This window comes from Streptomyces sp. NBC_01003 (assembly GCF_045162695.1).
Classification (GTDB): domain Bacteria; phylum Actinomycetota; class Actinomycetes; order Streptomycetales; family Streptomycetaceae; genus Streptomyces.
The window spans coordinates 1,936,916-2,398,288 of record NZ_CP108707.1; the positions used below are offsets into that span (position 1 = coordinate 1,936,916).

Annotated in this window: 379 protein-coding genes, 3 tRNA genes and 47 pseudogenes (1 of these 429 running past the window's edge); 230 read left to right on the forward strand and 199 right to left on the reverse strand. The window is 68.7% G+C overall.

What is annotated here, in order from left to right:
* Positions 1–129: 129 nt before the first annotated feature.
* The gene (locus OG698_RS09065) at positions 130–2,499 is read right to left on the reverse strand and encodes a SpoIIE family protein phosphatase (RefSeq protein ID WP_406102520.1); all 2,370 of its coding nucleotides are present in this window, start codon (positions 2,497–2,499) and stop codon (positions 130–132) included.
* 700 nt (positions 2,500–3,199) lie between these two features.
* On the opposite strand from OG698_RS09065, the gene OG698_RS09070 reads away from it, so the two are divergent.
* Both OG698_RS09070 and OG698_RS09075 read left to right on the forward strand, forming a co-directional pair.
* Positions 3,200–3,328 (forward strand): hypothetical protein, encoded by a 129-nt coding sequence (locus tag OG698_RS09070; RefSeq protein WP_406110925.1) that lies wholly within the window; start codon positions 3,200–3,202, stop codon positions 3,326–3,328.
* A 404-nt stretch (positions 3,329–3,732) separates the two neighbouring features.
* The gene (locus tag OG698_RS09075) at positions 3,733–4,200 is read left to right on the forward strand and encodes a TrmO family methyltransferase (RefSeq protein ID WP_406110927.1); all 468 of its coding nucleotides are present in this window, start codon (positions 3,733–3,735) and stop codon (positions 4,198–4,200) included.
* 447 nt (positions 4,201–4,647) lie between these two features.
* Here OG698_RS09075 and OG698_RS09080 read toward each other — a convergent pair.
* A pseudogene (locus tag OG698_RS09080) lies at positions 4,648–4,839 on the reverse strand (transposase); the annotation flags it as partial.
* 222 nt (positions 4,840–5,061) lie between these two features.
* Here OG698_RS09080 and OG698_RS09085 point away from each other — a divergent pair.
* Positions 5,062–5,466, forward strand: a complete 405-nt coding sequence (locus tag OG698_RS09085) for a helix-turn-helix domain-containing protein (protein ID WP_406102521.1) — start codon at positions 5,062–5,064, stop codon at positions 5,464–5,466.
* Positions 5,467–5,484: 18 nt separating this feature from the next.
* On the opposite strand, the gene OG698_RS09090 is transcribed toward OG698_RS09085, so the two are convergent.
* The 7 genes from OG698_RS09090 to OG698_RS09120 form a co-directional block, all read right to left on the reverse strand.
* Positions 5,485–5,727, reverse strand: a complete 243-nt coding sequence (locus OG698_RS09090; RefSeq protein WP_406102522.1) for a hypothetical protein — start codon at positions 5,725–5,727, stop codon at positions 5,485–5,487.
* Positions 5,728–5,740: 13 nt separating this feature from the next.
* Positions 5,741–6,031 carry an IS3 family transposase gene (locus OG698_RS09095; protein ID WP_406102523.1) on the reverse strand — a complete coding sequence of 97 codons (291 nt, stop codon included), beginning with the start codon at positions 6,029–6,031 and terminating at the stop codon, positions 5,741–5,743.
* On the reverse strand, positions 6,031–6,330 hold the full coding sequence (locus OG698_RS09100) for a transposase (protein ID WP_406102524.1): 300 nt from the start codon (positions 6,328–6,330) through the stop codon (positions 6,031–6,033). The genes OG698_RS09095 and OG698_RS09100 overlap by 1 nt, the downstream gene beginning before the upstream one ends.
* Positions 6,331–6,425: 95 nt before the next feature.
* The gene (locus OG698_RS09105; protein WP_406102525.1) at positions 6,426–7,103 is read right to left on the reverse strand and encodes a hypothetical protein; all 678 of its coding nucleotides are present in this window, start codon (positions 7,101–7,103) and stop codon (positions 6,426–6,428) included.
* Positions 7,104–7,198: 95 nt separating this feature from the next.
* The gene (locus OG698_RS09110) at positions 7,199–9,067 is read right to left on the reverse strand and encodes a hypothetical protein (RefSeq protein WP_406102526.1); all 1,869 of its coding nucleotides are present in this window, start codon (positions 9,065–9,067) and stop codon (positions 7,199–7,201) included.
* A gap of 67 nt (positions 9,068–9,134) precedes the next feature.
* A complete protein-coding gene (locus OG698_RS09115) occupies positions 9,135–9,347 on the reverse strand; it encodes a hypothetical protein (protein WP_116501074.1) in 213 nt (70 codons plus the stop codon).
* A gap of 30 nt (positions 9,348–9,377) precedes the next feature.
* Positions 9,378–9,593, reverse strand: coding sequence for a hypothetical protein (locus OG698_RS09120; protein ID WP_406102527.1), 216 nt, complete (start codon positions 9,591–9,593; stop codon positions 9,378–9,380).
* A 356-nt stretch (positions 9,594–9,949) separates the two neighbouring features.
* Between OG698_RS09120 and OG698_RS09125 the strand changes: the two genes are divergently transcribed.
* Positions 9,950–10,192, forward strand: a complete 243-nt coding sequence (locus OG698_RS09125; protein WP_399974003.1) for a hypothetical protein — start codon at positions 9,950–9,952, stop codon at positions 10,190–10,192.
* A gap of 397 nt (positions 10,193–10,589) precedes the next feature.
* Positions 10,590–10,904 (forward strand): hypothetical protein, encoded by a 315-nt coding sequence (locus OG698_RS09130; protein WP_406102530.1) that lies wholly within the window; start codon positions 10,590–10,592, stop codon positions 10,902–10,904.
* A gap of 91 nt (positions 10,905–10,995) precedes the next feature.
* On the opposite strand, the gene OG698_RS09135 is transcribed toward OG698_RS09130, so the two are convergent.
* The 5 genes and pseudogenes from OG698_RS09135 to OG698_RS09155 form a co-directional block, all read right to left on the reverse strand.
* Positions 10,996–11,256 (reverse strand): hypothetical protein, encoded by a 261-nt coding sequence (locus OG698_RS09135; protein ID WP_406102532.1) that lies wholly within the window; start codon positions 11,254–11,256, stop codon positions 10,996–10,998.
* Positions 11,257–11,422: 166 nt separating this feature from the next.
* On the reverse strand, positions 11,423–11,803 hold the full coding sequence (locus tag OG698_RS09140) for a helix-turn-helix domain-containing protein (protein WP_406102533.1): 381 nt from the start codon (positions 11,801–11,803) through the stop codon (positions 11,423–11,425).
* Between the two features lie 205 nt (positions 11,804–12,008).
* A pseudogene (locus OG698_RS09145) lies at positions 12,009–12,347 on the reverse strand (transposase family protein); the annotation flags it as partial.
* A gap of 11 nt (positions 12,348–12,358) precedes the next feature.
* Positions 12,359–12,745 (reverse strand): hypothetical protein, encoded by a 387-nt coding sequence (locus OG698_RS09150; protein ID WP_406102535.1) that lies wholly within the window; start codon positions 12,743–12,745, stop codon positions 12,359–12,361.
* Positions 12,746–12,915: 170 nt separating this feature from the next.
* Positions 12,916–13,083, reverse strand: coding sequence for a PAS domain-containing protein (locus tag OG698_RS09155; RefSeq protein WP_406102536.1), 168 nt, complete (start codon positions 13,081–13,083; stop codon positions 12,916–12,918).
* Positions 13,084–13,543: 460 nt separating this feature from the next.
* On the opposite strand from OG698_RS09155, the gene OG698_RS09160 reads away from it, so the two are divergent.
* Positions 13,544–13,717: a hypothetical protein gene (locus OG698_RS09160; RefSeq protein ID WP_406102537.1), complete on the forward strand. Its 174-nt coding sequence runs from the start codon at positions 13,544–13,546 to the stop codon at positions 13,715–13,717.
* Between the two features lie 177 nt (positions 13,718–13,894).
* Positions 13,895–14,074, forward strand: a pseudogene (locus OG698_RS09165) (hypothetical protein); the annotation flags it as partial.
* 31 nt (positions 14,075–14,105) lie between these two features.
* Here the strand turns inward: OG698_RS09165 and OG698_RS09170 are convergent.
* Complete coding sequence (locus OG698_RS09170; RefSeq protein WP_406110929.1) at positions 14,106–14,327, reverse strand: helix-turn-helix domain-containing protein; 222 nt, start codon at positions 14,325–14,327, stop codon at positions 14,106–14,108.
* A gap of 239 nt (positions 14,328–14,566) precedes the next feature.
* On the reverse strand, positions 14,567–15,463 hold the full coding sequence (locus OG698_RS09175; protein WP_406102538.1) for a LysR family transcriptional regulator: 897 nt from the start codon (positions 15,461–15,463) through the stop codon (positions 14,567–14,569).
* Positions 15,464–15,546: 83 nt separating this feature from the next.
* Here OG698_RS09175 and OG698_RS09180 point away from each other — a divergent pair, with 83 nt between their 5' ends.
* Positions 15,547–16,707, forward strand: coding sequence for a serine hydrolase domain-containing protein (locus tag OG698_RS09180; RefSeq protein ID WP_406102540.1), 1,161 nt, complete (start codon positions 15,547–15,549; stop codon positions 16,705–16,707).
* Position 16,708: 1 nt separating this feature from the next.
* Positions 16,709–18,133: a purine-cytosine permease family protein gene (locus tag OG698_RS09185; RefSeq protein ID WP_406102541.1), complete on the forward strand. Its 1,425-nt coding sequence runs from the start codon at positions 16,709–16,711 to the stop codon at positions 18,131–18,133.
* Positions 18,134–18,364: 231 nt separating this feature from the next.
* Here the strand turns inward: OG698_RS09185 and OG698_RS09190 are convergent.
* Positions 18,365–18,511 (reverse strand): annotated as a pseudogene (locus OG698_RS09190) (transcriptional regulator); the annotation flags it as partial.
* Positions 18,512–18,572: 61 nt separating this feature from the next.
* Between OG698_RS09190 and OG698_RS09195 the strand changes: the two are divergent.
* Positions 18,573–18,674: pseudogene (locus OG698_RS09195) on the forward strand (IS5/IS1182 family transposase); the annotation flags it as partial.
* A gap of 72 nt (positions 18,675–18,746) precedes the next feature.
* Here the strand turns inward: OG698_RS09195 and OG698_RS09200 are convergent.
* Together OG698_RS09200 and OG698_RS09205 are read right to left on the reverse strand one after the other, a co-directional pair.
* Positions 18,747–19,175: a VOC family protein gene (locus OG698_RS09200; RefSeq protein WP_399973963.1), complete on the reverse strand. Its 429-nt coding sequence runs from the start codon at positions 19,173–19,175 to the stop codon at positions 18,747–18,749.
* Positions 19,176–20,207: 1,032 nt separating this feature from the next.
* Positions 20,208–20,396, reverse strand: coding sequence for a hypothetical protein (locus OG698_RS09205; protein ID WP_406102543.1), 189 nt, complete (start codon positions 20,394–20,396; stop codon positions 20,208–20,210).
* 262 nt (positions 20,397–20,658) lie between these two features.
* Between OG698_RS09205 and OG698_RS09210 the strand changes: the two genes are divergently transcribed.
* Both OG698_RS09210 and OG698_RS09215 read left to right on the forward strand, forming a co-directional pair.
* The gene (locus tag OG698_RS09210; protein ID WP_406102545.1) at positions 20,659–21,234 is read left to right on the forward strand and encodes a hypothetical protein; all 576 of its coding nucleotides are present in this window, start codon (positions 20,659–20,661) and stop codon (positions 21,232–21,234) included.
* Between the two features lie 308 nt (positions 21,235–21,542).
* Positions 21,543–21,617: transfer RNA gene (locus OG698_RS09215), tRNA-Trp, on the forward strand.
* An 800-nt stretch (positions 21,618–22,417) separates the two neighbouring features.
* Here OG698_RS09215 and OG698_RS09220 read toward each other — a convergent pair.
* Positions 22,418–22,777, reverse strand: a complete 360-nt coding sequence (locus tag OG698_RS09220; protein WP_406102546.1) for a hypothetical protein — start codon at positions 22,775–22,777, stop codon at positions 22,418–22,420.
* 477 nt (positions 22,778–23,254) lie between these two features.
* Between OG698_RS09220 and OG698_RS09225 the strand changes: the two genes are divergently transcribed.
* Complete coding sequence (locus OG698_RS09225) at positions 23,255–23,656, forward strand: hypothetical protein (RefSeq protein WP_406102547.1); 402 nt, start codon at positions 23,255–23,257, stop codon at positions 23,654–23,656.
* Between the two features lie 296 nt (positions 23,657–23,952).
* On the opposite strand, the gene OG698_RS09230 is transcribed toward OG698_RS09225, so the two are convergent.
* Positions 23,953–25,125, reverse strand: coding sequence for an RNA-guided endonuclease InsQ/TnpB family protein (locus OG698_RS09230; RefSeq protein ID WP_406102548.1), 1,173 nt, complete (start codon positions 25,123–25,125; stop codon positions 23,953–23,955).
* A gap of 555 nt (positions 25,126–25,680) precedes the next feature.
* Here OG698_RS09230 and OG698_RS09235 point away from each other — a divergent pair.
* From OG698_RS09235 to OG698_RS09250, 4 genes are all read left to right on the forward strand, one after another.
* A complete protein-coding gene (locus OG698_RS09235) occupies positions 25,681–26,376 on the forward strand; it encodes a restriction endonuclease (protein WP_406102549.1) in 696 nt (231 codons plus the stop codon).
* Positions 26,377–26,397: 21 nt separating this feature from the next.
* Positions 26,398–26,613, forward strand: a complete 216-nt coding sequence (locus OG698_RS09240; protein WP_406102551.1) for a hypothetical protein — start codon at positions 26,398–26,400, stop codon at positions 26,611–26,613.
* Positions 26,614–26,669: 56 nt separating this feature from the next.
* The gene (locus OG698_RS09245) at positions 26,670–27,287 is read left to right on the forward strand and encodes an integrase core domain-containing protein (protein ID WP_406102553.1); all 618 of its coding nucleotides are present in this window, start codon (positions 26,670–26,672) and stop codon (positions 27,285–27,287) included.
* Positions 27,288–27,483: 196 nt separating this feature from the next.
* Positions 27,484–27,657, forward strand: a complete 174-nt coding sequence (locus OG698_RS09250) for a hypothetical protein (RefSeq protein ID WP_406102537.1) — start codon at positions 27,484–27,486, stop codon at positions 27,655–27,657.
* Positions 27,658–28,047: 390 nt separating this feature from the next.
* Here the strand turns inward: OG698_RS09250 and OG698_RS09255 are convergent, their stop codons facing one another.
* Positions 28,048–28,455, reverse strand: a complete 408-nt coding sequence (locus tag OG698_RS09255; RefSeq protein WP_406102555.1) for an STAS domain-containing protein — start codon at positions 28,453–28,455, stop codon at positions 28,048–28,050.
* A 317-nt stretch (positions 28,456–28,772) separates the two neighbouring features.
* Between OG698_RS09255 and OG698_RS09260 the strand changes: the two genes are divergently transcribed.
* On the forward strand, positions 28,773–29,336 hold the full coding sequence (locus tag OG698_RS09260; protein ID WP_406102556.1) for a hypothetical protein: 564 nt from the start codon (positions 28,773–28,775) through the stop codon (positions 29,334–29,336).
* Positions 29,337–29,596: 260 nt separating this feature from the next.
* Here the strand turns inward: OG698_RS09260 and OG698_RS09265 are convergent, their stop codons facing one another.
* Together OG698_RS09265 and OG698_RS09270 are read right to left on the reverse strand one after the other, a co-directional pair.
* On the reverse strand, positions 29,597–31,096 hold the full coding sequence (locus OG698_RS09265) for an MFS transporter (protein ID WP_406110931.1): 1,500 nt from the start codon (positions 31,094–31,096) through the stop codon (positions 29,597–29,599).
* 93 nt (positions 31,097–31,189) lie between these two features.
* Positions 31,190–31,678 (reverse strand): hypothetical protein, encoded by a 489-nt coding sequence (locus OG698_RS09270; protein WP_406102558.1) that lies wholly within the window; start codon positions 31,676–31,678, stop codon positions 31,190–31,192.
* An 8-nt stretch (positions 31,679–31,686) separates the two neighbouring features.
* Between OG698_RS09270 and OG698_RS09275 the strand changes: the two genes are divergently transcribed.
* The 4 genes and pseudogenes from OG698_RS09275 to OG698_RS09290 form a co-directional block, all read left to right on the forward strand.
* A complete protein-coding gene (locus OG698_RS09275) occupies positions 31,687–32,622 on the forward strand; it encodes an NAD(P)-dependent oxidoreductase (protein WP_406110933.1) in 936 nt (311 codons plus the stop codon).
* Positions 32,623–32,823: 201 nt separating this feature from the next.
* A complete protein-coding gene (locus OG698_RS09280) occupies positions 32,824–33,771 on the forward strand; it encodes an NAD(P)-dependent oxidoreductase (RefSeq protein WP_406102560.1) in 948 nt (315 codons plus the stop codon).
* Between the two features lie 411 nt (positions 33,772–34,182).
* A complete protein-coding gene (locus OG698_RS09285) occupies positions 34,183–35,640 on the forward strand; it encodes a multicopper oxidase family protein (protein WP_406102562.1) in 1,458 nt (485 codons plus the stop codon).
* A 380-nt stretch (positions 35,641–36,020) separates the two neighbouring features.
* A pseudogene (locus OG698_RS09290) lies at positions 36,021–36,343 on the forward strand (transposase); the annotation flags it as partial.
* Between the two features lie 35 nt (positions 36,344–36,378).
* On the opposite strand, the gene OG698_RS09295 reads toward OG698_RS09290, so the two are convergent.
* The 3 genes from OG698_RS09295 to OG698_RS09305 form a co-directional block, all read right to left on the reverse strand.
* Complete coding sequence (locus OG698_RS09295; protein ID WP_406102563.1) at positions 36,379–36,897, reverse strand: hypothetical protein; 519 nt, start codon at positions 36,895–36,897, stop codon at positions 36,379–36,381.
* 53 nt (positions 36,898–36,950) lie between these two features.
* Entirely contained in the window at positions 36,951–37,352 is a 402-nt protein-coding gene (locus OG698_RS09300; protein ID WP_406102564.1) for a hypothetical protein, read from the reverse strand.
* A gap of 73 nt (positions 37,353–37,425) precedes the next feature.
* On the reverse strand, positions 37,426–37,935 hold the full coding sequence (locus OG698_RS09305; RefSeq protein ID WP_406102565.1) for a transglycosylase SLT domain-containing protein: 510 nt from the start codon (positions 37,933–37,935) through the stop codon (positions 37,426–37,428).
* Positions 37,936–38,338: 403 nt separating this feature from the next.
* Between OG698_RS09305 and OG698_RS09310 the strand changes: the two genes are divergently transcribed.
* Positions 38,339–38,662 (forward strand): transposase, encoded by a 324-nt coding sequence (locus tag OG698_RS09310; RefSeq protein WP_406102566.1) that lies wholly within the window; start codon positions 38,339–38,341, stop codon positions 38,660–38,662.
* Positions 38,663–38,695: 33 nt separating this feature from the next.
* On the opposite strand, the gene OG698_RS09315 is transcribed toward OG698_RS09310, so the two are convergent.
* Positions 38,696–39,442 (reverse strand): phosphotransferase family protein, encoded by a 747-nt coding sequence (locus OG698_RS09315; protein ID WP_406102567.1) that lies wholly within the window; start codon positions 39,440–39,442, stop codon positions 38,696–38,698.
* 471 nt (positions 39,443–39,913) lie between these two features.
* Here OG698_RS09315 and OG698_RS09320 point away from each other — a divergent pair.
* A pseudogene (locus OG698_RS09320) lies at positions 39,914–40,297 on the forward strand (integrase); the annotation flags it as partial.
* A 121-nt stretch (positions 40,298–40,418) separates the two neighbouring features.
* On the opposite strand, the gene OG698_RS09325 reads toward OG698_RS09320, so the two are convergent.
* The 6 genes and pseudogenes from OG698_RS09325 to OG698_RS09350 all read right to left on the reverse strand — a co-directional run.
* Positions 40,419–42,563: a xanthine dehydrogenase family protein molybdopterin-binding subunit gene (locus tag OG698_RS09325; RefSeq protein ID WP_406102568.1), complete on the reverse strand. Its 2,145-nt coding sequence runs from the start codon at positions 42,561–42,563 to the stop codon at positions 40,419–40,421.
* A complete protein-coding gene (locus OG698_RS09330; protein WP_406102569.1) occupies positions 42,563–43,537 on the reverse strand; it encodes an FAD binding domain-containing protein in 975 nt (324 codons plus the stop codon). The genes OG698_RS09325 and OG698_RS09330 overlap by 1 nt, the downstream gene beginning before the upstream one ends.
* Positions 43,538–43,541: 4 nt before the next feature.
* Positions 43,542–44,147, reverse strand: a complete 606-nt coding sequence (locus tag OG698_RS09335) for a (2Fe-2S)-binding protein (RefSeq protein WP_406102570.1) — start codon at positions 44,145–44,147, stop codon at positions 43,542–43,544.
* A 142-nt stretch (positions 44,148–44,289) separates the two neighbouring features.
* Positions 44,290–44,865 carry a TetR/AcrR family transcriptional regulator gene (locus OG698_RS09340; protein WP_406102571.1) on the reverse strand — a complete coding sequence of 192 codons (576 nt, stop codon included), beginning with the start codon at positions 44,863–44,865 and terminating at the stop codon, positions 44,290–44,292.
* Positions 44,866–44,936: 71 nt separating this feature from the next.
* On the reverse strand, positions 44,937–45,104 hold the full coding sequence (locus tag OG698_RS09345; RefSeq protein ID WP_406102572.1) for a hypothetical protein: 168 nt from the start codon (positions 45,102–45,104) through the stop codon (positions 44,937–44,939).
* A pseudogene (locus OG698_RS09350) lies at positions 45,101–45,412 on the reverse strand (transposase); the annotation flags it as partial. The gene OG698_RS09345 and the pseudogene OG698_RS09350, both read right to left, overlap by 4 nt.
* A gap of 35 nt (positions 45,413–45,447) precedes the next feature.
* Here OG698_RS09350 and OG698_RS09355 point away from each other — a divergent pair.
* Both OG698_RS09355 and OG698_RS09360 read left to right on the forward strand, forming a co-directional pair.
* Complete coding sequence (locus tag OG698_RS09355) at positions 45,448–45,789, forward strand: DUF6207 family protein (RefSeq protein WP_406110935.1); 342 nt, start codon at positions 45,448–45,450, stop codon at positions 45,787–45,789.
* 197 nt (positions 45,790–45,986) lie between these two features.
* On the forward strand, positions 45,987–46,355 hold the full coding sequence (locus OG698_RS09360; RefSeq protein WP_406102573.1) for a hypothetical protein: 369 nt from the start codon (positions 45,987–45,989) through the stop codon (positions 46,353–46,355).
* Positions 46,356–46,415: 60 nt separating this feature from the next.
* On the opposite strand, the gene OG698_RS09365 is transcribed toward OG698_RS09360, so the two are convergent.
* On the reverse strand, positions 46,416–46,628 hold the full coding sequence (locus OG698_RS09365; protein WP_406102574.1) for a hypothetical protein: 213 nt from the start codon (positions 46,626–46,628) through the stop codon (positions 46,416–46,418).
* A gap of 70 nt (positions 46,629–46,698) precedes the next feature.
* Between OG698_RS09365 and OG698_RS09370 the strand changes: the two genes are divergently transcribed.
* On the forward strand, positions 46,699–47,247 hold the full coding sequence (locus OG698_RS09370; protein ID WP_406102575.1) for a hypothetical protein: 549 nt from the start codon (positions 46,699–46,701) through the stop codon (positions 47,245–47,247).
* A 91-nt stretch (positions 47,248–47,338) separates the two neighbouring features.
* Positions 47,339–48,559 carry a metallophosphoesterase gene (locus OG698_RS09375; protein WP_406102576.1) on the forward strand — a complete coding sequence of 407 codons (1,221 nt, stop codon included), beginning with the start codon at positions 47,339–47,341 and terminating at the stop codon, positions 48,557–48,559.
* Positions 48,560–48,618: 59 nt separating this feature from the next.
* On the opposite strand, the gene OG698_RS09380 is transcribed toward OG698_RS09375, so the two are convergent.
* Positions 48,619–49,833: an RNA-guided endonuclease InsQ/TnpB family protein gene (locus OG698_RS09380; protein ID WP_406102577.1), complete on the reverse strand. Its 1,215-nt coding sequence runs from the start codon at positions 49,831–49,833 to the stop codon at positions 48,619–48,621.
* Positions 49,834–50,104: 271 nt separating this feature from the next.
* On the opposite strand from OG698_RS09380, the gene OG698_RS09385 reads away from it, so the two are divergent.
* Positions 50,105–50,314 carry a hypothetical protein gene (locus OG698_RS09385; RefSeq protein WP_406102578.1) on the forward strand — a complete coding sequence of 70 codons (210 nt, stop codon included), beginning with the start codon at positions 50,105–50,107 and terminating at the stop codon, positions 50,312–50,314.
* 301 nt (positions 50,315–50,615) lie between these two features.
* Positions 50,616–51,244, forward strand: a pseudogene (locus OG698_RS09390) (integrase); the annotation flags it as partial.
* A 164-nt stretch (positions 51,245–51,408) separates the two neighbouring features.
* Here OG698_RS09390 and OG698_RS09395 read toward each other — a convergent pair.
* The gene (locus OG698_RS09395; protein WP_406102579.1) at positions 51,409–52,431 is read right to left on the reverse strand and encodes a DNA-directed RNA polymerase subunit alpha; all 1,023 of its coding nucleotides are present in this window, start codon (positions 52,429–52,431) and stop codon (positions 51,409–51,411) included.
* A gap of 592 nt (positions 52,432–53,023) precedes the next feature.
* Between OG698_RS09395 and OG698_RS09400 the strand changes: the two genes are divergently transcribed.
* Positions 53,024–53,554, forward strand: coding sequence for a GNAT family N-acetyltransferase (locus OG698_RS09400; protein WP_406102580.1), 531 nt, complete (start codon positions 53,024–53,026; stop codon positions 53,552–53,554).
* Between the two features lie 168 nt (positions 53,555–53,722).
* Positions 53,723–54,673 (forward strand): transposase family protein, encoded by a 951-nt coding sequence (locus OG698_RS09405; protein WP_406102581.1) that lies wholly within the window; start codon positions 53,723–53,725, stop codon positions 54,671–54,673.
* 124 nt (positions 54,674–54,797) lie between these two features.
* Here OG698_RS09405 and OG698_RS09410 read toward each other — a convergent pair whose 3' ends face one another.
* Positions 54,798–54,974, reverse strand: coding sequence for a hypothetical protein (locus tag OG698_RS09410; RefSeq protein WP_406102582.1), 177 nt, complete (start codon positions 54,972–54,974; stop codon positions 54,798–54,800).
* Positions 54,975–54,995: 21 nt separating this feature from the next.
* Between OG698_RS09410 and OG698_RS09415 the strand changes: the two are divergent.
* Positions 54,996–55,535, forward strand: a pseudogene (locus OG698_RS09415) (integrase); the annotation flags it as partial.
* Complete coding sequence (locus OG698_RS09420) at positions 55,459–55,659, forward strand: hypothetical protein (RefSeq protein WP_406102583.1); 201 nt, start codon at positions 55,459–55,461, stop codon at positions 55,657–55,659. The pseudogene OG698_RS09415 and the gene OG698_RS09420, both read left to right, overlap by 77 nt.
* A gap of 82 nt (positions 55,660–55,741) precedes the next feature.
* Here OG698_RS09420 and OG698_RS09425 read toward each other — a convergent pair whose 3' ends face one another.
* Positions 55,742–56,755, reverse strand: coding sequence for a LacI family DNA-binding transcriptional regulator (locus OG698_RS09425; protein ID WP_406102584.1), 1,014 nt, complete (start codon positions 56,753–56,755; stop codon positions 55,742–55,744).
* Positions 56,756–56,900: 145 nt separating this feature from the next.
* Between OG698_RS09425 and OG698_RS09430 the strand changes: the two genes are divergently transcribed.
* Together OG698_RS09430 and OG698_RS09435 are read left to right on the forward strand one after the other, a co-directional pair.
* Positions 56,901–57,962 (forward strand): C45 family autoproteolytic acyltransferase/hydolase, encoded by a 1,062-nt coding sequence (locus OG698_RS09430; protein ID WP_406102585.1) that lies wholly within the window; start codon positions 56,901–56,903, stop codon positions 57,960–57,962.
* 74 nt (positions 57,963–58,036) lie between these two features.
* Positions 58,037–59,383: an MFS transporter gene (locus tag OG698_RS09435; RefSeq protein ID WP_406102586.1), complete on the forward strand. Its 1,347-nt coding sequence runs from the start codon at positions 58,037–58,039 to the stop codon at positions 59,381–59,383.
* Between the two features lie 47 nt (positions 59,384–59,430).
* Here the strand turns inward: OG698_RS09435 and OG698_RS09440 are convergent.
* The 5 genes and pseudogenes from OG698_RS09440 to OG698_RS09460 all read right to left on the reverse strand — a co-directional run.
* Positions 59,431–59,796: pseudogene (locus OG698_RS09440) on the reverse strand (hypothetical protein); the annotation flags it as partial.
* A 96-nt stretch (positions 59,797–59,892) separates the two neighbouring features.
* Positions 59,893–60,132 (reverse strand): hypothetical protein, encoded by a 240-nt coding sequence (locus OG698_RS09445; protein WP_406102587.1) that lies wholly within the window; start codon positions 60,130–60,132, stop codon positions 59,893–59,895.
* A gap of 56 nt (positions 60,133–60,188) precedes the next feature.
* Positions 60,189–61,472 carry a nucleobase:cation symporter-2 family protein gene (locus tag OG698_RS09450; protein ID WP_406110937.1) on the reverse strand — a complete coding sequence of 428 codons (1,284 nt, stop codon included), beginning with the start codon at positions 61,470–61,472 and terminating at the stop codon, positions 60,189–60,191.
* Positions 61,473–61,563: 91 nt separating this feature from the next.
* Complete coding sequence (locus OG698_RS09455; protein WP_406102588.1) at positions 61,564–62,550, reverse strand: isopenicillin N synthase family dioxygenase; 987 nt, start codon at positions 62,548–62,550, stop codon at positions 61,564–61,566.
* A gap of 230 nt (positions 62,551–62,780) precedes the next feature.
* Positions 62,781–62,903, reverse strand: a complete 123-nt coding sequence (locus OG698_RS09460; protein ID WP_406102590.1) for a hypothetical protein — start codon at positions 62,901–62,903, stop codon at positions 62,781–62,783.
* A gap of 485 nt (positions 62,904–63,388) precedes the next feature.
* Between OG698_RS09460 and OG698_RS09465 the strand changes: the two genes are divergently transcribed.
* A complete protein-coding gene (locus OG698_RS09465; protein ID WP_406102592.1) occupies positions 63,389–63,832 on the forward strand; it encodes a PAS domain-containing protein in 444 nt (147 codons plus the stop codon).
* 229 nt (positions 63,833–64,061) lie between these two features.
* On the opposite strand, the gene frc (OG698_RS09470) is transcribed toward OG698_RS09465, so the two are convergent.
* Together frc (OG698_RS09470) and oxc are read right to left on the reverse strand one after the other, a co-directional pair.
* Positions 64,062–65,318, reverse strand: a complete 1,257-nt coding sequence (frc, locus tag OG698_RS09470) for a formyl-CoA transferase (protein ID WP_266557359.1) — start codon at positions 65,316–65,318, stop codon at positions 64,062–64,064.
* An 88-nt stretch (positions 65,319–65,406) separates the two neighbouring features.
* A complete protein-coding gene (gene oxc / locus OG698_RS09475) occupies positions 65,407–67,158 on the reverse strand; it encodes an oxalyl-CoA decarboxylase (RefSeq protein ID WP_406102593.1) in 1,752 nt (583 codons plus the stop codon).
* Between the two features lie 292 nt (positions 67,159–67,450).
* Here oxc and OG698_RS09480 point away from each other — a divergent pair, with 292 nt between their 5' ends.
* Positions 67,451–69,022 (forward strand): FadD7 family fatty acid--CoA ligase, encoded by a 1,572-nt coding sequence (locus OG698_RS09480; protein WP_406102595.1) that lies wholly within the window; start codon positions 67,451–67,453, stop codon positions 69,020–69,022.
* A gap of 37 nt (positions 69,023–69,059) precedes the next feature.
* Here OG698_RS09480 and OG698_RS09485 read toward each other — a convergent pair whose 3' ends face one another.
* Both OG698_RS09485 and OG698_RS09490 read right to left on the reverse strand, forming a co-directional pair.
* Positions 69,060–69,995, reverse strand: coding sequence for a LysR family transcriptional regulator (locus OG698_RS09485; protein WP_406102597.1), 936 nt, complete (start codon positions 69,993–69,995; stop codon positions 69,060–69,062).
* 168 nt (positions 69,996–70,163) lie between these two features.
* Positions 70,164–71,138, reverse strand: coding sequence for a 2-dehydropantoate 2-reductase (locus tag OG698_RS09490; RefSeq protein WP_266557367.1), 975 nt, complete (start codon positions 71,136–71,138; stop codon positions 70,164–70,166).
* Positions 71,139–71,396: 258 nt separating this feature from the next.
* On the opposite strand from OG698_RS09490, the gene OG698_RS09495 reads away from it, so the two are divergent.
* The 3 genes from OG698_RS09495 (at position 71,397) to OG698_RS09505 (ending at position 75,307) form a co-directional block, all read left to right on the forward strand.
* Positions 71,397–72,941 carry a Re/Si-specific NAD(P)(+) transhydrogenase subunit alpha gene (locus OG698_RS09495; RefSeq protein WP_406102598.1) on the forward strand — a complete coding sequence of 515 codons (1,545 nt, stop codon included), beginning with the start codon at positions 71,397–71,399 and terminating at the stop codon, positions 72,939–72,941.
* A 6-nt stretch (positions 72,942–72,947) separates the two neighbouring features.
* Entirely contained in the window at positions 72,948–74,420 is a 1,473-nt protein-coding gene (gene pntB / locus OG698_RS09500; protein WP_406102599.1) for a Re/Si-specific NAD(P)(+) transhydrogenase subunit beta, read from the forward strand.
* 188 nt (positions 74,421–74,608) lie between these two features.
* Entirely contained in the window at positions 74,609–75,307 is a 699-nt protein-coding gene (locus OG698_RS09505; protein ID WP_406102600.1) for a GntR family transcriptional regulator, read from the forward strand.
* Positions 75,308–75,516: 209 nt separating this feature from the next.
* Here the strand turns inward: OG698_RS09505 and OG698_RS09510 are convergent.
* The 5 genes and pseudogenes from OG698_RS09510 to OG698_RS09530 all read right to left on the reverse strand — a co-directional run bounded on the left by OG698_RS09510 (position 75,517) and on the right by OG698_RS09530 (position 82,642).
* Positions 75,517–76,935: pseudogene (locus OG698_RS09510) on the reverse strand (OFA family MFS transporter).
* 509 nt (positions 76,936–77,444) lie between these two features.
* Positions 77,445–77,657: a formate dehydrogenase subunit delta gene (locus OG698_RS09515; RefSeq protein WP_406102601.1), complete on the reverse strand. Its 213-nt coding sequence runs from the start codon at positions 77,655–77,657 to the stop codon at positions 77,445–77,447.
* A gap of 4 nt (positions 77,658–77,661) precedes the next feature.
* A complete protein-coding gene (fdhF, locus tag OG698_RS09520; protein WP_406102602.1) occupies positions 77,662–80,484 on the reverse strand; it encodes a formate dehydrogenase subunit alpha in 2,823 nt (940 codons plus the stop codon).
* Entirely contained in the window at positions 80,481–82,115 is a 1,635-nt protein-coding gene (locus OG698_RS09525) for a formate dehydrogenase beta subunit (protein ID WP_406102603.1), read from the reverse strand. Before OG698_RS09525 ends, fdhF begins: the two co-directional genes overlap by 4 nt.
* Positions 82,112–82,642 carry a formate dehydrogenase subunit gamma gene (locus OG698_RS09530; protein ID WP_406102604.1) on the reverse strand — a complete coding sequence of 177 codons (531 nt, stop codon included), beginning with the start codon at positions 82,640–82,642 and terminating at the stop codon, positions 82,112–82,114. Before OG698_RS09530 ends, OG698_RS09525 begins: the two co-directional genes overlap by 4 nt.
* 430 nt (positions 82,643–83,072) lie before the next feature.
* On the opposite strand from OG698_RS09530, the gene OG698_RS09535 reads away from it, so the two are divergent.
* Positions 83,073–83,759 (forward strand): GntR family transcriptional regulator, encoded by a 687-nt coding sequence (locus OG698_RS09535; RefSeq protein WP_406102605.1) that lies wholly within the window; start codon positions 83,073–83,075, stop codon positions 83,757–83,759.
* Here OG698_RS09535 and OG698_RS09540 read toward each other — a convergent pair.
* The 4 genes from OG698_RS09540 to frc (OG698_RS09555) all read right to left on the reverse strand — a co-directional run bounded on the left by OG698_RS09540 (position 83,720) and on the right by frc (OG698_RS09555) (position 89,210).
* A complete protein-coding gene (locus OG698_RS09540; protein WP_406102607.1) occupies positions 83,720–84,511 on the reverse strand; it encodes an acyl-CoA dehydrogenase family protein in 792 nt (263 codons plus the stop codon). The two genes, OG698_RS09535 and OG698_RS09540, sit on opposite strands and share 40 nt — an antisense overlap.
* Positions 84,512–84,711: 200 nt before the next feature.
* Positions 84,712–85,263, reverse strand: coding sequence for a beta-class carbonic anhydrase (locus OG698_RS09545; RefSeq protein WP_406102609.1), 552 nt, complete (start codon positions 85,261–85,263; stop codon positions 84,712–84,714).
* Between the two features lie 203 nt (positions 85,264–85,466).
* Positions 85,467–86,861, reverse strand: coding sequence for an OFA family MFS transporter (locus OG698_RS09550; protein ID WP_406102611.1), 1,395 nt, complete (start codon positions 86,859–86,861; stop codon positions 85,467–85,469).
* 1,119 nt (positions 86,862–87,980) lie between these two features.
* Positions 87,981–89,210: a formyl-CoA transferase gene (gene frc / locus OG698_RS09555; RefSeq protein WP_406102612.1), complete on the reverse strand. Its 1,230-nt coding sequence runs from the start codon at positions 89,208–89,210 to the stop codon at positions 87,981–87,983.
* A gap of 620 nt (positions 89,211–89,830) precedes the next feature.
* Between frc (OG698_RS09555) and OG698_RS09560 the strand changes: the two genes are divergently transcribed.
* The 4 genes from OG698_RS09560 (at position 89,831) to OG698_RS09575 (ending at position 93,369) form a co-directional block, all read left to right on the forward strand.
* Positions 89,831–90,235 (forward strand): integrase core domain-containing protein, encoded by a 405-nt coding sequence (locus OG698_RS09560; protein ID WP_406102614.1) that lies wholly within the window; start codon positions 89,831–89,833, stop codon positions 90,233–90,235.
* Between the two features lie 246 nt (positions 90,236–90,481).
* Complete coding sequence (locus OG698_RS09565; protein ID WP_406102615.1) at positions 90,482–91,780, forward strand: Dyp-type peroxidase; 1,299 nt, start codon at positions 90,482–90,484, stop codon at positions 91,778–91,780.
* Between the two features lie 80 nt (positions 91,781–91,860).
* Positions 91,861–92,916: a beta-propeller fold lactonase family protein gene (locus OG698_RS09570; protein ID WP_406102617.1), complete on the forward strand. Its 1,056-nt coding sequence runs from the start codon at positions 91,861–91,863 to the stop codon at positions 92,914–92,916.
* 318 nt (positions 92,917–93,234) lie between these two features.
* Positions 93,235–93,369 carry a hypothetical protein gene (locus OG698_RS09575; RefSeq protein ID WP_406102618.1) on the forward strand — a complete coding sequence of 45 codons (135 nt, stop codon included), beginning with the start codon at positions 93,235–93,237 and terminating at the stop codon, positions 93,367–93,369.
* Positions 93,370–94,021: 652 nt separating this feature from the next.
* Here the strand turns inward: OG698_RS09575 and OG698_RS09580 are convergent.
* Positions 94,022–94,162 (reverse strand): hypothetical protein, encoded by a 141-nt coding sequence (locus OG698_RS09580; RefSeq protein WP_406111741.1) that lies wholly within the window; start codon positions 94,160–94,162, stop codon positions 94,022–94,024.
* Between the two features lie 160 nt (positions 94,163–94,322).
* Here OG698_RS09580 and OG698_RS09585 point away from each other — a divergent pair, with 160 nt between their 5' ends.
* The 3 genes from OG698_RS09585 to OG698_RS09595 all read left to right on the forward strand — a co-directional run bounded on the left by OG698_RS09585 (position 94,323) and on the right by OG698_RS09595 (position 97,656).
* Positions 94,323–95,318, forward strand: coding sequence for a LacI family DNA-binding transcriptional regulator (locus tag OG698_RS09585; RefSeq protein WP_406102619.1), 996 nt, complete (start codon positions 94,323–94,325; stop codon positions 95,316–95,318).
* 293 nt (positions 95,319–95,611) lie between these two features.
* Positions 95,612–96,067, forward strand: a complete 456-nt coding sequence (locus OG698_RS09590) for an RpiB/LacA/LacB family sugar-phosphate isomerase (protein WP_406102621.1) — start codon at positions 95,612–95,614, stop codon at positions 96,065–96,067.
* A gap of 203 nt (positions 96,068–96,270) precedes the next feature.
* Complete coding sequence (locus OG698_RS09595) at positions 96,271–97,656, forward strand: MFS transporter (RefSeq protein ID WP_406102623.1); 1,386 nt, start codon at positions 96,271–96,273, stop codon at positions 97,654–97,656.
* A 585-nt stretch (positions 97,657–98,241) separates the two neighbouring features.
* Here the strand turns inward: OG698_RS09595 and OG698_RS09600 are convergent.
* Both OG698_RS09600 and OG698_RS09605 read right to left on the reverse strand, forming a co-directional pair.
* The gene (locus OG698_RS09600; protein ID WP_406102625.1) at positions 98,242–98,580 is read right to left on the reverse strand and encodes an SUKH-4 family immunity protein; all 339 of its coding nucleotides are present in this window, start codon (positions 98,578–98,580) and stop codon (positions 98,242–98,244) included.
* Between the two features lie 466 nt (positions 98,581–99,046).
* Positions 99,047–99,310, reverse strand: coding sequence for a transposase (locus OG698_RS09605; protein WP_406102626.1), 264 nt, complete (start codon positions 99,308–99,310; stop codon positions 99,047–99,049).
* Between OG698_RS09605 and OG698_RS09610 the strand changes: the two genes are divergently transcribed.
* Together OG698_RS09610 and OG698_RS09615 are read left to right on the forward strand one after the other, a co-directional pair.
* A complete protein-coding gene (locus OG698_RS09610; RefSeq protein ID WP_406102627.1) occupies positions 99,300–99,479 on the forward strand; it encodes a hypothetical protein in 180 nt (59 codons plus the stop codon). The genes OG698_RS09605 and OG698_RS09610 overlap by 11 nt on opposite strands.
* 171 nt (positions 99,480–99,650) lie before the next feature.
* Entirely contained in the window at positions 99,651–99,896 is a 246-nt protein-coding gene (locus OG698_RS09615; protein ID WP_406102628.1) for a transposase family protein, read from the forward strand.
* A 161-nt stretch (positions 99,897–100,057) separates the two neighbouring features.
* Here the strand turns inward: OG698_RS09615 and OG698_RS09620 are convergent, their stop codons facing one another.
* Complete coding sequence (locus OG698_RS09620) at positions 100,058–101,023, reverse strand: LysR family transcriptional regulator (RefSeq protein WP_406102629.1); 966 nt, start codon at positions 101,021–101,023, stop codon at positions 100,058–100,060.
* A 127-nt stretch (positions 101,024–101,150) separates the two neighbouring features.
* On the opposite strand from OG698_RS09620, the pseudogene OG698_RS09625 reads away from it, so the two are divergent.
* Together OG698_RS09625 and OG698_RS09630 are read left to right on the forward strand one after the other, a co-directional pair.
* Positions 101,151–102,260, forward strand: a pseudogene (locus OG698_RS09625) (PrpF domain-containing protein).
* Positions 102,261–102,341: 81 nt separating this feature from the next.
* Positions 102,342–103,598, forward strand: a complete 1,257-nt coding sequence (locus OG698_RS09630; RefSeq protein ID WP_406110939.1) for an SLC13 family permease — start codon at positions 102,342–102,344, stop codon at positions 103,596–103,598.
* Positions 103,599–104,159: 561 nt separating this feature from the next.
* Here OG698_RS09630 and OG698_RS09635 read toward each other — a convergent pair.
* From OG698_RS09635 to OG698_RS09650, 4 genes and pseudogenes are all read right to left on the reverse strand, one after another.
* Positions 104,160–105,398, reverse strand: coding sequence for an MFS transporter (locus OG698_RS09635; protein ID WP_406102630.1), 1,239 nt, complete (start codon positions 105,396–105,398; stop codon positions 104,160–104,162).
* Positions 105,395–105,855, reverse strand: a pseudogene (locus tag OG698_RS09640) (ArsI/CadI family heavy metal resistance metalloenzyme). The gene OG698_RS09635 and the pseudogene OG698_RS09640 overlap by 4 nt, the downstream one beginning before the upstream one ends.
* Positions 105,856–105,915: 60 nt before the next feature.
* Complete coding sequence (locus tag OG698_RS09645; protein ID WP_406102631.1) at positions 105,916–107,295, reverse strand: NAD(P)-binding domain-containing protein; 1,380 nt, start codon at positions 107,293–107,295, stop codon at positions 105,916–105,918.
* Positions 107,296–107,327: 32 nt separating this feature from the next.
* Positions 107,328–107,498 (reverse strand): hypothetical protein, encoded by a 171-nt coding sequence (locus OG698_RS09650; protein ID WP_406102632.1) that lies wholly within the window; start codon positions 107,496–107,498, stop codon positions 107,328–107,330.
* Positions 107,499–107,571: 73 nt separating this feature from the next.
* Between OG698_RS09650 and OG698_RS09655 the strand changes: the two genes are divergently transcribed.
* Positions 107,572–107,937, forward strand: a complete 366-nt coding sequence (locus tag OG698_RS09655) for an ArsR/SmtB family transcription factor (protein ID WP_406102634.1) — start codon at positions 107,572–107,574, stop codon at positions 107,935–107,937.
* Between the two features lie 132 nt (positions 107,938–108,069).
* Entirely contained in the window at positions 108,070–108,519 is a 450-nt protein-coding gene (locus OG698_RS09660; protein WP_406102635.1) for a GNAT family N-acetyltransferase, read from the forward strand.
* Positions 108,520–108,682: 163 nt separating this feature from the next.
* Here the strand turns inward: OG698_RS09660 and arsB are convergent, their stop codons facing one another.
* Together arsB and OG698_RS09670 are read right to left on the reverse strand one after the other, a co-directional pair.
* Positions 108,683–109,795 carry an ACR3 family arsenite efflux transporter gene (arsB, locus tag OG698_RS09665; protein WP_406102636.1) on the reverse strand — a complete coding sequence of 371 codons (1,113 nt, stop codon included), beginning with the start codon at positions 109,793–109,795 and terminating at the stop codon, positions 108,683–108,685.
* The gene (locus OG698_RS09670; RefSeq protein ID WP_100595489.1) at positions 109,795–110,100 is read right to left on the reverse strand and encodes a helix-turn-helix transcriptional regulator; all 306 of its coding nucleotides are present in this window, start codon (positions 110,098–110,100) and stop codon (positions 109,795–109,797) included. The genes arsB and OG698_RS09670 overlap by 1 nt, the downstream gene beginning before the upstream one ends.
* A gap of 76 nt (positions 110,101–110,176) precedes the next feature.
* On the opposite strand from OG698_RS09670, the gene OG698_RS09675 reads away from it, so the two are divergent.
* The 3 genes and pseudogenes from OG698_RS09675 to OG698_RS09685 form a co-directional block, all read left to right on the forward strand.
* On the forward strand, positions 110,177–110,812 hold the full coding sequence (locus OG698_RS09675; protein ID WP_406102637.1) for a low molecular weight phosphatase family protein: 636 nt from the start codon (positions 110,177–110,179) through the stop codon (positions 110,810–110,812).
* 78 nt (positions 110,813–110,890) lie between these two features.
* Complete coding sequence (locus OG698_RS09680; RefSeq protein WP_406102638.1) at positions 110,891–111,310, forward strand: arsenate reductase ArsC; 420 nt, start codon at positions 110,891–110,893, stop codon at positions 111,308–111,310.
* Positions 111,307–111,837: pseudogene (locus tag OG698_RS09685) on the forward strand (NAD(P)/FAD-dependent oxidoreductase); the annotation flags it as partial. The gene OG698_RS09680 and the pseudogene OG698_RS09685, both read left to right, overlap by 4 nt.
* Positions 111,838–112,480: 643 nt before the next feature.
* Here the strand turns inward: OG698_RS09685 and OG698_RS09690 are convergent.
* A complete protein-coding gene (locus OG698_RS09690; protein ID WP_406111743.1) occupies positions 112,481–112,645 on the reverse strand; it encodes a hypothetical protein in 165 nt (54 codons plus the stop codon).
* A 33-nt stretch (positions 112,646–112,678) separates the two neighbouring features.
* On the opposite strand from OG698_RS09690, the gene OG698_RS09695 reads away from it, so the two are divergent.
* Genes OG698_RS09695 through OG698_RS09705 form a run of 3 tightly spaced genes read left to right on the forward strand, consistent with a single transcriptional unit; the run spans position 112,679 to position 114,833 of the window.
* Positions 112,679–113,026, forward strand: coding sequence for a fumarylacetoacetate hydrolase family protein (locus OG698_RS09695; RefSeq protein ID WP_406102639.1), 348 nt, complete (start codon positions 112,679–112,681; stop codon positions 113,024–113,026).
* The gene (locus OG698_RS09700) at positions 113,023–113,625 is read left to right on the forward strand and encodes a maleylpyruvate isomerase family mycothiol-dependent enzyme (protein WP_406102640.1); all 603 of its coding nucleotides are present in this window, start codon (positions 113,023–113,025) and stop codon (positions 113,623–113,625) included. The genes OG698_RS09695 and OG698_RS09700 overlap by 4 nt, the downstream gene beginning before the upstream one ends.
* 20 nt (positions 113,626–113,645) lie before the next feature.
* Positions 113,646–114,833 carry an FAD-dependent oxidoreductase gene (locus OG698_RS09705; protein WP_406102641.1) on the forward strand — a complete coding sequence of 396 codons (1,188 nt, stop codon included), beginning with the start codon at positions 113,646–113,648 and terminating at the stop codon, positions 114,831–114,833.
* A gap of 101 nt (positions 114,834–114,934) precedes the next feature.
* On the opposite strand, the gene OG698_RS09710 is transcribed toward OG698_RS09705, so the two are convergent.
* Positions 114,935–115,672 (reverse strand): TetR/AcrR family transcriptional regulator, encoded by a 738-nt coding sequence (locus OG698_RS09710; RefSeq protein WP_406102643.1) that lies wholly within the window; start codon positions 115,670–115,672, stop codon positions 114,935–114,937.
* Positions 115,673–115,765: 93 nt separating this feature from the next.
* Between OG698_RS09710 and OG698_RS09715 the strand changes: the two genes are divergently transcribed.
* The 3 genes from OG698_RS09715 (at position 115,766) to OG698_RS09725 (ending at position 118,878) form a co-directional block, all read left to right on the forward strand.
* A complete protein-coding gene (locus OG698_RS09715) occupies positions 115,766–116,761 on the forward strand; it encodes an aldo/keto reductase (protein ID WP_406102644.1) in 996 nt (331 codons plus the stop codon).
* A gap of 105 nt (positions 116,762–116,866) precedes the next feature.
* On the forward strand, positions 116,867–117,301 hold the full coding sequence (locus OG698_RS09720) for an ATP-binding protein (protein WP_406102645.1): 435 nt from the start codon (positions 116,867–116,869) through the stop codon (positions 117,299–117,301).
* 77 nt (positions 117,302–117,378) lie between these two features.
* Positions 117,379–118,878, forward strand: coding sequence for an MFS transporter (locus OG698_RS09725; RefSeq protein WP_406102647.1), 1,500 nt, complete (start codon positions 117,379–117,381; stop codon positions 118,876–118,878).
* Between the two features lie 114 nt (positions 118,879–118,992).
* On the opposite strand, the gene OG698_RS09730 is transcribed toward OG698_RS09725, so the two are convergent.
* The 6 genes and pseudogenes from OG698_RS09730 to OG698_RS09755 form a co-directional block, all read right to left on the reverse strand.
* Positions 118,993–120,228, reverse strand: a complete 1,236-nt coding sequence (locus OG698_RS09730) for a low temperature requirement protein A (protein WP_406102648.1) — start codon at positions 120,226–120,228, stop codon at positions 118,993–118,995.
* 79 nt (positions 120,229–120,307) lie between these two features.
* Complete coding sequence (locus OG698_RS09735) at positions 120,308–122,551, reverse strand: xanthine dehydrogenase family protein molybdopterin-binding subunit (protein WP_406102650.1); 2,244 nt, start codon at positions 122,549–122,551, stop codon at positions 120,308–120,310.
* On the reverse strand, positions 122,548–123,543 hold the full coding sequence (locus tag OG698_RS09740; RefSeq protein WP_406102652.1) for an FAD binding domain-containing protein: 996 nt from the start codon (positions 123,541–123,543) through the stop codon (positions 122,548–122,550). The genes OG698_RS09735 and OG698_RS09740 overlap by 4 nt, the downstream gene beginning before the upstream one ends.
* A 13-nt stretch (positions 123,544–123,556) precedes the next feature.
* A complete protein-coding gene (locus OG698_RS09745; RefSeq protein WP_406102653.1) occupies positions 123,557–124,087 on the reverse strand; it encodes a (2Fe-2S)-binding protein in 531 nt (176 codons plus the stop codon).
* 113 nt (positions 124,088–124,200) lie between these two features.
* Positions 124,201–125,184 (reverse strand): integrase core domain-containing protein, encoded by a 984-nt coding sequence (locus OG698_RS09750; RefSeq protein WP_406102655.1) that lies wholly within the window; start codon positions 125,182–125,184, stop codon positions 124,201–124,203.
* 233 nt (positions 125,185–125,417) lie between these two features.
* Positions 125,418–125,956, reverse strand: a pseudogene (locus OG698_RS09755) (IS5 family transposase); the annotation flags it as partial.
* A gap of 258 nt (positions 125,957–126,214) precedes the next feature.
* Here OG698_RS09755 and OG698_RS09760 point away from each other — a divergent pair.
* Positions 126,215–126,343, forward strand: a complete 129-nt coding sequence (locus OG698_RS09760; RefSeq protein WP_406111745.1) for a hypothetical protein — start codon at positions 126,215–126,217, stop codon at positions 126,341–126,343.
* Positions 126,344–126,444: 101 nt separating this feature from the next.
* On the opposite strand, the pseudogene OG698_RS09765 reads toward OG698_RS09760, so the two are convergent.
* Positions 126,445–126,837 (reverse strand): annotated as a pseudogene (locus OG698_RS09765) (sugar phosphate isomerase/epimerase family protein); the annotation flags it as partial.
* 169 nt (positions 126,838–127,006) lie between these two features.
* Between OG698_RS09765 and OG698_RS09770 the strand changes: the two are divergent.
* A pseudogene (locus tag OG698_RS09770) lies at positions 127,007–127,195 on the forward strand (hypothetical protein); the annotation flags it as partial.
* Between the two features lie 24 nt (positions 127,196–127,219).
* Here the strand turns inward: OG698_RS09770 and OG698_RS09775 are convergent.
* A complete protein-coding gene (locus OG698_RS09775) occupies positions 127,220–128,176 on the reverse strand; it encodes an IS481 family transposase (protein WP_406110941.1) in 957 nt (318 codons plus the stop codon).
* A gap of 417 nt (positions 128,177–128,593) precedes the next feature.
* On the opposite strand from OG698_RS09775, the gene OG698_RS09780 reads away from it, so the two are divergent.
* Complete coding sequence (locus OG698_RS09780; protein WP_406102657.1) at positions 128,594–128,782, forward strand: peptidoglycan-binding domain-containing protein; 189 nt, start codon at positions 128,594–128,596, stop codon at positions 128,780–128,782.
* A gap of 265 nt (positions 128,783–129,047) precedes the next feature.
* Here the strand turns inward: OG698_RS09780 and OG698_RS09785 are convergent, their stop codons facing one another.
* Positions 129,048–129,194 carry a hypothetical protein gene (locus tag OG698_RS09785; protein WP_406102658.1) on the reverse strand — a complete coding sequence of 49 codons (147 nt, stop codon included), beginning with the start codon at positions 129,192–129,194 and terminating at the stop codon, positions 129,048–129,050.
* 227 nt (positions 129,195–129,421) lie between these two features.
* Here OG698_RS09785 and OG698_RS09790 point away from each other — a divergent pair, with 227 nt between their 5' ends.
* From OG698_RS09790 to OG698_RS09895, 22 genes and pseudogenes are all read left to right on the forward strand, one after another.
* Positions 129,422–129,826, forward strand: a complete 405-nt coding sequence (locus tag OG698_RS09790) for a hypothetical protein (RefSeq protein ID WP_406102659.1) — start codon at positions 129,422–129,424, stop codon at positions 129,824–129,826.
* Positions 129,827–129,901: 75 nt separating this feature from the next.
* Positions 129,902–130,168 carry a hypothetical protein gene (locus tag OG698_RS09795; RefSeq protein WP_406102660.1) on the forward strand — a complete coding sequence of 89 codons (267 nt, stop codon included), beginning with the start codon at positions 129,902–129,904 and terminating at the stop codon, positions 130,166–130,168.
* 52 nt (positions 130,169–130,220) lie between these two features.
* On the forward strand, positions 130,221–130,847 hold the full coding sequence (locus tag OG698_RS09800; protein ID WP_406102661.1) for an NYN domain-containing protein: 627 nt from the start codon (positions 130,221–130,223) through the stop codon (positions 130,845–130,847).
* A gap of 368 nt (positions 130,848–131,215) precedes the next feature.
* On the forward strand, positions 131,216–131,581 hold the full coding sequence (locus OG698_RS09805; RefSeq protein WP_406102662.1) for a hypothetical protein: 366 nt from the start codon (positions 131,216–131,218) through the stop codon (positions 131,579–131,581).
* A gap of 420 nt (positions 131,582–132,001) precedes the next feature.
* Entirely contained in the window at positions 132,002–133,777 is a 1,776-nt protein-coding gene (locus OG698_RS09810; protein ID WP_406102663.1) for a DUF4157 domain-containing protein, read from the forward strand.
* A 659-nt stretch (positions 133,778–134,436) separates the two neighbouring features.
* Positions 134,437–136,599, forward strand: a complete 2,163-nt coding sequence (locus OG698_RS09815) for an AAA family ATPase (protein ID WP_406102664.1) — start codon at positions 134,437–134,439, stop codon at positions 136,597–136,599.
* A gap of 3 nt (positions 136,600–136,602) precedes the next feature.
* Positions 136,603–137,436 (forward strand): Pvc16 family protein, encoded by an 834-nt coding sequence (locus OG698_RS09820; RefSeq protein WP_406102665.1) that lies wholly within the window; start codon positions 136,603–136,605, stop codon positions 137,434–137,436.
* 29 nt (positions 137,437–137,465) lie between these two features.
* Positions 137,466–138,611, forward strand: a complete 1,146-nt coding sequence (locus tag OG698_RS09825) for a phage tail sheath subtilisin-like domain-containing protein (protein ID WP_406102667.1) — start codon at positions 137,466–137,468, stop codon at positions 138,609–138,611.
* 15 nt (positions 138,612–138,626) lie between these two features.
* Positions 138,627–139,067 (forward strand): phage tail protein, encoded by a 441-nt coding sequence (locus tag OG698_RS09830; protein ID WP_375992450.1) that lies wholly within the window; start codon positions 138,627–138,629, stop codon positions 139,065–139,067.
* A gap of 5 nt (positions 139,068–139,072) precedes the next feature.
* Complete coding sequence (locus OG698_RS09835; RefSeq protein ID WP_406102668.1) at positions 139,073–139,435, forward strand: hypothetical protein; 363 nt, start codon at positions 139,073–139,075, stop codon at positions 139,433–139,435.
* Positions 139,436–139,446: 11 nt separating this feature from the next.
* On the forward strand, positions 139,447–139,590 hold the full coding sequence (locus OG698_RS09840) for a DUF6760 family protein (protein ID WP_406102670.1): 144 nt from the start codon (positions 139,447–139,449) through the stop codon (positions 139,588–139,590).
* Positions 139,587–140,579, forward strand: a complete 993-nt coding sequence (locus OG698_RS09845) for a DUF4157 domain-containing protein (protein WP_406102671.1) — start codon at positions 139,587–139,589, stop codon at positions 140,577–140,579. Before OG698_RS09840 ends, OG698_RS09845 begins: the two co-directional genes overlap by 4 nt.
* A gap of 1 nt (position 140,580) precedes the next feature.
* Positions 140,581–141,330 (forward strand): LysM peptidoglycan-binding domain-containing protein, encoded by a 750-nt coding sequence (locus OG698_RS09850; RefSeq protein WP_406102673.1) that lies wholly within the window; start codon positions 140,581–140,583, stop codon positions 141,328–141,330.
* The gene (locus OG698_RS09855; RefSeq protein WP_406102674.1) at positions 141,327–142,973 is read left to right on the forward strand and encodes a phage baseplate assembly protein V; all 1,647 of its coding nucleotides are present in this window, start codon (positions 141,327–141,329) and stop codon (positions 142,971–142,973) included. Before OG698_RS09850 ends, OG698_RS09855 begins: the two co-directional genes overlap by 4 nt.
* A 13-nt stretch (positions 142,974–142,986) precedes the next feature.
* Positions 142,987–143,364 carry a hypothetical protein gene (locus OG698_RS09860; RefSeq protein WP_406102676.1) on the forward strand — a complete coding sequence of 126 codons (378 nt, stop codon included), beginning with the start codon at positions 142,987–142,989 and terminating at the stop codon, positions 143,362–143,364.
* A 12-nt stretch (positions 143,365–143,376) separates the two neighbouring features.
* Entirely contained in the window at positions 143,377–143,766 is a 390-nt protein-coding gene (locus tag OG698_RS09865) for a GPW/gp25 family protein (protein WP_406102678.1), read from the forward strand.
* Positions 143,763–145,844, forward strand: coding sequence for a putative baseplate assembly protein (locus tag OG698_RS09870; RefSeq protein WP_406102680.1), 2,082 nt, complete (start codon positions 143,763–143,765; stop codon positions 145,842–145,844). The genes OG698_RS09865 and OG698_RS09870 overlap by 4 nt, the downstream gene beginning before the upstream one ends.
* Positions 145,845–145,871: 27 nt before the next feature.
* Positions 145,872–147,572, forward strand: coding sequence for a phage tail protein (locus OG698_RS09875; RefSeq protein ID WP_406102682.1), 1,701 nt, complete (start codon positions 145,872–145,874; stop codon positions 147,570–147,572).
* 21 nt (positions 147,573–147,593) lie between these two features.
* Complete coding sequence (locus tag OG698_RS09880) at positions 147,594–149,780, forward strand: hypothetical protein (RefSeq protein ID WP_406102684.1); 2,187 nt, start codon at positions 147,594–147,596, stop codon at positions 149,778–149,780.
* Positions 149,758–150,021 carry a hypothetical protein gene (locus OG698_RS09885; RefSeq protein WP_406102686.1) on the forward strand — a complete coding sequence of 88 codons (264 nt, stop codon included), beginning with the start codon at positions 149,758–149,760 and terminating at the stop codon, positions 150,019–150,021. Before OG698_RS09880 ends, OG698_RS09885 begins: the two co-directional genes overlap by 23 nt.
* A 20-nt stretch (positions 150,022–150,041) precedes the next feature.
* Positions 150,042–150,604 (forward strand): annotated as a pseudogene (locus tag OG698_RS09890) (esterase/lipase family protein); the annotation flags it as partial.
* 584 nt (positions 150,605–151,188) lie between these two features.
* The gene (locus OG698_RS09895) at positions 151,189–151,737 is read left to right on the forward strand and encodes a transposase (RefSeq protein WP_406110943.1); all 549 of its coding nucleotides are present in this window, start codon (positions 151,189–151,191) and stop codon (positions 151,735–151,737) included.
* A 418-nt stretch (positions 151,738–152,155) separates the two neighbouring features.
* Here the strand turns inward: OG698_RS09895 and OG698_RS09900 are convergent, their stop codons facing one another.
* Together OG698_RS09900 and OG698_RS09905 are read right to left on the reverse strand one after the other, a co-directional pair.
* Positions 152,156–153,283, reverse strand: coding sequence for a hypothetical protein (locus tag OG698_RS09900; RefSeq protein WP_406102687.1), 1,128 nt, complete (start codon positions 153,281–153,283; stop codon positions 152,156–152,158).
* A gap of 1,110 nt (positions 153,284–154,393) precedes the next feature.
* Positions 154,394–155,521, reverse strand: a pseudogene (locus OG698_RS09905) (transposase); the annotation flags it as partial.
* Positions 155,522–156,226: 705 nt separating this feature from the next.
* On the opposite strand from OG698_RS09905, the gene OG698_RS09910 reads away from it, so the two are divergent.
* Both OG698_RS09910 and OG698_RS09915 read left to right on the forward strand, forming a co-directional pair.
* Entirely contained in the window at positions 156,227–156,850 is a 624-nt protein-coding gene (locus OG698_RS09910) for a lasso peptide biosynthesis B2 protein (RefSeq protein WP_406102689.1), read from the forward strand.
* 1 nt (position 156,851) lies between these two features.
* Complete coding sequence (locus tag OG698_RS09915; RefSeq protein WP_406102691.1) at positions 156,852–158,663, forward strand: asparagine synthase-related protein; 1,812 nt, start codon at positions 156,852–156,854, stop codon at positions 158,661–158,663.
* Here OG698_RS09915 and OG698_RS09920 read toward each other — a convergent pair.
* Together OG698_RS09920 and OG698_RS09925 are read right to left on the reverse strand one after the other, a co-directional pair.
* Entirely contained in the window at positions 158,647–159,948 is a 1,302-nt protein-coding gene (locus OG698_RS09920) for a hypothetical protein (RefSeq protein ID WP_406111747.1), read from the reverse strand. The two genes, OG698_RS09915 and OG698_RS09920, sit on opposite strands and share 17 nt — an antisense overlap.
* A gap of 500 nt (positions 159,949–160,448) precedes the next feature.
* Positions 160,449–161,549, reverse strand: a complete 1,101-nt coding sequence (locus OG698_RS09925; RefSeq protein ID WP_406102693.1) for a M4 family metallopeptidase — start codon at positions 161,547–161,549, stop codon at positions 160,449–160,451.
* 675 nt (positions 161,550–162,224) lie between these two features.
* On the opposite strand from OG698_RS09925, the gene OG698_RS09930 reads away from it, so the two are divergent.
* The 4 genes and pseudogenes from OG698_RS09930 to OG698_RS09945 all read left to right on the forward strand — a co-directional run.
* Positions 162,225–163,103 carry a peptidoglycan-binding protein gene (locus tag OG698_RS09930; protein ID WP_406102694.1) on the forward strand — a complete coding sequence of 293 codons (879 nt, stop codon included), beginning with the start codon at positions 162,225–162,227 and terminating at the stop codon, positions 163,101–163,103.
* 205 nt (positions 163,104–163,308) lie between these two features.
* On the forward strand, positions 163,309–164,001 hold the full coding sequence (locus tag OG698_RS09935; RefSeq protein ID WP_406102695.1) for a transglycosylase SLT domain-containing protein: 693 nt from the start codon (positions 163,309–163,311) through the stop codon (positions 163,999–164,001).
* Positions 164,002–164,024: 23 nt separating this feature from the next.
* Positions 164,025–164,267: pseudogene (locus OG698_RS09940) on the forward strand (peptidoglycan-binding protein); the annotation flags it as partial.
* 108 nt (positions 164,268–164,375) lie between these two features.
* Positions 164,376–164,663: pseudogene (locus tag OG698_RS09945) on the forward strand (M23 family metallopeptidase); the annotation flags it as partial.
* 51 nt (positions 164,664–164,714) lie between these two features.
* Here OG698_RS09945 and OG698_RS09950 read toward each other — a convergent pair.
* Together OG698_RS09950 and OG698_RS09955 are read right to left on the reverse strand one after the other, a co-directional pair.
* Positions 164,715–165,836 carry a DUF2235 domain-containing protein gene (locus OG698_RS09950; RefSeq protein WP_406102696.1) on the reverse strand — a complete coding sequence of 374 codons (1,122 nt, stop codon included), beginning with the start codon at positions 165,834–165,836 and terminating at the stop codon, positions 164,715–164,717.
* A gap of 22 nt (positions 165,837–165,858) precedes the next feature.
* A complete protein-coding gene (locus OG698_RS09955) occupies positions 165,859–166,749 on the reverse strand; it encodes a DUF6424 family protein (RefSeq protein WP_406102698.1) in 891 nt (296 codons plus the stop codon).
* A gap of 272 nt (positions 166,750–167,021) precedes the next feature.
* Here OG698_RS09955 and OG698_RS09960 point away from each other — a divergent pair, with 272 nt between their 5' ends.
* The 4 genes from OG698_RS09960 to OG698_RS09975 all read left to right on the forward strand — a co-directional run bounded on the left by OG698_RS09960 (position 167,022) and on the right by OG698_RS09975 (position 169,561).
* Positions 167,022–167,552: a hypothetical protein gene (locus tag OG698_RS09960; RefSeq protein ID WP_406102699.1), complete on the forward strand. Its 531-nt coding sequence runs from the start codon at positions 167,022–167,024 to the stop codon at positions 167,550–167,552.
* A gap of 98 nt (positions 167,553–167,650) precedes the next feature.
* Positions 167,651–168,403, forward strand: coding sequence for a hypothetical protein (locus tag OG698_RS09965; protein ID WP_406102700.1), 753 nt, complete (start codon positions 167,651–167,653; stop codon positions 168,401–168,403).
* A 410-nt stretch (positions 168,404–168,813) separates the two neighbouring features.
* The gene (locus OG698_RS09970; protein WP_406102701.1) at positions 168,814–169,122 is read left to right on the forward strand and encodes a transposase; all 309 of its coding nucleotides are present in this window, start codon (positions 168,814–168,816) and stop codon (positions 169,120–169,122) included.
* Positions 169,123–169,315: 193 nt separating this feature from the next.
* On the forward strand, positions 169,316–169,561 hold the full coding sequence (locus OG698_RS09975) for a transposase (RefSeq protein ID WP_406110945.1): 246 nt from the start codon (positions 169,316–169,318) through the stop codon (positions 169,559–169,561).
* A 461-nt stretch (positions 169,562–170,022) separates the two neighbouring features.
* Here the strand turns inward: OG698_RS09975 and OG698_RS09980 are convergent, their stop codons facing one another.
* The gene (locus OG698_RS09980; protein WP_406102703.1) at positions 170,023–170,373 is read right to left on the reverse strand and encodes an HNH endonuclease; all 351 of its coding nucleotides are present in this window, start codon (positions 170,371–170,373) and stop codon (positions 170,023–170,025) included.
* A gap of 110 nt (positions 170,374–170,483) precedes the next feature.
* Positions 170,484–170,903: a hypothetical protein gene (locus OG698_RS09985; RefSeq protein ID WP_406102704.1), complete on the reverse strand. Its 420-nt coding sequence runs from the start codon at positions 170,901–170,903 to the stop codon at positions 170,484–170,486.
* 262 nt (positions 170,904–171,165) lie between these two features.
* On the opposite strand from OG698_RS09985, the pseudogene OG698_RS09990 reads away from it, so the two are divergent.
* The 4 genes and pseudogenes from OG698_RS09990 to OG698_RS10005 all read left to right on the forward strand — a co-directional run.
* Positions 171,166–171,610: pseudogene (locus OG698_RS09990) on the forward strand (SAM-dependent methyltransferase); the annotation flags it as partial.
* A 222-nt stretch (positions 171,611–171,832) separates the two neighbouring features.
* Positions 171,833–172,156: a hypothetical protein gene (locus OG698_RS09995; RefSeq protein ID WP_406102705.1), complete on the forward strand. Its 324-nt coding sequence runs from the start codon at positions 171,833–171,835 to the stop codon at positions 172,154–172,156.
* 100 nt (positions 172,157–172,256) lie between these two features.
* Positions 172,257–172,330, forward strand: a tRNA-Ser gene (locus tag OG698_RS10000).
* 189 nt (positions 172,331–172,519) lie between these two features.
* The gene (locus OG698_RS10005) at positions 172,520–172,951 is read left to right on the forward strand and encodes a hypothetical protein (RefSeq protein WP_406102706.1); all 432 of its coding nucleotides are present in this window, start codon (positions 172,520–172,522) and stop codon (positions 172,949–172,951) included.
* A 325-nt stretch (positions 172,952–173,276) separates the two neighbouring features.
* Here OG698_RS10005 and OG698_RS10010 read toward each other — a convergent pair whose 3' ends face one another.
* Complete coding sequence (locus OG698_RS10010) at positions 173,277–173,762, reverse strand: hypothetical protein (protein ID WP_406102707.1); 486 nt, start codon at positions 173,760–173,762, stop codon at positions 173,277–173,279.
* Positions 173,763–174,160: 398 nt separating this feature from the next.
* On the opposite strand from OG698_RS10010, the gene OG698_RS10015 reads away from it, so the two are divergent.
* The 4 genes from OG698_RS10015 to OG698_RS10030 all read left to right on the forward strand — a co-directional run bounded on the left by OG698_RS10015 (position 174,161) and on the right by OG698_RS10030 (position 177,924).
* Positions 174,161–174,463, forward strand: coding sequence for a hypothetical protein (locus OG698_RS10015; protein WP_406102708.1), 303 nt, complete (start codon positions 174,161–174,163; stop codon positions 174,461–174,463).
* A 33-nt stretch (positions 174,464–174,496) separates the two neighbouring features.
* Positions 174,497–174,736, forward strand: a complete 240-nt coding sequence (locus OG698_RS10020) for a hypothetical protein (protein WP_406102709.1) — start codon at positions 174,497–174,499, stop codon at positions 174,734–174,736.
* A 6-nt stretch (positions 174,737–174,742) separates the two neighbouring features.
* On the forward strand, positions 174,743–174,982 hold the full coding sequence (locus OG698_RS10025; RefSeq protein ID WP_406102710.1) for a hypothetical protein: 240 nt from the start codon (positions 174,743–174,745) through the stop codon (positions 174,980–174,982).
* 257 nt (positions 174,983–175,239) lie between these two features.
* On the forward strand, positions 175,240–177,924 hold the full coding sequence (locus OG698_RS10030) for a SpoIIE family protein phosphatase (RefSeq protein ID WP_406102711.1): 2,685 nt from the start codon (positions 175,240–175,242) through the stop codon (positions 177,922–177,924).
* Between the two features lie 73 nt (positions 177,925–177,997).
* Here OG698_RS10030 and OG698_RS10035 read toward each other — a convergent pair whose 3' ends face one another.
* Complete coding sequence (locus tag OG698_RS10035; RefSeq protein ID WP_406102712.1) at positions 177,998–179,155, reverse strand: RNA-guided endonuclease InsQ/TnpB family protein; 1,158 nt, start codon at positions 179,153–179,155, stop codon at positions 177,998–178,000.
* Positions 179,156–179,175: 20 nt separating this feature from the next.
* On the opposite strand from OG698_RS10035, the gene tnpA (OG698_RS10040) reads away from it, so the two are divergent.
* A complete protein-coding gene (gene tnpA, locus OG698_RS10040) occupies positions 179,176–179,604 on the forward strand; it encodes an IS200/IS605 family transposase (RefSeq protein WP_406102713.1) in 429 nt (142 codons plus the stop codon).
* Between the two features lie 276 nt (positions 179,605–179,880).
* Here the strand turns inward: tnpA (OG698_RS10040) and OG698_RS10045 are convergent, their stop codons facing one another.
* The gene (locus OG698_RS10045) at positions 179,881–180,891 is read right to left on the reverse strand and encodes an Lrp/AsnC family transcriptional regulator (RefSeq protein WP_406102714.1); all 1,011 of its coding nucleotides are present in this window, start codon (positions 180,889–180,891) and stop codon (positions 179,881–179,883) included.
* Between the two features lie 146 nt (positions 180,892–181,037).
* Between OG698_RS10045 and OG698_RS10050 the strand changes: the two genes are divergently transcribed.
* Positions 181,038–182,288: an MFS transporter gene (locus OG698_RS10050; protein WP_406102715.1), complete on the forward strand. Its 1,251-nt coding sequence runs from the start codon at positions 181,038–181,040 to the stop codon at positions 182,286–182,288.
* Positions 182,285–183,592 carry an amidohydrolase gene (locus OG698_RS10055; RefSeq protein WP_406102716.1) on the forward strand — a complete coding sequence of 436 codons (1,308 nt, stop codon included), beginning with the start codon at positions 182,285–182,287 and terminating at the stop codon, positions 183,590–183,592. The genes OG698_RS10050 and OG698_RS10055 overlap by 4 nt, the downstream gene beginning before the upstream one ends.
* Positions 183,593–183,604: 12 nt before the next feature.
* Here the strand turns inward: OG698_RS10055 and OG698_RS10060 are convergent.
* A pseudogene (locus OG698_RS10060) lies at positions 183,605–184,832 on the reverse strand (RNA-guided endonuclease InsQ/TnpB family protein).
* Positions 184,833–185,273: 441 nt separating this feature from the next.
* On the opposite strand from OG698_RS10060, the pseudogene OG698_RS10065 reads away from it, so the two are divergent.
* Positions 185,274–186,643, forward strand: a pseudogene (locus OG698_RS10065) (amidase).
* Between the two features lie 148 nt (positions 186,644–186,791).
* On the opposite strand, the gene OG698_RS10070 reads toward OG698_RS10065, so the two are convergent.
* A complete protein-coding gene (locus tag OG698_RS10070; RefSeq protein WP_406102718.1) occupies positions 186,792–187,991 on the reverse strand; it encodes an RNA-guided endonuclease InsQ/TnpB family protein in 1,200 nt (399 codons plus the stop codon).
* A gap of 468 nt (positions 187,992–188,459) precedes the next feature.
* Between OG698_RS10070 and OG698_RS10075 the strand changes: the two genes are divergently transcribed.
* The 3 genes from OG698_RS10075 to OG698_RS10085 all read left to right on the forward strand — a co-directional run bounded on the left by OG698_RS10075 (position 188,460) and on the right by OG698_RS10085 (position 191,004).
* Positions 188,460–188,669: a hypothetical protein gene (locus OG698_RS10075; RefSeq protein WP_406102719.1), complete on the forward strand. Its 210-nt coding sequence runs from the start codon at positions 188,460–188,462 to the stop codon at positions 188,667–188,669.
* An 823-nt stretch (positions 188,670–189,492) separates the two neighbouring features.
* Complete coding sequence (locus OG698_RS10080; protein ID WP_406102721.1) at positions 189,493–190,710, forward strand: MFS transporter; 1,218 nt, start codon at positions 189,493–189,495, stop codon at positions 190,708–190,710.
* A gap of 63 nt (positions 190,711–190,773) precedes the next feature.
* Entirely contained in the window at positions 190,774–191,004 is a 231-nt protein-coding gene (locus tag OG698_RS10085; RefSeq protein ID WP_406110947.1) for a hypothetical protein, read from the forward strand.
* 88 nt (positions 191,005–191,092) lie between these two features.
* Here the strand turns inward: OG698_RS10085 and OG698_RS10090 are convergent.
* The 3 genes and pseudogenes from OG698_RS10090 to OG698_RS10100 all read right to left on the reverse strand — a co-directional run.
* Positions 191,093–191,323, reverse strand: a pseudogene (locus tag OG698_RS10090) (family 31 glucosidase); the annotation flags it as partial.
* A gap of 424 nt (positions 191,324–191,747) precedes the next feature.
* Entirely contained in the window at positions 191,748–192,545 is a 798-nt protein-coding gene (locus OG698_RS10095; RefSeq protein WP_406102723.1) for a maleylpyruvate isomerase family mycothiol-dependent enzyme, read from the reverse strand.
* A gap of 623 nt (positions 192,546–193,168) precedes the next feature.
* The gene (locus tag OG698_RS10100) at positions 193,169–193,411 is read right to left on the reverse strand and encodes a hypothetical protein (RefSeq protein WP_406102724.1); all 243 of its coding nucleotides are present in this window, start codon (positions 193,409–193,411) and stop codon (positions 193,169–193,171) included.
* 415 nt (positions 193,412–193,826) lie between these two features.
* Here OG698_RS10100 and OG698_RS10105 point away from each other — a divergent pair, with 415 nt between their 5' ends.
* The 3 genes from OG698_RS10105 to OG698_RS10115 all read left to right on the forward strand — a co-directional run bounded on the left by OG698_RS10105 (position 193,827) and on the right by OG698_RS10115 (position 195,851).
* Positions 193,827–194,246, forward strand: coding sequence for a class I SAM-dependent DNA methyltransferase (locus OG698_RS10105; protein WP_406102726.1), 420 nt, complete (start codon positions 193,827–193,829; stop codon positions 194,244–194,246).
* Between the two features lie 431 nt (positions 194,247–194,677).
* Entirely contained in the window at positions 194,678–194,800 is a 123-nt protein-coding gene (locus OG698_RS10110; protein ID WP_406102728.1) for a hypothetical protein, read from the forward strand.
* 70 nt (positions 194,801–194,870) lie between these two features.
* Complete coding sequence (locus OG698_RS10115; protein ID WP_406102729.1) at positions 194,871–195,851, forward strand: threonine/serine dehydratase; 981 nt, start codon at positions 194,871–194,873, stop codon at positions 195,849–195,851.
* A 742-nt stretch (positions 195,852–196,593) separates the two neighbouring features.
* Here OG698_RS10115 and OG698_RS10120 read toward each other — a convergent pair.
* The 3 genes from OG698_RS10120 to OG698_RS10130 all read right to left on the reverse strand — a co-directional run bounded on the left by OG698_RS10120 (position 196,594) and on the right by OG698_RS10130 (position 198,649).
* Positions 196,594–196,908: a hypothetical protein gene (locus OG698_RS10120; protein ID WP_406102731.1), complete on the reverse strand. Its 315-nt coding sequence runs from the start codon at positions 196,906–196,908 to the stop codon at positions 196,594–196,596.
* A 125-nt stretch (positions 196,909–197,033) separates the two neighbouring features.
* A complete protein-coding gene (locus tag OG698_RS10125; RefSeq protein ID WP_406102733.1) occupies positions 197,034–197,669 on the reverse strand; it encodes a sigma-70 family RNA polymerase sigma factor in 636 nt (211 codons plus the stop codon).
* A 173-nt stretch (positions 197,670–197,842) separates the two neighbouring features.
* Complete coding sequence (locus OG698_RS10130) at positions 197,843–198,649, reverse strand: hypothetical protein (RefSeq protein ID WP_406102735.1); 807 nt, start codon at positions 198,647–198,649, stop codon at positions 197,843–197,845.
* Positions 198,650–198,928: 279 nt separating this feature from the next.
* Between OG698_RS10130 and OG698_RS10135 the strand changes: the two genes are divergently transcribed.
* Both OG698_RS10135 and OG698_RS10140 read left to right on the forward strand, forming a co-directional pair.
* Positions 198,929–200,047, forward strand: coding sequence for an MFS transporter (locus tag OG698_RS10135; protein ID WP_406110949.1), 1,119 nt, complete (start codon positions 198,929–198,931; stop codon positions 200,045–200,047).
* Complete coding sequence (locus OG698_RS10140) at positions 200,044–201,042, forward strand: sugar ABC transporter permease (RefSeq protein ID WP_406102737.1); 999 nt, start codon at positions 200,044–200,046, stop codon at positions 201,040–201,042. Before OG698_RS10135 ends, OG698_RS10140 begins: the two co-directional genes overlap by 4 nt.
* 51 nt (positions 201,043–201,093) lie before the next feature.
* Here the strand turns inward: OG698_RS10140 and OG698_RS10145 are convergent, their stop codons facing one another.
* On the reverse strand, positions 201,094–202,275 hold the full coding sequence (locus OG698_RS10145; RefSeq protein WP_406102739.1) for an acyl-CoA dehydrogenase family protein: 1,182 nt from the start codon (positions 202,273–202,275) through the stop codon (positions 201,094–201,096).
* Between the two features lie 135 nt (positions 202,276–202,410).
* Between OG698_RS10145 and OG698_RS10150 the strand changes: the two genes are divergently transcribed.
* Together OG698_RS10150 and OG698_RS10155 are read left to right on the forward strand one after the other, a co-directional pair.
* Entirely contained in the window at positions 202,411–204,165 is a 1,755-nt protein-coding gene (locus OG698_RS10150; protein ID WP_406102740.1) for a CoA transferase, read from the forward strand.
* Positions 204,166–204,238: 73 nt separating this feature from the next.
* Complete coding sequence (locus tag OG698_RS10155) at positions 204,239–205,918, forward strand: class I adenylate-forming enzyme family protein (RefSeq protein ID WP_406102741.1); 1,680 nt, start codon at positions 204,239–204,241, stop codon at positions 205,916–205,918.
* A gap of 55 nt (positions 205,919–205,973) precedes the next feature.
* On the opposite strand, the gene OG698_RS10160 is transcribed toward OG698_RS10155, so the two are convergent.
* The 7 genes from OG698_RS10160 to OG698_RS10190 all read right to left on the reverse strand — a co-directional run bounded on the left by OG698_RS10160 (position 205,974) and on the right by OG698_RS10190 (position 212,418).
* A complete protein-coding gene (locus OG698_RS10160; RefSeq protein ID WP_406102742.1) occupies positions 205,974–206,789 on the reverse strand; it encodes a metal ABC transporter solute-binding protein, Zn/Mn family in 816 nt (271 codons plus the stop codon).
* Positions 206,738–207,616: a metal ABC transporter permease gene (locus tag OG698_RS10165; RefSeq protein ID WP_406102743.1), complete on the reverse strand. Its 879-nt coding sequence runs from the start codon at positions 207,614–207,616 to the stop codon at positions 206,738–206,740. Before OG698_RS10165 ends, OG698_RS10160 begins: the two co-directional genes overlap by 52 nt.
* Positions 207,613–208,248 carry a metal ABC transporter ATP-binding protein gene (locus OG698_RS10170; RefSeq protein WP_406102744.1) on the reverse strand — a complete coding sequence of 212 codons (636 nt, stop codon included), beginning with the start codon at positions 208,246–208,248 and terminating at the stop codon, positions 207,613–207,615. Before OG698_RS10170 ends, OG698_RS10165 begins: the two co-directional genes overlap by 4 nt.
* Positions 208,245–208,871, reverse strand: a complete 627-nt coding sequence (locus tag OG698_RS10175; protein ID WP_406102745.1) for a copper chaperone PCu(A)C — start codon at positions 208,869–208,871, stop codon at positions 208,245–208,247. The genes OG698_RS10170 and OG698_RS10175 overlap by 4 nt, the downstream gene beginning before the upstream one ends.
* Complete coding sequence (locus tag OG698_RS10180; RefSeq protein WP_406102746.1) at positions 208,868–211,162, reverse strand: heavy metal translocating P-type ATPase; 2,295 nt, start codon at positions 211,160–211,162, stop codon at positions 208,868–208,870. Before OG698_RS10180 ends, OG698_RS10175 begins: the two co-directional genes overlap by 4 nt.
* Positions 211,159–211,428, reverse strand: coding sequence for a hypothetical protein (locus OG698_RS10185; RefSeq protein ID WP_406102748.1), 270 nt, complete (start codon positions 211,426–211,428; stop codon positions 211,159–211,161). Before OG698_RS10185 ends, OG698_RS10180 begins: the two co-directional genes overlap by 4 nt.
* A gap of 717 nt (positions 211,429–212,145) precedes the next feature.
* On the reverse strand, positions 212,146–212,418 hold the full coding sequence (locus tag OG698_RS10190) for a hypothetical protein (RefSeq protein ID WP_406102750.1): 273 nt from the start codon (positions 212,416–212,418) through the stop codon (positions 212,146–212,148).
* A 233-nt stretch (positions 212,419–212,651) separates the two neighbouring features.
* Between OG698_RS10190 and OG698_RS10195 the strand changes: the two genes are divergently transcribed.
* Positions 212,652–214,745, forward strand: a complete 2,094-nt coding sequence (locus OG698_RS10195; protein ID WP_406102751.1) for a tetratricopeptide repeat protein — start codon at positions 212,652–212,654, stop codon at positions 214,743–214,745.
* A 612-nt stretch (positions 214,746–215,357) separates the two neighbouring features.
* Here the strand turns inward: OG698_RS10195 and OG698_RS10200 are convergent.
* Complete coding sequence (locus OG698_RS10200) at positions 215,358–216,968, reverse strand: alpha/beta fold hydrolase (RefSeq protein ID WP_406102752.1); 1,611 nt, start codon at positions 216,966–216,968, stop codon at positions 215,358–215,360.
* A gap of 18 nt (positions 216,969–216,986) precedes the next feature.
* Positions 216,987–218,534: an alpha/beta fold hydrolase gene (locus tag OG698_RS10205; protein WP_406102754.1), complete on the reverse strand. Its 1,548-nt coding sequence runs from the start codon at positions 218,532–218,534 to the stop codon at positions 216,987–216,989.
* 619 nt (positions 218,535–219,153) lie between these two features.
* Between OG698_RS10205 and OG698_RS10210 the strand changes: the two genes are divergently transcribed.
* Both OG698_RS10210 and OG698_RS10215 read left to right on the forward strand, forming a co-directional pair.
* On the forward strand, positions 219,154–219,609 hold the full coding sequence (locus tag OG698_RS10210) for a MarR family winged helix-turn-helix transcriptional regulator (RefSeq protein ID WP_406102756.1): 456 nt from the start codon (positions 219,154–219,156) through the stop codon (positions 219,607–219,609).
* Positions 219,602–222,169: an MFS transporter gene (locus OG698_RS10215; RefSeq protein WP_406102758.1), complete on the forward strand. Its 2,568-nt coding sequence runs from the start codon at positions 219,602–219,604 to the stop codon at positions 222,167–222,169. Before OG698_RS10210 ends, OG698_RS10215 begins: the two co-directional genes overlap by 8 nt.
* A gap of 1,100 nt (positions 222,170–223,269) precedes the next feature.
* On the opposite strand, the gene OG698_RS10220 is transcribed toward OG698_RS10215, so the two are convergent.
* Positions 223,270–224,370, reverse strand: a complete 1,101-nt coding sequence (locus OG698_RS10220; protein WP_406102759.1) for a hypothetical protein — start codon at positions 224,368–224,370, stop codon at positions 223,270–223,272.
* A gap of 326 nt (positions 224,371–224,696) precedes the next feature.
* Here OG698_RS10220 and OG698_RS10225 point away from each other — a divergent pair, with 326 nt between their 5' ends.
* Positions 224,697–225,191 (forward strand): integrase core domain-containing protein, encoded by a 495-nt coding sequence (locus tag OG698_RS10225; RefSeq protein ID WP_406102761.1) that lies wholly within the window; start codon positions 224,697–224,699, stop codon positions 225,189–225,191.
* Between the two features lie 187 nt (positions 225,192–225,378).
* On the opposite strand, the gene OG698_RS10230 is transcribed toward OG698_RS10225, so the two are convergent.
* Entirely contained in the window at positions 225,379–226,269 is an 891-nt protein-coding gene (locus OG698_RS10230) for a LysR family transcriptional regulator (RefSeq protein WP_393705967.1), read from the reverse strand.
* 266 nt (positions 226,270–226,535) lie between these two features.
* Here OG698_RS10230 and OG698_RS10235 point away from each other — a divergent pair, with 266 nt between their 5' ends.
* The 3 genes from OG698_RS10235 to OG698_RS10245 all read left to right on the forward strand — a co-directional run bounded on the left by OG698_RS10235 (position 226,536) and on the right by OG698_RS10245 (position 228,775).
* A complete protein-coding gene (locus tag OG698_RS10235) occupies positions 226,536–227,723 on the forward strand; it encodes an MFS transporter (RefSeq protein WP_406102763.1) in 1,188 nt (395 codons plus the stop codon).
* Positions 227,724–227,932: 209 nt separating this feature from the next.
* The gene (locus OG698_RS10240; RefSeq protein ID WP_406102765.1) at positions 227,933–228,295 is read left to right on the forward strand and encodes a hypothetical protein; all 363 of its coding nucleotides are present in this window, start codon (positions 227,933–227,935) and stop codon (positions 228,293–228,295) included.
* Positions 228,296–228,619: 324 nt separating this feature from the next.
* Entirely contained in the window at positions 228,620–228,775 is a 156-nt protein-coding gene (locus OG698_RS10245) for an ANTAR domain-containing protein (protein WP_406102766.1), read from the forward strand.
* A 119-nt stretch (positions 228,776–228,894) separates the two neighbouring features.
* Here the strand turns inward: OG698_RS10245 and uvrA are convergent, their stop codons facing one another.
* The 3 genes and pseudogenes from uvrA to OG698_RS10260 all read right to left on the reverse strand — a co-directional run bounded on the left by uvrA (position 228,895) and on the right by OG698_RS10260 (position 233,913).
* A complete protein-coding gene (uvrA, locus tag OG698_RS10250; protein ID WP_406102768.1) occupies positions 228,895–231,363 on the reverse strand; it encodes an excinuclease ABC subunit UvrA in 2,469 nt (822 codons plus the stop codon).
* A gap of 119 nt (positions 231,364–231,482) precedes the next feature.
* A complete protein-coding gene (locus tag OG698_RS10255; protein WP_406102769.1) occupies positions 231,483–232,940 on the reverse strand; it encodes an NF041680 family putative transposase in 1,458 nt (485 codons plus the stop codon).
* 202 nt (positions 232,941–233,142) lie between these two features.
* Positions 233,143–233,913 (reverse strand): annotated as a pseudogene (locus OG698_RS10260) (transposase family protein).
* Positions 233,914–234,490: 577 nt separating this feature from the next.
* On the opposite strand from OG698_RS10260, the gene OG698_RS10265 reads away from it, so the two are divergent.
* Positions 234,491–235,621: a hypothetical protein gene (locus OG698_RS10265; protein WP_406102770.1), complete on the forward strand. Its 1,131-nt coding sequence runs from the start codon at positions 234,491–234,493 to the stop codon at positions 235,619–235,621.
* Here the strand turns inward: OG698_RS10265 and OG698_RS10270 are convergent.
* The 10 genes and pseudogenes from OG698_RS10270 to ppgK all read right to left on the reverse strand — a co-directional run bounded on the left by OG698_RS10270 (position 235,618) and on the right by ppgK (position 245,300).
* On the reverse strand, positions 235,618–236,196 hold the full coding sequence (locus OG698_RS10270) for a transposase (RefSeq protein WP_406102771.1): 579 nt from the start codon (positions 236,194–236,196) through the stop codon (positions 235,618–235,620). The two genes, OG698_RS10265 and OG698_RS10270, sit on opposite strands and share 4 nt — an antisense overlap.
* Before the next feature lie 95 nt (positions 236,197–236,291).
* Positions 236,292–237,497, reverse strand: a pseudogene (locus OG698_RS10275) (RNA-guided endonuclease InsQ/TnpB family protein).
* Positions 237,498–237,641: 144 nt separating this feature from the next.
* Complete coding sequence (locus tag OG698_RS10280; protein WP_406102773.1) at positions 237,642–238,568, reverse strand: barstar family protein; 927 nt, start codon at positions 238,566–238,568, stop codon at positions 237,642–237,644.
* A gap of 317 nt (positions 238,569–238,885) precedes the next feature.
* Positions 238,886–239,137 carry a hypothetical protein gene (locus OG698_RS10285; RefSeq protein WP_376533791.1) on the reverse strand — a complete coding sequence of 84 codons (252 nt, stop codon included), beginning with the start codon at positions 239,135–239,137 and terminating at the stop codon, positions 238,886–238,888.
* Between the two features lie 479 nt (positions 239,138–239,616).
* Positions 239,617–240,510: a methyltransferase domain-containing protein gene (locus OG698_RS10290; RefSeq protein ID WP_406102775.1), complete on the reverse strand. Its 894-nt coding sequence runs from the start codon at positions 240,508–240,510 to the stop codon at positions 239,617–239,619.
* Between the two features lie 471 nt (positions 240,511–240,981).
* Entirely contained in the window at positions 240,982–242,391 is a 1,410-nt protein-coding gene (zwf, locus tag OG698_RS10295; protein ID WP_406102776.1) for a glucose-6-phosphate dehydrogenase, read from the reverse strand.
* Positions 242,392–242,433: 42 nt separating this feature from the next.
* Positions 242,434–243,135: a 6-phosphogluconolactonase gene (gene pgl / locus OG698_RS10300; protein WP_406102777.1), complete on the reverse strand. Its 702-nt coding sequence runs from the start codon at positions 243,133–243,135 to the stop codon at positions 242,434–242,436.
* 5 nt (positions 243,136–243,140) lie between these two features.
* Positions 243,141–244,172: a phosphogluconate dehydrogenase (NAD(+)-dependent, decarboxylating) gene (gnd, locus tag OG698_RS10305; protein WP_406102778.1), complete on the reverse strand. Its 1,032-nt coding sequence runs from the start codon at positions 244,170–244,172 to the stop codon at positions 243,141–243,143.
* 10 nt (positions 244,173–244,182) lie between these two features.
* A complete protein-coding gene (locus OG698_RS10310; protein WP_406102779.1) occupies positions 244,183–244,467 on the reverse strand; it encodes a hypothetical protein in 285 nt (94 codons plus the stop codon).
* Positions 244,468–244,564: 97 nt separating this feature from the next.
* A pseudogene (ppgK, locus tag OG698_RS10315) lies at positions 244,565–245,300 on the reverse strand (polyphosphate--glucose phosphotransferase).
* Positions 245,301–246,560: 1,260 nt separating this feature from the next.
* On the opposite strand from ppgK, the gene OG698_RS10320 reads away from it, so the two are divergent.
* Positions 246,561–249,767, forward strand: coding sequence for a DNRLRE domain-containing protein (locus OG698_RS10320; protein ID WP_406102780.1), 3,207 nt, complete (start codon positions 246,561–246,563; stop codon positions 249,765–249,767).
* Between the two features lie 81 nt (positions 249,768–249,848).
* Here OG698_RS10320 and OG698_RS10325 read toward each other — a convergent pair whose 3' ends face one another.
* Positions 249,849–250,352 carry a hypothetical protein gene (locus OG698_RS10325; RefSeq protein ID WP_399983312.1) on the reverse strand — a complete coding sequence of 168 codons (504 nt, stop codon included), beginning with the start codon at positions 250,350–250,352 and terminating at the stop codon, positions 249,849–249,851.
* Between the two features lie 187 nt (positions 250,353–250,539).
* Here OG698_RS10325 and OG698_RS10330 point away from each other — a divergent pair, with 187 nt between their 5' ends.
* The 3 genes from OG698_RS10330 to OG698_RS10340 all read left to right on the forward strand — a co-directional run bounded on the left by OG698_RS10330 (position 250,540) and on the right by OG698_RS10340 (position 251,727).
* Positions 250,540–250,800, forward strand: coding sequence for a winged helix-turn-helix domain-containing protein (locus tag OG698_RS10330; RefSeq protein WP_406102781.1), 261 nt, complete (start codon positions 250,540–250,542; stop codon positions 250,798–250,800).
* Between the two features lie 70 nt (positions 250,801–250,870).
* A complete protein-coding gene (locus OG698_RS10335; RefSeq protein WP_406102783.1) occupies positions 250,871–251,116 on the forward strand; it encodes a hypothetical protein in 246 nt (81 codons plus the stop codon).
* Between the two features lie 89 nt (positions 251,117–251,205).
* Entirely contained in the window at positions 251,206–251,727 is a 522-nt protein-coding gene (locus tag OG698_RS10340) for a hypothetical protein (protein ID WP_406102784.1), read from the forward strand.
* A 103-nt stretch (positions 251,728–251,830) separates the two neighbouring features.
* Here the strand turns inward: OG698_RS10340 and OG698_RS10345 are convergent.
* A pseudogene (locus OG698_RS10345) lies at positions 251,831–253,044 on the reverse strand (RNA-guided endonuclease InsQ/TnpB family protein).
* Positions 253,045–253,098: 54 nt separating this feature from the next.
* Here OG698_RS10345 and tnpA (OG698_RS10350) point away from each other — a divergent pair.
* The 3 genes and pseudogenes from tnpA (OG698_RS10350) to OG698_RS10360 form a co-directional block, all read left to right on the forward strand.
* Positions 253,099–253,530 (forward strand): IS200/IS605 family transposase, encoded by a 432-nt coding sequence (gene tnpA / locus OG698_RS10350; RefSeq protein ID WP_406102785.1) that lies wholly within the window; start codon positions 253,099–253,101, stop codon positions 253,528–253,530.
* 577 nt (positions 253,531–254,107) lie between these two features.
* On the forward strand, positions 254,108–255,118 hold the full coding sequence (locus tag OG698_RS10355; protein ID WP_406102786.1) for a hypothetical protein: 1,011 nt from the start codon (positions 254,108–254,110) through the stop codon (positions 255,116–255,118).
* Positions 255,119–255,281: 163 nt separating this feature from the next.
* A pseudogene (locus OG698_RS10360) lies at positions 255,282–255,371 on the forward strand (IS5/IS1182 family transposase); the annotation flags it as partial.
* 816 nt (positions 255,372–256,187) lie between these two features.
* Here the strand turns inward: OG698_RS10360 and OG698_RS10365 are convergent.
* The gene (locus tag OG698_RS10365) at positions 256,188–256,496 is read right to left on the reverse strand and encodes a DUF6193 family natural product biosynthesis protein (RefSeq protein WP_406110951.1); all 309 of its coding nucleotides are present in this window, start codon (positions 256,494–256,496) and stop codon (positions 256,188–256,190) included.
* A gap of 582 nt (positions 256,497–257,078) precedes the next feature.
* Here OG698_RS10365 and OG698_RS10370 point away from each other — a divergent pair.
* Positions 257,079–257,732 (forward strand): TetR/AcrR family transcriptional regulator, encoded by a 654-nt coding sequence (locus OG698_RS10370; protein ID WP_406102787.1) that lies wholly within the window; start codon positions 257,079–257,081, stop codon positions 257,730–257,732.
* 404 nt (positions 257,733–258,136) lie between these two features.
* Positions 258,137–259,348 (forward strand): RNA-guided endonuclease InsQ/TnpB family protein, encoded by a 1,212-nt coding sequence (locus OG698_RS10375; protein WP_406102788.1) that lies wholly within the window; start codon positions 258,137–258,139, stop codon positions 259,346–259,348.
* A 60-nt stretch (positions 259,349–259,408) separates the two neighbouring features.
* On the opposite strand, the gene OG698_RS10380 is transcribed toward OG698_RS10375, so the two are convergent.
* Positions 259,409–261,853, reverse strand: a complete 2,445-nt coding sequence (locus OG698_RS10380; protein WP_406102790.1) for a SpoIIE family protein phosphatase — start codon at positions 261,851–261,853, stop codon at positions 259,409–259,411.
* Positions 261,854–261,933: 80 nt separating this feature from the next.
* Complete coding sequence (locus tag OG698_RS10385; protein ID WP_406102791.1) at positions 261,934–264,399, reverse strand: SpoIIE family protein phosphatase; 2,466 nt, start codon at positions 264,397–264,399, stop codon at positions 261,934–261,936.
* Positions 264,400–264,484: 85 nt separating this feature from the next.
* On the opposite strand from OG698_RS10385, the gene OG698_RS10390 reads away from it, so the two are divergent.
* Together OG698_RS10390 and OG698_RS10395 are read left to right on the forward strand one after the other, a co-directional pair.
* The gene (locus tag OG698_RS10390) at positions 264,485–264,778 is read left to right on the forward strand and encodes a TetR/AcrR family transcriptional regulator (RefSeq protein WP_406102792.1); all 294 of its coding nucleotides are present in this window, start codon (positions 264,485–264,487) and stop codon (positions 264,776–264,778) included.
* A gap of 30 nt (positions 264,779–264,808) precedes the next feature.
* The gene (locus OG698_RS10395) at positions 264,809–265,189 is read left to right on the forward strand and encodes a hypothetical protein (protein WP_406102793.1); all 381 of its coding nucleotides are present in this window, start codon (positions 264,809–264,811) and stop codon (positions 265,187–265,189) included.
* 116 nt (positions 265,190–265,305) lie between these two features.
* Here OG698_RS10395 and OG698_RS10400 read toward each other — a convergent pair whose 3' ends face one another.
* The 3 genes from OG698_RS10400 to OG698_RS10410 are packed head-to-tail and all read right to left on the reverse strand — an operon-like array spanning position 265,306 to position 268,100.
* Entirely contained in the window at positions 265,306–266,505 is a 1,200-nt protein-coding gene (locus OG698_RS10400) for a cytochrome P450 (RefSeq protein ID WP_406102794.1), read from the reverse strand.
* 31 nt (positions 266,506–266,536) lie between these two features.
* Positions 266,537–267,901 carry an NAD(P)/FAD-dependent oxidoreductase gene (locus OG698_RS10405; RefSeq protein WP_406102796.1) on the reverse strand — a complete coding sequence of 455 codons (1,365 nt, stop codon included), beginning with the start codon at positions 267,899–267,901 and terminating at the stop codon, positions 266,537–266,539.
* Positions 267,891–268,100 (reverse strand): ferredoxin, encoded by a 210-nt coding sequence (locus OG698_RS10410; RefSeq protein WP_406102798.1) that lies wholly within the window; start codon positions 268,098–268,100, stop codon positions 267,891–267,893. Before OG698_RS10410 ends, OG698_RS10405 begins: the two co-directional genes overlap by 11 nt.
* A gap of 378 nt (positions 268,101–268,478) precedes the next feature.
* Here OG698_RS10410 and OG698_RS10415 point away from each other — a divergent pair, with 378 nt between their 5' ends.
* The 3 genes from OG698_RS10415 (at position 268,479) to OG698_RS10425 (ending at position 269,581) form a co-directional block, all read left to right on the forward strand.
* Positions 268,479–268,736: a hypothetical protein gene (locus tag OG698_RS10415; protein ID WP_406102799.1), complete on the forward strand. Its 258-nt coding sequence runs from the start codon at positions 268,479–268,481 to the stop codon at positions 268,734–268,736.
* A 62-nt stretch (positions 268,737–268,798) separates the two neighbouring features.
* Complete coding sequence (locus tag OG698_RS10420; RefSeq protein WP_406102800.1) at positions 268,799–269,182, forward strand: SsgA family sporulation/cell division regulator; 384 nt, start codon at positions 268,799–268,801, stop codon at positions 269,180–269,182.
* A gap of 69 nt (positions 269,183–269,251) precedes the next feature.
* A complete protein-coding gene (locus OG698_RS10425) occupies positions 269,252–269,581 on the forward strand; it encodes an NIPSNAP family protein (RefSeq protein ID WP_326777290.1) in 330 nt (109 codons plus the stop codon).
* A 683-nt stretch (positions 269,582–270,264) separates the two neighbouring features.
* Here OG698_RS10425 and OG698_RS10430 read toward each other — a convergent pair.
* A complete protein-coding gene (locus OG698_RS10430; protein WP_406102801.1) occupies positions 270,265–270,861 on the reverse strand; it encodes a TetR/AcrR family transcriptional regulator in 597 nt (198 codons plus the stop codon).
* A 244-nt stretch (positions 270,862–271,105) separates the two neighbouring features.
* Here OG698_RS10430 and OG698_RS10435 point away from each other — a divergent pair, with 244 nt between their 5' ends.
* The gene (locus tag OG698_RS10435) at positions 271,106–274,327 is read left to right on the forward strand and encodes a cytochrome P450 (protein WP_406102802.1); all 3,222 of its coding nucleotides are present in this window, start codon (positions 271,106–271,108) and stop codon (positions 274,325–274,327) included.
* 130 nt (positions 274,328–274,457) lie between these two features.
* Positions 274,458–275,504 (forward strand): zinc-binding dehydrogenase, encoded by a 1,047-nt coding sequence (locus OG698_RS10440; RefSeq protein ID WP_406102804.1) that lies wholly within the window; start codon positions 274,458–274,460, stop codon positions 275,502–275,504.
* A 370-nt stretch (positions 275,505–275,874) separates the two neighbouring features.
* Here the strand turns inward: OG698_RS10440 and OG698_RS10445 are convergent, their stop codons facing one another.
* Positions 275,875–278,061 (reverse strand): SpoIIE family protein phosphatase, encoded by a 2,187-nt coding sequence (locus tag OG698_RS10445; protein ID WP_406102805.1) that lies wholly within the window; start codon positions 278,059–278,061, stop codon positions 275,875–275,877.
* A 195-nt stretch (positions 278,062–278,256) separates the two neighbouring features.
* On the reverse strand, positions 278,257–278,892 hold the full coding sequence (locus tag OG698_RS10450) for a TetR/AcrR family transcriptional regulator (protein ID WP_406102806.1): 636 nt from the start codon (positions 278,890–278,892) through the stop codon (positions 278,257–278,259).
* A 137-nt stretch (positions 278,893–279,029) separates the two neighbouring features.
* Here OG698_RS10450 and OG698_RS10455 point away from each other — a divergent pair, with 137 nt between their 5' ends.
* From OG698_RS10455 to OG698_RS10475, 5 genes are all read left to right on the forward strand, one after another.
* On the forward strand, positions 279,030–280,175 hold the full coding sequence (locus OG698_RS10455; RefSeq protein ID WP_406102808.1) for a VOC family protein: 1,146 nt from the start codon (positions 279,030–279,032) through the stop codon (positions 280,173–280,175).
* Positions 280,172–281,110: a fumarylacetoacetate hydrolase family protein gene (locus tag OG698_RS10460; RefSeq protein ID WP_406102810.1), complete on the forward strand. Its 939-nt coding sequence runs from the start codon at positions 280,172–280,174 to the stop codon at positions 281,108–281,110. Before OG698_RS10455 ends, OG698_RS10460 begins: the two co-directional genes overlap by 4 nt.
* Positions 281,107–282,717 carry a bifunctional 3-(3-hydroxy-phenyl)propionate/3-hydroxycinnamic acid hydroxylase gene (locus OG698_RS10465; protein ID WP_406102812.1) on the forward strand — a complete coding sequence of 537 codons (1,611 nt, stop codon included), beginning with the start codon at positions 281,107–281,109 and terminating at the stop codon, positions 282,715–282,717. Before OG698_RS10460 ends, OG698_RS10465 begins: the two co-directional genes overlap by 4 nt.
* A 16-nt stretch (positions 282,718–282,733) precedes the next feature.
* Complete coding sequence (locus OG698_RS10470) at positions 282,734–284,752, forward strand: acetoacetate--CoA ligase (protein ID WP_406102814.1); 2,019 nt, start codon at positions 282,734–282,736, stop codon at positions 284,750–284,752.
* A 142-nt stretch (positions 284,753–284,894) separates the two neighbouring features.
* Complete coding sequence (locus OG698_RS10475; RefSeq protein ID WP_406102815.1) at positions 284,895–285,518, forward strand: malonic semialdehyde reductase; 624 nt, start codon at positions 284,895–284,897, stop codon at positions 285,516–285,518.
* Positions 285,519–285,866: 348 nt separating this feature from the next.
* Here OG698_RS10475 and OG698_RS10480 read toward each other — a convergent pair whose 3' ends face one another.
* The 3 genes from OG698_RS10480 to OG698_RS10490 all read right to left on the reverse strand — a co-directional run bounded on the left by OG698_RS10480 (position 285,867) and on the right by OG698_RS10490 (position 289,192).
* Positions 285,867–286,046, reverse strand: a complete 180-nt coding sequence (locus OG698_RS10480; RefSeq protein WP_406102816.1) for a hypothetical protein — start codon at positions 286,044–286,046, stop codon at positions 285,867–285,869.
* 238 nt (positions 286,047–286,284) lie between these two features.
* Entirely contained in the window at positions 286,285–287,721 is a 1,437-nt protein-coding gene (locus OG698_RS10485; RefSeq protein ID WP_406110760.1) for an IS1380 family transposase, read from the reverse strand.
* 193 nt (positions 287,722–287,914) lie between these two features.
* On the reverse strand, positions 287,915–289,192 hold the full coding sequence (locus OG698_RS10490; RefSeq protein ID WP_406102818.1) for an IS701 family transposase: 1,278 nt from the start codon (positions 289,190–289,192) through the stop codon (positions 287,915–287,917).
* Between the two features lie 116 nt (positions 289,193–289,308).
* Between OG698_RS10490 and OG698_RS10495 the strand changes: the two genes are divergently transcribed.
* From OG698_RS10495 to OG698_RS10505, 3 genes are all read left to right on the forward strand, one after another.
* Entirely contained in the window at positions 289,309–290,016 is a 708-nt protein-coding gene (locus tag OG698_RS10495) for a hypothetical protein (RefSeq protein WP_406102819.1), read from the forward strand.
* Positions 290,017–290,398: 382 nt separating this feature from the next.
* Positions 290,399–290,611 carry a hypothetical protein gene (locus OG698_RS10500; protein WP_406102820.1) on the forward strand — a complete coding sequence of 71 codons (213 nt, stop codon included), beginning with the start codon at positions 290,399–290,401 and terminating at the stop codon, positions 290,609–290,611.
* Between the two features lie 329 nt (positions 290,612–290,940).
* Positions 290,941–291,405, forward strand: coding sequence for an integrase core domain-containing protein (locus OG698_RS10505; RefSeq protein ID WP_406102821.1), 465 nt, complete (start codon positions 290,941–290,943; stop codon positions 291,403–291,405).
* Positions 291,406–291,475: 70 nt separating this feature from the next.
* Here OG698_RS10505 and OG698_RS10510 read toward each other — a convergent pair whose 3' ends face one another.
* Positions 291,476–292,345: a helix-turn-helix domain-containing protein gene (locus OG698_RS10510; protein ID WP_406102822.1), complete on the reverse strand. Its 870-nt coding sequence runs from the start codon at positions 292,343–292,345 to the stop codon at positions 291,476–291,478.
* A 152-nt stretch (positions 292,346–292,497) separates the two neighbouring features.
* Between OG698_RS10510 and OG698_RS10515 the strand changes: the two genes are divergently transcribed.
* From OG698_RS10515 to OG698_RS10535, 5 genes and pseudogenes are all read left to right on the forward strand, one after another.
* Positions 292,498–292,836 carry a carboxymuconolactone decarboxylase family protein gene (locus OG698_RS10515; protein ID WP_406102824.1) on the forward strand — a complete coding sequence of 113 codons (339 nt, stop codon included), beginning with the start codon at positions 292,498–292,500 and terminating at the stop codon, positions 292,834–292,836.
* 31 nt (positions 292,837–292,867) lie between these two features.
* A complete protein-coding gene (locus tag OG698_RS10520; protein WP_406102825.1) occupies positions 292,868–293,710 on the forward strand; it encodes an SDR family oxidoreductase in 843 nt (280 codons plus the stop codon).
* A 48-nt stretch (positions 293,711–293,758) separates the two neighbouring features.
* Positions 293,759–294,178: a cupin domain-containing protein gene (locus OG698_RS10525; RefSeq protein ID WP_406102827.1), complete on the forward strand. Its 420-nt coding sequence runs from the start codon at positions 293,759–293,761 to the stop codon at positions 294,176–294,178.
* A 116-nt stretch (positions 294,179–294,294) separates the two neighbouring features.
* Positions 294,295–295,236 carry a zinc-binding alcohol dehydrogenase family protein gene (locus OG698_RS10530; RefSeq protein ID WP_406102828.1) on the forward strand — a complete coding sequence of 314 codons (942 nt, stop codon included), beginning with the start codon at positions 294,295–294,297 and terminating at the stop codon, positions 295,234–295,236.
* Between the two features lie 120 nt (positions 295,237–295,356).
* Positions 295,357–296,447, forward strand: a pseudogene (locus OG698_RS10535) (integrase core domain-containing protein).
* 283 nt (positions 296,448–296,730) lie between these two features.
* Here OG698_RS10535 and OG698_RS10540 read toward each other — a convergent pair.
* Together OG698_RS10540 and OG698_RS10545 are read right to left on the reverse strand one after the other, a co-directional pair.
* Positions 296,731–297,528, reverse strand: a complete 798-nt coding sequence (locus OG698_RS10540) for a hypothetical protein (RefSeq protein WP_329567805.1) — start codon at positions 297,526–297,528, stop codon at positions 296,731–296,733.
* A gap of 395 nt (positions 297,529–297,923) precedes the next feature.
* Entirely contained in the window at positions 297,924–298,289 is a 366-nt protein-coding gene (locus OG698_RS10545; protein WP_406102829.1) for a PRC-barrel domain containing protein, read from the reverse strand.
* Positions 298,290–298,901: 612 nt separating this feature from the next.
* On the opposite strand from OG698_RS10545, the gene OG698_RS10550 reads away from it, so the two are divergent.
* The 3 genes from OG698_RS10550 (at position 298,902) to OG698_RS10560 (ending at position 300,404) form a co-directional block, all read left to right on the forward strand.
* Entirely contained in the window at positions 298,902–299,306 is a 405-nt protein-coding gene (locus OG698_RS10550) for a DUF6303 family protein (RefSeq protein ID WP_406102830.1), read from the forward strand.
* Positions 299,307–299,711: 405 nt separating this feature from the next.
* Positions 299,712–299,912, forward strand: coding sequence for a hypothetical protein (locus OG698_RS10555; protein ID WP_406102831.1), 201 nt, complete (start codon positions 299,712–299,714; stop codon positions 299,910–299,912).
* 135 nt (positions 299,913–300,047) lie between these two features.
* Positions 300,048–300,404, forward strand: a complete 357-nt coding sequence (locus OG698_RS10560) for an Lsr2 family protein (protein WP_406102833.1) — start codon at positions 300,048–300,050, stop codon at positions 300,402–300,404.
* A 1,379-nt stretch (positions 300,405–301,783) separates the two neighbouring features.
* On the opposite strand, the gene OG698_RS10565 is transcribed toward OG698_RS10560, so the two are convergent.
* Positions 301,784–301,859 (reverse strand) — tRNA-Pro (locus OG698_RS10565).
* Positions 301,860–302,081: 222 nt separating this feature from the next.
* Positions 302,082–302,480, reverse strand: a pseudogene (locus tag OG698_RS10570) (integrase); the annotation flags it as partial.
* 209 nt (positions 302,481–302,689) lie between these two features.
* Here OG698_RS10570 and OG698_RS10575 point away from each other — a divergent pair.
* The 7 genes from OG698_RS10575 (at position 302,690) to OG698_RS10605 (ending at position 312,431) form a co-directional block, all read left to right on the forward strand.
* Positions 302,690–303,490: an SDR family NAD(P)-dependent oxidoreductase gene (locus OG698_RS10575; protein ID WP_406102834.1), complete on the forward strand. Its 801-nt coding sequence runs from the start codon at positions 302,690–302,692 to the stop codon at positions 303,488–303,490.
* 269 nt (positions 303,491–303,759) lie between these two features.
* Positions 303,760–307,494, forward strand: a complete 3,735-nt coding sequence (locus tag OG698_RS10580; protein WP_406102835.1) for a S8 family peptidase — start codon at positions 303,760–303,762, stop codon at positions 307,492–307,494.
* Positions 307,495–307,631: 137 nt separating this feature from the next.
* Complete coding sequence (locus OG698_RS10585) at positions 307,632–308,624, forward strand: helix-turn-helix domain-containing protein (RefSeq protein WP_406102837.1); 993 nt, start codon at positions 307,632–307,634, stop codon at positions 308,622–308,624.
* Between the two features lie 462 nt (positions 308,625–309,086).
* Positions 309,087–309,479 carry an SMI1/KNR4 family protein gene (locus OG698_RS10590; RefSeq protein ID WP_406110953.1) on the forward strand — a complete coding sequence of 131 codons (393 nt, stop codon included), beginning with the start codon at positions 309,087–309,089 and terminating at the stop codon, positions 309,477–309,479.
* 126 nt (positions 309,480–309,605) lie between these two features.
* The gene (locus OG698_RS10595; protein ID WP_406102838.1) at positions 309,606–310,259 is read left to right on the forward strand and encodes a helix-turn-helix domain-containing protein; all 654 of its coding nucleotides are present in this window, start codon (positions 309,606–309,608) and stop codon (positions 310,257–310,259) included.
* A gap of 100 nt (positions 310,260–310,359) precedes the next feature.
* On the forward strand, positions 310,360–310,665 hold the full coding sequence (locus tag OG698_RS10600; RefSeq protein WP_406102839.1) for an integrase core domain-containing protein: 306 nt from the start codon (positions 310,360–310,362) through the stop codon (positions 310,663–310,665).
* A gap of 542 nt (positions 310,666–311,207) precedes the next feature.
* Complete coding sequence (locus OG698_RS10605; protein ID WP_406102840.1) at positions 311,208–312,431, forward strand: PP2C family protein-serine/threonine phosphatase; 1,224 nt, start codon at positions 311,208–311,210, stop codon at positions 312,429–312,431.
* Between the two features lie 222 nt (positions 312,432–312,653).
* Here OG698_RS10605 and OG698_RS10610 read toward each other — a convergent pair whose 3' ends face one another.
* The gene (locus tag OG698_RS10610; RefSeq protein WP_406102841.1) at positions 312,654–312,965 is read right to left on the reverse strand and encodes a hypothetical protein; all 312 of its coding nucleotides are present in this window, start codon (positions 312,963–312,965) and stop codon (positions 312,654–312,656) included.
* Positions 312,962–313,803, reverse strand: a pseudogene (locus tag OG698_RS10615) (IS5 family transposase). The gene OG698_RS10610 and the pseudogene OG698_RS10615 overlap by 4 nt, the downstream one beginning before the upstream one ends.
* 180 nt (positions 313,804–313,983) lie before the next feature.
* On the opposite strand from OG698_RS10615, the gene OG698_RS10620 reads away from it, so the two are divergent.
* From OG698_RS10620 to OG698_RS10630, 3 genes and pseudogenes are all read left to right on the forward strand, one after another.
* A complete protein-coding gene (locus OG698_RS10620; protein WP_406102842.1) occupies positions 313,984–314,580 on the forward strand; it encodes a chloramphenicol phosphotransferase CPT family protein in 597 nt (198 codons plus the stop codon).
* Between the two features lie 350 nt (positions 314,581–314,930).
* Positions 314,931–315,952 (forward strand): annotated as a pseudogene (locus OG698_RS10625) (integrase core domain-containing protein); the annotation flags it as partial.
* A gap of 158 nt (positions 315,953–316,110) precedes the next feature.
* The gene (locus tag OG698_RS10630; RefSeq protein WP_406102844.1) at positions 316,111–318,750 is read left to right on the forward strand and encodes a SpoIIE family protein phosphatase; all 2,640 of its coding nucleotides are present in this window, start codon (positions 316,111–316,113) and stop codon (positions 318,748–318,750) included.
* 221 nt (positions 318,751–318,971) lie between these two features.
* Here the strand turns inward: OG698_RS10630 and OG698_RS10635 are convergent.
* The 7 genes and pseudogenes from OG698_RS10635 to OG698_RS10665 form a co-directional block, all read right to left on the reverse strand.
* A pseudogene (locus tag OG698_RS10635) lies at positions 318,972–319,067 on the reverse strand (IS5/IS1182 family transposase); the annotation flags it as partial.
* 161 nt (positions 319,068–319,228) lie between these two features.
* Complete coding sequence (locus OG698_RS10640) at positions 319,229–320,086, reverse strand: ABC transporter ATP-binding protein (RefSeq protein WP_406102846.1); 858 nt, start codon at positions 320,084–320,086, stop codon at positions 319,229–319,231.
* Positions 320,083–321,087, reverse strand: a complete 1,005-nt coding sequence (locus tag OG698_RS10645) for an ABC transporter ATP-binding protein (RefSeq protein ID WP_406102847.1) — start codon at positions 321,085–321,087, stop codon at positions 320,083–320,085. The genes OG698_RS10640 and OG698_RS10645 overlap by 4 nt, the downstream gene beginning before the upstream one ends.
* Positions 321,087–321,950, reverse strand: a complete 864-nt coding sequence (locus OG698_RS10650; protein ID WP_406102848.1) for an ABC transporter permease — start codon at positions 321,948–321,950, stop codon at positions 321,087–321,089. The genes OG698_RS10645 and OG698_RS10650 overlap by 1 nt, the downstream gene beginning before the upstream one ends.
* On the reverse strand, positions 321,947–322,915 hold the full coding sequence (locus OG698_RS10655) for an ABC transporter permease (protein ID WP_406102849.1): 969 nt from the start codon (positions 322,913–322,915) through the stop codon (positions 321,947–321,949). The genes OG698_RS10650 and OG698_RS10655 overlap by 4 nt, the downstream gene beginning before the upstream one ends.
* Positions 322,912–324,516, reverse strand: coding sequence for an ABC transporter substrate-binding protein (locus OG698_RS10660; protein ID WP_406102851.1), 1,605 nt, complete (start codon positions 324,514–324,516; stop codon positions 322,912–322,914). Before OG698_RS10660 ends, OG698_RS10655 begins: the two co-directional genes overlap by 4 nt.
* Positions 324,517–324,658: 142 nt before the next feature.
* Positions 324,659–326,332 (reverse strand): amidohydrolase, encoded by a 1,674-nt coding sequence (locus OG698_RS10665; RefSeq protein WP_406102852.1) that lies wholly within the window; start codon positions 326,330–326,332, stop codon positions 324,659–324,661.
* 128 nt (positions 326,333–326,460) lie between these two features.
* Between OG698_RS10665 and OG698_RS10670 the strand changes: the two genes are divergently transcribed.
* The 4 genes from OG698_RS10670 (at position 326,461) to OG698_RS10685 (ending at position 330,615) form a co-directional block, all read left to right on the forward strand.
* Positions 326,461–327,255, forward strand: coding sequence for a TetR/AcrR family transcriptional regulator (locus OG698_RS10670; protein WP_406102853.1), 795 nt, complete (start codon positions 326,461–326,463; stop codon positions 327,253–327,255).
* Between the two features lie 9 nt (positions 327,256–327,264).
* On the forward strand, positions 327,265–328,368 hold the full coding sequence (locus tag OG698_RS10675) for an integrase core domain-containing protein (protein WP_406102854.1): 1,104 nt from the start codon (positions 327,265–327,267) through the stop codon (positions 328,366–328,368).
* A 288-nt stretch (positions 328,369–328,656) separates the two neighbouring features.
* Entirely contained in the window at positions 328,657–328,863 is a 207-nt protein-coding gene (locus OG698_RS10680; RefSeq protein WP_406102855.1) for a hypothetical protein, read from the forward strand.
* A gap of 621 nt (positions 328,864–329,484) precedes the next feature.
* Positions 329,485–330,615 carry a site-2 protease family protein gene (locus OG698_RS10685; protein WP_406102856.1) on the forward strand — a complete coding sequence of 377 codons (1,131 nt, stop codon included), beginning with the start codon at positions 329,485–329,487 and terminating at the stop codon, positions 330,613–330,615.
* Between the two features lie 199 nt (positions 330,616–330,814).
* On the opposite strand, the gene OG698_RS10690 is transcribed toward OG698_RS10685, so the two are convergent.
* Complete coding sequence (locus OG698_RS10690) at positions 330,815–331,003, reverse strand: hypothetical protein (protein ID WP_406102857.1); 189 nt, start codon at positions 331,001–331,003, stop codon at positions 330,815–330,817.
* A gap of 172 nt (positions 331,004–331,175) precedes the next feature.
* Entirely contained in the window at positions 331,176–332,111 is a 936-nt protein-coding gene (locus tag OG698_RS10695) for an AraC family transcriptional regulator (RefSeq protein ID WP_406102858.1), read from the reverse strand.
* 89 nt (positions 332,112–332,200) lie between these two features.
* Between OG698_RS10695 and OG698_RS10700 the strand changes: the two genes are divergently transcribed.
* Both OG698_RS10700 and OG698_RS10705 read left to right on the forward strand, forming a co-directional pair.
* Positions 332,201–333,130 (forward strand): NADP-dependent oxidoreductase, encoded by a 930-nt coding sequence (locus tag OG698_RS10700; protein ID WP_406102860.1) that lies wholly within the window; start codon positions 332,201–332,203, stop codon positions 333,128–333,130.
* Between the two features lie 157 nt (positions 333,131–333,287).
* A pseudogene (locus tag OG698_RS10705) lies at positions 333,288–334,517 on the forward strand (IS1182 family transposase); the annotation flags it as partial.
* Positions 334,518–335,054: 537 nt separating this feature from the next.
* Here the strand turns inward: OG698_RS10705 and OG698_RS10710 are convergent.
* Positions 335,055–335,441: a hypothetical protein gene (locus OG698_RS10710; protein WP_406102861.1), complete on the reverse strand. Its 387-nt coding sequence runs from the start codon at positions 335,439–335,441 to the stop codon at positions 335,055–335,057.
* 28 nt (positions 335,442–335,469) lie between these two features.
* Positions 335,470–336,144, reverse strand: coding sequence for a TetR/AcrR family transcriptional regulator (locus tag OG698_RS10715; RefSeq protein WP_406102863.1), 675 nt, complete (start codon positions 336,142–336,144; stop codon positions 335,470–335,472).
* 82 nt (positions 336,145–336,226) lie between these two features.
* Here OG698_RS10715 and OG698_RS10720 point away from each other — a divergent pair, with 82 nt between their 5' ends.
* The gene (locus OG698_RS10720; protein WP_406102865.1) at positions 336,227–337,660 is read left to right on the forward strand and encodes an FAD-binding oxidoreductase; all 1,434 of its coding nucleotides are present in this window, start codon (positions 336,227–336,229) and stop codon (positions 337,658–337,660) included.
* A gap of 8 nt (positions 337,661–337,668) precedes the next feature.
* Here the strand turns inward: OG698_RS10720 and OG698_RS10725 are convergent, their stop codons facing one another.
* Positions 337,669–340,026 carry a glycosyl hydrolase family 95 catalytic domain-containing protein gene (locus tag OG698_RS10725; protein WP_406102867.1) on the reverse strand — a complete coding sequence of 786 codons (2,358 nt, stop codon included), beginning with the start codon at positions 340,024–340,026 and terminating at the stop codon, positions 337,669–337,671.
* Positions 340,027–340,778: 752 nt separating this feature from the next.
* Here OG698_RS10725 and OG698_RS10730 point away from each other — a divergent pair.
* Together OG698_RS10730 and OG698_RS10735 are read left to right on the forward strand one after the other, a co-directional pair.
* On the forward strand, positions 340,779–341,003 hold the full coding sequence (locus OG698_RS10730; protein WP_406110955.1) for an ATP-binding cassette domain-containing protein: 225 nt from the start codon (positions 340,779–340,781) through the stop codon (positions 341,001–341,003).
* A 295-nt stretch (positions 341,004–341,298) separates the two neighbouring features.
* Positions 341,299–342,391 (forward strand): annotated as a pseudogene (locus OG698_RS10735) (integrase core domain-containing protein).
* A gap of 33 nt (positions 342,392–342,424) precedes the next feature.
* On the opposite strand, the gene OG698_RS10740 reads toward OG698_RS10735, so the two are convergent.
* The 7 genes from OG698_RS10740 to OG698_RS10770 all read right to left on the reverse strand — a co-directional run bounded on the left by OG698_RS10740 (position 342,425) and on the right by OG698_RS10770 (position 347,347).
* Positions 342,425–342,931, reverse strand: a complete 507-nt coding sequence (locus OG698_RS10740) for a GNAT family N-acetyltransferase (protein WP_406102868.1) — start codon at positions 342,929–342,931, stop codon at positions 342,425–342,427.
* 324 nt (positions 342,932–343,255) lie between these two features.
* On the reverse strand, positions 343,256–344,065 hold the full coding sequence (locus tag OG698_RS10745) for an aminoglycoside phosphotransferase (RefSeq protein WP_406102869.1): 810 nt from the start codon (positions 344,063–344,065) through the stop codon (positions 343,256–343,258).
* Between the two features lie 83 nt (positions 344,066–344,148).
* Positions 344,149–344,361: a hypothetical protein gene (locus OG698_RS10750; protein WP_406102870.1), complete on the reverse strand. Its 213-nt coding sequence runs from the start codon at positions 344,359–344,361 to the stop codon at positions 344,149–344,151.
* Positions 344,358–345,455 (reverse strand): radical SAM protein, encoded by a 1,098-nt coding sequence (locus OG698_RS10755; protein ID WP_406110957.1) that lies wholly within the window; start codon positions 345,453–345,455, stop codon positions 344,358–344,360. The genes OG698_RS10750 and OG698_RS10755 overlap by 4 nt, the downstream gene beginning before the upstream one ends.
* A gap of 112 nt (positions 345,456–345,567) precedes the next feature.
* Positions 345,568–345,747 carry a hypothetical protein gene (locus OG698_RS10760; RefSeq protein WP_385190384.1) on the reverse strand — a complete coding sequence of 60 codons (180 nt, stop codon included), beginning with the start codon at positions 345,745–345,747 and terminating at the stop codon, positions 345,568–345,570.
* Positions 345,744–346,061 carry a DUF6415 family natural product biosynthesis protein gene (locus tag OG698_RS10765; RefSeq protein ID WP_406102871.1) on the reverse strand — a complete coding sequence of 106 codons (318 nt, stop codon included), beginning with the start codon at positions 346,059–346,061 and terminating at the stop codon, positions 345,744–345,746. The genes OG698_RS10760 and OG698_RS10765 overlap by 4 nt, the downstream gene beginning before the upstream one ends.
* A 107-nt stretch (positions 346,062–346,168) precedes the next feature.
* Complete coding sequence (locus OG698_RS10770; protein WP_406102872.1) at positions 346,169–347,347, reverse strand: helix-turn-helix domain-containing protein; 1,179 nt, start codon at positions 347,345–347,347, stop codon at positions 346,169–346,171.
* A 132-nt stretch (positions 347,348–347,479) separates the two neighbouring features.
* On the opposite strand from OG698_RS10770, the gene OG698_RS10775 reads away from it, so the two are divergent.
* On the forward strand, positions 347,480–348,025 hold the full coding sequence (locus OG698_RS10775) for a flavoprotein (RefSeq protein ID WP_406102873.1): 546 nt from the start codon (positions 347,480–347,482) through the stop codon (positions 348,023–348,025).
* 135 nt (positions 348,026–348,160) lie between these two features.
* Here the strand turns inward: OG698_RS10775 and OG698_RS10780 are convergent, their stop codons facing one another.
* The 8 genes and pseudogenes from OG698_RS10780 to OG698_RS10815 form a co-directional block, all read right to left on the reverse strand.
* Positions 348,161–348,325 carry a hypothetical protein gene (locus OG698_RS10780; RefSeq protein ID WP_406102874.1) on the reverse strand — a complete coding sequence of 55 codons (165 nt, stop codon included), beginning with the start codon at positions 348,323–348,325 and terminating at the stop codon, positions 348,161–348,163.
* Between the two features lie 810 nt (positions 348,326–349,135).
* Positions 349,136–349,765, reverse strand: coding sequence for a hypothetical protein (locus OG698_RS10785; protein ID WP_406102875.1), 630 nt, complete (start codon positions 349,763–349,765; stop codon positions 349,136–349,138).
* A 296-nt stretch (positions 349,766–350,061) separates the two neighbouring features.
* Positions 350,062–350,664, reverse strand: a complete 603-nt coding sequence (locus OG698_RS10790) for a transposase family protein (protein WP_406102876.1) — start codon at positions 350,662–350,664, stop codon at positions 350,062–350,064.
* The gene (locus OG698_RS10795) at positions 350,597–350,965 is read right to left on the reverse strand and encodes a transposase family protein (RefSeq protein ID WP_406102878.1); all 369 of its coding nucleotides are present in this window, start codon (positions 350,963–350,965) and stop codon (positions 350,597–350,599) included. The genes OG698_RS10790 and OG698_RS10795 overlap by 68 nt, the downstream gene beginning before the upstream one ends.
* Before the next feature lie 148 nt (positions 350,966–351,113).
* Positions 351,114–351,491 carry a nuclear transport factor 2 family protein gene (locus OG698_RS10800; RefSeq protein ID WP_406102879.1) on the reverse strand — a complete coding sequence of 126 codons (378 nt, stop codon included), beginning with the start codon at positions 351,489–351,491 and terminating at the stop codon, positions 351,114–351,116.
* Positions 351,492–351,775: 284 nt separating this feature from the next.
* Positions 351,776–352,360 (reverse strand): hypothetical protein, encoded by a 585-nt coding sequence (locus OG698_RS10805; RefSeq protein WP_406102880.1) that lies wholly within the window; start codon positions 352,358–352,360, stop codon positions 351,776–351,778.
* A gap of 1,431 nt (positions 352,361–353,791) precedes the next feature.
* Positions 353,792–354,403 carry a class I SAM-dependent methyltransferase gene (locus OG698_RS10810; protein WP_406102881.1) on the reverse strand — a complete coding sequence of 204 codons (612 nt, stop codon included), beginning with the start codon at positions 354,401–354,403 and terminating at the stop codon, positions 353,792–353,794.
* A 53-nt stretch (positions 354,404–354,456) separates the two neighbouring features.
* Positions 354,457–354,624 (reverse strand): annotated as a pseudogene (locus tag OG698_RS10815) (integrase); the annotation flags it as partial.
* A gap of 316 nt (positions 354,625–354,940) precedes the next feature.
* Here OG698_RS10815 and OG698_RS10820 point away from each other — a divergent pair.
* The 16 genes from OG698_RS10820 (at position 354,941) to OG698_RS10895 (ending at position 376,640) form a co-directional block, all read left to right on the forward strand.
* Positions 354,941–355,348, forward strand: coding sequence for an FKBP-type peptidyl-prolyl cis-trans isomerase (locus tag OG698_RS10820; RefSeq protein ID WP_406102882.1), 408 nt, complete (start codon positions 354,941–354,943; stop codon positions 355,346–355,348).
* A 139-nt stretch (positions 355,349–355,487) separates the two neighbouring features.
* Positions 355,488–356,105, forward strand: a complete 618-nt coding sequence (locus tag OG698_RS10825) for a LysE family translocator (protein ID WP_406110959.1) — start codon at positions 355,488–355,490, stop codon at positions 356,103–356,105.
* Between the two features lie 464 nt (positions 356,106–356,569).
* A complete protein-coding gene (locus OG698_RS10830; RefSeq protein WP_406102883.1) occupies positions 356,570–358,045 on the forward strand; it encodes an amidohydrolase family protein in 1,476 nt (491 codons plus the stop codon).
* A complete protein-coding gene (locus OG698_RS10835; RefSeq protein ID WP_406102884.1) occupies positions 358,042–359,154 on the forward strand; it encodes a M20 family metallopeptidase in 1,113 nt (370 codons plus the stop codon). The genes OG698_RS10830 and OG698_RS10835 overlap by 4 nt, the downstream gene beginning before the upstream one ends.
* Before the next feature lie 130 nt (positions 359,155–359,284).
* Complete coding sequence (locus tag OG698_RS10840; RefSeq protein WP_206302029.1) at positions 359,285–360,136, forward strand: GNAT family N-acetyltransferase; 852 nt, start codon at positions 359,285–359,287, stop codon at positions 360,134–360,136.
* Positions 360,133–361,239 carry an o-succinylbenzoate synthase gene (gene menC / locus OG698_RS10845; protein ID WP_326773172.1) on the forward strand — a complete coding sequence of 369 codons (1,107 nt, stop codon included), beginning with the start codon at positions 360,133–360,135 and terminating at the stop codon, positions 361,237–361,239. The genes OG698_RS10840 and menC overlap by 4 nt, the downstream gene beginning before the upstream one ends.
* A 76-nt stretch (positions 361,240–361,315) precedes the next feature.
* Positions 361,316–362,971, forward strand: coding sequence for a CdaR family transcriptional regulator (locus OG698_RS10850; protein ID WP_266850917.1), 1,656 nt, complete (start codon positions 361,316–361,318; stop codon positions 362,969–362,971).
* Between the two features lie 140 nt (positions 362,972–363,111).
* Positions 363,112–364,404, forward strand: coding sequence for an MFS transporter (locus OG698_RS10855; protein ID WP_116507071.1), 1,293 nt, complete (start codon positions 363,112–363,114; stop codon positions 364,402–364,404).
* Positions 364,405–364,473: 69 nt separating this feature from the next.
* Entirely contained in the window at positions 364,474–365,367 is an 894-nt protein-coding gene (locus OG698_RS10860) for a serine hydrolase (protein ID WP_266850921.1), read from the forward strand.
* A gap of 140 nt (positions 365,368–365,507) precedes the next feature.
* Positions 365,508–366,899, forward strand: coding sequence for a serine hydrolase domain-containing protein (locus OG698_RS10865; protein WP_406102885.1), 1,392 nt, complete (start codon positions 365,508–365,510; stop codon positions 366,897–366,899).
* Positions 366,896–367,795, forward strand: coding sequence for a serine hydrolase (locus OG698_RS10870; protein WP_406102886.1), 900 nt, complete (start codon positions 366,896–366,898; stop codon positions 367,793–367,795). The genes OG698_RS10865 and OG698_RS10870 overlap by 4 nt, the downstream gene beginning before the upstream one ends.
* Positions 367,792–369,381 (forward strand): ABC transporter substrate-binding protein, encoded by a 1,590-nt coding sequence (locus OG698_RS10875; protein ID WP_406102888.1) that lies wholly within the window; start codon positions 367,792–367,794, stop codon positions 369,379–369,381. The genes OG698_RS10870 and OG698_RS10875 overlap by 4 nt, the downstream gene beginning before the upstream one ends.
* Entirely contained in the window at positions 369,381–370,373 is a 993-nt protein-coding gene (locus OG698_RS10880) for an ABC transporter permease (RefSeq protein ID WP_116507081.1), read from the forward strand. The genes OG698_RS10875 and OG698_RS10880 overlap by 1 nt, the downstream gene beginning before the upstream one ends.
* Positions 370,373–372,304: a dipeptide/oligopeptide/nickel ABC transporter permease/ATP-binding protein gene (locus OG698_RS10885; protein WP_406102889.1), complete on the forward strand. Its 1,932-nt coding sequence runs from the start codon at positions 370,373–370,375 to the stop codon at positions 372,302–372,304. Before OG698_RS10880 ends, OG698_RS10885 begins: the two co-directional genes overlap by 1 nt.
* Positions 372,301–373,290: an ABC transporter ATP-binding protein gene (locus OG698_RS10890; RefSeq protein WP_406102890.1), complete on the forward strand. Its 990-nt coding sequence runs from the start codon at positions 372,301–372,303 to the stop codon at positions 373,288–373,290. Before OG698_RS10885 ends, OG698_RS10890 begins: the two co-directional genes overlap by 4 nt.
* The gene (locus OG698_RS10895) at positions 373,287–376,640 is read left to right on the forward strand and encodes a serine hydrolase (RefSeq protein WP_406102891.1); all 3,354 of its coding nucleotides are present in this window, start codon (positions 373,287–373,289) and stop codon (positions 376,638–376,640) included. Before OG698_RS10890 ends, OG698_RS10895 begins: the two co-directional genes overlap by 4 nt.
* A gap of 107 nt (positions 376,641–376,747) precedes the next feature.
* Here OG698_RS10895 and OG698_RS10900 read toward each other — a convergent pair whose 3' ends face one another.
* On the reverse strand, positions 376,748–377,104 hold the full coding sequence (locus OG698_RS10900) for a helix-turn-helix domain-containing protein (RefSeq protein WP_406102892.1): 357 nt from the start codon (positions 377,102–377,104) through the stop codon (positions 376,748–376,750).
* A 730-nt stretch (positions 377,105–377,834) separates the two neighbouring features.
* On the opposite strand from OG698_RS10900, the gene OG698_RS10905 reads away from it, so the two are divergent.
* The 3 genes from OG698_RS10905 to OG698_RS10915 all read left to right on the forward strand — a co-directional run bounded on the left by OG698_RS10905 (position 377,835) and on the right by OG698_RS10915 (position 384,138).
* On the forward strand, positions 377,835–378,734 hold the full coding sequence (locus tag OG698_RS10905) for an antibiotic ABC transporter ATP-binding protein (protein ID WP_406102893.1): 900 nt from the start codon (positions 377,835–377,837) through the stop codon (positions 378,732–378,734).
* The gene (locus OG698_RS10910; RefSeq protein WP_406102894.1) at positions 378,731–382,900 is read left to right on the forward strand and encodes a caspase family protein; all 4,170 of its coding nucleotides are present in this window, start codon (positions 378,731–378,733) and stop codon (positions 382,898–382,900) included. The genes OG698_RS10905 and OG698_RS10910 overlap by 4 nt, the downstream gene beginning before the upstream one ends.
* A gap of 140 nt (positions 382,901–383,040) precedes the next feature.
* Positions 383,041–384,138, forward strand: a complete 1,098-nt coding sequence (locus OG698_RS10915) for a helix-turn-helix domain-containing protein (protein ID WP_406102895.1) — start codon at positions 383,041–383,043, stop codon at positions 384,136–384,138.
* Positions 384,139–384,530: 392 nt separating this feature from the next.
* Here OG698_RS10915 and OG698_RS10920 read toward each other — a convergent pair whose 3' ends face one another.
* Positions 384,531–386,357, reverse strand: coding sequence for a WD40 repeat domain-containing serine/threonine protein kinase (locus OG698_RS10920; RefSeq protein ID WP_406102896.1), 1,827 nt, complete (start codon positions 386,355–386,357; stop codon positions 384,531–384,533).
* A gap of 267 nt (positions 386,358–386,624) precedes the next feature.
* Here OG698_RS10920 and OG698_RS10925 point away from each other — a divergent pair.
* The 3 genes and pseudogenes from OG698_RS10925 to OG698_RS10935 all read left to right on the forward strand — a co-directional run.
* Positions 386,625–386,816 (forward strand): annotated as a pseudogene (locus OG698_RS10925) (ISKra4 family transposase); the annotation flags it as partial.
* Between the two features lie 249 nt (positions 386,817–387,065).
* The gene (locus OG698_RS10930) at positions 387,066–388,409 is read left to right on the forward strand and encodes a serine/threonine-protein kinase (RefSeq protein WP_406102898.1); all 1,344 of its coding nucleotides are present in this window, start codon (positions 387,066–387,068) and stop codon (positions 388,407–388,409) included.
* 861 nt (positions 388,410–389,270) lie between these two features.
* Positions 389,271–389,441, forward strand: a complete 171-nt coding sequence (locus tag OG698_RS10935; protein WP_406102899.1) for a hypothetical protein — start codon at positions 389,271–389,273, stop codon at positions 389,439–389,441.
* 607 nt (positions 389,442–390,048) lie between these two features.
* On the opposite strand, the gene OG698_RS10940 is transcribed toward OG698_RS10935, so the two are convergent.
* The gene (locus tag OG698_RS10940) at positions 390,049–390,489 is read right to left on the reverse strand and encodes an integrase core domain-containing protein (protein ID WP_406102901.1); all 441 of its coding nucleotides are present in this window, start codon (positions 390,487–390,489) and stop codon (positions 390,049–390,051) included.
* Positions 390,490–390,561: 72 nt separating this feature from the next.
* Between OG698_RS10940 and OG698_RS10945 the strand changes: the two are divergent.
* Positions 390,562–391,648 (forward strand): annotated as a pseudogene (locus OG698_RS10945) (integrase).
* Between the two features lie 174 nt (positions 391,649–391,822).
* On the opposite strand, the gene OG698_RS10950 reads toward OG698_RS10945, so the two are convergent.
* On the reverse strand, positions 391,823–392,512 hold the full coding sequence (locus OG698_RS10950) for a FadR/GntR family transcriptional regulator (protein ID WP_100597842.1): 690 nt from the start codon (positions 392,510–392,512) through the stop codon (positions 391,823–391,825).
* A 237-nt stretch (positions 392,513–392,749) separates the two neighbouring features.
* Between OG698_RS10950 and OG698_RS10955 the strand changes: the two genes are divergently transcribed.
* Together OG698_RS10955 and OG698_RS10960 are read left to right on the forward strand one after the other, a co-directional pair.
* Positions 392,750–393,970 carry an aminotransferase class V-fold PLP-dependent enzyme gene (locus OG698_RS10955; RefSeq protein WP_389491632.1) on the forward strand — a complete coding sequence of 407 codons (1,221 nt, stop codon included), beginning with the start codon at positions 392,750–392,752 and terminating at the stop codon, positions 393,968–393,970.
* A gap of 73 nt (positions 393,971–394,043) precedes the next feature.
* Entirely contained in the window at positions 394,044–395,702 is a 1,659-nt protein-coding gene (locus OG698_RS10960) for a BTAD domain-containing putative transcriptional regulator (RefSeq protein WP_406102902.1), read from the forward strand.
* 7 nt (positions 395,703–395,709) lie between these two features.
* Here OG698_RS10960 and OG698_RS10965 read toward each other — a convergent pair whose 3' ends face one another.
* From OG698_RS10965 to OG698_RS10985, 5 genes are read right to left on the reverse strand one after another with little or no spacing between them, the layout of a single operon-like run.
* Positions 395,710–396,729: an ABC transporter ATP-binding protein gene (locus OG698_RS10965; RefSeq protein ID WP_116507045.1), complete on the reverse strand. Its 1,020-nt coding sequence runs from the start codon at positions 396,727–396,729 to the stop codon at positions 395,710–395,712.
* Positions 396,726–397,730 carry an ABC transporter ATP-binding protein gene (locus tag OG698_RS10970; RefSeq protein WP_406102905.1) on the reverse strand — a complete coding sequence of 335 codons (1,005 nt, stop codon included), beginning with the start codon at positions 397,728–397,730 and terminating at the stop codon, positions 396,726–396,728. Before OG698_RS10970 ends, OG698_RS10965 begins: the two co-directional genes overlap by 4 nt.
* Before the next feature lie 15 nt (positions 397,731–397,745).
* Positions 397,746–398,648, reverse strand: a complete 903-nt coding sequence (locus OG698_RS10975) for an ABC transporter permease (protein ID WP_406102907.1) — start codon at positions 398,646–398,648, stop codon at positions 397,746–397,748.
* A complete protein-coding gene (locus OG698_RS10980; RefSeq protein ID WP_116507049.1) occupies positions 398,641–399,567 on the reverse strand; it encodes an ABC transporter permease in 927 nt (308 codons plus the stop codon). Before OG698_RS10980 ends, OG698_RS10975 begins: the two co-directional genes overlap by 8 nt.
* Before the next feature lie 56 nt (positions 399,568–399,623).
* Positions 399,624–401,222: an ABC transporter substrate-binding protein gene (locus tag OG698_RS10985; protein ID WP_406102908.1), complete on the reverse strand. Its 1,599-nt coding sequence runs from the start codon at positions 401,220–401,222 to the stop codon at positions 399,624–399,626.
* 291 nt (positions 401,223–401,513) lie between these two features.
* Here OG698_RS10985 and OG698_RS10990 point away from each other — a divergent pair, with 291 nt between their 5' ends.
* The 6 genes and pseudogenes from OG698_RS10990 to OG698_RS11015 all read left to right on the forward strand — a co-directional run bounded on the left by OG698_RS10990 (position 401,514) and on the right by OG698_RS11015 (position 409,921).
* On the forward strand, positions 401,514–403,112 hold the full coding sequence (locus OG698_RS10990) for an ABC transporter substrate-binding protein (RefSeq protein WP_406102909.1): 1,599 nt from the start codon (positions 401,514–401,516) through the stop codon (positions 403,110–403,112).
* 47 nt (positions 403,113–403,159) lie between these two features.
* Positions 403,160–406,189 (forward strand): alpha-mannosidase, encoded by a 3,030-nt coding sequence (locus OG698_RS10995; RefSeq protein WP_406102910.1) that lies wholly within the window; start codon positions 403,160–403,162, stop codon positions 406,187–406,189.
* Between the two features lie 148 nt (positions 406,190–406,337).
* Positions 406,338–406,746, forward strand: a pseudogene (locus OG698_RS11000) (helix-turn-helix domain-containing protein); the annotation flags it as partial.
* Between the two features lie 64 nt (positions 406,747–406,810).
* Positions 406,811–407,905: pseudogene (locus tag OG698_RS11005) on the forward strand (integrase core domain-containing protein).
* 9 nt (positions 407,906–407,914) lie between these two features.
* The gene (locus OG698_RS11010; protein ID WP_389490467.1) at positions 407,915–408,136 is read left to right on the forward strand and encodes a transposase domain-containing protein; all 222 of its coding nucleotides are present in this window, start codon (positions 407,915–407,917) and stop codon (positions 408,134–408,136) included.
* Between the two features lie 99 nt (positions 408,137–408,235).
* A complete protein-coding gene (locus OG698_RS11015) occupies positions 408,236–409,921 on the forward strand; it encodes a ribonuclease J (RefSeq protein ID WP_329568402.1) in 1,686 nt (561 codons plus the stop codon).
* A 259-nt stretch (positions 409,922–410,180) separates the two neighbouring features.
* Here OG698_RS11015 and OG698_RS11020 read toward each other — a convergent pair whose 3' ends face one another.
* A complete protein-coding gene (locus OG698_RS11020) occupies positions 410,181–411,257 on the reverse strand; it encodes an integrase core domain-containing protein (RefSeq protein WP_406102911.1) in 1,077 nt (358 codons plus the stop codon).
* On the opposite strand from OG698_RS11020, the gene OG698_RS11025 reads away from it, so the two are divergent.
* Positions 411,245–412,012, forward strand: coding sequence for an integrase core domain-containing protein (locus tag OG698_RS11025; RefSeq protein ID WP_406102913.1), 768 nt, complete (start codon positions 411,245–411,247; stop codon positions 412,010–412,012). The genes OG698_RS11020 and OG698_RS11025 overlap by 13 nt on opposite strands.
* Before the next feature lie 463 nt (positions 412,013–412,475).
* Positions 412,476–413,015 carry a TerD family protein gene (locus OG698_RS11030; RefSeq protein WP_406102914.1) on the forward strand — a complete coding sequence of 180 codons (540 nt, stop codon included), beginning with the start codon at positions 412,476–412,478 and terminating at the stop codon, positions 413,013–413,015.
* 57 nt (positions 413,016–413,072) lie between these two features.
* Here the strand turns inward: OG698_RS11030 and OG698_RS11035 are convergent.
* From OG698_RS11035 to OG698_RS11060, 6 genes and pseudogenes are all read right to left on the reverse strand, one after another.
* A pseudogene (locus OG698_RS11035) lies at positions 413,073–413,343 on the reverse strand (PucR family transcriptional regulator); the annotation flags it as partial.
* Between the two features lie 89 nt (positions 413,344–413,432).
* On the reverse strand, positions 413,433–418,289 hold the full coding sequence (locus OG698_RS11040; protein WP_406102915.1) for a DNA repair ATPase: 4,857 nt from the start codon (positions 418,287–418,289) through the stop codon (positions 413,433–413,435).
* Between the two features lie 108 nt (positions 418,290–418,397).
* Entirely contained in the window at positions 418,398–420,443 is a 2,046-nt protein-coding gene (locus OG698_RS11045) for a flotillin family protein (RefSeq protein ID WP_406102916.1), read from the reverse strand.
* Positions 420,444–420,548: 105 nt separating this feature from the next.
* Positions 420,549–420,998 carry a hypothetical protein gene (locus tag OG698_RS11050; protein WP_406102918.1) on the reverse strand — a complete coding sequence of 150 codons (450 nt, stop codon included), beginning with the start codon at positions 420,996–420,998 and terminating at the stop codon, positions 420,549–420,551.
* A gap of 1,181 nt (positions 420,999–422,179) precedes the next feature.
* The gene (locus OG698_RS11055; RefSeq protein WP_406102919.1) at positions 422,180–423,286 is read right to left on the reverse strand and encodes an SPFH domain-containing protein; all 1,107 of its coding nucleotides are present in this window, start codon (positions 423,284–423,286) and stop codon (positions 422,180–422,182) included.
* Between the two features lie 31 nt (positions 423,287–423,317).
* On the reverse strand, positions 423,318–423,755 hold the full coding sequence (locus tag OG698_RS11060) for an NfeD family protein (RefSeq protein WP_406102921.1): 438 nt from the start codon (positions 423,753–423,755) through the stop codon (positions 423,318–423,320).
* Between the two features lie 1,157 nt (positions 423,756–424,912).
* On the opposite strand from OG698_RS11060, the gene OG698_RS11065 reads away from it, so the two are divergent.
* From OG698_RS11065 to OG698_RS11090, 6 genes are all read left to right on the forward strand, one after another.
* Entirely contained in the window at positions 424,913–425,647 is a 735-nt protein-coding gene (locus OG698_RS11065; RefSeq protein ID WP_406102922.1) for an ABC transporter ATP-binding protein, read from the forward strand.
* Between the two features lie 9 nt (positions 425,648–425,656).
* Entirely contained in the window at positions 425,657–428,029 is a 2,373-nt protein-coding gene (locus tag OG698_RS11070) for an FtsX-like permease family protein (protein WP_406102923.1), read from the forward strand.
* A 108-nt stretch (positions 428,030–428,137) separates the two neighbouring features.
* Positions 428,138–428,782: a TetR/AcrR family transcriptional regulator gene (locus tag OG698_RS11075; RefSeq protein ID WP_406102925.1), complete on the forward strand. Its 645-nt coding sequence runs from the start codon at positions 428,138–428,140 to the stop codon at positions 428,780–428,782.
* A 247-nt stretch (positions 428,783–429,029) separates the two neighbouring features.
* A complete protein-coding gene (locus OG698_RS11080; RefSeq protein ID WP_406102927.1) occupies positions 429,030–429,482 on the forward strand; it encodes a hypothetical protein in 453 nt (150 codons plus the stop codon).
* A gap of 72 nt (positions 429,483–429,554) precedes the next feature.
* Entirely contained in the window at positions 429,555–429,926 is a 372-nt protein-coding gene (locus OG698_RS11085; RefSeq protein WP_406102928.1) for a hypothetical protein, read from the forward strand.
* 717 nt (positions 429,927–430,643) lie between these two features.
* Entirely contained in the window at positions 430,644–432,320 is a 1,677-nt protein-coding gene (locus OG698_RS11090; RefSeq protein ID WP_406110961.1) for a chloride channel protein, read from the forward strand.
* A 659-nt stretch (positions 432,321–432,979) separates the two neighbouring features.
* On the opposite strand, the pseudogene OG698_RS11095 reads toward OG698_RS11090, so the two are convergent.
* The 4 genes and pseudogenes from OG698_RS11095 to OG698_RS11110 all read right to left on the reverse strand — a co-directional run bounded on the left by OG698_RS11095 (position 432,980) and on the right by OG698_RS11110 (position 437,651).
* A pseudogene (locus OG698_RS11095) lies at positions 432,980–434,145 on the reverse strand (permease).
* 888 nt (positions 434,146–435,033) lie between these two features.
* Positions 435,034–435,720 (reverse strand): hypothetical protein, encoded by a 687-nt coding sequence (locus OG698_RS11100; protein WP_406102929.1) that lies wholly within the window; start codon positions 435,718–435,720, stop codon positions 435,034–435,036.
* A 277-nt stretch (positions 435,721–435,997) separates the two neighbouring features.
* A complete protein-coding gene (locus OG698_RS11105; protein WP_382100566.1) occupies positions 435,998–436,498 on the reverse strand; it encodes a MarR family winged helix-turn-helix transcriptional regulator in 501 nt (166 codons plus the stop codon).
* A gap of 88 nt (positions 436,499–436,586) precedes the next feature.
* On the reverse strand, positions 436,587–437,651 hold the full coding sequence (locus tag OG698_RS11110; protein ID WP_406102931.1) for a PP2C family protein-serine/threonine phosphatase: 1,065 nt from the start codon (positions 437,649–437,651) through the stop codon (positions 436,587–436,589).
* A 153-nt stretch (positions 437,652–437,804) separates the two neighbouring features.
* Here OG698_RS11110 and OG698_RS11115 point away from each other — a divergent pair.
* Positions 437,805–438,313, forward strand: a pseudogene (locus OG698_RS11115) (nitroreductase family deazaflavin-dependent oxidoreductase).
* Positions 438,314–438,406: 93 nt separating this feature from the next.
* Here OG698_RS11115 and OG698_RS11120 read toward each other — a convergent pair.
* The 4 genes from OG698_RS11120 to OG698_RS11135 form a co-directional block, all read right to left on the reverse strand.
* A complete protein-coding gene (locus tag OG698_RS11120) occupies positions 438,407–439,498 on the reverse strand; it encodes an integrase core domain-containing protein (protein WP_406102933.1) in 1,092 nt (363 codons plus the stop codon).
* 126 nt (positions 439,499–439,624) lie between these two features.
* Positions 439,625–440,137, reverse strand: a complete 513-nt coding sequence (locus OG698_RS11125; protein WP_406102935.1) for a hypothetical protein — start codon at positions 440,135–440,137, stop codon at positions 439,625–439,627.
* Between the two features lie 183 nt (positions 440,138–440,320).
* Positions 440,321–441,223 carry a pentapeptide repeat-containing protein gene (locus OG698_RS11130; RefSeq protein WP_406102936.1) on the reverse strand — a complete coding sequence of 301 codons (903 nt, stop codon included), beginning with the start codon at positions 441,221–441,223 and terminating at the stop codon, positions 440,321–440,323.
* Positions 441,123–441,632, reverse strand: coding sequence for a pentapeptide repeat-containing protein (locus OG698_RS11135; protein ID WP_406102937.1), 510 nt, complete (start codon positions 441,630–441,632; stop codon positions 441,123–441,125). The genes OG698_RS11130 and OG698_RS11135 overlap by 101 nt, the downstream gene beginning before the upstream one ends.
* Positions 441,633–442,104: 472 nt before the next feature.
* Between OG698_RS11135 and OG698_RS11140 the strand changes: the two are divergent.
* A pseudogene (locus OG698_RS11140) lies at positions 442,105–443,052 on the forward strand (integrase core domain-containing protein).
* A gap of 194 nt (positions 443,053–443,246) precedes the next feature.
* The gene (locus OG698_RS11145) at positions 443,247–444,110 is read left to right on the forward strand and encodes a serine protease (RefSeq protein ID WP_406102938.1); all 864 of its coding nucleotides are present in this window, start codon (positions 443,247–443,249) and stop codon (positions 444,108–444,110) included.
* A 628-nt stretch (positions 444,111–444,738) separates the two neighbouring features.
* On the opposite strand, the gene OG698_RS11150 is transcribed toward OG698_RS11145, so the two are convergent.
* Together OG698_RS11150 and OG698_RS11155 are read right to left on the reverse strand one after the other, a co-directional pair.
* Positions 444,739–445,512 (reverse strand): hypothetical protein, encoded by a 774-nt coding sequence (locus OG698_RS11150; protein WP_406102939.1) that lies wholly within the window; start codon positions 445,510–445,512, stop codon positions 444,739–444,741.
* Between the two features lie 899 nt (positions 445,513–446,411).
* A complete protein-coding gene (locus OG698_RS11155; RefSeq protein WP_406102940.1) occupies positions 446,412–447,812 on the reverse strand; it encodes a hypothetical protein in 1,401 nt (466 codons plus the stop codon).
* A 192-nt stretch (positions 447,813–448,004) separates the two neighbouring features.
* On the opposite strand from OG698_RS11155, the gene OG698_RS11160 reads away from it, so the two are divergent.
* From OG698_RS11160 to OG698_RS11170, 3 genes are all read left to right on the forward strand, one after another.
* A protein-coding gene (locus OG698_RS11160; protein WP_406102941.1) for an IS3 family transposase occupies positions 448,005–449,239 on the forward strand; the annotation gives its coding sequence in 2 pieces (ribosomal slippage) (positions 448,005–448,332 and positions 448,332–449,239; 1,236 coding nt in all).
* Between the two features lie 366 nt (positions 449,240–449,605).
* Complete coding sequence (locus OG698_RS11165) at positions 449,606–450,670, forward strand: hypothetical protein (protein WP_406102942.1); 1,065 nt, start codon at positions 449,606–449,608, stop codon at positions 450,668–450,670.
* Between the two features lie 286 nt (positions 450,671–450,956).
* The gene (locus tag OG698_RS11170) at positions 450,957–451,712 is read left to right on the forward strand and encodes a hypothetical protein (protein WP_406102943.1); all 756 of its coding nucleotides are present in this window, start codon (positions 450,957–450,959) and stop codon (positions 451,710–451,712) included.
* A 673-nt stretch (positions 451,713–452,385) separates the two neighbouring features.
* Here the strand turns inward: OG698_RS11170 and OG698_RS11175 are convergent.
* From OG698_RS11175 to OG698_RS11185, 3 genes are all read right to left on the reverse strand, one after another.
* Positions 452,386–452,583 (reverse strand): helix-turn-helix domain-containing protein, encoded by a 198-nt coding sequence (locus OG698_RS11175; protein WP_116507145.1) that lies wholly within the window; start codon positions 452,581–452,583, stop codon positions 452,386–452,388.
* Complete coding sequence (locus OG698_RS11180; protein WP_116507148.1) at positions 452,580–453,161, reverse strand: Uma2 family endonuclease; 582 nt, start codon at positions 453,159–453,161, stop codon at positions 452,580–452,582. Before OG698_RS11180 ends, OG698_RS11175 begins: the two co-directional genes overlap by 4 nt.
* A 123-nt stretch (positions 453,162–453,284) precedes the next feature.
* Positions 453,285–453,677 carry a hypothetical protein gene (locus OG698_RS11185; protein WP_406102945.1) on the reverse strand — a complete coding sequence of 131 codons (393 nt, stop codon included), beginning with the start codon at positions 453,675–453,677 and terminating at the stop codon, positions 453,285–453,287.
* Positions 453,678–454,270: 593 nt separating this feature from the next.
* Here OG698_RS11185 and OG698_RS11190 point away from each other — a divergent pair.
* The 4 genes in view from OG698_RS11190 to OG698_RS11205 are tightly spaced (each overlapping or abutting the next) and all read left to right on the forward strand, a layout consistent with a single transcriptional unit that may run on beyond the window.
* Positions 454,271–455,863, forward strand: a complete 1,593-nt coding sequence (locus OG698_RS11190; RefSeq protein WP_406102946.1) for a TIGR02677 family protein — start codon at positions 454,271–454,273, stop codon at positions 455,861–455,863.
* Positions 455,860–457,137, forward strand: a complete 1,278-nt coding sequence (locus OG698_RS11195) for a TIGR02678 family protein (RefSeq protein ID WP_406102947.1) — start codon at positions 455,860–455,862, stop codon at positions 457,135–457,137. The genes OG698_RS11190 and OG698_RS11195 overlap by 4 nt, the downstream gene beginning before the upstream one ends.
* Complete coding sequence (locus OG698_RS11200; RefSeq protein WP_406102948.1) at positions 457,134–461,195, forward strand: TIGR02680 family protein; 4,062 nt, start codon at positions 457,134–457,136, stop codon at positions 461,193–461,195. Before OG698_RS11195 ends, OG698_RS11200 begins: the two co-directional genes overlap by 4 nt.
* Positions 461,192–461,373, forward strand: the start of a protein-coding gene (locus OG698_RS11205) for a TIGR02679 family protein (RefSeq protein WP_406102949.1). The gene runs 1,054 nt beyond the window's last position; only the first 182 of its 1,236 coding nucleotides appear in the window; the start codon lies at positions 461,192–461,194; its stop codon lies off the right edge, out of view. The genes OG698_RS11200 and OG698_RS11205 overlap by 4 nt, the downstream gene beginning before the upstream one ends.

Sequence of the window (461,373 nt, forward strand, 5' to 3'; positions counted from 1 at the left end):
GTCACTCAGGTTCGATTCTGCGACGAGCCGTTCCGCTGCGAGGTCCCACCGGTGGACTCCAACAGCGGGCTGCGCCGCTGCATCCACGAAATGCTCACGCCGAATATCCCCTGGAACGGCGCTTGACGGTCAGACAGAGGCGGGCAGCGGCTGTTCGGCCCATATCGTCTTGCCGTCGGCTGTGTAGCGGGTCCCCCAGCGTTGGGCCACCTGCGCGACCAGGAACAGTCCGCGACCTCCCTCCTCCATGCTCGAAGCGCGTCGCATGTGCGGAGACGTACTGCTGGCGTCCGAGACCTCACAGATCAGCACGTGTTCGCGGATGAGCCGCAGGCTGATCGGGCCGGAGGCGTGCCTGATGGCGTTGGTGACGAGTTCACTGACGATCAGCTCGGTGGTGAAGGCGGCCGCTTGCATTCCCCAGACCCGAAGTTGGCTGACGGACCTCTCACGCGCCTCGTGGACGGCGGACGGCTCGGCGGACACGTCCCAGGCGGCAACGGAGTCAGAACTCAGGGCGCGGGTACGTGCGATGAGGAAGGCAACGTCGTCAGAGGGACGATCGGGCAGCAGGATTCTGACCATGGTGTCGCAGATCTCGTCCAACGGGCGGTCAGGGTGAGCAAGGGCGAAGCACAGGCGCTCGAATCCGACATCAACGTCGCGGTCGCTCGCTTCGATCAGCCCGTCGGTGTACAGCGCGATGATGCTTCCCTCCTCGACCGGGATCTCTGCCGACTCAAAGGGCAGGCCGCCCAGCCCCAGCGGCGGCCCGGCGGGAACGTCGGGGAACTCGACCGGTACGTCGAGGTGCGCGATCGCGGGGGTGGGATGTCCGGCGCGGGCCATGGTGACGGTGCGGGCGATCGGGTCGTAGATGGCATAGACACAGGTCGCGCCGATAACGACGGGCCCGTCGGATGTGGCTTCCGCCTCGTCGGAGAGACGCACCACGAGGTCGTCGACTTTGGTCAGCAGCTCATCCGGGGGCAGATCAAGGTCCGCGAGGGTCTGCACGGCCGCCCGGAGCCGTCCCATGCTGGCCGCGGCGTGGATGCCGTGCCCGACGACATCGCCCACCACGAGCGCCACTCGGGCACCCGAGAGCGGAATGACGTCGAACCAGTCACCGCCGACGCCCACTTCGGTGTCGGCCGGCAGGTACCGGTAGGCGGCTTCGACGGCACTGAGATCGGGCAGGTCCTGCGGCAGCAGACTCCTCTGCAAGGTCAGCGCCGCCTGCTGCTGGCGTGTGTAACGCCTGGCGTTGTCGACGCACACGGCGGCCCGGCCCACCAAGTCTTCGACGAGGGGGAGGTCGTCCTCGTCGAACGGGCGGGGATTCCTCCAACGCAGCAGGGTGACGACGCCCATATTGATGCCGCGTGCCCGCAGCGGTACCACCATCTGCGTGTGCACGCCCAGCCCGATCAGCCTTGTCCAGCGCAGTGGGTCTTTCGCGAGCCAAGGCGTCGAGGGGCGAACCACCTCGCGGATTGGCTGTCCAGTGGCCAGGGAGCGTCGTTGGGGCGACTCCTTGGGGTAATGCGGCGTCGCGCCGATCTCGACTCCCGCTTCGGGGCGATCTTCCTGGATCGAGAGGTGGGCCACACGGCACAGGGGGTCGGAAGACTCGGCGGATCTCGTTGTCAGGTCCATCGGCGCATGGACACTTTCGAGCAGGTCAACCGCCACGAAGTCCGCGACGGAGGGCACCAAGATCTCGGCAAGCTCGTGCACCGTACGGTCCAGGTCCAGCGTGGTGCCAATGTGCTCACCGGCCGTGTTGAGCAGCGTCAGCCGTTCGCGCGCCGGGTCCTGACCCTTGAAGTCGAGGACGGCGTGACAGACCCCGAGCACGTTGCCGTCAGCGCCGCTCAATGGAAAGGAGGAGCGAAGCCTGACGTGACCGCCGTCTTCCCGGCCGGACACCCGGACCGGCGCTATGTTCTCCAGAGCCACCGGCGCCTGCCCTGACTTCAGTACCTGCTTGGCCTGGCGTGCAACGATCGGCGATGGCTCCGCACCGGGGGCCGGACTGGTGGCGGCGCCGCACACCTCCTCGTCAAGGCGAGCCATCGCAAGGTTCACCCACTCGTACCGGAGGTCCGTGTCAAGCACGGCGACACCCAGCGGGGACTGCTGCAGCAGGCTGCACGCGACATCCTCATGCCATTCGTCCTCGCGCAGCGCAGCGGCGTCCCGCAGGGCGACGAGCCACTCACGCTGCCCACCGAGCGCGTGAAGCCGGCATGCACGAACCGCGAGTTCCACGGGACGCCCCTCACGGTGGAGCACTGTGAGGGGGCTCTCCCAGCCGTTCTCCGCCCCTCGCAGCCGTGACTGCACGGCAGGCAGATCGCCCTCGTCCAGGAGCAGGGTTGTCACGGAGTGCCCCAGCACATCGGCCGCGGTGTACCCGAGGAGATCCTGAGCGGCCTGGTTCCAGCCCGCGATCACGCCATGGCTGTCCACCATCAGCAAAGCCGCAGTTGCCATGTCGAAAGGTTTGAACGGATCTTCACCGCCCGCTTCACTACCGAAGCCCATAGCGTCATCCCATCCACGGGCACGACCTACGCACACATTGTCGCATCGAGGGCCGGAGAATGCGGTGGCGGTGAAGCCGCAACCAACCTGATCATTGCTTCCGAGCGCGACTGGTACAGCGCAATCACGTCCGCCTTGAACTCCGGCGGGTTGCTCTTCGTGACCACGAAATAGTGCGTCAGCGAGCCCGTGGGCCCCCGCGCTCACCGGGTCACCTCCACGTGCGCCGGAGCCTCCCCAGCATCGCCCAGCAGCAGCCTGAAAGGCTCGCCCTGCTCACCGAACGCGCTTGGCAAAACCACGGGGAGTCACCGGAAGCGGCTCTTCAGCGTGTCGGCGAGCTCTTCGGGTGCTCCTCTGGAATGAAATGGCCGATGGACTTCATACTGCCCCCGACGGATTTGTCGGCAACCAGGCGCATTCCTATGGCGACAGCCTCACCCATCGAGAGCTCTCCACCAAGAGCAGAGCTGGAGATCTGTGAAGGTGTGGGTTACGTGGGCTGGTGACGGCCTGTCGTGTGCTGCGCTTTGCCTGAGGGGTGAGGTATCCCGATGGCGGAGGGCTGACGGCCGAGGAGCGGGTTCGGCGCGAGGGAGTCCGGTCGGCGGCCGCTGATCTGAGCGAGGCGGGGGCCGGTGACCGGGAGGTGGCCCAGTGGTTCCGGGTGACTCGGATGTCGGCGAACCGCTGGCGGCGGGCGTTGGCTTCGAGCGGTCGGCCGGGCCTGGTCTCCAAGGGTCCCGGCGGTGCCCGCTGCAAGCTCGACGCAGCTTAACTACGTGTGCTGGAGGCGTGTTGGATGCCGGTCCGGCCGTCGCGGGCTGGAGCGACCAGTGCTGGCCTCTGGGGAGGATCACCGAGACGGGGGGAGATGCCGTCCGGGTCGCAGGGGCGCCCCACCTTGCGAAGGTGATCGGCGATGACCAGCAAGCAAGACAGGGCCCGGACAGAGAAGCGTCGAAGAGGCCTGCGCAACGTGGACCAGGGTCCTGGACGCCATGGAGGACGGCATCCACTCGGGACGTGAGGCAGGCCGTCCAGGACATGCGGCGGTTGCTCACGCCGTACCACCGGCGTGGCCTCCAAGCTGTCGGAACTCTCGATGCCCTGGCGGCCGACGTGCCTGTCCGAAGTAGATTGATCCACAACGACGTTGGCGCAGAGTCGAAGGGCTGGGACATGTCGTTGGGGATCGAGCCGATCGGGGAAGTCATCGAAGGGCGCAGGGAGGTCGCCGACGACTACTGGGGCGGCATCGAGTCGGTGATCGAGCTCGATGCGAGGTTCCCCCTCGACGCCGTGCAGGGTCTCGATGAGTTCTCGCACCTGGTCGTCGTGTGGCACTTCGACAAGGCCTCGCCCGACGACGTCGAGTACCACGCCCGAAGCCCGCGCGGGAACAGCGCTTGGCCGGCTACCGGCACCTTCGCCCACCGCAATCACCGGAGGCCCAACCAGCTCGCGCAGTCGTTCCCCAGGCTGCTACAGGTCGACGGCCTTCGCCTCCGGGTCGCCGACCTGGACGCAGTGGTGGGAACGAAGATTTACGACCTCTCGCCGTATTTCGATGAGATGGGCCCCCGAGGGCCAGTGCGAGAGCCGAACTGGCCCGGGGAGATGCTGGCCGACTACTGGACCCAGAAGTAGCCCGAGGCACCGCGCCCGGATCAGATCGACGTTCGGCCAGGCGCGCAGGCTGCCTACACATCGGCCATCTGCCCGGATCGTGTGGCAGGTCCAGGAACAGGGATCTTCCGGGTCTTGCAGACCGTCGGCCATTACGGTCGTCGACCTCGGCCTGGCTGATCTTCAGCCGCACCGCGGTCTCGGTCAGATCGAAGTCCTGGGGACCTGATCAACCGAGCGGTCACCGCGACGGCACACCTCGACGATCTCTGCCTTGAACTCCGGCGTGAACGAACAGCAAGGCCGAGGCTTCTTCTTCCCCATGCTCTCCATGATGGACATCCCCCGGCGCTGAACCCCTGATCTCAGATGTCCGCCAAAGCGGATCAAGCCCACCCGCAAGGGACATCGATGGTGATCGTCGCGAAGTCTTCGCCCCGAACTTGGAGATCAAGCCAAGACCGCGTCCTACATGGCGAGTTGGAGGACGCGTTTGTAGCAGCACAGTGCGGCTGCCGGCCCGAGTATGGCCAGGTGGTTGGAGGGGTGGCATTCGTGGCGGTGGCTGAGTCTGCCGTAGCCGGTCAGCCACGCCATGGCCCGTTCGGCGACCCACCTGCGGCGGCCCAGGCGTCCGCTGGACTCGATGCCCTTGCGGGAGGGGGAGGGGGCTGCTGCGGGGGCAGCAGACGTGAAGCGGCAGGCAGCGAAGCGAGGGCGCCGGGCGTGACGGAGCAGGCCGCGAAGCGTTGAACCCAGCGGTGATGGTGCCCGCCGGACAGAGTGTCCAACGACATTGGACGCCAGTCCCCCGTAGCACCTGATGGCAAGCCGCTCAAGAGTGTTTGCTCAACCGCCTTGCTAGCAGGAAGAATCGATCTCGTGGCCAACGCACTGCAGGAATTGGTGAAGAGCCGGCTGGAGCAGCAGGGCTGGTCCTACGGCGACGTGGCCCGGCGCGGCGGCATCCCGCGATCCACCGTCCACCACCTGGCGACCGTCGCGCAGGTGGCCCGTATGCCGCAGCAAGCCACCCTCGAAGGCCTGGCCCGGGGACTGGAACTGCCCCTGGACTCGGTACGTAGAGCCGCCGCCGAAGCCTGCGGTATCCACCTCTACTTCGAGGACCCCGCCGACGCCACGTCCGACCCGGAGATCGCCACCCTCATCGCCAGCGTCCAACGCCTGTCCGAAGCCGACCGCCGCCACGTCACCGCACTCGTCGAGTCCCTCCTGCGCAGCACCCCCGACCCGGATGCCCCCACAGACTCCGGCTCCGGCAACTGATGGGCGGCGTCGGGCCGTTCACCGCCCGTCACCCAGGATCCGCAGCCATCTGATCACCGCGGCCACCGTCTGGTAGTCGAGCTCGGCGATCCGGGTGACGGCGCGGAGGTCGGTCATCCGTGCCGGGATACAGGCCCCGTCCAGGGCACAGTGCAGCATCACCTGGTGCGCCTGAGTGGCCGGCAGGTCCCCCTCCATGCGCATCTGGGGGCGCAGCATCGCGGAGATGGGCAGCGGGGGCGTGGGGTGTTCCAGGGTCATGTTCCGGGTCCTCTCAGGAAGGGGTGCCGTCACCGGTGCGGCCCTGGATACCGGCCCGGCGCATGAGGAGTTCCACCGTCCCGTGGCTGACGGCGATCTCGTACGTCCGGGTGAGTTCGCTATGGATGCGCCGGTATCCGTGGGTTCCGCCGGAGGCGGCGTGGATGGTGGTGATGAGTTCGGTGAGCCAGGTGTGACGGATCGACCGGGCGGAGGGATGGCGGGCGCGCCAGGTGAAGTAGCCGGACTCGGTCACCCCGAGCGCCCGGGTGGCGGTCCGCACGGGCAGCCCTTCGCCGGCCATCACGTGCACTGCCTCGAATCGCCTTTTGGGGACACCACATCGCGCAGCAGATCGGTCGCGCGCCGCAGGGCGGCGAGCTCGGATTCCAGTTCGGCGATTCGCCGGCGTGCGGCCCTGAGGTCCGTCCCCGTGGACGGCTGGGCTCCTCTGCTGAGGTGCGGCAGGTGTCGGCGCCGCCATTGGTAGATGGTCTGGTCGCTGAGGCCGAGAGCGACGGCGACCCTCTTCACGGGCTCGCCGTCGGCGAGCAGGTCCAGGGCTTTGCGGCGCAGTTCGGGCGGGTATCGCGTGGGTCGCATGGGCGTTATCTCAGGGGGAGGTCGGCCCCCGGGTCCGGGAGAGCAGGCCCGGGCCCGGGGAGGCGGTGGGTTCCGTGGGCCCGGAGCGCCGGGGGCTAGTCGATGTGGCGCCGGAGGGTGACGGTGGGCCGCAGGCCCAGTGGGTCGACGGTCTCGCCGTGCGGCGCGGCCGCCACCCCCTGCTGGAGAAGGCTCACGATCTCGGCGGCCAGGGCGTCGGCGTGGCCCTTGACGACGTCGATCGGCTCGCGACTGCGTTCCAGCGCGGCCAGTCGCCGTTCGTACCCGGTGAGTTTGTTTCTGGTTGTCGAGCTCAGTGTGAACCGGTACGGGGTCGAGACGATGAACTGGTAGGCGCCGGCGAAGGTCTCGCAGCCCTCGCAGTGGTCGTTGACGGCCTTGCTGGTGTTCGAGGCGTTGAGGCGCGCGGCCCCGTTCGTGGTGACGACCTGGAAGGACAGCGCGATCGACCGGCAGGGCGCGTCGATCGAACAGCCGACGGAGCGGGCGATCGCCCGGTTGCGTACGCCGGCGCCCACGACCGTGCCGAGCTGATGGATCGTGAACTCCTCGTCGTGGTCGACGCGGTGTCTGGGGTTGGCGAGGGACCGTGCCTCGTCCACGGCGATGCCGACGCCACTGGTGATGCGGGATCCGCTCGCCGCACCTGCTGGGGTCACGGTGGCGAGGCCGGTCAGGCAGACGGTGGTCAGCATGCCCAGGCGCATGGCCGTCCGGCCGACGGTGCCGGTGCGTGGCTTTCGGTGGCTCACTGAAGTTCTCCTTTTGCGGGTGTATGAGCGGCACGGGGCCGGGGAGGTTCACCGGGGTTCAGGGCTGTTCATCGGGGGCCCTGGGGCCCCGGGATTCACCAGGTGAAGGGGTCGGGGAAGCTCTCGGTGGGCAGCGGCGGGGAGGGGCTTGTCGAGGGCGGGGCCGACGGCGAAGCGCTCGGCGTACCGACCGAGGGGCTGGGGCCGGACGGCGCCGGAGTTTGCCTGCGGCTCGGGGTCGGGCTCGAAGTCGCCTTCTTGGGTGTCGGGGAGGCCGTCTTGGTCTTGTCCTCGGCCGAGGGGGAATCGCTCGCCGTGTCGGCCTCGTCGGACGGACTGGCATCGGGCGTCGGCGAGAGCAGGCTCGCCTCCGGTGACGGGCCGGTGAGGAAGGGCGAGTCCGGCTGGGCGTCGTCCTGCGGCGCCTCGTCCGAGGCCGACGGCGATTCCGCCGCGCGGAGCGTTGGCACACCGGGCTGGAGAATGGGGACGATGGGCGGCTGCGGCGGCAGCGGCTTGGGCGTCATCCCGCCCAGCCATGCCGCGCTGAGCGCGGTGGCCGCGGCCAGTACGCCGGCGCAGATGACCAGGCGCAGCCGGAGGTTTCCCTCGGTGGCGCGCCGGATTGCCCGGACGAGCCGCCCGGTCAGGCGCACGGTGAGATACCCCGCGCCGGCCAAGGGGCACAGGATCATGAACTCTCCGACGACGCCGACGAGTCCGGCCGCGATCTGCCCGTCGGCGAAGGCGAACCAGGTTCCGGTCGCCTGCTCGGCCACTGAACGCAGCCCGGTGGCGAGCAGGCGCGGGAGGTTCCACAGGACGTAACCGAGCTCGGCGATGATCAACGGCACCATGGTCAGTACCCAGACGGTCACGATGACCCGTGCGGAGCGCTTGAGACCGGCCACCTCCGGGGTGACCGGCCGGCCCGGCAGCATGCTCAGGAGGATGGGTTTGATCTTGCCGTAGAGGTCGGGGATCCCTGCGAGGTCACCGAGGATGTAGTAGCCGTCCAGCCGGACCGCCGGCATCAGCTGTTCGAGGATCTCGAAGTGCACCAGGTAGACCGCGCCGAGGAAGAAGGGCTGGCCGGTGAGGAGGTAGGCGCCGGCCAGCCCCAGCATGAAGACGACGTTGAAGTAGACGCCGCCCAGGTCGGTGCGGATCCGGCCGGCCCGGTTGATGCGGTAGACGTCGGTGACGTCGGTGTACATCGAGGGCCAGATCAGGAAGAGGCCGAACCCGATGCTTCCGGGGCGCGCGCCCCCGTACCGGCAGGCCGAGGCGTGACCGAACTCGTGGAACACGAGCGAGGCTACGATCAGCGCGAAGACGGCCAGCATCAGGACGGGTTGCTCCAGCACCTGGAGCACCGGCTGTATTGCGCCGTGGTAGCCGAACAGCCAGACGTCCAGCACGGTCACTGCCGCTAGCACCAGGGCCACCACCGAGGGCCGGTGCAGCCAGGCCAGTGCCGTGGCGATACGGGCGACCTGCCGCTCGCGGAAGATCACCCGGTGGCCCTTGAGGACCAGGAGGAGGTCGGACCGGGGACCGGCGACTACCTGCTCGTCCGCCTGCTCGCACGGGACGGTGAGGCCGAGCGGTTCGAGCTTGCGCTCCACGAGGTAGTGGATGTTGTCCGCGCTGATCTCGCGCCCGAAGCGACCGCTGACCCGGTGGGAGATGCCCTCGGTGTCGCGTACGCCGTCGATGGCTTCGACCACGAGATAGAGCAGCCGGGAGAGCTGGACCACCTGTCCGTCCTCCCGGCGGACCAGATACTTGCGTTCCGTGAAGCCGGATCCCTGGTACTCGCCCAGGCGTTGAAGCCCTGCGCCGAGTCGCGGGACGGGGAAGAGCGGTTCCTCGTACACGTCCCCGGGAAACGTTTTGTCTACGTCCCGGACCGCCGTCCCCATGGGAGCGGGGTCATGGGCTGCCCCCTGACCGTCGGCCATCGTCCTGCCCTCCCTCCCCGGTGCGGACCGCGTCGCCACGAGCACGGTCCGCACGCGTCGCGTGCCGTTACTGGCTGATGTTGATGGTCTGGTTGGCCTCGGAGGCGGCGATGGCCTCGGGGGAGTTGAGGTTCGCCGCCAGCGAGTTGTTGTGGGCGTCGACGTAGGCGACGTGCCGCGTCACGTTGGTCGTCTTGACGAAGCTGAACTTCAGCCGGCCCAGGGCCTCACGGTCGGGCAGCAGTTCCGCGGATTCCTCGTTGAGCTGTTCGTTGTTCATGGTGAAACCTCTTTCGGGATGAAGGGTCGGTTACTGGTGGACGTTGATGGTCTGGGTGCCCGCGGACTGGGCGATGGCCTCGGGGGAGCAGGCGTTCACCGCGAGCGAGTTGTTCTGGGCCTGGACGTAGGCGACGTGCCGCGTCACGTTGGTCGTCTTGACGAAGCTGAACTTCAGCCGGCCCAGGGCCTCACGGCCGGGCAGCAGCTCTGCGGACTCCGCGTCCAGGTCACGCATGCCGAGCATGGTGGTTCCTTTACTGAATGGGCATGGACGGTCACATCCGATCCCGGACGTCCATTCATGCCGGACGATCTGTCTGACGAGATTGGACAGTAGACCGTTCAAGAACCTTGGACAACCACTTCACGCACATCGCCCCTCACCGGACACATCACCCATCGAGGGAAACGGCAGGTGGGAGCGCGAATGGCCGGACACGAACTCCGCCCGACACTCGTCGCGCTACCACCCGATTGGGTCAACTGGGGCCCATTCGGCCCATGTTGCGCGGCTCCACCACGGCTATCCTCTCGACCCCCAAGACGGGTGAACCACCCGAAACCTCCGCGAGAGGGGTGCACGTGCTTGTCGTCCCAGGAGTGTCCGCGACCGCCGTCGTGCGGGGCAGGACGGGAGAGCCGGTGGTCCTGCTCTCCGGCGAGCTCCCCGAGGCCCTCACCCCCGCCGCCCTCGACGAGCTGCTGAACCTGGCCGCCGCAGTGCTCGACGCCGAGGAGCTGCGGCTGTTCCGGAACTGCCTGTCCGCACTGCACTGCGGCGAGAAACTCGACGAACGCCGTATCGAGGTGAGCGGAGCCGTCCTGACCGTCTACCGAAGCTGACCGCGCTGAACCGACTGCGCACAACACGGGGCGAATGCACCGCGGCAGATTTCCGTTTCCGCAGGGTAGAACTCTCCGCTCATGAAAACGGCAGAGAATTCTTCAACGCATTACCCGGGGCGGTCCAGAAGTCTTTTTGATATTTCACGGTGGCTCGCAACACGACCACGACATACCGGAGTTGCTTCACCCTCAAGAGTGTTTCCGGCCGCCGCGGAAGCGAGACCCGGAAATGCCCGGTAAGCAAAGCTCAGAGCATGTCTGGGGCGCCGCGGAACCCTACGTCGATTGTGGTCCGGTAAGTCGTCCATAGCCGGTTTGATGAATGAGTGGAGGTTCGTTGCCGAGTAATGTCTGGCACGCCATCCGGCAATTCATCGAAACAAGGAGAAACACGGTGAGAAAACTGGCACGCGCCACCGCGACAGCCGCCCTGACCGTCGCAGCGATCGCCATCCCCCTGACGGGCACGGCCCTGGCCTCCACCGCGACGGCCGCCCCGGCCCAAACCCACCGGTTCCTGCACAAGGGGGCCCTCCACGACAACGGCTGGTGCGGGGACTACCGGTACAACCGGCACCACCGCGGGCACTACTGGAGCCGGTGGGACGACAACTGCGGCTACCGCAAGGACTGGAGGGGCTACCGCCACGTCAACTACCGCGCCTACAGCGACTACAACGACTACAGGAACTGTGACCGCAACTTCTGATCCGGTCTGATCGGGCGCCACCCGATGTAGGGCGCACCCGATGCGGGGCTCCCGGGAGCAACTCCCGGGCGCCCCGCGGCCGTGTCCGGGATCAGCTTCGGTAGACGGTCAGGACGGCTCCGCTCACCTCGATACGGCGTTCGTCGAGTTTCTCGCCGCAGTGCAGTGCGGACAGGCAGTTCCGGAACAGCCGCAGCTCCTCGGCGTCGAGCACTGCGGCGGCCAGGTTCAGCAGCTCGTCGAGGGCGGCGGGGGTGAGGGCCTCGGGGAGCTCGCCGGAGAGCAGGACCACCGGCTCTCCCGTTCTGCCCCGCACGACGGCGGTCGCGGACACTCCATGGACGACAAGCACGCTGGCCCCCCTCTCTCTCCCCGGAGGCTTCGGGCGGTTCAACGCGGCCCGTGCGACGAGAGGATAGCCCCAATGGAACGATTTTTACGGCGATCTGATGCTTCGCCACACAATGGACGCCCGTGCGGGGAAGCCCCTGGCGGGGAAGCCCCTAGCGGGGAAGCCCCTAGCGGGGACCCTCGGGGGTGCTGCGCAGGAGGGACTCGACGAGTGCGGTGACGTGGCGGCGGTCGGCTTCGGACAGGCGTTGGACGCTGGCGATGAGGGTGGCGATCTCTGGGTCGGACGTGGCGTCGGCGGGGTCCTCGAAGTAGAGGTGGATACCGCAGGCTTCGGCGGCGGCTCTACGTACCGAGTCCAGGGGCAGTTCCAGTCCCCGGGCCAGGCCTTCGAGGGTGGCTTGCTGCGGCATACGGGCCACCTGCGCGACGGTCGCCAGGTGGTGGACGGTGGATCGCGGGATGCCGCCGCGCCGGGCCACGTCGCCGTAGGACCAGCCCTGCTGCTCCAGCCGGCTCTTCACCAATTCCTGCAGTGCGTTGGCCACGAGATCGATTCTTCCTGCTAGCGACAAGCTGACGCGTTCGGGCGAGATCGAGTCTATGTCGGTGCGTGTGGGGACGATCACGCGAAAGAGGCTTCCCGGTGAACCGAGAAGCGATGTGAGCCGCTCGCAGGTAGCGCACCAGGTCAAAGCCACGCACCAGGGGTGGGGTGCGGCTCGCACTGTCCACGGTGAAAGGAATCAATGACGTGGGCACCAGGGTGCCGTCCACGATCAGCGCAGCGTCCTTGGCGAACCACCGGCGCGGCTGCAGGGCGCGCTTCGGCCCGAGATCGTCGGTCACCCGGGCGGCAGCCGACTTCGACACCCTGAACAGCGGGGCCAGTTGTCGCATGGTCAGGTTCGTCCGCCAGTACGCGACGACCAGCAGCACCCGGTCCTCCAGGACAGTCCACGGTCGGCCGCCCCGGCCGCCGGCGTCAGCGCCCTAGCGACGCAGTTGGGTAACCAACTTGCCGAAGGCGCGGGGGCCCAGCCCGGTGAACGGGGCTGTCCAGGACGGCTCGGACGCCGCAACCAAGAACATCCCACCGACAGTCAGCCGACCAGATGCAGGTCCCCACGCCAACTCCCACATTGCACGCTGCCGGTGGAGAAGCGGATCTCCACGCCGACCCGTCCGGTGCGGGCGTCGAACCTCTGGTCCACCGCGAGCACGACCTCACGCGCGTAGCGGGCAAACGGCGTCCCGCGTTCACTCGCCACCACTTCGACCCAGCCGCTCGCACCAAGGTCGTATCCCGCGTGGGGTGCCGCGTCATCCACGATCAGGCACCAGTCGGAGCCAGTGGTGATGTGGATGAAGCCACCGACGTCGTCGACGAGCCAGATCTCCAGCGGGCCGGCCGCATCCTCGCAACCGCGGCGGTGCCAGGCGGCCACGACCTGCTGGACGGGACGTCCCGCCAGGCGGTCGATGCCCACCCCCGCCCCATGCAGCGGACACTCGTGCGGTTCCGTCGATATCACCCGCAGACCGTACGCGGCGTCGAGCGGCAGGTCACAGGGATTACGGGGCAGCCCTTAAAGGGCTCGCAGATCAGGCGGAGCACCGGTCGCACCAGCAGCTCCTCCGCCCCCGTACCGCCGCTGCTCTACCACGGATCCTTGACGGCTGACCTCGCCACGGCGGGGAACAGTTCCCAGGCCGGACGGCCCATCGCCTCAGATGCCGCACGGCCGAAGAACTCTTCTGCATCTGCGGTGCACTCGAGCACGGTTCCCGACGCGTCCACGACCAGCAGCGCGTCGTCGGAAGCCATAGGACGGATCGCCTCCGTCCGTTCTCTCCCGACAGTGTCACCTGGCCACACATCTTTGCCTGCGTGCTCGCTTCCCTCCAGATTGCGGCCCTCATCAGGGATCCGCACGTCGGCGCCGCACGGGCACCCGGAGCCGTGCGCGCGGTGCCCGCGAATGCCAGATCTTCCCGAGAAGGCCGGACACATCGGCCGAGCTGGGAGGCGCGGAACAACCGGGCTGCCCGGCCGAAGGTCAAAGCCTCGAGAGTGGTGGGCTCGTAGCACCGTCCGTTGCGGGGGACGTTGACGCGGGGCGGGCGAAGGATCATCCATTCGGCCCGTAGTGATTGCCGTAGGACGGAGTTGGGGGTGGGCTGTTGAGTGCGCCTGGCGATAGTCGCGGGCGCCGAGAGGGTGGGGCGCCCGCTGCCGAACGCGCGGGGCCGGCCCTCGTCGACCCACACAAGATTTGGAGATCCCCATGCCTTACCGCAAGGGACAGCACGTGGAGTACCGGGACCAGCAGGACGAGCTTCAGCGGGGCGAGATCCGCAGCACCGAGGGCAGCGGGGCGCAGGCTCGCTACGCCGTCCAGAACGAGGCGACCCTGAGCGAGGACAAGATCAGCGAGCACCAGATCGAGCGGGAGCTGTAGTAACACCCCCGCCGACGCAGCCCGCCGTTGCACCGAACCAAGGTGCAACGGCGGGCTCCTGGATTCCTGCGACAGCAGCGGTAGCCGGCATCCCGGGCAGACATGGTCGAGGTCGAGGTAATCGATGTCGCTCAATTCCGCGACCAGGTCGCTCGCACATCTGCCGACGTCCTTGCTCGACAACACTCCCTACGTGCGGAACAACTCGGTCCCGCCGAACAAGCCCACCGCCGGCTCCTCCTCGACACCTTCGACGACAAGGCTCACCGGATCGAAGCTGCCGCCGACCGGGCCCGAGCCCGTTTCGGCCCGCACGCCATCCGGCCAGCCATCCTTGCCACCCCACCCCGCCGCTGATCCACTTCACGGCCGGACGCTCAGGCGGGTCTCACGGTCGCCTAGGTGGGTGGCGTGGCTCCGGCGGCCGACTCTCCCCCAACCGCTCCGGATCTACGGCCGGGACCAACCGCTCGGCGATCCACGCCTCCAAGTCGGACAGCCTGTAGATGACCTTCCGGCAGTAATTGGTCGAGGGCTGCCCGATCCCCTTCCACCGGTAGTTGTGCAGGGTCTTCACTGCCAGTCCGGTCATTCGGGAGGCTTCGTCGATCCAGACGTAGCCCGCCGGCGCGGGAGATCAGTTCTGCGCACGAGGAATTGGCGTCAGTCGATTACGCGAGGAGCGGCGACAGATTGAAGCCGGCGAGGGTGTTGATCGCCTTCTTCCAGTTGTAGGTGCTTCCCGCGGCCGTCTCCGGCGAGCGGCGGATCGAAACCACCCCAACTGCCCCACCAGCCAGGCGCAGACCGAGCTTGCCTCAGCCCTGGCCGCACACCCGGTCCTGCGCCTCAGATCGCTTCGGCCTCGGGGCGGACGACCTGCTCGGCAAAGTTGCCGAGTCGCGTGGCCAACTGCTCGAGCGCGGCGGCCGCGTAGTGGTCGGGGCTCCAGCATGCGTGGATGGGGAGCTGGACGGGAGCGCCATCGGTGTCGAGGACGAGGACGGGTCGCGTACCGAACCGCGGCAACTCGGTCCCGATCGCGACGCCACGCCGCCCTGCCGCCAGGGCGTGGCGCATCTGCTCCCACGGGACCTCGGTGTGGCGTTGATACCGGAGGCGGGCCGCGATGACAGCTGCGTCGAGAACGGTGCGCGTCGGGTCCGTTCGGCCCGGAAGGAGGAGAGGCTGCTCCATCAGCTCGTCCAGCGTGACGCCGGTGTCGCGGGCCCAGGGGTGGCCCGGGTTGACGTAAGCGTGGAGCGGCACGCGGGTGAGGCGTTGCCAGGCAAGGCCGCCCGCGGGGGGCACGTTCGCGGCGATGCCGAAGTCGTGTCCGGCGGCGACCGCCTCGTGCACCTCGTCGCCGAGGACCGAGACGACGGCGATGAACGGGTCGTCGTCGTCGAGGGTGGCGACGAACGGAGCGAGGACGTAGTCCAGCGTGGTGGGGGCTGCCACGCAGGAGATCCGGGTCAGCTGTCCGTCGGCCATCTGTCCCGCGACCGTCGTCAGCCGGTCGGCCCGGGTGAGCAGGTCGTGCGCCACGTCGAGCGTGTGGCGGCCCGCGTCCGTGAGGGACAGCCGATGGCCGTTGCGGCGGAAGAGCGTGACGCCGAGGTCGCGCTCCAGGCGCTGGATCTGGCGGGACACCGCGGGCTGAGCGATGTGCAGCTGGTTGGCGGCGGCCGTGACGGTACCGAGTTGCGCGACAGTCAGAAAGCACCGTAGGTGTCGTAGCTCCATGCCTCATCATGCCGAAACGGCATCATGATGGGTAGTAGTTAGGTCTTGGACAGGAGTAGGTGACCGGGATCACCATCTCCTCCATGACCTCCTCAGACATCTCGTCCGGCAACTGGCTCACCCCACCTCACCACCGACTCGGTCTGCACCGGGTCGAGGACTTGGTCCCCTGCACGACCATCGCTCGCGGTGAGGCGTCGGCACGCATGCTGGTGCCCGCGAGTGAGCCCTTGGACTGGGACCTTCTGACCGTGCCGGGCCCCCTAGGGGGGCCGATCAGCGCAGAGGAGTTCCTCGCTCGCACGCACACCGACGGCATCCTCGTGCTACGCGGCGACACGATCCTCGCAGAGCGCTACTTCGGTGAGTTCACCTCCGCGTCTCACCACATCGTGATGTCCATCTCGAAGTCGTTCGCCGGCATGCTGGCCGGGGTGCTGGCCGCCGCCGACCTCCTCGACCTCGAGGCGACCGTCCCGACGTACGTCCCGGAACTGGCGGCGGGTTCGTACGCCGGTGCCACCGTGGGGCAGCTGCTCGACATGACCGCGGCGCCGCACTACGACATGTCGTACCTGGAGCCCACCGCAGAGGTTCACGCGGGCGACCGCGCTGCCGGATGGCGGCCGCGACGGCCCGAGGACGTGGTCGGCACCCGGCCGTTCCTGGCCCAGTTGCGCGGCGCCGGCCGGCACGGCGCCGACTTCCAGTACTGCTCGGGGACCACCGACGTCCTCGCGTGGGTGCTCGAACGCGCCGGCGGCGCGGGCTACGGCGAGCTGATGCGGCGACATCTCTGGTCGTGGATCGGCGCCGAGGACGACGCCTTCGTCACGGTCGACGACCACGGAACGCCCTATGCGTGCGCCGGGATGGGGATGCGACTGCGCGATCTCGCGCGATTCGGGCGCCTGATTCTCGACGACGGGTGGCGCGAGGGCACACCCGTGGTGCCGGCTGACTGGATCGCGCGGACGCGCCGCGGGGGGCACTTCCCGACCACGACAGAGTCCGACTCGGCGGCGGGTGGCACCTACAAGAACCAGTGGTGGATCCCGGGCGACGACCACGGGTCCTTCTACGGTGTCGGCATCTTCGGCCAGTACCTCTGGCTCGACCCGCAGAGCGACGTCGTCATCGCGAAGTTCTCCGCCACCGACCAGCCGGTCGCCGACACACCCGCTCACCTGGACGCGCTGGGCGCCATCGCCCGTGCGGCCGCCCTGACCCGGCAGGAGGCGTGAGATGGACCGCAACCGATCACACGGCGAATCGATCGAGCAGCACTCGATCGACTACGTCCCGCCCGAGGAGCGCCACGGCAAGCCGTGGCACCTGTTCACGGTCTGGTTCTCCAGCAACGTGCAGATCACCGGGTTCGTCACCGGCGTCCTGGCGGTCACCCTCGGACTCGACCTTCCCTGGGCCGTCGCCACCATCCTGATCGGCAACCTCGTCGGCGCCGTGTTCATGGCCTACCACTCGATCCAAGGTCCCCGTCTGGGCGTGCCGCAGATGATCCAGAGCCGTGCGCAGTTCGGATTCCTCGGCACACTGCTGCCGGTCGTGATCGTCCTGTGCATGTACATGGGATTCGGTATCGAGGGTGGCGTCATCACCGGGCAGGCCTTCGCGAACTGGGCCCACATCTCGTTCACCTGGTCGGTGATCATCCAGGGCGCGGTCCCGGCGGTCATCGCGATCGTCGGGTACAAGTTCATCCACCTGTCGACCCGGGTGGTCAGCGTGGTCTCGGGGCTGCTGTTCCTCGCCCTCACGATCGCGTTGGCCGGTCACTTGCCGGAACACCTGCCGAGCGGCCCGGCTCCGTCGTTCGGCACCGTCCTGCTCGTCATATCGATCTTCGTCTCGTGGCAGCTGACCTGGGCGCCGTACGTCTCGGACTACTCTCGCTACCTCCCCGAGGACACCCCGTCGCGGACCACGTTCCTGTGGACCTACGCCGGCTCGGCACTCGGCTCCTCGTGGGTGATGATCCTCGGCGCGTTCGCCGCCACGATCAGTGCCGAGGCGGTGGGCGACGATGCCGTCGGGATGCTCAGCCAGCAGATCCCGGCGCTGAGCTCGGCCATCCTGCTCGCCATCGTCATCGGCATCGTCCCTGCCGGCGTGTACGGCTACTACGGTATGTACCTCACCGCGGTCAGCGCCTTCTCGGCCAAGGGCCACGGCTCGGCGACGCCGCTGGTGCGCGCCGTCTTCATCGTGGTGAGCGCCGCGCTCACGATCGCAGCCACGCTGATGGCAAGCGGCCACATCCTGAGCACTGTTGAGCACATCACGTTGTTCCTGCTGTATCTGCTGGTGCCGTGGACCGCCATCAACCTCACCGACTACTACGTCGTGCGGCGCGGCCACTACGACATCGGCGAGCTCTTCCGGCCTCGGGGCGAGTACGGCTTGGTGAACTGGCCGGCCGTCGTTGTCTATCTGGTCGCCATTGCGGCGCAGATCCCCTTCATCAGCAGCAGCCTCTACACCGGGCCGCTGGTCGACTACCTGGGCGGCGCCGACATCTCCTGGATCGTCGGCCTGCTGGTGGCGACGGTGCTGTACCTGGCCTATACGCGGCGTACCCGAAAGGTCGCGCAACCCGTCGGCGCGCGAGCATCGGCACCCGGCTCGGACGCGCCGCTTTCGGTCGACTGAGCGTCCAAGGTCTGCGCAAGCCGCGACGGGGATGCTCGCCGGCGAGGTCAGGCGAAGGGATCCCGATGGGCGTCGATGGGGCCGTCGCCCGCTGCGTGCGGAAATGAGGGCTGCTGCTGGTCGTGATGGTGTCGACCTTGGCAGGATGCTCCGGATCGTTGTCACCGTCCGATCAGGACGGCGATGCGAAGCTGGTGAGGTCTCGGCAGTGCGTAGTGCCGAGCACCGGAGCGGGGCGGCCGCGCGGGCGGCGTCGAGCCGGATGCGGTGGTTCATCACCGCATCCGGCTCGACGACGATGTCGACGCTGACGCCAGGGGTCTCCACGATCGCTTGGTCGCCGGTCTCGGGTGCGGGGACGCGCAGCAGGTTCAGGGGGACTTGGGGCAGAGTGGTCGAGAAGTGGGGCCCGGTGCTACGTCCACCGCCCCGGCCCTTCATGAAGACCTGGAAGATCCTCCGCAACTGCCGCCTCAAGGGCGAGGGCGTTCACCACGCCATGCTGGGCATCGCCCATCTGCACAACCTCGCCCTCACGGGGCAACTCCCGCCCCATACGAGGCCGGAGAGACTCAAGGGAGGCGGTTCCCCGCCGCCCCGGCTCAGAGAATGCTCAATCGATACAGAACTCGTTGCCCTCGATGTCCAGCATCGGGATGCACGCGTCGTTGCCGTCATACAGCGTTTGCACGTGTACCGCACCGAGAGGGACCAGTCGCGCGCATTCGGCCTCAAGTGCGGCGAGGCGCTCCTTACCCACGAGTCCGGTGCCGACCCGCACATCAAGATGAACCCGGTTCTTGACGGCCTTCCCCTCGGGAACGCGCTGGAAGTACAGTCGCGGGCCCACGCCTGAGGGATCCATGCAGGCGAACCATGAATCCCGCTGCTCAGGTGGCTGCGAACGCTTGAAATCGTCCCAAGTGGCAAACCCCTCTGGTGGCGGAGGTATTACGTACCCCAACACCTGGCACCAGAATCGAGCGAGACGCTCAGGTTCTGCGCAGTCAAAGGTGACTTGGAACTTCTTGATCGCTGACATCGGCGCACCGTAGCAGGCGGACTCTGCCGCTCATCTCCCCAGGTAGATCTGCGGCCACCCATCGCGCTCTGGGCAGCTTTGGACGCCAAGTGATCAAACCGGACAGTCCACACGAACGGCGTGACCGTAGTGGTGAGCCCAGCGGTGGTCACCACGATCCAGTCCTGACCAACCACCCTCATGCCAAAGGTCAGTTACCGGACAGCCCTTAGGCTCCGGATATGGCGCCGATGTAGCTGTGGGGTTCAGCTATGGCTCTGCTGCGACGCCTCCGGAAATCCTGGGCCGCCCCTGGACCGTGCGAGGTTGCCCGAGGCCACTCAATGGCGACCGACCGGGTCCCCCAACCATCTGTGTTTCCCCGAGGTGTAGCCGTCCCACAAGGTGGGTCGTTTATTGAAGTGAACGGATCACGTGCCATTGAGGCAAGCAATCGAGGGGCCCTTATGAGCGATGTCCACGTACGTATCGGTAACTACCGGTCCACTTACCACACCGACCTTCACTGTCCGTCACTGAACGGCAAACAGGACACCTCCATGGGCCAGAAGTCCATGCCCGAGGACGACGCCAAAGAGCTTGGTCTCACAGCCTGCCGGCATTGCAAGAAGTGACTGCATGTCTGGTGGAACTGGGCCGACCGGCGGGAAGAGCCGCTGGAGGTCTGCCGGGTGCCAGAGCTGTTCTGCTGACATCCCTCACTGACATCAACAGCCACGGACAACAGCGGCTACCGGCGGTCGCCCTGACCCAAGTGCCCGCAGGACGGGCCTACTGCACCAGGATGGATCGAACTCCTGAAGCGGGTGTCGCCCCAACGCCCAAGGCAATGTCGCCCGCAGCGCGCAGCCCGTGCTATTCGGCTAGGTAGGCAAGTCGGTCATCCGTCGGCCGGGGTATCACAGATCCACCCCGCACCTGCCACTCAACTTGCGGAGCCACCTCGCTACTAACCACGAAGAGTCCGAGAACCCGGTCCCCGTCCTCGTCGGAGGCAGGGAGGGCGGCTATGGACCGCAGTTGATCCAGGAATCAGTTCACGGCCGACTCGCGAACATCGCCGCCGTAGAAGACGTAGTAGGTCCAATTGAAGTGGTGGTCCGGAAAGCCCCAGCCGCCGCTGTAGTGCCCGTCAGAATGGTCCGCGATCACCTGACGGGCGGCGGCGAGTTGCTGCTCGTCGCACTCCAGCCACCCCCTGATGGAGACGAAAACGCCCATTTGTCGCCCTCCCGTTGGTCCGGCATCACCGTGTTTGTCGTGAGCTGATCTTTAACGGGAATCCTAGGCGCGCCCCGCCCTTGGATCCGGAAGCTAACACCCGGCAACAGTGACCTGCCCACCATGCGTCGACCCCACTCCGCCGCAGGTCAGTCGGAGATCCCGCCTCCAGATCACCTCAGCTTCCCAAGCTCAGGTCTTCAGATCCCCGATCAGGCTTTCAACTGCTGACTGTCGGTGGCGCCTCGTACTCTCCCTCCTCATGGGAAACCACTTCCAAACCATCGTCGACCTCCACGCCACGCCGGCCGACGCAACAGCACTGGCAGCCCGCGGCCTTGACTGGCTCGTCGAGGAAGGGATAGTCCGCGCCGAGCGCACCGATTGCGTTCTCGGCGCCCCGCTGGGACACCCACCGGGTCCCCTCTGGGCCAAGGCGGTCGGGCAAGTGGACTGGGAGCCGAGCGACGGACTCAAGGTCGAGATAGGCCGAACCGTCTTCCACGGCGGGCAGGGCGATGCCATGTACGCCGCCTGCCCTCACTGCGCCGCCCACGTGGACCTGTATACCGATGAGTGGGACACGATCGAGGGTGCCTGGGAGCCCTTCAACAAGGCCATCGGCACCTGGCGCGACTCGGGCCGAGCTGCCGTCACCTGTCCACGCTGCAGTCGAGCCGGTGACCTGACCGCGTGGACTTGGGACAACGACTACTACGCGTTCGGCTACCTGGGCTTCGAGTTCTGGGACTGGCCCGAGTTCAGCCCCAGCTTCCTCGAACGCTTCGCACGCGTGCTGGGTGGCCATCGCACGGTCCTGGTGGGAGGCAAGCTCTGAGGGACGGTGCTTCACGCGACCGCTCTGGGCCGCCAGTCGGCCGGCCAGACCTCATCCGTGCACGTTGGGCACCTCGGACCTCTGACCCAGCCCGTCTCAGTTTCCGTCTCATTCAGCCCCGTTCACGATCGTTCAGACGAGACCGGGAGCCGAGACCGGGTTGATGGCGAGCCGCCCATGAACGCAGGTGTACACCCCCGCACGCAGCCCGCCGCCCCGCCAACACAGTTGGAAAGCGTGTGGGGGTCCTGCCGAAGAGCGCCCGTATGCCTCGCGCATGGCCGGCGGGACTAGGATCCCAGTCGGGCGAAGTCGTAGCGCAGAGGTAGTCGCGCGCGGTCTCCAAAACCGCGAGGACGCCGGTTCGAATCCGGCCGGCTTCGCCCGCCCCAGCTGCGGCGTCCATGTACACGTCCCACGGGCACCAGGAGGCCCGTCAGCGGTACGGGTCATGCGCGGCGTGGGGATCGGCTGAGTGTCCAACTGCGCTACAACGGTCCCGTAACAGGGCGCACAATCACTGACGCTCGCGGACGGTCCGCCGAGGTCACGACCGGTTTGGCCGCAGGTTGCACAGTCGCTCGCATTGCTTCGGAACGAAGAGGTCATGCTGCAATACCGCACGGCTGCACGGTCGCCTTTCGTTAGGGTGCGCCGCATGATCAGCGATGTCCTGGCCTGTCCTGAGTGCAGCCAGCCGATGAGGTCTGGTGGACTCGTGCTCTCCAAGCGCGAGGACGACGGTCGGCGGACTTGCCGATCGCTGTGGAGGTGTGCCCGCTGGCACGTCTGGTGGCGCCGGGCAGATCGGTCTAACGAGCCCTTGGAGATCTGCCCCGTGCCGGAACTGTTCCGCTGACATCCAACGCTGACATCAACGACGCCGGACGAGGGCGTGCGCCGGCAGCTCTGTTCGGCCGCCACGCCAGGTGACAACACCAGCCGCAGCGAGCCCGGATCGAACTCCTGAAGCGGGTGTCGCGCACCCGTCCCTGCAGGCGATGTCCAGCACCCGGCGGGCGTTGAACTCCTGCACGACACCAATGTGCGGTCCCAGATCCCTGCGGTCGGAATCGAGCGGATCATAGATCTCGTCCAGCCGCGGGTGTCTATGCGGCCGAAGGCATGCGAGAACGCGGAAGGGGTGCCCTCCCCCAACAGCGGAAGGGCACCCCCAGGACGGTCAGCGGTGGTCGTAGCGGTCGTGACCCCAACGGCCGTCACGGTGGTGACCCCAACGGCCGTCACGGTCGCCGCGGTGGTGACCCCAACGGCCGTCACGGTCGCCGCGGTGGTGTCCCCAACGGCCGTCACGGTGGTGACCCCAACGGCCGTCACGGTCGCCGCGGTGGTGACCCCAACGGCCGTCACGGTCGCCGCGGTGGTGACCCCAACGGCCGTCGTGGTCGCCGTGGCCGTCTCCACGGTCGTGCGTGGCAGGAGATACCACCGAAGGCGCAGCGGCGGCGCTGGCGCCAGTGGCGCCGCCCACCAGGATGGCGCCCGCGACGCCCAGCGCGGCGACAAAACGGGAAACCTGCATTCCATGCTCCTTTCACGGCAGGTGCCTAATGCGCCTGCCTGGGTCGGACATATGCATATTCGCGTCCGCAATGCGCCGTTACGTCCGACTCGCCATCTAGGGCACCTTATGTAGCGAAAAATCGTTGAATCGGGAACCGACGCCTGGTGTGTCGGCGTCACGCGCGCGCGTACCAGTGGCTCCCCCGTCCATCAGGGTGAACTTGCGCCTCACGATCCCACCGAGTTCGCGCTCCCCTACGACCCACCTTTCCGCGAGCGCCTCCACCAGCAGCAGCCCCCGCCCCGGCCCGTCCCGCAGCACTGGTCCGGCACATGCGCGTAGGCATCAGTGCCCGTGGACTATCCGTGGACAGGCAGCCGTCGAGTACACAGAAGCGGCCCTGTGACCAGCAGCGACGCCCCAGGCCCAATGGCCCTCCGGAGCCGTGTTCGATCGCGGATCAGCGTTGTCAGTGTCCAGCTGTACGGTCCGCCCATGAGCGAAAGACCTACGACAGGTTGGCGCAAGGGCGTAGCGAAGGAGCAACGCGAGCTGGCTGCCGGCACGCTGGATCCGGATTGTGCGTGCATGGCCGCACTGTTCCCGGAGAGTCTGATCACCGCCACTGACAGCGTCCTGGATGCGTTCGAAGCAGATATCTCAGCGCTCCAAGGCGCCTCCGACAAGCGTGTCTTCGCTGCGGTTCAGCGTGTTGTCCTGGCCCTGAACGCCGTCAACGACGAGCACGACGACGCCGCTTACGAGACGGACGAACGTGAGCAGCTGTGCCACTACATCGACGAAGCCCTCACCGAGAAGGGAGTCGATGTCGTCGCTCTGACCGCACGACATGGCTTGGGGCGCTACGAACTCACGGACCGGTGGCGTGACTGGTAGCCGACGCCGCTGTGCCGAATGCGTGTCAAAGCGAGCACGCCGGCCAACAGCGCAAGCCGAGGTGAGCAGTTCAGGCGGTGCCCTCTCCCGCACTGTCCAGGCGCCTTCTAAGCCTGTAGCCCCTCTGCGCGTGCCACAGGCGTGCCACGTAGCGCGGTCAACCACGGTCAACGTCGGTTCACCACAGTCGAGATGCGCAGTTGAGCTGGTCTGACTGTCAACTACCCGGTCGTGAAACGACCGGGCTTGCTGCTCGAGTCATCACTGGCTGTGATGGGTTCGGCTGCGTCCAGTTCTCACGTGATGAGGGTGAGTTCAGGGGCTGTTGACTGGACCCCACAGACCCACGCCATCCAGCCGCGGTGGGCGATGTTGTGGGACGCGTTGTGGTCTGCGTGATCAACGAAGCCGCAGACCCGGCACGAGAAGACGGCCTGGGCGGGCCGGTTGCCGCGTGCAATGTGATGACACTTCGAGCATTCCTGGCTGGCGTACGCCGGATCGACATACACCACTGGGACTCCGGCCTTCCTCGCTTTGTAGGCGATGAACGAGCCGAGTTGCGCGAACGGCCAGGAGTGGAGCGTGGCACGTTGGGGCTTTCTCAGCCGTGCCCGCTCGCGAATGCCCGTGAGTGTCTCCAGGGCGATCCCGCGACCGGTGCGTTCAGCCTCCGCCACAATCCCTTTGCTGATCTTGTGATTGATGTCCTTGGCGCGCCGGGCTTCCTTGCCCGCGTACCTCTTCGCCCGCCGCCTGGCGGACTTGGTGTTCTTCTTCTGCAGCTCGGACCGCAGGTTGCGATCCTGTTCCCGCTTGCGGTTGATCCGACGCCCGCAGTGGCGCTCGCCGTCGGAGGTGACCGCGATGTTCACGACGCCCAGGTCGACGCCGAGGAATCCGGCCGGGTGAGTGTTCGGGGCGGCTTCGGGGATCTCGCAGGTCGCGATCAGGAGCCATTTCCCGCCCTGGAACACCAGGTCGGACTCACCCCGCCGGTGCGCGGCCAGGACTTCCAGCTGCTCGGCCTGCCCGGTGAACGCCACGCTCTTCAGCCGGCCGGCCGTGCTCCAGATCGACACCGTTTGCTGCTCGTGCTGCCAGGACAGCATCCGGTCGTCGTAAGGCTGCGCCGCCTCGGACCGGAAAGCCACCGGCTTGCCCGAGGCGCGAGTGTGCCGCTTCGTGCCGGGCCGCCCGTACCGGCCGTTACGCAGGTTCGCCTTCAGGGTGGTGTAGGCATCGCAGGTCTTCTTGATCGCGTGCTGGGCGGCCTGCGCGCCCAGTCCCCACCGGAAGCGGATCTCGGCATAGGTGTGCTTGCGGAGCTCCAGCGGACGTCGCGCCTCCTTCTCGAAGGCGACGGACGCGGCCCACGTGGCGGCCTCGTTGCAGGCGTGCAGGGTCGCCTCAAGTGCCGCCGCCTGTACGGGCGTCGGCAGCACCTTCACCCTCACCACCAGCTTCACGAGCAGCGAACCTATACACCTGGACGAAGACCCACCACACGTTCGCCCCCGCCCCACCCGAACGAGCGACACCTGCTCCGGCCCTCCCACGCGCACACCGCCGTAGCCCCGTTCCGCCGGAACGCCTCCCGGCCGCTCCGCGGCCGTCATGGCCTGCGGCACATCACGGCGACGCTCCGCGTCGCACCCCGTGGATGCGATTCCTCCCGGGCGTGAACGCCCGGAGTTCCTCGCAAGAACCCGCTGAATTGGCTGAAAGTTGATCGACTTTGCCACCAACCGCGCAAGTCGCTTCCATTCAGACGGACGGATGAGCGGCACTCACTGGCCGAAACTCCGTTGCTCTGTGCACTCGCATCCTTACGCCGTGTCAGTGGCGCGTGCTGTCATACGACCTGCGCGAGGACATGCCAACGCATCTGGGCAGAGGGGGATTTCGATCATGACGGCACGGGTGAAGGCACACATACGCGGCGAACCAAGGTTCGGTGGTGACGCCAAGCGTTCGCCGCAAAACGCCACTGCTACCGCCCCCGCCCCATGGGGAACGGCCAGATGAGCCGCCGTCGCCCCACACAGCGCGACGTCGGCCGCCGTCCGACCCGTCGCTCCAAAAGGCAGGACGAGCAGATCGCTCTGCTGGTCGGCGCTGTCGTGGCAGTCGGCCTGGCGGTTGCCGCCGTGCAGTGGCTGCTCGCTCATTGGTGGCTCCTCGTCCTTGTGGCCGTGATTGCCTCGGTCGCTGGCGGCTTCTGGCTCCAGCAGGTCCGACAGCGAGCCGAGTGGCAACGCTTGCGCGCCCAGGCCCTGCGGATGCGCATCGCCGAGTTTGACGCCCTGGACCACCGCGCATTCGAGTTCGCCATAAGGGACTTGATGCGCCGAGACGGCTGCACGGCCGAGCAGATCGGCGGCGCCGGCGACGACGCCTGCGACGTACGGGCAACCGACCCGGCCGGACGCATCTGGGCAATCCAGTGCAAGCACCGCCGCGACGGGGACCGCGGCTCGGCCGTCGGCGTCGGGGTGCTGCAACAGGTCAACGGCACTGCCCGACAGGTCCACGGCGCGGACATCGCGGTCGTCCTCACCAATGGCCGCTTCTCCTCGAAGGCCGTCCCATGGGGCCGGGAGCACCGTATTCACCTGGTCGACCGTCGCGTTCTGGGCGAATGGGCCGCAGGGTCACGGCCGCTGTGGGACCTGCTCGATCGCATCCCACCGCCACGCCGCCCGACGGCACTGTCCTGACCAGAGGGGGGAGTTGGCCCAGTGATCCTGACGCTCAACGTGGCGGTCCTGCTTGCCGTGATCATCTACTTCCGCATACGCCGCCGTGTGCAGGCCCGAAGCCGATCCGACCAGTGGCTGACCGTGTCCATCGTGCTGGTATTCGGCGTGCTGATCGCGCCGACCGAGTTCGGCCAGGGAATCCTCGATGTCCTGGGTGATGTCGTGAAGAACATCTCTGCGTCCGCCAGCCCATGAGATCCCGGACCGCACCACCACGGGAGCGGTGACGACCTATTGGCGGGGCGCGACGAGTGCGACCCGCCTACCGGGCATATCTGGCCAGACTTTCACCAGTTCGCCGGGGTAGACAGGAATATCCCCGGAAGGACTGGTGCGCTGCCGAATGGCATGGTCAACGTACGACGCCCTGGAGGAAGAACCGCTCCGGGCCACGGAGGCGCCCCTGTACCGGCACCACCGCGCACCCCGCAGCCGACTGGGTCACCCAGACGATCAAGAACCTCGCGACGGATGTTCAAGACGTAGGCATCCGCGGGAAGTTCCTCATCCGCGACCGCGATGCGAAGCACCCCGCCCTCATCGACGAGATCCTCGCCGACGCCGGCATCCTCACCGTCCTCACCGGCATACGCATGCCCTGCACGAACTCGATCATGGAACGCTGGGTGCGCACCCACCGCCGAGGGCTCCTCGACCACACCCCCATCAGGAACGAGCAACACCTGCGCCACGCCCTACGCGCCTACGAGCTCCATTACAACGAGCACCGCACCCACCGATCGCTCCAGACGGCCACTCCGCTCCCCCTCTCCCCCAACCGCTCGAACCCGAGCGAATCGCCAGCCTTCGCAATACGCCGACACGACCGCCTCAGCGGCGACCTCCACGAGTACCGACATCCTGCATGACCTGCATGGACCAACTTTCCGGCACCCACAGGGCGAAGCATCATCCATTCGGCCCGTAGTGATTGCCGTAGGACCGAGTTGGGGGTGGGCTGTTGAGTGCGCCTGGCGATAGTCGCGGGCGCCGAGAGGGCGGGGCGCCCGCTGCCGAACGCGCGGGGCCGGCCCTCGTCGACCCACACAAGATTTGGAGATCCCCATGCCTTACCGCAAGGGACAGCACGTGGAGTACCGGGACCAGCAGGACGAGCTTCAGCGGGGCGAGATCCGCAGCACCGAGGGCAGCGGGGCGCAGGCTCGCTACGCCGTCCAGAACGAGGCGACCCTGAGCGAGGACAAGATCAGCGAGCACCAGATCGAGCGGGAGCTGTAGTAACACCCCCGCCGACACGGCCCGCCGTTGCACCGAACCAAGGTGCAACGGCGGGCTCCTGGATTCCTGCGACAGCAGCGGCAGCCGGCATCCCGGGCAGACATGGTCGAGGTCGAGGTAATCAATGTCGCCGAATTCCGCGACCAGGTCGCTCGCGTCTGCCGAAGTCCTTGCTTGAAGCGAAAAGACTGAGTGGCGGGCCTGGCGGCGGTAGTGGTCGACCCAGTAGTCGTGCACGATCTTGCGGACCAGACCCAGTGGGTCCGCCCCCTCGGACGGCCCGGCACGCTGACGGGCCCATGCCCAGCGTCCTCCGGTGCCGGGTCTCTCTGACGGTGGGCTGCCGAGACCCCCAAGTTGCCGCACACCCGACACACAGTGGCGCCCTCCTCAGCCGGAGGATGGATGCGGCCAGTGCTCGAGGCTGCCAGGCAAGGGAGCAGACGCCGTCGCTTCCGCCGCCGAGGGGAGGATTTCGTAGCTCTCGCGCATGCCGCTCAGGTCGAAGATCTTCAGTACCCGGCTGGAGGCGGCCGCGATACGCAGTGCGCCTTCGTGTTCACGGAGGCGCTTGGTGACCGCCACGATCATGCCCAGCCCCATCGAATCCATGAAGGTGACAAAGCCCAGGTCCAGGACGAAACGGCGGTGTCCCTCATTGAGGAGCTTGATCACTCCTTCGCGGATCATGGGGGCAGTGTGGGCGTCGACCTCACCGTCGACCTCGATGACGGTCCAGCCGTTGACCACGTCGTAACTCACCATCATGTTCTCGTGCCGGATGATGTTCGTTCGCATTGCCATCCCTCCTCACGTCTCCAGGCGGCGTGGGATGCCCAGAAGCGTGCGGTGGAGACGGCCGGCCCCTGCCCGATCAAGGCCTGCGCAAGCGCCAGTTCGCGTGAACGGCGGTGACCGCCACCACTGGCCTCACGCACTGGTCACCGGCTCCTGGCCAGCCACTCGGCGAGAGCAGCTCCCGGCTGTGGTCCACATCCTTAGCGGCGTCCAAGACGATCTGTTCGGCCATAACGGTGCCCTTCCAGACCGGTCGGCCGCCCCGGCTTGCGGGTAACCAGCTCCGCCCCCGTTGCGAAGCGGTTGGTCCCGACCCTGTGCCGCTCGAACACTTCATCCTGCGCCTGGCCCGGGAGAACAGCAACTGGGGCCACCTCCGGATACAGGGCGAACTCTCCCGCCTCAACCACCCGATCGCCCCGTCCACGGCCTGGGAGATCCTCCACGCGGCCGGCATCGACCCCGCACCGCAACGCAGCAGCACCAACTGGGCCGGCTTCCTGCGCTCCCAAGCCGACGCCCTCCTGGCGATGGACTTCCTCGAGACCATCACACTGACCGGGCGGCGCCGGCATCTCCTCGCCGCCATCGAGCACGCCACCCGCCGCGTCCGCATCCTGGGCACCACCCCGCACCCGAACACCACCCGGGTCACCCAGGCGATCAAGAACCTGACCATGGACCTGGAAGACACCGGCACCAAGGCCAAGTTCGTCATCCGCGACCGCGACGCGAAGTACCCCGCAGTCATTGACGAGATCCTCGCCGACACCGGCATCCGAACCGTTCTCACCGGCTCCCGGGTGCCACGCACGAACTCGGTCATGGAACGCGGGGTACCGCCCCGCCGCCGAGAATCGCGGTTCAACAAGGCGTTGTAACGACCCAGAGCATGCCGGTGAACAATGGGACTGTCTGGAAGGTCAAGGTCCTCCACCCCGGGGCCGGGAACGTAACCACCGCACTGGACTCCTGTGTCCGGTGCGTTCTGCTCAACAAGTAGCAGGCTTCGGAACGGAGCCGCTGACGGAGCCACAGCCGAATCGCGGCGAGGGTGACCGTGCCGTGGAAGAGGCGCGATCGGCGCTGTCTGCTCCAGCCTGAGCCGAAGACCGCTGTCCGGGTCGGAGTCCGACCAGTCTCAGCTTTGGGTGGCATGACAGTGCCCGCGGACGACTTCGGGCGGGCACGGGGCCGCTGTTGCGCCACGGTCGTTACGCCACTCGATCAGCGCGATGCCCAACGCCGCCAAGACGGCGGCGATGCCGACGCCGACGGACGCTGCCACGGCCAGCCGGTAGTCGCCCCCGCTTGAGGTCAGTACCAGGTAGTACGTGCCGGGCAGTGCGGCCGTCCCCACTGCCCCGCCCAGGCGCTGTCCGGTCTGCAGCGCACCGCCGGCGGCGCCCGCCATCCGCACCGGAACATCCCGCAGCGTCATCGTGACATTCGGGGAGATGACGAAGCCACTGCCGATACCGCCCACGAGGAGGGCGGGGACAGCGGCCCAGACGGCGACCGATGACGGGGCGAACCTGAGCAGCAGCGCCGCCGCTGCGAGCCCGACAACGACGCCGACCAGGCCGAGCACGGTCAGCAGCCTGCCCGTCCGCTCCACAAGCCGTCCGGCCACGACGGCCGCTCCCGCGGAGCCCACCGCGAACGGTGTCACGGCCAGTCCGGACTGCAGCGGCGAATAGCCCAGGCCGTTTTGGAAGAACAGTGCGAACACGATCCACACACCGCTGAATCCCATGAAGTAGAGCGTCGCCAGGCTGGCACCGGTCGCATAGCCACGGGTTTCGGTGATCAACCTTGGATGCAGCAGCGGTTCGCCGCCTTGGCCTGCGACTCGGCGCTCCCACCGCCCGAAGCCGACCAGCAGCAGTGCCCCTACTGGGAAGAGCCACCACAGACGGCGCACGCCGCCGGAGTCGGCTTGGACCAACGGCAGCAGGACCGCCAGGACACCGCAACCGATCAGGGCAACGCCCGACAGATCGAGGTGTCCCCTCTTGCCCGCGGCGACGCGGGGCAGCAGCCGGTGGCCGAGTACGAGTGCCACGGCACCCACGGGAACGTTGACGAAGAAGATCCAGCGCCAGCCCTGGGGTCCGGTGGCCAAGGCGAGGATGACGCCTCCGGTGATCGGACCGACCGCACTGGAAATGCCGACAGTGGCGCCGAACAACCCGAAGGCACGAGCACGCTCGGCTCCGGTGAACATCTGTTGGATCAGCGCAGAATTCTGCGGCGCAAGGCAGCCGGCGGCGATTCCTTGCGCCATGCGGGCGATGACGAGCAGGGTGATCGTCGGGGCCGCCCCCGCTGCGACGCTGCACAGGACGAAGGCCGCGAGCGCTCCGAGGAAGATCCGGCGTCGGCCGATCGCATCGCCAAGACGTCCGGCCGGCACCAGCGCAAGTGCGAACGTCAGCGCATACCCGGACACCACCCATTGCACTGCGGCCGGGGAGGCGCCCAGAGCCCTTTGCATCGAGGGCAGCGCGACCGCGACGATCGTCACATCGAGCAGGATCATGAAGCCCGCCACCAGCGTGACCCACAAGGCCCGCCACCGGCTCGGATCTGGCCGGCCTGCTGACGGCGCCGTGCCTGGTGGTCGCCCACTCGGTCCCACGGGGGCTCCTTTCGACGGAGTCACGACCCAGTGCCCGTGCACACGGCAGGCCAGACATCACGTGAATAGGTACGACTACTCATTCGATCAGAGCTAGGACCTGCGGTTTTCCGGTCTCAGGGGGAGGAAATCAGCACCAACCGGCACCGAAATCAGGCGTGCTGACTGCCAGAGCTCCAAAGACCTGGAGTTACCGCGGTACAGCAGCAGGGCCATCTGCCATTGGCAATCATCACTGATCGTGACGGCGAGTGGAGTCATCGTCACCTGAATATGGGCGTGGTGGCACGATCTTGCGGTCATGGCGGCGGCCTGGCGCCAGGGCCGGCCCGACCGGGGAGACGATTCGTACGACGTAGCGGTTGCCGAAGGCGTTCGCCGTGGTGGAGAACGCGGCAGGCCGGTGACGTCCAGCAGCCGCACGCCGTCGAAGGCGCCATCACGATCACGTGTCGCTGATGTGAATGCGCTCGGTGAGCGGCTGCGGCATTGCGCAGGATGGAGGAACGCGAGCGGGTCGGGGGCCAGGCCGGCGGACGCCACCGTCCTGCCCGACTCGCCGGTGTTCGGCTCACTGCTCATGAAGGGCGCTGCGTTTCCTTGCCAGGGAAGACCCGGGTGCCAGCGGAAGATGGACAAGGGGAACCAGAAAGGGATCTTCCATGTCTCACGCTTCCACCGTCGCTGTTCTCGGAGCAGGCGCACTCGGCGCCGCGATGGCGATGCGGCTCGGAGAGAGTGGCCACGAGGTTCGGCTGTGGAACCGTACGGAGGAGAGGGCCCGTGCGGCGGCGGAGCACGCTACCGGGGTCACGGCAGTGAGCGCGGTGGGCGATGCGGTCTCCGGCGCATCCGTCGTCCTCACGGTGCTCCGTGACGGCGATGCGGTCGCAGAGGTCATGTCAGATGCCATCGGCCGGCTCGACAACGACGCCGTCTGGGTACAGGCGAGCACGGTAGGGCCACGGAAAGCCGACGCGCTGGCCGGCCTGGCTCGTGATCACGGTGTCGCATACCTCGACGCACCGGTCTCGGGAAGCACCGCTCCCGCACGGCAGGGCAAGCTTGTCTGGCTGGTTGCCGGCCCCGAGGACGTCCTTGCACGGGCGCGCCCCCTGCTCGACGATCTCGGCTCGTCCGTGCTCCACGTCGGGACGGGGGTCGAGGGAAACGCCGTCAAGCTTGCGGTCAACGCCTGGATGGCTGCCTCGACGGTCGCCATGAGCGACGTCCTCGCGCTGTGCGACACCCTCGGTGTCGACCACGCGACGTTCGTCCGGGTGCTTGAGGCGGGCCCGCTCGCCATGCCGTACGAGTTGCAGAAAGTGCGCGTCATGGACGACGCCTCATACGCCCCCGGATTCGCGGTGCAGCTCGCCCTGAAGGACATCGAGCTGGCCGCGGCAGCCGCCGCCCCCAGCGCTCTGCTTCAGGTCGTCCGAGACCGCCTGGAAGCAACCGTCGCAGCCGGCCACGACACCGACGACCTCGCCGCCGTCGACTACCTCAGGAAGCCACCGTCGTAGTCCGCCTGCGGGCCGTCGTTCCGGTCCCGGCCGTACGAGGGTCACCGGAGCAGTAGCAGGGCGGCGGCGTTCAACGGCGACCTGTCAGACGCTTCCGCAAGAGATCTCGCCCGTCGGCTCCTCGTCGGTCGTATACCGCGTCCGGTCGCTCAGCTGCGGGGCCGCATCGGTCGAGCCGCCTTCCAGGATCGAGGTACAGAAATGACGATCGCCGCCAAGAACCGCCCGCGTATCGGCTGGATCGGTGTTGGCCGCATGGGCTTCCAGCTGGCTGCCTTGCTGCTGGATGCGGGGCACGACGTAGCCGTCTACAACAGGGCCCGCGCCAAGGCCGAACCGCTGGCTGAACGGGGAGCGACGATCGTCGACCGGCCGGTAGATCTGGCCGACCGGGACGTCGTCTTCACCATGGTGACCGCCTCGGCTGCCCTGGAAGCGGTCACCACGGGCCCCGGCGGTGTGCTGACCTCGCCGGATGCTGCGCCGGGGGTGCTGATCGACTGCTCCACGGTGTCCACCCAGGTGTCCGCGCTGATCCGGGACGAAGCCGCCAAGCGTGGGACCGACTTCCTGGCCGCCACGGTGAGCGGGAACCCGAAGGTGATCACCGCAGGCAAACTGACGGTCGCGGTCTCCGGCTCGCCCGAGGTGTTCGGTCAGGCTGAGCCGTTGCTGGCTCTGCTGGGGCGCGGGGTGACCTACGTCGGCGGGGGCGAAGTCGCCCGTCTCGTCAAGATCGCGCACAACGTCTTCCTCGGCGTAGTCACCCAGTCACTCGCCGAGATCACCATCCTCGCGGAGAAGGGCGGTGTCAGCCGCGCCGCCTTCCTGCAATTCCTCAACGACTCCGTGATGGGCTCGGTCTTCACCCGCTACAAGTCGCCCGCGCTGGTCAACCTCGACTTCACGCCGACGTTCACCATGCCGCTGCTGCGCAAGGACCTCGACCTGGGGCTCTCTGCGGCCCGCGAGCTGGAGGTGCCGATGCCGCTCGCCGCCGCCACCGCCCAGCTCGTCGCGGCTGCCATCGGCGCGGGGCATGTCGAAGAGGACTTCGCCTCCTTGATCCTCGAGCAGGCCAGGAATTCCGGCATCACGCTGGAAGCCCAGAACGTGCCAGTGGACGACGGTCTGTCACCGCAGACCTGATGACGACGGTGTCGCCGCGGTCGGCGAGTCGCTGTGCCAGAACGCGTCCCAGGGAGCCGTTTGCTCCGACGATGATCGAGGTGGACACGGGACAGGGGCTCCCTTCGACGCACATGCAGCCAGTCAGGGTTATGAAGACCACCTTCAGCCAGCAGTGATGCATTCGGTCTGCCCGGCATCCGCGGTTGATCAGGCCCGCGGTCTCCGCATCCTCCGGATTCGGCGGATCCCAACCGCAGGAATGCCCACACCCCAGTGGACCGTCGTCCGCGCCCGCAGCCCCGGGCGACCTCCGTACATCGGGGGTGGCTGTGTCGCGCGAACGCCCCACCGGGGTAGCGCACAGGCGGGATCACGTGCTTGCTGGGAGTGACCTACGTGCGATGTGGGAGTCCCAGGAGTGGAGAGGTAATGCGGTCTCGGTTCAAGCTGCCCGAACTGGCCACTGCCGTCGTTGTCGTCATCGCCCTCCTGGTCGGTGGCTGTTCCGGCGAGCAGCCGCCGGAGCGGGAACCGGCGCAGGCGCAGACGGTGGCTGCCCCCCTGCAGTCGCCGGCGGTTGCGCAGGGCGCGCCGCTGAAGGAGCCGGCGCAGATGGTGAGCCGCAACGGGGTCCTGCGGGTGGGACTCGTCGTCGAGAGGCGAAAGGTCGAGGTGGGTGGCCGCAAGCTGTGGGCCCTCACCTACAACGGCAGTTACATGCCTCCCACGCTGCGCATCCGGCCGGGGGACAAGGTGGACCTGTCGATGAAGAACTCGCTGAACGAGTTCACCAATCTGCATGTTCACGGACTTCATGTGTCGCCGAGCGGCAACTCCGACAACATCTTCGTCCATATCCATCCCGGCCAGACGTTTCACTACGCTTACCAGTTTCCGAACACCCTGCGGCCCGGCACCTACTGGTACCACTCACATGCACACTCGATCTCGGCACCGCAGGTCGCCGGGGGCATGTCGGGCGTCCTGATCGTCGACGGGCTGCAGGAGTACCTGCCGGCGAAGTTGCGCCACATCACCGAGCACGTCATCGGGCTCAAGGACTTCCAGGTCCAGGGTGATGCGGTCCGGACCCAGAACCTGCACATCGGCGCGTCCACCAATCGCACCGTCAACGGTCAGCTGAACCCGACCATCCGCATCCGGCCGGGTGAGACCCAGCTGTGGCGGCTGGCCAACATCAGCGCCAACATCTACTACAAGATCCACCTGCAGGGTCAGCGGTTCCATGTGATCGCCCACGACGGCACCCCCGTCGACCGGATCTGGACGGCCGACTCGCTCCTGCTCGCGGCAGGCGCGCGCTTCGACGTGCTCGTACAGGGCGGTCCGACCGGCCGTACCCAGCTGCAGACGCTCGCATACAACACCGGGCCGGCCGGCAACAAGTTCCCGCAGGCGACCCTGGCAACCCTGGTCTCCGAAGGACCTTCCGCGCACCCGGCGGCCCTGCCCACCTCAGCCTTCGCGCCGGTCGCGGACCTGAGCCACTCGGCGATCGCCGCCCGGCGCACCCTCGTGTTCTCCGAGAACAAGGACGGCAGCAAGTTCTACATCAACGGCAAGCAGTTCGATCCGAACCGGGTGGACGTCCGGTCCAAGCTGAACACGGTCGAGGAGTGGACCGTGCGCAACGACAGCAACGAGGAACACTCGTTCCACGTGCACGTCAACAAATTCCAGTTGATGAGCATCAACGGCCGACCGCACAACGGCCACGGCTTGCAGGACACGGCGAGCGTGCCCGCCAAGGGGAAGATCGTCGTCCGGACCCACTTCAGGAACTACACCGGCAAGACCGTGCTTCACTGCCACATCCTCAACCATGAGGACGCGGGCATGATGGCGGTGCTGGAGATCGTCAAGTAACGTGCCGACGCCCGTACCGCCGGGGCCAAGCGGTCAGCATCGGCGCCGACGTCGGACGGGCGAGATCGCCGTGACGACGGCCCGCCACAACGTCAGGCGCGTGCCCGTCATTTGCGGGCTCGCTCCCCGCATCGCGGGTTCGGTGCCCCTCGGACTGTACGCATCGTGCGCCGTTCGGAAACTCATCACCCCTGGTCAGGCGGCATATCTGTACTCGTTGATCACGCCGCCGAGCATTCGGGGGCGTAGCACCCGGTGAGCGGACGGGGCGGCCATGGGCGTCGGATGCTCCCGGGCGAGGGAAGGAGCTGTCGGCGAGCCTGGTGAGGGCGATGACCGTTGTAGTGCCGGCCGTACGCATCGAGGACATGGCGGGCGTGGGTCACCCGCGGACGCGACCGGACCACGTGTGTGGCGACAAGGCGTACAGCTCTCGCCGGAACCGCCGCTACCTGCGGCGACGCCAGATCAAGCACACCATCCCTGAGCCCAAGAACCAGAAGGTCAACCGCCAACGGCGCGGTAGCCACGGTGGGCGGCCGACCGGCTTCGACGGCACTACCTACAGAAGGAGGAACGAAGTCGAGCGTTGCTTCAACGCGCTCAAGGCTCCAGAGCCGTGGCGACTCGCTACGACAAGAGGGCCTGCGTCTTCCACGGCACGGTCACTCCTGCGGCGATTCGGTTGTGGCTCCGCTACTGATATCAGCCACCGCAGCGGACGCCCCGGTGGTTGCCTCAGTCGTCGGCGGCGACGATGAGCGTGATCCGCCCAGCCGAGCGGTCGACGAGCACGAACTCGTGGAAGTAGTCGTGCACGCGTCCCCAGTCATGAATCGCCTCATCACCGAGCTCGCTGAGGTAGTAGATGCCATCGGCTGCGGCCAGGCGGGCGAACACCTCCCGCTGGAGATCTGCCTCCAGCTCGGTGGGCACGTCCCAGAGCGGATCCACCCACTCCCGCAGGATCTCCACGGTCTTCTCCTGGCTGACGGGCTCGTACAGGTCGGGAGTGATCAACCGCAGCCAATATGGACCGTGCCGGGGCCCGTCCGGCAGCACTCCACCACCTGCATAGTCGTCCCGGAACTGCTCATGCCCAATCAGTGCAGCAAGCATCCCTCTATCGTCCAACGACTCCGCAGAGAAGCGGAGCTGCTTGATGTCGACCCACCGAAAACCGTGCTCGTTCGGATCCGGGACGTAGCGTCGAAAGTTGATGAAGACGCTTTCCTCGTGAGCGAGCCCGTTGTCCATGGCGCCAGCCTAGAAGGCGAGCAAGGGGATCCTGCCGACTCACCGGACAGGCCCTAGGCGCCGGCGGACACCGGTGAGTCGGTCCGTGCGGCGACCGAGTTCTCGGTCGCGGACTTCGGGATCGGACGGTCGTCGCGCAGGGCCTGCCAGACCTGGTGGGACGCCTTGGCCAGCGGCAGGACGCGGCCGGCGTCCTCGGCGTCGTAGCGGACCGGCAGCGTGACCATGTTCATGTGGTCGGGGCTGATGCCCTTCAGGTCCTTCGCCAGGCCGAGCAGCTTGTCCGCGGACGCGAGACCGGAGTCGGCGCTCACGGTCTTGGTCGCGGTGATGACGCGCAGCCGTTTCCTGCGTGACCTGCCGCGTGAGCGGTGCAGGTTCGCGGACCCGTAGCCGGGGTGTTCAAGGACGTCGTCTGAGGGCGCGTGCCCTTCGTCTCCGCTGGTGTGCGGCATGGGCGCTGCCCTCCGTTCGAGGGTTGAGATGTGCCGTGGATCAGTTACGGCGTGTGCGTGCGGTGACGACGACTCAGTACGCGGAGTCGACGTTGTCGATGGAGCCGTACCGGTCGGCGGCGTAGTTGGCGGCCGCGGTGATGTTGGCGACCGGGTCCGTCAGGCTCTTGGCGGTGCCGGCGACGTGGTAGGCGTCGAAGGTCGGCTGGATGACCTGCAGCAGGCCCTTGGACGGGGTGCCGTTGACCGCGTTCACGTCGTAGCCGTTCACGGCGTTCGGGTTGCCGGAGGACTCACGCATGATGTTGCGCTTCAGACCCTCGTAGGAGCCGGGGATGCCCTTGGCCTTCATGACCTTGAGGGCTTCGTTGATCCAGCCGTCGACGTTGTTCCCGTCGGTGGCCGCCTTGGTCGACACGGAGTGAGCGGACTTCGGCGTCGCGGCGGGCTCGGCGGCCTGCGCGGGGGACGGGGCGAAGGTCAGTGCCGCGCCCGCGAGACCGGCGGCGGCCAGGACCGTGACGGTGGTGCGCTTGAAGCGGGTGGGGCGGGCGGCAGCGGTGATCGGGGTGGAGAAGGCCATACGGGATTACCTCTTCATGTTCGGGGACATCGTGCGGCGCCGGCCGGTGTGGTGGCGCCTGGAGCGGAGTCGGGATCCGCGTCCTGACCCGGGAGTCCGGAGCGAGCGACTTCGCTCGTGCTCCGACCCGTTCTCCGGGACGACAGCCATAGTTAGCGATGCCCGTGAGGGGGCGCAAGGATGTGACGTACTACCCCACTACGGAGGAATGTCCGAAATGACCGGATAGGGCGCCTTCTATGCACCTCGGGCGGCCCCACCGGCTACTACCACCTTTAGTATGTGATCTGGCTCCTATGGGGTGCTTCACAGGCCCGACCCCCCTCCGCGTTACCCAGGTCACGCGCTCAGCCCGGTTCGGAGGCCCAAGCCGGGCCCGAAGCTGGTTGAGGGCGGACCGCGGGTGCCGGATCGGCAAGCGTTCTGCGGGATCCTGTTCGTCCTGCACACCGGCATCCAATGGGAGTACCCGCCCCAGGAGTTGGGCTTCGGATCAGGCATGACCTGCTGGCGGCGCCTGGCCGCCCGGAACGAGGCCGGCGTGTGGGACCAACTCCACGCGGTGCTGCTGAAGGAACTGCGGTCGAAGAACCAGCTGGACTGGTCCCGGGCGGTGATCGACTCTTCCCACGTCCGGGCGGCCCGGCGGGCCCAAAAGCGCGCACCGCACTTTGGCGAGAGTAGGGGCAGGCGATGCGCCCCAGGGGATGGCCTGCTCGATGCGTGAGAACGCATTCGTAGCAGTTGGGCCCGCGCAGCCTCACATACGGGATCTCAGCACGTCGACCTCACAGCCCGGCGCGAACGGGTCGAAGCCGTGCTCGATCAGCCAGCGAACTGCCAGCAGGCTTCGCAACGACCACCACGCGTGGATCACGTCGAGGTCGATGTCGGTGCCATAGCCGGCGACGACGTCGTCGAGATGCTCCTCGTGTCCGAGCGTGAAGGTGGCGAGGTCGTACAGGGCATCACCCTGGCCCGCCTCGGACCAGTCGATGATGCCCGTGACCTCGTCACCGTCGACGAAGACGTGCGCGATCTGCAGGTCGCCGTGCGTGAACGCCGGAGTCCACGGCCGGAGCGCGGCCTCGGCGACCTGGCGGTTGCGGGTGACCACGTCGGCAGGAAGGACGCCGTTCGTCACGAGCGACTCGCACTCGTCGTCGAGTTCCGCCGCCAGCGCGACGACGCTCCGGCCGGCCCGGCCGGGCCGGGGCGGCAGGGGCGCGTCGTGCAGCTTCCGGATGGCGGCGCCCGCCGCGGCCCACGCCGCCGGGGACGCGGTCGACGGCTCGCCGAGGCGCCCAAGCGTCGTCCCCGGGAGTGCGGCGATCGCGAGCACGGGCGGCTTGCGCCACAGGACCTCCGGGGTCGGGACCGGCGCGAGGGACATCGCATCGACCTCGACGTCGATGCGCGCCTGATCGGCGTCCACCTTCAGGAACACGTCGCCGACGCGCAGGGTCGCACGCTCGGAATGGGCGACAACGACTTTGACCTCATCCATGGGCGACCAGTATCCCGGGGATGATCGCCGACGTCGCCGGGTTTGTCGCGTGCGATTACGCGGCTGACTGCGTCCCGATACCCGGCGGCCTCGCGCGCGACACCGACCTCTGACCAGGTCAAGTCCACCACTTCTGTTGGGAGTCCTTAGAGTGTGTCTCACGTGGCATAGCGGCGTGCGACATGATGCCGGTCGCGGATGCTGATCTGTCGAAGCGTCTGGTTCCCGAAGAACTCTGGGGCCAGGTCGCCCCGTTGCTGCCGTCATTCACCGCTCGCCCGCACGGTGGCTGAACCGCGCCGCGTGGCGAACGGGCCGTGTTCACGGCGGTGGTGTACGCGCTGACCAGCGGATGCGCCTGGCGTCATCTGCCGCCGAATTTTCGGCACTACAGGTGCCGATAGTTCAACCGGCCAGGTCACGACCTTCATCACCGATCTGCGGCTGTGCCCGTCGCTCCCCCGCTGTCTCCGTGACCTGCTCAAGCGGCGCCATGCCGCGACCTGCGTGCCGAAACGATGCGGCTGCCCACCCCAGCGTCCGCTCGATCCGCAGCCTCGTCCTGCGCTCGGCCCGGGAGAACAGCTCGTGAGGGTATCGCCGGAACCACGGCGAACTCGCAGCCTTGGGCATCAAGGTCGCCGACGCCACCGTCCGGAGATCCTTCGCGAGCACGGCATCCCGCCCGCGCCGGAACGCGCGAGCACGACCTGGGCCGACTTCCTGCGCAGCCAGGCCGACGCGCTGCTCGCGTGCGCCTTCTTCGAGACCCGCACCCTGACCGGGGCGCATCTGCACGTCTTCGCCGTCATCGAGCACGCCACCCGGCGCATCCGGATCCTCGGTGCCACCGCGGCCGATGAATAACCGCAGGCGCTCGGTCCACCGGCCGAACCGGGTCAGTCCGGCTCTCTCTTCGACGAAGGTCCGCCGTTCGCGCAACGCGTTCCCGCAGATGAACCGGCGGGCCCGTAGGTCAAAGTAGCGCCTCAGGACGGATCGGCAGGTCCGTCAGGCGTTTGCCCGTCGCGTTGAACACCGCGTTGCCGATGGCGGGCGCCACCCCGACGATGGTGATCTCACCGAGTCCCTTCACACCGATCAGATCGGCCTGCGGGTCCTCGGTGTTGATGAAGGCGGCGTCGAGGTCGGGGACGTCCGCGTTCACCGGCACGAGATAGTCGGCGAGGCTCGCGTTGACGATGCGGCCGTCACGGTGGTCGGTGACGGTGCCTTCGAGGAGGGCCATGCCGATGCCGCCGACCATGCCGCCGATGGCCTGGCTGTGGGCGAGTTTGGGGCTGATCACCCGCCCTACGTCGTACGCCGCGAAGATCCGCCGTACGCGGACGAGGCCCAGCAGGAGATCGACGGAGACTTCGGCGAAGACGGCTCCGTAGCCGTAGGTGGTGATCCTTGAATCGGCGTCGCCCGGGCCCCAGTTGCCAGTGGTTTCGAGGCTGGGCAGACCGGCGCGGCGCAGGATGTCCCGGTAGCTGTCCCGGGCTCCTCCGTCGGCGGCCGACAGGTAGCCGTCGCGGACGTGCACGTCCGCCGGTTTCGCTCCGTGGAGAGGCGAGTCGGGGTCCGCTACCGCCCTGCGGATGAACTCCGCCTTCAGCGCGTTGCAGGTGGTGTGCGCGGCCGAGCCCACGCTCGCCATGGTGCAGGCCGCCGCGTGCAGGGGCGCGGTGGGGTAGCTGGAGTCGCCCAGCCTGAAGGTGACCGCCGAGGCGGGCAGCCGGGCGTCCGCGGCGACCTGCATGACCGAGGTGGTCGTGCCGGGGCCCATGTCTCCGGCGGCCGCGAAGACTTCGGCGGTGCCGTCGGCGTTGATCCGGGCCCGTGCGCTGGAGTCGCGTCGGTGGTTGTGGTAGCTCGCGGTGGCCATCCCCATGCCGATGAGCAGGTCGCCGTCCGTGCGCGAGCCCGGCTTGGCGTGCCTCCGCGACCAGCCGAAGCGGCGTGCGCCGGTCTCGTAGCACTCACGCAACTTCCGTGTGGAGAACGGGAGTTGGGAGACCTCGTCCCGAGTCGGCTCGTTGCGCAGCCGCAACTCGACAGGATCCAGGGTCAGTTCGTGCGCGAGCTGGTCCATCGCGGTTTCCAGGGCGAAGTTGCCGAGCACCACGCCAGGCCCTCGCATGGAGCACGGAGAGTGGACGTCGACGGGCGTGACCCGGTAGGCGGTACGGGTGTTGGGGACGCCGTAGAGGAACTGTGGCAGGTCGGTCAGGCCGTCCGTGTAGGGCTGGTAGCGCGCGTTCTCGATACGGACGTCGTAGGCGAGTGCGCTGACGCGCCCGGCCGTACTGCTGCCGAGGGTGATCCGGTGCCGGCTGGCCGGCCGGAACCCGGTGCCGTAATAGAACTGACGCCTGGTCAGGACCACCTTGACGGGCCTGTCGACCTCGCGCGCGGCGAACGCGGCCAGGATGACATGGTCGTAGGTCTGGATTCCGCTGCCGAAGCCTCCGCCCACGAACTCGTTGTGCACGCGTACGTCGCCGACGGCGATGCCGAGCGCGCCGGCCACCGTGCGCGCGGCGCCCTGTGACCACTGGGTCTTGTCCCAGAGCGTCAGCCGTCCGTCCTGCCACCGGGCGATGGTCGAGGGCAGTTCGATGGGGTTGTGGTTCTCGCGGGCGCTGGTGAGTTCCAGGTCCACCTTCACCTGCGCCGAACCCAGCGCGCCCGCCGGGTCACCTCGGCTGTAGTCGGGCTCGTCCTCGGGTGTCTGCGACGGGGCGTGCGGATCGTCGAAGTCGGTGACCGCGTCCTGCCGTTCGTACGTCGCCTCGACCAGCGAGGCGCCATGGGTCGCCGCCTCCAGTGTCTCCGCGACGACGACCGCGACGGGCTGGCCGTAGAAGGCGATTCGATCGACCGGGTGGGCCAGCCGCAGCTTGCTGAAGTCGGTCAGGACACGCAGGACGCCCGGGTGGCCGAGCGCCGCGTCCGCCGAGATCCGGCTCACCGTGCCGCGGGCCACCGTGCCGTTGACGATCACGCCGTACAACAGGCCTTCGACGCGGTGCTCGGCCGAGTAAGTGGCCGCGCCGGTCACCTTGCGGCGGGCGTCGACACGGGAGAGCGGCTGCCCGACGACGGTCTTCGCCATCACTGTCCTCCGATCGTCATGAGCTGGCGGCGTACGGTCCGTTCGACCAGCCGCACCTTGTAGGCGTTCTCGGACAGCGGTACGGCGCCCTCGGCCGCGAGGGCCGCGGCATCCGCCCACGCCCGGCGCCCCGGCCGCTTGCCGACGAGCGCCTCCTCCACCTTGGGCAGCCGCCACGGCACGGTCGCCACACCGCCGACGGCCACCCTGGCGCCCCGCACCACACCGCCCCTGATGTCCAGCGCCACCGCCACGGACGCGAGGGCGAACTCGTACGACTGCCTGTCGCGGACCTTCAGATAGCCCGAGCGGCGCGTGTGCGCTCCCGCGGGGACGGTCAGGGAGGTGATGAGTTCACCCGGCCGGATTGAGTGCTCCTTCTGGGGCGTGTCCCCGGGGCGGAGGAAGAAGTCCTGGACCGGGATGGAGCGGGTGCCGTCGAGGCTCCGTACCTGGACCACGGCGTCCAGCGCCACGAGGGCAACTGCCAGGTCGGAGGGGTGAGTTGCCACGCAGTGGGTGCTCGTCCCCAGGATCGCCTGCATACGGTTGTCACCGTGCCGGGCATCGCAACCCGAGCCCGGGTCACGGCGGTTGCATGCGGAGTGGACGTCCCGGAAGTACGGACAGCGGGGCCGCTGCATGATGTTGCCCCCGATGGAGGCCATGTTGCGTAGCTGAGCCGAGGCGCCGAGTTCGAGGGCCTGCGAGAGGAGGGGGTACGTGGCGCGCACCTCCGGATGCGTGGCGAGCTCGCTCATCCGGACCAGGGAACCGACGTGCAGCCCTTGTCGGGTGATGGTGATGTCCTTGTACGGCAACCCGTTGATGTCGACCACGTGCGCGGGTCGCTCGACGGTCTCCCGCATGAGGTCGACCAGTGTGGTCCCGCCGGCGATGTAACGGCCGTCGCGGGCACCGGCGTTGAGCGCGGCGGTGACGGTGGAGACCCGGCTGAAGGCGAAGGGATGCACGCGGTCATGCCTCCTTGGCCGTCTGCTCGATGGCGGAGACGATGTTCGTGTACGCCCCGCACCGGCACAGGTTGCCGCTCATCCACTCGCGGATCTCCTCCCGGGAGCCGGTGTGGCCCTCGGCGATACAGGCGACGCCCGACATGACCTGCCCCGGCGTGCAGTAGCCGCACTGAAGGCCGTCGTGGTCGATGAACGCCTGCTGCAGCGGGTGCAGTTGCTCGCCCCGGGCGAGCCCCTCGATCGTGGTGACGCGTGCGCCTTGGTGCATCACGGCGAGGGTGAGGCAGGCGTTCACCCTCCGGTCGTCCACGAGCACCGTGCAGGCTCCGCAGGCGCCCTGGTCGCAGCCCTTCTTCGTGCCGGGGAGGTCCAGGTGCTCGCGGAGAAGGTCGAGGAGTGAGGTGCGGTTGTCGACCTGGGCGGTGCGCTGCTCGCCGTTGACTGTCAGACGGACGGTGGAGAGCCGGTCGGCCGGCGCGGGTGTGGCTGTGGACGTGGATGTGGGCAGGCGACCTGAGGGCAGCAGGGGTAGACCGGCCGCCACTGTCGACGCCGCGACGAAGGTTCGTCGTTTGAGGGTGGTTGCCTCGTCGAGTGTTTCCGACATGCGTGATGCACCCTCTCGGTCGAACACGTGGCATGTGATGACACCTGGTGTCATCGTAACAGTGATGACACCAGGTGTCATGGTTATCGAGAGCGGCAAGGAGAGGCGTGGCTGTGGCTGTATCTGTGGCTGTATCTGTGGCTTACGGCGCGAGCGGGGCCGTGACCGCGGCCCTGAGCTCCTCCACGGATTCACGCAGCAGGGCATGCAGGTCCTGTGTCTCCGGACCCTCGATCCAGCATTCGCGCGCGGCTCTCCATGCGGCGGCACCCGCCGCGGCGGTCAGGAAGGCGGCCTGCGGCGCGACACCGCGCTCGCGCAACGCCTCGGTCACGGCTGCACTGGTCGCGGCGAACTTGGTCAGCTCTCGTTCCCGAAGGTCCGGGTTGGCCACGATGACGGCCCGGCGACGCCGGGCGTGCGCATGCCCCGTGTTCACCATGTCCACAGCGGCGCCGTACCCCTCCAGGACGACGGCGAGCGGCGAGAGGTCGGCCGGCGCGGCGGCCATGGCGTCGACGATCACCTGGTGAATCCGGGCCGAGAGCGGGAACAGCACCTCGCGCTTGTCGGGGAAGTGACGGAAGAACGTCCGCTTCGTCAGACCGGCCCGCTCGGCGATCTCGGCGACCGTGGTGTCCTCGAAGCCGCGCTCCTCGTACAGCTCAAGCGCGGCCCGCGACAGTCGGCCCGCTGCGTCCGGCATCCATCGACCCATGTCACTCATCCTAGTGACGACACTCAATGTCATCGGATATACGGCGATGGCGCCTGGGCCTGTTGGCGCAGTCAGCCGTGTAGGTGGGCGAGAAGCTCGTCTCCCAACCTCGGGTTGAGCCGCGCCAAATGCGGGTGGGGGCCTGCGCCTTTCGGCTTGCGCTGCGGGTCCTGGCCGAACGGAAGAAGGGGCCCGTCGACATCGAGGAACAGCAGCGGGCGTTTTACCTGATCGGTCATGCTGCACCGGCCCCCGTACGCTCGATGAGGACGCCGCGCTCGAAACGGGCCCCGGCTCGGACGAGGGCGACGAGGTGGGGCGCATTCACGGCCCGCCACCGCTGCTGGGCGGACTCGACGAGCTTGAAGACCACGGCCAGGGCGGCAGCGCGGGAGCCGGCCCCTCGGGTGACCTTGATCCGTAGCCGGACGGTGGAGAACGTCGACTCGATCGGATTCGTGGTCCGCAAGTGGATCCAGTGCTCGGCCGGGAAGTTGAAGAACGCCAGCAGCTCAGTCTCGTCGTCGGTGATCTTCTTGACGGCCTTGGACGTCATTTCATTTGGTGATGCGGCGGTGGCACATGAGAACCTCACCAACTGCGCTGGCAGCCCGTCTCCCGTGGCCGGTTGCACCGGCTGACCTGCCCACATCCCTCAGCCGACCCGCAGCCGGTATAACGCAGCGCACCAGCGGGTCTGCCAAGTTCACCGCTCGAACCCACGTGGCCGGCCCGGTCGTCCGGCCACGTGGGAAGCCATTCAAGCAAGCGCACGTGGCACGGCCAGGTCTGATCGAGGTGGACGTCGTAGCCGCTGACAACCGAACGGCACGGGCGTTCCAGGAGGCGATCGCCGCACAGTGGGCGACCGCGACGGCCGAGAAGGGCGCCTTCGGAACCGTGTCCTTCAGTTGCTTCTCCTGACCCCACCGTGCGCCTCCCCCATGGACGCTTTTCCCGTCTCCCAAGCGCCGGAACTGGCGACACTTGAATACGCGAGCCCACCAGTACCAAGGCCGCGCCCGCCGGGCGGACACGGCGCAACTCGCGTGTGGGGGCATCGTCGGCAAGCCCGGCCAGGGTCCCGCACCGGCGGGTGCCGGGCAGGGAGCATGGAGGGCATGACCACTGAGCATCCCGCCGAGCGGGGCGGCACCGGGCGCGACTTGTTCGCCGCCTTCTCCGAGCGGGCATCGAACGTCACCAGCTCGCCGCTGTTCTCCACCCTGTGCGTGCTCCTCGTCCTCGGCATGGTCGCCATACACCTTGCGCACCTGCCGCTGCCCTGGCTGATCTTCGCGGGGGACGTCACGGCGGCCGTCAACCTGCTCTTGCTCGCTCTGCTGACGAACACCGAACGGCGTGACGCGCACGCGGTTCAGCGCAAGCTCGACGCCATCGCGGCGGCAATGCTGGAGCAGCGCGAGGGCACAAGCCACACAGCGGCCGACGAGCTACGGCGTGCCATCCGTATGGAGGAGAAGCAGTAACGCAGCTGCGTCACGGACATCCGTCATCGAGGAACGCGACCGGATGCAACTTCGTGTCCTTCACTTGATCGTCTCCCCCTGACCAGCGCGGACGTAGTTCTTGGCACCTACAAGGTCCGCGAGCAGTCCCAGCACCAGGTGCCGCATTCGGCGACGGGGTTCGACCCGGGCGAACCTGCCTGCGATGCGGTCCATCAGGCCCTCGAACGCTTCCTGCCAGTGGGCAGCGTCTACGCTGTGAACTGCGGCCACAGCGTGATCGTTTGCCTTCACACGCCGATGATCAACGGTGGCCGCGTCTACGAGTGCCAGCGGGTTGGAAAGGCTCGTCGAAGGAGGCGCAGTGCTGGGATTGCTGGGTTTCTACGACGAATTGGACAACCGCTGCGGCCAGCCGAACGGATCGATAGGCGATGCAGTCCAGCCTGTCGGTGAGCCGGATGAAATGGACCTGGTGGCCTACCTGGACGCCGGCCACGCCCTCATCGACGTCATGGAAGGCGGACGTGACGTCATCACCGGGAGCGCCCACCGGCACTCTGCGGGGTGCTCTTCGCTGGTGACCGACGGTTCCTGGCTGTGGCGCCTGGACTTCCCGCACTACTTGGAAACGCACCATGTTTCGCTGCCCGGCGCGTTCATCGAACACGTCCGCAGCCTGAACTATCAGATGCCCACCGTCATCGTCGCTCAGTTCGCTCCGCACTGCGACGAGACCATGCCCCTGGTCGGCTGGGCCTCGGCTGTCCCGTGGCGATCGACGGCAACCACGCTCGTACCTGAACCACGAGCAGTGACCAGCAAGACCCAGTTCGACGCCGCGACGCTGGCCCAGGAACGAAACCGGCCGCACGGCAGCTGGGGCAGGCCACGCAAACCGCGCAGAACGTAGCCGCCACCAGCCAAGAGCGATCTACAGCTGGAGTACTAGGACGACCGGATAAAGTGCCGCGTCGGCAGTCTGGTTACTTGAGGAGCGAAGCGTGACCGACATCAGCGAGGCCCGATCCGCGGACGGTGCAGCGCGTGCGACCAGGCAGAGCCTGCTGCGCCGCCTGATGCGCTACATCCCTTTGATCGCCCCCGTCCTGCTGTGGACCGTGCCCTGCTGGGTGCTGCTTCACGCCGGCCAGCACTGGCCGTTCCCTGTCACGCTGGCCGGCACCGCCCTGTTCGCCCTCGGCCTGATCGCAATGCCGCTCGCGATGGCGCGCGGCCACGGCCGACGGCAGCAGGACCAGGCGGCGATCGTTGGGGACACCCTCCTCGGGGCCAGCTGGGTCCTGTTCACCTGGTCTCTCCTGCTCGGCGTCCTCCTCCGCCTCGTCCTGACCGTGGCCGGCGTGGGCGACGGGCAGAACCGGGCCCGGATCGTCACTTGGACGGTCCTCGGCGTAGCCGCCGTGCTGCTCGCCTGGGGATACACCGAGGCCCGCCGGGTACCACGGGTACGCCACCTCGACGTACAACTCCCGCGCCTGGGAGCCGGATTGGACGGCACGCGCGTCGCCCTCATCACCGACACCCACTACGGCCCGCTCGACCGCGCCCGCTGGTCGGCGCGGGTCTGCGAGACGGTGAACACTCTGCAGGCCGACCTGGTCTGCCACACCGGCGACATCGCGGACGGCACGGCCGAACGCCGCCGCGCCCAGGCCGCCCCGCTCGCCACCGTGCGAGCCACCCGGGCCCGGGTCTACGTCACCGGAAACCACGAGTACTACAGCGAGGCCCAGGGCTGGGTCGACCTGATGGACGAGCTGGGCTGGGAGCCGCTGCGCAACCGCCATCTACTGCTCGAACGCGGCGGCGACACCCTCGTGGTCGCCGGCGTGGATGACGTCACCGCCGAATCCTCCGGCCTGGCCGGCCACCGCGCCCACCTCGCCGGAGCCCTGAACGGCGCCGACCCCGACCTACCCGTCCTGCTCCTGGCCCACCAGCCCAAGTTCATCGACCGGGCCGCAGCCGACGGCATCGACCTCCAACTCTCCGGCCACACCCACGGCGGCCAGATCTGGCCCTTCCACCACCTCGTCCGCATCGACCAGCCCGCCCTCGCCGGACTCAGCCGCCACGGCAACCGCACCCTCCTCTACACCAGCCGCGGCACCGGCTTCTGGGGCCCACCCTTCCGCATCTTCGCCCCCAGCGAGATCACCCTGCTCATACTCCGCTCCCCGCAACGACCCCCCACGCAGTAACAGGGAGCGGGCCGACAATCCCTCGTGACTCCTCCCCCTCATAAATGAGGGGCTTCTCGCTACGCCGGTACGGCTTCGCGACGGACCAGCCAGGCCCGCAGAACGTTGGTGGCTCCCACCGTGTCCGCGTGCGCTCTGTGGCCGCACGAGACGCAGTGGAACTTTTCCTGTGTGGGCCGGTTCTCCGCGCTGGTATGCCCGCATTCGGGGCACTGGCGGGAGGTGTTGCGGGGGTCCACGGCGATCACTTCCCGTCCGGCGCTTTCAGCCTTGGCGTGCAGGATCGTCAGGAACACCCCCCATCCGGCATCCGCGATCGAGCGGTTGAGTCCGACTTTCGCACTGGCCCCGTTGGGCAGGAAGGCGCCCGACTTGGCAGGGTCGGGCTTCGGTGCAGCACGCCGGACCATGTTGCGGATCTTGAGGTCTTCGTGCGCGATGAAATCGTGTGCGCGTACGAGATCAAGGGCGGTTTTGTGTGCGTGGTCGAGGCGCTGGCGGCGGACCTTGCGGTGCAGCTTCGCGACCTTCTCGACCGCACGCCGGTGGTTGGCTGTCCGCCTGTCGCGGCGCACACGCAAAAACCTCGACAGGGCCTGCTGTGCGGCTTCTAGCTTCGCGGCGCTCTTCGCCCCGTGGCGCGGGTTGGGGACGAATCCGCCGCTGGAATCGGCGAGGAAGCTGGCTATGCCCAGGTCGATCCCGACGACCAAACCCGTCGCGGGCAGCGGTTCGGGCTGGACCTGTTCGGCACTCAGCACGACGAACCACTTCCGGCCCTCTCGTTTGACGCTGATCGTCTTGACCCTGCCGGCCACCGCCCGGTGCTGGTGCACCTTGACGTGCCCGACACCTTGAAGGCGGACGCGAGTCACCGGGTCGTGCGGCGTGGAGTCCCACCGGCAGCCGTCCCCGTCCCTGGGAAACTCCACCGTGTCGAACCAGTTCACCCCACGAAAGCGCGGATAGTCGGGCTTCTCACCGGACTTGACCCGGCGGAAGAACGCCGCGAACGCCTTGTCCAACCGCCGGAGCGTGGCCTGTTGTGAGCTGAACGACCAACGGCCCTGACGCTCCGGGTCGAACGCCCGGATGTCCTTGAGCTGCACGGACTGCTGCCCGTACTTGATGCTCGTCTTCGAGGCGTGCCGGTAAGCGTCACGGCGCTCCTGCAACGCACCGTTGTAAAGGGAGCAGTGATCACGCAACATCTCACCGAGCGCCTGAGTCTGCCGCACCGTGGGCCGCATGAGGAACTTGTACGCACGAATCACCCGGCCCACCCCCTTCGGCTCTTGTCAGCAACATAACCGAGGCCACTGACAGCCCCTCCGCAGACAGAACACCCACGCACACCTGACCCGTCAGAGCAGCCCCGAGATGCGATTCCCGCCCCGGCTGAAGCCGGGGATACCCACGCAAGAGAAGGGATGGACCGGTTCACCGAGTCGAAGCCTGCCTCGTCCTCTCATGCACCGAATCGGCTTGCCATCAGCTGCAGTTTGAGCCGGATGCGTTCATCTTGCCTGCGACAACAGCCCGAACGTGGATGCGTTGGAAACACCCGACAGCGTAGTGCTATCAGCTGCCGTCAAGGGCAGAGAGGACGATGGCGTCTGCACCAAGCAAGGGAAGCTGCAGCAGGTGACGGTGAAGCTGGACCGCCCCATTAGGGACCACGTCCTGCTCGACGCGATCACCGGCAAACCGGTTGCCTTCAAGCGGCTGCATGGACCCTCGCCAAGTTGGAGCTGATCCGACCACACCGAGCCGCCGCCCGCTTCAGAACCGTCTTCGCCGACGGCGAACCCGGCTCTGTGTGTGCCGACAATTACGTTCGAGCAGGTCACCGCAGTCATGGCGTCGATCGCACGGCGCGGCAGGATGGTCACCCGGCACCACCGCGCACCCCACAGCCGACTGGGTCACCCAGACGATCAGGAACCTCGTGATGGATGTTCAGGACGCAGGCACCCGCGTGAAGTTTCGCGGCTTTGGCCTGCACGTTTGCTGATTCTGATGACGCGGCCTCGGACGGGCATGCGACGATCTGCGGATGTCGCTGTCGGTCGTTGCCTCGCTCGTCCGAAATCTGATCACGGCGCCCGCTGCTGTGCTGCGTGCCCGCGTGGCCAAAGATGCGGAAGTACTGGCGCTACGGCACGAGAACGCAGTGCTGCGCCGTCAGATCACCCGGGTCCGCTACCAGCCGGCCGACCGAATCTGGCTTGCCGCACTCTCACGACTGATCCCACGCGCCAATGGCGCCAGGTCTTTGCAGTCACCCCCACCACACTGCTGCGCTGGCACCGTCAACTCATCGCCTGAAAGTGGACGTTCACCCAGCGCCGCCGCCTTGGGCGACGTTCTACCGGCCCCATCGTCAAGCAACTCATCCTGCGCCCGGTCCGAGAGAAAAGCAGCTGGGACCACCGTCGAATACAGGGCGAACTCGCCCGCCTCGGCTACCCGATCGCTCCCTCCACGGTCTGGGAAATCCTGCACGCCGCCGGCATCGATCCCACCCCGCAGCGCGCAGGGCCGACCTGGCACCAGTTCCTCACCGCACAGGCCCGCGGCATCCTCGCCGCCGACTTCCTCCACCTCGACACCGTCACCCTCAAACGTCTGTACGCCCTGGTCTTCATCGAACATGGCACCCGGCGCGTCCACCTCGCCGGCATCGCCACGGACGAGCTCAGCCACCGCCGCATCGCCGCGTTCGTCGAGGTAGCGCCAGGGGATCCCACGTCCTCTCACGGGGAAAGGGGGTGCGGTCTTCCAGTAGCCATCTCCGCGTCACCGGCTCCTCTGCCTTCCGGGCTCTCGGGAGCCGGCGCACGCAGCGATCAGTACTGCTCGGTCTCCACGAAACCCGCGTCCGCGTCGTTGTCCGCGCCAAAGGCGTCGGCGGCGGCGGTCGGGTCGAAGCCGGGAGGCGAGTCCTTGAGTCCGAGGCCCATGCCGGCCAGCTTCGCCTTGACCTCGTCGATCGACTTCGCACCGAAGTTGCGGATGTCCAGGAGGTCCGCCTCGGAACGGGCCACGAGCTCACCCACGGAGTGGACCCCCTCGCGCTTGAGGCAGTTGTACGACCGAACGGTGAGGTCCAGCTCCTCGATCGGCAGTACCAGATCCGCAGCGAGCGCGGCGTCCGTGGGGGACGGGCCCATGTCGATGCCCTCGGCTTCGGCATTGAGCTCGCGGGCGAGACCGAACAGCTCGACCAGGGTCTTGCCGGCCGACGCCATGGCGTCACGCGGACGCATGGCCTGCTTCGTCTCGACGTCGACGATCAGCTTGTCGAAGTCGGTGCGCTGCTCGACACGCGTGGCCTCGACCTTGTACGTGACCTTCAGGACCGGCGAGTAGATCGAGTCGACCGGGATGCGCCCGATCTCCTGACCGACCTGCTTGTTCTGAACGGCGGAGACGTAGCCGCGACCGCGCTCGACGGTCAGCTCCATCTCCAGCTGGCCCTTGCCGTTGAGCGTGGCGAGGACGAGGTCGGGATTGTGCACCTCGACACCGGCCGGGGGCGCGATGTCGGCGGCGGTGACCAGTCCCGGGCCCTGCTTGCGCAGGTACATCACGACGGGCTCATCTTGCTCGCTGCTCACGACGAGCTGCTTGATGTTGAGGATGAGGTCGGTGACGTCTTCCTTGACGCCCGGCACGGTGGTGAACTCGTGCAGGACACCGTCGATACGGATGGACGTGACCGCCGCACCCGGGATCGAGGAGAGAAGGGTCCGGCGAAGAGAGTTGCCGAGGGTGTAACCGAAGCCCGGCTCCAGCGGCTCGATGACGAACCGGGAGCGGAACTCGTCGACGACCTCTTCGGTCAGGGACGGACGCTGAGCAATCAGCACGAGGTGTTGCCTCCAGTGGTTCGGCGCCCGCTATGTGACGCGTAGACACCACGAAGGGTACGTGCGATATGGGCGATACGGCCTCCGAAGGGGCCGAACTGCCCGCCTCCGCCCGTCTGCCGGCCACTCGGCGGGCCCAGCTCTCGCCGGCGTGGGGCCCGACGATCAGCTGCTCCTACTCCTGGGCGTCAGTCATACGCCCAGGGCCGGGACTGGTACAGCCGGGTGTGATATGGGCCTCCGCCTCCAGTCCGGTGGGGTCGTCGCTGGCACGGAGCACCTGCTCGACGCCGCGCTGGTGAACAGCCGCTGGGGACAGCTTTGTGCGGAGTCGGTCTCGGTGGTCGGGCCGTGGGCTGCCAACTGTGCGATCACGCGCTGGTAGGGGACGGTGCGCAGGACGAACGCGCTGACCCAAGTCGGCCCCCGCTTACGGCTCGGTCCGCGATTGATGGTGGGTGTAGCTCCGTCTCGGGGGCAGCTGATCTGGGGTGTTGCGACGAGCGTTGACCAGCCCGAGGTGTTGTGATGGGCGGTGCTCGGTCGGGATATTCGCTGGTCTCTGCTTGTTGATGGTCGTCATACTGCCGCGATGGATCCAGTGACTGTTGAGACCGACCGTCTGGTGCTGCGGGCCTTCGCACCTGCCGACGTGGATGCGGTGTACGGGGCCTGCCAGGACGAGGACATCCAGTTCTACACCCCGGTGCCGGTGCCGTACCGGCGTGCGGACGCGGAGAAGCTCGTCGGTGAGAAGCTGCCTGCTCAGTGGGCCGAGGACAGGGACTACACCCTCGGCGCGTTCCGCAAGGACACCGGTGCCCTGGTCGGCTCGTACTGCCTGACCCTCATCAGCCGCGGCGTCTGGGAGCTTGGTTACTGGGCGGTCAGGGAGCAGCGCGGACGCGGGTACTCGGTGGAGGCCGCTCGGGCCCTGTGCGACTGGGGCTGGGCCACGCTCGACGTGCACCGCATCGAGTGGTGGGCCATGGCCGGGAACACCGGTTCGCGTGCCGTCGCCGAGAAACTCGGCTTCACCGTCGAAGGGACACTGCGCAATCGCAGCATCGCCAACGATGGCAAGCCGCACGACTGGTGGGTGGGCGGACTGCTGAGGCCCTGATGCTCGGGCCGATGCTTCGCTGGCTGCGTTTGCTCTTCTGCAGGGAAGGTCCCAGCTCGGACAGTTCCCGCAGAAGAGCCACACCCATTGATCATCGGCGGGCAGCCGTGACGTGGCAGTGGCCGCACGGGTTCTTCGAGTGTGACCAAGAAGTGGGCCCGTGCGGCCTTGACCCATCCTGCCTTCTGCGGCGTCTCGCGTGCACATCTCGGCGATGTGATCGAAGAGTTGGCCGATCTGTGGCTCGCCCGGTGCGAGTCGGAGCTTCGTGAGCGGCGTGGTGCCGAGCGGCAGCGGGAGGCCGGTGCCGGCCCGAAGCACGACCTGGTCTTCACCGACCGCCTGCTCGTCACCCTGGTTCATCTACGCACCGGGCTCCCGCACGCCGCGCTCGCCGAGCTGTACGGCATCGCCCGCTCCACGATCTCCCGTGCCATCGGGGAGATCCGCCCGTTGCTGGCCATGCGTGGCTTCGCAGTCCCCGACCACTCAGGCGTGCGACTTCGGACCCTGGCGGACGTGTTCGCCTACGCCGAGGCCGCGGGGGTCCGGTTGCGGATCGATGGCGCCGAGACCCAGGTTCGTCGCCCGAAGGCAGGCAGGCCCGGACGGCGGGCCTTCGTCTCCGGCAAGAAGAAGCAGAACACCATCAAGACCACCACCATCAGCGACGGACAGGGCCGTCTGCTGTGGTCGGGTGCGGACCGCCCGGGCCGCATGCACGACCAGACCGCGATGCGCACCGAGGGTACCGCCGAGCAGTTCCGGCTTCACCCGAAGGTGACGGCCAAGGTCGACGAGGGCTACCGGGGGCTGGCCAACGAGTTCCCTGACCAGATCAGCGCCCCTCCGACGAAGCCGAAGGGCGACGCGCCGCTCGGCGAGCAGTACGCCTGGCGGGAGATGCGCCGACGGCAGTCCTCGCAGCGGATCTGCGTCGAGCACGCCCACGCCGAATTGCGGCAGTGGTGCCCGCTCCAGCGCTACACCGGCCCACGCGAGGAGTACGCCGCGACCCACCAGGCGATCGCTTCATTGGTTTCGGACCGTTCGGCTCGCCGACCGAGCCGCCGCAAGCCGAGCACCGAGCTCGTGCTCGCCCGGCAGGTCGCCTGCTGATCAACCACCAGCCGACCCGCCAGGCCAGCACGCCCAAACCTCAATCGCGGACCAAGTCGTTACTCCCCAGCAGCGCGTGGAGGGTGCGATGGGGTGATGTAGCCGACTCCTCCGGTGACCGTGATCAGTCCGGTGTCCGCGACGGCGCGCCGTAACCGGGGGCTGGGCTGGTGGTGTTCCAGGTTCCGTCGTAGGCCTCGTCGAGCAGGCCGACGGCCAGGGCGTACTGGACGGCGTTGTCGGCGGTGTCGAGCCCGATGCTCTGGTCTGCAGCTTCTCCACGCGGGGTAACGGCCTCCACGGCGCCTGGGATGAACCTTCGATGCCGCTATCGATCGTCACCGCGCTGGTCCGGAATCTGATCAAGGTGCCCTCTGCCGTGCTGCGCAGCCACGTGGCGAAAGACGCGGAGGTGTTGGTGTTGCGGCACGAGAACGCGGTGCTGCGCCGCCAGATCGCCAGGGTCCGCTATGAGCCCGCCGACCGGATCTGGCCGGCCGTCCTTTCCCGGCTGGTCCCGCGGGAACGCTGGCGCCAGGTCTTCGCAGTCACCCCCCACCACCCTGCTGGCCTGGCACCGACGACTCGTCGCCCGCACGTGGACACTCCCCCGACACCGCCGCCCAGGCAGACCGTCCGCCGCATCCACCGTCAAGCAGCTCATCCTGCGCCTGGCTCGGGAGAACAACAGCTGGGGCCACCGCCGGATACAAGGCGAACTCGCCGCCTCGGCCACCCGATCGCCCCGTCCACCGTATGGGAGATCCTCCCGCTCCGCCGACCACGTGCTCGGGCACATCACCGAGGAACTGGAGCTGGTCTGCATCCGGGTGCCCCGCATCGTCGCCGCCGCGCTGGACCGGGAGGCAGTCGTGCTCGGGGCGGTCCGGATCGCCCTGGACATGGTCGACGAGCGGTACTTCACCCCCGGGACGGGGGAGCCGCTCGCGCCTCCGCAGGGACATGGGACCGCGGCCCGGAAGTGAACAGGGAGGGGGACGGGACTTCTCAACCGGGATACGGGACACCTCAAGGGACCAGGGCGCGCCGCCAGGGGCGGACGTGCCGCTACCTCCGCGTCGACCCCCGGGGCCGGAAACGAGCCGCGGTCACCCGGGGCGACGCCGCCTCCTCGCCGGTGATCAGCGCCTGGAGGATGTCCAGCAGGGCCCCCACGCTCTCCACCGGGTTGAGCTCGACCGCCGAGATGGCCGGACGGCTGTTGCGCGCGTGCTCGGAGTCCGACCCCGTCACCACCAGGGTCCGCTCGGGCACCTTCACACCGCGCGCCATGAGCCCCTGCTGCACGCCGGCCGCGTGCCGCCCGGTGAGGCAGAAGACCGCGTCCGGCACACCGTCCTCAGCGATCTGCGCAGCCAGCCCCACACCGCCCTCGACGCCCGCACGCTCGGCCAGTGTGTACAGCCGGGGTGGCACTTCCCGCTCGGCACACCAGCTCAAGTAGGTCTGCTCGTGCTCGACGTTCCATGCGTTCGGGTCGGTGCCGCGCACCAGGGCGACGCTGCGCGCGCCCGCTCCCTCCAGATGGGAAAGGACCATGCAAGCGGAGGCGACGTCGTCCTCCGACGCCCAGTGCGGGAAGTCCGGGCGCCCGGGGACACGGCCGTAGGTGACGTACGGGATGCCCCGCTTCTCCAGCAGCGCTACGACGGGGTCGTCCAGGTGGGGGTTGGTGACGATGTAGCCGTCCATGGAGAACGTGAGCGGTGGCACCGGCGTCCGCGTCAGGTCCGGCACCAGCATGAGGCTCAGTCCCCTGGCCAGCGCCTGTGAGGCGGCCGCGCCCACGAACCGCTCGAAGACGTCGACGCCTGCCGGGGTGTAGTCACCCAGGGCGTCGAGGGAGCGGAGTACCAGGCCCACCGCCCCCATGGTGGAGCGGCGCAGGCCACGGGCGAGTGCGTCGGCCTCGTAGCCCATGTCGTCGGCGACGGCGCGGATGTGCTCGCGGGTGGCCGCACTCAGAGTGCCCTTGCCGTTGAGGGCGTGCGACACGGCGGTGATGGAGACACCGGCCCGCCGGGCCACGTCCTTGATGGTGATGCCCTGCGTCCGCGCCACGGTCCCGCCCGAATTCTCGAAAACCAATACCTTCCCGGCATTGTATAAAACGTTTTACCTTTCTAGCGTGATCCGCGCCGCACCGAACTCGTCAGCGGCGTCCGTGGGTGACCACGTCCCCACACCATGCCCGGAAGGATCCCCCGTGGAGCTGCACACCCTGAAGACCGAGACGGTCGATCCCTCAGAACGCGGATCGCTTCTCGGCACCCGATACGGCGCTCAGGTCCGGCGGGCCGGCGAGCTGTACCTGGAGCACTTCGCGCTGCTGGGCATCCCGGCGGACCGGGTGCGGGACATCGCGGATCGCAGCCATGCGGCCCTGCGCGCCTGGGCGCCGGACCTCGCCGAGGAGTCCGAGGCCTGCGCCGACGCCGCCGGTGCCGACCGCTGGACGGTGGCCGCCGTCGGAGCCCGTACCGAGATCCTCGCCGCCTGCCGGCCGGCCCCGGAGGGCGAGTGCTCGACGGCCGTGTTCGCGCCCGCGGGACGCCGGCCCGAGACGATGCAGACGTGGGACTGGCACGACTCGCTCGTCCCGGACGGCCTGCTGCACGAACTGACCCCGCGCGAGGGACGCACGGTGAAGCTGTTCACCGAGTTCGGCGCCGCGGGCAAGATCGGCGTCAACAGCGCGGGCCTCGGCGTGCACTTCAACATCCTTTTCCACCAGGCCGATTCCGACGCCGGTGGCGTCCCCGTGCACGCGATCGCCCGCCACATCCTCGACGAGGCGGACACCCTCGCCCAGGCCGTCCAGCTCGCCTCGACCGCACGCGTCAGCGCCTCGACCTCGCTCACCGTGGTCACCCCGGGCTCCGCCGCGAGCCTCGAACTCTCCCCCGCCGGACTCGCGGTGGTCCCCGCCGGTGAGGACGGCTGGCTGCTGCACACCAATCACTTCCTCGACGCCGGACTCGGCACCGGGGACGTCCACTCCCCCGAGTCATCGACGGCGGAACGCTTCGCGCACCTGCGCACGGTCCGCTCCGCACTGCCCGGGCTCACCCCCGCCGAGCGCGCGAAGACGCTGTGCGGCAGCCCCGGGCCGGACGCCGTCATCTGCATGCGACCGGACGAAGACAAGCCGCTCCACGAACAGTGGGGCACCTTGCTCACCGTCGGCCTCGATGTCGCGCACTGCGCCCTCGACTACGTGGCCGGTACGCCGGACGAAGCCGCACAGCTCGGCCTCACCCGCTTCTGACCCCCTGGGCCCCCCACCCCAGGCGTTCCTTCCCCATCCGCTCCGCCCCACCCCGTCCCCTGGAAGGACCTGCCATGACGGACACCGTCCGGCCCGGCCTGAAGGCACAGGTGGCCACAGCCACGCGCACCTTCTTCATCTCCGGCTTCGGAACCGCCCTGGAGTTCTACGACTTCATCATCTACGGCCTCGCCGCCGCCATCGTCTTCCCGAGCGTCTTCTTCCCCGGCTTCGACCACACGGTCGGCACCCTCGTGGCATTCGCGGCGTTCGGCAGCGGCTTCGTCGCCCGCCCTCTCGGCGGCATCGTGATCGGCCACTTCGGCGACCGCATCGGCCGCAAGTCCATGCTGATCCTCACGCTCGTGATCATGGGGAGCAGCACCTTCCTCATCGGCTGTCTGCCCAGTTACCAGAGCGTGGGCGTCGCCGCGCCGGTGATGGTCGTGGCGCTGCGCCTCATCCAGGGCTTCGCGGCCGGCGGTGAATGGGGCGGCGCGTCCCTCTACGGCATCGAGAACGCGCCGGAGGACCGCCGCGGCCTGTGGGGCAGTTTCACGAGCACCGGAATCGGCATCGGCAGCCTCTTCGGAACCGGCGTCTTCGCCCTGATCACCCTGCTGCCCCAGGAGGATCTGAAGGCGTGGGCCTGGCGCGTGCCGTTCTGGCTCGGCGGCCTGCTCGTCCTGATCGGCGTCGTGGCTCGCAGCCGTATGCCCCAGGAGGAACGCCGCACCGGGCACGCTCCCCGGGTGCCGATCCTCGACTCCATCAAGCGCCACCCGCGCCAGATGCTCCTGGCCATCGGCGTCGCCTTCGGCTACAACACCCTGGCCTACATCGGCTCCATCTTCACCGTGACGTACGCCGAGGAACTGGGCTACGACTACACCGAGTCGCTCCTGCTCCAGGTAGCCGGCTCGATCGCCTTCACGGTGGCCGTGCCGGTCATGGCCAAGCTCTCCGACCGCGTCGGCCGCAAGCCGGTCGTCATCATCGGCACCCTCGCGTACGGGGCGTTCTTCTTCGCCTACTTCCCCATGGTGAACGGGCACGTCCTGGCGCTGGCGACCGTCGCCTACGTACTGGTGAACGTGCTGATGGCCGCTCCCCAGGGCTGCATCCCCGCCTTCCTCGGCGAGCAGTTCCCCGGCAGCACCCGCTACTCGTCGATCTCCGCCACGTACCAGACCGGTGCGGCACTTGGTGGCGGCACAGCGGCCACCGCCGCGACTGCCCTGCTCCTCGCCTTCGACGGCAACCCGATCGGCGTCGGACTCTACTCAGGCGCGGCCGCGGTCGTCCTGGCCCTCTGCGCCTGGGGCCTGCGGGAGACCTTCAAGGTCCCGACGGCAGAGCTCGGTTCGGCCACGAAGGACGACCACGGCGCGAAGGCGGTGCTGGACACAATGGCTACCTGAGGCCGTTCGGCGACCGTCTCAGGGCCTGGCCCGAGTACGCGACACTCCCCGACGGCGATCGGGTTGACGACCGTCATGGCCGTCCGACGGGCGACCCTCTTCCATCCACCGCCCGCCAGCACGGCGCCGCGCGCCTCGAACAGCGCGAACCGCACGGGAGATGACGACTGCGAGCACCGACGCGTGCAGCGGGTCGGTGCGAATCATGCCGATCAGGACGTGGGCCAGTTCCCCAGTTCCATGCCGACGAACACGTCGCGGACGGCGCCACCGCCACCGACCGTGTAGGCGACTTTCGCGACCGGGACGGCCAGGGCCAGCGCGATCAGGACGGTGTGCCCGGGTCCGCCCTTGCTGTCGGCCGCTCTGGCCTGGTCCCCCGCGTGGCCGTTCCCGGCATGGTTGCCCGCGATGTGTGCGTCCGACGTGGCGCCCACTGAAACACAACGAACTGCCTGGTCCCGAGGCGCGACACGACCCGGCCGCCGCGGAGGGGACCATGCTGGCCCTCAGCCCATCGACACACCGGCATCGACCGCGGCGAACCAGGCATCGCCGATCAGCCGGTGGCCGAGCGGGCTCGGATGGACCCCGTCCGGGGCCGGCTCTGCCACGGGCCCGGCCACCCGGGCCTCACCTTCAGTCCGCGCAACCCGCTGGTGCGCGCCGGGGACATGCCGCTGGAGCCGGGCCGCCGCATCGACCATGTGCCGGCGCGCTCGCCAGGGGGCGTGGGGCTGGCTCGTCACGGTCACGCCCTCCTGTCGCCGGGCACGACGGACGGAGACGCCACGGACGCAGGCTCTTACGCGGGTGACCGGGCGGCCGACCGTGCGTCCTCCGGCACTCCTTGCCCCCGCGCCTCCGCCCGCCGTGAACTGCCTCCGTTGAACGCCAGGTTCAGCCCGAACGCCACCAACGTCGCGCTCGTCACCGGCGACCCCAGCACGATCCCCACCCCCTCCGGGAACCGGCTGTACAGATCGGGGGCCACCTCCGGTGCCATGCCCGCGCCGATCGACACCGCCACGATCAGCAGATTGTGCGTGCCGTCGAAGTCCACCTTGCGCAGCGTGCCGATGCCGACCGCCGCGACCGTCGCGAACATCACCAGACCCGCCGCGCCCACCACCGGCTGCGGCAACCCGGCGACCAACGCGCCCAGTTTGGGGATCAGGCCGAGCACCACGAGCATGCCGCCCGCGATCGTCGCGACGTGGTGACTGCGCACCTTCGTCATCGTCACCAGGCCGACGTTCTGCGCGAACACCGTGTCCAGGAAGGCGTTCATGACGCCGCCGAGGACGCCGGACAGGCCGTCCGCCGCCAGGCCGCGCGCCATGTCCGCCGTCGTCAGCCTTTTGCCCGTGAGCTCCGCGACCGCGAGGAGATCCGCCGTCGACTCGGCGAACAGCACGAGCATCACCACGCACATCGAGAGCACCGCGACCGCGGGGAACTGCGGCGCCCCGAAGTGGAACGGCGCGCTGACCCCGATCCAGTCCGCCGTCCGCGCGCCCGAGAAATCGATCAGACCGAACGGCACCGCGACCGCTGTCCCCGCCAACAGGCCGAGAAGTACGCCGGTTTGGGCGAGGAAGCCGCGCCCGAAGCGCGCCACCAGGAGAATCACGATCACCACGAAGGCGGCGAGCGCGAGCCGCGAGGGCGCGGCGTGGTCGGCAGCCTTGGGGTCGTTGCCCACGACCAGGTTCACCCCGACGCCGATCAGCGCGAGCCCCACCACCGTGATCACCACGCCGCTCACCAGCGGAGGGAACAAGCGCACCGCTTTCGCGAACGGATAGGCGACCAGGAGGCCGAAGACCCCGGCCCCGAGCATCGACCCATACACCGCCTGGAGGCCGTACTCCCCGGCGATCAGGATCATCGGCGTCACCGCGGTGAACGCCGCTCCCGCCATCACCGGCATCCGCACGCCCAGGATGCGGCCGACCCCGGCGCCCTGGATCACCGTGACGACGCCCGCGACGAGCAGATCGGCGTTGATGAGCACGGCGACCGTCGCGGCGTCGAGGCCGGCCGCCGCGCCGAACACCAGCGGCACCGTCACACACCCCGTGTACATCACGAGCACATGCTGCAGACCGAGCACCGCGAGCCGTCCGAACCCGCCGCCGGCCCAGCTCCTCGTGGACGTCGTCACATCAACCACCTTTCTAGCGCGCGAAGTTCGCGGCGATGCGCTGCTGGATGTAGTCCGCGGCCGTGATCGGCGGATAGCGGCCCGCGGGCCCCTCGATCACCACGTCACGGTCGGCCTGCGCGAAGAACGCGATGCTGTAGCGGGCCGACCGGTCGTCGCCGGGACCCGGAGACTTGACCCGGTGGAAGTTCGACGGCAGTCGGTCGTCGCTCCACCGCATCAGCATGTCTCCGATGTTGCAGGTGATCACGGAGTCGGCCGGCTCGACCGGCGTCCACTCCTGCGCCTCGGCCTCCTTGCCCGGGCACACCTGCAGCCCGCCCTGGCCGTCCCTCTGGAACAGCAGCGTCAGGCAGTCGAAGTCCGTGTGCGCGCCCGCCCGCCAGACGTCCGCCGGGATTTCGACGTTCTCGGGCACGGCGAAGTAGTGCAGCATCCGCAGCGTCGACTGGTACTGCTCGCTCGCCGGGTCGTGGGCGCGCGCGAAGAACCCGTCGGGCAGGCCCAGCCGGTCTGCGAAGCACGACAGCACGCGCATCGCCAGCTCCCTGCACCGTGCCTCGAACGCGAGCGTGCGCTCCTGGAACCCGGGCAGCGCGTCGTCCGGCCACAGCCCGTCCATGTGCGGCCGGGTCAGCTGGTACGACTCCTTCCGGTCCGGCGTCCCGATCGACGGACGGACCTGGGTCATGGACTCCCAGCCCGAGTTGAGCCCCTTCTTCAGGCCGTGCCGCGCCTTGGTCCCCTCCGACAGAGCGAAGAACCGCTCGGCGTCGGCGAACGCCCCGTCCACTGCGTCCTGTTCGATGCCGTGGTGAACGAGCTGGAAGAAGCCGATGTCGGTGGCGGCGACCCACAACTCCTCGGTGATCTCGGCCTTGCGGGCGTCGAAGTCGCTGAGGTCGATCCGGTGGATCTCCCGCGCGGAGGTCTCCGTCCCGGCCCCGCCCATCCGGGTCTCCTTGGCCAACTCGGCCATGCTGTAGGTCATTTCGGTCATCGCGGTGTCGCTCCTCGAAGCGATCGTGAGGTCGTCGGGATGCAGTCACCGCCCCTGCGATCCCCACCGCGGACGCTCAAAGGCCCGCGGGCACGGTCGCGGCGGACCCCTTTGCGGGCCCGGCGCCGTGGGCTGGCACGAACCCCGAATCGCTGTAGCTCTGCTTTCGCGGGGTCCGTACGCGATGCGTTCAGCCTGCCCGGCGTGTGTTTCCGCCGGGGATCACGGCGTTACGCGGCCGTAAAGCCGAACCCGGCCGCCAACTCCCGTGACGGCAGCCGGACATGCTCCCCGTCCCGCACCAGCACCTCGCCGCCGACCATGACCGCCGCCACGGTCCGGGGCCCGCACACGTCCGCAACGTGGCCCCCGGATCGCGTACGGGAAAGCAGGCGTAGTCCCGTTCGAATCGATGCAGGACGAGGTCGGCCTGCATGCCAACCCGCACCCCTTCGGGGACCTCGCTTCCCGCCATCGGGTCCGGCGTCGCCGACCAGAGTCTCATCGGCGGGCTCGCCCTGCTCGGGATGGCCGCGGCCGTCGCCCGCACGGAAGCCACCAGCAAGGAGTGGCTCTCCGACGCTCTCAAAGACTTCTCCGCCGACCGAATTGCAGACCAGGGGCGGCGGGTGGTGCGGGCTAGCGGCACCGCTCGCCGTGCGCGAGCGGTGGGAGGCCCAGCTCACGACTCGGGTCGGGTCGGGTCGGGTCGGGTCGGGTGCGTCAACTCCCGGACATCGACTCTGAGTTCAATCTCGACTCACCCATCGATCCGGTCGATTGTATTCAGTATGCTTACGACCGGCCTTACACCCGCATCGCGCCACCCGGAGGAGCCATGGCAGTCCCGCACCCCGAACTGCTCGCGCACATGACCATCCACGCGCCGGACGGCATCGTCATCGTCGACAGCGCGGGGCTCATCGAGTTCTGGAACAGCGGCTCGGAGCGGATCTTCGGATGGAAGGAGAGCGAGGTGCTCGGACAGAGCCTCGACCTGATCATCCCCGAGCGGCACCGGCGCCCGCACTGGAAGGGTTTCCACGCGGCGATGGCCAAGGGCTCCACCCACTACGGTGCGAGCGACCTGCTGACCGTGCCCGCGCTCAAGGCCGACGGGTCGAGCCTGTCGATCGAGTTCAGCGTGTGCCTCCTACCCGATCCGCAGGGCGGCACCGGACATGTCGGAGCCGTCATCCGTGACGTCACCGCGCGCCGCGCTCAGGAGAAGGTGCTGCGCCGCCGCCTCGCCGACGCGAACGCCGGCGCCACGACCGTGTGAACGGAGAACAGTGAGGAGGGCAGGGAACCCGGATTCCCTGCCCTCCTCACTGTTCTCCGTTCTCGGGGACCGCACATGTCTCCGGGACTGCACACGTCTCCGAGACCTCACACGTCTCCGGGTCCGCACACGCGGGTGCCCCGCACGCTCGTCGCGCACGGGGCACCCCCTTGTCCCCTGACTCGTGCCTCCCCCTGCCGCCTGACCCCTGCCGCCAGGCGGACAGGCGTCAGGCGACGACGGAACCCTCGTGCAGCTTGCGGATGGCGTCCGCGTCGTAGCCGAGGTCGGCGAGGACTTCGTCGGTGTGCTCACCGAGCAGCGGCGCGCCCTTGATGTCCGGCTGGAACGCGGAGAACTTCACCGGGCTGCCCACCGTCAGATAGGTACCGCGCTCCTTCTGCTCCACCTCGACGATGGTTCCGCTCTTACGCATGTCGGGATCCTCGGCGAGCTCCTTCATCGACAGGACCGGGGCGCACGGCACCTCCCACTCACGCAGGATGTCGACGGCCTCGTACTTGGTCTTGTCGGCGAGCCACTTCTCGATCTCGCCGAAGATGTCCATGATGTGCGGTTGGCGGGCGCGGGCAGTGCTGTACTCCGGGTCGTCGGCCCACTCCGGGCGGCCGATGGCCTCGGCCGTGCGCTTCCAGTTCTGCTCCTGGACGGTGAAGTAGATGTAGGCGTTGGGGTCGGTCTCCCAGCCCTTGCACTTGAGGATCCAGCCGGGCTGGCCGCCGCCGCCCGCGTTGCCGCCGCGCGGCACGGCGTCGCCGAACTCGCCGTGCGGGTACTGCGGGTACTCCTCCAGGTAGCCGATCTTCTCCAGGCGCTGCTGGTCGCGGAGCTTGACGCGGGTGAGGTTGAGGCACGCGTCCTGCATGGAGACGGAGACCTTCTGGCCGAGGCCCGTCTGGTTGCGCTGGATGATGGCCGTGAGCAGCCCGATCATCAGGTGCATCCCGGTGTTGGAGTCGCCGAGGGCGGCGCCCGAGATGGTGGGCGGGCCGTCCCAGAAGCCGGTGGTGGAGGCGGCGCCGCCGGCGGCCTGGGCGACGTTCTCGTAGGTCTTCAGGTCGTTCCACTTGGACTGCTCGTTGAAGCCCTTGACCGAGCCGAAAATGAGGCGCGGGTTGAGCTCGTGGATGTGGTCCCAGCCGAGGCCCATCCGGTCCATGGCGCCGGGCGCGAAGTTCTCGACAAGGATGTCGGCCTCGCGGATCAGCTTCTCCATGACCTCCTTGCCCTCGGCCGTCTTGGTGTTGATGGCCAGGGAGCGCTTGTTGGAGTTGAGCATGGTGAAGTACAGGGCGTCGAGGTCCGGGATGTCGCGCAGCTGCTGGCGGGTCACGTCGCCGCCGTTGATGCGCTCGACCTTGATGACGTCGGCGCCGAACCAGGCGAGCATCTGCGTACAGGCAGGGCCCGCCTGGACCCCGGTGAAGTCGATCACCTTTATGCCCGCGAGCGGCTGTTCATTCATGTCTGAGTCCTTCTCGTGATGGGTTGCGCAGCGAACAGTGGCTGTGCGTACGCAAGTTGAGAGATGGCTTGCCAAAAGGTGCGGGCGGTCACTTCTTCGACGGCACGATGTTGCCGACGGTGATGCCCTTGGGGTTGAGGTGCGAGATGTGACCGCTCTCCGTACCCGCGCCGGGGTCGATGGCGCAGTCGATCAGGACGGGTCCGCCCGCTGCGAGCGACTCGGTGAGCGCCGCGGTGACCTCGGCGGGCGTGGTGGCGCGGTAGCCCTTGCCACCGAACGCCTCGATCATGAGGTCGTGCCGGGCGGACAGCGTCAGGGTGGTGGGCGACGGGGCGTCGTCGCGCGGGTTGACGTCGTTGCCGCGATACACACCGCCGTTGTTCATGATCACGGTGGTGACGGGGAGCTGGTAGCGGCAGATCGTTTCCAGTTCCATGCCGCTGAACCCGAAGGCGCTGTCGCCCTCGACGGCGATCACCGGCTGGCCGGTCTCCACGGCGGCGGCGATCGCGTAGCCCATGCCGATCCCCATCACACCCCAGGTGCCGACGTCCAGGCGGTGGCGCGGGACGTGCATGTCGATGACGTTGCGTGCCATGTCGAGGGCGTTGGCACCCTCATTGACGAGGTAGGCGTGCTGGTTGTCGCGCAGCGCGTCGCGTACGGCGCGCAGCGCGCCCATGAACTGCATCGGGTGCGGGTCGGCCGCCAGGCGCCCGGCCATCTTCTCGACGTTCTGCGCGGAGCGCGCCGCGAGCTCCTCGCGCCAGGCGGCGGGTGCGGAGATCTGTCCCGGCTTGGCGCGCTCGGCCAGCGCCTCCAGCACGGACTCGACGTCACCGACGAGGGGGGCCGCGATCGGCTGGTTGCTGTCCAGCTCCCTGGGCTCGATGTCGACCTGGATGAACTTCGCGTCGGGGTTCCACTGCGGCGCCTCGCCGTGCCCGAGCAGCCAGTTGAGGCGGGCTCCGACGAGCATCACGACGTCGGCCTTGCGCAGCGCGAGGGAGCGGGCGGTCGCCACCGACTGCGGGTGGTCGTCGGGCAGCAGGCCCTTGGCCATCGACATCGGTACGTACGGGATGCCGGTCGACTCGACGAACTCCCGGATCCTGTCGTCGGCCTGGGCGTAGGCGGCGCCCTTGCCGAGCACCACCAGCGGCCGCTCGGCGCCGGCGAGGAGTTCGATGGCGCGATCCACCGCCTCGGGCGCGGGCAGCTGTCGCGGAGCCGGGTCGACCAGCCGACTGAGGGTCTTGGCGCCCTCCGCCTTGTCCATGATGGAGCCGAGTACGGCGGCCGGGATGTCGAGGTAGACGCCGCCCGGCCGGCCGGAGACGGCGGTGCGCAGCGCGCGGGCGATGCCCCGGCCGATGTCCTCGACCCGGCTGATGCGGTACGCGGCCTTGCAGAACGGCTGCGCGGCGGCGAGCTGGTCCATCTCCTCGTAGTCGCCCTGCTTGAGGTCGACGAGGTGGCGCTCGCTGGACCCCGAGATCTGCACCATCGGGAAGCAGTTGGTGGTGGCGTTGGCCAGGCCGACGAGTCCGTTCAGGAACCCCGGCGCGGACACCGTGAGAGCGATGCCCGGCTTCTTGGTGAGGTAGCCGGCCGCGGCCGCGGCGTGGGCCGCGTTGGACTCGTGGCGGAAGCCGATGTAGCGGATGCCCTCGGCCTGGGCGAGCCGGGCCAGATCCGTGATCGGGATGCCGACGACGCCGTAGATGGTCTCGACGTCGTTCAGCTTCAGAGCGTCGACGACCAGGTGGTACCCGTCGGTGAGCTCGGCCTGTGCGTCGGCGTTCGCCGCTGTCTCCTGTGGTGAGGGGGCGGTCATGGTCCGAGGTCCTCCTTGGGCAAGTGATGCTGTGCGGCTTGTGGATCCACCTTCCGCACTGCACCCTCGCCCCGTCCAAGACCTGACGACGACCAACCGATAACCAGTATTTATCAACGGCCGGAACGGGCCCGGGCACCTGCGGTGATAGTCGGCCACTATCAGCCGTTCACCGTTGCGCATTGGACGCTGACGGGCCACGGCCCCCAGGCTCGCAGTCGACCGTTTCAGCTCTGTCGACCGTTTCGGCTGTGTCGGCTGTTCGCCTCAACCGGCGTGAGGAGGTGCGGTGATGGCCACAGTGGCCACGGCGTCCGTGCGTGAACCGGACCGCTACCACGCCCCCGCGCTCACCGGTCTCGTCGATCTGCTGTCGCGGCCCGTGCGGGCGCGTCCGCACGCGCGGGCCCTCGTCGTCGGTGCGGAGCGCGTCGAACTGTCGTATGCCGCTCTCGCCTCGCTCGCCGACGACCTGGCCCGCCGGCTGACGGCCGCCGGGGTACGGCCCGGGGACCCGGTGGGACTGGTCGCCGCGAACACCGTCGAGTACGTCGTGTCCCTCTTGGGTGCGGCCCGGGCCGGCGCGGTCGTCGCCCCGCTGGATCCGGCTCTGACCGCCGGACAACTGGCCGCGCGGCTCAAGATGTTCGGGGCGAGGGTGGTGCTGTGCGGGCCCGGTACGCCCGCGGGCGTACCGGCCTGGCCCGTGCGGGTAAGCGTCGCGCCCGGCGCCCCCCGCATGGTCACGCTCGACACGACGCGCGCGCCGCTCGGCCTGTACGGGACACCCGCACCGGGCCTCGCCCCGGACGACGCCCTGATCCTGTCGACGGCGGGCACCACGGACCGGGCCCGCCTGGTGCCGCTGACCCACGGGAACGTCGCCGCGGCGGTGCGTGTGCTGTGCGCGACGTACGAACTGGGGCCGCGGGACGCGACGGTGGCGGTCATGCCGCTGTTCCACACGCACGGGCTGGTCGCGGCGCTGCTCGCCACGCTCGCCGGCGGCGGGTGTGTGCTGCTCCCGGCCGGGGGGCGTTTCTCGGCGGACACGTTCTGGGACGACATGCGGGCGGTGGGGGCCACCTGGTTCACCGCGGTGCCCGCCATCCACGAGATCCTCCTCGACCGCTCGGCGGTCGAACATCTCGCGCCGCTCGTGCCGCCGCTGCGCTTCGCCCGCAGTTCCAGCGCTCCGCTCAACACCGCGACCCAGAGGGCTCTTGAGCGCACGCTCGGGGTGCCGCTGCTGTCGGCGTACGGCATGACGGAGGCCGGCCATCAGGCGAGCAGCGAACCCCTGCCGCCGACCGGTACGTCCAAGCACGGATCCGTGGGCCGGCCGACCGGGACGCGGATTCAGGTCGTCGACGCGTCGGGGCAGGCGTGCCCGCCCGGTGTGCAGGGCGAGGTCTGGGTGCGCGGCCCCAGCGTGACCAGGGGCTACCTCGCCGATCCGGCGGCGACGGCGCACGGTTTCGGCGGAGGCTGGCTGCGCACCGGGGACCTGGGACATCTGGACGCCGACGGCGCTCTGTTCCTCACCGGCCGGATCAGGAATCTGATCACGCGGGCGGGCGATCAGGTCAGTCCCGAGTACGTCGAGGACGTGTTGTGCGGTTGTCCCGCTGTCGCCGAGGCCGCCGTGTTCGGGGTGCCGGACGAGCGGCACGGGCATCGGGTGGGCGCGGCCGTGGTGCTGCGCGAGGGGGAGGACGCGGAGCCATCCGAGATCGTCAGGTACTGCCGGGGCCGGCTGGCCGCTTTCGAGGTGCCCGAGCGGATCCGGATCGTCGAGGCGTTGCCGCACACGGCCAAGGGAGCGCTGGACCGGCAGGCGGTCCAGCTCCGTTTCGCCCGGTGACGTAGCGGCCGGGCGGGCCCGCCGGACCCGCCCCGCTTCAGCGGACCAGGCGTTCGGCCACGGGCAGCGGCTGGTCGAAGAAGTCGTCCAGGCGCAGTGAGGCCGCCGCCGTCATGAACGCGCGGGCCGCGAGCGAGCCCGGCGTCGCGTCGTGGATCGCGACCGAGATGAGCGCCCGCGCGTCCGGTTCGACGAGGCGCAGCGCGCGCATCCGGCCGGTGACCGGCAGGGCCCTCAGCCAGGTGTGGGGCACGATGCTGGTGCAGGCGCCCGCGCCCACGTTCGCGTACAGGGTCGCCACCGAGTCGGTCTCCACCTGCGGGGTGACAGTGACTCCGCTGCGGGTGAACGCGGCGTCGATGACCTGACGGATCCGCATGTCGGGGGTGAGCAGCGCGAGCGGCAGCTGGGACGCCTCGGCCCAGGTGAGGGTGTCGGACTGGGGCAGCAGTTGATCGGCCGCGGCAAGCAGCATGTACCGCTCCTCGTACAGCGGTGTCACCTGGAGTCCGTCCCGGTCCTCGGGGCCGAAGTGGGCGATGGCCGCGTCGAGCTCGAAGGCGCGCAGCTGCCGGATGAGTTCCGTGGTGGACAGGCGGGAGCGCACTTGGACCTTGGCCAGCGGGTGCGCGGTGCAGAACGCCATCACGGGCAGCGCGAGCGTCGTCGAGGCGGTGGGCTCCGCGCCGAGGCGCAGCGTCCCGGTGATGCCCGACTGGACGGCGGCCACCTCGGCCTTGAACGCCTCCTGCTCGGCGAGAATCCGCTTGGCCCAGACGACCAGGCGCTCGCCTTCGGGCGTCAGGCCCTGGTAGTTGTGGCCGCGGTTGATCAGTGTGACGTTGAGTTCGCGCTCCAGTTTGGCGATCGACACGGACAGTGCAGGCTGCGAGACGAAGCAGGCTTCCGCGGCGCGCGCGAAGTGCCTCTCCCGGGCCACCGCCACGAAGTACTCCAGCTGCCGGAAGAGCATGCCCCGCCTCCTGCTTCGTCCCCCGCATCCCATGCGTCCCCGCCGCCGACCAGGTCGAACACACCTGCGGTGGCCGCGCTGCCCGAGCTTACCCGGCGGTCTCGGCGGCGCCATGCCCGTACCGAAGGCCCTGCTCCCCCAAGGTCATTGGGGGAGCAGGGCCGCGCTTCATCCCGTGCCGGTGCGGCGTGCCAGCAGGTCGGTGGCCGCGTGCACCGCTCGGAGCCTGGGTGCCTCGGCACCCGTGATGTCGGCCATCTCCACCACCGCGGTCACGATGGCGTCGAGTTCCAGCTGCTTGCCCGCTTCCAGGTCCTGGAGCATCGACGTCTTGTGGTCGCCGACGCCCTCCGCGCCCCGCAGGCGCTTCTCGATGGAGATGTCCGGGTTGCTGCCGACCCGGGCGGCAATGTCCAACGTCTCCTCCATGAGCTGGGCCACCAGGCGTCGTGTCGGCGGATGTTGGCAGATCTCCACCATCGTGGCCCGGGTGAGGGCGCTGATCGGGTTGAAGGCGACGTTGCCCATCAGCTTGATCCAGATGTCGTCGCGCAGGTTCGGCTCCACGGGGCACTTGAGCCCGCCCGCGACCATCGCCTCGCTCAGCGCGGTGCACCGCGCCGAAATCCCGCCACCGGGTTCACCGATGGAGAAGCGGGTGCCTTCGAGGTGGCGGATCACGCCAGGGGCATCGATGACGGTGGCGGGGTAGACCACACAGCCCACGGCCCGTTCCGGCGCGAGGACCTTGCTGGTCGCACCGCCCGGGTCCACCGCCTCGATCCGGCGGCCCTCGTAGGGTCCCGCGAGCCGGTGGAAGTACCACCACGGGATGCCGTTCTGCCCGGCGACGACGGCGGTGTACTCGCCGAGGAGCGGTTCGATCAGCGGGCCGCTGGACGGGTAGGAGTGTGCCTTGAGCCCGAGGAACACGAAGTCCACGGGTCCGATCTCGGTGGGGTCGTCGGTGGCGTGCGGGTGGGCGACGAAGTCTCCGCGCGGGCTGATGACCCTGACCCCGCGCTCGCGGATGGCCTGCAGGTGCGGACCGCGGGCGATCAGGTGGACATCGGCACCACCCCGGTGCAGGGCCGCTCCTACGAAGGCTCCGATCGCGCCGGCTCCGAGGACAGCAATCTTCACGGCAACTCCTCTCGGGAGGAAGGGTGAGCGATTGTGATTGAATACTGTATGCAGTCGGGCTCTCCGCTGTACACCCGTCGCGCCCGAACTGATACGGCCGTGATGCCCCCAACCGCCCGGCCGACGGGGCCCACCCCTGACGCCCAGCAAACTGCATACAATATGCTGCACTGCTCCTGCCCCGTGCCCCCTCTTGCTACGCTCCCGACGCTCCCGACGCACCGACGGACCCGTAAGGCCCCTGAGAGAAGGAGAGCAATGCCTGCTTCACCACCACAACGCATCGGCGTGGTCGCCGAGTCGACCTCCGGGGAAACCAGAGTGGCGGCCACCCCCGACACCGTCCGCCGCCTGATCGAGCTCGGCTACGAGATCGTCGTCGAGACCGGGGCCGGAGCCGCATCGGGCTTCTCCGACGCGTCGTACGTCGAGGCGGGAGCGCGCCTCGACGACGCCTGGCCGGCCGATGTCGTCCTCAAGGTCAACGCGCCGTCCCACGACGAGGTGCAGCGACTGCGGGACGGGGCGACGATCGTCGGCCTGCTCGCCCCCGCGCAACACTCCGAACTCCTCACCCAGCTCGCGAACAGACCCCTGACCGCATTGTCGATGGACGCCGTGCCCCGCATCTCGCGGGCCCAGTCCCTGGACGTGCTCAGCTCGATGGCCAACATCGCCGGCTATCGCGCGGTCATCGAGGCGGCCCACGCCTTCGGACGCTTCTTCACCGGACAGGTCACCGCGGCCGGCAAAGTACCTCCCGCGAAGGTGCTGGTGGTCGGCGCCGGAGTGGCCGGCCTGGCAGCCATCGGAGCCGCGGGGAGCCTCGGCGCGGTGGTGCGGGCCACGGATCCGCGCAGCGAGGTCGCCGATCAAGTGCGCTCGCTCGGCGGCGAGTTCCTGCCCGTAGAGGTCGAACAGGAGTCGGCCGGCGACGGATACGCGCGGGCCACCTCCGAGGCGTACGACCGGCGCGCCGCCGAGATCTACTCCGAGCAGGCCAGGGACGTCGACATCATCATCACGACGGCCCTCATCCCGGGGCGCCCCGCGCCACGGCTGATCACGGCCGAGCAGGTGGCCTCGATGAAACCGGGCAGCGTCATCGTCGACATGGCAGCGGCGCAGGGCGGGAACGTCGAGGGGACGGTGAGCGGCCGGGCGATCGTCACCGAGAACGGCGTCACCGTCATCGGCTACACCGACCTCGCGGGCCGCCTGCCCGCCCAGGCCTCACAGCTGTACGGCACGAACCTGGTGAACCTGCTGAAGCTGCTCACCCCGGAACGAGACGGGCAGTTGACCCTCGACCTCAAGGACGTCGTACAGCGGGCGGTGACTGTGGTGCACGACGGCGAGACGCTGTGGCCGCCGCCCCCCGTCGCGGTCTCGGCGGCGCCCGCGAAGGCCCCGGCCGCGCCGGCGTCACCGGTCGATCCGACGCCGCCGCGGCGCCTGTCACCGACGGGCCGCTACGGCCTCATCGCGCTCGGGATGCTCGCCCTGTTCGCGATCGTCGCCGTCTCCCCCGCCCAACTCGCCGCCAACTTCACGGTGTTCGCGCTGGCCGTGGTCATCGGCTACTACGTGATCGGTAAGGTCCACCACGCGCTGCACACCCCACTGATGTCGGTCACCAACGCGATCTCGGGGATCGTGGTGGTCGGGGCCCTGCTCCAGATCGGCCACCCGCCCCTGGCCATCAGCGTGTTGGCGTTCCTGGCCATCCTGCTCACCACCGTGAACATCTTCGGTGGGTTCGCCGTCACCCGTCGCATGCTCGGCATGTTCTCGAAAGGCTGAGGTTCGATGAACGCAACCACGGCGGCCCAGGCCGCCGACATCGTCGCCGCACTGCTGTTCGTCCTCAGCCTGGCGGGACTCTCGCAGCACCACACCGCCCGGGCGGGGGTCGCCTACGGCGTGGCGGGCATGGCGCTCGCGCTCGTCGCCACCGTCGTGGTCGCCGGGCGCTCCGTCTCCGGCGGGTCGATCGCGCTGATCGCCGTCGCGGGCGCGATCGGTGGCGCGATCGGCCTGTGGCGGGCCCGCCGCGTCGAGATGACCCAGATGCCCGAGCTGATCGCCGTGCTGCACAGCCTCGTCGGGCTCGCCGCCGTACTGATCGGCTGGAACAGCTACCTGGAGGTCGAGGCGCAGCACCCGGGCTCCACCGAGCTGGCGGGTTCGCTGCTGCGGATCCACCACGCCGAGGTGTTCATCGGCATCTTCATCGGCGCGGTCACCTTCACGGGTTCCGTGATCGCGTTCCTGAAGCTGTCGGCGCGCATCAAGTCCCGGCCGCTGACTCTGCCCGGGAAGAACCTCCTCAACGTCGGCGCGCTGGTCGGCTTCGTGGGCCTGACCGTCTGGTTCACCGTCAGCCCGAGCCTCGCGCTGATGATCGCCGTCACCGTGCTCGCACTCGCGCTCGGCTGGCATCTGGTCGCCTCCATCGGCGGCGGCGACATGCCCGTCGTGGTGTCGATGCTCAACAGCTACTCGGGCTGGGCCGCCGCCGCGGCCGGCTTCCTCCTGGACAACAACCTGCTCATCGTGACCGGGGCCTTGGTCGGCTCATCCGGCGCTTACCTTTCCTACATCATGTGCCGGGCCATGAACCGGTCCTTCCTCTCCGTCATCGCGGGCGGCTTCGGCGTCGAGGCCGCACCCAGCGGCGAGGAGGAGCAGGGCGAGCACCGGGAGATCAGCGCCGAGGACACCGCGAACGCACTGCTCAACGCCACACAAGTGATCATCACGCCGGGGTACGGCATGGCGGTCGCCCAGGCCCAGCACCCGGTGGCGGAGCTGACGCGCCGCCTGCGCGAGCGCGGCGTGACCGTCCGCTTCGGTGTGCACCCCGTGGCCGGGCGGCTGCCAGGGCACATGAACGTCCTCCTGGCCGAGGCCCGCGTCCCGTACGACGTCGTCCTGGAGATGGACGAGATCAACGACGACTTCGCCGACACCTCGGTCGTCCTGGTCATCGGCGCCAACGACACGGTCAACCCGGCGGCGATGGACGATCCGGCCAGCCCCATCGCGGGGATGCCGGTACTGCGGGTGTGGGAGGCGGAGCACGTCGTCGTGTTCAAGCGGTCCATGGCCTCCGGGTACGCAGGCGTGCAGAACCCGCTGTTCTTCCGGGAGAACAGCAGCATGCTGTTCGGCGACGCCAAGCAGAGCGTGGAGGCGATCCTGCGCGAGCTGGCAGTGAGCGACCCGGGCCCGGCGGCGGGTTCCGGCCCCCGGCCTGCGGAGCAGCCCGCACCTGCCTGACCGTCAGGTAGACGTACACCGCCCGTACGACGCGCGGCGGCCGGGATGGCCTCCCGGTCGCCGCGCGTCGCGCTTGGCCAGTTCCGGGGTCTGCACAACAGACTCAGATTGCATACAGAAGCCTATATGCTGTACGGGAACCCTCCACCACCAGCACCTCCCCGCAACCCGCCACCCCGAGGGAGCCCATGCGCGAGCCACGCACTTTCCCAGGCACCGTGACGACACCGGTCGCCAGGCCGGCACCTCTGCGCCAAGCCGTGTACGACGTCTTGATCGAGCTGATCGTGGGGGGCGTACTCCAGCCGGGCCAGCATCTGATCGAGGCCGAACTCGCCGTGGACCTGGGCGTGAGCCGCCAGCCGGTGCGCGAGGCGCTCCTGCGCCTACAGTCCGATGGATGGGTGGAACTGCGCCCCGCGCAGGGCGCGTTCGTGCACAGCCCGACCGTCGAGGAAGCCACCCAGCTCCTCAGCGTCCGCGCCGTCCTGGAGACCCATGCGGCGCACGGCGCCGCACAGTACGCGACCGGTGCGGACATCGCGCGCCTGTGGGAACTGCAGGCCGCAGGAATAGCCGCGCTCTCCGCGGACGACGCCCGCGGCATCGTCGAGGCGAACGCGGCGCTGCACGGATTCATCACCGAGCTGGCGCGCAACCCCATCCTCGCCGAGCTGATCCGGCAGGTCGACCGCCGCGTGCGCTGGTACTACATGCCCATCGCGCGACCACGCGGCAAGGACGCATGGAACGAGCACGCCGAGATCATCGACCGCATCGCGGCCGGCGACGCCGACCGGGCCGAGGCCCTGATGCACCAGCACACCCGGACGACCACCGACTTCTACTGCCGGCAGCTGAGTGCCGTGCCCCGAGCCCCGGCATAGGGGCGGCGACACCGGACGACCTCACCTCAACTCCCGTATCTGACACGCCAATTGGCCGGAGCCGGACGGAGCAGGGAGCGCACCCCACCGTCCGGCCCCGGCCCGTGTCACGGGTGCCCCGCCGGACGACTGCCGCCGCCGTCCGGCGCTGTGTCCGCATCCGCGCACGGTCTGCGGTCCCGGGCGCGAGGACGCGCCCGGGTGTCCACTCAGTTCGCCGCGCTGGTCAGCCCTCGGCTGTCGCTGCCGGAGGCGGGCTGCACACCAGGCAGCTCCTGGTCCGCGGGGCGGCCGGGCTGGCGCAGCAGCAGGGTGATCAGGGCCGACAGGAAGGCGATGCCCCCTGCCAGGTAGTAGCCGCCCGAGTAGCCCCAGGCGCTGATCACCGAAGCGGCCAGGCCACCACCACCGACACCGCCGACCAGCTTGGCGCTGTAGACGAGGCCGTAGTTGGTGGCGTTGTTGTTCTCCCCGAAGTAGTCCGGGACCAGTGCCGCGAACAGCGGGTAGAAGGCGCCGCCGCCGAAGCCGTTGACGAAGGCGAAGATCAGGAACATCGGCTCGTTGTGGGCCTGCCCCGACCACAGCACGCCGAACTGCGCGACGCCCGCGATCACAAGGACGAGCGTCAGAGTCTGCCGGCGGCCCAGCGTGTCCGACAGCCAGCCCACGGCGGCCCGGCCCACCCCGTTGACCACGGCGAGCACACCCGCCGACGAGGCGGCGATCAGCGGCCCGAAGCCGAGGCTCTTGGCGAAGGGGACCTGGAAGTTGATGCCGAAGAGGGAGACGCCTCCGATGCAGACGAGGGCGAACCACATCAGCGGCAGCTGCCCGGTCTTGATCGCCTACATCGGGGTGAACTGCCCCTTGGCGGGCGGGTTCTTGCGCAGCCTGCGCGCCACCCGATCGGCATCCTCGCCGCCACCGCGATTGAGCGGGTCGACGTCGTGCGGCCACCAGCTCTTGGGCGGGTCGCGGAAGAAGAAGCCGCAGGCACCCACGAGGAGCACCATGCCCAGGCCGATCAGGTCGAGGACCAGCTGGTAGTTGCCGGGGTGGAACCAATAGCTGAAGACGAAGATCAACGGCAAGGTGCCGTACGCGAATCCGCCGTTGACGAAGCCGGTCCGTGCGCCCTTGTTGTCCGGATACCACTTGCCGACCATGTTGATGCAGGTCGCGTAGACGAGTCCGGAACCGGCGCCGCCGAGCACCGAGTAGCCGAGGATCACGACGATCGGGTTCGAGACGTGTGAGATGGCGACGAAGCCGAGTCCGGACAGTGCGGCCCCGAGGAGCATGCCCGTCTTCGCGGAGAGCTTTCCGGTCTCCCGCAGCCTGCCCGCGGGGAAGGCCACGCCCGCCTGGAAGACCGCCCAGATACTGGCGATCCAGAAGGCCTCGGTGAGGGTCCAGCCGTGGGCGTGCTCGAGCGTCGACTCCGCCGAGCTGTATCCGTACTCATAAACGCTGACACCCATCATCGCGATCCACGGGAGCCAGACCATCCATGCCCGGGGCCTGCCCAGGATGGAGCGGTCGGTCTCGCCGACGCGGTAGACGCGCCCGTTGGCGTCGGTGACTTCCCGGTACGAGGTGGAAGTCGCCTGCGGTGTTACTGACATGTGTGCCTTCCCTTGCCTGAAAAGAGCCTGGCGTGCGCCCCCTGGGGCCTTGCTCTTCGTGCAGTGGTGAAAGCGACTCCCCTCCGGCTATGCGCGCCCGGGCTGGGGCCGGGCGCGGTGGGGGGTACGCCGTCGGCTCGTCACGGATCCGGGGCGGCATCCCGGAATCCGCCGGCGCGCAGGCGGTGACCTGGTGGTTCGTCCTCGGGGCGGCGGGTTCAAGTCCGCGGCGAGGTATGGCAGACAACTGACCTGCCGATCAGGCGCAGGGAGCCTGACCGCAGATTGCATACGGTATGGAGCGCGGAATTCTCGTGTCCAGTGGGGCGGCATGAAGCTTGACCAGTGCATTACCCAACTACATTTGGGCGCCGTTTGGTTACAGGCCGCAGCGAGCGGAGAGACCGGTTCCGGGCAGGCCGAAGGGCCCCGTGGGCTCTGCCCGCGGGGCTGCACGACACACGGCCCGCTACGTCACTCCGCAGCGGGCTGTGCCTTCAACTCCATTGTCAGCGCAGCAACTTGACCGCCTCGATGACCAAGGGGTGCATGCCCGGCGCGTCGCCGTCCGCCAGCGCGCACAGCCTGGCGCGCATCCGCGGATCCCAGAACCTGCCGATGTGTCCGGCCAGTTCGGCGGCGGCCCGTCCCGCGGGCAGATGGGCGAGGTTCACGGCGATGTCGTTGGCCATGCGGCGCTCAGACGGCTCGGTGGCGGCCATGGTGTCAGTCCCCCGCCGTCAGGGCGCCCACGGGGGCCTCGGCGGCCGTGACGGCCCCTTCCTGCCCCTTCGGCGCCAGGGCGACCTGGACGGCCGTCACCTTGTATTCGGGGCAGTTCGTCGCCCAGTCGGAGTTCTCCGTGGTCACCACGTTGGCGCCGGTGACCGGGTGGTGGAAGGTCGTGTAGACGACACCGGTCGGCATCCGGTCGGAGACCATCGCGCGCAGCGTGGTGCGGCCGACCCGGCTGGCCAGGGTGACCAGGTCGCCGTCGGCGATCCCGCGGTCCTCCGCGTCGTGCGGATGCAGCTCCAGGACGTCCTCGGCATGCCAAGCGACATTGCCGGTGCGGCGCGTCTGCGCCCCGACGTTGTACTGGCTGAGGATGCGCCCGGTGGTGAGCACCAGCGGGAAGCGGCGGGTGGAGCGCTCGTTGGTCGGCACGTAGGACGTGACGACGAACTTGCCCTTGCCGCGTACGAACTCGTCGATGTGCATGACGGGCGTACCCTCGGGCGCCTCGGCGTTGCACGGCCACTGGACGCTGCCCACCTTGTCGAGCAGCTCGAAGGAGACACCCCCGAACGTCGGAGTGACCGAGGCGATCTCGTCCATGATCTGGCTCGGGTGCTCGTACGCCATCGGGTACCCCATGGCAGTGGCGATCTCAGTGACGATCTGCCACTCGTGCTTGCCCGACTTCGGCGCCATCACCGCACGCACCCGGTTGACACGGCGCTCCGCGTTGGTGAACGTTCCGTCCTTCTCCAGGAACGACGCCCCGGGCAGGAACACATGGGCAAACTTGGCGGTCTCGTTGAGGAACAGGTCCTGGACGACGACGAGTTCCATCGCCTCCAGGGCCGCGGTGACGTGCTTGAGGTTCGGGTCGGACTGCGCGATGTCCTCGCCGTGGACGAACAGCCCGCGGAAGGAGCCGTCGATGGCCGCGTCGAACATGTTGGGGATGCGAAGCCCCGGCTCGGACAGCAAGGTGGCGCCCCACAGGTCCTCGAACACGGTGCGCACCGCATCGTCGGAGACATGCCGGTAGCCGGGCAGTTCGTGCGGGAAGGAGCCCATATCGCAGGAGCCCTGGACATTGTTCTGGCCCCGCAGCGGATTGACGCCCACACCGTCGCGCCCGATGTTCCCGCACGCCATCGCGAGGTTGGCCATCCCCATGACCATGGTCGAGCCCTGGCTGTGCTCGGTGACGCCGAGGCCGTAGTAGATCGCCCCGTTGGGCGCCCCCGCGTAAAGCCGGGCAGCCGCGCGCAGTTCGCCGGCCGGAACCCCGGTGACCGGCTCGACGGCCTCGGGGCTGTTCTCGGGGCGGGCCACGAACGCGGCCCACTCCTCATAGCCCTCGCACCGCTCGGCCACGAAGTTCTTGTCGACGAGGTTCTCGGTGACCACTACATGCGCCATGGCATTGATCACGGCCACGTTGGTGCTCGGCCGCAGCTGCAGATGGTGGTCGGCCTCGATGTGCGGCGAGCGTACGAGGTCGATGCGGCGCGGGTCGACCACGATGAGCCGGGCCCCCTCGCGCAGCCGGCGCTTCATCCGGGAGGCGAACACCGGGTGTCCGTCGGTGGGGTTGGCGCCTATCACCACGATGACGTCGGCCTCGGCGACCGAGCGGAAGTCCTGCGTCCCCGCGGATTCACCGAAGGTCTGCTTGAGCCCGTATCCGGTGGGCGAGTGGCAGACGCGCGCACACGTGTCGACGTTGTTGTTGCCGAAGGCGGCACGGACCATCTTCTGGACGACGTACACCTCCTCATTCGTGCACCGCGACGAGGTGATCGCGCCGACCGCGCCCGTCCCGTACGTCTCCTGCAGGGCCCGCATCCGGCGCGCGACGGTGGCGACGGCCTCGTCCCACTCGACCTCGCGCCACGGGTCCGTGATCTTCTCGCGCACCATGGGCTTGAGGACACGGTCGGGGTGCGTTGCGTAGCCGAAGGCGAAGCGGCCCTTGACGCACGCGTGTCCCTCGTTGGCGCCGCCGTCCTTGTACGGCACCATGCGCACGAGTTCGTCGCCGCGCAGTTCGGCCTTGAAGGAGCAGCCGACGCCGCAGTACGCGCAGGTGGTGATCACCGAGCGGGTCGGCATCCCGAGGTCGACGACCGACTTCTCCTGGAGCGTGGACGTCGGGCAGGCCTGCACGCAGGCGCCGCAGGAGACGCACTCGGAGTCCATGAAGGACTCTCCCGCGCCCGCCGCCACCTTGGAGTCAAAGCCGCGTCCCTCGATGGTCAGGGCGAAGGTGCCCTGGATCTCGCCGCAGGCGCGCACGCAGCGGGAGCAGGCGATGCATTTGGAGGCGTCGAAGTCGAAGTACGGGTTGGAGGTGTCCTTGGGCGCGTCCAGGTGGTTGGCCCCGTCCTGACCGAAGCGGACCTGCCTGAGGCCCACCACGCCCGCCATGTCCTGTAGTTCGCAGTCTCCGTTGGCAGGGCAGGTCAGACAGTCCAGCGGGTGGTCGGAGATGTACAGCTCCATGACGCCCTGGCGGAGCTTCTCGACCTTGGGGGTCTGGGTGTGCACCTGCATGCCGTCCGCGCACGGCGTGGTGCAGGAGGCGGGCGTGCCGCGCCGGCCGTCGATCTCGACGACGCACAGGCGGCAGGAGCCGAAGGCCTCCAGGGAGTCGGTGGCGCAGAGCTTGGGGATGTCGACGCCGGCCTCGGCCGCCGCCCGCATCACCGAGGTGCCCTCGGGCACGCTCACCGGTATGCCGTCGACCTCGACCGACACGGTGGCCGGTCCGGGCCGCTCCGGGGTGCCGAAGTCGGGTTCCTTCAGAAGCGTCATGCTGTGCCCTCCGTCCTCGCACCTGGAACGCGCGGGATTGGGATGTCGACCGTCCGCGCCCCGCTGAGGGAACGGGCCGGCCCGGTGAAGTCGTCCGGGAAGTGGGTGAGCGCGCTGCGCACGGGCAGCGGGGTCAGGCCGCCCATCGCACACAGCGAGCCGTCCGTCATCAGCTCGCACAGGTCGTCCAGGACCGCCAGGTTCTCGTCCCGGTTCTCGTCCGCGACGATCCGGTCGATGGTCTCCACGCCCCGTACCGAACCGACCCGGCACGGGGTGCACTTGCCGCAGGACTCGGCCGCGCAGAACTCCATGGCGAAGCGCGCCTGGGCGGCCATGTCGACGGTGTCGTCGAAGACCACGATGCCGCCGTGCCCGACCATCGCCCCGGCCGCCGCGAACGCCTCGTAGTCCATGGGCAGGTCGAACGAGGAGGGCGGCAGGTAGGCGCCAAGCGGCCCGCCGACCTGGGCGGTGCGCACCGGCCGGCCCGACCGCGTGCCGCCGCCGTACTCCTCGACGAGTTCACGCAGCGTGATGCCGAAGGCGGTCTCGACGATGCCGCCGCGGGCGATGTTGCCGCCGAGCTGGAACACCTGGGTGCCGCGCGAGCGCTCCACGCCGAGCTCCTGGTACGCCTTGGCGCCCTGGGCGAGCACGACGGGGACGGTGGCGAGGGTGAGGACGTTGTTGACGACGGTCGGTTTGCCGAACAGGCCCTCGATGGCGGGGATCGGCGGTTTGGCGCGGACCATGCCGCGCTTGCCCTCCAGGCTCTCCAGCATGGAGGTCTCCTCGCCGCAGATGTACGCGCCCGCACCGACCCGCACGTGCAGGTCGAAGGCGAGCGGCGTGCCGAGGACCGAGGTGCCGAGCCAGCCGCGCTCGCGGGCGATCTCGATGGCGGCGCGCATCGTGGCCACCGCGTCCGGGTACTCGGAGCGGATGTAGAGGTAGCCCTCGCGGGCGCCGACGGCGTGCGCGGCGATCGTCATGCCCTCGATGAGCAGGAACGGGTCGCCCTCCATGAGCATGCGGTCGGCGAAGGTCCCGCTGTCGCCCTCGTCGGCGTTGCAGCAGATGAACTTGAGCTCGCCCGGGCAGTCGAGGACAGTCTTCCACTTGATGCCCGCGGGGAAGCCCGCCCCGCCGCGCCCTCGCAGGCCCGAGTCGGTCACTTCGGCGACCACGTCGGCGGACGTGAGCTTGAGCGCGGTGCGCAGACCGGTGAGCCCGCCGTGGCGCAGATAGTCGTCGGCGTCGAGCGGATCGATGACGCCGACGCGTCCGAACGTGACCCTGTTCTGCCGTGCCAGCCACGGCAGTTCGTCCACCGGGCCGAGGCGCAGGGGGTGTTCGCCGCCGTCGAGCAGGCCGGCGGCGAGCAGCGCGGGAACGTCGTCGGGGGCCACCGGACCGTACCCGATGCGCCCCTGCTCGGTGGCGACCTCAACGAGCGGTTCGAGCCAGAGCATGCCGCGCGATCCGGTGCGTACGAGATCGAGGGCCATGTCTGCGCCGTCGACGGCCTGTTGGAGTGCTGCGGCCACCTCGTCGGCGCCCACCGACCGAGCGGCCGAATCGCGGGGGACGTAGATCCGCACAGGGGGCTGCGCGGGATGCCGGGTCATGACCGGGGTACCTCACTTCCGTCGTGCGTGGCGCCGGTGCCGTCGCGTCGCGTCCGGTCGGTTCCGTGGAGCAGCGCGCCGAGCCGCTCCGTGTCCACCCGGCCGTGCAGGCGTCCGTCCACCTCGACAGCGGGGCCGAGGGCGCAGTTGCCGAGGCAGAAGACCTGTTCGACGGTGACCGAGCCGTCCTGTGCGGTCTGCCCGAGGGCGAGCCCGCTCTGCTCCACGTACTCCACGAGCCGCCCGGCGCCCTGCGCCTGGCAGGCCTCCGCGCGGCAGACGCGGACGGTGCGGCGGCCCGCGGGTTCGGCGCGGAAGTCGTGGTAGAAGCTGACCACTCCGTGAACGTCGGCCCGCGAGAGGTTGAGCTCGTCGGCGAGGACGGGGACGGCCTCCTTGGGCACATGGCCCAGTTCGGCCTGCACGGCGTGGAGGATCGGCAGCAGCGCGCCACGCTGCTCGCGATGGGCGGCGGCGACCGTCCTCACCACCTGCTCCACCGTCGGATCACTGGTCCGGATCTTCATGGTCGTGCGGCCTTTCGTCAGGGCCGTGGGAGAGGTACGGGCACGGGCACCTGGGGGTCCGGTCCGAGCACCACGGTTCGCGGTCACAGAGGCACCTCGACCTCACCTCGCGCGCACGGACGGCGCAAGGGGCGAAACAGTCCTAGCGAAGCAGCAAACTGGCATGCATACAAGCTCCTGCATACAGAATCCCAAACAGAACTGCATCGGCGCATTCACCGCGACGTCCCGTCAATCTGCCGCTGGAGGCGCTGAGTTGAACCGGTCCCCGACCGCCCGTCGTCCAGGCGGGACATCACGCAAGGCCGCCACGGGACATCACTCTGCATACGAAAACCTGTATCCTAAATCGGCCGCCGCGCGGTCCGCCCGGGGGCAACGGCCGGCACAGCCGCCGACTCGGTGAGATCGGGGGCGGAACAGGAGAACCATGCGCCAAGGCCTGACGGCTGCCTCCGCCCGACGCGTCGCCCGCCCCACCCCGCTGCGCCAGGCGGTGTCCGACGCCCTGGCAGAGCTGATCATCAGCGGCACCCTGGAACCGGGCCAGCACCTGGTGGAAGCGGATCTCGCCGAGCAGCTGGGGGTCAGCAGGCAACCCGTGCGCGAGGCGCTGCAGCGCCTGCACACGGACGGCTGGGTCGACCTCAGGCCCGCCCAGGGCGCGTTCGTACATGCCCCCACGCAGGAAGAGGCGACCCAACTCCTCGGCGTCCGTACGGTGTTGGAGACCTACTCCGCACAACTTGCGGCGCAGCACGCCAAGCCCGAGCACATCGAGCGCCTGTGGCAGCTCCAGCAGGAGGGCGTGGACGCGCTGGCCGAGAGTGCGACCCACCGCCTGGTCGCCGCGAACACGGCCCTGCACACCTACATCACCTCCGTGGGCGGCAACGACGTACTCGCCGAGCTGATCGCACAGGTGGGGCGCAAGGTGCGCTGGTACTACACCCCGATCGCCAACTCCCGCTCCAAGGGCTCCTGGAACGAGCACGCCCGCCTCATCGAGGCCATCGCCAAGGGCGACCCGGAGCGGGCCGGCGAGATCATGCGCAAGCACACCGAGCGCACCCGCACCTACCGCAAAGCCATCGAAGCGGAGGCCGCCAGCGCCTGACCGTCGCCAGAGCGCGCGGCCCCCGAAGCGGACCGCGCCAGCGCACCCAGCGAGGGGTGCACCGCATCGGACCCGACGACGGCGCACAGCTCGAGCAGCCACGGCAGCACGGCGCCGAGCAGCATCCCGAACCCCTCGCCGTCCGCCCCCAGCATCGCCTCGGCCGGGACGCGCACCGGGTCGGCGACCACCGTGGACGTGGCACTGGCGAGCGGCGCCCCGGTGGCGCGCGCCGGAACGAACAGGCCGGGCGCGTGAGCCGGGACGCCCCAGAGCGTCAGGCCGCCGGAGTCCGCGACAGCCGGCGACGACCAGATATAGCTGTCCGCCTCACCCGCGGCGACCACATCGCGCTTGCGCGCCCGCAGCGTCACCACACCTCCCCTGCGCCGCACGGTCGAGCGCACAGTTCCCCCGGCACCGTCCTCCACCACCGCGAGGCTGCACAGGTGACGGCCGGCCGCGACCTCACCCCGCAGCCACCGCCCGCCGTACGCCCCGACCACCGCGGCCGCAGCGTAGTGGGACTGGAGCACCGCGGCCGTGGCCGGGCACACGGGCACGACCCGGGCGACCACCGCGGCGGCCAACGCCAAGTCGGCGCCACCACCGGCGGGTTCGGCCGGGCAGGTCAGCCCGAGGAGCCCGGCCCGGCCGAGGGCCGTGACCGCCGTGCGCGGGAACTTCCCTTCCTTGCACGCCAGTTGGGCGGCCAGAGCGATGACGTCGTGCAGTGCGCTGGGATACGACACGGGGCGCCCCCTTGGGTGCGATGTCCGATCCGCCCCGGGCGGGCGGTCCCGATGGCCTCGGCCGCGGATCGCGGATCAGCGAGGCATCGACCTGTATTGCATACAGTATGCCATTGGTCCGCGGTGGCGCTACGTATCTGAGGGTTGCGACCAACCAACTCCCCCTCGAGCGACGCAGATTCGCGAGGACGCAAGGGGGCTCAGCCGAGGTCCGGGATCTCCCTCAGCAGCCCCGACGCCACATCGAAGACAAAACCCCTCACATCGTCGGTGTGGGGCAGGAACGGGGACGTACGCACCCGCCGCATCGACTGCCGCACGTCCTGGTCGACGTCCCGGAACGACTCCACCGCCCATGCCGGGCGCTGCCCGACCTCCCGCTCCAGGTCGTACCGGAACTCCTCGGTCAGTGTCTGCAGGCCGCACCCCGTGTGGTGGATGAGGACGACGCTTCGGGTGTTCAGGGCGCGCTGGCTGATGGTGAGGGAGCGGATGGTGTCGTCGGTGACCACGCCACCGGCATTGCGGATGGTGTGGCAGTCCCCCAGCTCCAGGCCGAGCGCGGCGTGCAGGTCGAGCCGGGCGTCCATGCAGGCCACGACCGCCACTCCGAGGACGGGACGGGCATCCATTCCGGGGTCGCGAAACACGTCGGCGTAGGCGCGGTTGGCCTGCACCAGGGACTCGATGACCGAATCCTGGCCGGGGGAACCGGTGGACGGGCCTGCACCGGAAGATGTCGATGTCAGCATGCTCGGTCGCCTCTCGGACGGATCGATGCCCGGCCAGAACGGAGCCGGGCAGAACGCTGTCGCCCGGCGAACCGGGGCGACAGAAGGGAGACCAGGAGTGGTCGTTGACGTCAGGAGCGTGGGCGGCCCGGTGCGGCGGGCCACCTTGCGGGGACAGGCCGGTTCGGCCCCGCACTGGGCGGGGCCGAACCCTCACCTCCCGCTCAGAGCGCCTCCCCTGCGACCGCGCCCGTGGCCGGGGCGGTGCGGACGCCGTCCTGCTTCGGCCGGCCCGGCGCCCGCAGGAACACCGCGAGCACCGCGGAGCAAAGGCCGATGGAACCGGCGAGGACGAACGCCCCCTCGTAGTCCCACGCGCCGACCACGACGGCGCCCATGCCGGAGCCGACAAGCCCGGAGATGAGCTTGGAGCTGTAGACCAGGCCGTAGTTGGAGGCGTTGTTGTTCTCACCGAAGTAGTCCGCGGTCATCGCGGCGAACAGGGGGAAGATCGCGCCGCCGCCGAAACCGGAGACCATGGAGCAGAAGAGGAAGAACGGCATGCTGCCCATCGATCCGGAGACCAGCACCCCGAACTGCGCCGATCCCAGGACCAGACAGACCAGGATGAGCGTGCTGCGGCGGCCGTACTTGTCGGAGATCCAGCCGATGACCCCGCGGCCCGTACCGTTCACGATCGCCTTCAGCGACATGGCGGTCGCCACGATGCCGCCGGCGAATCCCATATCCTTGCCGAACGGGACCTGGAAGGCGATGCCGAAGATATTGATCCCCGCTGTGCACAGCAGGCAGAACCACATCATCCACAGCACAGGAGTCCGCGCGGCTTCCTTCGTCGTGTACTGCTTCACGGCCGGCGGGTTCTTCTCCAGCGCGCGCACGATCCGCGGATCGTCGGAGACCTTCAGTGGGTCGACGTGCTCGGGCCACCAGCTCTTGGGCGGGTCCTTGAAGAACCAGCCCGCGACCGCGACCACGGTGCAGCAGATCAGGCCGACCATGACGAGGACGGTCTCGTAGTTGCTGAGGTCCATGTAGGACGTGAACAGGAACACGAAGGGCACCGAGCCATAGGCGAAACCGCCGTTGACCAGGCCGGTCTTGCCGCCCTTGCGCTCCGGGTACCACTTGCCGACCATGTTGACGCAGGTCGCGTAGACGAGACCCGCGCCGATGCCGCTACACATGCCGAAACCCAGATAGGCCACGAACACGTTCGGCGCGTACGCCAGCGACAGATAGCCGAGGACGGTGCCGAGGGCACCGAGCATCATGGCGTTGCGCGCCGGCAGCCTGCCGCTCTCGCGCAGCTGTCCGGCCGGAAGGGCCACAGCCGCCTGGAAGAACACCCAGACGCCCATGAGCCAGAAGATGTGCCCGCTGTTCCACAGATGAGCTTCGTGCAGCGTGTCCTCGGCGGATGTGAACGCGTACTCCGAGGAGCTGATGCCCAGCATGCCCATCCAGGGAAAGAGCACCATGGTCCATCGCGGGCGTCCCATGATGTCCCGGTCGGACTCGCCGATCCGGTAGGTGCGTCCGTTTCCGTCCGTCACCTCCCTGTACGGAAGACGTGATGGTTTGTCAGTTATCGTCATGCCAATTCCCCTACGTCGCAGAACCCCGACCAGCGCCCCCTGTCCGGTTCTCACGTGCCGTCAGGACCCTCCGCCCCGCGATCGCCCCCACGGCCGGCCCGGGCTCCCTGCGCCCTGACGCGGCCCGGAGCGCGCGTGCGCTCACGAGTCCTGACTTCGCGTCACCACATGTGCAACCCCTTCCGCGACGACGGGAACAGTGATCCACTCCACACGCCGCAACTTTGCATACGATATGGAGTAGCCCGTATTCTGTAGAGGGGTCGCCTCTCTGTCTAGGGGCTGCACTCCGTCTTTCTCGCGCGAATGTCATGCGGGTCATGCGGACGTCCGCGTACGCCGCGTCGGACCTCGGCGGGTGCCCATCGGACCACGATTCCCTTGGGGCGTACGGGTGTTGGAGTGCCGCGCAAGTCTCTGACGACGATGTCCGCGGAGGCCGTGTCCTGCGCTGCCGACCTGCGGCACATCGCCCCGAGGGAGAACCTTGGCCTTCCCGAAGCGCAGGGGCGGGATCGCATCCACGGAGTCGAGAGCGTGCAGCCACCGCGGGCGTGAAGCCGGATTCCACGCCGAGCGCGTCGAGAGGAGCCGCGGCACGCCGTCATCCGGTCGCTGTGGACGCCCACGGGGCGCACCCCGACTCCAGGCCTACGAATGTGGCATTTCCGTGCAGCGTAGGCGAGTTGACAGCTTCACGGAGGGTGGGCCCGCCAGCTGATGCGGTCGGGCGCGACGGGTCGCCGACGGCGCTCACGGCGGCGCTCATGGCGGCGCTCATGGCTTTGCGCGGCCGTTCCATCGTGCCGCTGCGCGATGGAACGAGGCAGGGGTGGGCGGGCCGGACGGTGCCAGGGGGCGCCTGAGAACACCATCCGGCCTCGCACCCGCGCCGCGGCGGCGGACGGGGTCAGCCACCGCGGGCACGATGAGGGCCGACGCCTCAGTGTGAGGTCGTACGGGCGGTACGGGCGGTACGGACGGCGCAGTACGGATACCCGTGAATCCGGGAGACAACGCGGTGCACGGCACGTGACCGAGGCGCGCCGGCGCGGCTGGGGCGGCGACCGTGGCAACACCACGTCCGCACGAAAACGCCGCCGTCCGGTCCGAGCGGCATCAGATCACCCCACCGGTCCGCAGCAGGGCCAACTCTTCGCCGTCCAGGCCCAGTTCACCGACGAAGACCTCTTCGTTGTGCTCACCGAGCAACGGCGAGCTGGTGATGTGGACCGGAGAGTCGGAGAGCTTGAGCGGGGATCCGACAGTGGTGAACGAGCCGCGCTGCGAGTGCGGCACCTCGACGACCATGTCGTTGGCGACGAGCGAGGCGTCCTCGATGATCTCCTTGGTGGACAGGATCGGGCCGCACGGAATGTTGTGGGCGTTGAGCTTCTCCAGAACGTCCCACTTGGGGAGCGTCGAGGTCCACTCCTCGATGAGCTGGAACATCTTGCCGAGCTTCGGGAGCCGCGCCGCGGGGGACGCCCACTCGGGGTCGTCGGCCAGTTCGGGCCGCCCGATCAGCTCGCTCAGCGGCTGCCAGCCGACCGGCTGCACGATCACGTACACGTAGTCGTTGGGCCCACCCGGAGCGCACCTCACGGCCCAGCCGGGCTGCCCGCCGCCGGAGGCGTTCCCGGAGCGCGGCACCTCGTCTCCAAAGTCCTCGTTCGGGTACTCGGCCAACGGGCCGTGCGCGAGCCGCTGTTGATCCCGAAGCTTCACCCGGCACAGGTTGAGCACGGCGTGTTGCATGGCCACGTTCACGCGCTGCCCCTGCCCGGTGTTCTCGCGCTGGAAGAGGGCAGCCAGGATGCCGGCAACGGCATGGATACCCGTTCCCGAGTCGCCGATCTGGGCGCCAGTGGCGAGCGGCGGACCGTCCTCGAACCCGGTGGTCGCCATCGAGCCGCCCATGGCCTGCGCGACCACCTCGTACGCCTTGAAGTTGGTGTACGGCCCTTCGCCGAAGCCCTTGATGGACGCATAGACGATTTTCGGGTTGATCTCCCGAATACGTTCCCAGGTGAACCCCATCCGGTCGACGGCGCCCGGCCCGAAGTTCTCGACCATGACGTCGGAGCGCCGGATCAGCTCGGTGAGGAGCTCCTTGCCACGCTCGGTCTTGGTGTTGAGGGTGATGCTCCGCTTGTTGCAGTTGAGCATCGTGAAGTAGAGCGAGTCGACGTCCGGCAGGTCACGCAGCTGCTTACGCGTGATGTCGCCTGTAGGCGCCTCCACCTTGATGACGTCCGCGCCGAGCCAGGCGAGGAGCTGGGTGGCGGAGGGCCCGGACTGCACGTGCGTCATGTCCAGAACTCGGATGCCTTCTAGTGCCTTTGCCATGGCCGTCCTCACCTCACTGATACGTCGTGACGTCGGGTTCGGGCTGAAAACGCGCTGGCGCGGAGGCCAGGCCCCCACACGCACACCCTGCGCGACGACGGCAGTCATCACACCTGGCCAACCCCAGACTGTAGATTGCATACCGTATGGAGTTGTTCGTCATCATGGCCATAGAGAGAGTGGTTGTCCAGAGTCCGTACACCGATCGCAGTGACGGCCGGGTCGTCCTTGTGGAAGCCACCGGCGCCGGCCTGGAGGTCTTCCGGCAGCGGCGCGCCGAGCGCGCCGAATCCCTGCGGACCTCATCGAGAAGCCGTCCGAGCGGGAACAGCACGCGGTGCAGCTCGGCCTTCCAGCCCTGACCCGGGCGATCCAGGCTCGCCCGTCACACCCCTGAGACCATCCCCATGGCGCAGCGTCCACAAGCGGTGCAGGTGATCAGTCGAAGACGACGATCCCGCGGATGTTCTTGCCGGCGTGCGGGTGATGGTAGCCCTGCTGGATGCCGTCGAGAGAGTAGGTCCGAGTGATCATCTCGTCGAGCTCGAGCGCACCGGCCCAGTAGAGGTTCAGGAGGCCCGACCGCAGCCTGGGTCACGCAAGCAGCACGAAACCTCGTCATGGACCTGGAGGACGCCGGTCATCATGCGCGATTCCTGATCCGGGACCGGGACGGCAAGTATCCCCAACTGTTCGACGCGATCCTCGCGGATACCGGAATCAAAGTGGTGCTCACCGGCATTCGCATGCCCCGGATGAACGCGATCATGGAACGTTGGGTACGCACCTGCCGCCGCGAGCTACTCGACCACACACTGATCTGGAACCCACACCATCTCCTCTGCGCCCTCCGAGAGTTCGAAGACCACTACAACAACCACCGCCCGCATCGTGCACTCGGCCAAGCATCACCTCTACGCTCACACCCCGAGCCGGTCACCGATCCGGGCCAGATCGCCCACCGGAACATACGCAGACGCGACCGCCTCAGCGGAACGCTCCACGAATACCACCATGCAGCCTGACCAGCTCGGATGACCTTTTCGGAGCCCACAGGGCCGCCACCTGGCGGCACTGCGAGTGGCATCAGCGCGCGTGTCCGATATGTTCCTTTTTACGGACAGTCATGCAACTGGCGGCGATCCAGGAGCTGGTGGGGCTGCTCTATGCGGTCATGCGCCTTTTCGGCTCTCGGTGCCGGGCCGGGCTCATGGAAACCGCTCACGCCAGTGCCGTACTGCCGCGACCTGGCTCACCGCCCTAGGGGAACCATGACCAAGGAAAAATATCCGAGCGTGGAGGACGGGTGGAGCGGCGGAGGGTGCCCGGCGAGCGCCTTTGCCCGGCGGTCGTTTCTTCAGGGCGCCACCGCGGGTCTGGCCGGAGCAGCGGGCGGGATCGCCTTGGGCGGGGGCACGGCCCTCGCCTCCCCGGTGGCCGAGACCAAGCGCACGCAATCCCGTGTGATTCCCTTCCACGGCGTTCACCAGGCCGGCATCCTCACCCCGCCCCAACAGGACGCAATTTTCCTCTCGTGCGACGTGACCGCCGCCGACCGCGCGGAGCTCACCGAGCTGTTCCGCACACTGACCGCGCGGGCCCGGTTCCTGACGTCGGGCGGCAGGCCCCCGAAGGTCCCCCCGACATCGACGCCATCGGACAGCGGCATCCTGGGACCCGCGGTCGTACCGGACGGTCTCACCCTGACCGTCGGAGTAGGTGCCTCCCTCTTCGACGACCGCTACGGCCTGAGCGCGCGCAAGCCGGTCCAGCTCGCCACCATGACACCCTTCCTCCACGACGACCTCGATCCTGCCCTGAGCCAGGGAGACCTGCTGATCGAGATCTGCGCCGACCACCGCGACACGACGGTGCACGCACTGATCGACATCCTGACCCACACCGCATCCGCGATGAAGCTGCGCTGGCGCATCGACGGGCAGCGCAATCCGGAACGCCCCGTCGGTGTCCGGCGCGACTGGTTCGGTTTCAAGGACGGCATCTCCAATCCGGACACCACCGATCCCGCCCAGATGGCTCAGTGGGTCTGGGCCCAGCCGAAGGCCGGGGAACCCGCCTGGGCTGCGGGCGGCACCTACCACGTGGTGCGTATCGTGCACTTCCACATCGAGGCATGGCAGAAGGTGCCCGTCGCCCAGCAAGAGCGGATCTTCGGCCGCCGCAAGGCGAGCGGCGCACCCATGTATGCCGTGGGCGAGAACGCCACGGACCTCCTCGACCCCATCTACACCAACGACCCGCAGGGCCTGATCACCCCGCTGAACTCGCACATCCGCCTTGCCAATCCCCAGACCCCGCAGACCGCGCCGACCAGCACCATCCTGCGTCGCAGTTACGACTACGACCGCAGCCCCAATCCGCCGGAACTGGACATGGGGCACGCCTTCGTCTGCTACCAGAGGGAACTCAACACCTACATCGCCATGCAGAACCGGCTGGAAGACGAGGCACTGGTGCCCTTCATCACGCCGAAGGGCGGAGGCTACTTCTTCGCACTTCCGGGAGTCCGGGACGAGAACGACTACTACGCCCGCGGGCTCGTGACCTGATCCCGACCTGCCGCCGGACAGCCGTCGACGATCTGACGCCTGGTCTCGGACCGAACCTTGCGATGCACACAGGAGGCGAGATGCTCTCTGCCCTGCGGGCCAGGGACAGTAATGGCTGCCGACGACCCCCCAGGACGCTCCGGCCCGCCCTCGCGGCGGCCATCGGGATCCTGCTGACCTCATGTACGACCGCCGGGTCGGCCGACACACATGCCGCCGCTACGACGCCCGCGCCCGTCGGACCCGGCTCCGGATCCGACGGCCGCGTGTATGTCACGAACCAGCAGGACGACACTCTCTCGGTGATCGACGCCCGCAGCTACAAGGTCGTCGCAACCGTGAAAGCCGGCAAGGCACCCGAAGGTGTCGCGGTTGCCCCGGGCGGCGGGCACGTATACATCGCCAACAACGGTTCGGCCCAGGTGTCGGTGCTCGACACCCGCACCAACAAAATCACCAAGACCGTGCCGGTGGAGAAGAGCCCCACAGGTGTCGGCCTCAGCCCCGATGGCAGATCCCTCTATGTCGCCAACGGGGGCTCGAACACGGTGTCGGTGATCGACACCGGAACCAACCGGGTGGCCGCACGCATCCCGGTCGGTAAGTCCCCGGTGAGCGTGGCCTTCAGTCGTGACGGCAGTACGGCCTACGTGGCCAATTCCGGGTCGGGCAGCCTGTCGGTCATCAACACCCGTACACGCAAGGTCACCGGGAACCTCGCCGCGGGGCACTCCCCTGTGGGCGTCGCCGTCACCCCCGACGGCAAGTCGGCCTACGTCGCCGACGAGGTGGCAGCACGAGTCCTGGCCGTCGGAACCCGCACCCGCAAAGCGACTGCCGTGCCGGTCGGCGAAGGGCCCTTCGACGTGGCGATCGGACCGGACGGCAAGTCGGTCTACGCCGCCGTTCTCGGCCCGGGCCATGTATCCGTGATCGACACCGGCAACAACCGGGTCTCGTCGACCATTTCCGTGGGCCCTACCGGCACCGACCCGTTCAACATCGAGGTCACACACCAGGCGGTTTACGTGACGGAACAGGCCGCGGGCACCCTCACAGTCATCGACCCCAAATCCAACAAGGTCGTCGCCACGGTCACCGTCGGCACCAGCCCCTACGGCGTGGCGGTGAGCTGAGCTTGTCACCTTCCTGCCCCGCCCAAGACCCCACAAAGACAGCGGATGTCACGCACTGACCTGTGCTCTACGGCCCCGACGGCCACCGGTCTGTCCCCCCGCGGCCAGCCGGTCGGCGGCGATCCGGTCCGCGTGCGCGTGCCGGCCTCCCGCGCCGAACAGGTTCCGTAGCTGCGCCTCGGTGACCTCCTCCCCCACCGCCAAGCCGAGGGAACCGCCGGAATGCGGCTCGTGGGGGGACGGAATGCCGGTAGCGGAGCAGCGGACCGGGTGTGACGACCCCCGATCGGTGGCCCCTCCGATCGATCATTGGCTGGCTTGGCAGCTCTGAGAGTGCGGTTCGCGAGTTGGTCACTCGTGCTGCTCCGTCTCACCTACCTGACCGCTGCTCACCTCTTCGCCGCCCTGCGCCGGCTGCGGCTGCTCGTCCGTCCGGACACCATCTTGCGATGACATCGCGACCTGCTCCGGCGGCGCCACGTGAGAGCCTCCTGCAACAAGCAGCCCGGGCGCCCCCGCACCGTCCGCTCCATCCGAGCCCTCGTCCTGCGCCAAGCCCGCGAGAACAGCACCCGGGGCTACCGGCGCATCCACGGCGAACTCGCCACCCTCGGCATCAAGATCGCCGCCTCCACCATCTGGGAGATCCTCCACCACGAGGCATCGACCCGGCACCCCGCAGCGGACCACCGTCACCTGGGCCGCCTTCCACCGCTCCCACCACCGATCGCTCCAGACGGCCGCTCCGCTCCGCCCTCTCCCCCAACCGCTCGAACCCGAGCGAATCGCCAGCCCTCGCATACGCCGACACGATCGCCTCGGCGACGACCTCCACGAGTGCCGACATCCTGCATGACCTGCATGGACCTACTTTCCGGCACCCACAGCGCGGGATCCGTCGGTCGGCCCTGTCCGTCGGCTGCGTGGACCCAGAACCTGCCGGCCGCCGGGCGTCGCGTGGACGGACAGTGCAGGCGCCAGCCGACTGAGTGCAAGGTGAGCAGGCGGACGTCCTCCAGCTCCGCGCCGACGAACCGTCCGGCTGACACACCGCGCGACGTAGTACCCCCGGCAGCCGGCTGCTGGTCATGCCGCTGCCTTTCGGTCAGCGCACCACGGCCGTCTCGAGCAGCAGCCGCGCCGACGCCGCGATCGACTCGGCGTCGATGCCGGCAGCGTGCAGTTGCTCCGCCGGACTCGCCGAGCCGGGCATCGCACGGACGGCGAGGCGCCCGTCCTCTGCCACGGAGTCTGCACGCAGCGGCGAAGTACGCCCGGCCGGCTGGCGTTTCGGCGCCGGTCCTGCGCTCCTGCGTTTCCTTTTGGAACCTTGCTCATCTCACCGTCGATGTGCGATCTTAGTTTTGTTCCGTTCATGGAAACGTTTCCACGAGGAGGTGGGGCGGGTGGCCACTATCAAAGACGTCGCGGCACGGGCCGGGGTCGCACTCGGTACCGCATCCCGGGTACTCAGCGGCAGCAGCCAGACCTCGGCCGACTCACGGTCCCGCGTGCTCGCGGCCGCAGCGGAGCTCGGATACATCGCCAACGGACCCGCCCGTTCCCTGCGGCGGGCCCGAACCGACGTACTGGGACTGCTCGTCTCGGACATCCGCAACCCGTTCTTCTCCGAACTGGCCCACGCCGCCGAACAGGAGGCACGCCACCACGGCTACACCGTGCTGCTGGCCAACGCGAACGAGGACGCGGAGCAGGCCGACGCCTACCTCCGGACCTTCGCCGCCCAACGCATCGACGGCCTGCTGTTCTCGCCGCAGGGCACCGTCTCGCCGCAGGTCGCGGCCACGCTCGCGTCCGGGCTGCCGCTCGTGTTCCTCAATCGCACGATCGAGGGCGTCGACGCCCCGCTGTACGGCACCGACAACGCTCAAGGCGTCCAGCAGGTACTCGCCTGGCTGCAGCGTCGGGGGCATCACGACGTCGCGTTCATCGGCGGCCCGGACACGCTCTCGACTGGAGCCGAGCGCCGCGCCGCCTACCTCGCCGGGCGCCAGGCGCACGGCATCAGTACCGACGACAGGCTGCTCGACGCCGGTGACTTCTTGGCCGGCGGTGCGGCAGAGGCCATGTGCCGCATCCTCGACCGCGGGGTCACGTTCACCGCCGTGTTCGGTGCAAACGGTCAGACGACCCTGGGAGCCGTGCGCGCGCTACGCGAGCGGCTCGGCGCAGAGCAGGCAGCCCGCATCGAGGTCGTCTCCTTTGACGACCTGGACTGGTTCGAGTTCACCTCGCCGCCCATCAGCGCGGTCCGCAACGACGCCTCGTCGATCGGCCGGCTCGGTGTACGTGGGCTCGTCGACCTCATCGCAGACCGCACCGCACCCGGACAACGTATTCCCACCACCTTCGTCGACCGGTCCGTGCAGGACATCCGATGAGGATCCGAATCGCCCTCGGCGCCGCCGTCACGAGGACAGTGACCACCTCAGCCCCTCGACTCGTCCCAGCCGACGTGTTGCAACCCGATCGGCCGACACGCAGTCGGCCGGGCGGAGAGCACCCCTCCGAAGCGAATGGGTGTGCACCCTGATGGCGCCCGCGGCCGAGCAGGCAATGCCCCGCAAGACAGTCGACTGCGCTTGTCGCCGGTACACACGCCCCTGCACTGCAACGCCCGTCACCCATCAGGCGGAAGGCGGAAGGCAGTGCACCCATCTTGAAAGGACCAACGATGCAGGTCGCCCTCGGCGCAGACCACGCCGGATATGCGCTCAAGGCCGCCGTCCACGAAGCCATTGAGGCTCTCGGCCACGAAGTGATCGACTGCGGCACCCACAGCTGCGACCCCGTCGACTTCCCGGACATCACCCGCACCACCTGCGAAGTTGTGCTCTCCGGTTCCGCCGATCGGGCCGTGCTCGTATGCGGCACTGGCCAGGGCGCCGTCATGGCCGCCAACAAACTTCCCGGCATCCGCTGCGGCCTCGCCCACGAGCCCTACTCCGCCCACCAGGCAGTCGAGCACGACGACGCCAACACCATTGCGATGGGGGCCTGGCTCGTCCCGCACGCACTCGTGCCCGACATCATCCGTGAGTTCCTCGGGGCCGTCTTCGACGACGACGAAGACACCCGCCGTCGCGTCGCAAAACTCAACGCGCTCGACGCCCTCGCCTCGGCCCCCTGACCAACCACCCACACCCCCCAAAGCGAGAGCACCCGCTCTTTCGCTGACACTGAACTCGCCCTACCCACGCACGACTACGCCGGGCGGCTTCTCGGCATGCCCGAAAACACTCACTCAATGGACCGGCCTGCCCTCGTGCGGCCCCCATCCTCCTCGCTGCGTAGACGCCGGCAACGATCCGGCGACCGATCAAGGAGAACCTCATGTCCACCAGTACCCCCGCCGGACGGCAAAGCCCGCTGGGTTCCAAGGACCGCTTCAAGACAGCGATCGCTGCTGCCTTCGGCACCAGCGTCGAGAACTACGACTTCATCGCGTACGGCACGGCCTCCGCGCTCTACTTCGGAGCGGTCTTCTTTCCCGGGAGCGACCGGTTCGTCGGCACTCTTCTCTCCTTCGCGACTCTCGCTGTCGGCTTCGTCATGCGCCCGCTGGGAGGCGCCATCGGCGGCTACTTCGCCGACAAGTTCGGCCGTAAACCCGTCCTCGTCGCAGCAATGACCGTCATGGGCGCGGCAACGTTCCTCATCGGCGCGCTGCCCACTTACGAACAAGTCGGTGTGCTCGCACCGATCCTGCTCGTGGCCATCCGCATGATCCAGGGCCTCGCGTTCGGAGCCGAATGGGGCGGAGCGATCACCATGGCTTACGAACACGCACCGTGGCACCGCCGGGGCATGTTTGCCGCGATACCCCAGTCAGGCAACCCGCTGGGCATAGCCCTGGCCAGCGGTGTGTTCGCGTGGAGCGACACCCTCGACGGCAACTGGCAGTGGAGGACCCCCTTCCTGCTCAGCGCCATCCTCGTGATCGTCGCACTGATCGTTCGCTCCCGGCTCTCCGAATCCCCTGAATTCCAGGAAGCCCAGGCCAGCGGCGAGACCAAGAAGAACCCGCTCCGGGCCACCCTGGCTGACGACTGGCAGGGCATCCTGCGCGTCATAGCCTTGCGCGTCGTCGAATCCTTTGCCTACTACTCGACCGCCACCTACCTTCTCAACTACATCACCGAACGCCACCCCGATCTCAGGCCCGTCGCTCTGGGCGCCATCACCGCCGCCAGCCTTCTCGCCATTGCAGTCACCTTTCTCGCCGGCGCACTCACGGACCGCATCGGACGCCGCCCGATATATATCGCTGCCTGCGTCGCGGCGATCCTCTTCGCCTTCCCGATGTATCTGCTCACCAACTCCGCCCGACCCGCCCTCGTAGTGACGGTGTTCATCATCGGAATCGGCCTCATCCACGCATCACTTACAGGAACCCAGGGCTCTCTGCTCACCGAGCAGTTCCGCACCGCGACCCGTACCTCGGGAGCCTCGCTCGGCTACCAAATCGCCGCGGCCATCGGCGGCTTCGCCCCACTGCTCGCGGCCGCCCTGGTAGGGGCCTTCGGTTGGCCAGGCGCGGCCCTGCTCTACCTCGGCGCGGCCGTGATCGGGCTCGTCGGCATCCTCGCGACCAAGGAAACCTGGGGCCGCCATGAGCGGGAGCGCGTGCTCCGCCTCGTCGCGGAACAAGGCCATGGCCAGACCACGTCCGGTGTGTCGGCGAATGCCGACTTGCCGTCGTCGTCAGAGTTTCGGTGAACTTGGTCGCCCTCACAGTGCATCGTGGTGTGATCCCCTGCGCTCACCCACCCTGCAGACCACCGCCCGCCAGAGTGGGTGCCGGCGATCGGGGTCGTTGGGATTTCAGTTAGCCTCCCGAATCAGTTAGCCTCCCGAATCACGGTCAGGGACGCGGTCCTACCTGTGGGCCTCATCATCCAGTACTCCCGCTACGTGCACAGCAGTTGCGACTTTCGTGCAGGCGCTGCGCGCCGGTGTCCAGGATGAGGGCATCAGCCACGGCGGGCAGGGCTGACCGGAGAGCGGCCGGGTTGCTCAGTGGCTGCCGTCCAGTGCTAGGTACGTACTCGACCTTCACCGCGGAGGGGCCGTCGGCACCGCCAGGAACCCGCCACATTCCCAGAGGGCGGCCTCGCTCCGACGGCCGCTGTTCAGGCAATTGCGTCGGTTGGTCGGCGTCGGTTCCTGACGCGGAGCAGACAGAAGGCCCCCGGCGCCGGGGACGGCAGGTCAACAGCGCAATACCTCACCAAGCGCCACAGCCAACCGATGCCGCAGGCGAGCGACAGTCGCGCACAAGTGGCAGACGACGCGGAGGGCCGCTCAGCCCCACATTCCCAGCGAGATTTCGTCGAAGAGCCGGCTCCACACGGTTTCCTCGTCCGCAAATGGGGTCTCATCAACGCCACGGATGTCTTGCTTCATGCGCTCCACTGCGGCCGAGCGTGCGGAGTCGTCTTTGACGCCCTTGAAGTCGCGTTCCCCTTCCTTGAGGACGATGAGCGCATGGACAAACGACGAGATGTCACCGTTCAGAGGTAGGTACGACTCCTCCCCCTCAGGGAATTCGTAAATTCTCCCCGTGGGCGGATCGATAGCGATCGTGGAGTAGAGGAGCTGCCCGAGGACGTCCCATTCGGCACACGCTGCAGGCGGCGCCACTCATTCGCGCTCGAACTCGGCCGCCAAGGAGAGGGTGAAGAAAATATCCCTACCTTCTTCAAGATTGTCTAGCGGAGTGAACCACTCACCGGCAGGAACTCCTTAGAGGCGACGAATCGAGCCGTCTCGGGAACGAGAGATGAATCCGCCACGCTGGCGTAGTAGACGACTCCGTCAAGACCAAAAACGTCGATCAACCGCTCGGGCGCGATCTGGGTCAGCCTGAGATAAACCGATCAGGTGGTGGAATGTCAGGGGTGCAGCGCGATGTCGCGGCCTCGGCAATGAGGCCGTCCATGAGGCTGGGCCGGTACTGCATCCGTTTGAGTCGGGTCTTCACCAGCGCAGTGAGCTGGTCGAGGCTGTGTTTGGTGAGGTTGACCAGCGACCGTTTCAGGTGCGACCACACGCCTTCGGCTGGGTTGAACTCTGGTGCGTACGCCGGAAGTTGGCAGGCGGTCAGCCATCATCGGGCGTCGATCAGCATCCGCATGCTGCGGCTGACGTGTGTGTTCAGGTTGTCCCAGACCAGGACGATCGGGCCGCCGAGCTGCTGGTGCGCGGCGTCGAGCAGACGTGCATAGTCGGTCTCGGTGAAGCCTTTGCGCCAGCCCTTGGCGGGGCCGCGGTCGAGATGGATGCGATAGATCAGCCGGGGCCGATGGCCGGACTTGGTGCAGATCAGTGCCGCCATGGAGACGCGTTTGATACCCGCGGCGGTGACGCGCACGACGGGTGCGTGGCTACGCCTGCTCGCCGCCCGCGCCCCGCGCCTGGACTGCGCCCTGAAGGAGATCGCCAAGTGGGCTGCCGCGGTCGTCCTGCTGGACGGCACTCTGATCCGCACCCGCCGCCGCACCGGAACCGAGAACCGGAAGGCACTACAGCGGGAAACATAAGGCCCATGGTCTGCTGTTTCTCGCGCTGACCGATGAGAAGGGCAATTTGATCTGGATCTCCTCGGTCCGGCCGGGCCGGTCCAGCGAGATCACCACCGCCGCCACTACAAGATCACCGGACATCTCCGCGAGGCCGGCCTCGACGCCCTGGCTGACCTCGGCTTCGTCGGCTTGGACGACGACCCCGACGACAATCCGGTGATCATCACCGGCCGCAAGGCCAACCGGAACCACAAGCTCACCGACCCGGAGAAGGAGGCGAACGGCCTACTCAGCCGCGAACGCGCCGCCGTCGAGCACGGCTTCGCCAACCTCAAGTCCTGGCGCATCCTCACCAAGGTCCGGATGAACACCCGCCACGCGACCACCCTCTTGCGGGCCCTGCTCATCGTCGCGAACACCGAGGGCCAGAGGTGACGGACGATCTTCCCGAGACGATCATGATCCTGACCCGCGCGAGTACATCACTCTCAACCCACACCAGCCTCGTGACCGCGAAATCAGGATGAAAATCTCTCAATGGTGGCCCCCACTCTCACTCCCAACTCCCGCCGTTCGTTGCACGGTTGAGCGACGCGTCAGCGCTTCCGCACCGCGCCCAGCTGAGGGCGGTCAAGTCCGGGGTCGGTGAATCCTCGCGCGACGGCGTGCAGGACGCGGGCCATCGCCTGAGCCGCGGGCGTGGCGGCGCGCTGGGCCGGCCTGGCCAGGAGAATGCGGCGGACCGGGGAAACGGCGTCGGACGACTGGTCGTGAGACAGGGAGAGAAGGCGTACGTCACTGCGCCGGTTGGTCAGGGCCAGTCGGGGCGCAAGAGCCAGGCCGAGGCCGGCGGCGACCATCGCCTGCACTTCCTGGTAGTCGTGGGAGGCATAGGCGATTCGCGGTTCGAATCCCGCCTGACGACAGGCACGCCGGAGCACGTCCGCGACCGGGTGGTTCTCGGCGCGGATGATCCACTCCTGGCCCGCCAGCTCGGAAAGTCGCACACGGTCGGAGGCGACCAGCGGCGAACTGGTCGGCACGACCAGCACCGTGGGGTCCTCCAGAAGGGGAGTGAGGATCAACTGGTCGTCGTCGACGCGGTTCCAGTCGTAGTCCCACAGCAGCGACAGCTCCACCTCACCGGTGTGCAGCATCTCCCGCAGCTGGGCCAGGACCCCGGCACGCACGACCGTGCGTACCTGCGGGTGGGCGCGGCGGAAGCGGGTCAGGGCCAGCGGAAGCAGTGAGGCACTGGCCGTCGGGAAGGAGCCGAGGGTCACGACACCACGGTCCAGATGGCCGAACGCCTCCAAGTCAGCTTCGGCTGCCTGCAGTTCACGGCGGATGGTGCGGCCCCGCACAGCGAGGGCGGCGCCCGCCGCGGTGGTGCGCACGCCGCGCGGTAGCCGCTCGATCAGCGGCTGCCCGGCCTCGCGCTCGAGCAGGGACATCTGCTGGGAAGCGGCGGACGTGGTCATGGACAGCGCCTCCGCGGCGGCGGTGAGCGAGCCGCGCTCGGCGACCTCGGCGAGCAGCAGCAGTCGGCGGACATTGAGCATGCGGCGACTTTAGCCCAGCTAAACCCTCTTCAAGAAACGAGACATTGTGCTCAAGCCAATGGCTCTGCGAGAGTCTGGCCAACGCAGCGGTCCCGCACCCGATGCGCTGAGAGAAAGACGCTCTGACATGCACGTTCCCGCAACCCTCGTACGTGGTGGGACCAGCAAGTGCTGGCTCTTCCCCCAGGTGCACATGCCCGCCGACCGCGATCGGATCGAGCGCATCCTGGTCGACGCCTACGGCGCGGCGGACCCCGTTCAGCTCGACGGCATCGGCGGCGCCACCCCCACCACGTCCAAGGCGGCCGTGGTCGGCGCGAGCGCCCACGACGGCGTCGACATCGACTACCTCTTCGCCCAGGTCGGCATCGGGACCGGCACGGTCGAGTGGGGCAGCAACTGCGGCAACTGCGCGACAGCCATTGCCCTTTACGCCGTGGCCGAGGGCCTGGTGCCGCTCAGGGACGAGCGCACCCCCGTAGTCATGCGCAACATCAACACGGGCGCCGTTCTCGAAGCCGAGGTGGACACCCCGGGAGGCCGGGTCCAGGAGTTCGGGGACCGTACGGTCCCGGGCACGCTGGCCGGAGGCGTGCCGGTAGGTCTCGCTTTTCGTCACCCCTCGGGCGCAGCGACAGGTCGCCTCCTGCCGACCGGCCGGCCGGCTGAAGTACTGCCGGTCGGCGAGCGGTCGTTGGCCGTGAGCATGGTGGACGCCGGGGCGCCGGTGGTCCTGGTGGACGCGCTGCGCGCCGAGAGGACCGGAGCCGAGACGCTGGAGCAGATGCGTACGGAGGTGCCTTAGCTGCGTGCGGCCCGGCATGCCGCAGCAATCCGCATGGGCTTGGCCGAACCCGGGGGCGCGCCCGGTGACGCGGTGCCCAAGGTCGGCCTCGTCGGCTCTCCCGTCGCCTACACCACCACCCTCGGCGAGCACGTGGGCGCGCACGAGTACGACGTGTCCGTACGGATGCTGTCGATGAACTCCCCGCACCCGGCCATCGGGCTCACCTCCGCGGTGGCCGTGGCCGCCGCCAACCTCGTCGAGGGCACCGTGGTGGCCGAGGCATCCACCGTCGGCGGCCGCGGCGTCCTGCGCATCGGCACCCCTGCAGGTGTGCTGGCCGTGGAGTCCTCGGGCACTGGACCGGACCGGGTCACCGTCGCCCGGGCAGCGCGTGTGCTGTGCCAGGCCCGCATCCTCGTACGCGATCCCGGGCTGCCGGCCGCCGCCTGACCCCTGCCTCCCTTCCCCGGTGAGCCGCAGTCACCGGACCCTCTCGCCCGCCCCGCCCCCCGCAGGACAAAGAGGACAATGATGTCTCCTGAGCTGGTCTCCGTCGGCGCGCTGCTCGTCATGTTCGTCGTCGGCACCGTCCTGCCGATCAACATCGGCATCCTGGCCTTCGTCGCGTCGTTCGCGATCGGTACGACCGCACTGAACATGACGGAGGATCAGATATTCGAGGGCTTCCCCGTGGAGCTCTTCCTCACCATCGTCGGCGTCACCTATTTGTTCGCCGTGGCCCGCCGCAACGGCACGGTTGATCTTCTGGTCGCGGCCGGAGTCCGCCTGGTGAGGGGCCGGACCGCCCTGATCCCCTGGGTGCTGTTCCTTCTGGCCGGGGTGCTGACGTCGCTGGGCACCTTCACGCCTGCCGCCGTGGCGATCCTGGTGCCCATCGCCATGAACTTCGCCTTCCGCTACGACATCAACCCGCTGATGACCGGGATGATGGTGATCAGCGGCGCCCATGCAGGGGCCTTCTCCCCCATGGCCGTGTCAGGGGCGCTGGTGCTCGGCATGGTCGACGACACCGAGCTGTCCGTCGCCCCTGCGACCCTCTTCTTCGCCAGCTTCGCTGTCAATCTCCTGCTGTCCGTGCTGACCTTCGCCGCCCTGCGGCGCCGCACGATGACGGCGGATCCGACCACGCGGCCCGAACAGGAGGCGACGAACGGCGACACGACCACGCAGCGAGCAACCTGGCACCAGTGGGCCACGCTCGCCGCCCTCGCTGCCCTGGTGGTGTGTGCTCTCGGCTTTCAAATGCAGATCGGTGTCCTCGCCCTGGCCGGCGGAGCGCTTCTGGCTCTCCTGGACATGAAGCGTCAGGAGAAGGCGGTGGACGGCATCAGCTGGCACACCCTGCTGCTGGTCGGCGGCATGATGACCTACATCGCGATGCTGGAGCATGCCGGGATCATCGAGAAGATCTCCGAGCACGCGGCCGACTTCGGGACCCCGCTCGTCGTAGCCCTCCTCCTGTGTTTCACGGTCGCCGTCACCTCCGCCTTCGCCTCCTCGACCGCGATCCTCACCGCGATCATCCCGATCGCCGTTCCGCTGCTGCTGTCCAGCCACCTCAGCTCGACGGGCCTGATAGCCGCTCTCGCCGTCTCCACCACGATCGTCGACGTCTCCCCGTTCTCCACCAACGGGGCCCTGGTGCTGAGCAATGCACGGGGAGTGGAGCGGCGCGGCTTCTACCGCCAGGTCCTCGGCTACACCTGCGGCATCGTCGCCGCGGGGCCCGTGGTGGCCTGGGGTGCGCTCGTCCTGCCCTGGTCCTGAAATCGGCGACCGGTCGACGAGACACGACATACGCCTGAAGCGCCGCCGGTCGCGGCGCTTCAGGCGTATGCCCGTCGCGGCCCCTTTGCCTTCGAGAGCAGGAGGTCACGGGTGATGACCGGTGACAGGCGCAGCAGCCGGTCGGCCAACTGCTCGGGATCGAGCGGCTCGTCGCCGTCGACGATCCAGTCGTTGACGAGGCCCCAGGCGCCCCGTCCGCGATGAGTGCGGCCAGGTCCCGGGCGGTGGCGGCGTCCAGGTCAGCACGTCCACCCCGCTCAACCCCTCCCGCATCCGACACCAACGGCCAGCACGGCAAGGACCGAGCCGCAATACGGGGACCGAATTCGACGAAGAGTCACAAGACGGACGATCCCCTGCTACCGATCACGCCCCTGACCAGCACGAGCACCCCACGCCCGACCCACACCAGCCCCGGTGACCTGAAGGAATCAGGATGGCGAGACTTCGATTGGCATCTGAACCGCTCCGTCGGTAAGGCAACAAGGTGACCAGCCATGGCCGGTAATTCCGCTCCGGCAGGCCTGCCACCCACACCGGTCAGCGTTCGTCATCGCCAACGTGCGTGTTCGTCGGTGCCGACCTGGCGGCGACCAGCGTTGCGATGCCAGAGAGGAAGGCCAGCACCGCGAAGAGGGCCGGGTAGCCGCCCAGCGGTGCGGCAAGTGCCGCGCCGACGAATGGTGCAAGAGCGCAAGCAGCGGTCGCGGGGGCGGCGAGCAGTCCGGACAGGCGGCCGTAGTGGGTGGTGCCCCACCGGTCGGCGATGGCGGTGGCTTGCAACAGGGTGAGGTTGCCGCGGACCATCCCGGCCGCGACGGACAGCACGACCAGAAGGGTGCACGGACCGGGGACGATCGCGAGTGCGGCCGTGGTCACACCGCCAAGGGCGATCAGTGACGTGGTGCGGGCGGTCACTGCCGTGCGGCGGGCGAGGACTGCGTAGAGGGTGCGGCCGAGGGTCTGTCCGGCGCCGCCGAGGCCAAGGGCCCAGGCGGCTTGGCCGGTGCTGAGACCGCGCTCCAGCAGGAGCGGAACAAGGGCGACGACGACGGCGTACACGGCGAACGCAGACAGAGTGAGGGCCGAGGCCAGCATCCAGAACGGCCGGCTCCGGGCCACTTGGACTGCCCCTCCGTGGGCATGGCGTGGCGCTGAGGCAGCCTTCGGCCACGGCGCCTTGAGGGCAAGGGCGTGAGTGAGGATGGTGACCGCGGCGAGGATCAGGGCCAGAACCAGGTAGGTGGCCCGCCAGGTGAGGTGGTCGGCGAGTACCGCGGTCAGGGGCGCGAAGACCGTCGAGGCCAGGCCGCCGGCCAGGGTGACGATGGTGAGGGCGCGGACGTGGTCGGGGGCCCACCAGCGGGTGAGTGCGGCGAACGCAGGCTGATAGAAGGTCCCCGCCATCGCGAGCCCTGCCACCATCCAGCCGGCGAAGAAGACGAGCAGGTTGGGTGCGGCAGCGATGAGGAGAGTCCCGAGGACGCCGAGGACGGATCCTGCGGTCATGACGGTGCGCGGGCCGCGGTGGTCGATGATCCGGCCGACGCGCATCCCGGCGATCGCGGAGATCAGCAGGGCGGCGGAGAACGCGGCCGTGGTCGCCCCGACGGGCCAGCCGGTCGTGGCGGTGATCTCCGGATTGAGGACGGGGAAGGCGTAGTAGACGATGCCCCAACTGGTGATCTGCGTGGCGCACAGGGCGGGCAGCACAGCGCGCGGCCGCGACCGGTCCCCGGTTCCGGTCGCGACCGCGGCTGAGCCATCCGAGTCGGTCACGGGCAGCAGCCCCCGGCCTGGACCGGGACGCTCTCGCTCTCAGCGGCCGGGCCCGCGCAGCACGCGTCAGCCTTCTGCTTGGTCACTGCTTCGGCGTCGGCCTTGACGACGTAGACTCCCAGGGCTCCTGGCCAGGACCGTGGACCCACACCTTGTCCTGCAGGGCATAGCAGCAGGTGGTGTCGTTCTCAACGTCGGTGGCCAGACCCGCGCCGGCCAAGCGGTTGGTGGCGGCGTGGACGCCTTCGGTGGTTTCGACTTCGACGCCGAGGTGGTCCATGCGGGTCTCCTCGCCCGGGACGCCCTGGATGAGGACGAGCTTGAGCGGGGGCTCGGCGATGGCGAAGTTGGCGTACCCGTCGCGGAGTTTGGTCGGCTCGGTGCCGAACAGCTTGCTGTAGAAGGCGATCGAGGCGTTCAGGTCAGGGACGCGCAGGGCGAGCTGTACTCGGGACATGAGAATCCTCCTGACGCTGGGATGGTGCCCCCGCCGGATGGCCGGCGCACTGGGGGCGAATCAGCAGCAGCCGCCCGATGACGGCTCCTCAACGGTGAGGGCAGCGGCGGCGCCCACGCCGATCTGCACAACGGCAGGCGCCGGAGCGCAGCAGCCGCCACCCTCGCCCTGCTCACTGGCGGGGTCGTCGAACAGGCCTGCGCCGCCGCACACCCCGGTCTCGGGCAGGGCAAGTTCGACGCGGTCGGCGGACTCGGTGTCCCCGGCGATGGCGGCGACGACGGAACGGACCTGCTCGTAGCCGGTCATGGCCAAGAACGTGGGCGCGCGGCCGTAGGACTTCATGCCGACCAGGTAGATGTCCTGCTCGGGGTGGGAGAGCTCGCGGTGCCCGTGGGGGTAGACGGTGCCGCAGGAGTGCTGGTTGGGGTCGATCAGCGGGGCCAGCTCGAGTGGGGCCTGGAGGCGCTCGTCCAGGCCCAGGCGCAGCTCGGACAGGAAGGAGAGGTCCGGGCGCAGGCCGGTCAGGACGATGATCTCGTCGACCGGGTCCAGGCGTCGGCCGTCCTCACCGATGAGGATCAGCCGGCCGTCCGCATCGCGCTCGACCGCGTCGGTGGGGAAGCCGGTGACCGCGTCCGCGTAACCGTTGTCCACGGCGGCCTTCGCCGCCAGGCCGAGCGCGCCCCGGGCTGGCAGCTGGTCGGCGGTGCCGCCGCCGAAGGTGGACCCGCTGATGCCGCGCCGCAGGATCCACACCGCGTGCGTGCCGGTCTCCTCCTTGGCGAGCTCGGCGAGGGAGGCCAGGGCCGTGAACGCGGACGCGCCGGAGCCGATCACGGCGGTGCGCTTGCCCGCGTAACGAGCGCGCACGGCCGGGTTCTTCAAGTCGGGAACGCGGTAGGTGATCCGGTCGGCCGCTGCCCTTTCCCCGAGGGCGGGCAGGCCGCTCGCGCCGGCGGGGCTCGGTGTGGTCCAGGTGCCGGAGGCGTCGATGACGGCGCGGGCGAAGACGCGCTCCTCCCCTGCGGGGGTGGTGAAGTGGACGACGAACGGCTGGCTCTCACGGTCGGCGTCGACGATACGGTCACGGCCGGCACGGGAGACCCCGGTGACCGTGGCCTCGTAGCGGACCCGCTCGCCCAGGGCGTCGGCGAGCGGCTGGAGGTACTCGTCGGCCCACTCGCCTCCCGTGGGATAGGCGGCGGCGTCGGGCTTGGTCCAGCCCGTCGGCGCGAGGAGCTTCTCGGCCGCCGGATCGACGAGTTCGCCCCAGGTGGAGAACAGCCGCACGTGCGACCACTCGCGCACGGCGGACGCGGCGGCAGGGCCGGATTCCAGCACCAGGTGCCCGATACCGCGCTCGTTGAGATGGGCTGCGGCGGCGAGCCCGGCGGGTCCGGCTCCGATGACGACGACGGGGAGCTGCTGCTCACTCATGACGGTCGGTCTCCTGAAATGGGTGGGAGGAATCAGCGGGCGAAGGAGAGCGCGGACATCTGGTTGCGCCGCTGGTGGGCCGTGGCGCGGCAGGAGCTGTCGCAGACCTGAGCACGGCTGTCGCAGAAGGTGACGCCGGCCAGATGACGAGCCGTGCGGCGGGCCCGGGCGGCGGTGAGAGCGGTGCGGATCAGTGCGGTCACGACAACCCCTTATTTCGATGCCTGTCTATGTCTGGACCTTGCCACTCGTATCGACGAGTGTCAACATAGACGTATGTCGAATTCAGAGGTTGTCGAGCTAGTGGTGCTGGACGGCGAGGCTGTGGTGCCGTGTTGCCCGCCGATCACCGCCGGGGAGCTGTCGCAGGCGGACGCGGAGAAGATGGCCGTGATGTTCAAGGCCCTGTCCGATCCGGTGCGGCTGCGGCTGTTTTCCAAGGTCGCCTCGCACGCGGGCGGCGAGGCGTGCGTGTGCGACATCTCCGATGTCGGCGTCTCCCAGCCGACCGTCTCCCATCACCTGAAGAAGCTGAAGGACGCCGGACTGCTCACGTCCGAACGGCGCGGCACCTGGGTGTACTACCGCGTCGCACCCTCGGTCGTGGCAGCGATGTCGGCCATGCTCGATCTGCGCAACTAAGCCTGCAGTCCAGGCAGTTGAGTTCCGTCAGCACGGCCATGGACGGCCGCGGGCCGGCCCGGGACGATGACGTGCATGCCTACTTGGACTATCGAAGCCGAACCAGTTCTCCGCGCGGGCGTCGACGAGGTGATGCGCGAGTACTTCACCGAGATGGGGCGACGGGTACTGGGCCGTGCCGCCACCGATGCAGAACTTCATACTGTGCTGGCAACGGACCCGCACCTCGATCTCAGCCCGCCCGGCGGCGCGTTCCTCGTCGCACGAAATGAACGAGGAGATTTCCTGGGCTGCGCAGGGGTGCGGTTACTGGACTCGCACACCGCCACCGCGGAGCTCAAACGCATGTACGTGCGCCCTGCCGGACGCGGATTGGGACTGGGGCGCGGCCTGCTGAGGGCTGTCGAGGAGACAGCCGAGCGACTCGGTGCGACCCGGATCGTCTGCGAGACCAACAGCCAGCTCATCGAGGCTCGGACGTTGTACTCCCGGCACGGCTATCAGGAGACTGAGCCATATGAGGGCCACGGCAAGGCGGATCACTGGTTCAGCAAGGACCTTCCAGCGGCAGCACCTGGCTGACCCTCGCCTTGCGCCCGTTCGCCCCCCAAAGAGCCTCTGGATGCGGCAGCCGCAGGCAGGGCCCGGGCGCGGAAATGGCGGAGCCCCGGCCCGGCAACGCGGCCGGTGGCCGACGGCAAGCCGCCCGGGCCCGTGGGCCACCGCACCTCGACGTGCTCCAGAGTCATACAGGTGTACCGATCGCGGACGCGGTGAACTTCTTGCGCCATGCCAAAGCGACGTACACGAGGCCGATCAGTACCGGTACCTCGATGAGCGGGCCGACGACGCCCGACAGGGCCTGGCCGGAGGTGACGCCGAACGTGGCGATGGCGACCGCGATGGCCAGCTCGAAGTTGTTGCCGGCCGCCGTGAAGGCAAGGGTCGCGGTGCGGTCGTAGGCCAGGCCGAGGCCCTTGCCCAGAAGGAACGTGCCGAAGAACATAACGGCGAAGTAGACCAGCAGCGGCAGTGCGATCCGCACTACGTCCACCGGCTGCGAGGTGATCGTCTTCCCCTGCAGGGCGAAGAGGATGACGATCGTGAAGAGCAGACCGTACAGCGCCCAGGGGCCGATCTTCGGAAGGAAGTCGGACTCGTACTTCGCGCGGCCGAGCTTCTTCTCGCCGATGCGGCGGGTGAGGAAGCCGGCGACCAGGGGGATGCCGAGGAAGATGACCACGTTCAGGGCGATCTTCCACATGGAGATGTCGAGGCTCTGGCCGTCGCCGAGGCCCAGCCACTTCGGCAGCAGGTCGAGGTAGAACCAGCCCAGCAGTCCGAAGGCGATGACCTGGAAAACGGAGTTCAGGGCGACCAGGACCGCGGCTGCCTCACGATCACCACAGGCCAGGTCGTTCCAGATGATGACCATGGCGATGCAGCGGGCGAGGCCGACGACGATCAGGCCGGTGCGGTACTCGGGCAGGTCCGGCAGGAAGATCCAGGCCAGCGCGAACATGACGGCCGGCCCGACGATCCAGTTGATGACCAGCGACGACACCATCAGCTTCTTGTCGCCGGTGACCGTGTCGAGCTTGTCGTAGCGGACCTTTGCCAGGACCGGGTACATCATCACGAGCAGGCCGAGCGCGATCGGCAGCGAGACGCCGCCGATTTCGACCTTCGCCAGGGCGTCGTTCAGACCCGGGATCAGACGCCCGAGCCCGAGGCCGACGCCCATCGCGATGAGGATCCACACCGCGAGGTAGCGGTCGAGCGTGGAGAGCTTGGCGACGATGCCGGCGCCGTCCGGCGCACCCTGGTCGGTCTGCGGGGTCGTGTCGGTGCGGCTCATCAGCAGGCCCTCTTGTTCTCGGCGGCAGTACGAGCCGACGCGGCAAGCTCGGCGAACTGTTCGGACAGGCCGGCCAGGACCTCGGGGCACAGCTTGTAGTACGTGAAGCGGCCGCACGGCTCCGTCTCCACCAGGCCGGCTTCACGCAGCACCTTCAGGTGGTTGGAGAGGTTGGTCTGCTTGGCTCCGGTCTCCTCCACCAGGTGCGTCGTGCAGAGCGTCTCTTGGGCGAGCAGAGTGACGATTTTCAGGCGGAGCGGGTCGCCCAGGACCCGGATCACATCAGTGTCGACTGAAGTCAGCATGGACTGATACTCTCACATCACTCGGCGCTGATACCAGTCGGTGCTGATCTTCTGGAACCCGCCGAAGGGGGTTCTCGTGTCCCCGTCCCCCGTCCTGCCCGATGAGCGTCTCGCGGCAGGCGCCGCCCGCCTGGCCACCTCGCACCGCGGCCGCTTCTGCGCGGAGACCGTGCAGAGGGTCATCACCGACTCCTACGAGCGCCTGGCCGCGACCGCCCGCGTCACCACGCACCTGGTCGTCCTGGCCGAGCGCCTGGCGACCGAACGCCTCGACGCCCTGGCGCACATCGAGGGGGCGCCGGGCAGCGGACTGCCGCGGGTGCTGTTCGTCTGCAGCCACAACGCCGGGCGCTCGCAGCTCGCCGCGGCCCTGCTCGCCCACCGCACCCAGGGGCATGTGACGGTGTCGTCCGCCGGCACCCATCCCGCCGCGGCCATCGAACCGGTGGTGGCCCAGGTCCTCACCGAGGCAGGCGTCCCGTCCGCGGAGGCCGCCTTTCCCAAGCCGCTGACCGACGAGGTGGTCCAGGCCGCCGACATCGTGATCACGATGGGCTGCGGCGACGCCTGCCCCGTCGTGGCCGGCCGCCGCTACCTGGACTGGCCCGTCGCCGACCCCGAAGGCGCCCCGATCGCCGTCGTGCGCACCATTCGCGACGCGATCGACGCGCACATAACCGAGCTGCTCGACTCGCTGCCGAGCACCGCCTGAGATCTCCTGAGATCTCCTGAGATCCCCTGCCATCACCGCCTGTTGAGCTGTTCGCTCCACGCCACGAAGGAAGAACCGATGTCCTCCTCCCCGCTCGCCTCCGTGCTGTTCGTCTGCGTCCACAACGCCGGACGCTCGCAGATGGCCGCCGGATTCCTCACCCACCTCGCGGGCGACCGAGTCGAGGTCCGCTCCGCCGGCTCGATCCCCGGCGACCAGGTCAACCCGGCCGCGGTCGAGGCCATGAAGGAGGTCGGCGTCGACATCTCCGACCAGAAGCCGAAGATCCTCACCACCGAGGCCGTCCAGGCGTCCGACTACGTCATCACCATGGGCTGCGGCGACGCCTGCCCGATCTTCCCCGGCAAGAAGTACCTCGACTGGGCCCTCGAGGACCCGGCGGGCAAGGGCGTCGAGTCCGTGCGCCCGATCCGCGACGAGATCAAGACCCGCATCGAGGCCCTGATCGCCGAGATCGACGCGAAGCAGGAGGCATGAACGGCGTGACCGACTCCGGCATACGCGGGGTCGTCATCATCGGCTCCGGCCCCGCCGGATACACCGCCGCCCTCTACACCGCGCGCGCCTAGCTGAAGCCCCTGCTGTTCGGCAGCTCGATCTTCGTGGGCGGCTCGCTGACCACGACCACCGAGGTGGAGAACTTCCCCGGCTTCCCCGACGGCGTCGACGGCCCGGCCCTCATGGAGAACATGCGGGCCCAGGCCGAGAAGTTCGGCGCCGAGATGGTCGACGACGACATCGTCGAGGTCGACCTCACCGGCGACATCTAGCTGCTCACCGACTCGTCCGGCACCGTGCACCGAGCGAAGACCGTGATCGTCGCGACCGGATCCGGCTACCGCAAGCCCGGCCTGGACAAGGAAGACGCGCTCTCCGGCCGCGGCGTCTCCTGGTGTGCGACCTGCGACGGGTTCTTCTTCCGCGACCGCGACATCGTGGTCGTCTGCGGCGGAGACGCCGCGATGGAAGAGGCCACCTTCCTCACCGGCTTCGCCAAGTCCATCTGGTCACGGACAGCGCACACGGCACGTGGACCTTCGCCGTCGACACCCCCACCCCGGATAACCGCCGGACGACCATCCGCCGCGCCGGCTTCCCGAGCCAGGAGCGCCGAGACTGCGCTCTCAGATTCCTCGAGGGCGAGGCGGGCGGGTTCGACGCCGATCCCAACCGACCGTCACCGACTACCTCAACGCCTGACCCACCGCGAAAGCACTGGCGCTCAAGCCGACCACCATGGCCCGCTACCGGGACTACGTCCGCAACGACCTCATCCCCGGCTTCGGCACCCTCAAGCTCGACCAGCTCGGACACCGCCACATCGCCGCCTTCGCCACCAGCCCACTCGCCGCCTGCCGCGGCAAAGTCACACTCTCCAGGTGCCTGGCCACCTCTCCAGCGCCCACGGCGACGCCGTCCGCCAGCACCGCCTCCCCCACAATCCGGCCAGTCCCCCGGTCGTGCGCCGACCGCCCTCACCAGAGCGGCGGATCTGGACACCAGAGCAAGCCGCCCGCTTCCTCGCCCACTGCCACCAGGCCGACCCCGACATGGCCGACCTGTTCGAGGTCCTCATCGGCACCGGCATGCGCAAGGGCAAAGCCCTCGGCCTGCACTGGGACGGGTTTCCGCGCCATCGCCGCGGAGTCATGCGGCCAGGAGGAGCTGAGGACCACCGGTACCGGGAGGCCCCGCGTAGGCCTGGGAGAGCGGCAGCCAGGCGTGCGCGACGGGGCCCGTGGCGGTCAGGGCCAGGTCGTCGAGGCGGCGTCGCCTGGTGGCGAGCAGGCAGAGGTCCAGGGCACTTCGCACGCTCGACGGCAACGCTCAGCTCAGTGAGCCGACATGACGGGTACTCAGGGAGGCCTGGGCGGGCTGCCGCCGCTCGGCCCGGTCCTGGTCACCTCCGACGAGCTTCCCGGCGGCGTCAGCCCGGCACTGACCATGATCTGCTCGGTCGACGGTGACGTCGTGCAGAAGACGGACACCTCCGACCTGGTCTTCGGTCCGGTCGCCCTGGTGCGGTACGCGTCCACGATCATGACGCTGCGCCCCGGCGACGTCATCGCCACCGGGACACCGGGCGGGGTGGGCCACGCCCGCCAGCCCGCCTGCTACCTCGTCGACGGCAACACGCTGGTGACCGAGATCGACGGCATCGGCCGGCTCGAGAACGTGGCGCGCGCGTCGTGAGCAAGCACACCATGAGCACCCGCGACTGGATGGACCAGGGCACCCGGCTCTTCCTGAAGGCCGTGACGAGGTTGAGCGACGACGCGTTCGACGAGCCCACCTCCCTCGAAGGGTGGACCCGGCGCCATGTGATCGCCCACGTGCACTACAACGCCGAGGCACTGCGTCGGCTCGTGAGCTGGGCCGCCACCGGCGAGGAGCGGCGGATGTACGCCGGGCCGGAGCAGCGTGCCGCGGAGATCGAGGCCGGCGCCAAGTTGCCGCCCGCCGAACTGCGCGCCATGGTGTCCCGGTCCGCGGCCACCCTGTCCGCCGACCTCGACGCGCTCCCCGAACAGGCGTGGAGCAGCGTGGTCGTGACCGCCCAGGGGCGTATCGTGCCGGCGGCCGAGATCCCGTGGATGCGGACACGTGAAGTCGCTGTGCACGCGGTGGACCTGAACGCGGGCGTCGGTTTCGGCGACCTGCCCACGGACCTCAATGCGGCCCTGGCCGCCGACGTCCTCATGAAACGTACTGCCGGCGGCGAGGCCGCTGTGCTGGCCGCATGGCTGACCGGACGAGCAGCCGAGGCACCCGTACTCGGTCGCTGGTTGTGAGAATTCGAGGAGGCAACACGATGAGCCCATCCACCAAGGACACCGACGTCGTCATCGTGGGCGGTGGTATCGGCGGCCTTGCCAACGCGTATGCGCTGGCCAAGGCTGGTCACCGCGTGCGCGTGCTCGAACGGGCACCGGAGTTCGCCGAGGTCGGCGCCGGTCTGCAGATGGCGCCCAACGCCACCCGCATCCTGCGGGAGTGGGGCCTGCTCGACGAGGTCATCGAGGCTGGTGTGGTGCCCAAACGGCTGGTGTTCAAAGACGCGCTCGACGGATCCGAGCTCACCCACATCGCGTTCGACGAGGAGTTCCTCGGCCGGTACGGCGCCCCGTACGTCGTCATCCACCGCAGTGACCTGCTCTCGATCCTCGCCCGCGCATGTGCGCGGGCCGGCGTCGCGCTGGTGCCGAACTGTGTCGTGGACGAGGTGGCCACCTCCCTCGACGCCGCCGAAGTCAGCAGCTCGACCGGAAGGCACTGTGCCGACCTGGCCCTGGCCGCGGACGGTCTCCGCTCCGTTCTGCGGCGCGAGTTCAGCGATGACGAGCCGATCTGTTCCGGTTATGTCGCCTACCGAGGTGCCTTCCCGCTCTCGGAGATCGACACCGAGCTCGACGAGCACGCGCTCACCGACGTCGTGGTCTTCTTGGGACCGGGCTGCCACCTGGTGCAGTACCCGCTGCGCCGCGGCGAGATGTTCAACACCGTGGCGGTCTTCGCCTCGCCCGCCTACCAGCGCGGCGAGGAGAACTGGGGCGGCCCCGGGGAGCTCGAGCAGGTATTCGCCGGCACCTGCCCGGAAGTGCGGCGCGGGCTCGACTCGCTCTGGAAGGACCGCCGTTGGCCGATGTTCGACCGCCTCCCGATCCCCCACTGGGCGAACGGTCGCCTCGGTCTGACCGGTGACGCGGCCCACCCGATGCTGCAGTACCTCGCCCAGGGTGCCTGCCAGGCGATCGAGGACGCGTACTGCCTCGCCGGGGAGGCCTCCGTACAGTCCGTGCACGGCGAGGTCGACTGGACCGTCGCGCTGAAGGAGTACGAGAAGGCCCGCACCGTGCGCACAGCCCGGGTGCAGTCGTCGGCACGCGTGTGGGGCGACCTGTGGCACGTGGACGGCCTGGCCCGGCTGATCCGCAACGAGCTGTTCCGCGACCGGCGGCCGGACGACTTCAAGCACGTCGACTGGTTGTACGGCGTCTGACGATCTGTCCTGTCGGACTCTCCCGATGATCCGGCCGCCGAGGTGGGTGACGAATCCCGCCTCGGCGGCCGGATCGTCGTTTCCCGGTTCGCCGGCCGGTGTCACCGCGGGGCGGCCAGCCTCTCCAGCCAGTCGCGCAGCAGGGCCGTCTCTGTGTCGCTGAGGGCGGTGGGCTGCTCGCCGAGGGCCGCGTTCAGGGCGAGGGCATGGATGGCCACGGCGGCGTCTGCGGAGGCGTCCCCGGAGGTCGGGCCGGTGGAGTGGGGGTCGGTGGTCAGAGAGGCCAGGACGGTGTCGCGCAGCCGGGGGGACAGGGTGAGGTCGCGGTCCTCGGCAGGGGTGGAGATCAGGGAGAGGGTGACGCCGGCGCAGGTGGCCTGGATTGCCTGGGCGGCGGCGTCGACGGGGACGTGCAGGCGCCCGGCGCGGGCGGTGCGTTCGACCATGGCGCGCAGCATCGCGTAGGCGTCCTCTGCGGCGGCCGGGCGGTGGCCGGGGCGCACGGTGCCGTACATCAGGACGTAGAAGGCCGGGTGGGTGAGGCCGAAGTCGACGTGCGTGTCCCAGCCGCGCCTCATGTCCTCGACCGGGTCCCCGGTCGAGGACATCGCGTGCTTTTCGGCCAGGTACCGCTCGAACCCGTAGCCGGCCACGGCGTCCAGCAACCCGTCCTTGTCCCCGAAAGCCCGGTACAGGGTGGGGGCCTGCACCCCGGCCGCGGCAATGACCGCCCTGGTGGACAGCGCCTCGCTGCCACCCTCCGCCAGCAGGCGGGCGGCGGCGACGAGGATGCGCTCGCGGGTGTCGGAACCCTTCTCCGAAACTTTTTCTCCACTCATGGAATCAACGCTACCCCACCCCTGTTAGCATCGATGACATCACGGATAACGTGATCTCGATAGCGACGCTAACAATCGATTGGACGACCCTCTGTGAACACCCGCGTTCTCGGCACCCACGGCCCCCGCGTCTCCTCCCTCGGGCTCGGCCTGATGGGCATGTCGGACCTCTACGGACCGGCTGACGAAGCCGAGTCCCTCGCCACCATCCACGCCGCCCTCGACGCCGGCGTCACCCTCCTCGACACCGGCGACTTCTACGGCATGGGCCACAACGAGCTCCTGCTCCGCGACGCCCTGCGCGGCCGCAACCGCGACAACGCGGTGATCAGCGTCAAGTTCGGCGCGCTCCGCGACGCCCTGGGCGGCTGGAGCGGCTACGACGGACGCCCCGAGGCGGTCAAGAACTTCCTCGCCTACTCCCTGCGCCGCCTGGGCACCGACCACATCGACATCTACCGCCCCGCCCGGCTGGACCCGAACGTGCCGATCGAGGAGACCGTCGGCGCCATCGCCGAGATGGTGCAGGCCGGCCTCGTCCGCCACATCGGCCTCTCCGAGGTCGGCGCCGACACCCTGCGCCGCGCCCAGGCCGTCCACCCCATCGCCGACCTCCAGATCGAGTACTCCCTGCTCTCCCGCGGCATCGAGGACGAGATCCTGCCCACCGCCCGCGAACTGGGCATCGGCATCACCGCCTACGGCGTACTCTCCCGCGGCCTGCTCTCCGGCCACTGGAAGAAGAACCGCGAGCTCGGCGGCCAGGACTTCCGCGGCATCAGCCCCCGTTTCCAGGGCGAGAACCTCGACCGCAACCTCGACCTCGTCGAGGCCCTGCGCAAGATCGCCGAGGACAAGGGCGCCAGCGTCGCCCAGGTCGCCATCGCATGGGTCGCCGCCCAGGGCGAGGACATCGTCCCGCTCGTCGGCGCCCGCCGCCGCGAACGTCTCACCGAGGCCCTCGGCGCCAACACGGTGACCCTGACCGCGGACGACCTCGCGGCGATCGAGCAGGCCGTCCCGGCCGGGGCTGCCGCAGGCGCCCGCTACGCCGCCCCCCTCATGGAGCACCTCGACAGCGAGCACTGAGGCGCCTCACCCCAAACCGTGCGGGCCGGGGTCCGACCGGCCCCGGCCCGCACCAGGCAGAATCCTCCCGAGAGGAAATCCGCCCGCCCGGCGGAGAACAGCGACATGGCCACTCCCTCCTCATCCCCCGCCACGCGCCACACCGCGACAGCCACCCTTCCGCTCTCCATGCGGCCCACCACGCCGAGCAGCGCCCGCGCCTGGATCCGCGCGACCCTCCACCGCTGGGGCCTCGATGACCTCGTCGACACGGTCGAGCTGCTGGCCAGCGAACTGATCGGCAACGCGATCCGGCACACCGGCCGCCCCCGCCACCTGCGGCTGCACCACGGCGAGGCACCTGACGGCACCACGCTGACCTGCGAAGTCACCGACGGTGACCCCCGCCCGCCCCGCACCACCCGAGCGTCGTCACCAGACGACGAGTCCGGCCGCGGCATGGGTCTCGTCGCCCTGCTGACCGAGCGCAACGGCGCCACTCCCACCCGAGACGGCAAGGCCGTCTGGTTCCAGGTCCTCGCCGCCGCTCCCTCGCGCTGACGGCCCCGCCCCCAGCGCGGCTGGCGTCGCTCACCCCCGTCCCCCCGGACACCCCCACCCTTCGTACCAGGAGACCCGTGCCCTCCACGTTGCTGTCGCCCCCCACCCCGACTACGACCACCACCCGCCGCTTCGGAGCCGTGCTGTTCGTGATGTGCGCGTGTGTGGCCGTGGTGATGTCGATGGTCGCCGCCGTGAACCTGGCGGTGCCCCAGCTGTCCGCCGGCTCGCTGCACCCCTCCGGCTCCCAGTTGCTGTGGGTGGTGGACGCTTACACGGTCGCCTTCGCCGGGCTTCTGATCCCCGCAGGGGCGTTCGGCGACCGGCATGGCCGCAAGGGCGTACTGATGGCGGGGCTGGCCGTGTTCGCCGCGGGCTGCGTGCTCTGCGCGTCCGCGCCCACGCTCTCCGTCCTGATCGCCGGACGCCTGCTCGCCGGGGCCGGAGCCGCGCTGGTCATGCCGGCCACGATGTCGGTGCTCCTCCATGTGCTGCCGAAGGAGAAGCGTCAGGCAGCGGTCGCCACCTGGACCGCGTCCACCGCGGTGGCGGGACTGCTCGGCAACATCGGCGGAGCGGTCGTACTGCAGTATCTGCCCTGGCAGGCGCTCTTCTGGGTGTACGTCCCCCTGGCCCTCGCCCTGGTCGCCGCCGTCGCCGTCGCGACCCCTCGTACGGCGTCCAGCCCGGCCGCCCTCGACCCGATCGGCTCCCTGCTGCTGCTCGCCGGATTCGTCACCCTGCTGTTCGGCATCATCGAGGGCCCGGCCCTCGGCTGGACCTCCACGGGCGTCCTGTGCGGATTTGCCGCAGCCGTCGCCCTGCTGGCCGCCTTCGTCCTGCACGAGCTGCGCGTGGAGCATCCGCTGCTGGACCCGCGCCTCTTCCGCCTGCCGTCGCTCAGGTCCGGCACGCTCGGCATCCTCGCCACCTTCTTCGGCATGTTCGCGCTGTTCTTCGTCAACGCGCAGTTCCTGCAGTACGTCAAGGCGTACTCCCCCCTCCAGAGCGGCGTCTCCGCACTGCCGCTGGCCGTCACCATGGCCGTCGTCTCGCGGCTGAGCCCACGGGCGACCCACCGGTTCGGTACCCGGGCGACGACGGTGACCGGCATGGTCACGGTCGCCTGCGGACTGGCCCTGCTCTCCTTCGCCGACGCCCACACTCCCTACCCCCTGTACGCGGGCTGGCTGATCCTCATGGGATGCGGCGTCGGACTGGCCGGCCCGGCTCTGTCCCTCTCCGTGGTCTCCGCGCTGCCGGGCCACCGGGCCGGCGCCGGAGCGGGCCTGAACAGCGCCTCCCGGGAGATGGGCGCCGCGCTCGGCGTCGCTGTCGTCGGCTCGGTTCTCACCTCACGGTTCACCGGCCACCTGCCTCCCTCGCTCGCGGCGTCCCCGTCCACCACCGATGCCCTCACACAGGCCGCACGCCTCGGTGGCGCCCTCCATCAGCAGACCGTCGCAGCTTTCGCCCATGCCGTCGCCGACGGCTACCGCATCGTCGCGGCCGTCGTGCTGCTCATCGCCGTACTGATCGCCGTGATGGGTGGGCATCGGGACGGCTCACCGTCCTGATCGCGGTAACGCGCGGGCAGTGGACTGGACAACGGGGCGCCGTGACCGGCCGGCTTCCGGGGGCGGTCGCACGGCGACCAGAACCGGCGCTCCGTCCACGCGCCGCTCACCGCGTCACAGCATGTCCTCGACCTCCGCTGCGCGCTCGCGCGCAGCCGTGCTTGCTCTCAGCGTCACACCGGTCGCCAACGACAGTGCGGACACGAGACCCGCCGCGAGCACCGCCCAGCCGCTCAGGAAGGTGCAGCAGAGCACCAGCACCGCCGTGACCGGCAACAGCAGTTGCTGGGCGATGCCGACCTTGAAGTACCGCGAGTGCAGAACCCAGACGGTCACCAGGTAGAGAGCGGTCGGCAGGGTCACGGCCGCCGAGGCGAACAGGTCGGTGATGTGTGCATCGCCGGCCGCGTGCTCGATCGCCACTTCGAGACCGGCGCCGATTGCGGCGGCCGAGGCGAAGATCAGGTAGTGGCCGTAGCCCCACCGGAACGCCTGTCTGTTGGAGCGCAGATGCACGTGGATGGGCACCACGAAGTAGATCCACCACGCGGAGAAGACGATCAGCAGGCTGGCCGCCGCGATCGGCAGCAACTCGCCCAGCACGTCGTGTTCGGTCGCGGCGGACTTCACGGCGATGGTGGCCGCGGCGATCACCTCGCCGAGCACAATGATCGTGAACGCCCCGTACCGGTCAGCGATGTGGTGCGGATGCCAGGCGCTGGTGTGCCCCCTCTCCGCGTACAGGGGCACGCAGAGCTCTGCGACCGCCATCACCAGGAACAGCCAGGGACGGGTGGGCTCCGGGAGCACCACCAGGCCCAGCCAGCCGATCTCGCACAGCAGCACGCAACCCGCGTACCGCAGCGCCATCGTTCTCTCCGGCCCCTCGGCCGATCTCGCGGCCCGCAGCCACTGCGCGGCCATCGCCATCCGCATGATCAGGTAGCCGATCAGGACCACGACCCAGTCGTGGCGTTCGAATGCTTGGGAGACGCCAGCGGCCAGGACCAGGGCGCCGGCGATCTGGATCAGGGTGACGACGCGGTAGAGCACGTCGTCGTTGTCGTACGCCGAGGCGAACCAGGTGAAGTTCATCCAGGCCCACCAGATGGCGAAGAACACCATCGCGTAGTTCAGGATGCCTTCGCCCACGTGGCCCCCGGCCACAGCGTGCACGAGCCCCACGCCCGCCTGCGCAACGGCCACAACGAAGCACAGGTCGAAGAAGAGCTCGAGTGGCGAGGAGACCCGATGTGGCTCCTTGCGCCCGCGCGCGGCGAGAGGGCGCAAGGAGCGGAAGTTCCGCAGTGCACTTCGGGAGGCGTGCCCCTGGTCGGAACTCGGCGTCATGAATCCCAGCTCAGCAGCAGAAAACCGCACCACATTCCTGTGCAGCGATTCACGAGCGCCGTAGGCCGCTTCGGGCCTGTCACAGCATGTCTTCGATGGTGATGGGCATCTTGCGGACGCGGCGCCCGGTGGCGTGGTGGATGGCGTTGGCGATGGCCGCTGCCGCACCGACCTGGCCGACCTCGCCGACGCCCTTGACGCCGAGCGGGTTGACGATCTGGTCGTCGACTTCGACGAGTTCGACCTCCACCTCGGGAGCGTCAGCGTTCACCGGGACGAGGTACTCGCCCAGGCTGGAGGCGACCCAGCGGCCGCGGCGCGGGTCCATGAAGTTGGCCTCGAGCAGGGCCTGGCTCATGCCCCAGAGCATTCCGCCCATCAACTGGCTTTCGGCCGTCTTGGAGTTGAGTACCCGGCCGGGGGCAAAGGCGCCGACCATCCGCCGGACCCGGATGACACCGAGGTCGGGGTCGACGGCGACCTCGGCGAACTGGGCGCCGAACGTCATCATCGCGTAGTTGTTGGTGTTCTGGGGCGAGGGCGACCAGGCGCCCCCGGCCTCGACGTCGGGCAGGAAGTTGCGGTGCAGCAGCTCCGCGTAGCTCTCGCCGACGTTGGGCTGGTCGCGCAGTGTCATGCGGCCGTCCTGGACGACGACGGTGCTGGGGTCGGCGCCGTGCAGCGGTGACTGGGAGTCGGCGGTGGCCTGGGCGACGAGTTGGTCACGCAGGTTGGTGGCCGCTGTGTGGACGGCGGCGCTGATCATTCCGGCGCCCGAGGAACCGACCGCTGCCGCGATGGTGGGCAGTGTGGTGTCACCGCCCTCGAAACGGCAACGCTCGACAGGGATGCCGAGGGCATCGGCGGCGACCTGTGTCATTACCGTGGCGACTCCGGTGCCGAAGTCGGGGGTTGCGGCCTGGATGACGGCGGTGCCGTCGGAGTACAGCCGGGCGCGGGCGCGTTGGGGGTTGTTCGGACCGTAGACCGGGTAGGCGGCGGTGGCCATGCCGTAGCCGATGAGCCAGTTGCCGTCGCGGTGCGACCGGGGTTCGGGGTTGCGCCGCTCCCAGCCGAAGCGGCCTGCTCCACGTTCGTAACACTCCTTCAGGCCGCTGCTCGACCACGGGTTGCCGGTGCCCGGATCCGTGTCCGTGTAGTTGCGCAGGCGCAACTCGATGGGATCGATGCCCAGTTGGTGGGCGAGATCGTCCATCGCACACTCGAGGGCGTACATTCCGGTGGCCTCGCCGGGGGCGCGCATGAACGTCGGCGTCATGGTGTTGGCACGGAAGAGCCGGTAGACACCTTCATAGTTCGGGCAGCCGTAGATCTGGCCGGCCACGCCGAGGGAGGGCTCCGCCCACTCGTCGAAGTGCGAGGTGGGCGAGAGTTTGTGGTGCCGCAGTGCGGTCAGGCGCCCGTCGCTGCTCGCCCCCAGAGTGAGGTGCTGCTCCTGCTCCTCACGGTGGCCGACGGACGTGAACATCTGCTCACGGGTGAGGCTGAGCTTGATCGGACGTCCCGTCTCGCGGGCGGCCAGCGCGGCCAGCGCGGGGTGCGCCCAGATCATGGCCTTGCAGCCGAAACTGCCGCCCACGAAGTGGGAGATCACCCGCACCTTCGACGGGGTGAGGCCGAGCAGCGCGGCGACGGTCAGCTGTGTGGACGCCACTCCCTGGGTGGCGTCCCAGAGGGTGAGCTGGTCCTCGTCCCAGGCCGCGGTGGTCGCGGAGGGCTCGATGGGGTTGTGGTTGTTGGCGGCGTACGTGTAGGTGGCGTCGACGCGTACGTCGGCCTGGGCCAGGCCCGCCTCCACATCGCCGCGCTGGTTCCGGCCGGGGACGAAGCCCCCGAAGATCGCCTTGGGCTCGTACGCCTGGTCGCGCCCCTGCGCCAGCGTTGTGACCGACGGCGTCTCCTCGTACGCGACCCGCACCAGAGCTGCCGCGGCCTGTGCGCGCTCCAGGGTGTCGGCGACCACGACGGCTACGGGCTGTCCCTCGTAATAGATGGTCCCGTCCTGCATGGGGAAGAAGGTCTGCCCCGGTGCGGGCATGCCCGCGAGCGAGGGGATCAGCGGGGGCTGGGTGGCGATCTTGGGCAGGTTCTCGTGGGTGAGGATCTTCACCACACCAACGGCCTCCAGGGCCTCGGTGGTGTCGAAGCCGGTGATCCGTCCACTGGCCACCCTGGCGCCGACGATCACGGCATAGGCCAGGCCGTCGAGCTGGATGTCGGCCGAATAGTGCGCACCGCCGCTGACCTTGTGGCGGCCGTCGACCCGGTCGAGGGGCTGTCCGATCGCGCTTGCCGTGGTCATGAGGTGCTCTCCGTGCCGGTGAGGGTCCCCAGGACGCGGATCAGCGCCCGTTCGGCGAGCTCGGCTTTGAAAGCGTTGAGCGGCCTCGTGTGCGCGGAGGCGAGCTCCTCGCGGGCCGCCCGCGCGAACGTCTCCCTGTTCGCGGGCGCTCCCCGCAGCACCTCCTCGGCGCGGCGGGCCCGCCAGGGCTTGGTGGCCACACCGCCCAACGCCAGCCGTACGTCCTCGATGACACCGTCCGTCACGGTCACCGCGGCCGCCACGGAGGCGAGGGCGAACTCGTACGACTCGCGGTCGCGGACTTTCAGATAGGTCGAGGTACGAGCCACCGGCGCACCCGGCACCTCGATGCCGACGACCAACTCACCGTGCGCAATGGGGTGTTCCAGATGGGGAGTGTCGCCGGGCAGCAGGAAGAAGTCGTCGATGGCGTACACGCGCCGGCCCTGCGGTCCCTCAGTGTGGATGCGCGCGTCGAGCGCCATGAGGGGTACGGCGACGTCGGACGGGTGGGTCGCGATGCAGTGGTCGCTGACGCCGAGGACGGCGTGGCCGCGGTTGAATCCGTCCAGTGCGCTGCAACCGCGGTGCGGTTCACGCTTGTTGCAGGGCGACGCCCCGTCGCGAAAGTAGCTGCAGCGGGTGCGCTGCATCATGTTGCCGCCCATGCTGGCCATGTTGCGCAGCTGCGCGGAGGCACCCAGCAGGAGCGCCTCGGCGACCAGGGGAAACCGCTCCCGGACGGCGGAGGCCTCGGCCACGTCGCTCATGCGGGCCAGGGCGCCGATGTACAGACCGCCGTCGGGCCGCTCCTCGATCTGGGTGAGCGGCAGGTCGTTGATGTCCACGACCCGGCGCGGCAGGAACACATTCTGGCGCAGCAGGTCGACCTCGGTCGTGCCGCCGGCCAGGAAGTCGCTGGTGGGGTCCGAGGCGACGGTCGCCACGGCGTCGGCGACGGCGATGGCGCGGGAGTAGCTGATGGGACGCACGGCAGGGGGTCTCCTAGGCTTCTCGGTCACGGACCGAGCGGACGGCGGCGCGGATGTGCGGGTACGCGGCGCAACGGCAGATGTTGCCGCTCATCCACTCCCGGATCTCGGCGTCGTCGCGGGCGTGCCCCTCCTTGAGGAGCGCCACCGCGGACATGATCTGGCCCGGTGTGCAGAAACCGCACTGGAAGGCGTCCTGCTCGATGAACGCGCTCTGCATGGCGTCCAGCTCGTCGCCCTCGGCCAGGCCCTCGATAGTCGTCACCTCGCGCCCTTCGCAGGCGATCGCCAAGGTGAGACAGGACAGCACACGACGACCGTCGACCCATACCGTGCACGCGCCGCAGGTGCCCTGATCGCACCCCTTCTTCGCGCCCGTCAGGTGCAGCCGCTCACGCAGCGCGTCCAGGAGACCGACCCGCGGCTCGAGCTCCACCACATGCTCGGCACCGTTGACCGACAGCGTGACAGCCACCGGGCCGGGCCCGCGCTCCGGTAGAACGGCAGCCTCGGCCGCTCGGGAAGGAAAATGTGGAGCAGACACGGAAAGCCTCCTCAGAACATGGCTTCATCCTGTTTCACCAGAAAGCCGGCTGCCACTCGACGCGCTGCTGGTCAGCTGGACCCTGCCTGTGCCGGAAACCTCGTCCGCCCAGGTCACGCGGCATGTTCGTACTCATGGAGGATGCCGCCCAGGCGTTCACGTCTGCGTATGTCGAGGCGGACAATCTGCCCTGGATCGACGATCACCTGGGGCAACGGGTGTAGCGGTCGGGCGTTCGCGATGCCCTGATGGGGCCTATGGGAGTTGTAGAACCGCTCGAACTCCCGCAGAACGTTGCAGAGGTGGCGCTGGTTCCAGATCAACGTGCGGTCCAGCAGCTCACGCCGACAGGTCTGCACCCACCTCTCCATAATCGAGTTCATCCGCGGCACCTGGACTCCGCTGAGCACGACCTCGATGCCCGCGACCTTCAAGATGGCGTCGAACAGCTCAGGGAACATGCCGTCCCTGTCCCGGATCAAGAACCTTGCTCGGCAGCCCGTGTCCTCCAGGTCCAAGACGAGATTCTTCGCGGCCTGCACCACCCAGGCTCCCGACGGGTGCGCGGTCGCGCCCAGGATCCGGATCCGGCGGTTGGCAGGCTCGATCACTGCGAACACGTACAGCCGCGCTCCAGTCGGGGTGACCGTCTCGAAGAAATCGCACGCCAGCAACGCCTCGGCCTGGGAACGCAAAAAGTCGGCCCACGTGCTGGACCTCCGTTCGGGCGCCGGATCGATCCCGGCATCCCGCAGGATCTCCCACACCGTGGAAGCGGCCACCTTGATCCCCAGCACAAGCAGTTCGCCGTGCACCCTTCTGTAGCCCCACGTGGGATTCTCCCGCGCCAGGCGCAGAACCAGGACGCGGATGGAGTGCACGGTGCGTGGCCGGCCCGAGCGCTTCGGCCGAGAACGGGCCGCGTGGTGGCGCGCGACCAGGTCGCGGTGCCATCGCAGCACCGTGTCGGGGCGCACGAGCAACCGCAGTCGACGCAGTACATCGCGCGGGACCCGGTGCAGCAACGCCGCCAGGAACGCCCGGTCGCCCGGCCCGAACCGCTGCCTGTCCCCGCCCAGTTGCCGCTCCAGAACCATGAACTAATGACGCAGCGCCAGGAGTTCCACACCCTTGTCGCGGTCGCTCATCGGTAGGAAGCGCAGCACGGCGAACACGTTTGTCACACCCAGGTAGGCCAGTCGAAGCAGCACGATCGATCACGTTCCCGCAGCACCCAGCACTCGCGCCAGAACCCCGACCCGAACACCCCGGGGCGAGGGCTCGCGAAACCCGCATACCGCCCCTCGCCTGCACGGATGAGGCTTTCGGCAAGGGCACGGTCGACGACGCCGCCGATGGCGGGGATCTTGTCGAGCAGGGGCAGCAACTGCGTGACGTCGTTGCGGTTTCCACCGGTCAGCGACACCGCGAGCGGGATGCCCTGCCCGTCGGTGATGACGTGGTGCTTGCTGCCCGGACGTGCTCGGTCGACCGGGCTGGGACCGCTTTTGGGCCCCGCCGGGCCGCCCGGACGTGGGAGGAGTCGATCACCGCCCGAGACCAGTCCAGCTGGTTCTTCGACCGCAGTTCCTTCAGCAGCACCGCGTGGAGTTGGTCCCACACACCGGCCTCGTTCCAGGCAGCCAGGCGCCGCCAGCAGGTCATGCCTGATCCGAAGCCCAACTCCTGGGGCAGGTACTCCCATTGGATGCCGGTGTGCAGGACGAACAGGATCCCGCAGAACGCTTGCCGGTCCGGCACCCGCGGTCCGCCCTCGACCAGCTTCGGGCCCGGCTTGGGTAGTAACGGTTCGATGAGCGACCACAGTTCGTCCGACACGATCCACGGCCGCGACTGACGTTTCCCCATGAACAGACCAACGACCCGACGAGCCAACAGCCACATGATCAACAGCTTTTGTCAGAGCCAGTAAGACCTCATTTCCGTCGGTGAGTCCGCGGTGGCGGATGAAAGTTGCAGCGATGGCTGTGAGGGAGAAGGACGAAGCCGGTCGCGCCTTTGGGACGGGCCACCGCCTTGACGGCGAGGCCGAGGGTCTACCGCTCTCCGGTCGCCTTGTGATCACTCTGCAGGGACGCCGCCCCTCTGGGCGGCACGTTGTACGGCGTGACCACCTGGATCGGCGAGGGCAGGGAAGGGCCCTCGTCGGGCAGCGCTTTGTGGGCCCGCATGATGGTCTGGCAGGCATGGCGCATGTCCTGGCGCAGGCCGCCTCGGCCCGCTCCCGCAGCGTGAGCGGGCTGCGCTGGTCGTGCCACCCGGGTGAGGCGTCACCCGCCGTGGTCCAATAGGTGGCCAGCAGGTCTTCAGCCACCACAGCCTGCGTGGGCATCCCTCTACACCTGAGTCCGTGCCTGCGCGGCGTCGCGCAGCACCGAGCGGAGGTGCTCGGCACTCGCCCACACGTCGTCGACGGGGCCCTTTCCCTGGGGCTCCTCGGTGAGGATGGTGTCCTGTTCGAGGACGTACCAGCCGTCGCATCCACGCGCATCCAGGTGGGTCACGATGGCCTGGACGTCGACGTCTCCCGCACCGAGGGGAAGGTACATGCCCTCTCGTACGGCGTCGGTGTAGGTGAGCCGGCCGTCCTGGACCTTCGCGGCGAGGGAGGCGTTCACGTCCTTCATGTGCGTGTGGGCGATCCGTTCGGGTGCCTGGCGCGTGAGCTCGGCGGGGTCGGTACCGCCGATGAGCAGGTGCCCGGTGTCGAGGCAGAGGGAGATCGCCGAGTGCCGTACGGCGGCGCGAGCAGCTCACCGACGAGGCCCTCGATGGCGCCCTCGGGCAAGTCACCAGGACCACCGGCACCGAGTCCGCACGCGATGCCCGCGACCATGCCACCGCCGCCCGCGACCTGACTGAGGTACACGCCCGAGTCGCTGAGCCAGCCCGCCAGACCGCGCAGACCCCGACGCCCACCGTCCCGTGTGGTTGGTCGCCTTCTACGACCAGGCCGAGCTGGATTCCCTCGCACCTTCCGCGTACCTCTCGCTCGGGCAACATCAGACCGCCGAGTTCCATGCACACCGCTGCCTGTCTGCTCTGCGACCCCACATGCACCGGTCGCTAGCTGTGCTGCTGGCGCACCACGTACGCGAGCTAGCGGACGATCTAGCTGTATTGCCCTGGAGCGTTGTTTGCGCGGCTGATGGGGGGCTTGCCTGCGAGTGCGGTGTGGCATCGGTGGTGGTTGTAGGTGTGGAGGAAGTCTGTCAGGGCTGCGCTTCGTTCGCTGTTGCTGGTGTAAGGGCGGAGGTAGGCCCATTCATCGAGCAGGGTGCGGTTGAAGCGTTCGACCTTGCCGTTGGTCTGTGGTCGGTAGGGGCGGGTGAGCTTGCCCGTGGCGCCGAGTTCGGCCAGGGCCTGACGCCAGGCGAAGCTCTTGCGGTAGGACCAGGCATTGTCGGTCAGCACGCGTTCGATCCTGGTGATGCCGAGGGTGGTGAAGAAGGCGGCTGCCCGGCGTAGGAAGTCGGCGCAGGTGGCGGCCTTTTCGTCGGCGTGGATCTCGCTGTAGGCGAGGCGGGTGTGATCGTCGACGGCGGAGTGCACGTAGTCGAAGCCCATGCTCTTGCGGGTGGTTCGGCCGGCCTGGCGGCCCAGGACCCGGTGGCCGCCGCCGTCCGGGATCCGGCCGAGTTTCTTGACGTCGACGTGGACGAGGTCACCGGGCTGGTCGCGTTCGTAGCGGCGGATGACCTGTCCGGTGGGCCGGTCCATGAACGCCAGGCGGTTCAGGCCGTGTCGCACCAGGACACGGTGCACCGTCGAGGCAGGCATGCCGAGGATCGGGCCGATCCTGGCGGGACCGAGCTTGCGGCTGCGGCGCAGTTCGCAGACTTCTTCCTCGCGTGCCGGCGGGGTCCGCAGCGGTGTTGCGTAGGGGCGACTGGAGCGGTCGTAAAGCCCGGCCTCTCCCTCTGCTCGCCAGCGTCGCACCCACTTGTAGGCGGTGGGGCGGGAAATGCCCATTTCCTTTGCGACGTGGGCAATCGGCCGGCCGGCACAGACGCGGTCGACCAGGATCCGCCTGCCATGAAGGGTCAGCCGGGCATTACGGTGGGACATGAAGGCCTCCGTGCGGTGAAGATTCGACACCTCCACCACACACGGAGGCCTTCGCCTTCTTCAAGGCCCGCGCGTGTCAACAACGCTCATGCTCAATACATCTAGCCGCCTCATTACGACGGTGCCACGGCCGTAACGGTCGCGACTCGCAGGCGTTGTTGGCTGTGGGGATAATGGGGCCCATCCATCGCCCCCAGACGCCGAGCCGCTCCAGCAAGCGGCCGGACCGGAAGGAGCGGCATGAGACAGCACAGACTGGCCACGTTGGGTGCGGCGCTGTGTACAGCCGCCGCACTAGGCCTGGCAGTGCCACCTGTCGCCGCTGCCGTCCCCCATCAGTGTTCCTACCTCTCGTCGGCGTCTCGGCCCACGGTTATGTACGGGGACACCAGTGTGGTGGTAAAGCAGGCGCAATGCTTGAGCAACGCATGGGGAGGCGAGCCGCCCAAGCTCACCCTCGACGGGGTCTTTGACTCGGCCATGCTGAAGAAGATCGAGTGGATCCAGGGCTGCCACGGTCTCCCGGCGAGCGGCATCATCGAGGACCGCACCTGGCAAGTGCTGTACCACCCGGCCCTGGACTGCTACAACCCCTATCCAGCCTGATCAGCGGCCAGGGCCTTCAGACCGCACTTGCCGCCGGGGCGACCTGACTGCGTAGCCGGGTGATCTCCTCGTGCTGAGGCCGCCGAAGCCGGAAATGTGCGGCGCATGCCGAACACTGGCAGTCGCAGCGCACCGTTCGGGTCGTGCAGTTGAGTCATCGGAGACGTGCGTGCTTGCCGAGCGGAGCCCGCCTCACCCACATGATGATCGACCACCTGCGTGCGTACCGGTACGGCGTTGGGGATCGAAGACCGTCGGGCTGCCGTCACGGGGCGGCTGCCCGGATCTCGTCAAACCGGCGTCCCACAACATCCATGAAGACTGCCGTTCCGGACTCCGTCGAGGTGGCGTGGGCGTGCACTAGCCCGATGTCCGCCGGGGCCAGGCCGGCGTCGCGCAGCGCCAGTTCCATGGCGCAGGCCTGGCCTTCGGCGTCGGAGGGCCGTGAGGTGATTCGCGCTCGAACTCACGGCACTACCGGCCAGCGTGCCGTAGGCACGTGCTCCACGTGCCCGGGCCACCAGCCTGCCGGCGCCCGACAAAACGGGGTTCCGGTGCAGGCGGCGAGCTGGTCGGCGGTGGCATACGCGATGCGCAAAAGGGTTCCTCCATTGCTCTCGGCCCTGCTTCAATGCGCACATGGATCAGATTCCGGTGATCGTCGGAATGTTCGCCGGTGGTGCAGGGCTTGCTGCCTGGAACCTCAACAGGCAGCAACGCAAGATCACCAGTCACCTCATCGACGGACGGCGCATCAAGGTCGTCTGTGTCCTGAAAGACCCTCAAGCCCCCAGATGGACATACGGGCACTTCGTGATCGAGTCCGGGGCCTGGTCCTGGGAGCCTCGTCCGCGTCACAAGAACCCGTTGATGTTGCCTCCTGATCTGGAAGTGGCACGTGTACGGGAACCGGCGCTAAGGGAGACCACACGTCTCAATCGCCGCTTCTTGGTCATGGAATGCACATCGACCCAGGGCGAGGTGCTCGTTGCGGCACTGCATGGACACGCCGAGCGCGTGTTCATGGCTCTACGCCGCCCCTGACGCCACTTCGAACTCCTCAACTCCGACATACTGTCGGCCCCGACCCAGGCACTGCTGCGTTCGGCGGCCGCCAACGTGTTCGTCGCGAACCGGGCGTGGCTGGAGGAGCTGGATCTGCATCCCGGGGAGCTGCATCGTGAGCTGATGCGGTCGTTCCACGAGTGCGGGTCCAACGACGAGACGTACGAGCGTCTGGTCCGCGATTTGGTGACCCACGCCTCGTTCCCGCTCGACGCGCTTCCTGACAGCCGGGAACGACTCGTGCGCCACGTCCTGTTCGAGAGCTACCGCTGGGGCCGGCCGCGAGCGGGCCGAAGCGCGTGCTGGTCGCGGGCGGTGTGAACTTCGACGTCATCGCCCAGGCCGACCGGCTGCCGGCGGAGCACGAGAAGCCATGGACGCCCTCGTGAACCCCACTCGGTACGACGAGTTCGTCATACTGTCGGGGGACGCCGACTTCACGCCCGTGCTCCGGCGGTTGCGGGAGCAGGACCGGTGGACGACCGTCGTGACTCCGGGACTGAGCGCCGCGGCCTACCGCTCGAACTGCGACACCCTCGTCACGCCCGAACACCTCGCCGCGGCTGTCCGCGGAGACGTGTACGAGGGCGGCGAGATTTCTCTCGACTACGTTCCCCGGCCCTACGTGGCGTCGCCGCGGGGGTCCACCGACAAGCAACCGCAGGCACACCAGACTGCCGATGCTGGCGCGATCGCCGAGGCGATCCGAGTGGCAGTCCGTGCGTCCGATCGCCCTCTAACCTCGGCTGCTGCAGCACAGGCAGCACTCGCGGTCGATTCGACCGTCGCAAATACGTGGTGCGGCGCCGGGTCCTTCGGGAACTTCGTCAAGCTCCATGTTCCCGACCTGCAGTACCAGCTGTCGCCGCCTGGCCACATTCTTGACCCGGCCCGCCATACAGCAAGTGACATTTCGGAACGGACGTGGACGGAGCTGGATCCGCTCCTGCAGCGGGTGAGCACAGTGACGGGAGCGCCGGCGCTGACAGCTGACTCCTAGCGCACGCTCTTTGAGGCTCTCGCTGATGACCTTCGGCAGCAGCCGTTCTACCTCTTCCCCACGTCGAAGCGAGTGCGTGACCAGACCGAGGTGCGCGGGACACCGGTCGCGCGTGGCCCTGTCAACTTCGTCATCAGGGGGCTCAAGAGCGCCGGGCAACCACTGAATGACTCCGTCACGGCAGAGGAACTTGCCGCAGCCTGGGCGGAGAGCGTCTTCGCGCTGTGTGAGAACGCCCAGATGCGACTCACCGACGATGACCGGCAGGCGATTCGGGGCTGGCTCACACAGGCTGACGGATAGCCACCAGCGGCCCAGACTCTCGGCGTTCCCGCCCCAACGTCGGTGATCGCCTCTACAGTTACCGCATGGCGTCCAATGAGCTGCCCAAGATGATCCGGGACCTGATGGTTGTTGAGCGTCCGGCCGGGACGCATCTCTCGAAGTCGAGCATCCCGGGCAGTCTCAACGGTCTTGCACGCGATGACGACAACGCACTCGTCACTCACGCCAACCTGATTCCGGCTCAAGGGGCCGCGATCAAGGCGGCCGCCGTCGTCCTGACCGCGGGTGTCGCGCTGGGCGTCGGCGCCATGAAGGCCGCACCGCACATCAAGAGTCGGTTGAGTGACCTCAAGTCGAAGCTGAACCGCAGGACGCATGACGCAGGCGAAGCCGACGCCCAAGAGGTCGAGCTCGCGCAGCCGGACGTCATCTGGCTGCGCGCCGTGTGACCGTCAGGCGAGGCGCCGGCGCTCCGGGTATGCGGTATTGCCACCGTCCTCAATTGCGTAGCAGCCACCAACGGGCCACGGCCTGCGATTGAGACGCTGGTGTTCGGGGATGCCAGCCGCCGTAGTGGCGCAGCAGCTCGGCGTGGGACGTCAGCGGGCCAGTGGTTCCGGGACACGGCGGTGGCGTAGAGGACGCCGCCGTGGGCCATTGGTACAGCTGAAGGCGGGCGGGATCGGCCACTGGCGGCCCACGGACCAGCTGCCGGAGGATGCGCGGAAAGAGCGGGTCCCGGCAGGCGAAACTAGACTGGAGAAGATCCATTCCATCGGTCCCGACGCAAGCGGGTAATCCTGATGGCCGAACACATACGACTGACAGACGTACAGGCTGGCACCTCCCGCGGCAGGCCGTCACCAGCGATGCCTCAGGCGGACGAGCGGGAACAGCGGCCGGACGGGCTCGCGCGGCTGATCGCGTCCGGCGCGGGGAACCGTGCCGTCGGCGCGTACCTGAACCGAGAGGCGCGGGGGGCCCGCACCGCGCGGGACGCTTCCTCGTCCGACGGGCACGCGCTCGACCCGTCGCTGCGGGCGGAGATGGAATCGCATCTCGGTGCCGATCTGTCCGGGGTCCGGCTCCACACCTCCCCCGCGGCGACGGCATCGGCGAACGCCCTGCGTGCCAGGGCCTACACGGTTGGGCAGGACATCGTCTTCGGGCCGGGCGAGTACCGGCCCGAGCACACCGCGGGTCGGGCGCTGATCGCCCATGAGCTGACCCACACGGTCCAGCAGGCTCTTGGCGGGGCCGCTCCCGCCGGCTCGGACAGCCATGAACGGGTGGCCGGTGACGGTTCTTCCCGCTGGGCCGCCGGGCTCGGCCCCGCCCCGGTCAGCCAGGGCTCGGCCATCGGCATCGCCCGGGCGCCTCAGACCGCCGTGGTGACCTCGACGCCGGCGACCCAGACCGTCTCGGGCGGCGTCGGCGGTTTCGACAACCCCCTGACCAGCAGGGAAAGGGCCCAGATCAGGCGGCAGATCGCCCAGGGGAAGAAGCTCACCGGGAGCATGAAGAACCGACTGCGCTCGGACGCGAGATACCAGTGGCGCACGGCGACGATGGGGAAGGGCTTGCAACCCGGTGCGGGGTATCAGGTGCACCACATCACCCCCCTGGAATTCGCGCACCGGTTCCCAACCAGGTTTCCCAACGACCCCAGCAATCTGGTCTTGATGGAGAACGTCGCCCATAACCGATGGCACAAGATGATCAATGATCGTGTCCGCAGCAAAGGCGGAAACCTCTCCCTCAAGGACCTGAGGGACATCCAGAAGAACACGGTGCCCTTCAACGAGGGCGACGCCTTCGTCATCGGCGAGAAGGGGAAGGTCGTTTCGGCGGGAGCGAGCCGTCCCGCTCCCGCATCCAAGGCGGGCAAGGCGACCGTCTCGAAGCCCAAGGGGGGAGGCACCTCCAAACCGGTCACACCCAAGTCACCCGCGGCATCCAAGGCCGCCAAAGCCACCCAGGCCGCCCCGCGCCTCAAGCCGCAGAAAGCGACCGGGCCGGAGACCCCCGCACCGGCTCCGGCCGGGAAGACCGGGACGGGAACGGCCGAGGCAGCGCCACCCAAGAAGGCGGGGGCGGGCGGGGCGGCAGCACCCGAGGCGGGCGCGGCCGGCGAGGCAGCGCCGCCCAAGGCGGCCCCCGTGGGCGAGGCGGCGGCACCCAAGACGGCCCCCGTGGGCGAGGCGGCGGCACCCAAGGCGGGCGGGGTCGGCGAGGTGGCAGCACCCAAGGCGGTGGGCAAGTCGTCCGTGACGCCCGGAGCCGTCCCCAAGATCAGCCGCGGCAAAGGCCCTTCCTTCGTCGAGGGTTTGGCAGGGCGCCTGGGGGTCGCCTTCGACCTGATCCAGGCCGTTCCGGAGGTCCTGGAGGAAATCGCCAGGGAGAAGCCCGAATGGTTCCCCGAAGGGGCTCACGTGGAATTCCACCAGGTCGACGAGAACAAGCGGTTCAATCCCAGCACGTACGACGAGGGATACCGGAGTACCGGCTACTCCGTCGACAAGGTGAACGGCGAGATGATCTACCACGACTCGACGGGCGCGCGGGTGACGAGAGAAGAGGCGTTGAAGCCACCGGCCAGGATCCCGTACGACCCAAACCGCTGGGATCCCGCCACAGGCGCCTGAACGCACCGCGTGACCCCGCCGCCCACCCCACGCGTGCGTCCGTTCCGGTACACCGACGCCCCCGACGCTGGATGGTCGAGGAGAGCCCCGGGCTGGACGTGCGCTCGGCGGGCGACTCGAACTCTCGGTCACCGCTGGGCTTTCCACCGGAGCGCGTCATCCGGCACCCGACGCGAAGTCCGGGGGCATGACGCCCTTCCCCCGACGGCCGCGACCGTCCGCGTCGGTGAGCGCGATGCCATGGAGGAGGATCCTGCCAGTCGTACGTCCGCCGGGCCGACAACCCGCGTTTCAGGGGTTCTACGCCGCCGGGGAGGGCGTGGCGGCCGGGAGGCGGAAGCCGTTGTAGAGGTCGTCGACGGCGCGTTGGGCGACGTGGTCCGGGGTGACGCGGACGGCCAGGTCGCGGACGGCCACCGCCAGGGGGTGGGTGAGGGCGGCGACGCGGCCCGCGCAGCGGGCGCGGACGGCGATGGCCTCGGTGCGGGAGCAGCGGCCTGCCTGAACTCACAGCATCGCCCGCCGAACGGCCTCTTCCCTGCGACTTGACAGCAACACGAATTGACATATCACCAGAACGCACTTTAGGTAGATATGTACCATTTATCAGGCTATCTGGACAAAGCCCTGACGAAAGACCCTCTTCTGAGGAGTCTCACGTGTCCGAAGTCCTGACCCCTCCCAATTGTGTGGTGGGTTCCCCGCTGCTTTTGGCGCTCTCACGCCTGGACGGCCTTCTGGCGCAGGCGGTCGACGCCCTGGCAAGCAGTTGGGCGGCGGAGACGGCGGCCGATGCGTTTCCAGGCCTGCACGTAAGCGCCTCTCAGGCGCGGCATCTGCTCCAACTGCCCCCGGGCCGCCCCTTGCTGGAAGCACCCGCGGCCCGGGATCCCCGGCCCGGATGGGATCACATCACATCCGACCACGCGGGATGGCTGTGGCTACGAACTCGCTACGGCCTGTCCGATCTCGAACTCGACGTGGCGCTGATGGCACTGGCACCCGAGGTGGACCTCCGTTACGAACGCCTCTATGGCTATCTCCAGGACGACGTGAGTCGGAAGCGTCCCCTGGTGGGACTGGCCTTGGACCTGCTGGCCAACACCGCCGACGGGCGGCTGGCTTCCCGTGGGGTCTTCGCGCCCGAGGCACCGCTGACCGCGCACCGCCTTCTGACTCTCGTCCCCGACCCTCGGGCCATCCATCCTCCCTTGCTCGCGCACTTCATGGTGCTGGACGAGCAGATCACCGACGTGCTGCTCGGTCAGAGCGGACTGGATCGCAGGCTCGCCGACTGCTGCCGGCTGGAGACTCCCCAAGCCGCGTCGGATCCCGACGCGGGCCTGCTGCGCATCGCCGAGTGGTCCGACGGGCGGCGTCCCCTGCGCGTGTACGTCCAAGGGCCCGCGGGTTCCGCCAGGAGTCGCCTCGCCCGCGACGTGGCTGCGGGACTTGGGCTCGCGCTCCTGACCGTAGAGACTTCCGGCCTGCCTCATGACCTCGACTCGGCGGCGGCCGTGCTGGCCCTCGCGTTCCGGGAGGCATCGCTGTTGGGCGCATTGCTCCGCATCGACGACGTCGATACCATCCGGCTCCAGCCTGACGACCAGGACGTCCGCGAGCGGGTGCTCGGCGATCTTCTCGCCGAGCACGACGCCCCCGTCGTCGTCGAGGGAGAACGGGACTGGACGCCCCTGGCCCAGCACGCCCTCGGCTTCGTCCCGGTACCGGTCGCCCGGTGTGACTTCGCCGCACGGCAAGCGCTCTGGGAGCGGGAACTGGCGGCCCAGCGTGTGAGCGTGGCCCCCACCGATCTCCACGACGTCGCCGCCCGTTTCCGGCTCGGCCCGGACCAGATCGCTGAGGCGGCCCTGACCGCTGTCGGTGAGGCCGGCAGAAGAACCGCGTGCGCCGGCCCGGAGGCCTTGCCGAACCCCCCGGCTCCTGTGCCGGCCCGGGCCGAGTTGTTCGCCTCCGCTCGCGCCCAGAACAGCCACCGGCTGGCGTCTCTGGCACAGCGCGTCGAGACCGTATACGGATGGGACGACATCGTCCTTCCACCCGTCTGCTCGGCTCCGCTCGCCGAACTCTGCGAGCGCGTGGCGCACTGCCGGCAGGTCATGGACGACTGGGGCTTCGAGCACACTCTCTCGCGCGGAAAGGGCGTGAGCTCTCTGTTCAGCGGCCCTCCGGGCACCGGCAAGACCATGGCAGCCGAAGTCATCGCTAACGAGCTGGGGCTCGACCTCGTCAAAATCGACCTCGCAACCGTGGTCAGCAAGTATGTCGGGGAGACGGAGAAGAATCTGGAACGCATCTTCACCGCCGCGGCCGACACTGACGCCGTGCTGCTCTTCGACGAGGCCGATGCGCTGTTCGGCAAGCGCTCCGAGGTGCGGGAGGCGCACGACCGCTACGCGAACATCGAGATCGCGTACCTGCTCCAGCGCATGGAGCAGTACGAGGGACTCGTCATCCTGACCACCAACCTGCGCCGGAATCTGGACGAGGCGTTCACCCGGCGCCTGCAGTTCATCGTCGAGTTCCCCTTCCCCAGCGAAGCGGACCGTGAGCGGATCTGGCGGGTGTGCTTCCCTCCGGAGGCGCCGCGCGACCCCGCCCTGGACTTCGGGAGACTGGCCCGGGACTTCCAGCTGACGGGCGGAAGCATCCGGAACATTGTGCTGCATGCCGCGTTCCTGGCGGCCTCAGACGGCACCGCGATCGGTATGCCGCACCTGCTACGGGCGACCCGGCGCGAATTCCAGAAGCTGGACCAGGTCATGCCCGGAGCGGGGCCGGACGGCGGAGAGAAGGGCTGAGCCGTGTTCCAGGACCTCGACGCGACGCTCAAGGCGATGCTGAGCGATGGCGAGGCGCCCGAAGCGCTCCGTGGGGCCGAAGTCAGCTTCGTGACGCCCGACAAGGACTTCAAGCCCACCCAGGTCACGGTGAACCTGTTTCTCCACGATGTCCAGGAGAACAGGACGCTCAGAGATCAGGCCCCCCTCCTGGAGAACGTGGTCGACGACGGCTTCGTCAGCCGGCGCCCACCGATGCGGGTGGACTGCACGTACCTGGCCACCGTCTGGTCGCACAAGACCGGAGGGGTCAGGACCGAGGACGAGCATCGGCTGCTGGGAGAACTGTTCCTCTGGCTCAGCCGCTTTCCCGTGATCGACGAGCGATTCCTCCAGGGCAGTGTGGCGCAGCCGCCGCAGCTGCACCCACTCCCTGCCTTCGTGGGGCAGCCTAAGGACAGCACAGGCATGGGCCAGTTCTGGACGGCCCTTGGCGTAGCTCCCCGGCTGGCGCTGTCGTTCAACGTGACCCTGGGACTGCAGCAGCCGGAGCAGCCGGAGCGGTACCCGCAGGTGCGGGACATCCAGGTGCAGCCCTCCCCCAGCCACCCCACGCTCAGGGGCCGACTGCTCCAGAAGGTGGACGGCACCGTGCAGCCGGTGCCCGGGGCACACGTGGAGGTGGTCGAGGCCGGGCGGGACACGGTGGTGGGCCGTTCGGGCGACTTCTCCTTCGCGCACTTGGACTTCGGCACATACACGCTGCTCGTCCGGCCCGCGGGTCAACCGGACGTGCGGACGCGGGTGGAGTACGTATCCGGCCGCGACGTGCACGAAGTCGTCCTTCCGCAACCCTGACACACCCCAGACCAGCCCAGGAGGCTTCGATGACCGACTTCGAGACGAGGGCGCCAGGCATATATCTCCAAGAGATCGAAACCGCCGGGCCGATCGCGGGAGCGGGTACCAGTACGGCGGCGCTGATCGGCACGGTCGCAGGCGACCCTGCCGACATCGTGCCGGGCAAGCCGGTGCTCGTGACGAACTGGACCTCCTACCTACGCGAATTCGGCGGTTTCAGCAAGCCGCTGAGTCTTCCCTACGCCGCCCGCGGCTTCTTCGAGAACGGCGGAACGCTGGCCTACATCGTGCCGGTCAGCGACATGTCGGGGCTGGAGAGTGCCCTGGAGGCGCTCACCCACACGCTGGATGTCAGTATCGTCTGCCTGCCTGGCCAGACGGACTTCGCGAACCAGGTGAAGGTGATCAACCACTGTGAGGCCATGGGTGACCGCTTCGCGGTCCTGGACGGTGCCCGTAATCCCGACGACACCGGAGACACCGAACCGTTGCGTGCCCAGCGCGACGGGCTGATGACCGAGCGCGGGTTCGGTGCCCTGTACTGGCCGTGGATCCGCATCAACGATCCTGAGGCACCGGCGAACAGCCCGGAACAGGTGACGGTGGCCCCGTCGGGTCACATCGCCGGCGTGATGGCCCGCAGCGACAACCAACGCGGGGTACACAAGGCACCAGCCAATGAGGCTGTACGGGGAGCCCTCGACCTGGAGCACCACCTCAACGACGCGGAACAGGGTGTTCTGAACAACCTCAACATCAACGCGCTCCGGACCTTCCCCGGTGGCCCGCCCATGGTGTGGGGTGCCCGTGCGCTCTCCAGCAATACGGCCTGGCGGTACGTCAACGTGCGCAGGCTCGTGGCATACATCTCGGACTCCCTGCTGCAAGGTCTGCGCTGGGCCGTATTCGAGCCGAACAACACGGCACTGTGGAAGGCCCTCGAACGCACCGTCACGGAGTTCCTCACGCGGGTGTGGCAGGCCGGCGCACTGTTCGGACGAACAGCCGAGGAGGCCTTCTACGTCAAGATCGACGAGGAACTCAACCCCGCCCCGGTACTGGAACTGGGCCAGGTGTTCATCGAAATCGGTCTGGCGCCCACCCGACCCGCCGAACAGGTCGTGATCCAGCTGGGCCTGTGGTCCGGCGGCGGCCGTGTCAACGAAGCGTAGAGAGAAGGACCGGACATGGCACAGACAGGCCAGCGGGTCGACCCCTTCCGCAACTTCAACTTCCTTGTGGAGCTGGACGGAATCGCCCAGGCCAGCTTCAGCGAATGCAGCGGCCTGGGGTCGACCACAGAGATCGTCGAGAACCGCGAGGGCGGCGACAACACCACGGTACGCAAACTGCCCGGCAAGACGAGCTATTCCGATATCACCCTCAAGTGGGGTATCACGCCTTCGCGAGAGTTGTGGGCCTGGCGCCAGCAAGTGGTGGACGGAAACGTGGTCAGGAAAAACGGCTCGATCGTCGTGTACGACCTGGGCAATCACACCGAGGTGGCGCGCTGGAACTTCATCAGCGCCTGGCCTGCCAAATGGGAAGGCGCGTCATTGAGCGCCAAGGGCACGGACGTGGCCGTCGACACGCTCGTGCTGGCCCACGAGGGCCTGACCAGGGTGTGACGGCGATGCTGGTCACGGAGGTCGAGTTCGAGCTGCCGAAGGGGTATGTGGACGGCGTCGGCAACCTGCATCGCAACGGCGTGATGCGGCTGGCGACGGCCGCGGACGAGATCTACCCCCTGAAGGACCCGCGTGTGCAGGACTGGCCCGCGTACTTGATCGTCATACTCCTTTCCCGTGTGGTGACCAAGCTGGGCGGGGTGCTGGAGGTTACACCGGGCGTGATCGAGAGTCTCTACTCGGAGGACCTGGCACATCTACAGGATCTCTACAACCGGATCAACGGACTCGCACCCACCACGATCCTGATCACCTGTCCCCACTGCGGCCGGGAGCACGAGGCGGAGATGCCGCCGCTGGGGGGATAAGAGGCTACCCCGTGGAACGGGTCCGCCAGGAGGTGGCCTTTCTGGGACGCCAAGTCCACTGGTCCCTGGCCGAGTTGCTCACCCTCGACCACTCCGAACGACTGCACTGGATCCGCGAGATCGCCACCACCCGGGAAGGAGATGGCGAGCCATGACACAGGACGGTCCCCTCCCGCCCCGGCCGACCCTGGGTGAACGTCTGGACGCTCAAGGGCGCCGTCTGACCGTCCAGTTGCTCACCACACTGCCGTGGGCGGGGCCGCTGCGCGTGTTCATCGACCACGCATCCGGGCTGGTGGTGTGTGCGGGCCGGTTCGACCGGATCGAGCGCGACGCCGACCGACCTCCGCGGCTCACCGCGACCGCTGTCAGGCGTCGGCCGCGACCCGACGTCGGCTCATCGCCGGGCGGGCCGCCGACGCCTGTACCACCGGGTCTCCCGCTGCCCGAAGCTCCCGCGGCGCGACGGCCGACGTTCGGGCACGTGCGCCGAGACGGGCGTGGCCCGGCATGGCGCCCCCCGGCCTCGTCCGTGCCACCGTACGCGGGCGACCCTCTGCCCGCCGCGGTCAGATCGCGGCTGCGGGCAACCGTCGGCCCCGCGGCCGACGCTATGCGGGTGCACCACGACGACGAGTCCGGCGCGCTCGCGCGTGAACAACGGGCGGATGCCGTCACCGTCGGGCGGGACGTCTACTTCCGACACGGCCGACTGCGGCCGGCGGAGCAGAGCGGCTTCGGGCTGCTCGTGCACGAGGCCACACACGTCCTGGCCCTGCTGCGGCCCGGCGCGTCCTGGCATCGAGCGACCGGCGCGGGCGCGCGGGCCGAGGAGGCGGAGGCGCTGGCCAATGAGCGCGCGGCCATCTTCGGTGACCGGTCCGGCGCCGCCCTGCCACCGCCGTCAACCGAATCCGGACACACCCCTGACCGGCACCCGCCGGCCCCGGCCCCGGCCCCGACCCAGATGCCAGTGCCCACCGCTTTCGCCTCACCGACGGCCCGCCCCCAACGGGCCCCGACCGACCGCCACACCGACGTCACGGCCACCGCACCGCCGCCACTCGACCTACAGGCCTTGCGCCGGAACGTGATCGACGACGTCATACGCCAGCTGCGCACCGAGTTCGAGCGCGGAGGCTGACATGGCGACCACACCCTTCCGCCTGCCCCCGCTGCCCGGCGCCGCTTCGGTCAGCGCCGCCCTGGCCAAGGCCGAGATCATCGATACCGCGTCGGGCGAAAGCTACCCGGTGATGTTCAACCCGGAGGAAATGAAGCTCGACCAGGGCAACAGCTTCGCCGAGATCGGCATCCCAGGCCTGAACACCCCGCCGGTGCAGTACGTCCGCGGCAGGGCACGCACCCTCGCCATGGACCTCTTCTTCGACACGTACGAAACCGGAGGGGACGTCCGCGCACACACGGGGCCGATCGTGCGGCTGCTGGACAAGCGGCCGGGCACGCATGCCCCACCGATCCTGCTCTTCTCCCTGGGCAGCTTCCAGTTCCGCTGCGTCCTGGTCGACGCCAACCAGCGCTTCACCATGTTCCTACGCAACGGCACCCCGGTGCGCTCCAGCCTCTCGGTGCGCTTCCAGGAATACGTACCGACGGACGTCGAGGTGCGCAGCGGAGTCTTCTTCGCTTCGCCCACGGCATCGGGCGTCGTCAACCGGGCAGTGTCAACCGCCGAGTCGGTCATGTCGCAGGAGCCGGCGGTCCATGTCGTGGTGGAGGGCGACACGCTCAGCGCCATCGCCGGTGTCTACCTCGGCGACCCCGCTCTGTGGCGCGAGATCGCCCAGGCCAACGCCATCGTCGACCCGCTCCACCTCGCACCCAACACCCGCCTGGTCGTTCCGCCGCGACGGCGGGGAGGCACACGGCCATGAGCACCTCCTCGTACGCGCCGCGCTTCGACATCCGGGTCGCCGGGCTGACCATGGCCGCCGAACTCGCCGACCAGGCGGTGGCCATGACCGTGGAGACCAGCCTTGACCTCGCAGGCACCTTCAGCTTCGTGCTGCGCAACCCCGACAACCGGCTGCTCGACTCGCCCCTGCTGGACCCGGGCAAGACGGTGGAGATCCACCTCGGCTACGGCAACGACCTGAAGCCGGCCTTCCTCGGCGAAATCGCCGCCGTCGAGCCGTCGTTCCCGCAGAGCGGCGCGCCGACCGTCCAGGTGTCCGGCTACGACAAGTCGTACCGTATGCGCCGCGGTGAGCAGGAGCCCACCGAGTACACCTTCATGAACGACAGCATGGTGGCCGCGCAGATCGCCGTGGAGAACGGGCTGATCCCCGTGGTGGACCCCACTCCGGGCCTCAAGGAAAAGATCATCCAGGTCGGGAGCGACATGGCGTTCCTCAAGGAGCGCGCCCAGCGCTACCACTTCGACGTGTACGTCGAGTGGGACCGGCTGCACTTCCAGTTCCCCCGTCCGCAGCCCGCCGCCCACGTCCTGGAGTGGGGCCGGAACCTGTCGAGCTTCAGCCCGCGCATCTCGGCCTCGGGTGCCGCCGGGCTGCAGGCCGTACGCGGCTACAACCAGGAACTCGCCCAGACCATCCACGGCCTGGCACTGGCCGCCGACCTCGATCCAGACCAGCTCACGGAGCGCCTCGGCAGCTCCGCGGCCGACCTCGTCCTCACCATGACACGCAAGGGGATCCGCCGACACGTGATGGACAACCCCCTGGACGCGAAGATCCTCGCGGAGTCCCTCCTGGCGGAGCTGCTGGAGGGCATGTACGAGGGCACCGGTTCGTGCATCGGCATTCCGGAGCTGACGGCGGGCAAGTTCATCGAGATCCGCGGCGTCGGCAAGCGGTTCAGCGGCACCTACCGCCTCCGTAAGGTCATCCACCGGATCGACGAGGGCGGCTTCACTACCGACTTCTCGATCAGCCAGAGCGGCCACTCCAGCCTGCTCGGCATGCTGCGCAAGCAGATTGTGGAACACCCGCCGCCCAACCGCGCGGAGCCCTTCTACGGCGTGGTCCTCGCCGTGGTCGAGGACAACCACGAAGTGATGGCCGTGCCGCCCAAGGCCCCGATCGGTCGGGTCAAGGTGTGCTTCCCCGGGCTGTCCGACCGCTTCACCAGTGAATGGGCCCCGTGCGCGCGTCCCATGGCGGGGCAGGACATGGGGTTCTACTGGCTGCCCGAGGTCGGCGACCAGGTGCTGGTCGCCTTCGAGTACGGCGATCTGAGCAAGCCGTACGTCATCGGCGCCCTGTGGAACGCCGACCAGCCGCCCCCCGAGACCAACACCGACGGCACGAACAGCACCCGCGTCATCAAGAGCCGGGCCGGTCACACCATCACCTTCGACGACGACAAGGCCGGCGGCGAGCTGGTCATCCAGGACGGCGGGCGCGGAAGCCGGATCACCCTGAACGCCACCGACGGTTCGCTGACCATCAGCGCCGCGGGGGACCTGAACATCACGGCCGGCGGGTCCGTCACGCTGGCGGCGGCAGGGGGTGCCACGACGGTCACCGTGAACGAGACAGAAGTCGACATCTCCTGAGGAGGGACCTCGGATGGGGAACGTACTGACGACGGCCAGCATGGTGACCTGCGGGCACGTGCCGCAGCCACTGCCTCCGCCGCCACCGCCCGGGGCGCCACCGCCCCCGGTGCCCGGTCTGGTCGGCACGTCCAGCGAGGAAAAGCTGAAGGTCGAGGGCCATCCGGTGCTCGTGAAGGCGAGCCTCCTGAAGGACGTCGCGAACTGCCCCAACGCCGCGTCGGGGTCGCCCTGTCTGCACATCACGGCGGTGCTCAGCGGTGAGTCCGCCAAGCTGAAGGCAGGCGGGAAACCCGTCATGCTCGACGTCATTGGCGTGCAGACGGACGGCCTGCCGCCACCACCGGTCCTGATGCCCAAGCCCAACCAGTCCAAGCTCACCTCGGTGTGATCGGAGGCTTTCATGGACCCGGACATCCATGGCCGCGGCCTCGCCTTCCCGGTGCGACTGGGGACCACGGGGCTCAACGAGTCGGCGGGCGGGCGCAAGATCCAGGAGTCGATCCGCATCATCCTCGAGACGCAGTACGGCGAGCGGGTGATGCGCCCCGACTTCGGCTGCAACCTGAAGCGGCTGCTGTTCGCGCCCAACAACGAGTCGACGGCCAGCCTCGCCCGCTACTACGTCGAGGAAGGGCTTACCAGATGGGAGTCGCGCATCGACCTCCTCGACGTCACCGTCACCAACGACGACGCGGGGGCAGCGCTCCTGATCGACATCAGTTACCGCGTCCGCGCGACCGGCGCCGCCGACCGCCTCGTCCATCCCTTCCCGCTGGAGCGGTCGCTATGACCCCGGAATCGAAGCGCGGGCGTGTCCAGCCCCCCGACCTGGACGACCGGACCTGGCAGGACCTGTCCACGCAGATGCGTGCCCTGAGGACCTCGTACGCCCCGCAGTGGACGGACGACAGGCCGAGCGACATCGGCATCACGCTCATCGAACTGTTCGCCTGGCTCGGCGAGGGACTGATCTACCGGTTGAATCAGGTGCCCGAGAAGAACTACATCGCCTTCCTCAACCTGATGGGCATCACCCGCGACCCCGCCACCCCCGCAGCCACTCACCTGTCGTTCGGCGTCAAGGGGCCCGCGCCGGTGCACGTGCCGGCGGGCACCCAGGCGCACACCCTGCCCGAGGAGGGGGAGGCACCCGTCGTCTTCGAGACGGACGCGGACGTCACCATCCTTCCCACCAGCCTCACGACCGCCCTTCTCCTCACACCGGATCCCGACGACGACTCCCTGCTCGTCTACGACGACGTCTCGGCCGACCTGGTCGGCTCGGGGGCCGGGCGGCGGCTGGTCCCGGTCCCGCCGGGCACGACGACGCATCTGTGCCTGGGCTTCGAGAACGCGATCGAGGGGGAGATCTCGCTCCGGCCGCGCCTGTTCCGGCCGGCTCCCGACGCGCCGGCGGGATCGGCGACCTGGGCCGCGTCGGTCCCCGACGAACAGCCCGGGGACTGGCCGGAACTGGGCCCAGCCGGTACGACGAACGGCATGCACGACAGGCCAGTCGCCCTGCCCGTACCTCAGTCGTGGGCCGCCCAGAACCCGGCGGAGGACTGGGGCAACGCGAGCCCGGCACCCGGCTCCGCCGCCTTCGACACCGCGCGCTTCTGGATCGGCCTGCGGATCGGCAATCCGTCCGACGACCCGCTGGAAATCGGCCTGGACAGGGTGCTGTTCAACGCCGCGCCCGCCCACACCGCGCTCACCATCCGCTCCCCCGAGATGCTGGGCGAGAGCGACGGCGAGCCCTTCCAGACGTTCGCGCTGCGCCACCGTCCGCTGTACCGGGGGCCGGATGCCAAGGCCCCCTACGCGCACGTCGAAATCCAGGTCGGACAAGGAACGCCGCCCACCTGGGAGACCTGGCAGCAGGCGCCCGAGCTGCTGCCAGGGCCGGGCAACGTGTACCGGCTCAACCCGGTGACCGGGGAGATCGGCTTCGGAAGTCACGACGAGCGCCACAACGAGGGGCACGGCAGCATCCCGCCGCCCCGCAGCCTGATCCGGGCGAAGACGTACCGGCATGTCGCGTCGGGCGCGGCCGGCAACGTCTCCCCCGGCCGGATCGTCGTGATCGGCACCGCTCCCGACGGGACGGTACCCGGCGGTCTCGACGTGACCAACCCGGCGGCGGCCAACGACGGCAGTGACGAGGAGCCCATCGAGGACACCCTGCGCCGGGCCCCGGAGGAGCTGAAAATCCGTGAGCGCGCGGTGACGGCCGACGACTTCGTCTACCTCGCCCGGGAGGCGACCAGCGACGTCCGGATCAGTGCCTGCCTGGCGCCGCATCCGCCGCGCGGCACCCCGTGGACGTTCGGCGGCATCGACCGCGCCCCCGGGAACGTCTCCGTCATCGTCGTACCGGACCAGGGCGTCGCGGTGTCGCGGCCCGAGCCTCCGCCCGAACTGATCGACGCAGTACGGGCCTACCTGGACGAACGCCGGGATCTGACCGTCCGGCTGTTCGTCCTCGGCCCCCGGTATCTGCCGATCGTGGCGAAGGTGTCCGTGGTCGTGTGGCGGGAGGCGGCCCTCGCCGGGGTCGACACAGAGGAGGTCAGAGCCGAGGTCGTTCGGAAGATCACCGAGTTTCTGCACCCGACCCGGGGCGGACCGGCCGGCCGGGGCTGGGAGGTGGGTCAGCACGTCTTCAGCTCCGATCTGTTCCGGGCGGTCATGCCACCCGACGACGTCGGATACATCGAACAGATCACCGTCGCCGCCGGCCCGCACGCATATCCCGGCAACCGGCCCTTCCAGGAAGCGCCGCCCGGAGCCTCGGTCCAGGTGGCCGACTACGAGCTGGTCTGTGCCGGCGTGCCCGACGTGCCGGTCAGGCAGTCGACCTCCTGACGGTGAACGGAGAGAGGAACACCTGCCATGCCCGAGAGCAGCTACCTCCGGCACCTCCCACCGGTGCTGTGGAAGGACGCACCGCAGGACTCCGGTTTCTCCCTCGGCAGCACCCTCTGCGTCTTCGAGAAGATCCTCACTGGCATCGACGACGATGTGCCGGTCCTGCACACGAAGCACACGCAGGCAGGGGACGAGAACGACACCCACCTGTCGATCGCGGAGCGGATCGCGCTGCTGGACCGGCTGTTCGATCCCTGGACGACACCCCCGGAGTTCTTGCCGTGGCTGGCCTCCTGGGTGTCGCTGCGCTTCCCCGAGCTGCAAGGCCGGCAGCTGTGGGACGAGTACCAGCGACGCAAGGCGACCGCCGAGATCAGCAAGGTCCACAGTCGCCGCGGTCTGCGTTCGGGGCTCACCACGTTCCTGGACCTGTATTCCGTGGGCAAGGTACGACCCCGGGTGGCCGTGGACGACGGTTCCTCACTGTTCGTGGCGCATATCGCAGCCGGGGTGCCGGCGCCGGTGTCCGCGCTATCGCCCTTCCGGCCGCTGCTCGACGAGACCGACGGCCTCGCGGTGGAGCGAGAGGGGCTGTTGCGTCCCTGGTGTGTCGCGCGGGGTCCTGACGGCAGTCTGTTCGCCGGCGACCGAGGGCTGCCGGCGGACCTCGCCCCCGGGGTGCGGCGCCAGGTCTGGCGGCTGGACGCGACGACCGGGCAGCCGGACCTCGCAGGCAGTCCGCCGCTCCCCCGCCCACTCGCCCCCCAGCAGATGTTCGGCCAGATCATCGCCGTGGCCGTGGGCCCTGCCCGGGCCGGGCGACCGGAGACGCTGTTCATCCTCGACAGCACCGGCAAGATCTTCTCCCTGCCGGCTCCGTACACCGCAGATACCGCGACGGAGCTGACCAGGCTCACGCCGGGCTCGGGGTTCCCGCTGGCGATGGCCGTCGACGATCAGGGCGACCTGCTGGTCCTGGACCGCGGACTCCAGCCGGAAGAGGTGGCGAGGCCGAAGGTGTTCGTCGTCCGGCCCGCGCCCCTCAGCGTGACGGTCAAGGACCTCGATCCGGCGCTCGTCACGGAACCCCTGTCGCTGTTCGTCGACCACGACGGCACGCTCATCATCGGCGACGGAGGCGACCGGGAGGCACCGCCGTTGGAGCATGCGGGCGGCGGAAACCTGGTGCGAATCGTCCGCGGCGGCACCGAGTGGACGCACACCCGGCTGCTGCCCCCACAGAATCCGCTCGTGGCGCCCACCGCGGTCACGCGCACGGGCGCCGACGGCCTGTACGTCCTGGACGCGGGCCTCCGCCCCTTCTGGCCCTCGGCCACCGAGCACCCGTTCATCCTCCACACCGCCTGGCCCGCTGTCGTCGTCCGCGTCGAGACGGCGCCCGGAGCGACGGCGGGCAGCACGCTCCGGGTGACCGAACCCGGGCACTTCGTCAATCCCACCGGGATGACGGCACACGGCAAGCACCTGATCATCTGTGACCCCGGCCAGATCGAGTCCTCGGGAGTCCGCCTCGACGGCTACCGGTCCCGGTTCGGGCCCTTCGACATCAACGTGGTCATCCACTTCTCGAGAGCACAGCTCTCGGCGGACCCCGTGGAGCAGCGACGCGAGCTCAGCCAGGCCGTGGGCACCATCAAGTCCATCGTCCGGCAGCACATGCCCGCCCACTGCCGATTCAACGAAGTGACCATGACCGAGCCCTAGCAGCGATAAGCGGTGAGCAGCATGGCAGTCAAACGCACGGAGTATTTCAACTTCGACACCGGCAGTGCCCGTAGCGGCGGCACGGTCCGGGCGGAGACCCAGGTGGACACGGAGGACTACTATCGGCGGCTCGACGAGGCGCGCGGGTCCTCCCTGCACACCTGGGGCGTCTGCGGCGGCCTGGAGGTGAGCGCGACGCCGGGACAGCCGGCGGTGACCGTCCAGCCCGGCACAGCGCTCGACTCCGTGGGCCGTACGACCATCCTCGCGGCGGACGGGTTCGCCGTGGTGGATCCGGGCGTCGATCCGGAGGAGGTGCTCAACATCCCGACCGTGGACGTGGGCGCCGACGGCCTGCGCCTGGACACCGCGGGAGTCGCCGAAGGCACGCATCTGCTGACCCTGACTTGGCGTGAGGTCGTCGGCGAGAGCCGTCTGCTCCGGCTGCACGCGCCCTGGCTGCGGCTGCTGCCGGGCGACAGCTTCGAGGACGTGGGCCGGCAGGTGGTGCTGGCCGAGGTCTCCCTCGCCGCCGGCGGCGCCGTCACGGCTCTGCGGCCCGGGCCTCGCCGGGCGGCAGGCGTTTCCGTGGAGCGGATCCGGTTGAGCTGCGCGCGGGACGCGTCGGAGAACGGTGCGCCCGTCGGTCAGGGGCCGGCCGGGGAACTGCGCGCCCGGCGTGGCGGAGGCGTGGATCTCACAGTGTCCGCCCCGGACGGCACCGAGCACACCGCCCTGTCGGCGGACGGGGCGACGGGCCGGGTCGGGATCGGTATGTCGTCCCCGTCCGCGTCACTGGAGATCGACACGCGCGGGTTGGCCGGGCACGGCCTGAGGATCACGTCGCCCGCCGCGGGCTCGGGCATCGAGCTGGAGAACGACGACGTCGGGCCGGCGTACGGCATGTTCATCGGCGACGACGGCGCATGGCGTCTCGCCAATACGACCGAGGACAACGATCTGCTGGTGGTCGATTCCGACGGCGCCGTGGGCGTCGCGGGCAGTGTGGACGTCGGGAACACCCTGAGCACATCCACTCTGTCCGCGGCCAGCGCGAACATCACAAGCCTCGCCATCGCGACCGACGACGGCCCGAACGCGAGCCTCCACGTGGACGGAATGGGGCTCCACTCGGGCGGCGGCGCGGGCGGGTACTCCTTCGCGGACCGGGGTCTGGGTGACTTCGTCGAACAGCCCACAGGCGGGGAGCGCTGGGTCTGGTACGCCTTCGACGGAGCCGCACGGCTGTGGTCCGGCGAGGACCGGCTCTCGGTGGGTCTCGGCTCGGGCGACGCGCTGGACGTCCGGGGGCGGATGAGGGTGCGGGAGAGGCCCGGTGACAGCTCGTCGGGCATCTGGTTCCACCAGATGCTGCCGGACGAGGACCGCGCGTTCGTCGGGATGGAGACCGATACGAGCGTCGGTTTCTGGGGCAACACCGGTGCCCAGTGGGGTCTGGTGATGGACACCGACAGCGGCAGGGTGTCCTGCCGCAACGGCCTGTCCGTCACCGGAGAAGCGGTCTTCGACCGGCACTTCGGCCGCCGTGACGTACCGGGCGTCCTGCACCTGTTCGGTTCGAGCATCATGGACGTCGGCCAGGGCGTCCTGGGCATCCAGAGCGGCGGCAACGTCGTCGCGATCAGCGGCGGCCACGACTCGCTCGGGCTGGGCACCATCACCCCTCAGGCCAAGCTCGACGTGAACGGTGACGCGCGGGTCGCTGGCAGGGTGGACAAGGGGGGCGGCGGATTCAGGATCGACCACCCGCTGGACCCCGGCGGACAGTACCTGTGCCATTCCTTCGTCGAGTCGCCGGACATGGCGAACTTCTACCACGGAGTGGTGGAGACCGATGAGGCGGGCGAGGCGACCGTCGTACTCCCGGACTACTTCGAAACCCTCAACCGCGACTTCCGCTACCAGCTCACGCCGGTGGGCACCATGGCGCAGGCGGCGGTGACGGACGAGATCAAGGAGAACCGCTTCACCCTGCGCACCGACCAGCCGGGCGTCAAGGTCTGCTGGCAGGTCACAGGAGTCCGGCAGGACGCGTGGGCGCAGGCCCACCGCATCGCCGTCGAGGAGGACAAGCCGCCGACGGACCGCGGCTACTACCTGCATCCTGCGGAGCATGGCCGACCGGAGACCGCCGGTGTCGTGAAGCACAGAGAAGGGCTGCACCATGACCGATCAGCAGACGAGTGACGCGCAGGAGCGGATGCGACAACGGCTCGCCGAGCTCAAGCGGGACTACCAGCGGGGCGAGACACAGCTGAAGCGACTGATGCAGGACGAGACGGCGACGCGTGACGGGCTGCTGCGGGCCAGCGGGGCGATCCGGATCCTGGAGGAGATGCTGTCGGCCGCCGACCCGGACCAGGCCGCCCGGCAGGACAGCGTCGCACCCAGCCCGGGGCCCGGGGCCCGGGTCACGAGTGCGCCGTAACCGGAGACCGGGAGGACCTCATGACAGGGGCCGAGAAGCTACCGATCGTCTACGTCCGAGGCTTCGCCAGTGACACCGCCGGCATCGACAATGCGGTCCGGAAAACGAGCCGCACTTCTACCAGTTCGAGAGCCCGCTGCTGCGCCTGCACCTGCACCTGCACCTGCACCTGCACCTGGACCTGGACCTGGACCTGGACGAGAGCTACCAGATCCTCGTCAACGGCGGCCAGGAACTCTTCTTGGCCTCCCCACGACACGATCCCGCCGGACAGCATCTGGGTCCACCGCTTATACGACACCTCGGCCACCACCTGGGGAAAGAAACCCAGGGAGTTCCGGCTGGAGCCTGCCGCACAGGACCTGCTGAAGCCGATCGAGTCAGGGAGAAGTCCGGGGCGCCCCGTGTCCAGCTGGTCGCCCACTTCCATGGGCGGCCTGGTGTGCCGCTGCCTCGTCCAGAAGATCCTCCCGGGCCTCGGACGTGATCCAGCCGACTGTTCACCTACGACGCCCCGCACGGCGTCATCACATTCGACGCCGGTTTCGGCCTGCTGGAGCGGCTGCGTGACCTGACCGGCATCTATTTTCCCGGCTTCCTGACCGCGGTCGGCGTTCGCCGCGATGGTGTCTGCCACCCCATCGCCCGCGTCCTGCTGGCCGCTGCCCCCACGCCCGGCCCCGGCCCCGGCCAGGCCGCCAGACTGACGCGTACTCAGCTCCGCTCTTTGCCGAAGAAGGCGGGTCGCAAGGTCACCCTCGATGCCGAGGCAGAACGACTCCCAGACTGCCCGACGCCTGCCCCAGATGCGGCAGCTTCCCCTGGTCGAAGAGGCCATGGGGCGCACCCGGGCGCCGCTGAGAGAACCGAGCCCTGGGACGGGGCCGATCCGGTCATGCCTTTGGCGTCGCCGAAGCGGGATCGGTCGTCGCCGATCTCGCGCCTCCCTGACCCATTCCGACGGCGCCAGAGCCCACGACGACCGCCGTCGCGCGCCTGGAGACCGCCACACCGCCGCCCAGCGCAACCTGTTCAACCGCATGGTCGGCTGCCTCCATCACTGCCTCACCCGGCGCGTCCGCTTCAACGAAGGCAACGCTTTCCCCGCACCACTCGACCCTCAACTTCACTCAGCCGCTTCACGGTTCCTCTGCATCGGATGTCTACATCCCCACCGACGAGGGCCGGTTGCATCTGGCGACCTGGCTGGACCTCGCATCCCGCGAGATCGTCGGCTACTCGATGGCTGACCACCGCCGCGCATCCCTGGTCATGGACGCGCTGAAGATGGCCGCCGGTCGCGGCCGACTCCAGCCCGGATGCATTGCGCACTCGGACCGCGGCAGTGAATACACCTCAGATGAACGCCGATGCAAGATAAGCCGCTTGGGACTGCGGCAGAGCATGGGCCGAGCCGGCTCGTGCTTCGACAACGCCGCGCCGAGTCATTCTTCGCACTACTCAAGGAGGAGATCGGCACCCGCCGCTGGCCGGACCGGTCCAGCGCCCGCGCGGACATCTTCGCTTTCGTCGAGACCTTCTACAACCGACGCCACCAACGCCGCCATCCAGTCTGGGGCTACCCCACCCGTTGGAGACCCGGCAGTGGCACGAGCAAGAACACGCCCTCGCGGCGTAAGCATCGAGTGTCCAAGATCACGGGGAAGCTTCAGTACGCCCAGCTGCGCAGTGCATAGAAAGCGCGTGCGGATGTGACACCTTGACAGAAGGTGTCACATCCCATCGGCAGCGGTGGAATCGCTGTCAGAACAGCAGGTTGGGTTGAATCCGGTGCCCAGGCTCACGCGCGAGGCGAACAGGTCCGTCTCCGCGTGGCAGGCCGACGCCATCCAGGCGCTGGATCGGCGACTTCGCCTGCCGCCGGTCGCTCTCAATGACCGGTAATGAGGCCAACGCCGCGGACGGTACTGACCGCCGACCCCCGCGCCCGCGGCACTCCCACAGCCGAGGTGGCCGCTGGCCTGGGGCCCGGAGATGGCCCGGCGCGGTCGCGACCGCGCCGGAACTCCCCCGGATGAGTTGAGACGTCGAGCACCTCTCTCGACGGCACGGGAGCCTCGTGCGTTGCGGACGTCTATGCCGTCACCTGGTCCGTGGGCCACTCTGAACAGTCTCAGTAACGTCGGCAGTGAAAGACGTATCGCCAGCCAGTCTTCCTACGACTGTTCATTGCCACACCGCCTGCTGCCTTTTCCTCAAGATTTGCCGACTTCCCCTTAGGGTCATTGTCGAAGCCGCGTGATGGCCCTCTCACGTTTCCTATGATCTTCTTTCCTTGTTGATCGATCAGGCGGGTCACGGATTCCTGTGCGACACCGAAGACGAGCGCCCATGCAAGCACTTGTGCTCCGCTATCCAAATTGGAGAATCCCGGCACAAAACCGCCCTGGATGATCAGAAGGCCAAATATAGCAGCGAGGGCGCCAACCGGCAGTCGCAGCAACAGCAAGCAGATAGGTACCATGTACGGCGTCGCGGTACCTTGCATATTCCGCAACGAAACAGCTCCCGCCAAGGCTGCGCCACATAGGCCGAAGAATTCGACAATTAGAACGTCGCCGCCGGCAGGGTGGGTTCCAACTGGGCAGAATGCCTTATTATCTGGTGGTGGCGAAACGAAGCAGAGCTTCTGCGCTATCGCCTCAGGGTTGGCATAACCCCAAACCGCAATCAGTATGGCGATGGTACTCGTGAGAAGAACAGAAATCAGTAGAATGTTACGGAAGCTTCGCAGTCTCGAACGCTCCAAATCCTGGGCGTCGTTGGCCGCACGCAGTACTCTAACGGCCAGGTCCCTGAACCGCGCGTCGAGCCTTTTTCCGTTCAAATCGACTTGTGACTCCAGTTCATTCCGTATTGGATCTTCGTCACCCAAATGCTGTTTGGCTCGCGCAAGAACTTCGGTCCCCCACCACGTAAGATCTTTGTCACTTGCGAGCTTCAGGATGCTCAATTCAGCCCGGTGGATATTGGCCCATGTTCGGTCTACAACCGACCCGGAAATCGATGAGAGCAAGGTGTCCGGACCGTTCAAGGCTTCCCGAGCTGCATGAAGTTGCACCTCTGCCTTTTCTAGCAAGCTCTTTGTCTCGTCTGACAGGTCACCGCGGACTTCGATCCTATCCAACTCCGCCTGCAGTTCAGCGACATAGGCTGAGGCGCGTTGATGCCATGAGGACCTGTTCCGCCCTGCTACGTCCCCAGCTTCGTCCGGATACATCCGCTGATGGTTTCCTGTCATTGTTCAGTCCTCCGACTCACCATCGCGCTGAGAACATCCCCTACCTCCCAGTGTTGGCGGAGGCCTACCATTTCTGCGGGGGCGCAGCAATTACTCCCTACTTGTTCCGGTACCGTGGATGTGCTTGTGTGCACGGAGGTCGGTGTGGTGGTCGAACGGGTCGACGTTGCCTCCGGGTTAGCAAAGGTCAGCAGTCATGAGCATCTATGTCGACTGATAGGTTCCCGGGTGGATGACCCATGCCACCAGACACCTTCTCGTCACGCCAGTTCGTCGCTGTCCAGGTAGACCTCGGCCAGTATGCGGAGCATCGCGGTCGGCATCATTGCCCCGGTCTCCGGGCCGTAGTTTTGCCTGTCAGGTCATTTGCGTTCTTGGGGCGAGTCACCGTAGCCACTTGCTCCGGTTCCTGCTTCCTGTGGGACATGGGTCGCTCCGAAGAAGTCGTCGGAGACGAACTGCGCGGCCAGCACCTGGCACAGAGGTCCGTCGAATGTGTTGGCGATCATCCTGCCGATGCCGTCGACTCTGGTCCAACTCGGCGATCAGCTCCGCGTGCCCGAGGTTGTGCCCGGGGTTGAGAACTGGTTGATGTTCCCGCGAGGTCGAAGGTCGTCGAGGTGCGTTGGCTCAGGCACCAACTCTCTTCGATCGTTGCTGCGGCGGTCATCATGTGCTCCGGTTGTGTGTACTGCCCCTCCGGCTCGTCAGAACCTGACAGTCATTCACGTAAACGGCCACGAAGAGCGACGGCCGAACCGAGACGTGATCTTGCCCCCATGGTGTTCGCGCAATGGCGAACCACTTCTTCTACCGTACGACTGCACTGGGGCCCTTGCAGGTCGGTGCAGCGGGTGCGGTGCAGCTGTCGTACGTCGAAGTCGGTGGCCCGTCCATCGGGTTTTGACCACCGTCCCGACCACTGCAGGGAGGTGGCCTAACCTTCGTTCATGAGTCCCCATCGGTTCGTTGATGGGGACTCTGTGCTTGTGTGGTGCGGGCTTTCCGGGGGGCCGGGGCAGGTTGTGGGCCCGGCTCTCAATCGGGTGGGCGCCGGGTTCCAGTTCACCGGTGTGGGGTCCAGGTTGTCGAGACAGTCGAAATGGCTGGTCAGCCTGGGTCCGGAAAGCGATGCAGCTGGTTGATCGCCGGGGTAATGACGCCGGCCCACGGCCACCGGGTGGTGAAACGGAGCCCATCGGCGGCGGCCGGTGACTACGGGCTGGGCCGCGGCGGTGAACAGCCACAGGCGCAGGCGCTTGGGGTTCCCTCCCAGCGGCGGGTGTCGTCGGTCGGGGCGAGCATCGGCATCCAGGCCAGATCTGATTCTGCGTCCGGTCGTGCAGGGGCAGGTTGCGGAAGCCGGGTGTCGCGGGCGTTTCGGATGCGGTTCTCGCAGCGGGCTCGCCTGCGGTGTCGCAGTTCCAGCTCGGCGAGCTGACCGTCCTTGGTGTTGGTCGCGAAGCACGTCAGGCGCAGTCCGTCGACGTCGATGAAGCACAACTGGGCGCCGGGGTGCGGCCGTTCCTTGCGGACGATCAGCCGCCCCCTGGGTCAAAAACAGAGGTGTGGCACATCGGTGAACTCCGCACCCCAGGTGCCAGGCCGCTCGGTGACGCCCGAGTCATAGGCTGGTGTCCACGCGCGTTTCGGGATCTCCAGCCCGGCCTGGTGGATGGCGTCGGTGGTGGTCATCCCGACGGAATAGGACAGCCAACGGCCCCGGCGGGAGAGCCAGTCGAGGATGCCGTGGGTGCCGCCGCCGGAGTCGGTGCGGATCAGCGTCTGCCGGCCCCGCCGCATGCACTTGGGAAGTGGAGCCAGCGCGAGCCGGGTGGTTTCGACGTGGTCGACTGCGGGGTTCGAGCCCGCGTTACCGGGCCGCAGCAGGGCGGTTACCGGTTCCCCGGACCCGGTCCGGCCACGGTCGATGAACGCGACGAGCGGGTGGTGGCCGAAGATCTTCTTCCAGGTCGCGGTGGCGCTGCTTCTCGGAGTGCACGACCAGCACACCGTCGATGGCCACGATCACGTTTCCGCCGACGGCATGGACCGTTCGCTCCGACCAACTCCCAGTCTCGCACCCATACTTCGGCAAGGGCAGAGCGGTTCGCTGCCGGCGCCTTGGGACCGGACGCGACCAGGGCGCCGATGAGGCCGGAGAAAGTCGGATCGGGCCACCGGACCGAACACCTCGGGCTCGGCCCGCACCATTACCGCGTCCGCCAGGCAGATCCCGCTGGCGGACCTCGGTGGCAGCCCTGTGCTGCTACCGCCCGGGCCAAGCGAGCCGGCTGATCTACCGGCCGCGCAGCCATCTGCTGCTCAAGGATGCACGCAAAAGCTTCTCCTGGAAGGACTACCGCGACCTGCTGGTCCGGGCCCACATCCAGCTCGACGACGGCCCGATCGTGGTGGTCTTCACTGCTGCCGAGGGCAATGGCCAACACCGCGTTCGACACACCCAACGACCTCGAGTCCGCACACTCCGCCGCGAGTTACGCAAAGTCCCAATCAGGCCCCACCTCGTCGACGGCTGCCTCATCACGAACTCACTGCCCTCACACCACCGACCCCACCCTGAAACCTCAGTAGCCACGACGTCCGTGGCGGAGGGACACGATGCCGGAACGCACGGACAAGGCAGTCCTGCGAATCACTCGTGCTTCGCAGCGCGGGCGCCGGCGGTCCAGTTGCGGGGCATTCTTGGCAGAGTAGCCTGAAATCAACCAACGATACCCGACCAGGAGGTAGGCCATGTTTGCTCGACTGCTGCGACGTCGTATGCCGCGTGGGCTTGTCTTTATCGGCAACGGCCGTCTGATCCGGGGCTTCAGCGGCAGCCACTACGACGGTCACGGATACCTTGGCTGAAACACCGTCCACAAGTCGAACCGAGTCCGCCTCAGAGCCGCCGCAGTAGGCGACATTGGAGGATGTGCGGTGGCAGAGGAGACCGATGCCCTGGTGGCCATGGAGCGGATCCTGTCACCGCATTGCCGGGTCACACGGACGTCCGGCGGAGCGCTGATCGCGGACTGGAAGCGGACGCGATTTCTTGGAATGGCGACCGCGGACATCCAGAAGTTCGCCGACGAAAGCTCCACGGAACGCGCCGAACTCGTCACCGGTCTTATCCGTGCCCGGTGCGTGACGGGCCGGCAAAAGGAGCATTCCAACGTCGAGGTCGGGCTCTGGCTGCGCGGAGTGCATCTACTGATCCGGACCATCGGATTCGGGCGCGTCCTTCGGCTCCTGTCCCTGGCGGCCCCGGACTATGCCCGAGCAGATCCCGCTTCCGCGGAAGACGTCGCCTCGCTGAAGCGGGCGGTGCACTCGTACGGCCGCAGAAGCTGGTGCGTCAACGACGACTGCAAGGCCGAGGCCGTGACAGCTTTTGTCCTACTGCGTCGGCGCGGTCTGAAGGCCGTCCTCCACGTAGGTGCGCGCGAGCACCCGTTCGCCTTGCACGCCTGGACGTCTTCGGCCGACGTGTGCATCCCCGACGCCGATCCGCGCGGGCACGCGTTCACTACAGTTCTCTCGATCAACGGCGGAGGCCACTGACGTGGAAGCACTCCGCCTCGACTGGGCCGGGAGCACACCGAAGCTCTCGGCAGCCGGGGCCATGGCCGAGCAGGGGCTCGTGACGACGGTCTCCTCACAGACCGGAACCGCGGTGGTCGCCGGCTGGGTCGGCTCGGTCCGGGACCGCATGGCGGGTGCGCGCCGGCTCCTCGACGACTTCAGCCGGCTGGGAGTCGCGTCGCGTCTACCGACCGGCGACTACGCGGCTGTCCTGGTGTACCGCGACCGCATCCTGCTGATGCGGGACGAGCAGGCACGTATCCCCCTGTTCTTCAGGGAGGCCGGCGGCCGTGTGAGCGCGGTGAGTACCTCGGTGCGCCGCCTGGGCGCCGGAGCGGAGCTGGAACGTCGCTACTTCTGCCGGTACCTGACCGGGAACACGGCGCAACCCCACTCGGAACTCACCCCTTTCGCCGGGGTGCACCGAATACTGGGCGGCGAGGTGGTGGAACTTTCGATCACGGGGCAGATGCGCGGTCGGGTGCCGCGACACGTCCGTGAGGCGGAGGACCTGTCGGTACCCGGAGCAGACAGTCCCCGCTTCAGCGGCGCCGCGAAGGATCTGCGCCTCGCGCTGGAGAACGCTGTCGGGCGCCGTATGGGCAGGACGACGGCGTGCCACGTCTCCGGCGGCACCGACTCCACCAGCGTCGCGTTGCTCGCGGCACGTCTGCTGGCCGCGGGACAGGACCGCCCTGGGGACCTGGTCCTGCTTGCCGGACGCTTCGGCAGGGGAGAACTGGCCGAGGAACAGCCGTACCTCGACGAGGCGATGGAAGCGATCCGCCGTCATGTGCCCGCGGCCCACCCGATGATGATCGATGTCGATGATGTGGCCGACTTCGACGACTTTCGGCACCACGCGGGGGACGCGGACGAGCCTCATGCGCACGCCTTCCGCGCCCCGTTCTGGAGCAGGCTCCATTCCGCCGCGGCGGAACTAGGCTGTGACACCCTCCTGACCGGCTGCGGGGCCGATCCGATTGCCGACGCCAACCCGCTTCACCTGCACAGGCTGGCCCGCACAGGACAGCTCCGGCAGATGACGAAGCAGGCACGTGCCTGGGCCACGGGCGGCGAGCGGGGCTTGCGGGACGTCGTCTCCGCCTACGTAGTGCAGCCGACTCTGCCGCTGGCCGCCGAACGGCTCACCGCGCTCGTCCAGCGCCGGGGAACGGTGCTCGGCGGCCTCGGCAACTTCACCCGCCCCCGATGGCTGCGATCCGGATTCGCGCGGGCTCACGGCTACCGTGAGGCCAGCGTCGCGGAGAGCCGCTTCGTGTTCGGACGCCGGCCGGAACAGTCGCTCTACGACGCGGCCAACTACATCGCCGCTCCGGACCCGCTCTCCTGGCGCCGCGCGCAGCAGGACGGATTCTTTCTCTCGCACCCCTTTCTCGACCCGGAGGTCGTCGCCACGATGCGCCGCCTTCCCGCCGAAGCCACGTTCCGTCCGGGCCGTCCGAAGGCGGTCCTGCGCGAGGCCATGGCAGATCTGCTCCCGCCCCGGATACTCGGCCGAACGGTCAAGGTCCCCTTCGACGAGCTCTACGCCCTCGGCTTGCGGACACACGGCGACGAACTCGTCGACCTCTGCCGCTCCGCGCGGCATCCGCTGATCGCGGAGATGTTCGACGTCGAGACGTTGTGCCGGGCGGTGCGGGAGGCGCAGCTCGGCATCGGGGACTCATACTCCTGGGATCGTATGAACAGCTCTCTCGCCCTGGTGGTGTGGCTGGAGAGATCGGACCAGCGCTCCCGCGCGCTCATGCCGGTCAGTGCCGGCCCTTGACATCCCACAGGGTCCGTTCGATGGGGCCCTGCATGGAGTCGATGATGCCGTACCGGCTTTCCGACTCGCGGTCTTCCGATTCGCTGTTGACGCGGTTTTCCTCGCCTTTTCGCCTGATGGCTTGCAGCAGGCCTGCGCCATGCACACCGAACTGCCAATAGACGGTGACGTAACGGGTGTCCCTGGTATACGCGGCGATCGCGTTGTTCTCGGATACCCGGCCGCGGTAGACGACGTTGTCGACGTCCTTCGTCGCCCTCACCCAGTCGGGCACCTGGCCGTCGCTCCAGGAGTACCCGGTCAGTTGCATCTGCGACAGGCCGAGTCTGTCCTTGCGTGCGAAGCTCCCCTGGGCGTAGAACGCCAACTGGTCGTACGGCGTGTCCATGGGCAGTTGCACGACCGTCTGGGTGACGAACGTGTCACCCGGCTCGATCCAGTGTCCGGCGGGCGCCCATGGCTGCGCCGCCACCAGTTCGCCGGGCTGCTGGATCTCCCGGCGGGAGAGCGGGTGTTTCTCCTGGAATGGCCGCCACTTCTCGGCATCGTCACGCCACTGCTCGCGCTTTCGGTCCGTCGCGCTGATCTGCACTCGTTCCCCCATGGCGTGGAACTCGGTGCCGAGCACGTAGAAGCCCACGTCGCTGCGGTTCTCGGCCCTGATGTCGACCGGCAACGCGAACGCCTTGCGGTCCTCCCTCAGCACAGGCTTTCTCACGGTCATCGTGATGAGGGGTCTGGCGCTGTGCTGGTACGGCTGGTAGAGACGCTCGTAGCCGAAGTTCGCCATTGCGATGAGCCCGGTGGCGATCAGCGCCGCGGCCACCCGCTTCGGAGCGGGGATCTCGACCGATGTCCGCCACACCGCGAAGACAGCCCAGGCGCAACCCGCCGTGATCAGGCACCACAGCACCCGGTAGGCCGTGGAATCGACGTCCTTGAACGTCATGAGCAAAAGCGCGGCGTTGGTCAAGAATGCCGCGACCGTGCCGATCAGGGCGACCGTTCCCGAGTAGGGAATGCGGTTTCGGAACCAGTGGTCCCATGCCGCGACGGCGCCCACCAGTGTGGTGACCGAGACCAGGATGAGGATGGCACCGGTGATGCGACCCGCGTAGGTCAGGGCACCGCGGATGTCTTCGATGCCGAGCCAGCCCAGCGGCAGCCCCGTCAGAAGCAGAACCACCAGGATCAATGCCAGGGTCGCCGGTGACCGCCTGTTGCTCGTCGGGACCAGCAAATCCCGCAGCCAGGAGCCGACGCCGGGCCAGAGGGGAACCTTCACGTGGTCAGCTCCCGACGCTGCAGGACGATGCGGGAGAGCCGTCCGCTCCGATGGTGACCGCGACCAGAGACACACCCAAGCCGGCTGGTGCAAGGTCCCGCCGGACGGCACCGGCGTACGCCAACTGAACCCAAGGAGTGTCTCCTTCGAACGTCACTGGGGCTGCACGGACGGAGCGCCGTCCGGCGAGCCCCTGCCGGCTTACTTCCTGTGGCGCTTACCTCGCGGTGGCGTCTCGGAGCATCCGATCCCCGCAGCGGACCAGGAGAGCTGGTGCTGCGCCGGGACTCGAGCACCATCGTCCGTGGTGATCATTCGGATCACCATCCGAATGCCGCCGGACGGCCTACACGAATGAGTCCCCTTCGGGCTCCGGACAGGAGGTTCGCTGTCGTCGATGCTGCGGCGAACGAGGAACTCGTGCTGGTCCTAGTCGGCGGGGATGCGTGCCCAGCCGTAGGTGCAGAAGCCCATCGGGCCGATCACGCAGGCGCGCAGTTCTACGGGGACACTGGCCGACTCAGCCCGTGCGTGGGTACGCCAACCGCATCCCACGCCAGCAGTACCGCATCGTGCTCCTGCGGCCCGTAGGCGGCGGCGGCGTCCGCGGTCAGCCGTGCGAAGGACGTGAAGTCGGCGTCGCCGGCGAGTTCGCCACCGGTGAGCACGTCGTACCAGATACGGCCGGCACCGTCCCAGGCGTGGCCGCCGAGCTGAGTCGCGGCGAGGTAGAAAGCGTGGTTGGGGATGCCCGAGTTGATGTGCACGCCGCCATTGTCGGCGAAGGTCTGCACAAAGTCGTTCATGTGGGCAGGCTGCGGATCCTTGCCGAGCTCATCGTCGTCGTACGCGGTGCCGGGCGCCTTCATCGAGCGCAGAGCGACGCCCTGTACTCCGGGGCGCAGCAGTTCCTCTCCGATCAGCCAGTTCGCTTCCTCGGTTGTCTCGTCCTTGGCGTACTGCTCGACCAGGGACCCGAATACGTCGGACAGGTGCTCGTTCAGGGCTCCGGACTGGCCCATGTAGGTCAGGTTGGCGGTGTATTGGGTGACGCCGTGGGTGAGCTCGTGGCCGATGACGTCGGGGGACTGGGTGAAGTCGCCGAAGATGCGCCCGTCCCCGTCGCCGAAGACCATCTGCTCGCCGTCCCAGAAGGCATTGTCGTAGTCCCGGCGGTAGTGAACGCTGGCGTCCAGCGGGAGGCCGGCCCCGTCGATGGACGAGCGGGACAGGGTCTGCAGATAGAACTCGAAGGTGGCTCCAAGGCCGTCGTAGGCTTGATTGACCGAGGTGTCCGGTGCGTCGGCCTCGCCCTCTCCGCGTATCCGTCTGCCGGGCAACTCCTGCCGGTGCTCGACGTCGCAGACGGTGCGGGCGGAGTGGTCGGGGCCTCGCGTCGGCAAGGCGGCGGTCGGGCCGATCTCGGCCGTCAGCCTGCGTTGGACGCGTTGTGCCGCGTCGAGCGCAAGGGTGCGGCGGGCAGGCTCCTGCACGGCCGGGTCCTCAGCTCGGGCCAGCCGGTTGAGCAGATGCGGTGGCACGATCGCACACGGCGTCGCGGCCACGGACCTGAGCAAGGAGCCTCGGATGTCGTCGGTCATGGGATGTGCTCCGATCGGTGCGGTAGCGCACCTCATCCGCCTGACGCTCGCGTTTTTCGCCGGTGGTGGTACGCGTGCCGACATTGGATTGAAGTGGTTGACGAACAGCGTCACCGTCTTCTGATCCGAGACCCTTATGTCCACCCTCGAGGACGTCCCGTAAAAACGTGCTGCCGGTCCGTCAGATGCTGGTACGAGCCGTCGACGCCTGCGACGCGCGTTAGGCGCTGCCCCCGCGATACTGGGTACCGACATACTCAAGGAGGTCGACGGGATCAACTACCTGAAGAGCACGCACGTCCGCCTTGAGATGCCGCGGCGCGAGGACGTCTTCATATCGAAGGCGGCCAATTGCTGTGCCGAGCATGGAGTTCTCTCCCTGGAGGAGAAGACGCTTCCGGTTTCAACGGGCGATCCATGCGCGCGCCTGGTATGGCATCAGTTTCCGCCCGTCGCCAGAGGCCTGCAACTCAGCGACCAGCAGCTCCGGCCGTTGCCCGTCACTACAGCCAGGTCTCACCGAGGGGGCGGCATTGGCCTCGGCGCCGGCACCGAGGCCAATGCCCTGAAATCCAGGCCGAGTTGGCGCAACTCGGCCTGGATTTCGGGACGAGGCTCGACAGCCTGAGACGTTTCCGGTCGCGCGATCAGGCCTATCTCGGGCATCCTGCTGACATGCCCGAGATATGGATGCCGCAGGCCATCAAGGTGGACCTCGGCGATCACGCGCCGTGTGACCCGGGGTTTCCGCCGAAGGCGATCGCGCATATCACAGCGGACCTCAATGCCACCGTGGAAGCCCCGCAGGATCTCGTGCCCTTCGCCCGTCTCAAGACCTTCTTCACCCACGATGGACAAGGCCTGGCACCGCATATCCTGTGGGATCCCTTCACCGGCGCGTTCGCCCAGTTCCTCCCTGCCACCTCCCGCAGCAAAGCGCTCGCAGATTCACCCGGTGGTACCCGCACCAACCGCGCCGGCGCAGTTGTTCTCCAGATCGAAGCGCTCTTCTTCCCCAACTGCCGCGCCGACGGCCGAGTATGCGCCAAGCTGACCGACACCCCCTGCAAGGGCTGGAGCGAACTCAACACATGGGTACGCTCCTGGGGCGTGCCGGACACCTGGCCCATGGGCCGCCCGACCGACTTCGTCTCGGCCCGCTCACCGGAGGTCTGGAGGTCCCGGGGCGGCTGGTACGCGCACGCCCATGTCCCGGAGAACAACCACATCGACCCCGGGTCCTGGCCCGCGTTCGTGCAGGAGCAGCCGGGCGAATCGGGCGGGGGGGACGCTGATCGTCCGGAGTTCGAACCGTTCCCCGGTCCATCCTTCTTCCAAACCGGACGGAAATCGCCGGTCATCGCCGCGATGCACCGTCGGCTCGTGGCCGAGGACTGCAACCGGTACCGGTCCAGCAGCAACATCTCTGTGTGGGGGGCGGGTGACGCAAGGTCCTACACCGCCTGGCAGAAGAAGCTGGGCTCCTCCGGCAGTGCCGCCAACGGCATCCCTGGCAAAGCGAGCTGGGACAGGCTGCGCGTCCCCAACGTTTGACGGCAATCACCCAGGCCCCGCGGCGGACTTGGCGCGTTGCTCCGTTTGCGGGACAGGTCCGGTCGGCGCACGCTGGAATTGGAGCGCAATAGCATCGCGGAGCAAGAAAAGTTCGCGCGGAGTACCCATGCATGGGTGTTGTGCGAAGCCTGACCGGGGCTGTGCGAAAGCTGACCGATCAGCCTCCAAGTCGAGGAGGAGCACGATGGTCTCCCTTTCGAACGTGCGATTCGGCAAGACCAACAATGACGTAAAGGCCTTGCAGAGCGCACTGATTGAAGCCGGTTTCAGTATCCCTTCAGGAGCCACAGGCTTGTTCGGCCCGCAGACGAAGTCCGCCTACGCTGCCTGGCAGCGGTCGATCGGCCTCAACGGCTCGGATGCTGACGGAATCCCCGGCTGCTCCTCCCTGAGGAAACTCGGCGCCACAGCCGGGTTCAGTGTGGATTGTCGGCATACCGGGTCTATCGCCAAGAGTTCCGTCCTGTGCACAAAGAATTCAGGGATCAGCAAGGACAGGGACACCGCCCGCACGTTTGCGCTGGAGGCGTGCGAGCGAACAGGCGCCCCCACGGAATGGGTCACCGGGGTCGGTAATGACGCGAACCTGCTCACCCTCATACAGCGGGAGTCGAGTTTCGATGCCAACGCGGTGAATCAGAACGACGTGAACGCCACGGGGTCGCGGCAGGTGGACGGAGCAAGACTCAACTGTTCCCGCGGGTATGCGCAGGTGATTCCCGATACCTTCGCTGAAAATCACCAGGCAGGTACGACGAACCGGATCTATGACCCGGTTGCGAACGTCGCAGCTGCCATCAACTACATCTGGCGGAGATACGGAGACATCTCGCGGGTCCAGCAGGCAAATCCACACCTGCCGCCCCATCCCTATTGAGCCCTATTGAGGAGAGAGTCATGCCTGCGCAAGAGCCTTTCCCTGGAGCTGAGTTCTTCCATATAGGCCGACGCAGTTCGATCATCACTGCCATGGGGAAACGACTTGTCGCGGAAGGGTGCGGGAAGTACACGACGGGCCCAGGCCCCGTGTGGACCGACACCGACCGCCGGTCCTACGCCGCCTGGCAGCACAAGATCGGCCTCTCGGCGAGTGACGCCGACGGCATACCCGGCCGGCAGTCCTGGGACCGGCTCCACGTCCCGGCGACGAGTGGCGCGGGTGGGCGCGTCTCCTCTCCCGTGCCAGGACACACCGTGACAACCTCGTACCACAAGAAGGGACCCCACTGGAGTCTGGGGTACCACACAGGTGCGGACTACGCTGCCCCGAAGGGTGCGTCCTGTGTCGCCGTCGTCAGCGGTACCGTTCGCGTCGGGCACGATGGCAGCTTCGGCAACTACCTCGTGCTGAGGTCAGGCGGATTCGACTACTGGTACTGCCACCTCTCCCATCGGGACGTCAACGGTGGTTCCGTTCGGGCAGGGCAACGGGTCGCCGAAGTGGGCTCGACCGGGAACGCCACCGGACCCCACCTGCACTTCGAAAAGCGCCCGGCTGGTGGACGTTTCGGGTCCGACGTGACTCCCAGCTGGTCGTGACTCCCAGCAGGACGGCTGACCATGCCGGACAGGACGTCCTGTCCGGCATGGTCAGCCGTCCTGCTGGGAGGGCTTGGTCCAGTCGGGGTCGGCCCAGCGGTGTGGCTCGGTCGGATCGGGCAGATCCGTACGGTACTTGGGGTCTCGCTCCAGGCGGAGCCGGACGCTTGTGTGCAGCACGGCGTGCTCGGGTACGCGGCGCGAGCGCCGGCCGGCCAGGATCCAGAACGGGCCGTTGTGGTGGATGGCCGCGTCGGCGAACTCCTCTCTCACCGCACAGGCCTCGGCGTACGCGCCGGGGCGGAAGACGAGGTCCTGGCAGACTCCGTCGGTGATCCACTTGAGGGTGATCGTCGAGAGCAGGGGATCGCCCTTCTCATGGGCGAAGGTGCCGCCGACATCGGAGTGGACGCCGGCGAACCAGACCTCCTGCGCAGTGTCGCGCAGCGGCTCCGGCCGACGTTTCACCAGGAACTCGCGGAAGGGGCGCCGCTTCTCGTCGAGGGAAACGGCGTGGCGGATGCGGGCGGCGTTGGGGAGTTGGTGGGTGTAGGGCCACTGCAGATCGCCCAGGCGGAGGATGCCCGCCGCCTTCACCGTGTCCCAGACTCCGAGATAGGCGACCGGCAGCGCGTAGTGGGAGACCTGCCGCGGATCGTTGCGTTTGACCGCCGCCCACAGCGGCTCGCGGTCGGTGCGCCGACAGAAGGCGTGCGAGAACCGGGCCACCTCCCGCTCGCTTTTGTCGATGTCCTGGTTGAAGGCGTACTTGGCCACCGCGTAGGGGACGAGATTCTCCGAGCCGGTCCGCATGAGTCCGGGCTTGTTGAGCATCCCGACCAGCGCGCGGGCGGTGTAGGCCCCGCGGCTGAAACCGAAGACGTACACGAGATCGCCGGGCTCCCAGTGCCGCATCAAGTACGTGTACGCCTCGGCGAGGTTGGCCCTCAACCCGGTGCCGAAGGCGAGACCGCCCACACGGGACAGCCAGCGATCGACCGGACCGCGGGCGGCGGCCGACGACATGGTGCCGACGCCGGGGTCGTAATACAGGAGCTGGCGCGTGGGGTCGTCCGTCTCCAGCATTTCGAACAGTCGCACCACGTTGGTGGGGTGGCGAGCGCCGACCTGATTACTCGTCCCGTCGAGGCAGATGACGATCCTGCGCGCCATATCGGCTCCTCGTCCGGCGGGTCTAGCGGGGGCCTCGGCCGTTGTGGCGCGCCCGGCCCGCGGCCAGGGCGCCGGCCGCGGTGCGTCGTCCGGGGTCGATCTGCTCGGCGAACGCCTGGAGCGCAGCGGAGCTGTTCGGCGGCAGGACCGCCATCAGCCCCTGGTCCTGCGCCTCGGCCAGGGTGTCCGCAGCTCTGCTGCCCTCGGGGACGTGCACCAGGCGGACGTGTCCGTCTCCGGAACCCCGCCGGTCCACCGGAGCGACGGCGCCATGGGTACCGTCGGGCAGGGTCACCCACAGTTGGAAGTCGTCGTACCGGACGAAGTCCGCCCCCTTGACGGGCCAGGGGTAGTGGTGCTCGCCGGGCACCTTGGGCAGAATGCCCTGGTGGTTGCCGTGAGTCATGGGCACACATGCGTTGAACAGCGAGTCGGTCCACGCCTCTACACCGTCCGCGTCCTTGATCGGGGTGCGCAGCAGTGCCTCGGCCTCCTCGTATCCCAGCGCGGCGAGGGCCGGCAATGTCAGCGGGAAGGCATCGATGAGTTCGGCCGCCTCCCGCCTGAGCCGGTCAACCTTCACCGGCTCAGCGCAGAACTGCATGCTCCACTCGATGCCCACCCGGGCCCGGTACATCCGCCATCCGCCCGCTCCCTTGACCCAGAGGCTGCCCCCGTGGTGCATCTCCCAGTGCTCGGAGCCGGCGGGCCGGGACCCATACGGCAGATCCGTGTCGCTGATCTCGTCGAGGATCTTGTGCGCCGTCTTCTTCGCTGCGCGGAAGAACGACGACTCGAAGCGTTTGGGGTGCTCGACCAGCCGTATCTTCCAGGGATGGTTCTCCGACTCGATCCCGCCGGGCTTGAGCGAGTCGGGAATCGGGGACGACGCAAGGGAACCGGCTCGGGTCATGTCTGACCTCCACGTGCCGACCGCGGTCCGTGTCCGGCCCACGGTGCCGAGTGCCCCCGTCTTCATCCTCCGCCAGCGGTCCGAGGTACGCCAATCCGAGCAGCCAATGAACCAGCAGTGGTTCGTTGGACCGGACGGTAGAGATCGAGAGGTCTGCCGCTGCCGACGATGTCGATCAGTTCCCAAAGGACCTGACGGTGCGTCGGGATCGAGTGGCGGCTCAGCTGGTGAAAGGACCGGCTTGGTGGTGCTCAGCGCCGACCCGCCTGAGCTTGCCACTCCCCCTGCGGGACGAGCAGGATCTGGGAGCGAAGTACCGGCTGCGTTATCGCTGCACGGAGCTGCGGCCACTCGACGCCGCCCTGCTCACCTACGGCCCGATCCCCGGCAGACCCCGCCTGCGCCACCTCGTCGCCGGCCTGTACGAGACCCAGGGTCCGGACAACGTCCTGATCATGGCCAGGATCTCCTCGCGGCGGTCGGGCCTGAATCATGTTCTCGGCCACCTCCTGCGCCTTGGCCGGGCCGAACATGCCGGGCTGGTTCGCCACCAGCTTCGCGTTGCCGGGGAGGTTGCCGGTGAAGCCGCCGACCAGGACGTCGGAGGTGGCTCCGGGTGCGCCGGCGATGACGCCGACCTCGTCACCGCCACAGTCACCAACTCACCCCTGACGAACGGGAGGATGGCGGTGGCGAACGCACTGGCGCTGCTCGCCGACAAGCCCACCCCCAAGATCGCCACGGCCCCGCTCGTCCTGGTCACCGAGAAGAACCTCGACCACGCACCCCCGTACTGCGCCTGAGGTGTCTGCCCGTCGGATCCGATGCGGCCCTGGGGTGGTATGGATATCCTGGAAAAGAAGGATTCATGATCTTCTGAGACGCGTGCAGGAGCGATGCAATGGACCTGCTGCCGGTCGAGATCAAGGTCAACATCGAGGGCGACGTGGCGGGGGCACTGTCAGCTCTCGGCGGTTCGCACAGCGCGCTGACAACGCGTCGAATCTGGTTCGCCGAGGACCGGGACGGTGTCGCCGAGGGGCGGGTGCCGCTGCTGGACGACGGCGTGATCGTGCGGTTCAGGATCGGTGGCAGTCGGGACGACCTGACCGTCAAGTTGCGTCCGTGCACCCGGGAGCAGCTGGTCGGCCGGTTCACGACCCAGTTCGAGACCACGCCGTTCACGTACCGGATCGAGGAAGACTGGTCGCAGGACAGCAGGGTGTTGGCTGCCTCCTTGGTGCACGATCACCCGCCGGGCGCACTGTCGGGCGCGGTGGAGCCCGGGGCCGATCCCGCCGCGCCGATCGACGAGGTGCAGGATCAGTTCCTGCACGCCTGCGCCCCCGCCGTCCGGCTCAACGGGCTGGTCGCGCTGGGCCCGGTCTTCTCGACGAAGGCCGACGACGTCACGCTCGAAGACCTGGACGTCGACCTGGAGGCGTGGTCGGTCGCCGGCCTGGAGTTCCTGGAGGTTTCGATCCGGGTGAAGCCCAAGGACGGGGACGACGCCGCGGAGTTCACGGCGCGGGCCGAGCGCAAGCAGCGGAAGCTGGCGGAGGCAGTACGGGAGCGAGGGGTGGCGCTCTCCGAGCACCCCGAGAGTAAGACCCGGCGCGTCCTCACTGCGCTGGCGGAGGCCGGGCGTCGCTGACGCGGTACCGGATACGGCGACGGTTCCGGGCCGGGCCGGAACTGTAGGGGCAGTTCCGGCCCGGCGGCCTCTGGCAACAGTGGCTCCAGGATGCGTTCCGCATACAGCGCACCACGGACCGCACCCCCTCCTGCCTGAGCCTCGTTCGCCGGCTTTGCGCCTTCGTCGACGAATGCGCTGAAGCGAGATGATGGCCCCGTATCTCGTGGTGGTCTCGCCGGCCCATAGGCCGCCGCTCTGGGGAACGGTCAAATCTGTGTGCGGGACCCGATGTAGTCGAACCAGCCTCGTTTCGCGTAGGCAGTCCACCGTGTGGCGTTGCTAAAGCTCGTGCCGGTGAGGTCGGCTGGGCTTGATCCTCTTTGACGGACATCCGAGATCAGGGGTTCTGCCCCGGGAGGATGTCCATCATGGAGAGCAGGGGGAAGAAGAAGCCTCGGCCTCGCCGTTCGTTCACGCCGGAGTTCAAGGCCGAGATCGTCGAGCTGTGCCGACGTGGTGACCGCTCGGTCGGCCAGGTCGCCAAGGACTTCGATCTGACCGAGACAGCGGTGCGGTTGTGGGTCAGCCAGGCCGAGGTCGATGCCGGTGAACGGGACGGGCTGACCAGCAGTGAACGCGAGGAGTTGACCGCGTTGCGGCGGGAGAACCGCCGGTTGCGGGAGGACGTGGAGGTCCTCAAGCGGGCCACGGCTTTCTTCGTGAAGGAGACCCGGTGACGGTGCACCCGTTCATCGAGGCGGAGAAGCAGAGCGGCCACAACGTCAAGCGAGCGTGTGAACTGCTGCAGGTCTCCAGAGCCGCCTTCTATGCCCGCCGCACCGGCACTCCCGGCCCGCGGGCAGTCCGCGATGCCGAGCTGACCGAACAGATCACGCAAATCCATGAGCACTCGCGCGGCAATTCGCCTCTCTGGCAACCGAGTTGGACATCCGGCTGTCGGTCGGCCGCACCGGACAGTGCTGGGACAACGCACTCGCCGAGTCCTTCTTCGCCACCATCAAACGGGAGTTGCTCGACACGAGCACCTGGCCCGGCCGGGCCGCCGCTCGCACCGCGATCTTTGATTTCATCGAGGGCTGGTACAACTTGCATCGTCTGCACAGCAGCCTCGGCTACCGCAGTCCCGCCGACTACGAGACCGCACTCGCAGCCTGACCACCACACCAATGGTGTCCGTCAAAGCGGAACAAGCTCAACAGGAAAGTTGATCAGTGGGCCTCTGGCTTCGCCGATCAGCGGGCCGATCGACCAGGGCGAGGTGTCAGGCCGAAGGCATGCAGAGCACGCGGAAGGGGTGCCCTCCCCCAACTGCGGAAGGGCACCCCCAAGGACAGTCAGCGGTGGTCGTAGCGGTGGTGACCCCAGCGGCCGTCGCGGTCGCCGCGCCCGAAGCGGCCGTATGTCGGGGCCCGTGGACGAGACGTGGACGGGACCTGGGGGTATCGCCGCAGGTGAGCCGAGGAAGATGGCGAGGCCCTTGGGGGGGGGATGCCAGGGGCCTAACGGTGGACGGGGCACGCCGCTCATACTCGCGCAACAGGTCCTCGGTAGGACGACTGCCGATCGTCGAGCCGATACTCGCAGCGAGCCGGAGTACCGAAGTCGTACGTGAGCTGTTACTCGGTGGTAAGACCGTTCAGCTCACACAGAGTTCGGTGGTAGCGCAGGTATGCCTCATCGATGCGATGGCCGGCGTGTCGGCGAAGGTGCCCCAGCGGCTCGTCCCCGTGGGCCTGCCTCACAACGCCGTCATCATCGATGTAGATCTCCAGGCCGTCGAAGAGGACGTGGTGGTTGGGGCATAGGCAGAGCAGGTTCTGCAGCTCATCCGGACCGTCATGTGGGGACCCGAGGCCACGTATGTGAGCAGCCTCGCTGTAAGGCCTGTGCTTGTACTGCAGGCGGGTTCCGTACACCTGGCAGGCGCGCCTGACGGCGCTCGCGCACGGCGTTCCTTCCAGTGCCACCGGCGACCGTAATGGCGTACGGCCGGCTTCAACTGTCCACGGTCGCCACGCGAACAGCCGTCCTGGGGATCTCAGCTCCCCGCGCAGCCATTCAGAGCCCCTCTTGAACCTCAGTCCGGGAGCAGTTCCTCGGCTCCGGGGGCCAGTTCGAGGGGGACCTGACGAACGGATCCGGATTCGACGACGAGTACGTCGGGGATGTGGTCTTCATAGAAGCGCACATAACCGATGGCGCCCAAGGTCGTTGTCCGCGCAGCGATCCACTGGAGGAGATGCCGCAGGCGTGCGAAGTCGTCCGGGTGCACCTCCTGACGTGCCAGCAAGGAGCAGCCTCGAGGCCCGCGCTGGAGCATGCCGACCAGCGCCCCACCGATGCGCTGCGCGGGGCCTGTGCCGGTCAGTAGCGGATATTCCTCATCGCCGTCCGGTTCCTTGTCTTCTGGTGCCCCGCCCAGGTGCCACCGGAGCAGACCCAACTCCGCGGAATCCGGGAGATCCAGGGCCAGCTGGAGTTCGTAGAAGTCGCCCACGCAGCAACGCTAGCGCTTCGGTTGGTCGCCCCTGCTCGCCGGGGCAGGATCAACGGGTGCGCCGGTGCGTGGCCTTGGGAAGGACGCGTCCGATCAGAGGTCCTCAGCTGGGCACCGTCACCGCCATGAGATTGCCGTCCCCAAGGTGCAGCCCCCCTGGCCAGGAGTGATTGCGTGGCCGACAACCGAGTCTCCCGTCCTGATACCGATCCAATCATCAGAGTGCCGCTCCTGAGGAGATAGAAGGAGCCCGCGGTGGCTCGCCGGCGCCGTGAAGGCGGCACGTGTGCTGCGTCCAGGGGGACGGCTGGCGATCTTCGGGCACGTGTACGAGCCGCCGGCCGAGGTGGCCGACCCGTTCGCCGCTGCCTTCCGGCGGGCGGCGCCCGACTCCCCGCTCAACGGCCAACCGGCCCGACGCCCGCTCGACCTGTACCAGGCGGCATACGCGAAGTTCGCCGACAAGATCCGGGAGACCGAACAGTTCAAGAAGCCCGAACAGTGGCGATTCAACTGGGAGCAGTCCTACACGCGCGACCAATGGCTGGATCTGCTCCCCACCACCGGCGGTCTCACCCAGCTTCGTCCCGATCAGCTGGCCGAGGTACTGGATGCCGTCGGGGGCCGCCATCGACTCCCTGGGGGGACGCTTCACGATGAACTACACCACCCTGGCCGCGACCGCCGTACGCGTCGGCGCCTCCTGAGTCCATCCGTCACGTCGCCGCCGACCTAGGATCAACGCGGCCGTTCAAATCTCTGCCGGGCGCAGGCGCAGTGCGGCCAGCCACGTTGACGGCCATCTCGGCGAGGAGTTGCTAGCCGGGCGGGTTGCCGATGGCGGTCCAGGGGCCCCGTGATCGACGTGATAAGGATGAGGCCACAGGTTCAAGTCCTGGGGCCGGCGCCCACAGGCTAGGGTCGGCGCGATGATTGACTACGACGCCTACGGCACGAGCGCTCACACACCGACTGCGTTGATTCGCCTCATCAGCACGTCCTTCGGAGTGCAGTTCGTTGAGCGCGAGAGTGATTACCGAGGCGTCTACCACGTAGCCCAGGCCGGTTGTGGCAGGATCGAGATTCAGCCCAACACCATCCCTGGTGACGACCACTCGGTCGATCTCTACGCTCCGGAACACCCCATGGTTGGGACGCTGTTGTTCACCATCACCAAGACGCCGGACGACGAAATGCGTGACCGCCTGAGTAACGTAGACGGGCTTGTCTTGCTGGATCGCGAAACAGTCTGAGCGCTGCGGGCGAGCCGCAAACGTGCCAGATCTAGCAGGCAGCCACGGGGAACTCAGGTGGCTGGCAGGGGAAGCAGCCGGCATCTGGCGATGTCGGGTTGTCGCAGGTCGTGGCCCGCCTCGCTCCACCTCGCTCCCAAAGCGGGTGTCGCAGGTTCGAATCCTGCCGCGGCGCCGGGTCAAAGGCCCACCACCTACCGATTTCGCAAGGTGTGCCCATTGCATCCAAAGCTGAGTGCTGCCTGTGTTTGACGCCGACGCTACAACCAGTGCTAGAGGCCGAGGACAATGGGACTCTCGCCGTGGAGCCGCCGGAGCGTTAGATTGAACGCGTTCAAATATCAAGAGCGCGGGGGGTGCTGAGTGTCCATCGATGCGGTTGCCGATCGCAGGGTGGGGCGTGTGCTGGGGCGGATGGGGCGGTGTGTATTGACGTATCTGCTCCTTCACGGCGCCGCGTGGCTCGCTGTCTCGCAGACGGTCTGGTGGGACGACACGTTCCTGGAGATCATGGCGCTGGGGATGGGCATGTTGCTGTTCATTGGCATACCAACCTTGCTCATCGCGGTGTGCGCGGTAACGGTGCACCGCCGGATGGATGTGGTCCGGTTTCGCATGCTGCTAGGCATGTCGCTGGTCCTGTGTGCGTGGCCGCTCCTCGCCACCAGTGCGTCCGAGCCACTGTTCTTCCAGGTTGCGGCGCAGATCGCTTTCGCTGGGTTGATACCTGCGCCGCTCTTTCCCGAGGACTGGGTGGGGGAAGCCGGCCGGCAAGGGCCCGGTTCAGAACTCTGACCGCGCCAGATCGCTGGCTCACGCGGCCTGTGCCATCACGTGGCCGTGGGCGACGTCGCGGCGTTCGGCCGGACGGTTCCTGCCGCGGGCGAGGCGCCGGGACATGCATGAAGGTAATCGCGGCCCAGGTAATGAGCGATTCGCTCATCTCGGGTCGTGAGTGGGCCGCGCGAAGGGGCTCAATGGTGACCGACGTCGACAACCAGTGACAGGTCAGCTACCGAGGCGCACCAGGAACTGCCAGGTCATGGGACCCCTGACCATACTGGTTTCCCCCATGGGGTGGCTGTCAGGCACGATGGGGTGTTTCTCCCCAGTCGAGGGCTCAGTCCTCACCCACCTGCAACAACACCACAGTGAAGTGACGGCCAGTCCCCACGACGACACCATCGAAGGTGTGCCGGGTGACCGGGTTCCACGCCCGTTCTCGGGGCGAGAGGTCGCTGATGTTCGTGTACCAGACCGCCTCGTAGCCCAGCAGGCGCACGACACGTTCCGCCGCTCTATGAGCGTGGGCGCGGTCACCGCGTCCTGAGCCCGGGAACACGAGGTCGTAGGACGCCAGGTAGGTCAAGAGCTCCACGGCGCGCTCAGCGTCGATCTGCGATAGTGCGTCCTGGATCTCTACCGGTATGTCTGGGCCGACTGCGCCGGCCACTGCATAGTGCTTCCAAGCCTCTTCGGCCTGGGCGGCCACTTGGCGGACGAGTTCCGGAGCCGATCCGTCGGTCTCGTCGAACGCACGGCCGAAGACGCCCTCTTCTCGCGACAACGAGCCCGTAAGCACACGCAGTTCCGAAGCTATGTCCACCGTGCCAGTCTCTACCGGGTCAACGCCGACCAGGCCACCGCTGGACCGCATCCTCCGATCAGGCGGGGAGTGTCTCACTGCGCGACAACGCCGACGAGCAACCTCGGACGTGCACGGATGCTTGCGGACCATCAACGCTCGTAAGAGACGTGCGAACCCTAGGTAGCGGCCTCGCTCAAGTCGCTTCGGGACGAAGCGGTCGTGTGCCACAGCCGTGCCACATCGTGCGGTCAACCACGGTCAACGACAGCTCTGCGCAGTCGAGATGCGCCGTTCACCTGGGCTGCCTGTGGGGCTCGTAAAGTCATCGCTGCTGGTGGGACTTCGCCCTCGGTCACACCGTCGAACAGGCCGCCCGAGCAGGACAGCCTCCCACCGGCAGACCGGATGACGAGCCGTTGGCCGGGGTCCGCAGCCGTCTGGCCACGGGCTTCCGTCCCCACAGCACGTACGAGGTCGCGGAGGCGTCCGCGGCCCTCGCCCTGATTGCCACCGGCCTCGGCAACGCCGTCCTCCCGGACTCCGTCTGCTCCGTGCCACGCGAGAACGTGGTCTGCCAGGAGATCGAGGACGCGTTCCGCGTTCCGCGTTCCGCGTTCCGCCGGCCCTGGCGCACGGACGACGACTCTCTCAAAACACCGAGCAGACGTTCTCACAAGAAACTGGACATCCCTGACGTCTTCCGAGCGGGAAAGCAATGAATGCACAGGAGGAGCGCCGCGAAAATCACCGGAGTGGAAGCCATTCCCTTCGAGATCCCCTATCGGAATCCGCTGAAGCGGCACCTGCGCCTCCTCGTCGACGAGTACGGCGGTCACCACAATGAGCATCGGCCTCACCGATCACTCGGACAACGATGTCCCGATGGTGCCGGCGTGCCGGAACCGCCCGCTGCCGATGGCCCGTCGCGTGTCATCCGGCGCGACCGCCTTGGCGGCCTCATCCATAAATACGCGCAGGTCGCGTACGGGTGATGAGGGTTGTCGGCACGCACAGGCCAGGCGTCCGCCCGCGAGCGCGGCCGTCACGGCGGGCGACCCAAGGTCGTCGACAACGACATGGCCGACTACGCCCGCGCCCTGCGCGCCCAGGGTGTTCCTGTCCCACTGATCGCGTGCAAGCTCGTCATCCCCTCGGGCAGGAACAAAGGGCGAGCACCCCTCGGTTTCGCCACCGTCTGCCGCCTCCTCGCCGAAGCCGACGGCAACGCCGACGAGTGAATTGGTGGGGCACTCAAGGCTTCAAGATCATCTCGCTGTCTCTTAGGCGCGGCACATCTCGGTCACACCCCTACCCGGGCGCCCCACAGCAGGGCAGAAAACAGTGCTAGAAAGTGAATATGAAGGGATTTCCTAGCCTAAAACGGCATGAGTCACACCGTCTCTTCGCCGGCCCCGCGTCTGGTCAAGGTGAGTCCGCGGGCTCGGGGCTGCGCTCTCTGCTGAATCTGCGCAGCGTCGCCGGGCAGGTGTTCGTTATGCAGGTCGTGATCGTGGTGCTGCTGGTTGCGGCCGCGGTGACGGCCCTGGTGCTCCAGGCGGGGCGCGACAGTACGCGGGAGGCCGCGCGCCAGTCGCTGACCGCAGCAGAGGCGTTCGCGAACGCCCCGGGCACGGTCCAGGCCTTGAACACCAAGGATCCGACGGCCGTGCTGCAGCCGCGTGCCGAAGCGGCCCGGAAGCGGGCTGGGGTGACCTTCATTGTTGTCCTGGACACCAACGGAATTCGCTATACGCACCCCGACCCGAAACAGATCGGGAAGAAGTTCATTGGCACCATCAAACCGTCGCTGGAAGGCCGCACCACCATCGAGTGGGCCCGCGGGCTGCCCCTGGCCGAGGGCAGCGGGCCGGTCATCCAGGCGGTGGTGCCGGTGACCGATGACCGCGGCTCGGTCGTCGGCCTGGTTTCCGCCGGGATCAAGGTCCGCAAGGTGACCGCCCTTTCGGCACGGCAAATGCCGATCATTTTCGGTGCCGGGGCGGCCGCGCTCGCCTTGTCCACTCTCGGGACGGCATTGGTGGCCAGGAGGTTGCGTGGGCAGACGCACAGTCTGGGCCCGGCGGAGATGACGCGGATGTACGAGCACCATGACGCGGTGCTGCACGCGGTCCGGGAAGGGGTACTGATCATCGGTGCCGACGGGCGGCTGATGCTGGCCAACGACGAGGCGCGGCGGCTGCTGGAGCTACCGGCGGATGCGGAACAGCGGCAGGTGGCAGAGCTGAAGTTGGATGCGGATACGGCGCGGCTGCTGGCGTCGGGTGAGCCGACCACGGATGAGGTGCATCGCGCGGGGGACCGATTGCTGGCGGTCAACATGCGACCCACTGCCCCCTACGGCGGTCAAGCAGGCTGGGTGGTGACATTGCGGGACACCACGGAGCTGGCAGTGGTTACCGGACGGGCGGAGGTGGCGCGGGAGCGGTTGACCCTCTTGTACGACGCGGGGGTACGGATCGGTACCACGCTGGACGTGGTGCGCACCGCGCAGGAGCTGGCGGACGTGGCGACCCCGCGGTTTGCCGACATCGTCACCGTCGATCTGCTGGAGTCGGTGGAGCGGGGCGAGGAGCCGACCAGGACGGCGAGGATGCGCCGTACCGCAATCAGCGGGGGGTCCCAGGAACGGGAGGGGATCTACCCGGTCGGAGAGCTGATCACCTACTCGCCGACGGCTCCCCAGGCACGGGCCCTGGAGACAGGGCGGGCGGTGGTGGAGGACGACCTGCGACAGGCCCGGGGGTGGCGGGAACAGGACCCTGACGGGGCCAGTAGGGCCCTGGAGCGCGGGGTGCATTCGCTGGTGACGGTGCCGCTCCAGGCGCGTGGTGTGGTGCTGGGGACGACGAACTTCTGGCGCACGGGGGATTCGCCCCCGTTCAAAGAAGAAGACCTCTCCTTCGCAGAGGAGCTGGCGGCGAGAGCGGCGGTAGCCATCGACAACGCCCGCCGCTTCACCCGGGAGCACACGATGGCAGTGACACTGCAGCGGAGTCTGTTGCCGCAGGGGGTACCGGAACAGGACGCGCTGGAGGTGGCCTGGCGGTATCTGCCGGCCGAAGCCGGGGTGGGCGGGGACTGGTTCGACGTCATCCCGCTGCCGGGCGCCCGGGTGGCACTGGTGGTCGGTGACGTGGTCGGGCACGGATTGCACGCGGCTGCGACGATGGGGCGGCTGCGCACTGCGGTGCAGAACTTCTCCGCCCTGGACCTGCCGCCGGACGAACTGCTCGGGCACCTGGACGAACTGGTCACCCGCATCGACAACGACGAGAGCACCGGCGACAGCCCGCAAGGCCGGCAAAGCGAAGCGGTCACCGGGGCGACCTGCCTGTACGCGATCTACGACCCAGTCACGGGAGTCTGCACGACCGCGCGAGCAGGACACCCGGGCCCGGCGGTGGTGCATCCGGACGGGACCGTCACCTCTCCGGCAGTGCCCGCTTCGCCTCCTCTCGGCCTGGGCAGCCACCCCTTCGAAACCACCGAGCTGCGCCTGCCCGAGGGCTCACGACTTGTGCTGTACACCGACGGACTGATCATGAACCGCCACCGGGACATCGACACCGGACTGGCCCTGCTGCACCAGGCCCTGGAGGGCGCGGGGCGGACTCCAGAGGAGACATGTCAGGCGGCGATCGACGCGATGCCGTCGGCGCACCCGTCCGATGACATCGCACTGCTGGTGGCGCGCACCCGGTTGCTCGACCCGTCCCGGGTGGCGCACTGGGAGGTGCCGCCCGACCCGGCGGCGGTGGCCCCGGTCCGTGCGGAGTGCGGGGCGCAACTGCAGGCATGGGGGCTGAATGACATCGGGTTCACCACGGAACTCATCCTCAGCGAGCTGATCACCAACGCCATCCGGTACGGCTCGCCGCCCATCAGAGTGCGGCTGCTGCACTACCGCAGCCTGATCTGCGAGGTGTCGGACGGGTCCAGCACCTCGCCACATGTGCGGAGGGCAGCGACCACGGATGAGGGCGGCCGTGGGCTGTTCCTGGTGGCGCAGTTCGCCCAACGGTGGGGCACGCGGTACACACCGGGCGGCAAAGTCATCTGGGCCGAACAATCGCTGCACGACGGCGCCGCTGCCCCAATGAGCGACACACTCACCGAAGCACTCCTCGACCAATTCGACGATCCCACCCTGTCATCTTGACCCGGCCCTGAAGGACCGGGCTTGGAGGTAGCGCCCAACTGGCTGCTGGGTGGGCCCCTCCGTCCAGACACCCTTATGGGGTGGCAGGGACGCGTGACTCACGCCCCGCAGTCCACACAGCCTCGCCCTTGCGGGCGATGTTGTGGGAAGCGTTCCGGTCTGCGTGGGCAACGACCCCGCAGTTCCGGCAGGTGAACAGGGCCTGGCTTGCCCGGTCCTTCTTGTCGATGTGGCCGCACTCGCAACACTGCTGCGAGGTGTAGGCGGGATCGACGAAGACCACGGGGACGCCGGCCCTGCGGGCCTTGTAAACGATGAAGTCTGCCAGCTGGGCAAAGGCCCAGGAGTGGAGCGCGACCCGTTGGGGCTTGCGGAGCCGTACCCTCTGCCGGATTCCCTTGAGATCTTCCAGGGAGATCCCGGCCGAGGTGCGTTCAGCCTCGGTCACGATCGTCTTGGCGATGATGTGGTTCTGGTTCCTCGCGTGGCGCTGTTCGCGCCGGTTGCGCTTCTTCAACAGCCGCTTCGCGGACTTGGTGCCCTTGGCCTGGAGTTTCCTGCGCAGGTCGAGTTGCCGCTTGCGGTGGCGCTTCAGGCCGCGCCCGGCGATTTTGTGGCCGGTGGATGTGGTGGCGATGTTGGCGATTCCAAGGTCCACGCCGATGAAGCGTTCGGGCTCGTACTCCTCGGCCTCGGGAACGTCACACGTCGCGAGCAGGTAGAACACGTCGTCGCGTTCGATCAGGTCCGATTCGCCCTGCCGGTGGTCCCGGAGCGTCTTGAGTGCGTCAGGCGAGCAGGCGAAGCGGACGTTCTTGATGCGCCCGGCGGTTGTCCAGATGCTCACCGTCTGCGCGTCGTACTGCCAGCTCAAACACCGGTCGTCATACGGTTGCGCGGCCTCGGGCCTATAAGCGATGGGCTTGGACTCGGCCTTGAAACGGCGCTTCGATCCAGACTTGCCGAGATTCCGGGCGCGAATGTTGGCCCTGAGCGTCGTGTAGGCGTCGCGGGTTTTCTTGATGATGTGCTGGGCGGCCTGCGCCCCCAGTCCCCGCGACCGCAGTTCGCCGTAGGTGTGCTTGCGCAGCTCGTACTCACGCGGGACACCGTGCTCGAACGCCACCTCCGACACCCAGTTCGCGGCCTCGTTGACCGTGCGCAGGGTGCGCTCAAGCGCTGATACCTGCACGGCATCCGGCACGAGTTTGACCTGCGTCACGAGCTTCACCCGAGCGATCGTAACGATCTATGTCACCACGCTGGGAGCCAAACCCCAATATTCGCAGGAGTCGCACGGTCGTCCACACCCTCCACGCCCACTTAATCTTCACACCCAAGTATCGGCGCGGACCGTTCACCGACGAGATCCTTCAACGCTGCGAGGAAGTCATGCGCGCCGTCTGCGCGGACTTCGAAACAGAGTCGGTCGAGTTCAACGGCGAGACCGATCACGTGCACCTGCTCGTGCACTGCCCGCCGAAGGTCTCCCTGTCCCGGCTGGTCGGCTCTCTCAAGGGCGTCTCCGCCCGCAGGCTCCGTCAGGAGTTTCCCGGGCACATCCACACGTACCTGTGGGGTGACCACTTCTGGTCACCCTCGTACTTTGCCGCCTCATGCGGGGACGCCCCACTGTCGATCATCAAGGAGTACATCGAGAACCAGAAGCGTCCCGGCTGAGGCCAACCGTGCGGACCCATGGGAACCCGCGGGTCAAAACAGTCCAGACAAGCGCTTCCTCCCGGGCGTGAACACCCGGGGTTCCGCGCTAGATCCTGCTGAACAAGGCCGGGCTCGACCCGGCACCCCGCCGCTCCAGCCCGACCTGGGCGGAGTTCATGCGCAACAGGTGCCACTGCAAGTCAGGCCCGGTGAAACCGTTCTGGAGCGCTTCGGGCGTCCCCGAATCGGGTCCGGGACGGAGACCCGCTGTCGGCCCACGGGGGTCACACGGGGTCAGACCTGTGGCAGGGAGAAGGGAACGTGCCCGGTGGCGCGGCCGGTGGCGTCGAGGAGCCGGCCCATGCGTTTACGGGAATGGAGGAACACGGTGCGGTCGCTGACCTTCAAGTTCGGGAAGCGTTCCGCCAGTTGTGCTTCGAAGGGGTCGATGGCGTGCAGGCCGCGGAGCCAGACCATCACGAGCAGGTTGTCGGAGCCGCTGACGGACACGGCCAGTCGGACTTCCTCCATCCGGGCCAGCGCGTTCCCCGTGCCTTCGAGATGGGTGTGAGGGACCGCCGTGCGATAGAGCACGACAGTGGACAGCCCGGCGAGGGGGTGGGCCAGGTCGCAGCGAAAGGTGACGTCTCTGTCGCGGATCATGCGCTGAAGCCGACGCCGGGCGGTGTGTTCGCTGATGCCTGCCGTCGCTCCGAGGTCGGTGTAGCCGAGGCGTCCGTCGCGGCCGAGGGCTTCCAGCATGGCCCGGTTGCCGGGCTGCGGCCGGTGGTGCATGTGGGCGCTGTACACGGTCCGGCGAGAGGTGCGCGGAGTGGAGAGTTCCGCGTGCCCGGCGGGCTCCATGGCCCGCATCCGCCAGTCGCCGCCCTCGCTGTACAGCGTGATCCCGAGGCGGGTACGGGTGGACCGTACGCCGTCCAGACCACCGATCAGGCCCTGGACCGAGCGGCCGAGGGCGGGAAGGTCGGCGGCGGCTACGGACGCCAGGAGATCGAAGTCGCCCGTAGCCTCGTCGACACTGAAGACCCAGGGCATGCCGGCCAGGGCGATGCTGACCGATTCGAGCGCCCGCGGCCGGCACCGCACCTCGACATAGGCGACGGTGGCCGACTTCGCCGCGTCGTACGCGGTGACCCAGGCCAGGCCGTTCGCGCGCAGTCGCTCCCAGCGGCGAGCCGCTGTGGTCGCATCGACGCCGAGTGCCCGGCCTATCCGGGACCACGGCGCCCGCGGAGCAGCCTGCAAAGCGTCGACGAGAGCCAGGTCCAGTTCGGAGAAGCGCACGTCCGCACCCGCGTCGCGGAAATCGGGTGCTACCCCTCCTCTCAGGATGCTTTCCTGCAATTCTCCAGGGACTTCGGTCACAGACCGGATCGTAGGGGCACTTCCGGCCGATGCCCAGCGTCGGCCACACCGATGAGGAGTGCCGCGTGTCTGCTCCGTCCCCGCAGTCCGCCCGGAGAACCGTCCGGATCACGATCGTCCTGCTGTTCACCGCCTGGCTGGTCGACTACGCCGACCGGCTCGTCATCAACCTGATCCTGCCCTCCGTCGGTGCCGAGTTCGACCTGAGCCGCGGGCAACAGGGCCTGATTGTCTCCGTGTTCTTCCTCGCCTACGCCCTGTGCCAGATACCCGGCGGGATGCTCACCGACCGCTACGGCGCACAACGGATCACGCTCTGGGCCCTTCTGGCGTGGTCCGTGTTCACCGCGCTGACAGGATTCGCCTGGTCGTTCGCCGTTCTGCTCGTCATGCGTTTCGCGTTCGGCGCCGCCGAAGGCATCTTCCCGCCGGCCTCGATGAAGGTCCTCGTCGAGCGGACCACGCCGGAGGAGCGGATGGGCGCCAACGGCCTGATCATGAGCTCCAACGCCCTGGCCGGTGTGCTCGTCCCGATCGTCGTCGCTCCCCTGGTCGCGGCCTTCGGCTGGCGCTCGGCGTTCTTCTCCACGGCGGCGCTCGGCGTCTTCGTCCTGGTCGCTATACGGATGTGGCTCCCCGCCCCGTTGCCCCGTACCGAGCCGGAGACCACCACAGCGGGCAGGCGCGCGGGCGGCGTTCTGCGGATGGGCGTGATCTGGCGCTTCAGCGCCATGATGTTCGGCTACAGCGTGATCGTCTGGGGCCTCAACACCTGGGTCCCGTCCTATGTCAGCGAGGAGTACGGGGTCCCCCTGGCCTCGGTCGGAGCCCTCGTGGCGATCCCGGCCCTCGCCGCGGCCGGCGCGATCGTCGTCGGCGGCCGGCTCTCCGACCGATTCGGCGGCCATCACCGGAAGGTGATCGTGCCCAGCATGACGGTGACGGCCGCCGCCTTGCTCCTCATTACCTTCTCGACCTCGCTCACCGGCTTCGTCGTCTTCGCCACGCTCGCCTCGGTCGCCGCCTCCCTCTGCTACATGCCGATCTTCGCCGTCCCGCTGGGCGGACTGGCGGCCGAGGACGTAGGCGTGGGCAGCGCGGTGAACATCCTCGGCGGCCAGGTCGCCGGCATGGCCGCCCCGCCCGTCATCGGCGCGCTCGCCGACGCCTTCTCGTTCCGGGTCGCCTTCTCCTTCCTGACACTCGGCGCCGCCATCGCCACCGTGATGGCTCTCCTGACCCCGCAGGACGCCGCCTCCTTCCGGACCGCCACCGGCGCGTCCGAACTGCCCGCGCCCGCAAAGGAGCACTCATGACCGCCACCTCCGTCACGAGCCTGCTGTCCGGCTTCCCGGACGAGCTGCCGGGCCTGCTGGCCCTCTACGAGGACCTGCACGCCCACCCTGAGTTGTCCTTCCAGGAGTTCCGTACGGCCGGCGTCGTCGCCGACCGGCTGCGAAGGCAGGGCTGGAAGGTCACCGAGAGCGTCGGCGGCACCGGCGTCGTCGGGGTCCTGGTCAACGGCGAGGGACCGGTGGTCCTGCTGCGCGCAGACATGGACGGACTCCCGGTCAAGGAGCGGACGGGACTGCCGTACGCCTCCCACGAGACCGCCGTCGACGGCGAGGGCAACGAAGTGCCCGTCATGCACGCCTGCGGCCACGACATGCACGTTACCTGTCTCCTCGGTGCGACCGGCCAACTCGCCGCCACCCGTGCGCAGTGGCGCGGCACGGTCGTCGCCGTGTTCCAGCCCGCCGAGGAGATCGGCGGGGCACCGGCCATGATCGAGGACGGCTTCCTGGAACGCTTTCCCCGCGCCGACGTCTGCCTCGGCCAGCATGTCTCCCCGGCCCCCGTCGGCTTCGTCGGCACCCGCCCCGGGCCGGTGATGGCCGCCTCCGACAGCCTGCGTGTCCGCCTCTTCGGGCGCGGCGGACACGGGTCCGCTCCCGAGACCACCATCGACCCGATCGTCATGGCCGCCGCGGTCGTCATGCGGCTGCAGACGGTCGTCTCCCGGGAGGTGGGCGCGGCTCAGACCGCCGTCGTGACCGTCGGCTCGCTCCACGCGGGCACCAAGGAGAACATCATCCCCGACACCGCCGAACTGCGGATCAACGTCCGCTCCACGACTCCCGCGGTACGCAACCGGGTTCTGGCGGCCGTCGAACGAATCGTCCGCGCCGAGGCCGCAGCATCCGGCGCCCCCAAGGACCCCGAGATCACCGGACTCAACTCCTTCCCCGTCACCGTCAACGACGACCGGGCCACCGGCACCGTGCTCAGCGCGATCGCCGAAGTCCTCGGCGGGGAACGGGTCCTCACCCTGCCCCAACCCCTCACGGGCAGCGAGGACTTCGGTGTCTTCGGTACGACCCTCGGTGTCCCCTCGGTCTTCTGGCACTTCGGCGGCGCCGACCCCGCCCTCTTCCAGGACATCGACCCCGAAGCCCTGCTGACGGACGGTCTGCCGGACACGATTCCCGCCAACCACTCCCCGCACTTCGCCCCTGTACCCGAGCCCACGATCCGGACCGGCGTGACGACCCTGCTCGCTGCGGCCGCCCCGTGGCTGGGCACCGAGGCCGACCACGCCGGGGACCACCAGGAGATTTGAAACCTCCCCCAGCTAAAGCAGGGGGATTCCTAGCTCACGTCGCCTGATCCCCGACGGAGATACAGGTCTTACACGATCAGCACTAGCCGGGACAGAGACCAGCCCGGACGAGCATCACACGGGCTGAGTTTTTGTCCCGAGGCCGGGACACTCCGCACGTGGTGCACGTATACGTTCGTTCTGAGAGAGGCAGCGCGTGCTTGGTTCTCGCTCCGCAGTCTGCGCAGTCCATCGTGGTGTGCGCCGGGTGCACCAGGTGTACGGACCGGCCGTGCTTACGGCCCATCTCGACCAGGGCTGTCTTGGTCGCGCCGATGGCCGCGTCAGCGGCCTTGTTGGCCATGGTGGACTTCGCGAGGAACTTCGGCCGGAAGTCCTCCACGGCCAGGGCGTCATGGTCGCGGACGACCTTTTTGGCCCACTTGCGGGCGGTGTCCTGACGCTGCCGGGCCACCTTCTTGTGCAGCTTCGCCGTCTGCCGCTTCGCCTCGCGGTAGCCCTTCGATCCGGCGTGTCCACGCTTCGGCTTACGCCGGGACATCATCCGCTGATAGTGCGCCAAGCGCTGGGCGGCGTTCTTCCCGTGCTGCGGGTGGGCAAGGTCGTGGTCATCGCTGGTGGTGGTCGCGGTCTCCTTCACACCCCAGTCGATCCCGATCACCCGGCCGGTTCCCGGCAGCGTCTCGGTCACGCTCGCCACGACGAACGACGCGTACCAAACTCCGGTGCCATCGCGGTAGACGCGGACGCTGGAGGGTGGCTTAGGGAGGGCCCTCGACCACACGACCGTCACGGCGATGCCGCCCGCCAGGTGCAGGCGGCCGTCCTTGAGCCGAAAACCCCGCTGGGTGTAGTTCAACGACAAGTCGTCCTGGTGCTTCCTCTTGTACTTGGGCATCCCGGCCCGCCGCCGCATCGGCAAAGCGGCCTTGATGTCCTTCAGCGCCTTCGCCCTCGACTTCGCGAAATCGCGTATCACCTGCTGCTGAGGAACACTGGAGCCCTCGCGCAACCAGCCCATGCAGGTACGCGCCTCGGTCAGCATCTTGTCCAGCCGAGCCGGACCACACTTCTCATTCTCAGCGTGCGCCCTCTTCGAACGGGCGCAGCACTCATTCCACAGCCACCGACACCGCGCCCATTCCGCTTCGAGGGCGCCCGTTGCGGTGGACGACACACGAAGGCGGAAGGTGTAGCGGGCATGCCCGACACCTGCCGTCTCCTGCACCGCGATCGTCATGAACAACAACCTATCCGGGAGGACTGACAGTTGAGAGTTCCGATCCAATGCGGGCTGCCTCACCACCACGACGAGTGGACGCCGACCCGCCCTGCCGGCGAATCGGCTTCCCCTGCCCTGCTCCGCAGGAGTCCGATTCCTCCCCGGCCTGAAGACCGGGGCATCCTCGGAGGAATCCGGTGACGTGCCCCTTGGTCCGGACATAGCCGCTTTCCTGCGAAGTCCCGCCGCCAAGGCGACAGTCTGGATCAACGCCGCCCTCAAACGGCTGATCGGCTGACGCCTCGCGGCACCTCCACGAGAGCGCCCCCTCCTCACTTCTCCTCATCCGAAAAGGACTTCCGAATGAACTCGGACAACCCCAGCACCGATCTCGCCTACCTCAGTGCCACCGAGGCGCGACGACTCTTCGACGCCCGAGACCTGTCCCCCGTGGAGCTGATGCGCGCGGTCATCCACCGCGCGGAGCAGACCGAGCCGGTCATCAACGCCTTCACTGAGCAGCTCTTCGACGAGGCACTGGAACAGGCCCGGCAGGCCGAGGACCGTTTCCTCGGTAAGGGCGGACTGACGCCGCGTCCGCTGGAAGGCATCCCGGTCGCCACCAAGGAGAAGCACGCCATCGCCGGGCGCTCCCTCACGGAGGGCTCGCTCGTCAACGTCGGTAACACCGCGACCGAGAACGCTCCGGTGATCGACCGCATCCTGGACGCCGGCGGCATCATCCACGCCCGTACCGCCACCCCGAGTTCTCCATCGCCACCTTCACCCACAGCCGCCTGTGGGGCGTCACGCGCAATCCGTGGAACCCCGAGTTGACCCCCGGCGGCTCGTCCGGCGGCGCGGGCGCCTCCCTCGCGGCCGGCACCGCGCTGCTCGCCTCGGCCTCCGACATCGGCGGCTCGACCCGCATCCCCGCCGCCTTCACCGGCACCGTCGGGTACAAGGCCCCGTACGGCCGGATTCCCGGCGTCGCACCGCTGTCCGCCGACCACTACCGCGGCGACGGCCCCATGGCTCGGACCGTGGACGACTGCGTCACCTTCGCCAACGTCCTGGCAGGCCCCGACCCGCGCGACCACGTGTCGCTGCGCCCGAAGCACGTTCTGCCGACCGAGTACGACGCGGTCGCGGGGATGCGCATCGCGCTGTGCGTCCGCCTGGGCGCTTACGACGTCCACCCGGAGGTCGAGGCCAACACCCGGGCGGTCGCCCGGGCCCTCACCGACGCGGGCGCAGTCGTCGAGGAGATCGAACTCCCGTGGACCAAGGACGACATCCTCATCAGCCTCGGGGCACACTTCTCCACCATCTTCGGCGCCCTCGTCTGCGAGATCGAAGCGAAGCACCGCGACCGTATGTCCGTGTACGCGGCAGCCTTCGCGGACACCATGGCCGTCGCCCGTGAGCGCGTCACCTACCTCGACGGCCTGCGCATCGAGACCCGGCTGCAGCGCGAGCTGGGCGAGGCGATGGCCCCCTTCGACGCCCTGATCTGCCCGACCACCTCCGTCCCGGGCCTGCCCGCCGGAGACGACCTCCTGGGCCGCCTGGTGGTGAACGGCGAGGACCACGGTGAGCCCATGTGGGCACCGATGACCGTCCCCTTCAATATAAACAACCGCTGCCCAGTCCTCAACGTCCCCAGCGGCCATTCCAGTTGGGGCCTTCCCACGGGCCTCCAGATCGTCGGCCAGACTTACGACGACCCGACCGTGTTCCGCATCGGCAAGGCCCTGGAACAGCTCCGCCCCTGGTCCTACACCCCGGACCACCGGCCGACCGCTCAGCCGGCAGCCTTCACACGCTGAGGAGCCGGTCCCGGAGGGGCTACGGTCGGCCACTCCGGGACCTGCGCCTTCGCCGATGTCCACGCTCTGGGCGCCCCGTACGGAACTGCCGTATTGACGTCCTCCCCCCGCTGAGGCAGGCGGATTCCTAGCTCACTTTGCCTGGCACCTAGCAGGTGGCAGGGCTTACAAGATCAGCACTAGCCGGGTTGAGACCAGCCCGGACGAGCATCACGCGGGCGGAGTTCTTGTCCCTGGGGGACACGGTTCCGCACGCGGTGCACGTATACGTTCTCTCGTAGAGAGGCAGGCGATGCTTGGCTCTCGCACCGCAGTGCGCGCAGTCCATGGTGGTGTGCGCGGGGCTGACGAGGTGCACGGCGCGGCCGTGTTTACGGGCCATCTCGACCAGGGCGCTCTTGGTCGCGCCGATCGCAGCGTCAGCGGCCTTGCGGGCCATCGTCGACTTCGCCAGGAACTTCGGGCGGAAGTCCTCTACCGCCAAGGCGTCGTGGTCGCGGACCACACGCTTGGCCCACTTGCGGGCGGTGTCCTGGCGCTGCCGGGCCACCTTCTTGTGCAGCTTCGCCGCCTGCTTCTTGGCGCGCTTGTAGCCGTTCGAACAGGGCTGCTTCTTCGGCTTCCTGCGGGCCATCATCCGGTGGTAGCGGGCGAGGCGCTGCGCGGCCTTGTGGCCATGCTCGTGTTGGGGAAGGTCGTAGTCGTCGGATGTGGTGGTCGCGGTCTCCTTCACACCCCAGTCGATGCCGATCACGCAGCCGGTTTCGACAAGCGCCTGGGTGCTGGTGGCGACCACGAACGAGGCGTACCAGTGGCCGAGACTGTCGCGGTAGACGCGCACGCTGGACGGCGGCTTGGGCAGCTCACGCGACCACACGACCGTCGCCGCGATGCCGCCGGCGAGGTGCAGACGGCCGTCTTTCACCCGGAAACCGCGCTGGGTGTAGTTCAGGCTCGGGTCGACCTGATGCTTCTTCTTGTACTTCGGCATACCGGCCCGCTGCCGTATCGGCAACCGGGCCTTGATGTCTTTCAGTGCCTTCGCGCGGGACTTCGCGAAGTCTCGTATCAACTGCTGCTGCACAACGCTGGAGCCCTCACGCAGCCACGCGTTCGCGGTACGGGCCGCGGTCAGCATCTTGTCGAGCTGCGCCGGGCCGCACGTTGTCTTCTCGCCGGTGGCCTTGTTGTGCAGATGCACGGCCTTCGACTTGGCCACCGACTCGTTCCACACCCAGCGGCAGCGCGCCCATTCCGCTTCCAGTGCGCGGATGGCCGTGGACGACAGGCGCAGCCGGAAAGTGTGGCGGGCGTGCCCGCCACCTGCCGTCAACGCTCCGGTCGTCATGAAGCACAACCTATCTGGGAGGACTGACAGTTGAGAACAACTGATCTCGGTGGGGTTCCTCATCATCACGCGGGGCGGACGCCGGATCGCCCTGACGACGATCCGGCTTTCTCTGCCCTGCTCCGCAGGAGTCCAATTCCTCCCCGGCCTAAAGGCCGGGGCATCCTCGGAGGAATCCGGTGACCGCTCAAAGCGGACAGCTTCTGACCCAGATGAGGGTTAGCGTCAGGTCATGCCGACACCCACCGTGAGCTGGTCCGGGGCGAACGCCCGCCGTATCGAGCGCCAGGGCCTGGCCTCACCGGTCCCCGCCTCCCCCACCGCCACTGCGCCTGCCGGAAACTTCGTCCGTGCAGGTCACCCCGCTCGCGGAACTACTCCCAGAACACAGCATGATCGCCCCTCGTACTGATCCGCTTCGCCTACCCGGCCGTCACCCACGCCGTCGCCGCGCTGCGGCGGCTGCCGATGAGCGACCGTGACAAAGACATCGAGACCCTGGCGCTACGCCACCAGATCACCGTCCTGGAACGCCATCTCGGCACCGACAAGCCGACGTTTCGGCCCGAGGAGCGGACCTTCCTCGCCGCGCTGCTGACCCCACTCCCCCGGCCAGCCCCCACCAGCTGCCGCTGCTCGTCCAACCGGACACCGTGCTGCGCCGGCACCGCAACCTGATGCACCGGCGGCACACCCAGACCTGCCAGCCGAAGAAGGCAGGGCGCCCCCGCACCGTGCGCTCCATCCGCCTTCTCGTCCTGCGCCTGGTCCGCGAAAATCCCTCGAGGATATCGCCGAGTGCACGGCGAACTCGCCGCCCTCGTCGCCACCCGCGCACAACACGGTACGGGGATCGCCCGGCCCGCGCCGCAGCAAGCGCCTCCTGGACAGGCGGCTGCGAGTCGCCCCAGTTACTCGCCGACCTGCCGACGGAGAGGCGCACCAACCCTGCACCTTGCGGTTGGCATGTAAAAGCCGCGTCTCAAGGGATCTTGAGACGCGGCTGCCCACGAGGGGGGCCAGGGATCAGGAGCAATGCCCCGTCGCCCCCGCGCCGCTCCGAGCACGGACTGGACGCCGTCATCGCATCCACCCTGCGCGGGTGCACGCCGGAGTAACACCCGGCGTCGGCCCGAGCGGACGGCCCCGAGCAACGGCGAGTGCCACCGCCGGCCCGACCCCAAACGACAGCTCCCTGCACACGCACTCCCTCGCGGGAGGGAGTGCGTGTGCAGACCAAAGGGCGGGCGACGGGCGGCAGCAGTACACAACAGGACGGGCGATAACGGGTGACGGAGGTCACCGACACGTTCTGGTCGATCTTGGAATGCGCGGGTCCCCCTCGCTGCTGAGCCTTGTGGGCTTACCTCTGTCCATCCCTGCTCCATGGTGGCGCCGGGCCAGGGCGCTCAGCGCGACAGACCACCTGGTCGGAGACTTTCCCGGTCCCATCCACACCCATCCGCTCATAGACCACTGTCTTCGAAAGGTGTCCTGCACCATGCCGCTGGCCCTGCTGGCCCTTGCTGTTGTCGCGTTCGGCATCGGCACGACCGAATTCGCCACGATGGGGCTGCTGCCCCAGATCGCTGACGGCATCGACGTATCCGTGCCGCATGCCGGCAACCTCGTCTCGGCCTACGCGCTCGGTGTCGTCGTCGGCGCCCCCGTGCTGACGGGCATCGGCGCGCGCGTTCCCCACAAGCGGCTGCTGCTGCTCCTGTCCGGACTGTTCGTGGTCGGCAACATCGCGTCCGCGCTCGCACCCAGCTTCGGACTGCTCTTCGCCGCGCGCTTTCTGGCAGGTCTGCCGCACGGAGCGCTGTTCGGTGTGGGCGCCGTCGTCGCTTCCCGGCTGGTCGCCCCCGAACGGGCCGCACGTGCCGTGTCGAAGATGTTCCTCGGGCTCACCATTGCGAACATCGTCGGAGTGCCGGCGAGTACGGCCCTCGGGCAGCACCTGGGCTGGCGGTCCGCCTACTGGGCAGTCGCCGTCATCGGCATCATCGCCCTCGCCTCCCTGGCCCTCTTCGTTCCACACCAGCCACGTGGCCGGCAGTCCGGTATCCGGCACGAGCTGCGGGCGATGGGCAACAGGCAGGTCGCGATCGGCCTGGCCACGGCTGTCGTCGGGTTCGGCGGGTTCTTCGCCGTCTACAGCTACCTGGTGCCCATGCTCACGAACGTGACGGGCATCTCCGACTCCTCCACCACGCTGGTCCTCGCGCTCTACGGCGTCGGCATGACGCTCGGCACGGTGATCGCAGGCCCGCTCACGGACCGTGCCCTGAGGCCGACGCTGTACGCGGGGCTCGCTCTGCTGGCCGCGGCGCTGGTGACGTTCTATTTCACCGTCAACAGCACCGTGCCCGCGCTGGTGACGATCGCCTTCATCGGTGCCATGGGTTCTCTCATCACCACACCCGTCCAGATGTTGCTCATGGCCAAGGCGCAGAACGCTCCGACGATGGCGGCCGCCTCCAACCACTCCGCATTCAACCTCGCCAACGCGGGCGGTGCCTGGCTCGGCGGCCTGGCCATCTCGGCGGGCTGGGGATGGGCCTCTCCCAACCTGGTCGGGGCGGCTCTCGCCCTGGCCGGCCTGGGCCTCGCCTTCACGGGAGGCCTCATGGACCGGGGTACCCGACGTTCGGAGGTGGTCACCTCGTCCTGCGCGGAACACTCGACGGAAGCCGACGAGGTCACCGCGGCCCCGTGAACGCGTGCAGGCCGGCTCCCGTCGCCTTGGCGGTCGGCACGGGATGCGGAGCGGTGACGATTCATATGCTCAGCGCGGGAGGAGTGCACCGACCGGATCCTGCTGTTCGGCCGCGGCCACGCGGAGAAGACCCTCCACGACTACGCCGACCACTTCAACAGCCACCGACCCCACCGAGGCCGAGACCAACTCGCGCCCAACGACGACCCGAACATCATCCCCCTGCCCGCAGCCCGGACCGAGCGCCGAAATGCCGTCGCGGACCTCATCAACCCATGCCACCGAGCCGGCTGACTATCGGACGAAATACCAGGTCACAGTCGGTGAAGCCAATTTGAAGCGCTACGGGCTGACGGTCACCGCGGGCGCGGGCCGGGGATGTTCAGGCCGAGACCGGTAGCCGCGTCCCGTCCCGCAGGAACAGCGGTATCCGCTCCAGCGGCGCGCCCACCGTCACCCGGGCCCCGCCCTCGAAGTCGGCGCCGGTCCAGGCGCACGTCCAGCGCGCGCCCGCCGGGACGTACACCTCGCGCGTCGTTGCGCCCGCGGTGGTGACCGGGGCGACCAGCAGGTCGGGCCCGAGCAGGTACGAGTCGGCGACCGTCCAGCAGGCCAGACGCTTGCTGTCACCGATGATGCGGCGGTCGCGATGGCAGAGGCTGAGCGTCGAACCGGGGCGGTCCGTCACTGCTGGGTGAACGCAGGCATGGCCGGAGACGAGTACCTCGACTACCTCCGCGCGGGGCGCCCTGCAACGTGAGGTCGGTGGAGTCTCAATGACCGTGCCAAAGCAACGGGCGCCGGCCGATGATGCGGCTGGCGCCCGTACAGTCCAAGGCTTTGAGGTCTGGCCTCATCCTTATCAGGTCGATCACGGGGGTCTGTCAACGTCGGCCAACGGCCCTTGCGCCTTGGTCGATCGTTCACTGCGGTCCGGCGCTGACCGCTGCGGTTCGTGCTTGTTGGTGTCAGCCGCTGGTGTCAGACGCCGCATGCAGTCTTGACAAGGCTTACTTCGCCGCTCTACAGCACCCGTCCTACTCCTCCGGGTCCCACGCGCGGAGCAGGTCGAACAAACCTGCGTCTCCCTCGATCTGCAGGGAGTCCGCCGGGATACGGTCGTACACGAAGAGAACCAGCTCACTGGCCGTGCCGCGAACGGAGACGCCAGCCGCGTTCGGGCCCTCGTCGGCAGCGGCGACAGGCGTCGTGCCGGGCGCGGAGATACGGGTGGAGCGTGCGCCGTCGCCGTCGACCGTGAGGCACCAGGACTGGCCCTCGGTGGCGTGGAAGTCGAAGGCAGTGGGCTTGTGCGGCCAGGCACTCGTCGTTGCGACGCAGGTGGACAGGAACTCCTCGACACCATCGAGTGCCACCTCATCCGGCAGCGGCTCCGGGGCACCCACAGTGACCTGGGCGTCGTAGGTGTGCACCGCGATCTGCTGGAGCTGGTGCCGGGCGACGGCGCCACAGGTCTGCGGCGACTGGGACGCACCCCACCACGTCCAGCAACCGCGATCCGGTCCGGCCTCCCGCAATGCGTCCAGCAGTTGCTCCGTGGACTCCGCCAACCAGGCCGGCAGTGCCTCGCGCTCCCGAGGCGCAGCCGGGGCGCCCTCCGCTGCGGACTTGGCCGGAGCAGGCCCTGCGGCGACGGTGGCGGCCCAGGCGCGGCGCCCCTCGCCGATGTGCTGCGCCAGATCGAACAGCGTCCACTCCGGGCAGGTCGGCACCTGCACGTCGAGGCTGGGCGCGGAGGCGACCGCGGCACGGAAGGCGCTCGACCGTTCGTCGATCAGTCGCAACAGAACGGGGAACGTAAGTGTCGTTGTCACATGGACTCTCTATCACCGTGTTCCGACAATCGGACAGTGATTTTCACAGCCGAGGCGGCGAGCGCGCGGCACGGGCCGGGCGCCCTCAGATGACGCCGTGTCCACATTCTGAAACGATCAGTGAGTCACGCAACGCCGCACCGGCAAGGCCTCATTAGCCGCTCTTACCGTGCCCAATTTGAGGTTTCCGATTGACTCGCGGGTCTGGCTCCGACAGGAACCACAACTGTCCCTGCTGCCATCCCGTCCGCCTTCGACCCACACACCGTGGAGCGGGCGTGGTTCAGGGCGTCAAGGTGGAGCGCGCCACTGTACGAACGACCTTGACGCCCTGGGCCGCGTCTGCTCGGCTCTGCCTGGGTCGAAGGTGGTCGGGATGGCAGCCTCCGACACTCGCCACGATGTGCCGGCACTCGCATACGCCGCCCCGTCCATCCCGGAGTCTGAGCGCCCCCGCCGGAGGCATGGTCTTGTCGTTGAGCGGCTGTGGCGTCCACGGGTCTCGAGTCATGCCCTCGGGCTTACTCAGCGGGCCGAAGGCAGGAGCGCAGCGCGCAGCGGAGCCAGGAGCGCGCCCGGCAGAGCGGAGCGCAGCCGGGTGCCTTGACGAAGTAGGGAAAGCTCTACCGCGCTGCCTGGTGGCGCCCGGCTCGGTACTCATCGAACAAGCTGAAGAACAGGTCAATGTCCTGCTGGTCGGACGCCTGCGCCTCGCGTTCGATCTCTGTAGCCCAGCCCAGCGGACTGTGACGGCCCAGCCATTGCCACGGCCACTCGGCGAAGGGCCCTTGGCTGCCAGGGCTCCAGAAGGGCCAGGCCTCATCCATGCGATGCGGGTTCTGGGCAATGCGGTAGCTAGTCAGCATCGCTTCGAGGTGGAGTAGATGTTGTTCAGTTCGCTCGCATGCTTACGTGTGCATCGGGGTTCGTCCGGTGTCGGCATCCGTGTCTGCCTACTGGGTGAGGAGTTGTCGGCCGTCGTGGGCGCCCCACGACGTGGGGCGCCCCTTCTGCGCCGCCCGCTCATCATGAAAGGCTCAGAAGGGCCCGGCTCTATTTCAAGACCGCTTGCTCCCGAAGCAACTTGGGTGAGGGCTCCGCCTTGGGCCGTTGTGCTGCTCACCTGTGCTGATGGTCCGCAGGAGTCCGTACTTGTCCGCCGTTGTGCGTCGGCGTTGTCACGCAGTTAGACACTCGCACGGGTTCGCTAAGGGGTCTGCTGCACGATCGGGTGACATCTGAACTGGCTTGCCCTGTAGGACGGGTGGGAAGGATGTCGCTGTGCCGAAGCCCTATCCGGAAGAGTTCCGCGTCTTTGCCCGCGAGCTGGCTGTTGGCCGCCGGTCCTGGGACGGCGAGACGTCCCACTTCATCGCCGACCAGTTCGATCAGATAGCCGCCGAGTGGGACACCACCTTGGCTACGGGGCGAGACGAACCGCTGCGTGATGCTCTGGAGCGTGGCGGACCCTTCCCTGATGGCGTGTGCCTAGAACTCGGATCAGGAACAGGGCTGTTCACCGAGCTACTCCGCAGCGAGTTCCCCCGCGTGATCAGTGTCGACCTCTCCGAACAGATGCTCCACCAAGCTGTCGGCCGCTCACCAGCTCGTGTCCGCGCCGATGCCGCCGCGCTCCCTCTGACCAATGCCCAGGTGTCAGCCGAGCCGGTATGCGAAACGAGGCCGGTACCTGGCTGGTGACCGTTCCGATGGCTGCCAACTCGGCCGGCGGTGCGATGGCCGGGCTGATCGTCGATCAGCCCGGCGGCATATTGTGGTCGTTCACGTTTGCGGCGACGGTCATCGCAGTCGCCACTCTCGTCGCAGCCCGGCCAACCGGCTCGATCGCTCGCGCCGACGCGGCTGTGACGAGCAGCGCCCGAGACAGGGTTGCTGTTCCCGTGCGACGGACATGCAAGTAGAGACTCTCGCCGCGCCAGACGCGTTCCCAGCAGTCGATGCTGCCGAAGTCTTGACGGTCCGGGAGCGTGGCCATCTGGGGCATTGCGCCACAGCCGGCTTCACTTCACCAGGTCCGAGTTGGATGTTGTGACGCTTGAGGATCTTTCTTCGGTCTCGGGGCCTCCAGATGATCTGTCATCTCAGGTGAGTTGAGGCGCTGTAGCAAGCGGATGCCGTCGGCGCTGTCGGAGACGCTCGCGGCGGTGACCCGTACGGCCAGCAGCCTCTGGACCGGCGCCGGCTTCGAGAACGGTCACCTCGTCGAACACCCCGAGGGGCCCGCCGCAGCGTGATGCACCTCAACCGAACTACAACTCCCTACCGTTGCTCAGGAACCAGCCTCGGCGGCGCTACTGTCGTGTCGTGCAGGAGACGCGTCTCAACACTGCTCGGATTCGGGCGGCTCGCCGGATGATCGACCCGGTCTTTCTCGACTCTCCGCTGTATCGCTGCGAGGCGCTGGAGCCGGGCCTCGGGTGCACGGTGAGCATCAAGCTCGAAACGGCGAACCCGGTCCGCAGCTTCAAGGCCCGCGGCACCGAGGTCGTCGCAAGCCTGCTCGCCGGCAGTGGCTCGCGAGCCGTGGTGTGCGCCAGCGCGGGCAACCTTGGCCAAGCCCTCGCGTGGTCCGGTCGCGGCCGGGGGCTCGACGTCACCGTCGTGGCGTCCCGCTTTGCGACGGTGGCCAAGCTCGATCGCATCCGCGCATTGGGCGCCAGGTTGGAGCTGGTGGACGGCGACCACGAGCTGGCTCGAGAGCGGGCGGCGGCGGTAGCCCGATACGAAGGCATCCGGCTGGTCGAAGACAGCCTGGACATCGAGACCTGCGAGGGCGCGGCGACCATCGGCCTGGAACTGGTGGACACCGTGCCGGCGTTCGACGCCGTCCTGATTGCTCTCGGCGGTGGGGCGCTGGCCACCGGTGTGGGCCATGTGGTGAAGGACTTGGCGCCCGAGGTCGAGGTGATCTGCGTCCAGCCGGCGGGCGCACCGGCGCTGACACACTCGTGGCGGCAACGACGTGTCGTCACGACCGACTCGACCAACACCATCGCTGACGGCGTCGCCGGCCGGCGTCCCATTCCGGCCGTCCTGGACGACCTCCTCCTGGTCGCTGACGACGCCGTTCTGGTGCAGGAAGCGTCGATCATCGCCGGTATGCAGATGCTCCTCGACCACGCCAGCCTCGTCGTCGAACCTTCGGCTGCGCTCGGCATTGCGGCGATCCTCGAAGACCGTGACCGCTTCGCCGGCCGGCACGTCGTCACCATCGTGTGCGGCAGCAACGTCGACGTAGACGCTTATCAGCGCTGGGTCGGTGCGGCTTCCATCCACAGGTCTTGACAATTGCTCCTGAGGCGCCAGTCGGCGGGGAGCGGCATTCGGACTGTGCGGTATTCACGAGTTCAACCTCAGTAGACACTCAGCGTGTTTCCTCCCTGCAAGTCTGGAAGCTCGGCCCGGAGACGCGTGCATACCTCTTCGACTGCTGCCGCGCTTGGCACCCGATTGGCTTGGAACATCGCCAGTTGCAGTACTGGCCCGTACGCGTTGTGCTGGATCATGTCGTCTCTGCACGCGGGCTGCACCACAAAGTGAAGGTGGCCGGGAATCGCGTCAGCGTGGGACCACAGGCAGACGTAGACCTGTTCCGGGTTCATAGCGGCGTGCACCGCTGCGCTTGTTCGCTGCAACAGGGGGCCAAGTTCCGTGGATTCACCATCAGTCAGGTCTGATACATGAACAACGTGCCTTACGGGCATGACCGCCAGCGTGCCGAGGCCTAGCGGGCCCTTCGAGTGCTGCACGACCCACTTTGCTGTCCTGAGAAGCGTTCCCCCTGGGATCGGCTCCTCGCCCTGGATGAACCTGCATGCTGCGCACTCCGCGTCTGCCATCTGCTCGCCTTCCCCATTGCTGTTGGAATCGTGAGCTCCACTCTGGCCTTGATGTCGTCGCCTTCACCCTTGAGTAGGGCAACTGGGCCTGAGCGTGGGAAGCTCGGGGCTTCTGAGGACGAATCCTCCTCTGAGCTGGTGCAACGAGACGGATCAAATGCGCGTTGCCTCGTCGCCACACCCGTTGTTCACCGTGGTTCCCCGCCGTTTCTGGCACGTGAGTGGCACGACCACCAGAGAGTGCAAGCATGGAACGAGCAGGCGTAGAGGAAACCGGTAGCGGCGGCGACGAACAGGAACGGGGCCACGAACACCCCGGCGAAGAAGTGCAGTCGCAGCGCCAGCGGGCGCAGGGATCCCCATGTGGACCTGCTGGTGGGCGGGAGTGACGGGGCGGCGGGGTTGCCTTCGCTGCCTTGGCTGTCCTGATGGTTCTGGTCGTTCTGGTCGTTCTGGTTGCCTTGGTTGTCTTCGGCGGGGCGGGGTGGGGACGTGACGGACACGGTGGTGCTCCTGGTCCAGGGGTGGTGCGGCGCCCGAGGGCGAGCCGGTGCAGTTGTCGGCTCGTGAGGCGGTGAAGTTCCGGGCGGGCGGCCGGTGCGGTGGGTGCCACACCGGCCGCCCGGGCCTAGGCCGGCATCGGCGTGGGCTGCTCGTGCTCGGCTTCTTCCAGTTGCCGGGCAAGGGCAGAGCGGGCGCGGGCCACGCGGGAACGGACCGTGCCGACAGGGCAGTCGCTCCGTGCGGCCGCCTCCGCGTAGGGCAGGCCCAGCATCTGCGTGAGCACGAACGCCTCGCGGCGTTCGGCGGGCAGCGTGGCCAGCAGGTCGAGGAGCGCTATGCCGTCGTCGAAGCCGGGCAGGCCGCGCGGCTGGGCCAGTTCGGCGGCGGTCTCCCAGTCCTCGCTGTGGGACGAACGGGGCCGGGTGGCCGCGTACCGGTAGCTGTCGATCACCGCGCGGCGCGCGATGGACAGCAGCCACGTCCGGGCCGTGGACCGGCCCTCGAAACGGTGGAGGCTGCCGAGCGCGCGCAGGAACGTGTCCTGCGCGAGGTCGTCCACGGCCTGCGCGTCGTGGCAGAGATGAGCGACGTAACACTGCACGTCGCGGTGGAGGGCACGGACGAAGCGGTCGACGGCGACCGGGTCACCTGCGCGGGCGGCGAGCGCCCAGGCGGTGATCGAGTCGTCGCGGGAGGCCGCCGGTTCGCCCGGCCCGTGCGCGTCCGCCCCGGGTGGGGCCGACGTCAGGGCAGGAGTCATCACCTGGAGTCCTTCTCGGGTCAACCAGGACCGGGACCGGCCGTGCCGCTTCAGGGCACAGTGATCCGCGGTCCGGTACGTGGGGAGGCGGCCGTGCGGCCCGGCTGGGCGTACGGCCGAAGACCGGGGGTGCGGCGCGTGAGGCGGCGCAAGTCCCGGGAAACCAGCTGTCGTCAGGCGACAGCGGTCCCCACGGGCGGACCCCGAGAAGTGATCGCGTGGGTGAGGAGGAGCAGGCGGGGCGCGCGAGCGGACTCCGCTCGACACGGGCGCACACGCGGACGGTGCCGCGGTGCGGGCAAGCGCAGCAGGTTCCGCAAGGGTGCGACGATCCAGGCCGCGAATGACCGGGCGACACGGAACGCGGCCTGCTCGCCGTAGGCCAGCCACAGGCCGCTGAGCACGGCGGCCAGGAGGTGGGCCAGAAGCATGCCGAGCGGGGACATGCCGCCCATCTCGTGGCCCATGGGGCTCATGGAGCCCATCGAGTGCAGGGACCCGGCCGAACTCATGTGGTCCATCGAGTCCATCGCGCCCATGTGGTGCATGGCGCTCATGGAGTGGTGCATGGCACCCATGTACATGGAGCCAATGGAATCCATGGGCATGCCCATGTCCGTGGAGCCCGCATCCGCCGCGGACGAGGCCGCGTCCATCGGCGCCCCGCACAGCACATGGTTCAGCCACTGCCGTGCGAGCGAGCCACCTGGCGGCTCCGGACGCACCAACACCTGGGACAGCGAGAACAGCGAGTGGAGCGCCGCCTGCGCGGCCACCGCCACGCCGACGACCGCCACGAGCCCGCGCTCGCGTCCGGCGAGCACCCAGGCGGCACCGCCCGTCGCCGCGGCTCCGGCGCCCAGCGCCCACCAAGGCACCGAGGCCTCCGACATCAGGGTGTGGCCCAAGGCCGTGAGCAGCACGCAGACAGCCGCGAACACCGCGGCCCGTCCTGCGCGAGCACCCCACCCTGTCGTCATGGCGGGCTCATCCTTGCACCCATGATTCCGTGATCATCGGCCGGTACGGAAATTCGTGCGACGGAGGCGCCGTACGGGACTTGTGGTGCAGGCCACGTGGAACGGCCGGAACTCACCCGTCGTACGGCCCGACAACTCTTCCAGGCCCGGGGACATCCCCGTGTGCAGAGGAGGGGCACGTTGGCGGCTGAGCAAGGTGAGATCCGCGGAACGACGACAGTGGCCGACGGCCACCCGGGCGGCGAGGCGGTCGCCCTGACCTGGCTGCTGACCTGTGCCATGGCGTTCTCGATGATGCAGTTGTTCCTGCTCGGGGCGCTGGGGCCCCGGATCGTGGACGGTTTGGGCATCTCACCGACGGTGCTCGGCCTGACGACGACCGTCGGTTTCGGCGCGGCTGCCGTGCTGTCGCCGCTCGGTGGCCAGCTGGTGGACCGCATCGGCCCGCGCCGCTGCCTGGTCGGGCTGCTGCTGGTGTCGGCCCTCGCGCTGGCATTGATCGGCGCGGCCCCGGGCGCCGGGTTCCTGCTGGCGGCGGTCGCGCTGGGCGGTGTGCCCCAGGCGCTCGCCAACCCCGCGACGAACAAGGCGATCCTGGCCACCGTGCCTCTTGAGCGGCGCGGTGCGGTGACCGGGACGAAGCAGTCCGGGGTACAGCTCGGCGCGTTCGTGGCGGGGCTGCCGCTGGCGGCGCTCGCCGCCGCGACCGGCTGGCGGGGAGCGGTGTGGACCGCCGCGGGTGCGGCCGTGCTCGCAGCCGTCTGGGCGGCCCGAGCCCTGCCCGCCGACCCGCCGCCGAAGACCGCGCCCGCGGCCCGGGCTGCGCGCGGCATGATCGCCTGGCTGGCGGTCTTCTCCCTGTTCCTCGGTTGTGGCATCGCCTCGGTGAACACCTATCTGGCGCTGTACGGCACACGGCGCCTCGGCCTGGGTCCGACGGCGGCCGGTGCCCTGGTGGCGGTCCTCGGCGTCGCCGGGATCGCGGGACGGATGGGCTGGTCGCGGCTCGCCGGGAGGCCGGGCCGTGCACGATGGCTGCCGGGGTCTCTCGCCACGGGCGCGGTGGGCGCGGCGCTCCTGCTCGCGGTTTCCTCGTACGCGCACGCGGTGGCCTGGTTCGCGGCGATCGCCGTGGGCCTCCTCGCCGTCGCCGCCAACGCCGTCTCAATGGTCCTCGTGATGCAGCGCGCTGCGCCCGGCCGGGCCGGCCAGGACTCGGCGCTCGTCTCGGCCGGCTTCTTCGCCGGGTTCGCCCTCGGCCCGCCGCTCTTCGGGCTGCTCGCGGACGCCGGGCAGTACGGAGCCGGGTGGCTGCTGGTCGCGGGCGAGTTCGCGGGGGCGGGTGCGGTGGCGCTGATGTGGGCCGCGCGCGACCGGCGTTCGGCCCTGCGCCGATGAGCCGCGCCACGGCCCCGAACTGGGCCGCCCCGGCGCTGGCCCTGGTCCTGGAGCGGGTGACCGCCACCAAGACGCAGGTCGGCGGCCGTTTCCCCCTGTTCGCGGATCCCGGCAGCGGCCGGTGGACGACGACCGGGCGCGGCTCGTGGACGGGCGGCTTCTGGGCGGGTCTGTTGTGGCTGCGGGCTCGGCACACGAGGAGTCCAGAGGACCGCCGGGCCGCCATCGCATGCACCGACCGGCTCGAGCCCTGGATCCACGCCGACACTGCCACCCGCGGGCTGATCTTCTGGTACGGGACCGCGCTGGCCGACGATCCTGCCTCCGCCGGGCTGCGTGAACGCGTGGCCCTCGCCGTCCGGGAGTCGTACGACGCCGCGCTCGGCCTCGTTCCCTGGGGCTCATCGTTCGGAGGGCCCCGGCTGCGGGCGCGGGTGGACGGGGTGCCGGGGCTGGTGCCGCTGCTGGCGGTGGCCGACGCCGATGCCGCCGCATCGCATTTGCGGCGTCACCTCGAACTCTGCGTCGGGGAGCGCCGGTTGGGCCGGTTCACCTGGTCGTGGCGGTACGAGACGAACTGGATCCCGCAGGAGGATCCGCCGCCCGGTTGGAGCCGGGGACGCGCCTGGCTGCTGCTGGCCGTGGCCGACGCAGCCCACGTGACCTCCCCTGATGAACTCGTCGGCAAAACGCGGCAGTTGCTGCCGAGCTCGGCCGTGCCGCCGGCGGACGAGGAGCACCCGGAAGGCCCGCTCGACACGTCGGCCGCCGCCATCGACGCCGTCGCCCTCCTCAAGCTCGGCCACCGGGATCAGGCCGTGTCCCTGCTCCACGACCTGGTCCGCACTCACCTCACACGGGACGGCCGCCTCCTGAACGGCTGCTACGACCTGGCCTCCGGCACGGCACCCCGACACGAGCTCATCTGGGGCGACTTCTTCCTCGCCTACGCGCTCGCCGCCCTGACCGGCCTCGTCGACCCACACGAAGCCTGACGACACAGGAAGGGTCAGGAAGTAAGTACGAAGCCGGCGGAGGCAAGGAGCCTATGGAGCCGAGGACCTGAGCACGCGCCGGGCCACGGACGTGATGTGGAGCTCGTCCGGGCCGTCGAGGATCCGTGCCGCGCGGCCGGTGCGGAACAGCGCGGGCAAGGCCGTGTCCGGGCCGAGTCCGGCCGCGCCGTGCACCTGGATCGCCGCGTCCGCCACCTGCTGGAGGGTGCGGGCGGCGGCGACCTTCGCCAGGCCTACCTCCACGTGTGCGTCGAGCCCCGCATCGAGGCGGGCCACGGCCTCGTACACCAGGGGGCGGGTCGTGCGCAGTGCGAGCAGCGACTCGAAGACGTGCTGCTGGACGAGTTGGAGGTCGCCGAGCGGGCCGCGGGAGCGGGAGCGGGTCGCCGCGCGCGAGAGCAGCAGGTCGAAGGCGCGCCGCGCCTGGCCGAGCCAGCGCAGGCAGCGCAGGGTACGGCCGAGCTGGAGCCGTTCGGCGGCGACGTCGAGGGCCTTGCCCCGCTCACCGACGAGATGGTCGGCGTCGACCGCGACCTCGTCGAGCTGGATCTCCGCCTGCCCTGCCGCGCCGAGCACCGGCAGGTCGCGCATGACGCGGAAGCCGGGTGTGTGGGTCGGCACGAGGAACAGCGAGAGCCCTTCGCGGTCCCCCGGTTCACCGTGTGTGCGGGCGAGCACGGTAACCAGGTCGGCGTCGGCCGCGCCGCTGGTGAACCATTTCCGCCCCGTCACCCGCCAGCCCTCTCCGGTCGCGTCCTGCATGGCCCGGGTGCTGGTGAGGAACGGATCGGTGCCAGGAGTGTCGGGTTCGGTCATCGCGTAGCAGGCCCGTATCTCACCGGCGGTCAGTGACCTCACGTACCGCTCACGGACACGCGGGCTGCCGTGCCGCCACAGCATCAGGACGTCGAGCAGCGGCACCGAGCCGAGGGCGGCCGGCCCGTGGTCGCTCGCCCCTTCGGCCTCGGCGAGGTGGGCGTACGACCTCAAGGGCAGTCCCTGTCCGCCGAGTTCGGCAGGGAGCGGCAGCGCCCACAGCCCTTCCGACCTCGCCTCGCCCTGCAGTCGGCGCAGGGCTGCGCCCGCTTCGGTGCCTCCGGCGTCGAGGACCGGCTCGCACGGCATCACCCGGTCTCGTACGAAGGCTGCTACCCGGCCCCTCAAGTCCTCCATGTCGTACGGGCATCGAGGGGCACCGTCGAGCTGCTGCATGCGATCTGTCTCACTTTCCACCGGGTCGGCGGGAACCCGGGCCGTCGACCGGCCGACTCCCTCTTCCGTGGAACTGGTCGGAGGTGACCGCCTCCGAGTTCCCGTGCGCCACGACACCTTCAGGAAGGGAGAGGCATGGCAACCCCAGCCACACCGGCCCTCGCGCGAACGGCAGGCCCCACCGAACCGCTCGCCGGGCTGCGCCTGGAGCACTCGGGCCCGCCGGGTCCGGCGGACGCCCTCGTCACCGATCATCTGCGGCTGCTCGGCGCGGAGGCGGAGGGCACGGCCCGCACAGGAGGGCAACTGACCCTGCGCGACCCCGGCCTCGGCGAGATCGCCGCACACACCGTCTGGGGCGAGACAGGCTCCGACGAGGCCACCGTGCAGGCGGCCACCGGCATCATGGCGGTGCACGGCCGCCGCGACGGCTCCCCGCGCGGCCTCGCCGCCGACTACGCCGCCACCGCCGCCGGTGTTCTCACCGTGCAGGGCGTGCTGGCCGCGCTGGTGGGCCGAGCGCGCGGTCTTCGCGTCGACCGGGTCGAGGTCAGCGCCGAGCGGGCCGGGCTGCTGGCCGTCTCCCAGTACCTGGCCGCCGCAGGAGCCGAGGAGGGCGAGGCGTCCGAACTCGCCACGGGTGGCCCTCCGTTCACCTCCGCCGACGGGACGGTCTTCGAGCTGGAGACGCTGGACCCCGGGGTCTGGGCGGAGTTCTGGCGCGCGCTCGACGCCCCCGAGAAGGCGATACGCGGCGGATGGCGACCCTTCCAGTTCCGGTACGCCACGGCCTGCGCGCCCTTCCCGCAGGAACTGCACACCGTGGCGCGCTCGTGTGCGTGGGATCGGATCCGGTACGCGGCCGGGACATCCGGGGCAGACGTCTGCCCCTTGCGGTCGCTGGCCGGGCGGGCGAGCGAGTACGACGGCGCACCGCCCTGGAAGCTGGCTCCGCACGACGCCGCGTACGCCTCCTCACAAGCCCCCGAAGGGCTGCCTCTCGCCGGGTTCACCGTCCTGGAGGCCGGTCGACGCATCCAAGCACCGCTCGCCGCGCACCTGCTCGGCCTGCTGGGCGCGGACGTCGTCCGGATCGAGCCGCCGGGCGGCGATCCGCTGCGCGGGATGCCGCCCTCCTGTTCCGGGATCTCGGCGCGCTGGCTCGCACTGAACCGCGGCAAGAAGGCCGTCGAGGTCGACATCAAGTCCTCCGCCGACCGGGCCCGGCTGTGCGCCATGGCCGCCGGCGCCGATGTCTTCCTGCACAACTGGGCGCCGGGCAAGGCGGCTCAACTCAGCCTGGATCACGATGACTTCACCGCCACAAATCCCGCGCTCGTCTACGCGTACACGAGCGGCTGGGCGGACCGGCTGCCCGGTGCTCCCCTGGGAACCGACTTCATGGTGCAGGCCCGCACCGGCGTCGGCGAGGCCGTTCGCCCCGCCGGCGAGCCGCCCGCACCCTCCCTGATGACGCTGCTCGACGTGCTCGGCGGACTGCTCGGCGCCGAGGCCGTACTGGCCGCGCTGTTGCTGCGCGAGCGCACCGGGTGCGGGGTGCGGGTCGATTCGTCGCTGCTCGGAGCCGCAGACGTGCTCACGGCGTCCGCCAGAGCGCGGGTCGCGCAGGGCCTCGATCCGCGGATGCCGGCCGGGTTCCGCCGCCCCTTGCGCACCGCGGACGGCTGGATCGCCCTCGCCGACCAATGCGCGATCCCGAACGGCGAGCTGACTCAACTCCCCACAGAACGTGCCCTGCTCGAACTGAACGAGCGGGGACTGAGCGCCGTCCCCGTCGTCACGGACCTCGCCGATCTCGTCACCGCGGGGTCCATCGGCCGTGACGCCCACGGCGCCCCGGCCGTCCCCGCCCCCTGGACCTTCGGATGACCGGCGAACGCGCCACCCCCGACGCCCGCGCCACCCCCGCTCACCGCTCCACCGACGAACACGGGAGCCCGGCATGACCGTCGACCTGCACGACCTGCTGCCCGCCCAGCTGCGCCGCACATGGGCGCTCGACGGCACCTGCCCCGACCTGGACCTGTACAGCCTCTACCGGGCACACCAGATCGCCGACCCGCACCGCATCGCGGTCATCGACGGCAAAGGGAAACTCTGTTACACCGCGCTCGACCGCAAGGTCCGATGTCTCGCCGCGGGCCTGACCGGGCTCGGCATACGCGCGGGTGACGTGGTCGGCATACAACTGCCCAGCGGGCGGGGCGCCGTCATCGCCGATCTGGCGCTCGCCGCGCTGGGCGCGGTCGCGCTCCCGTTCCCGGTCGGGCGCGGCCGGAGCGACGCGGCCTCGTTGTTGCGCAGAGCGGAGGCAGTCGCGGTCATCGCCGCCGCCGACCACCGTGGGAACCGGCACGCCGCCGACCTCCTCGCGATCGGCACCGAACTGCCCGGCCTGCGCACGGTGATAGCGGCCGGGCGCGACATCCCGGAGGGCTCGGTCGCGCTCTCCGCCCTGCTGCGCACGGACCCGACCCCCTTCGTCCCGGCGCGCCCCGACCCGGACTCCGCCGCCCGCATCCTGGTCTCGTCCGGCTCCGAGTCCGAGCCGAAGATGGTGGCGTACTCGCACAACGCGCTGGCCGGCGGCCGCGGCAACTTCCTCGCCACGCTCATGCCGGACGGGCGGCCGCCGCGCTGCCTGTTCCTGGTGCCGCTGGCCTCGGCGTTCGGCAGCAACGGCACCGCCGTCGCGCTCGCCCGGCACGGCGGCACGCTCGTCCTGCTGGACCACTTCACGCCCAAGGCGGCGCTGGAGGCGCTGACCGCGCACGAGCCCACGCACGTCCTGGGTGTGCCGACGATGATCCGGATGCTGCTCGACAAACTCGCGGAGAGTCCGGTGGGCGACGGTCCGGCGTTCCCGCCGCCCACCGCCCTCGTCGTCGGGGGCGCGCCTCTCGACGAGGCTACGGCCGACGAGGCGCGGCGCGCCTTCCGCTGCCCGGTGGTGAACCTTTACGGCTCGGCGGACGGCGTCAACTGCCATACCGGGCTGGGTGATCAGGCCCGCGACGGTGGGGCCGGCGGTCCGGGCGTCATGGCGGGCCGCCCGGACCCGCGCGTCGCTGACATCCGCATCGCCGTGCCCGGGGCGCCGCTCCTGGAGGAGGTGCCGCGCGGGTCCGTCGGTGAGATCGTCGCGCGCGGCCCGATGACGCCGCTGTGTTACGTCGCCGCTCCCGATCTCGACACCCGCTACCGCACCGCCGACGGCTGGGTGCGTACCGGTGACCTCGGCCTCATCGAGGACGACGGCAGCCTGCGGATCGTCGGCCGCCTCAAGGACGTCGTCATCAGGGGCGGGGCCAACATCAGTCCGGCCGAGGTGGAGATCGCTCTTGCCGCGCATCCGCTCGTGCGCGATGTGGTCTGCGTCGGGGTGCCGGACCCGCTGATGGGCGAGCGGCTCGCCGCGTGCGTCGTGCCGCGCGGCGAGGCCGCACTCACACTGGAGGCCCTGGGCGCTCACTTGGACGTACAGGGCCTGGAACGGCGTAAGCACCCCGAACTGCTGGCGGTGGTGGGCGAGTTGCCACTCACCCCCGCCGGCAAGCCGGACCGGGCACTGCTGCGCGAGCGCTGCTCCGGGCAGGACGCACCTCTGGCGCCGACCGGGTGAGGTGGGACGGTGGGCCGCCGGTGACCAACCGGCGGCCCACCGTCCGTCGCCCCTCTCAGGACGCGCCGCCCATGGCCTTCCTGATCGTCTCAGCCGCGTTCCGGTACACCGGCAGCAACTCAAGGTCCTTGCCGGGGTAGTTGACGATCTCGATCTGCCGGGCGCCCGAGTCCGGGAGCACCTTGCCGGTCGTCATGTGCACATTGTCGAACACGAACTGCGGCTTCTTCCACGTCAAGTCCGACAATTGCGCGGCCGTCACCGCGTCGGGGCCGTACATGCCACGCACCTGTGCACCCGCCATCTTCGCCGCCCACGCGGAGTAGACCTGGGTGACGACGGACGGCGCCTTGCCGTGCGGCCACGCGTCCTTCAGCCCTTTCTGGAGCGTGCCGTATTCGCTCTTGAAAGTCTTGTCCCACTTCGTCGCGGCGCCCTGGGTGCCGAACAGCTTGCCCAAGCGCGTGACTTCGGCGCTCGCGTGGCCGGCGTCGTTGTCGAGGCCCACCTCGACCAGCTTCGCGTCGGACCCGGCGGCCTCCTTGACCTTCTTCGCGTACGGTTCGAACGGCGCGTACAGCACGAAGTCGGCGTCGGCGACCGCGGCGAGGTCGGAGGGCGTGGGGTCGTAGTCCGGGGCGTGCTGCACGGACTGCGGAACGATCACCGTCACGTCCTTCGCCCCTGCGGCCTTGGCGAATGCGCCCTCCCAGGTGGTGGTGGCCACGACGACGGGGGCGCCGGCTTTCTTGTCCCCGCTGCCGGGCGAGGCGCCGGAACCGCACGCGGTGACAGCGAGAAGCAGTACGGCACCGGTGGTCAGTGCGACGACGGGAGGGAGCGGGTGCGTGCGGACGCGGTTGCGCGCCATGAGCTGATTCTCCGTTCGGGAATGAGATGGGCGGCCAGGACCAGGGCCCCGGCCGTCAGGACGAGCACGGGGCCGGGCGGCCAGTCGAGCAGGAGGGCGAGCAGGAACCCGGTGAGGTTCACGACGACTCCGATACAGACCGCCCAGGCGGTGATGGACTTCAGGGACGTGCCGAGGCGTCGCGCGGCGAGGGCGGGCAGCAGGGTCAGCGCGTCGACGAGCAGCGCGCCGGTGAGTTTGATGGCTCCGGCGACGGACACCGCGACCAGGACGAGCAGCAGCAGCGTCAGGCGGTCGACGTGCACGCCCGAGGTCAGGGCGAGTTCGCGGTCGTACAGGAGCAGCGCGAGGTCCCGGCGGCGCCACCAGAACAGGGCCGGTACGAAGACAGCGAGCGCGCCGAGCAGCCACAGGTCGGCCGTGCCCACGGACAGGATCGAGCCCCACAGCAGCGCGAACGCGCCCTGGGCGTTGACCCCGGACACCGCGAGCACCAGCAGGGCTGCCGCGATCGCGAGGCTCATCAACAGGCCCATCGCGCCGGAGAGTCCATCGGGTGTACGGGCGAGCGGCGCGACACCGGCGCCCGCGAGCGCGCACGCGAGCAGCGCACACAGCATGGGATCGAGCCCGGTCAGGAGTCCGAGGGCGATGCCGAGGAGCGCTACGTGCATCATCGCGAACCGCACCGGCATGATGTCGAGCCCGACGATCACAACGCCGATCACGGGCAGGCCGACCGCCGCCAACAGCAGTGCGAAACCGGCTCGTTGGACGGGAATGAGCTGGAGAAGCTGCCCCAGGTCGGCAGCGGCGCCGGTGGTCATCGGACCTCCCTCAGGCGTCCCGCCGCCATTTCCACGACGCGGTCGCAGCGGTCGGCGAGGGCCCGGTCATGCGTGACGACCACGACGGTCGCCGGCAGTGAGAGCAGGACGTCGGCGGCTTCCTCCTGCCCGGCGAAGTCGAGCGCGGCGGTCGGCTCGTCGGCGAGGAGGACACCCGCGCCCGCGGCGATGGTGCCTACCGCGCGGGCGAGGTACATCCGCTGGAGCTGGCCGCCGGACAGCGTGTGCACCGGGCGTCCGGTCAGCACCCCGACGCCCAGCTTCCGGGCCGCGTCGCCCGCCTCTCGCGGATCACCACTGCTGGCCAGAAGCTCGCCCGCCAGCAACGGGAATCGGCCGGTAGCCGGCTTCTGCGGAACCCAGGCACACGCCCGGCGCCGCCAGGCCCACTCGGCGGGGCTTCCGGCGCCCCGGCCGCCGACGAGGATCTGCCCGTCCACCCGGCGGTGCAGGCCGAGCACCGCACGTATCAGCGTGGTCTTCCCCGAACCGTTGGTCCCGGTCAGGGCCACCCGCTCGCCGGCCGCGACATCGAGATCCACGCCCTCGACGGCCGGAACCCGGCCGTGCCGGCAGCCGACGCCACGCATTCGTATGTCGAGTCCGCTCATCCCACCTCCTCCTGATCCACCTGCTCGTCCTGGCTTCCTGAGAGGAGTCGGAGACGGGGTGCGGTGAGTTCCCGGCTTCCCGGCGGATTCGCGGGAGCCGCCGACCTCAGCCGCTCCCCCGGGCGGACCACCACGGCCACCGTCTCGACGGGTCCGCTGAGCCGGAAACGCAGGGTGAAAGGCACGACGTCGCCCGCGCGCCACCCGGCACCGGCCCGCAGCGTGACCCCGACCCCGGACGGCCCCATCGCGAGGTCGCCGCCCGCGGGGACCTCGACCGAGGCCAGCGGGCCACGGTAGGCGGCGCCCCGGCCTGCCATGCGGTGGCGGCTCAGAGAGACCTCACCGACAGCCGAACGCGAGGTGACTGCGACCAACTGGTCGCTCGAACCGCCGGAGTTGGAGAGTTCGAAGTACGCCGCGGTGTCCCTGCTCTCGCCGTACGGCATAAGGACCCGTCCCGGTGTGACGGCGATGTGTGGCGGACTGCCGGCATTCCCGGCGCGGACCCAGGCGGTCAGCCCGCCCAGCGCCACGCCGCAGGCGGCGAGCGGGGCGAGCGCGGTCAGCAATGCGGCGGTGACGCGGCGGCTGGTCGGCCGCCACAGACTGTTCGTGCTCATCGGGCACGCCTCCCCGCAGTCTCCCGGGAGGCCCTGGGGGCGGGCGACGACTGCCAGGTGCGCAGCCGCAGACTGTTGCCGACGACCAGCAGGGAGCTCGCCGACATCGCCGCCGCGGCGACCATCGGGTTGAGCAGTCCGACCATCGCGAGGGGAACGGTCACGGCGTTGTAGCCGAATGCCCAGACGAGGTTGACCCGGATGGTCGTCAGGGTGCGCCGGGCGAGCCGGACGGCGTCCGCCAGCGCCTCGATGTCGCCGCGCACCAGGGTCACATCAGCCGCACCGACAGCCACGTCCGCGCCGCAGCCCATGGCGATGCCGAGATCGGCTCCGGCCAGCGCGGCGGCGTCATTCACACCGTCACCGACGACGGCGACCCGGTGGCCGCGTTCCTGCAGGGCCCGTACGAGAACGGCCTTGTCCTCGGGAGTGCACCGGGCGCGCGCCTCGTCGATGGCCAGCGCCGTCGCGACCGCTCGGGCCGGCGCCTCCCGGTCCCCGGTGGCCAGCACCGGCCGTACTCCGAGACGTCGCAGCCGGTCCACGGCCCGGTAGCTCCCCGGCCGCACGACGTCACCGACCTCGATGACGGCCTCGGCCACGCCGTCCACGCGCACGAGCACCGGCGTGTGCGCGGTGGCCTCCGCATCCGTCAGCGCATCCGCCAGCACGTCGGGCAACTCGCCCTCCGGGGTGCACACTTCGACCTGTCGGCCTTCTACGAGACCGCGCACGCCCTGCCCCGGCCGGGCACGGAAGTCACGCACGCCGGGCAGCACCTGGTGGGAGAGTTCCCGACGGGCGTACGCGGTGATGGCCCGCCCCAGGGGGTGCTCCGAGCCCTGCTCGACACCCCCGGCAAGGCGCAGCACTTCTGCCTCGCCGAGGCCGTCCGGCACCGCCGTGATGCGGGCGACGCTCATGTGCCCGGTCGTGAGAGTGCCGGTTTTATCAAGGACGACGACGTCGACGTGCTGCAGCCCTTCCAGTGCCTGCGGACCACTGACCAGGACGCCGAGACGGGCTCCACGGCCGGTGGCGGCCAGCAGCGCGGTCGGCGTCGCAAGCCCCAGGGCGCACGGGCACGCCACCACCAGTACGGCCACGCTCGCGGTGACGGCCGCCTGCGGATCGGCCCCGGCCCCCAGCCAGAAGCCCAGCGTCGTGACAGCCAGCGCGAGCACCACGGGCACGAAGACGCCCGCCACCGCGCCGGCGATCCGCTGCGCCTTCGCCTTTCCGGCCTGGGCATCGGTCACCAGCCGGGCGATCCGGGCGAGTCGGGTGTCGGTCCCCACCGCCCCGGCGCGCACCAGCAGCAGCCCACCGGCGTTGACCGCCCCGCCGACCACCTTCGCCGCCGGCTCGACCTCTACGGGGTCGCTCTCCCCGGTGACCAGGGACAGATCGACAGCCGACCGCCCCTCCACCACGGCACCGTCGGTGGCCACACGCTCGCCCGGCCGCACGACGAAGAGGTCCCCGACCGCCAATTGCTCGATGGGTACGAGCAGTTCGGAGTCACCCTTGCGGACCGCCACTTCCTTGACGGCGATCCGGGCGAGCGACCGCAACGCCGCGCCGGTCCCCCGCCGGGCCCGCGCTTCCAGCAACCGCCCCGCCGAGACGAACAACGGCACGCCCACAGCCGCTTCCAGATACACATGGGCCACGCCGTCAGAGGCCGAGGGGATCAGACTGAACGGCATCCGCATCCCCGGCACCCCGGCGCCGCCCACGAACAGCGCGTACGCCGACCAGCAGAAGGACGCCGCCACGCCCAGCGACACCAGGGTGTCCATGGTCGCCACCGAGTGCCTCAGCCCGCGCAACGCCCGCACGTGGAACGGCCACGCGCCCCACACGACGACCGGTGCGGCCAGCACGAAACACAGCCACTGCCAGTTGCGGAACTGCAGCACCGGCACCATCGACAGCACGAGCACCGGCACCGCGAGGAGCGCCAGACCCACGAGCCGGTCCCGCTCCTGCCGGAGCCCCGGTCCCGCGTCCTCGCCTTCGCCGCCTTCTTCGCCCTGCTCACGAGTACGGGGATGTTCGGGCAGTGCGGCCGTGTATCCGGCCTGCTCGACAGCGGCGACGAGTTCCTCGGGGCCGACGCGCGCCGGGTGCGTGATCCGTGCCCGCCCGGTCGCCAGATTGACGCTCGCGGTGACGCCCTCCAGCCTGCCGAGCCGCTTCTCCACCCGCCGCACGCAGGCCGCGCAGGTCATCCCGCCGACGGTCAGGTCGGTGAACACCTGACAGGTCGCCGCCTCGGTGCTCACCGCCCGCCACCCTCTTCTTCCGTCGCGCCCATCCCGTCCATACCGTCCATGTCACCCATGCCGCCCGCGCCGCCGCCATCGCGATCGCCAGGGCTCGTGCGGGTGCCGTGCATCCCGGGGGCGACCGGCCCGACGGAGCCTCCGACGGCGTACGACACCGCGAAGACCAGCACGAGCAGCAGGAGGAATCCGCAGAGGGCAGGCGGAGGTGCCCACTTGCGCACCACCGACCGCACCCCCTCGGTGAGGTGCCGGGACTCGACCATCAGCTGTGGCTCCAGATCCGTCGAACGGCTTCACCCGGATGTGAGCCGTGCCGCTTCAGCAGTCGGTTCAGCGAGCGGCGTGGTTCCCGGACAGTCGCGGGACGTCACTGCACCGCAGGCAGCCCGGGTCCCGCGCAACGCACGTCCACCGTCGGCATCGTCCCGTCGACGAGGTACGGCGCCGTCTCGTCCACGCAGGCGTTACCGCGGCTGGCGAGGACCCCGGCTGCTGCCACTGAGCGACCACGACAAGGACGTGGAGATTCTTGCCCTCCGCCATCAGATCGCCACCTTGGAGCGGCGACTCGGGCCCGTTTGAGCTGCGTTCCGGCCCGAAGACCGGGCCTTCCTGGCCGCACTGCCGAGTCCGCTACCTGGGTCGGTGCTTCGCCGGCTGCGGCTGCTCGTGCGGCCGGAAACGGTGCTGCGCTGGCACCGCGACCTGATCAAGAGGGCACCACGCACAGGCCTCGCGGTCACGGCGTCCTGGGCGTCCGCCCACCGTCCGCTCCATCCGGGGTCTGGTATTGCGCCTGGTGCGGGAGAACCCCGGTTGGGGTTCTGGAGCACCCACATCGGTCATCGGCGGCCGGCGCGCCCCCTACTCCCCGGTGAGCACCCTGACGACCTTCCACGTAGACCGCGGATTCGTGGGCGCCAGGGAGGGGCTCCGGCCACGAAGAAGTCCGCCGCGCAGTACGAGCACGACTGCCCCCCTCAGCGCGGCCATGTCCCCTCCCGGTCGCTGGCGTGCTCACTGGGGAACGGGTCTGCCTGGCTGCCTTCAACCGGGTGGCGGCGCGGGGTCAGTGCCGCCGAGAACGCGGTGAACAGTGACACGCGGGCCTCGTCGCTGCGGGTTCCGCGCAGCGACCATTTGAAGCCGAGGAAGAGCAACAGTTGCCTCAGCAGCGCTGGGACCGTGAACGCGACAAGGGTCAGGATGCCGAGAGGCGTTGAACCGTCCAGCCAGTGGGGGACGAAGGGCATGAAGGACCTCCCGGGACCACGTCGGTTTCAGACCAGGTGACTGCTCCGAGTGCACCCCGAAACGGTGATCCACAGTCAATTCCGGGATACCTGACGGAAGTTCCGGGACAGCCGTTGAAGGTGCTCAGACGTCCGGGAAGGATTGAGACGGTGTTCTGGACGTCCCTGGACAGTGCCGGACTTGCTCGCACATCCTGGACGCCAGTTCCGAACGGCACCGTGGAGAGGACGCTGTGGAGACGTGGCGGCAGTTCAGGTCGGCGCTGGTCCGGCTCATGCAGGACGGGGGTGTCACACCGGGGCAGATGGTGAAGGCCGCCGAGATCCCGCCCAGTGCGCCCGCCGGAAGGGACGTACCGTCCTTCCTCACCATCAGACGTTCCACCCTCTATGGCTATCTGAAGGAGAACGACGACCGGGTCGGCAACGGAGACTGGCAGGTCATCGACAACCTTCTGCGGTGCGTTGCCTTCGTGGCCGAGGCCAACGGCAGAAGGCTCAGCATCGACTACGGATCCTGGCAGAGCGCCTGGCAGCGTTTGGTGGGCCAGAAGGGAGCCCGGCGGCCGAGCATCCCCGCCGGCTGTTGGATCGGCAGCTGGGACGGCCAGGCGGACGCCGTCCTCGCGCAGTCCTCGGTGCAGGAGTTCACGGACTGGCCCCCGGGGCAGAGTCGACTCGACCTTCTGTCGCAAGCCGTGGCGCGCCTCGGCTCGGCCTACGAAGCCCGATTGGCGAAGGAGGCTGCCCAGCGGCTTGTCGACGGCGCGATGGCGGAGTTGGGTGAGGCCAGCCCCAAGACACTTGCGGCCCGGCACGCGCTCGCCTTCTGGACCGGACACTCCGGATCGGTGCGGGACGCACTGGCCTTGACGTCGAGCCTGCGCGCCGACTGCCGGGCACATCTGGGCGACGACCATGTCCTCAGCCGGCTGGCCGCCATCCGGGAAGCCCTGTGGACCGGCTACACCGGTCGCTGGCACGAAGCCAACCGGCTCTACGTCGAAGCGGCCCGCACGGAGGCGAACCGCGCGGACCGGGACCCGGGCACCTGGCTCCTCGCACGTTGGGGCATGGCGCGCTCGGGCGGGCGCAAGGGGAACTGGATGCACGCATACGTCGAGTTGGGCGACCTGTTGCCGTCGGTGACCGAGCACTTCGGGCCCGACCATCCGGCCGCGCTCGACGCGGGACACGCCTACGCCTGGTCCGCCGGGCGCGCTGGAAGGGCCCAGGAGGCATCCTCTCTGCTGGAGGGGCTCGCCGACCGGGCGGACAGCGTTCTGGGACCCGGCCATCCCGCCAGTCTGCGTCTCCGTATTTCCCTGGCCCACTGGACCCGTGTCTCCGGCGCGGTCGACCGGTCGCTGCCGATGGCCGCCGCCATCAGCAGGCAGTGCGAGGTGCTGTTGGGTCGGGACCATCACTTGACCATCCACGCGGCCGAGGTCGAAGCGCTCTGTCTCCTGGAGTCCGACCAGGACGCAGCACTCATCGCCCTCTCCGACGTCGCAATGCGCACAGAGCTGAGCTTCGGGCCCACGCACCCCCAGACACTGCAGGCGGCGTCCAACCACGCAGCGGCCCGGGCCGTCGTCGAGGGACCGGAGCCTGTCCTCCCAGTCTTCGAGGACCTCGCCGAACGGATGAGCCGAGCCCTCGGGGACGAGCATCCCGACGCGCTTCGGATCCGCATGAACGTCGTCATTGCCACCCTGGACACGCAGGGTGCCGGGGCAGCCCAGCGGCTCTGCGAGCGGACCGTCGCCTCGCTGCGGAAGGTGCTGGGCGACGATCACCCCGAGACCGTCGCGGGGGCGGATCTCCTGGCGACCATCGAGACGTGGATGCAGACGTCCGAGGAGCCGACAAAGCGGCGCCCGGCGTCAACGTGGTCCGACTCGGGGTACTCCAGCAGTTCCAACTCTGGCGGAGGCGATGCGAGCGATCGAGCCCTCAAATGCCGAATCTCCCCGGTCAGTTGGCCCTCCGGGCCGAAGACGGCAGACCATGTCCCGAATCCGCCGGGCGACGACCCGAGCCCGACGCTCACGCAGCGGGACGGATTCGCCATCCTGCAGGCTGTCGCCTCCGTGCCGGTCAGCAGTTGGAGCTACCGGGGCGAGGAGCACGTCCAGCACCTCGGCCCGATGGCACAGGACTGGCACGCCGCATTCGGCCTGGGCCCGGACGATCGCTCCATCCACCTCGTCGACGTGAACGGCGTTTCCATGGTCGCCGTGCAGGCCCTCTACCGCATGGTGCAGAGCCTGCAGTCCGAAGTGAGCGAACTCCGGGCACGGCTCAACCCCGATCGCGATGAATGAGTCGTCGTTCTACTGGTTTAGTCATCATGCGGGCGGCCCTTGTCCCGTTGGTTCACAATCGGCCAGTACGAGCGTGGGGGCGGCTTGCGCCGCTCACGCGATGACGAAGGCGACGGTCAGGTCCGTCCGCTCCTCCAACCGACGGGCGTCCCCCGCACCAGGGTTGAAGAAGCTGTGAGGTTGCTTCTACCGGAAACCCCATCTGTACGGGCCAAGCGGCATGTTGGTACTCGTGAAGGGTGCCTGCGCCTGCCGATTCATCCGCCAGTTCGAACTCCACTGCAACCTCCACCGCCCCCACCAAGCGATGCATCAGGCAGCACCCTTACGCGCTGTCCCCGAACCGCTCGCCCCTGCACAGATCTCCCACCTCGACGTACGACGAAGAGACCGCCTCGGCGGAGTCCTCCACGAATACCAACATGCCGCTTGAACAGCGCGGATAGAGTTTTCGGCAGGCGCAACGTCGACGGACCGGCCGGACGCCCGCACGTGGACGCATCCCCAGCGTCCAAGCGATCTGCGTAGACCCGCCCGTGGGCGGCGGGGAGCCGCCCACCGCCCGGCGCGTAGGGCTGGTCGGGGTGGGTGTTCGGTGGAGCAGCCGGCGGCTCAGGGACCGATCTCGAACTTGGGCAGTTCGAGGCTGTTCAGACATGCGGTCTTCGGTGCAGCCGGTGTGTCGAAGAAGGAGACGGTGATCTCCTGGGCGCACTTCGAGGTGGCGAACACCACGTGCGGCTCGTACGGGACCGTGACGACCTTGGCCTTGCTCAACGTACGGGCGACGTACGGCCCGTTGTCCGCCCCGGTCTGGGAGTCGAAGCTGCCCGACAGGGCGAGGGTGGGGATGTCGCCGCGGGTCACGTCCCGGATCGAGCGTGGTGCCGCGGGGACGTTCCAGACGTCGCAGTCCGGGCGGAGGAACGTGAGCTGAGGGGCTTGGGCCTGGACCGAGCGGGGGAAGGAGGGGAACGCGTCCTGTCCGCCTTGGAGCGCTGCTCTCTTGCTCTCGTACGGCGTCCACTCGCTGCAGAAGACTCCGTAGACGAGACCGTGCGCAACCCTGCCCATGGCCTGGGGGCTCAGCTTGCCGCCGGCCCACTGCTGAGCGATCCGCTGGGGCTTGCCGTGCGCCAGCTCATCGAGGGCGATGGGTACTTGGGGCGCCACGTGGGTGGCGGAGGTCATCCAGTTCACCAGTGCCCCGCCGTCCAGTACGACCTTCACCGGCTTGTCGCTCCCGGGGAGCTTGACCGTGGTGGTGACCGGCTTGGCTTCGAGGTCGCGGACGAGCTTGTCGAAGGTGGCCGACAGGTTCGGGTAGCGCTTGTTGCACGCGGGCTGGTCCGCGCAGGCCTTGAACAGACCGTCGAAGCCCTGCCGGGCACTGCTCCAGGTCAGGGCCGAGCCGCCCTTGGACGGCGGCAGTATGCCGTCGAGGCCCACCGAGCGGAGCCCGTCGGGGTGCAGGCGCATGTAGACGAGTGCCAGGTGGGTGCCGTAGGAGATGGCGTACAGGTTCCACTGCTTGATTCCGAGCGCGGTGCGCAGGTCGTCGTAGTCGGCGGCGCTCTCGATGTCGTTGTAGGCACTGAGGTCGATCCCGCGGGCCGCCAGCTGGTCGTGGCAGGCTTTCGTGGCCTCGACGTGCAAACCCTTGGTGGACGGCGCGTCGTAGACGAGACCGACCGCTTGCGCGTTGAACCTGTCGATGTTGGGACACAGGAGGTTCGGCTGGGCCGAGTACGTACCGCGCTGGGACATGAGGATCACGTCACGGTCGCGGTTCAGGCCGCCGTCGGTCGCCATCTTCGCCTCCCCGACCGCGTCGTCCCCTGGTCCGCCCGCGAGCCACACGATGGGGTCGGGTTTCGGTGTGGCGGACTTGGCGGGCACGATCGCGACACCGAGTTTGATCGTTTTACCGGTCGACTTGGCGCGGTTCTCGGGCACGGTGAGGGATCCGCAGCGGGCCCCCTTGAGCGCCTCGACCGGTTCCGGCGTCTTGGGGCAGGGGCCCCGTTCGTAGCTGGCGTCGCCCACCGTGCGTGCGGCCGTGCCGATCGGCGCCTCGGGGCCGGCGCTGGTGTCGGTGCGGGACTGTGCCTGAGCAGGCGCCGCGAGCAGGCCGGTGACGAGGAGACCGGTTGCTATGCCGACCGACGTGGCCTGAAGTCGTCGTACGGGGCGTCGACGACGGGGCGCGTGGTGGAAGGTCATCTGCCCTCCCCCTCCCAGTCATTTCGGGGTGATCGTGAACGGTTCGGGCTCGAGACCGTCCACGCACGAGGTGTCGGGGGCGGTCGGGCGAGCGAAGAACGACGCCAGCACGCGCTGCGCGCAAGGCGACTGCGGGACCACCCAGTGGCCGATCCCGGGGACCTGTATGGCGGTCGAGCGGGACAGGTTGCGGGCCACGCCCTTCGCCCAACTCGCCCCGGTCTTCGCGTCGAACGTGCCGGAGACGACGAGCGCCGGCACCGCGCTGACCGTGGCCACCCGCTGTACCTTCGCGCGGTCCGGAACGTTCCAGATCCCGCACGCCGGGTACTGGAAGGGCAGCTGCGGCACCTGGGCCAGGACTGTGTCCGGCCACCCGGGGAAGGCCTTGCGCCCCGCTTTCAGCACGTCGGATTCCGAGTAACCCGGAGCCCACTCGCCGCAGGCTATCGAGTTCGTCAAGCCGTGCGCGAAGACGCCGACGTTCTGGACCGAGCCTGCCGCGCGGGCCTGCGCGAAGCGCTTCGGATTTCCGCGGCTGAGTTCGTCGAGCGCCGCCGGAATGTCCTTGGGCCGGGGGGTGAAGGCGACGATCAGGTTCAGCAGCGCGCCCCCGTCGAGGACGACCTTGACCGGCTTTTTTCCGCTCGGCGGCGTGACGTTCAGAGTCAGGGGGTGAGCCTCCAGTTCGCGCACCTGCTCCGTCAGCAGGCGGAGGAGGTCCGGGTAGCGGTCCTTGCAGGCGGGCTGCGCCGCGCACGCCTTGAAGATGTTGCGGATTCCCTCAGCGGCGCTGCCCCATCCCCACGGCAGGGTCGCGACCTGGGGAGGTGTGATCGAGTCGATCGCCACCGCGCGGATTCCCTCGGGGTGCAGGCGCAGGTAGGTGAGGGCCAGATTGCTGCCGTAGGAGTACCCGTAGACGTTCCATTGGGGGATGTCCAGCGCCTTGCGCAGGTCGGCGAAGTCCGCGGCGTTCTCGGTGGTGTTGTAGGCGCTCAGGTCGACGCCGGCGGCCGTCAGGCGGCCCCGGCAGTCCTTCACCGCCTTCAGCATGAGTTGTTCCGCCCGCTGTGAGTCATATCCCAGGCCCACGGCCTGCGCGTTGAACCGGTCGACCTCAGGGCAGGCGAGGTTCGGCTGGTCGTAGAGGTTGCCGCGCTGGGCCATGACGATCAGCTCGCGGTCCTTGTTCAGGCCGGAGTCCATGAGGAAGGGAATGTCGTCGAACGTGTCGGCACCGGGGCCGCCCGCCATGAACACCACCGGGTCCTCGGAGGGCTTCTCCGCAGCGGCCGGAATGACCGCCACGGCCAGCTTGATGGTCCGGCCGCCGGAGCGGGAGCGGTTCTCGGGGACCTCCAGGAAACCGCACCGTGCCTTGCTCAGCGCTTCGATGGGCTCAGGCGGCTTCGGACAGGCACCGGGCACGAACCTGGGGGCTGCCGGGCTGGGCTCTGCGGCCTGGGCAGCTGCTGATGAGGCGCTGATCGGTGTGGTGCCGAATGCTGCCACGCAGCCCAGAGCGGCCGCGGCAGTCACCGCGTGGATGCTGCGCTTTGGCATGTGATCCCGTTCCTCTGCCGACATCGGCGGCGGCCACTGACGGGACCAGGCCGCGACGGATTGGGCGGAACGCGCGTTTTCGACGGTACCGGGTGGCGCATTCGGGTGCACGCGGAACGCTCACAACCCGTAACCCCCCGGCCCATCCGACACGATGGGACGCGCGCCGCATCACCCGCGGGGTGACCAGCAGCTTCATCGCCCAACGGTGATGCTTGCCCAGCAGCCGCAGCAGGGCGGCGAGCACCGCACGATCCCCGCCGGTGAAGACGGGCTTGGGGCTGCTGCGCTGCAGGACGGCCAGCGTGACCCTGAAGCCGCAGCTCAGCGTGGGTGACCGGGGATATCGGCACCCTCAGGCCTCTCGCGTCGGCCCCTTCGCTACCGGCGCATCAGGCCGCCACATGCGCCGGGTCGTGCATCCGAGGCCCCGTACCGGACACCGTTACGGGCCGTCTACACTCACTTGGTAGCTACAAGCAATAAAGTGTGAGTGGACTGGGGACGGGCAATGGGCAAGGGGACGGTCCGTGACCGCGCAGCGGGGGAACATAGGACAACCGGGGACACCGGGGTCGCGAGTGCCGAGGAGGCCGGGGCAGGACTGGGGAGCGAGATCGTGCGCTTCACCCGGCTGGTCGCGGCGCGCAGGCACCAGACCAAGCTGGAGCAGGGCGCCGGTGAGCGCGTCCTGCTGGCCCGGCTCGTACGGGACGGGGAGCAGCGGGCCACCGATCTGGCCGCCGAGACCTTCCTCGACCTGTCGACGGTCAGCCGTCAGGTCCGCTCCATGGTGGAGCGCGGCCTGATCGAGCGGCGGCCCGACCCGGAGGACCGGCGCGGCACGCTGCTGCACGCGACCGAGTCCGGCAGGGCGGTGTACGAGAAGTACCGCCGGCAGCGCGACGCGCAGCTGGCGGAGCTCCTCGACCCCTGGCCCCCCGAGGACCGGTATCAGCTGATCCGGCTGATGACACTCCTCAACGACGACCTGGTAGTGCATCAACAGAAACGCCACGGCGACGGGACTCAGCCCGAAGCCGTGGCGCAGCAGGGAGCAAGCAAGCATGAGTGAGGCCGTGTCGGCGCCGCGCCGAGACACCGCGAAGCACACGGAGGCGACACCCGCTTCCTCCGGCGGTGGCCTGAGCCACCGCCAGATCCTGACCATTCTGAGCGGTCTGATGCTGGGCATGTTCCTGGCCGCGCTCGACCAGACCATCGTCTCCACCTCGATCCGCACCATCGCGGACGACCTGCACGGCCTCAGCCAGCAGGCGTGGGCGACGACGGCGTACCTGATCACCTCGACGATCGCGACGCCGCTCTACGGCAAGCTGTCCGACCTGCACGGCCGCAAGCCCTACTTCCTGGGCGCGATCAGCATCTTCATCCTCGGCTCGGCGGCGTGCACGTTCTCGACGTCGATGACCGAACTCGCCGCGTTCCGCGCCCTGCAGGGCATCGGTGCCGGCGGCCTGATGTCCCTCGCCCTCGCGATCATCGGCGACATCGTGCCGCCCCGCGAACGGGCCCGCTACCAGGGCTACATGCTCGCCACCTTCGCCACCTCCAGCGTCGCGGGGCCGCTCATCGGCGGCTTCCTCGCCGGTCAGGACAGCATCCTGGGCGTCGTCGGCTGGCGCTGGGTGTTCCTGGTGAACGTGCCGATCGGCATCATCGCGCTGTTCGTCGTCGCCAAGGTCCTCAACATCCCGCACACCCGCCGCGCCCGGCGGATCGACTGGTGGGGCGCGTTCACCATCGCGCTCGGCGTCGTGCCGCTGCTCCTGGTGGCCGAGCAGGGCCGCGAGTGGGGCTGGGACTCGTCCAGGTCCCTTTCCTGCTACGGCATCGGCGTCGTCGGCATCATCTCCTGGATCCTCGTCGAGCGCCGGATGGGCGACGACGCGCTGATCCCGATGCGCCTGTTCCGCAACGCGATCTTCAGCAAGACCAGCCTGCTGTCCGTCCTCATCGGCGCGGGCATGTTCGGCGGAATGCTGATGATCCCGCAGTACCTGCAGATCGTGAAGGGCGCGAGCCCCACCAAGTCCGGTCTCGAGATGCTGCCGCTGATGCTCGGCATGATCATCGCGTCCATCGTCTCCGGCCAGATCACCGCGAAGACCGGCCGCTACAAGATCTTCCCGACCATCGGCACCGTCCTCATGGTCACGGCGCTGCTGCTCTTCCACTTCAAGGTCCAGTGGGACACTCCGCTGTGGCAGAGCATGATCTACATGCTCGTCTTCGGCCTCGGCCTCGGCGGCTGCATGCAGACCCTGGTGCTCGCCGTGCAGAACGCCGTGCCGCCGCAGGACATGGGCGTGGCGACCGCATCGTCCACGTTCTTCCGGCAGATGGGCGCCACCGCCGGTACGGCCATCTTCCTGTCGGTGCTGTTCTCGAACGTCGGCGACAAGATCTCCTCGGCGTTCAAGTCGGCCGCCGGGACGCACCAGTTCCAGTCCGCGCTGCACGACCCGGCGGTCCTGTCCGACCCGGCCAACAAGCCGGTCCTCGACATGCTGCAGCACCCCGGCGCGGGCGGCGGCAGCTCCGACGTACTGAGCGACTCGTCGTTCATCCAGCACCTGGACCCGCGCCTGGCCGAGCCCTTCAAGCAGGGCTTCGCCGACTCCATGCACGTGGTGTTCCTTATCGCGGCGGGCGTGATCGCGGTCGCGTTCCTCATGGTCCTGTGGACCAAGGAGGTCCCGCTGCGCAAGATGTCGGGCCTCGAGGCGCGGGCGGCGGAGGAGGGCAGCACCGCTTCGGATGCCGCCGCCGAGACGCCCGTGACGGCGATGGCTGACACGGCGGAGGCGGTAGAGGCGGCCCCGGTCGCCTCGCTCGCCACCGCCCTCGCGGACGAACCCGCCTCAGGTGTCCGCGGCCACATCCGCGACATCGCGGGATCGCCCGTGGCGGGCGCCGTGGTCACGCTGATCGACCTGCGCGGCAGCCAGCTCGGCCGTACGACGACACAGGCGGACGGCCGTTACGCGGTCGCCGCGCCCGCCGAGGGAACGTACGTCCTGATCGCCTCCGGCGGTGCCCGGCAGCCGCAGGCCACCACCATCACGGTGGCCGACGGCCTGGTCGACTTCGACCTGGTGCTCTCCGGCGCGGCCGGCCTGACCGGCACGGTCCTGGCCACCCCCGACGACCGGCCGCTGCCCGGCGCCCTCGTCACCGCGACCGACGTGCGCGGCGAGGTCGTCGCCTCCGCAGCGGCCGACCACACCGGCGAATTCGGCATCGCCGACCTGGCCCCCGGCAACTACACCCTCGTGGTCAGCGCCCCCGGACACCGTCCGTCGGCCCTGCCGGCAGAGGTCGCGGGCAGCACCGCCAACCGCTACGAGATCCGCCTCGCCCCTGGCGCCCACGTCCACGGCACCGTCCGCAACCGCGCGGGCCACCCGGTCGACGACGCCCGGGTCACGCTCCTCGACGCGGCGGGCAACACGGTCGCCACGACGGTCACCGACGCGCACGGCGCCTACGCGTTCAACGACCTGGACACCGGCGACTACACCGTGATCGCCACCGGATACGCGCCCCAGGCCGTGCCGCTGCGGGTGAGCGGCGAGGGCGAGAAGGACGCGGACGTGAATCTGGGGCACTGACCGACACAGGTGCCTCTGAAAGCCTTGAAGAGCGTTTTGTCCTGGCAGGGGTGTTTGGTAAGTCCCGGCAGGCCAGAGGGGTAGTGGCCGTGCGCGTGAGCGTGTCAGGATCCGCTCGTGGAATGTGAGTGTGCGGAAGGGCGATGCGGCAATGGCCCGTGCCGCCGACTGAGCGGCACGCGGAAATCTTGTTCTGCTCCTGGTGCTACGCCGCCACGCATGTAGGTGGTGAGTGGTTCGAGATCGCCCGGCCGCCGTACCTGCCGATGGAGATGCGCTGGGAGAGGGCCGTTGCTAACGGCCTTCCTCCTGACGTCGCCCACGCCTTCGGCATCTTCGACAGGACGCTATGCGGGATCCAGGAAGCGGGCATGTCGCCGTCCGACTATGGGCGGTTGAGGAGCGGGAGAGCGCTTGTGGCGCCTGCCGGGAAGCGGTCCTTACCGAGTTGGCGCTCAAGCACAGTGATCTGATGGCGCAGGGCGAGGATCTCGGCGTGTCCCGCTCGGAAATCCGATTCCGGCTCTGGCCTGCAGCTTGTCCACGCGTAGCAACGGCCTCCACGGCACCTGGGTGATCGTTCGATGTCGCCGTCGATCGTCGCCACGCTGGTCCGGAATCTGACCAAGGTGCCCGCCGCCGTGTTCCGCAGCCGCGTGGCCAAGGACGCCGAGGTGTTGGCGTGCGGCACGAGAACGCCGTGCTGCGCCGCCAGATCGCCCGGGTCCGCTACGAGCCCGCCGACCGGATCCGGCTCGCCCTCCTCTCCCGCTCGTCCCGCGGGAGCACTGGCGCCAAGCCTTCGCAGTCACCCCCATCCCACTGCTGCGCTGGCACGAACGACTCGTTGTCCGGACGTGGACTTTCCCCCGACACCGCCGCCCGGGCAGACCCTGCACCGCATCCTGTGAGGCTCAAAAACACGAATCGTCGTCCCGCTTTGAAGCCCCTCGCCGCAAACAACCAGGCCGGTATCGACCCCGTGGCTTTGTCCACGAGAACGGACAGCAGATATTCACCACTTCGGGAGGCTCCGCTGCCCAGCGCTGTTCGAATGCGGCAGTTGCGGAGAGTGCGTACTGACGCCCCGTGTCAGTTGGCTAGAAGACGCCGGTGCGCATGTACTGCGTGAGGTTCTCGAGGATCTCACGCAGCCACGGGCTGCGGACGGCGGGCAGCCGGACCAGGGTGTGCTGGAAGGTTCCCGGGTCGGCCCGGAACAGATGATGGGGACGCGGCGCGGGCGGATCGTCGCGCAGAACGCCGTCGGGCATGGTGCCTGACGCAGGCAGGTGTAGGTGTGGCTCGGGGAAAGCCAGCCACATCCACACCCCGAACGGCAGCGGCACCGGGTATGCCGATGCGGCCGGGCCGGTCGGGCTCCAGGGCTCCCCTGTCTGCGGGTGGGTCGGCAGGAGGAGTATGTCCGCGTCCGGGACGGACAGTCCTGGTCCGGCCAGGACGGCGCGCCGCGCTGGCGGGCCCGCAGGCAACAGGGCATCGAGGGCGCGTTGAAACACTTCCGCGGTCAAGCCGTGCGGGACGGTCACCGGCCGACCGTCCGAGGCTGCCAGCAGGTGGGCGAGCGCCCGGCCGGCTGCCGCTTCCCACTGCGGGCTCCATGACCACCAGTGGTCCAGCCCGAGCAGCGAGCCCCATCGGGTGATCGGCTCGAACGGGGGTGTGCCTTTCCCCTCCACCAACAGTTCCGCCCAGGAGAGCGTTGCGGTGTCGGAGTTGTCGACGGGGAGGCGGCGCACGGCGTCCGGCGCGAGCCAGACCGCCTGCCAGAGCGAGCAGTCGTCGATCCGGTTCGCGACGGGCAGGCCGCACGTCTCGCAGGCCATGTTCGGGCCGTCACCCCAGTCGAGGCCGCAGCAGTAACCGCCGCCTTTCTCCGGGATGAGCGTGGTGCCGCGGGTATCCCCAGGTGCGATGACGATCATGTCGGGCGCGCCGTCGGACAAGGCGTAGACCGGCGCGTAGATGCCACGGGCCGCCGCCTCGTCTGGATGGATCTCATCCCACCTCCGCCACGGCGGCCCCCAGAACTGCGGATCCACGGCGAACGTGCCCGACTCCATGAGCACCGGGAGCTGAATCCCGTTCCCGTACTTCTGATGGGCGTGGGCCGGCAGTGCGACCTGGGACAGCGGGATGGTCAGTCTGGCACCGCACCCTGCACACACGAAAACGAACAAACATCCTCCGCTAGAGAAACAGAGGGCATCGTCGCAGCTCCGCAGCGGACCGGCCAACGTGTTTTTCATCCGCTGCGGGGCCGAGCACCGCCACGGCGTAAAGCATCACCGTTCGAATCCTCAACGCGCCTGGCGCCTCCCGAAGTGGTGAACATCTGCTGTCCGTTCTTGAGCCAGAACCCGTTCCCGTGGACAAAGCCAACCCCGCCCCACGTCGTACCGGAGCAACCTGAAGGCAGTTCCTCACAGCCCAGGCCGATCACATCGTCGCCGTCGACTTCCTGCACGTCGACACCATCAATCTCAAACGCATCTACGCCCTGGTCATGCTCGAACCCGGCAGCCGCCGTGCACACCTGCTCGGCGACACCGCACACCCCACCGGCCCATGGACCACCCAGGCCGCCCGCAACTTCCTCATGGACACCGGCATGAACATCGCAGACATCAAGTCCCTGATCCGTGACCGCGGCAGCCAGTTCACCGCCGCCTTCGACGCCGTCTTCACCGACGCCGGCCAGCGCGTCCTCAAAAGCCCGCCCCAGGCCCCGAATGCGAACGCACACTGCCAAAGGTTCAACGGCACCCTGCGCCGCGAGCTCCTCGACCGGACACTCATCCTCAACGAACGGCACCTGCGCCGAACCCTCACCAGGTACCTGGAGCACTACAACGTGCACCGGCCTCACCGCGCACTGAGCCAGCTCTGTCCATCGCAAGCTGAAGCCAGACCGCCACGCCCCATCGACCTCGCCGAGCACCGCGTCCACCGCACAGCGGTCCTCGGCGAACTCACCAACGAGTACCAGACCGCCAGTTGACACCACTACGAACCCGCAGATCAGCGGCCGAATCCCATATTTGAGCCCCACACGCTAGAACCGACGCCGCCTGTGGACGACGGCAGCCTGAGCGTCAGCGGATGCTGCGGCAGATGTCGCGGCCGGAGCGAGGCGAGCGCAGGGGGCCGGACACCACCGACGGGAGACGCGGGCCGCGGCCCGCGCGTCACAGGGCGATGACGTGGAGGTCGACCAGGTCGAGCAGCGCCCGCAGGGCCGAGCTGGGCCGCCGGGTCGACGACGTGCCGAGATGCATGCTCCAGCGGAGCATGGTGCCGTGGACGTCCAGGACTTGCAGGCCGGGGGTGCGGGCAACGGCGAACGCGGGCAGGAAGGCGATGCCCAGACCGTGCCGGACCAGTGCCGCCCCCATGTCGATGTCGGGCACTTCCAGTGCCACCCGGCGTACGACGCCCGCCACCGCGAACGCCCGGTCGACCACCTCGCGGTTGCCGTAGCCCGGCGGGAAGTCCACGAAGGGCTCCCCCGCGAGGTCCGCGAGTGCCACCTCCCCCCGCTGCGCGAGCGGATGGGCGGCGCTCACCACCAGGACGAGCGGCACGGTGGCCAGCTCCCGTGCGTCGATCCCGGCGGGTTTGTGCTCGGGCAGCGACAGGAAAGCCACGTCCAGGTCCCCGCTGAGCAGTGCGTGCGCCAGTCCCGCCGATCCGGTCGTCGCCAGCCGCAGCCGGACGTCGATCGCCGGATGCCGCGCGTGCAGCTGCCCGAGGAGCGCAGGCAGGTCCACCACCTCGACCGAGGCCATGGCGCCCACATTCACCGTGCCGCGCAGCGTGTCCTGTGCGGCGCGCACGGCGTCCTGGGCCGCCTGGGCGGCGTGCAGGGTGGCCCGAGCCTCCGGCAGCAGCGCCGCGCCCGCCCCGGTGAGCCGGACCTGCTGCGACGTGCGCTCGAACAGCGCGCAACCGAGCTCGCGCTCCAGGGAGCGGATCGCGGCGGACACCCCGGACTGCACCACGTGCAGCCGTCGGGCGGCACGCGTGAAACTCAACTCCTCGGCGACCGCGATGAACTGCTCCAGCTGACGTAGCTCCACGCGAGAAGTATCACTCGCAGTGCTCGAGCCCAGCAAAAACATTCGTTGGCACTGATCCCGGCTGGTGAGGAGACTGGAAAGCGCCATCCACTTCCGCCCGAGGAGGGGTACCCCTGCCTGCCGTTCCGACGCCGCTGAGCCGTCCGACAGCCGACGCTCCCGACGACCCGACCCATCCGATCCCAGCACCCGCTCCCGCCGACCTGCCGCCCCGCGCCCCCGCCCGGCGTCGTGCCTCGCACACGACCGGCTTTTGGTTCGTGGCGGTGGCCTTCACCGTGCTTATGGCCTTCGGTACCGCGCCGACCCCGCTGTGGCCGCTGTACGAGGCCCGGGACCACTTCGGCGCGACCACGGTCACGGTGGCGTACGCCTCGATGGTCGTGGGCGCAGCGGCCGCCTTCCTCGGACTGGGACACCTGTCGGACCGGCTCGGCCGACGGCGCGTCATCGTCCCTGCGCTGCTGGTTGGCATCGTCGCGTCGGTCGTACTGATCGCGTGGCGGGACCTGCCGGGGCTGATCGCGGGCAGGATCCTGAACGGTGTCGGACTGGGGTTGATGGCGTCGACCGCGACGACGTACCTGCACGACCTCCACCACGAGGCCCGTCCGGAACGGACGGGTTCGGTGCTGCCCGGCATCGTGGCCACCGCCGCCAACCTCGGCGGCCTGGCCGCAGGGCCCCTGGTCGCCGGAGCCGCCGCCGAGTGGCTTCCCGCGCCCCTGATCACCGCCCAGGCGATCTTCACGCTCGCCATGGCAGTGTGCCTGGCGCTGGTGCTGTCCACCCCGGAGACCGTGGACCTGGAGCTGCCCGCGGCCGAACCGCCCAGCAGGTTCGTCCTGCGCCCCGGCGGCGGGCGGACGTTCGGCGCGGCCGGCGCGCTGGGCGCCTTCGCCTTCGCGATCCTCGGCCTGATCTCTTCCCTCGGGGCGAGCGTGCTCCATGGCACCCTGCACACCGACTCGCACCTCGTGGTCGGCTTGTCGGCCTTCCTCATGTTCGGTTCCGCGGCGGCCGCCCAGCTGGTGCTGGGCCGCCTCCCACTGCCCCGGGTCCTGACCGTGGGGGCAGTGGTATTCCCGGTCGGCCTGGTCCTGTGCGCCGTCGCCCTCTACCACCCGGCGCTCTGGCTCTACCTGGTCGCCGTGTCCCTGTCGGGAGCCGGCTCCGGGCTGCTGTTCAAGGGAGGCGTCGAACGTGCCGTTTCAGTGGCCGAGCCCGCCTCACGCGCGGGGGTCCTCGCCGTGTTCTTCGTCGTCGCGTACCTGGGCATGGGCCTGCCCTCCGTCCTGTTCAGCATCGCCCTGCGGCATTTCGCCGCGCAGACCGCGATGATCGGCTTCGCGGCGGTCCTCTCCTGCGGCGCCGTTGTGTCGGTCGCCGTCGCGTTGCGCGACCGCGTACCCGGTCCCGGCGCGCTTTCGGCGCAGTCCGCTCGCCCCTCCTGACCTCCCTGCGGCGCATGCGACACCGGTTGTCCGGGAGGCGCGGACCTGGGCACTCGGTGCGGGCGCGCGTGACACGGATCCATGGCAGACGGGAGGCCCGAGATGTCTGCGGAATCGGCCAGAACGATCGCGCTCCCCTCCGGTGAGGAGATCGCGGCGCTCGGGCAGGGCACCTGGTAAACCGCCTGCAATGGGTGATGGAGACGTCCATGCTCAAGACACTGGCGTCGAAGCACAGATCGACCGTCACGAAGATGGCCCGCACGTACAAGGCGACCATCGACACCCCGGACGGCCCTCGAAAATGCTTTGAAGGTGTCGTCGAGTGCGGAGGTGTGAAGAAGGCGCTGGTTGCCCGCTTCGGCGGCATCCCGCTCAAACGGCAGCGCACAGCGGTAATGGCCGACCGAGAGCCGTTGAAACCCAACCACATCAGCACCACCGAGTTGGTGAAGCGGCTCCTCGCGGACGGCTGCGAGATATGCGGATCAACGAGCCGGATTGAGGTCCATCACACCCGGAAACTCGCCGATCTCAAGCAACAGGGCCGAGCCGAGCGCCCGTGTGGGTGAAGTTGATGGCAATGAGACGACGTAAGACCCTGGTCGTCTGCCGGCCTTGCCACGAGGACATCAACGCGGGACGAGCGACCTCATCCACCCGGAAAAGATCACTGGAGAGCGGTGTGCTGGGAAACCAGCCCGCACCGTTCGGGAAGGGGCCGTCGGAAAAGGACCCGGGCCACGGGCACCTCGTCGGCGGCCTACTTCACTCCGCCGATGGCAGCGGAACGGCACCTGGCACCAGATCCACCCGGCTCCAGTCCCTGGCCGACGCGAAGGGTGCGATCACGTGGGACCTGAGCGTCGACTCCACGGTCTGCCGCGCACACCAGCATGCGGCCGGGGCCCGCAATCAGGGCGATCTGCAGGGCGATCTGCATCGTCGTCACGCTGGCCGACCTGCGGGCGGAGGACGGCCGGGACGTCCTACGGGAGATCTCCCAGCACACCGACATCAAGATGCGCCACATCGCCGAACTCATCGTGTAGTGGGCCCAGGCGGGACACCTCGCGAGCGATATCCGCCACAAGCTGGAACGCAGCATGGCGACGCGCGCGACCCTGCGCCCCGAACCCGGCTGACCGGTGCTGAGCGCCTCGCGCCGTCGTCAGGAGCGCGCCAGCCGGGCCGCGAGATAGGGCGCGGTGGCGCTGCGGCGGGCCCTCGCCACCTTGGCCGGCGGGCCCGCCGCGACCACCCGCCCGCCCGCGTCGCCGCCGCCCGGCCCGAGGTCGATGACCCAGTCGGCGGTAGCGATCGTGTCCAGGTCGTGCTCGACGAGGACGACCGTGTTGCCGGCGTCGACGAGCCGGTGCAGCTGTCGCAGCAGCAGCGCGATGTCCGAGGGGTGCAGCCCCGCCGTCGGCTCGTCGAGCAGGTAGAGCGCGTGCCCGCGGCGGGCTCGCTGCAGTTCGGTGGCCAGTTTGATGCGTTGCGCCTCACCACCGCTGAGTTCCGTCGCAGGCTGGCCCAGCCGCAGGTACCCCAGTCCCACCTCGCGCAACGTCTCCAGACTGCGGGAGGCGGCCGGGACGGCGGACAGGAACTTGGCGGCGGAGTCGACGGACAGCACCAGTACTTCCGCGATGTTCTTGCCGCGGTAGGTGACTTCCAGCGTTTCGGCGTTGTACCGGGCGCCCTGGCAGGTCGGGCACGGCGCGTAGGTGCCGGGCAGGAACAGCAGTTCCACCGCGACGAATCCTTCGCCCTGGCAGGTCTCGCACCGCCCTTCGGGCACGTTGAAGGAGAACCGCCCGGCCGAGTAGCCGCGCGCCCTGGCCTCGTCCGTCGCCGCGTACAGCTTGCGCACCGCGTCGAACATCCCCGTGTACGTGGCCAGGTTGGACCGGGGAGTTCGGCCGATGGGCCGTTGGTCGACCCGGACCAGCCGGTCGAACGACTCGACCCCCGACGCGTCCTGGACGTCGACCTCCAGCTGCGCCTCGTCGGGCTCCTCGGGTACGAGTCCGAGGTGGCCGCGGACGACCTCGGCGAGCACCTGCGTCACCAGCGTCGACTTTCCGGAACCGGACACGCCCGTCACCGCCGTCAGTACACAGAGCGGTACGTCGACGGACACGTCGTGCAGATTGTGGCGGGAGACGCCGCTCAGGTGCAGCCAGCCATGTGGTGTGCGCGGGCGGTGATCGAGCGGCTGGGCACGCCCGAACAGGTACTGGCTCGTGGCCGACTCCCCGACCCGCTCAAGACCGGCGACCGGGCCGCTGTACAGCACGCGTCCGCCGCCCTCACCCGCGCCGGGGCCGATGTCGACCACCCAGTCTGCCCGCCGTACGACATCCATGTCGTGCTCCACGACGAACAGCGAGTTGCCCGCCGCCTTGAGGCGGTCCAGCACGTCCAGCAGCGGTTCCGCGTCCGCCGGGTGCAGGCCCGCGGAGGGTTCGTCGAGAACGTAGACGACGCCGAACAGCCCCGAGCGCAGCTGGGTGGCGATCCGCAGGCGCTGCGCCTCGCCGGGCGACAGGGTCGTCGAGCGGCGCCCGAGGCTGAGATATCCGAGGCCCAGGTCGAGCAGTACGTCGACCCGCGCGACCAGATCGCCGCAGATCCGGACCGCGACCTCGGTCGTCTCCCCGGATCGGGCGGTCGACGTGGTGGCGTCGGCCTGGGACCGCCCCGCGACGGGCCGCAGCAGCGCCACGACCTCGGTGAGCGGCATCGCGTTGATCTCGGCGATGGAACGTCCGGCGAAGGTCACGGCGAGCGCCTCGGGCCGCAGTCCGCTGCCGTGACACTCGGGGCAGGGCACACTCCTGACGAACCGGAGCGCCCGTTCGCGCATCTTCTCGCTCTTGGAGTCGGCGAGGACGTGCATGACGTGCTTGCGGGCGCTCCAGAACTTGCCCTGGTAGCCGTAGTCGACGCGGTCCTCCTCCGGCTCGATGTACACGGAGGGCTGCTCGTCCGTGTACAGCAGCCAGTCCCGGTCCTTCTTCCTGAGCCTGCGCCACGGTCGGTCGATGTCGATCCCCAGGCCGCTCACGACACTGCGCAGGTTGGCGCCCTGCCAGGCGCCCGGCCAGGCGGCGATCGCCCCCTCGCGGATGCTCAGCGAGGGGTCCGGGACGAGCAGGTCCTCGGCGACGTCGTGCACGACGCCCAGTCCGTGGCACTCCGGGCAGGCGCCGGCCGCGGTGTTGGGTGAGAACGACTCGGCCTCCAGCCGCGCGGCCCGGGGCGGATAGGTGCCGGCGCGGGAGTACAGCATGCGCAGCAGATTGGACAGCGTGGTGATGGTGCCGACCGTCGATCGCGAGCTGGGCGACCCGCGTCGCTGCTGCAGGGCCACGGCGGGTGGCAGTCCGGTGATTTCCTGCACGTGCGGTGCGCCGACCTGTTGCAACAGCCTTCGGGCGTACGGTGCTACGGACTCGAAGTAGCGCCGTTGGGCCTCCGCGTAGAGCGTGCCGAACGCGAGCGAGGACTTGCCCGAACCGGAGACGCCGGTGAAGGCGACCATCGCGTCCCGCGGAACGTCGACATCGATGTTCCGCAGGTTGTTCTCACCGGCGCCCCTGACATGCACGAAGGGGTCGGTCCCGTCCTTGTTCACCGTTCCTGACTACCTGATCGCACCGGGAACCGCGCGACAGGCGCCGTCACCGGGCCCCGCTCACACGAGCGTCCGGAGTATCCCGGATCCATTTTCGATACACGGCCTGAACTTGATCTTTAACCTGTGCGGCGGGGTCGTGGGGTGGTTGACTTCTGGGTTCGCTGTTTCGTCGACGGTGTTTTGCGGGGTGTGTGCACATCGTGGCGCGGTGTGGGCCGAGTGTTCTTTCGGCCCGGTGGTCGTCCTGGGCCAGGGCGAGCGGGTTTCGGCGCTTGGGCCGGGCAGGCGGCTTGTGGGCGGATGTGCCGAAAGCCGCGGCGGACGCGGGCAGGAGTGAGTCTGTCCGGGGAACTGGGTTTCTCCCAGGGGCGTCGTAGGTCGGCTGCGAGCGGGCGGGCGAGACGGAGTTGTGTGTAGGCGGCGAGGATCAGCCAGGTCCATCGGTCGGCTGCCTCGGGGGTGCGGATCTTCGGTGAGGTCCAGCCGAGGGTTTGCTTGAAGAGGCGGAAGGTGTGCTCGATGTCGAAGCGCCGCAGGTATGCCTGCCAGAGGCGATCGGCGTCTGCTGGTGTGGCGTGGGTGCCTGACCACCACAGCCAGACCGGCTTCGGTGTTGCTCCGCTGGGCAGGTGGTGGATGTCCAGGCGGATCACGGTGCCCTCGACGATGGGGAGGGTGCCGTCGGTTGTGGCCCAGGAGGAGCGGTGGGTCAGTTTGGGGTGGAGCCGGTCCCAGGAACGGGCCCTGGCGGTGCCGTAGAGGCGTGTGTCGGTGACGGCTTCGGTGTCCGGGGTGCACCAGGTGTCAGGCTGTCCGAAGACGAACTCGCCTCCGTGCCGGGGCGGCCGGCCCTGGGTGTGTGGCAGCCGGGGCGGGACAGCCCAGCGCAGGACGCGGTCTGATCGCATCCGGGCCACCACCTGCACGGGCAGGCCCCTCAGGAGGAAGCCGAGGCGGGGGGCGTCGTATCCGGCGTCCGCGACGATGAGGATGTCCGGGTCGCCCGTCTGCCACTGCCCCGCTGCGATCAGTCGCTGAAGCAGATCGCGCAGCTGCCGGGCGGTGACGGTGGCGGTGTCATCGCCGGGCGCCAGACGAAGCGCGTCTAGTGGTGCGGTCCATGAGCTGCGGCCTGGCTCCAGTGCGCAGATGATCGAGTAGGGCCAGCCGGGGACGGGGATGTGCTGGTCTTTTCCTCTGCCGTAGGTGTGGCACAGGATCCGTTGCGGTGAGGTGTGGGCGTCAGGCCGCAGCCAGCAGGTGACATCGATGGCCAGGACCAGTCGGCCGTCAGCAGTCCGCGGCAGTGGCACTTCGGCCAGTGCCCGCCGCAGCTGGCCCGGGTTAATGCGTCCACGGGCCAGAGCGGCGTAGAGCCCGCCATGGCCGCGGCGATGTTCACCCACCAGGGACAGCTCGGCCAGCGACCTCACCGGTCCGTCGCTGCACAGAACGGCATCAGCCAGCTCGAACAACGTGTCCGAACGAGCGGTCAGGCAGGAGTAGAACTCGCCCCGGAAGCATGACAGTTCCGCCAACGGCTCTCGCCGGACAGCATGATGCAGCAGACTCATCCTCACGGCCTTCGTGTTGAATTTGTGTGTTCCTTGGTCGGATCACATGTTCAGACGAAGGCCGTTTCCGCGTACGGCAGTTACCGGACCGAGTGATCAAGTTCGACGCACCATTCGACGCCGGACGTTAAAGACCAAGCTGAAAGCGTGTTGCATAAGGGTGTGGGTAGGCAGGTTGAGCTGCGGTTCGGGGCCTTGCTGGTCATGCCGTGAGGGCGAGGTTGTGCATGCGGGCGATGGCCTGGACAGCGTGGTGGAGACTGTCGCCGCGCTGCCGGCAGTCGCGGAGGATCTTGTAGTTCTTCATGCGGGCGAAGGCGTGCTCGACGCGGGCGCGGACCTTGCGGTGCTCGGCGTTGTCCGCTTCCTCGCCCGCGAGGAAGGGACGTCCTGGGCGTTTGCGGTGCGGGACGACGAGCCCGGTGTTGATGTAGGCGCCGTCTGCCGGCAAGGTCACGTCCTGGCAGTGTTCGGCCAGGACGGATTCTCTCCACACGCGGGCGTCTGCCCGGTTGCCGGGCGCGGGACGAGCTGTGGCAATGACCAGTTTCGTGGCGGCGTCGATGATGACCTGCACATTCGCCGAGAACCGTCGGTTGCGGCTGGAGGCGCCGACCTGCCGGTCACGGACCAGGATCAGCGTGCCGTCCACGATCCACAACCGGTCCGTGGCATCGGCCGGGCGTCAGACCGGCTCGATGGCCAGCACAGGACCGAGTCGCTGAATCACCCGGCACACGGTCGCCGGCGAGACGCCGAACAGCGGCGAGAGCTGCCGCATGGTGAGGTTCGTGCGGTAACAGACAGCCACCACCAGCACCCGGTCCGCCAAAGGCAGGCACCACGGACGACCAGTCCGCGGACCATCACCACCTCGTTCCCGGACAGCTCTCAGCAGCCCTTCGAACTGCCGGATCCGCAACCCGGTGAACGTCTCCACCCACAACGGCTCAGCCCTCAACACCGCACCCACGCAAGGGAAATGCCCGGCCCAAAGCCTTCTGCAACACGCTTTCAAACGGGTGGCGTCGGCGGCCGGTGAGGGTGCCATAGCTATCCGCCTCGTGCACGAGCACCGGGAAAAGACGGGCAACCTGGTCCGCACCGTGGGCCTCGAGGGCCCCGGCCGGTGGCGGGCCATAGAGAGGCACTCGGCATCGTGCTGGTGTCGGACGAGGGGACGCAACGACTGCGGTGTGAGCAGGAACGCCGCAGTGACACGGACGAGCAGGAACAGCGCGGCGTAGAGGCAGTGATGCCCATGAACAAGGTGATCACGGTGATCACGGTGACGAGGTTGAACAGGAGGCGGGCCTGCTGCCGATCGATCTCGTCGCGGTGCCCAGGGTGGCGCGGAGCGGGTGTTCGCGGTGGCGCACGCAACCGTGGCCCGGTGGTGGAGCAGGCCCTGCACAGGGAGCACGAGGAGATCTGACCGTACCGCCGGCACCTGCTGGCAGGGGCCAGCGTGTCACGCGGCGTCGGCGATACCTCGGGGGCATCCTGTGGGCACGGGCGGTCGGGGGGCAGCCGACGAGAAGGGTCCAGTCATGCGGGTGTCGTCTCAGGGCGTTACGGTCGTGGCTCTCCTGGCGGATCCGGATGTGCCGACGGAGATCGCGCAACGCATGGCCCAGTCACTTACTGCTCGGCTCGCCGACAAGTCGGGCCAGGGGCGACGGTTCGACGTCGAGGTGGTCAGTGAGCCCTTCACCGCAGGGACCGAGGACTTGCCCACCTTGATGCGCCGGATCATGGATCGCGGAAGTTCGGAGGATTGGGACATCGTCGTGGCCCTCACCGACCTTCCGCTGCACACGCACGGGCGCAAGCTCGTTGTGAATCTGAGTCACGAACACGGCTTGGCGCTGTTGTCTCTTCCCTCTCTGGGGGGCTTTCGGCTGTATACGAGGGCTCGGCGGGCCGTGGAAGAAGCCGTGCTGCGCTTGGCAGGTCCGAAGGCTACTGGGGCTGAAGGACCTCCGCAGAGTCAGCCGCTGCTGGGGCCCTTTGCCGGTCGACTCGCGCCCATCCACCCGGTCCCGGTCGGTGGGGAGGAGACCGCCGATCTTCGGTACGTCGTCAGCGGGCCGCGCGGTTACCTGCGGGTGCTCGTCGGTATGGTCCGCGCCAACCGACCGTGGCGGTTGGTACCGGGTCTGTCGAAAGCCCTGGCGGCCGCACTTGCCACGGGAGCAGTCGCCACCGTGAACTCCACTGTCTGGAGCCTGGCCGAGGCCCTGAGCGCGCCGCGCCTCGTGATCGCCATGGTCGGGTCCGTCGGGGTCATGATCGGCTGGCTGATCGTAGACGCGCAGCTATGGCATCGCTCAGCAGAGGGCTCGCTGGAGGCGAGGCAGAGGGCGAGACTCTACAACGCCTCGACGGTCGCGACCGTGGGTATCGGGGTGCTCGTCTGCTACGTGGGCTTGATGGTCATCAACTTGGTGTGGGCGCTGTTTATCCTCAACGACCAAGTGTTCGCTTCCATGACACGAACCCCGCTGCACGCAACGGGCTACTGGACGTTGTCATGGTTCGTCGCTTCGGTCGCAACGGTGGGCGGCGCACTGGGATCGGGCTTGGAGAGCGACGAGGCGATCCGGGCAGCCGCCTACTCCAAGCGCGAACAGGAACGTCGCCTCATGCTCCAGGACGACCACGGCGACTATTTAGCCTAGTGACCTGAGCCGGAGATGCGTCGCTGGCTGATGGTCGTCCGGGTCCGAAGATTCTGCTGATTGATCGGTGACTGGTCGTTAAGCGTGGGGGCCCAGCCTGCGCCTTCGCCGACCTCGACCTGGCCCCTGACCAGGTCCTCCAGCACCTCGACAAGATCGCCTGCGGACTCGAGCACTACATCGCCACCTGTGTCTACGCCGTCTACGACACCCATGATCACCGCTGCCGCATCGATGGAGTCGGACTTGCCCTGCCGGCGTCGGACGCCTTTGTCGGGTTGGTTGACCTCGGTGACCGTGATGCCTTCTTGGTGCAAATAGCGTGTAAGGGCGGCTCCGTAGGAGCCGGTGCACTCCACTCCGGCCTGCTGTAACCGCCCGAAGGCACGTGCCCAGGACAGCAGTTGGCGATAGCCCTCCCGGGTCGTGGGGAAGCTTCGCGTGTCCAGCAGATAGGCGGCGTCCTCGAAGTGCTTTCGCGCCCGGAGGCCGGTGGGAGTCGTGAGCAGCCTACGCTCCCATGCCCGGTAGAACTCCAGGTGACGGGCAACCTCAGCCTTCGATGGCAGCAACATCTCGCCGACTTCCCCTGTCAACTACCCGGTCGTGAACGACCGGGCTTGCTGCTCGAGTCATCACTGGCTGTGATGGGTTCGGCTGCGTCCAGGACTCACGCGATGAGGGTGAGTTCAGGGGCCGTTGACCGGGCCCCGCAGACCCACGCCATCCAGCCGCGGTGGGCGATGTTGTGGGACGCGTTGTGGTCCGCGTGCTCAACGAAGCCGCAGACCCCGCACGAGAAGACGGCCTGGGAGGGCCGGTTTCCGCGTGCGGTGTGATGGCACTGGGAGCATTCCTGGCTGGTGTAGGCCGGATCGACGTGCACCACTGGGACTCCGGCCCGCTTCGCTTTGTAGGCGATGAACGAGCCGAGCTGGGCGAACGGCCAGGAGTGGAGCGTGGTGCGTTGGGGCTTTCTCAGCCGTGCCCGCTCGCGGATACCCGTGAGTATCTCCAGGGCGATCCCGCGACCGGTGCTCCCCCAAGCTCTCGGCTGCGCTCGAGCAGGGAGGTGCCCCCCTGCCTCCGCCACGATCCGCTTGCTGATCTTGTGGTTGATGTCCTTGTTCCGCCGGGCTTCCTTGCCCGCGTACTTCTTCGCCCGCCGCTTGGCGGACTTGGTGTGCTTCTTCTGCAGCTTGGACCGCAGCTTGCGGTCACTCTCGCGCTTGCGGTTGATCCGCCTGCCGCAGTGACGCTCGCCATCGGAAGTGGCCGCGATGTTCACGATCCCCAGGTCCACCCCGAGGAACCCGGCCGGGTGGGCGTTCAGGGCGGCTTCGGGAATCTCGCACGTCGCGATCAAGAACCACTTCCCACCTGACACACCAGGTCGGATTCACCCCTGCGGTGCGCAGCCAGCACGTCCAGCTGCTCGGCCTGTCCGGTGAACGCCACGTTCTTCAGCCGGCCGGCCGTGGTCCAGATCGATACCGTGCGTGCCTGTTGCTGCCAGGACAGCATCCGGTCGTCGTAAGGCTGCGCCGCCTGGGGCCGGAAGACGACAGGCTTGCCCGAGGCGCGAGTGTGCCGCCTCGTACCGGGCCGCCCGTAGCGGCCGTTACGCAGGTTCGCCTTCAAGGTGGTGTAGGCGTCGCAGGTCTTCTTGATGGCATGTTGGGCGGCCTGCGCGCCCCCACCGCTCCCGGATCTCGGCATAGGAGTGCTTGCGGAGCTCCAGCGGACGTCGCGCCTCCTTCTCGAACGCGACCTGGGCGGCCCAGGTGGCGGCCTCGTTGCAGGCGTGCAGGGCCGCCTCAAGTGCCGTCGCCTGTACGGGCGTCGGCAGCAGCTTCACCCGCACCACCAGCTTCACGAGCAGCGAACCTATACACCTGGACGAAGACCCACCACACGTTCGCCCCACCTCACCCGAACGAGCGATACCCGCCCCGGCCCTGACCGCGCACACCGCCGTGGCCCGGCTCCACCGGAACGCCTCCCGGCCGCTCCGCGGCCGTCATGGCCTGCGGCCATCACGGCGACGCTCCGCGTCGCACCCCGTGGATGCGATTCCACCCGGGCGTGAACGCCCGGGGTTCCTCGCATGAATCCGCTGAAGGATGACGCTTACGCCCCGTTCCTCCAAGATTTCCAGGAGCAGGTCGAACAGCGAAACCTCGCCATCGCTGGTGGGCTCGGCCTCTGCCAGCCGTGCCCTGGCCTCGGCCGAGGAATCCCAGTGCAACGCGAACGGAGTGGTGGCGCCCCAGCCGCCTCTCAAACAGTCGTCCAGAGCGTCAAGGTTCCAGCCGAAGTATCCGCCAGGCCCGTTGATGGCCTCACCGATCGCGCAGTAGAAGCTGTCCCTGTCAACGATGAGCCGACCGTCCAGGGTGAACACCTGGCCCGCAGGAGCGTCGGGCCGTCCCTGACGTTGGTACTCCCGGGACCACAGCGCCACCGACAGCCACGCGTGTCTGTCCTCGGGCGCAAGGTCGTGCCACATGCCAGTGCAGTTCAGGCGCCCCGCGCGGATCAGGTCCCACACCCGTTCCGCTCCAGCCAGGGCGTTCTCGCACCACAGCGTCACCGTGAGGTCGATGAGGCCGGCTCCACGGGCGGAGGGCTTGACGTCGACGACGGTGACCTCGTTGACGAAGTAGGACCCCATGGTGGCACCGTCACCGTCGAGGAGATCGAACCAGGCGTTCCCCGCCACGGCACGACGGCTGCCGACGTGGTCAACGCTTTTCAGTAGGCCGCCCTGAGGGAGGCAACCCGCGAGGTGCACTCGTCGTGCTCCCTCCTCGTCCGGCAGCAGCGTGAACAACCCCTCGGCCTCGTGAGCAAAGCCCCAAAAGTCGCCGTCGTCCTCGTCCGAGGTCAGCGCGTACTTCTGCTCCTGGCTGCCGCCCCGCCCTGATGTTCGCATCGCGCTCCCCATGAGGGCGCCGATCTTACCGACGCGCCGCGACTTGCCGGGCGGTCGCCGACGACGCCACCACCCCTGACCCCATCCCATCCACGTGAGGGTGAAGTGCAGAGGAGGCAGAAGGTGCGGCACCCAGACACCGTCGACGCCGATGTCGTAGGCTACGTCGACCCGGCGTCTCGGCCCCACCGGGTAGCGGTGCGGCTGCCGGACGGAAGCCGCGTGCTGTCGCAGGCGCTGACGGCCCCGTCTCTGCGGAGATCGCCCGTCACGTCCTCAACGCAGGACCGGGGCGCAGGGCGCGAACGTCGGCCGGTGCCGTAGCGGGATTAGGCCTTGCCAGCTATTGCGCCGAGGTGCTTGTTGAGCTGCTCGACCAGCTTCTTGATCGTACCGGTGGGCTTGGTCGCGGACTCGGTGAAGGCGTTGAGCGCGGCGGCGAGTTCGACGTTGCTCTGGGCGAGGGCAAGGTTGACCTGGGCTTGCGCTCGACGGATTTGGTCGGGGTGCGTGGTGGGCTTGTTCAGGTCCCGGACGGCGCCTTCGGCTTTGGTCACGAGGTCTTTGGCGTTCTGCGGCATGACTCCCCCTCGGCTCATGTCGTGTCCTGGCCAAGGTAGACAGTGGGTGGCCGCTACACCAGACCGCCTGCGCGCGGAGCAGGGGCAGTGCCCCTAACCGGCGGGGTGTGCTGCGAGTTGACCAGCCATGGATGACCTGTCGCCCCCCCACACACACAGACTTCGCAGCCCCTGCTCCGCCAGCCACGCTGCTCCCCCTGCTGACGGTGGAGGACCTCGGGGCGCTGACGGTGGAGGACCTCGGGGCGGGGTTCGGGCTGCTCGCGGGGTTGGTCAAGAGCAGCCGGGATCGGGGGTGATGCGTCGGCAGGCACGGTCTTCCACTCGGATCACGACGGGGGCGAGAACTCCATGATCTTCGAGGCCCGTGCGCGGGCTGGCCCCAGCTCCGGTGACGCGCAGCGCGCACCTGTGCGAGCTGCCTGGCCTCCCTCGACGAACAGCGCTGTGGGCAGGTCGGACAATGCCTGGATCCGCACCTAACCGAGTGCCGGAGGGTGCTCGGCTGGACGGCGTCCCCAGGCCGAGATCAGCGGCGCGAGTGTCAGGTCGAGTTTGCCCGCGTGGATGGCGGCCAGGTGCGCGTCGATCTCGGTGTCGTCGGCCAGGCCGGCCGCGAGCAGCTCGCCGCGCACGTGCCGGATGGTCGCCGCCTCCAGCCGGTCGCAGGCCAGCCCGCCGACCGGGAAAGAGCCCGCCGCGGCGACATCTACCAGGCCGGCCTCACGCAATGCCCGCGGCAGTGTCCGGCCGTAGCGCAGGTCCGCGCCGCGGCGTGTCAGCAGCTCCCGGACCGCGTCGCGCAGCCGGTTGGCCCGCCGCTGCGCAGGGCCGCTGTCGTCCAGGCATGCCAGTGGCTGCAGAGCGGTATCGGCATCCTCGATCAGCAGCCAGCCGCCGGGCCGTAGCGCTGCCGCCATCGTGGCCAACGCGCGAGCCCGGTCGGGTACATGGACCAGCACGAGCCGGGCGTGCGCCAGATCGAACGTCCCCGGCTCCGGGGGAGGATCAGCGGCGACGTCGTGCTGGCGCACCTCGTACCCGTCGCCTGCCTTCAGCCACGACGGGGCGATGTCCGTGGCCAGCACGTGCCCGGTCGGACCGACGGCCGCCGCGAGCGCCTCCGGGATACTGGGGCCACCGGCCCCCACTTCCCAGCAGCGCGAGCCGGCCCTGACCCCCAGTCGATCGAAGTGCCCGCGCGTCACACCGTCGAACAGCTCGGCCAGCCAAACGAATCGCTCGCCCGCCTCGGCGCGCGCGTTGTCCAGCAGGTACCCGCGGGCGGGAGCGGACTCTCCAGCGAGCGCGGTAGTCCCGCCTATCGGATCCGGTCGGCCACCGACGTGCGGCGGGCGGGGCGAGGAGGTCATGGCTACATGGTCAACCTTCCCAGGCCACCAGCGCCAGGCGCTGACGAACTTGCCGCCGCCTCCGCCCGCGCGTCGAACGCCATCACCGCTCGCGCCATCGCCGAACACGCATCTCGGCAGGATAATTACGGGCCAAAAGCCACCTATTCCGGCCCGCATCACCTCGTATCGCACTTCACCGCCCGCCGACCACCCTGAGCCCGATGGCTCTCAACGACCACCACGCGTCTTCGTCGGCTCACCGGCGACGGACGGACGCTTCGCCGGGCGGAACTCCCGCCGCGAGCGCCAGGAGGAAACCCTCGAAGATCGCTGCCTTTGCGTCGATGGTTTACACGACCTCGGGGTCCGTAGGCCGTTTCCGGACGCCGAGAAACCCCTTCTGGACGCCACCATCCGTTGGGCTGGACCCGCTCCTGACGCAGGTGGGCCGATCAACTTGCGGTTCACCAGGGCCGGGGCTCGGCTGTGTCAGTCGGGAGACCTCGCCGGCAGCCATGGTTCGTGCCACCGCGGATATCCGGCGACGAGCTTGCTCGCTCCCTCCGGTCCCCAGGTCCCCGGCCGGTAGCGCTCGGGGGCGCCGGGCGCCTCCAGCAGTGGCTGGACGATTCGCCACGTCTCCTCCACCGAGTCCTCCCGGGTGAACAGGCTCGCGTTGCCCTGCATTGCATCACTGAGCAGGCGCTCGTACGGTTCGGGTGCCTCACCCAGCTCGGCCGCGAACAGGAGGTCAAGGTCCACCAGCTGCGTGTCCTGCTTGCCTGGCTGCTTGGCCTGGATGCGGAAGTTCACGCCAGGGCTCGGATCGATCCGCAGGATCCACTGGTCGGGCTCGGGCGCGAACCGCTCCGCGAACGCAAGCCGCGGCGGGCGCTTGAACACGATCCGGATCTCGGTCACACGCTCGGGGAGCGACTTGCCGGCGCGGATGAAGAACGGCACCCCGGACCAGCGCCAGTTCTCGACCTCCAGCCGCAACCCGACGAAGGTCTCGGTGTGCGAATGCGGCCGCACGCCGGGGACTTGCAGGTACCCCTCGTACTGCCCGCGTACGTAGTGGGCCGGGTCGGCGTCGGGGATCGCCCGGAACACGTCAACCCGGCGGTCCCGGAGCGCGTCCGCATCGGCGGCTGACGGCGGCTCGGACGCCATCAGGGCGAGCAGCTGCAACAGATGGTTCTGCACGACGTCGCGAAGCGCGCCGACCGGGTCGTAGAAGTGGCCGCGGTCCTCGACCCCGAAGTCCTCGGCCATGGTGATCTGCACGCAGGAGACATGGTCGCGGTTCCACACCGGCTCGAACACGGAGTTGGCGAACCGCAGGAACTGGATGTCCATCGCCGGCTCCTTGCCGAGGAAGTGATCGATCCTCAGCAACTGATCCTCGTCGAGGATCTGACGCAGCTCGGCGTTGAGGGCACGCGCCGAGGCGAGGTCATGCCCGAATGGCTTCTCCACGACGACCCGGGCGCCCTTGGTCAGCCCGACACCTGCCAGACCCTCGACCACCCGGGCAAACAGCGACGGCGGGGTCTCCAGATAGAAGACCGGGTGCCGCTTGCCGTTGATCGCCCGGGCGAGGCGATGGAACGTCTCCGGGTCGGCGTAATCGCCCTGCACATAGCTGAGTCGGGCGGCGAACCGGGCAAAGACGCTGTCGTCCAGCGGCTCGCCCGCTGCCTTGATCGCCGCGCGGGCGTGGTCACGCAGCGCGTCGTCGGACCAGCCGTCGCGTGCCAGTCCGACGATGGGGCAGGTCAGCAGCTTGCGCCGCTCAAGCCGATAGAGCGAGCGGAACGTCATCTTACGTGCGAGGTCTCCACTGATCCCGAAAATGACCAGCACGTCTGCGGGAACGTTCGGCGAGTTCGAAGCCACCTCATCCTCCTTACGGAGCCGGCACGGCAATGGGGTCGGGCGTCATGGTCCTGCTGGCGGCTGGGCGCCGACGCGAGCAGGACCCCGGCCGCCGCCGCCGCGGTCCGCGAGGACGAGCGACGCCGCCGCCTTGACCCGGCTGGCGGGAATCGACCGGTCTCCCGCAACGAGCCTCGAGAGCGGTTCGTGCTTGTCCGCTCCGGTGATGAGCCAGAGCACCTGCTGGGCGCGAGCGAGCGCAGGATAGGTGGGCGTCCTGCGCTGGTGGCCCATGTAGGGCGCCGTCAGAGCCACCGGGCGGTCCGAGACTTCGAGCACCGGGTCAGGTGGCACCAGCGAGGCGGTGTGCCCGTCCGGGCCGAGGCCCAGGTGAACGAGGTCGAATCGCTCGGGCAGCGACCGCCCGTAGGCGGCGGCCGCCGCGTCAGAGTCGGCCTCGTTCACGGGCATCGCGATGACCTCGGCGGGGGCCGCACCGAGGCTCTCCCGCAGGTGGGTGAGGTTACGGTCCGGGTCACCGTCGGGCGCGACCCGCTCGTCGACCTGGAACACCGCCACGTGCTCCCAGGGGACGTCCTCATGTGCGAGCCGCGCGAACATCGCCCAGGGCGTGCGCCGCCCGCTGACGGCGAACGTGAATCGGCTGTGCGCTTGCACGCAGGCCCGGGCCAGTCGCGCCACGAACGCCGCCGCGGTGCCGGCGACCGCGTCGGGGTCGGCGACGACCTCGAGTTCGTGATGCACAGCCCTCAGCCCTTCTTTTCGGCGTGCCCGCCGAACTCCGAGCGCATCGCCGAGAGGATCTTGTCGGTGAACTCCCCGGCCTGTCTGGACTCGAAGCGCTCGTAGAGCGAGGTGGTGATGACCGGTACCGGGACGCCTTCGTCCACCGCGGCGAGGACGGTCCAGCGGCCTTCCCCGGAGTCGGAGACCCGCCCGGTGAAGCCGTCGAGGGAGGGCGACCTGGCGAAGGCGTCGGCGGTCAAGTCGACCAGCCACGAGCCGACGACCGAGCCGCGCCGCCAGACCTCGGCCACTTCGCCGACGTCGATGTCGTACTGGTAGGCCCACGGATCGCGCAGCGGCGTCGTCTCCGCGTCGACCTCTTGGCGGCTTGTGCCGGCGTCCGCGCGCTTGATGATGCTGAGGCCCTCGGCGATCGCGGCCATCATCCCGTACTCGACCCCGTTGTGGACCATCTTCACGAAGTGCCCGGCGCCGTTCGGCCCGCAGTGCAGGTACCCGAGCGGGGCGGTGCCGTCGGTCCGGGTCCGGCTCGGCGTCGGCTCGGCGCAGCCCTCGCCGGGAGCGATCGTCTTGAAGATCGGGTCGAGATGGGCCACGGCCTCATCCTCGCCGCCGATCATCAGGCAGTAGCCGCGCTCCAGCCCCCAGACCCCACCACTGGTCCCGCAGTCGACATAGTGCAGCGACTTGTCGGCAAGACGCTTGGCGCGCGTGATGTCGTCGCGGTAGTAGGAATTGCCGCCGTCGATGAGGATGTCGCCGGGCTCCAGCAACGGCTCGAGCTGGTCGAGGATGGAGTCGACGATCGCAGCCGGAAGCATGAGCCATACGACCCGTGGCTTGTCCAGTTTCGCGACGAAGCCCTTGAGTGAGTCTGCGCCCGTCGCGCCCTCGCCGACCAGTTCGGCGACGGCGGCCTCGTTGACATCGGACACGACGCAATGGTGGCCGTCTCGCATCAGCCGACGCACCAGGTTCGCCCCCATCCGGCCGAGCCCGATCATCCCCAGCTGCATGGGCTTGTCTGTCGCCATGTGGTGCCTCCTAGTCCTTGAGCGTGCGGTAGTGCCGGATCAGCGCGTTCGTGGACGAGTTGTGACCGAACTCAGGCTCGGTCGCGCTCTCGAGTTCCGAGATGATCGCGACAGCGAGCACCTTGCCGAGCTCGACGCCCCACTGGTCGAAGGAGTCGATCCCCCAGATCGTCCCCTGGCTCGGGTGCCCGGCTTCGCGGTACGGCGTGAGCACCTCGGCCAGCAGCACGTTCGGCGGGCGGTTGCCCTCCATCACCCGGTGCGGCGCCACGTCCTCCGCCGTCCCCCTCGACACGCACCTCGTCCGGTGCGGATCGTGTTGCCAGGTCGTTGTTGCTCAACGCCAGCCTCCCTGAAGGTGCTGCCCGGGCCGTCATATCGACCGCGGAGGGCTAGGGTTGCCCTTCCCCGGCCGGGGCGAAGAGCGCCGCGCCGACAATGCCCGCATCGTTGAACAGCTGCGCCGGCACGATCTCGGTCCTGAGCTCGATGTGCGGCAGGAACTTGTCGGCCTTCTTGCTGACGCCGCCGCCGATGATGACCAGGTCGGGCCACAGCAGCCGTTGGACAAGCTCGAGATACCTCTCCAGACGGTGCGCCCATTTCTTCCAGGACAGGTCGCGTTGCTCGCGCACCGACTCCGCGGCCCAGTCCTCGGCATCCCCGTGGTGCAGCGGCAGGTGCCCAGCTCGCTGTTGGGCACCATGAACCCGTCGGTGAAGACGGCGCTGCCGATACCGGTGCCGAGCGTCACCATCACGACGACGCCCTTGCGTCCCTTGCCGGCGCCAAAGCGCATCTCGGCAATCCCGGCCGCTCGGCGTCGTTCACCACCCTCACGTCGCGGCCGGTCGCTCGTGCGAAGAGCTGGGCCGCGTCCGTCTCCATCCAGGTCGGGTCGATATTGGACGTCGTCTGGACTATGCCGCCCCGAATGACGGCCGGGAGCATCAGCCCGACCGGTCCTGGGGCGCCGATCTGGGAGAGCACCGTCACGACCACGTCCGCGACTGCCCCCGGGGTCGCCGGATGCGGGGTCGGGATCCGAACCCGCTCACCGATGAGGCTGCCGAGCTCGAGGTCGACCGCCGCTCCCTTGATACCGGTGCCGCCGATGTCGACTCCCAGCTCGTGGGCCGCCTTGTCCTGAATTTCCTGCGCCACTGACCGCTCCCCTCAGGGGCTGGCCCAAAATGTGTTGTGTGAATCTTGGACGTTAGGCCCCGCAAGAGCCTCGCCACGTAATTCCTAATTTTCACACATGCCTCTAATATTCGCCACGTCACCTTTATCAGGTTCCTCCCGGGCGTGAACGCCCTGGATTCCTCGCAAGAACCCGCTGAACCAGCCGTCGCCCGAGGCAAGGCGGCTAACAGACTGGCGTCATTTCACGTGAAGATCTAGCAGCTTCTGATCGCTACCTGCTGTTCAAAACATGGACAGCAGCTGCCGCTTGAAGCGAACGAAGCCATCCATGCTCCCTTGCGCCCCGGCACCCCAGCTCCTCCTTCAAGGGCACGAACCTACCGAGACTGGCCCGATCCTCCGTCTCGATTCCTCTCGGCAGCGCCGTTCACATCCGTTCAGGTCAGGCCGGAAGCCGTCGGAAAGCAAACACACCCCGCGCACCCGCACCACTGGACGTGCTCCGCGCGGGAGGAAGCGGCCGGGTCAACATCGCCGGCGTCGTCTGCTTCCGACCGGCCCCTTCGACTTCAGCGCCACCCTTCCACCCTGGCGCCAGACCTTGCGCCAACACCGCACCGTCCACTCCGTGACCCGCAGATCGGCCGCGATCACCGTGGCTTCATCCCCCACTCGAACCGCTCAGCCGCCTTCAGCCCCAGCCGTTCCCGCTCCTCCTGCTCGACAGGCCTGTATCCGCTCCTCTCCGCACATTCCATGATCCCGTCGTACCGCAGGGATCACGAACCGTCACGAACCCCACAGGCTGCACGAGTTCAACCTGAGTAGTGACTCAGGGAGTAGCGGCGAGAGCAGTAGCCAGCAATCCATGCGTGGGCCTGAAAGCATGATGTGTCTGGCTTTGCCGATACTTTCCGCGGAAACGAGGCAGATGCGAGTTGGCATCAGACTTAAGCCCCTTCACTTGCCCGCGACTTGACACAGCAAACGCACAGCTAGATGAGTCTGCAGGACACCACAAATGTGGGCTGCAGATTTCGGGTGATCCTGCAAGCAACCGTGAACCACATCTCATTAGTAGCCAACTCCGGCCAGAACCAAATGCTTTACTCGGCATTTACGGTCTCTTGGTGATCGCTTATGACGAGCGATCCGGAAGGGACAGACGAGTTGAGTACGCAGATACCTGGGCGCGCCGCGCGATCCAGACGACGAAGAGCCCAAGTCGCCGCGCTGGCAGCGATGCTGCTGGCGGCCGACGTCACCCTGACGGCTGGTCAGACAGCAACCGCCGAAGCCGGACGACCCACCGCGTCCGCGGGGAGCGAGGCGCAGGCCGAGCAGCCGCCCGCGGACGACATCCGCGCGTCCGACCTGGCCTGGGCCGCGCAGCACAGCAAGGGCGGCATCCCCTGGGCGCTCGCCGAGGCGAGGAAGACGGGGGAGAAGACTCTCGCCCCGGACGAGACCACGCCCACCAACCTCACCTACGCCAACCCCGACGGGACACTGACCTCCGAGGTCACCGCCGGGCCCGAGCGTATGGAGCGCGACGGCAAGTGGGTCGATGTGGATGCCACTTTGACGACCACCGCCGACGGCGGCGTGCAGGCCAAGGCACACCCCCAGGGCCTGACCCTCGCCTCCGGCGGCGGCACCCCGGCCAAGTCGCTCAGGGCCGCGCAGGATGACGCGGGCCGTGACCTGGTCACCCTCGGCACCGGGGACGAGCAGGTGACGTTGCAGTGGAAGGGCGGTCTGCCCAAGCCCGTCCTGAACGGCACCACCGCCACGTACAAGGATGCGGTGCCGGGCGCGGATGTGGTCGTGAAGGCCACCCGTACCGGCTTCGAGCAGTTCGTGAACCTCGACGCCAAGCCGGCGGCCGGTGATTACACCTACACGCTGCCGCTGAAGGCCAAGGGGCTGAAGGCTACGGCGCAGCAGGACGGTTCGGTGCTGTTCACCGACGCCACCACCGGCGCGGAGAGGGCGACCATGCCCGCCCCGGTGATGTGGGACGCGAGCGTCGCCACGATCTCCGGCAAGCACGAGCGGCGGGCCCGGGTCGGCATGAAAGTCGACGACAACGGCGGCGGGAACATCGACCTGCACGTCACCCCGGACGCCGCCTTCCTCGCCGACCCGGACACCACCTACCCCGTCACCGTCGACCCGTCGACGTCCGCTCTGGGCAACACCTTCGACACGTACGTACAGCAGGGCGAGACCACCGACCTCGGTTCCGAGACTGAACTCGACTTCGGCAACCCCGGCACCACGAACGCGGACGGCACCCCCCGCACCGCGCGTACCCTGATGACGTGGAACACCGAGCCGTTCGCCGACGCGCTCGTCTCCTCGGCCAGCGTGCAGCTGTACAACTTCCACTCCGGTGCCACCGACTGCAAGGCACAGGGCTGGACGGTCTGGAACACGGGCGAGGGCTCCTCCGCCTCCCGCTGGACCAAGCAGCCCGCCTGGATGCAGCAGTACGCCTCCTCCACCCAGACCGCCGGCTACCCGGCCGGCTGCACCAACACCGCCGACGGCTGGATCAAGGCCGACGTCACCGACCTGGTCAAGGTATGGGCCTCCGCCAAGCAGACCCACGGCTACATGGGCGTACGCGCCGAGACCGACGACGTCAAGGGCTGGAAGCGGGTCAACTCCCGCAACGCCACGGCCAATCAGCCGAAGCTGACGGTCAACTACAACTTCCGTCCGGGGGACGGGGCCGCCCAGCACGCCGGGCCGCCGTTCACGTCGTACAGCGGTGTGTGGGGAGTCAACACGCTCACCCCCACGCTGCGGGACAAGTTCGCCGATGCCGACGGTGACAAGGTCAACGGCACCTTCCAGGTGTACGACGCCGCCACGAACAAGCCCATCACCACACCGGCGGGGGACGGCGTCATCGTCTCCGACTACGTCAAGCCCGGCGAGTGGGCGACCGTGCAGGTGCCGGCGGGGCAGCTCGTGGACGGCAGGACGTACAAGTTCCGTACGAACGCCTTCGACGGCACCCACTACAACCTGAACTTCTCCCCGTGGCGCGAGTTCGTCGTGGAGACGGCTGCCGCCGGGCAGCCCACCTCGCTCAAGCCGGGCGATTCCTACACGATCACCGACCGTAAGCTCATTTCCGACCCCGCCAAGGTGCAGGAGGTCTTCGCCAGGGACGGCAACCTCGAAGCCCTCGGCGTGAAGCCGACCAGCGGTCCCTCCGCCACGAAGCCCATGAGCACCATGGCTGTCTGGGAGCGCAGTTACACCACCCCCAGCACGAAATTCGCCGGGGGCAGGAAGCCCGCGGATCAGTACGAGTACATCGCCGACGTCGACGAATGCTCCAATGCCGATGACGCGGACAATGCCGCCGGGTACATAAAGAACCGCTTCTCCTACTGCCAGGAGACGCTGACGCTCATGCCGGCCATCAAGTGCGGCCTGTGGCCTCCGGGGTGCTATCTGCAGGGCGAGTACATTGCCACCAACACCCTGATCGGCAAGGGGAAGATCGGTGGCCTGGACGGCAGTGAATACACCCGTCACGCCGACTTCGACCTGAACGTCGATGTCCACTGGCTGGGCGGGGACTTCAAGAAGCCCGGCGCCAAGATGAAGGCGACCCTGCCGTGCGAAGGGTCATGGAACGCGGGAAATGCTGACGCCAAGGAGGAGGAAGCCTGCTATTCCGGACTCTACGAAGAGCGCGAGGACTCTCCCAGTCAGTGGAACACCGACGGTGACGCGCAATTCGACCTGTGGTCGTCGACGCCGCATCTTCCCAGCGTGGAGGGCGGTGAGCAGGTAGCTGAGGGGAAGTTTACCCCGACCTTCGAGTTCACCCTCCCCGGCTACGGCCAGTTCATTCCGACCGAGGGTGAGGAGGGCGAGATCCGTTTCGACAGCGCTGCCTACAACCCCTGGGCCAATGTCGGTTCCGTCTTCCCTGACGCAACACCTTCCTTCCGCTACGACAAGAGCGACACGAGCCGCGTCGTACCGGATGCGTACACCGGAGTCGAGGCGGTGGCCAGGCACATCGACGAGGCGCGCAAGGACCCGGACAGCTCCTTCCCGAAGAAGACTGGGAAGAACCTGCCTGGCGAAAGCCCGCTGCACCCGCTGCACCGCATCACTGAGTCCGCCGGAGCGACCTCCAAGGCGCGCTACGACGAGAATGAGAAGGTCCGCAAGCTCGACTGCAACGAGAACACCCCCGGCGCCCCGGCCGCGGGCAAGGACTGCGACGAATACCCGTTCCGCTCGTCCGCCGAAGGCGCTGCCCGCTACAAGTACGAAGGCGACGAATTCAAGGACGACTTCTCCGTCCGCTACATCAACCGGGAAGAAAACCAGGAAGCAGGCCGCCGCCTGGGCGCCTGGTATCACAGTGACCGAATCCTCGACTGGGAAGCCTTCACCGTCACCATCGGCGACTGATGCTCCTGCAGTGATACTCCGGTAAAGCAAAAGCAGGGCCGTCCCCATTCGAGGGCGGCCCTGCGGTCCGTTCGACGCGGTTCAGGAGGTGGCGGTCCGCCAGATCTGCACCAGACAAAACTGATCCTCCCCACCCAGAGCGGCTTCATGGCCGGCGGGCGTAACCAGTACGTCGGAACAACCCTGCAGAGGTGAGGTGAAAGGACCCGCGGCCGGGTTGAACACCCACTGCCACCGCATCCGGTACGTGCCCGGCGACGGCAACACCAGCGGAATCTCCCTCAGCCCGCCATCGACGGTCTGCAGACCAAGATCGCCCTCAGGAAGGTCCACCTCGACCTCCTCTTGCCCCGCCCACTGACCGGGCGGCAGCGCCGGTGCAGTGGCCCACGACTCCAGACGTATCACCGTCGTGCCCACCTCCGAGGGCACCTGCAGATACACCAGGCCCGGCCCCGGAAGCAGCCACTTCGATCTGTCCGCATCATCATCGAACGTTTCCGCCCCCATGGTCGTGTCGACCAGCCCGAACAGCCGGTAGCTCGCCGACACCGTCGTATCGCAGGAATCCAGCAACCTACCCATCAAGCACCTCCAAATCAGGGGAAACACCGCTCAATGGCGGCGCTCCCACCGACTGTAAACGAAAGGTAGGAACCATGTTCCGTACCAGCGGCGCAGGAGCTGCAGGCATAGCACTACTCAGGTTGAACTCGTAGAGCCTGTGGGGTCGTGACGGTTCGTGATCCCTGCGGTACGACGGGATCATGAGATGTGCGGAGAGGGGCGGATACAGCTGTCGGCGCGGGAGTGGGGCCGGCTGGAGGCGGAGTTTAAGCGGGGCCCGCCGGCCCACGGCTTCACCGACGACCAGCGGTGGATCTCGGGCCGGATCAAGACCCTGATCGGGCGGCTGTTCCACAAGGGCTACACGGTTCTGGGGGTGGCCAAGCTGCTGAAACGGCACGGCTGGTCCTGCCAGGTTCCCGTGCGCCGCGCGATCGAGCGCGACGAGGAAGCCATCGAGCTGTGAAAGGACGAGGTGTGGCCGCGGTTAGGGCCTGTCTGATGGGTTGCGTGAGGTGGGTCGTCTGTGGCCTGGTGTGTGGTGCCGAACGAGGGGGATCGCTTGTCGCGGTATACGGCTGAAGCCGAAGCGGGGATGGCTCTACGACGACGCCACCGACGGCGTCGACGACAGCCCCATCGGCGAAATGCTGGGCATCGCGCCCATGGGGCTCGCCGGCTGGTTCAAACCCTTCAACAACGGCCGCTACGTGCACCCGTACGCGAAGGGCACTCCGACCGGAGAAGACGAACAGGAAAGCGGGGAACACGAGCGGAGTTGAGCGCTTGCCCCCGCCCACACGTACAGAACCTCCGAAATAGAGCCTGTCCCGTTACGGCCGATCGATTCAGAAGTGAGGTGAGGGCCACCGTGACCAGCAATAGCAAGACGGCGCGCACACTGTCCCGTGCCGGTGTGACGGTGGCCCTCGCGCTGCTCGCGACCGGCTGCAGTCCGCCCGAGCGCCCGCTCGTGGCCATAGGCAGAGGCCCGGACGGAGACGTACGGACGCTGCTGCATCCCTGCTCGGACGACGATCGCATCCGGGAGGTCGTGCTCCTCAGAATCGACGAGAAGGGCGACAAGGCAGACCCCGCAAACCTGGGCGACTGGTCTGCCCAGTTGCCCGGTACGGCCTCCGGAGACCAGGAGTTCAGCGTCTTCAGCCTCCCGAAGGACTGGCAGGGCACGGCTGGTTCCGCCACAACGCTGGCACCAGACCGGGACTACTCGGTGTGGTTCGTCGTCGGGCCGAACGACACCGTGCGCTACAAGGGCGTCACGAGCTTCACGCGTGCGGACGTCGAGGGTCTGCCGCCCGGGCAGTGGTGGGCCGACGGAAAGGCCATGAGTCGCGCGGAGTTCCGGGCGCATGCGGACGACGCCTGCTGAGGACCGCGAGGGCCGCTAGGCGTTGCTACAGAGTTCGGCGTGGCCTGCACGGGGCGTGAGACTGAGGGTGACTCCTCCCCCTCATGAATGAGGGGGCTTCTCGCTATGCCTGGTTGGCGTTGCGACGGACCAGCCCGGCCCGTAGAACGTTGATCGCGCCCACCGTGTCCGCGTGCGCGGAGTGGCCGCACAAGACGCAGTGGAACGTCTCCTGTGTGGGCCGGTTCTCCTTCGCGGTATGCCCGCATTCTGGGCACTGGCGGGAGGTGTTGCGGGGGTCCACGGCGATCACCTCCCGACCGGCGCTTTCAGCCTTGCTGGTGAGGATCGTGAGGAACACCCCCCAACCGGCGTCTTGGATCGAGCGGTTGAGTCCGGTCTTCGCGGCAGCCCCGTTGGGCAGGAAACCACCCGGCGTCTCGGGATCCGGCTTGGGTGCGACCGTCTTGCTCATGTTGCGGATCTTGAGGTCTTCGTGCGCGATGAAGTCGTGGTGGCGGACCAGGTCAAGGGCGGTCTTGTGTGCGTGATCGAGACGCTGTCGGCGGACCTTGCGGTGCAGGGTGGCGACACGTTCGACGGCCCGCTGGTGATTCTTGGTGCGCTTGCCGCGGCGGACGCGGCCGAACCGGGCGAGGTCCTGTTGTGCCGTTTCGAGGTTCGCGGCGGCCTTCCGGCCGTGACGCGGGTTGGGTACGAACTCGCCGCCCGAGTCGGTAAGGAAGTTGGCTATGCCCATGTCGATGCCGACCGTGCTGCCCGTTCTGGGCAGCGGTTCGGGCTGTGCCTGTTCAGCGGTGAGTACGACGAACCACTTGCGGCCCTCACGCTTGACCGAGACAGTCTTGACCTGCCGACCACGGGGCGGTGCTGGTTGACCTTGACGTGCCCGACGCCTTGGAAGCGGACGCGGGAGACGGCCTCGTGCGGGGTGGAGTCCCAGCGACAGCCGTCGCCGTCCTTGGGGAAGTCCACCGTGTCGAACCAGTTGACGCCACGAAAGCGCGGGTAGCCGGGCGTGTCACCGGACTTGATCCGGCGGAAGAACGCGGCGAATGCCTTGTCGAGGCGGCGCAGGGTGGCCTGCTGCGAGCTGAACGACCAACGCCCCTGGCGCTCCGGGTCGAACGACCGGATGTCTTTGAGCTGCGCGGACTGCATCCCGTACTTGATGCTCGTCTTCGAGGCGTGCCGGTAGGCGTCACGGCGCTCCTGCAAGGCCCCGTTGTAGAGCGAGCAGTGATCGCGGAGCATCTCGCCCAAAGCGGCCTGCTGGCCCACGGTGGGCCGCAGGAGGAACTTGTACGCACGGATCACCCGGCCCACCCCCCATTCTTCTGGATGGCTCGAAGAGCATACGACGCTTGGGGTATGTCACCGCGCTGGAAGCCAACTCCCGATATCCGTACCGGTCGTCACGTCGCCTACAACCTGCACGCTCACTTGGTGTTTGTAACCAAGTACCGGCGCGGCATCTTCGATGACGCCATGCTGACGCGGTGCGAAGAGATCATGCGGGAGGTGTGCGGCAGCTTCGAGACGGAACTGCGCGAGTTCAACGGCGAGGCCGATCACGTACACCTCCTGGTGCACTACCCACCCAAGGTCGCCCTGTCCAAACTGATCAACTCCCTCAAGGGAGTCAGCTCCCGCTACCTGCGGGCCGAGTACACCGGCCGGATCAACCTGATCGGGACGGGCTCGGTGTTCTGGTCCCGCTCCTACTTCGCAGGCTCCTGCGGGGGCGCCCCACTGACCGTGATCCGCCAGTACATCGAGGGGCAGAAGCACCCTGTGAGCTGAGGCCAAAAGCGCGGACCCGCGCTGACCGTGCCGGTCACAGCAGTCTTGAGATGCGTTTCCCTCCCCGACTGAAGCCGGGGATACCCACGCAAGATCAGGGATGGAACGATCTTGTGGTGGCTGGTGTGATTACGGCGTCGGAGCCGTCTTGGATAGCTGCGCGTGCCGAAAATTGCGTCCACTCAGGTCAACACCCATCGCGACCTCTTCGAGTCCGCACGGCATGATGATCACTCATGCTCCTGCGCCTCGCCTGCCTGACCGTGACGAATGCCTGCGCCACACTGCGGCTGCTCCCGACGAGTGACCGCGCCAAGGACGCCGAGACCCTCTCGTACAGCACTCGCGCTCACGGTGTGGCAGTCGTTGGGGCGCTAGGTCGGCGTAGCCCCGGACCCGGACGACGCACGGGCCGGGCGACAGATACACGCCAATCTCCCGGCCCCTCCCGCCACAGGTCGAATCGGCCCCTAACTTCCCTGACACAGCGGCGAGTTGCAGCTACATTGCCGTTGCTCCACATCGCTCCCATCCCCCACGCCTGCACCCCCCGTCCTCATGGAAAGGGCCGCCAGCCGTGATCGATTCCGCTGTTCCGTCGCCCCGCCGAAGCCGTCCCAGACGCTTACGTATCGCCGCGGTCACCGCTGCCGTCGCCGCCGCCCTCACCCCGGGCCTCGGCCTGACGGGCGCGGCCGACGCCCACGCGGCCCCCAGCTCCGTCGCTGTTGCCGCCGGCCCGTCGGCCCCCACCGGCACGGATGTCACGTACGAACTGGACTCCTTCACTGCCACGATCACCTGGTCCGGTAATGCCCGGAAAAACGTTGCCGGTTACCGCGTCTTCCGCCGGCCGGCAGGCGAAGGGGCGCCCCCTGCCGAAGTCATCAGTGGTGACGCACCACTGACTGCGACCTCCTTCACGGATCACCCGCCCGCCGACGGCGCCACCTACGCCTATTGGGTACGTGCCGTCGACCGGGCCGGCCATGAGTCGTCCGACAGCGCAGCCGTGTACGTGAGCACGGCCGACGCGACCGCGCCCGAAGCACCGACGAGTCTCACCGCGCAAGGCACGACCGCGGGGAACACCCTGCGGTGGACAGCTCCCCCGGGCGACTGGGACCACTTCGAGATCTCGTCGGATCCCGATACACGGCCGTATCCGGACGAGGGGGCCACCACCACGTCCTTTACGGCCCACACGGACCTGTCGGCCCCCACGGGCGTCTCCGTCTCGTACCGCGTCCGGGCCGTCGACGCCGCAGGGAACGCCTCCGCGTACACCGAAACCGTGACCGTGACCCGGCCCGAGCCGGTCGGCCCCACGCCCGCCTTGGTCGAAAGCCAGGTCATCGACGGCGCCGCCCACCTCTGGTGGGACGTCAACTCGGAAATGACGAACTACTACCACGTCTACCGCCGCAGCCCCGGCGAGCAGGCCTGGACCCTCGTCGGCACCCCCTACGCTTCCTCCGGCTCCTGGGTCGACCCCCAGCCCCTGTTCGGATACACGAACTACTACATCGTCAACGTCGACGACGCGGGCAGAGAGTCGGCACCCGCCAGAACCAGCGTTCAACCGTAGACATGGCCGAGGTGGGGCTGACATAACGTCAGCCCCACAACTTGTGTGAATGGACCGCTGGTTACTTCGGGCCGGGCATGAGCTTCTCCGTCTGCTCATCCGACAGAAAATCGAGCAGAACGCGCGCCTGTGCCCACACGTGCGCGAGCACTATGCCCAGATCATGAGCGAACGCCGATCGTATCCGACTGATCTGTCCGATGCCCGCTGGGAGTTGATCGAGCCAGTGCTTGCAGCCTGGCGTTTCGAGCGCCGCGGCCACGCGCTGGACTTCGGGCGACCTGTCCCGCTCGGAAATACGATTCTGGCTCTGGCCTGCAGCTTCTCCGCGCGAGGCAGCGGCCTCCGCGGCGCCTGGGATGATCCTTCGATGCCGTTGTCGATCGTCACCGCGCTGGTCCGGAATTTGATCAAGGTGCCTGCTGCCGTGCTGCGCAGCCAGGAGGGCCCGGCTTTATTTCAAGACCGCTTGCTCCCTAAGCAACTCGGGACGCTCGCTGTCCTTGGGCAGCTGTGCCCGTCACCTGCGTTGATGGTCCGCTGACGTCCATGGTTGTTCGCGGTTGTGCGACGCGGTTGTCACGCAGTTAGACACTCAGTGCGCCTGGCACGCGGAGCCGTGGCGCAAGCTCCTAGAGGCCGCGTAGCGCCTCGTACAGGTCGCCGTAGGCGGTCCAACAGTCGATGCTGCCGTTGTCGTACAGGCTGCCCATGTACCAGCCGTCGTCATCCACAGGCTTCACGAGACACAGGCCGTGGAACCCGAGAACGATCTCTGGGCGTGGCATCTCGTGGGCCTCGCCGAAGCCGACCCACTTCACTGACCGATCGGGATCCAGGGTGACAGCCTCTCGGTCCCCCGACACATCGCGGATCTGCTGAAGAGTCCATCCCCGGGGTAGTCGCGCATCGGCCACCTATGGATGATCTCACTCGCCCTGTGTAGATCACCGCTTTGGGAGCGAGGTGGGGGAAAGTGCTGGCGCGACCTGCGACGACACATCTAGGACCCGCCTTCAAATCCCCTTACGGGTGCTGGTCTCCTTCCGCCAAGCTGATGGGCCCGCTCTCACCTGCTGTCTCGCGCCTTCTCATATGCGGCCAGTTCCTCTGCACTGCCCATGAAGGCCGGGCCGCAGTGCGGCGGCAGCCGATCGATGACCATCGCTACTGCGGCCCGCGCGCTTTCCGTCTCAGCAATCCCTTGGCTGCTCCGACTCGGTCCTTCGACGTAGTACCTGCCGTCGCTCAGCGTGCTGATGTAGGGGATGTCCCAGGGGTAGCGGATCTCCGTGCACCTGCTGAAGTGCAGCTCCCACATCCCGGTCCACGGAAAGAGCTGACGAAGCAGCGGCTCGGCATGCGCCACCCGCACCAGCCCGGCGAACGGTTCCCCACCTCGTACGAAGCGACAGTCAGCCTCGCGTCGTTCCGGCTCTGGGCAAGATCCGTTTGAAGACGGGCCCTAGGGGCGATTCCGCTTCTGACCTGCGGTGAAGTGGCCTGATGCCCTCGATGCCGACAGCGTGTTGCCCGCCGTTCCCCGCCTGACCCGGCACGGGTCTGGCACGGGCTTGAGTGGTGAGGCAGCCGCCCCTTGCCGCACTCCGGGGCTCGGCCTCTACCGTGTGGACGGCCTCACCGCACAGGCTGCGCCCGGGACTCTCGGGATGCCTCGTCTCAGCTGCCCAGTGCTGCTATGGCCCCGGCCAGGTTTGCCTAGGGGTGTGATCAACAGGGAGTTCTATGTCTGAGAGAGTCCTCCTGCGAGGTGCGCCAGCCCGGCTGGGTCCGGTACGGATGGCCAGCATGTCTGTGCGAACTTCACATGCGGCGGCTGCTGGCGAGAATGGCGCACAGCGACGGACCGATAGAGCAGGCGATTCCCGCTTCTGCCAAAATCGGACGTACCGCTTAGCCTCTGCGCCCCACCCTGCAATACAGATCTAGTGAGGTTGTCGTGAGCAAGCCCGTGGCCCGCGCACCTCAGCGCCGCAATGCGCGGTCCAACCGGGCGCGCATCCTGGACACGGCCCGCCAGGAGCTCGGCCGGAACCCGAACATCACGATGGAGGAGCTCGCGCGAGCCGCCGGAGTCGTGCGGCGCACGCTCTTTGGGCATTTTCCCGGGCGGGAAGCCCTGCTGGTCGCGCTCGCCGACGAGGCGTCCGCAGCGCTGCGGGAGGCGGCGGAGAACGCGGTGGGGCTGGATGAACCGGCTGAGCGGGTCCTGGCGCGGCTGTTCCTTGCGATGTGGCCCGTGGGAGACAGGTACCGGATGCTCTTGGCGCTGGCTCGCAGGGACTTGGGAGCCGAACGCGTAACGGGGATCCTGGCTCCGATCCGAGACGCGGCGACGGACATTTTGGAGAGGGGACAGCGGGAGGGAGTTTTCCATTCCCACCTGCCACCCGTGGCGCTCAGCACCGGACTGGAAGCGCTGACGGTCGCCTTGCTGGAGAGCGTTAATGACGGGGTACTGGATGATGATGTTGTCCCTCTCGTCATCGCCACCCTGATCGCTGCCGGGGTGCCGGAGAAACGTGCGAGTGACGTGGTCGTGGACGTCTCTTCCGTGATCAATGCCAAGCCGGGCTTCGGTGATCGCGCCTGATCCCGGTCGCTGCGCCTCCATCGATCCGAGCCGCGCCGTGGCCACGAGGTGGGGGTCTGCTCCTGCTCGCAGGCTCCGGCCTCGGGTAGGAGCTGTCATGGCACACCGGGTCGAGAGACATCAGAACTGTGGGTGACTCTGCCTCGACCCACTCGGTGAGCCGTAGCTTCAGCGGGTTCTTGCGAGGAACCCCGGGCGTTCACGCCCGGGAGGAATCGCATCCACGGGGTGCGACGCGGAGCGTCGCCGTGATGTGCCGCAGGCCATGACGGCCGGGAGGCGTTCCGGCGGAACGGGGCTACGGCGGTGTGCGCGTGGGAGGGCCGGAGCAGGTGTCGCTCGTTCGGGTGGGGCGGGGGCGAACGTGTGGTGGGTCTTCGTCCAGGTGTATAGGTTCGCTGCTCGTGAAGCTGGTGGTGAGGGTGAAGCTGCTGCCGACGCCCGTACAGGCGGCGGCACTTGAGGCGACCCTGCACGCCTGCAACGAAGCCGCGACCCGGGCCGCGTCCGTCGCCTTCGAGAAAGAGGCGCAACGTCCGCTGGAGCTCCGCAAGCACACCTATGCCGAGATCCGGGTCAGGTGGGAGCTTGGTGCGCAGGCCGCCCAACACGCGATCAAGAAGACCTGCGACGCCTACACCACCCTGAAGGCGAACCTCCGGGCGGGACGGTACGGGCGGCCCGGGACCAAGCGTCACACTCGCGCCTCGGGCAAGCCGGTCATGTTCCGGCCCCAGGCGGCGCAGCCTTACGACGACCGGATGCTGTCCTGGCAGCACCAGGCACGCACGGTGTCCATCTGGACCACCGCGGGCCGGCTCAAGGGCGTGGCGTTCACCGGGCACGCCGGGCAGCTGGAGGTCCTGGCTGCGCACCGCCAGGGTGAGTCCGACCTGGTGTGCCAGGGCGGGAAGTGGTTCCTGATCGCGACCTGCGAGATCGCCGAAGCCGCCCCGAACGCCCACCCGGCCGGGTTCCTTGGCGTCGACCTGGGGATCGTGAACATCGCGGCCACTTCCGATGGGGAGCGCCACTGCGGCAGGCGGATCAACCGCAAGCGCGAGAGTGACCGCAAGCTGCGTTCCAAGCTGCAGAAGAAGCACACCAAGTCCGCCAAGCGGCGGGCGAAGAAGTACGCGGGCAAGGAAGCCCGGCGGAACAAGGACATCAACCACAAGATCAGCAAGCGGATCGTGGCGGAGGCAGGGGGGCACCTCCCTGCTCGAGCGCAGCCGAGAGCTTGGGGGAGCACCGGTCGCGGGATCGCCCTGGAGATACTCACGGGCATCCGCGAGCGGGCACGGCTGAGAAAGCCCCAACGCACCACGCTCCACTCCTGGCCCTTCGCCCAGCTCGGCTCGTTCATCGCCTACAAGGCGAAGCGGGCCGGGGTGCCGGTCGTCTACGTCGATCCGGCCTACACCAGCCAGGAATGCTCCCAGTGTCATCACACCGCACGCGGAAACCGGCCCGCCCAGGGCGTCTTCGCGTGCCGGGTCTGCGGCTTCGTTGAGCACGCAGACCACAACGCGTCCCACAACATCGCCCACCGCGGGTGGTACGTGTGGGTCTACGGGGCCCAATCAACGGCCCCTGAACTCACCCTCATCGCGTGAGAGCTGGATGCAGCCGAACCCATCACAGCCAGTGATGACTGGAGCAGCAAGCCCGGTCGTTCACGACCGGGTAGTTGACGGGGAATCCTGGATGACTTGCTCGGACCAGATCGTCTTTCCGTTCTGGCCATGGCGGCAGCCCCATCGTCCGCCGAGTTGAGCGACGAGGAACAGGCCGCGTCCTCCCTCGTCGGTTGTGCGGGCACGCCGCAGGCGGGGTTGGGTGCTGGTGGAGTCGGTGACCTCGCATACGAGGACGTCATGGCGAATCAGACGGAGGTCCATCGGCGGACGGCCATAGCGGATGGCGTTGGTCACCAGTTCGCTGACGATGAGTTGGGTGGTGAAGAGGAGGTCGTCCAGGCCCCACATGGTGAGTTGGCGGGTTATCCACTCTCGAGCCTTGGAGACGGCGGCCGGATCGGCCGGGATCTCCCAGTGAGCGGTGTCCGCCGCTGGGATGGCGCGGGTGCGGGCCAGGAGCAGAGTCGCGTCGTCGCGCGGCGCTTGGTCTGTCAGGTCGGCGAGGAGAGCCCTGCCGGTTTCGTCCAGCGCGCGATCCGGACGGCATGACGCGGCGAGGGCATCCGTCAGGCGCCGCAGGCCTTGGTCGATGTCGCGGTCGCGCTGTTCGACCAGGCCGTCGGTGTAGAGGGCGAGGACGCTGCCCGGCTCGACGTGGATCACGGTGGTCTCGTATGGCATGCCGCAGACGGCGAGCGGTGGCCCCGGGGAGATCGCGACGACTTCGGCGGTCCTGTCGGGCCGGACCAGGACGGGTGGCGGGTGCCCGGCACTGGCTATGGCACATCGTTGGGTGACCGGGTCGTAGACCGCGTACAGGCATGTGCCGCCGATGATGTCGTGGTCGCCGGCTGGGGTTTCGGCCGCGAGGCGCTGGACCAGGTCCGCGAGCCGGGTGAGCAGCTCGTCCGGTTCGAGTTCCAGGTCCGCGAGCGTCTGGATGGCGGCGCGCAGGCGGCCCATGGTGGCGCTTGCGGGCATGCCGTGGCCGACGACGTCTCCGGCGACAAGTGCCAGCCGGAGAGAGGGCAGAGCGATGGCGTCGTACCAGTCGCCGCTGATTTCGGCTCCGCCGCCTGCGGGCAGGTAGGCGCTGGCGGTCTCGGCTGCAGGACTGTCGGTCGTGGCCGGGGGAAGGAGGCGCTGCTGCAGCACTACGGCCGCCCTGTGCTCGCGCGTGTAACGGCGGGCGTTGTCGATGGCGAGCGCACCCCGTGAGGCGATCTGTCTCATGAGATCCGCCTCGTCCTCGGTGAAGGGGTCGGATCGGCCGCAGCGCCAGGCCGATATGGCGCCGAGCGTGAGCCCGCGGGCATGCAACGGTGCCACCATCACCGAATGGGCGTCCTTCGGGACGAGATACTCGACCAGCTGTGGGTCGCTGACCATGGCGATGTAGTCGTCACGGCCGAAGACGACTGTGTCGCCGTGTCGGAAGCTGCGCAGGAGGGGGTGGTCGGGAAGGGGCGGGACGGCGTCGCCGCGCTTGATGTCGGCCGGCCACACTGCGGTGGTCGGCGCAAGGGCCGCGTTGCCCATGTCTCCACCGCCCAGCTGCTTCGAGGGTTCTTCCCCGTTGAAAACGGGGTGCGCAAGGTCGACTGCGGCGAGATCCGCGAACGCAGGTGCGAGAACGTTCGCAAGGTCCTGCGCAGTGCGCACGACATCCAGGGATCCTCCTACCCGCTCGGCCACCTCGCGGGCGAGATCCAGATTACGAAGGGCACGCATCTGGTCGGCGTTGTCCATGTAGAGGGCTGCGACCCCCGTGGGGCGTCCTCGCGCGTCCTCCAGACGGAAGGCGGACAGCGACAGCGCGTGCTGCCGCGCCGGATCGTGCCGCCAGCTCACTTGCTGGTTCTTGCGGATCACTGGGGCACCTGTCTCGAGTACCTGGCGCAGTACTGCCTCGAGGTTCTCGGCGTCCTTGGCGCACAGTACGTCGCTCAGCCGAGCGCCGGGCTGTACTGGACAGCCGTCGAGAGGGCCCGGCGTGGCGTTCGTTTGCACAGTGGTGAGATCCGTGTCGTGCACAGCGATCGTGATCCGGTTCTGTGCGGACAGTGCACGCAGGAGCGCTGCGCCCTGCTCGTGGTCGGCGACGTGGTGTGTAGGAGCCGCCAGGACGAGGACCTCCGTCGAGCCCACTTTTGTGGTCCGGAAGGTGACATCGACGGTGTCGCCGCACTGGTGCCACAGCCGTACCCGGCCGGACGCCGGCATCTCCGTGGTGTCGCGCAGGTCGTCCGGGAGGTTGGCCACCAGTTCCTGCGCGGGACGGCCACAGACCTCCTCGGCGCGGAACCCCGTCAGGTCCTCTGCTGTCTTGGTCCACCGCAGCACCGCGCCTCGATTGTCGAGGACGGCGGCTGCCGGACCGTCGCAGGCGTACAACCTGCCGCTGGGACCGGAACCGGAGGCGCCCGTCGATGCTTGGGAGGCGCCTGCCGAGTATGCGTTCTTGGCACTCTCTGTATTCATCTCTGGCCTTCTTTCCGAGATCCTGGGGCTCGAGAGATCGGCCCGCTGTGGCGGCCGTCGGCCGCCTGGTCGGCAGCGCGTCACACCGCAACGGCTTTGGAGCGCAGATCTTGTTCGGCCCAGACGACCTTGCCGTCCGTGGCGGAGCGGGAGCCCCACCTGCTGGACAGCTGCGCGACGAGGAAAAGACCGCGGCCGTTCTCGTCGATGCTGTGGGGATGACGGGGGCGTGGGTGGCTGGTGTTGCTGTCGGAGACTTCGCAAGTCAGGACTTGGTGCTGGATGAGCTGTAGGAAGATCGGCCCGCCGCCGTAGCGGATGGCGTTGGTGACCAGTTCACTGACGATCAGTTCCACGGTGCTTACCAGATACTCAAGCCCCCATTCGCTGAGCTGATGAACAGCTGCCTGCCGGGCGATGCGGACGGCGGCCGGCTCATTCGGCAGTTCCCAGGAAGCGACCTGGGCCGGTTCGAGTCTGTGAGTCCGCGCAAGGAGCAAGGTGACATCGTCGGCCGGGGCCTGGGACGGCAAGGCCTCGATCACCTGAGAGCACAGGTCTTCCAGGGACGGACCGGTCCTGGCCAGGGCGACGCCCAGACGATCCAGTCCCACGTCGATGTCGTCGTCGCGGGACTCGACCAGACCGTCGGTGTAGAGCGCGAGCAGAGTTCCCTCGGGCAGTTCTAGTTCCACGGACTCGAAGGGGACTAGGCCGAGGCCGAGGCCGAGCGGGGCCCCGGCGGGCATGTCGGGGAAAAAGACATGACCCTGCGGGTCGATGATCGCGGGCGGGGGATGTCCGGCCCGCGCCATCGTGCACCGCCGGGTGACCGGGTCGTAGACGGCATACACACAGGTGGCGCCCACCACCGCGGGGTCCTGGTCGGGAGCGTCGGCGTCTTCCTCGTTCAGGCGCCGGACCGTGTCATCTAGGTGCGTCAGCAGTTCGTGGGGAGGCAATTCCATGTCCGCGAGCGTGCGGACGGCGGTGCGCAGCCTGCCCATGGTCGCCGCAGCGTTGATGCCGTGTCCGACCACATCGCCGACGACGAGGGCCACCCGGGCGCCGGACAGTTTGATGACGTCGAACCAGTCGCCCCCCACGCCGTGGTCCATGTCAGCCGGCACGTAGCGCGAGGCCACCTCGACGGCGGCGCCGCCTCGCACATGGTGGGGGAGCAGGTCGCGTTGGAGCGTGAGGGCCGCGGTGCGTTCGCGAGCGTACCGGAGAGCGTTGTCCAGGCAGAGCGCGGCGCGGGTGACGAGCTCCTCGGCGAGGAGCAGATCATCCTCCTGGAACGGCGTCTGCTCCTCGGAGCGGAAGAACAGCGCCAGTCCCAGCACGCAGCGCCGCGCACGGATGGGGACGACCATCAAAGAGTGGACCCCGGTGTCACGGACCTTCTGGGCCCGCGTCGGGTCGTGGTCGACCCACAGGCCGGCATGGGTGTCCAGCACCGGTTCCAGGTAAGACCTGCCCGTGCGCAGGGCGGTGGCGAAGGACGAGGCCGGGTGGACGTGGATCACCTCTTCGCGCACCCACGGCAACTCCGCGACATCTGGGTCGATGGTGGCCAGACCGGCACGACGCAGCAGAGGGGGACGGCGGCCGCTCGTCGTGCCGATCCGCCCCGAGGGCTCCACCCCGAACGGAACCGACTCCACCAGGTCGACGAGGGCGTGGTCGGCCAGCAGGGGCACGGCGAGGGCGGCCAGTTCCTGCCCGGTCTGCATGACGTCGAGGGTGCTGCCGATGCGCGTGCTGGCTTCGCTGAGGATGGCAAGGCGCTCACGCGCCCGCCGATTGCCGGTGACATCCACGCTCAGGGAGCACACACCCAATGTCTCGCCGTCGGCGTCCTGGAGGCAGAAGAACGAGGCTGAGAACACGTGCGCCGGGCCCCGGCCCGCCGGCGGCCACGCCCGGTACTCGTGGACCTTGGTGGCGCCGCTCTCCAGGACCTGCCGCATCACTGCCTCGAGCGCTTCGGCCTCGAAGCCGGGAAACAGATCTTTCAGGTGGCGTCCGAACCATCGGTCTCGAGGAACGCCAACGTGGTGCTCCATGACGTCGTCCACCAAGGTGCAGCGCAGTTGCAGGTCATGAACGAGGATGCCGATTGGTGCGCGGGCAAGGAGCGAATCCCGCACCGGTCCGTTGGTCGTCCCCGAGGACAGGGTGCCGATGTCGGTCACGGATACCAGCCACCGGGTGCTGGCGTCCTGTCCCCAAAGCAACGAGAGCCGCAGAGTCATTTTGAGCGTGTGGCCGACGCGGTGGCGGACCGCCACGGTGCCGGACCAGCCACCCTGGGCACGACACTGCTCGGCGTGCGACGCAGCCGTTAGGGCCTCCTCGGGAGGCGGCAGCACGTGTGCGGCGGACCGGCCTACCACCTCCCGCGGCGTGTACCCGACCAGCTGCCGGGCGGCATGCGTCCACCCGACCACCGTCCCCTCCGCATCGAGCATGGCTATTGCCGCATCGGGTACCTCTCGGGGGCTCACCGGCTCGGCGAGTGGCGTGTGGTCGGTGTTCGTCATCGGCTCTTTCCATCGGTGCGGAGGTGTGAGGCAGCGTCGACATGTAACCTTCATCGGCTTTGTCCACTTCTGATTGAATTGTCAGATGCGATCGCTTCATCGTCAAGTGAAAAATGATGGATTAATCAGAATTGTTGCTCTTATTGATGGGCATGCCGATGCCCGCCACGCAGGAACCGATTCGAACCCCGTCCTGCCCCAGACCCGCCAGGCACTCGTCCGCGCCGCGCGGCAGATCCTGGCCGAGTCTGGCGGCAGCAAGGCCAGCGTCCATGCCGTCGCGGAGCGTGCGGACGGGGGCATCCGTTCCGTCTACAACCACTTCACGGGCAAGTCGGGCCTATTCGACGCGGCCGTGGCCGATGCACTGGAGGAGTAGGCCCAAGCCGTCGACGAACGCCTGCACGGCGTGGACGATCCCGCCGAGCGCCTCGCTGGGGGGGGCGTGCGGCTCAGCGCGCGCATGGCCGAGTCATACCCGGAGATCATGCAGATCCTGTGCCACAGCCAGCTCGGTCGGATATGCGCCGGCGACGGGCTGACTCCGCGGGCGAAGCGCGACGTGGAGGAGGGCATGGCCGCAGGCCGGTTCACCGTGGCCGACCCGGTGATAGCCCTGACCGTGCTGAACGGCAGTCTGCTGGCGCTCCTGGAGCTGTGGTGCAACCAGCCCGAGGCCGACAGCGACCAGGCCGCGGGCACCATGGCAGAGATGATCCTGCATATGCTCGGCCTTTCGCCGGATGAGGCCCGTGACCTCGCCCGGCGGCTCCTTCCCGCCGCAGCGTGAAGAGGATCCCGTCGCGCACCGGCCGATTGGCGCCGACTGCGCACCGGCTCTCCCTCGGCCTGCGTAATGGACCGGGGTGGCTGGCCTCTCTCGCCTGCTGTCGCCGCCCCTCAGTCTCAGAGTTGGATGGGCAGGTGGCGGGGGCCGCGCAGCATGGCGTTCTGCCGGTAGGGGGGCGGGTCTTGGACAAGGTGTGCCGTGCCGAGGTGGGGGATCAGCGCGCCGAGCGCGGCCTCGGCTTCGATACGGGCGAGTGGCGCGCCGAAGCACAGGTGGATACCGCTGCCGAAGCCGACGTGCTGGTTGTCCGGGCGGGTGGGGTCGAACCGGTCGGGTTCGCTGAACCGCATGGGGTCGCGGCTGCCCGAAGCCAGCGCCAGGATGACGGACGTGCCGCTGGGGATCGTGGTGCCGGCGACGTCGATGTCCACGAGGGGGAACCGCTCGCGCATGTGGACCGGGGGCTCGTAGCGCAGCAGTTCCTCCACCGCTCGCGGCAGCAGGCCGGGGTCTTCGCGCAGACGGTCCAGTTGGTCGGGCCGGCGCAGCAGGGTGAGGACGCCGTTGGCGATCAGATTGACCGTGGTCTCGTGTCCGGCGATGAACAGCAGGATGGTGTTCGCCGCCAGGTCCTCCTCGCTGAGCCGTACGGCCGGGTCCGGTTCGTTGACGAGGTCGGAGAGCATGTCGCCGGTGGGCCGACCGCGGCGCTGTTCGGCGAGTTGGACCAGGTACTGGCCCATCTCCTGCTGCGCCTGGCCGGCTGCCCGGTCCCGTTCGGCGGTGTCACTTTCGGGCCCGATGTCGGCGGACGCGACGAGGGTGTCGGTCCAGTCCTGGAAGAGCTGCTCGTCCTTGTCCGGGATGCCGAGCAGGCGGCAGATCACGGTCACGGGCAGTGGGTAGGCGAAGTCGTCGACGACGTCGATCTGCCTGCCCTCCTGGAACACTTCCGCCAGTTCCTTGGTCAGCTGGACGATCTCGCCCCGCATGGAGTCGACCCGGCCCGGACTGTGCGGCGGGCCGAACGGCCGCATGGCCGAGTTGCGCAGCCGGTGGTGCTCGGGGTCGTCGAGCCGCAGGAACGACGGTTGTTGTGTCACCTCGTACGGAGCGGGAGCGGTGCGCGAGCGCGGATCGGCACTCATCCGGGGGTCGTGCAGCAGCGCGACGATCTCGTGGTAGGTGCCGATCAGGTAGCTGCCGTCCGCCTGTCGCACAGCGGGCCCCGCCTCGCGGAGTTCGGCGTACAGCGGGTAGGGGTCGGGGCGGTTGGCGTAGTCGGTGATCCGGGCCAGCAGGGTGTCGGAGGCCATGGTGGCTCCTCGTGGTGGGGCGGGACGTGGGTCAGCCGGGGTGCACCAGCGTCAGCCGGCGGTCGGGCAGGTATCCGGTGAGCGCCACGGTGGGGCCGTGGGAGAGTACGGAAGGATCCGGCACATCGGAGGGGATCGGTACGTCGGCCGCGATCGCGCGGTCCGCCGCGCCGGGTGGGGGCGGGAACGGCGCGGCCGTCTCGATCAGATGCCGGTAGTAGTCCAGTGACTTGGCCATGTCGACGGTGACCGCGGCGGTGACCCGCCCCTTGTAGCCGTAGACCATTGCCAGGCGGCGCGCCTCCAGGGAGCCCTGGGCGATGACCACGTGGTCGGAGTAGGTGGGCACGCCCACCGATTTGATGTTGAGCCCGAACTGGGTCGACCAGAACGTCGGGATGGCCAGGTGCGGGCGCCGCAACGGCCCCGGACTGACCATGTTGTGGGCCGCCACCTCGGCCTGCTCGACCGCATTGCCCCAGTGCTCCAGCGAGAGCATCTGGTAGCCGAACAGCGGGTGCGGGAACCGGGAGACGTCACCGGCTACGAAGACGTCGTCGGTGACGATCCCGTACATGTCGAAGGCCCGGCATCCGGCGTCGCAGGCGAGCCCGCGCGGGCCCGCCGCCAGCCCGGACTCCGCCAGCCACTCGACGTTGCGGATCGCGCCCAGCGCCACGACGCACACGTCGGCGTCGACGCGGCTGCCGTCGGACAGCTCCGCACCGGTGAAGCTGCCGTTCCCGTGCAGGGCCGTGACCGTCACCCCGGTGCGCAGGTCCACGCCGTGGTTGCGCTGCATGGCGGCCGCGAGTTTCGCGAGGGTGCCACCCAGCGCGCCCACCAGGGGCGCGGGGCCGCGTTCGGCGACCGTGACCTCCAGCCCCCGTTCCCGGCAGGCCGAGGCGATCTCCGAGCCGGTGAAGCCGCCGCCGATCACCAGCACGCGCTCCGGCCCGGCGGCCAGCCGCTCGGCCAGCCCTGCGCCGTCCTCGCGGGTGCGCAGGGTGAACACCCCGTCCAGGGCGCCCTCCTCCACGTTGGGCCAGGGCCGCGCGCGGGTTCCGGTGGCGATCAGCAGCCGGTCGTACGGCAGCGACTCGCCGTCCTCCAGCAGCACCTGTTTCGCGAGTGGGTCCACGCCGGTGGCGCGCACGCCCAGCCTCCACTCGGCGTCCGGGTCCCGGCGCATCGGCAGCCCGGTGGTGTCCGCCGCCGCCCGCCCGAGCAGCACCTGCTTGGACAGGGGTGGCCGGTCATAGGGCGGGTGGGGCTCGTCCCCGACCACGGTCAGTGAGCCGGTGAAACCCTCCTCGCGCAGCGCTTCCGCGGCCCTGAGCCCGGCCAGCGACGCTCCGACGATGACGATGCGGCCGTCCTTGAGGTCACCGGGCACCGCCGCTCACCTCTTCCCCGAGGAGGATCGCCTGCACCGGGCACGCCGCCGCGGCCTGGCGCACGTGCCCGACCTGGTCGTCGGGGACGGCCGTGGCGTACAGCAGCCCCTCCTCGCCGTGCAGCTCGAACACCTCCGGCGCGAGAAAGACGCACTGTGCGTAGCCCTGGCAGCGCGTGAGGTCCACAACGGCCTGCATCCCCACCACTCCCTCCGTTGTCTCACCCCCTCATATCCAGCATGGGGCCGGACCCGGGCGCCCGCACGCCACGGCTCCGGAGACGGAAATCCCGGGCAGCTCGTCCCTCGAGGGCGAGGGCTCAGCCCTGGGATGTGGTCGAGTCCGAGGTCGCGCCGATAGGCGGCCGACGCGGTCCGGGCGAGGACATCGAGCCGTTCATGCCGCTGCTTCAGCCCTGTGGGCCATTTCCGCCGCCTGGACAGTTCCATACGTTGTATGGTAATTCTGGTAGAGCACTTCCATACGACGTATGGAAAAGCATTGACCACGCCAGGCGCCGCACTTCGCCTGCATGCAGCCGATGGTGCAGATCGCACCAGTTGGGAAGGGAAGACCATGAACAAGCTCACGAGGCGCATTGCTGTCACCGCTACCTCCGTGGCGGTCGCGGGTGTCGCCGTTCTCGGTGCCGGGGGCACCGCTTCGGCCGCGACTTCTGCATCCGCGCGTGTCCAGCGCCCGGCCGTCAGTGTCAACGCCGACGACTACCGCTGGGACCACGGTGTCGGCTACCTGCTCTTCGTACAGGGCTATTCCTGGGACGAGATCCGTGGCTGGCACCTCGATGGCCGGGATGAGATCAGCGGTCGCTGACCGCCGCCAGGCAGGAGCGAAAGTCGATGGAGAGTTTGAAGCCCGTCATGCAGGGGGTGGCCGTGCAGCTCGTCATCTCGCGCACCTACTCGCTGTCCATGCGTATGAGCCTGCGGTACGAGACCACTGATCCCTACGTCGTCCGTGCCGCCTTTTTCACCGACACCGACGAGCCGGTCGAATGGGTCCTGGGGCGCGATCTTCTGGCTGATGGCCTGAGGGGTTCCGCCGGCTGTGGGGACGTCCGGGTCTGGTCGGCCGTCGGCCGTGGTGACCAAGCGATGTACATCGTCCTCGGGTCACCCGCGGGCACCGCTTTGCTCGAGGTTCCCGTGGAGGACGTCAAGTCCTTCTTGGAGAACACGGAGGCGGTGGTGCCACGGGGTACCGAGTCCGGACACATCGACTGGGACCTCGAGCTGGCGAACCTGTTTGCAAAGGGCTGAGAGAAGCCCCCGACCCCCGTGCCGCTGGGGACCTTTGCCCCGGCGGCAGAAGAGAAGGAAAGAGTGTTCATGTCTCAGTACCAGCTTCGTGTCTACACACTGCGCAGCCCTGAGGCGCTCGTCGCCTACGAGAACATCTGGTCCAAGCACATTCCCGGTATGGCCAAGCACAGGATCACCACACACGGCGTCTGGACGGTGCCTCCGGCCCCCGGGAGTGAGGAGCGCCAGCTGTACGCCCTCGTTTCCTATCGGGACGCCGACGACGTTCAGGAGCGGTTGCAGGCGTACCTGTCGAGCCCCGAATTCCGCGCGGACATGGAGGGCTTCGACATGGGCCAGATCGTTGGCGTCGCCGAGTCCGTGCTGACGCCCACCGCCGACTCGCCCTTGCGGTGACAGGTACCGAGCCACTCGAAGTCTGCGGCGACCTGCTCGTTCGTGCCAGAACGCCGCGCAACTCCGCCAAGGCGCTCGCCGGACGGCAGCGGGCATGGACGAGATCGGCGAGGTCGGGGGCACGGTTGCAGTTGCCGAAGACCGGGCTGAGTGCCCGTCAGTACGGGGCAGCCGACGCCCGGTGACATGGAGGCCAGCCGACCGGGGGGAACGCGTACCGGCACCGTGCGCCAGGCTTCGGCTGTTGCCGCGTCCGCAGCTCGGCCGTCGAGTCATGTGCAGGGTCGTAGTCCGGAGTGCGACCGAGCCGCACGGTAGCGTCCCGGGCCCTGGACACTGCCGGACGCCGTGGTCCTGGGACCGTACGAGACCGGGGGTCATGCGCACCACTCAGGTGAGCGAACCAGGAGCAAGGGTGAGCGTGAGGTGGCGTAGGGCAGGCTTCGCCCGCAGGGCGCGCAGGTGGATCCGTCGACGGAGTGCACCATCAGGTCGGCCACAGATCGGTCGCCTGGCCCAGCCGCAGCACACCGTGCATCTGCTGCGGCCACGTGGACAGGGCTTTTCCGGATGATGGGGGGGCTCCTCATGGGCCGCAGCCTGAGCCCGCCCGAGCACGGGCCAGCCTCAGGCCTCAATGCTTCAGGACTTCCCAACAAATGGCCGGCGCCCCGGCCGTCCGTTCATCCATCGGCGGCAAGTCGGCTCTCCAGACCCGTGATGAGCGTGTCCAGCGCCAGACGGAAGACACCGTTCTCGTCACTGCCTGGAGGGGCGAGCCCGTCTTCGCCGACAGTGGGGGGTTTGAGGCTCGACCACTGGTGGAGCGCGCCATTGAGCTCGGCGGTGAGGACACCGGTGATGACGGCGCAGACGAGAGCGGCGATTTGCGGGAGCTCGGAGTGCGGCACCCCAGCGGCGTCCAGGATCGCGGCGAGCGAAACCCAGAACGGGTCTTCGGGCTGGATGAAGTCCGCCTGGTGGCTGAACGAGTAGGCCATGAGCTTGGGGTGGCGGTGCGCCAGCGTCCGGAAATCCGTGGCGAGCAGGCGGATGCGCTCCTGCCAGGGAGCATCCTCCAGCGTCACGGTGCGGAACTGGGTGCCGACCATTCTCGCCACGCCGCGCAGCACGGCGTCCTTGTTCGGCACGTGGTGGTACAGCGACATCGGGTTCGCATCGAGCGCGGTCGCGAGTTTGCGCATGGTGAGCGCCTCGACCCCGTCCGCGTCGATGAGCCGCAGGGCGGCGGCATAGATCCCGGCCTCGGTCAGAGGCACGTCCCTCTTTCTTGTTCCCCGCGGGGGACGCTTCGCCTTTTCCATACGCGGACGGTACCAGTTTCATACAACGTATGGAAATAACCTCGGTCACACGTCGAGATGACGGTCGCTGCACAGTCCGGGTTGCGGTCGACTTTCCATACGCCGTATGGTACCAATTCCATACGGCGTATGTTTCCGTGGCGCACCCCGGTATCGCCGCCGCCCTTGCCCGTCCCCTCTCTGCACAGAGGAGCAAGCCATGACCACACAGCCCAAGAACGACCTGCGACCCATCCGGTCTCCGCGCGGGGTCCCCTTCCTCGGCCACACGCCGCAGATCCCCAGCACCAACCCAGTGGAGTACTTCGGCGAGCTGTCCAAGCAGTTCCCCGAGGGGCTCTACGGCCTGGAGATCGCCGGCATCGAGCAGGTCTTCGTGTGGGACCCGGACCTGGTGGCCGAGGTCTGCGACGAGACGCGGTTCTTCAAGCAGATCGACAAGACGCCGCTGGCCCATGTCCGGGACTACACGGGAGCCGGTCTGTTCACAGCCCACCAGCACGAGGAGGAATGGGGCATGGCGCACCGAGTCCTCCTCCCGGCCTTCAGCCAGCGGGCCATGAAGGGCTACTACGGGCAGATGCTGGAGATCGCCCGGAACCTGGTGGGCAAGTGGGAGCGTAAGGAGGGCCAGCCGGTCAACATCACCGACGACTACACCCGGCTGACCCTGGACACCATCGCCCTGTCGGGGTTCGGCTACCGGTTCGACTCCTTCGCCAAGGAGGATCTGCACCCCTTCCTCAAAGCGCTGCTGGAGGCGCTGGTCGAGTCGCTGCGGCGCTCGCAGGAGCTGCCGATGATGACCAAGATGCGCAAGGCCGATGACAAGAAGTACCGCGCGAACATCCAGCTGATGCGGGACCTGGTCGAGAGTGTGATCAAGGAGCGCCGTGAGGGGAAGGGCACCGCTGAGGATGACCTGCTGGGTCTGATGCTGGAGGCCACCGACCCGGAGACCGGCAAGGGGCTGGACGACGACAACGTCCGTGACCAGGTGGTGACGTTCCTGATCGCCGGTCACGAGACCACCAGTGGTCTGCTGTCGTTCGCCACGTACTCGCTGATGCGCAATCCGCAGGTGCTGGCCCAGGCCTACGCCGAGGTGGACCGGCTGCTGCCGGGCGACACCGTCCCGGACTACGACACGATCATGCAGCTGGACGTGATCCCGCGCATCCTGGAGGAGACCCTGCGCCTGTGGGCTCCCATCCCGATGATCGGCAAGTCCCCGATCGAGGACACCGTCATCGGCGGCTGCTACGAGCTGAAGAAGGGAACGCAGGTCAACCTCCTCGAGGGCCCGCTGCACACCCACCCCAAGGCGTGGGACCGGCCGGAGGAGTTCGACATCGAGCGGTGGCTGCCGGAGAACCGGGTCAACCACCACCCGCACGCCTACAAGCCGTTCGGCAACGGCGTGCGTGCCTGCATCGGCCGGCAGTTCGCGCTCACCGAGGCCCGTCTGGCCCTCGCGCTGGTGCTGCAGAAGTTCAAGTTCGTCGACACCGACGACTACAAGATGGACGTCAAGGAGGCGCTGACGCGCAAGCCCGGCGGCTTCGAACTGAAAGTGCGGGCCCGTCGGGACCACGAGCGGACCGTCTTCGGCGCAGTCGACCTGCAGACCGACGACATCCGGGAGCAGGCCGCGGTCAGCGGTGTCGGGGTGAACCTGACCGTCGCCTACGGCTCCAGCCTCGGCTCGTGCGAGGACCTGGCGCGCACCATCGCCGACCGCAGCGAGCGCTCCGGCTTCGGCACCACCGTGGTCGGCCTGGACGAGTTGGGCGACAACCTGCCCACCGAGGGCCTGCTCGTCGTCGTCGCGTCCAGCTACAACGGCAAGGCCCCGGACAACGCGCAGCGTTTCGACGACCTGCTCGCCGCCGGACTCCCTCAGGACTCGCTGTCCAACGTGCGGTTCGCGCTGCTGGGCGCCGGCAACACCCAGTGGGTGGCCACCTACCAGGGCTTCCCCAAGCGGATCGAGGCAGGCCTGCTGGCCGCCGGCGCCACCCCCGTCATCGAGCGCGGCATCGCGGATGCCGCCGGTGACTTCGACGGCATGGCCACCCGCTGGATGGACACCCTGTGGACCACCCTGGCCGAGGAGTACGCGGCCGACACCTCCCAGGCCAGCGGCCCGCGCTACCAGGTGCAGCTGCTGACCGAGGCCGACGTGCGCCCCGCGATCGTCTCCGAGCAGGCCTACTCGCTGACCGTCGTCGCCAACGATGAACTCGTCAGCGACGCGACCGGGCTGTGGGACTTCAGCATCGAGCCGCCCCGCCCGGCCGCGAAGTCCATCACCATCGAGCTCCCCGACGGCGTCACCTACGACACCGGCAACCACCTGGCCGTCTTCGCCAAGAACGAGCCGGCCCTGGTCAACCGCGCCCTCGCCCGCCTCGACGTCGACCGCGACCAGGTCCTGCGCCTGGAACTGCCGACCGGCGGCCGCACCCACCTCCCGGTGGGCACCCCCGTGACCGCAGGCCTGCTGCTCACCGAGTTCCTGGAACTGCAGGACGTGGCCACCCGCTCCCAGATACAGACGCTGGCCGAGCACACCGAGTGCCCGTGGACCCGGCCGCAGCTCCAGGCCTACACGGCCGACACCGCAGAATCCGAGGAGCGCTACCAGACTGAGATCCTGGGCAAGCGAGTCTCCGTGCTGGGCCTGCTGGAGCGCTTCCCGGCGGTCGAGCTGCCGCTGGCGGTCTTCCTGGACATGACGGGCCCGATCCGCCCGCGGTTCTACTCCATCTCTTCCGCCCCGTTGGCCAACCCGCGCCACGTGCGCCTGACCGTCGGCCTGCTGGAAGGCCCGGCCCTGTCCGGCGACGGCCAGTACCGCGGCACCTGCTCGTCCTACATCGCAGGCCTCGAGCCCGGAGACGTCTTCTACGGCTACGTGCGGGTGCCCTCCCCGACCTTCGCCCCGCCGGCCGACCCGGCCACGCCGCTGGTCCTCATCGGCCCGGGCACCGGCATCGCGCCGCTGCGCGGATTCCTGGAGGAGCGAGCCTCGCAGCAGGAGAACGGCATCGAGGTGGGCCTGTCCCAGGTCTTCGTCGGCTGCCGCCACCCGGAGCACGACTACTTCTACCGGCAGGAGATGCAGGACTGGGAGCAGGCCGGGATCGCTCAGGTGCACACCGCCTACTCCGCGGTGACCGGCCACCCGGCCCGGTTCGTCCAGAACGCCATCGCCAACGCCGCCGACACCGTGTGGCAGGCCATCCAGGACGGCGCGTACGTCTACGTCTGCGGTGACGGCCGCCGCATGGCACCCGCCGTGCGTGAGGCGCTGGCCGCCGTCTACCGGAAGCACACCGGCAGCGACGACGAGGCCGCCCAGCAGTGGCTCGCCCAGCTCGAAGCGGACGAGCGCTACCAGCAGGACGTCTTCGCCTGACACCCAGACGCCGGGAGGGTGCGGCGGTCCTGACACCCGCACCCCTCCCGGCCGCCACTCCCCGCGAGGCACCACACGGCACCCATCGGCCCGAACCGCCGGGCGTGCCGCTCACAGAAAGCAGATCACCATGGACACCATGCTCGCCGGACGCTTCCACCTGGACAGCAAGAAGTTCGCCGTGGAGGAGGTCCCTGTCCCCGTTCCGGGCCCGGGTGAAATCCTGATCGAGGTGAAGGCCGCAGGCGTCTGCCTGTCGGACGTCCACCTGCTCGACGGCTCCCTCGTCCCGCTGTTCGCCACCTCCGACACGGTCACCGTCGGCCACGAGGTCGCCGGTGTGATCCACACCCTCGGCCCCGACCTCAAGCGCGGCCTGACCGTCGGTACCCGCGTCACCCTGGAGGCCGGCAAGACCTGCGGCCAGTGCGCCGGCTGCGTGCGCAGCCGCCCCTGCACCCAGATGCGCACCGCCGGCATCGACTACGACGGCGGCTGGGCCCAGTACACCGTCGCCCGCGAGGACACCCTCATCCCTATCCCCGACAGCCTCCCCTTCGACCAGGCCGCGATCATCCCCGACGCGGTCTCCACCCCCTACGCCGCCGTCGTCACCACCGCGGGCGTACGCCCCGCCCAGTCCGTCGGCGTCTGGGGTGTGGGCGGAGTCGGCGCGCACAACGTCCGCGTGGCCCGTCTGGCCGGCGCCGCGCCGATCATCGCCGTCGACCCGCTGCCCAGCGCCCGTGAACGCGCCCTGGCCTTCGGCGCGGACTTCGCCCTCGACCCGGCTGCCGACGACTTCGCCGACCAGGTCCGCGCGGCCACGGCCGGACGAGGCCTCGACTTCGCCTTCGACTGCGCCGGCGTGCCCGCCGTGCGCGAGCAGGCCGCCGCCGCACTCGGCCTGGGCGGCTCCCTCATCCTGGTCGGCATCAGCCCCAGGCCCCTCACCATCACCGAGGGCCTGACCTTCAACTACCTGGGCAAGCAGGTGCGCGGCCACTACGGCGGCAGCCCCGAGTCCGTCACCGAGCTGGTCCGGCTGGCCGAGGTCGGCCGTCTCGACCTGGCCCCCTCCATCACCGACCACCTCCCGCTCGCCGAGGCCGCCGACGCGGTCAACCGGCTGGAGAACAAGATCGGCGACCCGATCCGCCTCATCCTTGTCCCCTAATGACTGAACAGAAAGTTCATCAAGACCACCTCGGGCAGGGGTGAGTGGGCGCCGGTGCTTGAGGGAGCACCGGCGCCCACGGTTTCCCGCTATCCGGGTCTGGCGCATACCGACTTCGGGTGGGCAGGTGAAGTCGGGCAGGGCGAGCCGGGTCATACCTCTGTGCGGGACGCACCGATGTACTGGCCGCCGCGGAAGAAACGGAACGCGAGGTCTGCCGATGAGCGCTACGCCGAAGTGGAGCCCGGATACCGGAAGAATCAGCTGACTCCTTGTCCGCGTTCAGGTGTACGCCGACAGGTGCTGCATCATCCAGTCGAAGCCCCCGAGGAACCTCGCGATCGTCCCGGCAGGCCGGGCGAGATGGTGCTCATACGATCCCAGGAATACCCTCCAAGTCCAGCGCTGCCGCGTCCGAGAAGAGCTTTGGTGTGCCCAGGGCGCACTCCGCCCAGACCGTCTTGCCGCGGCGGGCATGGCGCGTTCCCCAGTGCTCGGCGAGTTGGGCGACGAGGAACAGACCTCGCCCGCCCTCGTCGAAGACACGGGCCCGGCGCAGGTGCGGAGTCGTGTTGCCGGCATCCGCGACCTCGCACATGAGGGTGCGATCGTGGATGAGACGCAGCTGGATGGGAGGCCGGCCGTAACGGATGGCGTTGGTGACCAGTTCGCTGACGACCAGTTCGGTGGTGAAGTCGAGTTCCTCCAGTCCCCAGGTGGTCAGCTGCTCGGAGACGCTCGCTCTGACCCGGGCGACCTCGGCCGGGTCGGCATCCACGTCCCAGGTGGCGACCTGACTGTCCCCGAGGGTGTGTGTGCGGGCCAGGAGGAGTGCCACGTCGTCGTGCGGTCGGTCTGCGGGCAGCAGCGCTTCGAGGACGGTGTCACAGGTCGCCTCCAGGGAGGCGGAGGACTGCTTGAGCGCGCGGCACAGTCGGGTCAGGCCCGCCTCGACGTCGTGGTCGAGGGCCTCGATCAGGCCGTCGGTGTAGAGGGCGATGAGGCTGCCCTCGGGCAGGTCGATCTCCGCCGCCTCGAACGGCAAGCCGCCCAGGCCGAGTGGCGGGCCGGCGGGCAGCTCGAGGATGTCAGCGGTTCCATCCTGGGTCATCACGACGGGCAGCACGTGGCCCGCGCGGGCAAGGGTGCAGCGGCCGGCGACGGGATCGTAGACGGCGTACAGGCAGGTGGCCCCGATGTCGCCCGCGGATTCGGTGTCCGTTTGGGCAGAGACTTCGGAAGAGACTTCGGCGGCCAGGCGGATGACGACGTCGTCCAGGTGGGTGAGGAGTTCGTCGGGCGGCAGGTCGATGTCGGCGAGGGTGCGCACGGCGGTCCGCAGCCGTCCCATGGTGGCGGCGGCGTGGATGCCGTGGCCGACCACGTCACCCACCACGAGTGCGACCCGGGCGCCGGACAGCGGGATGACGTCGTACCAGTCGCCGCCCACGCCGAGCTCGGCGGCGGCAGGCAGGTAGCGGCAGGCGACCTCCACGGCGGGCTGCACGGGTGTACCGCGCGGGAGGAGACTGCGCTGGAGGGTGAGGGCGGTGGCGCGCGCGTGCGTGTATCGGCGGGCGTTGTCGATGGCCACCGCCGCCCTGGCTGCGATCTCCTGGGCGAGGAGCAGGTCCTCGTCCCCGTACGCGTCGGGCTTGTGGTGACGGAAGAAGTGAGCGACACCCAGCGTGGTGCCGCGGGCGCACAGCGGTACCAGCAGCATTGATGCGGACGGGCCGAGGTGGTGCCGTGAGGGCCGGCCGGTGATCAGGGCGCGAGCCGGTGGTGATCCGTCCGGATACCTCTGGAGCTGCTGCGGCGAAACCGGCGACTCCCCGAAGATCGCTTCCAGGGAGGTCGTCTCGGGGCAGCCGTCCATCACCGACCGCTGGGCAACTCGGCGGACCACGGGTGTGCCCTTCGCCGGAGGCTCGTCTCTGGAAGACGTGTCGAGGAGGTCGACGGAGACGGCGTCGGCGAAGTGCTCGGTGGCCAGGTCCGCCAACTCCTGTGCGGTGCGGGCGATGTCCAGGGTCGTTCCGACTCGTGCGCTCGCCTCGTTCACCACCGACAGCCGCCACTGCACACGGCGATCCCGCTCCTCCTGGAAGGCCAGGACGCCCGTCTCCGATGTGCGGTCCATGTACGCGATCGACAGTGCGATCAGCTTGCGTGTCGCCGCGTTGATCGACTCGGCATCGCTGGTGAGCCGGGGCAGCACTTCGAGCAGACGGTCGAGGATACGGCCGTGCGCGAGGGGGAAGGCGCGCAGCATTGCTGTGACCGGCTTTCCGCGCTGAGCCAGCCGACGCGCGCGCTCTGCATCGGCGGCCGGCTGATCGATCCGCCTCGGCTCGATGCCGTGCTCGATGCCGAAAAGTAGGGCGATGACGTGCTCGGCGACGTTCTCCCTCGTCATCTGCGCGATGTCGGGTTCGTCCCACAACTCGGGGACCTCGCGCCGCAGGCATTGCTCTACGTCGTGGATCAGCTCGTCCGCTCGCGGACTGAGTTCATGCGCGGCACGAGACAGAAGACTGTCCGCGGTGAGGTCCACACCGACGACGTTACGCCGTCCTGGTGGACCGCGAAGCCTCAGCCGGCCGCATCTGGCTGCGCGGTGTCCGGGACCAGCCCGGGTCTCCCGGGCTGGTCCGGGGTCGATGACGAGGGTCCGCGCGGCCACCGGCGGACGGAGTGCGCCCACGGCCTTTCCGGTGTCCACGGGGCTCGTCTCAGCCGGTGCTCCGGGTCAACTGAGGTTGGGCAACGGCCGCCGGGTCACCTGGTGAGCGTCGTCCGGCGGGACGCCGAGCATGCGCAGGGCCATCTCGGCCAGGTCCGAGGCGGCCTCGTCGCCGTCGAGGTCGGGGCGGGCCAGCCGCAGTGCCACGAGGGACAGCAGAGTCCCACCGAGGGCGGACAGTGCGGTGGTCGGGTTGGTGCAGGTGAAGCGGCCCGAGGCGATGCCGATCTCCAGGTCGCGCAGGGCTCGAGGGGCGAGGCCCCGGTCGGTGTGGATCTGGGCCAGACCGCGGTCACGCAGGATCCGCATGAGTTCAGGGTGGGAGTCGGCCATCCGGGCGGTGAGCCGGAAGCCCGCCGAGACGAGCTCGGCCGGGTCGTCGATTCCTTGTACGCGCTCGTCTATGACCTGCCCGAACTCGTCCAGGGCGTCTGTCACCGCGGCGTCGAACAGCTCCGTCTTGGACTCGAAGTGGTTGTAGAAGGAGCCGAAACCGACGTCCGCGCGCTCGGCGATGGCCTGGATGCTGGCGCTGGTGTCCCCGGTCTCCGCGAGGATCTGCCGGGCCGCACGGACGAGTGCCTGACGGGTCTCGGCGCGGCGCCGCTCGAAGCGGTTCTTGGGCAGGGCTGACGTCGGCATACGGCGAGTGTAACAACCGTCGCGATGAGTCTGCCATTACTGATGAGATTATCAATTATTTGGGTCCACCCTATTGACGATGGGTAACGCCAAAGTTGATGATTTCCTCATTACAGCAGTGTTGCTTGGAGGACACCATGTCCCACACCCCCGTTAACAGGGCCGCTCCCCAGACGCCCCACCAAGACCTCCACAGCGAGCAGGGCGCCATGCGCGGTGAGCATCCGGGGCGGTCCCGGAATCCCGTGATCAAGGTTGCCGACCTGGCCTGGCTTGAGTTCGAGAAGCCCGACCTGGACCGGGCCGAGGTCTTCGCCCGTGACTTCGGGTTCGCGATCGCCGGCCGCACCGAGGGCGAGCTGTGGCTGCGCGGCACCTTCGCCGGCTCGCCCTGCATGGTCATCCGGCGGGGGCGTACGTCCCGCTTCATCGGACCGGCGTTCCGCGCGGCCGAGCGGGCCGACCTGGACCGGCTGGCCCGCGCCACCGGCAGTACCGTCCGGGACATCGACGTACCGGGTGGCGGGCAGTCGGTCGCCCTGCTCGATCCCTCGGGCCTGCCGGTCCGGGTCGTGCACTGCACCGAGCAGCTGCCCGCGCTGGCCGAGCAGGAGCCGCTGACCCTCAACTTCGGTACCGCTCACCGTCGTACGAACGCCACCCAGCGTCCGCCCCGTGAGCCGTCCCGTATCCAGCGGCTGGGCCATGTGGTGCTGGAGACACAGGTGTTCGCCCGCACCCTGGACTGGTACCTGGACACCCTCGGGATGATCGTGTCCGACTTCCTGTTCCTGGACGGGCAGCGCGGGCGCGGGCCGACGATGGCGTTCGTCCGGTGCGACCAGGGGAGCGTGGCAGTCGATCACCACACGCTGGCCCTGCACCTCGGGCCCGGAAGCGGCTACGTCCACTCCGCCTACCAGGTCACCGACCTCGACGCGATCGGCGCCGGCGGGGAGTACCTGACCGAGCGCGGTTACCAGCGCAGCTGGGGCATCGGCCGGCACATCCAGGGCAGCCAGCTGTTCGACTACTGGCGCGACCCCGACCGCTTCATGCTGGAGCACTTCGCCGACGGCGACCTCTTCTCCTGCGACCTGGACCCCGGCTGGGCTCCGATGTCGGCGAGCGGCCTGGCCCAGTGGGGCCCGCCGGTCACCCGTGACTTCCTGGGCGCCAACCCGTCCCCCGCCAAGCTGCGTGAGGTCATGACGGCCCTGCGTGGTGACAACGAACTCGATCCCGCACGCCTGCTGGGCCTGATGAAAGCGATGAGCTCATGAGTACCAACGTTCTGCGCACCACCGACGGCTGGTGGGTCGTCCGGGACGAACGCGCCGTCCGCGTCGAGTCCAAGGCGGCCACCACCGCCGAACTGCTCGCCGACCGGGACGCCGTCCGTGAAGCCGCCGCCTCCACCGGGAGCGGCACGCCCGTCGCCGACCTGGTGGCGCTCCCCCCGGTCACCTCCCCCTGCCGGGTGGTCGCCCAGATGGTCAACTACCGCAGCCACGCAAAGGATTCGGGCTTCACCGGCGACATCCCGCCCGCCTTCTTCCGCAAGGCGTCCGGCTCGGTCAGCGGCCCCCATGGCACGATCATCCGCCCCGCGCACGTGAAGTTCCTCGACTACGAGGTGGAACTCGGCCTCGTCATGGGCGCGACCCTGCCCGTGGGCACCGTCGTCGAGGAGCAGGACCTGCCGCGCTACGTCGCCGGCCTGGTCCTGACCAACGACGTCAGCGCCCGCGACGTCCAGCTGACCAAGACCCAGTTCTACGAGAGCAAGTCATATCCGACCTTCACGCCGACGGGTCCGTACCTGGCCCTGCTGGAGCCCGAGGACTTCACCCATCTGCTGAATCTTCGGCTGCAGCTGTCGGTCAACGGCGTGTCACGCCAGGACCGCACGCTGGCCGACATGATCGTGCGGCCCGCAGAGGCGCTCACTCTGCTCGCCCGCTTCCAGACCCTCGCCCCAGGCGACCTGCTGCTGACCGGAACTCCCGGCGGCACGGCCCTGAAGGCCCCGCCCAAGGCGGCCGAGAAGATCGCTGCGCTGCTGCCGCCCGCACTGAAGTGGAAGGCATTCTTCAAGGGCCAGGCCAAGAACCCCAAGTACCTGCACAGCGGTGACCTCATCACCGCCACGATCGCCACACCGGACGGACGGATCGACCTCGGCGAGCAGCGGACCCCCGTTACGGACGCACCGTGAAAGCCACAGCCCGTAGGCCGGTGGTGATCATCGGCGCCGGACCCGTCGGGGTCACGGCCGCCCTGCTGCTCGCCCGGCACGGAGTGCGCAGCGTCGTGCTGGAACGCCACCGGGACGTCTACCCCTTGCCGCGCGCCGTCGTCGTGGACGACGAGATCCGTCGGATCCTGCAGAGCGTAGGTGTACACGAGGAGTTCGCCTCCCTCACCCGCTCGGCGCCCGGACTACGGCTGCTGGACGCCCGGCGCCGCGTGATCAGCGAGTTCCCGCGGTCCCAGCACGGGCACCACGGCTTTCCGCAGACCAGCATGTTCGACCAGCCCGATCTGGAACGCCTGCTGCGCGACGCCCTGGCGCGCCGCCCCGAGTGCGAGCTGTGGGGCGGGGTGGAGGTCGTGTCCGTCACCCAGGACACCGACGGACCGAACGATCCCACGGGTCCGGTCCGGGTCACCTTCCGGCGCGACGGCAGCGACGAGGAGGAGCACCTGTGGGCCGATGCCGTCCTCGGCTGCGACGGTGCGGGCAGCGTCACCCGTGACGCCATCGGCACCCTCTGGGAGGACCTGCACTTCGAAGAGAGCTGGCGGGTCATCGACGTGCGCACCAGCCGCCCGGTACGCACCTGGGAAGGCGTCGAGCAGATCTGCTGCCCCAACCGGCCGGCCACCTTCATGCGCGTCGGCGAGGACCGCTACCGCTGGGAGTTCCGGCTGGCCGACGACCAGAACCTGGACGGCCCGGACGGATGGGAGCGCCTGCGCGAGCTGGTCGCCCCCTGGGTGGACCTGCCGCCCGATGCCTCGTCGGGCGACGACTTCGAGGTGATCCGGCAGGCCCAGTACACCTTCCGGGCCCGCCTCGCCGATCGGTGGCGCCGGGGGCGCGTCTTCCTGCTGGGCGATGCCGCCCACCTCACCCCGCCCTTCGTCGGCCAGGGTCTGTGCGCGGGCCTGCGCGACGCCCACAACCTCACCTGGAAACTCGCCCGCGTCCTCCAACAGGGCGCTCCCGAGGGACTGTTGGACACCTACGAACGCGAGCGTAAGCCACACGCCCGCCATGTGATCCGGATCGCGGTCGCCGTCGGCTGGGCCATGACCGGCGGACAGGACCGGGGTGCGGCGTTCCGCCGGGCCGCCGTGGGCACGGCCTGTCGCATCCCCGGCGTGACCGCGGCGGTGAGCCGTGACCTCAGTCCCGCCCTGACCGCCGGTCCACTCGTACGGCGCCGCCCCAGGCTGACCGGCCGCGTGCTGGCCGGCACCTTCTGCCCACAGCCCTGGGTGCGGCATGACGGCAGGCGAGTGCGCCTCGATGACGTCCTCGGGGAGTCCTTCGCCGTCCTGACCGCTGTGCCGCCCACGGCGCAGATGACGGCTGTGGCCACGGCACTCGGCGCCCCGACGATCCGCGTCGACGACCTGGGCGACGACGGCACCCTGGCCGGCTGGCTGGCACGCGGCCGTGCCGACGCCGTCCTGCTGCGCCCCGACCGCGTCGTGATGGACACCATCCCGGCCGGCACCGGCGACTTCACAGACACCGTCGCCTGGGCCCCCCTGCTGCACACGGCCCGCCGAAGCGCCGACGCCCGGCCCGCCTGACGAGGAGCACCACACCATGACCACCCCGCACCCTGAGCCGTATACGGAACCCTTCTTCACTCCCGACCCGAAGTCGGCCGCCCACAGCCGCATCGCGGACTTCGCCCGATGGGCGGCCCGGCACCGGGGTGCCGAAGGGATCCAGGAGCCCACGGACTACCCCGCCCTGTACCAGTGGTCCGTGACCGACCTCGAAGGGTTCTGGGCTGCGGTGTGGGAGTACTTCGACATCGACGCGACGACGCCGTACGAGCGGGTGCTGGACGAGGAGACCATGCCCGGCGCCCGCTGGTTCCCCGGCGCCACCCTCAACTACGCCCACCACGCGCTGCGCAACCAACAGCCGGACGCTCCCGCCATCACCGCCCTGGACGAGACCGGAGCCGGCTACGAGATCACGGGCCGGGAGCTGCGCTCCCGGGTCGCCTCCCTCGCCGCCACCCTGCGCGACCTGGGCGTCGGACAGGGCGACCGGGTGGTGGGCTACCTGCCCAACACCCCCCACGCCGTCATCGCCTTCCTCGCCACCGCCAGCCTGGGCGCGGTGTGGTCGGTATGCGGCCAGGACTACGCACCCAAGGCCGCCGCCGACCGATTCGCCCAGCTCGAACCCACGGTGCTGATCACGGCGGACGGCTACCTCTTCAACGGCACCACACACGACCGCCGTGCCGCCTCGCTCGAATTGGCTGTCGCCCTGCCGACGCTGAAAGCCACGGTGCTCGTGGAGCACGTGGGCCTTGCCTGGCCCGAGGGCGGGCACCCGGGGCTGACGGTGCCCTGGGAGGACGCGGCCACCCGCACCGAGGACCTCTCTTTCGTCCAGGTGCCGTTCGACCACCCTCTGTGGGTGGTGTTCTCTTCCGGCACCACCGGACTGCCCAAGGGCATCGTCCACGGGCACGGCGGGGTCCTGCTCGAACACCTCAAGATGCTCGGCCTGCACACCGATCTGGGCGTCGGGGACCGTCTGCTGTGGTACACCACCACCCACTGGATGATGTGGAACCTGGTCGTCTCCACTCTGCTGACCGGTGCCACCACCTGCACCTACGACGGCAGCCCGGCACCGCAGGCGCGTCCGGACGTGCTGTGGGAGCTGGCAGCCCGTCACAGGGTCACCGTCTTCGGCACCAGCCCGCAGTATCTGCTGGCCATGGGCAAGCTGGGCATCGAACCCTCCGTGCACGACCTGTCGGCCGTCCGTGTCGTCGGCTGCACCGGCTCCGCTCTGCCCGCCTCCGCCTACCCCTGGGTCCGCGACCACGTGGGCGCAGGCGTCCAGCTGGCCTCCACCAGCGGCGGCACGGACATCGTCTCCGGCTTCGCCGGCAGCGCCTCCACGACCCCCGTCTGGGCGGGGGAGCTGTCCGCCCCCGGCCTGGGCGTGGCGCTGGCCGCCTACGACACGACGGGCACCCCTGTCGTCGACCAGGTCGGTGAACTCGTCGTCACCCGGCCAATGCCGTCCATGCCGCTGTACTTCTGGAACGACCCCGACGGCAGCCGCTACCACGACGCCTACTTCGGCGCCTACCCCGGTGTGTGGCGGCACGGCGACTGGATCACGCTCACCTCGCACGGCTCGGTGATCGTCCACGGCCGCTCCGACGCCACCCTCAACCGCAATGGCGTGCGTCTGGGCAGTGCCGACATCCACGACGCTGTCGAACGCCTCCCCGAGATTTTCGAGGCCCTTGTCATCGGTGCGGAGGAACCCGACGGCGGCTACTGGATGCCGCTCTTCGTGGTCCTCGCCGACGGGGTCAGCCTGGACGGCCCCCTGCGCGACCGGATCCGCGACGCGATCCGCGTCGGCGTCTCACCTCGCCACGTCCCCGACGAGATCCTCGCTGTACCGGCGCTCCCGCACACGAAGACAGGCAAGAAGCTCGAGGTTCCCGTCAAGCGCCTGCTCCAGGGTGCCCCCGCCGAGCAGGTCCTGAACCCCTCGGCGGTCGACAACCCCGACCTGATCGCCTACTTCGCCCGCTTGGGCGCGGAGCGGAACAAGCGGTCACCACACCACACATGACGTCGGTCAGGGGACCACAGGCCCACGTGACAGCACCGGGTCCTTGTGCCCCGCCCGGCTCCGCAAACCCCGTCCCCACGGGGTGGTGCCGGGGCGGTCAACCCGCCCCGGCACCACACACAACCGAAGTAAGAGAGAAAAGATGAGCATGACCGACCGCGAACCGCAGGCCCTCGATGTCCTCGACGACGCCGGACGAAAGGTGCTGTTCACCGAGGCCCGCACCGCGAACACCTTCGCCGAGGTGACCGTTGCCGACGACGAACTCGCCATGATCTGGGAACTCGCCCGCTGGTCGCCGAGCGCAGCCAACGGCCAGCCTCTGCGTGTGCTCTTCGTGCGCACCCACGAGGGCAAGGAGCGACTCGTCCGGCATCTCGACGAGGGCAACAGGGCCAAGACGCTCAGTGCGCCGGCCGTGGCGATCCTGGCGTACGACGCCGACTTCCACGAGCAGATGCCGACAGTCTTCCCGGCCCGCGGCGACATGCTGCGAGCAGCGTTCGCCGACCAGATCGAGAAGCGCGAGAGCCTTGCCGCCTACAACTCGGCGCTGCAGACCGGGGTCTTCCTGCTCGCCGTGCGCGCAGCGGGGCTGGCGGCCGGTCCCATGGCGGGCTTCGACCGGGCCGGCGTGGACGAGGAGTTCTTCGCCGGTACCAGCTGGCGTTCGCATCTGGTGGTCAACATCGGTCATCCCGGTGCCGACCCGTGGTTCCCGCGGCTGCCCCGCGTGCCCGTCGAGGACGCCGTCGCCTGGGTCTGACGGCACTGACGCCACCTGGTAGCGCGGGATCCGAAGTCCGAGCTGCCCGAGAGTGGTCTGCGTAGAGGTAAGAGGTGCCATGCCATGGGCGCCGGGGCTCTCCTGAGTACCAGCGCCCACCTTTTTCGCCCCTGCCCGAGGTGGTTGTGATGGGCTTTCTGGAAGCGACCGTCCTCGTAGCGGCCATCAACAAGTGGCGGCGGCCAGGGTGATCAAGAGGTGCCCCGTATTGGACGGAGAGTGTCTGAAGGGGCAGCTCGATGAGGGCGTAGGCGAGGAGCGCGCAGGGTACGGCAGCGCCGACCGTCCAAGACGTGCTCTCTGTGTGTACGGCCGCGAGCAGCGGGATCAGGAGGAAGAGCGCGAGGCATGCCCACGCCTGTGGGGCTGGTCGAGATCCCAGGCGTACGCGATGGCCTCCATGCCGATGAGTCCGGCAAACGCGGCGTGCCTTTCAGCATTCGCGAGACGCAGGCGGACAAGCGCCGGCACGTCCTCGCGCTCGGCAGCCCTGACCAAGATCGACATGAGCCCGAGCCTCCCAGCCTGCCCACCCAACCGCAAGACACACGGACCAACTGAAGACAGGGCTACGGTTGCCCGACACGGCACTAGCCTCGCCGTTTCGGTTGGGCTGAGGCGGCGTCGCTGATCGCCAACTGTTGGGTGGCCGACGTAATTTCGGTGCTTGGGCAGGTCGGAGTCCCGACGCGTTGGTCGGATTCTCCGGGTTCTTTCGGGTCGTGGGCGGACGGGGGTTTGCCAGTCAGCTGGCGGGTCGGGGCAGTGCGGCGAGGCGGTGGAAGGCCGTGGTCAGTTCGTGTCTCCAGGGCCAGGTCGCCGATATTCGCAGGTGGAGGCGGCGGCCGCCGCGGGTGAGGCGGGCGGCGACGTGCAGGAGCCGGTAGCGGAGTTTCTTCGGCTCGGCGGTGGCCAGCTCCCCGTCCAGGAGGAGGACACGGGTCCAGGCGAGCAGGTCGATCGCGGCGAGGCTGAGTTCGAGCCAGACGGCGTTGACGCCGAAGTCTCGGGAGGGGAAGCGGCCGAATCCGGTGGTCTTGCCGCACCGGATGTGGTCCTCGACAGTGGCATGTCCGCGGTGGCGGACCTCCAGGAACTGGGCGGAACCGTCACCGGAGTACGGAGTGTCGGTGAGGAACACCTGATGCCGTAGGCCCTCGTCCTGGTCGAACAGGGACAGCTGTGCTCCGGGGTGGGGCCGCTCACGGCGCACGATGATGCGGGTGCCGGCTGGGTAGCCGTCCAGATCGACCATGCCGGTCAGCTCGGCGACTTCGGCGCCATCACGCAGAGTCCCGTCCTGGTCCAGGGCGGGATGCCAGAGACGCTCGGGCATGGCCCGGACAGCGCGGCGGACCGGCTCGGTGATGGCGTATCCGACCGAGAAGAAGGTACGGATTCCTCGTTTCCGCACGTGGCGGACGTGGGCGAGGAAGGCTTTCGCGGATCCGGCACTGTCGGTGCGGACGAGGATGTCGGTGCCGTGCCGGTGCCCGTCGGGGATTTGCGCGAGTGCCTGGTCGAACACCGTGATGTGGTCGCTCGCGGTGTTGGCACCGGCATTTCCAGGACGCAGTCGGCCCGACAGTGCCTCGCCGGTGTTGGCCAGGAAGCACAGCAGCGGGTGGAAGCCGAAGCCGCCTTTATAGGTGGGTGCGGCCTGCTCCTTCTCGGAGTGGCAGGTGATCAGCGTGGCGTCGAGGTCCAGGACCAGCCCGGGCAGAATGCGTCCCGCGGCCCGGACTGCGGGTATGCCCTCGCCTTGCTCGGCGGCCTGCATCCAGGCGACTTCCCGAGCTTGGGCACGCGCCGAGCGCAGAGAAGCCAGTGTCCTCTCGTCGGTGTCGGCGAGCATTCGCCAGGCCGTCGGTGTCGAGGCGACCGAACCGAACACCCCTGCCTGGTCCCGCAGTACGGCCAGGTCCGCGATGGCCTCACCGCCGTCGGCGAGCATCACCGCCAGGTCGGTGGCGATCCGGCCGGGATCATGCCCAGTCCCGCGCGGCCGAAGCGGCCTGAGCGCGGTGGAGTACGAGGCGGTGAGCCCGGTGGCATCAGCGAGATCAGCCAGTAACCGTGCCCCGGCATGACCGACCACCCCCGAACCATCTGCACTGACCTGGATCTTGGGACGCAACCCGATAGCCTGCACGTAGAAAGTGCCCTCCGCCTGGACCGACAGAACCCCTCAGCAAGGTTCATCGTCCCAGGTCAGGAAGGCACTTTCGCGTTTCCGCCCCAACAGCCGCCGTCCCCAAACGAAACGGCGAGGCTAGTAGGACTCCGTTAGGTCGCTCTGGATCTTGGGTTCTGGCTGGCGGTGGATGTTCTGGGCAAGGGGCGGTGGCAGGTGGTGCAGGTGCCGGTCCAGCAGTTCAGCAGGTCCTGGATGGCGTCGAGGATCTGGTAGAGGCTGAGTCCGCTGTATCGGCTTTTGGGGCCAGGCGCTGTTCGGTGAGGAACGCGTGGGCGGCGGTGACCAGGGTGACGTGGTGATGCCACCCGGCCCAGGAACGTCCCTCGAAGTGGTCCAGGCCGAGGCCGTGCTTGAGTTCCCGGTAGTCGTGCTCGATGCGCCAGCGGATCTTGGCCAGGCGGACCAGTTCAGCAAGCGGGGCGTCGGCGGGCAGGCTGGACAGCCAGTAGCCGGTGGGTTCTTGGGCGTCCTCGGGCCATTCGACCAGCAGCGTCACTTCGGGCAGAACACCGTCCCAGTAGCCGTGTTCGGCGGTGGCGGCGGCCTGGGCCAGACGGCGGGCCCTGACCCCGGCCGGCCGCACCCGCAGCGCCACAAAGCGCGAGCGCATCGGCCCGCGGGAGCCTTCCCGCCAGGTCACCTCGGTGAACGCCTGCCGCCCATGGCCGGCCGCCAGCGCGGCCACCGAGGACGCCTTGTCACGGTAGCGGGGCTGCGGCTTGCGGCCGTTGCCGGACCACGCCGGGGCGGTGGGCTGCGCGTCGTGCGGATGGACGGTCACGTCCGAACGGACCGCCACGACATATTTGATGCCCCGCTCGCTCAGGCCGTCGCGGAAGTCGGCGTTCTGCCCGTAGCCGGCGTCGGCCACCACCACCGGCGGCACCAGCCCCCACCCGGCCAGCTCGTCGAAGGTGTCCAGGGCCAGCCGCCACTTCTCCCAGTGCCCGGCCTCCTGCGGTATCCCGGTCTTCTGCCGCCGTCCGGCATCGTCCGCCCACTCCTGGGGCACGAACAACCGCCACTGCAGCGGACAGGACGCGACATCGGAGACCGCGTGCACACTCACCGCGACCTGACAGTTCGCCTGCTTGCCCAGAGCCCCGCAGTACTGGTGCGCGACAGCGACCGACATCCGTCCGTCCTTGGGAAACGACACATCATCGACCGCCCAGGCATCCGGGCCGATCAGCGGCACCAACCGCTCGGCGATCCGCCGCCGCACCGGCACCGGATCCCAGGTCGACTGGTTCACGAACTGCTGCAGGTTCTGTTCATTGCCGTCCGGCAGCCGCTCCGCCATGGCCTGGATGGACTTGCGGCGACCGTCCGTCATCAGTCCCCGCAGATAGCAGTCACCCTTCGCCCGCTGATCCTTGCGCGGCACCGACGCGAACACATCAGCCACGAATAACGCCAACTTCGCCCGAGCACGGTTCACTTCATGTGCGTCCACACACTCACCATGCTCCTGAACACGACCGACCGAAAGACCTAACGGAGTCCTACTAGCTGCCGTCGCCCCATGAGTGACGTTTAGCGTACCCACCCTGAGACTGGCACACTGAATTTGTGCTTCCGCTGACGGCCGCCGTTGATCAGAATGCGTTCTCATCGCTTTCTGCTGCCAGCGTTGTGTCGATCAGTGCATTGGTCTTCACCGTAGCCTCATTCTGGTGGATCAACGCCAGACAGGGGCGCCTGGAGACGTGGGAGCCTCATTCCTTTGCAGCGATTTGCCACGGCTCCATGACTCGCCTGCGGCTTCCGCTCGTCTTTCACAACACCGGTGCCAAGCCGATAGTCGTGCAGGATCTCATGCTGAGCTTCCCGGATGAGCCCGCCTCTCATCTGCCGCTCCTGTGGACATCTTCACCATCTCGTCTCCAACCCGGGCCGGACGAGGAAAAGAAGCTGCCGGCCGGATTCGTTGTGGCCGGCAGAGAGGCGCAACAACTCTTCATCGAGTTCGAGGCACCGTTTTCTGGGTTGGTTCTGGAGGCCCGTGACTACAAGGTCCGAATCCAAGTGAGGGTCGGCCACCGCAAGGGTTGGCGCTCGCTTCTGACGTTCACCTTGAGGACCACCAACATCATTCATCCCGACCGGTATGCCGTCTACATCAACGCCCCTCTCGAACTGACGAAGGAAGACCAGGAAAAGGCAGACGCTGCGCTCCTGGAGCTGTTGGAGGGGCAGGAAAAGGGCCCTTCCGCCAAGGGCGAGACCAAGCAGCGAGACTCTTCGAACGACGAGGGCAACGCCGGTACGGACCTATAGCTCGGAGACATGTTCCCGAGCTCAGCCAGGGCTAACGAGTCGGCGGCTTGCCCGCTGCCGTCGGATCCGGTCATGGACGTGGCCGGGATGGCGATGCTGAAGTCTTCGGTGATGAGCTCGCGCCAACGGCTCACCTCGGCGGTGGGAAACGATCTACAAGTTCACGGGAAACGGTCACCGAGGGGCGGGAGTCGCCCCTGACCAGCGCATTTCGTCGGATCCCCGCTATCGACAAACCGGCCCTGTCGATGGCCGACGAGACGGCCTACCGCTGCCGCGAGCCCGTCCCTGCCCCCATCTACTACGCGTGGGGCTCATAAAGTCATCGCTGCAGGTGGGGCCCGTGTGTGGAGCCATCGGTGGTGGCTGCGATGCTGCGCAGGTGATCATCTCGCTGCTGTACAAGGCAGCTCGTGCGCCGCTGTCCGTGCCGGCGGTGCTGCTGCGCCGGGACACCGCCAAGGACGCCGAACTGCTGGTGCTGCCGCACGACAACACGGGGCTGCGACGACAGCTCAACGGTCCGGACCGTAACGAGCCCACGGACCGATTCTGGCCGGCCACACTGTCGTCGCTGATACTCCGCCGCTACTGAAGGAACATCTTCCCCATCACGCCGGGGACGCTGCCGGCCTGGGCACCGCAGGCTGACCGCCGGCAAGTGCAACCATTCCGACCGGCCGCCCACCCACCACGGCAGCCTTCAAGAAGCTCGCCCTGCGCCTCGCGCAGGAAAACCCGCGGTGAGGCCAACGCAGAGTCCAGGGCGAGCTGATCCGGATCGGGCACCCGATCGAACCGTCCACGGTCTGACAGATCCTGCACACAGCCGGCATAGACCCGGCCCCGCGTCGGACCGGTCCGAGCAAGCACGAGTCCCTCACCGCGCAGGCCGAGAGGATCATCGCGGCGGACTTCTTCCACGTGGACACCGTGACCCTCGGCGTTACCACGCATCCCACCGGCGACTGGATCACCCAGCAGGCCCGCAACCCTCTCCTCCAACTCGGGGACCGCGCCCACCCGTTCCGCTTCCTGAACAGGGACCGCGACGCCAAGCTCCCCCAGGCCTTCGACACGGTGTTCGCCGGCAACGGCACCCAGGTCCTCAAGGCCACCCCACAAGCACCGAAGATGAACGCCTTCGCGGAACGCTGGACACGCACCGCCCGAGCCGAGTGCACCGACCGGATGCTGATCTTCGGTGAACGCCACCTGCGCACCGTGTTGGACCAGTACGCGACGCACTACAACACCACAAGGGCCCACCGAAGCCTGGACCTTCACACTCCCGGCGACGACCCCACCGCCATCCCCTTCCCCGCAGGGCGCATCCGACGCCGAAAGATCCTCGGCGGACTCCTCAACGAGTACCACCGAGCCTCCTGATGAACCATCACTCCCCAGGAAGGAAAACCCAGCTCACAGCACGTGCGGAGATTCTGACACCCTTCAGGCCTCACTCGGCCGGTTGTGCGGTGGCCTGGTACTGGTCTGCGGCCCATGAGGCGAGGATGCGCAGGCCGTCGTGGGTAGTGGAGCCGACTTCGGCGGTCCAGACGACGAGTTGCTGGTCGGGATCGGTGCTGGCGGTCAGGGTGTCCCAGTCCAGGCGGAGCTCGCCGGCGATGGGATGGTTGAGAACCTTTGTGCCCACGCTGAGGGTGGCAACATGGTGGGCGGCCCACCACTGGCGGAAGTCCTCGTCCTGTACGCACAGTTCACCGACCAGAGCGGTCAGGCGTGGATCGTCCGGATACTTCGCCGCCTCCATGCGCAATTGCGCGACCGCGGTCCGTGCGACGCTTTTCCAGTCGGCATACAGGGCGCGCATCACCGGGTCGGTGAAAAGAATGCGCACATAATTGCGGTGCCTTTCCGGGACGGCAGCGAAGTCGGTGATGAGCGCAGCCGCGAGGGGGTTCCAGGCAATAACGTCCATGCGGCGGCCCATCACAATGGCGGGCGTGGCGGTGAGGTCGTCCAGGACCCTGCGCAACTGCGGCTGAACCTTCTGCCGGGCTCGGCGGCGCGGCTTCGCCGTCTCTTTCCCGGCCAGGCCGAACACGTAGCGCCGCTGGTCGTCGTCCAGCTGCAGCGCCTGGGCCACCGCCTCCAGCACCGGCGCCGAGGGAGGAAGTCGGCCCTGCTCCAGCCGCGTGTAGTAGTCCGTGGAGATCGCGGCGAGCTGGGCGACCTCTTCCCGGCGCAGCCCGGCGACCCGGCGCTGCCCGCCGCTGTCGGGCAGGCCAACGACGCGCGGGCTCAGCTCGGCCCGCCGGGCCTTGAGGAACTCGCCCAGCTCGTTCAAATGCGGTGTCGGACTCATGCCCCAAGTGTGGCAGCGGAAGGGCCCGGCGTGAGGGGGAAGGATTCTTCCCAGGATGTTTCGTTCCCAGGAACAAATCCTCCTCTGCACAGGCGCGCGTAGGGGTGCAAACCTGGAATTGCGCCAGACAGGAAAGCGAAAGGAAGAGCATCGTGTCGGAAAAGAAGTCCGCAGCACAGCAGGCCATCGGTGACATCACCCCCAAACTCGCCGACCTCACCGACCAGGTGCTCTTCGGCGACGTCTGGGAGCGCGAGGGACTCTCCCCGCGGGATCGCAGCCTGGTCACCGTCACCGCGCTGATCGCCCTGTACCGCTCCGACCAGCTCGGCTTCCACCTCAAGCTGGCCCTGGAGAACGGGCTGTCCGCGGAAGAGCTGGCCGGGGCCATCACCCACCTGGCGTTCTACGCCGGCTGGCCCAACGCCATGGGCGCCGCCGGTCAGCTGAAGGTCGTCCTGGCGTCAGCCGACGCCCCCCAGGACCACTGACACCCCCTTTACGCAGGAGCATCCCCTTCTCATGAGCAAGGTCATCTTTGTCACTGGTGCGGGCCGCGGCCTGGGCACCGACATCGCCCGCCAGGCCCTGGCCGCCGGCCACCAGGTCGTCGCCACCGGCCGTCGCCCCGACAGCGTGCTCAAGGCGCTCGGCGGCGAGCAGGACAACCTGCTGGTCGCCGCCCTGGACATCACCAGCTCCGACGCCGCCCAGACGGCCGTGGACGCGGCAGTGGCCCGGTTCGGCCGCATCGACGTACTGATCAACAACGCCGCCACGTTCCAGGCCGGCTACTTCGAGGAGATCTCCGACGCCCAGATGCGGGCGCAGATCGAGACGAACCTGTTCGGCCCGATGAACGTCGCCCGCGCCGTCCTGCCCGTCATGCGCGAGCAGCGCTCGGGCCACATCGTCACGATCTCCTCCATCGCCGGTCTGGTCGGCCAGGAGTTCTGCGTCGCCTACGCCGCTTCCAAGTTCGGCGTCGAGGGCTGGATGGAGTCCCTGCGCTACGACGTCGAGCCGTACGGCATCCGCACCACCATCGTCGAGCCCGGCTTCTTCCGCACCGAGCTGCTCGTGGACGCCTCCACCAGCTGGGCGGAGCTGTCGATCGACGACTACGCCGAGCGCACCAAGACCACCAAGGCGATGTGGCAGTCGATGAACGGGCAGCAGGCCGGTGACCCGGCCAAGCTCGCCGGCGCGCTGCTGAACCTCACCGAGCTGGCCGAGCCGCCGCTGCGGTTCGTCGCCGGTGACGACGCGATCCCCACCGCCGAGGCGAAGGGCAAGGAGATCACCGACCAGGCGACCGCCTCGCGCTCGCTCGGCTCGAACCTCGCCTACGACGACGCGGCCTGATCCGCCCCCACCCCTCCCCGCACACCCTTACAGGAAGCAAGAGCACCCATGGAATTCGTCAAGCCCAAGCCCACCGGCAAGGGTCCCGAGGACTGGTTCACCGGAGACGTCTGGTTCGACGTCATCCACGCCGGCCAGGAGCCGTCCCGGATCCGCGCCAACATGGTGCGCTTCGCCCCCGGCGCCCGCACCGCCTGGCACCACCACGCCGTCGGTCAGACCCTGCACGTCGTCGCCGGCACCGCCCTGATCGGCACCCGCGACGGCACCACCTTCGAGGCCCACCCCGGTGAGACGGTGACCTGCCCACCCGGCGAGGAGCACTGGCACGGCGCGACCGAGGACCGCTTCATGCAGCACATCGCGCTGTGGGACGGCACCGCCCCGGACGACGACCGGCCCGAGACCTCCTGGCTGGAGCACGTCACCGACGAGCAGTACCACGGTCCCCGCACCCGCAGCCACTGACCAACCGGTGCTGTCCGGGGCCCGGCGACGCGTACCGGGCCCCGGACAGCACCACCCCACAGAGGAAGACATATGACCACCAGCATGACCGCGCTGTTCGGCGGCACCGGCCCCACATGGGAGGCCCGGCAGATCCCCGTGCCCGACCCCGGTCCCGGCCGATCCTCGTACGCGCCCGCACCGTCGCACTCAACAACGCCGACGCCGCCATGGCCGCCGGGGCCGATCCGACGAGCGGCGGCACCGGCAAGGAGTTCCAGGCCGGCTACGAGTTCGCCGGTGAGGTCGCGGCCGTCGGGGACGGCGTCTCCACGTTCACGGTGGGCGAGCGCGTCATGGGCACCACCCCGGCCAGCTTCGCCCAGTACGTACTCGTCGACCACCGGCACGTCCTTCCCGTGCCCGAAGAGCTCCCGTACGAGGAGGCCTGCGCCCTGCCCACCGGCCTGCTCACCGAGCACGGCGCCCTCATGGCCGGCGGCTTCCGGCCGGGGCAGTCGGTGCTGATCACCGGCGCGTCGTCGAGCATCGGCCTGATCGGTCTGCAGATCGCGAAGGCTCTCGGTGCACAACCGGTCATCGCCACCAGCCGTACGTCAGCTAAGGCGGACCTGCTCAAGCGGGCGGGCGCGGACACCGTCGTGGCGACGGGCGAGCAGGACCTCACCGCCGCGGTGCTCGAGGCGACCGGCGGCGAAGGCGCGGACGTCGTCCTCGACCACGTCGGCGGCGAGACCTTCGCCGCATGCCTTCCCGCGGCCCGGGTCGACGGATCGGTGGTCAACATCGGCCGTCTGGACACCGCCGGCACCACCATCGACCTCGACGCCCTGTCCTACCGCCACCTGCGCCTGCGCGGCGTCTCCTTCGGCTTCACCCGGGCCGCGGAACTCGGTGAGGTCATCGCCGAGGCGGGCCGGCAGCTGATGCCCGCGGTCACCGACGGCCGCGTCCGGCCCCTCATCGACAGCGCCCGCACCTTCCCCACGGCCGCCGACGCACTGGAACGACTGCGTTCGCACCAGGCGCACGGAAAGATCGTGCTGACGGTGCCCTGACCGACGGTGCCCTTGCCGAATACCTCATCCATCCAGGTGGGCGCAGGTTTTGGCGCCGGCCGAGGCCGCTCAAGTCGCCGCTATCGCTCGGCGGCGGTGGGCGCGGCATGATGATCAGTCGTGCTGCTGAGACTGGCGTACCTGGGTGTGAAGAACGCGTTCGCGATGCTGCGACTGCTGCCGATGAGCGGCCGTGAGAAAGATGTCGAGATCCTGGCCTTGCGCCACCAGATCGGCGTTCTGGAACGGCAGCTGAACGGGCAGCAGGTTCGGTTGCACGCGAGCGACCGGGCGTTCCTGGCGTCGCTCCTCCAGGGCCTGCCACGGGAGGTGCTGCGTCGGATGCGGCTGCTGGTGCGGCCGGACACGGTACTTCGCTGGCACCGCGATGTCGTCGCCCGCCGACACACTGCCCAGTCCCGGCCGAAGCGCGGAGGCCGGCCCCGCACGGTGCACTCGATCCGGGTGCTGGTGCTACGACTCGCTCGGGAAAACGCGAGGTGGGGCCACCGGCGGATCCAGGGCGAGCTCGCTCGTCTCGGGCACCCGATCGCCGCATCCACTGTGTGGGAGATCCTGCATGCTGCCGGCATCGACGCCGCCCGCGCCGCACCGGCCCAAGTTGGCGCGAGTTCCTGACCCTCCAGGCCGAGGGCATCGTGGCCGCGGACTTCTTCCATCTCGACACCGCTCTGGGCCACCGGTTGTACGCGCTGGCATTCCTCGAGCACGGCACCCGACGCCCGCACATCACCGGCGTCACCGCCCACCCCGGCCGGGAGTGGGTGGTGCAGCAGGCACGGAATGTCGCCGCCGACCTGGGCGTCCGCATCGAGTCCCTGCGGTTCCTCCTGCGCGACCGCGACGGCAAGTACGGGCCTGCCTTCGACGCCGTCTTCCAGGCCGAAGACATGGACGTACTACTCAGCGCACCCCGGGCTCCCCGGATGAACGCACATTGCGAGCGGGTGATCGGCACCATCCGGCGCGAAGCGCTGGATCACGTCCTGGTCATGAACGAGGCCCACGCCCGACACGTTCTCGCTGACTTCCAACGGCACTACAACACGCATCGGCCCCATCGGTCCCGGAATCAACTGCCTCCCGATGCCCAGGATCAACCCGCCACTGTGCACGATCTGGGCAGCCGCAGGCTCCTGCGCACCCGCGTCCTCGGCGGCACCCTCAACGAGTACCGCTACACCGCCTGACCAGCGGCGATGACTTTCCGAGCCCGGCAGGATCCAGGCAATGACAAGCGGTCTGCTGGGCAGCGAGAGCACTCGCATGCCATCGACCACCACACCCACGGCGAGCAGAAAGCCGCCATCGGCGCCTACATCCGTTGGCGCAACTCCCGTGCCGAGCCCAAGACCAACTTCGCGCCGGAGCCCCGATCCGCCAATGGCCCGATTACCCGGCCAAGGCTGCATGACAGGCCATTAGCCGGCCGCGAACGAGCTCCCCCGTCGGCGTATTGATCGCGCCCATCTCCTACGGCCCGCGGCCGAAGAAGCCGGACTTCAGGTCACCGATGACGGCGTCGAGTGGATGCCCACTCACGATGAACGGTCCACTCCAGGGCGCGCTGAGTGCGAAGAGCAGTGCCAGGCTCAGCCCGACCACACTCGCAACGCCCACGACGAGCAGTGACGTTCGCAGGCTGCTGCGGAAGATCAGTGCGCCGGCGTTCACGATCAAGGCCAGTCCGCTGACCACAAGCGTGACGACGTAGAGCGCGGGAACGTCGCGCGAGGCGGCCGCAATGCGGGCGCGACGACTACTGGTGACGCTGTCCAGGGACACCAGCAGCTCCGTGCTCGCCGGGGTTCCCAGCTCTGGCCGGGCCGCCTCGGCGCGCACGCTCCGCTCCAGTCGTGCGATCGCGCGAGCGGTGGCCGGGTCGTCACCGGACGCCGCTGCCGCACCCTCCCATTCTCTGACACGCGCGGTCTGCAGGTAGTCCAGCAGTGCCGCATGGATCGGCTCCGACTGGACTCGCGGACTTGTCGCCGCCCACCCCAGGCGGGAGGCTGCGGCCGCCTCGTCGCTCACCAACCCCTCTGCTGCGCGCAGGTAACTGGCCTCGCTGGCCAGTGTGAGTGCCGCAAAGATCGCGAAGGCAGCGCCGAGTGTAGGCATCAGGGGTGTAGCGATCTGCGGCACCCTGCCCTGTTCCCCGACCGGTACGAGCGCCCGGACGCCGACCCGTGCCACGGCCGCGACCAGTAGGGCAAGGAAGAGCCAGCCCACAACCAGCACCACCGCCGGCAGCGAGGTCAACCAGTTCACCACATCACCTACAGCGTTCCCACGAGCGTCACACGGCGGCGAAACATCGGCCCCGCGACCTGGAGCTCCTCGTCGATCACCTTCAACGAACGCTCCATCATCACAGGTCGAAGACCTCCCATGCTCGCGACGCCCGGCACAGCACCTCGCTTCGTTGGCCATCAGCCGAATACGGCCCGGTACCAGGACCACCAGGCTATTCGGCCGCCATGCGATGCACCGCACCGCACCGGACGCCGCTCGTTGTCCGCCAAAGGTTGCGAGACGCGCCAGTGGGAGGGGGGCGTCCTGCTGAGGCGATCAGGCCTAAATTCTGGGGAAGTCCGTGGCCCAGGCGCCCGGAGGGGGCAGCAGTCGTATTGCGGCGCCGGCACCTGCTCGCGCCGCCGCGTGCGTCACAGAAGCGCTGACCGCTCCAACGTGGCGTAGTAGTTGCCCACTTCGGTGAGGTAGGCGGGCTCGGTGGTCTGGCTGTCGAGGGTGAAGCGGGGCGCGGCCCTGATCTCGTCCCTGGTGTGAGTGACCGTCACGGTCTGGGCACCCGTGTCGATGGCGACAACGATGCCGGCCGGGATCAGGACGCTCTTGCCGAAAACCCACACGCCGGTATCGACGACCAGGTGTTGCATACCGGCCTCATCCACCTGACGTTCCACCTGGCCGACTATCCCGTCCGGCGCCGTGAGGGTGAATCCCGTCAACGCCGCCTGCTCCTGCCCCTGATAGCCGATGCCTGCCGGGTAGGCCCAGACGCTCTGCATGAGGTGGTTCCTTTCTCTCGGCATTATTCGCCATTGGCGGGGCCGTGGAGCCGACTGCGACATTGACGTCGGCTGCCCGCCGCGGAATGGCCCCCGCTCACCACTCCCCCGTACCCAGGTAACTGACCGTCATACAACCGAGCACTCTTCGGTAGGCCACACGAGTTCCACCTCGACCCGGGCTGAGCACACCGCTAGAAGCCTTCACAAACCGCCTACCTGCGAATTCACCTCCACGTACGACCGCTGGCGACGGCTCCGAACCACCCAACGGAAGACGCACCATTTTCATCGCGCTCCCGCGGGGTAGATGCGCCGTGTAGCGGCAGCCGCACCGAAGTCCTCCCGAGGGGTGAAGCCCATGCAGCACCCGCCAACGGTCGAAGACCACCATGCCTACCCGGCCGAGGCACTCAGCCGCCCACAGAAAGCGACCGACGCCCGCGACGCGGCGAGCGGGTTCCTCGCCGGCCTGCACCCGGCACGCGTGTTCAAAATATCGCCCGAGAGCGGGCTCGCATCCACTGGTCGACGATCCACAAGGTCGCGCCACCATGCCCCATCGGCGGGGACTCCTGGCACGCGACCATGAACCTGCTGTGAGGAGAACTCGTGACTTCCGAATCCCCTGTGCCGCTCCCCGATCCCCACGACGCCATGGCAGACGTCCTCGACCCGCGGCCCAAACTGCCAGGGCCTCAAACGGACCCGACCGCCCAGGGCCACTTCACCCGCGCCCAATTGACCCGCTCTCCAGGGGACGCGAACTGGGAGATCGCGGTAGTCCTGTACGGGGTCCCGGCCGATGAGTGGCCCTCGACGAACCTGCCCGGCACCGAAGCCCCCACCCTGCGCGCACGCGGACAGGCCCTCACAGACCTGGGCTACGTCCAGACGGGCCCCGGATCCGATTGCCACTACTGGGAGTGGGCCGAGTGCCAAGACGGCGACCACACAACCGTACAACTGATGGCACACACCGAAGTTCAGCCCATCAGCATGCTGGAGATCGAATGAAAACCGTGGCCTTCGCGTCATGCCCTCCCCTGTGACCAGGCAGCGCTGCACAGCCAGCGGCGCACCCGTACCGCCGGTGGCCCTATGGCCGCTGATCGCCGGGCTCACATCCAGATGCAGCTCGCTCGCCCGGCCACTCGCGGTCGGTCTCCCGTCGGCCGTGGGAGAAGAAGAGCGAGCCGCACAAGCCCGCCCCGGGGCCCGAGTCCGGCGGTCGTTCCGGAACCTGCCTGCGAAGAGCCCTGCGCCAGGGTGCGGACCGAACTCGGCGCCGGGCGGTCCAGCCGGAGCCACGAGGGGACAAAACAATGTGCGACGACAACTGCAGGCGCGGCAGCCAACAGGTTCGCCTCGCCGCTGTCGGGCATCCGTGTCGTCCTTGACCCAGACGGCTCCGGCTGGCAAGTGGAGGTGCGCTGTGTCCTGGCCGAGGGACACCGAGCCATAGACGTCGCCCGCACCGTCCACGACCGGACCCGCGCGTCCCTCACCACCCTCGTCACGACGCACGGCACGGCGGGCACCGTCACTGTTACCGTCACGATCACCCGCATCACACGGACAAAACCAAAGGTCGCCCGGCGGCTGCTGAAATCAAAGAAGTGAGCGATGATCCGGTCAGGGTAGCCATGAAAGTGCGAACCATGGCTTGACACCTCCATTCTGCCGAAGCTGAGCCCGAGGGCCGCCCCTGTTCTGAGTGAAGAGGGGCGGCGCAGGCCCTAGCCCTACAATCAGCGCATGGCTCAGCGAGAAGTAATCACTTATACGGACGACCTCACAGGTGAAGAATCCGAAGAGATCGGTACCCACACCATCCTCATCGACGGGGCTGGGGTCGAGATTGACCTCTCCACGGAGAGCCACGATCGCCTGTTGGAAGTTCTGCACCCCTACTTGAGCGCCGAGGGGGCCCGTCGAGTACGTGGCAGCGTCACCACTGCCGGCACGAGGGGTAAGCGTCGAGCCGTAGGACCCTCCGCCCACTCGGACACGGCCCAGATTCGGGCTTGGGCCAAGGAATACGGCCTTGAGGTGAATGACCGGGGTCGAGTTCCCGCTTCCGTTAAGGAAGCATACGAAAAGGCCAATGATTAATCTCTGATATTGACGATCGAGCTCACCGGCCTCACGCAGTCCCACCTCGACATCTGGCTTACCCAGGCCAAGACCTCCCAACGGCGCGCGAATGCAGCCTTCATCAGGTGGACGAACAAACGCAGTCTGACGCAGAACGAAGAGCACGAGGACCAGTTCCGTCGATGCCTGACGGATACCTCACTGCAGGGGTCGGGGTGGCGGCGTACCCAGCTGCACTGTTCCAGCCGGATAGCCACGTTGGACAATCTGGAAAGCGTGCTTCCCGCCCGACCGTGTGTCCGCCGCTCTTTGAGGAGCGGCGACACGGGGCAGTCTTGTAAGCGTGCGAGGGTGACCGTCATCGAAAGGGCCCCGCGGGGCCTGCCGGATCATCGGGCCCGCCGGGCAAGGCCGCTGGGAAGGTCGGCAACGACGGAATGCCACCGTCGAGTTGGACGTTCCAGTACGGAGGAATGATGTACACCTGCCGCCCCGCAGCGGGATTCGACCCCGACGATCCGCGCTACGAGTGCACCTCGCCGCAGCCCTCCCCCGACCCCACACCGGGCCCGAGCGCCCTCGGGCTGCCGGCGGATCGCCGCCGCTCATGAAACATGCGCCCCTGTCTGGCCTCACGGCCGGGCAGAGGCGTATTCGTACGTCTGGGCTCTGGTCAGCTCTTGCGTGCCGCGCCATCCGGCCACACCACGTCGACAGTGAGGCCGCGGGCGCGAGCGTCCTCGACGACGTCGGCCGTTCCCCCGGCCCAGAACCAGGTCAGAGCCTCTTCCTACATGCACTGCGTGCACAGGAGATTGCACCAGTCGGTCAGCAAGACTCGCAGGTCGGTGACGTAACCCGACCTCCGCTGACCAGGGCCGGAACTCATCGGCGCTGGCGCCCAACGCATGCCAGCTTCCGCATCACGCGCGCCCGAGAGCGACACACCCTGTTGAGGTTGCGTTCGAATAGCCATCGGGGTGCGAATACCACCCCTACCTGCACCTTTCAAAGCAATAGCAGCTCTCCGACCTCGAAGAAAAGCTCAGATCAAACGCCCAGTTCCGGTGCACCGCATCCGGTCCCCCGTGACATACTCCTCACGCGATTCGCACCCCACGCAGCACCCCCAACGCCCTTGTGAACAAGGGGCGTTCCTCACAGGCGGGAGGGTTGTCCGCATGTCGCGTACTCCGGAACAGATCAAGTCGCCATCCGGCGCAGGGCCATACTTTGAGTTCCGCATCGGTGGGTTCCGCGTCACTGCGGACCGCGTCCCCGTCCGCCTGCTAGCGACAGTGTCTAGCGCTACTTCCGGCTTGATCGCATGGTGGCTCTCGCACTGAGATGGCTCAGCCCCGCTCGCGAGATCTCTCCTCCGTGGCGGGGCTGTGTCGTGGTCGGGACAGGAGGATTCGAACCTCCGGCTCCCCGCTCCCAAAGCGGGTGCTCTGACCGCTGAACTACGTCCCGTTTCCCCGAAGTTCGGGCATACTGGCTTTGGCGACACCTCCTTGTTGATCAGGGGACCTTCGCGCGACGGCTTGCCGTGGCGCGAAGGAATCCCCGTGAAAGGAGGTGTGAAGGTGGAACTCGTCACCTTGGTAGTCGTACTGGCAATCATTCTTGCGGTACGGCAGTAACCCGTCACTGGGCGGCCCTCTCGGGGGCCGCCCTCTTTGCACAGGCGGGAGGAATCGAGCCCTGGATCCGGCGGTGGCCCCAGCGGCTGTTCTCTCGGGCCAACCGCAGGATCAATTGCCTGATGGTGGGCGCGGTGCGGGGTCGGCCCGGGCGGCGACGGGAGGTGAACGTCCACTTCCGGGCGAAGAGTTAGCGGTGCCAGGCCAGCAACGTGGTCGGGGTGACCGCGAAGACCTGGCGCCAGCGCTCCCGCGGGACCAGCCCGGACAGGACCGCCAGCCAGATCCGGTCGGCGGGCTCGTAGCGGACCCGGACGATCTGACGGCGCAGCACCGCGTTCTCGTGCCGCAGTGCCAGCACTTCCGCGTCCTTGGCCATGCGGCTGCGCAGCACCGCAGCAGGCACCGTGATCAGATTCCGGACCAGCGCGGTGACAACCGACAGCGACATCCGCAGATCGAACCAGAGCAGTCGAGCCCGCTTCGCCAGGAACAGCACGTGCAGGCCACAGCCGCGAATCATATTTTCGAGCGGGACAGGCAAAATGCCGAGTTCGCCTCGCACGGCGACCAAGCCGTCGGCTGGGAGAAGTACCGGACATCCTGGCCCGTGCCGCCTCGAGCGCCGCATTCTCCTCACGGGCCCAGACCAAGCGGCTGATGTCCCTCGTGCCGATACGTCTGGCAGCAGCTTGCCGCACCCGTGCACGTAGCCACCAGCTCATCCTCCTGGGCCGTGACCCGCACAAGGGCCAGGCCGCGCTCGCCTCGTTGGGCACCGACGCCGACCGGGCCTCCTTCCTTACCGCCGACCTGTCCACCCACGACGGCGTCCGCGATCCCGCTCAGCGTGTCCTCGACGAGCACGAGCACGACCGCGCCGACGCCCTCGTGCACTCCACCGGGGTATTCACCTCCCAGGAGAGCAGCACCACCGACGGGCTCCACCCGTTCTTCGCGGTCAACTACCTCAGCCGCTACCACCTCACGCAACTCCGGCTGCCCGCCCTGCGCCAGGCCGGGCGACCGGTCGTGGTCATGATGACCGCAGCGGTCCCGCCGACCGACGACACCGACTTCACCAGGTTCCCCGAGTTCGCCCCCTTCGACTTCGGCCACGACCGCAAGCCGATCCAACTCGCCAACGACCACTACGCCGCCCACCTCACCCGAACTGAACCCGGCCTCGCGGCCGCGGTCGTGGACGCGGGCGCCGCCAAGACCGACATCCTGCGCATCGCCCCCTGGTCCATGCGGGCCAGCGCCAAAGTCCTCGGACCGGTCCTCTTCGACTCCGTCGAGACCTCCGCACACAACGTCGTCGAAGCCACCCGGCGCCACGACTGGCAGACACCCCTCTACTGGGGCAACCCCGGCCGCTTCGAGCAGCGAACACTGATCGCCCTCAACACCACCACCCAGCGCCTCATGGACACCTCCCACACCCTCACCGGCGCCTGACACCACACCACCCCAGCCCCAACCCGCGCGCCCACGGCCCTCAACAGGCCGACCTGCGCGCGGGTTTCCCTGTTTCGCCGTCCGAGATTTCACGAACCCGCGCGCTCCCAGAGGCGGAACCAGAGAGGTCACCGGGGATTGAATTTCGGCGTCGTCAAGTGAGTCTTGCCCAGCTTCCAGCCCTTTGCGGCTGGCAAGTCCTTGCCATGGCGTGGACTTGCCGTCATCAGGCCTTCACGTCGGGCGTTACCGGCCGATAGACCCATGGCATGTTCTCCCCCTCTCAGTCTTCCGCCTTCCGGCGTAGACGCTGGCAGCTGCTCTCGGCCGCCACCGTGGTGCCGCTTCTGGCGTCGGGGCTCGCAGTTCTGCAAGCGCCCGCACAAGCCGCTCCGAGCAAGCCCACCGTTCCCGCCAAGCCCTCGGCGACCCACAAGGTCACCCTGGTCACCGGCGACGTCGTCACGGTCACCACGATGGCCGACGGCAAGCAGACCGCCGACGTCGACCGGCCGGACAGCGCCGTGGGCGGTGTAAAGATCCAGGAGGTCAAGGGTGACCTGTTCGTCATCCCGGACGAGGCTGTGCCGCTGCTGGGCACGGACAAGCTGGACCGGCGGCTGTTCAACGTCACCGACCTGATCGAGATGGGCTACGACGACGCGAAGTCGGCCGCGGTGCCGCTCATCGCGGCGTACGCCCAGCCGAAGTCCCGCTCGGCCGTCGAGCCGACGGCCCCCCGGGGCAGCAAGCTGACCCGCAAGCTCAAGGGCATACACGGCGCCGCACTCACCACCGAGAAGCGGCAGGCCCGCACCTTCTGGAGCACCGTCGCGCCGCAGGGCAGCGCGAAGTTGGGCGCGGGTGTGTCGAAGCTGTGGCTCGACGGTCGCGTGAAGGTCAACCTCAAGGACAGCGTGCCGTTGATCGGCGCGCCCGAGGCCTGGGCGGCCGGGTACACCGGCAAGGGCGTCAAGGTCGCGGTGCTCGACACCGGAATCGACGTCAACCACCCCGACTTCGCCGGCTTGATCGACGGCACAACCAGCTTCGTGCCGGGTGAGGCCATCACCGACGTCAACGGGCACGGCACGCATGTGGCCAGCACGATCGTCGGTTCGGGCGCCGCCTCCGGCGGCGACAACAAGGGCGTCGCCCCCGGCGCCGACCTGTTCGTCGGCAAGGTGCTCGGCGGCGCGGAGGGCTACGGCCAGGACTCCTGGGTCATGGCCGGCATGCAGTGGGCCGCCGAATCCGGTGCGGACGTCGTCAACATGAGCCTCGGCGACTCCTACCCGACGGACGGCAGCGACCCGATGTCGCAGACGGTCGACGCGCTGTCCGAGCAGTACGGCACGCTGTTCGTCATCGCCGCCGGCAACGCGGGCCCGGAGAGCATCTCCGCCCCGGGCGCGGCCGCCTCGGCGCTGACCGTGGCCGCCACGGACAAGCAGGACCAGCTCGCGTCGTTCTCGAGCACCGGCCCGCTGGCCGGCTCCGGTGGCATGAAGCCGGACATCGCGGCGCCCGGCGTGGACATTACCGCGGCCCGCTCGCAGGACATGACCGACGGTGGCGAGGGCCTCTACCGCACCCTCAGCGGCACCTCGATGGCCACCCCGCACGTGGTCGGCGCGGCGGCGATCCTGGCCCAGCAGCACCCGGACTGGACCGGCGCACAGCTCAAGGAACACCTGATGAGCACCGCGAAGGGCCTGGACGACGGGTACTCGCCGTATGAGGTCGGCACCGGCCGTGTCGACGTGGCCGCCGCCGTGCGCACCACGGTCCGCGGCACCGGATCGCTCTTCTTCGGCAACTACACATGGCCGCACGAACCGAGCGACGTCGCCGTCAAGAAGGACCTGACCTTCACCAACACAGGTTCGGCCGATGTCACGCTGAACCTGGCGCTGACCGACGACGGCGGCCCGTTCACACTGGGAGCGACCAAGGTGACCGTCCCGGCGGGCGGCACCGCCGCCGTCGCGGTGACCGGTGGCCCGCAAGCCGCCTCGGCCGGCCGGCACGTCGGCTACGTCATAGGCACCGACGCGGCCACCGGGAAGCCGGTGACCCGCACCTCCGTCGCGCTACTCAAGGAGGAGGAGCGCTACGACCTGAACATCAAGCTGGTCGGACGGGACGGCAAGCCCGCCGCCGGCTGGGTCACCGTCAACCTGGCCGGCGACTTCTGGCCGTGGACGGTCTACGTCGACGGCTCGACCACCATGCGCATGGCACCCGGCTTGTACACCGTCGCGGGGTACCTCGACGTGGCCGGCGAGAAGGCGGACCGCTCGGGTCTGGCCGTGCTGGTCGACCCGGAAACCGTGCTCAAGGACCGCTCCATGGACGTGGTGCTGGACGCGAGCAAGGCACGTCTGCTGCAGACCGAGGCGCCGCAGCGCACCGAGGACCGCCAGCGCAAGGTCGACTTCAACGTCCACTACAAGGGGCTCGACCCGTTCACGGACTTCCGCAGCGCGTATGTGCTGCCGCCGACGTACGACGATGTCTACGTCGCCCCGACGGAGCCGATGAAGCAGGGCGAGTTCATGCTGACCACCCGCTGGCGCAAGGGCGAGCCGCAGCTCAGCCTGAGCGCAATGGGCGGTCGGCTCCGCTTCGAGGCACTGGTGCAGGCGGGCAGCACCCTGGACACGGCCACGGACAAGCTGGACGCCGTCTACGCGGGCAACGGCGCGGCGGCCGAATACAAGAAGGTCAAGGCCAAGGGCAAGGTCGTCGTCATCAAGCGCAGCGACGAGGTCTCGCCGCAGGAGCGCGCCGAGGCCGCGGCCGCGGCCGGCGCCAAGGCACTGATCGTGGTCAACGACAGTATCGGTGCCCTGATGGAGGACGTCGGCGAATCGCCCATCCCGGTCGCCACCGTGCACCGCGACGCGGGCAGGACCCTTGTCGCGATGGCCAAGGCCGGCATCCTGAAGCTGACCGCGAAGCAGACCGAGTACACGCCGTTCGTCTACGACCTGACCCGGGACTACCCCGGCCAGGTGCCGAACCGGGCCCTCGTCTACAAGCCGACCAAGGGCGACCTCGCCCGGATCGATGCCCGCTACTACTCGGCCACGGACGGCGGGCTGGCGGAAGGCTACCGGTCCGACTTCACCCTCAGCCCGTCGTTCAACCTCCCCGAGATCGAGTGGCACCCGGGCACCCGCACCGAATGGGTGACCCCGGGCCAGGTCTGGAGGGAGTTCCACACCCAGGGCGTCGACGGAGCGCTCCCGTGGTCAATGGTGTCGGGCGACAACACGTATGCCAAGGGCAGCACCACCCGTCTGGACTGGTTCGCCCCGGCGACCCGGCCCGGCCAGAGCGAGTCCTTCGGTGTGTACAACTCTCGCTGGGGGAACTACATGACCTGGAACGTGCAGGCGTGGGCCTCCGCCAGCGACAACATGCGGCTGGGCGGCTACCTGCCGTGGGGTGAGACGCCGTCCCATCTGCAGATCTTCCAGGGCGACACGCTGATCCAAGACAACCCGGTCAGCGGAGACATGCAGTGGGAGGAGGTCCCGGCGGGCAACCTGCCCTACCGCGCCGTCCTCGACGCGGAGCGGCCCGGTGACGTCTTCCGGCTGTCGACGCGCACCCACACCGAGTGGACGTTCATGTCCGACACCGTCGACTCGGACTCCTTCGAGCCGTTCTCGGTGCTGAACCTGGACTACAAGCTGGAGTCGGACCTGCACGGCGACGTCAAGGCCGATGCGACCCAGAAGATCTCGCTCAAGCCGGTGTCGATGGACCTCGGCACCGTGCCGGGCACCGTCACCAAGGTGAAGCTGGACGTCTCGTACGACGACGGCGCCACTTGGCAGAAGGTGACCCTGGCCAAGGGGGCCCACGGCTACTGGACGGGTTCGTTCAGGACAGCGAAGAAGCGCGGAGGCTTCCTCTCGGTCCGCGCGAGCGCCGGGACGGACAGCGGCTTCAGCGTCAAGAACGAGATCATCCGGGCGTACGGTCTGCGATGAACCGCACTGTCGGGCCCCGGGGAGGCGACTCCCCGGGGCCCTTCCCGTCACACCTGCTCCCAGCAGGAACTATTCAGGGCCTGCCACCATGGCGCATACTCTCCCCGCTGCGGCAAGCGGAAGAGAGTCGGTCGCCGATGCTGGATGTCCTGGGTCTCGACCCCGATGACGAGCGCGTCTACCGGGCGCTGCTCGGACAGCCGAACTCCACTGCGACGCTGCTGTCGGATCTGCTCGTCGTATCGCAGGCCGACGTCGACAAGGTCTTGTCCCGTCTGGTCGAGTGGGGACTGGTGATCGGATCGGCGGATAAGCAGTTCACCGCCGCGCCGCCGGCCATGGCGCTCGGCGCGCTCATCAGCCAGCGCCGAGACGGTCTGCGCATGGCTGAGCAGGCACTGGTGACCTTCGCCGAGGAACACCGGGCGGCGATGACCGGGAACAGCATCAACGATCTGATCGAGGTCGTCACGGGAGTCGACGCCATCCGTCATCGCTTCCTCCAGGTGCAGCAGGCAGCCCGCACGCAGGTCCGCAGCTTCATCACCGCACCGTTCCTCGCCGTGCCGCCCGGCGAGAACACGGCCGAACCCGTGGCCATCGGCCGCGGCGTGCACTTCCGGGTGGTCCTGGACCGGGCCGTGCTGGCAGAGCCCGGCATCATCACCGATGCGATCGATTCACTGCGCAACGGCGTGCAGCTGCGTGTCGCCGACCAACTGCCGATGAAACTCGTGTTGGCCGACGCCGACCTCGGCCTTGTCCCGCTCGCGGTCACACCGGCCGGAGAGCCCGGTGCAGTGCTGCTGCACCGCAGCGGCCTGTTGGATGCTCTGGACGCGCTGTTCGAGACGGTGTGGCGCACCGCCCACCCGCTCGAACTGTCAGGCTCCGGCGGAGAAGCCGAAACCACCGTCGAACTCGGTGCGGAAGGCCCGACCGACCTCGACCGGAGGATCCTCGCCCTACTGCTGGCAGGCCTGACCGATCCGACGGCCGCGACACAACTCGGACTGTCGCCGCGGACGCTGCACCGACGCCTACGCCGCCTCATGGACATAGCCGGTGTCCGGACCCGGATGCAGCTCGGCGGCTACGCCATTCGACACGGGTGGGTGGAGCCACACTGAGCAGGCATGAGGCCGGCTACGGGGCGGCTGGAAACACAGCCGCCTCCTTCCGGTATCGGCCAGACCGGGACCGGCCGCCCAGAGTGTGGATGGCGGTCCATATCTGTCCCATGGCAGTCGTCGCCTCCATTCCCTCCCCCAAGACACTGCCGACAGTGAAGGCCACACGTGCCTCAGACAGGGGGATGACGTCGAACCAGCCGCCCGCCGCTCTTCGCCGTCATCGAGCACTCGACAAGGCGCATCCGGGTCCTGGGCGCCACCGCGCACCCGACCGCGCAGTGATCGTGCAGCTCGGGCGCAGGATGCCGTCGAGCGGGCGAGGGTCTAGGTGCCCGCTCTGCCTGATGCCGACGATAGCCTGGGGGAACTAGTTTCAACCCTGGCATCAGGTGACGGACAGGAAATGGAGAACAGGCCGTGGTGTAGCGTGAACTGGCCTCTGAATTCCCGGATGTTGAGCTGCAAGACCCAGTCGCTCCCGACGCTCTGGCAGCTGTCGAGGAACAGCTCGGCCAGCCGCTTCCCGAAGCTCTGCACCAATTGCTGCTGGAGACCGATGGGATCGAGACGGACTGCGGAACCGAGGTGGCCTGGACGGCCAATAAGATCCTCGAAGAGAACCGCTCTGTTCGCAGCAATGAACAGTTCCGCAGTCTCTACATGCCGTTCGACGCTTTGATGTTCTTCGGAGACAACGGCGGCGGCGACCAGTTCGCGTTCGTGCGTACCCCGGACCGTGACGACGTCTTCGTCTGGGACCACGAAACCGACAGTCGTATCTGGGTCGCATCGTCGTTGGAGCAATACCTGCGCAGCGCACTCGGGAGCGACGGAGACGACTGGTACCGGTAGGGACGTCGCAGACGGGTATCGCGAATCCTTGGCGGTCCTGTCCCGCTCGGAAATACGATTCCGGCTCTGGCCTGCAGCTTCTCCAAGCGGGGCAACAGCCTCAATGGCGCCTGGGATCATGCTTCGATGTCGCTGTCGATCGTCACCACGCTGGTCCGGAATCTGATCAAGGTGCCCTCTGCCGTACTCCGCAGCCGCGTGGCCAAGGACGCAGAGGTCCTCGCGTTACGGCACGAGAACGCGGTGCTGCGCCGTCAGATCGCCCGCGTCCGCTACGAGCCCGCAGACCGGATCTGGCTCGCCACGCTCTCGCGGTTCGTCCCGCGCGAGCGCCGGCGCCAAACCTTCACGGTCACCCCCACCACACTCCTGACCTGGCACCGCCAACTCATCGCCAAGAGACGGACGTTCACGCCTCACCGCCGCCCCGGCAGACCCTCCACCGCACCCGCCGTCAAGCAGCTCATCCTGCGCCTGGCCCAGGAGAACAGCAGCTGGGGCCACCGCCGGATACAGGGCGAACTCGCCCGCCTCGGCTACCCGATCGCCCCGTCCACAGTCTGGGAAATCCTCCACGCAGCCGGCATCGACCCCGCCACGCAACGCTCCGGCCCCACCTGGCGGCAGTTTCTGACCGCCCAGGCCCACGGCATCATCGCCGGCGACTTCCTGCACCTGGACACCATCTCGCTCAAGCGCCTGTACACCCTGACCTTCATCGAACACCGCACCCGCCGCGTCCACCTCGCCGGCGTCACCGCCCACCCCACCACCGCGTGAACCGTCCAGGAGGCCAGGAACCTTGCCATGCCGCAGGGGCGCCGGATGGACTCGCTGCGCTTCCTCCTCCGGGACCGGGACAGCAAGTACACCCGTTCCTTTGACGCCGTCCTCGAGGCCGACAACGTGGAGATCCTGCTCAGCCCACCCTTGGCGCCCAGAGCGAACGCCATCTTGCGAGAGAGTCGTAAGTACCCAGCGCCGCGAGGCCCTCGACCACATGCTGATCTACAACGAAACCCACGCCCAAGCAGCACTCACCGACTACATCCAGCACTACAACGGGCACCGACCCCACCAATCCCGGGCGCAGCTACCCCCGGCCAGCGACGAACCGCCCAACGGGGCCACCGTCACCGACCTCCAGGAGCACCGGTCCGGCGACGACCCGTCCTGGGCGGCCTGATCAACGAGTACCTCCGCGCCGCCTGACCGGACCCCATCACCACATCGTGGCCCTGGTCGCCTGCAATCACGTCGCCCCGCCCTCGGACGCCCCCAGCCTGCGGCATGATGATCACGCGTGCTGCTGCGTCTCGCCTATCTGACCGTCAGGAACGCCTTCGCCGCGCTGCGTCTGCTGCCGATGTCCGATCGGGACAAGGACGCGGAGATCCTGATCCTGCGCCACCAGATCGCCCTCCTCGAACCACAACTCGGCACCGAGAAAGCCAGATTCACGCACGGGACCCCGGCGGGCGCCAGAGACGGTGAAACCGCTCCGGACTGTTTCCCACCGGGCTCCCTTTCGGCGGTCCGGACTCCGGCGCGGGATCGTTCGAGGCTGCCACCGGAGGGCGCCTCCTCTCCCCGGCGGCGGTCCTCAGCTCAGCGTGGGCCCGACATGCCGCGCATTGGCGTAATGAGCTGCTCCGGCGGCTTGCCAGGTCATTTTGTGCGGAGACGTGACCAGCATGCACGGGCAGGAGTGAAGGGGCGAACCGGATCATGGACGAGGAGAGCGTGGACCGGTCGGAGGGTTTCGGCGAGCGGCTGCTCGGCCTGCTGCTGGACCGGGCGCGGCTGTTGCCCCCGCAGCTGATCGCCCCACTCATCGCGGAGGAAGTGGCCGGGATCGGCGGCCGTGACGTCTCCATCCTGCTCCAGGACTATGCGCAGGAGCTGCTGGTGCCTCTTCCGGGCAGGAAGCTGCACGTAGGCCAGCCCGAGCCGATGGCAGACTCCCCCGCCGGCCAGGCCTTCCTGAGCGCGGACGTCGTCGAAGTGCCGCAAGTCCACGGCGTCCGGATGTACCTGCCGCTGCTGGACGGCAGCGACCAGGTAGGTGTGATGGCCCTGACCCTGGACACGGTCGGCGACGACGACCGGCGCCTGCTGCGCCGGCTCGCCGGCCTGGCGGCCGACATACTGGTCACCAAGAACGCCTACACCGACCAGTTCTTCCTGGCCCGGCGCAGAGAGCCGATAAGCCTGTCCGCGGAGATCCAGTGGGGCCTGCTGCCGCCGCTGACGATGTCCGTGCCGCAGGTCGCCGTCGCCGGCATCCTGGAGCCCGCCTACCGCGTCGCCGGTGACAGCTTCGACTACGCCCTCAACGACAACATCCTGCATGCGGCCGTGATCGACGCGATGGGCCACGGCCTGGACGCAGCCGCGATGGCGACCATCGCCATCGGCGCCTACCGGCATGCCCGGCGCGTGTTCATCAGCCTGGCCGAGAAGTACGCGTTCATGGACGACGCCATTACTCAGCAGTTCGGCCCGGACCACTTCGTCACGGCGCAGCTGATGCACGTGAACATCGCCACCGGTGAGATGGAACTGGTCAACGCGGGACACCCCGCGCCCCTGCTGATCCGCGACGGCAGGGTCGTGCGGCAGCTGGAGAGCGCCACGACGCTGCCCATCGGCTTCGGCGGTGAGGAGCCCCGGATCAGAGAGCACACGCTCCAGCCAGGCGACCGGGTCCTGTGCTACACCGACGGCATCATCGAAGAACACGTAGCCAGCAGGGAACTGTTCGGAGAGCAACGCCTCATCCGTTGCGTCAACCGCCTGGGCGAAGAACCGTCGAAGGGCATGCGGGCAGACCTGCTCCGCCTCTCCCACACGCTGAAGAGGGAACGAGGCGGGCGCACCAGCGACGACGCCACCCTTTTCATGATCGAATGGCACGGAGGCGCCGCCGACCACCTCGCCGTTCTTGACTGAACGCCTCGACGTCAACCGAGTCCGAACTGGACAGCACCGCCCACTCAGACGGTCGACGGTGGTGCCATCCCAGGCGCGCAGCCGTACGGGCAGCGGGCCTGCGAGAACGTCCTCCAAGAGTGTGGCGAGCCTCTGGGCAGGCGAGATCATTCGGCTGCTCAGTTCTCTGCCGTCCCGGCGGCAGTTTCATGTGCGTGTTCAGAGGTGCGACATATGAGGGCGTTAAGTCCGTTTCTGGTAGCGGGCTCGTCCGGGTTGATTGAGGAAGCCTTGTCGGGTGAGGCGTCCGAAGCGGCTGCGGGTGACGTTCATGCACGGCTCGTCGGTGGGCATGCCGAGGAGTTCGTGCAGGTCACGGACCCTGAATGCCTGGTTGGGGTGCTGGCTTTCGATGGTGGCCAGGTCCGCAAGGCGCGCTTCGTTCTCGGTGAGGGCGGCGGTCAAGTCCTCGATTTGACCGCGAAGTTCACCGGCCCGGGCCGTGGCCTCGTCGTGGCGGGCCCGGAGATCGGTCAGGAACTCGGTGATGTTCACGCTGCCGGCCGGAGGTCGCGCCAGGTGGGGGTGGGCGTGGTGAGGCGGCGGGCCATGTTTGCGGCGGAGGCCCAATAGACGCGCGAGGCGGAGGTGTCGGGCCGGTGGTCGTACTCGCTGGCCAGACGCCGATCCAGCATCAACGTGCCGTTGACTCCCACCGCTTCGGCTGCGGGACAAAGCCCTTGCCCTGATCGTCCGTGTTGCGGCGGACGACCTCGACGTTGATGTCCAACAGGGCGCCGTGGATGATGACTTCGTCCTTGAAGCCCTGGTCCACCAGTGCCTTCTCCAGGCGCATCCCGCACCGCTCAGCCGCCAGGTCGAGCAGAGCCGTGCCAGCTGCGTTGTCATAGGCCGAGGCGGCCAGGACGACGACTCCGGTGATCAGGCCCAACACATCTACGGCCAATCCCCGCTTGCGCCCCGACACCTTCTTGTTCGCATCCAGTCCCGTCGTTGCCTTCGGAACATCCGCGGCCGCGCGCACGGACTGGGTGTCGGTGATCACAAGGGACGGGTCCTCCAATCGGCGGGCCTTCTCCCTGACTTGGCAGCGCAGGAGTTCCTGGATCCGCTGGCCAAGCCCGTCCTCGCGCCACAACCCGAAGTAGTAGAACACCGCCCACCAGGCCGGGAGATCATGGGGCAGGTAGCGCCACTGACAGCCCGTCCGGTTCTGGTAGAAGATCGCGTTCACAACCTCCCGGAGATCACAGGTCCCGGGGTCCTTGGCCGCCGACCGCTCCACCCGCGCCTGCTTCCACGCCGTGATCATCGGCTCGATCAACACCCACCGCTCATCCGATAAGTCGCTGGGATACGGCTCTCGTTCCATGCCTCGCATCTCAACATGGACATGTCGAGCGATCGGTCCGTACGACGATCAGCACCTCGAACGGGTGATCACTAACCGAGGGAGAAGGGATTTAACGCCTTCTTGCGGATCTTGGTGGTGGTGGGCAGCTCGGACCTGCTCCGAGCGCCCTGCGAGGCGGCGCCATGTGATCATGTCCGCATGGCAGCTGGTCGGATCGTCTTCCTCAACGGCACGTCGAGTTCAGGGAAGTCGAGCATCGCCCGGGAGTTGCTCGACATCCTGGACGACGGTGTCTTCTTCCATTTGGCGGTCGATGGCTTCAATGCGATGCGCACAATGCGGGACCTCACACAGGAGGACCTCGACACCGCTCTGCGCCGGACAAGGATGGGCTTCCATCGCTCGATCGCGGCCATGGTCGAGGTGGGCAACGATGTCGTCGTCGACCATGTGCTCAGCGAGCCGTGGCGGCTGATCGACTGCCTGACCCTGCTGCGCCCGGCGGATGTGCTGTTCGTCGGCGTCCGCTGCTCACTGGACGAACTGACCCGCCGCGAAGAGGTGCGTGGCGATCGCCCTTCAGGTCTTGCGGCTCTGCAGTATGACCTGGTCCATCGGCATGGCGACTACGACGTCGAATGCGATACCGGCACGGCGAGCCCACGCGAATGCGCCGAGCTGATCAAGGAATTTCTCCCGCGTCGGCCGACGCCCACCGCCTTCACCCGTCTCCGTGCACGATATCTGGGGGTCGACCACGAACTCCCTACGACGGGACACATGCGATCGACGTAGGGAGTGGGGGCGTGTCATGCCCACCACATGAAGATGCCTGCCAGGCGTAGGCCGGCAAGGCCGCTACCAGAAACGGACTTAACGCCCTCTCAAGGGCCTGATCCACGAATACCACCACGCCGCCTGACCGAACGACATCAGAACAGGTCACAGCCTGAATCGTATTTTCGAGGGGCACAACGCCTGCAAGGATGACCGCCAGCTCAGGGTTGTCCAACGGCGGCATCGGCGCTTGCCGGACATCGGATTCCCTGCTGCCTTCCTCGAAGGACTGGAGGCTCTCCACCAACCGGCCCGCGACCACGGCCGGATCGAAGTACCGCCACGTCGACCTGATACGGCTCCCGCCGATGGGCGACCGCGACAAGGACGCCGAAATCTTGGCACTGCGCCATCAACTGGCCGTGCTGCAGCGGCAGATCGACAAGCCGAAGCTCACCTGGCCCGACCGCGCACCGCTCGCCGCGCTTCTGCACCCCCCGAGTACAACTTCATCGACTCCAGCTGATCGTCTCCCCCGACACGCTGCCGCATTGGCACCGCGACCTGCTCCGCCGCCGCCACACCAAGGCCTCACGCCCCAAGCATCCCGGTCGACCGCGCACCGTACGTTCCATCCGCGACTTGGTACTCCGGCTCGCACGGGAGGACTCGATCTGGGGGGGGTAACGGCGCATCCACGGCGAACTCGCCACTCTCGGCATCAAGGTCGCCGCCTCCACCGTGTGGAACATCCTCAAGGAACACGGCATCGACCCCACGCCCGAGCGCAACCGCACCACCTGGGCGGCATTCCTCCGTTCTCAAGCACAGACCATCCTCGCCGCCGACTTCTTCGAGGCCAAGACCCTGACCGGGACGACCCTGCACGTCCTCGCCTGATCGAGCACGCCACCCGGCGCGTGCGAATCCGCGGCGCGACCGCGCACCCGACCGCGGCCTGGGTCACCCAACTCGCCCGCAACACGGTCATGGACCTTCAAGACACGGGCGCCAAGGCGAAGTTCTTGATCCGGGACCGGGACCTTCACTACCCGGCCACCTTCGACGCCATCCTGCAGGCGGAGATATCGAGGTCGTACAGACCGGCGTCCGGACGCCGCGCATGAACGCGATCATGGAGCGATGGGTGCGAACCTGCCGGACCGAGGTCCTCGACCGCACCCAAATATGGAACAAGGCCCATCTACTCCACGCCCAGCGCGAGTACGAGCAGTTCTACAACCAGCGTCACCCCCACCGGACTCTCGCAAGCACCGCGCCACTCTGTCCCCTGCCCGAACCGATCAGCGAACCCGACCGGCTCACCCACCTCGAGGTCCATCGACGCGATCGCCTCGGCGGCATCCTGCACCAGTACCAACATGCGGCATCACCAGCCCGGACGTGGTTCTTGGCACTTACAGCGCCACGGAAAGCCGCGCACCAAGGAAGCCGACGGAGAATCATCCGGCCGATTTCCCCTGGCAGGCCCCGGTCGCATACGGAGACAATGCGGTCACGAGGCTTGCGATGAGGAGTTGCATCGGTGTGAGGATCCGCGGTAGCCGTGCCACGTCCGACGCGCCGCTCGCACTCGATTCGGGCGCGGGAAGGAAAGGGCTCAAGGCCGGTGCCCTGGGGATGGTCTCCTCCGTAGCCATCGGCGTGGCCTCCACCGCCCCGGCCTACAGCCTCGCGGCCACGCTCGGCCTCATCGTGGCCGCCGTCGGCCTTCAGGCCCCGGTAATCACGGTGCTGGCCTTCATCCCCATGCTGCTGATCGCGTACGCCTACAAGGAACTCAACGCGAGCAACGCCGACTGCGGGACCACCTTCACCTGGGCGACCCGCGCCTTCGGCCCGCGCACCGGCTGGATGGGCGGCTGGGGCATCATCGTCGCCGACATCCTCGTCATGACGAACCTCGCCGAGATCGCCGGCATCTACGGCTTCCGGCTCCTGGGATACCACTCACTCGCGAACAACAGGCTGTGGACCACCGTCGCGGGCATCGTCTGGATCATCGTGATGACCGCGATCTGCTTCGTCGGCATCGAGGTCTCGGCCGCCGTCCAGCGCTGGCTGCTGTTCATCGAGATGGCCGTACTGGTCCTGTTCGCCGTCACCGCTCTGGTGAAGGTCTACACGGGCAACCCCAGGACGGCGATCCACGTCTCACCCTCCTGGTTCAACCCACTCCACGTGCCCTCGACCGAAGCACTGACCGCGGGCCTCCTCGCCGCCGTCTTCATCTATTGGGGCTGGGACACCGCCGTCACGGTCAACGAGGAGACCGCCGACAGCACGCGCATCCCCGGGCGAGCCGCGGTCATCTCCACCGTGCTGCTGCTGATCACCTACGCCCTCGTCGCCACCTCGGCGCAGGCATTCGCCGGAGTCGACAGCGCGGGAATCGGGCTGGGCAACAGGGACAACGCGGGCGATGTGCTCTCCGGACTGGGCAGCGCCGTCTTCGGCAGCCACGGCCCGGGGCTCTTCCTCTCCAAGCTGCTGATCCTCATGGTGCTGACCTCCGCGGCCGCATCCGCCCAGACCACCATCCTGCCCATGGCCCGGACCGTCTTCTCCATGGCCGCGCACAAGGCCCTCCCCTCACGATTCGCCCGCGTGCACCGCAGATTCCTCACCCCGACCTGGTCGACCGTCGGCATGGGCCTGGCCTCCATTGCGCTATTCGTCCTGCTCGCGGCGATCAGTCGCGACGTCCTGGCCGACTCCATCGAGTCAGTCGGCCTCGCGATCGCGTTCTACTACGGCCTCACCGGCTTCGCCTGCGTCTGGTACTACCGCAAGGTGCTCACCCGCAGCTCCGGGGACTTCCTGTTCAAGGGCCTGCTGCCGGGGCTGGGCGGGCTGCTGATGCTCTTCCTCTTCTGCTACGCCGCGTTCGACGTCTACGCGGACCCCCACTATGGCGCGACCTCCATCGACCTGCCGCTCGTCGGACGGACGGGCGGGGTGACCGTCGTGGGCCTGGGAGCCCTGATGCTCGGCGTCGTGCTGATGCTGGTCGTCACACGCGAGCACACCGCGGCCCTCAGACTCCAGCGAAGCCTGCTGCCCCACAGGCTGGCGCCGCAGACCGCCGTCGAGCCGGCGAGCCGTTACGTACCAGCGGACAGCCGGTCCGGGGTGGGCGGCGACTGGTTCGACGTCATCCCGCTGTCGGGCACGCGCGTCGGCCTGGTGGTCGGGGAGGTGATCGGCCACGGACTGCTCGCCGCCGCCACCATGGGACGCCTGCGCACCGGCGTACGCGTCCTCGCCCGGCTGGACCTCGCTCCGGACGAGCTCCTCGCACGCCTGGACGACCTGGTCGGACAGACCGCCAAAGAGCGCGCGGCCGCTCACGGCCCGGGCGGCGCGAGGCCCCAAGGGGACGAAGCCCTGGGGGTGGCCTGCCTGTACGCGGTGTACGACCCGGTGTCCGGACAGTGCAGCATGGCGCGCGCCGGCCACTCGCTGGCCGCGGTCCTCGAGCCGGACAGCGGCGTCGCCGACTACCCGGAGCTCCCACCGGGCCCGCCCCTGGGAGTGGGCGGTCTGCCGTACCAGAGCATGGATCTCCAGCTGGCCCCGGACAGCCTCATCGCCCTCTTCACCGACGGCCTCGTCCAGGCCACCGGAGACCTCGACGCCGGGCTCCGTCTGCTCGCCGAAACCCTCGCCCAGTACCGGCGGCGCCCCCTGGAAGAGCTCTGCGACCGCGCCGTCGCGACGCTGCTGCCGGGGCCGGCAAACGACGACGCGGCCCTGCTGCTCGTACGCACCCGGATGCTCGGCGAGCACCAGGTAGCCGTGTGGGAGTGGGCCGCGGACCCGGCGCAGGTCGGCGACGCCCGCACCGCGGCCACGGGGCAACTCGGCTCATGGGGACTGGACGACCTGGCGTTCACCACCGAACTCGTCGTCAGCGAACTCGTCACCAACGCCATCCGCCATGCCGGCGGGCCGGTCAAGGTGCGGCTCATCCGCGAGCAAACCCTCATCTGCGAGGTCTCCGACACCGGACACACCTCGCCCCATCTGCGGCACGCCGCCCTCGACGAGGAGGGCGGCCGCGGTCTCTTCATCATCGCTCAGTTGGCCCAGCAGTGGGGAACGCGCTACACGCCCACCGGCAAGACCATCTGGGTCGAGCAGGCCCTGCCGACCGGGGAGGTCTGACGAAGCGTCCGTGGAGACCTTGTGAGTGCCGATCATTACGTCCGGGCAGATCAGGCCGCGTGCGTGTACTCGTGAAGGATGCCGCCGAGTCGGTCACGCCGATGGACGTCCAGCCGGTCGAGTGGGCCCGGTTCGGTGATCAGTTCGGGAACTCGCCGCAAAGGCGCCGCGCTGTGCAGGGTGCGGTGAGGCCGATGCCGGTTGTAGAACGATTTGAACTCACGGAGCAACTGCCAACATCCGCCCCGCCCAAGGTTCTTGGGCAGACGCGGTTCGATTCGAGCCCACTCGTCATCAGAAAGATCACCCCGCCCCACACCGGACAGAACGACCGTCCAACAGGCGGTTACCCGACCCATCGGACAGGCCCTAGGCCCATCCCGTCAACCACTGCTGCCTGTGCATCACGGAGGTGATCCGAGAAGCCGGACTGGCCCGACAGAGGAATCTCGTCCGATGGCCGAGCCCGGCGGGGCCGTCAACCGCCGCCTCCCGCCGACAGCGGATCGAGCTCCCTGCGCCGTCGGCTGATGGAGTCGGGGTCCCAGTCCGGCCGGGGGACGGACGCCAGCAGCAGCTGCGTGTACGGGTGTCCGGGGTCTGCGAGCAACTCCGCGACGGGGCGGTGTTCCATGGTGCGGCCCCGGTACAGGACGACCGCCTCGTCGCACACGTACCGCACGACGGCCAGGTCGTGACTGACGAAGACCAGGCCGATGCCGGTGTCTCGGCGGATGTCCGACAGCAGGTTGAGCACCTGCGCCTGAACGGACACGTCGAGCGCCGACACCGCCTCGTCGAGTACGAGAACGACAGGTTCGACCGCCAACGCCCGGGCTATGGCGGCTCGTTGACGCTGCCCGCCAGAGAGCCTGCGAGGCAGCGCCGCCGCCTCGCGATCACCGAGGCCAACCTGGGCGAGGAGTTCCCGCACCCGGGCGGCCCGGGCCGTGGGGTCAGCGAGACCGTGCAGGCGCAGCACTCCGTCGAGGGTCGCGCCGATGCTGATCCGCCCGTCCAGCGAGAGGTAGGGGTCCTGGAAGACGATCTGCACCGCCTTGGCGCGGGCGAGGCGGGCCGCCCGGCCGCGTACGGTGGCGGCCAGGGGTTCGCCCTGGACGAGGATCTGTCCGGCATCGGGGCGTTCGAGGCCGATCAGCATCCGGGCCGTGGTCGTCTTGCCGGAGCCCGACTCCCCCACGATGCCGAGAGCGCCGCCGGCCCGCAGAGAGAACGACAGGTCGTCGACGGCGACGACCTCCGTCCTACCCGTTCGGTAGGTCTTGCGCAGACCGCTGACCTGAAGCAGCGTGCGAGCATCAGTTCCGGTGATCAACTGTCCTCCATCCCATCTGAATTGGTCGCCGAGGGGGCCAGCTCGTCCGCGAGGTGGCAGGCGACCAGGGCCACGCCGCTGCGCTCCAGCGGCGGCGGTGACTGGTCGCAGACACCGGGCCGGGCGAAGCGGCAACGGGCCGCGAACGAGCAGCCGGGCGCTGAGTCGAGCAGCCCCATCGGCGAGCCGGGAATCGGGGTGAGCCGGGCCGGTGGCCCCTCCGGCGCCTGAAGCGGTGGCGACGAGCCGAGCAGGCCTGCGGTGTACGGGTGTTGGGGCGTCGCGAAGAGCTCGGCGGTGGGCGCCGTCTCGACGATCCGGCCCGCGTACATCACGTAGATCCGGTCGCAGGCGGCGGCCGCGAGTTCGATGTCATGCGTGATGAGGAGCAGGCCCAGGCCGCGTTCGCGCTGCAGCCGCCCGAGGATGGCCATGATCTCGGCCTGGGTGGAGACGTCGAGCGCGGTAGTGGGTTCGTCGCACAGCAGCAACCGGGGTTCGGCGGTGAGCGCCGAGGCGATCATGACGCGTTGCAGCATGCCGCCGGAGAGTTCGTGCGGGTACTGCCGCAGGTGCCGGGCCGGGTCGGGGAGGCCGACCGCGCCGAGCAGTTCGGCGGCACGGGCGCGCGCGCGGTCCTTGGCCCAGCCGTGGCTGACGCGCAGCGACTCGGTGAGGAAGTCGCCGATTCGGCGCACCGGGTTGATGCCCGCCCGGGGGTCCTGGAAGATCATCGTGGCCGTGCCGGTGCGGACAGCCCGCAGGTCCGCGGCGTCAGCCCCGACCAACGCCCTTCCGTCGACCCGGACTTGACCCTTTACACTCGCCCCCGCCGGGAACAGGCCCAGCGCGGAGCGGGCCGTGACCGACTTCCCGGAGCCGGACTCGCCGACCAGCGCGACGACTTCACCTGCGGACACCGTCAGGTCGATGCCGTCGAGGACAGGACGGGCCATGCCGGGCAGGTTGATGCTCAGCTTCTCGTATTCAAGGAGCGCCATCAGGACTCCCTCCCCGCGAGCCGGTCGCCGAAGTTCTCCCCGACGACGTTGAAGGCGACGACCACGACCACCACGGCGACCGCGGGCACGACCGCGGACAGCGGCCGGCCTTGCAGCACGGCGGCCTGCGACTGGTTGATCATGGCTCCCCAGTCGGGGGTCGGCGGCTGGACGCCGAGGCCGAGGAAGGACAGCGCGGCGAGGTCGAGCAGCGCGTAGCCGAAGTTGACGGTGGACTGGGCGAGCACGGTCGGGCCGATGTTGGGGAGCAGCCTGCGGACCGCGACGTACAGCGGGGAGTGTCCTTGTACACGGTAGGCCGCGATGTACGGTCTGGCCTGCTCCTGGAGCGCGAGGCCGCGTACCAGTCGTGCGGTGTACGGCATGTAGGCCACGGACATGGCGATCACCGGGGCCGTCATGCCTTTGCCGAAGACCGCCACCGCGAGGATCGCGACGAGGAGGGCCGGGAAGGCGAAGATGACGTCGAGCAGCCTTCCTATGACTGTGTCGATCCAGCCGCCACGCCACGCCGAGAACAGGCCCACCGCGATCCCGGTCACCGTCGAGAACAGGACCACCAGCATCGGTCCGACCAGGCTCGTCCGGCTGCCTTCGATCAGGGCGGAGAACGTGTCGTGGCCGCCCTGGTCGGTGCCCAGCCAGTGGTCGGTGCTCGGGCCGACGAGGCCCGCGCCCAGTTCTCCGAACGTCGGGTCCTGCGGCACGAGCCACGGCGCGAACACCGAGACGAGGACGAAGAGGACGAGAAGTCCCAGGCACAGGTTCTGGAGCCAACCACCGCCCAGGGCACGCAACTTGGCGACCGGGCCGCGCAGCGCTCCTGCCGCCGGGGCGCTCATCGTGCGCTCCCCGCTGCCGCCACCCGCGGATCGATCATCGGATGCACCAGGTCGACCAGGAAGTTGACCACGACGAACGCGGCCACCACGAGCAGCACGATCGCTTGCACCACCTGGAAGTCCATCTGGTTGACCGACGTCACCAGCAGCGATCCCACGCCCGACATGCCGAACGCGGTCTCCACGATGGAGGTGCTCACCAGCATGCCGGAGATGAGGAGTGCGGAGACGGTGACGATCGGGCCGAGGGCGTTGCGCAGCACGTGGCGGCGGATGACCGTCCACCGCGGGGTGCCGCGGCTCACCGCGACTTCGACGTGCTCACGGCCCAGCTCCTCCAGCATCGACGAGCGGGTCACCCGCGTGACCATCGCCATGAATGTGACCGACAGGGCGATCGCCGGGAGCACGACGTGGTGCAGCCGGTCGAGGACGCCCGTGCCGTTGCCGATGGTCGGGAACCAGCCCAGCTTCACACCGAACAGCGAGCGCAGCAGCAGCGCGGCGACGAACGCCGGGGCGGCGGCCCCGACCGTCACCAGGAGCATCAGCACGGAGTCGGTGCGCGAGCCGCGGCGCAGCGCGCCGACCATGCCCGCCGCGACGCCGACCACCGCGATCAGCAGGGCCGAGGCCGCGATCAGCAGCATCGTGGCCGGCAGCCGCGACCAGATGACCGAGCTGACGTCCTGGTGGAAGACGTAGGAGCGGCCGAAGTCTCCGTGCAGCACGCCGCTCAGCCAGTCCCAGTACCGGACGAGGAACGGCTCGTCGAAGCCGTACCGGTGGCGGATCTGGGCGAGTTCCTCGGGGCCGGCGCTGCGGCCGCGCACCAGGAAGCTCGCCGGGTCGCCGGGCGCCAGGTACAGCGAGGAGAACACCAGGAACGAGGTGACCAGCAAGGTCGCCGCCATCCCGGCCAGTCGGCGCGCGACCCCGAGCGCCCGTGTGGTCGTACGGCTCACTTCTTGGCCCCGATCTCGGCCGCCCACGGGTAGTAGAGGTAGGCGACGGACGGCTGCACGCCGGTGATGCGGTTGCCGAGGAAGACGCTCGTGGGCTGCGTGTACAGGGGCAGCCAGGGGAGCTCACGCAGGGCGATCTTCTGCGCCTTCGCGCTGGCCTGGGCGCGCGCTGCCGGGTCATAGGTGCCGGCGGCGTCCTCGACCGCCTTGTCGAACTCCCTGTCCGACCAGCCGCCGTAGTTGGTGAACATGCCGGTTTCCAGGGAGCCGTACACATCCAGCGGATCGGTGATCGAGGTGTACCAGAACGTCAGGAAGAGGTCGATGCCCTTGCGGGCGGCGGCGTCGGTGAAGAGCGTCGAGTACTTCTCCGGGGAGAGCGTCTCGATCTCGGGGTCGAGTCCGATGGCCTTGGCGGCCTGCTCGACGGCCTGCGCGATGATCGTCGTCTGCGAGTCGAGCGGGCTGGTCGCGATGACGATCCGCTGCCCCTTCACGCCGGCCTTCTCCGCGATGGTCTTGGCCTTGGCCGGGTCGTACGGGTAGTGCGGTACGTCCTTGATGATGGCCCTGCGGCTCGCGGCGGGTGACTGGTTCCACATGTTGTCGGTGACCAGGGAGTCGGTGACCTCTCCGACCCCGCCCGCGCCGGCCTTGACGATGCCCTTGCGGTCGATGGCCATGAGCAGGGCCTTGCGCACCTCGGTGTCGCCGAGAGGGCCCTTGAGGTTGCTGACGATCTCTTCGGCGACGGTGCTGTTGACGCCGTAGTAGAGCTTGCCCGCGGTGGACTTTCCGAGCTGGTCGTAGGCGTCGGCGGGGACCATCCAGCCACCGTCCACCTCACCGCTCTGGAAGGCGTTGACGCGGGTCGTCGGGTCGCTCAGGAACACGAACTTGACCTGGCCCGCCTTGGCCTTGAGCTTGCTGTTCCAGTACCCGTCGAACTTCTTCAGGGTGAGCGACTGCCCCGACGCCCAGGTCCCGAACGCGAACGGGCCCGTGCAGTTCACGCCGCCCTTGGGGCTGCCGTAGTCCTTGCCCGCCTTGGCGAGGGTCTTCGCCGCCTCGATGGTTCCTGAACTGGTGGCCATCTCCTGGTTGAAGACCGCGTCCGGCTTCTTCAGCTTGACGGTGACTTCCAGCGGCCCGGTCGCGTCGATCGACTTCACGTTGCGGAACGTGTTCTCCCAGGCGCTGCCCACGGCGGGGTCCATGTGGCGGCGCAGCGAGGCGACGACGTCGTGCGCGGTGAGCACCGTCCCGTCGTGGAAGTGCACGTCTGGGCGGATCTTGTAGACCCAGGTGGTGGGCGTCGGATTGCCGTACGAGGACGCCAGGTTCGGCGACGTGGTCAGGTCCGGGTTCCAGCGCAGCAGACTCTCGCAGACGTTGGCGAGGATCTGGTTCGGCGGGTAGTCGTACGCGTAGACGTAGTCGAGCGAGGACGGCTCGGCGTAGATCGACCAGGTGAAGGAGCCGATGTCGCCCGCGGCGGCGGGCGTCTGCTTCGTGAGCTTGTACGCGGTGCCGCCGCCGGCGCCCTTGTCCGGGTGCGCCGTGCCACTGCACGCGCTGGTGACGAGCAGTGCGCTCGCCACGAGGAGAGTCCCCGCTGCGCGCCGCACCCCCCGTGTCCGTATGGGTCGTCTCCGTATCAGCCGTCTCGGTCCTGCGCTGTCTGAGGGCATCGCCTGTCTCCGTCCGGGTGGGCTCGATGAAGTGCCTGAGGGGTTACGTGCGTCAGTCGTGCGCGGTGAAGACGGGTCGGCCCTCGACATAGGTCCGGCGCACCCGGACGTCGGCGATCTCCTCGGCGGGCCGCGTGAACGGGTCGCGGTCCAGGACGGTGAGATCCGCGTACTTGCCCTCCTCGACCGTGCCGGTCACGTCGTCGAGGTGGTTCACCCAGGCGGTGCCGGCGGTGTACGCGGCCAGCGCCTCGGCCAGGCTCAGGGCCTGCTCGGGATGGAACGGCGGGTACGTCGCGCCCTCGGGGAGCTCCTCGGCGGGGGCGGCACGGTTGACCGCGACGTGGATGCCCCACAGGGGGTTGGGGCTGCTCACCGACCAGTCGCTGCCCGCGACGAGGCGGGCCCCGGCTCGGCTCAGGTCCCCGAACGGGTACTGCTGTGCGGCCCGTTCGGCGCCCAGGAACGGGATCGTCAGCTCGTCCATCTGCGGTTCGTGCGCGGCCCACAGCGCCTGGATGTTCGCGGCGACGCCCAGCTCCGCGAAGCGCGCGATGTCGTCGGGGTGGACGACCTGGAGGTGCGCCATGTGGTGGCGGTGGTCGTTGGCACCGTTGGCTGCGCGGGCCGCACCGAGGGCGTCGAGGGCCTCGCGTACGGCACGGTCGCCCAGCGCGTGGAAGTGGACCTGGAAGCCGGAGCGGTCGAGCGCGCACACCGCCTCGCGCAGCAGCCCGGGCTCGACAAAACTCAGGCCGGAGTTGCCGGTCGGGCAGCCACAGCCGTCGAGATACGGCTCCAGCATCCCGGCGGTGAAGTTCTCCGCGACGCCGTCCTGCATGATCTTGACGCTGGTGGCGCGGAACCGGCCGGCCTGCCCGATACGGCGGCGCTCCTCCAGCTCGGGGATCTGCTCCAGTCCGCGCTCACGGTCCCACCACAGGGCTCCGACGACCCGGGCGAGCAGGGTGCCCTCACGGGCCGCGCGCAGGTACACGGGCAGGTTGTCCGGGTAGCCGTGGAAGGAGCCGATCATGGCGTCCTGCCACCCGGTCACCCCGAGGGAGAACAGGTAGTCCTGCGCGGCGAGCAGCCCGGCGTACGTCTCCTCCTCGGTCGCGACCGGAACATGACGGGCCACCAGCTCGACTGCGCCCTCGTGCAGGGTGCCGGCCGGGGTGCCGTCCGCCTCCCGCTCGATCCGGCCGTCCGCCGGGTCGGGAGTGGCGCGGTCGACCCCGGCGAGCTCCAGCGCACGGGAGTTGGCCCAGGCGCCGTGGCCGTCGCGGTTGGTGAGCAGCACGGGCCGGTCCGGCACCACCGCGTCGAGCATGCCGCGCGTCGGCGTACCACCGGGGAAGCTGTCCATCGACCAGCCGCCACCACGGATCCAGACCGCGTCCGGGTGCTCCTTGGCGTACTGGGCGACGACCGCAAGGCAGCCCTCGACGGTGAACTCCTCGCTCTGGTCGCAGCCGAGCATCTGGGTCCCGCCCATCACAGGGTGGACATGCGAGTCCTGGAACCCGGGGACGAGCAGCCCGCCCTCCAGGTCGACGACCTCCGTTCCGGCCCCGGCCAGCGCGCGCACCGTACCCGCGTCGGCGACGGCGACGATCCGGCCGCCCGCGACGGCAACGGCGGCGTCCACCGGGAGGAGGCCCGTGCCCGTGAAGACCCGGCCCCCTACGAAGACGGTGTCGGCCCGTCGGGTGCTGTGCGCCATCAACTCAACCTCCAGCTCGGCGGATTGACCCGCCCGGCGTGTTCGTTGAGGAGGAGTGAACGGCAGCGCAACAGCGCTGTCAACAGCATTGCGCCCTCTGGACAACGGATCGCTACACTGGTCGCACCATGCCGAAGTCACCCGCCACCACGGCGAAGTCGCCCGCCACCACGGCGAAGTCGCCCGCCACCACGGCCCGGAGCAGCAAACGCGCAGGCAGTCAGCTCACGCCCGACGCGATCATCGACGCGAGCCTGCGCATCGCCGCCCGCGGAAGCAAGGACGCCTTCACCGTCCGGCGCCTGGGCGAAGAGCTCGGCGCGGACCCGACCGCGATCTACCGGCACTTCCGCGACAAGGACGAGCTGCTGCTGTCGGTCGCCGACCGCACGCTCGGCGAGGCGCTCGACGCCATCCCCGAGGGGCTCGACTGGAAGGGCCGCATCCGGGCACTCGCCAACGCCTCCCTCGCCGTGGCCCTCAAATACCCGGTGGTGGGCTCCGCCATGGCGAGTCGGACCACGCGCCGGTCGAACGAGTTCCGGGTCGTCGAACTCATCCTCGGCGCCGTCCGGGAGGCCGGCCTGGAGGGCGCCGAGGCGGCAGTCCACTACCGAATGATCGGGGACACACTCCTCGCGTACGTGGGGCAGCAGGCCGCGTTCCTGCTGTTCGACGCAGACGCCCGCGCAGCCGACGACTCCGCATGGAGCCGCGAGTACCGGCTGGTCGACCCGAAGCACTTCCCGAACATCACCCGCCTCAGCGGCGAACTCGCCGAGGTGGCGGACGACCAGATCTTCGACGCCACGGTCGACGCCCTGATCTCGGCCATCGAACTGCGCGCCAAGGCTGTGGGTGCCGAATATTACGTCGGTGCAGTTCAGCCCCGCTATCGCGCCGACGACAGCGGTCGGCAATGATCACTGCTCATGCTCGTACGCCTGGCCTGCATTGCCGTCACTCACGCCTTCACCGCCCTGCGACTGATCCCTATGAGCGTCCACGACAAGGACGTCGAAATCCTCGCGTTGCGTCACCAGCTCGCCGTCCTGCAACGTCGACTCGGCAACCAGCGCCCCGGTTTTCAGGCGGCCGACCGCGCCTTCCTAGCCGCTCTCCTCGCCCCGCTGCCACAAGCCGCCCTGCGCCGACTGCGGCTCATCGTCTCCCCGGACACTGTCCTGCGCTGGCACCGCGACTTCATGAATAACCGTCACGTCCGTCTCAGCCGCAACCGGCGTCCCGGCCGCCCCCGCACAGTCACTTCCGTCCGCCGCCTCATACTCCGCCTCGCCGAGGAAAACCCCACCTGGGGCTACCGGCGCATCCACGGCGAACTCGCGCTCCTCGGCATCAAGCCGGCGCCCTCCACCGTCTGGGAAACCCTCAAGGCCGAAGGCGTCGATCCTGCGACCCAGCGCTCGAACGTCACCTGGGCCACCTTCCTGCACTCCCAGGCCGAGGCCATCCTCGCGATGGACTTCATCGAGACCGTCACCCTCAGCGGGGGGGAGCGTCAGTACATCCTCGCCGCCATCCACTACGCCCGCCGAGGTGTCCATGTGCTCGGCACCACCACGCATCCCACCCATGCCTGGGTCACCCAGGCAATCAAGAACCTGGTCATGGACCTCGAAGATGCCGGACAGCTCGCCGCCATCAAGTTCATGATCCGCGACCGCGACGCGAAATACCCCGCTGTCATCGACGAGATCCTCGGTCAGGCCGGGATCCGTATCGTGCTCACCGCCGTCCGCACGCCGCGCATGAACTCAATCATGGAACGCTGGGTTCGCAGCCTGCGCCGTGAACTCCTCGATCGCGCCCTGCTCTGGAACGAAGCCCACCTCCGGCGAGCGCTCCGCGAGTACGAGCAGCACTACAACCATCACCGCACCCACCGCACACTGCAGGCTGCCACGCCTCTCCACGCCGTCCCCGAACCGCTCGAACCAGTACAGATCGAGCGTCTTGGCATACGCCGACGCGACCGTCTCGGCGGCGTGCTCCACGAGTACCAACACGCTTCCTGACCTGCAAGGGCGTAATTATCGGCACGCACAAGGCCATGCAGACCGGGTCGACGGTGCGCTGTTCCCAGGACCGTTCCTCGCATGCGTCTGGCGCTGACTTCAGCGCGCCACTTCGACTGAAGGGCGCCGGGGGCCGTAGCGCGAGGCAGTCAATCGGAGTAATACCGGGCGAGGTTGATTCTTAGGTGGACGTCCGGCTTCGATGCCGAGTTGCGACTCTGTCCTGCAACACGGCGGTCCCAGTCTGGCGGGAGGTCGCTGATCGAGGACAGCAACAACACCTGAAACGTGTCGTCCCCGCCGACGCCGCACCTGGCGGAGTTCTCACGGCACGGCGTGGCATTGCGCGACGCGCCGGATGCCGCGGAAGCACCGTCTGCGTTGCTCGAGGAAAAGATCCAACTCATCGACACGCGCATGGCCGTGCTCGCCACCCTGCGAGCCGGCCTTGGGGTGCGCGTCGGCACCGGATGCCCGTTGCAGGCGACTGATTGAGAAACCCTCACTGATTGCACGAGAGGTGCGGGGTCCGTCGGACTGCGGAGGGCAGGCTGCATACGTGATCCCGTCCGCAGTCGCGCAGTTGGGAGCTCGCAGCGTGGGACTCTCCGGCATGGGGCTGCTCTACGCCGTCCAGCTCCAGCGTGCATCTGGGCTTGGACGGGGCGAGGTGCGGCTCGCGTATCCGGACTCGGAACGGGCGGGTGGGCTCTTCGGGAAGTTCGCCGGTCAGCAGGCTCGTCCCGGGGCCTTGCTCCGGCTGGCATGCGACCACCTTTCCGTTGACCAGGAGCTCGATCTCTCCGTTTCTTCCGGGCCCGACGTTCACGGTGATCGAGTGGTCACCCTTATCCAGGTGGAAGTGGTGGCTGTGCTCCATGACGCACCTCCCAGTGCTGGAGGTACGTCCAGCTCAGATCCGGTGCTCTCCTTGCCCGTACTTGCGCAGCGAGGTGATGAACGGAGTTCACGGAACCGAGAAGCGAGCGTCCCCCGGGGCCTCTCGCCGACCGCGGGGAGCGACAATGGTGGTGGGTGCCGTGCTGGTCGGTTTGCGGAGCGCAGGTTGCGAGATCCTGCCCAGTGGACCGGTTCCGGAGCCGGCAGGAGACGACGATGAACGGCTCGGTCCGTGTCGGACAGGTTGTCGGGATACCGCTGCGCATGCACTGGAGCGTGCCGGTGCTGGTGGTTGTGTTCGCGTACGGCCTCGGCCGCCAGACCCTCCCCGTATGGACTCCAGGGCGCTCGGATGCGGTGTACACCTTCGCCAGTGCCGTAGGCGCCGTACTGCTCATGGGCAGCCTGCTGCTCCATGAGACCGCGCACGCGGTGACTGCCCGCAGGAAGAAGATCGCGGTAGAGGATGTGACGCTGTGGGCGCTGGGCGGGATGACCCGGATGGGGCGCCCGCAGACCGCAGCGGTGGCTTTCGCCGTGGCCGTCAGCGGGCCGCTCACCAGCCTGGCCATCGGGGGCGCCGCGCTCGGCGCGGGAATCGGGCTGCACATGCTGCCGGGCTGGGCGGTGCCCGCAGCCGTTCTGGTGTGGCTGGGCTGGGCGAACCTGTTCCTGGGCGCGTTCAACCTGCTGCCCGCTGCGCCGCTCGACGGCGGACGGGTAGTGCAGGCGGCGTTGTGGTGGCACACCGGAGACCGGGAACGTGCGGATCGGGCGGCCTCCCGAAGCGGTCAGGTCGTAGGTGTGCTGCTGATGGTTGTCGGCTGGATAGGCCTCCTGCGCGGGGGGCCGGGCGGGCTGTGGCTCGTCTTCGTCGGCCTCTTCATCACGGTCGTCGCCGGGGCGGAACGGCAGCGCGCCGTGATCCACACGGCACTGAGGGGCGTGCGGGTGGACGGTGCCATGTCCAGCCCGGTGACCACTGGTGCCGACTGGCTGACCGCCCAGCGGTTCATCGACGAGGTGGCAGTGAAGTCCCGCCATTCAGCCGTGCCGCTGCTCGATTTCGAGGGCCGTCCCAGCGGGATCGTTCAGGTACGCAGGCTTGCCGGGATACCAGAAGCGCGCCGGGAGGATCTTCGTGTGTGCGAGGTGGCGATCCCGCTGTCTCAGTGCGCGGTTGCCGCTCCGAGTGATCTTCTGAGTGAGGCTCTCGACCGGCTCCGCCCGAGTACCGGCATGCGCATTCTCGTCGTGGACGACGGCCATCTGGTGGGGATCATCACCGCGAAGGACATCTCACGGCTGATGCGGCAGCACACTCTGCGGAGCCGAGGGTCCAATTGATGGATCCATGGAAGATGCCACACGCAAGTCGGCGCTATACGACGCCACGCTACGGCCTGTGCTCAGCGCACGACAGTGAGCGGCTATGGTCAGCGATCAGCATCGACCTCATCACCGACCCGGGTGATCCTCATGCACCGGTCACATTCCCCCTCGCCAAAACGAGCCGGTCCCCAGCGATGTGCTCAAGCGCGTGCTCTTAACTGCGCGATTTCGGCACGCCGTCGAAGAGTTCACTCTCCTCGATGCCAGCGGCGGCCTGGACGAGTACGTCTTCCAGGCGAGTGGTGGCCTGCAGTTCCGCGATGGCGGTGAACAGGGTGTGCGTGTGGGCGAGGATCTGGTGCACCGCGTTGCGGTGGTGGAGCGGCAGGTGGGTTCGGGGCATGGGTGGCGTTTCTTCCGGGAGGACGCAGGCAGTAGCCGGGCTTCGGCATGCGCTCGAGGGGTCCGGTGCCGACCTAGGAGCGTGTCTCAGTAACCGGCTACCCGCTGTCGGAGTGCATCCGGATGTACCCAGTCACGTACAGCTGAGCGTGCTCAGGATGCCTGCACTGGATTCAGCTCCGCCGTCTGAACGTGCCGGGGGCTGTCCCGTGCGTGCGCTTGAACGCGTTGGCGAAGGCGAACTCGGAGGCGTAGCCCACTTGGGCGGCGATGGATTTCAATGGTGCGTCCGATGCCCGCAGCAGGCGCGCGGCCGTGGTCATCCGCCACCAGGTCAGGTAGCTGAGGGGTGGTTGGCCGATCAGTGTGGCGAAGCGCCTGGCGAACGGTGCGCGGGAAAGCCCCGCTTCCGCGGCGAGTTTCGCCACTGTCCACGGTGCCGCCGGGGCCCGGTGGATGGCGTGGAGGGCGGCGGTGACCGGCGGGTCGTTGAGCGCGGCGGCCCAGCCGGTGGTGTTGCCCCGGGCGGGCTGTTCGTTGAACCATATGCGCAGGATGTACAGCAGCAGTGTGTCCAGGAGCGCGGGGACGGCCGCGTCCGTGCCAAGGCGCGGGTGCTCCAGTTCGGCGGCCAGTAGCTCTACGGCCGAGCGCAGTTCCGGGTGGCGATCCGGGTGCGCGGGGAGGTGGATCCGGTCAGGCAGGTCGCGCAGCAGCGGGTGGGTGCGGGACGGGTCGAGCTGGTAGGTCCCGCAGAGCACGACGGTGACCGGACCGCCGTCTCCGGTCCGGTCGACGCTGTCCGACGCGTAGGGCTCGGACAATCGGGGGTCGTCGGGGCCGCAGGCGGGGGCCGTCGCCAGGGTTTTGGGGCTGTCGGCCAGGGTGTGTCCACTGCCGTGAGGCAGGAACACCACGTCGCCCACGCCCAGCGGGACGGGCTCTGCGTCTGGAGGGAGTAGCCAGCAGGAGCCCTGCAGGATCACCTGAAAGCCCGCCGCCCCCGGTACGGAGGCGAACTCCTGCCCCCACGGGGCATGCCACCGCACGTGCGCCGACCGAGGCCGACCGGTCCGCATCACCGCGATGACGTCACTGAGCACATCCATGCGGTGAGACTACGCGGGCGAGACGTACGCATATGAACTGGGCACTCTGCCGCATGGATCGTCTTCGTGTGCGGTCGTAGATTCGCGGCATGAAGATGAAAACCGCACGTATCCACGACTACGGCGACGCGTCCGTGATCCGCTACGACGACGTTCCGCGCCCTCAGCCTGCATCAGGTGAAGTGCTCATCCGTGTCGCCGCGACCTCGTTCAACCCCACCGAGGCCGCATTGCGGGGCGGACTGCTGCGGGCGTTCTTTCCCTTGGACCTGCCCTACACGCTCGGCTGGGACGTCGCCGGCACTGTCGCCGAGATCGGCGCGGGTGCGGAAGGGTTCACCGTCGGCGACCGGGTCATCGGGCGGCTCGACAGCGCGGGTGCGGCCGCCGAGTATGTCCGGGCGCCCGTGGCCACGCTGGTCGCGGCTCCCGCCTCCGTCCCTCTCGCGAACGCTGCGGCCCTTCCCGTGGCCGGTCTCACGGCGTGGCAGGCGGTGTTCGAGCACGGGAAGGTAGCCGCCGGCCAGCGGGTACTGGTCAACGGTGCGGGCGGAGGCGTCGGTGGCTTCGTGACGCAGCTCGCCAAGTACGCGGGAGCCGAGGTGATCGCCACGGCCGGCGCCCGCAGCGCCGAGGCAGTCCGGCGGCAGGGGGCGGACCAAGTGATCGACTACACCGCCACGCCGGTGGTTGCCGCGCTCGACGGCCCGGTGGACACGCTGCTCAACCTGGTTCCGCTGAGCCCGCCGGACGCCGCGGTTCTGGCGCCGCTGGTGCGGCCGGGCGGGCGGATCGTCTCGATCGCCACCCCGATCGAGCCGCCTGCCGATGCCGGGGTGACTGCGATGCACATGGTCGCCCGCAATGACGTGGAGCATCTGGCGGCGCTGGTGGAGCTCATCGACGCGGGCGTGGTCGCCATCGACATCAGCGAGTCACGCCCACTGGCCGACCTCGGCGCCATCCACCGCCTCAGCGAGGCCGGCCGGATCCGAGGCAAGGTCATCATCGTTCCTTGAGCCGCCGACGGCCGGACCTTGCTTTCAGCCTCCACGCCCACTTCCCTGTGGGCACGCTCCCGCGTATCTGCTGAGCACTTTGGCGAGTACGCCGACACCCGGCTGCGTTTCGTGATCATTCGTGCGGGATGATGTTTGTATGCGTGGTGGGGATGGGCTGTTCGAGGTCGAGCCGGTCGAGAAGAGGCAGCCGCAGGTTCGTCCGGCGAGGGTGGATAAGCGGTTCCGGGCGTTCGACCCGTACCAGGTCCTGCTGCTGCCCCCGTCGCTGGACGACTGGCTGCCCCAGGACCATCTCGCCCGGTTCGTCGCCGACCTGGTGGACGAGGTGCTGGACCTGGGGCCGGCCCTGGCGGACTACACCGAGAAGCGTGGCTACCCTCCCTACGATCCGCGGCTGATGCTGCGCCTGCTGATCTACGGCTACACCACCCGGGTGCGCTCCTCGCGGGCGATCGAGCGCAAGTGCGCCGACGACATCGCGTTCCGATACCTGGCCGCCGACCAGGCCCCGGACTTCCGCTCCATCTCGCGGTTCCGCCGCCGCCACCTGGACGCCCTCGCCGACCTGTTCACCCAGTCCCTGCACCTGGCGACCAGGCTCGGCATGGTCAAGATGGGCCGCGTCGCCCTGGACGGCACGAAGCCGGAGGCCAACGCCTCCAAGCACAAGGCGATGAGCTACGGCCGCCTGATCACCATGGAAGAGCGCATCGAAGCCGAGATCGCCGACCTGGAGGCCATGGCCCAGACGCTGCTGGCCGACGCCGAGGTCACCGACACCGCCGAGGACCAGAGGTTCGGCATCGACGGCAAGGACACCGACCTGCCCGCCGAGCTCGACCGGCGCGAGAAGCGCCTGGCCAAGCTGCAGGCCGCCCGCGCCCAGATCGAGGCCGAAGCCGCCGACAAAGCACGCGAGCACGCCAAGGACAAGGAACGCCGCCGCCAGGAGCGCGCCGGCACCGGCGACGAGCAGGCCGTCACCGACGCCGGGCACAAGGCCGCCGCGAAAGCGCGCCCCAAGCCCAAGGCTCAGGCCAACTTCACCGATCCCGACTCGCGGATCATGAAGAACAGCGACGGCGCCTACATCCAGGCCTACGACGCCCAGGCCGTCGTCGACGCCGAACACCAGGTCATCACCGCCGCCGACGTGACTTGCAACGCCTCCGACGCGCTGAACTACACCACCATGCTCAACCAGTCCGCCCAGAACACCGGCGTCCACTCCAGGCAGGCCCTCGTCGACGCCGGCTACTGCTCCGAGACCAACCTTCAGGCCGCGAAGGATCGTCAACTTTCCTACGGAACCGACACGTTCATGGCCACCGGGCGCCTGGCCCACGGCGAACAGGTCCCGCCCGCACCGCGCGGGCGCATCCCCATCCCCTGGCGCCAGGCCTCCACCCCCCTGCTTGGTCTGGAACGCGCGCACTCCGGCGCCCTGGGTCTCACGGCACTGGGACGCCCTCAACCCGGACGTCAGGTCCTGCTTCGAGACCGCGTCGACGTACACACCGGACGATCTGGCCGCGGCCGAAGCCGTCCTGCGCGAGGCCCGTGCTCGCGTCGACGACCTGCTCGGCGATCAGATCCTGATCCTGCCCTCGGCGTCCTCGGTGGCCCCCACCCGCGCGGAGGCAACCCTCGGCGGGCCGGTCATCGAACAGACCAGGGCCCAGACCTTCCGACTCACCTGCCTCGCGGGCTTGTCCGGCTGCTGCGCCGTCAGCATCCCCGTCCGCAGCCGCACCGCCCCGGTGGGCCTGTGTCTGGTGGGCCCCCGCGCGGCAGCGACCGGCACCTGCTGGATCTCGCGGTCCATGTGGCCTCTGAGGTGGGCGTCACCCCTTCGCTGCGCTGACGTTCACAACACACCCCTTCCCACCAGGCTCCGCTCCAGGCGGCGCGGCCCTTACTCCTACGCCGGCGCCGCCTCGCTCGTCGTGACGGTGCTGGCCAGTGGGCCCAGGCGCGGGCTGGAGATGCGTACCACGTCGCCCTCGTGGTGGGTGAAGACTTCGCCGGGGGGCGTCCCGGTCCTGCGTCGGTGCGAACCGTACGCCCGCGAACAGGACGAAGCCGTCCGGGTGTTGGTGGTGGTCATCGTGCACGAACGCCACCAGGTCAAGGACGTCCCGGCTGATCCGCCACATCGAGCTGCTGCCGTGCAGGACGAGGCGAGGATGCCGATCCACGCGCCGGTCCCGGCCACCGAGCGAACCGGGGCCTTGGTGAGCACCTCGGGGTCAGGGCGGATGCCGAAATCCAGGTACTGAGACCACAGGCCGTCGGCCAGCAAGCGCACGCGCAGTGGTTGATGCAGGGGGCGTCCGTCACAGACCGTGCGCGGTCCGGAAGAACTGGTCGATCTCGCGGCGGCCGGGCCCCGGGAGAGACAGTTCCTCCGCCCCCGGGGCCCGTAGTCCGTCGAGGAGTACGCCGAGGAAACGGTCGGCCAGGTCCGCGGTGGCGGTGTCGTCCGGCTCGGCGGGAAGGCGCGGCGGAATCGAGTTGAGCATCAGGACGATGTCGAAGGCGTTCACATCGTCACGCAGCACCCCGGCGCGCTGGGTGGCAGTCACCAACTCCTGTAGTGCGTCCAGGAGTTCGGTACGGATCGCGACCAGCTCGGGCCCCGACTCCGTGGCACGCCCCCGAGACACCGGGAAGAGCTGACTGCTGCGCAGCCCCACCATGTGGCGCACCACCCGGGTGAACGCGCCCCAGGAGCCCGGCTCCGCGGCCAGGGCGCGGCGCACCTGGGCCAGGCTCTCCTGCATCACATGGATCGCGATGCGCTCCACCAGGACGGCCTTGTTCGGGAAGTGCCGGTAGATGGTCCCCATGCCCAGGCCGGAGCGGCGGGCGACCTCCGCGATCGACGCCTTGTAGCCGAGGTCGGCGAAGACGTCCTGAGCGACCTGGAGGATCTGCTCCAGGTTCTGGCGGGCGTCGGCACGCAAGGGGCGGCCGTCGGCAGGGGTGGGTGGGGGTGTCGATGAGTTCATTTGCCTCCGATGCTAGCCTCCGTGACCGTAAACGGAAATTGAATTTCCGGTTAGCTCTTGCACGGCTCCTCAGGAGGCCCCCATGACCATGTCGGCCACACCCGACGTCCACTCCGGCTTCGCCGACTTCCCGGCCGGCTTCCGCGGCACGCTGCTGCGGCCGGACAGCGACCGCTACGACGCGGCTCGCGCGCTGTATCAGGGCCGCGCCGCCGACCGGGGCCCCACACTGATCGCCCAGTGCGTCGACGCGGACGATGTGGCGACCGTCCTGCGCTACGCCTCCGCCCACGGCATCCCGGTGGCCGTGCGCGGCGGCGGGCACGGCTCCGACGGCTATGCGATGCCCGCAGGCGCCCTGGTCGTCGATCTGTCCTCGATGAAGGCGATCACCGTCGACCCGTCGACGCGGGTGGTGCGGGCCGAACCGGGCGTACTGCTCGGCGAGTTGGACGCCGCCGCCCAGCGGCACGGCCTGACCGTGCCCGCCGGCACCGTCACCTCCACCGGCATCGCCGGACTCACCCTCGGCGGTGGCATCGGCCACCTGATGCGCCGCTACGGCGCCACCGTCGACAATCTGCTGGCCTGCGAACTGGTCACTGTGGACGGCCGCACGGTCCGTGCCGACGAGACCGACAACCCCGAACTCTTCTGGGCGCTGCGCGGCGGTGGCGGCAACTTCGGTGTCGTCACCGCCTTCGAGTACCGCGCGCACCCGGTGGGCCCCGACGTGGTGGCCGGGCAGCTGATCTTCCCGATCGAGCAGGCCGCCGACGTGCTCGCCGGACTGCCCGCGGTGATGGCCGCCGCCCCGCGCGAGCTGGGCCTGCTCGCCGCCGTCGCCCCGGCCCCCGCGCTGCCGTCCCTGCCCGTGCAGGCCCACGGCCGGCCGGTGCTTGTCCTCGTCCCGGTGCACAGCGGCGAGGTCGCCACCGCCCGCCGCGACATCGACCCGCTCGCTGCGCTCGGCCGCCCGGTGGCGGACCTGGTCGCCCCCATGCCCTGGCTGCGGGCGAACAGCATGCTCGACGCCGTCGCGCCCTACGGCAAGCGCATGAACCTGCGCGGTGGCTACCTGCCGGCGCTCGACACCGACGCGATCACCACCGTGCTGGCGAGCGCCGCCGCCGCACCCGCGCACCCCGGCGCCACCACCATCAACCTCTGGTGCATGGGCGGCGCCATCTCCGAGGACACGGCCGAGGACGCCATGGCCTTCTCCCGTGAGGGCGCCGCCTGGCTGTGGGAGGCTGTCAGCATGTGGGACACCTCCGAGCACGACGCTCTGTACGAGCAGTGTGCGACGGCGATGGCCGAGGCGATGCGCCCTCACTCACTGACGAACGGCTACACCAACCTCACCGACGACCAGGGCCCTCGGTGGCGCCGGACCGTTCACGGCAGTGAGGCCAAGCACCGGCGACTGCGCGCCGTCAAGGCCGCCTGGGACCCCGAGAACCTGCTCCGCTTCAACAAGAACATCACTCCCGAGCCCGCCGCGCCGGTGCACTGACTCCGCGTTCAGTCCGGCAGTCCCCAGGGGCGCCGCGCCGACAGTGCGGGCACGTCCCGCGGTGCGGGACCCGTGATCCTCTTGCCGGCAGGGGTCACCAACACCACGGCGCCCTTCGGGAGTTGGATCACAGCGCGCCCGACACCCGTCGTGCGGTACGGCAAACGTCGCCCCTGCTCGTCCCGTACGTCGATGTCCCCGCTGATCCCGTGCTCCAGGTCGAGCGGCGCGCCGGCCTCGCTGTGCACCCGTACCCATCGGGTGGCGCCGTCGGCCCGGTCGGCATCGATGAGGAAGGCGCCCTGGGTGCGCAGGCCCTGGACACTGGCGTCGGGCCAGCTCGCTGACACACCCGGGAAGACCCGCACCGGCCCGGAGTGGCTCTGGATCATCATGTCGAGCACGGACTGGCCTGCGGTGAGCGGGGATTCGACGGCGAGGTTGCCGCCCTCGACGTACATGGTGTTCTCGGTCATCCGGGAGTTGCGGAACGCGTTGCCGTCGGTGAAGTACGTCAGCAGGTCGAGGGCCTGCTCGGGACGGCCGATCCGGGCGGCCATCGAGGACGCGGCGGCGAAGCTGTAACCCGCCCACTGCGTACGGTCCTTGACCCAGTGGTCGAAGGTGGTGTCAATCAGGGCACGGTCTGCGGGGCGCGCGTGGTCGTACTCGGCGAGCGGAAAGAGCCAGAGCATGTGCGAGAAGTGCCGGTGCGACTCGGTGAGCGGCTTGTTCGCGCCGACCATCACCCCGGTCGCGTCCTGCGGGTAGGGAGTGAGCCGGTCCAGGATCTCCTGCCAGCGGGCCGCCTTGGGGTGCGTCGTGCGCAGCAGCTTCAGGCACTGCAGGAGAGTGGTGCAGCCCCAGCGCACCAGGGACAGGTCGTAGGTGCAGTCCTCGGCGTCGGCCCACTCCGGTGAGCGGGTCAGCGGCAGATGCAGGGCGCCGTCTGAACCCTCGTACAGGAAGTGGTCGTAGAAGTTCACCGCGCGGGTGAGGATCGGGTAGAGCACGTCGCGGACGATCGCCAGGTCCATGGAGTGGCGGTAGCTGAGCCAGATGTTGTGCAGCGCCCACAGCAGGTTGCCGGTGTTGTCGGTCTTGGAGGCGGTGCCGGGGACGCCGACCGTCTTGCCGCCGGTGCGCAGCATCCAGTCCGAGGGGTGCGCGAGGGCGTAGGTATCGCCGTCACGGTACTCCGCGGGGACGGAGGTGGGGAGTTCCGCCTCGAAGGCCTTGAACGTCGAGGTGACGGAGTCGAGTTCGGGATGGTTGGAGCCCTGCAGCAGCCAGCTGGCGATCTGCACGTTCAGGTTCCACCAGACGGCGGTCCAGCTGCCGCCGGTCTCCGGATACCACGGCCCCCACTCGGACAGGGACGGCCCATTCGCGCGGGTGGCGCTGGCGAGCTTGTACAGCTGAATCCAGTAGAAGTCCTGGATTCGCTTGTCGGGCACGGAGACGAAGCTGCGGCGGTAGTAGCGGTGCCACCAGGATCGGTGTTCGCTCAGCAGGCCCGTGATGGAGGCGGCGAGGGTGCGGTCGACCGCGGCGAGGGCGAGGCGCGTGGTGCCGCTCAGCTCCTCCGGGTGCCGGTAGACGACATGGGCAGCCAGCACCCGGCGGGTGCCGTCGCGGCGCTCGCGCCAGGCCGTGGTCCAGCCGCCGCCCGCTATCAGCGGCTGCTCGACATAGGAGGTGCCCTCGGCAGTGCCGGTCGCGGGGTCCGGGTTGCCCACGTAGTCGGCGGGCTTGTCCTTTGTGCGCGACGTGGTGGCGTGCATCCAGGTGAAGGACCAGGCCGCGTCCTCTTCCCCCGGGCTCGGCTCGGTGAACGCCACCAGCGCGTCACGGGAGTTGTGCACCAGGATGCTGAACGCGACGCTGCCCCGGACCGTCGTGATGGTGCCGCGCAGTTCGGCGTCGTACAGGTCGAGGGTCCAGTCGACGGCGGTGATCTCGCCGGAGAGGCTGAGGGTGAGACAGCCGATCGGCAGCCGGGAGTAGCCGATGGCCGCACGCCACTGCCCGCGCTGGTCCTGCACCTTGGTGTGGCTGAGCATCACCTGGAGGGTGTTCGCGGCGGCGCCCTTGGAGACGACGGCGCCCAGCAGCCCGTTGCCGAGCAGTGCGCCGTCCTTCCAGTCGGCGGGCAGCGTGCGCCAACGCAACGAGGCGTCGCGCGCGACCCGTTCATGGGGCGAGACATCGGTGGAATGCGCGCTCGCCCCCACGGTGGCGGCAGAAGCGGCCCAGGCGGAGGCGGTCTGCGGGAGAAGCGTGGCTGCGCCCACTCCGGTGGCCAGAGTGAGAGCGGTCCGCCGGGAGGGGCGGGAGGGTGCGGCCGAGATGTGTCTCTCGTTCATATAAGTGACTCCCATACTCGGAGGTGAACCCGCGTCCCGGGAATGATGCAGTCAACACCCCTTAGCCACAAGGGGTCTTGAAGCGAGAGATCCGATCTTTTCGCGCGGCCACGGACGGGAGGCCGCCGTCCTTGCAGTCCGGCGCGGTCTGATCGACCAGACGTAGCAGCGCGCCCCACTCGAGGGCGCAGGCGTCATGGTTCTCGCAGTCGGAGGCCGCGTCCCGCGCGCACGAGGCGGCGCCGCGGCTTACCGTGAGGTGCCGACGGCGTTGCGTCGGCACCCGGCACACGTGGGTGTGAGCCCCAGCTACGAGGTCCTGCCAGACACACCGCAGGCCCTGCGTCTCGCACGTCTGGCACTGGCGGGGCTTCGGGCCGTGGCCCGTTTCAGGCTGCCCGCCCCGACCCTCCAGCCAGGCAGGAACCGGCAGCGCGTTGCCCACCACCACCCACTCCGCGTCCGTCATGCCCGACGGACACCTGCGCACCCCGTTCGGACGGTCGGCCGCATTCCCGAACCGGTGCGCGAGGCAATCACACGACGGAACAGTCGAGTTGAACTCCAGTACGGCAAAAGCGGGAAGCGCCTGCCCACAGTCGACGATCTCTACGACCCCAGTCTGCTGCCGGAGGCGTCATGAACAGCGGCGCTATCAGCACGGGAGTTGAGACGACGGCGATGAACCCGGCCCCACTCAACCAGTCATCAAGGTCCAGGACGTCAGCTTCGGCTACGGCGAGAAGACCATCATCAACCGCGTCAGTTTCGAGGCGCAGGAAGGAGAATTCCTCTCCCTCATCGGCCCGTTCGGCTGCGGAAAGAGCACACTGCCGGCGATGATGGACGGCGTTCTCACCCCGGACTCGGGCTCGTTCTCGTCGAGGGCAACATCCCCCACACCGGGGTGGGTTCCCGCGCCACGGTGTTCCAGGGCTTCGCGCTCATGGCGTGGGAGTCCGTCCTGCACAACGTGACGCTGGGGCTGCGCTACAAGCGGCCCGAGCTGAACCGAAAGCAGCGTGCGGAAATCGGTCTAGAGTACCTGGAGAAGGTCGGGCTCTGCGGGTGCCGATAAATCATCCACGCAGGTCACGGCCTTGATTACCTATCGGCGAGCCGCGCACACCGACCTTTGATTGTCTTCCCGCGGACCAATGCGGACGGCATCATGATCTCTCGTGCTACTGCGCCTGTGCGCCTGTGCGCCTGCCGAAAATGTCGTCCATGCAGCTCAGGCGCCTGTTCGGTGATACGGCAGGATAAGCACTCGTGTTGCTTCGTCTCGCCTATCTGACCGTCACCAACCTGTGCGCCGCGCTGCGGTTGCTGCCGATGAGCGACCGCGACAAGGACGCGGAGATTCTCGCTCTGCGCCACCAGCTCACCGTCCTTGAACGGCAGCTCGGTACGGACCGGGTGAGACTCGCACCGGAGGACCCGGCGTTGCTTGCCGCTCTCCTAGTGCCGCTGCCCCGTCAGGTCCTACGCCGGTTACGGCTACTGGTACGACCTGACACCGTGCTGCGATGGCCGCGATCTGATGAAGCGGCGCCATGCCCGCATGTGCCGGCCGAAGAGGCCGGGCCGACCGCCCACAGTCCGCTCAATTCGCGCGCTGATTCTCCGCCTGGTCCGAGAGAACCCGGCCTGGGGCTATCGCAGGGTGCACGGCGAACTCGCCACCCTCGGCATCCAAGTCGCCGCCTCCACCGTCTGGGAAATCCTCACGGCCGAGGGCATCGACCCCGCACCCGACCGGACCGCCACCACCTGGGGCGACTTCCTTGGCTCACAGGCCGACGCCCTCCTGGCCTGCGACTTCATCAAGACCGTCACCCTAACCGGCAGACGCCAGTACAACCTCGCGGTCATCGAGCACGCCACCCGCCGCGTCCGAATCCTCGGCGCCACCGCGCACCCCACCGCGGCCTGAGTCGCCCAGGCCGCCCGCAACCAGGCCATGGACCTGGCGGACACTAACGCCACCGTCACCTGCCTGATCCGGGACCGGGACGCGAAGTACCCCGCCCTCTTCGACGAGACACTGAGCGACGTCGGCATCCGGGTCGTCCTCACCGGCGTCCGGATACCGCGCATGAACGCCATCAATGAACGCTGGGTCCAGACCTGCCGCCACAAACTCCTGGACCGCACCCTCATCCGGAACGAGCACCACCTACGCCACGCGCTCCGCCAGTTCGAGTTGCACTACAACCTCCACCGGCCTCACCAAGCGATGCATCAGGCAACACCCCTGCGTGCCGTCCCCGAACCGCTCCCCCCTGCACAGATCTCCCACCTCGACGTACGCCGAAAAGACCGCCTCGGCGGAGTCCTCCACGAATACCAACATGCCGCCTGAACTGCGTGGATGGACTTGTCGGCAGTCGCAGTGTCACAGTGCCCGGCGCATGCAGGCCCTCGGCCACCGGTCCAGGCCATGTGCCGCTTCGCGCTCGCGGATCTTCCACAGACCAGGAGTAAGGCTGCTGTCGTGCATGAGTTGGAAACCGCAGCGTGCGTAGTAGGGGGCGTTCCACGGGACCTGGGTGAACGTGGTGAGGGTCAGGGCGGGTACCCCCGTGCTTGTGGCGTGGGCCGCCAGATGATCCAGCAGCAACCGGCCGATACCGCGACGCGAGCTGTCCGGGTGCACCGAGACCTGCTCGACATGGAGGTTGCCGTCGACGCGGTCGGCGATCAGGTAGGCGGCCGGCGCGTCGGCGTCGCTGGCCACGACCCAGGCCAGCCCGGCGTGGTGGTAGCGGGCGAGCTCACCGAGCGGGAGTGGCTCGTCGTCGGCGATCTCCGGCATGCCAATGTCCCGGAAGCACTGCCCGGCGGCCCTCTCGATGTCCTGGAGGAGGGGCAGTTCGTCCAGGCGCACGGCTCGGATACGCATGGACGCATTTTCCACAGCCCGCCGGATGGCGCCACCGATTAATCGTCCCGTGACGACGTCCACCGACGGTGGCTGCGCGGCGCAGGCCCGCGTCGACAGGCCCGCGCGGTGCTCAAGCCGGATGCCGACGCCTCTCACATCACAACAGGGCGAACGTTGCCTGATGCGGCACTAGACACGTGCCAGCCCTCGCCCCGAGTCCTCGCCGCCCGGCGGGCCGTCGGCGAGCGCATCCGAGCCACACGCATCCACGCGAGCCCGATCCTCGACAGCCTGATCCGCATGCCGACGCGCTTGGCGTCCCGCTTCGCGACCTCGTCTGACCTACCGTCGCGCGGACAGGTGGTCGGCGAGCAGGGCAGCGTGGCGAGCCATCCCCTGCTTCCACTCGGTCGGCGACTGCTCGGAGATCTCGCGCCACAGTGCGGCCGTGGCCATCCCGAATGCTGCGAGCGCTCCGGGCTCGGCGTTGTGCCACGACGGGAACCGGTCGGCGAAGCTGAGCGCTTCTTCAATCGAGTGGCCGGCGTCCATGAGCCTCAGCGCAAGCGCCCCTGGATCGATCCAGGCGGCGCCACGCGTCGGCCACGCCCAGTCGACGAGGCGGGCCCGGCCGCCGGTGATCAGGATGTTGTCAGGGGCGAAGTCGGTGTGGAGCAGCGCCCCGCCGGCGAAGTAGTGCAGCGTTCCGGGCGGCGCATAGTTCTTCCACCGGTCCGCGGCCTCCTTGATGTCGACGTCGGCTGGCGCGCGCACGGCCTGGAGCTCGGCGAGCGCGGCCTGGACGAGTGGGAGGTCCAGGGATCCGGGCGCGTAGTCGGCATGGCGCCCGTCGACGACCTCATATCCGAGCAGGCTCCACCCCGCGGCCTCCAGTTGCCAGAACAGGCGGGGGCAGGAGGCGGGCAGGTGCGGGGCAATGGCGGCCTCGCGGCGCTGCGCGTCGACCTGATGGTGGTCGACGGGGATGCCCTTGACGAACACCGGACCGGAGTCCGTGTCGAGGACGGAGGCGATGCCGGAGTTCATGCCGCCGGACACTGTCACGGCCTGATGCACGGCGCCGGTCTTGTCGGCGACGGCCCGGCGGGTGTCGGCGGGGAGCTGCTCGAAGGCGATGCGGGGGATGGGCACGCGCTGATCCTCGGAGAATGGGGGGATGATGCCGCCCCGGCCAGAGTACGGGCCAGGGCGGCACGGTGGTGCAGGGTGCGGTTCTAGTAGGGCTGGTCGTCGCCGGCCGAGCAGGAGCACCTAGCGCCCTCGGCGGCCACGTCGAGATCGGCGATGATCTGGAACTCATCCGGGCGGATCGGCGTCGCGGTCAGCGGGAGCGGCGGGGTAGCGGTCGCGTGCGCGGGCGGCCGGGTGCTGATGGTGAGCATCACGGGCTCGCGCGGCGGGGCGATAGTGGCGGTGGGCGGTGTCATGATCCGTAACCTCCGTGTTGGCAGTAGAGCTCTCGTCGATCCCCCGCCTCCTGGTAGAGCTTGGCCAGCGGTCGGCACGTTCGGCACGTGCCGACCTTTGTGCAGCCGGAGCAGCCACCGGTGCGGAGCTGTAGGGACTCGGCGATCTGGCCGAGCCGAGGGAGGGTAGCCAGACCCTCGGTGATCAGGTTCACGCTCGGGTCGCGGCCGACCTTGCAGATCGACGCGATGCCGTGCGGGTTGACGTGGAAGAAGGTGTGGCCCGCGTTGCAGCCGGTGAAGACGCTGCGCGGAGTGATGTGGCTCTCGGCCTGTATGGCGAGGGGGTTGGCCTCGCCGTCGATCGTCGGCGACATGTTCGTGAAGACCTGGTGCGGGAATCCGTACCGCTTGCACAGGGCGACCATGTCGTCGACCTCGTGGGCGTTGTCGTCCGAGACGATGACGTTCAGGCGGACAGGAAGTGCGTCTTCGTGGGCGGCGTCCAGGCCCTTGATGAACCGGCCGAACGCACCGCGGTTCCGGGTGACCTTGTCGTAGGTTTCTGCGGTCGCCCCGTACACGCTGAGGGTGAGCCGGTAGGGGCGGTGCCGGGCGAACAGCTCACGGATCGGAGCTTTCCGTAGGGACGAGCCGTTCGAGGAGACCTGCACCATCATGCCCAGCTTGTGGGCGTACTCGTAGGCCGCGCCGAACTCTCGGTCGATGAGGGCCTCGCCGCCCGTGATCTGTAGCCACAGGATGCCGGCGTCGCGCATCGTGCGGAGCAGTTGTTGTTTGCCCTCCCAGTCGAGGCCCTCGAACCGCTTCTCTCCGAGATAGCAGAACTCGCAGTCGTAGTCGCAGCCGAGATTGATCTCCCAGGATGCTTTCGCGTACCCGTACCGGGAGCGCTCGCGGACGAGGAGGTCCGCAGTCAGGGGCCGGTCCAGAGTCAGCCCCCATGCCTGGCGGGCGGCGTCGTGCAGCCAGACCGGGGCGGCGTCCAGCCCGGTGAGGGCGCGTAGCTCGTTGTAGCGGGCCTCAGGGATGCGGACGCCGCAGGGATGACCGAGGTGCAGGAGGAGGTAGTCACTGAGGAACGGGCTGGCGATCAGTCGGTGCACGAGCGTTCCTTCCGCGGAGGGGCGGTGCGGGTAGATGGGATGGGGAGGAGGTCCGCCGGACGGGGCGAGCGGACCTCCAGCTCGGTAGGGCAGTTCGGGGTCAGCGGCGAACGCTGCACTGAGTGCGCCTCACGTAGCGGGCCTTTTCGACGCACGTCTCATGGAGTTCGACCGTGAGGCCGCCCGCCGATGGCGAGTCCTTCATGAAGGACTTGACCTTCTGGTTCGCCGTAAGGGGCTGGTCGCAGTACCAGCAGAAGCGCACACCCTCGACGCTCATGCCTCACCGCCGGCGAACTGGTGGAGGCCCCACAGCGCACATCCGAGGGCGCTCACCGTGAGGGACGCCGCGAGTGGGCTCGGGCTCAGGCCCTCACCCATGACCGCCTCGGCCTCGTCGACCGCCCGCTCTCGCGACGCGCGCTCGGGCCCGGGCGCCGCGTGCTCAACCTGCGCGGCCACGACTGGAGTCAGCTCCTGAATCACCTGCCGTGCCGCCGCGTACAGGTACCGCAGCCGCTCGGGGCTGGGGTAGTCGCGTGGTGCGGACAGCGCCGCCTCGATCACCTCACAGATCGTGGGTGCTGGCAGCACGGTTCCTCTGGGACTGCTCATTCTCGGCCCCCGCCGTCGTCGCGGATTCGCTGTGTGACCAGCGTCGCGATTGGCGAGGGGCCTAACTGTCACTCTTCAGTGACAACTCACAGGCCGACCCATGCCGCCATGTGCCCGAGGGTGTCGGGAGTTTTGCGTTGTTGGTGGACGAGCCCTTGGATCGTCTCGCGGGCAGCGGGGTGATAGCGGGTCTGCTGTGGCGCAGCCTCCCGCGCCCGGACCAGGGATTTCAGCGCGGCCTCACATCGTCCGATCTCCATCTCGGAACGGGCTCGGTCGATGTAGAAGTGCGCCCGGCGGGACGTCGCCCACGTGTTGGGCATCTTCACCTTGCGGGCTTTCTCGACGGCCTGCCCGTACTGGCGGAGCTCGCCCAGCGCGGACACTTCATGGATCGCGACGTTCGCGGGCCCGAAGGATAGCCAGTGCACTTCGGACGCGTCCCCGGTCCGCTTGGCGATCCGTCGAGCCTCGGCGAGATGCGTATCCACCAGCCCGGCGTCACGTGCCCTGGCGGCGATCACCGTGGCTCCCAGATGGAGCTGTCCGGCCACGGCGAGGCACTCGGTGCTCTCGTCGGCCTGGCCCAGAACTTGATGGCCGGCGGCGACCAGGCGCAAGCCGATGGTGTGCTCGCCCTCGCGGAAGTAGACGAGGCCCCGCATGTACTGGCGGACGGCGGCCAGAAGGGGATCGGACGCGCGCTGTGCAGCCCAGTCCATGCGGTCGAGGGCGATGGTGGACAGATCGTAGAACCCCAGCTTGACGGCAACGTCGTGGGCGCTGCGGTACGCAGAGGCGAGGGCGCGCCACAGTTCGGTGCTGGGGGCGCGGTAAACAGCGGTCGTCAGTTCGGTGATCAGCCGAGGCAGGCCCTTTGCAGCGGCGGTGAGCTTGGCTGCCCGGACATGCTGGCACAACAGGTCACCGCCGACAGTGAGTTCGTCCGCCGAGCGGGGCGTGACGTCGGGGTCGGCGCCGAGATCGTACAGGTCGAGTGACTCGCGGATGGGACGGATCAGCTCAGCGAGGCGATCCTGTTGCAGCTCGGTCATGTACGGCTGTCCGGTCAGGGCTGTGACGTCAATGTGCAGTGCCCTGGCGCATGCCGCGATGAAGTCGGGGGACGCTGGCTTGTGGCCGCCCTCGACTTGGTGGAGCAGGCTGTAGGAGAAGCCGATCACGTCGGCGAATCCGCGCTGCGTATATCCGCCGAGCTTGCGGGCTTCCGCGATGCGGGCACCTGCGTGGTCGTCTCTGGGCATACTGGAACTCCGTTCCTGACTCACCACCTGGAACGGTACCCGCGCTCCGTGGCGCTGGACCGGCAATCGCCCTCGTTCCCCTCGGAGCGGGGGCGGTTGCGTGTGATCAACGGTGCGGGATGAGATGAGAGCATGACCTCACGGACCCTGTACCTGTTCGCGTCAGCCGCGCCCCCTGCGTTCGACATGGCGCGGGTCATCGAGACGGCGCAGGCCGACGGGTGGGACGTCTGCCTCGGGCTGACGCCGACCGCGGCGCGTTGGCTCGACGAGAGCCTCGACGGACTTGCAGCAATGACCGGTCACCCGGTGCGTAGCGAGTACAAGTTGCCGGGTCAGCCGGATGTCTGGCCCAAAGCCGACGTCATCCTGTTTGCCCCGGCTACCTTCAACAGCATCAACTCGTGGGCGCTCGGCATCACGTCGTCGTTCGTGGTCGGCGTCGTCGCCGAAGGCATCGGCAAGGGCATTCCGACAGTGACGATGCCGTGTGTGAATGCCGCGTACGCCCAACACCGGCAGCTCGACCGCAGCGTCACCGAACTGCGCGAGCAGGGCGTCACGGTCCTGTACGGCGATGGCGGGTTCGAGCCCAACCCGGCAGGATCCGGGAAGCCGAAGGCATACCCGTGGGATGCGGCGCTCGCCGCCGCGCGGGAGCTGGCCGAGCGAGTATGACAAAACGGCCCCCGTCGCCCGAATGCGATGGGCGCGCGCTGACGCTAGAACGTAGTGCTGGCTTCCAGCCGTCGATGTCCAGGTCTTTAGCCGCTTCGTTGAGCGCCTTCGCCTTGTGGTTTACCTGCACTCCGATCAAGCGGCCAAGTCCTCATCGGGCCCGTCCTTCGCAAGGAGCTCGGCCCGGTACTTCTCTACCGCTTCGGTCCACTCCAGAGCGGCATCGGCGAAATCCACGGGAGCGCGGTTGGCGATGGTGGCGGCGGGGCGGGCGAGGGAGCCGAGGAGCGTTCTGCCCATCGGTCACCTCCTCGCGTCAGTCGTCGCTGTCGATCCACCACTGCAAGACGCAGAGACTGAATCCGCCCGTGATCATTCCGACCCCGGAGCCGAAGATCACACAGATCGCGGTCGGCGGCGAACTCCGTTGACGAGCAGGTCCGCCGCCGGGCACTCCAACGCCTCTGTGGCCCAACAGACCGGCGCTGCCGATGCCCTCCGAACAGCGATGTGCGGCATCGAAGAAGTGGGCATGCAGTGGATGGACGTCGCCAAGGAGACCGGGCACGGACGCTCACCGGAATTCAGAAGCCGTTTCGTGGCAACGGATGTCCGTTGTAGTACGACTCGAACTCGCGGAGCACGTTCGCCAAGCCACACCCCAAGACATGCGCCGGGAAACGCTCACTTGCCGCTGGGCGTTCGTGTGAGAAGGGTCAGCCAGTGAGCTCGAAGGCCTTGCGAAGTCGCTCGAAGAGAGGGGAGCCGTTTGCTGAGTCCGGGGCATTATTGTCCAGGCCTTCAACACTCAGCGAGTACCGCCTTCCGCGCCACAGCGCCGGCGGAGCACCGTCTCAGTTTCCGTCTCATTCAGCTGCCCCGTTCACGGCCGTTCGGACAAGACCGTGTGCGAGCCGCACCTCGGCAGGGGACTCCCCGTGAACTCAGGTGAACACCCCTGCAACCAAACCTCTGAACCACCAACAGACTTGCAAAGCGTGTTGGTAGGCGCAGAGCGTGACACGCGTCTCGGTGCCCTCCCGCTTGGATCCTGCCGCCTCTGAGACTGTGCCGAGGCTCAGCAGCTGACGCGCCTTCAAACGTGATGCGTCAGGAAGAACCGTCAGAGCCCTCAGGCGACTCCTGGTCCCCGATGTATTCAACATTCACCGACATGTCGACGAGCTTTCCAACCCGCTGGCTGAGCTCATGGCAGACGTTGTCCTCCCAGGACCTGTCGTCGTTGAGGGTCTCCTCCGTATCCCAGTCCGTAACGCCAATCCATACAGAGACCCATCCGTGGCCGTAGGAACAAGACCACTCGGCAGCCTTCTCCAGCGCGTAATGGATTTCATAGCCCAGCTCAGGCATGACGCCGGATCCAGTCATCAGGGCGGTCCACATCTCCTTGGCCGCTATCTCGATCGGGTTCGGTCCATCGGCCGCCTCGTCCGCCTTCCGCCACATCTCCTTGGCCCGACTATCGACATCGTCCAGGTACTGATCGCTGCCATCACACATGTCGGCCAGCGCCAGGACGATGGCCATCGTCGTATTCAGCGTGGGCAGTTCCGGCTGGCTCAGCGCCTTTTGAAAAGTGCCATGGGCCACGCCGGCCGTCTTGGCCGCAGCTCGACCGCTCAGACCGGATCGGACGAGGAGACGATGCATAAGGTCCACCAGCTCGCGGTGGGGTCCGTGCGGCAGGTCAGGTGGAGTGATGCGTCCAGATCGGCCCATCGGGCAGTGCTCCCTAGTGGTCGGAGGAGAGGCGGGGGAAGTCGTGTCCGAGGCGGGGCCCCAGCGGGCGTACGCCCAGCGAGAGATACCCAGCAGGAACGCAACGAGGACTCCCGCCACGGTTTCCTCGGCAATCGCGTGGAGGTCCATGGCCCGACGATTTCAGCACGGCGAGGTGCCATGGACACTAATGGACACCGAGCACGCATTTTGATGAGTAGCCAGCGGGCGTACGGTAACGACCTCGGGGGAAATTGAGGTCGGGACGTGCTGGCCTGGCGGTTCGGCTGGTGTGATCAGCAGGCGTCGTTGCGGACGAGGATGAGTGCGGTACTCGTCCGGCGCCGGGTGGGCCGCTGTGCGGAGCGGGTCGGAGACCAGGCCAGCGATCGCCAGGTGGGTCTCCTCGTAGAAATCACGGCGCCCGGTAAAGCGCCGCAGGGGTGCCCACTGCCGCAGCTCGGCGTTGGCGTGCTCGACACAGATCCGGGCCGAGGACTGCTGCGCCGCACCTCGTGCCAGGCCCGCTTGTCACCGTCGCACGCCTCGTTCCTCGGCTTCTTGGGCGGGGCGGTGACCTGGCGGGGAAACTCCTTGGCCAGCCCCGCGTACCCGGCGTCGACCTGGGACTTCACCGAAGGGTGGAGTCGGAGCTGTTCGGCGATGCCCTCGGTGCGCAGGGCCGTCCGGTCGGGCATCCGGCCGGGCCGGACCACCCCAGACAGCAGCATGCGGCCCTGCCCGTCGCTGAACGTGGTGGTCTTGATCGTGTTCTGTCGGCGCTTGCCCGAGACGAAGGCCCGCCGCCCGGGTCGGCCCGCCCGCGGGCGTCTAACCTGCGTCTCGGCGCCGTCGAGCCGAAGCTCGACATTCCTCGGCCTCGGCGTAGGCGAAGACATCCTCCAGTGTCCGTAGCCGCACTCCAGGCCGGTCGGGCACTGCGAAGCCCCGGGCCGCAAGCAACGGCCGCACCTGCCGAATCGCCGTCGAGACGGTCGAGCGGTCGACGCCGTACAGCTCGGCCATGACGTCATGCGGCAGTTGATGACGCAGGTGCCCCAGGGCAAGAACCAGCCGGTCGCAGAAGACCAGCTTCGGCTTGCGCCCGGCGCCGGCCGCCCAGCGGCGTTCCCCACCTCGGGCTTCGCCAAGTCCGGACTGCCGCGCGGCCTCCCACGGGGCGGCGAGTTCGGCGAACAACTCGCGGAAGTGTGCGCGGGAGACACCGGAGGGCAGGATGGGAGCAAGCCACGCGGGCCCAGGTCAGCTTCACAACTCACCCAACCCGCACGGCTCTTGCTACGGCACGACCAAATCAGCCGGAACGTCGCTGCGAGCGGCAACCGCTTCACATGGGCTCAACCAGAGCCGCCCGCCACTCCGGGCGCGGATCAGCCCCAACACTCGTCCAGTACTCCCGGCCACGCACGATCCGTCCCTGCTGGATGGTCCAGAACGAGGCCACACGGAACACGCCGAACTCGTCATGCGGCACCTCGACTTCGGAGACCACCTCGCTGCCGTCAGCCACGATCCGCAGCACCCGAATCGACCAGCCCCCCGGGTATTCGCTGTTCACCGCGACGAAGTTCTTGTTGCCAACGATGCGCTCCGCGCTGGCCGGCCACTCGACCACGACGTCCTCTGCGACCAAGTCGGCGACACCTGACCAATCGCGCGCCTCGATCCGATCCCACAATGCCTCAATCACTCCCGAAGGTTCCATGGGCGCACCCTTGCATGAACCACTGACACCCCGGCCCTGGGAGCCCAGAGGCGACCCGGCACATCGCCCCTCAAGCAGCCGCTCTGCCGCTAATAGATCCCAATGTTATTACGCTGGCCCATGCGCGGCCCTCCTCGACATCTGCGTTCAGATGCTTCCAGTCATCCTCGAACGCCTTCTCGGCATCAGCCCCTTCGCGGCTGAACGGTGGGCTGCCGGAGCCGTCAGGGCCGCCTACGCAGCCGAGGCGATACGCAGACCATGAACTGCGCGCCGCTCTGCCGCTATGAGGCTTTGATGCGAAGCCACGTGTCGCCAGCGCGAAGCCACAGAAAACCATCACGACCTTGACCGCAGCGCATGACAACCCGGCCAGGCACTCCAACCTTGTGCCGCTCGGTCACTCTCCATGTATCGCCAACCAGCTCAGCCCGGACCACCTCGGTTGACCGATGATTGTGAACGCGCCTGGTCAGGACTGCTCGATGGCCGCGTACCGCGAATCCGTCCGGGTTACGTACAGGGCTGGGCCAGCTGGTCACCTCACCCGTGGAGGGGATGATCTGCGTCAGGAACGTGCCGCCGCGCCGGCTGCCGGAGTACCAGATCAGCCACACCCGGTCGTCCTCGGTGGCAGCGGTGCAGCCCTGCAGGGGCAGGTCGGGAAGGCGACCTTCCGGGGCCCACGTTGCGTGTCCTTCGGTATTCCAGCCGGCAAGACCGGCTGCGGACTCGGGATGCCCCCCGTAGATGCCTTCATCCCCGTAAGCCGTCCAGATCGATCCCTCGCGATCGGTCACCAATGCGGGGATGTCGTCGCCGATGCAGAAGGTGCCCTCTTGCTCGCCGCTTTCCAGAGAGAACACCACGGCGTTCGGCTTCCACGCTCCCGACTCCTCCTTGCGCGCACGGCCGCTTGCTATGAGGAGTCGGGACTTCGGGAGAAGAGCGATGTGGCTGGGACGGACAGGCACATCCTTGATAGGTCGGCGTTGAACTGACCCGTCAGCCTGGCGAATCACGAGCACCCCGTCGAAGGGGACCTTCGGCCCCCATCCAACCCAGCCCTTTACATATCGGCTTCGGCGTAGGTACTTCCGATGGACGAGCAGAACAGCAAGTTCTCCTGCCGGGCCAGCGGTCCACCACAGAGGACGTGGCCCTGCCCAGAGATCCGTAGCAGACGGCCTCCAGACCCTCCGCATTTCAACCCCAGACACCGCATCCCCCACCTTCGACCGCAGCACCCGAACGTATGCACTGACGAGAGGAGTGTATGGATGCCCGAACCAGGCACTGCCGCTGCGTCTCCGGGCGGCCCCGAGGCGAGCTCACCAACGCCATTCCGCACAGCCGAATATCCGAATCCGCCGATATGGATGACTTTCGCCCACCAGGCCGGGTTCGCCCAACACGCTGGGGTGGGGCCACATCACTCCCGCCGCCATCCCGCAATTCTCCCAACCGCGTTCAACTTCTCGATGCGGCGCACAACAGACCCGGGCACGAATCCGGCATATGGGGTCCCGGGAATCGGACATGGGGCCAAGATTTCGCATGGCCCCATACCATCGGTTCCCGTTATGGGGACGCCACTCCCAGCCCCGCTCCCACTGGGAGCGAGTGTGGCCCGCGCGAAGAGCGCTAGCCCATACCCATAAGACCCCCCGAACGACGGGGAGCCGGCAGTCACAAAACGGACACGGATGTGAACGCGTGGGCAAGGAATCGAATATGTGGGCAGCGGCCCGAGTGGGAGCAATCCGTTAAGGGGACCGGGAGCGAGCGCGCTCCCTTCCAGCGCTCCCAGGGAGCGAGCCCGGAAACAGAAAAAGGGCCGTTATGAAAACGGCCCTTCACCTGCGACGTTCGATACGTTCGAACTGTCGGGACGACAGGATTTGAACCTGCGACCCCTTGACCCCCAGCGGTGCGGTCGCCCCCCGTCCAAGCTCTCGAAAGTCGTATGCCGCCGTCGCGGGACTTCGGCACCGATGGCACGGCAACTTGCGCAACTACAGACCTGGAGCGCGCAGTTCGAGGCTACTGACAGAATCCCGCTGCCGCTCCCGACCGTACGCACACGACGAGGACCTCAATTCCCCTTCCCGGCAACACAGTTGCCAACATCACCCAGCTCCCCCGGCGCACGCTCACATCCACTGCGAGACCTCAGCCACCCCTACGCCGCTCGAGGCAGTCACGCTCTCGTAGCGGGCGCTGGCTTCTTCTCGGCTCTCAGAACCCCGCCGCGGCAGGCCTGGCGCTCACCCCGGTGGTCATGGACCTGAGCGGCCGGGTCAGGGGCTGGTGCGATGGATACTGACGGCGTAGCCACCGCCGTCGTAGGCGTCGGCGTCCCAGGTGGCAAAGCGGTCAACGAGGGTGAGGCCCGCCGCAGTGCAACTCGCGTCGTACTCCGGCAGCGTGATGCCGGGCGGCACGGGCAGGTGGGCGGCGTCCAGGCCGAAGCCCGCGACCAGCAGCCCGCCCGGACGCAAAGCCCCGGCCAGGCGCTTGACCACCGCGGCCTCGGTACCGGCGGCCAGCAGTGGGAAGACATTGCCGGCAGCGAGGACCAGGTCGAAGTCCGCCGCGATGCCGAGCAGGGCCGGATCGAACTCGGCGAGGTCGGCCCGGAACCACGGCAGCTCCGGCGCGTGAGTCCGCGCCACGTCCAGCATCGAGTCGTCGAGGTCAATCCCGACGCAGTCGTACCCCAGCTCCGCCAGCCGGATCGCGCCCCGTCCGGTACCGCACCCGGCGTCAAGCACCCGTGCCCCGGCGGGCACCAGGGCCGCACAGAAGCGCGCCTCACCATGCACATCCTTGCCGTTGCGGGCCAGCGCGGCGAAGCGCGCGGCGTACTCGTGTCCGGATGTGCCACCGGTCAGTTCCTGCCAACGACTCATGAGATCGACTATAGGCCGCCCTCCAGCTCCCGGTGCCTTCCCTCCTCCTCGCGCTGCTGCCAGGTCGGGCCGGAGCGTTGCGTGGCGGGGTCGATGCCGGCTGCGTGGAGGATCTCCCAGACTGTGGACGGGGCGATCGGGTAGCCGAGGCGGGCGAGTTCGCCCTGTATCCGGCGGTGGCCCCAGGTGCTGTTCTCTCGGGTCAGGCGCAGGACGAGGGCTCGGATGGAGCGGACGGTGCGGGGGCGCTCGGACTGCTTGTTGCAGAGAGTTGTGCCTGCGAAGTCCCACGTTCGGTCGACATGTTTCGCAATGTGCCGACAGCCGTCTGCACCACGTCTCGTTCTGGCGATTACTGCGTGACCTGTGCGTGCCGGTCGCGTTCATCGGCAGTGCAAAAGATCACCACGTGTGGCCGCTGGATCTGGTGTGCTCCGGGGACCGGCATTCTCGGTAGCGTGACCATCTGCTGCATGGAGTGTCCATGTGCCCGGCTGATCCGTGCGACGGCTTCCGACGGAGAGTGATGAGGCGGCAATGAGTGAACTGACGAAGCCCGAGGTCGACGTTCCGGAGGGTGACGCTCCTACCGAGCTGACCATCCGGGACCTGGTCGTCGGGGACGGGGCTGAGGTGAAACCGGGCATGGTGGTCAGGGTCCACTATGTCGGGGTGACCTTCGAGTCCGGGAAGGAGTTCGATGCCTCCTGGGACCGGGGCCAGCCGTTCAAGTTCGCCCTGGGCGGTGGCAAGGTCATCAAGGGCTGGGACCGGGGGGTGAGGGGGATGAAGGTCGGCGGTCGGCGCGAGATCATCGTTCCCCCGCGTCTCGGCTACGGCAATCAGTCGCCCTCACCGTTGATCCCGCCGGGCTCGACCCTGGTCTTCGTGGTGGACCTGCTGGACTCGTATTCCAGCACAACCGGGTGGAGCAGCGCCTGGTGACCCTGGCCGCTCCTCCCCTACGACGTGCTGCATCGCGTCCCCCGGGGTTGGCGCCGCAATGCTCCTCAATGCCGCTCCTGCTTCCGCCTCCGCAGCGTCCGAACAGATCCGCTGCGACCCAGTGACCGCCGAAGGCCACATGCTGACCCATGTCGCAGCAGCGGTCGGTGTACTCGGCCTGCTGACCGTCGTGCCCGGCCCGGACATGGCCGTGGTGACCCGGCGCGCTCTCTCGGCGGGGCCCGCGGACGCATTGCGGACCGTGGGCGGGATCGCGTCCGGGCTGCTGGTCTGGGGCGCGCTCACGATGGCCGGACTCGCCGCCTCGCCCTCGACATACCTGACCGTCAAGCTCCTGGGCGCCGGCTTCCTGGTGTTCCTGGGCGCGCAGGCACTGTGGCAGAACCGCCCCGCCGCGCCCGCCATCGCAACCCGTCCCGGCAGTACCGGGGCCCGGCCCACGGGGAGCCCATGGCGGACGGGACTGGTCAGCAACGTTCTCAATCCGAAGATCGCCGTCTTCTACACCGGGTTGCTCCCCACGCTGGCGCCGCCCCGACTTCCGGCAACCTTGGCCATGACGCTCCTCGTCGTCCTCCACGCCGCACTCACGCTCGCCTGGATGGGCAGCTACGTGTTCCTGCTGTCCAAGGGCGAGCGGACCCTCGAGAAGCCGCGGATCCGCCGCGCTCCGGGGCGGACCACAGGCGTCGTGCTGATCGGCTTCGGCCTCGCGGTCGCGACCGCCTCCGTCTGAGCTCGGACCGGGGTTTTCCCCACCCCGTACCGGACTGCAGGAGCCGAGCACGATGCGCTGGGAAGCACTCCTGGTGGCCGCCACTGGTCTCCGGCTCGGCGCCGGCATCGCCTGGACCACGCTCATTCCCCTCGCCCGCGGCCTCACCGGTGCCGCACCTCAAATCTCCGCCGGCGCGGCGGTCGCCTTGGTGGCCGACACGGTCTTCCTCGGCCTGGCTGCCACCGGTCTGCCCACGCGTGCGCTGCTCCGCGGCCACCCCACGGAAGCGGCGGCCGGACGGCAGTGGCCGTTTACGTGCGACCCGGGGCATTCGCGGTGCTCCGGGCCGGGTTCGTCGGCGCGTATGAACAGGCGGCCACGGATTCGTCGGCATGGACCAACAGCGGTGCCTGATCCCCCTCCTAGGGTCGCACTGGAGACCAGCAGGTGCTCCAGTGCGTCCTCGACGAGGAGACGAAAGCGTGCAGACACTTTTGCGTGGCGGCCGTGTCATTGATCCGGGAACAGGGTTCGACGGCATCGCCGACGTCCTCGTGTCCGACGGCGTGGTCAGAGCTGTGGCCGCGGGGCTCGACGTGCCACCGGGATGCGAGGTCGTCGACGTCACGGGGTTGGTCGTCGGTCCGGGGTTCGTCGACCTGCACAGCCACGTGCACTCCGTCGCGGGGCAGCGGCTGCAGGCCATGGACGGTGTGACGACGGCCCTCGACCTGGAGTCGGGCCTCATGCCCATCGGGCGTGCGTACGCCGAGGCCGCCGCGGACGGACGCCCGCTGCACTACGGCTTTTCCGCCTCGTGGGGCGGCGCCCGGGCCCAGGTGCTCGCCGGTATTCAGCCCGACGCACAGATCGGGAGCGGCCTCGCGGTGCTGGGAAACCCCGCATGGCAGCGCTCCTCCACCGATCGTGAACTCGCCGAATGGCTGGCCCTGATCGAGGGTGAACTGGCCGTAGGAGCGCTCGGTATCGGAGTCCTCCTCGGGTACGCGCCGCACAGTGATCCGGCCGAGTTCCTCGCCGTCGCCCGGCTCGCCGCGAAGGCCGGTGTGCCGACGTACACCCACGTCCGTGAGCTGGTCGAGGTGGATCCCGGCACTCCGGCGGACGGCTCCGAGGAGATCGTCATCGCCGCGGCCGAGACCGGCGCCGCGATGCACCACTGCCACGTCAACAGCACGTCGGGCCACCACATCGACCGGGTACTCGGCGCGTTGGACGGCTCACGGCGGTCGGGATCCCGGGTGACGGTCGAGGCCTACCCCTACGGGGCGGGCAGCACCGCGATCGGCGCGGCCTTCCTCGACGCCGAACGCCTGCGGATGAAGGGCCTGTCCCCGTCGAGCGTCGTGATGCTCGAATCGGGCGAACGCATCGCCGACGAGGGGCGCCTGCGGCAGTTGCGCAACACTGACCCCGGGGCGCCCTGCATTCTGGAGTTACTCGACGAGGGCAACTCGTGCGATCTCGCGATGCTGCACCAGGCGCTGGCCTTCCCGGACGCGATCGTCGCCAGTGACGCGATGCCGGTCTACTGGCCCGACGGCAGCAACGACAGCACCGAGTGGCCGCTGCCGCCCGGGGGAACGACGCACCCACGCACCGCGGGAACGTTCACCAAGACGCTGCGCGTGATGGTGCGGGAGAGCGGCGCCTGGGACTGGCCGGAGGCGTTCCGGCGCTGTGCCCACCTGCCGGCGCGCGTCCTCGACGACGTGGCGCCGGGCGCGCGGGGGAAGGGACACCTCGGCGTCGGCGCGGACGCCGACATCGTCGTCCTCGACCCGGTGACGATCACCGATTGCGCGACCTACTTCGACTCCACGCGGCCGTCCGTTGGCGTGCGGCACCTGTTCGTCGGTGGTGTTCCGGTGGTCAGTGCGGGGGAGCTTCAAGTCGACGCGCTCGCCGGACAGCCGCTGCGAGGTGAGCCGCGATGACGGCGACGCGTTCCGAAGTGACGGTGGAGGCGCTCCTCGCCGACATCGAGACCCTGGTGCGGTGCGAGTCGCCGTCCTCCGATCACGAAGCCGTCGCCCGCAGCGCAGACGTCGTGGCGGCGCTGGGGCGCAGGCTGCTGGACGCGGAACCGGACCGCGTGGTGATCGACGGGTGTACGCATCTGAGGTGGCGCTTCGGCGAGGCGCCGCGTGTGCTGCTGCTCGGGCACCACGACACCGTGTGGCCCGCCGGATCGCTGGAGACGCACCCGTACTCCGTCCTGGACGGAGTGCTGCGCGGGCCGGGCTGCTTCGACATGAAGGCGGGCGTCGTGATGGCGCTGCACGCCGCCGCGGCCGCCGGGAACCGCTCGGGTCTTTCGGTCCTCGTCACCGGCGACGAGGAGATCGGCTCCCCGTCGTCGCGGCGCCTGATCGAGGATGAGGCTCGCGGCTGCGAAGCGGTCTTCGTGCTGGAGGCGTCGGCCGACGGCGGAGCGCTCAAGTGCCGCCGCAAGGGCGTCTCCCTGTACCGGATCGACGTGGACGGCCGGGCCGCGCACGCCGGGCTCGAACCGGAGAAGGGTGTGAACGCCGGAGTGGAGGTGGCGCACCAGATCCTCGCCGTCGCCGCACTCGCCGACGCCGAACGGGGTACGACCGTCGTGCCGACGGCCCTGTCCGCCGGTACCACGACCAACACCGTTCCCGCGCGTGCCGGCGTGGCGGTCGACGTACGTGTGTGGGACGAAGCGGAACAGCGGCGGGTCGATCAGGCCGTGCGGGACCTGAGGCCCGTACTCGACGGCTCGCGGATCCGGATCTCGGGTGGCATCAACCGCCCGCCGCTGCAGGCGGACGCGTCCTCGGGGCTGTTCGACCTCGCCGCGACGCTCGCTGCCGAACTCGGTCTCGGAAATCTCACCGCCGCCGCTGTCGGCGGTGCCTCGGACGGGAACTTCACCGCCGGACTCGGGGTCCCCACCCTCGACGGCCTCGGTGCCGTGGGCGGCGGTGCGCACGCCGACGACGAACATGTCGTCGTCGCCGAACTGCCGCGGCGCACTGCCCTGTTGACCGCCCTGATCGACGCCGTGTCGGCGAAATGAGCTCCGTGCGCCACGACGAACGCGGCGGACAACCCTGGCGCGGCACCACCGTGGCCCGCCAGGCAAGCCCGGAAAGGACAGTCCCGTGACCGATCTTGCGACACATGAGTCAGCTCTGGTTTCCCCGGCTGTGAGTGCAGCCGCGCTGGCCGCCGCGACCGCTGCGGCCGCCGCCTCACGTGTGGAAATCCGGGACCTGACCGAGGTGTCCGACCTGACCGAGGTCTGCTGGCTCTTCGCCTCGATCTGGCAGCCGGGCGCCGGTGCCCAACCGGTGACGACCGAGCTGCTGCGGGCGATGGCCGCGGCGGGGAACTATGTCGCGGGGGCGTATGAAGGGGACGAGCTCCTGGGAGCCTGCCTCGGCTTCTTCGGTAGCCCGGCCAAGGCGAGCCTGCACAGTCACATCGCCGGGGTCGCGCCGCGAGGCCTCGGCCGGGGGATCGGGTTCGCCCTCAAACTGCACCAGCGCGCCTGGGCGTTGCGCCAGCACGTCTCGCTGATCACCTGGACGTTCGATCCCCTGGTCCGGCGGAACGCGCATTTCAACCTGGCCAAGCTCGGCGCCGGTCCGGCGCGCTACCTGCCCGACTTCTACGGGCCGATGCGCGACGGCATCAACGGCGCCGGTGACACCGACCGGCTGATGGTCCGTTGGGACCTGTCAGGCCCGGTGGCCTCCGCCGCCTCGCTCGGTGAGCCCGCCCGGGTCGATGCCGCCGCGCTGCGGGAGCACGGTGCGGCAGCCGCCCTGTCCGTCGCACCTGACGGGGGCCCGCTGACCGCAGTGGCCGACGGGCCGGTCGTCCTGGTCGGTGTGCCGCCGGACATCGAGACACTCCGGCGCACGGACCCGGGCCGGGGCCAGGCGTGGCGCGTCGCGCTGCGGGAGGTGTTGGGAGGCCTGATGGCGGAGGAAGCCAGGGTCGTCGGATTCGATCGTGCCGGATGGTACGTGGTCTCAAGGGAGAAGCCGTCATGAAGCCCAGTGGTGTGGAACTTCTGCGTGTGCAGATGCCGTTGGTGGCACCGTTCCGGACGTCATTCGGTACGCAGGACGTACGGGAACTGCTGCTCGTACGCGTCGTGACGCCGAACGGCGAGGGCTGGGGCGAGTGCGTCACCATGGGAGGGCCGCTCTACTCCTCGGAATACGTCGACGGTGCCGAACACGTGCTGCGGAACTTCCTGGTCCCGGCCCTGATGGAGGCGGGCGAGGGCACCGCGAGCCGGGTCGCGCCCCTTCTGGCCAGGTTCAAGGGTCACCGGATGGCGAAGGCCGCGCTCGAAATGGCCGTGCTCGACGCCGAACTGCGAGCACACGACCTGTCCTTCGCCGCCGCGCTCGGGTCCGCACGGGACTCCGTTCCGTGCGGGGTCTCGGTCGGCATCATGGACTCCGTCCCCCAACTCCTTGATGTGGTGGGCGGCTATCTCGACGCCGGCTATGTGCGGATCAAGCTGAAGATCGAACCCGGTTGGGACGTCGAGCCGGTGCGAGCGGTGAGGGAGCGTTTCGGCGACGACGTGCTGCTGCAGGTCGACGCCAACACGGCGTACACCCTGTCCGACGTGTCCCAGCTCGCCCGTCTGGATCCCTTCGAGCTCCTCCTCATCGAGCAGCCCCTGGACGAGGAGGACCTCCTGGGCCACGCCGAGCTGTCCCGTCGCATCCGCACGCCGGTCTGCCTCGACGAGTCGATCGTGTCCGCCCGCTCCGCTGCCGACGCGATCACGCTCGGCGCCTGCCGCATCGTGAACATCAAGCCCGGCCGGGTCGGCGGGTACCTCGAGGCGCGGCGGGTGCACGATGTCTGCGCCGCCCATGGGATCCCCGTGTGGTGCGGTGGCATGATCGAGACCGGGCTCGGCCGGGCGGCCAACGTCGCGCTCGCCTCGCTGCCCGGGTTCACCCTGCCCGGAGACACCTCGGCGTCGGACCGGTTCTACCGGACCGACATCACCGAACCGTTCGTCTTGAAGGACGGACACCTGCCGGTGCCCCAGGGGCCGGGCCTCGGTGTCACGCCGATTCCCGACCTGCTGGCGGAGGTCACGACCTCGAAGGTGTGGCTCGGTTCGTAGCACGCGACGAATTCGCCGTGAAATCCGGTCGGATCGGACCAACAGGTTCCGGTGCGCCCGGAGTTACCTTTGGGCGGTGCTGACACCGACGTCTGGCAAGCCACACACAAGCCTGGCGCGCGTCCTCGACGACCTCGGGGACGTGCTGCTGGAGTCGATCGCCGGCGGCGGGAGCACGCGCCGGCAACTGAGCGGCGTAGTCATCCACGACCCGCTCGACGAGGCGCAGTTCCCGGCGCGGGCAGTCGTCCTGGGTGTGGGCGTCCACGAACCGGACGACGTGGTCCGCCTCCTGTACGACCTCGGCAGCAAGGGCGCGGCAGCGCTCGTCGTCCGGTCACCGTTCACCGCGACCGTGGAGATCCGGCGGGCCGCCGACGAGTCCGGCGTCGCCCTGCTCGGACTCACCCGCGGAGCCTCCTGGGCGCAGGTCGCCGCCATGCTCCGCACCCTGCTCGTCGAGGGAGACATCGGCGACATCTCACCGCAGACGCTGGGCGGCATGCCGTCGGGCGACCTGTTCGCGCTGGCCAACGCCGTGGCCGCGCTCCTGGACGCGCCGGTCACCATCGAGGACCGCAGCTCACGCGTGCTCGCCTTCTCCGGCCGCCAGGACGAGGCGGACCAGTCCCGCGTGGAGACGATCCTGGGGCGCCAGGTACCGGAACGGTTCACCCTGGGCCTGGCGCGCAACGGCGTCTTCGAGCGACTTCATCGCGGCCATGCGCCCGTGTACGTCGATCCGCTCCACGACGAGTCGATGACCGTTCCCCGGGTGGCGCTCGCTGTGCGGGCCGGCGACGAGATCCTCGGCTCGATCTGGGCCGCGGTGCCCGGGCCCCTGTCCAAGGAGCGGACGCAGGCGCTGATCGACGCCGGAAAGCTCGTCGCGCTCCACATGTTGCGCCTGCGCGCGGGCGCCGATGTCGAACGCAGGCTGCGCGCCGATCTGGTGAGCACCGCGCTGGAAGGCGGCACCGGGGCACCGGAGGCGATTGCGCGGCTCGGGCTCGTGGGACAGCCCGCGATCGTGCTCGCCCTGGGGCTGTTCGGCGGATCGGAAGCCGATCCGTCGACGGAGGACGGTCTGCGCCGGGTCGCGGACCGCCAGCGCGTCGCCGACGCGCTGGCCATGCATCTGAGCGCGGTCCAGGCGCGCTCGGCCGTGGCGCTGGTGGGCGACGTGGCCTACGGCATCGTGCCGATGCCGGGGAGCCAGACGGACTGCCGGGAGCGGTCGGTCCGCGTCGCGTCGACCTTCCTCGAGCGCACCGGGCAGCGCGTGGACGCGGCGATCGGCATCGGCCCGCCCGCTCCCGACGGCTCCGTGCTCAGCCGCTCGCGTGACGGCGCGGACCGCGCGCTGCGGGTGCTGCTCGCCAACGGGGGCGCCCGGCGCGTGGCCACGGCGGAGGAGGTCCACGTCGACGCACTCATGCTCGACCTCGCCGACCTGGCCGCCGCGCGCGGGGACGTGGCGACCGGCCCCGTCGCCCGCCTGCTCGACTACGACGCCCGGCACCAGTCGCAGCTCGTCCACACGCTCTCGTGCTGGCTGGACGCCTTCGGCGACGTCGCCGCCGCTTCCGCCGCGGCGTACGTGCACCCCAACACCTTCCGGTACCGGCTGCGACGGGTCGCGGAGGTCGGTGAGATCAATCTGGACGACCCCGGCGAGCGGTTCGCGGCGATGCTGCAACTCCGGCTCCACCCTGCTCGCCACCACGAGTAGAAGCCGGAGGCCGCACGAGGACAACGTTCGTCCGCACCGCCCGAACACCACCTGAAGGTTTGTGGAACTCCACGAACCCGCTGCGTCACCTGATGTCCAGGATGGGCCATCAACCCCGACGCAACGGTACGGAGGTAGCCATGACGGCGGTGATCACCGAGGACACCTGGACACCGAAGCGGGTCAACCGGACGGCAACGATCACGATGGTGGTCATGCTGTGCGCCTGGTCGATCGACTACATCGACCGTTTCTCGATCAGCATGGCTCTGCCGTCGATCGGAGAGGAGTTCCAACTCGGCAAGACGGCACAGGGCTCGCTCGTCACCGTCTTCGCGCTGGTCTACATGATCTGCCAGATACCCGCCGGTTTCCTGGCCGATCGGTACGGCTCCCGCGGACCCATGCTGATCACGCTCGTGCTGTGGTCGCTGTTCACCGCGCTGACCGGGATGGCCGGCACATTCGGTCTGCTCCTGCTGTTCCGCGGTCTGTTCGGTGCCTGTCAGGGCGCTTTCCCGGCGGCGTCGTTCAAAGCCATAGCGGAACGGACGACACCGGCGAGACGGGGGACCGCCACGAGCGTGATGCTGTCCGCCAGCGGGATCGCCGGCCTCGCGCCCCTGCTCGTCGCCCCGCTGCTGACGGGCATCGGCTGGCGGCACACCTTCCTCTGGATGGCGGGTTGCGGCGCGGCCATCGGCATCGGGTTGTGGGCGCTTCTGCCCAAGGCACTGCCGGACCGGCTGAGCCGGCTTCCGCAGACGACGGCGACGACGCCCGCAGTCTCGCGCGCACAAGTACTCAGGTCCCCGGCGGTGTGGAAGTTCGCGGTGCTGTTCTGCGCGATGAACATGCTCAGCTACGGCCTGGTCACCTGGGTGCCCAGCTATCTGCTCGAGGCCAGACACCTGTCGCTGAACGAGACCGGGGTGCTGTCGGCGATCCCGAGTCTGGTGGGCTTCGCGACGACCATCTTCGGCGGCTGGCTGTTCGACCGGTACTTCCATGACAAGGCCAGGTGGTACCTGGTGTCCATCGCGACGGTGACCGCGGTCCTGCTCGTTCTGATGGTGTCGGCGGGCAGCGCGGCGACGTTCACTCTCTACGAGACCTTGGCCGTCGGAGTGTTCGGGATGGCGACGATGTGCGTCTTCGGCCTTCCGCTGCGGGTGCTTCCCACGGCGGTGGCCGGCCTCGGCTCCGGAATGACGAACTTCGGCGGCCAGGTCGCCGGCGTGATCGCGCCGCTGGCGATGGGCTGGCTGGCGGACGCGTTCTCCTACACCGCCGCGTTCGGATTCCTGATCTGCACCACGCTGCTCACCGCGGTGATCGCGTTCTGGGTCCCGCAGCGAGCCGAACAGTTCAACTTCCCGCCGGCCGGAACCAAGGAGTCTGCCGGCACCAAGGAGTCGACCGGCACCAAGTAGTCGACCGGTGTACCCGGGAAACAGATCCCGTCCGGACAGAAATCCACCCCGACAGAGAGAAGGGACCCCATGGTCACCGAATCGGAACTGGTCGAGACAATCACCGGGCGGGCGGCGGAAGCCGGCGTCCAGGTATGGCTGCACGCGGCCGATCTGGACAGCCCGCGACACGTGGGCATCGACGCCGACGAGCCGGTGGTCACCGCGTCCGTGTTCAAGGTTCCCGTAGCAGTGGAACTTGCCCGGCAGGCGGCCGACGGTGAACTCGACCTCGCCGAGCGGATCACGGTGCCACCGGGACATCCGACCGCCAGTCCGTACGGCCTCGCGACGTTCCGCCACGACGTCACGATGTCCTGGTACGACCTCGCCGTCCTGATGATTGGCATCAGCGACAACGTCGCCACGGACCTGATCCTCGGGAAGGTAGGAAAGGCCGCGGTCGCCGGGACGCTGCGCCGGCTCGACCTCCCGCACACGGCCGTCCCCCACGACTGCGGGGACCTGTTGCGCACGATCGGCGAGGACCTCGGGATCGACTACCAGGACGACGAACGGATCCTGGCCGCGATGCCGGCCGAACAACTGGCCAAGCTGCGCGCGTTGACACCCGAAGAGACCTGCCGGACCACCGCCGCGGAGAGCACCCGCCTGCTGGGCCTGATCTGGCGTGACGAAGCGGCACCCGCGACGGCGTGCGCCGACGTCCGGCGCTGGCTGGAACTGCAGGTGTGGCCGCACCGGCTGCGCTCCGGCTTCGCGGACGACGACGTCAGGATCAGCGGCAAGACCGGCACGCTGCCCTCGCTGCGCAACGAGATCGGCGTGGTGGAGTACCCGGACGGTGGCCGGTACGCGGTCGGCGTCTTCACCAGGGCCGTCGACGCCCGTTCGAGAGTTCCCGAGCGTGACGCCTTCATCGGTTTCGCCGCCGCCCGGGCGGTGGACTGGCTCAGGCGGTAACCCATAGCGGCGGCCGGGCGTTTCGTCGGTCGCGATGAAGGTTTCGGCAATTCTCGTCGTTTCTCACGAATCGGCCATGAGCGCACAGGTCATACCCTCCCGGAATCACCCGTTCTCCCTCGCCGAGACAAGAGGTGCACATGTCCGAACTCAATGAACTCCGTGGCTGGTTGGAAAGTCGCCTTCCCGAGTTGCTGGCCGAACACAAGGTGCCGGCCGCGTCGATCGCCGTATACGCGCACGGAGAGATGATCGACCGTGCGGCCGGGGTGCTGAACAAGCACACCGGCGTCGAGGCCACCGCGGACTCCGTCTTCCAGATCGGGTCGATCACCAAGGTCTGGACGACCACGCTGGCGATGCAGCTCGTCGACGAGGGCGCGCTCGACATCGACGCCCCGGTCCGGGCGTACCTGCCCGAATTCGCCGTCGGTGACGAGACGGCCTCCGCGAAGATCACCGTACGCCAACTGATGTGCCACACCTCGGGGTTCGAGGGCGACGTCTTCCTCGACACCGGTCGCGGGGACGACGCGGTGCACAGGCTCGTCACCCTCCTCGCCGACGTGCCCCAGCTGTTCGCGCCGGGCGAGATGTTCTCGTACAACAACGCCGCCTTCTGCGTACTCGGTCGCATCGTCGAGGTGCTGCGCGACAAGTCGTACGACGACTGCCTGCGCGACCACCTGTGCACGCCGCTGGGGCTGACCCACGTCGCCCCCAGCCCGTACGAGGCCGTCAGGTTCCGCGCCGCGTCAGGGCACCTCACGCCCGACCCCGACGCCGAGCCGCAGCCCGCGCAGGTCTGGGCGCTGCCCCGGTCGAACGCGCCCGCCGGATCGATGCTGGCGATGCGGCCGCGGGACCTTCTGACGTTCGCCCGGATGCATCTCGACGGGGGCAGGGGGCCCGACGGGACGGCGGTGCTCACTCCGGAGAGCGCGCTCGCCATGCGGCGCCGCGAGGTGGAACTGCCGGATCTCGGTCTGATGGGCGACGCCTGGGGACTGGGCTGGTCGCTCTTCGACTGGCCCGGCGGCACGGTGGTCGGCCACGACGGAGGCACGCTCGGCCAGTCGGCCTTCCTACGGGTGGCTCCCGAACACGACATCGCGGTGGCGTTGCTGACCAACGGCGGCAACCCGCTCCCGCTGTACGTCGAACTCGTCGGACGCGTGCTGCGCGAGCTGGCCGGAACAGAGATGCCGGCGCTCCCGGTGCCGGACGCCGACGCCCCCCGTGTCGAGACAGCGAGGTTCGTGGGCACGTACGCGTCGTCCGTCGGCGACACCGTCGTCAGCGAGGACGCCGACGGCAGGCTGTGGGCCGAGCGGACCCCGAAGGGAGTGTTCGCCGAACTCGACGGCGGTCCGCCGGAAAGGATCGAACTGGTCGCGTACGACGGCGACAGGCTGATCCCCGTGAAGCCGCAGCGCGGCATGCACATGGTGCACGCGTTCGTCGGGGACGACGGGACCGGGCGGGCGCGGTTCCTGCACACCGGCCGGGCCGATCGGCGGGTGAGCCGGTGAACGCCATCGCCGACGAGATCGCCGCGGTCTTCGCCGAGGCGGGAGCGCAAGGATTCCTGCACGCCCGTGAGATCGGGGTGACCGACGGCCCCGAGGTCGCCGTCGGCGCGGACGCCCCGGTGGTCCTGGCGTCGGTCTTCAAGATCCCGGTCGCGGTCGCCTACGTCCGCGAGGTGGCCGCCGGACGGCTGGACGAGACCGAACGGACCCGGGTCACCGCGCGCTACCGCGTCGGCGGGATCGGCACGGCCGGGTGCGTCGACGACGTGGAGATGAGCTGGCGCGACCTGGCGCTGTTCATGCTGACCATGAGCGACAACGCGGCCACCGACGTCGTGTTCCACCGGGTCGGACAGGACGCCGTGGACCGCGTGCTCACCGACCTCGGGCTGTCCCGAACGCGCATCCGCGGCTGCTGCGAGGACCACTTCGCGTCGTTGCTGTCCGACCTCGGTGCCGGCGAAGGCGACGATGCGGAGGCCGTGCTCGCCGCGGCCACCCCGGAACAGCTGTGGAAGCTGGCGGTGCTGGACCCGGCCAGGACGACGTCGTCCACCCCGCGGGAGATCACCCGGCTGCTCGACGCGATCTGGACCGACCGCGCGGCCGATCCCGGGGCCTGCGAGAAGGTCCGCGCGATCATGGGACGGCAGATCTGGCCGCACAGGATCTCGTCCGGCCTCGACACCGGGGTCCAGGTGGCGGCCAAGACGGGCACGCTTCCCGCGATCCGCAATGAAGCAGGTGTGCTGACCTACCCGGACGGCAGGCAGTACGCCGTCGCGGTGTTCACCCGCGCGGACTCCCTGGAGGACCGCCGGCCCGCTGTCGATACCTCGATCGGCAGGGCCGCCCGGCTCGCCGTGGACCATCTCCGCCACGGAGTGACGTCATGAGGCGCCGGGTCGTGCTGCTCGGCGCGCTGGCGCTGACGGTCAGCGCGTGCGGGGGAGTCTCGCAGTCCACACAGGGGCGGACCGCACACCAAAAGCTGGCGGAAGGCAGGACCTTCACGCAGGCGATCGCGTCCGACCCCGGAAGCCTCGACCCGCAGATGACGGTCCTCTCGGTCGCCATCCAGACCGATCGCTACCTCTACGACTCGCTGCTCAACGTCGACGCCGCCGGAAAGCCCGTGACGGGACTGGCGGCCAAGTGGCGCGCCACGACGACGAAAGCCACCTTCAGCCTGCGGCGCGGCATCACCTGCGCCGACGGCTCGCCGCTGACCGCCGCGGACGTCGCGGCGAACATCAACTTCGTGGGCGACCCGGCGAACAAGTCCCCGTTCGCGGGGGTGACCATCGCGCCCGGGACGAAGGCGACCGCCGACAACGCGAGCCGCACCGTCACGCTCACCAGCGGAGCGCCGGACGCGTTCCTGCTGCGCAACGCGGGCCGGCTGCCGATGGTGTGCGCCGCGGGCCTGCGGGACCGTTCGCTGCTGGCCAAGGGCGGCGCGGGCACCGGCATGTTCACCGTCACCGAGGCCGTACCCAACGACCACTACACGCTCACCCGGCGCAAGGACTATACGTGGGGGCCGGGCGCGTGGAAGACCAACCAGCCGGGGCTGCCCGACAAGGTGGTCGTGCGGGTGGTCCCGAACGCCACCACCTCGGCGAACCTGCTGCTCTCCGGCGGCCTCAACGCCGCGGCCACGGTCGGGCCGGACAAGAAGCGGCTCTCCGCGCAGAAGCTGTTCCACGCCGACTACCTCGCTCCGATGGGAGAGTTGTTCTTCAACGAGGCTCCCGGCCGCGCCGGCCGGGACGAACGCGTCCGCCGCGCCCTGGTCCAGGCACTCGACCTGACGCAGCTCGGCAAGGTGCTCACCAGCGGCACCGGCACACCGGCCACGGGGATGGTCACGGCCGAACCCCGGGCCTGTACGGGCGACACCGTGAAGGGCAACCTTCCCGCGCACGACCTCGCCGCGGCCAGAACTGCGCTCGACGCGGCGGGCTGGCGCGTGGGCCCGAGTGGCGTGCGCGTCAAGGACGGCAAGCGGCTCGCCCTCACCATGATCTACGCGACGCAACTCGGGCCGACCATGGCGCCCACCGCCGAGCTGGCGCAGCAGACCTGGAAGAGCATCGGAGTCGACGTCAAGCTGAAGGGCGTCGACAGCTCCGGGCTCAACCAGGCGCTGTTCACCACCGGAGCGTGGGATGTCTCGATGGCGCCGTTCGGCTTCGAACTGCCGAGCCAGGCAGTGCAGTTCGTGTCGGGCAAGGCGCCGCCGCAGGGCACCAACTTCGCGCACGTCGAGAACGCCGGGTACGACTCTCAGGTGCGCCGGGCGGCGGGGCTGGTCGGCGACGACAGCTGCCGCGCTTGGGTCGCGGCCGAGACGTCCCTGATCAAGCGCGTCGACGTCGTCCCTTACGTCCACTCGGTTGTCCCGTTCTTCGGCACTGGAGCGCGGTTCGAGGTCAGCGCTGGTTCCATCACGCCGTCTTCGATACGGATGTACGGCTGATGGCCACCGCTGCAGTGGCGGCCGCCCTGCGTGCCGGAATCCGGGGCGGCCCGTGGCTGCCGTTCGCACGGCGCAGGCTGCGGCGATTCCTCGTCGCGCTGTGGGTGCTGCTGACCACGGCATTCCTGATGATCCACCTGGTCCCGGGCGACCCGGTCCGGGCGGCGCTGGGAATGACCGCACCCACCGAGCTGGTCGAGGCCCGGCGCCAAGCACTCGGCCTGAACGACCCGTTGTGGGTGCAGTACGGCCACTACCTCGGCAACCTGTTCACCGGCGACTTCGGTACGTCGATGACGAGCAACCTGCCGGTGGCGCAGGTGATCGGCGACCGTCTGCCCGCGACGCTCGCGCTGGCCGTGCCGGCGTTCGTGGTGGTGGTCGCCCTGGCGATTCCGCTCGGCGTGCTGTTCGCGGTGTTGACCAGGGGCGGCAGACGGCGGGGCGTCGAGCTGGGATTCACCTCGGTGAGCGTGTTCCTGGCCGCCGTCCCTGAGTTCCTCGTCGCCGTCGGCCTCGTCGCGTTCTTCGCCGTGCGCCTTGGCTGGTTCCCGGTCGCCGGGAGCGGCGGCGCGAGCACGTTCGTGCTGCCGGTGACGGCACTGGCGACCGGGGCGACGGCGGTGCTGGCGCGGATCGTACGGGTGGAGATGCTGTCTGTGCTCGGCGACGACTTCGTCCGCACCGCCCGGGCGAAGCGGCTGCCCGCCCGGCTCGTGTACGTCCGGCACGCCCTGCCGAGCGCGCTGACCGCCACGCTGACGTTGGGCGGGCTGATGCTCACCGCGATGGTCGCCGGGACGGTGCTGGTGGAGAACGTCTTCGCCTGGCCCGGGCTCGGCTCGACGATCGTGCAGTCGATTCTGGCGAAGGACTATCCGACGGTGCAGGGCATCGTGCTCGTCTACGGCATCGGGGTGCTGCTGGTGAACCTGGCGGTCGACGTGCTGCTGGCGCTGCTCGACCCGCGCTCGACCATCCGGGAGAGCTGATGACGTCGACATCGCAGTGGAGAAGGCGCGGCTCGGCCTGGTCGGCGGCCGCGCGCACCCCGATGGGGGCGTGCTCACTGGCGCTGTTGGTCGCGTTGGCCGCACTCGCCATCCTGGGACCGGTGCTGTGGGGCGAGCAGGCGGCCGCGGTCGACACGAACGCGATCGGCCAAGGCCCCTCCGGGGCACACCTGTTGGGCACCGACTCGCTCGGCCGCGACATCTTCTACCGCACGCTCGTGGCCACCCGGTTCTCGGTCGAACTCGCGGTGATCGCCACGGCGGTCGGCGTCACGGTCGGTCTCCTGCTGGGTACCTTGCCGTCGGTGCTGCCGCGCCGGGCCGGCAGGCTGATCACCTCCGCCGTGGACATCGCGGTGGCGTTCCCGGGGCTGCTTCTTGCGTTGTTCTTCGCGGTCGTCTTCGGCGTGGGCACCCGAGGCGCGGTCCTTGCGATCGCGTTCGCGACGGCGCCGGGCTTCGCCAGGCTGGCGCAGACCCTCGCCGCATCGGTGGCAGGGCGGGACTACGTATCGGCTGCGCGGATCGCGGGCGTCGGCCGGCTCCGGCTGCTCGTCCGGCACGTCCTGCCCAACATCGGCGAGCCGCTGCTGGTGAACGCCACCATCAGCGCGGGCGGGGCACTGCTCGCCTTCGCCTCGCTCTCCTTCCTCGGCATCGGCGTCCAGGCACCCCGATACGACTGGGGGCGGCTCCTCGGCGAGGGACTGGACGGGATCTACGTGAACCCGGCGGCCGCGCTCGCTCCCGGCGCGGCGGTGGTGCTCGCCGGTCTCGCGTTCAACCTGGTGGGCGAGACCGTCGCCGCGGTGGTCGGCGTACGCACCCCGACCGCGCGGATCCCCGCCCGGCCGGCGCCGCCCGCCCGTCCCGCCGCGGCCGAGGAACCCACGGCGAAGCCGGTGCTGTTGGTGGAGAACCTGCACGTGGCGTTCCCGCGTGCGGACGGGTGGACGGTCCCGGTGCGCGGCGTGAGTTTCACCGTGCGCGACGGTGAGGCGATCGGGGTGGTCGGGGAATCCGGATCGGGCAAGAGCCTGACCGGACTGGCGGTTTCGCGGCTGATCGAGACGCCGGGTGTCGTGACTGCGGACCGGCTTGAGTTCGCGGGGACTCCGCTCCTGACGACTCCGGAGCGGGAGTTGCGCCGGTTGCTCGGCACGTCGCTGGCGATGGTCTTCCAGGATCCGATGAGCTCGTTCAACCCGGCCCGCCGGATCGGCCGCCAACTGGCGGAGGCGTCGGAGCAGCACCACGGCCTCAACCGGCGCGAAGCCTTCGCCAGAGCCGTGGACCGGTTGCGCGCGGTGCGCATTCCCGCCGCGGAACGACGTGCCCGACAGTACCCGCACGAGTTCTCCGGCGGGATGCGGCAGCGCGCGATGATCGGCATGGGTCTGATGGGCGAGCCGAAGCTGATCATCGCCGACGAACCGACGACGGCGCTGGATGTCACCGTGCAGCGCCAGGTACTGCGCCTTCTCTCGCGGACCAGAGAGCGCGAGAACGCCGCGATCCTCCTGATCAGCCACGACATCACGGTCGTCGCACAGACCTGCGACCGGATGCTCGTCATGTACGCGGGGCGCGTCGTCGAGGACCTTCCCACCACCGACCTCACATCCGTACCGAGACATCCCTACACCCGGGCGTTGCTGGCCGCGACGCTGGAACTGGACACCGACCGCGACGAGCCGCTGGCCGTGATCCCCGGCCGGCCGCCCGAGCCGGACCACGTGCCCGAGGGGTGCGCGTTCGCCGCCCGCTGCCCGGCGGCGACGGACCGGTGCCGGAGCCAGGACCCGGTACTGGAGCGGGTCGACCAGGCACACCAGGTCGCCTGCTGGCATCCGAACGGCGCCGTCGCGCCGGAGTCCGGCCGGGAAGCCGCCTACGGAGGTGCCGAATGAGCGCGCTGGTGTTCGACGACGTGAGCGTGCGCTACGGAGCCCGGCGCGGAGGCCTGACCGCAGTGGACCAGGTCAGCCTGACCGTGCCCAAGGGACAGGTGGTCGGGCTGGTCGGGGAGTCGGGATCAGGCAAGTCGACGCTGGCACGGGCCGCGGTGGGCCTTGTACCGGTCGCCGCGGGCCGCGTCATGCTCGGCGGCGTGGATGTGAAGAGCCTGCCGCGAAGGCGTCCGCTGCAGATGGTGTTCCAGGACCCGTACTCCTCGCTGGACCCGCGGATGAGCATAGGTGAGTCGATCACCGAGGCCCTGCCGCGCAGTGCGCACGCCGGGGCGGCAGACAGACGGGCCGAGGTGGCGAGACTGCTCGAACTGGTCAACCTTGACCCGGACCGGGCGGGGATGATGCCGAAGCACCTGTCCGGCGGGCAGCGGCAACGTGTCGCGCTCGCCCGCGCGTTGGCCGGGCAGCCGCAGGTACTGATCGCCGACGAGATCACGTCCGCGCTCGACGTGTCGGTGCAGGGCGCCGTGCTCAACCTGGTCCGCACACTGCAGCGGCGACTGGATCTGTCGATGCTGTTCATCTCGCACAACCTGGCCGTGGTGCGCTATCTCAGCGACGTGATCGCCGTGATGTATCTCGGCCGCATCGTGGAGATGGGCCCCGCCCAGCAAGTCCTCAACGACCCGCAACACCCCTACACGCGCGACCTGCTCGCCGCGGCCCCGTCCGCCCGCACCGGCCTGTTCGACGACCCCGGTGACGGCGACGGCATCGGAGACACGGACCCGCACCACCCGCCCACCGGTTGCCGCTACCACCCCCGCTGCCCGATCGGCCCGCTCACGCACACCGAGCGCACCGTCTGCCTCAGCTCCGACCCGGCCGACGACGCGGTGACCCGCCGGCACCGAGCGGCCTGCCACTTCTCCCCGAGCGCCAGCGAACAGCCCGCAATCCCACGAGGAGGCCTCCTGCGATGACCCGACGCCTTGGCATTGATGATCTGTACGAGTTGACAGTCCCCGAGCAGCCGAGCGTTTCGCCGGACGGAAGCCGGATCGTGTACGTGCTGCGCGCCGCCGACCGTGACGGCGACCGGGACGTGCGGGCGCTCTGGCAGGTCGCCGCCGCGGGCGGCGAGGCGCGGCAGCTCACCCGGGGCACGACCGACACAGCACCGACATGGTCGCCCGACGGCACGCGTATCGCGTTCCTGCGTGCCCGGGACTCGGCCCCGCAACTGTGGTTCCTGCCCGCCGCCGGGGGCGAGGCCGAGCAGGTGACAGAACTCCCGCTGGGCGCCGGCGCACCGGTCTGGAGCCCGGACGGCAACAAGGTCGCCTTCGCGGCGCCGGTCGACCTCGCCGCGGCGGACGGCGAGGACGCAACCGCACGCGCACGCCGGGCGAATGCCCCGGTCGTGACGGACCGGCTGGACTTCAAGGCCGACGGCACAGGTCTGGTACGGACCCTGCGCAGGCACGTGCACGTCCTCGACGTAGGCACACGGGAGATCCGGCAGGTCACATCGGGGGACTGGAACGCGGGCGATCCCGCCTGGTCCCCCGATGGCACCCGGCTGGCGTTCCCCGGCGCCCGCGAGCCCGACGCCGACCTCACGCTGCGGTCCGCCGCCTACGTCCTCGACCTGAGCGAGCGCGCCGCCGAACCGCAGGCGACGGGCTCCGGCGACGGCACGGCAGCCACGGTCACCTGGACCCCTGACGGTCGGGCGCTGCTGGTCGTCGGGCGGGGGGACACCGAGATCGGGAACACCGAACTACTGCTGGTGCCGCTGGACGGCGGCGACACCATCGACCTGACGGCTGCCCTCGACCGGAACGTGATGCCGGGCGGCCCCGGCTATCCCGGCGCGGCGCCACGCCCGACAGCGGACGGCCGCGTGCTGTTCTGCGTGCGGGAGCGCGGCTGCACCCACCTCTACTCGGTCGACCTCGACGGCGGCGCGCCGCGACCAGTCGTCGGGGGCGCGGGGAACACCGTCGGCGACCTGGCCGTCGCGGGCGACACCGTGGCGATCCTCCTCGCCACGCCGTCCTCGTTCGGCGAGATCGCGACGGTCGGCCTCGCCGACGGGACGGTCGAGGCGCGCACACACCACGGCGAGAGCGTCGCCGACGTCGAGCTGTTCGCCCGTGAGGAGCGGGAGTTCACGATCTCCGACGGCACCGTGGTCCATGGCTGGCTGATGCGCGACCCGGCCCGCACCGGCCCCTCGCCTCTGCTGCTGGACATCCACGGCGGCCCGCACAACGCCTGGAACGGCACAGCCGACGCCACCCACCTCTACCACCAGGTGCTGGCCACGCGCGGCTGGGCGGTGCTGATGCTCAACCCGCGCGGCAGCGACGGCTACGGCGAGAAGTTCCTCACCGCGGCGCTCGGCGCATGGGGGCAGGCGGACGCGCCGGACTTTCTCGAACCACTGGACCACCTCGTCGCCGAGGGCGTCGCCGACGCCGACCGGCTTGCCGTGTCCGGTTACAGCTACGGCGGCTTCATGACCTGCTACCTGACGAGCCGCGACAACCGGTTCGCGGCTGCGGTCGCGGGCGGGGTCGTCAGCGATCTGACCAGCATGGCCGGCACCTCGGACGCAGGCCACCACATGGGCGTGCGCGAACTGGGCGGCACTCCGTGGGCGGAGGAACAGGCGTACACGAAGCAGTCGCCACTCACCCACGTCGACCAGGTCCAGGTACCGACGCTCATCGTGCAGGGCGCCGACGACGTGCGCTGTCCCGTGGGCCAGGCGGAACAGTGGTTCACCGCGCTGCGTGAGCGGGGCGTCCCAGCCCGGCTGGTGCTGTACCCCGGCAGCTCGCACCTGTTCATCCTCGACGGCAGGCCCTCGCACCGGGCGGACTTCAACCGACGCGTCGTCGACTGGGTGGAGCGCCACGCAAGGCCCAAGGGGAGCGCGGCGCGGGTGCCGATCGACGCCCACTGGCAGCGCCGGCTGAGCGAACTGGCGCGCGCACATCGCGTACCCGGAGCAGCGCTCGGCATCCTGCGCGTCGGACCCGACGGCGCCGACGAGCTGGTGCAGGCGAGCCACGGTGTCCTGAGCACGAACACCGGCGTCGACGTCACCGACGACTCGCTGTTCCAGATCGGCTCGATCACCAAGGTGTGGACGACGACCGTCGTGATGCAACTGGTCGACGAGGGGCTGCTCGACCTCGACGCGCCGATAGCGGACGTCCTGCCCGAGCTGCGACTGGCCGATCCGGGGGTGGCGAGGCAGGTGACCATGCGCCATCTGCTGACCCACACCAGCGGCATCGACGGCGACGTGTTCACCGACACCGGCCGTGGCGACGACTGCCTGGAGCGCTACGTCGACCAGCTCGCGGGCGTCGGACAGAACCACCCGCTCGCGGCGACCTTCTCCTACTGCAACTCGGGATTCGTCCTCGCCGGCCGGGTCATCGAGAAGCTGACCGGCAAGACCTGGGACCTCGCGATGCGCGAGCGGCTGTTCACCCCGCTCGGCCTGAGCCACACGATCACGCTGCCGGAGGAAGCGCTGCTGTTCCGCGCGGCGGTCGGCCATGTCTCGCCCGGCGGCGGCGAGCCGACGTCCGCGCCGGTCTGGGGGCTGCCGCGCTCGGTCGGTCCCGCCGGTCTGGTCGGCGCGGCGACCGCGGACGTCCTGGCGTTCGCCCGGCTGCACCTGACCGGCGGGCTGGCACCCAACGGCGAGCGCCTGCTCGCGCGGGCGTCGGTGGACGCGATGGCCGACAGGCAGACGAACCTGCCCGATCCGCACAGCATCGGCGACTCCTGGGGCCTGGGCTGGATACGTTTCGACTGGGACGGGCACCAGGTCATCGGCCACGACGGCGGCACGATCGGCCAGGCGGCGTTCCTGAGGCTGCTCCCCGAGCAAGGACTCGCGGTGGTGCTGCTCACCAACGGCGGCAGTCCACGCGACCTGTACGAGGAGCTGTACCGGGAGATCTTCTCGGAGCTGGCCGGGGTGGCCATGTCGCGTCCACTCGAGCCGGCCGCCGAACCTCCCGCCGTGGACGCGCGGCGGCACGCCGGTGTGTACGAGCGGACCGGGGTGCGCGCCGAGGTTCTGCTGACCGGGGAAGGGCTGCGCCTGCGCCAGACCCTCACCGGTCCCCTGGCCGAACTCGCGCCGGATCCGACGCAGGAGTACGACCTGGTACCGGTCTCCGACAGCCTGTTCGCGTTCCTCGCGCCGGAATCACGGACCTGGACCCCGGTCACGTTCTACACGCTGCCCACCGGCGAGCCGTACGTGCACTACGGGGTGCGGGCGGCCCCGAAGGTGGCCTGACCGTTCACGGCCGGCGTCTGCGGCTGCGATGTGGAAGGGCCCGCTCGACCAGCCGTCCTGTCGACTGGTCGAGCGGGCCCGCGCGGACGCCTTGGGAGGAGGTGAACTCATGGAGAGTCCGCTCGCATGACGCGGAGTTCGAGCATCGCGGCGAAGCGTTTCCCGGGGTCGTTCAGGTCCGTCCCGGCGATCTCCGCGGCCCGCCGCAGCCGGTATCGGAAGGTGTTCGGATGCACGTCGAGCGAGGCGGAGGCGCCCAGAACATTTCCGAGCCTGTCCAGCCAGGCGGTCAGAGTCTCGACCAGGGCGGTGCCGTTTTCTCGGTCGTAGGTGCGCAGACGCTCGATCGGTCCGTCGAGAAGGCCGCCCTCGCTGCGCAGCAGATCCCCGAGTTCCAACAGCAGTGCGTCGACCTGGACTTCGGAGTACCGGGCGACACGTCTCCCGGGCCGCTGGCGGAGCACTCGCAGCGTCCGGTCAGCGTCGTGCCGGGATCGGGCCAGGTCAGCGGGGCCGGCCGAATCGACGGCACGACCGATGCCGAGAACCACACCGGTCAGCCCGTCCGAGGCCGATCGCGTAGCACACGTCTCCGACCAGAGCCGCCACGGATCCCGGGGTCACGACCGAGAGATGGAACGAGAGCGCGTCGGCAGTCCGCTCCAACAGTTGGCGGCTCGTCGGTGTCCCGCTGCAGGAAGTCCCGCGCAGCCGACTGCGCCCGGTGACCGGTCGGCCCGCCAACCGGAGGCGCTCGATCGCCTCCGATACGCGCGCACAGCGTCGAGGCGTCAGTGCCGTACAAGGCGAGCGCGCCGAGCAGCATCGTGACGAAGCCGGTGACGAGCATGACCGGGTGCCCGAAGCGCTTGGGCAGCGGCCGATAGAGGCGAAGGGGGCAGGACTGTGCCGACTGCCATCGGGAGCAAGGCCCGGCCGGTGGCGCCCGGGGTCCAGCCGCGGGCCTGCTGGACGTAGAGCTCCCCCGCAGGCCAGACAACGGACTCGATGGCTCTCACTGCTCCCGCTGCCGCGGCCGCAGTCCCATGACGACAGAGCAGCCCATACGGTGTGTAGAAATCACTCAATGTGTGGAGGCTGTTCGCAGTTGGATTCGCGATCAACCGGCGAACGGTGCGGTCTTGCCCCCTACTCTGAGGGAATAGTTGGGCAGGGTCTCGGGGGAGGGCTGTTGTGGCGCGGGTGGTGCTGGTGCACGGAGTGGCTCAGCAGTTCGAGGGGCCGGAGCTGTTGTCGTTGCGTCTGGGTGCCGCGCTCCGTGACGGGGTGAAGCTAGCCACAGGGACGGCGCTCCAGCCGGAGGACGTGGCGTGCGCGTTCTACGGGAACTGCTTTGTCGAGCCCGGGACTCGGTCGGGTGGTCTCCCCGCGTGGGATGAGCGCGATGTGGAGGACGGTCTGGAGGCTGAACTCCTCGAAGCATGGTGGCGCCGGGCGGTGGAGATCGACGACGCGGTGCCGCCTGCCGTCGAGGAGGGGACGCGAGGGCCGGCCGGGTACGCCGCGTCTCGGCTGCTGCTCTCCCGGTGGGTGCGTGAGCGGCTGAACGCTCTGGCGGAGGCCCGGTTCTTCCAGCCGGTGTCGGAGCGGATGCTGATCGGTGAGCTGAAGCAGGTGCGCCGGTACCTGGACAAGCCGCCGGTGTGGCAGGCCGCCCGCGCGGCGGTCGCGGCCGAGATCGGTGCGGACACCCGAGTGGTGGTGGCACATTCACTGGGGTCGGTCGTCGCGTACGAAGCGCTGTGCGAGAACCCCAACTGGCCGGTGACGGATCTGGTGACGGTGGGCTCTCCGCTGGGCCTGCCGGTGATCCACCGGCGGCTGAGCCCGCTGCCTGTGGAGGGTCATGGGGCGTGGCCCGGCGGGGTGGTGCGGTGGACGAACGTCGCCGATCCGGGTGACATCGTCGCGCTGGTGGGCGAGCTGGCCCCGCGGTTCGCATCCGGACCCGGCGACGGCGTGGCCGACCGGACGATCACCAACGGAGTGCGGATGCACGACTTCGAGCGCTATCTGACCGCCCCCAAGACCGGGACCGCAGTCGCCGCCGGCCTCCAGGTACCGCACGCATGACAACCGCCGCAGACCCCGAACACGCCGTGTCAGGGCGCCGGTTCCTGATCGCGGCCGGTGTCGGCACGTTCCGGCATCCGGGCATCGACGGCCTGCCCGGCGTCCCGGCGGACGTGCGCCGCGTACGGGAGCTGCTCGAGCCGATGGGATACACACCCGTCCTCACCGACCTGGCCGCCGACCCGACCCGGGACGCGCTCGCCGAGGGCATCGAGGACTGGACCCTGGAGACGTCCCTGGGCCCGGAAGACGTCGTGGTGATGTACTTCGCCGGACACGGCGTCCACGAGGAGGACCGCCACTACCTGCTGTGCAACGACACCAGGCCCGGCCGCTGGACCCGGGCACTGGCCGCCGAGGACCTCGCCCGGCCGCTGGTGAAGAGTCCGGTGGGGCATCTGCTGGTCATGCTCGACACCTGCTACGCCGGGGCCGGCACAGCGGACATCAGCCGGCTCGCCGCCGACCTGGCGGACCTCCACCGCGGGCGGGCCAACCGCTGGCACCTGGCGGCCGCCCGCGCCAGAGACCGGGCGCGGGAGAACGTGTTCGTCGACGCCCTCGCCGACGTCCTCGCCCAGCCCCGCCACGGCGCCACCCAGCAGTACGTGAGCGTGCGCGAGGTCACCGAACGCGTCAACAACCACTTCAGGGCCCACCGCCCCAGCCAGCAGGCCCGGTTGACCACCACCGAGACCGACGGCCAGGACCCCTTCTTCCCCAGCCCCCTCTACCTGCCCGGACTGCCCGCCGACGGCATCGACCTGGCCGGCCTCGCCCTGCTGCGCCGCCGCCACGCCGGGCACTTCGATCCCCGTAGCCGCGGCCTCGAACACGCCGGGGAACGCGGAGACTACTTCACCGGCCGCGCCCGCGCCCTGGCCGACCTCACCGCGTTCCTCACCGCCCCGGACGCGGACCACGACCGCAAGGCCCGCGTCGTCACCGGCGACCCCGGCTCGGGCAAGTCGGCACTACTGGGACGCCTCCTGACCCTGACCGACCCCGACACTCCGAGGACGCGAGCGGTCCCGCGCGCCTCCGGCGGCGAACAGCTGCCGCTGCCGGCATATCCCTCCGTGATCGCCCTGCACGCCCGCCGGGCCTCCCTGGCCGACCTGGTGACCGACCTCGCCGCAGCCCTGCACCTGCCCGCCCCCGCCGACCGCGACACCGTGCTGACCGCACTGTCCGCCCGCACCACACCCGTCGCCGTCGTGGTGGACTCCCTCGACGAGGCCGGAACCGCGGGCGACGCCCGAGAGAGCCGACGCATCGCCGGCGAACTCCTCCAGCCCCTCTCCACCCTCCCCTCGGTAAGGCTCGTCGTCGGCACCCGTCGCCCCCAGATCCCCGCCCTCGGCCGCGCCGTACACGTCCTCGACCTCGACGCGCCGGAACACATCACCCGCGCCGACATCACCGCGTACGCCCGCGGCGTCCTCGAAGACGCCCAGGACCCCGACAGCCGCTCCCCCTACCGCCACGACCCCGCGCTCGCCGCCACGATCGCCGACGGCATCGCCGAACGAGCCCGCTTCTCCTACCTCGTCGCCCGCATGACGGCACGCGCCCTCGTCCACGGCCAGATCACCGTCGACACCGGCCGCCCCGACTGGCGCGAGCACCTCCCCAGCGACGCGAAGGAAGCCTTCGCCGCCTACCTCGACCGCTTCGGCCCCGACCGCCCCAAGGCCGAACGTCTCCTGCGCCCCCTCGCCTACGCCCAGGGCGCCGGCCTGCCCTGGTCCACCCTCTGGGCCCCCCTCGCCGAGGCCCTGTCCGGCCTGCCTTGCTCCCAGGACGACCTCGACTGGCTCCACCGGCACGCAGGCGCCTACATCGTCGAGACGCCCACCCCGGACGGATCCGCCTACCGCCTCTTCCACGAGACCATGGCCGAACACCTGCGCCGCACCGGCCACGAACACGAAGACCACGCCACCATCGCCCGCACCCTCACCGCCCTGGTCCACAAAGACCCTGCCACCGGTGTGAACGACTGGCCCGCGGCCCACCCGTACATCCGCCACTACGCGGCTACGCATGCGGCGGCGGGTGGCGTCCTGGTCGAGTTGCTGTCCGACCCCGAGTACCTCGTCCACGCCGCCCCTGCCCCGCTGCTGCGCGCCCTGGACACCGTAACTGCCCCGGCGCACCGCATCGTCGCCGACATCTACCGCGCCTCGGCCGCCGCTCACGCCCCGCTCCCTGCGGACGCCCGCCGCGACATCCTGGCGATCGACGCGGCCCGCTACGAGTACCCTCAGCTCGCCGCCGAGCTCGCTCGGACCCGCCCATGGGCACCACGCTGGGCTACGGGCAGCCTTGTTCACCCTGCGCACCGGGCCACTCTCACCGGCCACACAGGCAGGGTCAGCGGTGTAGCAGTGGTGGAGATCGACAACCGCCCCCACGCTGTCACCGCCAGCAAGGACAGGACGGTGCGCGTGTGGGATGTGGCCTCCGGCACCGAACGTGCCGTCCTCGCCGGTCACACCGGCAGCGTGATCGCGGTGGCAGAGTCTGAGATCGACAACCGTCCACATTTCCTCACCACCCACGGCGACGGGACGGTGCGGGTGTGGGATCTGGTCTCTGGTTCCGAACGCGCCGCGTTCACCGGCCACACCGATTGGGTCTCTGCGCTGGCGGTGTCGAAGGTCGGGGGCCGTTCCCACGTCCTCACGGCCAGCATCGACGGGACGGTGCGGGTGCGTGACCTGGCCTCCGACACCGAACGTGCTTTCCTCGCCGGTCACACCGGCAGGGTGACAGCAGTGGCGATGGTCGAGCTCGACGACCGTCCTCACGCTCTCGCCGGTCAGGATGACGGGACGGTGCGGGTGTGGGATCTGGTCTCTGGCTTCGAACGCTTTGCCCTCACGGGCCACATCCACGGCGTGAACGCGGTAGTGGTGACGGAGATCGACAACCGTCCGCACGCTCTCGTCGCCGGTGGCGACGGCACGGTGCGTGTGTGGGATCTGGGCTCTGGCTCCGAACGCGCCGTCCTCATCGGCCACTTCGCCGGCGTGAACGCGGTGGCGGTGGTGGAGATCGACAACCGCCTCCACGCTGTCACCGCCAGCGATGACAGGACGGTGCGGGTATGGGATCTGGCTTCTGGCTCTGAACGTACTGTCCTCACTGGCCACACCGACCGTGTGACGGCGGTGGCGGTGACCGTGCTCGACAACCGCCCCCACGCCGTGACCTCCAGCGATGACGAGACTGTGCGGGTGTGGGATCTGGCTTCAGGCACCGACCATGACGCACTCAGCAGCCACACCCGTTGGGTGAGCGCGCTGACGACGGCGGAGATCTACGACTCCCCCTACGTCCTCACCGGCGACGGCGGGACGGTGCGGGTGCGCGAACTGGCCACTGGCACCGAACGGGCCGCCCTCACCGACCGCGACGGCTGGGTGACGGCATTGGTGGTGACGGAGACCGACAACCGTCCCCACGTGCTCATCGGTGGCGACGACGTGGTGCGGGTGTGGGACCTGACCACCGGCACGGAACGGGCCGCCCTCACCGACCGCGACGGCTTGGCGGTGGCGGTGGCGGTGACGGAGACCGACAACCGTCCCCACGCCGTCACCGCCGGCCATGACGGGACGGTGCGGTTGTGGGATCTGGCTTCAGGCACCGAACGCGCCGCCCTCAGCAGCCAATCGGTCTGGGTGGGTTCGGTCGCGGTGACGGAGATCGGCCACCGTCCCCACGCCCTCTTCGCCGACGGCGAGACGGTGCGGGTGTGGGATGTGTCTTCCCACGCCGAACGCACTGCCCTTACCGGCCACCTCGGTCGCGTGAACGCGGTGGCGGTGACACAGCTCCACGGCCTTCCCTTCGCCGTCACCACGGGCAATGACCGGACGGTGCGGTTGTGGGATCTGGTCTCCGGCACCGAACGTGCCGTCCTCACCGGCCACACCGACGAGGTGAAGGCGGTGGCGGTGACGGAGATCGACCATCGCCCTCATGCCATCACCACCAGCGAGGACGGTTCGGTGCGCGTATGGGACCTGCTCACGAGCCGCATGGTGGCGGCGCTCGCACTCCCACTGCCGGCGCATATCGTCTCGGCGCACGGCGATGTCATCGTCCTGGCCATGGCCCACGAAGTCGTCGCACTCCAGCGCACCCGCACCCCATAACGGAGTCTCAACAGTGCGCTTGCCGAATATCTCATCCGCCCTGGTGAGAGCGAGTGTGCCCGGATTCGCCGATGTCGACCTCGGTTGCTCGAGTCGGCACTCTCGCGCAGTTGGAGGTCGCCGCGGCATGATGATCAACCGTGCTGCTTCGACTGGCTTACCTGGGTGTGACGAACGCGTTCGCGGTACTGCGCCTGCTGCCGATGAGCGATCGGGACAAAGACGCGGAGATCCTCGCCCTGCGCCATCAGATCACTGTGCTGGAACGTCAACTCGGCAACAACAGAGCGCGGTTCACTGCGAGCGACAGGGCCTTCCTGGCTTCGCTGCTGCACCGTCTGCCCTTCGACGTGCTGCGCAGTCTGCGACTGCTGGTGCGACCGGACACGGTGCTGCGCCGGCACCGCGATCTGGTCGCTCGCCGCCATGCTGTCGCCTCCCGGCCGAAGCGCCCGGGGCGCCCACGGACGGTCCACTCCGTTCGGGCGCTGGTGGTGCGCTTGGCGAGGGAGAACCCCTGCTGGGGGTATCGCAGGATTCACGGCGAGCTTCTCGTCCTGGGCGTGAAAGTAGCTGCGTCCACGGTGTGGGAGATCTTGAAGGACGCCGGGATCGACCCTGCACCCGAGCGTGGCTCCAGCACGTGGCCGGACTTCCTGCGCTCCCAGGCCGACGCGCTGCTGGCCTGCGACTTCTTGGAAACCGTCACGTTGTCGGGGACGCGGATGTACGCGTTCGCGATGATCGAGCACGCCAACCGGCGTATCCGGATCCTGGGAGCCACCGCCCACCCGACGGCATCCTGGGTGACACAGACGGCGAAGAATCTCGTCATGGACCTCGAAGACGCCGGCTGCCGGGCTCGGTTCCTACTCCGGGACCGTGACGGGAAGTTCCCCGCCCTGTTCGACGCCATCCCCCACGACGCCGGCATCGAGGTCGTACTCAGCGGCATTCAGATGCCGAGAATGAACTCCATCATGGAGAGGTGGGTGCAGACCTGCCGGCGCGAACTCCCGGACCGCACGCTGATCTGGAACCAACGCCATCTCTCCTATGCCCTACGGGAGTTCGAACAGTTCTACAACGGGCACAGGCCGCATCAGGGCATCGCCAATGCCCGCCCGATGCGCCCACTCCCCCAAACGATCACCGATTCGGGACAGATCACCCGCCTCGACATACGACGACGCAAGCGTCTCGGCGGCGCCCTCCACGAGTACGAACATGCCGCATGAAGTGCACGGATGACATTTTCGGCAAGGACACCACCAGATCCAGCGTCAACGCCTCCTCGGCGGCCTGATCAACCAGTACGAGAGAACCGCCTGACCAAACGGCCTCGCCGCAGCTCACAGCACCGAATCGTATTTTCGAGCGGCACAGGGTGTTGTATGGCTGTACCTGCTGGGGCGGACGGGGCCGTGCCGTACGTCGAGGTGTCGTGCGTGGATGCCGTACACGGGTGCCGATGCTGCTGGCCCGCTTCCGCCAGCCTCCGTACGATCCCTGGAGCCGTACGCTCTGCCCGGGGTCAACGCGGTCGCACAGCATGACGCCCCTCGCACCCCGGCCGCCCGCCACAGACACTGAAGATCAACTTCCGGCGGCTTTCAGGCTTGCCTCGGCGCTACCTCGTACGGATCGCCCAGATGCGGACGCTCCCGTCAAGGCAGCCTACGGCGAGGTTGTAGCCGTCTACGGCGAGGATGCCGCCGTCCGGGCTGAATGCCACCGCTTGGACTTTCTCGGATTGCTTGGTCAGAATCAGCAGCTGTTCACCAGTGTGGGTGTCCCAGACGATGACCGTGCCGCTGTTATCGCCGGACGCGAGCACGCGGCCGTCGGGGCTGAACGCCAGCGCGCTGACGTTGTCGGTGTGCCCAGTGAGCCGATGGTGCCGCTTGCCGGTGTGCGTGTCCCAGACGTGGACCCACACCTTGCCATCTTCGGCGAAGGTGTTGCCAGCTGCGGCAATGGTGCGGCCGTCGGGGGTGATCGCCAGCGCACTGATATGCGAAGGCTTCCCGGTTTTTAGCCGATGACGGGGTCGTCGGCCGGTGGGTGGGTCCCAGATGAGGACGCGCCCTTCGGCGTCGCCTGTGGCGAGGGTGTTCCCGTCCGGGCTGAACGCCACCGGGCCCGTGGCGCCGGGCAGGCCGGTCAATCCCTTGCCCGTGCGGGCATCCGAGAGGCGAGCCTCAGCGTAGGTGCCGATGGCGAGGGTGCCGCCGTCAGGGTTGAACACCACGGAGTCAATGGTCCCGGTGTGTCCGGTGAACTGACGGCGTAGCGTGCCCGCGTGCGGATCCCACAAGCGGATCACTTTGCCGTCGCCACCTGTGGCGAGCGTGCAGCCGTCGGGGTTGAACGCAACGGAGTGGATGCGGTCAGGGCCGTCGGTGCGGTCGGACAGGAGGCGGAGCTGCGCGCCTGTGCGTGGGTCCCAGATGCGGACGCCCGATCTGCTGTAGCTCGCCGCGAGGCTGTGGCCGTGCGGGCTGAACCCCATCGCGGTCACACGCCCCCCACCACGTTTCGCTTTCAACGTGCGGAGCAGCGTGCAGGCAGGCCCCGAGGGGACGGTGGGCGCCAGGGGCGTCGGCCTGGGGTCGTGATCGGGATTGCCTGGCGGCATTGGCGGGGGGGCCGGCGGGTCTGGCTTATGACCGGGCTCCTTCGGCAACGGCCCCGCCAGGAGGTCTAGGAGTAAGGAGGGGGCCGGGCGTGCCATCGGATCCTTCGCCAAGCAGGACGCCGCCACCTCGCGCAAACCCGGTGGGAGCGCCGTAAGGTTCGGTGGCTCATGGGCCGCCTGGAGCATCAGGGACATCGCTGGACCCTCACCCCAGGCAGCGCCGCCCGCCGCCGCAACCAGGACCACGCCGAGTGCGAACACATCTGCGGCGCCGGTGACTTCACGGTTCAGAGCCTGTTCGGGCGCGAGATAGCCGGGTGTGCCGAATACCGCTCCGGTCGCCGTCAGGCGCGTGGACCCGATGGCCCGGGCGATGCCGAAGTCGATGACCCGGAGGCCGCCCTCAGCCATGATGATATTGCCGGGCTTGAGGTCCCGGTGTACCAGGCCGCAGGCATGGATAGCCGCCAGCGCCTCCGCCAAGGCGGCGCCCAGTTGCCGAAGGTGAGGTTCGTCCATCGGGCCATCGGCGGCCAGCAGTTCAGAGAGAGTGGGCCCGCGCACGTAAGCAGTAGCCAGCCACGGCGGTTCGCCGTCGGGGTCCGCATCGTCAACTGGTGCGGTGTGGACACCGCCCACAGCGCGGGCCGCCTCCACCTCGATGCGGAAACGGGCACGGAAGGCCGGATCGGCCGCGAGCTCGGGCTTGACCACCTTCACGGCGACCGCACGGCCGCTGCGCGAATATGCCAGGTAGACGGTTCCCATCCCGCCCTCGCCGAGCTTGGCTTCAATGGTGTATCCGCCTATGTGCTCCACGCGCACAGTATGACCGAACCCACCCCGCCTGACCGGCTCATGCCACCGATTCGGCAGGGACCGGAGGTGGGGACGCTTCCCATCTGGCCATGCGGCAACACGATCTCGGCCTTCAGCGTCGGCACACCGGCATCGCTGTAGTCCTCACGGTGATCGCTCATACCCGTGACTCTCCCGACCGCTGACGGCCCGTGCCAGGACCTGCGAAGACAATCACGGATGGGCGTAACTCCTGGCTCCACCCAGCGGCGTTGACATCCAACCCGCCGCCACCTCATCGCCGACCGGCTCGACATCACCGGCAGCAGATGGAGCGTCCCAGGCGCCGAAGCCCTCCTCATCCTCCGCGCCGTCATCAGTAACAACGACTTCCCGGCGTACTGGAACTTCCACGTGCAGGCCGAACACCGACGCCTCCATCCCACCGCCGACCAGGTCAACTACAAACTCACCGCCTGAGCAACGACCTCACCGGAGAAGAGCTACACCCATCGGCTTATGGCCGGTGCAGCTCGTATGAGCCGATCAGGACGCCCATCCCGCGCACCAGCCCAATTCCCGCGCAGGTACGCGCGTGGGGAGGTCTCTGAGGGCAAGGCAGCCCCAGTCCTGCTCCGGAGTAACTCCCGTACCAAATAGCGGTGTTCCTGACCTGTCACGCATACTTGGGCGATGCCATTTCAGCGTTGAGGCGGGGGTAACGGGGCGATGGAACGCGGCGGGAGGATCGCAGACCGGTACGAGCTGGTCAAGCGGCTCGGCAGTGGTGGCATGGGCGAGGTGTGGGCCGGGCGGGACCACGACCTGCACCGCGACGTTGCGCTCAAGCTGCTCATTCTCAACCAGGCAACCCATCCTGACCTGCCCAAGCGGTTCGAACGCGAGGCGGTGGCTGCTGCGCAGATCAACCACCCGAACGTAGCCGCCCTCTACGAACGCGGCGTCCAGGGCAACGTGCTCTACATCGTTCTGGAGAAGGTCGAGGGCTCCAGCCTCGGCGACGTCATCCTTCACGAGGGCCGCCTGGACCCCGCCCGCGCGCTTGCCATCGCCGGCGGGATCTGCGCGGCGCTGGTCGCCGCACACCGCGCCGGAGTCGTCCACTACGACATCAAGCCCCACAACGTGATGCTCACCGCTGACGGTCAGGTCAAGGTGGTCGACTTCGGGATCGCCGGATTCAATCAGACCCCCTTGCCCCTGGCACGAACCACCGTGTTGGCCCCGGCCGGTACGGCCGAATATGCCGCACCGGAACAATTCCTTGCCGAGCGCGGCGATGAACGCTCCGACCTGTATGCGCTCGGCGGAGTCCTGTTCGCGATGCTGACCGGCCAACCGCCGTTCACCGGGGACGGGTTCATGGAGGTACTCCAGCGCAAGCTGGCCGAGGACGCACCGCGACCCGACACGATCCGCACCGGTCTTCCGCCCGCTCTGGCTTCGCTCGTCACCGAACTCCTGGATCGCGCCCCCGCCCGCCGCCCACAGACGGCACAGCAGGTCCAGACATGCCTCAGCCGCCTCCAGGCAGGCGCAGAAGCTCCCGAAGCCCTCGAAGTCCACCCGCGCATCCCGGATGCCGGACCCGGCGGCACGGACACCATCAGCCCCGGTGGCCTTCAGCCTCCCCTCGTACAAGCCCTGGCGTCGGTCTCGGGGCCGCAGGAATTCGGCGCTCAACTGCGGGTGCTGCGGCAGCGGGCGGACGGCACGTGGACCGAACCGAGGATGGCTCATGCCGTGTTCTCCTCGGAGTGGCCCATAGATCCAGCCAACCAGGCGAGAGCCGACACCATCGTGGAGCGCTGGTTCAACGGCGAAAGCCTCCCCGCACGCTGGGCCGCCCTTGAGCGGCTCGTGACCGCCCTCGGCGCCCGTGACGACGAAGTGTCGGCCGTCCGTGTCGCATGGATCCGCATCATCTCCAGCCACCCCGACGTCCCGCTCACGCCCGACGGCTCCCTCGGCCCGACAGAACCCCGCGCCACACAGCGCGAACCTCAGCCCCCCTCCCGACCGCGCGGCCGTATCTGGCGATGGTTGCGGTGACAATCCGCAAAAGGGTGCGGCTCATGGCTCATACAAGATTTTCGTAGCCGTTGATCGACTCCGTCGAGGTCGTGACATTCCGTTGCTCCGGCGGGATGCTGACGGTGTGCGATGACGTGTTGAAGCTGCTACCGCAGCTTGCTGCTGTGGACGTCGATTCGGTCGAGGACTGCGGGAACACAGTGGTGATATCCGCGCGGTCCCGGGCGGGGCCGGCCGGATGCACCGGCTGTGGCCGGGCCTCTGACTGGGAGCACAGCCGCTATGTACGGCACGTCGCGGGCGAGGCGGTCGGTTGCCGTCCGGTACGGATCGATCTTTCGGTCCTGCGCCTGCCGAAAGTGTCATCCATGCAGCTCAGGAGCGTCTTCGACAGTGCGGCAGGATAAGCACTCGTGCTGCTGCGCCTCGCCTACCTGACCGTCACCAACCTGTTCGCTGCATTGCGGCTACTGCCGATGAGCGACCGCGACAAGGACGCGGAGATCCTCGCCTTGCGCCACCAACTCGCCGTCTTGGAACGGCAGCTCGGCGCGGACCGGGTGAAGTTCACGGCGGAAGACCGGGCATCCCTTGCCGCTCTACTGGTACCCCTACCCCGTCAGGTCCTGCGCCGGCTCCGGTCACTGGTCCGGCCAGACACCGTCCTGCGCCGGCACCGCGACCTGATCAAGCGGCGCCATGCCCGCACGTGCCGGCCGAAAAGGCCAGGCCGGCCGCCCACAGTCCGCTCAATCCACGTGCTGATCCTGCGCCTAATCCGGGAGAACCCGTCGTGGGGCTTGTCCCGCTCGGAAATAAGATTCTGGGTCTGGCCTGCAGCTTGGCGGCGGACTGCACAGCGGCTGGGACGATCTGACGATGCCACTGTCGATCGCCACCGCGCTGGCCCGAAACCTGATCAAGCTGCCCGCTGCCGTGCTGCGCAGCCACGTGGCCAAGGACGCAGAAGTCCTGGCGTTACGACACGAAAACGCGGTGCTGCGCCGCCAGATCGCCCGAGTCCGCTACGCGCCCGCCGACAGGATCTGACTCTCCGCCATTTCCCGACTGGTCCCATGGGAACGCTGGCACCGAGTTTTCGCACTCACGCCGACCACGCTGCTGGCCTGGCACCGCCAACTCATTGCGCGGAAGTGGACGTTCCCCCCGCACCATCGACCCGGCAGGCCGTCCACCGCACGCACCATCAAGCACTGTGAGCGGTCATGTAATTCCCCACGATCTTCATGCTCAGCGTCATGTAATTCCCCATCTGGGCTGGGGCCGTGACGGGCCGCCCGACGGCTGAGTGTGGGGCTGGTCCGGTCGGTCAAGGGCGCCTTCGGCGGCGCTCCGCGCTGGCCTTGCAGCCACCCTGGACAGTCCTGACCAGCCTGCACTGCGGTCTGGCTATCGGGCGGCCCGGGAAGCCATGGCGCCGTGGTGATCTCGACGCGCGGTCCCCGTTCCCAGGTCCACGACGGTCGCAACTCCGCCGTCCCCATGACCCATTACGTGACGTTCAGGGTGGGGAATTACGTGACCGTCGACACTGGGAGACCCTGCACGCCGCCGGCACCGCCCCGCACCGCTCCGGCCCGACCTGACGCCAGTTCCTCACCGCCCAGGCCTGTGGGTGCCGACAACTCCTGTCACCCTATGCGACCTGGGCGTATTCGTGGATGAGGCCGCCGAGGCGGTCGCGCCGGATGACACGCGATGGGTCATCGGCGGAGGGCGGTTCGGTCTCGCCTACAGCGTCTGGGTATCGCTGTCCGAGTGATCGGTGAGGCCGATGTTCGTTGTGACGGCCGGCGTACTCGGTGACGACGAGGCGCAGGTGCCGCTCCCCGGTGATCAGGATCCGGTCGGTTGCCTCGCGGCGGCATGATCCGACCCAGCGCTCGGCGATGGCGTTCATCCGGGGCACTGCGGGTGCCGAATAATCATCCGGCCTGGTCGGAGGCGTGATCGCGATATCTTGTGCGGCCAGCGATCCGCCGGGGTGCGCGCTGGCATGATGATCAGTTGTGCTGCTGCGTCTGGCCTTGCGGGTGCCGGTGATCCCGCGCAGGTGAAGGCCCTGATCATCGATCACAGTCGTGGGCGGTCACGCCGCCCAAGACCGCGCTGTTCCAGCACATGGTGGACGGCGGCATCGTGGTCTGCCGTGCTGCTGCGCCTGGCCTACCTCGCCATGACGAACACCTTCTCGCTCATACGCCTGCTGCCGATGAGCGACCGCGCCAAGGAGATCGAGATCCTGGTGCTGCGGCGCCAACTCACGGTCTTGCAACGCCAGGTCGACAAGCCAGCATTCACGCCGGGCGACCGGTTCCTGCTCGCCGGGCTGCTCCACCACCTGCCGATGGACAAGCTTCGACGGCTCCACCTGCTGGTGCGCCCAGACACCATCCTTTGCCGGCACCGCAACTTCCTAAAACGTCGTCACGCCGCGACATGCCCGCCCCGACGGCGCGGACGCCCGTGCACTGTCCGCTCCATCCGCGCCCTGGTCCTGCGCCTGGCCCGCGAAAACAACGCCTGGGGATACCGGCGCATCCATGGCGAGCTGGCCGCCCTCGGCATCAAGATCGCCGCCTCCACCGTCTGGGAGATACTCAAAGAGCACGGCATCGACCCCTCTCCCCAGCGCCAGTACACCACCTGGGCCGACTTCCTGCGCAGCCAAGCCGATACCCTGCTCGCCTGCGACTTCTTCGAGACCCGCACCCTGACCGGGGCGCGCCTGTACGTCTTCGCGGTCATCGAGCACGCCACCCGGCGCATCCGGATCCTGGGCGCCACCGCCCACCCCACCGCCGCCTGGGTCACGCAGCTCGGGCGCAACCTCGTCATGGACTTGGAGGATGTGGGCAGCAGGGCCAAGTTCCTGATCCGCGACCGAGATTCCAAGTTCACCGCGGCCTTCGATGCGGTCCTGATCGATGCCGGACTGGCGGTCATCAAGTGTGGCATCCGCGTGCCCCGCATGAGCTCGATCATGGAACGGTGGATACAGACCTGCTGGCGCGAGCTTCTTGACCGCACCCTGATCTGGAACCAGCGCCACCTCCTCCACGCGCTGCGCGAGTTCACGACGTTCTACAACGGGCACCGGCCGCACCCTGAAGCAAGCCGCGCCGCTTCGCCTACTACCCGAACCGATCAACGTGCCAGCGCACATCAGACACCTGGAAGTCCGTCGACGAGACCGGCTCGGCGGAACCCTCCGCGAGTACCGACATGCTGCTTGACCAGGCCGGATGATTAATCGGCACCCGCAGTGTCTGACCAAACGGCATCACCGCAGCCCACAGACCGAAGTCGTATTTTCGAGCGACACACCTCGGCACCTTCCCCCGGATCATGCGGCTCGCAGGCGAGTAGCCGTACCCAGGTCGTCAAGCCTGCCGGGAACGAGCCTCCGGTCAGGCCTGTCGCTCCTGGTCCAGAAGATGGCGCAGCCACTTCTCCGAATGCGCGATGTGCGCCGCGGCGGCCGACGCGGCCGCCACCGGGTCGTGGCGACTGATCGCTCCGACGATCTCGCGGTGGCCCGCGTCGCTGACCCGCTTGATGTCCGGGCCCTCGGGCAACGTGAAGATCTGGTGGCGGCGCGAGCGGGTACGGAACACGGTGAGCAGTGAATCCAGCGCGGGGTTGCCCGCGACGCGCGCGACCTCCGAGTGGAACCGGTGGTCCAGGTCGGAGACTTCCGCCGGATCATCGGTGGCCTCCATTGCCGCGAGGTGGGCATGCATGCGCTCCAACGCTTCGGCGCCCACTCGCGCGGCGGCCTGCGAGGCGGCGTGCGCCTCCAGGACCCGGCGCAGCTCGTAGACCTCGAGCAGGCCGGGCAGCGGCAGCAGGTCCACGGTGAGGGAGAGGCTGCCGATGATGTCCTCGGGCCGCAGTGCCGAGACGTAGGTGCCCGAGCCGTGGCGCGGTTCGACCACGCGCAGCGCGGCGAGCATCCGCACGGCCTCCCGCAACGGCCCGCGGGAGACGCCGAGTTCGGCGCACAGGTCCGCCTCGGGCGGCATGCGCGCACCGGCTGTCAGCCGCCCGTCGGCGATCATGTGCCGTAGGCCGTGAAAGGCCTTCTCCACTGCGGACATATCCCGCTCCCCCGATCCGTGCCCCACGGCCCGCGGCCCGTGCTCCGTCATGCGTGCTTCGACTGATGAGACCCTAGCAAGTCATCTGATGTCTTCAGGAGACTGAGATCAACTCGCGCTCCTGTCATCAGCCACCTTCCCTGAAAACTCGGGGAAGGAGCACTTTAATCGCAGCGATGCACATGCCAGGATGCTGCATGTCATCATACGTCTTGGGTAGTTCCTCCTAGGAGTCGCATGAGTACGGGCCTGGCCGTCGCCCCGCCGAAACCCTTGTCCCTGCCCAACGGCCGACCCGCCGCGGATGCCTGGTCGCTCGACCCGGAGTTGCTGCATCTCAACCACGGTTCGTTCGGTGCGGTGCCGGTGGCGGCACAGCGTGAGCAGGACCGGCTGCGGGAGCGGGCCGAGCGGGCGCCGGTGGTATGGTTCCCGGCTCAGCCGCGGCGGATCTCCACGGCCCGCGCCGAACTCGCCGCGTTCTTGCGTGTGGACGCCGACGATCTGGCCCTCGTACCGAACGCGAGCGCCGGAGTCAGCACCGTCCTGGCCTCGCTCACCCTGCCGCCCGAGGCCGAGATTCTGGTCACCGATCACGGATACGGCGCGGTCACCATGGCCGCGCAGCGTAGGGCCCTGCGCTGCGGCGGGCGGGTGCGGACCGCGCACATCCCTCTCGCGGCCGACGCGGACGAGGCGTTTACGGCCGTGGCCGAACAGGTCGGCGATCACACCGCGCTGATCCTCCTCGACCAGATCACGTCGTCGACCGGCCGACTGCTGCCGGTCGAGCGGATCGCACGGCTCGCCCGACGGCGCGGCATCCCGTTCCTGGTGGACGGCGCGCACGCCCCCGGCATGCTGGCCGCGCCGCTGGACGGTCTCGCCTGCGACTTCTGGACCGGCAATCTGCACAAGTTCGCCTGCACCCCGCGCGGCACCTCCGCCCTCGTCGCGCGCGGTCCACTGCGCGCGGCCCTGTACCCGCTGATCGACTCCTGGGGCACCCAACTGCCCTTCCCCGCACGCTTCGATCACACCGGGACCCAGGACACCTCCGCCTGGCTCGCGGCCCCGGCCGCGCTGTCCTTCGTCGAGCGGACGTGGGGGTGGGAGACGGTCCGCGGTTATCTGAGCGCGCTCGCCGACTACGGGCAGCACACCGTCGCGGACGCGTTCGCCCGGCACATCGGACAGGACGCCGTACCGGCGGTTGGCACACCCGCGCCGGCGCTACGCCTGGTAAGACTGCCCGACGAGCTCGGCCCCGACCGGTTCGCGAGTGATGTGCTGCGTGACCGGGCCGCACAGGAACTCGGCGCGGAGACCGCGTTCACGTCCTTCGACGGGGTCGGCTATATCAGGCTCTCCGCGCACGTCTACAACACCCCCGCCGATTATGAGGAGTTCGCCGAGCGGTGCGTGCCTCGGCTGGTGGCGTGGAGCCGCGCCGCCTGAGCCCGCGCGCGCCCCCGGCCCAGCAGCCCGCACGGCTCTCCGAACACGGCCCCGACGAGGAAGGTAACGACCCGTGGCCCCGAGCATCTCGACGGACCTCCCCCCACTCCCGCCCGCGTACGACAGCGCTCTGGTGCGGTACCGCCTCCTAGGCCAGGTACGCGCGGAGCGTGCCGGAGAGCCGCTACCGCCGGGCACCCCGAAACAGCAGGCGCTTCTCGCGGCGCTGCTGCTGCGCGGCGGTGAACAGGTCGAGCGCACCGAACTGGTGCGGGCCGTCTGGGGCGAGCACGCGCCGGACAGCGCGGCGGGCCTGCTCGCCACGTACACAGCACGCCTGCGCAAGGCGCTGGAGCCGGACCGAGCCCGCCGCGCCGCACCCCGGCTCCTGATCACGCGGGGCACCACCTACGGGCTGCATCTGCGGCGGGACGCACTGGACCTGTGGCGGTTCGAGGACGCGCTGTCCGAGGCGCGCCGGGAGCGCCGCGCGGGCCGGGTCGGCGCCGCCCGCACCTGTTACGAGCAGGCCCTCGCCCAGTGGCGGGGCGAGCAGGCGCTGAGCGGGGTGCCGGAACGCTGTGCGGCGGATGCCCGGCACCGGCTCGCCGGGCTGCACCTCGACGCCCGCCTCGAACACGCCGAGGCACTGCTCGACCTCGGTGAACATGCCGAGGCCGCCGAGCGGATCGCCCCGCTGGTGCCGGGCAGACCGTACGACGAGCGGTTGCAGGCGCTGCTGATGCTGGCGCTGTACCGCAGCGGGCGCACGCCCGAGGCCCTCGCCCTGTTCCGCGGAGTGCGGCGCGCCCTCGTGCACGACCTGGGTGTCGAACCGCGCCCGGGACTGAGCCGGCTGCACGAGCGCATCCTGCACGCCGACCCCTCGCTGGCCGCGCCCCGGCAGCCGCCGCGGTCACTCACGCCCGCGTGTCCGGCACCGGCCCACCGCCTGCCCGTGCCCGCTCAACTGCCGCGCGACAGCGCCGACTTCACCGGTCGGGAGGAGGCGGTGCGGCAGCTGCGCGAACTGCTGCGGCGCCCCGACTCCCCCGCCGCCGTCTGCCCCACCGTGGTGATCTCCGGTGCGGCGGGCCTCGGCAAGAGCACGCTTGCCGTGCACGTCGCCCACCAGGTGCGGGACCGGTTCCCCGACGGCCAGCTCTACGCGGTGCTCGGCGGGCGCGCCCCTGCCGACGTGCTCGGCCGGTTCCTGGAGGACCTCGGGGTGGCGCCGCACGAGGTGCCCGACGGTCTGGAGCGGCGCGCCGTCCGGTTCCGTACGCTCACCGCCGAACGTCGGCTCCTCGTCCTGCTCGACGACGCCCAGTCCACGGACCAGTTGCGGGAGTTGCTGCCCGCGGCGCCCGGCTGCGCGGTGCTGGTGACCAGCCGGGCCCCGCTGCGGGACCTGCCCGGCCGGGTGCCGCTCCGGCTCGGCCCGCTGGACGCGGCCCAGTCCCTGCGGCTGTTGCGCCGGTTCGCTTCGGGGGCGCCGCTGGCCTCGGTCGCGGCGCTGCCGTACCGTTCGGCGGCCACCGCCACGGCTACGTCCGCTCTCCACAGCCTCGCGGACGGCTGCGCCGGGCATCCGCTGGCGCTGCGGCTCGCCGCCGCGCGGGCCGCCGACGAAGCGGCCCGGGTGGACGACATCGGCGGGCCGCCCGCTTCGCACCCGGGGTTCCCGGACGGCCCGCGCACCGCCAGAACCCGTATCGCATCGGCAGGTTGACACCCCGTCAGTCCACACTCCCGGCGAGCATCGCGTCCGTGAAGTGACAGGCGCCGGCCCGCTGTCCCCGCACCGTCAGCAGGGGCTCGGTGTCACGGCACAGGTCCTGTGCGCGCGGGCACCGGGTGTGGAACCGGCAGCCCGGCGGCGGTGCGGACGGCGACGGCGGATCGCCCGCGAGGACGATGCGGGTGCGGCGCGGGGCGTGCGGGTCGCGGATGCGGTCGAGGGAGGGTTCGGCCGACAGGAGCGCCTCGGTGTAGGGGTGGCCCGGGGCCGCGTAGAGGGCGTCCACCGGGGCCTGTTCGGCGACCTTGCCCAGGTACATCACGGTGACGTCGTCGCACACGTGGCGTACGACGCCGAGGTCGTGGGAGACGAAGACGAGCGCGAGACCCAGTTCGCGACGGAGCTTCAGGAGCAGGTTGACGACCTGGGCCTGCACCGACAGGTCGAGCGCCGAGACGGGCTCGTCGCACAGCAGCACGTCGGGGCCGAGGGCGAGGCCGCGGGCGATGCCGATGCGCTGGCGCTGTCCGCCGGAGAACTGGTGCGGATAGCGGTCCGCGTGACGGGCGTCGAGGCCGACCAGTTCCAGGAGTTCGGCGATCCGGGCCCGCCTCCCGGCGCGCGGGACGACATCGGGATGGACGTCGAAGGCCTCCCCGATGATCTCGCCGACCCTCAGCCGTGGGTTGAGCGAGGCGTACGGGTCCTGGAAGACGACCTGGACGCGGCGGCGCCACCGCTTGAGGGCGGCCCCGCGCAGCCGCGCGACGTCCTCGCCCTCGAAGAGGAGCCGCCCGTCGGTCGGCCGCTCCAGCGCGCACAGCAGCCGCAGCAGGGTCGACTTGCCGCAGCCGGACTCGCCGACGATGCCGAGCGCCTGGCCGCGCCGCAGCTCCAGGTCGACGCCGTCGACGGCCCGGACCACGGCCGCGCCCCGGCCGCGCCGCCATGGCAGCGCGGGCCCGCCGCCGTAGTGCTTGACCAGCCCTTCGGCCCTGAGGATCACGTCGTCGGTCATCGTGCGGCGCCTTCCGGGCTGAGCGGCTGGTCGAGGAGATGGCAGGCGCCGAAGCGGAGCTCGCCGGGGGCGGGCTGCAGGGCGGGGCGTTCGGTGGCGCACCGGTCGTGGGCGTGCGGGCAGCGCGGCCGGAACGGGCAGCCGGACGGCAGTCGCATCAGGTCGGGCGGCGTGCCGGGGATGGCGGGCAGGTCCTGGCCGCGCCTCTCGGCGGACGGCACCGACTGCAACAGCCCCTGGGTGTACGGGTGTTGTGGATCACCCAGTACATCGGCCGTGGCCCCCGACTCCACGACCCGGCCCGCGTACATGACGACCAGGTCGTCGGCGATCTCCGCGGCGACGGCCAGGTCATGGGTGATGAGCACGACCCCCATGTCGGTGTCGGCCTGGATCTCCGCGAGGAGTTCGAGGATCTGGGCCTGCACGGTGACGTCGAGCGCGGTGGTCGGCTCGTCGGCGATGAGCACCTCGGGGCCGAGGGCGAGCGCCATGGCGATCATCACGCGCTGGCGCATGCCGCCGGAGAACTGGTGCGGGTAGTCGTGGACACGGGCCCGCGCGCCGGGGATGCCCACGCGGTCCAGCATCTCGGCCGCCCGCTTCATGGCGTCGGAGCGGCTCGTGCCCCGGTGTACCCGGCACAGCTCGGCGATCTGCCGACCGACCGTGTGCACGGGGTTGAGTGCGGACAGCGCGTCCTGGAAGACCAACGAGATCCGGCTGCCGACGACGCCGCGGCGTGCGCGCTCGGTCAGCGTCAGCAGGTCCATTCCGTCGAACAGGGCCTGGCCGCCGGTGACATGACCGGGCGGGCTGTCGAGGATGCCCGTGATGGCCTGGGTGGAGACGCTCTTGCCGGAGCCGGACTCGCCGAGGATGACGAGGGTGCGGCCGCGGTGCAGGGTCCAGGAAACGGAGTCCACGGCGCGCAGGCGGCCGGCGCGAGTGTCGAACTCGACGCTCAGGTCACGTACGTCGAGCAGAGGTTCAGCTGCCATGGGGCGGTTCACCGCTCACCTCTTCAGTTTCGGGTCGAGAGCGTCGCGGACCGTGTCGCCCATGATCATGAAGGCCATGACGGTGATGGTCAGGAGCAGGGCGGGGAAGAGGAAGAGGTGGACGTCGTCGCGGTAGGAGGCGGCGATGGCGATCTGAAGTCCCCAGGAAATGGTGGGGGGTTGGAGCCCGATGCCGAGGAAGGTGAGCGCGGCCTCGGTGCCGACCGCCGCGCCGACGGTGAGCGTGGTCAGGGCGAGCAGCGGCGCCACCGAGTTGGGCAGGATGTGCACCCGCAGGATGTGCGGGGCCCCGGCGCCGAGCGCGCGGGAGGCGAGGACGTACTCGCGCGTGCGCACGCTCAGAACGGTGGACCGCATCAGCCGCATGCCCGCGGGCCAGCCGAGCAGCACGATCACGAAGGCGATGGTCCACACGGAGCGGGACGAGAAGGCCTGCAGGATGACGATCATCGCGACGAGGCCGGGCAGGGCGAACAGCACGTCGGCGGTGCGCGAGACGAGGCTGTCGACGAAGCCGGGGAAGTATCCGGCGAGCATGCCGAGGACGCAGGCGACAGCGAAGCCGACCACACACACGGAGACGCTGACCAGGACCGAGGGCCGGGCCCCGTAGATCACGTTGGCGTAGTAGTCGCAGCCCTGGATGTCGTAGCCGAACCAGTGCGCGGCGGACGGGGCGCCCTTGGAGAGCTTCAGGTCGCACACGGTGGGATCGGTGGCGGTGAACAGCCGGGGAAAGGCGGCCATCAGCGTGATGACCAGGATGGCGAGGGCGCTGAGGACGAAGCGTGGCTTGCGCAGCAGTTCGCGCAGGACGGCGGCGCCGCGCGGGCCGTCCTCGCCGACGGGCTCGAGTTCGGCGGCGGTCGCGGCGGTCGCCAGGGCGGTGTCAGACATGGCGCACCCTCGGGTCCAGGAGGCCGTAGAGCAGGTCGACGACCAGGTTGACGAGCATGTAGCCGAGCAGCAGCACCGTGGAGAGGGTGACGACCACTCCGCCTTCCTTCATGGCGATGGAGCGGAACATGAACTGGCCGATGCCGTTCAGGTTGTAGATGCCCTCGGTGATGATCGCGCCGCCGAGAATGCCGGCCAGGTCGAGCCCGATGTACGTGATCACGGGCAGCATGGCGTTGCGCAGCACGTGCCCCCACAGGATGCGGTTCGGGGCGAGCCCCTTGGCGCGTGCGGTGCGGACGAAGTCGGCGCTCGCGACCTCGGCGATGCTGGTGCGGGTGACGCGGGCGAGTCCGGCGAAGCCGAGGACGCCGAGGACGGTGGCGGGCAGCAGATAGCTGCCGGGCCAGCCGTCGGTGGCGCCGGAGACCGGGAACCAGCCGAGTTCGACCGCGAAGAAGGACTGCGCGAAGAACATGGCGACCAGACCGGGCACGGCGAGCACCCCGAGCGTGGCGCCGAGCAGCGCCCGGTCCACCAGGCCGTCGCGCCGCCATCCCGCGTACACACCGCTGACGAGCCCGAGGACGAGCTGGATGGCGAGGGCGGTGAGTCCGAGCTGGAGGGTCACCGGCCAGCGCAGCGCGAGTTGTTCGCCGATGTCCTGCCCGTCGAAGGTCTGCCCGAGGTCGCCCTTGAGCAGGTTGCCCATGAAGTGCAGGTACTGGACGAACAGGGGATCGTTCAGGTGGTAGTAGGCGCGTTTGGCCGCGATGACGGATTCGGCCAGGGGTTTCTGTCCTGACAGGGCCCTGATCGGGTCGCCGGGGAGGGCAAAGACCATCGCGTAGACGAGGAACGTCACGATGACCGCGATCGGGATCATGATCAGGAGGCGGCGGAGCGCGAAACGCAACACCGTGTCCTCCTTTGGGAGTTACGGAGAGGAGTTACGGGATTGGGGGGCGGGCGGGGTCAGTCGGCGAAGGTCGACCGGACGGGATCCACGTTCGCGAAAGGGGCGTTGAGGGGTTCGACGCCCTCGGCATGCAGATAGACGTCCCGTGAGTGCGACAGCGGGAGCACCGGCATCTGCTCGGCGATGCGGTCCTCGATCGCCTGGTAGTCGCGCGTCGCCTGGGCCTGGTCGACCTGGGCGTTGGCCTCGCCGAGCATCCGGTCGACCTTCGCGTCGCGGTAGCGGCCGGTATTGACGTCGCCGTAGGACGCGAACATCGGGGTGAGGTAGTCCTCGAGCGCCGGGTAGTCGTGCCCCCAGCCCATGATGCGGATGCCGTCGAGCTTGCCCGCGTTGGCGAGCGGACCGATCTCGGCGCCTGGCTTGCCGACATACTGGATCTTCAGCCCCAGTTTCTGCCGCCACATGTTGCCCAGCGCCTCGGCGTACACCTGCTCGCCGGGGTTGTCGCTGGCGAAGAAGAGCCGCAGCTTGCCCGGGAACCCGCCGGCTTCCCGCAGCAGCTTCTTGGCCCGGGCCACGTCAAGCCTGCAGTCACTGCAGGTGTTCTCGCGGTGGCCGTCGACGCTGGGCGCGGTGAACGAGGTGGCGGGGAAGTTGCCGGGCTTGAGCTTGGCCAGGGAGTCGCGGTCCAGGGCGAGCGAGAGCGCCCGGCGGACGCGGGTGTCGGTGTACGGCTTCAGCGTCACCGGAAGGTTGAGGTAGTTGATGCCGGCGGCGGCCTTGGCCTGGCTCCACTTGCCGGGTGCGTCCGTCTTGTACGAGTCGATCTTCGACGACGGTACGGCGACGTAGTCGACGTTGCCGGCCAGGAACTCGTTGTACGCGGTCTCCGGGTTGGAGAAGAACCGGAACGTGATGTGGTCGGCCTGCGGGGCGTCCTTGCCGGCGTAGCCCTTGTTGCGCATGAGGCGCACCGGCTGCCCCGCCTTCCATCCGCCGTCCAGCTGGTAGGCGCCGTAGCCGATCGGCTTGTGCTTGAACTGGTCCGGGTCCTTCAGCGTCTCCGCGGACAGCGCGGCGACGCCGAGGTAGCTGAGCGTCGTCGGATACGGCGAGAACGCCCCCTTCAGGGTGACGGTGAAGGTGAGATCGTCGACCACCTTCAGCCCGGACAGCGTGGTCGCCTTCGGCTTGCCCTTGGCCGGGTTCAGGTCCTCGTAGCCCTCGACCCGCTGAAAGGCGCCGTTGTTCGCGAAGGCGTGCGGGGCGTACGCGGTGTAGTTCCACGTGTCCACGAACGACTTGGCGGTGAGCTTCTCACCGTTGGTGAACTTCCAGCCGGGCTTGATCTTGATCGTCCACGTCTTCGCGTCCTTCGACGTGACCGAATCGGCGACGACGTTCACCAGCTTGCCGGTCTTCGCGTCCACCCGGGTCAGCGGCGCCCAGAGCGCGGACTCGATCTGGATGCCCGTGGTGCCGTTGTCGTTCGACGGGTTCAGATAGGGCACCTCGGCCGCGGTGGCGATCGCCATGGAGTGGCCGTCGTCCTTTCCCGCGCCGTCCCCGCTCCCGGCGCCACTGCATCCGGCGAGCAGCACCGCCAGCGCGGTGCCGGTCGCCGCTTTGACGATTCTTCGTGTCCGGGCCATGAGTTCTCCCGCAGTCCTGGCCGGACCGGTCGCGGCGGGCACCGCCGTGACCAGCCCGGACGCGCCGGTCGGTTGGGCCGCGACAGTAGGAACGGCCCAGGTGGGCGTCAAGGCGGATGCCCTTCGGCGTCCATCCGACGTCCATTCCGCATCCCTCGCACCCGCTGAATGGGCGCTGAATGGACGTTCAGCAGGGGGAACTTGCACGCAGGAACGCCGCGTTCCTAGCGTCACCGCCCGACAGTCAGGCGCGCCGGGTCCCCGATTCCGGCCGGACGCACGGGAGTCCACATGGTGCGAACACGAAGAGCCGCCGCGGTGGCGGCGATTGCCGCGCTCGCCCTCGCGGCGACCGGATGCAGCGGCGGCGGCTCGGACGGCAAGGGCTCCGGTGCCGCCGGCCGTACGGTGACGGTGGCGACCGGCGCGGAGATCGCGGCGATCAACCCGGAGAAGGACAACAGCTCCGCCAACATCCAGCTGGCCTTCGCCATGTGGGCGCCGCTGACCCGGGTGGACCCGAAGAGCGGCAAGCTGGTGAACGTCGTCGCCGATTCGGTCACGTCGAAGGACGCGAAGACGTGGACGATCAAGATCAAGCCCGGCTGGAAGTTCACCAACGGTGAGAAGCTCACCGCCAAGTCGTTCGTGGACACGTGGAACTACACCGCGTACGGACCGCACGGGTACCTCAGCAACGGCTTCTTCCAGCGGGTTCAGGGCTACGAGGACCTCAACCCGGCCAAGGGCAAGCCGAAGGCGACCACGCTGTCCGGGCTGAAGGTGGTCGACGACCTCACCTTCACCGTGACCCTCAAGGCGCCCTTCTCGCCGTACCCGTCGACGCTCAGCTACTACGGACTCGCCGCCCTGTCCGCGGAGACGCTGAAGGACCCGGACGCGTACAGCCACAAGCCGATCGGCTACGGCCCCTACAAGCTGGACGGCGCGTGGAAGGCCGGACAGCCCGTGCGCCTCACGCGCAACAAGGGCTATGCCGGCAAGGACGCCCCGCAGGCCGACCGCCTCGTCTACCGCTTCTTCTCCAACCCGGAGACCGCCTACAACGAGTTCCTGGCCGACAACCTCGACTACGCGACGCTGCCGTCCTCGAAGATCGACGCGTACAAGACGGACGCTCCCGGCAAGTGGAGCCAGGGCAAGTCCGCACCGAACCTCAGCTACCTCGAACTCCCCGTCAACACACCGGGGTTCAAGGATCCGAAGGTGCGGCGCGCGCTCTCGCTCGCCCTGGACCGCAAGGCCCTCGTCAAGCTGAAGCCGGGCGCGTTCCCCGCCACGTCCTTCACCGCCTCGACCCTCGACGGGCACCGCGAGAACACCTGCACCGCCTGCACGCTGGACGTGGCCGGGGCGAAGAAGCTGCTGCGCGAGGCCGGCGGTTTCTCCGGGCGCCTCAAGATGTACTACGCAAGTGACAACCCGGGAGACCAGGTCTTCGCCGAGGCGCTCGGCAACATGTGGCGGCAGAACCTCGGCCTGAAGATCCAGTACGTGGGCAAGCCCGGCAGCGACCTGAGCGCGATGGCGTCCAAGGGCGCGCTGGACGGCGTGCGGTCCTCGGGCTGGGGGCACGACTATCCGTCGCTCGAGGACTACCTCACGCCGATCTTCGCCTCGTACGGCGATTTCAACTCCAACGGCTACCGCAACCCCGAGGTCGACAGCCGTCTGGAGCAGGCGAACAAGATCGCCGACCCCGCGAAGGCCACGCGCGCCTACCAGGGCATCGAGGACCTGATCGCCCGGGACATGCCGGTCGTGCCGCTGTTCCACACGCGCACGATCTATCTGCACGCGACCGACGTCCACCCGCTGGACTCCCGGTACGCGGACATCAATCCCGTGCGCTCGACGATCGACCGCTGAACCGGGCCGCCCGCCCCGCCTTCCGTACTCCAGGAGACTCAACGCCCATGCATGACGACCGTTCGCTCATCGAAGACCGGCTGCGACGTGTGCTCGAGGAGCGCATCAGGCCCGCCGTGTACCCGGAGACCGTGCCGCTGGACGTGCGGGTGTGGCACGCGCCGGACGAGCCCGTGCCGGTCGCGGAGGGGCTCGCGGCGCCCGCGCTGTCCATCGGGGAGGGCGCCCGGTGGGGGCGGCCGTGGGGCACCAGCTGGTTCACGGTGACCGGCACGGTTCCCCAGCAGTGGGCGGGGCGGACCGTCGAGGCGCTGATCGACCTCGGCTTCGACGGGCACGGCGGTCCCGGCTTCCAGTGCGAGGGCCTGGTCTACGAGCCGGACGGGACGCCGGTGAAGGGCCTGCACCCGCGCAATCACTGGGTGCGCGTCGGGGCTCCGGCAGCGGGCGGGGAGCAGGTGGAGCTGCGCGTGGAGGCGGCGTCGAACCCCGGGTTCTTCAACTCCCGTGCGTTCAAGCCCACATGGCTCGGTGACACGGACACCGCGGGTCACGATCCGCTCTACACGCTGGGCCGTGTCGAGCTGGCCGTCTTCGACGAGACGGTGTGGGAGCTGCTGCACGACCTGGAGGTGCTGGGCCAGCTGATGGCCGAGCTGCCGCTGGACCGCGCCCGCCGCTGGGAGATCCTGCACGCGGTGGGGGCGGCCCTGGACGTGGTGGACCTCGGCGAGGTGAACGGCACCGCGCAGGCGGCCCGCGACGTGCTGGCACCGGTCCTCGACACCCCCGCGGGACCGTCGGCGCACCGGATCAGCGCGGTCGGGCACGCGCACATCGACTCGGCGTGGCTGTGGCCGCTGCGCGAGACGGTGCGCAAGGTGGCGCGGACCGCGTCGAACATGACGCAACTCCTCGACTCTGAACCGGACTTCGTCTTCACCATGTCACAGGCGCAGCAACTGGCCTGGATCAAGGAGCACCGGCCCGAGGTCTACGCGAAGGTCAAGAAGGCCGTGGCCGAGGGGCGGTTCGTGCCGACGGGCGGCATGTGGGTGGAGTCGGACACGAACATGCCGGGCTCGGAGGCGATGGCCCGTCAGTTCGTGCACGGCAAGCGGTTCTTCCTCGACGAGTTCGGCATCGAGAACGAGGAGGTGTGGCTGCCGGACACCTTCGGTTTCGCGGCCGGGCTGCCGCAGATCATCCGCGAGGCCGGCTCCAAGTGGCTGCTGACGCAGAAGATCTCCTGGTCGCAGACGAACACCTTCCCGCATCACACGTTCAACTGGGAGGGCATCGACGGCTCCCGGGTCCTCACCCACTTCCCGCCCGTGGACACGTACAACTGCGCCATGGAGGGACGTGAACTCGCGCACACGGAACGGAACTTCAAGGACAAGGGGCGGGCGAGCCGTTCGCTCGCACCGACCGGTTTCGGTGACGGCGGGGGCGGAACGACGCGCGAGATGGTGGCACGGGCCAGGCGGCTGCGGTCGCTCGACGGCTCCCCCACCGTGGAGTGGGAGGCCCCGGCGGCGTTCTTCGAGAAGGCCGAGGCCGAGTACACCGATCCCGCGGTGTGGGTCGGCGAGTTGTATCTGGAGCTGCACCGGGCGACGCTGACGAGCCAGGCGCAGACCAAGCAGGGCAACCGGCGCTGCGAGCACCTCCTCCAGGAGGCGGAGCTGTGGGCGGCGACGGCAGCCGTCCAGTGCGAATTCCCCTACCCGTACGAGCAGTTGGACCGACTCTGGAAGACGGTGCTGCTGCACCAGTTCCACGACATCCTGCCGGGCTCGTCGATCGCCTGGGTGCACCGCGAGGCCCGCGCGACGTACGCACGGGTCACGGCCGAACTCGAGGCGATCGTCGACGCCGCGCAGCGCGCCATGGCCGGCCGCGGCACGGGTGTCCTGCGCTTCAACTCCGCGCCACACGGGCGTAGTTCGGTACCCGCGCTCGGCGCTGCGGGCCCCCAGCCTGCAGACCTCGCGGCGACGACGGTCCGTGAGCGCGACGGCGGCGGCTTCGTCCTCGACAACACGATCCTGCGGGCCGAGATCGACGGCCGCGGCCTGGTCGTCTCGCTGGTGCATCTGGCGAGCGGCCGCGAGACGCTGGCCCCGGGCCGCGCGGCGGGCCTGCTCCAGCTCCACCCGGATCTGCCGAACAAGTGGGACGCGTGGGACGTCGACAAGTTCTACCGCAACACCGGCACCGACCTGACGGACGTGGACGCGCTGACCGCGACCGCCGACGGGGTGCGGGTCACCCGCTCCTTCGGCAAGTCCGTCGCCGCGCAGACCTTCACCCTCTCCCCCGGGTCGAGGCGCCTCGATGTCGCGACGGACGTGGACTGGAACGAGACCGAGAAGTTCCTGAAGCTGGCGTTCCCGCTCGACGTGCACGCGGAACGGTACGCGTCGGAGACCCAGTTCGGGCATGTGTACCGGCCCACGCACACCAACACGAGCTGGGAGGCGGCGCGCTTCGAGGCCTGCAACCACCGGTTCGTGCACCTGGCGGAGCCCGGCTGGGGTGTCGCACTGGTGACCGCTTCGACGTACGGCCACGACGTGACCCGTACGGTGCGTGAGGACCGAGGGACGACGACGACCGTGCGCGCCTCGCTGCTGCGGGCGCCGCGCTTCCCCGACCCGGAGACGGACCAGGGAACCCATCGCTTCCGGCACGCCCTGGTACCGGGCGCGGCCGTCGGGGACGCGGTCCGCGAGGGCGCGGCGCTGTCGCTGCCGGAGCGGGAGGTGACGGGCACGGCCCGCGCCGAGGTCGCGCCGCTGGTACACGTCGACCACGAGTCCGTCGTACTCAGCGCGGTCAAGCTGGCCGACGACGGCTCGGGCGATGTCGTCGTCCGCTTCTACGAGGCGCGGGGCGGTCGGGCAACCGTGCGTCTCACTCCCGGGTTCGACGCGGCCGGTGCGGTCCGCTGCGATCTGCTGGAGCGTCCGGTGGCCCCGGCGGAGCCGGACGTCGCGGATCTGTCGTTCGCGCTCCGCCCCTTCCAGCTGGTCACGCTGCGGCTGGCACGGGCGGCCCTCACGGAGTCCTGAGCGTGCGGGGCGTCGTGGCGCCCCGCACCTGGTCGTCGGCGTGAACCGGCGAACCGCTCAGGTGGCTATCGTGTGCCGTTCGGAAACTCATCGCTACTGCTCGGAGGCGGTCTGGCGCGGCGCCACTGTCTGCTGGAACCCTGTCCGAGTGATCGCTTCACTGGAGTACCAGGTGGCGCGGAAACGGCCCGCGGTTCCGGCGGTGCTGCTGCGCCGGGACGTGGCGAAGGACGGGGAATTGCTGGTGCCACGGCACGAGAACGCGGTGCTGCGCAGGCAGCTCACGAAGCCGGTTCGCTACGAGCCGGCGGATCGGCTGTGGTTCGCAGGGCTGTCCTCGTTGATCCCCCGGCGCCAGTGGGCGCAGGTGTTCCCGGTGGCGCCCACGACGGCTGCTGGCGTGGCACCGCAGGCTGCTCGCCCTGAGGTGGGACTACAGCAAGCGCCGGAACAGGCCCGGCCGACCTTCGACCGGGCCTGCAGTGAAGGCTCTGGTGCTGCAGCTCGCCAAGGAGAATCCGCGCTGGGGCTGCCGACGGATCCAAGGGAACTCTGCGCCTGCCGAAAATGTCGTCTATGCAGCTCAGAAGCGTCTTCGACGGTGCGGCAGGATAAGCACTCGTGCTGCTTTCTCTCGCCTATTTAACCGTCACCAACCTGTTCGGCGCGCTGCGGTTGCTGCCGATGAGCGACCGCGACAAGGACGCGGAGATCCTCGCCCTGCGCCACCAGCTCACCGTCCTTGAGCGACAGCTCGGTACGGACCGGGCGAGACTCGCTCCGGAAGACCGGGCGTTGCTTGCCGCTCTGCTAGTGCCGCTGCCCCGTCAGGCCCTACCCCGGTTACGGCTCCTGATACGGCTTGACACCGTGCTGCGATGGCACCGCGATCTGATGAAGCGGCGCCACGCCCGCACATGCCGGCCGAAATGGCCGGGCCGACCGCCCACGGCCCGCTCAATTCGCGCGCTGATCCTCCGCCTGGTCCGAGAGAACCCCTCGTAGGGCTACCGCAGGGCGCACGGCGAACTCACCACCCTCGGCATCCAGACCGCCGCCTCCACCGTCTGGGAAATCCTCACAGCCGAGGGCATCGACCCCGCACCCGACCGGACCGCCACCACCTGGGGCGACTTCCTTGGCTCACAGGCCGACGCCCTCCTGGCCTGCGACTTCATCAAGACCGTCACCCTAACCGGCAGACGCCAGTACAACCTCGCGGTCATCGAGCACGCCACCCGCCGCGTCCGAATCCTCGGCGCCACCGCGCACCCCACCGCGGCCTGGTTGACTCAGGCCGCCCGCAACCTGGCCACGGACCTGACTGACACTAACTCCACCGTCACGTACCTGATCCGGGACCGGGACGCGAAGTACCCCGCCCTCTTCGACGAGACACTGAGCGACGCCGGCATCCGAGTCGTCCTCACCGGCGTCCGGATACCACGCATGAACGCCATCATGGAACGCTGGGTCCAGATTTGCTGCCACGAACTCCTGGCCCGCACCCTCATTTGGAACGAGCACCACCTGCGCCACGCGCTCCGCCGGTTCGAGTTGCACCACAACCTCCACCGGCCTCACCAAGCGATGCACCAGGCAGCACCCCTGCGCGCCGTCCCCGAACCGCTCCCCCCTGCACAGACCTCCCACCTCGACGTACGCCGAAAAGACCGCCTCGGCGGAGTCCTCCACGAATACCAACATGCCGCCTGAACAGCATGGATAGACTTTTCGCCAGGCGCAGAGTTAACGCAGGTCGTCCCGCCAGAGTTGCTAGATGCCGTATTGGAGGAGACCGGGGCACGTGAGCAACGATTGCGGAGCCTCCCCTCTCCCGTCGGGGTGAACTTCGTGCTCGCGCTCGGGCTGTTCGAGCATCTGGGCGCCGGGCTGGTGTGGGGCAAGCTGCGCCTTCACCACTCCCTGTACCAGCCGCCGGCGTAATCCGATTGACCCGCGGCAGCCGCTGCGGGTGCCCCGCTCCGTCGGGAAGAAGAGATCACACAGGCAGTGGATCACCCCCGCCCCGGGTAACGTCAAGGTATGAGTCATCCGCACCCCGAGCTGAAAGCCGCCCCGCCCCTTCCCGAAGGAGGGCTGCGGGTCATCGCCCTGGGCGGCCTAGGTGAGATCGGCCGCAACATGACCGTCTTCGAGCACGCCGACAAGCTGCTCATCGTCGACTGCGGCGTGCTGTTTCCCGAGGAGACCCAGCCCGGCGTGGACGTAATCCTGCCGGACTTCACCTCGATCCGGGACCGGCTGGACGACATCGTGGCCGTGGTACTCACCCACGGCCACGAGGACCACATCGGCGGCGTGCCGTACCTGCTGCGCGAGCGGTCCGACATTCCCGTCGTCGGCTCCAAGCTGACGCTGGCGTTCCTGGAGGCCAAGCTCAAGGAACACGGCATCCGGCCGCGCACGGTGCGGGTGCAGGAGGGCGACCGGCGCGGCTTCGGGCCCTTCGACTGCGAGTTCGTGGCGGTCAACCACTCCATCCCGGACAGCCTCGCGGTCGCGATCCGCACCGGCGCCGGGATGGTGCTGCACACCGGCGACTTCAAGATGGACCAGTTCCCTCTCGACGACCGCATCACCGATCTGCGCGCCTTCGCCCGCCTCGGCGAGGAGGGCGTGGACCTGTTCCTCACCGACTCCACCAACGCCGAAGTACCCGGCTTCACCACCTCCGAGCGTGAGCTGAACCCGGCGATCGAGCAGGTGATGCGCACCGCGCCGCGCCGGGTCATCGTCTCCAGCTTCGCCAGCCATGTGCACCGCATCCAACAGGTCCTGGACGCCGCCCACCAGCACGGCCGCAAGGTCGCCTTCGTCGGCCGGTCGATGGTCCGCAACATGGGCATCGCCCGTGAACTGGGCTATTTGAAGGTCCCGTCCGGTCTGGTCGTGAGCACGAAGGAGCTGGAGAAGCTCCCGGACCACAAGATCACTCTGGTGTGCACCGGCTCCCAGGGCGAACCTATGGCCGCGCTGTCACGGATGGCCAACCGCGACCACCAGATCCGCATCGGCAAGGGCGACACCGTCCTGCTCGCCAGCTCCCTCATCCCCGGCAACGAGAGCGCCATCTACCGCGTCATCAACGGACTTACCCGGTGGGGCGCCCACGTGGTCCACAAGGGCAACGCCAAGGTCCACGTCTCCGGGCACGCCAGCGCTGGCGAACTCGTCTACTGCTACAACATCGTCAAACCCCGCAATGTCATGCCCGTGCACGGCGAATGGCGCCACCTGCGGGCCAACGGCGACCTCGCCATCCGTACCGGTGTCGACGCAGACCGGGTCGTCATCGCCGAGGACGGCGTCGTCGTCGACCTCGTCGACGGGCGCGCGTCCATCACCGGCAAGGTCCCCGCCGGCAACGTCTACGTGGACGGCATGGAAGTCGGCGGCGCCACCGAAGCGTCCCTCAAGGACCGCCTCACCCTCGCCGCCGAAGGCGTGGTCACGGTGGTGGCGATCGTCGACGCAGACACCGGCGCCCTCGCCGAGGCCCCCGACTTCCTGGCCCGCGGCTTCGTCCACGACGACACCACCTTCGAGCCGGTCGTCCCCGTCATCGAGAAGACCCTGTCCACCGCGGCTGAGGAAGGCGTCGGGGACGCGCGCCAACTCGAACAGCTCCTCGCCCGCGCTGTGGCGAACTGGGCGTTCCGCACCCACCGCCGCAAGCCCCTCATCATCCCCGTCATCATCGACGCCTGAGCCCCGGCAGCACGGTCCCCGGTTCCGGTCGCGGCCCCGCGAGCATCGAGGTCGGGCACGGAAGTCAGCAGCCACCGGAGGAGCCGGAGTGGCAACGCAGATTGCGCCGATCGGGTCTGTACAGCGAACGGTGTAACTCGTGGGTTGGTTGTTACTGGTGTGCTGCGGTGAGGTGGCCCTCGAAGGCTGTCCCGCGTGAAAACCCGGGTTCGGGTAGCTGATCAGGTACGTCGCGCCTCGGCTCTGGCGGGCGTCGCGGTCACGCGGACTGCTGGTACTCATTGATCAAGCCACCGAGATGCCGAGTACGACGGACGCGACCGGCCAGCGGGATAACCGGGACCAGCTCTCCTGCCTCTACGGCCTGGGGAGGTCGTTGCTGGAGGGACTGGTGGGGCCGATGCCGGTTGTAGTGATCTGCATAGGTGTCCAGCACGGTCCGCAGGTGCCGCTCGTTGAGGATGAGTATCCGATCGGTGCACTCGCGACGGACGCTGCCCACCCAGCGCTCCGCGAACGCGTTCGCCTTCGGCGATCGTGGCGGGGAGAGCAGGACCTGCACGCCCGCGCCGCCCAGGACAGCGTCGAACGAGTCGGAGAACTTCCCGTCCCGGTCCCGCAGGAAGAATCGGAACCGGTTCACCCTGTCGCCCAGGTCCATCATCAGGTTGCGGGCCTGCTGGGCCACCCAATCCCGGTTCGGGCGGGTGGTGATGCCGAGGATGTGCACCCGGCGCGTTTCGACCTCCATCACGAACAGCACGTACAAACGCCTGCAGAAAGCGGTGTCCACATGGAAGAAATCGCAGGCCAACAGCCCAGAGGCCTGGACGTGTAGGAAGGAGGCCCAGCTATCGCGCGCCCGCTGGGGCGCGGGCGGCACCTTCGCCCGCCGCAGCACTGCCCGGACGGTGGCCGCCGACACCGCGACGCCCAACCTGGCCAGCTCGCCCTGTACGCGCCGGTGCCCCCACAGCGGGTTCTCCCTGGCCAGGCGCAGGATCAACTCCTTTGTTTCCTGGGGTATTGGCGGCCGTCCGGGTTTCTTGTGGGGGAAAGTCCACGTGTCCGCGACCAACTCCCGCTGCCAGCGCAGCAGCGTCGCCGGGGTGACGAAGAAGCTCCCCCAGCGCTCCTTGGGCAGCAGCCGCGACAACGCCGCGAGCAACACCCGGTCTCCCGGCTCCAACTCAGGTCGGCCGACCTGTCGTCGCAGCACCGCAAGCTGATGCCGCAGGACCAGGAGTTCGACGTCCTTCGCCGCACCGCCCAGCATCCGCAGGCCCGCCAACTCCAGCGACCGGCGCGCCACCAGATAGATCCATGACCACCGCATACCCCGATCATGTCCGAGCCGGTAGCCCTCCTGCAGCCGGTCACCGCAGACCAGCGGCCCAAACCCGGGTTTTCACGCGGGACAGGCACCCGATCGCGCCGTCCACGGTCTGGGAGATCCTGCACAAGGCCGGCATCGACCCCGCCCCGCGCCGCACCGGCCCGAGCTGGCGCGAGTTCCTCACCGCGCAGGCCGAGGGGATCATCGCGGCGGACTTCTTCCACGTCGACACGATCACCGGCAGCCGCCTGTACGCGCTGGCGTTCCTCGAACACGGCACCCGCAGACTCCACATCACCGGCGACACCGCCCACCCCACCGCACAGTGGGCGACCCAGCAGGCGCGCAATCTCGCCGATGACCTGGGCAGCCGCGTCGAGTCGCTGCGCTTCGTGCTCCGCGACCGCGACAGCAAGTACACCGGCTCCTTCGACGCCGTCTTCGAAGCCGAAGGCATGGACGTGCTGCTCAGCGCACCCCAGGCACCGCGCATGAACGCCCACTGCGAGCGCGTGATCGGCACCATCCGCCGCGAGGCACTCGACCACGTTCTGCTCCTGAACGAGGCCCACGCCCGGCAGGTCCTCGCCGAGTACCAGGACCACTACAACAGACATCGGCCGCACCGATCCCGCGATCAACGACCGCCCGAGGCCCAGGAACAGCCAGCAGTCCTGGATGGTTTCGAGCCCCGCAAGCTCTTGCGCACCCGGATCCTCAGCGGAGCAATCAACGAGTACCGACATGCCGCTTGAACTGCAGCGATGACTTTTCGAGCCCCACAGGCACAGATCCGCTACAGGGAGCGGCTGGACCGCACCCTGGTCTGGGGACCAACGCCGCCTGCTCCAAGCTCTGCGCGAGTCCTTCGACAACGGGCACCGCCCTCCACCGAGCCCTGGGAAAAGCCACCCCACTCCGCCCGCTGCCCCAACCCAACACCGAACCTGGGCAGATCAAGCACCTGGAGATCCGCCGACGAGACCGACTCGGCGGAACCCTCCACGAGTACGAACATACGGCGGCCTGAGCAGGGTGGATGAATTTTGGGGCACCCGCAGTCTGCGAGGCACTGCTGGTGGCAAGCGGCTGAGCGCAGCCCGGTAGGTAGCTCACCGCGCGGTGAGCAGGGAACCAAGGTTAACAACCCGTCAAAAGGTCATACTTGAGTCGACAAGAGCATCGCTCGCTGGGCCGTATTCCGGGGGACGCAGAGATATGGGTGAAGACAGCAGCGTGGGTGGGCTCACGAAGGTGGAAGTGAAGCTCAAATGGGACGCCGGCCGCTGGGATCAGCCAACCCGCCATCTCGACATCATCGCCGCAACATACCGGGACGACGCGCCCTACGGAGCGCCGTCGTACGTGGTGCACACCGAGAGCCGCTCACCGGACGGCACCATCCACCTGACCCGGCACAGCGAGACCGGTCTGGGTCTCGGCTTCGCTGAGGTCATGGTCCTCGAACTCGACCGCCTCGCGCCGGCCTACAGGCGCGTGATGGTGGGCGTGGCTATACACCAGCGTGATGCCGTCATGACCTTCGCCGATGTCACCAACACCGAAGTCGTCGTGACCGAGCGATACCAGCCGTTGATTTCAAATGACTTCGCGAACATGTCCGGTGCGACAGCTGCAACAATCGCCGAGTTCACCCGCTACGGCGCGGGGCAGTGGCACGTACGCGAGGCGTTCCAGGGCTTCGATGCAGATCCCATGGCCTTCCCAGCGCAAATGGGCCGAGCCCGGCAGCCCTGACTTCGTCGTGGGGGCACAGCCCAATGTGAGCGGGGCGGGGTCAGTGCAGCCCCGTGGTGCGTGCTCGCACGGCAGCCTCAGGCCGAAGCGTTCGGCTCGTTGCGCAAGCAGGCCCCATGTCGCTGCGGCCGTACAGGCTGGCACGGGTCTCGCTGAGATGGGCGGCGACCAGCGCGCGCAAGCCGCACCCGGCCTCGGCGGACTGCTCGCCGAGCGCGCGGTGGGAGTTGAGTTTGTCGCGGGTGAGGCGGATGCCGGTGGCGGAAGCGTCGGCGAGCATACTCGCGTACCCGTCCAGATACCGCTCGAGTCGGTCGTGCCTGGCCATGCTCGCCCCCCGTGTCGTGTCGCGTCTCTGACGCGTCTTTAGCGCAGCGTTGAAGGGCACGTACCAGCGGGTGCGGTCAAGCGGGCCGGTCATGGGCGGTGGGCTTGGCGAGCAGATGGGTTGGTGAGGGTGTGGCGGGGGTTGGTGGCCCGGGTGATGGCCGATTCCACCGCAGCCACCCGGTCGGCGAGTAGACCGAGGGCGGCGACCGCCCGGATGACCGGGTCGTCACCGGCACCGCCGAGGGTGCGTGTGCGGATGTATGCGGCCTTCAAATCGTCCCAGCGGGCGGCCTGCCCGGCAGTGATGCGGCCGCGCAGTTCCGTCAGCTTCAGCAGGTTCGCCTCGGCTCCCGTGGTCAGAGTCTGGGCCTCACCCGTGTAGTGGTCGTCGATGACGGCGGCCAGCTCGGCCTCGTTCATGGCAGGGTCGATCCGTGCGGCGATCTTGTTCATGTTGCGGTAGGAGCCCTGGAGCTGGAACGGCGGCTCGGTCCGGGCGTCGTCGCTCTGTGCGGCGGAGGCAATGTAGGCAGCGTTGACGGCAAGAACCGTGGCGCGGGCCGTGATCAGGTGGCGCAGGACCGCGACGATGCGGTCACGCTCCACGGGGGCGTACGGGTGCGTGAGCTGGTCGGGGCGGACGGTGGGGTCGCCGTCGGCCAGGCGCAGGAACACGTCGAGGTCTGTATGGTCCCGGCCGGTCAGCGGTGCGAGGTGTTCGTTGGCGGTGAGGGCGTTCTCGACGAAGCTGCAGGCGAAGGCGTCCTCCTTGCCGGTGAGGACGTCGCCGAGGTTGAAGACGTCTGCACGGTTGGCGAGCATGTCGGGGATGCGGAACCGCTGCCCGGACTCGGTGTAGGGGTTGCCCGTCATGCAGACAGCGAAGCGCTTGCCGCGCAGGTCGTAGGTGCGCGCCTCGCCGTCCCACACCCCGTCCATGCGGCGCTGGGCGTCGCACAGCGAGATGAACCTCTGCAGGAGCTCCGGTGAGGTGTGCTGGATGTCGTCCAGGTAGAGGAGGACGTTGTTGCCGGCCTCCAGTGCGAAGTTGACCTTCTCGATTTCCTGGCGGGCACTGGCGTTCGGCGCCTCGGCGGGGTCGAGCGAGGTGACGCCGTGGCCGAGAGCGGGTCCGTTGACCTTGACCAGCAGCATGCCGAGGCGGTCGGCGACGTATTCGACAAGTGTGGTCTTTCCGTAGCCGGGCGGCGAGATCAGTAGCAACAGGCCGCCCGCGGTCCCGAGTTGCCTGTGGAGGTTGTCGCCGATCAGGGGCAGGTACACCTCGTCGATCAGACGGCTGCGGACGAAGGTGGGCAGGACGTGCGGCCGGTGGTCGTCCAGGCGCAGCCGCGTGTGCTCGGTGGCGATGAGGTCGGTGCGCAGCCGCTGGTAGGCACGGAAGCCGGGAACGGACTCAGTGCGGAAGTGACGGGTGCGGGTGAGGAATTCGTCGAGGCGGAGCATCAGGCGGCGGCCGTCGATGCGCGGGTGGTTGCCGAGCAGACCGTCTACGGTCGTAGTGAGCGAGGCGTCGATGTCGTAGCGGGGCAGGTCCGGGCAGAGTTCGACGGCGACGGCCTCGGGCAGGTCCACGCTGCTCTCTCCCGCCGATGCCGTGTACGCGGACAGCCATGCCTCAGTCAGCGACCTGCGCGCCGCCAGGTCGTGCACCGCCGCGAGGTCGTCCTCGTAGGCTGAACTGTCGGTCGCACGGCGGAACTTGCCAAGGAAGGTGTGTACGGCGGCTGAGGTGGCGAAGCCGTCGGGGCCGGTGGTCAGCTCGTCGAAGAGGTAGGCGGCGGAGTCTGTGTCGCCCATGCGGGTGGCGAGTTCGGCGCACCAGTCATCGATCGCTGGGGCGAGTCCGAAGGTGTCGCGGGCGCGGGCGAGGGAGACGGCGCGCCGGGTCCACTGCTCGCGCTCGTTCTCGTCGGCGTCGTGCGCCCAGAAGAGCTGGGCGGCGGCCCGGGCAGCCGGGGTGTGGCGCAGGAGCCCGGCGCCGGAGTGCAGGGTGAGCAGTGCGGTGAGGATGAGGGCCGCGTCGTGGTCGTGGACGCCGCGCTCGTAGCCCTCGTCGTAGGCCTCCTCGGCCGCGGTTCGCACCAGGGCGGGCAGATCGTCGGCGGCGAGCAGGTCCGCGGCGCCGTGGTCCGCGAGAAGACGGGCGGCGAGGTGTTCGGCGCGGTAGACGTCAGCGTTCTCCGAGGGCAGCAACTGGCCCCAGTACTGGCGCAGTTCGATGAAGGCAGGGTCGTCGACAGGTGCGCGGTAGTCGGTGCCGGTGAGCGCGTACGCCATCCGGTCGTTGCTGTAGGGGACCAGGGCCAGCTCGTGCGGCTGGGTGTTGACGGGCAAGCGGTGGCGGCCCAGGCGCAGGGCGGTGCCGCCGCCGTCGTACAGGTCGGTGCGGTCGCGCAGGGCGCGCAACGCGTCCTGCCGGGCGGCGGTCAGGCGCCCTTCGAGTTCTGCGGCGCGCACCTGGTCGTCGAGGGCGCGCAGTTCGTCGATGACGCGGCGGACCTTGGCGACCATCGGGTCGGAGGCGAGCGACGTGTTGACCTCGTCGAGGGTGTCGAGCCCGGCCAGGCGGCGGGCGACGGTCTGCAGGATGCGGGTCGCGGAGGTCGCCAGGCGTTCGGCGTGACGGGCACGGGCGTCGACCAGGGTCTGCTTGCGGGCGGCGAACGCCTCGTAGATATCGGTGCGCTTGGCGTCGAGGTCGGCGAGGAACGCGTCGGAGTCGGCGAACCGGCCCTCCAGATTCTCCAGGTGGAGAAGCAGCCGGGCGAGTTGGTCGTCACAGGCGCCCGGGGTGTCGGCCACCGCGAGCGCACCGGCGACGGCCTGGCCAAGCAGCGAGAACTCGGCGGCGAACTCGGCGCGCCCCTCATCAACGGTCAGTTCGCGGCGGCGCGCGTCGAGGGTGGCGCGGGCCCGGTTGACGCCCGCGAGCACCTCCGCGACGCGCTCGAGTACCCCGGTGCGCACGGTCGCGTCGTCGATGTCGAGGACGCCGATGACATCGGTCACCGTCCGCAGTTGTTCGATGAGTTCGTCGAGGCGCCCGGTCAGCGGGCCGGCCTCGGCAACCGTGGCGATCAGGGCACTCTCCGCGATGAGGTGCTCGATGTCGGTGTGGTGGGTGGCGAAGGCGTCGGGGCGGGCGAGGAAGGCCACGGCCCGTCCGCCCGCCGCTGCGATGTCGGCGCCGAGGTCCATGGCGAGCGTGTCGATGCGCTCGGTGTCGGCGTACCGCAGTTCTTTCAGGCCCGCCAATTTCCCCTGGGCACGCCGCAGTTCGGTGATGCGCTCGACCCATTCGGGTGCGCTGCGCGGTACCTCGCCGTGGATCCGGCGCACCAGCCCTGCGATGTGCGCAGCGGACGCGGCGAGCGCGTCCGCGGCCTGCCGGGTGAGGGTCTGGACGGTCTCGTACTCGGTGAGGATCTGTGCGGCAGAGGAGCGCACCGCGTCCACCAGGTCGCGCAGCCCGCCGGCCGCGGTCTCGCCGAGCCACGGGTAGGAATCACCCGCGCGCTCGCAGGCGGCGACGAGCGTCTGGTACGCGGCGGCGGTGGGAGTGGTCGCCGCCTCGTGAACGGTCCGGGTCAGGGAGAGGCAGTCGGCGATGGCGCGGACCAGGTCGGGGTTGCCGATGCGGGTCAGCTCGTCGTCGCCGCCGGGCACGTCGACGGTGTGCGTATCCGCGGTGAATGGGGTCGCCCAGGTCTGTACGGCGTGGACGCGGGCGGGCTCACCGGTGGTGTCGCCGCGCAGCAGTACCAGCGTGCCGTCCTCAAGCAGGGCGTGGCCGCGGCAGGTGAGCGGGGTGGCGATCTCCTTGCGGATCTGGTTGTACGGCAGCAGGAGGGTGCGTCCCTGGGCGCGGGCGTGGAAGACATAGAGGGCGTCCTCGCCGTTCGGGGACTGCACGGTGCGTACGTAGTTCAGGTCGGTGGTGTCGACGGCGTCGAATGTCTTGTGCGTGCCCGCAGCCAGGCAGTAGCCGCCGGGGAAGATGACGCCCTGCTCGTCGGGGAGTACGCGGCACGCCTGTCCGATGCCGTCGAGGCGGACGACGGCCTTGGTGTGGGTGTTGAAGACCAGGTGGCGCTCGGTGTCCTCCTTGTAGGGGCGTACCCGGATCAGTAGGAGCGGGCCGACGCGGGCGTAGGCGATGTCCGCGTCGGCCAAGGACTGCAGAGGTTCGTCGACCGGCTCGGAGTGGATGCCTTCGCCGGTCTCGGTGTCGTCCTCGACCTTGACGGTGAGGGATCCGGCGACCGTGGAGACATATGCCTCACGAGCGATGGACACATGCGGGTGGCGGCCCAGGATGTGGTCCGCTCGGGTCGCCTCCCGCCAGGTGACGGCGTGGGCGGGCGGCAGTACATCGTCCCGGTCGCCGCGCGCGTCGAGGAAGCGGACACCGCCGCGGCCGTCGAGTTCCCAGCGCAGGACGCGGATGTCTGCGACCTTTTCGCCGGTCTGGAAGACGGCCAGCAACTTTCCGTCGATCAGGCGCAGTTGCAGCAGGCGGCTCTGCCGGTAGTAGCGGAACAGCGCGGAGAATTCGCGGACGAACGCCGGGTCGTCGAGCAGACCGGGGACGGCGTCGTCGGGCAGCCGCTCCAGGTCCCGGCCGTGCAGGGCGAACACGTCGCCGACCGCGACGTCGGCCGTCGTGCCGAGTGGATCCCGCAGCCCGACCAGCAGCACGTCCCCGACGGCGACGACATCGCGGGCCAGGCGCGGCGCGTCCGTGCGCAGGGCGCCGGTGCCGGCCAGCGTCAGCTCGGTGGAGCCGAACGCGGCGACGCGGCGTCCGTTCAACTCGGTGACGCGCCCTGCCAGCTGCCGCGACTGCCTGGCGAGGCGGTCGCGCAGAACCTCGTACGTGCCCGCGTCGAGGCCGGTCTCCACTTCCGTACCGGTGGCCATGCCCGGTCTCCTTCTCTGCTTCTGCCAGGTCCTGCTTGTGCGGAGTTTGGGCAAGCGCCGGGACTGTCGACCCCCGTACGGCGGTCCCGGCGCGGTTCATGGGGAGGGTCAGTTCCGTGCCGACCCGTTCAGCTCGGCCAGCGGCAGGTCGGCCAGGCCCAACTGGCTTGCCTTGTCGAGGAGTTCACGGACAGGACCGGCCTGCTCGCCGCCGCTCTTCATGAGCTTCATGAGCAGGGCGGAGACGGTGAGGTTCTGGACGTCGGCGGTGGAGACCGAGCCGAGGATCGCTGTGAGGTCCTCGGTGAAGCTCGCCGACCCGTTCAGCCACGGGCCCGCCAACTGCTGTGCCACGTTCGAGTTCTGCACGAATCCGTCAACGCCCTTGCCCAGCGCGATCGAGTTCACGAGCCGGTCGAGGAAGACGGACTCGCCGCCGACGATGTTGATGTCGGCGTTCTCCAGGCCGGTGGCGAGTACGGTGGCCTGCGCCTCGGCGACCTGCCGCTGCACGTCGAGCCCAGCGAGCCGGATCTCCTTCTCCGCCTGCAGCCGCAGCCGGTACTCCTCGTGCCCGCGCGAGGCGTCGTCGAGTGCGGCCATGGCGACGGCCTTCTGGTTGATGCCCTCGGCCTCCGCCTTGAGCTTCTCCGAGATGGCAGTCGCCTCCGCCAGGGCCTTGGCGCGTGCCCCTTCCGCTTCGGCGCGCATCCTGGCCTCGGTGGCTTCGGCCTCGGCGCGGCCGGCCTTCTCGGTGACCTCGGCCTCCTTGTCTCGCACCTGCACCTCGGCGAGGCCGGGCGCCGCGGCCTCGGCCTGGACACCCGTCGCGAGCTTCAGCTTGGCCTGCGCCTTCAGGTCTGCGGCCTTCAACTCAGCTTCTGCCAGCGTGAGTTGCTCGGCGGCTCGGTGGGTGGCGGCCTGCTCGGCGGCCTCCGCGGCCTTGATGTCCTTGACCAGCTTCTCCTGGGCCTCGGCCTCCGCCGCGATGATGACGGCCTGCCGTCCGCGCTCGGCCTCCTCGACGGCCCGCAGCTTCTTGATGGACTCCTCCTGCTCGGCGACCGTCCGGTCGACGGCGACCCGCTCGCGTACGACCTCGGCGATCTCGCGCTTCTCCGCCTCGACCTCCTTGTCGGCGGCGATCTTCGTCAGCTGCGTCTCCCGCTCCCGCGCGATGACTTCGAGGAGGCGGTCCTTCTCGATGCGCTCGTTCTCGACGGCGATGACGCGCTCGCGGTTCTTCTGCGCGACGGCGACCTCGCGGGCCTGGTTCTCGCGCTGCACCCCGAGTTTTTCCTCGGTGGCGAGGAACGCGCCCTGCGAGCGCAGTCGCTCTTCCTCCACCACCCGCGCCGTCTCGGCCTCCTCGCGGGCCCGTACGGTGTCGATCTCGCGCTTCTGCTTGATCTCCGCGTCCGCCTGGCGACGCTCCAGCTCCAGGATGGTCTCGCGGGCGTCGACGTTCTGCCGCGTGATCTCCTTCTCCTCTGTGCGCTGGAACTCGTTCGTGCGCACGTGTTCGATGGTTGTCAGCTCGGTGATCTTCCGGATGCCCTGCGCGTCGAGGACGTTGTCCGGGTCGAGTTGGGTGAGCGGCGTCTGCTCCAAGTAGTCGATGGCCGCGTCCTCGAGGTGGTAGCCGTTCAGGTCGACGCCGATGACCTCGATGATCCGGTACCGCAGTTCCTCGCGCTTGGTGTAGAGGTCGGTGAAGTCGAGCTGCTTGCCGACCGTCTTGAGTGCCTCGGAGAACTTCGCGTGGAACAGCTCCTGGAGCGTCTTCTGGTCGCTGGCCCGCTGGGTTCCCACCGCCTGCGCGACCTTGATGACGTCGTCGACGGTCTTGTTGACCTTGACGAAGAACGAAATGCGGATGTCGGCGCGGATGTTGTCCTGGCAGATCAGCCCATCGCGGCCGGTGCGCGTGATCTCTATGGCCTTGACCGAGATGTCCATCACCTCGGCCTTGTGGAGTACGGGCAGTACGACCTGCCCGGTGAAGGTCACATCGACCTTGCGCATCTTCGACACGATGAGCGCCTTGCCCTGCTCCACCTTGCGGAACAGGCGGGTGAAGACGAGCAGCAACACAGCGACGACGAACAGGACAGCGACGACGGCCACGCCGATGCCCACAGTGGTGGCATCCATGATGAAGTCCTTTGGATCCAGGGGTGGCTGTCACCCCGAGACGAAGAGGGGATTGAAGGTGTGGCGATGACGCGGCCACGCACTCGCGCGGGGCGGCAGCCGGCGTCAGTAGTCGGTCGTGCGCGAACCGCTGAGCACGGAATCTGAGTCGCCGCGCCGTCCGGCATCAAGGCCGAAGGTGGGCTGCACAGGTTCATCGGGGGCGCGCTTGGCCCGCGGCGACACGACCCGACGCGCCACCCGCCAGCCGACCAGCGGCGAGAGGAGAAGCAGTGCGACGCGCAGCGCGGCCTGCGGGATTCCGGCAAAGTCGAACCAGTCGACCAGGACCGATCCGGTGACGCTCACCGCCCATGCCACGGCGATCACCAGCGACAACGCCACTGCGACAGGGACTCCCCCGAGGCCCGCCGCCCGCAGGTCGACATCCTCGTCAAAGGCGGTCGCAGCGGCTCCTCCAAGAACGACCAACAGCCAGAAACCCGCAGTGACGCCCAGCGCAGCGGTGTACAGAAGCGTAGGGAACCCGGCAGCGCCGGCGAAGATCTCCCCCATCCCCCGACCTCCTTCGCCGCGCCACCGGCCCCTCCCCCGGCGACAGGACCTCATTTCCGAAGCCCGGCACCGAGGGTGACCCCCGTTCCTTCCTCGCTCATCCTGACGTGTCGTTGACGCCCAGCGCATTGCCGCAACCCGGCAGCATTTACGCCCCGTTGATGCCGGGCACCGACCTGCAGGCCTCTTCGACGCACGCCGACTGCCCTTCCGACTCGTCAGCTACAGAGATGTCGAGCAGCCGCCCCATACGCAACCGTCGGAGGTATGTGAATCCGCCCCAACGACACCTCGTCGGCACGCAATCCCTCTGATCAACAACGACCCCAGAGACATCGCCCCACCCTCGCGCGGCAGCATCAGCAGTGGGTGACGAGCATCCGGCGAAAAACGGGAACACACGCCGCCGAGGGAGAGCGAGAGCATAAGGAATCCGCCGGGCACTGCACCGCCGGGTGCCCGGGCCAGGCACGTCCCCTCTTTCTGCGGTCCGCGACGCCACGGTGGTGATGCGCATCGACGCCGGGCCCCGGTACACGGCGAGCCGGTCACTCGCGTGATCGCCATGCTCAAGGCCCGCGGTGTGTGCAGGGTTCCTTCCGGTGTGCCGGGAAGTCCGATCGGCGGCTCTTCCACCTGCGCCGCGGGAGCCCGCAGAAATGATCACTTGGACCATCCTGATTCTTTGCACCCTGCTGCTGCTTGCGGTGAGCATCGCTCTATTGCGCGGCTGGGCCCGCGTCCCTGTGCGCCACCACCCGGGACCACCCGGCTGCTCGGCGTCTGGGGCCTGCTCGTCTAGACGACCGCCCCACCGATTGCGTCCCTCGCCCGTGTCGACGCCTCATGCGAAGCGCGCTCCGCATGCGCGTCGTGGCCATGCCGGCTGACACCGTGCGCACGCTACTCCGTCGGCTTCAACGGCCGTCGCTCCACGGCCACATGATCGCGTGTGGTGACGACGCGCTCGCCGAACGGCTCGCTGCCGAGCTCCGTACCGTCTACGGCGAATGGGTCACCGTATTCGTTCCGGTCCACCCCGGCCACGAATCCGCGACCCTCAGCAGAGCCGGGAACGGCATGCACTTGATAATGCGTCAGGGTTCCGGGCGGCAGCTTTCCCCATCGTTGCCTGACCTGATTCCTGGCATCCCACCAGCTTGGCGAGAGGCGAGAGCGGCTCAGCTACCAGCGGATGTCTGCCCCCGCCCCGGCACCTGAGGCGTCCTCGCGGCCTCGGCCTCGGCCTTGGCATCGCTCACTGCGGCGTCAGCCTGCTTCGCGACCTCGTCAGCGGCCGCGGCAGCATCAAGCGCAGGCACCGAGCCTGCCCCCAGCACTGGGGCCTCATCTGGCGTGCCGTCAGCGCCGGCAGGGGGCGCTTCCTCGGGCTGCGCCGTTTTGGGGAGACCCAGCGTTGAGTGATCACCGAACGCGCTGGTGACGGTGCGAACTGCTTCGGTCAACTCCCCAGGGATCACCCAGAACGTGTTGTTGTCGCTCTTCGCCAAGTGCGGGAGCGTCTCAAGGTACTTGTACGCCAGGATCTTCGGGTCGGCATTGTTGCGATGGACAGCCTGAAAGACGCGCTCCACCGCCTTGGCCTCGCCGTCGGCCCGCAAGATCATGGCTTGTTGCGTGCCCTGTGCCTCCAGGATGTCCTTCTGCTTCGTGCCTTCCGCGGTGAGGATCTTGGCTTGCCGCTCCCCTTCGGCGTGCAGGATGGCCGCGCGCTTGTCGCGCTCGGCCCGCATCTGCTTCTCCATCGCCTCTTTGATGGTGTTCGGCGGATCGATGGCCTTGATCTCGACGCGGTTGACCCGGATGCCCCACTTGCCGGTGGCCTCGTCGAGGACGGTGCGGAGCCGAGTGTTGATCTCCTCACGCGAGGTGAGCGTCTGCTCCAGGTCCATGCTGCCGATGACGTTCCGCAGCGTGGTCACGGTGAGCTGATCGATCGCCTGCAGATAATCAGCGACCTCGTAGGCCGCCGCCCTCGGGTCGGTGATCTGGTAATAGAGCACAGTGTCGATGTTCACGACAAGGTTGTCCTCAGTGATCACCGGCTTGGGGTCGGACGAGTACACCTGCTCGCGCACATCGAGTTTGGTGTTGACACGGTCTGCCACCGGCAGGACGAAATTCAGGCCGGGCTGCAGCGTCCGGCGATACCGGCCGAACCGCTCGATGTTGTAGCGGCGTGCCTGCGGGACGATCCGCACCGCGGCAGCGACGAGGAAGACGACAACGATCGCCGCCACGAGAATCGGGATGACAACCGGATCCACACTTCCTCCGTTACTCAGTGTTCAAAGCTGTTCATGGAAGGAGTTCGCGGGGATAGACAACGGCTGTGGCGCCTTCGATCTCCATGACATCGACCAGCGCTCCCACTGGGATCACATGGCTTTCGTCGAGGGCGCGGGCCGACCATTCCTCGCCAGAGATCTTGATCAGACCGCGGGTCGCGGAGACCTCTTGCATGACCTCGGCCCGTTTGCCGATCAGCGCGTCGCTGCCCTCGCGGAAGAGGGGTGACTGTGCCAGATGCCGCAACGCGACAGGGCGAATGACAATGAGGCCCGCTGCCGCTGCCCCCGCGACTGCCACCAGCTGGCCGAGAATGCCGATGCCCACACCAGCGACCACCGCGGCAACCAGTGCAGCGCCCGCCAGCAACCCGAAGACCAGCGTCAGGGTGAAGAACTCCGCGACGCCAAGCCCCACAGCTGCGAGCAGCCATACGTACCACGGCATCGAATCGGCCTCCCTCAGGGGACTTATTCACAATCTACCTCCCGGAACATCCGGCAAAACAGACTTATCCCCCCCGGTTGCATGGAGTACATCCCCCGGATACAAGGGCTGACGGGCCGGCTTCCTGGCGGTAGCCGGTCCGGGTGGAACAGTCGGTGAGCATGTCGTCGGCGAGTCGGGGTCTACGAGAGCCGACGCCACCCGTGGTGAGCGACCCAGAGACGGCGGACACCGCGGCAACGCAACCCACCGCGACCACAATCACGCCAAACTCGGCGCCAGGCAAGGGACGTTGAGCGACCACACCCGTCGCCGGACTCGGGCCTGCCCTGCCCCGGCAGCGCGCTTCCGAGGATGGGCCGAGGTGCCGTCACCGGCCTCGAGCAGGCTCATTCCGTGGTACGCCCCTACCGCCCATCGGCCTGCATCCACCCCTCCCCCGCCGGTCTATCCGCCGCCACTCCGCATACCCGTGCAGAGCGTTCGTGCCGACCCACGCCTGCGCTCCGACCCCAGAGGCGGTCCAGCCTCCGGCTTCCACGCCATCGAAAACGGACTCCGCCGGGCTCAGGGGCGACGACGTCCGGTCGCCCTGCCGGTCGGTCCATACGGAGACACGTGTGCCCGCCTCGGCACCGGGCGCGAGCGGACGGGCCACTCAGGGCGCGGAGCGTCTGCGAGGAGATACGTGTGGATCTCACGACCAGCAACATCAACAACGTGCGACACAAGATCAAACACCTCGTCGCCCGCAGCACCGCCACCGAACCCCAATAAGGTCACTTCGCCCTCTCGACACTCCCCCCGCCAGCGAAACCTCTCCGCCGACGCCCGCAACAGCGAAACGGATGTTCGCCTCACTTACCGCCCTCTCACACCCAGACTGCGGAGTCCGGCTGATGGTTGCGACGACGCAGAGGCTCAGCGCTCCATGAGCCGCGCACGGGGCGCCCGCTCCGGTGCGGGGCGTGAGCAGTGGGCCCGTTCCCCACGCCGCTTGAGATGGGCCGGGTGCGGGGGGCCATAGAAGTCCAGGACCGAACGAATCCGCACTGTTGCGCCCGTCGGGGCCGCGAGCCGTCACGCCCCCTTGATTGGGCGACCGGCCAAGTCGTACGCTTTGGGCGTTCGACCAAGATGTACGGGAGGGGTACGACGTGAGCGAGACGACAGGGCCCGCCGGGCAACGCGGCAGTGTGCGGTTGCGCAGTGTGAGCAAGACCTACGGCAGTGCGGAAGCCGCGGTGTACGCGCTGCGCGACGTCGACCTCGACATCGAGCCAGGCGAGCTCGTCGTCGTGCTCGGGCCCAGCGGTTCAGGCAAGACGACCCTCCTCAACCTCATCGGCGGGATCGAGGCCGCAGACGCGGGACAGTTGACCGTCGCCGGAGAGGAGCTGACTGAGCGGAACCCAGCCGCGCTCACCGGGTTCCGGCGGGCGCACATCGGGTTCGTGTTCCAGTACTTCAATTTGGTACCAACCCTCACCGCCCAGGAGAACATCGAGGTCATCGCCGAGCTCACCGGGCGGGGCGCGCGTGGCCGGGCCGCCGAACTCCTTGCCGACGTCGGCCTGGCGGAGCGCGCGGACCACTTTCCCGCTCAGCTCTCCGGCGGCCAGCAGCAGCGCGTCGCCGTCGCCCGTGCGTTGATCACCGACCCGGACCTGCTGCTCGCCGACGAGCCCACCGGAGCACTCGACACCGCGACCGGCCGCCGGATCCTGGAGCTGTTGCAGCGCAGCAACCGCGAGGGCCGCACCGTCCTGATGGTCACCCACAACGCAGTGATCGCCGCGATTGCCCACCGTGTCGTGCGCATGCGCGACGGCGGCGTCGAGTCCGTCGAGCGGCAGACCGAGCCCGCCGACGTGGCGTCCGTGGCCTGGTGAGGAGGCGCGATGCGACACGTACTGCTCGCCAAGACCCGGCGTGACCTGCGGCGCAGGCTGGGCCAGTTCGCTGCCGTGGCCGTCACCGTGATGCTCGGCGTCACGCTCTTCGTCGCCAGCTTCGACGCCTACCTCAACCTCAGTGCGTCCTACGACCGCACCTACAGCCGGCTGCACTTCGCCGACCTGACCGCCACCGCGCCCGACGCCCGGCCGCCCGCCGAGGAGGTGGCGGACGCGTCCGGCGTCGCCGCGGTGACCACCCGTACCCAGGCGGACATTCCGCTCGCCCTCACGGGCCAGAAGCTCGCAGGGCGCGTCATCGGCCTGCCCGACGACGGCTCCGTCCCGGCCGTGAACCGGTTCGACCTCACCGCGGGGCACGCGCCCGTCGCCGGAGACACCGCCGGAGCGGTGCTGGAGCGGCACGCCGCCGACACCTTCGGCCTCCATCCGGGCGACCGGGTGCGGGCCTACGGCGGCGGCACCTGGCACACACTCACCGTGCGCGGCGTCGCCGAGTCGCCCGAGTATCTGTGGCCGGCGCGCAGCCGACAGGACGCGCTGGCCGATCCGCACTCCTTCGCCGTGCTGTACGTGCCCGAGTCCACTGCCCGCGTGCTCGCCGGTGTGTCCGCGCCGAACCAGGCCCTCGTCGAGTTCGCCCCGCACCCCTCCGCCGCGGCCGAGGACCGGATCACCGGTGCGCTGCGTGACGCGGGGGCCCTGCACGTGGAGCCGCAGGCCGACCAGCCCTCCAACGCCACACTTTCCGAGGACCTCAAGGGCTTCAACGAGATCGCCGTCGCCTTCCCACTGCTGTTCCTGTCCGCCGCGGGCGTCGCCGCGTACGTCCTGATCACGCGCCTGGTGATGGCCGAGCGGCGGGTCATCGGCACGCTGCTCGCCGCGGGTGCGGGGCGGGGCGCTGTCGTACGGCACTACCTGAGCCACGGCGTCATCGCGGCCACCGCCGGGGCGGTGGCCGGCGTCGGGCTCGGCGCCGTGGCCACCTCCGCTGTGACCCGCGCCTACACGGGGGAGCTGGGCATTCCCGACACAGTCGTGGCCCGGCACGTGCCGACGACAGTGCTCGGCCTGGCGTTCGGCCTGCTGGTCGCCCTGGTGGGTGGCGGTGCCCCGGCGCTCGCCGCGGCGCGTACCGCACCTGCCGAGGCGATGCGCGGCGACGGCGGCACCGCGCGGCGGCCCGGCCGGTTCACGGCGGCGCTCGCCCGCGCTTGGCGCATGCCGGCCATCTGGCGGATGGCGCTGCGCGACCTCGGCCGCAGCAAGCGCCGCACGGCGGCCACGATGAGCGGTGCAGGGCTCGCGCTGGTGCTCGTCCTGACCTCCGTCGGCATGCTCACCAGCATGCGGACGATGGTGCACACACAGTTCGACACGGTGGAGCGGCAGGACGCCACGGTGACCGTCGCCGCCGAAGGCTCCTCGGCCGCTGGAGTCGAGGACCGGCTGTTCGGCCTGGCGGGTGTCACCGCCGTGGAACCCTCGACGGCGGTGCCGGTAACCGTCGCGTCGACCGGTGACGCCACGCACCCCGACTCATACAGCACCTCCCTGACCGGGTACCGGCCGGACACCGACATGCACGGCTTCCTCGACAGCCACGGGCACACCCGTGAGCTGCCCGGGAACGGGGTGCTCGCCGGTTCGGCGCTGGCCGAGAAGCTGAAAGTCTCGGTCGGTGACCGTCTCACGGTCACCGTGCCGGGGGAACGGCCGAGGCAGGCGACACTGGCCGGATTCGTCGAGGAGCCCATGGGCACCGCGCTTTACGGCACCTTCGACACGGTCCGTACGGCGACCGGAACCGAGCCCAACAGCTACCTGCTGCGGTTCGCCGACGGCACCGACCGGGACCGGCTGCGCACCGAGGTCTCCGACCTGGACGGCGTCGTCGCGTACACGGACGCGCAGGCGCTGCGCGACCAGGTGGACGGCTACCTGAGCCTCTTCTGGATCTTCATCGGGGTGATGCTGGTGCTCGGCGAGACCCTCGCCTTCGCGGTGATCTACGTGACCATGACGGTCAACATCGCCGAGCGCACCGGCGAACTGGCCACACTGCGCGCTGCGGGCGTGCCGCTGCGCCGGGTGGCCGGCGCGCTGGCCGCCGAGAACCTCACGGCGACGCTGTTGGCAGTGCCAGCCGGTCTGGCGGCGGGAGCGGCGGTCGCGTGGGCGTTCCTGCGCTCCTTCAGCAGCGACCTGTTTACGATCCGGCTCGACCTCGGCTGGCCCGCCCTGCTGCTGGCCGCAGCCAGCGTCGTGGCCGCCGCCGCGGTGTCCCAACTGCCCGCCCTACGGGCCGTGCGGCGGCTCGACATCGCGCGGGTGGTCCGGGAACGGGGGCAGTGACGTGGGATGGCGTGCCCCGGTTGGGCGGGGGCGTTGTTTGCCCTGGCATCGGGCCACGTCTACGCTTTGGTCGAACGCCTAAGGCGGGGCCCTGCGGAAGGAGGAACCATGGCACCGACGTCGCAGGAAGTCGGACGGGAGACCCGGACCCGGCTGCTGTGCGCCGCGGCCGAGTTGATCGCCGAGGACGGCTGGGGAGCGGTGTCCACCCGGCGGGTCGCCGAGCGCGCCGGAGTGCGTCCCGCGCTGGTGCACTACCACTTCCGCTCCGTGGACAACCTGCTCGTCCAGGCCGCCCTCAGCGCCTTGCGCGAGGAGGTCGACACGCTGCTGACTGGGCTGCGCGAGGGGGCAGACGTCGGCGTGGGGCTCGACGTCTTCCTGGCCGAGGTGGCCCGCTTCGCCGCGGGCGGCGAGAACACCACGCTGTTCAGCGAGACGCTGCTGGCCGCGACGCGGCATGAGCAGCTCCGTACGGAACTGAGGGAGATCCTCGCCGAGTGCCGCACCGCGCTGACCCGGTGGGTGGCGGGACAGAGCGACACGGGGGACGCTGAAGCAACCGCCGTGCTACTGCTCGCGCTCCTCGATGGCTTGGTGCTGCACCAAATCATCGATCCGGACCTGGGCTCGGTCTCGGTGCATGGCCCGCTGCGCCGCCTCGCCGGCCTCGCCCCGGAGCGGCATACGGATGCCACGCAGAATCTGGTGGACCGCCCAAAGGCCGGCGGTGGACCGGCTTCCGGCAGCTGAGCCTCGCGTGACAAGGGATCGGATCGCGCCCGCAGTTGACCAGGCGAAAGCGGTGGAGCGTCCGATGATCGCCGAGATGGCGATCTTCTGAGAGGGCGGCATGTGGGTTGATCCGTGATGCTGTCGCCTGGACGTGTGGCTCTGGGAGCATCGGGCTGATCGTGGAGCCAGGGTCATGCTGGACTCCTAGCGAAACGATCTCCGCGGTGGTTGGATCACCCCAGGACTGAGGATCTGGGGGTGCGGGGTGTCCCTCGTCGCGTTCTTCGGCCCGCCCGCGATCACCATATTCCTCTTTGCCGTCGGCGCGCTCCCGTACGCCTTGTGGGCGACCCGGAGGAAGCCCTCGCGGCCGGCCCGCTGGGCTGTGATCGGCACCGCAGCGGCTATCGCCGCCTATGGGGCTGGAACCGTTTACGGGCTTGCGTTTACGAACGCGCTCGCCGTATGCGGGGACGAATCCGGGCACGGCGTCTACGTGGATGCCGGGAGCGACGACGTCCTGACCTCGGTGAGCGTGGACAGCTTCCCTCTGTCGATCACCTGCCACTGGAGCGGTGGTCACAGCACCGAAGCGGTGTGGTTCTGGGTTCCGATCCTGCTGTACGCAGGGCTCGTCTGCGCCATCGCCTGCTTGGCTCTGCTCCTCGTCAGTCGAACGCGAAGGCTGCGGCGCCCTCAAGACGGCAGCGTCCAGTGATCGGTACGGAGGCATCCCCCTCCTCCTACTGCGGCGTAGCAAAGGCAGCGAAGCAGGAACGGAGTTTCGTCGGTGATCATCTTGCTGTTCGCTGTATTGGCCGTCGGCGTGCCCACCTCCGTGGTCTGGAGGCTGGGGAAGCGAGCGAGGGTCCCTCGCTGGATAGTTGCCGTGTTCCTGCTGGCCGGGTGGCTGACGATATTCGCCGGCTGGGCCCTCTCGCAGCGCGCGCAGCCGTTCCTGTTTCCCGATACGTCGCCCTGCGGCAGCAGCGGCACTCCCGTATCGCAGTACTACCCGCCCGACTCGTTCTGCCGTCACACGGACGGGGAGTTGCGGACGGTGAACGGGCCGAACGCCCAGCTCTTGTTCTGGACCGCCCACAACACGGCCTTGGCCATGCTGATTGCTGCCGCCTTCGCGCGGCGTCATAAACAAGCCTGATCGCGCTCGCCTCACCAGGCAGGAGGCGAGGAAGCGCCTGCCGGCCCGGCACCCGCGGGGCCTTGTGCGGCCGTCTTGGCGCCGCCGACCTCGGTGAGGCCGTCGGGTCGTGGAATCGCTTGGCGTCGAAGCGGCCTTGCTCGAAGACCCTGGTGCCCCTCGTCGAGCAGCAGGGCGTCGGGGTGGAGCAGTACCAGGGTGAGGTTGAGCTTTTGCCGTGTGCCGCCCGAGAGCTCACTGGCGCGGACGCTTCCGTACTACTCCGTAGCCGAGGCGGCTGACGAGCTGGTGGCCGCGGCCCAGGGGCGGGAGACGGTGGGCGGCGGCGAAGTAGCGCAGATGTTGTTCGACGGTGAGGCTGTCGTTAAGGACAGGGTCTAGGGGGCGACGGACAGACCGCTCCACGCCGAGTGCAGAGCCGACCAGGGTCCCGAGGGCGCCTTCGGCAGGCTCCACCCATGCCCGCCCATACCCCCCGTGAACTGCCCTGATGCAGCCCAGAGCAGGCCTCGTGCACCGAGCGCGCCGCCCGGCCTGTGGAGACTGGGCGGCCCGCCCGCCCTCTCCCCTTGACACGTTTTGCATAATGCAAATGTAAGGAAGGGGAAATAAGTGAGTGTGACAGTGGAAGCCGGAACGGTGCTCCGCGAAGCAAGACCCACCAGTGACAACTCGGGCAAGCGATACCTTGGTGGGCTACGGTCGGCGCCTTGGGGCCTGGCGGTCCTGGCGGTCGCGATCGGTGCGGGTGCCGGGGTGGGCTCGATCGTCTTCCGCTGGTGCATCCAGACGTTCACCCGACTGTTCTCCGGGCACCCCGACTATGCGGCGGCGCCGGGCAGCACCAACCCGCATGTGCCCTGGCTCGGCCCCTGTTTCGTCCTCGTCACGCCCGTAATCGCGGGCCTGCTGTACGGGCCACTGGTGAACCGGTTCGCCAAGGAGGCCCGCGGGCACGGTGTGCCCGAGGTGATGCTGGCGGTGGCCCAGCGCGGCGGCCGCATCAGTCCCAAGGTGGCCGTGGTCAAGACACTGGCCTCTGCCCTCACGATCGGTTCGGGCGGTTCGGTGGGCCGCGAGGGACCGATCGTGCAGATCGGTTCCGCGCTCGGCTCGACGCTCGGCCGCCTGACGCACGTGACCGAGGGGAGGATGAAGCTGCTGGTCGCGTGCGGCGCCGCGGGCGGCATCGCGGCCACGTTCAACGCCCCGCTCGCGGGGGTCTTCTTCGCCATGGAACTCATCCTGCAGGCCTTCACCGTGGAGGCGTTCGGCGCGACGGTGCTGGCGAGCGTCACCGCGAGCGTGATCGGCCGGGCCGCGTTCGGTGACGTGGCGTTCTTGAATCTGCCGGCTTTCCACATTCAGCACCTGAGCCAGTACGCCTTGTTCGCGCTGCTCGGTGTGGTCGCGGGCGCGGTCGGCGTCGGCTTCTCGCGGATCTTGTATGCGATCGAGGATGCCTGTGACTGGATCTGGCGCGGCCCGGAGTGGCTGCGTCCCGCGGTCGGCGGCCTCGCCCTGGGTCTCGTCCTGTTCGTCCTGCCCGAGATGTACGGGGTCGGCTATCCGGTGCTCGAGAAGGCCACCGAGGGCGGATACGCGATCGGCTTCCTGCTCCTGCTACTGGTCGGGAAGATGCTTGCCACCAGCCTGACCGTCGGGATCGGCGGCTCGGGCGGGGTGTTCGCACCCAGCCTGTTCATCGGGGCGATGCTGGGTGCCGCGTACGGCGCTGTGGCGCACGACGTGCTGCCCGGCTCGGCCGGAGCTGTGGGAGCGTACGCGCTTGTCGGCATGGGAGCCGTGTTCGCGGGCGCGGCGCGTGCGCCGATCACAGCGGTCGTGATTCTCTTCGAGCTGACCGGCGAGTATTCGATCATCCTGCCGCTGATGCTCGCCATCGTCCTTGCGACGGCCACCAGCAGGCTGCTCGCCCGCGACACGATCTACACCCTCAAGCTGCGCCGTCGCGGCATCGACCTGACCGGGGCCGCCTCCGGCGCCCGTATCGGCAGCCAGGCGGTCACCATGGTCATGGAGCCACTGCCCACCCCGCTCCCTGCGTCCACTCAACTCGCTGACGCCGCAGACGTGTTGAGCCGATCGGGGCACGGTGCCCTGCCGGTCCTCGACGCCGACGGCGTCTACCTCGGTGTGGTAACGGCACAGGCCGTCGCCGAGGCGCTCGCCGAACAGCCCAACGGCGCGCCGACCATGGTGCGTGACCTTGCCGAGCCGCCACCCCGTATCACTGCCGACCAACAACTCGCCACCGCGCTGCATGCCTTGGTCGCGGCCCCCGGCACGGGCCTTCCAGTCCTCGACTCCGGCAAGGAGCGGCCTGTGGGCTGGCTCAGCCATCAGAGCGCACTCAAGGCACTGCACGCATAGGCGCTCCAGCTCCGGACGAATTGCGCCCGCCAGGGTGTGACGGGCGTCCCACCGATGTCCGTCACACCTGTCACGAATCGGGGACGTCGCCAGCCGGGTGCGGAGGGATCCGGGCTGATCCTGCGCACCCGGATGCTGCACCCTTCAAGCAAGTACAACTCAGGCGCCGTTGGTTGCCCGCCCCACACCTGGTCGACGCCGCCCGTACCGACAGATTGGTCGAACATGAGCCAAGAGCCGACAGCGGCCACCCCTGCGGTGCTCGCGACCGTGGGGATCGCGACAGCCGCGAGTGTCATCGCGGTCGCTCTATTCGGGGGCCCATGGGCACGAGTGGCCTTCTCCGGGCTGATCACCATCGGCGTTGTGAGCGCAGCGGGCGCGGTCGGCGCACTCGTTAAGTTCCTGTCGAGCAAAGGCAGCTGAGCACTCTGAGTCGTCGCGGTTGGGCAGCTGTCACCTCGATCACGGACAGCCGGCACAGAGGCACGCCAAGAGGCCGATCACCCTCCAGTGGATCATTCGCCGCCTTCCGCAGTCCGGCTCTCGCCGCGGGTCAGCCTTCCGGTGAACTCGGCGGCGAACGCCCGTTGCCGGGTGCAGCCGCGGCTCGCCGCCCAGCTCGCGGGCACAGCCTGGGGGGCCGAGAGCGGGAATGGTCATCGGCTCTTCGCTTCATGGCGGCCACTGCCGTCGGGAGCGCCGCCCATCTTGCGGAGCATCCCAACCCCGCCGGTGCTCACGAAGCGCACCACCAGCACCGCAGCCAGGGACAGGAAGACGATGGTGAGCCAGGCTGTGTAGTTCCAGGTGATGCCGCCACCGGGGAGCGTCGCGCGGGAGCGGTCCGGTACGGCACCGAGGCCGCCGAAAACGAACTCCACGACGTATCCGGCGGCCACCATCGCCGCATAGAACGTGACGAGCAGGAAGCCTGCGGTCCACAGGCCGTAGTACTTCCGGTAGATGTTGAGGATCGGAAGGATCAGCAGGTCCGCGAAGAGGAAGGCGATCACCCCGCCGAAGCTGATGCCGCCCTGCCACAGCACCACCGCCAGCGGCACGTTGCCCACAGAACAGACGAACGACGCGCCGGCGACGAGAGGGCCGATCACGGGGCCCCACAGCTTTGCGGCGAGTGGGTGCCCGTCGAAGAAGAGCGCCTGCCAGAAGGAGTCCGGCACCCATGCCGCCACCGCACCCGCGATCAACAGTCCGAGGACGAGGTCGCGCAGGATCGCGGCCCACTCCATGACAAAGACGTGCGCGACGGCGGTGAACCCGTCACCGGACACCAGGCGCCGCCCGAACGATCCCTGCCTTCGCACGGACATATCCATCGCGGCGTGGCCCTCCATCGCTCCGGCCAGCCCTCGCCCGGCCTGTTCACGTGCCTCCCGCACCAGCCGCTCACGCAGGAACAAGCGGAACAGGACAGCCAGGAACACGATCATCAGTGGACCGCCTACGAACTCAGCAAGGGTGAACTGCCAGCCCATCAACAGGGCGAGGATCACGCCGAGTTCGATGACCAGGTTGGTTGAGGCGATCTCGAAAGCCATCGCCGCGTGAGGTGTGCGCCGCCCTTGCGGAACAGCGACCGCGCGAGCGCCACCGCGGCGTACGAGCACGACGACGAGGCAGCGCCGAACCCGGCCGCGAGAGCCAGGGTCCGCGGACGGTCATCGCCGAGGAGGCGGACGACGGAGGACTTACGCACCACCGATTGCACGACAGCCGACAGCGCGAAGCCGAGCACAAGGGCCCAGGTGATGTCCCAGGCCATGCTGCCAGCACGGGACAGAGCATGCAGGACTGCCTCCATAGACGCACCTCCGGCAGGACCTGAGCACAAGCCAGTCGGACGATCCATCAGCCGCGTACCCGTCGAACGATCGAGGTATCGCCCGGCCCGGACATCCTTGCACGGTGCAATAATGGATAGGCGGAACTCGTCGTCCAGCAGGCCGCCCCAAGGGAGGCAAGATCATGGCCACGGAGCATGTGCGGCGCAGCTACTCCTTCGCCTGCCTGAATTGCGGGCACGGCTGGGAAGACACATACGACATCGACGTGTCAGTGAACGAACACGCACGCATCACGGCCGACTACCACCTCGCCGGGCAGCACGTCCCCTCCCCTCTCCAGTCGCCACGTTGCCCAGCCTGCGAGGGCCGCAGGATCCGTATCATGCGTCCGGGGCGCGTCAACTCGGCTCGCAGTCAGGAGAGTTGAATATAGGACCCTCGCTCCGGTACACCGATCGGCGGCTGAGGCCGCTAACCTTCAGTCATATTCGGTCACGGCGCATTGCGTGTCCGCGGCGCCTCTGGCGCCTACCCGGGCCCCTCGCGTGCGAGCGGCGACCTGGGCGCCGGAATCACGCCCCGCAGCCGTTCCGGTCCATCCGCCACGCTATCCGATATGGGTTGTCGTGCCCGCCTCGTGGTGCGAGGAGATGAGTGCACACACCGCGCGCACATCACCGATACACCGGCCCGGGCCGGCCGCCGGCCAGACGTGGCAACCCCGGCTCACGACCGGAAACCGTGCGCCTGCCGCCGCAGCCTGAGCCCGCCGCCCTCCACCGGCGAAACGGCATGCTGCTCGGCGGGAACCGGGCCTCGCATTGAGAGGCGTGTCTCCATCGAGCGTCGGCCTCTCTTGTAGTCCTCGATGCGTTCGCATCCAAAAGCCGAGGCGGCTGCGCCGCTCACGTTCCGCGTTGCGTGTCCGTCATCCGGAACGAGCGCACCACTGCGACTGTGCACCCGGCCACGAACACAGCGGTGAGACCGGCCAGCCGAAGCTCCGCCGTACGCAGTTCCCCGGGCGCGGCGACGCCGCGTGCGGGCGCCCGCCCTCGCGGGTCGTACACCACCGGAAGGGTGTCCCCCGGCGCGGTCGACTTGCCACAGCCGCGCCACACCTCGGCGCCTGCCGGAACGGCGTCGATGTCGGTGACGGAGCAAAAAATGCGCCCGTGGTCGGCCGCCGTCTCCACCGACGCCACGCGCGCCGACTCCACCAGGCCGCGCTGCTGCAGCACGACCCCGGCCGCGACATCCGGCGCCGTAAGGGCCAGGCATGCCCCGAGCACGGCGACGAGCCCGACCAGGACCCACCCGGCGCGCAGGATCACGAGGTACAGCACCAGGGCGGCGGCCACCACCAGCCCTGGTTCGCCGGTGACCAGTGTCGGGGGGCCGCCCCACATCCCGGCGAATCCCGCCCCGACGATCGCCGCCGCTGCTGTGCTCCCGGCCAGCAGCCCCTCGGCCAGCAACGACTCCGGGACCCCCACGAACTCGGCGGGCCCCCACAAGACAGTGCGCAGATGCTCCATGAGCCCGGGCACGGCCAAGCGGCGGGGCGGCGCGTGCCGACGCTCTTTCCGCATGTTGCCCCCCCTTCCATCCGGCAGGAAAACAGCTACCACCGCACTGCCATTGCATTGTGCAAGGTCGAGCCGTTGTTCAAGGTGCGTGCAGACCGGGCCGTCGCAGGCACTCGGCCGGTCCTTCAACGGACCCTCGCAGGTCAGAAATGCCTCGTTGCCACTCGATCAGCAGTGGCATCGCCGCTTGCTCGGCGTAGGGCAAGGCGGCCGGGCCCTACGGCCGCGGAGTGTGACACGTCGGCTGTCACTGTCGTGTGCTGCGCACACGACGTGCTGGTCAGCCTGCCGTCGATGAATCGCCCCAGCCCAGCGGATGAAGCCCGGTGCCTTCGTCAAGGAGCGGGGCCAGCGGTTCGCCGCCCGCGTCGTTGAAGTCGGCGAGAGCGTCGATGAGTGCCGTCCGCTGCTGTGGGGCAAGGCGCTGAACGATCGAGGCGATCTCCTGGCGCCGGCGCGCGGTGACGTCCTCGACCGTGTGGCGGCCTTCGTCGGTGAGCTGGAGGAGGGTCTCGCGGCGGTTGTCCGGGTTGGTCTTCCGGTCCGCGAGGCCGGCAGCGATCAGCCGGTCGACCATGCGCATCGCCGTCGACGGCGCCACTCCCAACAGCTCGGCCAGCGCGACGAGTTTGGTCGCCCCGCGCGAGGAAAGCACCACCAGCATCCGGAACTGCGGCAGCGTCACCCGGTCCTCGACCTCCGCCAAGGAGCGCGCCGATACCGCGACCAGCACCCGCGATGCGGTCAGCACCGCACGGGTGACCGCGTCCACATCGTCCATGGGCTCTGTTGGAGCCGCTTTCCTGGCCATGACACATTTCTACCCTGCCCACGGCCCGGAGTGCCCTCCGCCTCTCGATGTCCATGTCTCACCGCTTGTGGTAGCGCAGCAGGAGCATGGCTGCGTCGTCGTGCAGGGGGCCACTGGCGTGCCGTACCACGTCCTTGCGCAACGCCTCGAGCGCTGCCTCTGCATCAGACTCCTTGAGCAGGCCTGCCCGCTCCTCCAGCGGGTAGAAGATGCCGTCCGGGTCACGGGCCTCCGCCACGCCGTCTGTGTAGAGCAGAAGTTGGTCCCCCGGGGCGAAGTCGACCCGGTAGGGGCAGGGCCGCTCTCCTCCGTGCACTCCCAGGCCGAGCGGGAGCGCGTAGGCGGGCGGGCGCGGAAAGTCGACGGAACCGTCGGAGCGTACAAGCATCGGTGCCGGATGCCCGCAGTTCAGGAAGACTGCAACCCTGTCCACCGTGTGTATTTCGGCGAGGACGGCGGTCACGAACTTCTCTCCGCCTGCCTCACGGGCCACGCTACGCTCCAGCCTGGCGGCGAGCGTGACCAGATCGGGCTCGTCGTGCGCCGCCTCACGAAAGGCCCCCAGCACCAGAGCCGCTGTCTCCACCGCGGCAAGTCCCTTGCCCTGGACATCGCCGACGATGACCCTCACTCCATACGGCGAGGCCACGACCTCGTACAGATCGCCCCCGATCCGCGCCTCAGCGAGCGCCGATGTATAGGAGACGGCGACCTGGAGGGGTCCGGCGCTGCGCGGCACCGGTCTCAGCAGTACGCGCTGCGCCACCTCGGCGATCGAGCGCACACTGGCCAGTTCCGCCTCGCGCCGCCCGCGCGTCCCCGCCGCGATGGCACCCGCCAGTGTCACCCCGGCGACCGAGGCCATCGCCGTGTAGCCGCGCCGGGTCTCGAAGAGCCCGTCGTACGCCCCCAGGCCCGCGCACAGCAACAGCGCCACGACGCCCATGAGCGTGGTGCGCCGCCACGTGCCGATCAGCCCGGCGAAGGCGGGGCCGAGCGACACCAGCGGGAGGAACCCCACCCCAGGACCGGCCGTGAGGTCCACGGCGGCCACCACCGCCATCACCACGACCGGCAGCCAGGACAAGACCAACCGGCCGTCCCGCCGCTCCGCAGTGATCATGGCGCTCCCAGCAGTGTCACAACACCCACGAGCCGCCTTCACCGAGCGACCCTCCCCCAGCTTTAGACTATGCAAAGATTGCATCAACTAAGGGTCTCGGTCCGGCGTCTGTTACGCAATCGAGTCCCATGAGCGGCTCATGGAGGGCATGTGATGACGGCACAGCAGCGCGGCACCCACAACCGCCCTCCCCTGCCGCGCGGCTGGGGGCGACGCCTCGCGCGACTCCCATCGCCCTCTACCGCGTGGGCCTTGGGCCGGTCTTCGGTAAGCGCCTGCTGCTCCTGCACCACATCGGCCGGACCAGCGGCCTTGACCGGCGGGTGGTCCTCGAGGTTGTCGCCCACGACACGGAACGGGGTAACTGGATCCTGGCCTCCGGCTTCGGCCCCAAGGCCGCCTGGTACCAGAATCTCCGCGCCACCCCGAAGACCACCATCCAGGTCGGCAACCGCAACTACGCCGTCACCGCCCACTTCTTGAGCGCGGACGAGGGCGGCGAGATCACGAGCCGCTACGCCCCTACCCATCCCCGCATAGCACGCCGCCTGTGCGCCTTCATGGGCTTCGATGTCGACGGCACCACCGAGTCCTACCGGCAGGCCGGCCGCCAGATCCCCTTCATCCGCCTCGACGCCGCCCCCGGCCAGCGCCTGTCCTGAAGCGCCGCAACAGACACGATCGAAACGGGGCAAGGCTCAGCGTCGGAGATCCAACCGCTGGCCGTGCGGGTGCCGATTAATCATCCGGCCTGGTCAAGCCGCACGTTGGTACTGATGCAGCGTTCCGCCGAGTCGCTCTCGTCGATAGACCTGTAGGTTCTCGATCTCCCCTGGTTCGGTGATCGGTTCGGGTAGTGAGCGGAGCGGGGCGGCCTGATCCAAGGCCCGGTGTGGCCGGTGCCCGTTGTAGAAGGACTCGAACTCGCGCAGCGCGTAGAGCAGGTGGCTGTGGCTCCAGATCAACGTGCGGTCCAGCAGCTCGCGCCGGCAGGTTTGTATCCAGCGCTCCATGACGGAGTTCATCCGCGGCATCCGGATACCGCTGGTGACAACCTTCAGCCCGGCATCGGCCAGCACACCGTCGAAGGCCTGTGTGAACTTCGAGTCACGGTCACGGATCAGGAACCTGGCCCCGCTCCTCGCATCCTCCAGGTCCATAACGAGGTTACGCCCGAGCTGCACCACCCACTGTGCGGTGGGGTACGCGGTGGCGCCGAGAACCCGGATACGGCGAGTGGAGTGCTCGATCACTGCAAAGACGTACAACCGCGCCCCGGCCAGGGTGCGGGCCTCGAAGAAGTCGCAGGCCAGCAGCGCGTCGGCCTGGCCGCGCAGGAAGTCGGCCCAGGACGTGCCTTCCCTCTCCGAGGCGGGAGGGATGCCGTGCTCACGCAGGATCTCCCAAACGGTGGAGGCGGCGACCTTGCTACCCAGCGCCGCGAGTTCACCATGGATCCGGCGGTACCCCCACGAGCTGTTTTCGCGGGCCATGCGCAGGACGAGGGCGCGAATCGAACGGATGGTCGGCGGGCGACCGCGTCGCCTCGGCACGCAGGTCGCGGCGTGGCGCCGTTTGAGCAGATCACGGTGCCAGCGCAAAAGCGTGTCCGGGCGCACCAGCAGCAGGACATGCCGCACCTCCTCCCCCGGGAGGAGGTGGAGCAGGCCAGCGAGGACGACACGGTCGGCGTCGTCGAACGCGGGCTTGCCGACCTTGCGCTGCAGGACCAGCAACTGGTGCCGCAGCGCCAGCATTTCGATGTCCTTCTCCCGATCACTCATGGGCGCCCGGCGCAGGAGCGCGACGGTGGTCGTCGCGGTGAGGTAGGCCAGGCGCAGCAGCATGACACGTCATCCTGCCGTCCTGCCGTGTACAGGTGAAGACAGCGGGGTGAGCGGCGAATACGGCCCAAGACCGGCGATCAATGCCTTCACCTGGGCGGATGATTTGTCGGCACCCGCAGTGTCGTTTCAGCGCTTGATGCGGCTGCGGACGGCGATGACGGCGAGGGCCAGCAGAACGGGTTCGAGAAGACGTGAGGCCATCTCGATGTAGGTGCCAGCGGTGGTGAGGTTCTGGCCAGAGGAGCGGAAGACTACGGAATTCACCACGACGCGGGTGGATTTCTCCGCGCGGTCGCCAGTCAGACGTCGGTTCAAGGGGCCTGACAACCGCGGGTCGGTACTCACGGTATGCAAACTGATCTTGCTGCCGGTGAGCGTGCCGGTGGTTGCTGGTTCGGGGTCGTGGGTGGGCAGGCCCCACAGCATCAGCGCCAGCACAGTGGCGCTCATGGCCGTGATCAGCCAGGTCACGGCACGCGAAGCACGGAGGCCGTAGCCTGAGAGCAGCCAGTACCCCCACAGCAGACCGCGCTCACCGCGCGGGGTGCTGATGCGGTCGTGGCGACGCATCTCCATCTCACCGTAGTAAAAGTCGGCGGCGCCGGGTTCGTCTTTGCCGTCCTCGAACGCCTTCCGCAACTGTCGGTAGATGGCGGCTACGTCCTCCGGACTTGGGGTTAGACCGGGGTCGGGGTGGCGCGGGCCGGTGCGCCAGTCCCGGGGTGATGGAGGCTGGCCTGGGAGCGGGGTAGGTTGGTCGGCCGTCTGGGCGCGCCAGTGGTGTTCTTCGGCCAGAGTGCGCCGGCGGGTCCACCGGTAGGGCTATATGCGGTGGTAGTGAAGGCCGTTGGGCGTGGCAGCGAAGGTGCAGCGTCCTTCCAAGCGGAGTTGGTCTAGGTGGAAGGCGCCGGAAAACAGGCATTCACTCAGATCAGCATCAGTCAGGACCAGGTGGGCGGCGTCCACACCCCGCACCGAGGCCACCCGCACCCCTGGGGCGTGGCCACCCAGAAGGCTTTCATCCAGTGCAGTGGTGCTACTGGTGAAGGGGGCGGGATGGGCGGTGACGGCCACGGGGGAGGACAGCAGCGCACCACCCAGGTCCACGGTTGCGTAGCGCAGGCGCAAGGTGGCTGTCGACTCCCATCGCGTCCGAGCGCAGAGCACCTCACCTGCCGCGATCTCTATTGTCACCGGAGCCCGGAACAATGTCCCGGAGAGATCAACCCGGCCTGTGCATGAAATTGGTCCGAATAACGTCAGGACTTCGAACGTTGCCCGGCCAAACTCGGCGGGCCCTGTGCACGTTGCTTCACCGAACACGGCATCGCCCATAAACGTCGCCTCGACGAACCAGGCATCGCGGATGAACGTCGCCCGGCTGAACAAGGCGTTAGCGGTGAACATCGTTTTGTTGAACACGGCGTCGCCCATGAAATAAGTCCCGTCGAACTCCGCGTCACCGGTAAACATCGCTTCGCCGAACCCGGCGTGGTTGGTGAAGGTGGCCGAGTCGAACACGGCGGTGCCCGTGAAGGTCGTCCAGATAAAGGAAGAGTCGCCCCGAAACCTCGCCCCGACGAACTTGGCCTCACCGGCGAACGTCACCGAGTCGAACCTGGCATCACTGGCGAACCTCGCCTCTCGGAACTCGACGTCCTTCGCGAACGTCGCCCCTTTGAACATGGCGTCGCCCGTGAAGGTCGCCCCCCCCAAACTCGGCATGGTCACTGAACGTAACCGAGTCAAACCTCGCATCGTGTGTAAACGTCGCCTCGTGGAACAGCGCGCCGCCAGCGAACCTCGCCCCGTCGAAATGAGCGGGGCCGGTGAACGTCGCCCGACTGAACCAGGCTTTGCCGAGGTGGGGTTTTCCGGTGGTGGGATCACGGAGAGATCGAAGGAGAGACTGGAGGAGGTTTTGGGTGAAGGGGGTGCCGCGATGGTCGATGTCTGCCCCGGGGGTGAGGCTGGCGAGGTACGTGTTACGGCCTCTGTCGTCCAAGTGAGCCAGGCAAGTGGTGTAGCCCGGGACGTGGATCCCGCAGCAGCCGACTGGGTCGGTCGTGGGGTCAGCGCCGCGCCTACAGTGCGGCCAGTGCGGGCGCCGTGCGGGGGCAGGGGATGTGCTCATTACCTGGAGACTCCGCGACTTTCGGCTCGTGGTAGCTGAGGAGGCGGCGACTGCCCGAGACGACGGGCAGGCAGAGTAGCAATAGTTCCGCAACTGCCACGGGTCAGGGCCTGCCCGGCCGGGAGGGCATACGCCGTGTAGGGGTCTTGGTCAGTTTCCCCGCGGCGCCGGGGTTCCGCCTGGTGGAGGGCCCATGCGGGGTAATCCTCCTGGTGAAGCGTCAGAGGGTTGTGGCGCGTGCACAGACTTGGCATACCGAGAAGGGATTCGGTCAGCCGATAAAGTCGCTGGGCGCGCGAGAATCCGCGCCGCCGTGTATGGCTGCGGATCGTCCACACGGCGGCCGAGGATCACTTTGTCGCTCCGCGACAACCCCGCCCCCGGCAGGCTAGGGCCTTGCGCCTTGCGCCTGCCGAAAATGTCATCCATGCAGCTCAGGAGCGTCTGCGACAGTGCGGCAGGATAAGCACTCGTGCTGCTGCGCCTCGCCTACCTGACCGTCACCAACCTGTTCGCTGCATTGCGGCTACTGCCGATGAGCGACCGCGAGAAGGACGCGGAGATCCTCGCCTTGCGCCACCAACTCGCCGTCTTGGAGCGGCAGCTCGGCGCGGACCGGGTGAAGTTCACTGCGGAAGACCGGGCATTCCTTGCCGCTCTACCGGTACCCCTACCCCGTCAGGTCCTGCGCCGGCTCCGGTTACTGGTCCGGCCAGACACCGTCCTGCCCTTGCACCGCGACCTGATCAAGCGGCGCCAGGCCCACACGTGCCGGCCGAAAAGGCCGGACCGGCCGCCCACGCGCTGCTCAATCCGCGTGCTGATCCTCCGCCTAATCCGGGAGAACCCGTCGTGGGGCTACCGCAGGGTGCACGGCGAACTCGCCACCCTCGGCATCCAAGTCGCCGCCTCCACCGTCTGGGAAATCCTCACAGCCGAGGGCATCGACCCCGCGCCCGACCGGGCCGCCACCACCTGGGCCAACTTCCTGCGCTCCCAAGCCGACGCCCTCCTGGCCTGCGACTTCATCGAGACCGTCACCCTGACCGGCAGGCGCCAGTACATCCTCTCTCGAAGTACCCCGCCCACTTCGACGAGATACTGAGCGACGTCGGCATCCGGGTCGTCCTCACCGACGTCCGGATACCGCGCATAAACGCCATCATTGAACGCTGGGTCCAGACCTGCCGCCACGAACTTCTGGACCGCACCCCTCATCTGGAACGAGCACCACCTGCGCCACGCGCTCCGCCAGTTCGAGTTGCACTACAACCTCCACCGGCCTCACCAAGCGATGCATCAGGCAACACCCCTGCGTGCCGTCCCCGAACCGCTCACCCCAGCACAGATCTCCCACCTCGACGTACGCCGAAAAGACCGCCTCGGCGGAGTCCACCACGAATACCAACATGCCGCCTGAACTGCACGGATGGGGTTTTCGGCAGGCGCAGTGGCAGCGGCCCATAATGGTCTGGCCGTCGGGCAGCAGGACCCAGATCCAGGCCGGGGACGGTTCGTCGCTCGCCCCCGCGATCGGAGAGGGGGAGCAGACCGGCATCGCGAAAGTGGCCATTCTCCGTATGCGGGGGCCAGGAAACTGGCAAGCTCTTGCCCATGTGGGATGGAATAATCAATGAGAGCCACCTGTACGCGTCGCTATGGCTGACCGTCCACATGTACGAAATAGATGGCACTGCATCGAAGACGGTTGGATCAGGAACAGGTTTTATAGTTGAGCGAAGCCTATTCATGGGCGACACCGCTCCCGGAATATTGATTACGAACCGACATGTCCTTGACCCCGACTTCGAAAGAACACCCACGGGCAGGAAACTCGACCGGGTGGAGGTTAAGGGATTCGTTCAGGCCACATATCGCGGGAGAGTTTCAGGGAAGCCAAAGCCCGTTGAGTTTACTATTACTTCCCCCCAGCCCGTGTTCGCCCCTGAGTACGCGGATGTCGCAGCTATCGACTTGGAGTCTGCCGAGATACCGGGCGCGCGCCCCACGCTCACCCATCTCGCCGGGTACGGACTCGCGAGCGTCACCGACTTTGACCGACGCCTGCATGTAGGTGCGACCGTGGTTACGCCCGGCTATCCGAGCATTGATCAGGTGACCGGAACTCGCCCAATCCTGGTGAGCGGAACAATCGCATCCGACCCACGCGAGACATTAGAGATCGGAGCAAAAGAGTTCCCCGAGTGCATCCTGTGTCACTCGTTTAGTTGGGGCGGCATGTCCGGATCCCCTGTATTTGCACTAGTGCCCCGGAAGCCCGACTCCGCCAAAACGTGGGATGATGTCGAGAAAAAGGAAACACACGAACTTCTACTCGTCGGCGTCAATCGTGGGCACGTGAAGATCGGCGGGACGGCTCAAGGCGCACTTACCTACTTCGCTAAATCCACGGTCCTAGGTCGCCTCCTCAAGAGCATGGGCTCAACTCTGCTTGCCCCTTTCGATAGGTTCGACTGACCCGATGCCTCGATAACCACCCCATCCGAGCACGGGACGCTAAGAAGATCGGTCCTCCAGGACCCCCGCACTTGTAACGGCACCTGGAGGCCCACCTTCATGACGTTTACCACCCAACTCGGCTCCCTGCGCCTCGTATCGGCGAGCGCTGCCACGATCGCGGCGGCCGCGCTGCTCCTGACGGGCTACAGCAGCGACGGGGACCGCACGCGCGCCTGCCCGACGGTCCACTCCACGGGTGGGGACCTGGTGCCCGCGTACGCCGCGCGCCCGTGCATCGTCTACTCGGCCGGTCACGCTGGGGCGTGCGCGAGCCTCTGCAAGACCCGCTGCGGCACCCAATCTCGCTCGTTCCTCGTCCTCCTGGCGCTGCTCGTCGCGAATCTCCTGATCTCTGCGGCAGCTACGGAACGCGCAATCGATGGTGCCGGAGAAGACGATGAAGGCCCGCGGCATACCCTCGCCCGACCGCGCCGAAGCCGTGCTCTTGGCCCTGTACGAACCCCGAGCCACTCAGCAGACCGCGCCCCGTCGCGGACTGCTGAACTAAGCCGGCGCAGGCCCCGACGCGCTCGTTCGGCGCGAAGACCCGGATCCGGCCACACCTCCCGTCCGAGTCAGACCACGACTACCGCGGATGCAGAGCCGCGCGGGCCGCGAGAAGGAACGCGTTGCTCGCCTCGTCGAAGCTGGGAAGGTTCAGATCGGGGCCGTCATCTGCTGGGCCGCAGAGTGTCGGGATCAACGCCGCGCTCAGTCCCATGCGCGTGAACAACTGGCGTAGTTCTGCCAAGACTCCGACGGTGCTGTCCTCAGGCGTACCGATCGTGTGCCAGGCGCCTTGCGCGATAGTGATCAACTCCCATGCGCGACTCGCATCCTGTCTGTGATTACTCGTCCGCGCAGCAACTTGCTCCATCGCACTCCGTTGACGTGCGTGATTCTGCATCATGATCGCGAGCACCTCGGCGGATGTCTGCAATACCCGCGCAGCCGATGCCACTTCTTCAGGCCCCTCCAATCGCACCACCCAGCCCCTATGCGACATGTCTGCTGCCAACGGCTTCAACCCGGCAATACGCAAGCGCGTTTCCTCCTCCTCGGCCGAGGGTTCCAGGTTGAGGGCGTAGTCGTGGTGGCTGAGCACTGCTTGCAAGAAGGACGCATAGGCTTCCCGTTGGATAGCGCGCCGCCACTGGACATGCTCTATTTGGCCTTGTGCTCGCACGGCGTCGAGCGCGGCGCTGTAGCTCGCGTCTGCTTGAGCTAGTCCGGCACGAGCGGTCGCGTCCGCTGCACGGAGACCCGCCCGAAGCTGCCATCGGCCCATGACCATTGTGCTGGAGACGCCGATGAGGGCGATAGCCGCTGCGGCTACAGACCCGATTCCCTGGAGATCCATGAGCTGATGATCCCTTTTCTCCGGCCTCGTGTTTGGCTGTTCTACTCTCCCGCTCACGCCGCTGGTTAGGGCTCGGTAGCACACAGAGAGGAGCAGGGACGATGCGCTAGTCGCTCCCGGCCTCGGCAGCCGAGGACACCCGGTGAAACCCGACCCGGGCGAAGACGGGCCCGTTCATCCGGCTGATCTTCACGTACGCCGCCCCAGCCCGGCACTGAAGGACAGTCCCCTCAGTCGAGCCATCGCCCGCGCTGCTCAGATCAACCGGAAGCTACCGATCGGCGCGGACTACCAGAGCCGCCCCATCGGCGGCCCCTCTCTCTACCAATTCGCCTGCAGAGGTGGCCCACTTGGCGCTCCGCGCCGCCTCGCGCTTCACAACGCCCTGTCGGCCCTCTGGCGGAGACGCAGGAGCAGCCCGGCACGCTCCCTCGCTGCGCCCTGTTCGCTGGCTTGTCATCCCACCCTTGCAATCGATCAGCACCGGGCCACGTGCCTTCGCCTCGATGAGATCCGGTAACCAGCAAATGGAACTGTCCGTCCGCCGGAGCGCGCTTTGAAGCGCCCTACTCAGCAGGCCCTGCCCCCAGAAATCCCCTTCCCATCCTCGTCCGATGAGTTGCTCGGTGACGTGTCGCTCGTGCGCATCGCCTATCGCTTTCCGCTGCTGAAAGCTCGCCATGAAGGCGGTGTGATCCGCCGGGGAAGTAGGTAACTCTCCGTGGATCCAACCAGGCCAGTCCCCATTTGTCTCAGTAGTTCTCACTGTGTTCGCACCAGTCCGTGGACGTCCAAATACGTCCACGGACACTGTTCTCAACATGGCCGAAATTCGACCGCTAAGGCCACCCTAGAGATTGTGCCGTACGGGGTCTGAGCTATCCAGCGAAGGCCATCACTCACCTGCTCATGCGCCGTCTCGTATTCCGCTCCGCCTGCGGTGGCTCATCACCGTAGAGCGCCGCCAGCACCAGGTCACGCTGCCCGCGGAACGTACGAAAGACCTGCTGGCGGACAAGATCACTACTGATTCCAGTCGTGCCGATCTGCCCCGTCTCGACCAGGCGCGTGAACAACGTGTTGTCGAGGTATCCGGGCACGTTCTTGTAACCGAACCGGACCGCACCATTCCGCCCGTCCTTCAGGCGGGCATCCTGACGCAGCGACTCGAATTGGCGCCGGGAGAAGTACATGCCGTAAATCATCTCCGAGGTGTGCGGCAGTACCGACCTCGGGTGACAGAGCTTGATCCAGCTTGGGTTCGCGTCGAGACGCTGCTCGCTACCACCGTCTGCCACGCTCGCCGCATACCGATCCAAGGCCCTCATGCGCTGGAGCTCCTTGGCAAGGTTCCGGTCGCTGTTCGGGTAGTAGAAGCCGCCCTTCTCCGCATCGAGTTTCTTGTACTGAACGAGGGCCATGCTGTTTCGCGAGACGTTGTAGAAGATGACGTCGCACCCCAGCAGTCGTTCCGCTGTTGCCCGGTTGGCGTTCCCGACGAGCAGTGTTCGTCCGTGCTCGCGGAACTCTCGCCACGCGACGTGATCAGTGGCGTTGCTCAGCCATCCCCGCATCGTCTGCGTGTCGTGGGCAATGAGGTGATCCTCAAGCGCAGGCTGGGCGGCCATCGTGTCCGGACGGTGACTCCCGTCCTGAGGATCGGGCTGGCCCCGGCCCTCTGGGGCTGATGACTCCGCAACCAAGTCAAGGAAAAGCGGCGGCATCCTGTCGTCGTAGAGCTCCTCCGCGGGAGGATCCCATTCGGCCAGATCTAGGGCCCTGAAGCCCGCCATGCGCGCGGATATCAAGGTGCCGTCGCGCTGCAGGGAGACTGCCTGGCCAGCGCGCGAAGTCCCGAAGTCCCATGATGAGATGGCGCCTTCGATCTCATGGACAGCATCGCGTGCTTCGGGGCGTCGTTCCAGAAGCAGGCGTCGCAACTCTGATCCTGCGGTCTTGGTCTGAAGCCCCTCCGCAGCAAGATGGCGCCGCAGATGTCTCGGCACAGCTTCGAGCAGCTCCGACAACGGCACCGGAACTTGCAGAGGACGGACATAAGTGACTCGCAACTGCTTCACCGAGTCTGCCGCCTTGCGGCCGCGAACGCACTTGCCTACGTACTTGATCTCGTAACGTCCATACCCGTCTTGAGCTGCGATAAGGGCCAAGTGCCGCCCCTTGAAGAGCTCTTCCTTGCGTATGAGTGTCCATTCGTACTCGAGACGACGAGACCGGTAAATCTCCTCGAGGGTCCTGACGTCTTCGTACTCGAAGCCCTCGCACTTGATGATCGCAACCATGGCAGCATTCTGGCCCAACCCGGCTACCCACGGGCCGGCTTCACCCAGTGGAGACCGCTTCTGCCGGCCCTCCGCCACCCGGCGAGCCAGCAAGAACCGAACCTCGCCGATCACGAGGGTGGGGCCTCCCCCTGAGTGGTGGACACGCTGATACTGGATCTGCTTGATCCGGAGGAAGCGAGAAGACCGCCGATGGCGATGAAGGACTACTCGGACGAGTTCAAGGCCGATGCCGTGGCCCTGTACGAGTCCACACCCGGGGCGACCTACAAGAGCATCGCCGCTGACCTGGGCGTCAACCGGGCGACCCTGCGTGAGTGGGTGCTGCGGGACCGCGAACGCCGTGGCGCCGGCGCCGCGGCTGCGAAGGGCACCCGGCCTCGGGAGGCGGTGCCGTCCGCTGATCCGGACGAGCGGGTCCGGCAGCTGGAGGCCCGGGTGGCCGAGCTCGAGGCGAGTGAGCGCAAGCTGGCCACCGAGCGGGACATCCTCCGCAAGGCGGCCAAGTATTTCGCCGGAGAGACGAACTGGTGAGGAGCCGCTTCCAGTTCGTTGACGACCACCGGGACACCTACGAGGTGAAGCGGCTCTGCCAGGTCCTGGACGTGAACCGGTCCAGCTACTACAAGTGGCTCGCCGGCGCCGAGGCCCGGGCCACCCGGCAGCACCAGGACCGGCTCCTGGCCGAGGAGATCCGCGAGGTCCACGGCGAGTCCGGCGGCGCCTACGGCTCCCCGCGAGTGACCGCCGAGCTCCGCGAGAAAGGACGGCGGGTCAACGAGAAGCGCATCGCCCGGATCATGCGGACGTTCTCCATCACCGGGATCCGCCTGCGCAGACACGTGCGCACCACCGTCCCGGACCCGGCAGCCTCACCGGTCCCGGACCTGTTCCAGCGGGACTTCACCGCCACCGGACCCGGACTGAAATACATGGGCGACATCACGTATCTCCCCCTGGAAAAAGGGCAGTTCCTCTATCTGGCGACCGTGCTGGACTGCTTCAGCCGCAAGGTCGTCGGCTGGTCCATCGCCGACCACATGCGCACCAGCCTGGTCGCCGACGCACTGCGGATGGCAGCGGCGACCCGCGGCAGCCTGGAGGGCGCCGTGTTCCACTCCGACCACGGGGCCCAATACGTCTCCCGGGCCTTCGCCGGCCTCTGCGACCAGCTCGGGGTCACCCGGTCGATGGGCGCGGTCGGCACCAGTGCCGACAACGCGGCCTGCGAAAGCTTCCACGCCTCCCTGAAACGCGAGACCCTCCAGGGCGCCCACGACTACAGCGACTCCGGCACCTGCCGCAGGACCGTCTTCGCCTGGCTGACCCGCTACAACACCCGCCGCCGGCACTCCGCCAACGGCCACCTCAGCCCCAACGCATACGAACACCGACACCACACCGCTAAACTCACGCTCGCCGCGTGATCAATAACCGCGTGCCCACCTTCACGGGGGAAGGCCCGGTGACCGCTGAATGGCCCGCACCGAACCAGCAGGCCAGCGCTTCGTGATGATGCCCCCTATCCGAGCGGGGCCAAAACCGAAGCGACTACGCGATCTGGTGCATTGTCAGTCCCCCTTCCTACCCTGATGAGTTATGGCGAACGGCGTGTGGCATACGGGCTATCACATCAAGATCGAGTTAACGCATGCGGACCTCGGACACCCGGACCGTCCTGAGCTGCTCGACGAGATCACTAGGCCGATCGAGCAGCGCGACCGCGAGTTGCTGCAGTGTCTGCAGCACCACGACACCGGCATCTGTCGGGCCGAAGATGAAGATCGCTCCCCTTGGATGACGATCCGTCGCCGCACGTCGACGGAGTCACGACCCTGGTGGCTGCGCATCTGCCGGTACGCACCAAACCGACAGCCGATGAGAGCGACAAGCACAAGGCGCTCAAGGAGCGGATCGCGCGTGCCGCGCACCGCCAGGGCCTCTCGGCGCAGATTGAGGCCCGCAGCACGGACGGCAAGGTGCGCAACGACGTCCTGGTATCGGGCAGTGCAGGACGCATCGGTTGGGAGGCACGGTACTTGCCGATCACGGCATCGACGGTTCGACAGCGTTCGGCTGCCGCCGCGGACCGCGGGATCATGCCTTTGTGGGTGACCAATGATCACCGGGCGGCGCTGATCGACCGGGCGCCCTGGGTGCGGGTCGATGACATGCCGTGGCGCGCCATCGCCTCCGAACGCACGATGCTCGTGCGCGGCGGGGTGCGGCATTTGCAGGACTGGGCCTGCATGCCGGCCGCCCAGAGACCCTGCCCCCTCAACGGCAGTTCGTGCGGGGACCTGCACGTAGCCTGGACCCTGCCTGCCCTTTGCCTGCCGCCCAAGGCACACACCCAAGTCGACGCCCTCGTCGCGGCCAGCGCCGAGGGCGACTACGTCCCCATGAAGATCCCAGGCCAGCACAACCCCCGGGCCTCGACACGACTGTGGGCACCGACAGCCGACCGGGACCGCTGGCGCAACATCATCGGCGAGGACGAACCACTGCCCGACGCCGAACCCCCGGCGCAAGCAGGTCTGACGTTCACCGAAGAGGACCTCGACTCCACCTGCCGCTACGGCGAGGACACCCGCGTCTTCGACGACCGACGACCACGCCGCGATCACGCTGACGCATCCGGCCTGCACACCTTCCCCGAAGTACCCCAGCGAATCTTCCGCATCCCCCAACAACCTCAGCGCCTCAACGTCAACCCCGAGCAGCGCGCCAAGGCGGCGCAGCTCCACGGCTGTCCCATCTGGCATGTCGGCCCGTGCGCTGGCTGCGGCACACCCATTCATCGCTACGGCCCGGGCTCCGCACACGCCTGCGCCACTTGTCGAAAGCGTGCGCGCTAGGCGGTGGTGTCACATCAGGTCACCTCGAATCCGGAGCCTCCCGATGTCCGTTACTGCCTGCCAGTGGCGGCACAAGGGACCTGCTCCCGCCGAGACTGTGTCATCGGAGCCGTGCACACTGGAGTCATTGAGGGCAGCAGGAGGTGCGACGGCCTTCAGGGCACTGCACGCACAGTGGGGAACCGTCTTCGCCAATCTGGCCGACCTCGGTTGCGGGCGCGACTGGACGGCGATCTGGAGGGCGAGCCCCCCTGCTCCTCTCTCCTGTGCCGAATGTGGGCACACGATGTACGCGAAGATCTCGCACAACGGCCTGCACTTCTTTGCACACGCCCCCGGGGCACCCCACTGCGCGCTCGCCGAGGAGACCGTGCACCACCACTTGCTTAAACTTGAGCTCGCTACCGCCGCCCGCGCTGCCGGCGCCCATGCAGAACTCGAAGCCCGTGGTCCCGCAGGTACCTGGCGCGCCGACGTGTTGGCCAAGTTCGTCGAGGGGGCCTGGCAGGCCGGCCCGCATGTTCCGGTGGCAGAGTTTCTCGGGTGGATCTTTACCGGGCAAGTCATCGCCCATCGCCGGCAGGCCCCCGTGACCGCTGCCCTGCGCGAATGGCAGACGGTATGGACCGCGCCCCGCTACGCGAAGAACGAGGCAGCCCATCTGGCGGAAGCTCAGCGCCAGCTGAGCGAGCAACGCGCGGCCGAGCAGCAACGCAGTGCGGAACGGATGCGCGCAGCGCAAGAACGCGACCGGCAGCGCTTCGGTGCTGAACGCTCTGATGACCACCACGCAGCGATTCAGGCATTGACACAACGCCAAGCCGCCCTGGAGAAGCCATCTCTCAACCGCGTTCAACGTCTCGATGCCGCGCACAACGGCCCGGACAAGAATCCGGCAAATGTGGTCCCCGAAATCGGACATGGGGCCAAGATTTCGCATGGCCCCATACCATCGGCTCCAGTTATGTGGACGTCGCTCCCAGCCCCGCTCCCACCGGGAGCGAGCGTGACCTGCACGAAGAGCACAAGCCCATACCCATAAGACCCCCCGAACGACGGGGAGCCTGCGGTCACAAAACGGACACGGATGTGAACGCACGGGCAAGAAATCGAATATGTGGCCAGCGGCCCGAGTGGGAGCAATTCGTTAAGGGGACTGGGAGGGAGCGTGCTCCCTCCCATCGCTCCCAGGGAGCGGACCCCGAGAACAGAAAAAGGGCCGTTCGAAAACGGCCCTTCACCTGCGACGTTCGATACGTTCGAACTGTCGGGACGACAGGATTTGAACCTGCGACCCCTTGACCCCCAGCGGTGCGGTCGCTCCCTGTCCAAGCTCTCGAAGGTCATAGTCCGCCGTTGAGGGACTTCTGCACCAACCACACGCCCTTCCAGAACTACGCGCCTGAAGCGCGTAGTTCGACGGGACTCGCCGACGCTCATGGCCGCTCCCGACCGTACGCGCAGATAGATGCCTCAACTCCTCTCTCCCGCCAACGCGATCGGCGGCACCGCCCAGCCCTTCGGCGGACGTTCACGTCGGCTGTGAGGCCTCGCCCCCCATTGCGCGCCACTCGCGGAAATCACGGCCCCATCCCGGCCGTCGAGCGCTCCGGCAGGACGTGGCACTGGCCCGAGCGCACAGAGGACTGGCCGGCCACCCGGTCTCTTGCCCGCGGGCAAGAGACCGGGCCCCGCACACAGCCGGCGTGCGGGGCCTACTCGACCGGGGTGAGGACGACGTCGAGGCGTGCGCCGAGTGCTGCGGCGAGGCGTCGCAGGACGGGCAGGGTCGGGGTGACGGCACCCTGCTCGATCCGCGAGACCTGCGCCTGTGTCGTACCGGCGGCCTCGGCGAGCTGGGCCTGTGTCCAGCCGCGGGCGGCGCGCAGCGCGGCGACCTGTGTGCCGATCACGACTGCGGGTAGCGCTTGAGGACGGACGTGTCGAGCGTGAAATGGTCGCCGAGGTCGACGCTTTCGCCGAAGGCATGCTCGGTGTGGTTGGCGTACGTGGCGCCGTCGCCGTGGCCTTTGATGTTCCAGTGGTGGTGCACGGTTCCATCGCGGGGGTCGACGATCAGGTAGCGGTCGATGCCCATGGCGGGGTAGTCGCGGAGCTTGCCGACATAGTCGTTGTCCGGATTGGAGGGGGAGACGACCTCGACGGCCAGGAGCGCGCCTTGGGGGTCGGGGCGGTCCATGGTTTCGAGGGCGTCTTCGGTGATGACGATGATGTCCGGTGTACGGCGTACGCCGATGCCGGGGTTCTCGACCTCGATGTCGAGGCCGACGACGTGATCGGGGGCGTTCGCGGTGACCTGCGGGTCGAGCTGCTGGCGGATCCGGGTCGCGGTGAGGCCGTGCATTCCGGACGGGCTCATCATCATGACCACCTGGCCGCGGGAGATCTCGGCGCCGCTGAAGCCCGCGTCGCGGGTGTTCAGGAGGTCGGCATGGTCGCTGAGCTGCTGGAAGATCGTCACCTCGGTCATGTCTTCAATGATATACAACAGGGCCGTCGTGCGGATGGCTATGGGGTTCCACTGACGGACGCGACTGTCCCGGATCCGCTCCACTCGTTCCGGATCGTGTGCAAGGGATCACGAGGGTCGACGTCACTCCGGGTGTGTTCCGCCGAGACCGGAGGAGGGTGAGAAAGCTGGTCTTGCGACGGTGCGCAGCTCCTCCAGGTACAGCAGGAACTCGGGCTCGGTCCCCAGGCCGCGGTGGATGTCACGGAGTGCCTTGAGGTGACGTGCGGCGTGCCGGTAGCGGTATTTGTTGCCGGTGTCGGCGAGGTAGAGGTCGACCAGGTTCCGATAGGGGAGCACGGTGCTGCCCGGATGAGTGCCGCGCCGCTCCTCCACGAGCGTCTGGAGGGTGTACATCGACAGATCGTCGAGATGCTCCACCGCCGTCCCCCAAGCCTCTGCACGGAGATCGGCCGCGCGCAGGCAGGTGATCAGTTCGGTGACGAGCGCGGGGCGGTCACACACGGCAGCGCGCATCACATCCAGGGCCCAGCCAACGGTCCCGGGGCGTCCGAGTTCCTCCGCCGTCCTTGCGAGAGCGCTGAAGGCGGAGGCCAGTGGGATGCGAGCGAAAACGTCCCGGCGCACGGCCGGTGCTGGGGCTCCCCCGCTCACCCAGTGATTCCTCCGTGTGCCTCCATGATGTGCCGGATTCCCGGCCGGCGTCCTGCCGGGACCGATCCGGATTCCGGCAGGACGGGACCGCAACGTAGGCCTGGGCCGCGGCGGGCGAGCAGGGGATTTGCGCCGGTGTGGCGAGGAGTTGATGACAAAGCGTTACGAGACGGAGGGTCGCTTCATCCGAGTGAACGTCCGGCAGAACCACGGTCCGCCGGCTCAGCCTGCCGAGGACCGAATGCTGCCGCACGATCGTGCGGCAGCCGATCCGCTCCGGCTCGGCACGCTTACCGTCACCCCCGCCGAGTGCACACTCGGTAGTGTCTCGTTCCCGTGCAGGTCTGATGCGACGGGCCTGCGGTGGCAGGGCGGTCGCGGGCACTCTCGCCGATCGGCGGCAACCTGCCGAAAGTCCCTTCGGGCACACCGTCCTATCAGGGACAATGAACCCGATGAGCACGCCGCACCCCAGCCCACCCGCCGAGCCCGGAACGCCCGCCTACGGCCCTTTCGCGCATCTCACCACGCCGCGCGCCGAGCTGCACCGGCAGGTGATGGGCGCGTTCGTCGCCGCCAAGGAGCGGTACGCGGTGCATCTGCGGCCCGACGACGTGTTCGCGGCCCTGCCGGCCGGGGTGCGGCCCGCGTCCGTGGACGAGGTGGCCTCGTCGATGGACGCGCTCGCGCAGAGCGGCTGGGGGAATCTGCGGGCAGATCCGGACACGGCACGTGTCACCGCGGTCGAGGACTTCTACCGCAAGCGGTTCGTGTATCAGCTGACGCAGGCCGGCGAGGCCGCCGAGCAGGCGCTGTCCACGTACGACGAGGCGCTCGGGCGGCGCGGTGCGCTGCAGGCCGTCGCACTGCACGACATCGTCACGCAGCTGCGGGCGCTGCTCGTGATCGCCGCCGATGACAAGCCCGACCCGGCCAAGGTACATCTGGCGCTTGACGCGCTGGCCAGCCGGTTCACGGCGCTCGCGGACAATGCGCGGGCGTTCATGGGGTCGCTGCAGCGCACCATCGACCTGCATGACGTCTCCGAGGAGGCCTTCCTCGCGTACAAGGACCGGCTCATCCAGTACCTGGAGCGGTTCATCCAGGACCTGATCACGCTCGGCGGGCGGATCGCCGCGCTGATCGCGGAGTTGGAGGACGTGAAGGGCGGCAGTAGGGGCGGCGGTCTGGTGCGGCCGCTGCTGGCCGTCGCCGCCGCCCGTGAGGCCGCCGACGCGGCGCCGGACGAGGTCGCGGAGGCCGAAGCGGCGGCGTATGCGCGGTGGGAGGCGCGCTGGGCGGGGCTCGCCGCGTGGTTCGTCAGCGGGCAGGGCGTGGACGGACGAGTGTCGCAGGCGCGGCTGCTGCGCGCCCGCGCGCTGGGCGCGATCCCGCAACTCCTCGCTGTTGTACGGTCGTTGACGGAGCGTCGCGCTGGACGCAGTGACCGCTCGGCCGACTTCCGTACGCTGGCGCGCTGGTTCGCGCAGGCGCCCGACGATGACGCCCGGCACCGGCTCTGGCGCAGCGCCTTCGGCCTGTACCCGGCCCGTCATCTCACGGTCGACGCCGACACGCTCACCGCGCGCGAACGGCATCCCGTGCCCGCCGCCACGCCCTGGGCGCAGGCCGAGCCGCTGCGCATCAGCCCGCAGCTGCGGCGCACCGGCAGCTATGAGCGGCGCGGCAAGCCCCGCCGGGTCCAGGACCGTTCCGAGAGGCTGCGCCGGCTCGCCGAGATCGCGCAGAAGCAGGCCGCCGAGACCGCCGCCGCCCGCGCTCGCCTCGCCACCCACGGCTCGACCCGCCTCAGCGACCTCAGTGAACTCGACCCGCTCGCCTTCTCGTTGTTCCTGCAGTTGCTGGGCGATGCCCTCGCCACCTGGCGGCCCGGCCTCACCACCACAACCGCCACCAGCAACGACGGCTCGATGGAGATCCGGCTGACCGCGCTGGACGACGGATCGCGGGCGCGGGTGCGCACCCCAGGTGGCGTGTTCCAGGGGCCCGACCATCTGATCGAGATCGTCGATCTGGAGGCCCGATGACGCCCGAACCCGCCGACGCCCGCGCCGCAGTGCCCGACGCCCGAGCCCACGTCCTCGACTGCGAGCACGCCGCCGAAGTGCGGCGGGCCGCACGCGCTCTGCTCGCCCGCCCGCTGCTGCTCGCCTCGGGTCCGTACGGCGACGCGTTCCGCCTCGTGCGGCGCCATAGCAGTGAACTGCGGGAGTGGTTCGATCGGAACACGGGGTGGGCGCTGCGCGTGGACGCCCAGTCCGCGCGCCTGGTCAAGGCCCCCGGCACGCTAGACGACGCCACCCACCCGGCGCGCGAGGCCGCCCGATCCGGTGCCCCCTTCACCCGCCGCCGCTACGTCCTGCTCTGCCTGGCCCTCGCAGCGCTTGAGCGGGGCGAGACACAGATAGCCCTGGGGCGGCTTGCCGAACAGGTTCTCCTCGACGCGGCCGATCCCGAACTCGCCGCGGCAGGAGTGGAGTTCACCCTGGAACGGCGCGACGAACGCCTCGACCTCGCGGCCGTCGTACGCCTCCTGCTGGCGTACGGAGTGCTCCGCCGCGTCGCGGGCGACGAGGAAGCCTACGTCGGCGGAACCGGCGACGCGCTCTACGACGTCGACCGGCGCGTCCTCGCCGGACTGCTCGCCGCCCGCCACGGTCCCTCCCTCATCACCGTGACCTCATTCGAGGAACGCTCGGCCGCCCTGAGCGCCGAAACTTCCCTCGACAGTGAGGAGTTGCGCTTCCGCGCCATGCGCCGCGGCCTCACCCGGCGCCTCCTCGATGACCCAGTCCTGTACTACGACACGCTCACCGATGCCGAACTGGGCTACCTCACCCGGCAGCGCGCCTTCCTCACCGCCCGCATCACCGAACTCACCGGCCTCGTACCGGAGGTCAGGGCCGAGGGCATCGCCATGGTCGACCCTGACGACGATCTCACTGACCTACGTATGCCCGAGCAGGGCACGCACGGCCACATCACGCTCCTGCTCGCCGAGCATCTCGCCGGAGCCGGGGGCGAGCTGAGTATCGACGACCTGAAGACGCGCGTCCGTGAACTGGCCGATATTCATGGTGGTTTCTGGTCCAAGACCGCCCGCGAACCCGGGGCGGAGGGTGAGCTCGTCGAGCAGGCGCTTGCCCGTCTGGTTGCGCTGTCGCTGGCCGAGCGCACGCCGGGCGGAGTACGGGCAAGGCCCGCCCTTGGCCGGTACGCCGTGGGCGAGGCCGTCATCACCGAGCCCGGCGCCAAGAAGGCGCCTGCACCGCAGCACGTACGAGAGGAAGCCCCCCGATGACCGATGGCCTCCCGCGCCCCCACAGGTCCCGCTGGCAGCCTTTGCGTATCGGGCTCGTCGACCTGTTCCACTACGACACCGAGGAGTTCGCCTTCCGGGACGGGCGGCTGCTGCTGCGCGGCAACAACGGCACTGGCAAGTCCAAGGTCCTCGCTCTGACCCTGCCGTTCCTCCTCGACGGTGATCTGCACCCGCGGCGCGTCGAACCCGACGGCGACCCCGGCAAGCGGATGGAGTGGAACCTGTTGCTCGGCGGGCAGCACCCGCACCCCGAGCGGCTCGGCTACACCTGGATCGAGTTCGGCCGCCGCGACGACGCCACCGGCGAGGAGCACTTCCGTACGCTCGCCTGCGGCCTCAAGGCGGTGGCGGGGCGCGGCATCGCCCGCCACTGGTACGCCGTCACGGACCAGCGCGTCGGGGCCGGATTCGGCTTCCTCGACGCCACCGGAACCGCCCTCTCCCGCGACCGGCTCGCGGAGGCGGTCGCCGGGCACGGCGCGGTGTACGACCAGGCCAAGGTGTACCGGCGCGCCGTCGACGAGGCGCTGTTCGGACTCGGCGAGCAGCGCTACGCGGCCCTCGTCGACCTGCTGATCCAGTTGCGCCAGCCGCAGCTGTCCAAGCGCCCCAGCGAGGCGGCCCTGTCCAAGGCGCTCACCGAGGCGCTGCCGCCCATGGACCAGGCCGTCGTCACCGACGCCGCCGAGGCGTTCCGGTCCCTGGACGACGAGCAGGAGGAGCTGCGGGCGGCCACCGAGGCGGAGAGGGCCGCGAACCGGTTCCTGGAGTACTACCGTCGCTACGCCCGTGTCGCCGCCCGACGCCGGGCGCGGCTGCCCCGCGCCGAGCACTCCCAGTACGAGTCCCTGCACCGCGACCTCGCCCAGGCGCAGCACGAACGCGCCGAGCAGCTTCAGCGGCGGGAGGCCGCACAGGCCCGGCTCGTCGCCCTCGGCGAACACGAGGCCAGGCTCCGCGCCCAGGACGCCGCACTGCGCGAGGGTCCCGAGATGCGCGACGCCCGCGCCCTCGAACAGGCCGCCGAAGGCGCACGCCGCACCGCCGGCGACCAGACCCGCGCCGAGTCCGACCGCGACCAGGCGGCCCAACGGCACACCCGCCTCCTGAGCCGCCGCACCGCCGCCGAGCGCACCGAGGAGAGTGCCCGCACCCGTGCCACGCAGGCCGAGGACGCGGTACGGGAAGCAGCTGGTGCCGCCCGGGTCGTACTGCCCGACCCGCCGCAGACCGAAGAGGCCGCCGAGGCCGTGGCGCGCCGCCGCCGCACCCTCGACCACGTCACCGCCCTGGCCGACGAGGCCGAACGCCGCGACAGCGCCCGGCGGGAGGCCGCCCGCCGCGCCGACGAGGCGGCCGCCGACCTCGCCCACGCGCAGGACGACCAGGCACGGGCCGAGGACACGCGGGCCGACTCAGCCCGCGCCCTGCTCGATGCCGTACGCGAACAGGCAGGAATCTGCCGCGAGTTGACCTGGACCGCGCCCGAGGCACTGCTGGACTCGCTGCAGGAGTGGACCCGGACCCTGTCGGGTCCCTACCCGGTTCGCGCGCAGGCCGGTGCCGCGCACGCCGCCTGCTCCGCCGACCTCGCCGACACTCGCGCCCACCTCACCCAGCGCGCCCAGGTCCTCACCGGCCGCCGTGATGAACTGCGGCTGGAGTGGGAGGAGTTGGAGCAGGGACAGGTACACGCCCCGCGCCCGCCGCACACCCGGAATCCCTCCGTGCGTCAGGCGACTCCCGGTGCGCCCCTGTGGCGTCTCATCGACTTCCGCGACGACGCCGAGGCAGCTACCCGTGCCGGTGTCGAGGCGGCCTTGGAGGCCTCCGGACTGCTCGACGCCTGGGTCACCCCCGGAGGTGCCCTCCTCGGCCCCGGCCGCCACGACACCGTCCTCGACCCGGCCTCGTCACCCCGCCCGGCAGGCCCCTGCCTGGACAGCGTGGTGCGGCCCGCAGTCGATCCCGGGGACGAACGTGCGCGCGCGGTGGACGAGTTGCGCGTCCTGGAGATCCTTGAGGCGATCGGATACGCGGCGTCCGCCGATGGTGGCCTGCCTGCCTACGGGACCTGGATCGCCGCCGACGGCCGTTTCCGCGTGGGCGTCCTCACCGGGCGCTGGGCCAAGCCCGCCGCCGAGTACATCGGCGCGGGCGCCCGGGAGGCGGCCCGGCGTCAGCGCATGACGGCCGTCGCCGCCGAACTCACTGCTATCAAGGGCAAGTTGGGTGAGTTGCAGCTAGGCGTCGAGGCCGTCGACGGCCGGCGCCGCACCCTCGATGCCGAACTCGCCGCCGTTCCCGACGACGCCCCGCTGCGCGCCGAGCACACCCGCGTGACCGGCGCCGCCCGCGCCATGGTCCGCGCGAGCGAACGGCACCAGGAGCGCGCCGAGCAGGCGGCCGAGGCCGCTGCCCACGCCGCTGAGGCCCGCGTCGAACTCACCGAGAGCGCCGACGCCGTCCGCCTGCCCGCCGACCGGCCGGGCCTGGCCGCCGTCCGTGACGCGCTCGCAGTCCTGGGGGCGGCGCTGGCCGCGCTGTGGCCCGTACGTCGTGAACTGTCCGAAGCCGAACGGACGTTGGGGCGCGAAGGCGAGGAAGCCGACCATGCCGGGAGGCAGGTCGCCGAGCTCTCCGCGCGCGCAGCTGAGGCCGTCCGCCGCGCGGTGGCCGCCGATGAACGGCACACCACCCTGCGCGACACCGTGGGCTCAGCCGTCGCCGAACTCGAACGCCGCCTCGCCGACACCGCACGCGCCCTCACGGAGTGCGACGCCGAGCAGGACCGTGCGGACACCGAGATCCGCACGGCGATCGACGCCGCGGGCCGCGCCACCGGACGTATCGAGCAACTGGAGGCGGACGTGGCCAGCGCCACCGAGCGCCGCGCCGACGCCATCGCCGCCCTCCAGCGCTTCACCGGCACAGGCCTGCTCGCGGTCGCCGCCCCCGACCTCGACGTACCGCCCCTGGAATCCGGCCCCTGGGCCACCACCCCGGCCATCGCCCTCGCCCGCGCCGCCGAGGTGGCCCTGTCCGGAACCGACGACACGGACGCGGCCTGGGAACGTGTCCAGAAGCGGCTCAGCGAAGAGCTCACAGCCCTCCAGAACGCCCTGTCCCGGCACGGTCATTCGGCCACCGCCCGCATGGTCGAGGACGGCATGGTCGTCGATATCGTCTACCAGGCCCGCCCGCGAGCCGTACCCGAACTCGCCGAGGCGCTGGCCACCGAGGTCGCCGAACTGACCCGCATCCTCTCCGCCCACGAACGCGAGATCCTCGAAACCCATCTGATCACCGAGGTGGCGGGCACTCTACAGGAGCTCATCGGTCAGGCCGAGCATCACGTCGCTGCGATGAACTTGGAGTTGGAGCAGCGTCCCACGTCCACGGGAATGCGCCTCCGGCTCGTCTGGCGGCCTTCGCGTAAGCGCGCTCCCACCGGGCTCGCCCGGATCCGCAAGCTGCTTCTGCAGTCCGCCGACGCCTGGAGCACCGAGGACCGGGCAGCGGTCGGCGTGTTCCTCCAGGAGCAGATCGCGCAGCAGCAGAGTGCCGACGACTCCGGCAACTGGCTGGAGCACCTCACTGCCGCGCTCGACTACAGGGCCTGGCACGAGTTCGGCATCGAACGCCACCAGCACGGCGCCTGGGTGCCCGCGACCGGACCGGCCTCCGGCGGCGAACGCGTTCTCGCCGTGTCCGTCCCCCTGTTCGCCGCCGCGTCCTCGCACTACGCCACCGCCGCGAACCCGTACGCCCCGCGCCTGGTCACCCTCGACGAGGCGTTCGCGGGCGTCGACGACGACTCCCGCGCCAAGTGCCTCGGCCTGCTCTCGGCCTTCGACCTGGACGTCGTCATGACCAGCGAACGCGAATGGGCCTGCTACCCGGAGGTCCCCGGCATCGCCATCGCCCAGCTCTCCCGCGTCGACGACATCGCCGCCGTCCTCGTCACCCGCTGGGAGTGGGACGGCGCCGCAAGGATCCGCCCCCAGCGCCCGGCCCCCGCCCTGGAGGCACGATGACCGCAACCACTCCGCTGGAACTGGACCGCGTACGGCGCCTCATCGGCGGCCCCGAACTCGACTGGCTGGTGCAGCGCGTACGACGACGCATGGAACGCGAGGAACCGCTCACCGGTACCCTCACCCTCGCTCAGCCCACGGACCTACAACGCCGCGCTGCCGAACGCCTGTTGGGCCG

Bases quoted from the DNA above. Each gene is read 5' to 3' on its own strand.
- OG698_RS09210 (WP_406102545.1), top strand. From the start codon at position 20,659: ATGGGAAACCACTTCCAAACCATCGTCGACCTCCACGCCACGCCGGCC.
- OG698_RS11060 (WP_406102921.1), bottom strand. From the start codon at position 423,755: ATGCCGTGGTACGTATGGCTGCTCGCAGCTGTGGGGCTTGGCGTCGCG.
- OG698_RS09075 (WP_406110927.1), top strand. From the start codon at position 3,733: ATGTCGTTGGGGATCGAGCCGATCGGGGAAGTCATCGAAGGGCGCAGG.
- OG698_RS10470 (WP_406102814.1), top strand. From the start codon at position 282,734: ATGACCACCCCGCACCCTGAGCCGTATACGGAACCCTTCTTCACTCCC.
- gnd (WP_406102778.1), bottom strand. From the start codon at position 244,172: ATGGCGACAGACAAGCCCATGCAGCTGGGGATGATCGGGCTCGGCCGG.
- OG698_RS11120 (WP_406102933.1), bottom strand. From the start codon at position 439,498: ATGCTGCTGCGCCTGGCCTACCTCACCGCGACGACCACCGTCGCGCTC.
- OG698_RS10650 (WP_406102848.1), bottom strand. From the start codon at position 321,950: ATGAGCGCCCCGGCGGCAGGAGCGCTGCGCGGCCCGGTCGCCAAGTTG.
- OG698_RS10385 (WP_406102791.1), bottom strand. From the start codon at position 264,399: ATGACGAACACCGACCACACGCCACTCGCCGAGCCGGTGAGCCCCCGA.
- OG698_RS10460 (WP_406102810.1), top strand. From the start codon at position 280,172: ATGAGTACCAACGTTCTGCGCACCACCGACGGCTGGTGGGTCGTCCGG.
- OG698_RS09805 (WP_406102662.1), top strand. From the start codon at position 131,216: ATGGCGTCCAATGAGCTGCCCAAGATGATCCGGGACCTGATGGTTGTT.
- OG698_RS10245 (WP_406102766.1), top strand. From the start codon at position 228,620: ATGCGGCCGGGGCCCGCAATCAGGGCGATCTGCAGGGCGATCTGCATC.
- OG698_RS10325 (WP_399983312.1), bottom strand. From the start codon at position 250,352: ATGGGTAGGTTGCTGGATTCCTGCGATACGACGGTGTCGGCGAGCTAC.
- OG698_RS09935 (WP_406102695.1), top strand. From the start codon at position 163,309: ATGGTCTCCCTTTCGAACGTGCGATTCGGCAAGACCAACAATGACGTA.
- OG698_RS10690 (WP_406102857.1), bottom strand. From the start codon at position 331,003: ATGCCCCGAACCCACCTGCCGCTCCACCACCGCAACGCGGTGCACCAG.
- OG698_RS09295 (WP_406102563.1), bottom strand. From the start codon at position 36,897: ATGGACAACGGGCTCGCTCACGAGGAAAGCGTCTTCATCAACTTTCGA.
- OG698_RS09835 (WP_406102668.1), top strand. From the start codon at position 139,073: ATGCTGGTCACGGAGGTCGAGTTCGAGCTGCCGAAGGGGTATGTGGAC.
- OG698_RS09845 (WP_406102671.1), top strand. From the start codon at position 139,587: ATGACACAGGACGGTCCCCTCCCGCCCCGGCCGACCCTGGGTGAACGT.
- OG698_RS10645 (WP_406102847.1), bottom strand. From the start codon at position 321,087: ATGGCGCTCCTTGAATACGAGAAGCTGAGCATCAACCTGCCCGGCATG.
- oxc (WP_406102593.1), bottom strand. From the start codon at position 67,158: ATGACCGCCCCCTCACCACAGGAGACAGCGGCGAACGCCGACGCACAG.
- OG698_RS11180 (WP_116507148.1), bottom strand. From the start codon at position 453,161: ATGACCGAGGTGACGATCTTCCAGCAGCTCAGCGACCATGCCGACCTC.
- OG698_RS09965 (WP_406102700.1), top strand. From the start codon at position 167,651: ATGGACCTGCTGCCGGTCGAGATCAAGGTCAACATCGAGGGCGACGTG.
- OG698_RS11195 (WP_406102947.1), top strand. From the start codon at position 455,860: ATGACGCCCGAACCCGCCGACGCCCGCGCCGCAGTGCCCGACGCCCGA.
- OG698_RS10215 (WP_406102758.1), top strand. From the start codon at position 219,602: ATGAGTGAGGCCGTGTCGGCGCCGCGCCGAGACACCGCGAAGCACACG.
- OG698_RS09565 (WP_406102615.1), top strand. From the start codon at position 90,482: ATGACCAAGGAAAAATATCCGAGCGTGGAGGACGGGTGGAGCGGCGGA.
- OG698_RS10440 (WP_406102804.1), top strand. From the start codon at position 274,458: ATGGACACCATGCTCGCCGGACGCTTCCACCTGGACAGCAAGAAGTTC.
- OG698_RS09435 (WP_406102586.1), top strand. From the start codon at position 58,037: ATGACGGACACCGTCCGGCCCGGCCTGAAGGCACAGGTGGCCACAGCC.
- OG698_RS11145 (WP_406102938.1), top strand. From the start codon at position 443,247: ATGTGGGATGGAATAATCAATGAGAGCCACCTGTACGCGTCGCTATGG.
- OG698_RS10135 (WP_406110949.1), top strand. From the start codon at position 198,929: ATGGCGTTCTCGATGATGCAGTTGTTCCTGCTCGGGGCGCTGGGGCCC.
- OG698_RS09830 (WP_375992450.1), top strand. From the start codon at position 138,627: ATGGCACAGACAGGCCAGCGGGTCGACCCCTTCCGCAACTTCAACTTC.
- OG698_RS10110 (WP_406102728.1), top strand. From the start codon at position 194,678: ATGCCGTCGGCGCTGTCGGAGACGCTCGCGGCGGTGACCCGTACGGCC.
- OG698_RS09655 (WP_406102634.1), top strand. From the start codon at position 107,572: ATGTCGAATTCAGAGGTTGTCGAGCTAGTGGTGCTGGACGGCGAGGCT.
- OG698_RS10520 (WP_406102825.1), top strand. From the start codon at position 292,868: ATGAGCAAGGTCATCTTTGTCACTGGTGCGGGCCGCGGCCTGGGCACC.
- OG698_RS10955 (WP_389491632.1), top strand. From the start codon at position 392,750: ATGAGTACGGGCCTGGCCGTCGCCCCGCCGAAACCCTTGTCCCTGCCC.
- OG698_RS10270 (WP_406102771.1), bottom strand. From the start codon at position 236,196: ATGTTGCTGCCATCGAAGGCTGAGGTTGCCCGTCACCTGGAGTTCTAC.
- OG698_RS10750 (WP_406102870.1), bottom strand. From the start codon at position 344,361: ATGACACCGCCCACCGCCACTATCGCCCCGCCGCGCGAGCCCGTGATG.
- OG698_RS11025 (WP_406102913.1), top strand. From the start codon at position 411,245: ATGACCACCGCATACCCCGATCATGTCCGAGCCGGTAGCCCTCCTGCA.
- OG698_RS10080 (WP_406102721.1), top strand. From the start codon at position 189,493: ATGCCGCTGGCCCTGCTGGCCCTTGCTGTTGTCGCGTTCGGCATCGGC.
- OG698_RS09870 (WP_406102680.1), top strand. From the start codon at position 143,763: ATGACCCCGGAATCGAAGCGCGGGCGTGTCCAGCCCCCCGACCTGGAC.
- OG698_RS09120 (WP_406102527.1), bottom strand. From the start codon at position 9,593: ATGCTCGGCATGCGTGACCTGGACGCGGAGTCCGCAGAGCTGCTGCCC.
- OG698_RS09285 (WP_406102562.1), top strand. From the start codon at position 34,183: ATGCGGTCTCGGTTCAAGCTGCCCGAACTGGCCACTGCCGTCGTTGTC.
- OG698_RS09115 (WP_116501074.1), bottom strand. From the start codon at position 9,347: ATGAACAACGAACAGCTCAACGAGGAATCCGCGGAACTGCTGCCCGAC.
- OG698_RS09730 (WP_406102648.1), bottom strand. From the start codon at position 120,228: ATGACGCCGAGTTCCGACCAGGGGCACGCCTCCCGAAGTGCACTGCGG.
- OG698_RS09160 (WP_406102537.1), top strand. From the start codon at position 13,544: ATGCCTTACCGCAAGGGACAGCACGTGGAGTACCGGGACCAGCAGGAC.
- OG698_RS11075 (WP_406102925.1), top strand. From the start codon at position 428,138: ATGGCACCGACGTCGCAGGAAGTCGGACGGGAGACCCGGACCCGGCTG.
- OG698_RS09220 (WP_406102546.1), bottom strand. From the start codon at position 22,777: ATGCAGGTTTCCCGTTTTGTCGCCGCGCTGGGCGTCGCGGGCGCCATC.
- OG698_RS09850 (WP_406102673.1), top strand. From the start codon at position 140,581: ATGGCGACCACACCCTTCCGCCTGCCCCCGCTGCCCGGCGCCGCTTCG.
- OG698_RS09155 (WP_406102536.1), bottom strand. From the start codon at position 13,083: ATGGCTTCCGACGACGCGCTGCTGGTCGTGGACGCGTCGGGAACCGTG.
- OG698_RS10200 (WP_406102752.1), bottom strand. From the start codon at position 216,968: ATGACCTTCCACCACGCGCCCCGTCGTCGACGCCCCGTACGACGACTT.
- OG698_RS09175 (WP_406102538.1), bottom strand. From the start codon at position 15,463: ATGGAGCTACGACACCTACGGTGCTTTCTGACTGTCGCGCAACTCGGT.
- OG698_RS09280 (WP_406102560.1), top strand. From the start codon at position 32,824: ATGACGATCGCCGCCAAGAACCGCCCGCGTATCGGCTGGATCGGTGTT.
- OG698_RS10950 (WP_100597842.1), bottom strand. From the start codon at position 392,512: ATGTCCGCAGTGGAGAAGGCCTTTCACGGCCTACGGCACATGATCGCC.
- OG698_RS09485 (WP_406102597.1), bottom strand. From the start codon at position 69,995: ATGCTCTTCCGGCAGCTGGAGTACTTCGTGGCGGTGGCCCGGGAGAGG.
- OG698_RS09550 (WP_406102611.1), bottom strand. From the start codon at position 86,861: ATGACGATAACTGACAAACCATCACGTCTTCCGTACAGGGAGGTGACG.
- OG698_RS09885 (WP_406102686.1), top strand. From the start codon at position 149,758: ATGACCGATCAGCAGACGAGTGACGCGCAGGAGCGGATGCGACAACGG.
- OG698_RS09710 (WP_406102643.1), bottom strand. From the start codon at position 115,672: ATGAGTGGAGAAAAAGTTTCGGAGAAGGGTTCCGACACCCGCGAGCGC.
- OG698_RS09315 (WP_406102567.1), bottom strand. From the start codon at position 39,442: ATGGATGAGGTCAAAGTCGTTGTCGCCCATTCCGAGCGTGCGACCCTG.
- OG698_RS10620 (WP_406102842.1), top strand. From the start codon at position 313,984: ATGGCAGCTGGTCGGATCGTCTTCCTCAACGGCACGTCGAGTTCAGGG.
- OG698_RS11155 (WP_406102940.1), bottom strand. From the start codon at position 447,812: ATGGTTGCGATCATCAAGTGCGAGGGCTTCGAGTACGAAGACGTCAGG.
- OG698_RS09335 (WP_406102570.1), bottom strand. From the start codon at position 44,147: ATGTCGGAAACACTCGACGAGGCAACCACCCTCAAACGACGAACCTTC.
- OG698_RS09855 (WP_406102674.1), top strand. From the start codon at position 141,327: ATGAGCACCTCCTCGTACGCGCCGCGCTTCGACATCCGGGTCGCCGGG.
- OG698_RS09355 (WP_406110935.1), top strand. From the start codon at position 45,448: ATGAGAACCTCACCAACTGCGCTGGCAGCCCGTCTCCCGTGGCCGGTT.
- OG698_RS09810 (WP_406102663.1), top strand. From the start codon at position 132,002: ATGCCTCAGGCGGACGAGCGGGAACAGCGGCCGGACGGGCTCGCGCGG.
- OG698_RS10995 (WP_406102910.1), top strand. From the start codon at position 403,160: ATGCATGACGACCGTTCGCTCATCGAAGACCGGCTGCGACGTGTGCTC.
- OG698_RS10030 (WP_406102711.1), top strand. From the start codon at position 175,240: ATGCAGGTCGTGATCGTGGTGCTGCTGGTTGCGGCCGCGGTGACGGCC.
- OG698_RS10450 (WP_406102806.1), bottom strand. From the start codon at position 278,892: ATGCCGACGTCAGCCCTGCCCAAGAACCGCTTCGAGCGGCGCCGCGCC.
- OG698_RS09660 (WP_406102635.1), top strand. From the start codon at position 108,070: ATGCGCGAGTACTTCACCGAGATGGGGCGACGGGTACTGGGCCGTGCC.
- OG698_RS09270 (WP_406102558.1), bottom strand. From the start codon at position 31,678: ATGAGCAGTGAGCCGAACACCGGCGAGTCGGGCAGGACGGTGGCGTCC.
- OG698_RS10435 (WP_406102802.1), top strand. From the start codon at position 271,106: ATGACCACACAGCCCAAGAACGACCTGCGACCCATCCGGTCTCCGCGC.
- OG698_RS10455 (WP_406102808.1), top strand. From the start codon at position 279,030: ATGTCCCACACCCCCGTTAACAGGGCCGCTCCCCAGACGCCCCACCAA.
- OG698_RS10670 (WP_406102853.1), top strand. From the start codon at position 326,461: ATGCCGAAGTCACCCGCCACCACGGCGAAGTCGCCCGCCACCACGGCG.
- OG698_RS09995 (WP_406102705.1), top strand. From the start codon at position 171,833: ATGATTGACTACGACGCCTACGGCACGAGCGCTCACACACCGACTGCG.
- OG698_RS10760 (WP_385190384.1), bottom strand. From the start codon at position 345,747: ATGAGCGTCGAGGGTGTGCGCTTCTGCTGGTACTGCGACCAGCCCCTT.
- OG698_RS09360 (WP_406102573.1), top strand. From the start codon at position 45,987: ATGACCACTGAGCATCCCGCCGAGCGGGGCGGCACCGGGCGCGACTTG.
- OG698_RS10255 (WP_406102769.1), bottom strand. From the start codon at position 232,940: ATGAGTCTGCTGCATCATGCTGTCCGGCGAGAGCCGTTGGCGGAACTG.
- OG698_RS10480 (WP_406102816.1), bottom strand. From the start codon at position 286,046: ATGTCGATCTTGGTCAGGGCTGCCGAGCGCGAGGACGTGCCGGCGCTT.
- OG698_RS09875 (WP_406102682.1), top strand. From the start codon at position 145,872: ATGCCCGAGAGCAGCTACCTCCGGCACCTCCCACCGGTGCTGTGGAAG.
- OG698_RS09800 (WP_406102661.1), top strand. From the start codon at position 130,221: ATGGACGCCCTCGTGAACCCCACTCGGTACGACGAGTTCGTCATACTG.
- OG698_RS10725 (WP_406102867.1), bottom strand. From the start codon at position 340,026: ATGAACGAGAGACACATCTCGGCCGCACCCTCCCGCCCCTCCCGGCGG.
- OG698_RS09530 (WP_406102604.1), bottom strand. From the start codon at position 82,642: ATGAAGATCCGGACCAGTGATCCGACGGTGGAGCAGGTGGTGAGGACG.
- OG698_RS09930 (WP_406102694.1), top strand. From the start codon at position 162,225: ATGCCCGAGATATGGATGCCGCAGGCCATCAAGGTGGACCTCGGCGAT.
- OG698_RS10545 (WP_406102829.1), bottom strand. From the start codon at position 298,289: ATGCAGAGCGTCTGGGCCTACCCGGCAGGCATCGGCTATCAGGGGCAG.
- OG698_RS10285 (WP_376533791.1), bottom strand. From the start codon at position 239,137: ATGCCGCAGAACGCCAAAGACCTCGTGACCAAAGCCGAAGGCGCCGTC.
- OG698_RS09400 (WP_406102580.1), top strand. From the start codon at position 53,024: ATGGATCCAGTGACTGTTGAGACCGACCGTCTGGTGCTGCGGGCCTTC.
- OG698_RS09450 (WP_406110937.1), bottom strand. From the start codon at position 61,472: ATGTACACGGGGTGTGTGACGGTGCCGCTGGTGTTCGGCGCGGCGGCC.
- OG698_RS10130 (WP_406102735.1), bottom strand. From the start codon at position 198,649: ATGACGACAGGGTGGGGTGCTCGCGCAGGACGGGCCGCGGTGTTCGCG.
- OG698_RS10965 (WP_116507045.1), bottom strand. From the start codon at position 396,729: ATGACCGACGACGTGATCCTCAGGGCCGAAGGGCTGGTCAAGCACTAC.
- OG698_RS10865 (WP_406102885.1), top strand. From the start codon at position 365,508: ATGTCCGAACTCAATGAACTCCGTGGCTGGTTGGAAAGTCGCCTTCCC.
- OG698_RS10425 (WP_326777290.1), top strand. From the start codon at position 269,252: ATGTCTCAGTACCAGCTTCGTGTCTACACACTGCGCAGCCCTGAGGCG.
- OG698_RS10820 (WP_406102882.1), top strand. From the start codon at position 354,941: ATGAGTGAACTGACGAAGCCCGAGGTCGACGTTCCGGAGGGTGACGCT.
- OG698_RS10990 (WP_406102909.1), top strand. From the start codon at position 401,514: ATGGTGCGAACACGAAGAGCCGCCGCGGTGGCGGCGATTGCCGCGCTC.
- OG698_RS09970 (WP_406102701.1), top strand. From the start codon at position 168,814: ATGGAGAGCAGGGGGAAGAAGAAGCCTCGGCCTCGCCGTTCGTTCACG.
- OG698_RS10890 (WP_406102890.1), top strand. From the start codon at position 372,301: ATGAGCGCGCTGGTGTTCGACGACGTGAGCGTGCGCTACGGAGCCCGG.
- OG698_RS11190 (WP_406102946.1), top strand. From the start codon at position 454,271: ATGAGCACGCCGCACCCCAGCCCACCCGCCGAGCCCGGAACGCCCGCC.
- OG698_RS10390 (WP_406102792.1), top strand. From the start codon at position 264,485: ATGCGATCGCTTCATCGTCAAGTGAAAAATGATGGATTAATCAGAATT.
- OG698_RS09775 (WP_406110941.1), bottom strand. From the start codon at position 128,176: ATGTCCCACCGTAATGCCCGGCTGACCCTTCATGGCAGGCGGATCCTG.
- frc (WP_266557359.1), bottom strand. From the start codon at position 65,318: ATGAATGAACAGCCGCTCGCGGGCATAAAGGTGATCGACTTCACCGGG.
- OG698_RS10475 (WP_406102815.1), top strand. From the start codon at position 284,895: ATGAGCATGACCGACCGCGAACCGCAGGCCCTCGATGTCCTCGACGAC.
- OG698_RS10675 (WP_406102854.1), top strand. From the start codon at position 327,265: ATGCTCGTACGCCTGGCCTGCATTGCCGTCACTCACGCCTTCACCGCC.
- OG698_RS10595 (WP_406102838.1), top strand. From the start codon at position 309,606: ATGTCGCTGTCGATCGTCACCACGCTGGTCCGGAATCTGATCAAGGTG.
- tnpA (WP_406102713.1), top strand. From the start codon at position 179,176: ATGTCACCACGCTGGGAGCCAAACCCCAATATTCGCAGGAGTCGCACG.
- OG698_RS09090 (WP_406102522.1), bottom strand. From the start codon at position 5,727: ATGACCCTGGAACACCCCACGCCCCCGCTGCCCATCTCCGCGATGCTG.
- OG698_RS09255 (WP_406102555.1), bottom strand. From the start codon at position 28,455: ATGCGAACGAACATCATCCGGCACGAGAACATGATGGTGAGTTACGAC.
- OG698_RS10175 (WP_406102745.1), bottom strand. From the start codon at position 208,871: ATGAGCACGAACAGTCTGTGGCGGCCGACCAGCCGCCGCGTCACCGCC.
- OG698_RS10205 (WP_406102754.1), bottom strand. From the start codon at position 218,534: ATGCCAAAGCGCAGCATCCACGCGGTGACTGCCGCGGCCGCTCTGGGC.
- OG698_RS09535 (WP_406102605.1), top strand. From the start codon at position 83,073: ATGCGCCAAGGCCTGACGGCTGCCTCCGCCCGACGCGTCGCCCGCCCC.
- OG698_RS09925 (WP_406102693.1), bottom strand. From the start codon at position 161,549: ATGACCGACGACATCCGAGGCTCCTTGCTCAGGTCCGTGGCCGCGACG.
- OG698_RS10580 (WP_406102835.1), top strand. From the start codon at position 303,760: ATGTTCTCCCCCTCTCAGTCTTCCGCCTTCCGGCGTAGACGCTGGCAG.
- OG698_RS10860 (WP_266850921.1), top strand. From the start codon at position 364,474: ATGGTCACCGAATCGGAACTGGTCGAGACAATCACCGGGCGGGCGGCG.
- OG698_RS09065 (WP_406102520.1), bottom strand. From the start codon at position 2,499: ATGGCAACTGCGGCTTTGCTGATGGTGGACAGCCATGGCGTGATCGCG.
- OG698_RS09340 (WP_406102571.1), bottom strand. From the start codon at position 44,865: ATGGGTCGATGGATGCCGGACGCAGCGGGCCGACTGTCGCGGGCCGCG.
- OG698_RS10930 (WP_406102898.1), top strand. From the start codon at position 387,066: ATGGAACGCGGCGGGAGGATCGCAGACCGGTACGAGCTGGTCAAGCGG.
- OG698_RS10895 (WP_406102891.1), top strand. From the start codon at position 373,287: ATGACCCGACGCCTTGGCATTGATGATCTGTACGAGTTGACAGTCCCC.
- OG698_RS09865 (WP_406102678.1), top strand. From the start codon at position 143,377: ATGGACCCGGACATCCATGGCCGCGGCCTCGCCTTCCCGGTGCGACTG.
- OG698_RS09110 (WP_406102526.1), bottom strand. From the start codon at position 9,067: ATGGCCGACGGTCAGGGGGCAGCCCATGACCCCGCTCCCATGGGGACG.
- OG698_RS10575 (WP_406102834.1), top strand. From the start codon at position 302,690: ATGTCCCTCGTGCCGATACGTCTGGCAGCAGCTTGCCGCACCCGTGCA.
- OG698_RS11185 (WP_406102945.1), bottom strand. From the start codon at position 453,677: ATGCGCGCTGCCGTGTGTGACCGCCCCGCGCTCGTCACCGAACTGATC.
- fdhF (WP_406102602.1), bottom strand. From the start codon at position 80,484: ATGACGCTTCTGAAGGAACCCGACTTCGGCACCCCGGAGCGGCCCGGA.
- OG698_RS10740 (WP_406102868.1), bottom strand. From the start codon at position 342,931: ATGCGTATCCGAGCCGTGCGCCTGGACGAACTGCCCCTCCTCCAGGAC.
- OG698_RS10975 (WP_406102907.1), bottom strand. From the start codon at position 398,648: ATGTCTGACACCGCCCTGGCGACCGCCGCGACCGCCGCCGAACTCGAG.
- OG698_RS09305 (WP_406102565.1), bottom strand. From the start codon at position 37,935: ATGGCCTTCTCCACCCCGATCACCGCTGCCGCCCGCCCCACCCGCTTC.
- OG698_RS09525 (WP_406102603.1), bottom strand. From the start codon at position 82,115: ATGACCCGGCATCCCGCGCAGCCCCCTGTGCGGATCTACGTCCCCCGC.
- OG698_RS11070 (WP_406102923.1), top strand. From the start codon at position 425,657: ATGCGACACGTACTGCTCGCCAAGACCCGGCGTGACCTGCGGCGCAGG.
- OG698_RS10075 (WP_406102719.1), top strand. From the start codon at position 188,460: ATGAGCGACCGTGACAAAGACATCGAGACCCTGGCGCTACGCCACCAG.
- OG698_RS10070 (WP_406102718.1), bottom strand. From the start codon at position 187,991: ATGACGACCGGAGCGTTGACGGCAGGTGGCGGGCACGCCCGCCACACT.
- OG698_RS09545 (WP_406102609.1), bottom strand. From the start codon at position 85,263: ATGCTGACATCGACATCTTCCGGTGCAGGCCCGTCCACCGGTTCCCCC.
- OG698_RS10780 (WP_406102874.1), bottom strand. From the start codon at position 348,325: ATGGGCAGAACGCTCCTCGGCTCCCTCGCCCGCCCCGCCGCCACCATC.
- OG698_RS11170 (WP_406102943.1), top strand. From the start codon at position 450,957: ATGTACGCGAAGATCTCGCACAACGGCCTGCACTTCTTTGCACACGCC.
- OG698_RS09325 (WP_406102568.1), bottom strand. From the start codon at position 42,563: ATGGCGAAGACCGTCGTCGGGCAGCCGCTCTCCCGTGTCGACGCCCGC.
- OG698_RS09250 (WP_406102537.1), top strand. From the start codon at position 27,484: ATGCCTTACCGCAAGGGACAGCACGTGGAGTACCGGGACCAGCAGGAC.
- OG698_RS10415 (WP_406102799.1), top strand. From the start codon at position 268,479: ATGAACAAGCTCACGAGGCGCATTGCTGTCACCGCTACCTCCGTGGCG.
- OG698_RS10380 (WP_406102790.1), bottom strand. From the start codon at position 261,853: ATGAATACAGAGAGTGCCAAGAACGCATACTCGGCAGGCGCCTCCCAA.
- OG698_RS10265 (WP_406102770.1), top strand. From the start codon at position 234,491: ATGCGGGTGTCGTCTCAGGGCGTTACGGTCGTGGCTCTCCTGGCGGAT.
- OG698_RS09495 (WP_406102598.1), top strand. From the start codon at position 71,397: ATGCCTGCTTCACCACCACAACGCATCGGCGTGGTCGCCGAGTCGACC.
- OG698_RS10715 (WP_406102863.1), bottom strand. From the start codon at position 336,144: ATGAACTCATCGACACCCCCACCCACCCCTGCCGACGGCCGCCCCTTG.
- OG698_RS09720 (WP_406102645.1), top strand. From the start codon at position 116,867: ATGGCCACTCCCTCCTCATCCCCCGCCACGCGCCACACCGCGACAGCC.
- OG698_RS10885 (WP_406102889.1), top strand. From the start codon at position 370,373: ATGACGTCGACATCGCAGTGGAGAAGGCGCGGCTCGGCCTGGTCGGCG.
- OG698_RS09735 (WP_406102650.1), bottom strand. From the start codon at position 122,551: ATGACCACGGCAAGCGCGATCGGACAGCCCCTCGACCGGGTCGACGGC.
- OG698_RS10910 (WP_406102894.1), top strand. From the start codon at position 378,731: ATGACAACCGCCGCAGACCCCGAACACGCCGTGTCAGGGCGCCGGTTC.
- OG698_RS09620 (WP_406102629.1), bottom strand. From the start codon at position 101,023: ATGCTCAATGTCCGCCGACTGCTGCTGCTCGCCGAGGTCGCCGAGCGC.
- OG698_RS10800 (WP_406102879.1), bottom strand. From the start codon at position 351,491: ATGGAACCTTCGGGAGTGATTGAGGCATTGTGGGATCGGATCGAGGCG.
- OG698_RS10170 (WP_406102744.1), bottom strand. From the start codon at position 208,248: ATGAGCGGACTCGACATACGAATGCGTGGCGTCGGCTGCCGGCACGGC.
- pntB (WP_406102599.1), top strand. From the start codon at position 72,948: ATGAACGCAACCACGGCGGCCCAGGCCGCCGACATCGTCGCCGCACTG.
- OG698_RS09345 (WP_406102572.1), bottom strand. From the start codon at position 45,104: ATGACCGATCAGGTAAAACGCCCGCTGCTGTTCCTCGATGTCGACGGG.
- OG698_RS09570 (WP_406102617.1), top strand. From the start codon at position 91,861: ATGCTCTCTGCCCTGCGGGCCAGGGACAGTAATGGCTGCCGACGACCC.
- arsB (WP_406102636.1), bottom strand. From the start codon at position 109,795: ATGAGCCGCACCGACACGACCCCGCAGACCGACCAGGGTGCGCCGGAC.
- OG698_RS11020 (WP_406102911.1), bottom strand. From the start codon at position 411,257: ATGCGGTGGTCATGGATCTATCTGGTGGCGCGCCGGTCGCTGGAGTTG.
- OG698_RS10410 (WP_406102798.1), bottom strand. From the start codon at position 268,100: ATGCAGGCCGTTGTGGACCTCACGCGCTGCCAGGGCTACGCACAGTGC.
- OG698_RS10875 (WP_406102888.1), top strand. From the start codon at position 367,792: ATGAGGCGCCGGGTCGTGCTGCTCGGCGCGCTGGCGCTGACGGTCAGC.
- OG698_RS09180 (WP_406102540.1), top strand. From the start codon at position 15,547: ATGACCTCCTCAGACATCTCGTCCGGCAACTGGCTCACCCCACCTCAC.
- OG698_RS09480 (WP_406102595.1), top strand. From the start codon at position 67,451: ATGGCCACAGTGGCCACGGCGTCCGTGCGTGAACCGGACCGCTACCAC.
- OG698_RS10280 (WP_406102773.1), bottom strand. From the start codon at position 238,568: ATGGGGAGCGCGATGCGAACATCAGGGCGGGGCGGCAGCCAGGAGCAG.
- OG698_RS10140 (WP_406102737.1), top strand. From the start codon at position 200,044: ATGAGCCGCGCCACGGCCCCGAACTGGGCCGCCCCGGCGCTGGCCCTG.
- tnpA (WP_406102785.1), top strand. From the start codon at position 253,099: ATGTCACCGCGCTGGAAGCCAACTCCCGATATCCGTACCGGTCGTCAC.
- OG698_RS09630 (WP_406110939.1), top strand. From the start codon at position 102,342: ATGTCTCCTGAGCTGGTCTCCGTCGGCGCGCTGCTCGTCATGTTCGTC.
- OG698_RS10605 (WP_406102840.1), top strand. From the start codon at position 311,208: ATGGACGAGGAGAGCGTGGACCGGTCGGAGGGTTTCGGCGAGCGGCTG.
- OG698_RS10530 (WP_406102828.1), top strand. From the start codon at position 294,295: ATGGGAGGCCCGGCAGATCCCCGTGCCCGACCCCGGTCCCGGCCGATC.
- OG698_RS11100 (WP_406102929.1), bottom strand. From the start codon at position 435,720: ATGCGGAAAGAGCGTCGGCACGCGCCGCCCCGCCGCTTGGCCGTGCCC.
- OG698_RS10525 (WP_406102827.1), top strand. From the start codon at position 293,759: ATGGAATTCGTCAAGCCCAAGCCCACCGGCAAGGGTCCCGAGGACTGG.
- OG698_RS10695 (WP_406102858.1), bottom strand. From the start codon at position 332,111: ATGGATGTGCTCAGTGACGTCATCGCGGTGATGCGGACCGGTCGGCCT.
- OG698_RS09825 (WP_406102667.1), top strand. From the start codon at position 137,466: ATGACCGACTTCGAGACGAGGGCGCCAGGCATATATCTCCAAGAGATC.
- OG698_RS09095 (WP_406102523.1), bottom strand. From the start codon at position 6,031: ATGGCCGGCGAAGGGCTGCCCGTGCGGACCGCCACCCGGGCGCTCGGG.
- OG698_RS09955 (WP_406102698.1), bottom strand. From the start codon at position 166,749: ATGACCCGAGCCGGTTCCCTTGCGTCGTCCCCGATTCCCGACTCGCTC.
- OG698_RS09900 (WP_406102687.1), bottom strand. From the start codon at position 153,283: ATGACAGGAAACCATCAGCGGATGTATCCGGACGAAGCTGGGGACGTA.
- OG698_RS10165 (WP_406102743.1), bottom strand. From the start codon at position 207,616: ATGACCACCGGCGCCGCTGCCGACCTGGGGCAGCTTCTCCAGCTCATT.
- OG698_RS10770 (WP_406102872.1), bottom strand. From the start codon at position 347,347: ATGCCCAGAGACGACCACGCAGGTGCCCGCATCGCGGAAGCCCGCAAG.
- OG698_RS11200 (WP_406102948.1), top strand. From the start codon at position 457,134: ATGACCGATGGCCTCCCGCGCCCCCACAGGTCCCGCTGGCAGCCTTTG.
- OG698_RS10320 (WP_406102780.1), top strand. From the start codon at position 246,561: ATGCTGCTGGCGGCCGACGTCACCCTGACGGCTGGTCAGACAGCAACC.
- OG698_RS11105 (WP_382100566.1), bottom strand. From the start codon at position 436,498: ATGGACGATGTGGACGCGGTCACCCGTGCGGTGCTGACCGCATCGCGG.
- OG698_RS10240 (WP_406102765.1), top strand. From the start codon at position 227,933: ATGCTCAAGACACTGGCGTCGAAGCACAGATCGACCGTCACGAAGATG.
- OG698_RS09680 (WP_406102638.1), top strand. From the start codon at position 110,891: ATGTCCTCCTCCCCGCTCGCCTCCGTGCTGTTCGTCTGCGTCCACAAC.
- OG698_RS10825 (WP_406110959.1), top strand. From the start codon at position 355,488: ATGCTGACCCATGTCGCAGCAGCGGTCGGTGTACTCGGCCTGCTGACC.
- OG698_RS09505 (WP_406102600.1), top strand. From the start codon at position 74,609: ATGCGCGAGCCACGCACTTTCCCAGGCACCGTGACGACACCGGTCGCC.
- OG698_RS09225 (WP_406102547.1), top strand. From the start codon at position 23,255: ATGAGCGAAAGACCTACGACAGGTTGGCGCAAGGGCGTAGCGAAGGAG.
- OG698_RS11015 (WP_329568402.1), top strand. From the start codon at position 408,236: ATGAGTCATCCGCACCCCGAGCTGAAAGCCGCCCCGCCCCTTCCCGAA.
- OG698_RS10985 (WP_406102908.1), bottom strand. From the start codon at position 401,222: ATGGCCCGGACACGAAGAATCGTCAAAGCGGCGACCGGCACCGCGCTG.
- OG698_RS09205 (WP_406102543.1), bottom strand. From the start codon at position 20,396: ATGGGCGTTTTCGTCTCCATCAGGGGGTGGCTGGAGTGCGACGAGCAG.
- OG698_RS09750 (WP_406102655.1), bottom strand. From the start codon at position 125,184: ATGGTTCTGGAGCGGCAACTGGGCGGGGACAGGCAGCGGTTCGGGCCG.
- OG698_RS09515 (WP_406102601.1), bottom strand. From the start codon at position 77,657: ATGGCCGCCACCGAGCCGTCTGAGCGCCGCATGGCCAACGACATCGCC.
- OG698_RS10225 (WP_406102761.1), top strand. From the start codon at position 224,697: ATGCTCGAACCCGGCAGCCGCCGTGCACACCTGCTCGGCGACACCGCA.
- OG698_RS10055 (WP_406102716.1), top strand. From the start codon at position 182,285: ATGACCGCCACCTCCGTCACGAGCCTGCTGTCCGGCTTCCCGGACGAG.
- OG698_RS11135 (WP_406102937.1), bottom strand. From the start codon at position 441,632: ATGAGCACATCCCCTGCCCCCGCACGGCGCCCGCACTGGCCGCACTGT.
- OG698_RS11040 (WP_406102915.1), bottom strand. From the start codon at position 418,289: ATGGCCACCGGTACGGAAGTGGAGACCGGCCTCGACGCGGGCACGTAC.
- OG698_RS10880 (WP_116507081.1), top strand. From the start codon at position 369,381: ATGGCCACCGCTGCAGTGGCGGCCGCCCTGCGTGCCGGAATCCGGGGC.
- OG698_RS09235 (WP_406102549.1), top strand. From the start codon at position 25,681: ATGAGCCGCCGTCGCCCCACACAGCGCGACGTCGGCCGCCGTCCGACC.
- OG698_RS10855 (WP_116507071.1), top strand. From the start codon at position 363,112: ATGACGGCGGTGATCACCGAGGACACCTGGACACCGAAGCGGGTCAAC.
- OG698_RS11130 (WP_406102936.1), bottom strand. From the start codon at position 441,223: ATGCCGAGTTTGGGGGGGGCGACCTTCACGGGCGACGCCATGTTCAAA.
- OG698_RS10585 (WP_406102837.1), top strand. From the start codon at position 307,632: ATGCTGGATGTCCTGGGTCTCGACCCCGATGACGAGCGCGTCTACCGG.
- OG698_RS09880 (WP_406102684.1), top strand. From the start codon at position 147,594: ATGGCAGTCAAACGCACGGAGTATTTCAACTTCGACACCGGCAGTGCC.
- OG698_RS09465 (WP_406102592.1), top strand. From the start codon at position 63,389: ATGGCAGTCCCGCACCCCGAACTGCTCGCGCACATGACCATCCACGCG.
- OG698_RS09705 (WP_406102641.1), top strand. From the start codon at position 113,646: ATGAGCCCATCCACCAAGGACACCGACGTCGTCATCGTGGGCGGTGGT.
- OG698_RS10125 (WP_406102733.1), bottom strand. From the start codon at position 197,669: ATGACTCCTGCCCTGACGTCGGCCCCACCCGGGGCGGACGCGCACGGG.
- OG698_RS10560 (WP_406102833.1), top strand. From the start codon at position 300,048: ATGGCTCAGCGAGAAGTAATCACTTATACGGACGACCTCACAGGTGAA.
- OG698_RS09185 (WP_406102541.1), top strand. From the start codon at position 16,709: ATGGACCGCAACCGATCACACGGCGAATCGATCGAGCAGCACTCGATC.
- OG698_RS11030 (WP_406102914.1), top strand. From the start codon at position 412,476: ATGGGTGAAGACAGCAGCGTGGGTGGGCTCACGAAGGTGGAAGTGAAG.
- OG698_RS10720 (WP_406102865.1), top strand. From the start codon at position 336,227: ATGACCATGTCGGCCACACCCGACGTCCACTCCGGCTTCGCCGACTTC.
- OG698_RS10100 (WP_406102724.1), bottom strand. From the start codon at position 193,411: ATGCTGACTAGCTACCGCATTGCCCAGAACCCGCATCGCATGGATGAG.
- OG698_RS10510 (WP_406102822.1), bottom strand. From the start codon at position 292,345: ATGAGTCCGACACCGCATTTGAACGAGCTGGGCGAGTTCCTCAAGGCC.
- OG698_RS09455 (WP_406102588.1), bottom strand. From the start codon at position 62,550: ATGACCGAAATGACCTACAGCATGGCCGAGTTGGCCAAGGAGACCCGG.
- OG698_RS10145 (WP_406102739.1), bottom strand. From the start codon at position 202,275: ATGCAGCAGCTCGACGGTGCCCCTCGATGCCCGTACGACATGGAGGAC.
- OG698_RS10775 (WP_406102873.1), top strand. From the start codon at position 347,480: ATGACCTCACGGACCCTGTACCTGTTCGCGTCAGCCGCGCCCCCTGCG.
- OG698_RS10190 (WP_406102750.1), bottom strand. From the start codon at position 212,418: ATGCCCTTCGTCCCCCACTGGCTGGACGGTTCAACGCCTCTCGGCATC.
- menC (WP_326773172.1), top strand. From the start codon at position 360,133: ATGAAGCCCAGTGGTGTGGAACTTCTGCGTGTGCAGATGCCGTTGGTG.
- OG698_RS09560 (WP_406102614.1), top strand. From the start codon at position 89,831: ATGGACCTGGAGGACGCCGGTCATCATGCGCGATTCCTGATCCGGGAC.
- OG698_RS09300 (WP_406102564.1), bottom strand. From the start codon at position 37,352: ATGCCGCACACCAGCGGAGACGAAGGGCACGCGCCCTCAGACGACGTC.
- OG698_RS09860 (WP_406102676.1), top strand. From the start codon at position 142,987: ATGGGGAACGTACTGACGACGGCCAGCATGGTGACCTGCGGGCACGTG.
- OG698_RS10785 (WP_406102875.1), bottom strand. From the start codon at position 349,765: ATGGGCCGATCTGGACGCATCACTCCACCTGACCTGCCGCACGGACCC.
- OG698_RS11110 (WP_406102931.1), bottom strand. From the start codon at position 437,651: ATGATCACTGCGGAGCGGCGGGACGGCCGGTTGGTCTTGTCCTGGCTG.
- OG698_RS09950 (WP_406102696.1), bottom strand. From the start codon at position 165,836: ATGGCGCGCAGGATCGTCATCTGCCTCGACGGGACGAGTAATCAGGTC.
- OG698_RS10160 (WP_406102742.1), bottom strand. From the start codon at position 206,789: ATGGCGCGCAACCGCGTCCGCACGCACCCGCTCCCTCCCGTCGTCGCA.
- OG698_RS10665 (WP_406102852.1), bottom strand. From the start codon at position 326,332: ATGGCGCACAGCACCCGACGGGCCGACACCGTCTTCGTAGGGGGCCGG.
- OG698_RS10185 (WP_406102748.1), bottom strand. From the start codon at position 211,428: ATGGTCGAGTCCCGGCACCTCACCGAGGGGGTGCGGTCGGTGGTGCGC.
- OG698_RS11045 (WP_406102916.1), bottom strand. From the start codon at position 420,443: ATGGATGCCACCACTGTGGGCATCGGCGTGGCCGTCGTCGCTGTCCTG.
- OG698_RS09670 (WP_100595489.1), bottom strand. From the start codon at position 110,100: ATGCTGACTTCAGTCGACACTGATGTGATCCGGGTCCTGGGCGACCCG.
- OG698_RS10150 (WP_406102740.1), top strand. From the start codon at position 202,411: ATGGCAACCCCAGCCACACCGGCCCTCGCGCGAACGGCAGGCCCCACC.
- OG698_RS10935 (WP_406102899.1), top strand. From the start codon at position 389,271: ATGCCACTGTCGATCGCCACCGCGCTGGCCCGAAACCTGATCAAGCTG.
- frc (WP_406102612.1), bottom strand. From the start codon at position 89,210: ATGGCAAAGGCACTAGAAGGCATCCGAGTTCTGGACATGACGCACGTG.
- OG698_RS10970 (WP_406102905.1), bottom strand. From the start codon at position 397,730: ATGGCAGCTGAACCTCTGCTCGACGTACGTGACCTGAGCGTCGAGTTC.
- OG698_RS11050 (WP_406102918.1), bottom strand. From the start codon at position 420,998: ATGGGGGAGATCTTCGCCGGCGCTGCCGGGTTCCCTACGCTTCTGTAC.
- OG698_RS09785 (WP_406102658.1), bottom strand. From the start codon at position 129,194: ATGGAACTGGCGCTGCGCGACGCCGGCCTGGCCCCGGCGGACATCGGG.
- OG698_RS09790 (WP_406102659.1), top strand. From the start codon at position 129,422: ATGGATCAGATTCCGGTGATCGTCGGAATGTTCGCCGGTGGTGCAGGG.
- OG698_RS09645 (WP_406102631.1), bottom strand. From the start codon at position 107,295: ATGAGTGAGCAGCAGCTCCCCGTCGTCGTCATCGGAGCCGGACCCGCC.
- OG698_RS10400 (WP_406102794.1), bottom strand. From the start codon at position 266,505: ATGGCCTCCGACACCCTGCTGGCCCGGATCACCGACTACGCCAACCGC.
- OG698_RS10330 (WP_406102781.1), top strand. From the start codon at position 250,540: ATGTGCGGAGAGGGGCGGATACAGCTGTCGGCGCGGGAGTGGGGCCGG.
- OG698_RS11150 (WP_406102939.1), bottom strand. From the start codon at position 445,512: ATGGATCTCCAGGGAATCGGGTCTGTAGCCGCAGCGGCTATCGCCCTC.
- OG698_RS09595 (WP_406102623.1), top strand. From the start codon at position 96,271: ATGTCCACCAGTACCCCCGCCGGACGGCAAAGCCCGCTGGGTTCCAAG.
- OG698_RS09200 (WP_399973963.1), bottom strand. From the start codon at position 19,175: ATGTCAGCGATCAAGAAGTTCCAAGTCACCTTTGACTGCGCAGAACCT.
- OG698_RS10835 (WP_406102884.1), top strand. From the start codon at position 358,042: ATGACGGCGACGCGTTCCGAAGTGACGGTGGAGGCGCTCCTCGCCGAC.
- OG698_RS10790 (WP_406102876.1), bottom strand. From the start codon at position 350,664: ATGTCTTCGCCTACGCCGAGGCCGAGGAATGTCGAGCTTCGGCTCGAC.
- OG698_RS10685 (WP_406102856.1), top strand. From the start codon at position 329,485: ATGAACGGCTCGGTCCGTGTCGGACAGGTTGTCGGGATACCGCTGCGC.
- OG698_RS09695 (WP_406102639.1), top strand. From the start codon at position 112,679: ATGACGGGTACTCAGGGAGGCCTGGGCGGGCTGCCGCCGCTCGGCCCG.
- OG698_RS09590 (WP_406102621.1), top strand. From the start codon at position 95,612: ATGCAGGTCGCCCTCGGCGCAGACCACGCCGGATATGCGCTCAAGGCC.
- OG698_RS10290 (WP_406102775.1), bottom strand. From the start codon at position 240,510: ATGACCTCCTCGCCCCGCCCGCCGCACGTCGGTGGCCGACCGGATCCG.
- OG698_RS09100 (WP_406102524.1), bottom strand. From the start codon at position 6,330: ATGCGACCCACGCGATACCCGCCCGAACTGCGCCGCAAAGCCCTGGAC.
- OG698_RS10810 (WP_406102881.1), bottom strand. From the start codon at position 354,403: ATGAGTCGTTGGCAGGAACTGACCGGTGGCACATCCGGACACGAGTAC.
- OG698_RS10700 (WP_406102860.1), top strand. From the start codon at position 332,201: ATGAAGATGAAAACCGCACGTATCCACGACTACGGCGACGCGTCCGTG.
- OG698_RS10155 (WP_406102741.1), top strand. From the start codon at position 204,239: ATGACCGTCGACCTGCACGACCTGCTGCCCGCCCAGCTGCGCCGCACA.